We start from the raw sequence: 446,943 nt of genomic DNA on the forward strand, positions 1-446,943 counted from the left end.
GGCCAATCGAGCAGATCGCCATCGGCGAAGGCGGCGACCTGGTGCTGACCGGAACCTGCATTTCGCGCTGATCCTTCGGGCCCCTGATCCGGCATGCCATCGCCTGACAGACCCGCAGATATTGAATAGCCGACGATAGATGCCAAGGTTCACCACCAGCGAACCTTATCGAAAGTCGAGCCATATGACCCTGCGCCCCCTTTGCCTGACGCTTGCCGCCCTGCTGACGTCCGCCCCCGCCTTTGCCGATCTGAAGGACGAACGGCGGATCAGCGAGGGGCTGATTACGGTGGGTATCGCCTATGAAATTTCGGAAGTGTGCCCCGATATCAGCGCGCGCAAGATACGCGGCCTGCGATATCTGCTGGCGTTGAAATCGGCGGCCAGCGGCCTTGGATATTCTTCCGACGAAATTGACGCCTACATCGATGATGACGTCGAAAAGGACCGGCTGGAAGTTATCGCGCGCCAGCGTCTGGCCGCATTGGGAGCGCGCAAGGGCGACGTGGCGGCGCATTGTGCCGTCGGACGTGCGCAGGTCGCGCAGGATACGCAGGTCGGGCGGCTTCTGAACCCGCGCTGAACGGTCGCGCGTTTTGGCGGGGCAATGACTGGCTTCCGCCGTTCGGGCGGGCTAGAACCCCATCGATACGCGCTGTTTTAGCTGACCGGAGCGATGGGCATGGCCGACCTCAAGAAAATCCTGATCGACGGAACCGAAGTCGAGGCACCGGGGGAGATGACCCTGATCCAGGCCTGCGAACTGGCCGGCATCGAAATTCCCCGCTTCTGTTATCACGAGCGCCTGACGATCGCGGGCAACTGCCGGATGTGTCTTGTCGAAGTGGTCGGTGGTCCGCCCAAGCCCGCCGCAAGCTGTGCCATGCAGGTCAAGGATCTGCGTCCCGGCAAGGACGGCGAGCCGCCGCAGGTCAGGACCAACAGCCCGATGGTCAAGAAGGCCCGCGAAGGCGTGATGGAGTTCCTGCTGATCAACCACCCGCTGGATTGCCCGATCTGCGATCAGGGCGGCGAGTGTGACCTGCAGGATCAGGCAATGGCCTACGGCGTCGATTTCAGCCGCTTCCGCGAACCCAAGCGGGCCGCCGTCGATCTGGATCTGGGGCCGCTGGTCGAAACCCACATGACGCGCTGCATTTCCTGCACCCGCTGCGTGCGGTTCACCACTGAAGTCGCGGGCATCACCCAGATGGGTCAGACCGGCCGTGGCGAGGACAGCGAGATCACGTCCTATCTGGGCGAGACGCTGAAATCGAACCTGCAGGGCAATATCATCGACCTTTGCCCCGTCGGCGCGCTGGTGTCCAAGCCCTATGCCTTCACCGCCCGTCCGTGGGAACTGACCAAGACCGAGACGATCGACGTGATGGACGCCCTCGGGAGCAGCATCCGTGTCGATACAAAGGGCCGCGAAGTAATGCGCATTTTGCCGCGCAACCACGACGGCACCAACGAGGAATGGATCAGCGACAAGACCCGCTTCGTCTGGGACGGGTTGCGGCGTCAGCGGTTGGACCAACCCTATGTCCGGGTGGACGGCAAGCTCAGGCCCGCGACTTGGCCCGAGGCGCTATCGGCGGCGGCAACGGCCATGAAGGGCAAAAAAGTGGCCGGGATCGTCGGTGATCTGGTCCCTACAGAAGCTGCCTTTGCCCTGACCCGGCTGATGGCCTCGATGGACGGCGTGACCGAATGCCGGACCGACGGGGCGAAACTGCCTGCGAATCGGGCCGGTTATGCCGGAACGGCCACCATCGAAGACATCGACACCGCAGATCATATCATGCTGATCGGGACCGACCCGGCGCGCGAAGCCCCGGTGCTGAACGCGCGTATCCGCAAGGCCTGGCTGCGCGGCGCGAACGTCGGGCTGGTCGGGGAAGGTGTCGATCTGACCTATGATTACGCGCATGTCGGCACCGACCGGGCCGCGCTGGCACAAGTGTCCGGACAGGAGGTCAGTCAGGAAACGCAGGACGGGCCGTCCATCGTCATCGTCGGCAACGGTGCCCTGACCGGTGTGGATGGGGCCGAAGTGCTGGCCCATGCCCGGCAGGTGGCGGAAAATTCGAACTCCGGCTTGCTGATCCTGCACACGGCTGCGGGTCGGGTCGGCGCGATGGATGTCGGCGCATATGCCGACGGCGGCATCGAAGCCGTGTTGTCGGCCGAGGTCATCTACAACCTGGGCGCGGACGAGATCGACGTGCCGGACGGCCCCTTCGTCATCTATCAGGGCAGTCATGGCGACCGGGGCGCGCACCGCGCCGATGTGATCCTTCCGGGGGCTGCCTGGACCGAGGAGCAGGGGTTGTTCGTCAATACCGAAGGCCGCCCGCAACTGGCCTTGCGGTCCGGGTTCGCACCGGGCGAGGCCAAGGAGAACTGGGCCATCCTGCGCGCGCTGAGCGCCGAAGCCGGCTTCCAGCTGCCCTTCGACAGTCTGGCGCAACTGCGTTCCGCCATGGTCGAGATCGCCCCGCATCTGGCGGAACTGGATGAAGTCGCAGTCAACAAACCGGAGCCACTGGGCAAGCTGCCGAAGCTGGGCGATGGCGATTTCGGGCTGCCGATCGACGATTTCTACCTGACCAACCCGGTGGCGCGCGCCAGCGAACTGATGGCGGAGTTGTCGCAACTGGCCCGTGCCCGCGAAGCGCAGCCTATCGCGGCGGAGTGACCGTGCGCGCCCGCATCGGGTCGCTTCTGGGTCTGTTTCTGGGTCTGGCGGCCTGCCAAACTGAAGAGCAGCCGGTCGCCGACGTGTTCCGCCCCGACTACAAAGGGGTCGAAACACGGCTTCTGGAGGGTGATCTGGTCAACTTCCTCGTGTCTATGACCGGGGCGCGGGACCGGCGGGACGTGCTGGATTACGCGCAGTGCGCTGCGGCACAATATGCGTTGATCCGGGGGTTCGGGTTCGCGCGACAGGTGCGGACAAACGTGATGGAAGAGGGTGGTCTTTGGCGCGGAGATGCGGTTTACACCGTCTCGGCTGGGGTCCCCCGTGGACTGAGGACGATCGATGCCGAGGTGGCGGTGGACGACTGCCGCGCGAAGGGCATCCCGACCGTATGAGGATGTGACATGGCGGACTTTCTGGCATCGGGCTTGGGTATTGCCCTGACGATTCTGGCACAGGCCCTTGCGGTCGTGGCCTTCGTGATGATTTCGCTGCTGTTCCTGGTTTATGGCGATCGCAAGATCTGGGCCGCCGTTCAGATGCGGCGCGGTCCCAATGTCGTCGGTCCGTGGGGCGTGTTTCAGTCAGTCGCCGATGCATTGAAATACGTGGTCAAGGAAATTGTCATTCCGGCCGGAGCAGACCGCACCGTCTTCATGATGGCGCCGCTCATTTCCTTTGTTCTGGCCATAGTTGCATGGGCGGTCATCCCGTTCAGCGATACCTGGGTCCTGTCGGACATCAATGTGGCGATCCTGTATGTCTTCGCGATTTCCTCGCTCGAGGTCTATGGCGTCATCATGGGCGGCTGGGCGTCGAACTCGAAATATCCGTTCCTCGGTTCGCTCAGGTCCGCCGCGCAGATGATCTCCTACGAAGTCAGCATCGGCCTGATCATCATCGGTGTGATCCTGTCGACCGGATCGCTCAACTTCGGCGATATCGTGCGCGCGCAGGACACCGGCTGGGGCTTCTTCGGCTGGTACTGGCTGCCGCACCTGCCGATGGTCTTCCTGTTCTTCATCTCGGCGCTGGCCGAAACCAACCGCCCGCCATTCGATTTGCCGGAAGCGGAATCGGAGTTGGTCGCGGGTTATCAGGTCGAATATTCGTCCACGCCGTTCCTTCTTTTCATGGCGGGCGAGTACATCGCCATCTTCCTGATGTGCGCCCTGATCACGCTTCTGTTCTTCGGCGGCTGGTTGTCGCCGATCCCGTTCATCCCCGACTCGCCCCTGTGGATGGTCGCCAAGATGGCGTTCTTCTTCTTCCTGTTCGCGATGGTGAAGGCTATCGTGCCGCGCTACCGCTACGATCAGTTGATGCGTCTGGGGTGGAAGGTTTTCCTTCCGTTCTCGCTGGCCTGGGTTGTTCTGGTGGCCTTTCTGGCACGGTACGAAGTGCTCGGCGGGTTCTGGGCCCGTTGGGTGACGGGGGTCTGATCGCATGGGGGTGGACTACGTCCTCTTCGACAAGCTGGTCGAGCTTTCGACGCGCTGGCAGCCCTCCAAGGGAGGCCGGACGTTAATGCTCGGTCGGCATGCGTTCAAAATCCAGACGCAGTTCGCGAAGGATTACGAGGCTTCCCTGAAGCGCAACGGCATCGAGGGGCGCCGTTTTGACTACCTGCAAGACGACGCATATTGCGAGACCCTGATGGAGAAACTGGGCTTCGGCCCGATGGAAGCAATGGATTTTTCCGGCTTCGAAGGGGCCACGATTCTGCACGATCTGAACAAGCCGCCTGCGCCCGAATTGGAGAACCAGTTCGACTTCATCTTCGACGGAGGCACGATCGAGCATGTTTTCAACGTGCCGCAGGCGCTGGAGACGGTGTATAGTATGCTTAAGCCCGGCGGACGTTTCGTGTCGGCGAACGGCATGAACGGCTGGCCGGGGCACGGAATGTATCAGTTCAACCCCGAATTGGTCTGGACGTTCTGGAGCCGGGCCTGCAACTGCGTGGTGCACGATTGCCGGGCGATGCCCAAGATACCGGGCGGCAAAGTCGGGGAGCAGCCCTTCCGCGACCCCGCAGCGACCGGCAGGCGGCTGCGTATGAAAGGCAAGATCGGCACCGGCCGGACTTATCTGTATTACGAAATCGAGAAGACCGAGGATTCGCATCCCCCGACCTATGCCCTGCAAAGCGACTACGAAGTGAAGTGGCAAGGATCGGATATGGCGGGCACGACCCGTTTCGAGAAGGAAGACGCCTGATGACACAGCAGATCGACTGGAACCGTTCCGTCAAATATTTCCTGCTGGCCGACATGTGGACTGGCATGAAGTTGGGTCTGAAGTATTTCTTCGCGCCCAAGGCCACGCTGAACTATCCACACGAAAAGGGTCCGCAAAGCCCGCGTTTTCGCGGGGAACATGCGCTGCGTCGGTATCCCAATGGTGAAGAACGATGCATCGCCTGCAAGCTGTGCGAAGCGGTGTGCCCGGCGCAGGCCATCACCATCGACGCCGAACCGCGTGAAGATGGCAGCCGCCGGACCACGCGTTATGACATCGACATGACCAAGTGCATCTATTGCGGTTTCTGTCAGGAAGCCTGCCCGGTGGATGCCATCGTCGAAGGTCCGAACTTCGAATATGCCACCGAAACGCGGGAGGAGCTTTTCTATGATAAGGAAAAGCTGCTGGACAATGGCGAACGCTGGGAAGCGGTGATCGCCAAGAACCTCGAGATGGATGCACCCTACCGATGACCGACTCAAACCCCTTCACCGCCTGGATGTCGCACATGCAGGGCATGGCCAAGACGATGAACCCGGCGCTTGAGAATTTCACGCCGCAGGGGTTTGAAAAGCTGTGGCCCACAATGCCCAAAGAGGTGATGGAACAGTTCATGGGCAAGGGGATGAACCCCGAAGGTCTGGATGCGAAGACCAAGATGTTGCTGACTCTGGCCGGTCTGACCGTGCTGGGCGCGCAGGCCGAGGCGCAGGTGCGGATCACGGTCCGTCAGGCCGCCGAGCAGGGTGCCACCAAGCAGGAGATCGCCGAAACCATCGGCCTGATGGGACTGTTCGGCGGACTGCCCGCGATGAACAAGGCGATGGAACTGGCCAACGCGGTTCTGGAGGACGATGAATGACGGTTCTTGATTTCGTCTTCTATCTGTTCGCGATCATCACGGTGACGGCCGGCTTGTTCGTCGTCGTGTCGCGCAACCCGGTGCATTCGGTGCTCTGGCTGATCCTGTGTTTCCTGTCGACGGCGGGACTGTTCGTCCTGTTGGGGGCCGAATTCGTCGCGATGCTGCTGATCATCGTCTATGTCGGTGCGGTCGCGGTGCTTTTCCTGTTCGTGGTCATGATGCTGGACGTCGACTTTGCCGAGCTGAAGGCCGAGATGGCGAAATATGTGCCACTGGCCGGACTGATCGGTATCGTCCTGTTGATGCAGCTGGCCATCGCCTACGGCGTCTGGGAAGTAGCCGACGGGGTTGAGGTCGCGGCCGGTCTGTCATCCATCGACACGCCGCCGGTTCTGAATACGACGGCGCTTGGCCTGATTCTATACGATGAATATTTCATCATGTTCCAGCTTTCGGGTCTGATCCTGCTGGTCGCGATGATCGGAGCCATTGCCCTGACGTTGCGCCACAGGCGCGACGTCAAGCGCCAGAACGTGCTGCACCAGATGTGGCGCGATCCGGCCAAGGCGATGAACGTGACGGATGTGAAACCAGGACAGGGACTTTAGGCTATGTCGAGAACAACCATCATCATCATCATCATTCTGCTGATCATTCTGCTGGGTGGCTATTCGTTCCTTTAAACGGACGACTGAAAAGACGACGAACGGGGCCGCAAGTGCGCCGGAGAGGGACGAGATGATCGGACTTGAACACTACTTGACCGTGGCTGCCGCGCTGTTCGTGATCGGCATTTTCGGCATTTTCCTGAACCGGAAAAACGTGATCGTCATACTGATGTCGATCGAACTGATGCTGCTTGCGGTCAACATCAACTTCGTCGCCTTCTCGGGCTTCCTCGGCGATCTGACGGGGCAGGTGTTCACGCTCTTTGTGCTGACCGTCGCCGCCGCCGAGGCCGCCATCGGGCTGGCCATCCTGGTCTGCTTCTTCCGCAACCGGGGTACGATCGACGTCGAAGACGTCAATGTGATGAAGGGCTGACGCACATGGCAACGATCATCCTGTTTGCTCCGCTTCTGGGTGCGCTGATCTGCGGATTTGGCTGGAAATTCATTGGCGAGAAGGCCGCGCTCATCACGTCGACCGGTCTGCTGTTCCTCGCCGCGTTGCTGTCTTGGATCGTGTTCCTGGCGTATGACGGCCAGACCGATATCATCCAGTTGTTCCGCTGGATCGAGAGCGGCAGCCTTCTGACCGACTGGTCGATCCGCCTGGACCGTCTGACGACGATCATGCTGATCGTGGTGACGACCGTTTCATCGCTCGTCCATCTGTATTCCTTCGGTTACATGGACAACGATCCGCAGTGGCGCGAGGGCGAGGTCTATAAACCCCGCTTCTTTGCCTATCTGTCATTCTTCACCTTCGCGATGCTGGCGCTGGTGACATCGGACAACCTCTTGCAGATGTTCTTCGGCTGGGAAGGCGTGGGCGTCGCGTCCTATCTTCTGATCGGGTTCTACTGGCGCAAACCGTCGGCCAGCGCTGCCGCCATGAAGGCGTTCATCGTCAATCGCGTCGGCGATTTCGGCTTCGCGCTCGGCATTTTCGGCCTGTTCTTCATGACCGACAGCATTAACTTCTCGGACGTGTTTGCTGCCACGCCGGACCTGGCGGAAACGACGATCCGCTTCCTCTGGACCGACTGGAATGCGGCGAACCTGCTGGCGTTCCTGCTGTTCGTCGGCGCAATGGGAAAATCGGCGCAGCTTGGCCTGCACACATGGCTGCCTGACGCGATGGAAGGCCCGACCCCGGTCTCGGCGCTGATCCATGCCGCGACGATGGTGACGGCGGGTGTATTCCTTGTCGCCCGCATGTCGCCGCTGATGGAATATGCACCGGAAACCATGGCCTTTGTAGTCGTCATCGGCGCGGCAACCGCCTTTGTGGGGGCCACCATCGGTCTGGTGCAGAACGATATCAAGCGCGTCATTGCCTATTCCACCATGTCGCAGCTGGGTTACATGTTCGTCGCCGCCGGTCTGGGGGCCTATTCGGTGGCCATGTTCCATCTGCTGACGCATGCCTTTTTCAAGGCACTTCTGTTCCTTGGCGCGGGGTCGGTTATCAACGCGATGCACCATGAACAGGACATGCGAAATTATGGCGGCCTGCGAAAGAAGATCCCCTATACCTTCTGGTCGATGATGATCGGTACACTGGCCATCACCGGCGTCGGCATTCCGCTTCTGTATGTCGGTTTTCCGGTCGGGTTCGCCGGGTTCGTCTCCAAGGATGCAATCATCGAGGTGGCATACGTGGGCAACGCCGGGGCCTTCTGGGCACTGGTCATCGCGGCGGCATTCACCAGCTTCTACAGCTGGCGCCTGATGTTCATGACGTTCTACGGCGCGCCGCGCGGTGACAGGCATACCCACGAACATGCGCACGAAAGCCCGGCCACCATGACCATACCGCTGGGCGTGCTCGCCGTTGGCTCGGTCCTGGCCGGAATGGCGTTCTACGGTCCGTTTTTCGGCGGCCAGGAAAAGATCGACAAGTTCTTCGGCATCCCCAAAGGCGAGGTGCGTGCCGAGGCCCCGGTTCAGGACGAACAGACTTCCGTGATCACTGCGGACGAAGAGGGCGAGACACCGGAAGAGGGCGAGGCGCTGATCGAACGCGCGCCACAGACACCCGGCGAAGGCGCGATCTTCATCGGTCCGGAAAACGATGTCATCGAACAGGCGCACGAAGTGCCTGTCTGGGTCAGGTTGTCGCCCTTTATCGCGATGCTGCTGGGTTTCGCTGTGGCGTGGCTGGCCTATATTCGACAGCCCTCGCTGCCCCGAAAATGGGCAGACACGCTGGACCCGTTGTACCGGTTGCTGCTCAACAAGTGGTATTTCGATGAAATCTACGACGCGATCTTCGTCCGTCCCGCCAAGCGCCTCGGTACATTCCTGTGGAAGCGTGGCGACGGCACTGTCATCGACGGCTCTATCAACGGCATCGCCATGGGCATCGTCCCCTTTGCGACCAAGTGGCTGAACCGGGCGCAGTCGGGATACATCTTCACCTACGCGTTCGCGATGGTCATCGGGATCGTGATCCTGATTACCTGGACAACCATCGCGTTCGGAAATTGAGAGCAGGGAACTGAGACATGGACAACCTGCTTTCGATCGTCACCTTCACACCCATGGTCGCCGCCGCGATTCTGGCGCTGTTTTTGCGGGGCGACGATGCCGCGGCCCAACGCAATGCCAAGTGGCTGGCGCTGGGGGCGACGGGGTTCACATTCCTCGTGTCGATTTTCGTGCTGGTCGGGTTCGATGCCTCGAATACCGACTTCCAGTTCGTCGAAGAACGGACCTGGATCTTCGGCCTGCAATACAAGATGGGCGTCGATGGCATTTCCGTGCTGTTCATCATGCTGACGACTTTTCTGATGCCCTTGGTGATCGCGTCCTGCTGGAACGTCGAGACCCGCGTGAAAGACTATATGGTCGCGCTTCTGGTGCTGGAGGCGCTGATGCTGGGCGTGTTCAGTGCTCTGGACCTGATCCTGTTCTATCTGTTCTTCGAGGCCGGTCTGATCCCGATGTTCCTGATTATCGGCATCTGGGGCGGGGCAAGCCGCATCTATGCGTCGTTCAAGTTCTTCCTCTATACGCTGCTGGGATCCGTGCTAATGCTGGTGGCGATGATCGTGATGTATCGCGATGCGGGCACGACCGATATCCCGACGCTTCTGAACCATCAGTTCAGCTATTCTGCGATCAAGGTGCTGGGTTTCAATGTCGTCGGCGGCCTCCAGACCATGCTCTGGCTGGCGTTTTTCGCGTCCTTCGCCGTCAAGATTCCGATGTGGCCGGTCCACACATGGCTACCGGATGCGCACGTTCAGGCCCCCACGGCCGGATCGGTCGTGCTTGCGGCAATCCTGCTCAAGATGGGGGGCTACGGCTTCCTTAGGTTCAGTTTGCCGATGTTCCCGGTGGGGTCCGACGTGATGGGGCCATTGGTGCTCTGGTTGTCGGCCATCGCCATTGTCTACACCTCGCTGGTCGCGATGATGCAGCAGGACATGAAAAAGCTGATCGCCTATTCGTCCGTCGCGCACATGGGGTTCGTCACCATGGGCATCTTTGCCGCGAATCAACAAGGCATCGACGGCGCGATCTTCCAGATGATCAGCCATGGTTTCATCTCGAGCGCGCTGTTCCTGTCAGTCGGCGTCATCTATGACCGGATGCACACCCGCGACATCGATGCCTATGGCGGTCTGGTGAACCGGATGCCCGTTTACGCGCTGATCTTCATGTTGTTCACGATGGCGAATGTCGGCCTTCCCGGAACGTCAGGGTTCGTGGGAGAGTTCCTGACACTGGTTGGCGTGTTCCAGGTCAACATCGGGGTTGCCGTGGTCGCCACGACCGGCGTGATCCTGTCAGCCGGCTATGCGCTCTGGCTTTATCGTCGGGTTGTGTTCGGCGACCTGATCAAGGAAAGCCTGAGGACCATCGGCGACATGACCGGACGAGAGAAGGCGATCTTCGCACCCTTGGTCTTCGCCACGATCCTTCTGGGGGTTTATCCGAGCCTCATCACCGACATTATCGGGCCGTCCGTGGCCAATCTTGTCGAGAATTATGACGTCGCCACTACCGATCTCGTGCTGACGCGCGATGTCGCAGTGTCCGACAACTGAGAGGTCGCCATGAGCGCTGATCTGAACACCATCCTGCCCGAGATCATCCTGGCCATCTATGCCATGGGCGCATTGATCGTGGCGGTCTATACCGGCAAGGATGCGCTGGCCCGTCCGCTGATCTGGCTGACCGCTGCGGTTCTGGCCGTTGTGGCTCTTTGGGTCGCCCTGTCGTCGGGCAGCACCCATGCCTTCAACGGCATGATCGTCAAGGACGCTTTCGCCCGGTTCGCGCAGGTCACGATCCTTTTGTCGGCTGCGGTCGTTCTGGTGATCGGTCAGGATTACATGGCCCGAACCAAGATGCTCAAATTCGAATATCCGCTGCTGATCGTCCTGGCGGTGATCGGCATGATGGTCATGGTCTCGTCGGGCAACCTTCTGACAATCTACATGGGGCTGGAGCTTCAGTCCTTGGCGCTCTACGTCGTGGCCTCGATGCGGCGCGACAACCTGAAGTCGACCGAAGCGGGCCTCAAATATTTCGTCCTTGGCGCTCTGTCGTCTGGTCTGCTGCTCTACGGCATTTCGCTGACCTACGGCTATGCCGGAACGCTGGACTTCGCAGGCGTGATCGAAGTCGCGCGGGGCGAAGCACCGTTGGGCCTGCTGTTCGGCCTCGTATTCATGATCTCTGGCATGGCGTTCAAGGTCTCGGCCGCCCCGTTCCACATGTGGACGCCTGACGTCTACGAAGGTTCTCCCACGCCGGTCACCGCGTTCTTCGCCACCGCTCCCAAGATGGCCGCGATGGGCATGTTTGCCCGCGTCGTCTTCGACGCTTTCGGTGGTGTGCTGAACGACTGGCAACAGATCGTCGCGCTTCTGTCTGTGTTATCCATGTTCTGGGGGGCCATCGCCGCGATCGGGCAGCGCGATATCAAACGACTGATGGCGTATTCGTCGATCGCCCATATGGGCTATGCGCTCATGGGTCTGGCTGCCGGGACCGCCGCAGGTGTCAGCGGCATGCTGCTCTACATGGCGATCTATGTGGTGATGAATATCGGCACCTTCGCCTTCATCCTGTCGATGCAGCGGGATGGGCGCGACGTGACCGATATCGCCTCGCTCCAGTTGTTGTCCAAGACGCGCCCCGGCGCGTCGCTGGCCCTGCTGATCCTGATGTTCAGCCTTGCCGGCATTCCGCCGACGCTGGGGTTTTTCGCCAAATACGGTGTGTTGCTGGCGGCAGTCGAAGCGGACCTGGTCTGGCTGGCGGTGCTGGGCGTCGTCGCATCGGTGATCGGCGCATTCTACTATCTGCGGATCGTGTTCTACATCTACTTCGGCGAGGCGGACGAGCCCTTCGCCCCCGATGTGCCGATGGTCCAGATGGTCGCGCTGGTGGCCGCTGCCGTTCTGATGCTGGCGCTTCTGCCCGAACTTCTGGGGCTTGAACCCCTGGCCGCCATCGCCGCCGAATCGCTGGTCAGGTAAGTGACGTCAGGCCCCTGGCCCCCGGGGGTTGACCGCGTCGTTCTGGCGGATGTCGACAGCACATCTGCCGAAGCCACGCGCCGCGCGCCGACCGTACCGACCTGGGTCATGGCGCATCGTCAGACCGCCGCGCGCGGTCGCCGGGGCCGGGCCTGGTCCATGCCCGAGGGCAATTTCGCCGCCTCTTTTGCTTGGTGCCCCGGCGTTGGCCCGGCGTCCATGGGGCTGCGCAGCTTTACCGCCTCGCTGGCCCTGCACGACGTCTTGCGCGGTTTCGGGGTCGAGGGGCTGTCGCTCAAGTGGCCAAACGACGTTCTGCTGAACGATGGCAAGCTGGCGGGCATCTTGCTGGAAAACCCCACCCCCGGCCTTCTGGTGCTGGGCATCGGTATCAACCTGATCGCAACCCCGGACCCGGCCACACTGGAAGCCGGCGCCGTGCCGCCGGTCTGCTTGCTGGCAGCAACCGGCCTTCGGGTCGAGCCGCAAACGATGCTGGACGCACTGGCCCCGGCCTTCGCCGCGCGCGAGGCGCAGCTCAGCACATGGGGCTTTGCGCCGATCCGCACCGAATGGATGAAATACGCCGCCCGCCAGGGCCAGCAGATCACCGTCAAACTGCCGGGTGACACGATCACCGGCACCTTCACCGACGTGGACGACGACGGCCATCTGGTGTTGAAGACGCCGAATGGCCAGCGCCGGATCACGGCGGGCGACATTTTCTTCGGAGGGGGCTGAGATGCTTCTGACAATCGACTGCGGCAACACCAACACGGCCTTCGCCATCTGGGACGGCAGCATCTTCGTAGCAAACTGGCGTTGTGCGACGCAGCATCAGCGGACGGCGGATGAATATTATACGTGGCTTCGCACGTTGATGAACCTGAACAACATCGACGTGGCGATCACCGATGTCATCATTTCGTCGACCGTGCCGCGTGTCGTCTTTAACCTGCGCGTCCTGTGTGACCGCTACTTCAGCACCCGCCCCTACGTCGTCGGCAAACCTGAAACCAAACTTCCCGTTGGCGTCCGCGTCGATGCGGGAACGCAGGTCGGGCCGGACCGTCTGGTCAATACCGTGGCGGGGTTCGGTCGCCACGGCGGCGACCTGATCATCGTCGATTTCGGCACCGCCACCACCTTCGACGTGGCCGATACCGACGGCGCCTATATCGGTGGCGTCATCGCGCCCGGCGTTAACCTGTCGCTGGAGGCGCTGCACATGGCCGCTGCCGCGCTGCCGCATGTGGACATTACCCAGCCACAGCGCGTAGTGGGCACCAACACCGTCGCCTGCATGCAATCGGGCGTCTTCTGGGGCTATGTCGGCCTCATCAAGGAAATTACCGCAAGAATCAGGGCTGAGCGCGATCGCCCGATGAAAGTCATCGCGACCGGGGGGCTTGCGCCCTTATTTCAGCAAGCGGAAGACCTCTTCGACACTTACGAAGACGATTTGACGATGCACGGCCTGACCGTCATCCACAGCTACAACAAGGAAAATCCATGAGCGGCAGAGACCGTCTTATCTACCTGCCCCTCGGCGGGGCAGGCGAAATCGGCATGAACGCCTATGTCTATGGCTACGGGAAACCGGGCAAAGAACGTCTGATCCTCGTCGATATCGGAATCGCTTTCCCGGATATGGCCAGCACCCCCGGCGTGGACATCATTCTGGCCGACATAAGCTGGCTGTCCGAGCGTCTGGACCAACTGGAAGCGGTGTTTATCACCCACGGTCACGAAGATCACGTCGGCGGGATCGGCCACCTGTATCCACAGCTTCAGAAACCGGTTCATGCCCGCAAGTTCACGGCGAACCTTGCGCGCCGCAAATTGCAGGAAAAAGGACAGGACCCCTCTGTCGTCGAAACCGCCGCGCCTTACCCCGCGATGATCGAGGCCGGGCCGTTCAAGGTCGGCTTCCTGCCGGTGTCGCACTCGATTCCGGAATCGAACGCGCTGGTCATCGACACACCCGGCGGGCGCATCATCCACACCGGCGATTTCAAGATCGACCGAACCCCCGTCGTCGGGGAGCCGTTCGACGATGCGCTCTGGGCCGAGGCTGCGAAGCCCGGCATCCGCGCGCTGGTCTGCGATTCCACCAACGTGTTTTCCAAGCATCCCGGCCGGTCCGAGGCCGAGGTGGCCCCGAACCTGAAACCCCTCGTGGCCGCCGCCAAGGGCATGTTCGTCGCGACGACGTTTGCGTCCAACGTCGCCCGTCTGCAATCGCTGGCCATCGCGGGTGAAGCTGCCGGTCGGTCGATCTGCCTGATGGGCCGGGCCATGCGCCGCATGACCGAAGCCGCGCGCGAAGAGGGCATCCTGACGGATTTCCCCAAGACGATTTCGCCCGAGGATGCGGCAAACGTGCCGCGCGAAAGCCTGATGCTGATCGTAACCGGGTCGCAGGGCGAGCGCCGGGCCGCGTCCGCGCAACTGTCGCGTGGCAAGTACTTCGGGATGGAATTGAAGGAAGGCGACACCTTCCTGTTCAGTTCCAAGACCATTCCGGGGAACGAAAAAGAAGTTGCCCACATCATGAACAATCTGTCCGAAATGGGCGTTGACGTGGTGACGGACGACGACGGATTGTATCACGTCTCGGGTCACGCCAACCGCCCGGATCTGGAAACGGTCCACGCGATCACAGATCCGCAGATCGTCATCCCGATGCACGGGGAACACCGTCACCTGCGCGAGCATGCCAAGGTTGCCGATGCCCTGGGACGGGTTGGAGTCGTCGTCCCCAATGGCACCATGCTGGAGCTTTCTGGCAACGCACCCAAAGTCGTCGATCACGTCGAAATCGGGCGTGTCTATCTGGATGGCTCGGCTCTTGTGGGCCAGTTCGATGGCGTGGTCCGGGACCGGATCCGCATGGCGCTGAACGGCCATGTGGTGGTCGCCGTAATGGTCGATGACGACAACCAGATTCTCGAAGACACCTGGGTCGACATTCGTGGCCTGCCCGAAGTGGTCCGCGGCTCTGCTCCTCTGGCTGAAATGATGGAGGAACATCTTGCCGGCAAACTGGCCCGTGTCGACACCCGGACGGCGGGCGACGACGAGAAGCTGGAAGACCTGATCGTCAAAGGCATCCGCAAGGTCGCACAGGACGAGATCGGCAAACGGCCAGAAGTCACGGTGCTGATCACCCGGCTCGCGGCGGAGTAATGTCCCCGCGCGTCGTCAGTTGACACGAAAGGTTCAGCCATGATCCGCAATGCCCTGCCGACCGGTCTTGCCTTGTTCTGTTTCCTTGCCGGACCCGTGCTGGCGGAGGAGGATCGCTACATCGGCGTCTTCGTCGGGTCGCAGCACATCGGCAGCGACGAATACAATGACTTCAATCCGGGCCTGACCTACGGGCGACGCTGGAGCTATGGGACCGGCGGCACCGAAGTCCACGTCGAAGGCGGCGTCTTCTACAACAGCTACCGCGAAGTCTCGCCCATCGTCGTCGCTGGCGTATCGACCCGCGTGGCCCGGATCGGACCGGGCGACCTGCGGCTCGGGGCGAGCGTCGGAATGGCCTATTACAAGGAGCTGTCGGAAGTTCTCGAAGCCAAATACGACTTCCCGAGTGTCGGTGGGTTCCTTCCGGTCGCTGCGGTCACCGGGGCCTACCGCATCCGCAACCTCGAATACCGCCTGAGCGTTCTGCCTTATGGCGATGACGTGGATGGCGTGGTGAACTTTTCTTTCGCGGTCTCGTTCTGACGCACTGACGGGGTCATTCGGCGGCTATCACATCAACCGCTTCGACCTTCACCGCCGAGAACTTGAACTCCGGGATCTTGCCGAACGGATCAAGCGCCGGGTTGGTCAGAAGGTTGGCAGCGGCTTCGACGAAGGCGAAGGGCAGGAAGACCATGTCGGGGGCGATGGCCCGGTCGGCGCGGGCCAGAAGGGTAACCGTGCCGCGACGGGTCGTCAGACGGATCTGGCCACCGGGCGCGATGCCCAGTCTGCGCAGGGTGGACGGATGCAGCGAGCAATTCGCCTCCGGCTCCACCGCGTCCAGAACCTTCGACCGGCGCGTCATCGAGCCGGTGTGCCAATGCTCCAGTTGCCGTCCTGTCGTCAGGATCATCGGGTAATCCGCATCCGGCACCTCGTCGGGCGGAATGACAGACGCGGGTGTGAATTTCGCCCGACCCTCGGGGCGCGGGAAGCCGTCGCCAAACACGATCGCCTGTCCGGGATCGGTGGGCGAGAGCGACGGATATGTCACGGCCCCTTCGGTCTCCAGCCGGTCCCATGTGATGTTCGAAAGCGAATCCATGACCTGACCCATCTCGGCGAAAACCTCGGACGGATGGCTATAGTGCCAATCCAGCCCGCAGCGCCGCGCCAGCTCGGTCGTGATCCACCAATCTTCCTTTGCCGAACCCGGTGGAGAGACTGCGGGACGCCCCATCTGGACCTGCCGGTTGGTGTTGGTGACGGTGCCGGTCTTTTCGGCAAAGGCCGCAGCGGGCAGGATGACGTCGGCATAATTTGCCGTCTCGGTCATGAAGATGTCCTGCACCACAAGACAATCCAGCGCCGCCAGCGCGTCGCGCGCATGGGCCACGTCGGGGTCGGACATTGCCGGGTTTTCGCCCAGAATATACATCGCCCTGATATCGCCCGCGTGGACCGCATCGAGGATCTCGGTGACGGTCAGACCCTTTTCGGCAAGGATCTCGCCGCCAAAGCCGCCGTCATCGCCCCAGAGCGCCGCATATTTTGCCCGCACATCGTCGGACAACACGCTGGCGTAGTCCGGCAGGAACATCGGAATCAGGCCCGCGTCCGACGCGCCCTGCACGTTGTTCTGCCCGCGCAGCGGATGCAGCCCCGCGCCCGGTCGCCCGATCTGGCCGCACATCAGGGCCAGCGAAATCAGGCAACGCGAATTATCGGTCCCGTGGATGTGCTGGCTGATGCCCATGCCCCAGAAGATCATCGCCGACTTGGCGCCCGCGAATATGCGCGCCACCTCGCGGATCGTGTCTGCATCGATGCCGGTCAGGTCGGCCATCTTCTCGGGCGCGAAGCCTTTCAGATGCTCCCGCTCCGCGTTCCAGCCCTCGGTCATCGCCTCGATATACTGGCGATCCACCAATCCTTCTTCGGCGATGACGTGCATGATCGAATTGAGCAGCGCCACATCCGCACCCGGACGGAATTGCAGCATGTGCGATGCGTGACGTCGCAGGCCCACACCCCGCGGGTCCATCACGATCAGCTTGCCACCGCGCTTGGCGAACTGCTTGAAATAGGTCGCAGCAACCGGGTGGTTCTCGACCGGGTTGGCGCCGATGACGATGGCGACGTCGGCGTTCTCAATCTCGTTGAAGGTGGCGGTGACGGCGCCCGACCCGACATTCTCTATCAGGGCGGCGACGGAGGACGCGTGGCACAGCCGGGTGCAGTGATCGACGTTGTTATGGCCGAAGCCCTGGCGGATGAACTTCTGGAACAGATAGGCTTCCTCGTTCGAACACTTGGCTGAGCCGAAGCCCGCGACTTCGCGCCCGCGCCCCTTAAGACCGTTCGCTGCGACGTCCAGCGCCTCCTCCCAGGTCGCCTCGCGGAATACCGCGCCGAAATCGCCCGGATCGACGTTCAGACCCTTGGCCGGCGCGTCGTCGCGGCGGATCAGCGGTTTGGTCAGCCGATGTTCGTGATGGATATAGTCGAAGCCGAACCGTCCCTTGACGCAGAGCCGCCCTTCATTGGCGGGGCCATTGATGCCGTCGACCTTGACGATGCGGCCCGCCCTGGCCTTCAGCGAGACCTGGCAGCCGACACCGCAGAACGGACAGATCGACTTGGTTTCCGTGTCGAAATCGCGACTGTCGCCGACCTGATCCGTCGCCACCATCGTCGCGGGCATCAGCGCGCCGGTCGGACAGGCCTGGACGCATTCGCCGCAGGCCACGCAGGTGCTGTCCCCCATCGGATCGTCGAAATCGAACACCGGCCAGGTGTCGTGCCCGCGCCCGGCCATGCCGATCACGTCGTTCACCTGCACTTCGCGGCAGGCCCGCACACACAAACCACACTGGATACAGGCGTCCAGATTGACGCGCATCGCGACGTGGCTGTCGTCGAGCAGGGGAATGCGCTCGACTTCCATCGTCGGCAGACGGCTCTCCTGCAGGCCCTGCGCATCGGCCACGTCCCACAGATGCGAGGACCTGTCGTGCGCCACTTCCCGTTCCGGCTGATCGGCCAGCAGCATCTCGACGACCATCCTGCGTGCTCCCCTGGCCCGCGCACTGTCGGTCACCACCACCATGCCCTCGGACGGTTCGCGTATACAGGACGCCGCCAGGACCCGCTCGCCCTCGATCTCGACCATGCAGGCGCGGCAGTTGCCATCAGGTCGATAGCCGGGTGCAGGCCTGTGGCACAGATGCGGGATCACAAGTCCCCGCCCATGCGCCACCTCCCAGATGGTATCACCGGGAACGGCCTCGACCGGCTGACCGTCAAGCGTAAAGCGAATGGTGTCGGACATGGGCGCGGCCCTCCCTCGGGGCCAACCCTAGAAGCGCCGCGCCAAAGCTGAAAGCCCATGCACGACACCGTGTCCCCCTGAAACGACGATGCCGGTTTCCGATCGTGAACCTGTGTCTTCCTCTTGGAAAAAATATTCCGGGGAGCGCGAGGGGCTGGCCCCTCGCCCCCGCCTCAGCGGTTGCGCGCAAACAATCCGTACCAGAGCCAGTCGGGCAAAAACTGCCCGCCGCGAAACAACCACGAAAAGACCGTCGGGAAGCTCTTCTTGAAATCGTCGGTGCACATCAGCTCGAACATCTGGCGGGCGGCGTCTTCCGGCTCCATCAGGAAAGGCATGTCGAAATCGTTCTTCTCGGTCAGGCGCGTCTTGATGAAGCCCGGATTGGCGACCTGCACCGTCACGCCGGTCTTTCGCAGATCGGCATGCATCCCCTCGGCCAGCCACATCACCCCCGCCTTGGACGCGCCGTATCCGGTGGCGCCGGGCAGTCCGCGAAACCCCGATAAAGACCCGGTCAGCACGATATGTCCGGCGTCGCGTGCGACCATGTCGCCGATCACCGCGCCGACCGCACGGGCCGCACCGGTGAAGTTTACGTCGCACATCGCCTCAACCTGCTCGGGGTTCCATTCCTGCGCTTTCTGCGGCCAATAGACCCCGGCCAGAAAGACCAGCCCGTCGATATGTCCGGCCTCCGCCGCCGCCGCTTCGACCGATGTACGGTCGGACACGTCGCAGACAATCACCCGCGATTTGCCGGGCAGCCGATCGGCAAGCGTCTTCAGTTTGTCTTCCGAACGGGCCGACAGGATCACTTCGGCTCCGGCCCGTGACAGCGTCTCGGCCAGTGCCGCGCCCAGACCTTCGGATGCGCCGATCAGCCAGTACCGTTTGCCGCTCCACTCACGCATGCTGTGCACCCATCGGGCGGATCGTGCAGAACAGCTCCGCCACCTTGATCCCGAACTTGCGGAACTGACTGCGGTTCAGGATGACGCCATCGGGCTGAACATACATCCAGTCGACGGCATCCAGCACATGCCCGCCATTCGATTCAGGCAGTCGGATGCGATATCGCAGACCCAATGTATTGCCCGCCAGAGTGCCGCGACCTGTACCGATCACGTCGTCGGCTTCGGCGCGGATAGCGCCATTGTCCTCCAGCGTAAGGCGCCATTCCCGATCCTGCGTGCTGCCGTCATCGTAGATGAAGTGTTCATCCATCGTGCCGCGTGGCCCTTCCCACTGCATTTTCATCGTGGCGCGAAACCGCGAGGTGACGCGTCCGGTCGGACCGAAGATCATCCCTTCGCACAGAAGCTCTCCGGACAGATGCCGATGCATATCAAAAGTCGGCAGGTTTCCAACGTATTCATCGGGCTTCTGCGACGTGAACCCGGTAAAATGGCGCATCGCCCAGATCAGCAGTAGACTGATCACGATGCCCAAGATGAATGCGGTCATACGTCAATACCTTTCCCGGTTCGGGCCAGCAGGGTCAGCGCCAGTGTCTTCAATCCAAGCGGTATGCCTGCATAAAGCAGTGTCAGAGACCAAAGCGCGAGATCCCCGTTCTGTTCCCCCGAAACGAAGCCCGAAGCTTTAAGAATAGGAAACAATGCGATCGCGGCAAGGGCCAGGGTCGCCTTGTTCACAAAGGACCACAATCCGAATCCGTCCGCCGCGGATGGCGCGATCACGGCCATTCGCCGCGCGAACAGCGCCGGAAGAAGGCTCAGGTCCGCACCCACGGCTGCGCCCGATGCGATGCAGACAGCGGCGAAGGCCCAAAGGTCGCCCGTTCCCAGCGGCAGGGCGAAGGCAAACGCCACGATGGCAAGCGTCATTGCGGCCATCAGGGTATGTCGCGCGCCGAACCGCGCCGCCGCCTTGCCCCACGCCGGGACGGCGGCCGCCGCTGACAGAAAGAACAGCAGCAAAAGCCAGCCTTCCTGTCCGGGCGCTCCAAGGCGGTCGGCAACGAAGAACAGGAACAGGGTGGATGTGACCGCCACCGGAGCCGCGTTCACCAGCGCGATCAGCAACAGGCGTCGCGCAACAGCATCGGACAGGACGGTTCGCAGGCCCGTGGACCTGGGCGCTGTGCCGCGCGATGACCATTCGGGGGCCATCAGCAGCAGGGCCAGCGCGGTCGCGGCAGCAAATGCGAGTGCATACCACAGGAACGGCGCACCCGTGCCCGTCAGCACCGTGGGCAATACGGCAGCTATGCAGACACCGATCAACGCGCCGGTCTCACGCCAGGCGGCCAGACGCACATGGTTGCCGTCGGTTTGTGCGGCGCGGGCGACACCCTGGGCATAGAAACAGATCGTCAGGAACGAGAACGCCGAGAACAGCAAGGCCAGCGACAGGGCGAACCACCAGATCGGTGGCAGCATCGGTGGAATTGCAAACAGCATCGCCATCGCTGTGGCCATGATTGCGCCTGCCCCCGCGACCATCGACCCGCGAAACTCCCGCGTCCGCTCGGACAAACAGCCCAATAGCGGGTCCTGCACCACGTCGAACAGCCGCAGAGCGAACAGAGCGATGGACAGTTGCGCCAGGGTGACGCCTTGTGTGTCGACGTAGAACTTGGGCGCGTGAATATAAATCGGCAGCCCCGCCGCGGACAGCACTGCGGCAAAACCGGCATAGCGGACAAGCCCGCGACCAGGCGTCATGAATGCGTTTCGGATCGGGATGCGGGCCGCGAAACCTCAGGCGAAGGCGGCGTCGGGCGGCCCCGGAACGTTCCGCCTTTCCACCACAGCTTCAGCGCCTGCCAGTGGATCAGTCCCAGAACCCGCCGCGTGCCGAACGGCCGGCGCAGCGCCGCGCGGATCAACGCGCGATTGGTCAGCGGCTGGCGCGGGCCGGTCAGCGTTGCCAGAAGACGCCCGTTACCCTGCCGGTAATCGATGCGGATCGAAATCCGCTCCGGCTGGATGTCGAAGTTGAACGTGTATCCACCCGCGACAGGCTGAAACGGCGAGACGTGCAGCACCTTGACCGACGACAGCTTCATGTCCGGCGTGATCGGGGCCAGATCGTCAGCGTGCGACAGATACGAATGACGGTCGCCATAGGTATTCGTCACTTCGGAGATAACGGCCCGCAATTCGCCCTCCGCCCCCTCGATCAGCCAGAAACTGACCGGGTTGAAGACATGTCCCAGAACGCGGGGTTGCGCCAGAAGCAGGATACGCCCGACCGTCAGTTCGGGCAGGGCATCGGCCAGCACGTCGCGCACCCACCCGACACCGCGTCCCTGACCCGGCGGACCGCCGTGATCGCGGTCGCGGATCTGCGCGAAAGCGCTGCCCTTGCGCGAAAACAGACCGGGCAGGGGGCCATCGTCGGTCGGGTCCAGCAGAATGTAATCGACACCGTAGCTGAAGTGATTCTCGACCCCCTCGGCATTGCGACCGTGAAAGGTCGTGCCTGGAATATGGTCGAGAACCCGTCTCACGCGGCCGCGATGGCCGGACGTTGCCGCCGTCCCATGGCTTCCACGACGTCAAGCGCGCTTGCGAAACCGTCCTCGTGGAAGCCGTTCTTCATCCATGCACCGCAAAACCACGTGTGGTCGGTGCCATTGCGGGCGCGGATACCTTCGACCGCTTTCATCATCGCCAGATCATAGATCGGATGGCGGAAAGTGGTGCGGTCGTAGATCAGTTCCTCGCGAATTTCCTGCTGGGAATTCAGGGTGGAAAACATCGGATCGTCCTGTGGAATGGGCTGCAGGCGGTTCATCCAGTAGGTTAGGCCGATGCGGTCGGGGCGCGTGGCCTGCTCGGCATAATTCCACGAGGCCCAGACCTTCCGGCGTTTCGGCATGACGGACGCATCGGCATGCAGGACCGCGTCGTTATCGTGATACCGGATGCGCGACAACATGGCGATCTCACCGGGTGTGGCATCGGACAGAAGGGCAAGGCTGTCATCGGAATGCGTCGCAAGGATCACATCGTCGAACACCTCCCATTCGCCGCCATTTGTCCGCACCTCGGCTCCGCCCGGTATGCGGCGGATGCCCTGCACCGGCGCACCCATCCGCAAAGTCACGTGTTGCCGTTGAAGATGCGCCTGCAACCGGCGGACGTATTCAATCGACCCGCCCTGAACCGTATACCATTTGTGCTGGCCCGTGTGGCTCAGAAGGTTGTGGTTCTGAAAGAACTGGATCATCGCCTGCGCCGGAAAGTCCATCACGTTCCGGCTGGGCGTCGACCAGATCGCGCCGGAAATCGGCCCCAGATACCAGTCCCGGAAGGTCTGCCCCATACCGAGCCGGTCCAGAAAATCACGCAACGGCAAAGTCGGGTCGATGGCGGCCTCGGCGGCGCGGGCGTTGAACCGGAAGATGTCGCGTACCATCCGCACGAAGCGCGGCGACAGCAGGTTGCGGCGCTGGGCGAAGACCGTATCGGGCGACTGAAGCGAATATTCGATGCGTCCGCCCTCCAGCGAAGCGGCAAAAGACATATCGCTGTCGGCAATCGGCACATCCAGATCCTCGAACAGCCGGACAAGGTTGGGATAGTTCACCTTGTTGTAGACGATGAAACCGGTATCCACCGGCTGGTCCCCGCGCCTGCCCGCCAGAACGGTGCGGGCATGACCGCCCAGACGGGGCGCGGCTTCGATCAGGGTGACGGCGTGGTTCGGGGCCAGCGCATGCGCGGCAGCCAGTCCGCTGATGCCGCCGCCGATGACGGCAATGCGCCGGGGCGGGGTCGTCGAATTGGGAAAAGGCAAACCGTATCCTGCTCGTCGTTTCTTGGGTCCGCATGTCTGCGACCGGGGCGGCGATGCGGTCAGTTGCGCATCCCGTTTTCTGGTCATGGACATGGCACGAAAAACGATCAGGGCAACAGGGCGCTACGTAAATTTGAAGACCCTTGGCCGCAACGGATCATGGCCCGATACGCGCCGTGATCTGGGCGGCTTCAGGGGGGGGGGCGACGATCTGTGGCGATCCTGGCTTTCGGTCCGAAATGCGCAGGCGTTTATTCGTCAGCCGTCAGCGTCGCACCATAAAGCGGCACGGTCGAGATCGACATCTTCGCCGATCCTTCCGTCAGTTCCTGCGCGTGCGCCAGATAGATCAGGGTCTGGTTCGCCTCGTCGAAGATGCGCTTGATGCGCAGCGATTTCAGGATGATCGACCGGCTTTCGCGAAACACGTCCTCGCCGTCTTCCGACAGGTCGATGTCGCCGACGCTGATCGGCCCGGTCTGGCGACAGGCGATCGAGGCATTCGACGGGTCCTCGAACCAGTTGCCATTCGACAGGCGGTCGATCAGCGAGCGGTCGAAATAGGCGATGTGGCAGGTCACGCCTTGGACCTTCGGGTCCGGAATGGCTTCGATTATAATGTCGTTCCCGACCCAATCGACGCCAACCTCGCCGACTTGCTGGGCGGTTGTGGCGGCGGGGGTCAGGATCAGGGCGAAGGCCAGTGCGGCAAAGGTTGTTCGTATCATCTGTGCGAACGTTCCGGACCGCGATTTCGTTCCGTTACACGATCGCCGGGACACGCTATCATGCCGCCACGTGATATAACGCAGATGCCAATACGGAGAGACGATCATGACACGCATGACGGCCAAGGACTTCGATCAGGACTTGCTGGACCTCTATGACTTCTACGCCCATGGCAAGATCACCAAGCGCGAGTTTCTGGACCGCGCCGGAAAATGGGCCGTCGGCGGACTGACCGCCGCGGCCATCCTGACGACACTGTCGCCGAACTATGCACTGGCGCAGCAAGTGGCCGAGGATGACCCGGACATCTCGGGCAAAGACATCACTTACGACAGTCCGAACGGTCACGGCGGCGTCAACGGCTACCTCGTGCGACCCGCGACAACCGAAACCCCGCCTGCCGCCGTATTGGTCGTCCACGAAAACAGGGGCCTGAATCCCTATATCCGCGATGTTGCGCGCCGGGTCGCCAAGGCCGGATTCATCGCCCTGGCCCCCGACGGGCTGAGCAGCGTCGGCGGCTACCCCGGCAACGACGACGAAGGGCGCGAATTGCAGCGTGGCGTCGACGGCGAAAAACTGATGAACGACTTTTTCGCGGGCTACGAATACCTGGCCGCGCTGGACGGCATCAACGGCAAGGTCGGGGCGACCGGCTTCTGTTACGGTGGCGGCGTGGTGAACGCACTTGCGGTCGCCTATCCCGAGTTGTCGGCGGGCGTGCCGTTCTACGGCAGGCAGGCCGCGGTGGAAGATGTGCCCAGGATCGAAACGCCGCTGCTGTTCCACTACGCTGCGCTCGATAACCGTATCAATGCAGGCTGGCCCGCGATGCAGAAGGCGCTGGAGGAGAACGACAAGGTCTATCAGGCGGAAATCTGGCCCGATGTGAACCACGGTTTCCACAACGACACCACGCCCCGCTACGATGCGGAGGCTGCCGAAGCCGCGTGGGAAAAGACGATCGCCTGGTTCCGCGTCTATCTTGCCTGACTTTTATCTTGTCTGACTTGCGAAACCGGGGCGGCTTGCCGATGATCCGCCCATGATTGAACCTGCCCTTTTGATATTCTTCGGTCTGCAAAGCGTGATCTTTGCAGCTTGGGTCGTTCTGTCTCTCGCCATCCTGATCGGCATGGCCCTGCGGGCCATTTCGCGGCGCGAAACCGGTTCTGCGGCGGACGTCGGGACCAACGCCATGGAAAGCTATCTCCGCGATCCGTTGACCCGCTTCCGGCGTCTGCTCTGGCTGGGGCTGACAGCCGCGCTTGTGGTCTGCGGTGTCGTGACTGTGGTGATCCTGATGACGATATGATGCGGCTGGCCTTGGGCGGGCGGTCACGTTAATCGCGGGGCATGTCCGGTCCCTCGACTCCTTACGATCCGCCTTCCGGCCCGATCCCTGTAATCCACCAGGACGAACATCTTCTGGTGGTCGACAAGCCCGAGGGCCTGCTGTCGGTGCCAGGTCGCGGACCTCATCTGGCCGATTGCCTGCTGTCGCGGCTGGCCGAGACGCATCCCGAGGTTCTGCTCTGCCACCGGCTGGACCGCGATACCTCCGGCATCATGGTCTTTGCGCTGACCAAGGAGGGTCAGCGCAAGATGGGCCGCATGTTCGAAGTCAAACGGGTCAAGAAACGCTACATCGCACAGGTTCACGGAGAGGTGTCAGAGCCGGCGGGCGTGATCGACCTGCCGCTGATCGTCGACTGGCCGAACCGCCCGTTGCAGCATGTGAACCACGAGACCGGCAAGAAAGCCGTGACTGACTGGCAACGGATCGGGGTCGCGGACGGCGCCACCCGAATGCGCCTGATGCCGCGCACCGGGCGTAGCCATCAGTTGCGCGTTCATATGCTGTCGCTGGGCCACCCGATCCTTGGCGACCCTTTCTATTCCGACGATGCCGAAGCGTTTCCCCGGATGATGCTGCACGCCGAAGGGCTGAAATTCGAACACCCGGTTTCGGGGCAGATGATGCGACTGGAAGCGTCCTGCCCCTTCTGAGGAACGTCATACCGGGGTAATACCTTGGTATGCACCGTCGCAATACGTCAGATTCATACCCTGATCCCGGTCTCTGGTATCGTTTGCCGGGCGCACCTATGTTTCGTTTATATTCTCGAAAAGGAGAGCCATCATGAGCCTGCGCATCAACCAGACCGTCCCTGATTTCAAGGCCGACACCAGCGAAGGCCCGATCAGCTTCCATGATTGGATCGGTGATAGCTGGACAATTTTATTCAGCCATCCCAAAGACTTCACGCCCGTCTGCACAACCGAGTTCGGGGCCGTTGCCCAGTTGGACGCCGAGTGGAAGAAACGCGGCGTCAAGGTCATCGGCATCTCGGTCGACGGGGTCGAGGATCACCGGAAATGGAAGGGCGACATCGGCACTTTCGCGGGGACCGAGGCGAATTTCCCGATTATCGCCGACGAAAGCCTTGATGTATCAAAGGCCTACGACATGCTTCCCGCAGATGCCTACCTCCCCGACGGGCGCACGCCAAACGACACGGCAACGGTGCGGTCGGTCTATATTATCGGGCCGGACAAGCAGTTGAAGCTGTCAATGACCTACCCGATGAACGTCGGCCGCAACTTCGCCGAGATCCTGCGCGCCGTCGATGCGCTGCAAACCGCAGCGAAACATGGCGTTGCCTTGCCAGCGAACTGGGAACAGGGGCGCGACGTCGTCATTCCCGCTACGGTTTCCGATGCGGATGCCAAGGCAAAGTTCGGCGACTTCAAGACGCACTTCCCCTATCTGCGTATGACCAAGGACCCTTCGGCCTAACCCAGCCGGTCGAGCATTGTCTCGACCACGCGCCCAAATGGCACATCTTCGAACAAGAAAGACAAGCCGCCCGTGCGCGCCGCACGGGCGGCTTTCACGTTGTCAGCCTTACGGAAGGTCAACACGTTGACGATCCAGCCACTTTTTCAGGTATCTGGGTGGGTGAGGGATGTGTGACGTATCGCCAAAGGAAAAGGCCGCGCCAAGCGGCACGGCCTTGTCATATCGTGACGGCGCGGCAGTCTTCAGCCCTGGCGGGCCTTGAACCGGCGCTGCGTCTTGTTGATCACGTAGACCCGGCCTTTGCGGCGCACCACACGGCAGTCGCGGTGACGGTTCTTCAGCGACCGGAGGGAATTGCGAACCTTCATGGGTAAGCTCTCCTGATGCCTGCGGGGCGACACCCCGGGGTTGCGTGCGTGTTCCCGGATATGGGGAACGGTGAATGGTGGGCGATACTGGGATCGAACCAGTGACCCCTTCGATGTCAACGAAGTGCTCTACCGCTGAGCTAATCACCCGTCTCTTTGAAGAAGCGGAACAAAACCGTTCCTCCGTCGATTGGTGGGCGGTGGATAGTGTCTTTCATGATGGCGTGCAAGGGGGCTTTCTAGAGTTTCTCCGAACCCCTATCCTACTGGCGAAGGAGCGTCCGTTTCCATGTCCCGACCCCCGTTCAAGCTGATGCTGCCTGCGGCGATTGAAAGCCCGGTGGTGGTGGCCAGCCCCCACTCTGGCCGTATCTACGACGCGGATTTCATGGCGTCCACGGTTCTTGATTCCGCCAGGATTCGGTCGTCCGAGGACGCCTACGTCGACGTGCTTCTGGACCGTGTCCCGAACCTGGGCGTGCCGGTTCTTTCAGCGCAGATGCCGCGCGCCTTCCTTGATCTGAACCGCGCGCCCGAGGAGTTGGACCCGGCGGTCATCGACGATGTGCCGCGTGGGGCGATGAACCCGCGTGTCTCCTCGGGATTGGGTGTGATTCCCCGTGTCGTGGCGCAGGGCCGCGCGATCTACAGCGGCAAGATTTCCCATGCCGAGGCGCAACATCGCATCGACACCTTTTGGCGCCCCTATCACCGGCAGCTGGATGTCCTGATGTCGAATGCGCGGGACCAGTTCGGACAGGCGATCCTGCTGGATTTCCATTCCATGCCGCATGAGGCGATCGAGGGCACCGTCGTGAGCGGTGCGCCTGCGCAGATTGTGCTGGGCGACCGGTTCGGGTCGTCCGCCAATCCCGTTCTGGTCGACATTCTGGAGGAAACCCTGACCGATCTCGGCTTTCGGGTTGCGCGCAACGCGCCATTTGCCGGTGCTTATGTCACGCAGGCCTATGGCCACCCCGAACGCGGCTGGCACGCGATCCAGATCGAGATCGATCGATCGCTCTATCTGGACGAGGGTTCGATCCGCCCGAATACGCAGTTCGATGTACTTCAGAACACGATCACCGAGGCGGTTTCCCGGTTCTGCGACTGCGCACGCCCGACCCGGAACCTCGCCGCAGAATAACCTCAGCGCAGGGCACGCCCCTTGCGGATGGCGTCCTGTCCGTACCGCGCGCGGATCGCGTCGGTCGCCCGTTCCGCGTTCATTCGTCGGGTCGCGCCGGGGTCCAGCAGATCGCCACCCCGGTCAGCCCCGTCGCTTGACACCAGATCCGAGATGCCGACGCCGATCAACCGGACCGACCCCAAGCGGTCGGTCGCGTCGAGCAATGCCCGCGCCTCGCGGTAAATGCGGTCGGCCATCTGTGTCGGATCGGACAGGGCGTGGCGGCGCGTCAGCGTTTTGAAATCGGCGCGCTTGACCTTCATCGTCACGACCCGTCCGGCCAGATCGCGGGCCTTGGCGCGGGCGGACACCTGTTCCGACAGCCGCCAGAGATGGCCGTCAAGAATGTCGGTATCATCGGTATTGTCGTGGAACGTGGTTTCCTTGGAGATCGACTTGACGGTGCGTTCAGGTTTGACCCTTCGCGTGTCCTCGCCCCGTGCCAGGTGCCACAGGCGGTCGCCCATCGTCCCGAACCGCCGCACCAGATCGCCCCTGTCCCAGCGTTTCAGGTCAGCGATAGTGTTGATGCCGGCTTTCTTCAGCGTCTCTTGCCCGACAAGGCCGATACCGGAGATTATGCCAACGGGTTTGGGCGCGAGGAACGCCTCGGTTTCGGCCCGGCCGATCACCGAGAATCCGCGCGGCTTGTCGAGGTCCGAGGCGATCTTGGCGAGGAACTTGTTGTGCGACAGACCGATGGAGCCCGTGATGCCGATTTCGGACTGCATTCGCTGCGTCAGCCGCGCCAGCATCACAGCGGGCGGCGCGCCGTGCAGTCGCGTTGTGCCGGTCAGGTCCAGAAATGCCTCGTCCAATGACAGGGGTTCGATAGCGGGTGTCAGGTCCATCATCATTGCGCGGATCTGTCGGCTGACGTCCACATACAGGTCCATCCGGCCTTTCAGGACGACGGCATCGGGGCAAAGTTGCAACGCCCTGAACATCGGCATCGCGGACCGGACGCCGCGAATACGCGCAACATAGCACGCAGTCGATACGACACCGCGCCGTCCGCCGCCGATGATGACCGGCTTTTCCGCCAATTCCGGGCGATCCCGCTTTTCTACGCTGGCGTAGAAGGCGTCGCAATCCATGTGTGCGATGGACAGGTCGAACAGTTCCGGGTGGGACGTGATGCGCGGAGACCGACACGCAGGGCAACGGACCCCGTCGTCGAAAGTGGTCAGGCATTGGCGGCACATCGATGGCATGAGCGGAATTCTACCTATTCTGGTGTGACTATGGAACCGGGTGCAGTGATGCGGTGTTTAGCCGGACCACACGCAACCACCTCTCGGAGGACCATATGGCAGATCCTAATCACACGACCACGACGGAAACTCCCAAAAGCACCGTTACGCACGTCGAAACCACACGCTCGGGCGGGGGCAATTCCGCGCTTTGGCTGATCTTGGGTGGGGTACTGGTGGCGCTCGTGTTGTTCTTCATTTTTGCCGGAGGTGCAGATGTGTCCAATGACAACGGCGCAGCTGAAGGTGCGGCAGCCGTCGGAACCGCGGTCGAAGGTGCCGCTGGCGCAATCGGCGATGCCGCTGAAGGCGCAGCCGACGCGACAAACGACGCCGCGACAGGCAACTGATCAGAAGACCATCGCAAAGAGTTGAAAGGGGTGCCCAGCCGGGTGCCCCTTTTCACGTTCTGCAATGCGGCATGTGAGCCACATATTCATTCAATTTGTCGATGAGACATCGGTGGTCCGACAGACTTCTCTATAGCTGGGTCTGGAACTGCCGGAGACCTGGTCCATGGATATTCAACAAGAACTGCTGACTTTCGCGGGCGAGAACGCCGTCATCATCGCGATCGCCCTGTTTGTAATCGTATGCATCCTGCTGGGTGTCCGGATCGTGCCACAGTCGGAGAAATTCGTCGTCGAACGGTTTGGTCGTTTGCGCAGCGTGTTGGGGCCGGGGATCAACCTCATTGTCCCGTTTCTGGACAAGGTGGCTCATAAAATCAGCATTCTGGAGCGCCAGCTTCCCAATGCCAATCAGGATGCCATCACCCGCGACAACGTGCTGGTGCAGATCGAAACAAGCGTTTTTTATCGCATTCTTCAGCCTGAAAAGACCGTTTACCGCATCCGCGATGTCGATGCCGCAATCTCGACCACCGTGGCGGGCATCGTCCGCGCCGAGATTGGCATGATGGAACTGGATGAAGTGCAGTCCAACCGATCCGAAGTGATCGCCAAGATCAAGTCACAAGTGGCGGATGCCGTGAACGATTGGGGCATCGAGGTGACGCGCGCCGAAATTCTGGATGTCGATCTGGATGCGCAGACACGCGAAGCGATGATGCAGCAACTGAATGCCGAACGCGCCCGTCGTGCGCAGGTCACCGAGGCCGAGGGCAAGCGCCGCGCTGTCGAACTGGCCGCCGATGCGGAACTGTATGCCGCCGAGCAGACCGCCAAGGCCCGCCGTATCGCAGCCGACGCCGAAGCGTATGCCACAGGCGTTGTGGCGCAGGCCATTGCGGAAAACGGGCTGGAGGCCGCGCAATACCAGGTCGCCCTGAAGCAGGTGGAGGCATTGTCGAGCCTTGGTAAAGGCGGTGGCACGCAGACGATCGTCGTTCCCGCTTCGGCGATGGATGCGTTTGGCGAAGCCTTCAAGATGCTGAAAGGACGCGGCTGATGTTCACAGCATGGTGGGTCTGGGCGCTGGCGGGACTGGTGCTTGCCATTCTTGAGGTGGTCGCCCCGACCTATATTCTGCTGGGTTTTGCAATCGGTGCGGGCATTGTGTCCCTGGGCCTGTTAACCGGCCTGCTGGGCGGAATGGCCGCGACTGCCTATGGGGTTGCATGGCTTATCGTGACCTTTGCCATCCTGTCGCTGATCGCATGGTTGGTGTTGAGGGCAGTTTTCGGCAAGCCCGGAGGCACCGTCCAGACCTTCGAGAAAGATATCAACGACTGAGGGTGGAACCGGAGAGCATTTCGGACGGGGTTCATTCGGCACCGAAAATATCAAGGTTTAGAGCGGAGGGAAGGTCATATTCGACGAACCTGACTCCGCCGCCACCTCGACCTGAATCAAACCAATTGTGACAATATCGCCTGCGCCATAGCGCGGGGGTCGTCAGCTGTGTGGATCGGACGGCCGACGACGATATGATCCGCCCCGGCGGCGATTGCCTGGCCCGGTGTCGCAACCCGCTTCTGATCGCCAAGCGCCGCGCCCGCGGGCCGGACGCCAGGTGTCACGATCAGCTTTCCGTGCGCTTCGGGCAGCGCGCGGATCAACGCGGCTTCCTGTGGCGAGGCGATGACGCCATCGGCCCCCGCCTCAAAGGCGCGGGCGGCCCGCGTCAGAACCAGATCGGCGATATTGCCGGGAACGATCAGCCCCGCGTCCAGATCGGCACGGTCGAGCGAGGTCAGGATCGTGACGGCGAGGATTTTCATATCACCCTTGGCCTGCGCCGCAGCGCGGACGACATGCGGATCGCCATGGACCGTCAGGAAGTCCAGATCGAACTGCGCCAAGCCGCGAACCGCCGCTTCGACTGTTGCGCCGATATCGAACAGCTTCATGTCGAGGAAGATGCGTTTGCCATGTTCGCATTTCAGCTCATTGGCCAAGGCCAGACCACCGCCGGTCAACATGCCCAGACCGATCTTGTAAAACGCCACCGCATCGCCCAGCCGTTCGGCCATCTGCAACCCGCTCAGCGCGTCGGGCAGGTCAAGGGCGACGATAAGGCGGTCATCGGACATGGGGCAGGCCTGTCATTTATTCGGTCGGTTCGGGGCCTAGGCGACGACACGCGCTCTGTCCAGATCGGAGCTTTGGGTCGGCCTGTGCTGCAAGGGCTCGGGTGGTGGCGCGCTGATGTTACGGGTCAATCCCACCCATACGACAGACAATCGACCATTCCGTCGGCGTCACCGGTTGAACCGAAAGGCGGGAACTGCGCACCAGTGCCATGTCGGCCAAGTCCGACCGGGCCTTGATATCAGCCAGAGACACAGGTGTCTTGAGCGGTATCAGGGCGCGGATATCCACACATTCCCACCGGTCGTCATCGGTCGTGGAATCGGGGTGTGCGGCGGCGCAGATTTCGACAGTTCCGACAACCGCCTTTTCCGATTGGCTGTGATAGAAGAAGGCGCGGTCGCCGATAGCCATGTCCCGCATGAAGTTGCGCGCCTGGTAGTTGCGCACCCCGTCCCATTCCTCGCCCGCATCGCCCCTGGCGACCTGATCGTCCCACGACCATGTGGAAGGTTCGGATTTGAACAGCCAGTATTTCATGGCGCTGCCTCCTGTCAGGCGTCGATGACGCGGTTCCAGCCTTCGATGCGCACATCCTCGAACAGACCGGCCCTGGCATAGGGGTCGGCGGCGGCGAAAGCTTCGACGTGTTCCCGGCTGTCTGTGTCGAAAACGATGAGCGAGCCGCTCATTTCACCAGCGGCATTCACGAAAGGCCCGGCCTGCACGACGGTCGCATCTGACCTCAGGTGGGCAAGATGCGCTTCGCGGTTTGCCTTGCGGACCTCGAGGTGGCCGGGCTTGTCGGTGCAGATAAGGGCGTGGAGCATGGTCATTCCTTGGTCAGATCGCGGTCCAGAAGGTCGCGCATTGCATCCTTGACGGTCAGATCGCCCTTAACAAGGGCCGCCGTCACACGGGTAATCGGTAAATCGACACCCCTGTCGTTGGCCAGTGCAAGTGCTGCCTGCGCCGTTGCCGCGCCTTCGCTGAGGGCAGTCGGGGCATCTTTTCCAGCCCCGATGGCGTGGCCCAGGGCAAAGTTGCGCGACTGCGGTGAGGCGCATGTCAACGCCAGGTCACCCAGCCCGGACAGGCCCATCAATGTCTCGGGCCGCGCACCCATGGCGGTGGCAAGGCGCAACATTTCGGCCATGCCGCGTGTCATCAGCGCCGCACGGGCCGAATCGCCAAGGCCCGCACCGATGGCCGCGCCGCAGGCAATGGCGATGACGTTCTTCAACGCCCCGCCCAACTCGACGCCGACGACATCGGTCGTCCGGTAAATCCGCAGGGTCGCGGTCGACAGTTGATCCTGCAGAGTTACGCCAACCGCATCGTCGGCGCACCCCAGCGAGAGGGCCGTCGGCAGGCCCCGCGCGATGTCGGCGGCAAAGCTGGGGCCCGACAGGATGGAGGCCTGCGCCATCGGCAAAGCGCATTCGATGATCGCGGTCGGGCCGTGCAGGGTGATCAGATCCACGCCTTTGCAGGCGGCGACAGCATGGCGCGGGGACAGCGCCAAATCGGCCAGCGCCGCCGCAAGCTGTTGCATCGGCACAGCCAGGATCAGGGTTTCACAATCTGCAAGCATGGCCGCATCGCCGGTCGGCGCGATGCTGTCCGGAAGGGTGACACCGGGCAGACGGGGCGATGTCCGGAAGGCAGCAATCCGTTCCATCATGTCCTTGTCGCGGCCCCAGAGGCAGACAAGGCGACCGGTCTGGGCCAGCGTGATGGCAAGCGCTGTGCCGAAGGCTCCGGCACCCAGAACGCCAATCATGCCTTGGCCCCGCGTTTGCCGGACCCGAGCATCGGCGCCGCGCCTTCATCCAGAGGCCAGCGTGGTCGGGCGGCCAGCGACAAACCGTCGGTCAGGCCCAGGGCAAGACGCTCGGCCCCGGCCCAGGCGATCATCGCGGCATTGTCGGTGCACAAAGCCTGCGGAGGCGCGACGAAGGGCACATCCGCCTGCGCCGCGACATCCTGCAACGCAACCCGCAGCGCAGTGTTCGCAGCGACGCCACCGGCAACGGCAAAGGCGCTGACTGGCCCAAGCGCCAGCGCGCGACGCGACTTTTCGGCAAGAACGGCGCGTACGGCGGCCTGAAAACTGGCGCAGATGTCGGCGCGTATTCCTTCCGGCAGCCCACCATGGTCGGCCACCGCTGCATCCCGCGCGCGCAGGACGGCGGTCTTGAGACCCGAAAACGACACGTCGCAGTCCGGGCGGTCGAGCAGGGGGCGGGGCAGGGCAATCGTCGGCGTGACCCCTTGAGCGCAGATTTCCACCGCCGGGCCACCGGGTTGAGGCAGGCCCAGCAAACGGGCAACCTTGTCGAAGGCCTCGCCCGGCGCATCGTCGATCGTGCCACCCAGACGGGTAAAGGTGTCGGCCCCGTCGACCCGCAGAAACAGGCAATGACCGCCCGATACCAGCAACATAAGGTATGGAAAGGCCAGACCGTCGGTCAGGCGCGGTGTCAGGGCATGGCCGGCGAGATGGTTCACCCCGATCAGCGGCAAACCCGTCGCAGCCGACAGCCCCTTGGCGCACATCACGCCCGCCAGCACGCCGCCGATCAGGCCCGGACCTGCGGTCACGGCAATGCCGTCGATCTCGCGAAGCGTCAGGCCCGCGCGGTCCAGCGCCGCTTCGACGGCCAGGTCGATCTTTTCGGCATGGGCGCGGGCGGCGATTTCGGGAACGACGCCGCCGAAAGCCGCGTGCAGATCATCCTGTCGCATGACAACGTTCGACAGGATCGTGCCCCGGTCGGAGGAGCGGCGGACCACGGCAGCGGCAGTGTCGTCGCAGGAGCTTTCCAAGCCCAGTATCGTCTGCTCTTGTGCCATGGTGCGTCCGGGTCCAGTCTCAGGCCCCATCTATCGCCTGCGCCGAGGGGGAACAATGCGCACGCTGCCCGTCCTGCTGACCCGCCCGCGCGCCGATGCCCTGCGCCTTGCCGATGAGCTGCGTGCAGCAGGCGTACAACGTATCGAAGTGTCGCCACTCATGCGGATTGTCGCGACCGGGCCGCTGCCCGAATTGTCGGGCGGCATAATTTTGACGTCGGGCAATGCCGTCGATACCTACGTTGAACTGAAGGGGCCAAAAGGTCTGCCGACATGGACTGTTGGGCCGCGCACGGCGGATCGCGCCCGTGCCGCAGGGCTGGACGTTCAAGGCACCGCCCCGGATGCCGAGGCTTTGGGGCAGGCGATCCCCGAAACCGCACCGCCTTTAATGCATCTGCGCGGTGCCGTGGCGCGCGGTGATCTGGCCGTGGCATTGCGGGCAAGGGGCCTTACGGCAGACGAGGCCGTCATCTACCGGCAGGATGGTATCGCCCTGACCGCTGCCGCAGCCGACCTGTTGCGGATTGGTCCCGTGGTGGTGCCGTTGTATTCCCCCCGCAGTGCTGAATTGTTCTTTCAGGCCTGCCCCCATACCGCATATGGAAACCTGCGGATCATTGCGCTTAGCCCCGCAGTGGCCTCCGCCAGCCCGGTTCCACCCGTTGAACAGGCGGAAACACCCGATGGTTCGGCCATGTTGCGGGCAGTGCTTCGATATTTCACGACGATGGACGGTTGAGAGGTCCAGTCGGACGGACTAGGTATGCACGTTAGCAGGTAGAAGTGACTCAATGACTTGCTAAGCCAGCCGGAGGGGACGTCTTGGCGCGCAGCACGAGAAAATCAAAGGACGCCTCACCGTCCGAGACGCAGGTGACCGATGTCACAGCCGAAGATACCCCGGCTGCCGCAGACGTGACGGATACGACCGAAGGGGCCTCCGCCAAGGGGGCCGAGACGGCCAAACGCGCGACAGCCAAAGCAGCGAAGGTCGAAGATGCAATCATCCTCGGCAATGATTCTGCGACGGGCAATGACGCCTCGGCTGATGGAGAGAAGCCCCAAGATGTATCCGCGAAAGACACTGAGACCCCGCACGACATTGAGCCCGAGGGCACAATTCCGCCGGTGACCGATACGGAAACCAATGGCGATGACGGAACATCCGACGCCAGCGCTACATCGCGGATCGAGACGCCGCAGGACACGGAGGCCGAAACCGCTATCGCCGTCGTTCCGGCGCCCGAAACCGTACGGGGGTCGGGATTTGTCCCGCTGTTGCTGGGAGGTATCTTGGCCGGGGCCATCGGATTCGCAGCCGCTTTTTTTCTGGTGCCCGCATCCGGCCCGCCAATCCTGGAGACCGAACGCATTGATGCGCTGGCTGCCGAAGTGGAAGCCCTCAAGGCTGCTGATGCCCCGCCGATCACCGACCTTGCACCCATCGAGAGGGCGCAGGCCGATTTGACTGCGCGACTCGACACGATGACGGCACGTCTCGACAGTCTTGAAACGCGCGATCCTTCCACGGTTGCTGTTGCCCCGGACGAGGCAGTCGATGCGTCGACAGCCGAAGTTGAAGCCCTGCGTGCAGAGATCGGCCAGTTGACCGGCACAAATCAGGCCCTTGGCGAGGATATCCAAACGCTGCGCGGCGACGTCGAGGCGCTTCGCACCGGTCTGGAGCCGCGCATCGCCGCCGTCGAAACAGGATTGGCCGAAGCCAATAGCCTTGCCGCATCTGTTGAGGACCAGGCCAGCGCGCTGGCCCGCGAAACGGCGCGCACCCAGATCAGGCTGGCCCTGCAGTCAGGCGCACCCTTTGCCGAGCCGCTGGCCGTGCTGGGCGATCCGCCCGCCGCATTGGCCGAGAATGCCGAAACCGGCGTGCCGTCGCAATCTGATCTGATCGCCGAGTTCCCCGATCTGTCGCGCGCCGCCTTGCGCACCGCGCGTACGACCGAGGCGGCGGGTGTGGGTTCGTTGTTCCGCAACGCTTTCAACCCGCGCAGTCTTGAACCGCAGCAGGGTAGCGACCCCGATGCCGTTCTCAGCCGCGCCGAGGCCGCCGTTCGCGAGGGCGACCTGGAAACAGCGCTGACCGAGATCGAGGCGCTGCCAGCCGAGGTTCAGGCTGTCCTGCAAGACTGGACGACACGCGCCCGTGCCCGTGCTGCGGCATTGGCCGCAGCCGACGATTACCTTCAGGACGGATGAGGATTTAGATGCTCTGGTCGCTTTTCAAGATCCTCCTCTTCGTCGCGCTGGTCGCGGCTCTGGCGTTTGGTGTTCAGTGGCTCCTGGCCGTCTCGGGCGAGGTGCTGATAACGTTCAACGGGTCGGAATACCTGTTGCCGCCGCTGGTGGTTGTGCTGGGTATCCTTGTTCTGATGTTGGTGCTCTGGGTCGTTTTCAAGCTGGCCGGCCTGTTGATTGCCACGTTGCGGTTCATCAATGGCGACGATACCGCGCTGGGCGCATATTTCGATCGTAACCGGGAACGTAAGGGTTATGCCGCCCTGTCCGACAGCCTGATCGCACTTGCCTCGGGCGAGCCGCGGGAAGCGGCTGCCAAAGCGCAGAAGGCCGAAAAGTATCTTCAGCGTCCCGAAGTCACGACGTTGGTCGTGGCGCAGGCTGCCGAAGCAGCGGGCGAGACGCAGCGGGCGACCGAGGCTTGGAAAACCCTTGTGGCGCACGACAAGACCCGGTTCGTCGGTGTGCGTGGTCTGATGCGTCAGAAACTGGAAGAAGGCGATACGGAAACGGCGATGAAGCTGGCCGAAAAGGCCTTTGCGCTGAAGCCGCGGCATGTCGAGACGCAAGATACCCTGTTGCGCTTGCAGGCGCGGGACGAAAACTGGGACGGGGCGCGTCGTGTCTTGTCTGCCAAGTTGAAATCCGGGTCGTTGCCCAAGGATGTGTACAAGCGCCGCGAGGCGGTTCTGTCGTTGGCCGACGCGCGCGATCAGTTGCGGCGTGGCAATGTCGACAAGGCCCGTGCTGAAATGCTCGAAGCGAACCGGTTGTCGCCTGAACTGGTACCCGCAGCCGTCCTTGCGGCGCGTGCTCATATCGAAGCGGGAGAAAAGCGGCGCGCCGCCAAGGTTCTGAAGATCGCGCGCGCCAAGACAGCGCATCCCGATCTGGCCGCCGCTTTCGCCGAGATCGAGCCTGACGAGACGCCTGAAGCGCGCATCAAACGCTTCCAGCCCTTCCTCAAAGTTGCGCCCGATGCGCCCGAGACCAAGATGCTGGAGGCCGAACTGTATCTGGCCGCCGAGGATTTTCCCGGCGCACGTCGTGTTCTTGGCAAGCTGTACGAAACGCATCCCACGTCGCGATCCCTGTCCCTCATGGCGGCCATAGAACGTGGCGAAGGCGGATCCGAGGCTGTGGTCCGCGGCTGGCTGGCAAAGGCGTTGAGTGCACCGCGCGGCGCGCAATGGGTTTGTGACACCTGTGGCACGATCCATGCCGACTGGCTTCCGGTCTGCACGAATTGCGAAGCTTTCGACAGCCTGTCATGGAAAGAGCCACCGACCGGCGGTACACCGGCGGCGGTGTCTTCGGATATGCTGCCTCTGCTGATGGGCCCCGCTGTGCCAGATGCGGAATCGAGCGATCCTGTGCCCTCCGTCCCTGCCGACGAAGACGTGCCAGAGGCGGAAGAGGTTCCACCGTCTTCTTCTGAGGTCGAACCGACGCCCCCACATGTCGTGAATCCCGCCGTTGTCGGGACCACGCGCGATCAGGACGAGACGGTTTCGCCGCCCCGGATCTAGCATCATTTCGGGGCTGGAAACGGCCCCGGACCCCTGCTAGGACCGCGCTACGGTGCCGCTGTTGCTCAGCTGGTAGAGCAATCGGTTGCTTTCAGGCGACTGCCATTGCGCCGGTGTTTTCAAGACTGTTTCAAGATACAACGATATGTGTCAGCAATGGTGACGCAATTTCTTTGATCCAACGCGTCGCCATTACCAACCCAGCTTATCGCCCGAATGGCTCAATCTGCGGCGACGCTAGGCATCGTCTCGACTCTGGCCGCGTTTTTGCCCCTGGCGGGCCTTTCAGCAGCACGTTGTCTCAGGCCGGTGTTGATCACTGGGCCGTAACGATGACTGCCGGGTCTTCGATCAACATCAATGGCAAGGCAGTCAACTGCTCCAAGAACGTGCTTCTGGAGAATTTGGCACCGGGCCTTGAGACAGGCGACCTGACCATCGCGTCAGACCTACCCGACCGGGCCTTGCTAGATCGAGAAATCGGGTCTTTTGAGCTGACCTCGACGTCTGCTGGTAATCTGACCCTCGAGGGCAGGGGCAAGGGCCATTATGCTGATCGCGCGATTGCACTCGCACTTGGCTACCAGAAAACTACCCATCTCGAAAACCGAACTATGTTTTTCGGCTACAAAGCTACCGCACGAGGTCGATCATATCGTGCAGCTCGTTGGCAAGAACAAAGCGGGCGAGCAGGTTATCTGCGGATTGTATGTGCCTTGGAATCTTGCGCCATCCCACGGAAGATGAACCGTGACCGTGGTGATTGGTTCTTCATCGCAGACTGCGGAGAGTGACGCTCCGACTGACGCTGACATTCCGTTCTGAATCTGGCTTGAACGGGCCGCTCGTTGCGTTTAAACGGGCCGTCGCTTGTCTCAATAGCTCAGCTGGTAGAGCAGGTCCTTCGTAATGCGCGTGTCCACCCGCAATTGACGTTTGAGGCCAGCGGGTTAGACGGTGGGTTGAGGTTCTGGTAGGGCCATAGTAGGGCCGAACAAGAGAAGGATGCCGGTGTAGCTCAGCTGGTAGAGCACGTCATTCGTAATGATGGGGTCGTAGGTTCGAGTCCTATCACCGGCACCATTCTTCTCAAATTAATCATTTAATTCCAGTAGTTTCGACGGCTCGACGCCCAGCGCGTTCGCGAGCTTAGCGACGATGAGGACTGTTGGGTTTCGTATACCGCGCTCAACGCCGCTGACATATGTGCGGTGCAGGTCGGCCTCAAACGCAAGCTGCTCCTGCGAGAGGCCCTTGGCCTCCCGGTGCTGCTTCACGTTTCTGCCTACAACCGCCTTGATGTCCATGCGGGCATAGCGCGGATATGCAGCCTATTGATCTACAGACTATGAGTCTTATTTTTGTTGTCACCGGAGTCTGGATGTGCTGACTTCGAAGCACCTAGAGGATGTGACAGGTGCTATTTTGACTTCGCAGATATTACGATTTTTGATTGCTTTAGCCGAGCTTGGCTTGATGTTCGTCGTTTTGACGCTGTTCCTGATTGCGTCGCCTTTTGCCGCTTTTGTCGCCGCGCTGGGCGTCAGTTTCGCAGGGCTTGTAGCCGCCATCACAGGACGAGGGCTGCCAAGGCTACGAGGGCGGATCAAGGGTATGTCCGCATTCGCGGTCGCCGGGATTTTCGCGCTTATCGCCTGGCAAGCTCATGAAGCAGACCAGCGCGAAATCCGCTGGGCTGAACTCAGGCAATCCGACCCCGAGGCATATCTAGCAGAGCTAGCACCCATCGACCAAGAGCGATGGCTTGAAGAACTCAGCGAACTCCGCCCAGAGCGCTATGCCGAAGAGGTCGCGCGACGCGAGGCCCAGCGCGAGGCGGAAGCCGCAGAAGCCGCCCGCCGCGCAGAGGCGGAGGCAGTTGAGCGGCGAGAAGCCGATGCTCGCGCTGCGGCGGCAGCACAGCGATTGATAGCGGGTTCAGATGACCTTGATGAGCATCGCGCGGTGTTCGCCCGTGTTGCGGCGGAACTTGTGGAAAACCGAACATGCACCGAAGCTGAATTTGTCGAGAACGGCGGTTGGGTGCGATCAACAACGTTTGAAACAAGGCAGGTCTACTTTATGTACTGCGGTGGCTCGACCGTGGCGAACCGCCTGTATTTGGATGCAGCTACAGGTGACGTGTTCCGGGGAACTGACGGACGCGAGAGCCCGGCTTCCGATGCAGAGCTATCTGGACAGGAAGCGGAACGCCTAGCCCAGTGCACCGACCAGAAGGCGTCCCAAGCCTACGTCATGATCCAAGCGGACGTGCGGCGGACGCTAGTTGCACCGTCAACCGCCGAGTTTCCATCGCGATACGGTGCGGGCACTGGTCATGCCGGAGATTGCCTATACCAAGTGAATGGGCACTTTGACGCACAAAATGGATTCGGGGCGATGCTGAGGGGCACGTTCACCGGCACGATCCGGTATTTTCCTGAACGCGGTAGTTGGCAGACCCAATCGCTGACCGTCAATTAGCCGTAGGAGCTGAACCCGGCGTGAGGGGCAACCTATCCGCCAGCATTATGCAACGGGGCGGTGAGGCCCGGAGAGGGCCGTACAGGCCCCACCTAGGGGTGCGCCACCCCCTTCCAACTACCCAACTGCCCAATGCGTCCTACGCGCCCCTCTGCCGCCCTCAGACGCCCGTAGCAAATTTGTCTGTCGCTGGCCTTTTTGTAACTTGTAACCGTAACTTAGCTCTGAAGGTTTCAGAAATAAAATAAGGCGGGGCACCATAGCGCCCCGCCGGGTAGTGCAGGCCAGTTTGGGCCTTATGTTACGTTACATGGTACGCCCCGCCAGTCAAAACGGCGGTTCCTCATGGCGTTGCGCGTCTAGGCGGTCGATGACCACGATACCCCCGTCGATCCGGCGGGCGATGTACTCAACCTTGCGCTCCTCTGTACTGCCACGCGCGAACCCCTTGCGATGGGCTTTTTCCCGCCCCCCGAGGTCGTGCAGGCGATGGGTGCCATAGTCCCACCCCAGCCCGGCCATGACCGCCTTGATCCGGCGCGTGTCCATCGGTGACATACGGGCCGTGTCGAGGCCGAGGAGGAGCTTCACGCTGTCCATGGATACCCGGCCCTTGGTCTCACCAAAGTTGTCTTCGAGGACGTCCTCGTAGGCATCCTCGACCATACGCCGACCCTGCACTTTTGAGGCGGCAGCCCACAGACGCGGCGACAAGGTGATCGACTCACCTGCTGCCTCACGCACGACCGCCTCGGCCCAAATCTGATCAACGTCAGCGGAAAAGCGCTCCAGATCAATCGTCCCGACAGTCACCGGCCAAATGCGGCGATTGCCCGTCAGATCGCGAAGATACGCCAGTTCATTGGTCGTGCCCAAGATGATGCAGTGACGGCGAAACTCCGTGGCGTTGCGAGCATATGCCGGGCGGAACATGTCGACTGCGGTGCTCAGGAACTTCTTCAAGCTCTGGCTGGTGGTCTTGTTCATGCCGTCCAGTTCCTGGCACTCGACAATCCATGCACGGGTCAACATTTCGGCCTTGGTCTTGTCGTCGCTCTTGAGGTCGAGGCTGCCACAGAACCATTCATCGCGGATTGCTAGGCGCTGGGCGATTTGGGATTTGCCCGCACCTTGTACACCTTCGAGCACCAGCATTGTGTCGAATTTCACGCCCGGCTGCTTGATACGGCGCACGCCCGCGATCAAGAGCTTGCTGCCGAATTCGGCGTTCAGCTCGTTGTCGTCTGCACCACAGTAGACCGCCAGCCACCTATCGATGCGCGGCGTACCGTCCCACACCAGCCCGTCAAGGTAATCCTCTACAGGATGGTATTGCTGTTCATGCGCGACCGTCAGCAATTCGCGCTTGATGTACGCCGGTGCCGCGATGAAATCCAAATCGCGGATGAACGCGCTGGACAGAATTTCCGCGATATCGTTCAGGTCGCGCCCATCTAGGCCGTAGCCGCGAAACTCGTCGGTTTGCGTGAACGTGTTGCGCTGGGCATCGACACCCACCACAGCCAGCGCGTAGCGGATGTTCTGCGGGAAATTCTTGATAGGACGACCGTCATCATCACGGATCGGCCATCAGGTCGAGGAAGTCGCCGGAATGACCGGCGTCGAGGACATAGCGGGTGTAGGCAAGGTTCTGCGAAGCCTCGCGCGCCGCAAACAGCTCCGCCTCGGAAATGCCCTCATGATCGGGGTTCACGAACCAGTCGAGCACGACGGTCATCGCGTCCTGTGCTGCGGCGGGCGTAGCTGCGAGAAGGGCGAAGGCGGTCAGTCTTGCGATCATCAGGTTTCTCCTTTTGGGTTGCCGAGAGCGACGAGGTAAATATCTCCGTCCCAGATGGTGGCGAGCCGTTCGGCGGCTTGCCACGAGCGCAGGCCCGAGCGGCAGCAGAGCACAGCGCGCTGGCCGGGGGCGGGGACGGGTTCGCCGGGGCCGATGGCCGCAACGGGGAGGCGGCGGGCGGTGGGACGCACTAACGGTGCCTCCTGCTCGGTCCGAAGGTCCACGATGAAATCTGTGTCTGCGATGTCCGACGGTGCAAGAAATCGGTGCTGTCGAGGAGGCTCTGGCGCATCGATGAATCGGAAGCCTCCGAAGCGGAAACCTCGCCCATCGAAAGTGACGAGCTGGCCCAGCGGCGACGGGTCCATTACCGCCAGCAGTGCCACCGCCATCTGCGCCTGTAGCGCCCCGACCACGCCCACGACCGGCCCCAGGACCCCGTCATCGGCGCAGGACCCCGCACGTTGTGGCAGGTCCGGAAAGACGGCCCGCAGACTTGGCATACCGCCGCAGAAGGCACCGGCATATCCCTCCATTCCAATTACTGAGGCGCTGACCAGCGGCCTGCGGACTGAGTGACAGGTATCGGACAGGATGTAACTCGCCGCGAAACTGTCGGCGCAGTCGAGCACCAGATCCACACCCTCGCAGAGCGCCTTGACATTGGCTGGATCGAGGGCCGCGATGACAGGTGCGACGTGGCAGTCCGGGTTGAGAGCGGTGACGGCGGCGGCGGCCGCCTCGGCCTTGTGGACGCCGATGTCGGTCTCGCGAAAGAGCGTCTGGCGGTGCAGGTTCGTCACCTCCACCCGGTCGGGATCGACCAGCCGGATGCGGCCGACGCCCGCGCCGCCAAGATATTGCAACACCGGAGCGGCAAGCCCACCCGCGCCCACGAGCAGCACATGTGCGTCCCGTAGGCGCGCCTGACGATCCAGCCCGAGTTCGGGGACGGCGATCTGACGGGCGTAACGGCTCATCGCGTCACCTCGATCCACTGGCGCACGCGACCCTCGGGGTCGTCGTTCAGGGTAATGTCGGTCACGGCAGAGACGATATCAGCCCCGGCTTCGAGCGCGCCCTCCGCCCGTTCGACACTCATCCCGCCGATGGCGACAAGGGGCATGTCGCCCACCAGCCGCTTCCACTCGGTCACGCGATCGAGGCCCTGCCGCTTCCACTTCATCTTCTTGAGGATCGTTGGATAGACCGGGCCAAGCGCCACGTAATCCGGGGAAATCGACAGCGCCCGGTCAAGCTCGGCGTGGTCGTGGGTGCTGATGCCGAGTTTCAGACCGGCGCGGCGGATCGCGGGCAGGTCGGCGGTGTCCAGATCCTCCTGCCCTAGGTGCACCCAGTCACATTCCGCGTCAATTGCGAGGCGCCAGTGGTCGTTCACCACCAGCACCGCGCCATATGCCCGGCACAGCGCCTGTGCCTGCGCGATGAACTGCCACAGGCCGTCCTCGGGCAGATCCTTCATGCGCAGCTGCACCAGCTTCACCCCCAGCGGCAGCATCCGCTTCAGCCAATCCGGCCCGTCGAAGATCGGATAGAAACGGTCGAGGCTCATGTCAGGAACGCCTTGCCAATGACGGGGGTCGATGGCGCGGCCATATCGCGCGGCTCCATCGGGTCGGCCTCGAACGCCAGTCGCCCCGCTTCGACCGCTCGAGCGAACCCCTCGGCCATCGCCGCCGGATCGCCTGCCCTGGCGACGGCGGTGTTGAGCAGGACGGCATCATACCCCATTTCCATCGCCATCGCCGCCTGGCTGGGCAGGCCAAGCCCGGCATCCACGACCATCGGCACATCGGGAAACTGGGCGCGTAGCGTGCGCATTCCGTAGATGTTGGTCAGCCCGAGCCCGGTGCCGATCGGTGCCCCCCAGGGCATCAGCACTTCGCAGCCCGCATCCAGAAGGCGGCCCGCAAGCACCACATCTTCGGTCGTGTAGGGAAAGACCTTGAAGCCGTCCTCAGTCAGGTAGCGCGCGGCCTCCACCAGCCCGAAGGGGTCCGGCTGGAGCGTATCGGCATGGCCTATGACCTCGAGCTTGATCCAATTCGTGTCAAAAAGCTCTCGCGCCATCTGCGCTGTGGTTACGGCCTCGCGGACGGAGTGGCAGCCTGCGGTGTTGGGCAGAACTGCCACGCCGAGGTCGCTGACGATATCCCAGAAGGCCGAACCGGCCCGCTCGCCCCCCGCCTCGCGGCGGACGGAGACTGTCGCAATGCCCGCGCCGGAGCGGCGAAAGGCATCTGCCAGCACGCGCGGCGACGGATACTGCGCCGTGCCAAGCATCAGGCGCGAGTCGATCTCGGTTCCGTAAAACCGCATCTCAGCCTCCTTGCCGGGGGGTGACGATCTCGATCCGGTCGCCGGGGGCGAGCGCCGTCTGGCCGCGCAGGGCCATCGGCACGAAACTTTCGTTGACGGCGGTGGCGACCTTCGCCGCGCCATAGCCAAGTTCTTCGAGAACCATCGCGAGCGTGTCGGCCTGCACATCTGTCGAAGTACCGTTAATCGTGATCTTCATGCCAAAACTCCGGTTTGGTGCCGTCGCAGGCCGCCTCCACCGCCATCCGCGCCAGCGACGGCGCGAGCAGGAAGCCGTGGCGGAACAGGCCGTTGACGTGGATCGTGTTGCCCTGCCGTCGCAGGCGGGGCAGGTTGTCGGGGAAGGCGGGTCGCGCGTCGACACCGATTTCCACCAGCTCCGCTTCGCCGAAGGCAGGATTCAACGCGTAGGCCGCGGAGAGCAGTTCGAGGACGGAACGGACGCTGGGCCTGCGGTCATCGCTTTCGATCTGCGTCGCGCCCAGCATGAACAAACCGCCCGCGCGCGGGACGACGTAAAGCGGAAACCGCGGATGAAGGAGGCGCACGGGTCGGCTCAGGCGGATGTCGGGACAGTGCAGCACCGCCATCTCTCCTTTCACGCCGCGCAGATCCGGCAGTTTGTCGCGTGCCACAAGCCCCCGGCAGTCGAAGGTCAGGCCATCGGGACGGCCGGGCTCCGCGACGAAAGCGACACCGGCCCGGCCCAGCCTTTCGCGCAGGTGGATCAGCGCCGCGCGTGGGTCGAGATGGCCTTCTGCAGAAACGTGCAGGGCGCGGTCGAAGCGGCCGCCAAGATCCGGCTCCAGCCGGGCAAGCGCCGCGGCGTCAAGCATTTCATGTCCATCGGTGCGCCGTGCGAAGCGATCCAGTTCCCGCCGGTCGCGGCCGAGCGTCACCACGATCGTTCCCCGACGCGCGACTGCAACGCCTTGCTGCGCCCACCAGTCGGCCGCCTCCTTGCCCAGCCGGACGACCGGTTCCTCTGCCGTCTCGCCCTCGCAGAACGGCGCCAGCATCCCACCGGCCCACCACGAGCAGCTGTGCGGGCCTGGCCGGGCTGCGGGGTCGAAGACCGTTACCTCGCAGCCCCGCGCGACCAGTTCGGTCGCCACGCAAAGCCCGGCGACGCCGCCCCCCATGACGGTCGCCCGCCTCATCGCCACACCTCGTGAAAATGATGAACCGGACCATGACCGCTGCCGATGCCCAGCCCGTCCGCCGCACGGATCGCGCCGTGCAGCCAAGCCTGCGCCCGGCGAACCGCAGCCTCAAACCCGGCTCCCTTGGCCAGTTCAGCCGCGATCGCCGAGGAAAGACTGCATCCCGTCCCGTGGGTGTTGCGGGTTGTCAGCCGCGGCTGCTCCATCGCCGTGACGGCGGAGGGCGTCACCAGCCGGTCGATACAGATCGCCCCTTCCGCGTGGCCGCCCTTCATCACCACCGCCCGGGCACCAAGCGCCAGCAGCGCCTGGCCCTGCGCCACGGTCTCCTCAGCGTTGCAGGCCTCGCTGCGGCCCAGCAGGCGCGCGGCCTCGGGCAGGTTCGGAGTTAGGACGTCGGCAAAGGGCAGCATCCTCTGGATCAGCGCCACCTCGGCCGCTTCGGTCAGCAACCTGTCCCCCGACTTCGCAACCATCACCGGATCGAGAACGACGGGACCACGATAGCCTTTGATCGCCTCGGCGACCGCGGCGACGATCTCTGGCGAGGCCAGCATCCCGATCTTGATCGCCTGCGGCATGATGTCGTCGAGCACGGCAGCGATCTGCGCAGAGACCACGCCGGGCGAAACCGTCTCTACGGCCAGGACGCCGCGCGTGTTCTGTGCGGTGATCGCTGTGATCGCGCTGGTGCCGTAGACCCCGAGCGCCGAGAACGTCTTCAGATCGGCCTGGATGCCCGCACCTCCGCCACTGTCGGAGCCAGCTATCGTTAGTGCGGATGGGTGCGGCGTCATCGCTTCCTCTCCCCGGCCAAGGAAGGAGGAAGACAAGGCGGCAAACTTTAACCCCGCCAGATCGCACTCCGTTTCCTACGCCGGTATTGCCCGGATCAGGTTCGATGGGTTGGCTTTCGCCTCTCAGCCCCGGAAAGGGCACCCCAACGGATTCGATCAAATCGTAACAGCCAATTTGCAGACCCACAACTTGTGCGTGGTCGGGAAACCCCGTTTCCTGCCGGAGCGATGCGGTAAACGTTCAGACAAAGTGTCGCCGGCGCACGCGGGTTCAAATTGACAGCCGAAAACGTCGCCATGCATCTCTGCGCATCAGGGACCCCTTCACAAAACGGTCACCAAGACGTCGATATATGCACGTTCGGGCCGGTTGGGCCTTCAAAGGAGGTCAGGCTTGGGTAAAATTGACTGGCCCTTACCGGATCAGTAACATCGACGGGCCGCCCTATCCCGACATTGCTGGCATGGCGCACGCATTGATGGGTGCAAACCGTTCCGCTTGATTTAGGGATCGGACTGGCCCCATGTCCGTCATCCCGCCTTTATGCCAAACGAAGGTGCATGGCTCGATCTGATGGGCGATTGGGGGTGCGGCGCGCCACTGTGCAAGCAGATCCTGGTGGATAATCCTGCAGTTCTATACGGGATTCCCGACATTCCGGAATAACCCCGCCTTGCAAGTTGCCAGGAAGAGCCAATCAATGGATGTTAGACCTTCAGATGACCTGACGGCTATCCCCCTTCGGCGACAAAGCCGGCCTTCTCGATTGCTGCGATTGCACAAGCCTCGTCATTGTCGGAACTGTCACCCGTGATACCGACAGCGCCTATGATCGCACCTTTTTGCTTGATCAGAACCCCGCCCGCAACCGGAACAAGCGAGCCTTCCGCCAAGGCGTTCATCGCCTGAATGAAGAATGGTTCAACCTTTGCTCTCTCGAACAGGGCCCTTGAACCCAAACCCATGCCAATGGCACCGCGCGCCTTCCCTTGTGCAATCTCTGGTCGCAGGTTGCTGGCACCATCCTCGCGCGCCAATGCCAAAAGGCACCCCGCGCTGTCCAGCACTGCGACGGTGAGAGGCTTCAGGCCGTTCGCCGTGCGCCATTCCAGACAATCGTTGATGATACTTTGAGCCTGTTTCAGCGTCAGTGGCACGGTGGTTTCCTTTCGCAGGTCCGGTTTCTACAAATGACACTTTGATATTAAAGTGGAAATTAAGAAAATTTATGGTTTATGCGGCGATCACGGCATTCGACCTGATCAATGCGTCAATCTTCTCGGTCTCATATCCGATCTCGGCCAGAACTTCTCGACTGTGCTGGCCCAATACAGGGGCTGCATGATCAACTTTCGCAGGTGTGCGGCTGAATTTGACCGGATGCCCGATGGTTCTGACCATGCCGACCGAGGCATGATCCACGTCAATAATCATATCGCGCGCAATCGCCTGGGGGTCATTGTGCATTTGCAGAATATCGTTGACGGGCCCGGCGGGAAGCTGTGCCTTTTCCATGCGCGCCAGCCAGTTTTCAGTAGTGTCCCGCGCCAGATAGCCGTTCAAAAACTCGATCAGGGCTGGAAGGTTCTGGATGCGGGCGGCGTTTGAATTAAACCGTGGGTCCTCGTCCAGTTCTGGCGCCGATATGACATCAAGAAACCGCAACCAGTTGCTTTGGTTCGCAGCACCAACATTGATCCAGCCATCGCTTGTCCGGAAAGCTTGATAGGGCGCGTTGAGCGGATGCGCTGAGCCGAGCGGTTCCGGTTTCATCCCCGTCGCAAAGGCAATCGCCGACTGCCAGTAGGTTTGCACGATGGCAGCTTCAAACAGGGATGTATCTACCTTTTGGCCCTTCCCCGTTTGCAACATGTTCGCATAGGCCGCCGATACGCCCATCGCCCCCAGGATACCCGCATTGATGTCCGAGATTGGGGCGGCCACTTTCACCGGCGGTCGGCCCGGCCCCTCGCCGGTAATCGACATCAGGCCTGAAATGCCTTGTGCGATCAGGTCGAACCCACCGCGTTCGGCGTAAGGACCCGTGCGGCCAAAGCCGGATATCTCGCAATAGATCAAGCGGGGGTTTGCCGCCGCAAGATCTTCATAGGACAGACCCAGTTTCTCCATCGTGCCCAAGCGATAGTTCTCAACCACCACGTCCGCTTCGGCCAGCAGCTTGCGCAAGACTTCGACCGCCCCCTGATCCTTGAGATTTAACGATATACCGCGCTTGTTGCGGTTCATCATCATATAGGCCGCCGCCTCGCCACCAATGTCGGGTGGCACGAAACGACGGCTGTCATCGCCGGTTGGCTTTTCAACCTTGATGACGTCAGCCCCCATGTCCGCCAGCATCAATCCACAGACAGGCCCGGCCATGATATGCGCCAGCTCAATTACGCGCATACCGCTCAACGGGCCGGTCCTAGCGCTCATCTGCCTTTCCATTCGGGTTTCTTCTTGGCGAGGAAAGCTTCCATTCCAGTGCGGAAATCATCGCTCATGTAGCATGAGACGATGAGATCGGAATCGTCTACCTGCAAGGCGGCGCGGTTGCGGCGCAGCGCCTCCTTGGTGGCGCGCAGCGTGAGCGGTGCCATGCCGCCAACCTTGTCCGCAAGCTCTGATGCACGGGACAATAATGCGGTCTCGTCGGGCAGAAGTTCACTGACCAGCCCCGTTTGCAAGGCTTCCTGCGCTTCGATCAGTCGGGCGGTAAAGATGATCTCCCGCACCCGCCCTGCGCCGATCAGCTCAGACAGGCGCGCAAGGTTACCTGCTGCCAGACAATTGCCCAGGGTACGGGCAATGGGGAAGCCGAACTTCAGGCTTTCCGACGCAATTCGTATATCGCACGCCGCTGCGATGGATCCACCACCGCCGGTGCAGGCACCATGAATTGCGGCGATGGTGGGTACGGGGCAGCGTTCCACGGCCTCCAGCACGTCATCAATCTGCTGTTCATAGTTCAGCGCATCATGGGGGGTTTCAAAGGCGCGAAACTGGGTCATATCGGTCCCGGCGGCAAAGGCCTTGCCGCCCGCCCCTGAAAGGACCATGGCCCGAACGGAGCCATCGGTGGGCATCTGCCTGCACAACTCTGCCAGCCGTTTGTACATCTCAAAGGTCAGCGCATTGCGCGCCTGTGGCCGGTTGAATGTCACCCAGAGGATCCCATCGCACAGCTCATCGGTGATTTCCGCGCTCATCTGTAAAAATACTCCACAAGAAACATTGGAACCGAGGGGACATAGGTGCTGAGCATCAGAACAAACAGCAGAACGCCAATGAACCAGATGTTGACCTTGGAAACTTCCCAGATGTTGGCCCGCGCCACCGAACAGGCGGTGACCAGTACCGAGGCAACCGGCGGGGTTTGCTGCCCGATGGCAAGGTTCAGTGTGACCACCAGCCCGAAATGGACCGGATCAATGCCCGCAGCGGTGATCAGCGGAATGACAATCGGGATCACCAGAATGATCGCGGCGGCAGAGTGCAGGAAGAACCCCACAATCAGGAAAAAGAAGTTCAGGATCAGCAGAATCGCCCATTGCTGTTCGGTGATGGACAGGATGCCCTCGGCAAGTTGTTGCGGGATTTGTGCGCGTGTGAGGAACCCGCCCATAAGTACGGAAGCCGCGACCAGCAGCATCACCACGGCGGTCTGAATGCCCCCATCCAGCATCGCGCGGCGCAGGTGCGAGAGGTCAAGGCTGCCATACCAGGCAGAGACCACAAGTGCGGCCAGAACCGCCAGCCCGGCGGCCTCGGTTGCGGTGACATAGCCGCCAAAGATGCCGCCCAGAATGATCACCGGCAGGGTGAAGGCAGGCAGCGCGTCGATGAAAGTCGCCCGCAGGCGCGAGAGCCGAAAGGCATCCTCGGTCGGAAAGTTGTAGCGTTTGGCGAAAATGTAGGCGACGGTCATCAGGCCTCCGGCCCCCAAAAGGCCCGGCACGATGCCCGCGACAAACAATTGCTCAACCGATGTGTTGGCTGACGCGGCATAAAGGATCATCGGGATCGACGGCGGGATGATGATGGCAAGGGATGCCGAAGATGAGGTGACAGCCGCGGAAAATTCCTTGCTGTAGCCGCGCTTTTTCATCTGCGGGATCAGGATGGAGCCCATTGCTGCCACGTCTGCCACCGCCGAGCCTGAAATTTCGGCAAAAAACAACGACACGCCAATGTTGACCATGGCAAGGCCGCCACGAATAAAGCCGATGATGGCACCGACGAAATTAATCAACCGATCCGTGATCCCGCCTGCATTCATAATGGCGCCCGCGAGTACGAACATCGGGATGGCGATCAGCGAAAACTTGGTGGACCCATCGTACATATCCAGCGCGATGGTCACCAGGCTGTCCGTGCCTTCAGTCAGCAATAGTCCAAGTACTCCGCTCATGGCCAATGCCACGGCGATGGGAATATTGATGCAAATCATGATCAGCATCGCTATGAAAATACCGGCCATCAACATCAGAAGCGATCCTTGTTCTTTTCGAGTTCGGTTTCGACCTCTTCCTCGATTTCCGCATGTTCGAGCGAGATGCCGGCAGCCGTGAGCCGCATGTAACCCGGCAGGCTCAACAGCTGGCAGAGCATGAAGAGGATCGCCCCAATTGGAATGACCGATTGCGTGAACTGGATGGGTACCCATGTCAGCGAAATCAAAGTGTCGCCTGCGAGCACCTCAAGCACTTGCAGCCCGGCGCGCGCCATCAGGAAAAAGAAAATCAGAACAATAGCTTCGCCAATCAGAACAGTTGCAATTCGCAGGTTCTGCGGCAGACTCAAAAGCACCGTATCAAAGCCGATGTGGCGACGGTGCAAGGCAGCAAGGGCCGACCCGTAGTAAGTAATCCATGCCAACATGATTGCGGCAACTTCGTCATACCAGGAAAAGCTCTGCCCCATCAGGCGCGCCAGAACCGCGGCGGAGACGACGAGGGTCAGCAGGATCATCAGGCCGATCGTCGCCCACTCCAAAACCTTGCTGAGCGCCCGATTTAACCGCGACAAGGTTGGGTAAGCTTCATTTTCCATGCCGGCAAACCTGTTGGAAGTCCTTCAAATCTCTTTCGCCCGCTTGCTGCAGGCGAAAGAGCTGCGTGCATATGGCCGTAAGTCGTGCGGCAGATGTATACTGCCGCACGCAGGTGGATCAGCCCGGAGTGCCGAGGCCGAGAACCTTGTCGATCATGGCCTGACCGCCTTCGACTTCATCCGCGAACTGTTGATAGATCGGCGCAGAGGCCTCGATGAACGCTGCCTTGTCGGCGGTGTTCACCTCAACACCCGCATCTTCAATCACCTTCAACAGGCTGGTTTCCAGCTCAGCCGCTCTTTCATAGGTGAAATCCTGCGTCTTGTTCGCACAATCGGTCAGGCCTGCCTGAATATCCGCATCCAGGCTGTCGAATTTCTTTTTGGACATTAGAATATATGCGGGCGTGTAAACGTGCTCTGTTATCGACAGGTATTTCTGCACTTCCTGGAATTTGGCCGATGCAATCTGCGCATAGGGGTTTTCCTGACCGTCGATGACGCCGGTTTGCAATGCGGTGAACACGTCAGAGAATGCCATCGGCGTCGGGTTGGCACCATATTCCTGGAACATCTTGAGACGCCAGACACCGTTCGGTGTGCGCAGTTTGATCCCTTCAAGGTCAGCAGGCACATTGATGGGACGCGTGTTGTTGGTGATGTTGCGGAACCCGTTTTCGGCCAGACCCACGATCTGATAGCCATTGTCGTTGGCCGCACTTTGGAACACATCCATCAATTCGGCCTGCACGCGACGCATGTGATCGCGATCAGAGATGATGTAGGGCATTTCAAAGATACCAAATGTGTCGTCCACAGAGGACATCACAGAAGAAGGCAGAGCGAAATCGACCTGGCCCAGTTTGAGCTTTTGCAGCAGTTCCTTGTCTTTGCCCAACTGCGATGACCCGAAAGTCTGGACTTCGACCTTGTCGCCCATGGAATCATTCACACATGCGGCAAAGTTGTCGACCGTGGCCTCGAACAATGAGCCGGGATTGCCGACATGTCCGAATTTCATCGTTACGTTCTGAGCAAAGGCGCCCGTGGCCATGCCAATCGCTGTGGTTGCAGCGAGAACTCTAAAGATTGCTTTCATGATATTCTCCTCCCAGAGAGCTTCAGTTTATGTTTTTGGTCTTGGCCCAATTTTTTCGGGCGATTGAATTAGCTGAGGTGGGCCATGGCTTCCTGCACACCGCCTGTCGCATGCGGGACATTGGCTTGTTTCAGCCCCATTTCGACCCCGGCAAGGGTCGCAATCAGCATCAGATCGTTAAAGTCCCCAAGGTGTCCGATGCGGAATACTTTGTCGGCGACCTTGGACAGACCATTGCCCAGGGAAATGTCGTAGTGCTCAAGCGTGGTGGCACGGAAGGCATCCGCGCTATGGCCTTCCGGCAATTTCACGGCTGTAAGGACGCTGCTTTCCTGACCTTGCGTGGCACAGAGCACCTCAAGCCCCCATTTGCGCACAGCCGCACGTGTCGCAGCACCGTGGCGTGCGTGGCGGGCAAAGACATTGTCCAATCCCTCTTCGTGCAGCATGTCGATGGCTTCATTCAGGCCGTAAAGCAAGTTTGTTCCCGGCGTGTAGGGGAAATACCCTGCCTTGTTCGGCCCAACCATATCCTCCCAGTCCCAGTAGGAACGCTGCAGTTTGGCGGTATTGTTGGCTGCCATCGCCCTGGCACTCGCCGCATTGAACGATAGACCCGGCGGCAACATCAGCCCTTTCTGCGAACCCGATACCGTAACATCCACACCCCATTCGTCATGGCGGTAGTCGATCGAGGCCAGGCCGGAAATAGTATCAACCATGAACAACGCCGGATGCCCCGCACGGTCAATTGCCTTGCGCACCTCGGCAATCGGAGAGACTGATCCGGTTGAGGTCTCGTTATGCACAACACAGACCGCCTTGATCTCATGGGTCTTGTCTTCGGCGAGATAGGCTTCGATCTGTTCAGGATCAGCCCCGCCGCGCCAGTCGCCTTCGATGAACTCGGCTTTTAACCCCAATTTCTCGGCCAGTTTCTTCCATAAGGTCGCAAAGTGGCCGGTTTCGAACATCAGGACCCGTTCACCGGGCGACAAGGTATTAACCAGTGCAGCCTCCCAGGCCCCAGTGCCTGACGCGGGGTAGATGAATACATGCTCTTCGGTCTTGAAAATCGATTTCATGCCGTCGAGTGCGCGCAAACCTACCTTGGCAAAATCGGGACCGCGATGGTCGATGGTCTGTTGGCCGATGGCACTTAGGATCCGATCCGGCACGGCGCTTGGCCCAGGGATCTGCAGAAAATGGCGGCCGGCTTTTCTCATGATGGGAGGTCTCACAATCGGGTGTTTATGTGGGTTCGGCGCAGCACCTTCGCCCGGAAGATTTGAATTTTGTTGTATCAGCGTAATTTTGAATTCATAATTATGTCAAACAAAAAGAAACTTCCAACCACAGTGGACACATCATGCCGCAGCTCGCCGACGCCCTGAGAAACCGTGTGGAGGGTGATGTGATGTTCGACAGATTTTCGCGCGGGCGGTATGCGACGGATGCGTCGTTCTATCAGATGATGCCACTTGGGGTCATGTCTCCGAAATCCGAAGATGACATATGTGCAGCCATCGACATTGCACGTGAACAAGGCGTTCCCGTCCTTGCCCGTGGCGGCGGAACCTCACAATGTGGGCAGACTGTAAGCAACGCGTTGGTTCTGGATAACACACAGTATTTCAACGATATTATTGAGCTGGACGTGGAGGGCATGCGCTGTGTTGTGCGCCCCGGCATCGTACTTGACGAATTGAACCGCGCGCTAAAACCCCATGGCCTGTGGTTCCCGGTCGATGTCTCTACTGCGTCCCGCGCGACCATTGGCGGGATGTCCGGCAACAATTCCTGCGGAGGCAAGTCGTTGCGCTATGGCATGATGCGCGACAATGTCTTGTCGATAGAAGGGCTTTTGGCGGATGGCAGCAAGCACCGCTTTGGTCCTGTCGGCAATATCGGCGCAGCTGATTTCGTCGCGTTGCGCGACGATCTGTTGAGGCTGGGCGCACGCGAAGCCGCTGAGATTGACGCCCGATTCCCCAATGTGATGCGCCGGGTGGGCGGCTATAACATCGACGCGCTGGTGCCTAAGGATACGCCCAACAATCTTGCCCATCTGCTGGTCGGCTCGGAAGGAACACTCGCTTATTCAATGGCGATTGAACTGAAACTCTGGCCGATCCTGTCGGAAAAGGTGCTGGGTGTCTGTCATTTCCCCACCTTCCATCAGGCTATGGACGCCGCACAGCATCTGGTCAAACTGAACCCGCAGGGGGTCGAACTTGTCGACGCCACAATGATCGCACTGGCCCGCGACATTCCAATGTTCCGCGATACCATCGAAGAGTTCGTGACCGGCAAACCAGATGCCTTGCTGCTGGTGGAGTTTGCGGAGGAAGACACCAGCAAGCATCCCAAAAAGCTGAAAGAGCTTGAAGAGGTCATGGGCGATCTTGGTTTTTCCTGGGACAAGAGCGGCAAGAACCGGGGCGGAGTCACCGCAGTTGCAGACCCCAGGATGCAAGCCCGCATAGCAGACCTGCGAAGCTCTGGTCTGAACATCATGATGTCGATGAAAACGGACGGTAAACCGGTATCCTTTGTCGAGGATTGCGCGGTGGAGTTGCCGGACCTTGCTGATTATACGGCGGGCCTGACCGAGATTTTCGAAAAACACGGCACGCGGGGCACCTGGTACGCCCATGCCTCGGTTGGGTGTCTGCATGTACGCCCCGTTTTGAACCTGAAACTGGATCAGGACGTCAAAAAGATGCGCGCGATCGCGGAGGAATGTTTCGATCTGGTTGCGCGCTACAAGGGCTCGCATTCGGGTGAGCATGGTGATGGGCTGGTCCGGTCGGAGTTTCACGAGAAGATGTTCGGCCCCCGGATGGTTGCAAATTTCGCCGAAGTTAAGCGTCGGTTTGACCCCAATGGCCTCTTCAACCCCGGCAAGATTGTAGATGCACCCAAGATGGATGACCGATCCCTCTTTCGCTATGGGCCAGACTACAAGGTGCCAGAATTTCAGACCGAGTTTGACTGGTCCGAATGGACCGGCAGTGGCGGCGGATTTCAGGGCGCTGTTGAGATGTGTAACAACAACGGGGCGTGCCGAAAGCTGAAGGGCGGCGTGATGTGCCCCTCCTTCCGGGTGACGCGCAAGGAACAGGATCTGACGAGGGGCCGCGCAAACACGCTGCGCCTGGCGATCTCGGGGCAGCTTGGACCAGAGGCGCTCACAGCGGATCAGATGGCCGAGACTATGAAGCTCTGTGTGTCCTGCAAGGGCTGCAAGCGGGAATGTCCCACAGGGGTTGATATGGCCCGGATGAAGATCGAAGTGCAATCCGCACGCATCAGGAAGGACGGGCTCAGCCGACATGACCGTCTGGTCGCTTATCTGCCGCGCTATGCTTTCTGGGCTGCGCGGGTACGGTTCCTGATGAACCTGCGCAACAGCTTGCCGGGTCTTGCCAAGCTGACGGAAAGATTGACCGGCTTCACGGCGACCCGCGATCTACCCAAGTGGCATGCGCGGCCCTTTAAGGATACCGAGGTTGCGGCGACACGGACGCCCGAAGCGGTTCTGTTTGCGGACACGTTCAGCCGCCATTTTGAGCCGGAGAATCTACGCGCTGCAGCAAATGTGTTGGCTGCCGCTGATGTTGCCGTGCAAGTGGCATCGGCCCCCAAGGGCGAACGACCCCTGTGCTGCGGCCGCACATTTCTGTCCGCCGGTCTGGTGGATGAGGCAAAGCAAGAGGCTCAACGCCTTGTCGATGCACTGTTGCCTTTTGCCGAACAAGGCATCCCTGTCATCGGTCTGGAGCCCAGCTGCCTGCTGACCCTGCGCGATGAAATTCCGGCCCTCTTGCCCGGCGAGGATACGAAACTCTTGGCCAAACATGCCCGGATGCTGGAAGAATTCATTGCTGACCAGGGCGACAATCCTGATTTTGCGCTCCCCCTGACCTCACCGGCGCCCAAAGTGCTGCTGCATGGCCATTGCCACCAAAAGGCGATGGGCGTGATGTCCTCAATCGAAAAGACCCTTGCGCGCCTGCCCGACACTGAAGTCGAGGTGGTGGAGACGAGTTGTTGCGGCATGGCGGGTGCCTTTGGCTATGGCGTGGAAACGCACGACGTATCACGCAAGATGGCTGAGCTTGATCTTGTCCCGGCGGTGCGTGATGCGGCACAGGACACAATCATTGTTGCGGATGGCACGTCTTGCCGTCATCAAATTGCCGACCTGACCGATCGGAAACCTATCCATATTGCGCGTCTGCTTGAACGTGCTTTGAAGCAATAAGGCAACGCGATGACCCTTCACACTTCACAAACGATCATTCGGAAATCTCTGCATCACGAGCTGGTGGACAGGTTGCAGACCTTGATCATCAATTCAGAACTGAAACCCGGTGGCAGAGTGCCGGAAAAGGAACTGTGTGATCAGTTTGGTGTGTCACGTACGCCGCTGCGCGAAGCATTGAAAGTGCTTGCATCGGATGGATTGGTTCGGCTGGAACCGAACCGCGGGGCGTGGGTCACGCAGGTCACCGAGGAGGAAGTGGAAGAGGTTTTTCCCGTGCTTGGCGCGCTTGAAGCCTTGTCTGGTGAATTGGCGTGCAAACACATTACGGACGCCGAAATTGAAGAGGTTCGCGCATTGCACGCGGATATGATCGAAAGCTATGAACGCCGGGACCTGGATGCCTATTTCAGCATCAACCAAAAGATCCACCGGGCCATCCTGACCGCGGCGCGCAACGGGACATTGGCCACCTCCTGTCAGGCGCTGTCCTTGCGCATGCAACGCGCACGTTACCTGGCAAATATGACGGATGGCCGTTGGTTCGATGCCGTACAGGAACACGAGAAAATTCTGCAGTACCTTGTCGCACGGGATGGTAAGCAACTTGCTATCACTCTGCTCAAGCATATGGAAGCAAAGCGCGCTTCTGTAATTAAGTGGCTACAATCGCAATAGCGATGGGACAGTTCGGAAGGGCGTTGCCAGCGACACAGCAGCAGGCCAAATCCCGTGCTTCCGACACAGATCGGACGCGCTCATGCCTGCCTGCCATCCATCCCAAACCGTCTAACGGCGTCAGTGATTTGATCCAGAAAGGTACTCCGCTTGAGCCGCCTTGAACTGTGTTTGCGTTCTTCCGCAGGCCTGCTAGGATTTTGTGCAGTGTCGTGCCTCTTCACAAGGCTCGGCAGGTCGGCAGAGCGGGAGGCTCAAGTGTCGGCGCATGAAACGCTCTGAACTGAGCGCACTGGGAGGCCAAGATTAATGACTGTCAAACAAACTATCGACCGTAGATCCTTTCTGCGCAAATCGGCCCTTGCAGGAGGTGCGCTTGCGGGTGGAGCCCTTGCGGCGCCGGCCGTACTGGCGCAGGCGCCCATCGTCATCAAGATGCAGACGTCGTGGGGAGCGGCCAATATCTGGGACGAATTCGCCAAGGATTACGCCACTCGCGTAGGCGAGATGTCCGGGGGCCGCCTTCAGGTCGACGTGCTGCCGGCGGGCGCCGTCGTCGCGGCGTTTCAGGTGCTTGATGCCGTCAATGACGGTGTGCTCGATGCGGCCCACTCGGTGCCAGTCTACTGGTATGGTAAGAACAAGGCCGCCTCGCTCTTCGGAACCGGCCCGGTCTTTGGCGGTTCCGCCACAACCATGCTCAGCTGGTTCTATGCCGGCGGAGGGCAGGCGCTGTATGACGAGTTGACTCAGAATATCATGGGCCTGGATATTCAGGGCTATTTGGGTTTCCCGATGTTCGCGCAGCCTTTCGGCTGGTTCAAGGAAGAGGTTAACACTGTCGCCGACCTTCAGGGCTTCAAATACCGGACGGTGGGACTTGCGGCCGACCTTATGGCCAAGCTCGGCATGTCCGTCGCACAGCTTCCGGGCGGCGAGATCGTGCCGGCGATGGAGCGCGGTGTGATCGATGCGTTCGAATTCAATAACCCCTCGTCGGATCGCGACTTTGGCGCACAGGACGTGGCCAAGAACTACTACCTGTCGTCCTACCACCAGGCATCAGAAAGCTTCGAGTTCCTGTTCTCCAAGTCGTTCCTCGAGGACCTCGATCCTGATCTTCAGGCGATCCTGAAATACGGTGTCGAAGCCGTGTCGACGGCCAACACCGCCAAGGCGATGGACCGTTACTCGGCTGACCTGCAAACGCTGGCCAACGAAGACGGCGTGACGGTGCGCCGCACCTCGTCCGAGATCCTGCAAGCACAGCTGGGCGCCTGGGACGAGCTTATCCCGGAACTGGAAGCGGACGATTTCATGAAAAAAACCCTCGACAGCCAGCGTGAATGGGTGGAGCGGGTCAGCTATTACGAACTGATGAACTCGCCGGACTACGCACTCGCGTTCGAGCATTATTTCCCCGGCAAGCTGTCTCTCTGACGACCGGCCGTATTGCGGCCTGAATGGCGCCCCCCGGCACGATACGTGCCGGGGGGCTCTTATAGGGAGGTGGGAAACGATGCTTGGATTTATCCATTTCGCCGACAACCTGTCGGCTTGGTTCGGCAAGGCTTTTGCCTGGCTGATCGTACTCATGGCGATTGGCACAGGCTACGAAGTATTTGTCCGATACGTGCTCAACAGCCCGACCGCATGGGCGCTCGACGTATCCTTCATCATGTACGGCACGCTCTTCATGATGGGCGGTGCCTATACCCTGTCGCGCGGAGGGCATGTGCGCGGGGACTTCCTCTACCGGCTCTGGCAACCGCGCACGCAGGCCAAGGTCGACTTCGTACTCTACCTCATCTTCTACTTTCCCGGCGTTACCGCCCTGATCCTGTCGGGGTGGAAATACGCCTCGCGCTCCTGGGGGTACGGCGAGGTGTCGGTAAATTCGCCCGCGGGCGTGCCGATCTATCAATTCAAGATGGTCATCGTCGCCGCGGGCATCCTGCTGTTCATTCAGGGCATCGCCCAGGTCTGTCGCTGCATCATCGCGATGCGCACCAACAGGTGGGTGCCCGCGCGCGAGGATGTCTTTGAAACCGAAGACCTGATGATGCAACAGGCCAACAAGGCCGAAAAGGACGCCCATCCATGACGGACCCTCAAGTCGCCCTGATGATGCTGGGGCTTTTTATCATCTTCGTCTTCCTCGGCTTTCCCATTGCTTTCACCCTGATGGCCATGGGTATCGGCTTCGGCTACTATGCTTATTTCGACCCGAACCGACAATGGCGCGGCTTTAATCGGCTGGACGAGACCGTCGGCAATTGGGAGAGTTGGTCTCTCTGGTTCGAGGGGTTCTACAACAACCGCATCTTCGATCTCTTCATCAACCAGACCTTCACAGTGATGTCGAACGAAGTGCTGACGGCCGTGCCGCTGTTTCTGTTCATGGGATACATCGTGGAGCGGTCGAATATCGTCGACCGGCTGTTTGTCACGCTCAATATTGCGTCGAAGAACATTCCCGGCTCGATGGGTGTCGCCGCGCTCATTACCTGCGCACTCTTTGCAACCGCGACCGGAATCGTCGGCGCGGTCGTGACACTTATGGGTCTGCTGGCCCTGCCCGCGATGCTCAAGGCACGCTACAACCCGTCCTTCGCCTCCGGCATCATCTGTGCGGGCGGTACGCTGGGTATCCTGATCCCGCCGTCGATCATGCTGATCGTCTATGCGGCGGCCACGAACGTCTCCATCGTGCGGTTGTACGCGGCGGCGCTCTTTCCAGGGCTGACGCTGGTGGGGCTGTATCTCGTCTACATCATCGGGCGCTCGATCCTGCAGCCGTCCTCGGCCCCACGGCCCGGCCCGGACGAGGTGCCGGATGTATCGAAGTCCAAGCTGTTCATGATGATCCTGACATCCTTCCTGCCGCTGGCTTTCCTGATCCTCGCGGTCCTGGGGTCGATTCTTTTTGGGCTGGCAACCCCGACCGAGGCCGCCTCGATCGGCGCATTGGGCGGCATACTTCTGGCCTTCGTCTACCGCGCGATGACCTGGCAGCGGATGCGCGAAAGCGTCTACCTGACCGTGCGCACCACAGCGATGGTCAGCTGGCTCTTCGTCGGCTCCTATACTTTCTCTGCGGTCTTCTCCTACCTCGGCGGTGAACAAGTGATCTCGGAGTTCGTGCAATCGCTTGATCTGTCGCCAATCATGTTCCTGATCCTTGCACAGCTCATCATCTTCCTGCTGGGCTGGCCGCTGGAATGGTCCGAGATCATCATCATCTTCGTGCCAATCTTCCTGCCACTGCTGGCGATCTTCGAGATCGACCCGCTGTTCTTCGGCATACTGGTGGCGCTGAACCTGCAGACCAGTTTCCTGACCCCGCCGATGGCGATGTCGGCCTATTATCTCAAGGGGATCGCGCCGCCGGAAATTCGCCTGACGCAGATCTTTTCGGGTGTCATGCCGTTCCTGTTCTGCGTGATCGTGTCAATGGTGCTGATGTACACCTTCCCGCAAATCGTCTTCTATCTGCCGGAATTGTTCTATGGGCGCTGACATGAAACGGGCAGAGGCCATTCTGGCGCTTCCGGTTCTTGAGTTGCGGGACAGACTGGCTTCGGGCGCCTTGTCGGCGGTCGAACTGGTGCAGGCCTGCATCGCCCGCATCGCGGCGCGCGAACCGGAGGTGCAGGCTTGGGCCTGGTTCGAAAGTGATTACGCGCTGGAGCAGGCGCGCGCGCTGGACGCGCTGCGCGTCACCGGGCGTCCCATCGGTCCGCTGCACGGCTTGCCGGTTGGCCTCAAGGATATCATCGACACGGCGAAGATACCCACTGAATATGGCTGCGAGCTTGACCGGGGCCGGGTGCCGAAAAAGGACGCTTATGTCGTCGAGCGCCTGAAAGCGGCGGGTGCCATCATCATGGGCAAGACGGTCAGCACCGAGCTGGCCTACATGCGCCCATCGAAGACGCGCAACCCGCATGACCCCGCGCACACTGCGGGCGGGTCCTCCGCCGGATCCGCCGCCGCCGTGGCCGCCGGAATGATCCCGCTCGCAGTGGGCACGCAGACGGGCGGCTCGGTGATCCGGCCCGCCGCCTTCTGTGGCGTGACGGGGTTCAAGCCGACATTCGGCGCGATTCCCCGGCGCGGCGTTCTGATGCAGTCGCCTAGCCTCGATACCATCGGCGTCTTCGCCGCCGACCCGACCGGTACGGCACTTCTGGCCGAGGTGCTTTTCGGCCATGACGCCTCTGATCCGGCAACCACCCCCACGCCCTTTCCGCGCCTGTCGCAGACCGCGCTGTCGAAACCGCCAGTGAAGCCCGATTTCGTTTTCCTCCGTCTGCCGGGCTGGGAGGAGGCAGAGCCCGACACCAGGGATGCGCTGCACGAATTGGTCGCGGCACTGGGAGACAAGGTGGTGGAGCTCGACCTGCCCGCCCCCTTCGAGGCCGCCGGACGTGAACGCAAGCGCATCAATTTCGCCGAGATGGCGCGGTATTACTTCCGATACGGGCGCGATGCCGCCGATACGCTGGGCCCCGAAGTGCGCGAGGCGATGGCAGAGGGCGAGGCCGTTCTCGCCCGCGATTACCTTGCCGCACTGGACTGGAAACCCGTGCTGAACGCTGCATTGGAAGAAATCTTCGAGCGTTGCGATGCGATCCTCTGTCCTGCGGCACCCGGACCCGCGCCTCGCGACGTCGAGACCACCGGCGATCCGGTCTTCAACGGCCTCTGGACGTTCTGCGGCCTGCCGGCCATCACGCTGCCCTTGCTGACCGCCTCCAACGGGATGCCCATGGGCGTGCAGCTGGTGGGCGCAGATGGCAACGACGCGCGGCTGCTGCGCACGGCGCGCTGGCTTTATGAATGGGCCGACCAATGATGTCTCGAAAGGACACCGCATGAACCGCTTCCTCGCCCTCTTTGCCTTCGTCGTCTTCGCGATCTTCGTCGGCATCCTCGCCTTCGAGGTGCCGAGCCCGGACCTGGTGATCGTGATCCTGATCACCATGGCGCTTTTGGCATATGATTTCATCACCTCCAGCCAGAACGAGCCCAAGGACTGATAGCCCGGCCAGTCATTGGGAGCTCGCGGCAATTGCAGGGCGCCTTGGCCTACGCCTGAAGATTGTCGCCAATCATTCCGTCGGCACCGGGGGCGGCACAAAAACGCGACATATCGAAATCCGGTTGCCCGGAAATTCTGGACAGGGCAGCCAGTTGCCCGCAACGCAGCTTGGAGGATGGCCATGCGACACCGCATCGGCTTGGTGATGATCGCATGATGCTGCGCAGATAGGATGTGGCGTTACAGGAAATCATCGCGACGGGGAGTAAAGCTGTCGATCAGGCTGCCGGATTCCAGCGCGGTGCAGCCGTGCATCACCATCTTCGGGATGACCATGCTGTCGCCCGGTCCGATTTCAAACGTCTCGTCATCCATGGTGAACGCGAAGCGGCCCGATGCGACATAAGTGCCCTGAATGTGCGGATGATTATGCATTGCACCGACAGCCCCCTTGTCGAACGCGAACTCCACGATCATCAGATCGGGCGCATCAGACAGAACCTTGCGACGCGCCCCTTCTCCGATGACGACCCATTGTCCGATTTTCGATTCAGTCATATGTAGACGGTCCGTTATATTTCGTCCTTTGCCTGAACCGTCTTGACCAAACATATGACGGGTCCAGACGCATCATCCGGCTCTGGTTGGCAACTATTGGTATTCTAGTATACCATGATCCAGAACAGAGGGAAGCCGACATGGTCTTCGTACACGAAATCAACGAACGCCGTACAAGCGCCGATGTGGTCTTCGAAAGTCTGTTCGAGGAAATCGTCGCGCTGGACCTGTTGCCAGGTGCCAAGATGTCCGAGGTCGAAGTCGCCAAGCGTTTCGGCGTATCGCGACAGCCGGTGCGCGACGCATTCAGCCGCTTGGGCAACCTTGGCCTGCTTGTGATCCGCCCGCAGAAGGCGACGGTCGTTCGCCATTTTTCCCTGCAAGGCATCCAGAATGCGCGCTTTATTCGCACAGCCGTCGAAGTCGAGGTTTTGCGCCGTGCCTGCCTGAACTGGACCGGCGACTTCGACGACGCGCTGGACGACAACCTGGCCGAACAGCGGATTGCGATAGATGCAAACGATCCGGAAACCTTCCACAGGATCGATTATGACTTCCACCGTCTGCTGTGCGAATCCGCCGGGGCTGACTTTGCATTCGAGACCATCGCTGCCAACAAGGCGCAGGTCGACCGGCTGTGCATCCTGAGCCTGACCGGCAAGGACGGGATGGAGGCGCTCTACGGCGACCATACCGATATCCTTGCCGCTTTGCGCGCGGGTGACGGTACCAAGCTGGACCGGTCGATCCGGCGGCATCTGGATCGGTTGAGCCCGACGATCGAAGCGATCCACCGATCCCACAGCGAGTACTTTCAGGACTGATCCGAGCCTCCTGTTCGGGGCGCAGGACCGCGCGCCGTTACTCCAGCAAGGCGGGCAACGTCAGCGATACCGCCGGCACGAAAGTTACCAGCAGCAGGGCCGCCAGAATGGCCAGATAGAACGGCCAGATCGTACGAATGGCCTGTTCGATCGGCACCTTGCCCACGGCACAGCCCACGAAGAGGCAGGACCCGACCGGCGGCGTGCAAAGGCCCAGCCCAAGGTTCATCAGAAGCATGATGCCGAATTGCGTCGGATCCATCCCGATGTCGCGTGCGATGGGCAGGAAGATCGGTGTGCAGATCAGGATCAGGGCTGCCATGTCCATGATCATGCCCAGAAGCAGCAGCATCACGTTGATCATGAGCAGGATCATGATCGGATTATCCGAGATCGCCAGAAGGAACGTGCTGAGCAGGCCCGGCACCTGGTAGAAGGCCAGCAGATACCCGAAGGCCCCTGCGCAGCCGATCAGGATCATCACCATTGATGTCGTGCGAACCGAATTGGTGACCGAGAGCTTGAACCCCTCCCAGCTGAGCGAACGATAGACAAAAGCGGTCAGCAGCACCGCATAGATTGCACCGAACGCACCGGATTCCGTCACCGTGAATACGCCGGACAATACGCCGCCGACGATGATCACGGCCGTGACGAACCCCGGCAGAGCCTGCGCCGCAGTCAGCAGGACGACGCGAATGCCCGGGAATGGCTCGGATGGGTAGTTCTTCTTGATGGCAATGACATAGGCGGCGATGGCCAGACAGATGCACATCAGGATGCCTGGCACGACGCCCGCAAGAAATAGCTTGGAGATCGAAATGCCGCCCCCCGCCGCGATGGCGAAGATGATCATGTTATGGCTGGGCGGAATGACGACGCCCGCGATGGACGACGTGACCGTGACATTGACAGCATAATCGCCGTCATAGCCCTTTTCCTTCATCACTGGGATCAGGATGGAGCCAAGTGCCGAGATGTCGGCGATGGCCGACCCGGAGATGCCGCCGAACAGCATCGACGAGAAGATGTTGACCGATGCCAACCCGCCCCGGACATGACCCACCACAGACGAAGCGAAGCGGACGAGGCGGATGGCGATACCCCCGTGCAACATGATCTCGCCCGCGAAGATGAAGAACGGGATCGCCATCAGCGAAAAGATCGACATGCCGGAGATGATCCGCTGGAACGGGATCAGAAGGGGGAAACCTTCGTAGAAGAAAACGATGACCGATGCGACACCCATGGCGAAGGCCACGGGCATGCCGATGGCGACGGCGATGGCGAAGACGCCCAGAAGAAGTGCGAGACCCATATCAGAGTGCCCCCTGCCGGCCCGACCCGTTGAAGTAGTATTCATGCGTTCGCGACAGGAACCGCAGTCCCGCGAACAGGAAGATCAGTCCGCCACTGACGGCAGCAGCCAGAGTGCGGACACCTTCGGGAATGTTGAGCATCGCTAGGTTCGTATCCCAGCCGAATTGCACCAGCTTGGCCCCGTAGAAGGCCATCGCCAGACCGAATGCCGACAGACCCAGATCGGACAGAAGGCGCAGGGGACGGCGAATTTTTCTGGGCATCGACTCCCGTATGAAGGTCACGCCCAGATGCGTGTCTTCATAGACACCGGCGGCAGCACCGAGAAACGAGATATATACCACCAGAAGAAGCGCCAGCTGCTCGACCCAGGTCGGCGTCACGTTCAGGACATATCGCCCAAAGACAAGCCATCCGAAGATAACGATCAGCGTCACCATCATCAGGCTGCATACGAGAATGAGGAGCGTCCTGACCCAGCCGGACAGGCGGTCAAGACGGGCGAAGAGTTCGGTCATGGCTGTCCCCGGACAAACGCTCTGACGGCGCTGGATGGAATGGGACCCGACCGGATGATCCGGTCGAGCCCCAGGGTCGTGTCACACCACGGGACGCGTCAGTCGGCGTCGCGAATCATCTTCACCAGACCTTCAAGGTCCGGGTTGTCCTCAAGGAAACTGGCATAGACACCCGCCATCGCTTCCTGGAACGGGACCTTGTTCTCGACCCTGTTGACGATGGTACCGGCCGCTTCGACCTTGGCCATCGACGCGGCTTCGCGTTCCTGCCACAGACCACGTTGCAGATCGGCACTGGCGCGACCTGCGGCCATGACGATCTCCTGATCTTCGGGGGAGAAACGGTCCCACGTGGCTTTGGACATGCACAGGCACTCCGGGATTATCAGGTGCTCGGACAGGGAGTAGTATTTGGCGACCTCATAGTGATTGGTCGATTCATACGACGGCGGGTTGTTCTCGGCCCCGTCCACGACGCCCGTGCGCAGCGACTGATAGACTTCGCCAAATGCCATCGGAGTGGCGTTGCCGCCCATGCTCTCGACCATGCCGACAAACAGGTCGTTGTTCATCACGCGGACCTTCATGCCGACAACATCTTCCGGCGTGTTGATCGGTTTGATCGAGTTATAAAAGGATCGGGCGCCCGCGTCATACCAGCCAAGTGCGACCAGCCCCTTGGCTTCAAGACCCTTGCCGATTTCATCGCCGACGTCACCGTCCATCAGGCGGTACATCTGATCAGTGGATTTGAAGATAAACGGCAGCGAGACGACGTTCGTTTCCGGCACCACCTGGCCCATCGGCCCAAGGCTGAAGACACCGAAATCGATCGCGCCAAGTCGGGCCTGTTCGATGGCATCGGGCTGATCGCCCAGCACGCCGTTATGGAAAACCTTGCCGGTCACGCGACCGTCGGTTTTTTCCGAAACCTCGGCTACGAAGCTCTCCATCCCGATGGAGACGGGGTAATCCTCGACGTGAATGTTCCAGCCACGCAATTCCTGCGCGCTGACCGTGGTGGCCAGAAGGCTGGCACCCAGCGCAGCACCAATGGCTGTCGTCCGAGCGGTTTTCAAGATCATGTTCATTTTCGTCCTCCCATAAAGTGTCGTTCGACACACTCTTCTCCCGGAACGTGTCGGTAAGTATACTAGCATACCAGTTTCCGGCGTGAAGTCTAATTCGTGCGGAATCGCATATTTGCCATTCCGTGTGCCCCTCATCGGGCAAGCCATCCTCCGTCGACCGGCAATGTGATACCGTGCACGTAGTCCGACGCTTTGGAGGCCAGAAACATCACCGCACCCGAAATATCGGATGGCTGCCCCCAGTGTCCCGCCGGTATCCGGTCGAGAATGGCCTTGTTCCGCGCGGGATCATCGCGCAGCGCCTGGGTGTTGTTGGTCTCGATATATCCGGGGGCGACCGCGTTGACATTGACGCCCCTCGGACCCCATTCGCAGGCCAGCAGCTTGGTCAGACCGGCCACGCCGCTTTTGCTGGCGGTATAGGACGGAATGCGGATGCCGCCTTGAAACGACAGCAACGAAGCGATGTTGATGATCTTGCCCGATCCGCGCGGCACCATCTGGCGCGCAACGGCCTGGCTCAGGAAAAACAGAGATTTCAGGTTCACGTCCATCACCGCATCCCAGTCGTCCTCGGTGAAATCCAGCGCGTCGGCCCGACGGATGATACCGGCGTTGTTCACCAGAATATCGATGTCCCCGGCCCACTCCGTCACCTCCGAAACGATCCGCCCGATCGGTTCAAGCGATCCGATGTCGGCTTGAACCGCCAGCGCACGATCCGGGTCGCCGATCTTCGCCAGCGTATCGTTCATCGACGACCGTCCGACGCAGGCGACCCGCACCCCGGCACGCGCCAGATCGATGGCGAACGCTTGACCAAGGCCGGTATTCGCGCCGGTCACGATGGCCGTTTTGCCGGTAAGGTCGAACAAGGTCATCGCAGGTCGCCCATGTCGACGAAGTCCATATCGGTGAAATCCTGATTGTCCCCCGCCATCGACCAGACGAACCCGTACCGCCCGGTGCCGCAGCCCGAATGGATCGACCAGCCCGGCGACAGGATGGCCTGTTCATTGCCGACGACCAGATGCCGCGTTTCCTGCGGCTCGCCCATCAGGTGGATGACTCGCGTCTTGGGCTGCATGTCGAAATACAGATAGGCTTCGGATCGGCGGTCATGGGTGTGGCAGGGCATGGTATTCCAGACGCTGCCGTCCTCGATCAGGGTGACGCCCATGACCAGTTGGCAAGACGCACAGACCTCGGGATGGATGTACTGGCGCAGTTTGCGGACGTTGGCGTCGGACTGGGTGCCCAAGTCTAACAGAATGGCATCGTCGGCGGTGATCTTCTGCGCCTTGTGCGTGGCGTGGGCGGGGGTCGAGACGAAATAGAACCGCGCCGGGTTGGCCGCATCGGTGCTGCTAAACGCTACATCCGCCGTGCCCATGGGCAGGTAGAGCGCGTCCGTCCACGCCAGATCGTAATCGGTGCCGTCCGCCGTTACCCGCCCTTCGCCGCCGATATTGACGACGCCAATCTCGCGGCGGTCCAGAAAGCCGGGCGAGCCGATCTGCTTTTCCGACTTCAGCAAAAGCGGCTTCGCCTGCGGCACCACCCCTCCCACGACGGTGCGGTCCAGATGGCTGTAGGTCATCGAAACTTCGCCCGCGCGGAACAGATCCTCGATCAGGTAATTCGTGCGCAGTTGTGTGGTGTCGAAGCCGCGTGTTTCGCCGGGGCTGCAGGATTGTCGGATATCCATCAGTTCGCTTTCGCTGGGTGGGTCAGGTCGCGTCGCCTTGGCGCAGCAGACGTCGGTTCAGGTCGAGGCCGCGGGCAAGGTGCCCCCGCATCAGATCGGCGGCGGACAACGCATCTCGGTCAGTGATCGCGGTCAGGATGTCGCGATGCTCGTGTTCCAGTACGCGCTGATAGGTGGCGCGCTCCTCGCCGGTGAATTGCGTCATTGCGGGACGCGGAATGATGAATGGGCCGAGGTAACGCAGGAATCCGGCGATGTAGGCATTCTTGGTCGCCTCGGCGATGGCCAGATGCAGGCCGAAGTCTTCCTTGTGCCCGGTCTGGCCCGCCGTCATTGCATCGGAATGGGTCTGCCAGGCCACATTGATCGCCCGCAAATCGGATTGATCGCGGCGTACGGCGGCAAGGCTCGCGCTCTCGACTTCAAGGCTCAGGCGCAATTCCATCATCTGCACGATGTGATCGGCTTCACTCAATCCGTTTCGGCCCAAACGGAAGGGTTGCTGGCTCGGGTCATCGGCCACGAACACGCCGCGGCCCTGCTGTGCGTTGACCAAGCCATCGACGCTGAGGGCGGATACGGCTTCGCGGATGACCGTGCGGCTGACCCCGAACTGTTCGACCATGGCACTTTCGGTCGGCAACTGGGCACCGGGCTCCAGATCGCCTTGCTGGATTAACTCACGAAGCTGCGCCGCGACATTCTCGCTCAGCTTCGGACGCACACCGAGGGCGCGAATGCCATTGCTCCCTCCCATCTTTCACACTCCGCTTCCAACATTATGCCTTGCTTGCTAGCAACTCATTATTCATCATACAACATATAAATTGTGGTGAGTGCGTGCTGCGAAGCCGACCTCGGAAAGGATCCTAATGACCCATTCTAAACCAGCCGTCGGCATGCCTCTGCCCCTCATGTCCCTCCCGAAACTGGGTGGTGGCGCCATCGACATTGGCGGCGCACGGGGACGTCATATGCTGCTGGTTGTCTACCGCGGAAAGCACTGCGGGCGTTGCAAGAAATACCTGACATCGCTTGATGGCATGGCGGGCGATTGGGAAGCCGCAGGCTTCGATATCGTGACCGTGTCTGCGGACCCGCTGGAAAAGGCGCAGGCCGATCTGGACGAATATGGCTGGCGGTTCCCGATAGGCTACGACCTGTCGGAGGCGCAGATGCGCGATTTGGGCGTCTATATCTCGGACCCGCTGTCCCCGCAGGAAACCGACCGCCGTTTTGCCGAACCCGCCGTATTCTGCGTCCGTCCCGATGGCATCATTCAGATTGCGTGTCTGTCCAACGGCCCTGCGGCGCGGCCCGATCTGGTCGAACTGCTGGATGGCATGAAGTTCAACATCGCCCACGACCGGCCTGCGCGCGGGATGGCCTGACAGGCCAACTGACCGGAAGGCACCGCCTTTCCGGCCAGCAGCATAGGGTCAGAAGGGGTGTCACCGCGGCAGAACCATGGTGAGTTGTCGGGCCGGATGGGGCCCGACCGTCTACCCCCCTCAGAGATAGCGGTTGACGATATTCTCCAGCTTCTCCTGCGCGCCCGACACCGGCTGCGGGTTCACATCGCGCGCCTCGGCGTCCGCCGCAATTCCGTCCAGCGTAGCACCTTTGGCCAGCATCGCCTGAGCGGCCTCGCCCTCCCAACCGGCGTAACGGACACGGCGCGGCCCTTCCAGCGCGTCATCCTCGATCATCGCGTGGGCCGAGATCAGGCCGCGCGCGCAGATATCCATACCTCCGACGTGCGCGGCGATCAGGTCCTCCGCATCCAGCGATTGCCGCCGCAGCTTGGCGTCGAAATTGGTGCCGCCGGTGGTGAACCCGCCCGCGCGCAGCACTTCGTAATAGGCCAGCGCCGCCTCACCGGGCGAGTTCGGAAACTGGTCGGTATCCCACCCTGACTGGTAATCGTTCCGGTTCATGTCGATGGACCCGAAGATGCCCAGCGTGCGCGCCATCGCCAGCTCATGCTCGAAGGAATGACCGGCAAGAATGGCGTGCCCCTGTTCGACATTGACCTTGACCTCATCCTCCAGCCCAAACCGCTTGAGGAAGCCATAAACGGTCGCCACATCGTAATCGTATTGATGCTTGGTCGGTTCCTGCGGCTTCGGTTCGATCAGGATGGCACCCTTGAAACCGATCTTGTGCTTGTACTCGACCACCATCGACAGAAATCGGCCCATCTGCTCCAACTCGCGGTCCAGATCGGTGTTCAGAAGGGACTCGTAGCCTTCGCGCCCGCCCCAGAGAACATAGTTTTCCCCGTGCAATCGGTGCGTCACATCCATGCAGGCTTTCACGGTAGACGCACAATATGCGAACACATCCGGGTCGGGGTTCGTCGCTGCACCCGACATATACCGCCGGTTCGAGAACATGTTAGCCGTGCCCCAGAGCAGCTTTTGTCCTCCGTCTTCCATCTTCTGCTCGAAGTAATCGGCGATCTCGTTCAGACGTTCGTGGCTTTCGGCGAGCGTGTCGCCCTCGGGCCTGACGTCATGATCGTGGAAGCAGAAATACGGCACGCCCAGAATGCGGAACATCTCGAACGCGGCGTCGGCCTTCTGACGCGCCTGATCCATTGTATCCGCCGGAAACCATGGGCGGTCAAAGGTCTGCCCGCCGAACGGGTCGCTGCCGTCCCAGACGAAATTATGCCAGTAACAGACTGCAAAGCGCAGATGTTCGGCCATCGTCCTGTCGCCCAGCATCGCGGTGGCGTCATAATGACGGAAGGCCAGCGGGTTCGTGCTGTCCCTGCCTTCGAAAGTGATAGGCTGGAGGTCGGCAAAATATTGAGACACCTAGATGTTCTCCCGGATGAAAATGTTGAGGGGGATCGCACCCCGAGCGGTGGTCACATCGCGATTATCGCTCAGGTCACGCATGATGGATATCGCCGCCCGCACCTCTGCGACGGGGTTCTGGTCGATCACCAGGTCGATCTCGCCGGACAGCAGTGCCGCGCGCGAAATATCGGTTAATTCATGTACGATCGTCACCGGGCGCGGGGAGGTGTCGCGCAGACCTTCCAGCAGTCCGCGATTGCCAGCACCTACGGCATAAATTCCGGCCAATGGCGTGGTCTTCAGCGTGTCTGAGATCAGCTTGCGGACGGTCTCCGCGCTATCGAACCCCTGCGCGGCAGGCAGCAACGTCAGATTGGGAAACCGTTCGGCCATAACCATGCGAAACCCCATGACCCGCTCCATGTGATCGCGCGACGCAAGGCTTCCGGTAACCATCAGGATCGTGCCAGACCGGCCCGCGCTGAATCGCCCCATGAAGGCCGCGGCCGTCCGCCCGGCGGCGACATTGTCAGGGCCGACATAGGCGTCCCGCTGCGACCGGGGTAAATCAGAAACCAGGGTCAGGACGTGAACGCCCTGATGGGCCAGACGCGCAATTTCGTCATGTATTTCAGGCGCCTCAGCGGCAAAAACGGCAACCCCGTTCGTTGTGTCGCCAGACAAGCTGCGCAATGCGGCCAGCTGCGACGGGGTATCGAAAGGGGCGGTTTCGATGATCTCCAGCTCGATCTTGTCCGGGCGCAGGCGAATCTGCTCTTTTGCCAGTTCGGCGCGCAGCAAAGCGACAAATCCGGTCGCGATGCCAGGCAGGATGAAAGCAAAGCGATACCGCCTTTTGCGGGACAGGTTGGCCGCCGCGATATCCCGGACATAGCCAGTTTCGGCCACGGCCTTGGTCACCTTGCGAACCGATTTTTCGGCAACGCCGCCCCGGTTGTTCAGGACGCGATCCACAGTCGCAAGGCTGAGCCGTGCTGCATCGGCCACATCATGAATCGTCGGTCGTTGCATATCTCTCTCCTGCGCCTAAATCGTCGCTAGAATGATGAACGTCAATCTTTTTCAGTAATTCAGAGTTTCTGCCGCTCAAGTAATTGAAAAAGTTAATATTATAGCGCTTGGGCGATGTTTAAAATCTTGGCCGCTGCGGCGGCTGCACCGAATCCGTTGTCGATATTCACACAGACCACGCCCGGCGCACAGCCGCCCAACGCCGATCCTAAGGCCACCGACCCGTCCTTCGCCACGCCATATCCCACCGATGTCGGAACAGCGATGATCGGCGCGGTGACAAGCCCGGCCAGCACCGAGAACAACGCGCCTTCCATTCCGGCGACGGCGATGATCAGGCGGTGCGCGGTCAGCGCCGGCAAATGCGCTTCCAGCCGCCAGAGACCTGCGACGCCGACGTCAGCGATCAATTCGGTTCGCAATCCCATGAAATTTGCCGCGACTTCGGCCTCGCGCGCGACGGACAGGTCGGAGGTGCCCGCCGTGACGATGGCCACTACGGGCGCGTCATGATCCGGTTCCGGGGCTTCCAGGGTGGCCGTGCGCCCCAGATCGTCAACCGACAATGGCAGGTCACGCAGCCCATCGATCTGCGTCGGGGTCAATCGCGTAATCAACAGCGATGCGTTTCGGTCGATGTGGTCACGGATTACATCATGCAGATGCGACAGGGACTTGCCTTCAGCGAAGACCGCCTCGGGGATGCCCGTCCGCGCCTTGCGGGACCAGTCGAAGATCGTGTGCCGCTCCATCGCTCACTCCCCGGGAATGACGAAGGCACTGCCGCGCACATAGGTGCGGCTGCCTGCGAAGGGCCGGTTCGCCCGGCGGCACAGGTCGGCGACGGATGCCACGGTGGCATCGGGCATCGGGGTGCCGGTCTCCAGCACGACGCCGTCCCCGGTGATGCGGCAACGGATATCCATGCCCGGAGTGTCCGCCCGCACGAGCGTCTCGACCATGTCGATGAAATCCAGATCGTCGCGACGGATGGCAATGCCGGTGGTGACGCGGCTGGCCAGGCAGGGCTGCGCGGGCAGGTCGGCGATTTCATCCAGGCCGCAGGCCCGCGCGATGGCCCGGATGTCATCCTTGGCAATATCGGCCGCGACGTAGGGATGCAGGACATCATAGTCATCGGCGGCGATCAGGCCAGGGCGATATTCGCCAAGATCGTCCGTATTGGTTCCTGCGGCAATCGGCCCGTCGAACACCCGCCGCATCGTGCCATAGAGATTGGACTTGCAGAAATAGCATCGGTTGTGCGGGTTCGCGCGATAGTGCGGGTCCGCGAATTCGCCGCTGTCCACAAGGCGCAACCTCCAGCCGTGCACTTTGGCCTGTTGCCGCACCCGATCGGTCGCGGCGGGCGGCACGGCAGGAGACATGGCGTGAATGGCGTGGAAATCCGGCACGATACCCGATGCGACATGGGCAAGCGTCAGGCTGTCGACGCCACCGCTGACGGCAACGGCCAGTTTCGGCAGACGCTGCAACTCCGCCTGCAATCGGGCGAGGGGGTCAGTCATGCTCGGCCTCGGCGGCACGGGCAAGATTTCGACGGGCCTGAAGGGTCGGGACGCCTGTCAGGTCGTCGCTTTCGGCTTTGCGCGTCACTCCCTCGGGGCGTTCGACCGTTTTGGTGCGGGTGAACCCGATGTCCGCCCGACGCGGCAGAACGTGTCGCGCGACAGTCTGAACCCGCAACCCGATTGTGCTGGTTTCCGCGAAACAGGCTTCGATCAGAGCGGCCGTTGCATCGGTTCGCACTGTGATCGTCACGGCAAACTGCGCCCGACCCTTTTTGCCGAATGAGGTCGCGTATCCGGCGTCAAGGAGACCATCGGTCAAGCGCAGCCGGTCGAGTGAGACGGCGATTTCCTCGGGCGTCATATCGTCCACCTCGAACCGGATCAGGCTGACGGTTTCCGGTGCGCGCGTGCCATCCTCAAAGACCAGAACCCTCAGTATATTCGCGATTCCCTCCATCTGTCGTTGCCCCGCCCCGGTGCCGGTCGCGCTCAGGCGACCGCGAGGCCCGACAAGTTGTTGGACGGGGGCGAGGTGCCGCAGGATTGCCGCTCCGGTCGGGGTGATCCGCTCTCCCTGGCCCGCGTCGGTGAACATTTCGAACCCGATCAACAACTCGGCGGTCGCGGGGGCCGGTACCGGAACGATGCCATGCCTTGTCTTCACGCGACCACTGCCTACGGGCAGGGCGCTGACCGACCACCCTTCGACCCCGGCCCGATCAATGACCGAAGCCGCGCCGATGATGTCGGCCAGCGAGTCCCAGTCCGCGATCTCGTGGAAATGCACTTCGTCTGGTGCGACCCCGTGGCAGGTTGCCTCGGCCTCTGCCAGCAAGGCGAAAATTGCCAAGGCACGGGCCTTCACTGGTGCGTCCAGCCCGCTGCCGTCGATGAACGCGCGAATATCGCGCCACTGCGATGTCGGTGGCGCGTCCGACGCCGTGGTGACCTTGACCCGCACTGCCGCGAAACCCTTTTCGCGCACCGTATCAATGGACAGCGTGACATGCTCCAGAACTCCGGCGGCGCGCAGATCGTCAAGCATCGCCCCGCGCAATTCGGGACAGGCCGACAGCATTGCCGACAGGAACATGTCGCCCGCAATCCCGCCCGTCACGTCCAGATGCAGATGTTTTGCCATGGATCAGCCTGGCCCGGCGGCGGCTTTGGGCACGACATACGGCCCTTCGGGAATGACCGCGACCGCAGCATCGCCGTGATGTGCGATGCTGGCGGCAATGGCGTCGTGCAGGTCGGTAATGCGGTCCACCCCCGTCACCGCATGATCGGAGTCTGACAGAGTGCCGGAATAGAGCTGAATGCGCCCGACGCGCATCGGTTTCAGCTGCATCTCAGTCTGCCATTCATCGACGTCGGCAAAGTCCTTGGCCAGCAGCGTCTTCAGGAACGCCTCCGGCCCCAGCCGCACCAGCCGTTCCTGTGCGGCGCGGAAGTGGTCAGACCCGATGCCCTCGGCGCATTGCGATGCGACGATCAGGGTGCCGCCGTCTTCCAGAATGTCCAGAGGCGTCACCATGCCCTTGACCGTCTGATAATACGTCTGGTCCAGCGGATAGCCCGCCGATGATGTGACGACGGTACGGAATTTCCGCCCCACCGGAATTTCGGTATAGCCGCGGACGAAATCGACGGCGGCCAGATGGCTTTCGATGATTTCGCCGAAGCTGCAGAACACCAGATTTCGCTTGTCGTCGATCACCGTATTCAGGGCGTAGACGTCACCCAGCCGCCGCACGATTTCCAACTGTTCCTCGTGCAGGGGGTTGCCGGTCAGGTTGCATTCGCGCGCGGCGGGGTCTTCCATGAAGCGGGCGGAATGGAAGGTGCGGATCGTTTCGTGATGGGCCACGCCGGGGGCCACGACTTTGCGTCCGCCGGAAAATCCGGCCATGAAATGCGGCTCGACCAGGCCGGTCGCGATCTTTAACTCTGCCTCGACAAAGCGACGGTCCAGTTTGATCGGAACGCCGCGTCCCTCGGTCACGCCCAGATCGACATGATCCGCGTCATTCAGGGCAAAATGGTTCTCGACCCGCACGTTCTCCAGCACCCAGGGGTCGCCGACCAGCTCATCCATCTCCGTGCCTTCATTCGGGCGGTGCAGACCCGTCGCGATGAGGACCGTGATGCGGTCGAGGGGGATGCCGCCCGCGGTCATGATCTCAATCATCGGGCGCAGGAACAGGTAGTTGGGCACGGGTCGGGTGATGTCACAAATCAGGATGCAGGCCGAGGATTTGCCATGACACAATTCGGCCAAGGGGGCGGCGCCGTGCGGGTCACGCAGGGCGCGGGCGATCTGTTCGGCGGGCGGATCGCAGGCCGGAAAGGCGGGCTTTTCGATCAGATGCGTTTCGGCCCCGTCGGGCATATCCAGCGTCAGGCCATCGCGTCCGTAAAGAAGGTCAATCTGCATGGCGGGTCTTTCGCTGCGGCTGTTTCCGCACCCACTGTCGCCGTTCAGGCAGGGCTTGACCAGACCGACCGGCATTCCGCCTCTTCAGGACGTGGTGATCAATCGGGCAAGGGCGCGCAAATCCGTACGTCCCAGTCGCAGCCCCCGCGCCAGCGTCCGCAAAAACACGCGATCCGATCGCCCCATTGGCCCATCCGCCAGCAGTACGGATAACGTGGCGTTGAAAATCAGCAGCTTTTCTTCGCGGTTCAGGTCTTCGCGCATCCAATTGAAGTTTATCGGAATGATAATGCGATCGGCGCGCTGAGCCATTTCCTGCATATGCATCGAGGTGAAATCCATCCCGGTGGTATCGCGCGCGATCTGCAATGCGCGTTTTACACGAACCGTGTTGATCGTGCGACCGTCCCAGACGGCGTGGCACATCGCGTCGACGACTCGGAACCGCGCGCCGTTCCGCAAGCCGGAAATCGCCAGCCGGGCATGACGACGTCGCATCCGCAAATTCCCGGCGACCAAAACGCACAGCCCGACGACGGCCACGGCAATCGCGATCGCAGGCAGCATCGCCGGACTGTCCAGCCAGCGCCAAACGGGTTCGGAAAGCGGACCCAGAAAAGAGGTATGCCAACCCTCGCCCGCCATGGCGGTTTGAGGGAAGACGAATCCGGTTAGAAGCCGCGGAAAGCGGGCAAGAGAGCGAGGCATTAGCAGACACCAAGGGCAGAATAGTTAATACCCTTAAATCATTGGAACGCGGCAGAACTTTGATACCCTTCGGCTCAATTGTGTCCGCTGTTTCTGATTGTGCCTTTCTTGTCCTCTCTGTCGAAACGCGGGTCAGGAATGGATCGCGCCGTCGCCGCAGGCAAGGGCGGCCTCGCGCATGGCTTCGCTGTAGGTGGGGTGCGCATGGCAGGTTCGCGCCAGATCTTCGGCAGCCGCTCCGAATTCCATCGCGACGCAGACTTCGTGTATCAGATCGCCGGCCATCGGGCCGATGACGTGGCAACCCAGAATTCGGTCGGTCTTGGCGTCCGCCAGCATTTTTACGAAGCCGTCACCCGAGAAGTTGGCCTTGGCCCGTGCGTTGCCCATGAAGCTGAATTTGCCGACCTTGTAAGCGCGGCCCTCCTCCTTCAGCTGCTCCTCGGTCATGCCGACGCTGGCCACTTCGGGATGGGTGTAGATCACGCCGGGAATGACGTCGTAATTCACGTGACCCGCCTGACCGGCCAGGATCTCGGCAATCGCCATGCCCTCGTCCTCGGCCTTATGGGCCAGCATCGGACCTTCGATCACGTCGCCGATGGCGTATATCCCTTTGACGCTGGTCGCATATCCGTCGTCGACTGCGATCTGCCCGCGCTTCGTCATCTTCATGTTCAGCGCGTCAAGGCCAAGCCCCTCGACATAGGGTTTGCGGCCCGTGGCGACCAGGACGACATCGGCTTTCAACTCATGCGCGCTGTCGTCCTTGCGCAGCGCATAGGATACATGCGCCTTGCCGCCCTTGACCTCGACCTTCGACACACCTGCGCCGGTGATGAATTTCAGACCCTGCTTTTGCAGAAGCCGTTGGAATGCCTTGGCAACTTCGGCGTCCTGTCCGGGGGTGATGGCGTCGAGGTATTCCACAACCGTCACTTCGGCGCCGAGGCGGGCATAGACCGACCCCAGCTCCAGTCCGATGACACCGCCGCCGACCACGACCATGGTTTTCGGGATGGACGACAATTCCAGCGCGCCGGTGGAGGTGACGATGACCTTCTCGTCGATCTCGACGTCCGCGCCCGGCACGTTGGCCGATTCAGAGCCGGACGCGATGATGATATGTTTGGCGTCGTGGGTGTCGTCGCCGACCTTGACCTTACCCGCCTCGGGGATGGACCCCCACCCCTTGAGCCAATCTATCTTGTTCTTCTTGAATAGAAATTCTATGCCCTTGGTGTTCTGGTCGACAGTGCTCTGCTTGTAGTCCAGCATTCCTTTCCAATCGACCGAGGGCGACTTGCCCTTCAGGCCCATCTTGCCGAAATTATGCTCGGCTTCGTGCAGCATGTGCGACGCGTGCAACATGGCTTTGGACGGGATGCAGCCGATGTTCAGGCAGGTGCCGCCCAGCGTGTCGCGGCCCTCGACCACAGCGGTTTTCAGACCGAGCTGTGCGCAGCGGATGGCGCAGACATAGCCGCCGGGGCCGCTGCCGATGATGATGACGTCGTATTGGGCCATGGTGCCTCCGGGGCGTGGGTGATGAACGGGTGATCCACGGGTGATCTGCGTCGGACGGGGATCGGAAATCAGATAAGGGTTGAGATAACCATCAGAACGGTCGCCGTGAACCCCACGGCCCAGATGATCGACCGACCCGGCCGCCAGCCGAAGGCATAGGCCGGGACATACAGAACGCGCGCGCCCAGATAGACCCAGGCGCAGAGCGCGGTGAAGGACGAGGCCTGCCCCGACAGGGTGACGACGACAACGGCGATGGTGAAGAACAGCAACCATTCGACATGGTTGTTCAATGCGCGCTGCAGGCGAAGCGTGCGCTGCGACATGGCGCGGCTGGGCGGACGGTCGCGGGCCGACATGGTGTAGCCCGGCCCGATCTCCCGGTTGGCGGGAATCGCGAAGGCGATGAATTGCGCGGCCTGCAGCAGAGCGGCAAGGGCGAGGGCGGTCAGCTCGGGGGTCATGCAGTGCGCATGAAGCGGGCGGTGACGGGGCCGTCGGTCTGGTTTTCGGCGTCGACCCAGCCTTGGGCCTTCTTGCGGTCGTTGACTTCGAAGAGGGCGGTGACGCCGGTGCCGTCGGCATCACGCCAGAGTTGCATGAGGGTGAGGCCCGCTTGCATCCGCGTCTCGGAATGGGCGTCGAAGTCGGCCTTCCACGCGGTGTAGTCGGCGGGGATGTGGTGGGTGAGGAGGTTCATGGGGTGGCTCCGTTGAGATTAGCGAAAGGTTCCACTATCAGATCTTTTCAAGATATTCCCGATGAGGATGAAGAGCCGACGTGGCTATACAATTTCACCCGAAACGAGGAACAGTTCTTTGCGCAAACTTCGACCAAGGCTTCAGGGCTCCGGAGATGGTGAAACGTCGATTGTGTATCGTAGTTTCTCCACCGATACACGCCCGGGCCGGACTGTGCACCGTAGTTCCTTTGAGCACGACGGATCCTGATCCGTTGATGTCATATCATTATAAGTTGGATGTTCCGTTTGTCATTCCTGCTCCATGGGGAAACCGGTCCCGATGGGTGAAGGCCGACATGGTTTGCGCGGTGGGCTTCCACAGGCTTGATCTTTTGCGTTTGGACAAGGGGCGAGACGGCAAGCGTAGGTATCAGACATCGGTTCTGTCGAGCGTACATTTGAATCAAATCGTGTCTTGCATTTTGTGCAGTCTAGGTGGTCCGCCGTTGACATGAAGCGAGCGCCACTCCATCTTAATGTCTGTCAGGGCAATGCTTCGGTATCCCACTAAGACCCTACCAAGGGCGGCTGGCCGTCGCGACGACTTCAAGTTGCAGGCCAGCGTCGTGAAGGCCCCGCTATGCGGGGCCTTTTTTTATTCACAAATCCATCACCAACCGACGCGGGTCCTCCAGCGCTTCCTTCACCCGCACGAGGAACGTCACCGCGCCCTTGCCGTCCACGATCCGGTGGTCGTAGCTGAGCGCGAGATACATCATCGGGCGGATGACGATTTCGCCGCCGACGACCATGGGCCGGTCCTGGATCTTGTGCATGCCGAGGATGCCCGATTGCGGCGGGTTCAGAATGGGCGAGGACATGAGCGAGCCGTAGACGCCGCCGTTCGAGATGGTGAAGGTGCCGCCCTGCATGTCGGCCATCGACAGCTTGCCGTCGCGCGCGGCGGCGCCCTTTTCGGCGATGGCCTTCTCGATCTCGGCAAACGACATCTGGTCGGCGTCGTGGATCACCGGGACGACGAGGCCCTGCGGCGTGCCTGCCGCGATGCCCATGTGGACGAAGTGCTTGTAGACGACGTCGGTGCCGTCGATCTCGGCATTCACTTCGGGCACTTCGCGCAGGGCGTGGACGCAGGCCTTGGTGAAGAAGGACATGAAGCCCAGCTTCACGCCGTGCTTTTTCAGGAACAGGTCCTTGTATTCGCTTCGTAAGTCCATGACTGCACCCATGTCCACCTCGTTATAGGTGGTCAGCATGGCGGCGGTGTTCTGGCTGTCTTTCAGACGCTTGGCGATGGTCTGGCGCAGGCGGGTCATCTTCACCCGCTCCTCCCGCGCATCGTCCCCGGCGGGGGTGGGCGCGCGCGGGGCCTGTTTCGCGTCAGGCGCGGTCGATTTCGCGGCGGAGCCGGCCTTGAGCACGTCTTCCTTCATCACCCGACCGTCGCGGCCGGTGCCTTTGACCTGCGCGTCGGACAGGCCCATTTCAGCCATCATCTTCTTGGCCGAGGGTGCGTTCTCGACGTCGCCCCTGGCCGCGTCACCGGCCTTGGCTTCGGGCTTGCCCGCATCGGAACCGGGTTCAGGACTGGCAGGCTTTGGCGTGGCGATCGCCCCGGCCCCGGTGGTCAGAAGGGCCAGCTTGCTGCCGGCGGCGACGGTCTCGCCCTCCTGTGCCAGGATTTCGGTCAGGGTGCCTGCGGCAGGGCTGGGCACCTCGACCGAAACCTTGTCGGTCTCCAGCTCGCAGAGCATTTCGTCGACGGAGACGGTCTCGCCCGGTTGCTTGAACCAGGTGGCGACGGTGGCCTCGGTCACGCTCTCGCCCAGGGCAGGCACCATGATGTCGATCGCCTCGCCGCCGGTATCGGCGGGGGCATTGCCGGGGTCGGTATTGACGTCGGGTTTGACCTCGACCGGTTCGGCCTTTTCGACTGGCTCGGCCTTGGGGGCGGACTTTTCGGCCTTGGGTGCCGGGGCTTCGCCTTCACCTTCCGATATGGTCGCCAGCAGGGCGTCGACGCCGACGGTCTCGCCCTCGGCGGCGACGATCTCGCCCAGCGTTCCGGCGGCGGGCGATGGCACTTCGACGGTGACCTTGTCGGTCTCCAGCTCGCAGAGCATTTCGTCGACGGCGACGGTATCGCCGGGCTGCTTGAACCAGGTGGCCACGGTGGCCTCGGTCACGGATTCGCCCAGGGTGGGGACTTTAACTTCGATGGTCATGGCGGGTTACTCCGTGCTCAGCGCTTCGTCGACGAGCGCTGCCTGTTGGGATTTATGCTGACTGGCGAGGCCCGTCGCGGGCGACGCGCTGGCGGCGCGACCGACATAACGGGGGCGGGTATGGCTGGCGCCGATACGGGTCAGCACCCATTCGATGTTCGGCTCGACGAATGTCCAGCCGCCCTGGTTCTTGGGCTCTTCCTGACACCAGACGATTTCGGCCTTCAGGAAGCGTTGCAGCTCGTTGACCATCGACAGGGCCGGGAACGGATAGAACTGCTCCAGCCGCAGGATATAGACATCGGTGATGCCACGCGCATCGCGCTCTTCCAGCAGGTCGAAGTAGACCTTGCCCGAACAGACGATGACGCGCTTGATCTTGTCGTCGGCGACCAGTTCCGTGTCCGAATTGCCGTGCTGCGCATCGTCCCAGAGGACGCGGTGGAAGGAGGAGCCGAGGGTGAATTCCTCCTTCTTCGAGACCGCCATCTTGTGACGCAACAGCGATTTCGGGGTCATCAGGATCAGCGGCTTGCGGAAGTCGCGGTGCAGCTGACGACGCAGGATGTGGAAGTAGTTGGCGGGCGTGGTGCAGTTTGCCACGATCCAGTTGTCGGAGCCGCATTGCTGCAGGAAGCGTTCCAGACGAGCCGACGAATGCTCCGGCCCCTGACCTTCGTAGCCGTGCGGCAGAAGGCAGACGAGGCCCGACATGCGGAGCCATTTGGACTCGCCGGAACTGATGAACTGATCGAACATGATCTGCGCACCGTTGGCGAAGTCGCCGAACTGCGCTTCCCACATGGTCAGGGCGTTGGGTTCGGCCAGCGAGTAGCCATACTCAAACCCCAGCACCGCGTATTCCGACAGGGCGGAATCGATGACTTCGAAGTGCGCCTGCCCTTCGCGGATGTGGTTGAGGGGGTAATAGCGTTCCTCGGTCTGCTGGTTGACGAAGGACGAATGACGCTGGCTGAAGGTGCCGCGCGTGCTGTCCTGCCCCGACAGGCGGACCCTGTAGCCCTCGGTCAGCAGCGACCCGAACGCCAGCGCTTCGGCGGTGGCCCAGTCGAAGTTCGCACCGGTCTTGAACATCTCGGCCTTGGCATCCAGCAGGCGACCGATGGTCCTGTGCAGCGGAAAGCCATCGGGTGCCGCCGACACGGCCGCACCGACCTCCGTGTAGGTCGCTTCGGGGATCGCGGTTTCACCGCGGATGTAATCGTCCTCTTTCCGGCGATCCAGATGCGACCAGCGCCCGTCCAGCCAGTCGGCCTTGTTGGGCTTGTAGTCGCGCCCGGCCTCGAATTCCTCGGCCAGCTTGTCCTGGAAGGCGGATTTCATGTCCTCGATTTCGCCCTCGGGGATCAGTCCGTCCTTGACCAGCCGCTCGGTATAGAGCGTCAGCGTCGTTTTCTGCTGTTTGATCTGCTTGTACATCAGGGGGTTGGTGAACATCGGCTCGTCCCCCTCGTTATGGCCGAAGCGGCGATAGCAGAAGATGTCGAGCACGACGTCCTTGCCGAACTTCTGCCGGAACTCGATGGCGACGCGGGCGGCGTGGACGACCGCCTCCGGGTCGTCGCCGTTGACGTGGAAGATCGGCGCCTCGACCACCAGCGCGTTGTCGGTGGGATAGGGACTGGAGCGCGAGAAGTGCGGCGCGGTCGTGAACCCGATCTGGTTGTTCACGACGATATGGATGGTGCCGCCGGTGCGGTGACCGCGCACGCCCGAGAGGGCGAAACATTCCGCCACCACGCCCTGACCGGCAAAGGCCGCATCGCCGTGCAGCAAAAGGCCCGCGACCTTCTTGCGGCTGGTGTCGCCGATCTGATCCTGTTTGGCGCGGACCTTGCCCAGAACGACGGGGTTGACCGCTTCGAGGTGGGAGGGGTTCGCGGTCAGCGACAGATGCACGGTGTTACCGTCGAATTCGCGGTCCGACGACGCGCCGAGGTGATATTTCACGTCGCCCGATCCGTCGACGTCCTCGGGTTTGAAGCTGCCGCCCTGAAACTCGTTGAAGATCGCCTTGTAGGGCTTGTTCATCACGTTCGCGAGGACAGACAGGCGACCCCGGTGCGGCATTCCAATCACGATATCCGACAGGCCCAGTTGCCCACCGCGCTTGATGATCTGTTCCATCGCGGGGATCAGCGCCTCGCCCCCGTCCAGGCCGAACCGCTTGGTTCCCATGTATTTGACGTGCAGGTATTTCTCGAAGCCCTCGGCCTCGACCAGCTTGTTGAGGATGGCGCGCCTGCCGTTCTGGGTGAACTCGATCTCCTTGCCCAGACCCTCGATGCGTTCCTTCAGCCAGCCGGACTGTTCGGGGTCGGAAATGTGCATGTATTGCAGCGCGAAGGTGCCACAATACGTCCGCTTCAGGATCGCGATGATCTGGTTGAGGGTCGCGACCTCCAGCCCCAACACGTTGTCGATGAAGATCGGGCGGTCCATGTCGGCATCGGTGAAGCCGTAGGACCGGGGGTCCAGTTCGGGGTGGGGCACGTCGTTGCGCATGCCCAGCGGGTCCAGGTCGGCGGCCAGATGGCCGCGAATGCGATAGGCCCGGATCAGCATGATGGCGCGGATGGAGTCCAGCACGGCGCGCTTGATCTGATCGTCGGAGGGGGCCGCGCCGGCCTGCGCCGCCTTGGCCTTGATCTTGTCGCCAGCCGCCTTGCCCTCTGGTTCCTCCGGCCATTCGCCGGTCAGCGCCGCGGTCAGATCGTCGCCCGGCACCGGCGGCCAGTCGGTGCGCGCCCAGCTTGGCCCGGCGGCCTCGGCCTGTGCGACCTCGCCCTCGTCGCCCATGGCGGCGAAGAACTGCTTCCACGTCTCGTCCACGGCGGTCGGATCATTGGCGTAGCGGGCATACATCTGTTCGAGGTATTCCGCGTTATGCCCCTGCATGAAACTGGTGGAGCGGAAGACGTCGTTGTCGGATTGGTCGGTCATGGCTTCGTTTCCTCGGTGAGGACGGTTGCGATTTCGGCAAGGGTTTCGGGCGCGCCGTCGACCTCGGTGGTGTTGATTATCGTCAGACCAACGGGCGCATCCGCAGCCGCGTTCCCTGTCGTGGCAAATCGGCAGATCCGCTCGACCCGTCCGGGGAGGGTGCGGGTCTGGACGATGGTCAGGACGCCATCGTCGTCGGTCAGAACGCGGGATTTCGTCGTATCGGTATCCCGCCGGGCCAGCAGGCCGGGCGCGGACCGGCGTTGCAGATCGAGCAGGGTGGCAATGTCCTCGCCGCCGTCATCCCCGGCCAGATAGCCGGTCATCAGGGTCCAGGCGAGGGCATCGACCTGCGCCTCTGTCAGGTCGGAATCGCGGGTCAGGACGGTCCAGCCCTCGGATTCAAGCTGGGTGACGGCGTCGGGGAATGTGCTCGTCCCGGCGCAGGCCGTCGCGATGTCGGCGGCAGCGGGCGTGATGAAAAGCATCGAAGCGAAGACGCCGAACGCGATCGCACGATGCCCGCCATTGCGCCGGGTCCGAACGATCCCGCCGGGGCGGGCGCAGCCTTTTTCGCTTTGTTCGGCGGTTCTCATGCCGTCACTCCAGTCGGGGTCGATGGATCACGTCACCCGATCGCGTCCTTCACCGCTTCGCCCAGCGTCGCCGGGCTGTCGGCGACGACGATGCCAGCCGATTTCATGGCCTCGATCTTCGATTCCGCGTCACCCTTGCCGCCCGCGACGATGGCGCCGGCGTGGCCCATGCGGCGACCCGGAGGGGCGGTGCGCCCGGCGATGAAACCGGCGGTCGGCTTCCAGCGGCCGGCCCTGCGTTCGTCGGCCAGAAACTGCGCGGCTTCCTCTTCCGCCGTACCGCCGATCTCGCCGATCATGATGATCGAGTGCGTTTCTGGATCAGCGAGGAACATTTCCAGCACATCGATGTGCTCGGTCCCCTTGATCGGGTCGCCACCGATGCCCACGGCGGTCGACTGGCCCAGCCCCATGTCGGTCGTCTGTTTGACTGCCTCATAGGTCAGTGTGCCGGAGCGGGATACGACCCCGACCGACCCGCGTTTGTGGATGTGACCCGGCATGATGCCTATCTTGCATTCGCCGGGCGTGATGACACCGGGGCAGTTCGGACCGATCAGCCGGGTTTTCGAACCGTCCAGCGCGCGTTTGACGCGCGTCATGTCGAGCACCGGGATGCCTTCGGTGATGCAGACGACCAGCGGAATTTCGGCGTCGATGGCCTCGAGGATGGAATCGGCGGCGAAGGGGGGCGGGACGTAGATCACGCTGGCCGTCGCGCCGGTGTGGGCGACCGCTTCGTGGGAGCTGTCGAAGACCGGCAGGCCCAGACGCGTCTGCCCCCCTTTGCCGGGTGTCACGCCGCCGACCATTTTCGTGCCATAGGCAATTGCCTGTTCGGTGTGGAATGTCCCCTGCGAGCCGGTCAGGCCCTGGCAGATCACCTTGGTGTCTTTGTCGATGAGAATGGCCATGGGGCCTCCGGCTGGTCAGTTATGAACGATAAGGATGACGGGGTGGTCGAAGGCGACTCCTTCGCCCGTTTCGGGGTCGACAAACGTGGTGCGCGCAAGCGGCAGGGTCACCGACAGGTTATCGAAGAAGAATCCGACGCCGCCGTCCGGATTGCGGCCCGCCCCGCGCGGGGCCAGCAAGGTATCGCTGCCGTCGACCAGGCGCGGCGCCAGTATTTCCCCGGTCAGACGATTGGCTGTCGCGGTGCCGACCGCGGGCGATCCGACGGAACAGCCGGTGCCGCTCACGATCTGGCGCTGGCCCTGATCGTCGGTAAAGCTCTGATCCGGTGCCGGGCCGATGCGGATGAACGTCAGCGTGCCGGGGTTGGCATAGACGATGGAGTCGCCGTCGCGTTCGCGGACCGGAAAATTCAGCGCCCGCGCCGCAGCGTCCTGCGTGCGGAGGGTCCGGTTGTTCAGGCAGACGGCTTCGGCGGCGAAGCGCACGCGCTGTGCCGCGATGTCCGACACGCCGGGACCGAAGCCGTTCGGCCCCGTGGAAGCGCATCCGGCCAATGTCAGCAGGAGAAGCAGCGCGCGTTTCATTTCATCGCCTCGCGGCTGGCGTCCGGGGTCAGGCGTTCGACCGACAGGAACGTCTCGGGACCGGTGGGGCCGGGGCGCGTGCCGGTGTGGACGACCGCGACGCGCGCCGGGTTCAGGGCGCGGGCCGCCAGCAGGGTCGTACCGGGCAGCGCGGCGGCCGCATGGGTTTCGGGCAGGGGGGCCAGCGTCCGGATGCCCTCGGACGCCAGTGTTCGGATCGCCGCCTCTGCCGCCGCCATGCCATGGTCGCCATCGAATGCGACGTCGCAGCGGCGGTCGGTGCCGGGGGTGACGGGGCGTTGATCGGTGCCGCGCGCGACTTGCGACGGGGCGACGTCCGAAGCGGGCGCGCGGTCGTAGTAATCGAGGCGCGCACCGGTCCTGCCAATCCTGTCGACGGCCTGATCCGCTGTCAGATAAGGCGACAGACAGTTCGCTGCGAAGGCGGCGAATATCGTATCGTCACCAGCCTGCGCAGAAGCTGTAACGGGCGCAGCCATCATAGTGGCAACCACGAGGGAGCGGAGGAGCGGCACCCGGTCTTTCCTAACCCTTGACCGCCTTCACGATCTTCTGGGCCCCGTCCTTCAGGTCGTCGGCGGCCACGACGTCCAGACCGGACTCGTTGATGATCGCCTTGCCTTCCTTGACGTTGGTGCCTTCCAGCCGGACGACCAGCGGCACCTTGAGGCCGACTTCCTTGACGGCGGCGACCACGCCTTCGGCGATGACGTCGCAGCGCATGATGCCGCCGAAGATATTGACCAGAATGCCCTTCACCTGCGGATCGGAGGTGATGATCTTGAACGCCTCGGTCACCTTTTCCTTGGTCGCGCCGCCGCCCACGTCGAGAAAGTTGGCGGGCTCCGCGCCATACAGCTTGATGATGTCCATCGTCGCCATGGCAAGGCCTGCACCATTGACCATGCAACCGATTTCACCGTCCAGCGCGATATAGTTCAGGTCGTATTTGGAGGCGGCGAGTTCCTTGGGGTCCTCCTCGGTTTCATCGCGCAACTCGGCGATGTCCTTGTGACGGTACATCGCGTTGCCGTCGAAGCTGACCTTGGCGTCCAGCACCTTGAGCGTGCCGGTGTCGGTCACGATCAACGGGTTGATCTCCAGCATCTCCATGTCCTTCTCGGTGAAGGCTTTGTAGAGGTTGCCCATCAACTGCACGCACTGCTTGACCTGCGCGCCCTCCAGCCCCAGCGAAAAGGCGATACGACGGCCGTGAAAGGGCTGATAGCCGGTGGCCGGATCGACGCTGAAGCTGACGATCTTGTCAGGCGTGTTGGCGGCGACTTCCTCGATGTCCATGCCACCCTCGGTGGAGCAGACGAAACCGATTCGGCTGGTTTGACGATCGACCAGCAGCGCCAGGTACAGTTCGCGCGCGATGTCGGAGCCGTCTTCGATATAGATGCGGTTGACCTGCTTGCCCGCCGGGCCGGTCTGGTGCGTGATCAGGGTGCGGCCCAGCATTTTCTTGGCTTCCTCGGCGGCTTCCTGAACGGATTTGGTCAGGCGAACGCCGCCTTTCTCGCCGGCATCGGCCTCCTTGAACTTACCCTTGCCGCGTCCACCGGCATGGATCTGCGCCTTCACAACCCAAAGCGGTCCATCGAGCTGACTTGCCGCGTCCTTGGCATCCGCCGCCTTGGTGACCGGCACACCTTCGCTGACGGGAGCCCCGTATTCGCGCAGCAGCGCCTTGGCCTGATATTCGTGGATATTCATGGGATGCGCCCCCGCTGGGTCAATGAAGCTTGGGCATCGCCTTGCCATGCCCCGGTTGGCAATAAAACGGGTATATCGGCAATTGTGCGGATTTCAGCCGCATAATGCACATTTGTGATCACATGTATGCGGGGTGTGATCACAATGTGGCTATGGTGTTTGTCTGCGTATCATACCTTAGACAAAAGAGATGGCCGTTCTCATACAGCCGCTCCGAAACTTTCAGCGCTGGAATCGTCCTCGCACAAGGCCAAGAGGACGCGACAGGATTTCCATTATCCCGCGCCGGATGAGCGGTCGGACCCGCGCGCCGTCGCCGCCGAGCGTGGGGTCGGACGCCACGAGGCGCGCCACTTGCTCGGCAGCCGTCCGACCCAACAGGTCGGAAAGCGTGTCGATCGGAGCTTTGCGCTTGCGAAAAGTCGCATGCAGGCGCGGCGAATGGATCAGGCGCGGTGCGGCGCAGTCAGACGACAAGGTGTTTAGTGCGCGCAGGCCCATGAGGTTATATTCCTCGGGTAGAGTGGCAATGCGCAGGTTCCCGGTCCAAAGCACTTCGCGCAGCACACCCTGATCACGGGGCACGGCATCCGCGAGAATGCCATCGATTACGGCTTGCCAAGTGGCTTGGGTCGCGGGCGTTTGCCGCGCGCCGATCACGCCGGAGTTGTACTGCGGAAACGCGGTGGGCAAGTTCTGTCGCCACGTCGTGGTCGCATGTTCGGTGGCGCGGTAGGGGTCATGCGCCATGGCCACATCGAACCGGTCGAGCAGGTCGAAGATGTCCGAAGGATCGGCAACAGGCCAGATGTCGGCGTCAAGATAGATCGTCCGCGCAAACCTTGATCGGATCAGCGCGTCGAACTTGGGACGGAAAAATCCGTCCCCCAGGGAATGTACGGCATCGAATGGCCCTTCGAGCGAAGGTTGGTCCGTAAAGAGGTCAATGGGCGTGTCACCGACGATGCCGCGCAACATGGTCGCCGAACGCGTGGCAAGGGCCGTGTAATCGGGCCCCGTGGTCGCGAAGACGTAACCGCGGCTGTCGGGATCGGAAGAGGGAGTGAAATCCATCGACGTATCTTGCGCGCCCTGCCGAGGGCGCGCAAGGCGTGTGACTCAGGTCAGGCTGGGGTCTATTGCCTTGCAGGCCTCGACCAGACCCTTCACGGCATCTACCGATTTGTCGAACATCGCCTGCTCGTCGCGGGTCATCCTGATATCGACGATGCGCTCGATTCCGCCCGCCCCAATCACTGTCGGAACGCCGACATACATGCCGTTCAACCCAAGCGCGCCATCGACATAGGCTGCACAGGGCAACAGGCGCTTCTGATCCTTGAGATAGGCTTCTGCCATCTCGATTGCGGAGGACGCCGGGGCATAGAACGCCGAGCCGGTCTTGAGCAGGCCGACGATTTCCGCACCGCCGTCACGGGTGCGCTGAATGATCGCGTCGAGTTTCTCCTGGCTCGTCCAACCCATCTCGACCAGATCGGGCAGGGGAATGCCGCCGACCGTGGAATAACGCGCCAGCGGCACCATCGTGTCGCCGTGTCCACCCAGAACGAACGCGGTGACATCACGCATCGAGACGTCGAATTCCTCCGCCAGGAAGTGACGGAAACGGGCCGAATCGAGGACCCCGGCCATGCCGACCACCTTTTCATGCGGCAGGCCCGAGAATTCGCGCAACGCCCAGACCATAGCGTCGAGCGGGTTGGTGATGCAGATGACGAAGGCGTCGGGGGCATTGTCGCGGATGCCTTCACCCACGGCCTTCATGACCTTGAGGTTGATGCCCAGCAGGTCGTCGCGCGACATGCCCGGCTTGCGCGGCACGCCAGCGGTGACGATGCAGACGTCTGCACCCGCGATATCTGCATAATCGTTGGTGCCGCGCAGTTTGACGTCGAACTTCTCGACCGGGCCGGATTCGGCAAGGTCGAGGGCCTTGCCCTGCGGCGTGCCTTCGCTGATGTCGAAGAGGACGACGTCCCCCAGTTCCTTGAGGGCGACCAGATGGGCGAGCGTGCCGCCGATCTGTCCGGCACCGATGAGAGCGATCTTGGGTCGGGCCATGTCTGTCTCCGATATGTCCGCATGAATCCGGCGGAGGCGTAGCGGATGCGCGCCCCCAAGCGCAAGGGTGCGCGGTTGCTGTGATCAACGCTGCTGTGTTGGCGCGGGGGCGAACGACCCGACCCTTGCCGGTCGGGCCAGGGGGCCATGCGCCCGCGATCAGGTTTCGGCGTCGGCCAGATAGGCCAGATCGTCCATCCGATCTTCCCAGGCCTGACCGGACGCGACAAGGCACATGCGCCCGTCGGTCAGTGTCACGGTGATCGTCCACGTGCCCGTCGCCTCGGACGCGAAAACCTCGAGGACGCGGTTTTTCTTCCCGATGCCGATGCCGCGACGGGTTTCACCGAACTGACTGGAAAGTTTCGCGACCATATCACCGCGCGGCCCGCAGGCGGCCTGTTGCGCGCCCTGTTGGGCATGCGCGGGCAGGGCGAACAGGGCCAGGGCCGCGCCGATCAGTGTGGCGTAAAGGGACATCATCAACTGGGTCTTGGTCATATCGCATTCCTTTCGTGGCGATGACCGGCCGTGACAGGAACGAGAAAGCTGCCGGGCCATCTCATCCATTGGCGGCCAGGTCGTTTGGCCCGAAGTGATGTCAGGGAAGCTGCCTGAAACCTGCGAATAAACGGTTAACGGTCGGACGCCCCGCCACGCCGCGAAGCAGCAGGCACAGGCGAACGATTCGTGCGACGGATGGCAAAAACTCTTGTCATTCGTTGCGCATGGTGCTTCGAAGCGACGCCAAGGAGACCTTGTCATGCGCCAATCAGACCGTCCTGTCCGCTCCGTCCTTTATATTCCCGGCTCCAAGCTGCGGGCGCTGGAAAAGGCCCGTACGCTGCCGGTCGATGCAATCATTTTCGATCTGGAAGATGCCGTCGCACCAGACGAAAAGGTAAGCGCCCGCAATACTTTGGCGGATGCCCTGAAATCAGGTGGTTTCGCGCCGCGTCAGTGCATCGTGCGCATTAACGGAACCGATACCAAATGGGGTGCCGACGACCTGGCGATGTTCGCGCCACTGGCACCCGACGCGATCCTGCTGCCCAAGGTGAACACGTCCGAGGACGTTGCTGCGGCTGCGAAAGAGTTGACCGGCGAGACGCTGATCTGGGCGATGATGGAGACACCGGAGGGTATTCTGAACGCCGCCGCCATTGCCCGTGCACCCCGCATGGGGGGATTCGTGATGGGCACGAACGATCTTGCCAAGGACCTGAATTGCCGGGATCGGGCGGATCGTCTGCCCCTGATGACGGCGCTTCAGACCTGTCTGCTGGCGGCGCGGGCGGCAGGAATCCCCTGCGTCGACGGCGTCTTCAATGCGTTCAGGGACGACAACGGTCTGCGCGCCGAATGCGAACAGGGCTGCGACCTGGGGATGGACGGCAAGACGCTGATTCATCCTGCACAGATCGCCATCGCCAATGCCGCCTTCGGTCCGACCGATGCCGAGGCCGAACTGGCCCGGCGCCAGATTGCGGCCTTTGACGCCGCGATCGCCGAAGGGAAGGGCGTTGCCGTGCTGGATGGGCGCATTATCGAGAACCTTCATGTGGACACGGCCCGCCGGACACTGGCAAAGCTGGCCGCGATTGCCGCATTGGAGAGCTGAACCATGTATCTTCTGATTCTCGGTCTCGCCCTTTGGGCCGGGGCCCATTTCTTCAAACGCCTGGCCCCTGCCGTCCGCGCAAAGATGGGCGCTTCGGGCAAGGCGCTGGTGGCGGCGCTGTCCGTCCTGGCCATCGTGCTGATGGTGATGGGATACCGGGCGACCGATTTCGTTGTGATCTGGGAACCGCCAGCGGGCATGCGGCATCTCAACTACCTTTTGATGGTGGTGGCATTCTACCTGTTCGGTGTCGGCGCGGCCAAGGGCACGACCGCAGGCTGGCTGCGCCATCCGCAACTGTCTGCCGTGATTGTCTGGGCCGTCGCGCACCTACTGGTGAACGGCGATCTGTCGGCCATCGTCCTGTTTGGCGGGCTGCTCGTCTGGGCAATTGCCGAAGTGATCGTGCTGAACCGAACCACCACATGGGTCCGTCCTGCCGACGTGTCGATCAAGGGCGATGCGAAAGCTCTCGTGATCGGTCTGATTGTCATGTCCATCGCCATCGCCATCCATATCTGGCTTGGCGTCAACCCGTTCGGAGGCTGATATGTCCACGCTCTACCGTCTGCTGACTGCCGAGGATTCATCGGCATTCTGTCACAAGATCACGGATGCACTGGCCAAGGGATGGGTTCTGCATGGATCCCCCTGCTATGCTTTCGACCCGGCGACGAACGTCATGCGGTGCGCGCAGGCGGTGACCAAGAACATCGATGCGGAGTACACACCCGACATGAAGCTGGGAGCGCAATGACCAAGACCAATCCGGGCCGCTTCTTCGAAGACTACACGATCGGCCAGACCATTCGTCACGCCGTCCCCCGGACCGTCGCGGAAGGGGAACGGGCGCTATACACCGCGCTCTATCCTCAGCGATTCGCCGTCGCGTCGTCGGACGCCTTCGCGCTGGAGTGCGGGCTGGACGGCAGTCCGATTGACGATCTGATTACGTTCCACACGGTTTTCGGCAAGACCGTCCCCGACATTTCGCTGAACGCCGTGGCCAATCTTGGATACGCCGAAGGCCGGTTCCTGCAATCCGTGTTTCCGGGCGATACGCTGCGGTCGGAATCCGAGGTGATCGGGCTCAAGCAGAATTCGAACGGCAAATCCGGAGTGGTCTGGGTTCGAACCACCGGTCTGAACCAGTCGGATGAGCCGGTGCTGAGCTATGTGCGCTGGGTCATGGTCCGCAAGCGCGACGTGGATGCCCCCGCGCCGGAGACGGTGATCCCGGATCTGGCCGACGTCGTTCCGCCCGAGGCCCTGATCGTGCCCGAGGGACTGACCTTCGACAGCTACGATTTCGCCTTGGCCGGAGAGCCGCATCGCGCTGCCGATTACGAGATCGGCGAGCGCATCGACCACGTCGACGGCGTTACCATCGAGGAGGCGGAGCATATGCTCGCCACGCGCCTGTGGCAGAACACGGCCAAGGTGCATTTCGATGCCACGCATCGCGAGGATGGCAGGCGTCTGATCTATGGCGGCCATATCATCAGTCTTGCGCGTGCCCTGTCGTTCAACGGGTTGGCCAACGCGCAGATGATCGCGGCGATCAACGGCGGCGCTCATGCGAACCCGTGCTTTGCGGGCGACACCGTGCGGGCCTGGTCCGAGGTGCTGGACCGGGCTCAGGTCGCGCCCGGCATTGCAGCGCTGCGCCTGCGGCTGGTGGCGACGCGGGGGGCGGCGTTCGCATTGCGGGGCGAGGACGGCAAATATCTGCCCGACGTCCTGCTGGACCTCGACTATTGGGCACTGATACCGGCCTGAGGCTTGTTCGACGGGGCGAAATGCGGTCTGATCGTCGTATGATCCGAGCGGCTGCCCTGCTTCTGGGCCTGATGGCCGCCACGCCCGCCGCGGCGGATTTCGTGCTGAGCAACCTGCGGTTCACACTGTATCACGAGGTCGGGCATGCCGTGATAGACCAGATGCGTGTGCCGCTGTTCGGGTCCGGGGAGACGGCGGCGGATGGCTTTGGCCTGATGGTCGCCGACCGCCTGCACTCCGAAACCGAGATGCGCGAGATCATCACCGATATGACGCGTCTTGGCCGGACCGAGGCGGCGCGGGAAATATTCGACCCCTGGTCCGAATACATGCCCGGCGCACAGCGGATGTCGCGCGCGATCTGTCTGTGGTTCGGCCTGAAACCGACGGAGCGCGGCGATCATGCCCGCGCATTGGGAATGCCCCCCCAGGAAGAGTGGGCCTGCATCGAGAATGCCCGCGCCCTGCGCTCCGCGTGGACACCGATCCTTGATGATCTTCGACCCGACGGGACAGGCGGCGTCAGCCTGCGGGTTGCCGCCACCGGCAAGGCGCTGCGCCTGCTGGCCCCGGACATCGCGCGTCTGAACAAGGAGATCGCACTGCCGCGTCCAACGCCGGTAACCATCGAAAACTGCGGAGAGGACAATGCCTATTATTATCAGTACGATGATCGAATCGTTATCTGTGCCGAACTGGTCACCGGGCTGCGTCGGGATGCCCTGCGCTGACCGTGGTAACAGGCGCCGGACAAAAGTCGGAAACGTGACTGACGGAACCGATGCGCCGGACCCCAGCGTCAGGATTTCAGCGGGTCATGTCCCCAGTTCATCAGCGAATAACGCCATGCTGACGTCCGGACACCGCTATCGGGGCCGCCCTGTGCCAGATGCCGTTTGATAAAGCCCACGACCTTGGCCATGTGATCCCAGTCGGCGTCGGTCAGGTCGTCCTTGGTGGCGCGTCGGATCTCGACGATGCGACGACCCGAGCGGTGACCTTTGGACTCGCCTTCGCCGGCACCGACCGATTTGCTTTCTTCCGTTTCCAGCCAGTCTTCCAGCTCCTTCGGGGCCATGTTGACCAGATCTCTCCATTCGTCCCAGACGGTTTCGCGTGACTTCGACATGACTTACCCCGTTTTTGCACGTTCAGGCTTCAAACCTGCGCATCCGGACCACGGTTCCGGCAATTCTTGTGATCACGGCAACCAAGCTGTGATCACGGATTGCAGGTATTCGGGATATTTCCGGCGTCTGCGACCGTGCGCCCCCGTGACTCCGCCGTTAAATCCGCTAGGATTACGGGCGAACGAGAACAATCCGACGACTTGGGCGACTCCATCGGTCCCGGTCGCAGCAGCCAAGGAGGTCCGCGATGGCCGACGTGAACCGGGGCAATCGCCCGCTCAGTCCGCACCTGCAAATCTATCGCCCGCAGATGACGTCGATATCCTCGATCCTCATGCGGATATCGGGCAATGCGCTGATCGTGGCGGCCCTGATGATCACATGGTGGTTCGTGGCCGCCGCCGCAGGGCCGGATGCCTTTGCGACCGCCGACGCTTTCCTGACCTCGTGGTTCGGTAAACTGGTGTTCATCGGCTCTATCTGGGCGATCTGGTATCATCTGCTGGGCGGGATCCGCCATCTGATCTGGGACACCGGCCGCGCGCTGGACGTTGCTACCGCTGAAATGATGGGATGGGGCATGGTCGTCGGGTCGATCCTGCTGACACTCATCACCATCGCTATCCTGTAAGGGGCCTGCACACATGGCATATCTCACCGATCGCAAGCGCGTCGAAGGTCTTGGCGCCGCAGGCTCCGGCACGACGCATCACTGGCAGCAGACGATCCTTTCCATCGCGCTGGTCGTTCTGATCCCCTTGTTCATTTTCACGTTCGGCACGGTTCTTGGCGGCACCTACGAAGAGATTGTCGCTTATTACTCCCGCCCCGTTCCGGCATTGATTGCGCTGTTGACGCTGGTTGTGGGTTGGGTTCACTTCGCCAAGGGTGTTCAGGTTCTGATCGAGGACTATGTGTCCGGTTCGACCCGCAAGTTCATGATCGTCGCGACCAACTGTGTCAGCTATGCTGCTGCGCTGGCGGGCGTTTACGCCATCGCCCGCCTGGCGCTGTAAGGAGAACGACAGATGGCTGCTTACGAATACGAGACGCATGAATATGATGTGGTCGTGGTGGGGGCCGGCGGTGCCGGCCTGCGCGCGACGCTCGGCATGGCCGAACAGGGCCTGCGCACCGCCTGCGTGACCAAGGTATTCCCGACCCGGTCGCACACCGTTGCCGCGCAGGGCGGCATCGCGGCCAGCCTTGGCAACATGGGCCCCGACAGTTGGCAATGGCACATGTATGACACCGTCAAGGGGTCGGACTGGCTTGGCGATACCGATGCGATGGAATACCTCGCCCGCGAAGCGCCCAAGGCGGTTTATGAGCTGGAACATTACGGCGTGCCGTTCTCCCGCACCGAAGAAGGCAAGATCTACCAGCGTCCCTTCGGCGGCCACACCACCGAATTCGGCGAAGGCCCCCCGGTGCAGCGCACCTGCGCCGCCGCCGACCGTACCGGCCACGCGATCCTGCACACGCTCTACGGTCAGAGCCTGAAGCAGAAGGCCGAGTTTTTCATCGAATATTTCGCGATCGACCTGATCATGTCGGAGGACGGCACCTGTCAGGGCGTGCTTTGCTGGAAGCTGGACGACGGCACCCTGCACCTGTTCAGCGCCAAGATGACGGTGCTGGCAACCGGCGGTTATGGCCGTGCCTATTTCTCGGCGACCTCGGCCCATACCTGCACCGGCGACGGCGGAGGTATGGTCGCGCGTGCGGGCCTGCCGTTGCAGGACATGGAGTTCGTGCAGTTCCACCCGACCGGCATTTACGGCGCCGGTTGCCTGATTACCGAGGGCGCGCGCGGCGAGGGGGGATACCTGACCAATTCCGAGGGCGAGCGGTTCATGGAACGCTATGCCCCGACCTACAAGGATCTGGCGTCGCGCGACGTGGTATCGCGCTGCATGACGCTGGAAATCCGCGAGGGGCGCGGTGTCGGCAAGGACAGCGACCATATTCACCTGAACCTCAGCCACCTGCCGCCGGAAACGCTGGCCTTGCGGCTGCCGGGCATTTCGGAGAGCGCGCGCATCTTCGCCGGCGTCGATGTCACCAAGGAACCTGTGCCGGTTCTGCCCACGGTCCACTACAATATGGGTGGCATCCCGACGAATTACTGGGGCGAAGTGCTGGCCCCGTCTGACGGCAAGGACGATAACGTCGCGCCCGGTCTGATGGCCGTGGGCGAGGCGGGCTGTGCCTCCGTTCACGGTGCGAACCGTCTGGGCTCGAACTCCCTGATTGACCTCGTGGTCTTCGGCCGCGCCGCCGCGATCCGGGCTGGCGAAATCGTCGACCCATCGACCCGCGTTCCCGAGCCGAACATGCGCTCGGTCGAGATGGCACTGGCCCGCTTCGACGGTCTGCGCCACGCGCGCGGTCAGGTCGCCACCGCCGAGCTGCGTCTGGAAATGCAGAAGACGATGCAGGACGACGCCGCCGTCTTCCGCACCTCCGAAACCCTGGCCCAGGGCAAGGACAAGATGGAGGATATCGCAGGCAAACTGTCGGATGTCGCCGTCACGGACAACACGCTGATCTGGAACTCCGACCTGATGGAGACATTGGAACTGGCCAACCTGATGCCCAATGCCGTGGCCACCGTGGTCGCCGCCGAAGCCCGCAAGGAAAGCCGGGGTGCCCACGCGCACGAGGATTTCCCCGATCGCGACGATGAAAATTGGCGGAAGCACTCGCTGACCTGGTTCAGGGGCGACGCGATGAAGGCCGATCTGGGATATCGCGGTGTCCACGTAAACCCACTCACCAGTCACAACGACGGCGGCATCGACCTCAAGAAGATCGCGCCGAAAGCCCGTGTTTATTGATCGAAGCCCATTGGCAACCGTAGGGCACATCGCGGCGGCCTTCGCTTTGACCAGCGTTGCAGCCTGCGTCCCCAACACGCCCGAGGCGAGGCGCGCGGCTTATCTCGACTGCGCCCGCGATCAGGGGTTGGTCGTGGAGAACGATACGATCCGCACGTCCAGCGCGGATCTGTCGCGGTTGGATGCCTGCGAGGCGTTGCCCCGATGATCCGGCACATGCTCTTTCTTCTGCCTCTGGTCGCGACAGCCTGTGCACCGGTTCCGATGACGCCGGAACGGGCTGCCCGCCAGTGCCGCGCCGAGGCTTCGCAGGCCGACGGCATCTCGGGCAGCGTGGGCGCGGGGGTCAGCAACCGGGGGTCCTTCGGGACTGGTTCGATCACGATCACAAACCGTGTCTTCAACCCGCAGACCGAAGCCGAGTTCGTCGCCGACTGCATCGCCCGCCGTATGGAAGGCCGCCCGGAGCCGACGACTTTCGGCGTTTCCATCGGAGGCCGGACATGAGGCCGGACATGACGCGCGCCGCGATCCTTCTGGTCGGCATCGTTTTGACCGGCTGTAACGCCGCGACGGGCGGAGCTCCGGTCACCGTGGCCGACGGGTCGGTCCAGCCCGGGCTGGCATCCTGCCTGACGGCCATCGGGCGTTCCGATGTTGCCGCCGACCCCGACGCTGCGATGAGCGATGCCGAGATCGAGGCGCTGCTGACCTGCACCGCCGACAGGGCAGGTCGCTGATGGACCTTATCGCCCCCCGCGTCCTGTGCATCGGCACGCACCACAAGACCGGGACGCTGTGGATGCGGACCGTGTTCCGCAAACTGGCGCAGGCGCTGGGTATCGAGTCGCATCAGGTCTTTGCGGGCAGTGGTGACGGCATGGTCCCTGCCGCCGACCGGGTGTTTCTGTTCCAGTGGTCGTCGGCATTTCCGCCGGTCATCCTCGACCGCCCCGACGCGCGCATCCTGCATGTGATCCGCGACCCGCGCGACGTGCTGTTGTCCGGCATGCGATATCATCGCACCGCGCCTGCGGGCGGCGAGGAATTCCTGCATACCCCCCGCGCCGATCTGGACGGATTGACCTATCAGCAGCATCTGAACGCACTGCCCCACGACAGCGCCCGCCTGATGTTCGAGATGGGCGAAAAACATGCGGAGACCCTGACCGCGATGACCGCGTGGGACTACGCCCGTGACAATACGATCGAAGCCCGGTTCGAGGATCTGATGCAGGACCATGACACCCGTGGCTTCAGCGATCATCTGCGCAATCTGGGTCTTCCCGAGGTCGAGGTGGCCCAAGGCGCGCGTATTTTCTGGGACAGCGCCCTGTTCGGCGGGCTGGCCGCACCCGAGGCGCGGGCCGACCGGGTCAAGGCGCATGTCACCGGGGGCACCGATTCCGGCTGGCGCGACGCGCTGCCGGGCGATGTGGCACAGGCCTATGCCGCGCGGCATGGTGACGCACTGATGACCCTCGGTTATGAAACCCATCCGACCAACTGGTTAACGGAGGTTCGCAATGCGGCCTGACCTGCTTCTGGCGCTTCCCTTGCTCTTGGCGGCCTGCACGTCGCCCATCGCCGATACGTTGGCGCGGGATGCGGCCAAATCTGCGGTGAACCCCGTGATCGCGGCGCGCTTTCCCGGCATTCCGCTGGAACCGGCGACGAACTGCATTATCGACAACGCCTCGGCCGGGGAAATCGTGCAACTGGCGACCCTGGCCGGTTCAGGCGCGAATGACGCCGCCACGCGCATTGTGCTGGATATCGCCCAGCGTCCCGACACGATCCGGTGCATCGCGACCGAAGGTCTGCCGGTGTTGCTGAACACCCTCTAGGAGGTCCGAGACATGGTCCAATTCACCCTTCCCAAGAACTCGAAGATCACCGTCGGCAAGACCTGGCCCAAGCCCGAAGGCGCGGACAACCTGCGCAAGTTCCAGATCTATCGCTGGAACCCGGAGGATGGGAAAAACCCGCGGCTCGACACCTATTGGGTGGACCTTGATACCTGCGGACCGATGGTTCTGGACGCGCTGATCAAGATCAAGAACGAGGTCGATCCGACGCTGACCTTCCGCCGCTCCTGCCGCGAAGGCATCTGCGGGTCCTGCGCGATGAATATCGACGGTGTGAACACGCTGGCCTGCACCTGGGGCATCGACGAGGTGAAGGGCGACGTGAAAATCTATCCGCTGCCGCACCTGCCGGTCATCAAGGACCTTATTCCCGACCTGACGCATTTCTATGCCCAGCACGCCAGCGTCATGCCGTGGCTGGAAACCAAGTCGAATGCACCTGCCAAGGAATGGCGCCAATCCATCGAAGATCGTGAAAAGCTGGACGGTCTGTATGAATGCATCATGTGCGCATCCTGTTCGACCGCCTGTCCGTCTTATTGGTGGAACGGCGATCGCTATCTGGGACCAGCAGCGCTTCTGCATGCCTATCGCTGGATCATCGACAGTCGCGACGAGGCCACCGGGGAGCGGCTGGACGATCTGGAAGATCCGTTCAAACTGTATCGCTGCCATACGATCATGAACTGCGCCAAGACCTGCCCCAAGGGTCTGAACCCGGCGCGCGCGATCCAGAATATCAAGAAGATGATGGTCGAGCGACAGCTCTGAACCTGAACCGCACTGAAACGGCTCCCGGCGCAAGCCGGGCCATTCCGGTGTCTGACTGTTCCGTGATCTGAGTGCATCTGCGAAGCCTCCCCTTGGCCGGTATGCGGGAGTGAAGAATGGGCGGCGGCGCTCTATTGCCTGAACAAACGAGATCAGGAACACAATTGAAAGGTCCCCCTATGCTCAGGATCAACGCCCCGGCACCCGCCCTTGGATTTCCGCTGCTGTCTGGCGACAGGTTCAACCTCACCGGGGAAACGCCCGAAAACTTCACCTTGGTGATTTTCTATCGCGGTCTGCACTGCCCGATTTGCCGCAAGCAGATCGAAACAGATGTAGTCCCGAACCTGAAAGCACTGGCTGAAAAGGGCGTAGATGTCGTCGCAGTTTCGATGGACGAGGAGGAGCGTGCCCGCAAGCAGGAGGCGGAGTGGAATTTCGGTGACCTGCGCGTAGGATACGCCCTGACGGAAGCCACGGCGCGCGAATGGGGGCTATATATTTCCAGCGCCCGCAATGGCAGCACCGAACCCGAGATTTTCTGCGAACCCGGCATGACGCTGGTGCGTGCCGACGGCAGCGTCTTTGCCCATTGGCAGCAATCCGTGCCCTTTGCCCGACCGGGCATGGGCGACCTGATCTCCGGGGTCGGCTTCATCGTCGACAATGACTATCCGGCGCGCGGCACGGCCTGACCCGCCCCGAACGGGGCCTCGGATGACCGGGCCCTTTCGACAAGCTCAGGGAATTTACGGTTGAACCTGTGCCCCGGTCGAGCTTGTGACCGTATCGCCCGAAATGGCGGTATCGGTCGTCGCTTCGATTTCGGCGGTGGTGTCGACGCGGTTGTTGGCAGCGGTCTGGCAACCTGCGACCAGCGCGATCAAGGGAAGGGCAAGGCTCAGCTTCAGGGTCCTGGACATAAGGTTTTTCTCCGTTTCAGTCTTCAGGTGAACCCCGCGGTGGCTTCGAATGTTCCGCGTTTGCGCGGGCCGCTGAAGCACAGGGCGAATTTTCTGAATTTTCCGTATTGACCCGAATCAGGTTTGGCCCCAAATGGCCCGAATAGACGCCAACGCACGCGCCTCTGGCACGGCTTAACGCACGGTTACGTAGCGACGGTAACGTCTCCTTGGAAGTGAGCGGTCTTAGTTGGGGGAACCCCCAAAATGGCCGGGTCTATTGGAGATGACCATGAACGCAGTAACCGGCTTTGGCCGTCCGTCCTTCGTCGCGACACCCGCCGTCGAATTCGCCACCTCGCGCGTCGCGTCCTACATTGCCGCCCATGATTTCGCGCATCCGACGCTGGTCATGGACGTCGATGCGGTCGAGCGTCAATTCAACGCTCTCTCTGACGGCCTGATGACCCGCACCGGTCGTGCCCACATCCATTACGCCGTCAAGGCTAACCCCCATCCCGCCATCATCGAGCGTCTGGTCGGGCTTGGCTCGGGCTTCGATGCCGCCTCCCGTGGCGAGATCGAGCTGGTTCTGGGTCAGGGTGCCGACGTCGATCACGTCTCCTTCGGCAATACCATCAAGAAGGCATCAGACATCCGTTTCGCCCATCACGCCGGCGTCACCCTGTTCGCCGCCGATGCCGAGGAAGAGCTGGACAAGATCGCCGAAAATGCGCCCGGCACCCGCGTCTACATCCGCGTCATCGTCGACAACGAAGAGGCGGACTGGCCCCTGTCGCGCAAGTTCGGTTGCGCCGCCGACAAGGTCATGACGCTGCTGGGCCGCGCCCGTGACCTGGGCCTGATCCCCTTCGGCCTGTCGTTCCACGTCGGATCGCAGACCCGTCAGGCCCGCATGTGGACCGGCACGCTCGATCAGGTTGCCGCCATCTGGCACCGCGCCAATGAGGCCGGTTTTGGCCTGCAACTGCTGAACATCGGCGGCGGTTTTCCTGCTTTCTATGGCGAAGATATCCAGCACCCCACTTCCTATGCCGCCGAGGTGATGGGTCTGATTGCCGACCGCTTCGGCGACGTCCCCCAGATCATGGCCGAGCCGGGCCGCAGCATGGTCGCCGATTGCGGTGCCATTGCCGCCGAAGTCATCCTTGTGTCGAAGAAGTCCGAGGACGACCTGCACCGCTGGGTCTATCTGGACATCGGCAAGTTCTCGGGTCTGGCCGAAACCATGGACGAAGCGATCCGCTATCAGTTCGTCACATCCCGTGATGGCGACGAGACCGGCGCCTGCGTTCTGGCTGGCCCGTCCTGCGACAGCGCCGACGTGCTCTATGAAAAGCGCCCGATCCAATTGCCCGTGACCCTTAGGGCCGGGGACAAGATCATCATCCGCAACTGCGGCGCCTACACGACGACCTATTCGTCTGTCGGCTTCAACGGCTTCCCGCCGCTGGATCAGATCGTCATCTGAGGCAGGCCATCGTATCGGACCGTCATCTGCCCCTGCCTGTCCCGGCGGGGGCATTTTCACGTCTGCACTGTCCTGCACGTCTGTGCGCATCGCCTGCACACCGCCGCCATCGTCCCCCGTGACCCGCGACCGGCCCGAGGCCATCTTTAACCCGCGCCGCAGATCCGTTCAGGCAAATGCCGCTTCCAGGGCGATCTCCACCATGTCTCCGAAGGATGACTGGCGGTCCGACGCGGGCAGGGCCTCCTGCGTGAGCAGATGATCGCTGACCGTTAGAACGGCCAGGGCGCGGCATCCATGCCGGGCCGCAAGACTGTACAGTTCCGCCGCTTCCATCTCGACGGCCAGAATACCGTGTCGCGTCATCTGTTCGTTCAGATCCGGCCGCTCGTCATAAAAGACGTCCGACGAATAGATGCCACCCACGTGAACATCGTTCGCCTTGGTCTGCGCTGCCGCATACGCTGCCATCAGCAGGCCGAAGTCGGCACAGGGGGCAAAGTTGATATCGCGCAGGATGCCGCGCGACGGGGTCGAGAGGCTGCTGGCGGTCTGCGCCAGCACGACATCGCGGATCTTGACATAGGGCTGCATCGCGCCGGCCGACCCGATCCGGATCAGCGTTCTGGCCCCGTATTTCGTGATCAGCTCATTGGCATAAATCGACAGGCTGGGCATTCCCATCCCGGACCCGTGGATCGTGACCCTGTTGCCGCGCCACATCCCCGTGAACCCCAACATCCCACGCACGTCGTTAACCAGTTCGGGGCTATCCAGAAACGTCTCCGCTGCCCATTTGGCGCGCAGCGGGTCTCCCGGCATCAGTACGGTTTCGGCAATCTGTCCGCGTCCGGCGCGAATGTGGGGGGTCATGACGGGGCCTCGGATATGAAAAAGGGACGCGGATCGGCGTCCCTTTTCCCAGAATTCCGAAGTGAAAGTCTAGATCGCCATATCTTCGGCGGACTTGCCGCTAGAAAGCGCATCCTTGAACCACTGCGGCTGACGCCCGCGGCCCGACCAGGTCTTTCCCGGATTTTCCGGATGGACGTATTTCGGAGCGGCTCCCCCGGACTTGCCCTTTTTCCCGCCAGCGAAGTCGTTCAGCGAATAGCCCATTTCCTTGGCCATCGCCTCCAGCTTGGACTGGGCTTCCCGCTTCTTGCGTTCGTCATAATTCTTGAGCGCCACAGTAACCTGCTTCTGAAGACTCTGCAGTTCTTCGCGGCTCATGTTGTCGAGCTTCATGATTTCCCCCTTTTTATCACAGACACCAATCCGCAATAGCCGCTGTCAATTTCATTTGCAATGACTGCTATTCGGCCGCCATTCCCGACGGGTCTGCCAGTGCGACGATATCGGCCATGATCCGGTTCAACTCGAAATCCTTGGGGGTATAGACGGCGGATACGCCAAGGCTGCGCAATCGATCTGCATCTTCCTCGGGAATGATGCCTCCCACTATGACGGGAACGTGGGTCAGACCGGCATCCCGCATTCGTGTCATTAATTCCTCGACCAGGGGCAGATGGCTTCCCGACAGGATCGACAATCCGACGACATGCGCGCCATTATCAATTGCTGCGCTGACAATTGCTTCGGGCGTCAGGCGAATGCCTTCATAGCGGATCGTCATTCCACAATCGCGGGCCCGCACGGCAATCTGTTCGGCCCCGTTGGAATGACCATCCAGTCCCGGTTTTCCCATCAGGAAGGTCAAACGCCGACCCAGCCGGTCCGAGACCGCATCGACCGCGGCGCGCAACTCGTCCAGTCCTTCGACCGCATTCGATGGCGACGCCGACACGCCCGTCGGACCCCTGTATTCACCATGAACGGCGCGCATCACGCCCGCCCATTCGCCGGTCGTCACGCCCGCTTTCGCCGCCGCAACCGACGGCGGCATGATGTTCGTGCCGTCCCGCGCAGCCTGTCTCAGGGCGGCCAGTGCCGCCTCGACTGCATGGGCATCGCGGGCCTCGCGCCAGGCGTTCAGTCGCCCGATCTGATCGGCCTCGACCGCCGGGTCCACTGTCATGATGCCGCCGTCCTCTCCCACCAGCGGCGATGGCTCGCCTTCGGTCCAGGCGTTGACGCCGACCACGGTGGTTTCGCCGCGTTCGATGCCGCCCAGACGCGCGGCATTTGATTCCACCAGCCGCGATTTCATATATTCGATGGCCGCGACCGCACCGCCCATTCCATCCAGAATAGCCAATTCCGCCCGCGCCTCGGTTTTCAGGGCTTCGACCTTCGCCGCCACGACCGGTGATCCGTCGAACAGGTCTCCGTATTCCAGAAGATCCGTTTCATAGGCCAGAACCTGCTGCATTCGCAGCGACCACTGCTGATCCCAGGGGCGCGGCAATCCCAGCGCTTCGTTCCATGCGGGCAATTGAACGGCGCGGGCCCGTGCCGATTTCGATAGCGTGACGGCAAGCATTTCCAGCAGGATGCGATAGACGTTGTTTTCCGGTTGCTGTTCCGTCAGGCCCAGCGAATTGACCTGAACGCCATAGCGGAACCGCCGGTATGTCGCGTCCTCGACTCCGTAACGCTCGCGACAAATCTCGTCCCACAATTCGACGAAGGCGCGCATCTTGCACATCTCGGTCACAAACCGGATACCGGCATTCACGAAGAATGAAATGCGCCCGACCAGTCTCGGGAAATCCCCGGCCGGAACCTTATCCTGCAATTCATCCAGAACCGCCGTTGCCGTCGCCAATGCGAAGGCCAGTTCCTGCTGCGGAGTCGCGCCTGCCTCTTGCAGGTGATAGGAACAGACATTCATCGGGTTCCATTTCGGAATTTCCGAATAACAATATTCCGCAACGTCCGAGATCAGCTTCATCGAGGGCTTCGGCGGCAAGACGTAAGTGCCCCGCGACAGGTATTCCTTGACGATGTCGTTCTGAACCGTCCCCTGCAACGTGGCGATATCCGCGCCCTGTTCCTCGGCCACCGCGACATACAGCGCCAGCAACCACGGTGCCGTCGCGTTGATCGTCATCGAGGTATTCATCTGCTCCAGCGGGATGTCCGCGAACAAAGCGCGCATATCGCCCAGGTGCCCGACCGGCACGCCGACCTTGCCGACTTCGCCCCGCGCCAGAATATGGTCGCTGTCATATCCGGTCTGCGTGGGCAGATCGAAAGCCACCGACAATCCGGTCTGCCCGCGTGCGAGGTTCGATCGGTACAGCGCGTTCGATTTCTCCGCCGTCGAATGACCTGCATAGGTACGGAACAGCCAGGGGCGATCTTTCTGCGTCACGGCAACCTCATGGGTAACAATATTTCTTGGTGGGTCGATTATCGGGAATATCAGGCAAGTGTCAATTCGCCGCGCTGCGGCAATATTGTGTGCGCAAATCTGTATGACCCGGGTAATACCATGGTATGCACCGTGATATGATCGCCATTATTCTCTGTTTCGGCTGACCGCTCGCACATGTTCCGCACCGTCGAACTGCCACTGTGGGCTGTCATCCTTCTGGTCATCTTCGCGACCGTGACGTTCGCATCTCACTTCCTGTTTCCATCTGTCCGATGGTACTTCCGCAAGCGGGCGGAACGCCTGATCGCGCAGTTGAACACAAGGCTCAAGGTTCCGATTCAGCCGTTCAAGCTGGCCCGTCGCATGGACACGATCAACCGGCTCAACCATGACCCCGAGGTCGCGCAAGCGATCGTCGATCATGCCCGCGAACAGGACATGCCCGAAGACGTCGCCTACGAAACCGCGCGCCGCTATGCGCGCGAGATTGTGCCGGGGTTTTCGGCGTTGCTGTATTTCGGCGTGGCAACCCGATTGGCCCGATGGTTGTCCCGGTCACTCTACCGTGTGCGTGTCACGGGCGAGGCCGAGGCCTTGGCTGGAATCGATCCGAAAGCGACGGTCATCTATGTCCTGAACCACCGGTCGAACATGGATTATGTGCTGGTCACATGGCTTGCCGCGCACCAGACCGCACTGGCCTACGCCGTCGGCGAATGGGCCCGACGCTGGCCCCTGGGTCCGCTGATCCGTGCAATGGGGGGGTATTTCGTGCGGCGGCGCAATTTGAATCCGCTCTATCGTCGCGTTCTGGCGCGGTATGTCCAACTTGCCACGGCCAACGGCGTGACCCAGGCGGTTTTCCCGGAAGGCCGATTGTCGCGGGACGGGGCATTGCAGGCGCCCAAGCTGGGCATTCTCAGCTACATCCTTGCGGACCATGACCCGGAAGACACGCGGGATGTCGTCTTCGTGCCGGTTGCGGTGAACTACGAACGTGTCCTGGAAGACCGCGTCCTGATTGTGGCCGGAGGCGAGACGGCGCACAGTTTCCGCCTGCGCTGGTGGATGGTGGCGCGGTACCTGTGGCGGCATTTGCAACTGCGCCTGACGGGACGTTTCACGCGGTTCGGCTATGCCGCCGTCGTCTTTGGGCGGCCGCTCTCGTTGCATCGCTTTCTCTGGCAGGGCCACGCCGATCCGGCTGCGGCCCTGGGCAATGCGCTGATTGACCGGATCGGGGAAGTTTTGCCGGTGCTTCCGATGGCGTTGGTCTGCGAGGCATTGACCAAAGGCGCCCGCGATGTTGCCGTGGTGGCCGCGCATCTGGAGACGCGGGCTGAAGACTGGCGCGAAGAAGGCCGCGCCGTCTACTATGCCCAACGCGAGGCTCGCGATACGGCAATGGTGGCGCTGCGAATGCTCGGGGTTAGAAAGGCGTTGCGACTCGACGGTGATCGGATTGTCCTCGCCGAGGACTGGCTGCCGGTGATTGCTTACTACGCGAATACTTTGCCGATGCAGAAAGTTAATGAGACATAAAATTACGTGAAGGAACTTTTCGGGGTTGGAAAGTTACGTGCACCTTGTTATTTTCACTGCAATGCAGCGCGAAGAATTCCGCGCTGCGGCATGATGGAGATGACCGAAATGGCTCTGGATACGCACGCTACACCGCCGACCTATGACGCGGTGGCCAAGGATCTTTACGAAATGGGCGAGATGCCCCCGATGGGCCATGTGCCAAAGCAGATGTATGCCTGGACCATTCGCAAGGAACGTCACGGCGAACCCGACACGGCGATGCAACAGGAAATCGTGGACGTTCCCGCCTTGGACAGCCACGATGTGCTGGTCCTCGTGATGGCCGCGGGCGTGAATTACAACGGTGTCTGGGCCGCGCTCGGTGTCCCGATCAGTCCGTTCGACGGCCACAAGGCCCCGTATCATATCGCCGGATCCGACGCATCGGGCATCGTCTGGGCGGTCGGTGACAAGGTGAAACGCTGGAAGGTCGGGGACGAGGTCGTCGTTCACTGCAATCAGGACGACGGCGACGACGAGGAATGCAACGGCGGTGACCCGATGTTCTCGACCTCGCAGCGGATCTGGGGATACGAGACGCCGGACGGCAGCTTCAGCCAGTTCACCCGCGTCCAATCGCAGCAGTTGATGCCGCGCCCCAAGCACCTGACGTGGGAGGAATCGGCCTGTTACACCCTGACACTGGCCACTGCCTACCGGATGCTGTTCGGGCACGAACCGCATGACCTGAAGCCCGGCCAGAACGTTCTGGTCTGGGGCGCGTCGGGCGGGCTTGGCAGCTATGCCATTCAGCTGATCAATACCGCCGGGGCCAATGCCATCGGTGTCATCAGCGACGAGGGCAAGCGCGATTTCGTCATGGGACTGGGTGCCAAGGGCGTGCTGAACCGCAACGATTTCAATTGCTGGGGCCAGATGCCCACTGTCAATACGCCCGAATACAACACTTGGTTCACCGAGGCGCGAAAGTTCGGCAAGGCGATCTGGGACATCACCGGCAAGGGCAACAACGTCGATATGGTGTTCGAACATCCCGGTGAGGCGACGTTCCCGGTATCGACGTTCGTCTGCAAGAAAGGCGGAATGGTCGTGATCTGCGCCGGGACGACCGGATATAACCTGACTTTCGATGTCCGTTACATGTGGATGCACCAGAAGCGGTTACAGGGCAGCCATTTCGCACACCTGAAGCAGGCGGCGGCGGCCAACAAGCTGATGGTGGAGCGTCGGCTGGACCCTTGCATGTCCGAATGTTTCGAATGGTCGGATTTGCCCGAGGCTCACATGAAAATGCGGCGCAACGAACATAAGCCCGGCAACATGGCGGTGCTGGTTCAGGCTCCGGTGACAGGTTTGCGAACCCTGGAAGACGTGATCGAGGCAGGCCCGTCCACCTGACCGAACCGATTCTGTCGAATACCACCAGGACAGGGTTCAAAATGTTCGTATTTCGTTCCAGCGGGCTTGCAGGGTCAGAGTGTTGCACTCCGGCACCCCACCAGATCGGGGGAGGAGGAATCCGCGAATATCCCCACGTCATCTGCCCCGACTAAGCTGTGGTTAATCATTCATTAACCTCCGTGAAAGGAATGTCGGATGTCGAAGGAATGGATCATCGACGTATTGGGCGATCTTCGCGGTTTCGCTCGGGCCAATGCCATGCCTGTTCTGGCAGATCAGCTGGAGGAGGCGCTCGTCGTGGCCGCCCTCGAAATCGCTCCGTCGCCCGGAACGCAGGCGGGGCCGGATGGCGCGGAAACTGGACGACATGCTGGAGCGGTTGGGTAAAACCACCAGTCTTTGCGATCTTCAAAAAACCGTTTTCGACCTGCGCGACGCCTATGAGGTCGAACATCTCGTCTACCATTCGGTAAAATCCAGCGGTGCGCAGTGGGCCGCACTGACCTATGCGCCCGAATGGGTCGATACCTATGTCGCCGAGAATTTTCAGACCATAGACCCCGTTGTCCTGTCCTGCTTTCGCGGGTTCAGGCCGATCGACTGGAAGACTCTCGACTGGTCGGGTCGCCCGGCCCGGACGCTTCTGGGCGAAGGGTTGGCGAACGGCCTTGGAAATCAGGGGGTCAGTCTGCCCATACGTGGGCCGTCGGGGCAGTTCGCGCTGTTTACCGTCAATCACAAGACCGGGGATGACAGTTGGGGGCGGTTCATCCGCCAGAACATGCACGACCTGTTGCTGGCCGCACATTACATCAACGAACGCGCGCTGGCGCTGGAGGGCGAGGGTCATGTCCCCCATCAGTCGCTGTCGCCACGCGAAACCGATGCGTTGACCCTTCTGGCCGCCGGGCGATCGCGCGCACAGGCGGCGGAGCGTCTGAAGATCAGCGAGCATACCTTGCGGGTCTATATCGAAAGCGCCCGGTTCAAACTGGGCGCGCTCAATACCACGCATGCCGTCGCCAGTGCCCTGTCGCGCGGCCTGATCGGCCTGTGACCCGTGATACCGTACGCGGGGCCGTTCCGTATTTTCCGAGCTGCCGACCGCTTACCGTCTTTTAACCTGCTCGGGCTGAATCCCTTCCGTCATCAACGACCGGAAGGACCGCACGATGATCCGTTATCTCTTTGGCTCGCAACTGGACGAGCACTGCGATCTGTCATCCGCGATGTTCCGCGACAGGACAGCCCAGTTCCGCGATCGAATGGGTTGGGACGTCATTGTCGACCCGCTGGGCTGGGAAACGGATGAATTCGACGCCCTCGATCCGCTGTATGTCATCGCCGAAGACGCCACGGGCGGCCATGCCGGGTCGCTGCGGTTTCTGCCGACAACAGGTCCGACGATGCTGCGCGACGTATTCCCGCACCTGACCGGCGGGCGGCCGATCCGCGACCGGCTGATCTGGGAATGCACCCGCTTTTGCTTGTCGCCCAGCTCTGATGGCACCGTGACGCGACGGCTCTTGCTGGCGGCGAGCGAACTGGGGCTGGGCATGGGGTTGTCCCATGCCGTCGGCGTTTTCGACTTTCCGATGGTGCGCATCTATCGACGTCTTGGCTGGCCGCCCGAAGTCTTGAGAAGTGCCGATGGCATCTCCGCCGGGATATGGACGTTCTCGGATCAGACGCACGACCTGCTTTGCGGGGCGACCGGCATTTCCGCGCGGGCCTCGCGCGACTGGTACGAGGCGCAACTGGGCGACGTCCTGCCCCTTCCCGTCCGCGCCTGAGGCTATAGAAGGGGGCGATGAGCGATCCCGCCCCCCAACTCTCCAGCGATCAGGCCGAAGCCTGGGACCGCATTGCCGACATTCTGTCCGACAGCGGCATTTCCCTGGCCGACGGCTGGGCATCGGAGCGGCCCGATGAAGACAGCCGCGTTTTGGCGGTGACGGGTCGGGCCGGGTCGGGCAAGACGCTGCTGCTTGCCGAATTGGTCAAGTCGATGCGCGAAGCGGGTCTTGATCTGGTGTCGGGTGACTATGAACGCAAGCGCAAGGACAAGCGCACGCTGGCGGTGTTGGCCCCCACCAACAAGGCGGCGTCAGTCCTGCGCACGCGGGGTGTGCCCGCCACGACGATCCATCGCATCCTCTATACCCCGGTCTATGACCCGCAGTACGAGCGGATCGCCGAGTGGCTGGCGGGCGACGCCGACCGGCCCGAGGTCGAGGGAATCAGCGACGAAATGCTCGACCGCGCCAAACGGGTCTATGACGAGACGTCATCGGTGCCCGGTGCTCTGGCCTCCGCCGGGTTGCGCGGGTCGGATTTCATAACCGGCTGGAAACGCCGCGAAGCCCCGCTGGACATCGGATTTGTCGACGAATCCTCGATGCTGGACGACAAGCAGTACGAAGATCTGAAAGAGATATTCCCGACCCTCGTGCTGTTCGGCGACCCGGCGCAGCTGGCCCCGGTGAACCAGTCCGGGCGGATGGTCTTCGACCGCTTTTCAGGCACCGATCATCTGCATCTGGAGCGGGTGCATCGACAAGAGGCCGACAACCCGATCCTCGACCTGGCACACGCGCTGGGCGACCCGGCTCTCGATTTCCACAGCTTCGAACAGATGATAGAAGCGGCGGCGGCCAGGGACGATCGCGTCGTCGTCGCAGGCCGGGTCGACAGTGATCTGATGGCGCGGTCGCCTGTTCTGGTCTGGCGCAATGCAACCCGCATCCGCCTGATCCGCGCTTTCCGGCAGGCGCACGGGGCCGACGATACCCACTTGCTGCCGGGTGAGCCGTTGATCTGCGACGGTTTGGAACTGCCCCTGAAACATCGCAAGCGCCGGATCGACCTTGAAGCGCGGGGCCTGATCAAGGGGGCGCAGGTCGTCTATCTGGGGCCGGGTCGCAAGCCGGGGTTTTCCAAACTGCACGTTGTCGGCGCGCCCGACCCGGAAATTTCGGTCAGCAGTATCGTCAAGATCGAACACCCCGACGAAGAAGAGCCTTTCCTGCCCTTTGCCGCTCGCATGGGAGCGGCGTTTCTGCACGGGGCGGCCGTCACGACCCACAAGGCGCAGGGGTCCCAGTGGGACAGCGTGCAGGTTTTCGCGCCCGATCTTTATGCCGCGAGCCGGGCCGGTCGGATGGAGGCGGGGCAGCAGCTCTGGAAACGTCTGGCCTATGTCGCCATCACCCGCGCAGTCACCCGGTTGATCTGGGTGAAACGTTACGCGCTGGCGATGCCCAGGGTGCCGCTGGATACATCGGACCTGCGGGTGGAGCCTGTGGCCCTGACCCTGGAACGGCAAAGCGACGACGCCTGAAAAGCATCCTCATCACCGGTGCATCATCGGGCATCGGGGCGGCCACGACGAAACTCTTTCTGGCCGTCCTGCACATGGCGTCGGTGCCCGAAGAAACGAACGTGCTGACCATGACGATCGTGGCGAGCGCGACGCCCTATGGGGCCGGGCGCGGCTGACGTGTGCTAGTTCTTGAACAGGCGGAAGACCGCGCTGGCCCCCCAGCCGGCGACGATGGCGATGAACAGCGACAGAAGCCCATAGAGGATCGGTTCGTCATTGGCGAGCGCATAGATCCAGCGTTCCAGCCCGACCTTCTGAACGTAGATCGACGTCGCATAGCTGTCCACGACCTCGCCGTTGCGGGTCAGAAAGATGCGGGTGTTGTAATTGCCTTCGGTCAGGTCCGCAGGCAGTGCGATATCCGCGGAAAAGAGCGTCGAGTCCCGGACCTGCACCGATTCTTCGGCGGTTCCATAGGTGCCCGCCGCCGTGTTGACACGGATCAGCGCCTCGAGGAATTCCGGGTCGTTATCCGTCATCGTGGTCATGTCCGGCGCGGTCAGGGCGCTGGCCGTGGTGATGCGCCAGCGGTCATCTTCCGCGGGGGTCAGCGCACGGGACAGCGGAATCGACGACGACACGGAATAGAAGCTCGGTGCACCATTCACTTCGCGCGAGTCTGTGTTGACCCAGATGCCGAACCGCCGCGCCTTGCGTCGGACCGTGATGTTCTCGCGCGGGCCGGTTACGGTAATGATGACGGCCATGTCGGTCCCGACCGGCTGTGGCGCATTGCGCTTGATGGCGCCGAACACGAGAATTTCGGAGCCATCGAAGTTGGTCGATATCGAAATGCGATCCTGACTCAGGTCAGCCACGATTTCTTCGGCGCGAAGCGGCAGGCCCGCGACCAGCAGGATCAGCAGAAGGCGGATCATTCCTGACCTCCGAAACCGACCGAATACAGTTCGGCCGGCTCGATCAGAAGGTCCAGCGCCAGCTTGCCGGAGACCACCAGAACCAGGATAGCCAGCAGGATGCGAAGCTGCTCGGCTTTCATTTTGACGCCGATTCGCGTTCCGATCTGTGCACCCACGACGCCGCCCAGCAGCAGCAGGACGGCCAGCACCATATCGACGGTATAGTTGGTCGTGGCATGCAGCATTGTCGCGAAAGCGGTGACGAAAATGATCTGGAACAACGATGTGCCGACGACGACCTTGGTGGGCATTCCCAGCAGATAGATCATCGCGGGCACCATGATGAACCCTCCGCCGACGCCCATGATCGCGGCCAGAACACCGACCAGCAAGCCGACGATAACCGGGGGGATCACGCTGATATAAAGGCCGGATGTTCGAAACTTCATCTTGAACGGAAGTGCGTGAATCCAGCTTCGCTGACGGCGCACCGTTCTGGGCGCAGGGCCTGCGCTGCGGGCCCTGCGGATGGAGTTCAGGGACTCGAGGAACATTAGTCCGCCGATCACACCCAGAAAGAGCACGTAGGACAGCTTGACCAGCAGATCCACCTGCCCGAGTTCGCGCAGTATGGCGAAGACCTGAACGCCGACCGCGGCCCCGATCAGACCCCCGACGAGCAGGACCAGCCCCATTCGGAAATCCACCGTCTTTCGCTTGAAATGCGCCAGAACGCCGGAAAAGGACGAGGCGACAATCTGGTTCGCCTCGGTCGCGACGGCGACGGCTGGGGGGATGCCGATCATGAAAAGGAGTGGCGTCATCAGAAAACCGCCACCCACGCCGAACATGCCGGACAAGATGCCTACCAGTCCACCCAATCCTAAAAGAAGGAAGGCATTGACCGAAACTTCGGCAATCGGAAGATATATCTGCAAGGGGCACCTCATGCGGTGGATATCACCCCTAAACAAGATTGGGGGCAGGCGGTCAAACCCCCTGCCGGATTGAAAACCCCGAGACGACGTAAACTTCCCCTTCTGGACCTAAGCCAAAGGTGTGACTGGCCACATTGTCCGGCTAGTCCGGTTCACTCAGAAACCGATGAAGCACCCGCTCCAGCTTGGCCGCTCCGATAGGGGCCATGGCCTTGGTGTGGTCGTGGCTGATCGCTTCGTCGCTCAGTCCCGCCGCCATGTTGGTGATGGTCGAGATCGCAGCTGCCTTCATCCCCAGGAACCGGGCCAGTATGATTTCCGGCACCGTGGACATGCCCACGGCATCGGCACCCAGTACGCGGATCGCACGAATTTCGGCGGGCGTCTCGAAAGATGGGCCGGAATACCAGGCATAGACTCCTTCGTGCATCTCGACCGCTTCGGCCTGTGCCGCATTGCGCAGCGCGGCACGCAAGGCAGGATCGTGGGCATCGCCCATCGGGACAAATCTGCGATCGGTCGGCTCTCCGATCAGGGGGTTCAGTCCCGAAAAATTGATGTGGTCCGACAGAAGCATCAGAGATCCGGTCGGCATGTCCGGGCGCAGACTGCCTGCGGCGTTGGTGGCGATCATACCCTCGGCGCCCAATTTTGCCAGGACCTCCAGCGGCAGGCGCATCGCATCGGCACGTCCCTGTTCGTAATAATGCGTCCGCCCGCCGAAGACGGCAACGCGCGTCCCGCCCAGATCGCCGATCACCAGCCTGGGATTGTGCCCGGACACGCCCGCATGGGGGAAACCGGGCAGGTCGGCATAGTCGATGGCGACGCCCTCGACCTGCTCCGCCAGATGACCCAGGCCGGACCCGAGGATCAGACCCAGACGCGGTGCCTCGACCCCGGCCCGGTCGCGGATCAGGGTGGTCAGGGTTTCAGCGTTCCTTGACATAGGGCTCCCCCCCGGCGCGCGGCGGGATGGCCCGACCGACGAACCCGGCCAGGATCACGACAGTAAGAATATAGGGCAGGGCCTGCATGAACTGCGTCGGGATCGGGATGCCGAACAGGTCCAGCGACTGGAACCGGTTGCCCAGGGCCTCCAGCAAGCCGAACAGCAGCGTCGCCCCCAAAGCATACCAGGGCCGCCACTTGGCAAAGATCAGCGCGGCCAGCGCGATGAACCCGCGTCCGGCCGACATCTCCTTGACGAAGCCTGCCGACAGGGCGGTCGCCAGATAGGCCCCGGCGATGCCGGTGAGCACACCGCAGATCATCACCGCGGCATATCGCAAGCCCACGACGCTGACGCCCGCAGTATCCACCGCTGCAGGATTTTCGCCAACCGCGCGCAGGCGCAGGCCGAACCGGGTGCGGAACAATACCCACCAAGTGATCGGGACAAGGGCCAGCGCGACATAGACGAGGATCGAATGGCCCGACAGAAAGTCCGCGTAGATCGGCCCCAGATAGGGGACATCGCGAACCGCATTGGCAAAGGGCAGGGTGATTTCCTGGAACCGTGCCGCGCCTTCCAGTTGCGGGGTCCGTCCGCCCAGCGAAAACCATGCTTCGCCGATCACGACGGTCAGGCCGGACGCCAGAAAGTTGATCGCCACGCCCGAAATCAGTTGGTTGCCGCGGAAAGTTATGGACGCAACACCGTGGATCGCCGCCAGCACCAATGACGCGCCGATACCCGCCATCAGACCGATCCAGACGCTGCCGGTATAACTGGCGACCGCCGCCGAAAAGAACGCCGAGGCCAGCATCTTGCCTTCCAACCCGATGTCGAAAATTCCTGCCCGCTCACTGAACAGGCCTGCCAGACAGGCCAGAAGAAGCGGTGTCGCAAGACGCAGCGAGGAGTCGAGCAGTTGAATGACGCCGAGGAAGTCCATGTCAGCTCCTGTCGGTGGCGAGGCGGAAGGCCGCAGATGGTTGGTGCATGCCTGGATGCGGCAGCGGACCGGAAAGGACGTGCAAAGGGCCGCTCATGGCTCGATCTTCGCATCGTCTGGATGGCCGCCCGGTTGCAACGGTGTGGTCGGCAGCGGCGCCTCGGGCTGACGTCTCCGCGACAGGAACATTCGTTCAACCGGCGATCGCACCATGTTATCCAGCGCGCCGGTAAACAGGATCACGAGCGCCTGAATCACCAGGATCATTTCGCGCGTCATGCCGTTCATCTCGAACGTCAGTTCGGCTCCTCCCTGATACAACGCCCCGAACAGCAGCGCCGCGATGAACACGCCCAGTGGATGCGACCGACCCATCAGCGCGACCGCAATGCCGACGAATCCCGCGCCCTGTACCGGGTCCAGCACCAGACGTTCCGCCTCGCCCATGACGGCATTGATCGCCATCAACCCGCTCAGACCGCCCGAAATAAGCATCGCGAGCATGGTGATCCTGACAGGAGAGATACCGGCATAGAGCGCAGCGGGTTCCGAATGGCCGAAAGCGCGGATTTCATAGCCCAGGCGGGTCCGCCAGATCAGGAAATAGACCCCGATACAGGCCAGAACCGCGACCAGAAAGCTGACGTTCAGCGGCGTGGATCTGGAAAAGCCGACCCACGGCAGAATATCAGCCGCATTGGGAAGGCGCGCGCCTTCGATGAAACGCGCGGTTTCGGGCGAGGCGCTGCCCGGCACTTTCAGCACATTGGCCAGCAGATAGACCATCAGCGCGGCGGCAATGTAGTTGAACATGATCGTCGTAATGACGATGTGACTGCCCCGCCGGACCTGAAGGTAGGCTGGTACGGCAGCCCAGAGCGCGCCGAAGATCATTCCCCCGATCACGGCGGCGGGCAGGGCCAGTGCCCAGTGCGGCCAGTCGATGGAGAGCGCGACCAGGGCCACGCCCAGCCCGCCCAATGCCGCCTGACCTTCGCCGCCGATATTGAACAGACGCGCGTGGAACGCGACCGCGACGCTCAGGCCGGTAAAAATGAAATTGGTGGCATAGAACAGCGTGTAGCCCCAGCCATAGGCCGATCCGACCGATCCGTTCACGAGGATATACAATGCCTCGAACGGGTTCTTGCCGATCAGCGCCACGACAAGCCCCGAAACGAACAGTGCCAGAGCCAGATTGATAAGTGGGATCAGGACGATGTCGGCCCATTTCGGCATGGCGTCGTTCATGCCGCATCCTCCGTGATGCCCGCCATCAACAGTCCAAGCTCGCCCTGATTGGTCTCGGACGGCAAACGTTCTCCCATGATCCGGCCATCGAACATGACGGCAATGCGGTCGGACAGAGCCATGATCTCGTCCAGCTCAACGCTGACCAGAAGGATCGCCTTGCCCTGATCGCGCAGGGCGACGATCTGCTGGTGGATGAACTCGATGGCGCCGATATCGACGCCGCGGGTGGGCTGGCCGATCAGCAGAAGGTCGGGGTTTCGCTCGATTTCGCGGGCCAGCACGATCTTCTGTTGATTGCCGCCCGAGAAGTTCTTGGCGGCAAGATTCGGGTCTGGCGGGCGGACGTCGAACCGCTCCATCTTGTCGACACAGTCGGTTTTGAGCGCCGAATTATGCATCAGCAGGCCCGAGTTGAATTTCGGGTCATCATGATACCCGAAGCCGATATTTTCCCACGCCCGGTAATCCATGATCAGACCTTCGCGCTGCCGATCTTCGGGCACATGGGCGATGCCGCGCGCGCGGCGGGTGCGCGCGTCGGACGCGGACCCGGTGATGTCGATCTGCTGGCCGTTCACACGGATCACGCCGGTGCCCTTGGCATAGCCGCCCAGAATCTCCAGCAATTCCGACTGTCCGTTGCCGGATACGCCCGCGATGCCCAGCACTTCGCCCGCCCGGATGGTCAGGTCGATGCCGCGCAGACGCTCGACGTTTCGGTCGTCGACCACCCGCAGGTTCTCGACCTCCAGCACGACAGCGCCGGGTGTGGCAGGCGTCTTGTCCACCCGCAGCAAGACCTTGCGGCCGACCATCAGCTCGGCCAGCTGTTCGGGCGAGGTCTCGGCGGTCTTGACGGTCGCGGTCATCTCGCCGCGCCGCATCACGGACACGGTGTCGGTGATCTCCATGATCTCGCGTAGTTTGTGGGTGATCAGGATGATCGTTTTCCCCTCGTCGCGCAGACCTTTCAGAATACGGAACAGGTGGTCGGCTTCAGCGGGAGTCAGCACACCCGTCGGTTCATCCAGGATCAGAATATCGGCTTCGCGATACAGCGCCTTCAGGATCTCGACGCGCTGCTGCTGACCGACGCCCAGGTCCTCGATGATGGCGTCGGGGTCGACGTCCATCTCGTAATCGTCTGCCAGCTTCTTCAGCAGCTTGCGGGCCTTCGCCAGCGACGGCTTCAGCAGCCTGCCGTCTTCGGCGCCCAGAATGACATTCTCCAGAACGGTGAAGTTCTCGACCAATTTGAAATGCTGGAACACCATGCCGATGCCAGCGTCGATGGCGGCCTGACTATCGGGAATTTCGGTTTTCTTGCCGCCGATGAATACCTCACCCGAGTCGGCCCTGTAAAATCCGTAAAGGATCGACATGAGCGTCGACTTGCCCGCGCCATTCTCGCCGATGATGCCATGAATGGTTCCGCGTTTGACCTGGATTGAGATGTCCTTGTTCGCCTGCACCGGCCCGAACGCCTTGGAAATGCCGCGCAGTTCGATCGCAAGTGTCTCGTCCATGCCCATCCCCCGGCCGGTCGTGATACGGGAACGAGGCCCCGAAGGGCCCCGTCCGGTCTTGTCGGTGTCGCTGCCTCAGTAGGCGGGGCAGCTGCCGTCCGTTGTGAAGTCGTGGACTTCGATTTCGCCTGCGATGATCTTGGCCTTGGCCTCTTCGACGGCGGCGACCATTTCCGGGGTGACCAGATCCGCGTTGTTGTCGTCCATCGCGAAGCCAACGCCGTTGTTATCGAGTCCCATGACCGAAATGCCGGTCTCCAGCTCACCCGCGGCGCCCTTGGTGAAGGCGTCATAGACGGCGTTGTCCACGCGCTTGACCATCGATGTCAGAACCTGGCCCGGGTGCAGGTAGTTCTGGTTGCTGTCGACACCGATCGAAAGGATACCGGCATCTGCAGCGGCCTGAAGCACACCGATCCCGGTGCCACCGGCGGCGGCGAACACCACGTCGGAACCCTGGCTGATCTGGCTGCGGGTCAGTTCGGCACCCTTGACCGGGTCATTCCATGCGGTGGGTGTCGTGCCGGTCATATTGACGATGACATTGGCATCCGGGTCTGCGGCCTTGGCACCCTGGGCATAGCCACAGGCAAACTTGGAAATCAGGGGGACGTCCATGCCGCCGATGAAGGACACGGTGCCCGTCTCGGACGCCATGGCGGCCATCATGCCGACCAGATAGCTGCCCTGATGTTCGGCAAAGACGACCGATTTCACGTTGGGCTGATCGACGACCATATCAACGATCACGAACTCGGTGTCCGGATAGTCGGGCGCGACGACTTCGAGGGTCGAGGCATTGGCGAAGCCCAGAACGACGACGGGGTTCGCACCGCGTTCGGCCATGCGGCGCATGGTCTGTTCGCGCTGGGCTTCGTTGGCCAGTTCGGTCTCGGAGTAGTCGCCCCCGGTCTCCTCGACCCAGCGTTGTGCGCCGTTGTAAGCGGATTCATTGAAAGATTTATCGAACTTGCCGCCAAGGTCGATGATCAGGCCGGGCTCGGCGAAGGCCGTTCCGGCCGTCAGGGCTATGGTTGCCACGGCACCCATGAGGGTCTTGTTGATGGTCATTGGTCTCTCCCGTCGAACGGACGTTATTGTTTGCACCCCGAAGGGGCCACGTCACCATTGATGCATGGGATAAGGCCGCAGGGACGGCGGAAGGTCAACCTGAGTCTGTCGGCTATGACCTGTGGTCAAAGGGTCTTGCGCAGCAGACGGGCGTCTGTGCCGTCATAATAACCGGGCCGCAAGCCGACCTGTATCCAGCCGGTCGCGGCATAAAGCGCGCGGGCGGGGGCATTGTCGGCAGCGACTTCCAGAAACGCCTGCGTCGCGCCCAGTTTGCGCGCCTCGCGATCGAAATCGCTCAACAGGGTGCGGGCGGTGCCCTGACCCCGTTGTGCCAATGCGACCACGATCGTCAGAAGCTCCGCCTCATCGGCCATGACGCGGCCCAGCGCGAAGCCATCGTTCCCGCTCACGATGATCGTGTCGGACCTGTCGAGCATCGCGGTGAAGCTTTCGGCGGACCAGCGCGCCGACCCGTCGAAGGCCTGCGCGTGCAGGGCGGCCATCTTCTTTGGCGTCACGGCAGGATGACCGGCGGCAGGTCGGACGCGGGCGCGGCATCGGCGGGTCGCAGATAGACCGGTGCGGCGCGCGGACGGTCCCGCCCGGCGCGGCAAGCGGCAAGGCGTGCGATCTGCGGGGCAAGGTCGGGTGTAGGGAGGACAGCGCGTCCGGTCGCCGTCGCCACCCTTTCCGCAGCCGGTCCGGTCAGCGGAGCCAACCAATCGGCCGGAAGGCCCGTGGGCGGCATGACGATGACCTCTCCGCGATATGCCAGATGGACCAGATCGCGCGGCGCAGGCAGGCAGACGACCACGTCGCGCCCGTCGGCATAGGCATCCGGCAGGCTCACTCCCTCGCAGGGAATATCCAGCCCCAGCGAAAGGCCACGCCCGGCGGCTACCGAAATCCGGGTTCCGGTGAAATTGCCCGGCCCGGTACCGACACCCAGCGCTGCGAGTTCGGCCCAGTCGACACCTGCCTCGGCCAGAACCTCTTGCAGAAGGATCATAAGGCGTTCCGCCTGACCCTTGCGCATTTCCTCGATCCGATGCGCCAGAACCCTGTCGCCCGACACCAAAGCGGCCGCGCAATGCGCGGCCGAAGTATCGAACCCCAGGGTCAGCCGGTCAACGCTCGCCATGGTCACAGACCAACGGGGCGAACCTCCAGCACTTCGGGAATATAGTGCCGCAGCAGGTTCTCGATCCCCATCTTCAGGGTCATGGTCGACGAAGGGCAACCCGCGCAGGCCCCCTTCATCTGCAGATAGACCACCCCCCGCTCGAACCCGTGGAAGGTGATGTCACCCCCATCCTGGGCCACGGCGGGACGGACGCGGGTGTCCAGCAGCTCGGTGATCTGGCCGACGATGGCGCTGTCTTCTTCGGCGTGATTGGCACCGTGCGCAGCCTCGGCCTCGCCCTCCATGATCGGATCACCCGACTGGAAATGCTCCATGATGGCGCCCAGAATGGAAGGCTTCACATGGTCCCATTCGGTTCCGTCGTCCTTGGTCACGGTGACGAAATCATTGCCGAAGAACACGCCGGTCACACCGCCGATGGCGAAAATGCGACGTGCAAGCGGCGACTTTTCCCCGGCTTCGGCGGTCGGGAAATCGGCAGTGCCCGAGTCCAGCACGGATTGACCCGGCAGGAATTTCAGGGTTGCGGGGTTCGGTGTGGTTTCGGTCTGGATGAACATGAGGGTGCCTCCGGGTTGGACTCTAATGTGAGCCTCCGATCCCCCGATGTCAACGATCTGGAACCGTTCTAAACTGGATCAGCGAAGCATCAGGGTCTCGGGCGGGCTGTCACGCGATATCTTCCAGCTGCTCCTTGGACAATGTGCCTGGCACGATGGTGATCGGTACCGGAAGACTGCCCGCCGATCGTGCAAGTTGCGTCACAAGTGGGCCCGGACCCTTGCCTTCCGCTGACGCGCCCAGAACCAGCACGCCAATCTCCGGATCTTCCGTGACCTGTGCCAGAATTTCGGTCACCGGTTCCCCCTCGCGGATCACCAGATGAGGTTCCAGCCCGTGCTTGTCGCGCATCCACTTTGCGAAAACCTCGAAGTGGGCGACGATGCGTTCGCGGGCTTCCTCGCGCATGATGTCGCCGACGCCGATCCAGTGGTTGAATTCGTCCGGCGGGATCACCGAAAGGACCTCGATGCCGCCGCTAGTATGTTCTGCCCGCAGCGATGCGAAACGCATCGCGTTCAGACATTCTCGACTGTCATCCAGGATGACGAGAAACTTGCGCATGGGTGCCCCGGTCGTCGTTTCAATGGCTTTCAGCATTGCCTTGCGCGGGCGGTTCTGTCCACCGGGTTGGTGCGACAATCACAGGGCGCAACAGGCCCCGAAGGACAATACCGCTGAGCCGCGTGCCGATGATGACCGCGATCTGCGCGGCCGTCAGCCAGATCAGAAGCAACGTTCCCGCCGCCATCCGGCCAAGCCTGACGGTCGCGCGAAATACGCGGGTCTTGCCCAATACCGCAAAACTGCGCGTGGTGCGGGGGCCGGCGGCCTCGGCCACGCGGGCCAGTTTCGCCGCATCTTCCGGCGTGTCCACGAAGCGCGCCAGACGCAACGCTTCGGCGGGCGATGTGGCGGTGGCCACCCGGCCCAGATCGCCCGCCAGCGACTGGATACGCGCCAGTGCAGGCGCGTCAATCGCGTCCTCCAGGCGGGCGACGCCCGTCATCACCTCGTCCACCCGCGACCAGCGAACGGGCAGCCGCAGCATCCGGGCAAGATCCGGTGTGACCGATCCCATTCGGCGCGCCAGTCGCAAAAGGCCTGTGCCCGCCTTGATCGTGACCGACGATCCGCCGGAAACCACAATGGCCCCCGTCGCCGCCAGGCCGACCAGCGCCAGACCCGCATCCAACTCGTCCACCGGCCTGTCGCCAACCCATGCGACGCCGGCGCGACGCAGCGCATTCAGATCGCCCAGCGGCGACATCTCGAACGGGACGGCGCATGCGGCGACCTGGGTCAGTGTGGGACAGGTCGATACGTCCGCCATACAGGCCGCGCAATCGGCGGCCATGGTGATCCAACCCGAACGTGCGTCGATCATGGCTTCGGCCGAACGGGTATCGACGGGCCGTTTCAGATCGGCACTCAGATCCATCAGCATCCGTGCCCGGTCGACGTCTCGGGTCGTAACGGCATCGGCCAGCGCGCCCTCGATCCAATCCGACGTTGCCGCGCGACTGACCTTTCGCTCCAACGCGATGCGCAGGTCGTTTGCGGTCCGATCCACGAAAGGCCGTGCCAACGGATTTGTCGAAAGCGCCCAGACAGTTGCCGTCACCGTAACGATCAACGGCAACACACGGAGCAATCGCAGGATCATGCCGCCGAGAGCGCCCAGTCCCAATACATGTCCCGCACCCGACGCGTGACGGGGCCGACCTGATACTGGCGGTCATCGAAGGCCGTGACCGGCGTGACCTTGGTCAGGTTCCCAGACAGGAACACTTCATCCGCGTTCCGGATGTCGTCGAAGGTCAGCACGTCTTCATGCACGGTGACCCCGTCGCGGGCCAGATTGGCGATGTGACGTGCGCGGGTGATCCCGGCAAGGAACGTGCCGTTGGCGATGGGGGTGAAAACTTCGCCGTCGCGCACCATGAAGACGTTCGACGTGGCCGATTCCGCCACGTTGCCCAGCGCATCCGCGACCAGCGCGTTGCCGAACCCGGCGCGCTGCGCTTCAGCCAGCATGCGGGCGTTGTTGGGATACAGACACCCCGCTTTGGCATCGCAGACCGCATCCTCCAGCACCGGACGGCGAAAACGCGTCGTGGTCAGGGTCGTGGTCCTGTCGGGCGCGTGCATCGGCACTTCCTCCAGACAGATGGCGAAACCGGTTTCCTCGCCCGACGGCACCAGCCCCAGCTCGCTTCCGTGGATGCCCCAGTACATCGGACGAATGTAAATCGCGGCATCGGGGGCGAAACCCTCCAGCCCTTCGCGGATCGCCTCGACCATCGCGTCCTGCGTCTGCGTCGGGGTCAGCATCAGCGCCTCGGCGGAGCGGTTCACGCGGGCGCAGTGACGGTCCAGATCGGGGGTCACGCCTTCGAACCTGCGGGCGCCGTCGAAAACCGACGATCCCTGCCACATGCCATGATCGGCGGCACGCATCACCGGGACATCGCCGTCATGCCATGTGCCATCGAAATACGTGCGGATCACCTTGCCGAAAGCCATGTCATTCCCAGTCTGTATCGTACCCTTGGTCGCATCGACGATAGGGGTGCGGCATCACCGCGTCCAGCGACCCTTGCGCAGATGCAAAGCTTGCCGACATGAAGGACCAATGACACCATTCCGACCTGCCCCCGATGGCCCGCCGCATCCTGTGGCGCCCAAGACCGTCGCCCTGATCCTCGGGGCGGCCGTGTCGTCCGACGGCACCCCGTCGCCGACCTTCGATCTGCGCATTCGACGCGCTGTAGACCTGTGGCGGACGGGGCGCGTATCCGCAATCTGCACCACCGGCGGACGCGGCCGTTTCGGTCCGCCCGAAGGCCAAGTGGCCCGCAATGTCGCGCTGGCGCTCGGCCTGCCGCAAAGGGCGATCCTGGTCGAAGACCGGTCCACCAATACGTTCGAGAATATCGCGTTCGCCAAGGCTCTGCTTCCGGACGACGTCACGGTTCTGATCGTGTCCAACCGCTGGCATCTGCCGCGCGCGCTGATGATTGCAGGGCTTCTGGGCCTGCAAGCCGAACCTTCGGGTATTCGCGGAACCGCCACGCTGAAACGCAGCGTGACGGCAACCCTGAGAGAGGTCGCCGCCACGCCGGTCTCCGTCTTTCGTGCCGTCAGGTGGGCGCGTCGCACCGGGCGGTGACGAAGACCTTTCCCTTCACCGCTTCGGACCAGACGACCCGCGCCGACTGACCGTTTGCGCCGATGCTGCCGCTGGCATAGGGCATCGTCCAGACCGCAGCGTTACTGCCGGTGCGGATCGCCCCGTCGGGCAGGACCGCCGTTACCACCTTGGCCCGACCCTTGAAGGGCATATAATCCGCCAGATCGGTTTCCCATGACGCCGCCGCCGTGTTCACGACCACAGGCACCGTGACCGGATTCTGGAACTGCTTGGCGACTGCCTGAAAGGTGTTGGAATGGACGTTCACATCGGTGAACCGGCCATAGTCCAGTTCGGCATAGGTGGTATCGACCATATCCACCCGCTCCAGAGACTGCCCCCGGATCGTCTTGAAATTATTGCCGGTGACCGTCATCCCGTTGATGTAGTGACCCTGACCGAACGGCTTGATGTGGATCGGACGATAACTGCTGGGCACGTTTGACGAGAAAATGATGTTGCCCAGAATTTGCAGCCCCCCGAACGAGAATTCGGACTGGAAATCGGGCGCGCCGTCATGTTCGTTCGTCCACTCCAGATAGGCGTTGTCGACATAATTTCCGACGAAGACCGTCTTGGCCTGTGCGTCGGCAAAGACGATCCCGGCGGTGCGTTCGCCCAGGGTATCGTTGTCGCCCTGGAAGAAGTGGTTGCCGGTCACGATGTGCCCCGATCCCCCCAGCACCGCGAAGTGGCGGAATTTGACGGCCCTGTTGTTGCGGATCTTGGTATCGTTGGCATTGACGTTGAAACCGATGGTCTGCCGGGCCGACACGTCCTTCTGTTGTTCGGTCGACAGGAACTGGCAGCGGTCGATCAGCATACCCTGACATCCCAGCCCATGACTGGTCACGCCACGGTCGCGCGGCCCGTTGATGAAACAATCCTTGATGTGGAAAATCAGACCTGCGGGCGGCAGCAGGATACCGGACGACCGTCCCGCCATCAGCAACTCTACATCCTCCAGAACAAAGCGTTGCAACTGGTCGAAGCCACTGAAGTCCAGCGCATATTTGAAGCGCCTGAAGGTGTAGGCCTGCTGCGACGGCGCGCCCCAGAGCGCGGCGCTCAGCGTGATGACCCCGGTAGAGACGTTCGTCGATTTGACATAGACCTCGCGCCCGACCCCGACGGGGCCCTGCACCAGCGATCCGACCGCGATGGAAGAAATGTTCGGCACATTGGTCAATTCGCGCGGGCTGGACGGGTCGAAGTCACCGCTCGCTGTTACTGTCGTCGTGTCGAAACTGGCGGTGTTCTGCACGTCGATCTGACCGTTCTTGATCGACCGCTGATTGGCGTAGGTTGTCTTGTCATAGACCGCCGCCTGCACGTCCAGCGGTTCGGTCAGCTCGATACGGCGACCCATCAGATCCAGCGTGTCGTGGTCGGTGAAGTTGAAGAGCGCCTGGATGGCCCGGCGAAAACCCTCCTCCTCATCGTCGAAGGCGTCGATATAGCTGTTGATCTCGAAGTTCCGCACAAGGCTCAGCCGCTTCGACCGCGGCATCTCGCACCGGCCCTCGAACCGCACCGGGCTGTTGAACGTCACGTGATTGTTCAGCAGATAGGTGCCCGACGACACCAGAACCGCCCGTCCGTTCGCATCGGCGTCCGCCCGCTCGAAGGCCGAGGAATCGTCGGTCACGCCATCGCCCTTCGCGCCATAATCGCGCACGTCGACCCAGTCCATCATCGTCCGCAGGAAGGCGCTGGTGATGTCCTCGACCTCGATGTCGTCGATACGCACCGTGCCGCCGTTGGGCCCGACCAGGTCAAGGCCGACATGGGTAAAGGCCACGTCCTGGCCAAACGTCAGGTTCACGCCGCCCCGGTTACCCGTGCCCAGGATGACGCTGACGGTTTCGACCCGGCCATAGGCGCTCAGCGCCACCTCGGGGCCTGCGGTCGTCGCGCCAAACACCAGGTCGCCATTCGCCTTGACCGGCGTGGCGGCGGCACGGACGCGGGCCAGATTGCCCGAGATGGCCTTCACCCGGATCGTGACCCGGTAATAACATCCCGGAAAGATCGGCGTATTGCCCATCCAGCGCAGCTTCTGCACGCTGTCGGTCTTGACCATTTCCAGGCAGCCGCCGAAATCCTGATCGACCGCCACAAGCACAGCGTTGCCTGAATTGTCATAGGTATCCGATCCGGACAGCCCGTCCTGCCGGGACCAGACATTCAGCCCTGCCGCAAAGGCCGGGGGCGCGAGGACGAGCCCCTCGGTGATCGACTTGTTCATTCCTGTCCCCTTCCGCAGGTCGCGCAAAATGAAAAAGGACCGCCCCAGCGGCGTTCAGCCGGGACAGTCCTCATCTGTGAGTAATGTGATGAAAGTCGCCCTTCACCCTGGAAAGCGGCCTTCGAAAAAGAAGGGTTTTCCGTGCCAAACGCGATTTCAGCCGGTTCAACAACGGCCAAACTGACGACGCACGGTTAAAGAAGAGTTAACGCACGTGCCTCTGTTCTGATTTGTGTCAGGCGCCGACTTCCGGGGCCGTCAGAATCTGGACGCCGGCGATTTTCCAGCCGTCAGGCGTCTCGACCATCGTGTATTCCAGTCTGTGCAGTCGCCCGAACCCGTCGGTGATCAGGATTTCCTGCGTCCAGACGCCGCCATTGTCCTCGCTGCCCAGAAACTCGACCGTTCCGGGTTGCCAGACCATCGGATAGCCCTGCCGGACCATCAGGCCGAAATTGTCCGCATTTCCGAACATGCTCCGGATGTTGGGCGCGGCGAAGGTAAAGGCCGTGTCGAAGTCGTCGGCCTTGAACGCCTCGATCTGGCCGCCGATCGCGCCCCGGATCGCACCCTCGTCGGCTTGCGCCATACCGGCTGCCAGCAACAGCCCTGCAATCAATCCCTTCACACCGTATCCTCCCGAATTGCACGTCTGAAACTAGACCACCGAAGGCACGGATCAATCGCGGATTAGTTTCCGACAAGTTCTCCGGCCAGCGCGCGGTCAATCAGATCGGCCGTTTCCGCCACGCCATACAGCGCGATGAACCCGCCAAAGCGCGGTCCCTGGTCGGCCCCCAGAAGCACCTGATACAGCGCCTTGAACCAGTCGCGCATCGGATCGAACCGCTCGCGCCCGACGTCATAAACCGCCCCCTGCAACGCTTCGTCGTCCACCGCCCCGTCCCACGCAAGCAACTTGTCGCGCAGTTCTTCCAATGCCGCGCGTTCGGCATCGGTCGGCAGGCGGTATACCTTCGCAGGTGCCACGAAATCGTTGTAATACCGCACCGCTCCTTCGGCGGCACGATCCATCTGCGGATGTGTCCGGGGGTCGGCATCGGGCGCATACCGCCGGATGAACCCCCATAGTGCGTCCTTGTCTTCCGCCCCGGCAACCGATGCCAGGTTCAGCAACATCGAAAACGGCACGATCATATCCGACGCGGGCACCTGCCCGCCGTGGAGGTGAAACACCGGATTGTTCAGCTGCTGCACCTGGTCCTGTCCCGGATAGGCGCGCAATTGCTGATGGTATTCATCGACCGCCTTGGGGATCACGTCGAAATGCATCCGCTTGGCGGTCTTCGGCTTCTGGTACATGAAATACGACAGCGACTCCGTCGCCGCATAGGTCAGCCATTCATCGATGCTAAGCCCGTTGCCGGACGACTTCGAAATCTTGTGCCCCTCCGCGTCGAGGAACAGCTCATAGGTGAAGTTCTCGGGCGCGCGGCCCCCCAGCGCCCGGCAGATGCCGCCATAGATCGGCGTATTCGCGGCGTGATCCTTGCCGTACATCTCGAAATCGACGCCCAGGGCCGCCCAGCGCGCCCCGAAATCCGGCTTCCATTGAAACTTCACCTTCCCGCCGGTGACCGGCAGCGTCCATTCCCGCCCGTCCTCGTCATCGAACGTCACCGTGCCGTTTGCAGCGTCCACATGCTTCATCGGCACATACAATACCCGTCCGGTCTCGGGATGGATCGGCAGAAAGATCGAATAGGTCTGCCGCCGCTCCTCCCGCAGCGACTTCAGCATGATCGCCATCACGTCGTCATACCGCTCCGCCGCGCGCAACAGCACGGCGTCGAACTGCCCGCTGCCATAGAATTCCGTCGCGCTGATGAAGTCATACTGAAAGCCGAAGGTGTCCAGAAACCGCCGCAGCATCGCGTTGTTGTGCCCGCCGAAACTGTCGTGCGTTCCGAACGGATCGGGCACTTTCGTCAGCGGCATCTGCAGATACCCGGCCAGCGCCTTGGGGTCCGGCACGTTCTCGGGCACCTTGCGCATTCCGTCCAGATCGTCCGAAAAACAGATCAGTCTCGTCGGAATGTCCGAAATCATTTCGAATGCACGCCGCACCATCGTCGTGCGTGCGACCTCGCCGAAGGTTCCGATATGCGGCAGGCCCGACGGACCATAGCCGGTCTCGAACAAGACATATCCCTTGTCCGGCGGGGCTTTTTCATACCGTTTGACCAGCTTGCGGGCCTCTTCGAATGGCCAGGCCTTCGATGTCATTGCGGCGTCGCGCAGGCGTGTCATGGGGTCATCCTATGGGTTTAAGCCGATCCGACCTATTGCGGCAGTGCGGCGTCGTCAATAAATCCTTGGAGGAAGGAGACGCCAATGCCCGCTCAAGACACATCTTCACCCTCCATGTCCGGTCAGGATGCCTTGGTGGCGCTGATGATCACGGTCTCCGCGTCCGATGCGACGATCCGCACGTCCGAGCTTCTGACGATTCAATCCATCGTCAACCATCTGCCGATTTTCGCGGGCTTCGATGAGGACCGGATGGAAGCCATCGCGCAAACCGTTTTCGATCTGCTGGAAGAGGAAGACGGCCTCGACGCGATCTTCGGCCTGATCCGCGACGCCCTGCCCGACACCCACTTCGAGACGGCATATGCACTGGCCTGCGACGTCGCGGCCGCCGACGGCACGGTATTCCAGACCGAGTTGGAGCTTTTGCGCGAAATTCGCTATGAGTTCGAGATCGACCCGCTTCATGCCGCCGCCATAGAACGCGGTGCAAGGGCGCGTCATCTGAAACTCTGAGGCGGGCGCAGGCCTGTCGATCAGGAACGCCCCGCCGCCCGCGCAAGGCCGTCTGTCACGGCGGTAAACACATCGCTGAACGAATGCGATGCGTTCGGGAACAGCGCTTTCATCGTGTCCGACACGATCGACATCAGGCTGGACCCGCCGACATAGATCACCCGGTCGACTCTCGACGGGTCCAGACCGGCCAGATGCAGCGTCTCCTGCGCGCCGGTCCAAAGCTCACTGGCACAGGGTGTCAGAATTTTGCTCAATGTATCCGCCGACAATGGTGCCCCAAGCCCCCGTTCGATCTGATCCAGCGCAATACCCGCTTGCTGCATCCCGCCATTCGCGTCGATCTTGCCGCGTTCGACCGCGAAGGCCAGATCGTGCCCCAGCTCATCCCTGAGAACGGCAATCAGACGGTCCAGCTTCTCCGGCTCCTCTGACAGGCGCGTCATCTCATCGACGGCGCGACGGGTCTGCGCGTTATAGAGGAAGGGTATTTTCTCCCATGTTGCCAGATCATTGAAGATCGCGTTGGGCGCGGTCAGCAGGCCCGGACCGATCACCTTGCGCAGCTGCGTTCCCTTGCCCAGAAGTGGCATCACCCGCTCGATGCTGATGGCACGATCGAAATCGGTGCCGCCGATGCGAACGCCATGGCTCGCCAGAATCTCGACATCCGCCCCAGCCGACCGGAACAGCGAGAAATCCGACGTGCCGCCACCGATATCGACGATCAGCCCGACCTCGCCCGATTGCTCGGTCGCGCCGCTGGCGATGGCCGCGGCAACAGGTTCGAACATGAAGTCCACCGATGTGAACCCCGCCGCCAGATAACAGGCCCGCAGGTCCGCCTCGGCCTGTGCCTCGCGCGCATCGCCCGTTCCGTGAAAAACCACCGGACGGCCCGATAGAACGCGGTCGAAGGTCAACCCGGTGTCAGTCTCGGCACGGGTTTTGATCTGGTTCAGGAACCGCGCGATGATCTCGACGAAGGTGACGCGCTCGTTCAGGATCTGGCGTTTTTCGTGCATCAGCGTCGTGCCCAGCACACGCTTGAGCGCCCGCATGAACCGCCCCTCGGCCCCCTCCAGCAGCGCGCGGTTCGCCGCCTCCCCGGTCAGGGTCTGCCGGGTCTCGAAGTCGAAGAAGAAGGTGGTCGGCAGACTGGCTTGGCCCAACCCCATCTCGATCAGTCGGGGCTTACCGTCGTGAAGATACCCGGCGGCCGAATTGGACGTGCCGAAATCGACACCCAGGGCGGGGCTGTGTCGTGCCATGCTCGATCCCTTCTGAACCGCACCGAAGGGCGCGGCTCTAGTCGGGTCGGGGAATGGCCGTCAAGCGAATCCCTCTGTGCGTAAACCGGAACGCAGCGTGTTGCGCATGTCGACCCGACCGTTCGCAAGCGACTGCAAGATGATATGAACGGGGGGTGCACAGGGGGTGCACGGGGGGTGACACCCGTTATATGCCGGAAAAAAGGGCAGGATGCCGTCGCCCCCCGACCCGCAATACGGCAGGAAAACCCGAAATCCGGCCCTCAGCGCACCATCCCGACAATGTCATAGGTCCGCTCCAGGATCGGCACCGTGATTTCCCGCGCCCGCTCCGCTCCTCGCGCCAGGATACGGTCGATCTCTGCCGGGTCCTGCATCAGCCGGGCCATTTCTGACGACACCGGCGCCAACTTTGTCACCGCCAGATCCGCCAGGTCCTGTTTGAAGTATCCGAACATCTTGCCGTCATTCGCGGCAAGCACGTCAGCCACGGAACTCTCTGACAAGGCAGCATAAATATTCACCAGGTTCCGCGCATCCGGCCGTCCTTCCAGCCCTTCGACGGTGCCGGGCAGGGGGTCGGGATCGGTCTTGGCCTTCTTTATCTTCTTCGCAATCGCATCGGCATCGTCCGTCAGATTGATCCGGCTCGCCTCCACCGGATCGGACTTCGACATCTTTTTCGTGCCGTCCTTCAACGACATGATCCGCGTTGCCGCCCCCTCGATCACCGGCTCGGTCATCGGGAAGAAATCCACGCCATAATCATGGTTGAACTTGGCCGCGATATCCCGCGTCAATTCAATGTGTTGCTTCTGATCCTCACCCACCGGCACATGCGTCGCATGATAGATCAGGATGTCTGCTGCCATCAGTGCCGGATAGGCAAAAAGCCCCAGCGACGCGGCTTCGGCGTTCTTGCCGGATTTGTCCTTCCACTGCGTCATCCGACCCATCCACCCCATGCGGGCGACACAGTTGAAGATCCACGCCAGTTGCGCATGTTCAGGCACCTGGCTCTGATTGATCAGGATGCTCCGCTCCGGGTCGATCCCCGATGCCAGAAAACCCGCACATAATTCGCGCGTATTGTGGCGCAACGTCTCGGGCGCTTGCGGGACGGTGATGGCATGCAGGTCGACCATGCAGAACACCGTCTGATGCGTGCCCCGGTTCTGCCAGTCTGTGAATTTTGTGATGGCACCCAGATAGTTGCCCAGCGTCAGCCCACCCGACGGCTGAATTCCTGAAAACACGCGGGGGGTGAACTGGTTCTTGGTCTCAGGCATCGAAACGCTCCGGCAGGGGTGGCCTTGGATGGGGTCATCGCTTAGCCACCGGGACACACCCCGTCAACGAGGCCGCCATGCTTGACCCCCGCAACCAAAGTCCTTTTCACAGCTTGCCACCCATCGTCGTGGCACTGGCCGTCGTAATCATCGGCATCGAATTGATGTTTCAGGCCGGAACCGCAGGTTTGATCGGTGGACGAGAGGCAGTGGGCTGGCGGCTTGGTGCGCTGCGCGACTGGGCTGTGGCGGAGTCCGTCTGGGCCTGGATGATCGACCGCGGTGAATGGCCCCTGCGCCAGGTCGCACGCATCATCGCCTATCCGTTTCTTCATGGCAGTTTCACCCACGCGGCCTTCGTCGCGGTCTTCACGCTGGCGCTGGGGAATGCCGTGGCACCCGTGTATCCGAACCTGCGCATTCTGGTGCTGTTCTTCGGCGCGGCCATTGGCGGCGCATTTGTCTATCTGATTGTTTTCGATACTCAGGCGCCGCTCCTGGGCGGCTATCCTGCGGTCTATGGTCTGATCGGCGCGTTCACCTATCTGACGCAGCGAGGCCTGACGCGCGGCGATCCCAAAAACGCCTTTCTTCTGATCGGGTTTCTGCTGGCGATCCAGCCGGTCTTCGGCCTGATCACGATGCGCAACCTTGCATGGCTGCCGGACTGGTCCGCCGATCTGGGGGGTGCCGCATCCGGCTACGGTCTGGCCGCACTGATGTTTCCCGGTGCTCTCGCGCGGTTACGCGACCGAATGCGTCAACGCTGACGGCGAAGTGCGCCCCGCAGTTCCGACATCTTCACTGCGCCCAGCATCTGCGCGAACCCGAAGTAGCTGAGCATTCCCGTTCCGACCAGAAGCGCCAGTGCCAGGCCGCGCCAGCTGCCGCCGAACATCGGGTTCAGGATCTGCGCGGTGATCCACAGCACGGCACCCATCAATACGGCGGCCAGGATGATCCGCCATCCCCGGCTGCGCGCACGCGGATCCAGCTTTGCCACGTCGCCCAGGGTTCTGGCACCGCGCCACAGCAGGACAACCATTGCCCAGGCCGCAAAGGTCGTGCCCAGCGCTGCCGCCGGCCAGCCGATAACCGGTGCCAGACCCACGGCGGCCACGGCGTTCACCACAAGAGACACCATCGCATAGTTCAGCGGGCGACGCGTGTCTTCACGCGCGAAATACAGCGGTTGCAACACTTTCTGCAGCACGAAGGCGGGCAGGCCCAACGCATAGATCATCAGGGCGATGGCTGTGCGAGCGGTGTCATCGGCGTCGAAGGCGCCCCGCTCGAACAGGACGTATACGAGCAGGCTTGGCACCACGAGCAAAGCGACTGCCGACGGAATCGTCAGCAGCCAGCTGAACTCGAACGCGCGGGAATAGGCGTCCCGTTGCCCGGCGCGGTCGTCGGCGCGAACCCGGCGCGCCAGATCGGGCAGCAGGACGACGCCAATGGCAATGCCGACCACGCCCAGCGGCAATTGATACAGCCGATCCGCATAGTTCAGCCATGCCACGGCTCCGTCGAAATAGGAGGCCACCTGCCTTCCCACCAGCAGGTTGACCTGCACCACGCCCCCGGCGAGTGCCGCGGGCGCGGCGATTACCAGAAGGCGTTTCAGGTCCGGTGTCATGCGCGGACGATGGCGGGGCCACAGGCGATGCCCGGCCCGCGCGGCGGCCCCCCAGACCAGGCCCAGTTGCACCAGCCCGCCGAGGGGCACCGACCATGTGAGCGTCTGTCCGACCAAACGGGCCTGCGTCGGTGCCTCCAGCCAGTCCCAGAGGTCGGGGCGCACCCAGACCACAGTCATCGCCGCGATGAATACGACATTCAGAAGCACGGGCGCTGCGGCGGCGGCAAGGAATCTGCCGTTGGAATTGAGGACGCCCGACACCAGCGCGGCCAGCGAGATCAACAGGATATAGGGGAAAGCGATCCGCCCGTATATTACGGCCAGCGTGAACCGTTCGTCTTCGGCAAAGCCGCTCGCCATCGCCAGCACAAGGCCCGGCATGAACAGGATTCCCAGAACCGAAAACAGCGTCAGTATAATCACCATCCCCGCCACGGCATCGCGCGCGAAGGCATCGGCCTCGTCGGGTCCCCCGGACTCGAGCTTTTTGGCATAGAGCGGGACAAACGCCATATTGAACGCGCCTTCGGCAAAGAACCGTCGGAACATGTTGGGCAGGCTGAAGGCTACAAAAAACGCTTCGGCGGCCGCCCCGGTGCCAAGGAACCGTGCAATCAGAATGTCGCGGACGAAGCCCAGGATGCGGGACAGGAGGGTCCAACCGCCGACGGTTAGAAATCCCTTGATCAGACGGGGGGGCATGTCAGGCTCCGGCCCGTGCCGCCGCGCGGCTGACAGCTTCGCGCAGCTTGGCCGCCAGTGCATCCTGCTTGGGTTTCGACCACAGCTTCAGGCCGAACAGATCCTTGACGTAGAAGACGTCCACGACCTGCGCGCCATAGGTCGCGATGACGGCATGCGAGATATATATGTTCGACTGCGACATCACCTGCGTCAGGTCATACAGCAGGCCGGGGCGGTCGCGGGTATCGACCTCGATAATGGTATAGATGTCCGATCCGTCGTTATCGAAACTGATATTCGTCGGCACCTGAAACCGGCGCTCGCGCTTCTTGATTTCGTGGCCTTCCAGCGCGCGCCGGGTGGCGACTTCTCCGCGCAGGATCTTCTCGATCATGGTCTGCAGCCGGGGCAGGCGGGACGGTTCGTAGGGGTGGCCCTCGCCGTCCTGAAGCCAGAACACGCTGGTCGCGAATCCGTCTTTCGATGTGTAGGTCCGCGCATCGACGATATTCGCCCCAACAAGGCTGAGCGCACCGGCCAGACGCGAGAAGATACCGGGGTGATCCTGACAGGCCATCATGGCGCGGGTTGCGTCGCGGTCTTCATCCGCCTGCAATTCGACGCGCACATCGCCTTCCGGCAGGTCGCGCACCATATGCGCAAACCGCACGTGCGCCGCCGTCGGAATGCCTTGCCAATAGGGGCCGTAATGCCGCGCCATTTCGGCCCGCAACTTGCCCTCGGGCCAGTCGGCCATCGCATCGCGGAACAGTTGCTTGGCCCGTTTTTCACGCGTCTCCCGGTTTACGTCCTCCAGCCCGTTTTCCAGCGCGGCGGCGGTTGCGCGGTGCAGGGCTCGAAACATCTGCGCCTTCCAGTTGTTCCAGACGTTCGGTCCCACGCCTCGAATATCGCAGACCGTCACCAGGGTCAGCATGTCCAGCCGTTCGCGCGTTTTTACTGCCTTGGCGAAATCGCGGACCGTGCGCGGATCGGAAATATCGCGCTTCTGCGCCATGTCCGACATCAGAAGATGATGCCGCACCAGCCATTCTACGGTCTCGGCGTCCTTGGGTTTCAGGCCCAGGCGCGGGGCGACGACGCGGGCGATGCGCGCGCCCAGAACCGAATGATCCTCGGGACGCCCCTTGCCGATATCGTGGAGCAGCAACGCGACATAGAGGACACGCCGGTTGATGCCTTTCCGCAGGATGGCGGAGGCCAGAGGCAACTCCTCGACAAGCTCCCCCCGTTCGATCTGGGCGAGATGGGAGATGACCTGAATCGTATGCTCATCGACAGTGTAGGAATGATACATGTTGAACTGCATCATCGCGACGATGGGTGCGAATTCGGGAATGAAGGCGGACAGGACTTCCAGCTCGTTCATGCGCCGCAGCGCCCGTTCGGGGTTGCCGTGTTTCAGCAGCAGACCCATGAACAGCTTCGCCGCCTCGGGGTTTTCGCGCAGATTGCGGTCGATCAGGTGCCGGTTCGCCGCCAGAAGGCGCATCGCATGCGGATGCAGCAGCAGACCCGTCCGCAGGGCTTCCTCGAAGATGCCCAGCAGATTCAGCGGCGTCCCGAGAAACGCGTCCTCGTTGGCAACGTCCAGACGACCCTGACGCTCGGTATAAGGCGCGCGGACCCGACGGCGGCGTTTGAAAAGTCCCAGAAGAGCCGGTTCCTGCTTGGTATTGTCGGCCTCCAGCGCGACCAGAAGAATCCGGGTCAGTTCACCGACGCGTGTGGCGTGACGAAAGTAATCCTGCATGAAGTGCTCGACCGCCCGACGCCCGGCATGATCGCGATATCCCATCGCATTGGCCACATCGACCTGCATGTCGAAGGTCAGATGGTCGGCGGCACGTCCCGCAATAAGGTGCAGGTGACAGCGCACACACCAGAGGAACCGTTCGGCCGATTCGAAGGCGTCGAACTCGGCTTCGGTAAAGACACCCAGTGGCACCAGCTCGGCGGTGTCATGAACCCGGTAGCGATACTTGGCGATCCAATACAGGGCCTGAAGGTCGCGCAGACCGCCCTTTGCTTCCTTGACGTTCGGCTCCAGTATATATCGCTGTCCGCCCTGCTTGCGGTGACGCTCGGACCGTTCTGCCAGTTTCGCCTCGATGAAATCGGCGACGGTCTTGCGGAACAGATCCTCCCAGAGTCGCTTTTGCAGCGTATCGGCCAGGGTCTGTTCGCCGCAGATCAGGCGACGCTCCAGCAAGGCGGTGCGGATGGTGAAATCTTCGGCGCCCAGTCGGATGCAGTCCTTCACGGTGCGTGTGGAATGCCCCACCTTCAGCTTCAGATCCCAAAGGATATAGAGCATCGATTCCACGACGCTTTCGACCCATGGCGTGACCTTCCACGGGGTCAGAAACAACAGGTCCACATCGGAATGCGGCGCCATCTCGCCCCGGCCATAACCGCCGACTCCCAGGACGGCGAAATGCTCGCCTTCGGTCGGGTTGGGGCAAGGATGCAGGATGCGGGTGGCAACCAGCCACGCGCATTGGACCAGCCGGTCCGTCAGATGGGCATAGGACTTCGTGACCCGTCGGGCGCGCGTCGGATCGGCTTCGAACCCCAACCGGATCGCGGCGCGACCCCGGTCCTGCGCCGTCGACAGGACGTCCACCGTTGCGCGCCGGATCGCCATCGCGTCGGACGTGCCATCGATTTCCGCCAGCAGCGCGCCGACCGTCGCCACCTCGTCGAAGATTTCGACCGGCGTGGCGATAAGCGGCGCGCCGGTAGCGGCGGGCAGGTCGTTTGCGGTGAAGACCGGGGCCGGAGTCTTACGACCCGGCGCCGCCGAAGCTGTTGGGGGCAGGGCTGACCACCTGTATCTGACGGTTCACGATTTGCGCGACGGCCAGCGCCCTGTCGTTGGTGCCGTCGCCACGCAGGCGGAATACCCCGCCCGTGCCGGCAAATCCAGCCCGTGTCGTCAATGTAGCGCGTCCGACGGTCTTGCCGTTGCGGGCGATCGCGCCGATTGCAGCCATCCCGTCATAACCAAGGCTGGCCAGGGGGTGAGGCTGAGCTCCATAGGCGGCGGCATATCGGCTGCGGAACTGTGATAGCGGGCCGGGGTCCGGCAAGGTAAAATAGCCGCCCTGAAGTCCGGGAAGCTGCAACGCTTCGGACGGGATATCCCATCGGGTCAGCCCCAGAAAACGAAAGTCCTCTCCGCCGATACCGGCCTCGGTCAGAAACTGCGAAATCACCGGCAGATCGCCCGATGTATTGCCGGTCAGAAAGATTGCGTTCGAATTCGTCGAGCGGGCTTTCGCCGCGATTCCCGGCACCGCGTTCATGATGCCCTGTTGGTTCAACTCGTAAGGGACCGACCCGGTGATCTGAGCGCGGGTTTCAGAAGCAGCACGGGTGATGGCGGCATTAGCGATCTGGCCGCTGGCATCGTTGGAATGCGTTACCAGAACACGGTTGCGGCCCTGTGCGGCTGCAAAGCCCAGCACCCGGCGGGCGGTGTTTTCGAAGGTATTGCCCAGAACCCAGACGTTCCCACCTGCGACCGAAGTGTTGTTCGAGAAGCTCAGCACCGGAATGCCCGACCCGGAAGCGGCGACACCTGCCGCGGCGGCATTGTCTGCGTAGAGCGGCCCGAGAATAACCTGGGCACCCGCCGCAATGGCCTGCGTCGCGGCGGCGGAGGCCCCCCCGGTGGTGCCTTGCGTCGGGTAGACATTTATCTTCACGGCGCCTTCGCCAAGATCGCTGGCGGCAAGACGGGCCGCATTTTCAAGGCCTTTGGCAACGGCTGCATCGGTTCCGCGCGACGATCCATATGGGACCAGAAGGGCCACGACCATCGGTCCGCTGCCGCTCACGCCGCCCCCGCCCGATCCGGTTTCCAAATTCGGTCCGGCGCCTGTGACGTTACAGGCTGCAAGTCCGACAGTGACGGCCGCAAGCGCAGCGAGCTTGCGCGTCGCGCGCGCGAATGAAACGAAAGGCCCTGTTGGCCATTGCATGAACATGATCTCGATCTCCCAGCGTCGGCCTTCACGGCCACGTGATTTCCCACAACGGTTAATATGCCATGTCGGGCGAGTAAACGACTGAACCACAGGAGGCGCGAAATGGCAGAGATCGGCAGGATCGAGGGGGGGTTGCATCTGATCGCCGTTCCGATCGGCGCGGCGCGCGACATTACGCTGCGGGCACTGGATGTATTGACGGCCGCGGATGTTCTGGCTGCCGAAGATACCCGGGCTCTGCGTCGATTGATGGATATTCACGGCATCGCCCTGGGCGATCGCCCGCTCATCCCCTATCACGACCACAATGGACCGACGGCGCGCCCCCGTCTGATGGCGGCACTGCGCCAGGGCAAGTCGGTTGCCTATGCCTCCGAGGCGGGCACGCCGCTGATTGCCGATCCGGGGTTCCAACTGGGCGTCGAGGTGCGCGCGGCCGGCCTGCCCGTGCGCGCCGCGCCGGGGGCCAGCGCCGTCCTTGCCGCGCTCTGCGTCGCCGGACTGCCAACGGACCGCTTCTTCTTCAACGGCTTCCTTCCGCCCAAATCTGCGGCGCGCAAGGCTGCGCTGCGCGACCTGTCGACAGTGCCTGGCACATTGATCTTCTACGAATCGCCTAAACGGCTGCAGGCGATGCTGCGCGATGCGGCCGAGGTTCTGGGTCCACGGGATGCCGCCGTCTGTCGCGAATTGACCAAAAAATTCGAGGAGGTCCGCAAGGCACCGCTGGATGCACTTGCCGAAAGCTATGCTGCGAATGACCCCAAAGGAGAAATCGTCGTCCTGATTGATCGCGCCGCGACCCAAGCGATCGACGAAGACACGATTCGCGCAGCCCTGCGGATCGCACTTCGCGAAGGATCGTTAAAATCCGCTGCAAAGGATGTTTCCGATTCCTACGGGATTGCCCGTAACATGGCGTATCAGATGGCATTGGCCATAAAGGACGAGACATGAGTGGATCGGTTTCCTACCACGCGGGCCTTGCCGCCGAAGACAGTGTCGCGCGCCATTACAGCCGCAGCGGGCACCGCGTCGTCGAACGCCGCTGGCGTGGCAAGGGTGGCGAAATTGATGTCATCGCGCAGTTCGGCGGCGATACGATCTTCATCGAGGTCAAGAAAAGCGACAGCCACGCCGCTGCCGCGTTGCGGGTAAGCGACCGTCAGGTCCGCCGCCTGTTCGATTGCGCGGGCGAATATATGGGCGGATTGCCGGACGGCATGCTCAGTTCGGTTCGCTTCGATGTGGCACTTGTCGATGCCGCCGGGCGTATCGAAATCATCGAAAATGCTCTGGCCGCCTGATGCAGCCCAAAAGGCAGGCGCAATCTGCGCCGCGGCGCATTGTCAGGGGCGGATAGCTGCGCCATCTAAGGGCAACTTCAGATGTTCGGGGATGTCGTCATGCCAACTGCAAAATCGCTCAGGGTCGGCTTCCAGATGGATCCGATGGAAGGCGTCAACATCGACGCCGACAGCACATTTCGCATTGCCCTCGAGGCGCAGGCGCGGGGCCATTCCCTGATCTATTGGACGCCGCAGCGTCTGGCGTACATCGAAGGCCGGGTCATCGCGCGCGGTCAATCGATGGAAGTCCGGCGCGAAAAAGGCAATCACGTTACATTGGGCGAGCTGCGGGACTACGATCTTGCCGATCTGGATGTCGTCTGGCTGCGGCAGGATCCGCCCTTCGACATGGGATATATCACGACGACGCATCTTCTGGACCGCGTCCACCCGGATACTCTGGTGGTCAACGATCCGACCTGGGTGCGCGGCTGGCCTGAAAAACTGATGGTGCTGGACTTTCCGGACCTGACTCCGCCCACTGTGGTCGCCCGCGACCTGGAGACACTGAAGGCGTTCAAAGCCCGGCACGGCGATGTCGTTCTCAAGCCGCTCTACGGCAATGGCGGCGCGGGCGTGTTCCGCCTGACCGCCGAGGACCGGAATCTCGCTTCGCTGCACGAGCTTTTCAGCTCGATCAACAGTGAGCCGCTGATCATGCAGAAGTTCCTGCCTGCCGTCTCAAAGGGAGACAAGCGGGTCATCCTGATCGATGGCGAACCCGTTGGCGCGATCAACCGCGTGCCGGCGAAGGGTGAAGTCCGGTCGAACATGCATGTCGGGGGTCGCCCGGAAAAAGTCGATCTGACCGAACGCGATCTCGAGATCTGCGCGGCGATCGGGCCGCGTCTGCGCAATGCTGGCCAGATTTTCGTCGGGATAGACGTGATCGGCGATTGGCTGACCGAAATCAACGTTACGTCTCCGACTGGTCTGCAGGAATTGCAGAAATTTGATGACATCAATGCCAGCGCACTGATCTGGGAAGCGATCGAAAAACGGCGCTGATTGACCCGACCATGTCCTTTAAGGCCAAGTAAGACAGCAAGCAGGATGACGACTGACGGGGCGAAGGTGGGGCATCTGATCCCCATACAGCTTATATGACGCTCCATGTTGTCGGCACTGGTTCCAGGCAATTGATTGCTGATCGGTGAGTCCCGATCCTAGGCACCCGACACCAGTCTATAAGACAATGCTTCTGCGATATGCACGCGCCGCACGAGTTCCGATCCATCGAGATCGGCAATCGTTCGTGCGACTTTCAGCACGCGGTGGTATCCGCGCGCCGACAGGCGGAAACGATCGGTGGCTTTCAGCAGGATGTCCTGTCCTTCGGGATCGGTTGCGGCCACTTCCATCAAAAGGTCGCCCGACACGTCCGCGTTGACCGTGATTTCATCGCGACCGGCGTAACGCGCAGCCTGAACATTGCGCGCGGCAGCGACGCGCAGGGCGACCTCTTTCGATGTATCGCCCGCGGGCGGCAGGGCCAGGTCCGAAACTTCAACCGCCGGTATTTCCAGTCTCAGATCGAAGCGGTCCATCAGGGGGCCACTGATCTTGCCCATGTAATCCTCGCCGCAATTGGGCGCACGGGAGCAGGCCAGTCCGGGGTCGAACAGCATTCCGCAGCGACAGGGATTGGCGGCGGCGACCAGAAGGAATCGGCAGGGATAGCGGACGTGGGCATTGGCGCGCGCGATGGTGACTTCGCCCGTTTCGATCGGTTGACGCAGGGTTTCGAGGACGGCACGCGGAAACTCGGGAAACTCGTCCATGAATAGAACGCCGTTGTGCGCAAGGCTGATCTGACCCGGCCCGGCCCGTTTGCCGCCCCCTGCGATAGCCGCGACCGAGGCGGTATGATGCGGTTCCTGAAAGGGGCGTCTGTACAGGATGCCGCCTTCGTCCAGAGTTCCGGCCAGTGAATGGATCATCGAGGTTTCCAGCGACTCCATCGCCGAAAGCGGCGGCAAGAGGCCGGGGAGGCGCGCCGCCAGCATCGATTTCCCAGCACCCGGAGGGCCGACCATGAACAGGTGGTGCCGTCCGGCAGCAGCAATTTCCAGCGCCCGCTTGGCGCGTTCCTGTCCCCGAACGTCGCGTAGGCAGGGGCCGCCGGAGGGAGTCGGGACGTGTCCTGCCGTCGCCTCCGGCAAGGGGGACGCACCGGTCAGATGGTCCATCAGGGCCTTGATCGAAGGCGCCGCATAGACCGCCGCCGCGCCAACCCAGGCTGCCTCGGGGCCGCATACTTCGGGACAGAACAGCACGGCATCCAGCGCGGCCGCCGTCATCGCCGCGGGCAAGGCGCCCGCTACGGCGATCAATCCGCCGTCCAGAGACATCTCACCGATACTGAGGGATCGGGCGACCTTGTCCAGCGGCACCAGTTCCAGCGCTGCCAGCACGGCCAGTGCAATCGGCAGGTCGAAATGCGCGCCCTCCTTTGGCACGTCGGCTGGGGACAGGTTGATGGTGACTTTCTTGGATGGCAGCGCGATGCCAAGTTCCGACAGGGCGGTGCGGATGCGGTCCCTGGCCTCGGACACGGCCTTGTCGGGCAGACCGACGATCGAAAAGCCCGGCAAGCCCGGAGAGACGGCGCACTGGACGTCAACGGGACGCGCCTCCAGCCCCTCGAAGGCGACCGTGGTGGTGCGTGCCAGCATGTCCGTTCCTCATCTTTGAGAAAAGGTTAACGGGCGAGTGGTTTAAGAATGGTTAATGCGGTTTGGCCATCGGAAAAGGCGATGTCGGCAGGCCCATGTCATAATTTGTCAGCGTTCGATTCCGCGCCTCACCCTCGGCCCGCCAGATCTGCAAGAGGTCATGGTTCAGATGCGCATCGACATAGGTCTGCACCAGGTCGGAGACCGGCAGGCCGTAACCTGCGATCCGCATGGCGACCGGCGCGAAGAACGCGTCCGCGGCGGAATATACGCCGAACAGCCATGGACCATCTCCGGCTATACCCCGCGCGGCGGACCAGACCCTGTCCAGTCGCGAGAGGTCAGCCCGAACGCCGTCCGATGGAACAAAGTTTTCCCATTTCACACGCAGGTTCATCGGGCATGCCTCACGCAATGCGCTGAAGCCGCAATGCATTTCCGCTACCAGTGACCGCGCCAGCGCACGGGCCTTCGGGTCGTCAGGCCAGAGGCCAGCCTCGGGGTGCCGCTCCGCCAGCCCTTCGGCTATGGCTATGGTGTCGGACCATTGCGCCCCATCCTGGGCGCGCGCCACGGGCACGGTGCGCGCAGGTGCCCAGTCTTCGAGAGTCGATATGAAGCTGCTGCAATACATCTCGTTCATATGGACACGCACCGGCAGATCGAAAGCCGCAAACAGGAGCCAGCCGCGTAAGCTCCACGAAGAATAGGATCGGTCGCCGATCAAAAGGTCATAGGTCATATCGCTTGCCTAGCATCACCTTTTCAGTTCGGCATAACAGCAATCCCTGATGGCAGCATCACGGTTTGTGATTGGCGGATATGGCCACCGGACCTGCCGGGGTCAGATTGATGCGTGTCAGGCTGAGATTATCGATCTTCTGCCTCAGGGCGTCGAACGGTCTCAGATCCGCCGCGCGCGCCCAGAGAGTCAGAATGACACCCATATGCGCGACGACAATAAGGTCACTTGGGTTCGTATCGGCGACCAGCCGGTTTATGGCCGTTTCGACACGGTGTGACAGGTCGTTCCAGGACTCGCCGCCCGGCGCGCTCGGGGTGCCGGGGGTATCGAAGAAACATCGCAGTTCGGGACTGTCTATCGCGTCGAAAGGCTGGTTGTCCCACGCGCCGTAATCGAACTCCCGCAAGGCCGGATCGTGCGGCAGGCGCGGCCTCTCGCCCAGAATTGCGGTCGCCGTATCAACGGCGCGGATCAAATCGCTGCTGACAACAGGGGCCTGTGGCAAAGCTGCCGACAAGCGCGCCAATGCCGCAGTATCCGAAAGGTCGGCGGGCAGATCCGTCCAGCCGACCATTCTGCGGCTGTGGGTCGGCCCATGACGGATCAGCCAGAGCCGCGTCATTTCAAACGCTGCGGCATGCCCGCCGTTACCAGCACCACCCGATCCAGGGCTGCGGCCAACCGCTGGTTCAGCGCGCCCTGATCCCTTTGGAATTGCCGCGCCATGGCATTGTCGGGCGTGATGCCTCCACCCACATCGTTCGATACGACTATGAAATGCGCTGGCGACGACTTCATGGCCGAGATCCATGCCTCGGTCGGCTCTTCCCAGCCCATACCGTCCAGCATCAGATTTGTGAGCCACATTGTTGCACAGTCAATGAGGACGACCTCACCTCTCCGCCGGTCCGCGCAGACCCCGGGCAGATCCAGCGCTTCCTCGATCAACGACCATTCAGCCCCTCGTCGCGTAGCATGCAGTTCGACTTTGGCGCGCATCTCTCCGTCCAGAACGCGTGCCGTAGCAACATAGACCGCGCGTCCCTCCAACTGCATGATTTCGGTTTCAGCCCAGTTTGATTTGCCGGATGCCGCGTGACCCAGAGCGAGCGTGGTGTTCATGATTCCCGACACGTGATGGAACTTTCTGCCATGCAAAAGAGTATTTCACCCGGAGTTATTTTTCAGAAACCGGGTGTCCGGTTTGCGGCTATGTTATCCTCGGGGGATATTCAAATGGCACTCGATTTCAACAGCGACACGTCCCTGTCCCGGCGCGCCATGAAGGCCGAGCTTCTGGATGCCGAGACGGAACTGCGCCTGGCTTACGCGTGGCGCGACGATCGTTGTGAGGCGAGCCTGCATCGCCTGATCACCGCCTATATGCGTCTTGCCATATCGATGGCATCTAAATTCCGCCGCTATGGCGCGCCTATGAACGATCTTATCCAAGAGGCTGGATTGGGCCTGATGAAAGCGGCCGAAAAGTTCGATCCCGATCGCGGTGTTCGATTTTCGACCTATGCCGTATGGTGGATCAAGGCGTCGATACAAGACTATGTCATGCGCAACTGGTCGATGGTTCGCACCGGATCGACCAGCAGTCAGAAATCGCTTTTCTTCAATCTGCGCCGCGTTCAGGCCCGGCTGGAGCGGGAGGCTGCCGCAGAGGGTATCGTTCTGGACCGTCAGACGATGCGCGAAAGGATCGCGACCGATGTCGGTGTGCCCTTGCGCGATGTCGAGATGATGGAGGGTCGTCTCGGCGGTTCCGATTTCAGCCTGAACGCGACCCAATCTTCGGACGAGGAAGGTCGCGAATGGATTGACGCACTGGAAGACGACAGCGCCCAGGCCGATGAGACCGTGGCCCTCAGGCATGACAATGATATGCTTCGCGAATGGCTCTTGCTGGCCCTTTCGTCGCTGAACGATCGCGAACGGTTCATTGTCCGCGAACGCAAACTGCGGGAAGATCCCAGGACGCTGGAATCGCTCGGCAATGAATTGTCGTTGTCCAAGGAACGTGTCCGCCAACTGGAAGCGGCGGCTTTCGCGAAGATGCGTAAATCCCTTGAAGCGGAAAATCAGGAGGTTCTCGGCTTCCTCGGGTAAGACGCGATTTGTGTCCGACGCTTGCTACGGCGGCCGGGGCGCAGACATTGCCGCCGGTCGGTATCTGGATTTTGGGCACAGATTTCTACAATCCGGTGCCTCTCATCATGCAGACGCGTTTCAGTGCGCACCCCCAATCGTTTCGAACACCTGACCGGCAATGCCCGAACCGACCGGGCCGGAGCTGCATGTCATTTCGATGATGCGGTATAAGGCAGCAATACCCGGCGCAGCAGCATCACCCTACAGACAATGGCGTCCCAGCTACGATCCCAGCGTGGCCTTCCGCTGGCGACGGGCCTGTCCTAGACAGGGTGGAATTCAGGGAAGGCGCGATATGCTGACGGACAAGAAAATCCTGCTCATCATCGGCGGCGGCATCGCGGCCTTTCGGTCGCTCGACCTGATGCGCAGACTGCGCGAGCGGGGGGCATCCGTCACACCGGTTCTGACACCGGCAGCGGAACATTTCGTCACGCCGCTTTCGGTCTCGGCTCTCGCGGCTTCGAAAGTCTACCGCGATCTGTTCGATCTGACCGACGAGGCCGAGATGGGCCACATCGAACTCAGCCGCGCCGCCGATCTTATTGTTGTCTGCCCCGCCACGGCCAACCTGATGGCCCGGATGGCGCAGGGCCTTGCCAACGATTTGGCGACGACCCTTCTGCTGGCAACCGACACGCCGGTGATGATCGTTCCCGCGATGAATGTCCGCATGTGGCAGCATCCGGCAACGCAGCGCAATCTGGCGACCCTGACAGGAGACGGCATCGCGGTCGTCGGTCCGGTCAACGGCGCGATGGCCTGCGGTGAGTTCGGCCCCGGCCGTCTGACGGAAGTGCCGGATATCATCGGTGCGATTGATGCGCATTTCAGCGACGGGCCGCTGAAGGGCAGGCATGCCCTTGTTACATCCGGCCCGACGCATGAACCCATCGACCCGGTGCGCTACATCGCCAACCGGTCATCAGGCACCCAGGGAACGGCCATCGCCGCAGCCCTGCGCGATTTGGGGGCGCGGGTTACATTTGTCACCGGTCCCGCCGACACATCGCCGCCCGCCGGAATCGATGTCGTGCAGGTCGAAACGGCGCAGCAGATGCTGAATGCCGTCACTGCTGCCCTGCCGGCCGACGTCGCGGTCATGGCCGCCGCGGTTGCCGATTGGCGGGTTGAGAATGCCGGAGACCGCAAGATGAAAAAGGACGGCAGCGCGACTGCCCCGGCGCTGACCTTCGCCGAAAATCCCGACATTCTGGCGACGGTATCCAAGGCTGCGACCCGCCCGAAGCTGGTCGTCGGATTTGCCGCAGAAACCGACGACGTAATTGCCAATGCGACCGCCAAGCGCCTGCGCAAAGGCTGCGACTGGATCGTCGCCAACGACGTCTCTCCCGGCACCGGCATCATGGGCGGCACCGAAAATGCCGTGACCCTGATTACTGACACTGGTGCCGAAGACTGGCCCCGACTGACCAAAACCGAAACCGCGCGCCGGTTGGCGGACCGCATCGCTCGGCACCTGACATGAGCGTTCAGATCCACGTCACCCGCACGGACGGCTCGGACCCCGATCTGCCCCTGCCCAGCTATGAGACGCCGGGGGCTGCCGGTGCGGACCTGCGCGCCGATACGGGAGGACAGACGATCACGCTTTCGCCCGGTGGTCGGTCGCTGATCGGCACCGGCCTGCAGGTCGCAATCCCCAAGGGATTCGAGATGCAGATCCGTCCCCGATCCGGCCTTGCCCTCAAACACGGAGTTACGCTGGCTAACGCTCCGGGCACGGTCGACAGCGATTACAGAGGGCCGTTGGGCGTGATCCTGATCAATCTGGGCGATGCCCCGTTCGATGTGACGCACGGTATGCGGATCGCACAGGCGGTGGTCGCTCCGGTGGTGCAGGCGCGCTATGATCTTGCGCCCGAACTGGATCGCACGAACCGCGGGAGCAATGGCTTCGGGTCAACCGGGACATGACGCTGGTCCTGATCCTCGGGGCCGTGATCTGGGGGCTTGGCATGGTGATGAAGACGCCCGTCAAGGCGCGTTTTCTGATGCTTGGGCTGCTTTATGTGGCGGTCCTGTTTGCTCACTTGATCCTGCCTGACGGTCATCCCTTGCGTCAGATGCTGGGGGGCGGGTTGGGGTCCTGGCTGGTTCTGGGTGGTCTCGTCGCGCTGATCGCAGTGTATCGCGCCGGATTGACCCGCATGCGCGCCCGCGCACGGGTGCTCGAGGCAGATCGGGCCGACGACACCGCCAGTCGGACAGGCCCCTTCAGCGATGACGAACTGGAACGCTATGCGCGCCACATCGTCCTGCGCGAGGTCGGTGGTCCCGGCCAGAAGCGCCTGAAGGACGCAAAGGTTCTGGTGGTCGGGGCCGGGGGCCTTGGCGCGCCGGTTCTTCTGTATCTTGGGGCGGCGGGCGTCGGGACGATTGGGGTGATCGACGATGACACCGTCTCCACCTCGAACCTGCAACGGCAGATCATCCATGCCGATGCCGATTTCGGCAGTCCCAAGGTCCACAGTGCAGCCAAGCGCATCCGGGCGATCAATCCGCATGTCTCGGTGCGCGCCTACAATCAGCGCCTGACGCCCGAAATCGCGCCCGAAATTTTCGCTGACTACGACCTGGTCGTTGATGGCACGGACACGTTTGCCACCCGCCAGATGGTGAATGACGCTGCTGTAGCTGCCAGCAAGCCTTTGATAGCAGGGGCGATCACCCAGTGGGAAGGACAGGTTACAATCTATGATCCCGCCGCCGGTGCGCCCTGCCTGACTTGTCTTTTTCCCAAGGCCCCTGCCGCCGGACTCGCGCCGTCCTGTGCCGAAGCGGGGGTAATCGGCGCGCTTCCCGGCATCATCGGATCGATCATGGCGCTGGAAACGATCAAGGAAATCACCGGTGCCGGCACTACGCTGCGTGGAATTCTGCTGCTTTGGGACGGGCTGGACGCGGACGCTCGGCGTATTTCGGTCGCCAAACGACCGGATTGCCCCACCTGCGGCAGTATCTGAGCTCTTGGTTCCGCGGCGCCCGTACTGCATCATCGCAGCGCACCTTGTCCTAATCCCAGGAGGATTCCCCATGAAAACCCTCGCTGTTCTTGCCGCCCTGGCCGTTGCCTCCCCTGCGCTGGCTGACGGGCATCTGCCCGATCTGGGCGGACGCACCGTCGCGATCGCGACCGAAGATGCCTATCCTCCGTTGCAGTTCAAGGACCCCGCGTCCGGGGATGCCATCGGCTGGGAATACGATGCGATGGCGGAAATCGCAGAACGCCTCAATTTTACGCCCGACTACGAAAAAATCAGTTGGGACGCGATGATCCCCGCCGTATCCGAAGGTCAGATGGACATGGGTATGACGGGCATCACGATCCGCGACGATCGCAAGGAGACCGTCGATTTTTCCGATCCCTACATGCGATCCGAGATGGTGATGATGGTCCGCGGCGACGAGGACCGGTTCGCCGATGCCGCCGGATTCGCCGCCGATGAAGATCTTTTGATGGCCGCACAGCCGGGCACGACTCCGTTCTACGTCGGTGTCTATGACGTGCTCGACGGCGACGAGGCGAATACCCGCATCAAACTGTTCGAGACTTTCGGCGCAACGGTTCAGGCCCTGCGTGCGGGCGATGTTGATCTGGTGCTGACGGATGGCACTGCCGGGAACGGTTATGTCGCTGCGTCGGACGGCGGGTTGAAGATCGTCGGCGAGACTCTGGGGACCGAGGATTTCGGCTTCATCTTCCCCAAGGGTTCGGATCTCGTCGAACCGATGAACGCAGCCATTGCGGACATGAAGGCGGATGGAACCATCGAGGCGCTGAACAGGAAATGGTTCCTCGATTTCAAGCTGGGCGAATGACGGGTTTGTCTCGAAACCCACCGCAAACTCCGTTGTAGCAGGCTTTTGCGCGCGCGCCCTGACCCTGACCGCGATTTTCCGTGGTGGCTTCTGGCCGTGGTTGTCCTGCTCGGGGCAGCCTATGTCATGGTATTGACGGACGATGCGACGCGGCAGGTTCTGCTGACCTTGCGCAAAGGCATCTGGATCACGATCCTCGTAACCGTTACCGGGTTTTCCGCAGCATCGCTGGTTGGTCTGGGGCTTGCCCTGATGTTGCTATCCGGGTCGTTGGTCGCGCGGCAGGCCGCGCGCTTTTATGTTGAGATCATTCGCGGAATCCCGATCCTGGTGATGTTGCTCTATGTCGCGTTCGTGCTGGCACCCGGATTGGTCGCATTGTGGAACTGGATGGGCCTGCCAGATGCGCGAACGCGGGATTTTCCGCTACTCTGGCGCGCGGTTCTGGCGCTTGTGATTGCCTATTCCGCATTCATTGCCGAGGTTTTTCGCGCCGGGCTGCAATCGGTCGACAAAGGTCAGATCGAGGCCGCCAGAGCATTGGGCCTGAAAAGGTTTCGCGTCTTTCGCCATATCGTGCTGCCGCAGGCGATCCGTACGATCCTGCCGCCTCTGGGCAACGACTTCGTGGCAATGGTCAAGGATTCGTCGCTGGTGTCGGTGGTCGGCGTTCTTGACATCGCGCAGCTGGGAAAGCTGACGGCCGCAGGAAACTTTCGATATTTCGAGACCTACAATGTCGTTGCGCTGATCTATCTGACGATGACGATCCTGTTGTCGCTCGGATTGCGCAAACTGGAGCGGAAGCTAGGCAAAGTCCATAAATAGAGGTCGGTCCTTGTGACACTGACTATCAGGCGACGCGGCGGGCCGGGTCTGCGGCTTCTACGGGAACCAACGCGCGGACCAGGTCCCGCATATGCAGCAGGCCCACCTGCTGGCCATCCTGCATGACGCGATAGTGCAGATTTGTATCGCCGCCTGAAACGGCGATAACCGATTCCAGATTTTGCGCCACATCGACTTCGCCCGACAGTCCATCGCCAGGCCGGTCGGTTTTCTCCATGACCGATCCTACGCGCAGGACGCGGGCGCGGTTGATATCGGAAATGAAGTCGATGATGTAGTCGTCGTTCGGATGCAGCAGGATGTCCTGCGGCTCACCCTGCTGGATGACGGCACCGTCCTTCAGGATGACCAGGTGGTCCGCCAGCTTGAGCGCCTCGTCCAGATCGTGAGTGATGAAGACGATGGTCTTGTGCAACTCGCGCTGCAACTCCAGAAGCAGATCCTGCATGTCGGTCCGGATCAGCGGGTCAAGCGCGCTGAAAGCTTCGTCCATCAGCATGATTTCCGAATCCGACGACAGGGCGCGTGCGATGCCGACGCGCTGCTGCATGCCACCCGAAAGCTGACCGGGATAATGTTCTTCATAACCGGCCAGACCGACCCGTTCGAGCCACTTCTGACCCTCGCGGTCGGCGATCTGGGCCGACTCGCCCCGAACGCGCCGGGACATGCCCGCATTGTTCAGGACAGTGTGATGCGGGAACAAAGCAAACTTCTGGAACACCATCGACATTGTATTCTGCCGCAGTTCAGCCAGACGCGCCTCGCCATAGGCTAGCACATCCTCGCCGTTCACGATGACCTCGCCTGCCGTAGGGTCGATCAGGCGGTTAACATGGCGGATGAGAGTGGATTTACCTGACCCGGACAACCCCATGATGACCGTAATCTGACCGGCCCGGATATCGATATTAATATCCTGCAGACCCAGCACGTGGCCGTACTCCTCCAACAGATCGGGTTTGCCTATGCCGTTCCGGACATGTTCCATCATTGCCTGCGGATCAGTCCCGAAGATCTTGTAGAGATTTCGGATCGAAATCTTGATGTCTGTATCGTCGGTCATTGGCGCACACTCGAGTCGATGCGGCCAAGCGCGGCCTTGGTGGAGCGGTCCAGAATAACCGCGAGAAGAACGATGGAGAAACCCGCGACGAGGCCGACGCCCAGTTCAAGGTTCCGGATACCGGCCAGGACTTTCACACCCAGACCCGGTGCCGATACCAGCGAGGCGATCACGACCATGGCCAGCGACATCATGATGGTCTGGTTGATGCCGGCCATGATGTTAGGCAGCGCCAGTGGCACCTGAACGCCCCAGAGTTTCTGCCGATTTGACATGCCGAAGGCGTCTGCCGCCTCGATCACATCCTTGTCGACAAGTCGTATGCCCAGATCGGTCAGGCGGATCACCGGCACGATGGCATAAAGGATAATCGCGATGCCGTAGAGCTTGGATTCGGTGACCGAGAACAGGAAGATCAGCGGGATCAGATAGACGAAGGTCGGCAGGGTCTGAAGCATGTCCAGAACCGGAATCGTCATGCGCTGCATGGTGTCTGACCGTGACATGGCGATGCCGATGGGCACGCCCAGAAGCACCGATATGATCGTGCACACGAATATGATCGACAGTGTGCTGATCGCGTCGTCGTAGAAATCGATGAAGGCCATGAACAGGAATGACAAAGCCACCAGGACGGTGACGCCGATTTTTCTTGTCGAGAACCATGCGATGACCACCAGCAGCGGGATCATGATGAACCAGGGCGTTGCCTGAAAACCGTCCAGCGACAAGTCCAGCATCCAGCTGAGTGGCTGCGTCAAGGGATCCAGAATCACCTTGAGCGGGTCCTTGATGGCTAGGAAACCTTCCTCGACCGCCTGGGTCATATCGCGGGAACGGGGGATCGAACTGCAGGACTTGTTGAGCGTGTCGAGCGAGGGAAACGGCGTTTCCATCAAAGGTACCGACGGGGCGGGTGCGCCTTCGACCTGTGTACCATTGGCGCGTGCTATCAACTCGGCCATGGTCAGCGGGCCTTCGTTCGGGCCGCCTGAACTGCACCAGCCTTCAAGGCCGGTGACCCTGAACAATCCATCGTATACAGCCATGAGGTTCCCCGTCGTCTTGTTGTTTCGGCTATGGTCTGTCGCCGTTCGCCGGAAATGGATCGAGCCCCGAAGGGCTCGATCCGGATGTCATCTTACTGGATAAAGCCTGCAAGCTTCTCGCGGGCTGCATCGCTGACCCAGTCGCTCCAGACGTCGGAGTAGTTCGTCAGGAAATAGACCGTGGTTTCCTCGCCGGAGGCGTTGTTGCTCTCCTGCCAGGCCAGAACCTCGTTCATCTGATCGTTGGTGAAGGTCAGGTCGGTCAGCATTTCCGCAATGGCGGGATACTTCCCTTCGAAGTCGGTCGTGACGACCGTCTTTACCGGCCCAACCGGATAGGAGGACATGCCTACGTCGAGGCAGTCCGGGTCGGCATTACACATATGGTTCTTCTCGTTGTATGGTCCGAGATCGACCTGCGTCATGTCATACTTGCCAAGGATGCTCGTCGGACCCCAGTAGTAACCGAGCCAAGGCTCCTTGTTCTCGTAGGCAGAGGCGATGGAGGTTGCCATCGTCTCGCCGGAACCGTGCTGGAACACCTCGAAGCCGTTACCTTCCAGATCAAGAGCGCGGATGATGCCCGCGTTGGTGTTCTTGCAGCCCCAGCCTTCCGGGCACTGATTGAAACGACCGCCGACCAGTTCGGGGTTGGCCAGCAGGCCTTCAATGGTGGTCAGTTCCGGATATTCTTCGGCCAGATAGGTGGGGATCCACCAGCCCTCCACACCGCCGGGCAACAACACGTCGGTCAACGTGGTGATCGTACCGGCTTCGGACAGCTTGCCGTAGGCGGGCGTGCCGTTGATCCAGAGTTCGGTCACGATGTCGGGCTTGCCGGTCTCGGCGACCGAGGCCAGCGCCGGCGTGGTCGAGGACGGGATGACCTTGACGTCGCAGCCGTAGCCCTGTTCCATCAGGAACGTGGCGACGCCGGTGACGACAGCAGCCGAGGCCCAGTTCATCTCGGTGATGACGATCTCGCCTTCGCAGGCTTCCTGAGCGGCAGCGGCACCGCCGAAAGCGCCGCCGAAAGCGCCGACGGACGCAGCGGCAAAGGCCGTCGTGATAAGAAACTTCTTCATATATCCACATCTCCCAGTGGTAAGATTATTCCATCGACTACCCAGTCGACGGGGCTGACCCAGAGTATGGGTCGCGCAATGCAAACCCGGATTTACGCTGAACGGGTCTGGCAGAGAAGGTTGCAAGCGCAGCGGTGGAGGTCAACCAGCTTTTACGACGCACCTGGTCAGATTGCGACATCCACGTCCGGCAGGTTCAGTGCCCGGATCAGATCGCGAACCTCTTGACGGGCAGCAATATTCGACAAATTCAGGTTGGCGATTCCGATGTCCTTGAGGTCCAGAAGCGTCATTCCGCGAGGGAACAGTTCGCGGAAGATCACCCGTTCGGTAAAACCGGGGGCAACGCGGAAGCCGATGCGTTTCGACAGGTCTTCCAGTGCCTGACCCATCTTGCGCTTGTTGTGCATTTCCTGCGCGCCAAGACGGTTCCGCAGGACGATCCAGTCAATCGGCTTCAAGCCCGCCTTGGCCCGCAGCTGCCGCGCATGCCAGACCATTTCGGAATAGACCGATGGCCCGATGATCTTGCCGGTATCGGCGTCGACGCGGGCCAGCAGGTCAAAGTCCACGAAGCTGTCGTTCAGGGGTGTGACCAGCGTATCGGCCAGGCTGTGCGCGACCTGGCTCAGCCGGGTGTGGCTGCCGGGGCAGTCGATGACGATGAAATCACAGGTCTCCTCCAGTTCAGCGACGGCGAGGCCGAGGGATTTATCGAACGGGTTCTCGCCTTCGGCCAGATCGGTGCGATCGACCTTGGGCAAACCCATGACAACAGGTGTCGGCAGCGTCGTGTCATGGCGCGCGCCGTATTCGATCCGGTTTTCCAGATAGCGGGTGAACGTCCGCTGCCGCAGGTCCAGATCCAGCGCACCGACCCGCAGGCCGGACCGGACCAGCGCGGTCGCGGTGTGCATGCAGGTGGTCGATTTTCCCGATCCACCCTTTTCGTTGCCGAAGACGATGATGTGCGCCATTGGCCGCTGCCCCACTCTGTGTCCCGACCTTCCTTAAGGGCAGAAACCGTGGATGCCCAGAATCAGCGAATCGGTGGGCCAATGAAAATCCACAGGGATGGCAAAAACAGCGCGAATTTGCGCATCGCGTCGCCGGAAACGTGAAACGCCGCCCCGAAGGACGGCGTTTCCGATTGTCGCTGCAGAAGGCTTAGAAGCCGAGACCAGCGTATTTGTTCTTGAACTTGGACACGCGACCACCGGTATCCAGCAGGCGCGAGTTGCCGCCGGTCCAGGCCGGGTGCACGCTGGGGTCGATATCCAGCGACATCTGGTCGCCTTCCTTGCCCCAGGTCGATTTCATCTGGACGACCGAACCGTCGACCATCTTCACGTCGATGACGTGGTAATCGGGATGCAGATCCTTTTTCATCACGTCTCTCCTTAGCTGGCTTTGGGGGCGCGGTAGTTCGTCTGCTCGACGATACGGGCCGATTTGCCGCGACGGGTGCGCAGGTAATACAGCTTGGACCGACGCACGCGACCACGGCGAACCACGGTGATGCTGTCGATATTGGTCGAATGCAGCGGGAAGACCCGCTCGACGCCTTCGCCAAAGCTGATCTTGCGAACCGTGAACGACCCGGCGATGCCCTTGCCATTCTTGCGGCTGATGCAGACGCCTTCGTAATTCTGCACACGCGTACGCGTGCCTTCGGTCACCTTGAAGCCGACGCGAACGGTGTCGCCGGCCTTGAAGTCGGGAAGCTCGTGTCCGAGCGCGGCGACTTGTTCCGCTTCGATCTGTGCGATCAGGTCCATCGGACCCTCCTATGGTTACGACGCGGTTTGCCCGCGGATGATGTCCTGCGTCTTTGCGACGCGGCTGTTTTTTGTTCTCCGGCCGCTTGGCGGTCCGGCGCACGCAGAGCGTCCCGGCAGACCGGGGCGATACGTCCGCGCGTCCTACATCGGAGCCGGAGGTGGTGCAAGAGGTCTCGGGGCCTGCCGCAGACGGCGAGCGGGGGGGCTTCCCTCGCGTTCGCTGGAACAGTTTCTGAGCAGAAAGCGTGGGTCAGTCCTTCTCCAGATACTTCGCCCAGAGATCGGGACGGCGGTCCTGCGTCAGACGCTCGGATTGTTCGCGCCGCCAGTCTGCCACATTGCCGTGGTGGCCTGAGGTCAGGACTTCGGGTATTTTACGGCCCATCCATTCATTCGGCTTGGTATATTGCGGATGTTCAAGAAGGCCGTGGGAGAAGCTCTCCTCCTCGGTCGATGCTGAATTTCCCAGCACGCCAGGCAGCAGACGCACGGTCGCATCCAGCAGGGCCTGCGCCGCAATCTCGCCGCCGGTCAGGACGAAATCACCGATACTGACTTCGATCATGTCGAAATGTTCGATGACCCGTTCATCGACACCTTCGAAGCGCCCACACAGCAGCGTCACACCCGGACCAGCCGCCAGATCGCGCGCCATGGCCTGTGTAAACGGACGACCGCGCGGGCTGAGGTAGATCATTGGGCCGCCCTTGCCATCGGAGCCCCTGGTCTCGGCCAGTGCGGCGCCCACGACGTCAGGCCGCAACACAAGCCCTGCACCACCCCCAGCAGGCGCGTCATCGACGTTGCGATGTCTGGTCAGGCCGAAGCGGCGCAGATCGACGGTGCGCAGCGACCAGAGACCGCTTTTCAATGCGGTGCCGGTCAGGCTCTGGCCCAGCACACCGGGAAAGGCTTCGGGGAACAATGTCACGACACTGGCACGCCAACTGTTCGGGCGAACCGGAGTTTCGGCCATCAGGTCACGCGGCTCACGAGAGGCGCGAATCGATTTCTGGCCGTGGGATCGGGTTGGAAAGGTCATGCCCCGTCCCTTAGCGAAGGGATGGGGCATGAGGAAGCATCAGACGATCGCGAAAATACCGAGCGCGGCCAGCAGGAAGATAATCAGCGCAACGACGATCAGGATTTTCGCTCCGGTCAGAGCGGCCCCCGAAACGCGGCCCATGCCGAGCAATGCCGCGATTGCGGCGATGGCGAGAAGTGCGAGAATCCAACCGAGCATAACGGTCTCCTGACGTTAATAAATGTCATTGCTAACGTGCAGCGGGGCTTGGTGGTTCCCAAGCCATGCGCATCAAAGACATCGGAAGTGGGTGCGCGCCCCAAACAACTCGCGGTTTATCGGCACTGGCCAGGGGCGCGACCCGTCCACCGGGCAGGAGAGCATCGTGCGGGGACCGGCCACCGTCAATCGGTGGTGTCGCTGTCTGCATCTTCGTCATCGCCGGGCATAAGACCCTTCGGCGGATCAAGAACAATTCGGCCCGACGCCAGATCGACGGTCGGCGCGACGGCCCGTGTAAAGGGAAGCAGCACCGTCGCGCCGCCTTTGGGGCGTAATTCCAGAAGGTCGCCCGCGCCGTGGTCGTGGACCGCGTGAATCTTTCCCATCTCGACTCCGCCGGTATCGAAGGCGGTCAGTCCGATCAGGTCGGAGTAGTAATATTCGTCGTCGGGTAATTCGGGCAGGGCGTCGCGATGAGCCCATAAACGCTGCCCCTTGAGAGCATCGGCGGCTTCTTTCTGGGATATCCCGGACAGGCGAACGGCATAGCCGCCCTTGATCGGTCGGATCACGGTCAGTTTGGATGTCGTCCCGTTGTCGAGAGTCAGGGGGCCATAGTCGCCGATGGCGCTGGGATCGGAGCAAAAGCTTTTGACACGGCATTCGCCGCGCACACCGTAGCTGCCCATGACGGCCCCGAGGCAGACGTGATCTTTCATGGATAGTGTATCCTTAGAGCCTGGGCGACAGTCCCGCGAAGCCGGTTGTCAATGCATCAACGGTCAAGAGTGCGGCCCGGATGCGCCGGATGACGCCGCGACCCGCAGGAAATGAAGCGGGACGATGCCAGCGGTCGCTTCGGGCATCAGGATCGAGATACTGAAATGCCAATGTGCCATGCGATTGGACCGGACTTTCGGGGTGAGCGCCGGGCGAGTCAATTCCGTTCGCCCGAGGATGGGGCGCAGGCACGTGGCCCACGCCCCGTTTGCCCGGTTACTCGGACTTTTCTTCAGCGGCGGCTTCGGGAGCCTCATCAGCCGGGGCTTCCTCCGTAACTTCTTCTGCGGGCGCGTTTTTTGCCTCTTCAGCGGCGGCCTCGGCAGCGGTGGCTTTCGCGGCCTTTTCCTCGGCGCGGGCGACGGCCTGCTTGCCGGGCTCGCCCTTCTTGAGGTTCGCACGCTCTTTCTTCGGCAGCACGTCGGCGGCCTCGAGGAAGCGGGACACGCGGTCGGTGGGCTGGGCGCCTTCGCCGAGCCAGTACTGCACCCGCTCCATGTTCATCTTAATGCGGTCTTCCGAGTCCTTGGAGAGCAGCGGATTATAAGTGCCCAGCTTCTCGATGAAGCGGCCGTCACGGGCCATGCGGCTGTCGGCTGCGACGATGGAGTAATGCGGGCGCTTCTTGGAGCCGCCGCGGGCGAGCCGGATCTTCATTGCCATGATATTGTTCCTTGTTTTCCGTAATTTACGATTGATGTTTCTGATGGTGGTGGATGACTTCCTCGATAATGAAAGCAAGGAATTTCTTGGCGAAGTCGGGGTCCAACCCCGCCTCTGACGCCAGCTTTTCAAGCCGGGCGATCTGTGTGGCCTCCCGTTCCGGATCGGACGGCGGAAGGGCGTGTTCGGCCTTGAGGACACCGACCGCCTGCGTGTGGGCGAAGCGCTCGGCGAGAGTGTAGACCAGCACCGCATCCAGACGGTCGATGCTGGCGCGGTGATCCGCCAGAATGGCAGCGGCGCGGGTTGTAGCATCGGTCATATTGGCCTTCCGATCTGTTGTGTGGGACGTGCATACGGCAGTGCATACGCGGGTATTATACGTGTCATACCTTGCTGGCGCACGGTCGCGACGCGCGATTGGTGGAGCGGTGCGCCAATGATCATAGCCCGAGATCCACATCGGACGCGCCGTCGAGGACGGGGCGGGTGAAGGTGCAGTCGTAGATGACGGTACAGGTGATCATGCGGTGCCCCGCTGGTGTCGCCAGACGGTGACCTGGCCATTGAGCAACAGGCCGTCGGGATATGCTCCCAATCGGCGGGCGAGATTTTCCGACCGCGTGTTTCCAGGGGCGATGTAGCTGACCAGCGATGGCAGCCCGAGCGCGGTCCACGCGAACTCATGGACGATGCGCGCAGCTTCGTATGCCAGGCCGCGACCTTCGTGTTCGGCAGTCAGAAGCCAGCCCAGTTCGTGTTCCTCATCGCCCGGCTCGGTTCCGATGAGGATGAACCCTGCAATGGCCCGGTCAGCCAGTTCAATCGTCCACATGCCATGGCCACGCAGAAGCCATGTGGCCGTCATCGCACAGAAATCGGCCCAGCTTTCCGACGGCGACGATGGCCCGCCTTCGAAGATGGCACGGTCGCTTCCGGTGATGGAATGCAGCACATCGTAGTCCGCCAGACGCGGTGCGCGCAGCGTGCAGCGCGAGGTGTGCAGGACCGGCACGATGGCCTCGAGCGCAGAGGCGCGGGCAGCGGCGGGCGGTGTGACGGGAATGGTGAGCGGAGTTATCATGCGGCGATTTTCGCGGCAGGATGGCGCCAGTTCCAGATGAGCGACCCGAAGCTGCGCCATGCGGCGGTCGGATTGCCGTGGCCCGCAAAGAAGCCTGCCGCATCGGTCTGCATGAAATCAGCGCAGGCCGACCAGTCCACCACCTGTGGCGGGTGGAGGGTCAGGCGCTCGGCCGCGAGCACCGGGGTATCGACGAGGCGTGGGGTCACTTCTTCTTGCCGAAGCCCGACAGTCCGGGGGGCAACATACCGCCGCCGGGCAGTCCGCCACCGCCAAAAGGGTTTTGTCCGGGCATGTTACCCAACTGCTTGGCGGCAGCCTGCATCGCGGCCGGGTCCATCTGCGACGGGTCGGGCGCGCCGCCGCCTTTGCCCATCATGCCCATTGCCTTCTTCAGCATGCCGCCCTTGCCCATTTTCTTCATCATGTCCGCCATCTGACGGTGCATCTTGAGAAGCTGGTTCAGCTCGGGCACTTCCAGCCCCGCGCCCTTGGCGATGCGCTTCTTGCGGCTGGCCTGCAACAATGCGGGGTTGGCGCGTTCCTTCTTCGTCATGGAATCGATCAGCGCGATCTGACGCTTGAGCACGTTGTCGTCCAGGCCCGCCTTGTCCATCTGTTTGGCCATCTTGCCCATGCCGGGCATCATGCCCATCACGCCTTCCATACCGCCCATTTTCTGCATCTGGGTCAGCTGGCCCTTGAGATCGTTCATGTTGAACAGACCCTTCTGGAAGCGCTTCATCATGCGTTCCTGGGCCTCGACCTCCATGACTTCCTGGGCCTTTTCGACCAGGGCCACGATGTCGCCCATGCCGAGGATGCGACCGGCGATGCGCGACGGCTCGAAGGTTTCCAGCGCGTCCATCTTCTCGCCCATGCCGACGAAGCGGATCGGCTTGCCGGTGACGGCGCGCATCGAGAGCGCCGCGCCACCGCGACCGTCGCCATCCATCCGGGTCAGGACGACGCCGGTGACGCCAACCTTTGCGTCGAATTCCTGCGCCACCTCGACGGCGACCTGACCGGTCAGGCCATCGACGACCAGAAGGGTTTCGCGCGGCTGGACAGCGGCGTGGACGGCGGCCACCTCGTCCATCAGCACCTGGTCGATCTGAAGGCGACCGGCGGTGTCGAGCATGTAGACGTCGTAGCCGCCAAGCGCGGCCTGCTGCTTGGCGCGTCTGGCGATGTCGACGGGGGTCTGGCCTGGCACGATCGGCAGGGTATCGACGCCGATCTGGCCGCCGAGGATGGCAAGTTGCTCCATGGCCGCCGGTCGGTTCACGTCGAGGGACGCCATCAGCACACGTTTGCCATCGCGATCCTTGAGCCGCTTGGCCAGCTTGCCGGTGGTGGTGGTCTTGCCCGAGCCCTGCAGGCCGACCATCAGGATCGGCGCGGGCGGGTTGTCGATTTTCAGGGGCGGGATGCCGTCTTCGCCCGCAAGCACCTGTTGCAATTCGTCATGGACGATCTTCACGACCTGCTGGCCGGGTGTGATCGACTTGGTGACGGCGGCGCCGGTGGCCTTGGCGGTGACGCGCTTGACGAAATCGCGGGCCACGGGCAGCGAGACGTCGGCTTCCAGCAGGGCCACGCGGACTTCGCGCATCGCGGTGCGGACGTCATCCTCGGACAGTGCGCCCTGTTTCGTCAGGCGGTCGAAGACGCCGCCAAGGCGGTCTGACAGGCTCTCGAACATCGCTCTCTCCTATTTGGGTCCTCCCACATGTGGGAAGCCCCGGCGAAATGCACAAACGCCCCCGCGGGCGTACAACGCTGGCGGAGGTCGATCCCCATGATCACGGGGACCGGAAGTCTGAACGCTTCCGGATTGGCGGGCGGATACGCGGGGTGCCCCCGCCTGTCAAGGCAGGCAGGGGCAACGGTGTTAGGTCAACGCCAAAGGATCAGCCGGGCAGAGTGCCGACAGGACCGGCGATCTGGTTCACCTCAGGCGCAGTGTCGTACGGAACGGACAGGGCGACGCGTTCGACATCATCCATGGCGGTTCCATCAAGGATTGCAGAGATGTTATGCGCCCAGAGCGAGGCAGCATGCGCCGAAACCTCGGCCAGCATTGCAACGGGCAGAAAGTATAAAGCGGACAGTTTCTGAAAGTTGGGGGTCATGGGGCTATCCTCATGTTGGAGGGCAAATGCACAGTCCAACGCCGCTGATAGTTGAGACGGTTCCGTATAATAAGGGCGCCGTGCAGAAACCCGCCGACGCCCTTTATTTTTTTTACAAACGCTCAGAGACCTGCGGATCAGGCGGCCAGCGCGTCGATTTCCTGCTGCGCCTCGTTCACGGCGGCCTCACCTTTCGACCCTTGCTGATCGGCGGAAACGAAAGACACGTCCGTGATGCCGATGAAACCGAGGATATGGCGCATGTATCCGGTGGCGAAGTCGATCTCGGACCCGACTGGCGTGCCGCCGGAGGCGACGGCCACGATGGCGCGCTTGCCTTCCAGCAGGCCAACCGGACCGGTCTCGGTGTATTTGAACGTCACGCCCGCGCGACAGACGAGGTCGATCCATGCCTTGAGCGCGCCGGGTACGGTGAAGTTATAGATCGGCAGCGCGATCAGGATGAGATCAGAGTCCTGAAGTTCCGAGACGAGTTCATCCGACAGGGAAAGCGCGGATTTCTGTGCATCGTCGCGGGCCTGCGCTTCCGTGAAGTTCGCAGAAACCCAGGTTCCGTCGATCTGCGGCACGGCCTTGGCCCCCAGGTCGCGGCGCGTAGTGGCACGACCGACTTTTTCCTCGATCCGGTCGAGCAGGGCTTGGGTGGTCGAACCGGAGGCCTTGGCGGAGCTGTCGATACGGAGAATATTCATGAAAATGTTCCTTGCGAAGTGGATGGAGGAGGTTGGCGATGCTTTGGTCTTGAGGCACAGATATCTGTGCGAACGGGCAATTAAACAGGCATCGCCGCAGATTGACTGTGCGTTATTGCGCTTATCGCATAGGATGATGGATAAGGACGGCATGGATCTGCCTTGTTCCTTACCGACAGGGCCAAACGCGCCTGTTACTGTGACCGCACCGGGATCGCGTCGAATGGTGGAGAACCGCACGGATGGCATTCAATGACTGGGACGAGGTCCGCACGGCTTTTCAGGTGGCGCGGCTGGGCACGGTATCGGGCGCGGCACAGGTCCTGGGGGTCCATCATGCGACGGTGATCCGTCATATCGACAGTCTTGAGGGCAAACTGGGGGCCAAGCTGTTTCAACGGCACGCCCGTGGTTACACCCCAACCGAGGCGGGGCTGGACCTGCTGACTGTGGCGCAGTCGACCGACGATCAGTTGGCGCAGCTGGCCAACCGCATCCGGGGGCGCGGCAACGAAATGACGGGCGAATTGATCATCACGTCGCTGGCCATCCTGGCACCGCTGCTGTCGCCTGCGCTGGCTGCCTTCCGCGAGGAACATCCTGAACTGACGATCAAGTTCCTGACGGACGAACGTGTGTTCCGACTGGAATATGGCGAGGCGCATGTCGCGATCCGCGCGGGAAACCCGCCCGATCAGCCCGATAACGTAGTCCAGAAGTTCTATCATCAGGGTTTCGCGCTTTATGCGTCGAAGGACTACATTGCCAAGCACGGTCGCCCGGATACGTTGGAAGAGGTTGGCGATCACATGTTCATCGGGTCGGCCGAGGATGTGCCGCGCGCGCCTTTCTTTGCATGGCTCAAAAAGCATATCCCCGAGCGGAACATCGGCTATCGCGTCAATCAGATCACGGCGGCGCGGCCTGCCGTTCTGGCCGGTCTGGGCATCGGCTTCTCGACGACCTGGGCCGAGGGCGACTGTGGCGAGACAGAGATGATCTTCCCTCCGCGCCCGGAATGGAACAGCCAGTTGTGGCTGGTCACCCACGTCGACCTGCACCGCACGGCCAAGGTCCAGACATTTCTGGCCTTCCTGAAGGACTGGTCGACCCGCTGGCCCGTTCTGGAAGATTAAGGCCGCGCTGGAAAAGCAGAGTTATCCATATAATAGTATTACATTCAGTCGGTTACATGCGCGTCTAATAATTTGTCGCCCTGTCGATGGCATGGGGTATAACAATAATGTGAATGACGTCGCGGCATGGGGTCGGATTTGGACTTTTTCAAACAACGCGACGCGCTGTTCTGAACGAGGAGACACTGATGACGGGAAAAATCGTGGTTGGCTACGACGCGAGCCCGAGCGCCAAACGCGCGCTCGACTTCGCGCTGGATGCCGCCCTCGCGAACGGCAGCGGGCTGATCGTGGCCCATGTACTCGAGTGGTCGCCCTATACATTCCTGACCAAGGAAGAGATTGAGGAACGGCATGCCCGGCGCAATATGGAACTCGCCCGCGCGGAGGAGGCGATTCTGAAGCCTGCCGTAACGGGCCTGGGCGCCAAGGGGGTTACCGTCGAGACCGTTTCGCGGTTCGGAAACATCGCAGAAGTCCTCGCCAAGATCGCAAGGGACCAGAAAGCAGAACAGATCATCGTCGGTCGAACCGGTCATTCCGGGCTGACGTCGCGACTGTTCGGATCGGTTGCCGGTTCGCTGGCACAGGCGGCGCCGGTCGCCGTCACGATCGTTCCGTAATCCCCGAAGGAGTGACATCATGAATACCCAAGTCAAGATACTGGGACTGGCGACACTTGGCTCGGCGGTCTCGGCAGTGCCGGTCATGGCGCAGAGCATCGACGAACAGGTCAATGCGGTCTTCGCATCCTCGACCGGATGGTTCGTGAACCTGATCTTTTCGTCGTTTCCCGGAACCAGTTTCCCTTGGATCGTCGGCTGGCTGGTCGTCGCGGCGACCATCTTTACCATTTATTTCGGGTTCATTCAGTTCCGCGCTTTCGGTCATGCCATCGCACTGGTGAAAGGCGATTATTCCGACCCCGACGACGCGGGCGAGGTCAGCCACTTCCAGGCGCTGGCGACAGCGCTGTCGGGCACGGTGGGCCTTGGCAATATCGCCGGTGTTGCGGTTGCCATCGGCATCGGCGGTCCGGGGGCGACCTTCTGGTTGATCCTTGCTGGGCTTCTGGGGATGGCATCGAAATTCACCGAATGCACTCTGGGTGTGAAATACCGGAACGAATATCCGGACGGGACCGTCTCGGGCGGGCCGATGTATTATCTCACCAAGGGATTCGAGGAGCGTGGCCTGCCCATGGGCAAGATCCTTGCGGTCCTGTTCTCGATCTTCTGTATCCTCGGAGCCTTCGGCGGCGGCAACATGTTTCAGGCCAACCAGGCACATGCGCAGATCACGAACGTGGTCGGTGATTATCCGGGCTGGATCACTGGGATCGTCTTCGCGGTGATCGTGTTTTCGGTGATCGTCGGCGGACTGAAGTCCATCGCCTCGGTCACGGAGAAGATCGTGCCGTTCATGGGCATCCTTTATGTCGTGACCGCGCTGATCATACTGTTGATGAACTATGATCGTATCGGCTGGGCCTTCGGCGAAATATTCGACGGGGCGTTCACCAATACGGGCATCGCGGGCGGTGCGGTTGGCGCGCTGATCCAGGGCTTCAAGCGGGCGGCGTTTTCCAACGAAGCAGGGGTCGGTTCGGCGGCCATCGCCCACTCGGCGGTGCGCACCAAAGAGCCGATCACCGAAGGCTTCGTCTCGCTGTTGGAGCCGCTGATCGATACGGTGATCATCTGCACCATGACGGCGCTGGTCATTATCATCACCGGGCAATTGGTGGTCGATGCCGAAACGGGGCGTTACCTGCTGGATGAGGGTGCGAGCACCATTCAGACGGTCGACGGCAACAAGGGCGTGGCGCTGACGTCGGCGGCCTTCTCGGCATCCTTCGGAGGGTTCCAATACGTCCTGGCGGTTGCCGTGATCCTGTTCGCCTTCTCGACGATGATCAGCTGGTCCTACTATGGTCTCAAGGCCTGGACCTTCCTGTTCGGCGAAGGACAGACGACGGAGCTGGTGTTCAAGCTGCTGTTCTGCGTCTTCATCGTGATCGGCGCGGCGGCCAGTCTTGGGCCGGTGATCGACTTCTCGGATGCGGCGATCTTCTCGATGGCGATCGTGAACATCATCGGTCTCTATCTGCTGATGCCGATCGTCAAACGCGAGCTGAACAGCTACATGGCGCGCCTCGACTCGGGAGAAATCCGCAAGTTCGCCTGACGCACGGTCAGGCGGCACAGTGATGAAAGGCCGTCTTGCGGTGCGTCCCAGACCTTTGGAGGATACGAGAATGGCGAGGCGCCGGAATTTCACAGATCAGTCTGCCAAGATGGCGTTGAAAGCGCTACGTGGTGACAAGACCGTGCCGGAGATCGCGGCGAAGCAAACCTTGGGATCGAACACCTAGGGTCAGGAACCTGTAGGCACAAAATTCGACTTAAAACGTATGCTCCGGAATTACCCTGATTTACCCGCAGGTCGAGGAGACAGCGATTGGGTATAAAGTCCAGAACGTCGCAATTAGAGCTGTCCAGGAGTTGGTAATACTCAACCTGCGAATGAAGCTTGAAGTTGTGTCGAAGCGTTGTGTGCGCAGTGCGAGCAACAAGAGCAGTTGGAAAAAGATGGTAGCGGACCAAGCCAGAAACAGCACCCAGCGAAAAAGGGACATGACGGGCAAGGCCACTTCGGTCCAGCCTGAGGCGCAGCCGAGGCCATGCAGCCCATAGATCGCGCTGAAACTGGCCAGCCAGACCAACAGGGGCAACAGGACGCGCAGCAACTCTTTCACATGATCATCCCCGGCAGATGGACCGCGAGCAGGATCAGCACCGTGATCGCCGCCAGATAGTCAGTCCAGAGCGCCACCACTGCGAATGCCGCTCGACGCCGGGGTGAGGTGTAGCCACGCCGGACTTGCAGGATCAAAAAGCCTTGCATCAGCATGACGAGCAGCGCATGGGCCAGCCCGTAAGCGCCGAGGATCAGCAGGGTCGCGGCATAGGCATGGCCGTCCGGGGGCGGCAGGCGGAACAGCATCAGGCCGAAAACCACAACCGTGGCCGCTGTTGCCAGCAGCGCCGGAACGAGGGCGGTCATAAGGGCGGCACCCGCGCGGTTGCGGCGGGCGCTCAGGTGCTGGGCTATGGCGCCTGTGAGCGCTGCACCGGTGCCGAGGCCAAGTTCGGCCCAGGAGGGAACAAACCATTGGGCAGGCGGCCAGCCCGGCGCGACCGTCCAGAGGAAAGCATAGCCAAAGAGCAGGGAGCCGAAGAAGGTGGCATTGGCCACCAGTAGGAAGATCGAGCCCCACCAGCCCGGCGATCTGTCGCCTTCGCTCGCCAGCGGCAGTGGCGCGCCGCGCCCCGCCTCTTGTAGCCCCTGATCGGCCCGCGCGCCCAATTGCCAGACCCAGACCAACGCCAGCGCTGCAACACCCGCAAGTGCCAGCGGTGTGAGCCAGAAGAGCTTGAGCAGGATCGACAGGAAGAATCCGCCCGTCATCGCCGCCATCAGGATCGGCAGCCGGGTATTGCCGGGGTAGATGACAAGCGCCTCGGGGCGGCCGCTGGCAGCATCGACCATCAAGGTCTCGCGCCGGGCGGCCTTGGGCGCGCCCAGATAGCCGTCGCCCATGGCCAGCCGGTTGGCCAGATCCGGGGTCTCATAGAGCGGGGTGCGGTCGCTCACCTCGGGCAGGCTGGCGAAATTATAGGATGCTGGCGGCGACATGCCGGCCCATTCCAGCGTGCCGGCCTGCCACGGGTTGCGCCTGCTGCGCTCGGCTACGAAGGCATGGATAATGATATCGACCAGCACCAACGCGAGGCCGATCGCCATGACGAAACTGCTGACGGAGGAGATGAAGTTGATCGTCCCCCAGCCGGACTCGGCATCATAGGTCTCAATCCTCCGGCGCTGGCCCAGCAGGCCGACCCAATGCATCGCCAGAAAGGTGCTGTGAAAGCCGAGGAAAATCAGCGCGAAGGCCAATTCGCCCAGCCGGAAAAGGCGTTTGCGCCCACTCACCAGCGGTAACCAGTAATAGATACCGGCCAGCATGGGGAAAACAAAACCACCGAACAGAACGTAGTGAAGATGGGCGGTGATGAAAGCGGTGTCATGGGCCTGCCAGTCGAAAGGCACCACGGCAACCATCACGCCGGTCAGTCCGCCGATCACAAAGGTTACGAAGAAGCCGAGGATGTGCAGCATCGGCATGTGCAACTCGGGCCGACCCTTCCACATTGTGCCGATCCAGGCAAAGATCTGCACGCCGGTCGGCACCGCCACCAGTGTCGAGGCAGCAGAGAAGAACGCCAACCCCATAAGCGGGATGCCGGTGGTGAACATGTGGTGCACCCAAAGCCCGAAGCTGAGGAACGCCAGTGCCATAATCGAGGCGACGATCCAGCCGTAGCCCAGCAGCGTGGTACGGGCCATCACCGGGATCACGGTCGAAATTACTCCGGCGGCGGGCAGGAAGATGATATAGACCTCAGGATGTCCGAAAAGCCAGAACAGGTGCTGCCAGAGAAGGCTGTCACCCCCCAAATCGGCCTGAAAAAACGGCAGGCCGAAGGCGCGTTCAACCTCCAGCAACACCGAGCCAAGGATGAGCGGCGGGAAACCTGTGAGGATCATCAGCGAGGTGACCAGCGCGTACCATGCAAAGATCGGCATCTTGTCCAGCGACATGCCCGGCGCGCGGTATTTCAGGATCGAGACGGTGAATTCCACCGCCGCGCAGATCGCCGAGATTTCGACAAAGGTGATGCCGATCAGCCAGACATCAGTGTTAATCCCTGGCGAATACAACGGCCCGGTAAGCGGCGGATACATGAACCAGCCGCCATTTGGTGCGATGCCGAACAACATCGCCACCAGCAGCAATGCACCGCCGAAAGCATAACACCAGTAGCCATAGGCGGTGAGCCGCGGAAAGGCGAGATCGCGGGTGCCCAGCATTTTCGGCAGCAAGTAGATTGCCAGCCCCTCGAAGGCGGGAATGGCAAAGAGGAACATCATGATCGTGCCATGCATCGTAAAGAACTGTGCAAAGGCACCGGCATCGACAAAGGCGGAGTCGGGCGTGGCCAGTTGGGCGCGGATCAGCATGGCCAACACGCCGCCGACAAGGAAGAAGAAGAAGGCGGTAAAGAGGAACATCCGACCAAGGTCGGAATGGTTCACGCTGCTGGTCCAGCCTTTCCAGCCCGGATCGGAAGCCCAGATCGCCTGCAGTTTACGGTGACGGCGCAGCGCGTTCATGGTGTCCCCTCCGCGACAAAGGCGGCCCAGCCGGCCGGGTCATGGGCCTTGACCGAGAAGACGTGCCGGCGATAGCCTTCGCCGTTGTACTCGGCGGTAAGGCCACGGTAGGTCCCGGGAGCATCGGCCTCGATCCGTAGCACATTCACATGGCCGGGAATGGCGTCCAGCTTTCCAGCCAGCCGCGGCACCCAGAAACTGTGCACCACATCCCGGCTGGTGATCGCAACATCGATAGGCCGCCCGGCGGGGATGTGCAGCAGGTTCTCGGTGATATAGCCGGGGCGGTCGTCATAGGAAAAACGCCAGGCCCATTGCCGGGCCTCGGCCTGGACCCGCACGACATCCGCCGCGACGCGGGGCATCAGCCGCTCGCCGGCGACCAGACCATAGGCCAACAGGGCTGTGAGGACCGCAATGGAAAAACACAGGCCCAGACCGATGATCCAGACCTTTTCATCCCGCGCTGCGTCCCCTTCTGTCCGGCGTACCCTGAAGGCGCCGATCACCAGTGCAACCACCAGTGCAAGGATCAGCCCGGCGCCGATGAACATCACCCACCAGAGCGTTGCGATGACGCGCGCCGCCGGGCCCGCCGGATCGACCACCGACAGATCGCCGCTGCAACCAATCAATAGGCCCAACGTTGTCCCTGCAATCATCCCGCGAAGGAGCCTGCCCCGATGAGCGAGCAGAATAGCGAAACGGCCGAGGAGCGGCTGACCGACCCGATCGCTTCCCAACCCGGCTACCAAGAGACCGAGACCCGCGTCGCGCTCGAGGGGCACCCGATCCACGCCATGAGCGTGGCCTTTCCCATCGCGCTGTCCTTCTGTCTCCTGGGTGCGGATCTGTTCTATTGGTGGACCGGCGATGCCTTCTGGGCACGCGCAGCACTCTGGGCGGCGGGTACCGCCTTCTTCCTTGGCGTGCTGGCAGGGGTTTCCGGCGCCGCCGAGCTTTTGCTGGTGACCGGCATCCGCTCTCGTGCCGCGGCATGGACACATGCGATCATCGCCGTCACCCTGCTGGCAGTGTTGGGGGCGAACTGGGGCCACAGGCTTTATGGCTACGAGGCGGGGGTGCTGCCCTATGGCATCCTCCTGTCGGGGCTCGGTGCGATGATGGTGGGGTTTACGGGTTGGCATGGGGGCAAACTGGTCTTTGACTATCGTTTGGGCACGTCGAAGGGCAACTGACCGCCGCGCGGCTCCCGCAGCCAGTCGGGTAGAGGGATCTCTCCAAATTCGGGCTTGCCGAGGACCAGCATGAGGATGGCGATGACGGGAATGCCCACGGCGGTGACCGGAAGGTAGGACCGGGGCGGGCGGTATTTTTCAGGCTTCTCGGCCACCTGCAACACCAGATGCCCGATCCAGGCATGAGCGGCGGCAAGGGCCGCGACAAAAAGCAGCTTGGCATAGAGCCAGGGGACAAAGACTTCGCGAAAGAAAATAAGCCAAGTGCCCGCCACCACCGCGACAATGGCCGCGGGGGTGGTGAGGATGGCATAGGTCATATGGGTGGCCCGGCGGATGCGGCCGTAGTCTTCCGACGTGGCGTCAGGATCATGGCGCGACAGCATCAGCGGCAGGGCCAGCAGACCGGCGCACCACAGGATGAGCGCGGCAATATGCACCCCCTTGAAGAGTGTGATCAGTACCGGCAACCAGCCGTTCACTTGGTGCCGACCCGCAGCGTCGACCATCCGCGCCGGGCCACGGCCCCTGCGACGACCGCATAGGGCAGGCCCGCGGGCACCCACATCAGGATGCCGCCAAGCTGCTGGTCCGTCAGCGGCGTAAATCCCCAGTCGAAGGGGGCTATGGCATGTGCGGCGTAAAGCGCCTCTGGCGCGAAAGTCAGTATCGCGCCCAGCATCCCCATCTGCGCAAAACCGGCGACAAGCAGCATGATGCCTTCCACCGGCGTGCGCCAGGGCGCAAGGACGGCACGCCAGAACCACAAGAAGGACCCCAAGAGCGTGACCTGCATGAGCCAGTAAACGCCAACGTGCGAAAGCGCGAGATCATAGGCCGCTGGAAGATGCCAACCCCAGAGCACAGCCGTAGAGACCACGAAGGCCCCCATCGCCCCACCGGCCCGCCGCGCGGGCCATGCGCAGGCCAGCAGCGGCGCGGCGACGGCGACCAGTAGCACATGATGCACCACCCGCGCCGAGAACAGGGCCGAGGAGAGCGCGCAGAGCGGTGAAACGAAAGCCAGAACCAGAACGCCCACGGCTAACATCCCCTGGTGGCTGCGGGCGCGAATGACGATCATGGAGAGCAGGAGCAATGCGGTCAGAAGGAGCGGATCGAAGTTCCAGCGAACCCAAAAATCCTCCGGCCCCGGTGCCGGTCCACAATAGGTTCGGATCCAAGAATCGCTGAGCAAGGCCTTCTTTTCCCATCCGTCGTTCCCTTACTGGAACGCCGCGCGCGCGTGGTTCGTTCCACACGAAATGAGACACGGTTGGTTTTCATACCGTCGATCAATTCCGCGATCAATTTTTCTTGACCCGCAACTAAACCGATCCAGCTTTTTACCAGACGGCGCATTGCGCGCCCGGTCACAAGCAACATTTGGAGGGGTCACTTGTCTTTTCCGACGCGTCGCAAAATTCTGAAATCCCTGCTGTTGGGCGGCTCCGCCATGGCCGCCCCTTCAGCCGTGTTCGGCGCGCTTTATGGCCGGGGCGAAGGGATGCCGTGGGAGCCAATGAAAGGCCAGCCGCCCTATTACGGCACACAAGAGGACAACTTTTTCACAGCCGAAGAACGGGCGACCACTGCGGTGATCTGCGCGCGGTTGATTCCGTCGGATGAGGACGGACCGGGCGCGACCGAGGCGGATGTCATCTCCTTTCTTGATCGGCAGATGGCCGGATTCTATGGCCGCGGGCAGCATTGGTATATGGAGGGCCCCTTTGCTGAAGGCACGGCAACCCAAGGCTACCAGAGCGAACACCCTCCCGCGCAGCTTTACCGCTATGCGCTTGCCGAATTGGACAACTACTGCCGCGACCGGCATGACGCCGCTTTTGCCGGTTTGTCAGAGGCGCAGCAGGACGAGATCCTGAAAGGAATGGACGAAGAAGAGATCACTTTCGAAGGGGTCTCGGCCAAGGCGTTTTTCGATCTGATCCTGAAGAACACAATCGAGGGCTATTTCGCCGATCCGATCTATGGCGGCAACCGCGACATGGTGGCTTGGCAATATGTGAGATTTCCAGGCACCCGCTATGATTACCGCGATTTCGTGAAGCACAATGGGGCGCGTATTGATCTGCCGCCGGTCAGCCTGATGGGCCGCCCCGGATGGAACAGCCTTGAGTGAAACACGAGGTGAACGCATGACGAATCATCTTCCAAAGGTTGACGTGGTTCTGGTCGGTTTTGGCTGGACCGGGGCGATCTACGCCGAGAAGCTGACCGCCGCCGGGATGGAGGTGCTGGCGCTGGAACGCGGGCCGTGGCGCGATACGCCCAAAGATTTCGCGACTACATTCGCGCAGGACGAGTTGCGCTATTACTGGCGCCACGGAATGTTCCAGGAGACATCGCAGTCCACCGTCACGTTTCGCAACAACGGCGCGCAGACGGCTTTGCCGATGCGGCACTGGGGGTCCTTCCTGCCCGGCAATGGCGTAGGCGGATCGGGCGTGCATTGGAACGGCCAGACCTACCGCTTTCTACCTTCGGATTTCGTGGCCAAGAGCCATAACGCGGAACGCTATGGCCCGCTGCCTGAGGACATGACGATCCAAGACTACGGCGTCACCTACGAGGAGTTGGAGCCGCATTTTGACTATTTCGAGAAAATCTGCGGCATCTGCGGCACGGCGGGCAACCTGCGCGGCGATATCCAAAAGGGCGGCAATCCTTTTGAGGGTCCGCGCAGCGACGAATACCCCAATCCGCCGATGGAGATGACTTTCTCGCAGGACCGTTTCGAGGCCGCAGCGCGAGAAATGGGTTTGAACCCCTTCCCGGTGCCCTCGGCAAATATGTCGCGCGCCTATGTCAATCCGCTTGGGCTGCAGTTGGCCCCCTGCACCTATTGCGGCTTTTGCGAGAAATATGGCTGCGGCAATTATGCCAAATCCTCGCCGCAGACCACGATCATTCCGGTCTTGATGCAACGCCCGAATTTCACTCTGCGCACGGATTCCGAAGTGCTTTCGGTCGAGAAATCCGCCGACGGCACGCGGGCCACGGGCGTCACTTACGTGGATACCAGTGGCGAACGCTTCTTCCAGCCCGCCGAAGTGGTGGTGCTCTGTGCTTACCCTCTGGAGAACACGCGGCTGATGCTCTTGTCCGAGATCGGCACGCCCTATGATCCGCAGACCGGCGAGGGGGTAGTGGGCAAGAACTACTGCTATCAGGTAATGTCCGGCGCGACGGTTTTCTTCGACGAAGAATATACCAACGGCTTTGTCGGCGCGGGCGCGCTCGGCATGGCGGTGGATGAATATAACGGTGATAACTTCGACCATTCCGGGCTGGGCTTTATCGGGGGCGGGTATATCGCCTGCTACACTACCAACGCCCGCCCGATCGAAAGCCATCCGGTGCCAGACGGCGTGCCGGGGTGGGGGAGCGAATGGAAACAGTCGGTCCGGGCAAATTTCCTCAAGACCACCACGGTTGGCGTGCACGGCGCTTCGATGGCGCATCGCAGCAATTACCTTGACCTGGATCCGACGTATACAGACCGACACGGTCGGCCGCTCTTGCGCATGACCTATGATTTCACTCTCAACGACCGTCGCCTGACTGCTCATATCACCCCCGTTGCCGAAGAGATTGCCCGGGGCATGGGGGGACGCGAGGTCAATGTGGCCGAGCGCAAGGGGTCCTATGACTCGATGCCGTACCAGACAACCCATAACACCGGCGGCACGATCATGGGGAACGACCCGCAGACAAGTGTCTGCAACCGCTATTGCCAAAGCTGGGATCTGCATAATCTCTTCGTAGCCGGGGCAGGGCTTTTTCCTCAAAACGCGGGCTACAACCCGACCGGAACCGTTGCGGCGCTGGCCTATTGGACGGTCGCGGCGATTATTGATCAATATATGGCCGATCCCGGCTCGCTGGTGCAGGCGTGAGACGGCTGGCCCTGATAACCGCCTTCTGCGGCGCGAGCTTTGCCCTTGGTGAAGGACAGGCGCAGGAGCTCTCCTCTTCCGAAGTTGAGCGCGGCCGCTATCTGACGCAGGCCGGCGATTGCAAAGCCTGCCACACTGATATTGAGAACGACGGCATTCCCTTCGCCGGGGGGCGGGCGCTGATGACGCCCTTTGGCACGATTTATTCGTCCAACCTCACCCCCGATGACGAGACTGGACTGGGCCGCTGGACGCGCGAAGATTTCTACAATGCGCTGAACGAGGGTATCGATGACGAGGGCCGCCACCTCTACCCGGCGATGCCCTATCCCTATTTCACCCTGATGACGCGGCAGCAGACCGATGCGATCTTTGCCTATCTACAGTCGCTCGAGCCGGTGCAAGTGGAGGAACAGGAGAACGATCTGCCGTTCCCCCTCAACATCCGCATGTCAGTGAGCGGCTGGAAGCTGTTGTTCTTCGATGACGAGGAATTCGTGATCAATCCGGATCGCTCTGAGGAATGGAACCGTGGCCGTTTTCTCGTGGACGGGCCTTTGCACTGCGGCGCCTGCCACTCGGGCAAGAACCTGCTCGGCGCCAGCAAGGATGACGAGTACCTGCGCGGGGGAACGTTACAGAACTGGTTCGCGCCTAATATCCGCGGCGGTGAGAATGGCGGTATTGCTCATTGGGACGAGGACGATATTTTCGAATTTCTGAAATACGGCCGGGCTGAGCATACCGCGCCAATGCAGCGCATGGGCGAGGTCGTTGCGATTTCCACCCAGTTCCTGCAAGAGGAGGACCTGCGGGCCGTCGCCACCTATCTCAAGAGCCTCGACGATACGTCGCGCGAGCCGGAAGAAGCGCCCGAAACAGCTCGGCTCGAGGCGGGCGAGGGGATTTACTTCGACAACTGCGCCGCCTGCCATGCGACCGATGCTTCGGGCGTGCCCTATTTCTTCGCACCACTCGGCACGTCGAACAAGCTGCACGCCAAGGATCCGTCGACCGTGATCCGCATCATCCTCGGCGGCGCCCGCGCCCAGCCGACCGAGACGGTCCCCAGCATGCTGGCAATGCCACCCTTCGCTTGGAAACTCACCGATACGCAGATCGCTGACCTGCTGACCTTCCTGCGCAATACCGGAGACCGCCGGAGCGGCGCGGTTTCGGCGGAAGCGGTGGCCGAGATGCGCGAATATCTTGCCGAAGAATATTGAAGGTAATCCGATGAGCCAAACCCACTCTTTCAATGCCGCGACGATAGGTCTGATACTGGGTTTGTGCCTCACGAAGACGGCGGGGGCGGAACCGCTTTATCTTGGCGAGGAAGAATACAGCACTGACGACCGCAGCGTCATGGCTGCTATCATAGAGCATTGCGTTGGGTTACAGGCGGACGCCGAGAAAGCAGAAGCTACGCGTGTTTTTGGGGTGGAAAGAGACGAGGAAGACAGGCGCGAAACGGACATTGGGCCTGCGTCATCTTCAGTTGAGAAACTTGGGATTTCAGTCGACCAACTTGCTTCCGGAGATGAGGACGGGGAGGCGCCGGACTTCTCACAGGTGACTGCGGAACAATGCAGCGCAGCAGGCATCATCTATTAGAGGAAGTCGCCCACTGTGCGGATTCCATAAGGCTTTCCCTGCCCGTTTGATCATGGTTTCTCCTCAGGACGTGAAACGTCTTGCTCATGATAGGCTTCCTTTTGGCGATGCGGGTCGTCTCCCCGATGCGTCGCGGCGATCCGCCGCAGCATTGCCAACGCGCACGGGCTTTGGGCGTTTTAATGGCCCCCGGGACGATGGCGTTGACGCGTATTTTCTCACAGGCCAGCTCCTGCGCCATCGATTGCATCAATTGCTTAACGTCCCCCCTTGGCTGTCGCCTATGCCCTGATGCCTGGAAACATCGTCGGCATCTCGATGGCGCTACTCTTGCTGGCGGATGTCGCCCCGGCGGCTGCTTGCGGACACGGCCTGCGACGCGGACAACCTGCGTAACTGGTTGTGCAACCGACAGATCAAGGCAGTTACCCCTTCCACCGCCAGCCGTCGAACCCCCTATCCGCTGGATCGTGAAGCCCACCGTCGGCGCAACGTCATCGAAGGCATGTTCTGCAAACTCAGGAACTGGCGACGGATCGCCAGCAGATACGACCGGTTGGCGGCCAGATACCTCGCCGCTCTCGCCCTCGTATTCATTGTAATCGCGTGGACTTAACACCTGACTACGCCCGTCCTGACTCAGGGCGGCTTTTTTCTATGCGATCAACTGCATTTCGAAAATCCGCAGTTGGCGCAGGTCGCGCATCCTTCAGCCATGTGAACGGCGAAGCTGCCGCAATTCGGGCAAGCGGGTCCGGGGGGCGCGGGCGCGGTATCGCGATGGGCAGGGTCGACCTTGAGGCCCAAGCCTTCTCCGGCCAGAAATCCGGTGGCGATCATATGCCGTTCGATCACGCCGCCGATGGCCGCAAGGATCGAGGGCACGTATTTGCCCTGCACCCAGGCCCCGCCGCGCGGATCGAAGACGGCCTTCAGCTCCTCGACCACGAAAGACACATCGCCGCCGCGCCGGAACACCGCCGAAATCATCCGGGTCAGCGCGACGGTCCAGGCGAAATGCTCCATGTTCTTGGAGTTCACGAAGATCTCGAAAGGGCGTTTCTGACCGTCAATGTCGATATCGTTGATCGTGATATAGAGCGCATGTTCCGACGCGGGCCATTTGATCTTGTAGGTCTCGCCGGTCAGCCGTTGAGGCCGGTCCAGCGGCGCGAACAGGTGGACGATCTTGGGGGTTTCCGCGATGGGCGCTGCGGGCATCTCTGTCGAAAGGACCGATCCGGTGATCGCGTTCGGTCTATAGGTCGTGCAACCCTTGCAGCCAGTCGCCCATGCTTGAAGATAGACGTCCTTGAAAGCATCGAACGTTATGTCGGCGGGCACGTTGATCGTCTTGGAAATGCTACTGTCGGTCCATAGCTGCGCGGCGGCCTGCATGGCGATGTGATCGCCGGGCGTCAGGTCCGCGACGCTGACCATATGGTCGGGCAGGGGTGTATCCCCATGCAGTTCGCGCCACTTGGCGACGGCGAAATCCGCGACCGTCTCTTCGGTGCGGGTGCCGTCGGGTTGCAGCACCTTGCGGGTGTATTCCTGCGCGAAGATCGGCTCGATTCCCGAGGACACGTTCCCCGCCAGCAGGCTGATCGTGCCGGTCGGTGCGATGGAGGTCAGCAGCGCGTTCCGCAGGCCATGTTCGGCGATCGCGTCGCGCGTATCCGTATCGAGCCGTTGGACCATGGGGGCCGCAAGGATCGCTTCGCGGTCATAAAGCGGGAAGGTGCCCTTTTCCGCCGCCAGTTCGGCCGAGGTCAGATAGGCCCTGTTCGCAATCGTGCTCAGCCAATTGGCCGTGGCGTCAACCGCTTCGGGCGCGCCATAGCGCAGCCCGCACATCGCCAGGGCATCGGCCAGCCCGGTCACGCCCAGCCCTATGCGGCGCTTGGCGCGGGCTTCGTCCGCCTGCGCGGGCAGGGGAAAGCGGCTGGCGTCGACGACATTGTCCATCATGCGAATGGCCGTGGCCGTCAGGTCGGCCAGTGCATCGAGGTTCACACTGGCCCGGTCGGTGAACGGATTGTCCACAAGTTGCGCCAGATTGACCGACCCCAGAAGGCAGGCACCATAGGGCGGCAAGGGCTGCTCGCCGCAGGGGTTGGTCGCGGCAATGGTTTCTACGTAGGACAGGTTATTGGCGGCGTTGATGCGGTCGATGAAGATCACGCCCGGTTCGGCATAGTCATACGTCGCCTGCATGATCGCGTTCCATAAATCGCGGGCACGCAGGGTGCGATAGGTCACGCCGCCGAACACCAGCGGCCAGTCGCCGTCGGCATCCACCGCTTCCATGAACGGGTCGGTCACCAGCACCGACAGGTTGAACATCCGCAACCGGGTCGGGTCGGATTTCGCCGCCACGAAATCCAGCACGTCGGGATGATCGCAGCGCAGGGTCGCCATCATCGCGCCGCGCCGCGACCCGGCGGACATGATCGTGCGGCACATGGCGTCCCACACGTCCATGAACGACAGCGGGCCGGAGGCATCGGCGGCCACGCCGGTCACGCTCGCGCCCCGGGGCCGGATGGTCGAGAAGTCATAGCCGATGCCGCCCCCCTGTTGCAGGGTCAGGGCCGCTTCGCGCAGGGCGGAGAAGATACCCGACATACTGTCTTCGATGGTGCCCATGACGAAGCAGTTGAACAGCGTGACGCTGCGGTCGGTGCCGGCACCCGCGATGATGCGACCGGCGGGCAGGAAGCGAAAATCCTGCAGGGCGGACCGAAACCTGGGCGTCCAGTGCGCCGGATCTGCCTCGGGTGCGGCCAGCGCGGCTGCGATGCGGTCCCATGTCGCGTCGATATCGGCGTCCAATGGCGTGCCGTCGGCGGCCTTGAGCCGGTATTTCATGTCCCAGATCTGCCGCGCGATGGGGGCGGCGAAGGACGAGGACGAATCGGTCGCGGTATCGGGCATGGCGGTCACGTTTCGCTAGGGATGGTTGCGCGCGCGCGCGGGAGGTCTAGATATACCCTACTTTCCGGGGGCGAGTCACGTCATGTCCATCAACCTTATCAAGCTCAGCGTCGGGTCCGAGTCGATCGAGTCGATGGCCAGATGGCAGACAAGCGCGCGCGCCAGGGGGCCGGATGGCCAGCCCCGTCATGTCACCCGGATGTGGCCCCGGCGCGAAGCGGAATTGTTGAACGGTGGATCGATTTACTGGGTCGTGAAGGGCGTTTTGCTATGTCGTCAGCCGATCCTGCGACTTGACGAGGTGGTGCGCGCCGATGGCATCCGGCGGTGCGGAATCGTGCTGAAGCCCGGATTGATTCCGGTCATTCCGACGCCGCGCCGTCCGTTTCAGGGATGGCGGTATCTGCCGTCCGAGGATGCGCCGATGGATATGGACCCCGCACGGGCGTCTGAGGCGCGGCTGCCGACCGAACTGTCGGTTGCTTTGGCGGAAATCGGCGTCCTTTAGACCACTCGCCCTGCGACCAGATCGCCTGCACGTCCCGCGATTGTCGCCCTGTCTGAGTCGCCCAATCGTGCCGTGCCGCAGACCGGTCGGCATACGCTCCAAAGGTCGAAAGCGATTGATGCAGGTCAAGCCAGTGTCCGCGCCGGTCCCTTAGGCAGATGCCAGCGATATTCCCGAGCCGGAGATTCCGATGCCCGCCCACATCTCCTGTCATGCACTGCTGGTTGTGGCGCTGCCCGCGTTGCTGACCGCCTGCAATCCGATGCCCGAACTGCGCACCGAAGCGGCCTATGGTGCCAGCCTGTTCCAGCAGAGCTGCGCCGACTGTCATGGGGCCAACGCGATGGGCACGCCCGGACTCGCCCCCGATCTGACGACGCTGTCGAAGCGGAACGGAGGGTCCTTTCCGCGCGACAGGATACTGGCGCAGATCGACGGATTAGGTCGTCACGGCGACCCGGACGCGGTCATGCCCGAATTCGGGGCAGGCGATCTGGGTCCGGCGGTCGTGGTCGAGGAGGAGGAGGGCATCGGCACGCCGATTCCATCCGACCTGATCGCGCTTGCGGCATATCTGATCTCGATCCAGCAGTGATGTCCCGCCACGCCGATAGGACACGAAGTCGCAATCGGCGTGGGGATCGTCGCGCCTGATTTACCCCGTCCCCCGAAGTCAGGCAGAAAGGCCCATGCGTAGCGAGGGGACGTCCGATGAAAACCCATGTCAAAGCATTGATCGTCGGCGGCGGAGCCGTGGGAACGGGAATTGCCTATGCGCTGTCAAAGGCCGGTTGGCAGGACATCGTTCTGCTGGAACGAGACGAGCTGACGGCGGGGTCGACGTGGCATGCGGCGGGACTTCTGCCATTGTTCAACATGGGATACGCCACCAGTCATATTCACGACCACTCCGTCAAAATGTACAAACAGCTGGAGGAGGAAACCGGTCTGAACCCCGGCTTCTCGGTCGTGGGCAATCTGCGTATGGCGCAGACGCAGGCGCGGATGGATGAGTACGAACTGTATGCTTCCATCGCAGAGACAGTCGGCATTCCGTACGAGTGGATGACGCCCAAACAGATCAGGGAACGTTGGCCGCTGGTGCGGACAGAAGACCTTGAGGGCGCGATTTTCCATCCGACTGACGGCTATATCAACCCCGCCGACGTCACCATGGCCATGGCCAAGGGCGCCCGCGACCGGGGTGTCAGGATCGAACGGCGCTGGCAGGTGGATGGTTACAAATGGACCGGCGAGCATTGGGATGTCACCGCGACCAGGATGGTCGAAAAGGGCGGCAATCTGATCGCGTCGGACGAACAGGTCGTGATCCACGCCGAACACGTTGTCACAGCCACCGGCAACCATGCGCAACGCACAGCGCAATTGCTGGGCATCAAAATTCCGGCCGTGGTAGTCGAACACCAGTATATCGTGACCGAGCCTGACCCGGCGCTGGTCGAATATCGCAAGACCAGCCCGCAGCACCCCGTCCTGCGCGACGCCGATGCCAAATGGTATGTGCGCGAGGAGCGGGGCGGCTGGATCCTCGGGCCATATGAAAAGAACGCGCCTGCGCGATTTGAATATGGCGTGCCCGACAGTTTCCGCGCCGATCTGTTCCCCCTCGATCTGGAGCGGATCGAGGAGGAATACATGTCGTTCATCCACCGGATCCCGTCGTCGGAAACCGCGGGTCTCAAGGACGATTACAACGGTCCGATCTGTTATACGCCCGACGGCAACCCGCTGGTCGGGCCTGTGCCGGGCCTGCGCAACATGTGGCTGGCCGAAGGGTTCAGCTTTGGTATCACGGCGGCGGGTGGTGTCGGGCATTACCTTGCCCAGATGATGGTCGAGGGCGAAGCCGAGATCGACATGGCCTCGCTCGATCCGCGACGTTTCGGGCGCTGGATGACGACGGAATACGCGGCCCGCAAGAACGAGGAAGCCTACGATCACGTCTTCATCCTGCACCACCCGGACGAGGAGCGGCCCGCCTGCCGCCCGCTGAAAACCGCGCCGTGCTACGAGCGGATGAAGGCGCGGGGCGCGCAGTTCGGCTGCGTCAACGGGTGGGAACGGCCCAATTACTTCGGCCCGCTGGATGCGCCCGACAACTTCGACCATGACAGCCGCAGTTTTCGCCGGGGTGCGTGGTGGGGCCATGCGGTCGAGGAAGCCAGGGCCATTCGCGAGACGGCGGGCCTGATTGATGCGACCGCCTTTACCAAGCACAAGTTGCGCGGACCGGGCGCGGCGGGATTCCTCGATTGGTTCACGACCAATAAATTGCCGAAGGTCGGGCGGATCAACCTGACCTATGCGCTGACCGAGGCAGGGACCACGCGCACGGAATACACTATCGTCCGGCTGGCCGAAGATACGTTCTACCTCGTGTCGGCGGGCGCATGGCAAAGCTACGACAGCGACTTTCTGGTGCAGGCGGTCAAAGACAACATGGACCGTTTTGGCCCGATGTGTCTGGATGATTGCACCGGCCAGCACGGTGTCTTCGCATTGGCCGGGCCGAATTCGCGCGCCATCCTGTCCGAGATCGTGCGGGATGCCGATCCTGCGACAGTGCTGTCAAACAAGCGCTTTCCTTGGCTGTCAGCCCGGCGGCTTGAGTTGCTGATGTGCCCGACGAATGCGATCCGCGTGGCTTATACCGGCGAATTGGGGTGGGAGTTGCATCATCCGATGGAAATGCAGAACTATCTGTTCGACAGGCTGATGGATGCGGGCGAAGGTCAAGGGCTGAAACTGGTCGGCGCGCGGGCGCAGAACTGGCTCCGGCAGGAAAAGTCATATCGCGCTTTCGGGACTGAATTGGGTCGCGATGCCACGCCGCTGGAGGCCGGGCTGGACCGCTTCGTCGATCTGTCGAAGGACTTCCACGGTAAGGACGCGATGCAGGCGCAGGGTATCCGTTCGAAATGCGTGACTGTGCTGATTGACGGGCCGCCAGATGCCGATCCCTGGGGGCGCGAGGCGCTGTATGTAGGAGACGAGAAGGTCGGACGACTGACATCTGGTGGCTATTCGGTGGCATTCCAGAAGTCGATCGGCATGGGCTATGTCCGGCCCGATCTGGCGCAGCCGGGAACCAAGCTGCGTGTGCGGATGCAGCGTCAGCTTTGGGATGCGGAGGTAACCGAGGACAGCCCCTACGATCCCACCAACGCACGGATTCGCCTCGACGGCTAAACCAGACTGGTGCTGTCCTGGCGTTCATAAAGGGTTGGCCCGCCATCCGGGGCATGGTTCGCCTGGATGCAGGTTATTGCACTGCGCCAAGGGTGATAATTCCGCTCCCGCCTTCGCACGCCTCTGTCGGAGCGAAGGCACTGACGTCAGAGCCGGGGTGCCGGGCCGACGGGCAAGCCCATGACGATGATTTGACCGCCCGACAGCGATACCGGAATTTCCGCGAACCCCTCTGCGTCCTCCAACCCGGACAGGCCGCTGCCGATCAGCGATGCCTGCGCGGCGGTAAGCCATTCCTGCGCCACGACGAAAGCCAACAGGTCATCCCACCCGCGCGCGCGTAGCGACAGGTCGCCGTCTGGTGTGCCATCCGCAGCCACGGTTAGGTCGCCCGACAGGATTACCCGCGCGTCCCCCCAGTTCAACGTCGCGCGCCGGATCGTCAGCTCTGACAAGACCGGATCACGGGTTATGCCGATGGGGTCGGACAGGACCATCATCGTGTCGATATCCAGCGTGTCGATCACCTCCGGCAATGTGCCGGTCGGGTCCAGCTTGGCACGCAGTCCATCGCTGGCCGATACGCCGGTCAGGGCGATTGCGACATCGTAGATCGCGTCCGACCCGTTCTGTCGCGCGGCCAGAACTGCAGTGGCGAAGGTCGCCCCCAGATCGGTGGCGCGGATCGTCAGGTCGCTGGCCGTGACGGTCGCGCGCCGAAGGTCGGGCTGCCGTGACGGGGTCACCACCGCCGAAGCCCGCAAGTCGGTCGATGTGATGTCGATCGTTTCGCCCGGCACTTCGATCGTCATCTCGCGCGGTGCGACGGCGATGACGTGGTTCAGACGATAGGACAGCGCCAGGACCTGCACGAAGGGGGCCGACCACCGCATCACACCATCCGGGGACATCACCCGCGGCGCGTCCAGCGTCACGTCGAACCGGTTCGGAAATCCTGCTACTGTCAGGTCGCCGTACTCGATGCCCCAGCCCTGCGCCCGCGCGCTGTCGATAGCCGTTCGAGCGCCCCTGTCCGCCGCGGACGCGCCGACAAACCACCATCCGCCCCACAGGGTGGCGGCCACCAGAACCAGAATCGTCAGCCATTTCACCATGTCGCGCCTCTTTCCGATCCGTTCCACTCCCTCTATCCGGGAGAAAGGGAACGCGAAAGGACAAGGACGCATGGCGAACGTGATCGGCGGTGACGACGAGCTTTGGATCTTTGCCTATGGCTCCCTCGTCTGGAATCCCGGCATCGACGTAGCCGAGACGCGTCGCGCCACTCTGGTCGATTTCCGCCGCCGTTTCTGCATGTGGTCGATCCATCATCGCGGTTCGGAAGAGAACCCCGGTCTGGTTCTGGCCCTGGAACCGGCGGCGGGTGCGACCTGTTCCGGCCTTGCCATCCGGGCCTCCGACCCGGCTGCAGCACTCGAGACCCTGCGCGAACGGGAACTGGTATCGGCGGCTTACGTCGAGGAAAATGTTACCTTGTTGGGTGAAGATGACCTGGCGATCCGGGCAACGACCTATGTTATTCGCACCGACCATGCGCAGTACACGGGTGAGCTACCGTTGGAACGCCAGGCCGAGGTTATAGCGCGGGCCATCGGCGGGCGCGGACCGAACCATGAATATCTGACCCGGACGGCCGCCGGACTTCACGATCTGGAGATCGGCGATGCAGATCTGGACTGGTTGGTCACGCGGGTGCAACAGATCAGGGAAGGCGCCTGCGCGGCGCTTGTGGACGGGTCGGGCGAAAGCTAGGCTCCGCGGATACACAGGGGCCCGAAAAGGGCCGGGGGCAGATGGCACGCGAACCGCTAGAGCACGGCACGCAATTTTCGCAGCCGATCCGGCAGATCGTGCAGATGCTGGCGGTCCTCGGGGCTGTCGGTGTGGGCGTGTTTCTTGCCTATCCGCAGGTCGCGCCGATCTTCGTCACGAACCCCTGGCTGAACGGCACGATCATCCTCGTGTTCTTCCTTGGCGTGCTGGCCTGTTTCGCGCAGGTGTTCCAACTGTTCTCCTCGGTGTCGTGGATCGAGGGTTTTGCCGAAACCCGACTTGGTCACGACATCTCGCGTCCGCCCGGCCTGCTGGCCCCTTTGGCGTCGTTACTGCGGTCGCGGTCCCCGCGAAGCCAGATTTCTGCCTCTTCCTCGCGCTCGATCCTCGATTCGGTCGGCGCCCGGATGGAGGAGGCGCGGGACATTACGCGTTATATCGTCAATACGCTGATATTTCTTGGTCTTCTGGGCACTTTCTGGGGCCTGGCCACGACCGTTCCGGCGGTGGTCGATACGATCCGTAACCTGAATCCTGAAAACGGCGAGGGCGGTGTCGCAGTCTTCGGGCGCCTGATCGGCGGTCTGGAATCGCAGCTTGCCGGTATGGGCACGGCCTTCGCCTCGTCGCTGCTTGGCTTGGCCGGATCGCTGGTCGTCGGCTTGCTGGAGTTGTTCGCGGGCCACGGCCAGAACCGGTTTTACCGGGAGATGGAGAACTGGCTGTCGTCGATTACCCGCGTCGGCCTGGTCGGCGACTCGGGCGAGGAAACCATCGACCAATATTCACTGGCCGCCGTTCTGGACCACATGAATTACCAGATGGAGAGCCTTCAGGACATGTTCCAGAAGGCCGAGGCGGGACGTCTGGCCGCCGACGCCAAGATGGGCGGTCTGGCCGATGCAGTCGCCGTCATGGCACATAGAATGGACAGCGGCGGCGGTACTACCGATGCGCTGAACCGCGTGGCCGAGGGTCAGGAAAACATCGTCGAGGTTCTGCGCGGATCGTCGGGGGGAAATGACGGTCTGGATGCCGAAAGCCGGATGCGGATCAGGTCGATCGACGTGCAGCTTCTGAAGGTGTTCGAAGAGTTGCAGCAGGGGCGTCAGGCCGCCATCGACGACCTGCGCGGCGATATCGGGTCCCTGACCCGCACCCTGCGGCAGTTGAACCGTCAGGTGCAGGCTTCGCAGGGACAGGATCAGGCGTCCGAAGGGGACGGCTGACATGGCATTCCAGCGGCGCAGCGGTCAACGGTTCACGGCCAACGTCTGGCCCGGTTTCGTCGACGCGATGACGGCGCTTCTGCTGGTTCTGATGTTCGTGTTGTCGATCTTCATGATCGTCCAGTTCGTCCTGTCCGAAACGATCGAGGGGCAGGGTCAGGAACTGGATGCTCTGGGCGAGCAACTGGCATCGCTGGCGCAGGCGCTGGGGCTTGAAAATCAGCGCGCCGCCAACCTTGAAAATCAGGTCGCAAGCCTTGGAGCGGAGCGCGACACGCAGGCCGCGCTGATCGCTACATTGTCGGCGCAGCGTGACGATCTGACCGCCCGTGTCAGCAGCTTCGAGGAGCAGGTCGCCTCCCTGATCGCGACGCGCAATCGTCTGACGACCGCACTTGAGACAACCGAAGGCGAACGCAGCGCGCTGGCCGGTCAGCTGGAGACGACGCAGGGTGAATTGACACGCATCATCGACGAACGCGAGGCGTTGCAACTTGCACTGGCCTCTGCCCGGGAGGAAATCGACGAAGGCGTCGAGGCTGCGCGATTGGCCGCCGCCCAGCGTGAGGCGGTGGAGGAGCTTCTGGCCGATCTGCGCGCACAATCGGAAACGCAGGCGGCGACGCTGGCCCAGACGCTCGCGGCGCTGGAGGGACAGCAGGCCACGGTGGAAACCTTTCAAACCCAGATCACGGATTTGCAGGCCGATCTGGATGCGGAGGAGGCCGCGCGACTGGCCGAACTGGCCGCTGCCGAAGCACTGCGCGCGCGACTTGCGGATGCAGAAACGACGCTGACGGATGCCGAAGCCGCGCGTCTGGCGGAACAGGCCGCGGCCGAAGCCCTGCGCGAACGCCTTGCCAATTCCGATGCCGAACTGACCGCAATGACGCTTGCGTTGGAAGAACAGCGGCAGAAGGCCGAGGATACGCTGACGCTGCTGGCCGCCACCGAGGCGACGCGCGACGACCTGACCGCCCGTCTGGCGCAGGCCGTCGCCGATCTGAGCGCAAGTCAGGATGCGACGACGACGATGGAGGACCGGCTTGCGGCGGCGCTGGCCGCGCTTGAACTTCGCGACACGTCTGAAGCAGATTTGCAGGCCCAGTTGGCCCGGCTGCAGGCGGAGCTGCAAGCACGGGGCGACACGGTGGCCGAAGCTGAAGTCCGTCGTGCCGAGCTGGAGCGCCGCCTGACCGAGGCCCTTGCAGCGCAGGATGCGGCCCGCGCGTCCGAGGCCGAGGTGCAGGACAAGCTGGCCATAGCGCTTGCCAACCGTCTGGCCGCCGAAGACGCCGCGCAAGACGCGATGACCGACGCGGACCGGATGGCCGTCCTGCTGGATCAGGCGCGAACAGAACTGGCCGCCGTGGAAGACGACAGGATTGCCGCCCAGCGTGAAGCAGCAGCGCTGAACCAGCAGGTCGCGGAGCTTCGGACTCAACTGAGCGGCTTGCAGGGCCTTCTCAGCGCGTCGGAGGCAAGCGAAGCCGAAGCCCGCGTCCAGCTCGACAGTCTGGGCAATCGTCTGAATGCCGCGCTGGCCAAGGTCGCGGCAGAAGAACGGGCCCGCGCCGAACGTCTGGCGGCCGAGGCCGAGAACCTCGAGAAATTCCGGTCTGAATTCTTCGGTCAGTTGCGCGAGGTGCTGGCTGGACGCGAGGGCGTCGAGATCGTCGGTGACCGCTTTGTCTTTTCGTCCGAAGTCCTGTTCGCGCAAGGTCAGGCGGACCTTGGGGCAGAGGGTCGCCGCCAGATCGAGCAAGTCGCGGAAGTGATCCTCGACGTCGCTGACCAGATTCCCGAAGGCATTGACTGGGTGCTGCGCGTCGATGGTCATACCGACAACGTGCCGCTGTCTGGTTTTGGAAAATACGCCAACAACTGGGAGTTGAGTCAGGCGCGCGCTTTGTCGGTCGCGTTGTTCATGATCGAAGAACTGGGCGTGCCGCCCAAGCGGCTGGCCCCCACCGGATTCGGTGAGTTCCGGCCCGTCGATCCCGCGAATACAGAGGCGGCCCGCGCCCGCAACCGGCGTATCGAAATGAAGCTGACCGAGCGTTAGCGACAGTAACTGCCCGAACGATAGTCGGCGGTATCCAGGTGGAAATGATCGAGGTGATATCGGTCCGAATCCGGCCCCAGTACCGTGCCGAACGGACCGCAGGCCGCCCGCCAAAGAGTCCGTAGCATCCGACCATTGGCGCCCCGGTTCCAATCGGTCAGCACGGTGATCCGCGACCCGTTCGCAAGCTGGATCGCCGAGATGTCGATGGCGCGGCCCTTGGCGTGTTCGCTGACCCTGGCCCCTGCCTGGCTGTTCCGTGACCGACAGGCATACCCCGCCGCGACCTGCAGCCCGACCGCCCCACCGCCGGTGCGCCCGATGGTCGGCAGCAGGCCCGTTCGCACCCAATCGTCCAGTGCAGTCGCGGTGTCGCAATCCATCCGGGCAGGCCGGGTCAACTGGACACCCGAAACGCGGCTAACGCGCACAGCGTCGGGGATGCCGCAGGCACCGGGGCCGGTAACCGGCGCTATTGCCGTTCCCTGAATCGAACTGCGCCCGCATAGTCCGCCACCGCCGTCGCGTGACCGGCGCGGCGTGCGGCTGGCGGCAGGGATCAACGTATCGGGCCGGAAACGCGGCCGATCCGACATCTGTACGGTGCCGCCGCTGTCGTTGCGCGGCACTTGCGTGCGGCTGGCCTCGGTGCTTGTCACGACCTGCCGGTCCTGCGGCATCATCCGTTCGACCGGGCGTGTCGAAGTCTGGATCGCGGTCGCCCCCCGCGACGATACGACGTCATCCTGTGGCGCAGGTCGCGGCGTCGGATGAATGTCGGCCTGCGCTCCGGAAGCGAGAATGGCAGCGGCGAATACGATCCATTTCATGGTTTTGTCCCCCGTCCGAAATCCGGCTTGTCGGTGTCCTGACCCGCTTCGATGACGCCGCGCCGGATGGCACGGGTGCGGGTAAAATACTCGTGCAGCATCTCGCCGTCGCCCTTGCGAATGGCACGCTGAAGCGAAAACAGCTCTTCGGTGAAGCGCCCGAGAATTTCCAGCGTAGCGTCCTTGTTGTTCAGAAAAACATCGCGCCACATCACCGGGTCGCTGGCCGCGATGCGGGTGAAATCGCGAAAACCGGCGGCGGAATATTTGATGACTTCGCTGTCGGTCACTCGGCGCAGATCGTCGGCCACGCCAACCATCGTATAGGCGATCAGATGCGGCGCGTGGCTGGTGACGGCCAACACGAGGTCATGGTGATCGGCGTCCATCGTCTCGACGTTCGAGCCCATGGCGCGCCAGAATCGGGTCAGACGTTCCACCGCGTCGGGCGAGTCGGTCACCGGCGTCAGCAGGCACCAACGGTTGTCGAACAGCTCCGGGAAGCCCGATTCCGGGCCGGAATGTTCAGTGCCGGCCAGCGGGTGTGCCGGAATGAAATCGACACCGTCCGGCAGGTGTGGACCAATCGCCTCGGCCACGGCGCGCTTGACTGAGCCGACATCGCTGACGGTTGCGCCCGGTTTCAGGTGCGGGCCGATCTCGCGGGCGACATCCTCCATTGCGCCGACAGGCACGCAAAGCACGACCAGGTCGGCGTCTTGCACGGCCTCCGCCGCCGTGTCGGTGACGCGGTCACACAGTCCGAGGCCTACGGCCATATCGCGTGTCTTGGCCGACCGTGCAGTCCCGACGACTTCGCCCGCTAATCCGTCGCGTTTCATCCGCAGGCCCATCGATCCGGCGATCAGGCCCAGACCGATCAGGGCGACACGTTCGTAGATCACTGTTCGCGCCATGCCGCGATCCCTTCGAGCAAACGGTCCACGCCTGCCGCGTCCCCTACGGTGATCCGAAGGCAATCCGGAAAACCATAGCTCTTCGGGTGCCGCACGATCACGCCACGCGATTTCAGGAAGGCATCGCAGGAGGTGGCCTCCGCCTCGTCTGCGAACCTTGCTAGGACGAAATTTGCCGCAGACGGGTCGGAGGGCAGGTTCAGACCGGCAAGCCCCTTGCGCAACCGCGCCCGCTGCACCGTGTTGTCGGCAACGCATCGGGCGGCGAAATCGCGGTCGCGCACCGCGGCCTCGGCCGCTGCCAGCGCCACGTTCGACAGGTTGAACGGTCCTCGAATGCGGTTCAGCACGTCGACGACGGCGCGTGAACCATAGCCCCAGCCGACCCGCAGTCCGCCCAGACCGTAAAGTTTGGAGAATGTCCGTGTCGCAAAGACATTCTCGCGGTGCTGCGCCAGCCCCAGCCCGCCGTCGAAGTCGTCAGCAAATTCGGCATAGGCACCGTCGAGAACCAGCAGGCACCCGTCCGGCAGCCCATCGGCCAGCCGCACCACGTCCTGTCCGTTCAGCAGCGTGCCTGTGGGGTTCGCAGGGTTGGCGATAAAAACAAGGCGTGTGGCTTCGGTCACCCCGGCCAGCAGCGCGTCGACATCGACCGTGCGGTCCCGCTCCGGCACCTTGACGGGTGTGGCACCGGCCGCCCGCGCGCTGATCGCATACATCAGGAAACCATGCTCGGTGTGCAGCACCTCGTCGCCGGGGCCAACATAGGCCTGACACAGCAAATGGATGATTTCGTCGCTGCCGACACCGCAGACGATACGGTCGGGGTCGAGGTCGTGCACTTCGGCGATGGCTGCCCGCAGGGATGCGTGGTCGGTGTTCGGATAGAGGTGCATGACCTGCGTGGCCTCGGCGGCGGCAATCCGCGCGCTTTCCGGGGCACCGTAGGGGTTTTCGTTCGACGACAGCTTCAGGATGTCGGTCACGCCGTCGACCTTCGACGCGCCGCCTTGATACAGCTCGATCTCCATGATCCCCGGTTGAGGTGTCGGCGCGGCGTTCATCTGGGTCACTCCCCCCGTGGTCCGGTACGTTCTACGCGCACGTCATGGCGGGGGCAATTCCGGTCCGTTACAGAAAGCTCTGCGGGTCGATGTCGATGCTCAGCCGGGTCGAGCGGGGCAGGTCGATCTGTGCGACCCAGGCGGCCAGCGCGGGCTGGATCGGGGCTTGGCGCGGGGCCTTGACCAGAAGACGGACGCGGTGCCGACCCCGGATGCGCGCAATCGGAGCGGGCGCAGGGCCATAGATTTCCGCGCCGACGCTTTCCAACGGTTGCGAACGACGGGCCAGCGCATTGCCGACGTCGAAGGCGGTGGCGGCGTCCGGGTCGGAGATCACGATCCCGGCCATCCGGCCATAGGGCGGAACACCGGCGGCGCGACGCTGGTCGGCCTCTTCGCGCAGGAAACTCTCCTCGTCGCCCGACAGGATCGCGCGAATTACCGGATGTTCGGGTTGATAGGTCTGCAGCAGGGCCTCGCCCGGCTTGTCAGCGCGACCCGCCCGTCCTGAAACCTGTCGCATCAGTTGAAATGTGCGTTCGGCGGCGCGCAGATCGCTGCCTTGCAGGCCGAGGTCCGCGTCGATCACGCCGACCAGGGTGAGATGCGGAAAGTTGTGACCCTTTGCCACCAGTTGCGTGCCGACGATGATATCCGCGCCGCCCCGCGCGATCTCCTCGACCTTGGCCTTCAGCGCGCGGGCGGAGCCGAACAGGTCCGACGACAGAATGGCGATACGGGCTTCGGGGAACAGCGCCGTTACCTCCTCGGCCATGCGCTCGACACCGGGACCGACGGCAGCCAGCTTGCCTTCCACGCCGCAGCTTGGGCAGGCTGGCGGCATCGGCGCGGTTTCGCCGCATTGGTGGCACATCAGGCGTTTCAGGAAGCGGTGTTCGACCATCCGCGCATCGCATTGATGGCAGGCAACCTGTTGGCCGCAGGCACGGCAGAGCGTGACCGGAGCATAGCCGCGCCGGTTCAGAAAGATCAGGCTTTGCTCGCCCGCGATGATCCGGGTCTCGATTTCGCGCTTCAGGGTGGGCGAAACCCAGCGTCCGCCCGGCAGATCCTCGTCGCGCATGTCGACGGTCCTCAGTTTGGGCAGGACTGCATCGCCGAAACGTGAGGTCAGATCCAGGCGCTTGTATTTGCCCAGTTCCGCATTTGCCCAGCTTTCCAAGGACGGGGTCGCCGTGGCCAGCACGACCTGTGCCCCTTCGCAGGACGCGCGCAAGACGGCCATGTCGCGGGCCGAATAAAGCACGCCGTCTTCCTGTTTGTAGGAGGTGTCGTGTTCTTCATCGACGACGATCAGGCCAAGGTCCTGGAACGGCAGGAAAAGCGACGACCGTGCGCCCACGACCAGCCGGGCCTGGCCGCTGGCGACCTTGGCCCAGCAGCGCCGTCGTTCGGACTGCGTGACGCCGGAGTGCCATTCAGCCGGGTGCGCACCGAAACGCGCTTTGACACGGGTCAGAAATTCGGCGGTCAGTGCAATTTCAGGCAGCAGCACAAGGACTTGCCGCCCGTGCGACAGACATTCTGCGACAGCCTCCAGATAGACCTCGGTCTTGCCCGAGCCGGTTACGCCCTTGAGCAGCGTGGTCCCATATCCGCCGGACGCAATGGCGGCCTGCAGCGTATCCGCCGCCTGCTGCTGATCGGGAGCCAGCGGTTTGCCGGGGCGTTTCGGGTCCAGTGGCGGGAAGTCCGCATCGCGCGGCATGTCCTGTTCCAGCACCGCCCCGGATGCGACGAGGCCCTTGACGACACTGGTCGAAACCTCGGCCATCCCGGCGAGTTCCGACAGCGCGAAGAGGTCGCCGGGCCGGTCGCGCAGGACGTCGATCACTTTGAGTCGAGCGGGCGTCACGCGATCCGGCGCGCCGGTACCAATCGCATAGACACGGCGTTTGCCCGGCGTTTCGCCCAAGCCCGGCGCGCGCAGGCCAAGGCGCAACATCGCGGGCAGGGGGGTCAGGGTATAAGCGGCGGACTTTTCCAGGAAATCGCGGAACGCTTCACCCATTGGCGGCACATTCAGAATTCGGGCAATGGGGCGCAGTTTTTCGACCGGCCAATCCCCGGCGGCGTCCCCCCAGACCACACCCAGAACCTTGCGCGGGCCTAGCGGAACCTCGACGAAGGCTCCGTCCTGCACGCCACCCGGCGGCGCACGATAATCCAGCGCGCGGTCCAGCGGTTGCGTGGTCAGCACCGCAACGGGCGCGCCGGGGGGATGGAGGCGGGACATGGGGGTCATATCGCGCCTCGCGCGCGCCGATGCCAGAGGCAGCGTCGGGTTCCGGGAACGCGATCAGGCCGTGCGCCTGGTCAACGCCGTCACCACGCCCATCGCCATCAAGGCTATGCCGCCGCCCTGCGTGATGCGCCGTAGCACCGCAGGCCGCTTCAAGCCCGTCCGCAACCGGTCCGCCAGTAGCGCATAGGCCAGCGCGTTCAGCAACGCGAGGGCCACGAATGTCGCGGTCAGGATGGCAAATTGCGGGATCAGCGGGGCTTCCGGGCGCAGGAACTGCGGGACGAAGGCAATAAAGAACACGATGGATTTCGGGTTCAGCGCGGTGACCAGTGCGGCGTGGCCGAACACTTCCCGCGCGGGAATGCTGCGGGTTTCGCCGATGCGGCCGAGCATGGCGCCACCGACGGATCGGAACAGTCGCCAGCCCATCCAGATCAGATAGGCCGCGCCGACCCATTTCAGCACTGTAAAAAACGCGGCCGATGCCAGAATCAATGCGCCCAGACCCGCCAGCGAGGCGGTCATCGCACTTATGTCGCCCAAGGCAACCCCTGTGGCCGAGGCAACGGCAACGCGGCGTCCCTGGCTGAGCGCATAGCTCATCACCAGAAGGACGGTGGGGCCGGGGATCAGCAGAAGGGCGGTCGAGGCGGCGGCGAATGTCAGCCAGAGTGTGAGGTCCATGGGCTGGTCCTTGGAAGCAGTTAGCGGTACAGGAAAGCGAACCATTCATACGCCGAGGACGCCATGAAATTCTTCGTAGATACCGCTGATATCGACGCCATCCGGGAGTTGAACGACCTGGGTATGGTCGATGGCGTGACCACCAACCCGTCGCTGATCGCCAAGTCGGGCCGCGACATCTTGGAGGTCACCAAGGAAATCTGTGATCTGGTCGATGGCCCGGTCAGCGCCGAAGTCGTCGCCACCGAGGCCGATCAGATGCTGGCCGAAGGTCGCCATCTGGCCAAGATCGCCGACAACATCTGTGTCAAGGTGCCCCTGACATGGGCCGGACTGAAGACCTGCAAGACGCTGTCCGACGAAGGCACCAAGGTGAACGTGACCCTGTGCTTCAGCGCCAACCAGGCGTTGCTGGCCGCCAAGGCGGGGGCCACCTTCATCAGTCCGTTCATTGGCCGTCTGGACGATATCAATATCGACGGCATGGACCTGATCGGGGACATCCGCACGATCTATGACAACTATGGCTTCGAAACGGAAATTCTTGCCGCATCGATCCGCAGCGCGAACCACATGAAGGACGCTGCGCTGATGGGCGCCGACGTCGCGACTGCCCCTCCGGGCGTCATCAGGAAGATGATCGAGCACCCATTGACCGACAACGGATTGGCACAATTCCTGAAGGATGCCGAAAAGGCGGGCATCAAGATCGTCTGATCGGAAGGGTTGCGGGCCTTCGGGCCACACCGACTGCAAAACACCGGGCCGGGTGCGATTTTGTCGCCCCCGGCCCGAATTCTCTGTGCTATCTGAAATGCAATCGGCAAAGACCGGAGAGAGAGCAGATGGCAGACCAGACCGCGCGCGCCGTGGGTCACGATTGGCGTGACCGCGTCCTGACAGACCCCGACATGATATTGGAAGATCGCGATTTGATGCGGGCACTGATCGCCGCGAACGAGCGGCAGATGGGCAAGAACATCGTCGATCTGCGCGGTATTGCGATGGAACGGCTGGAGGCGCGGCTGGATCGTCTGGAAGATACGCATCGCAGCGTGATCGCCGCCGCCTATGAAAACCTTGCCGGGACGAACCAGATTCACCGCTGCGTCCTGAAACTGCTGGAAGCGGAAAACCTGCCGGGGTTGCTGGATCTGCTGCCGGGCGAGTTGGCCGATATCGTGCGTGTCGACCGTGTGCGGCTGGTGCTGGAATCCGCTGAACCGGGCGAAGTGCCGCATCTGGTCATCTCGCCGGTGCGTGAAGGATTCGTGGAAACCTATATCACTCAGGGCCGCGATGTTCCGGTGCGGCAGGTAACGCTTCGCCAATGCGCGCCCGCATCCGAAAAGGTTTTTGGCGGCGATTCCGATTGGGTCCGCTCCGAAGCCTTGCTGAAGCTGGATTTGGGCGACGGGCGCCTGCCCGGAATGTTGGCTTTCGGGTCGGAAGATCCGCACCAGTTTCGCGCCAATCAGGGCACCGAGCTGCTGACCTTTTTCACCGCCGCGTTCGAGCGTGTCGTGCGGCGATGCTTGGGCTGAGGCCCGGATGACGCTGGAAATCAGTCCCGGCGCGCGCGACGCGTTGCAGGCGTGGGGCGACCACATGCGGGCGCTGGACGGGGCGGCGGAGAACACGCTGACGGCCTATGCGCGCGATGTCACGGCGTTTCTGGCATTTCAGGCGGGACATCGCGGCGGACCTATGGGCTTGGCCGAGATCGGGCGTTTGCGGACGGCGGATATGCGCGCCTGGATGGCCGATCAGCGGTTGCACGGCACAGGCGGACGGTCGGTCGCACGGCATTTGTCGGCGGTAAAATCCTTTGCACGCTGGTTGTCCGAACGGGAAGGGTTTGATCCGACCGCGATCCTGTCGACACGCGCGCCGAAATTCCGCAAACCGCTGCCCCGCCCCTTGGCGAAAGATGCGGCAAAAGATCTGATCGAGACAGTCGGGATGCAGCATGACACGCCTTGGATCGCGGCGCGGGATGTGGCGGTCGTGACGGTGCTGTACGGCTGCGGCCTGCGCATTTCCGAAGGGCTGGGTCTGACGGGAGGCGATGCGCCGCTGGCCGATGTTTTGCGGATCAAGGGCAAAGGCGGCAAGGAACGATTGGTGCCCGTTCTTCCTGCTGCGCGCGACGCTGTTGAACGATATATTGCGGCCTGTCCTTTCGATCTGACCGATGATGGCCCGCTGTTCCGGGGTGCGCGGGGCGGGGCCCTGAACGGGCGGATCGTTGCGGGCGTGATGGCGCGGGCCAGAATGCAACTGGGTTTGCCCGCGTCGGCCACGCCGCATGCGCTGCGTCATTCCTTCGCCACGCATCTGTTGGAGGCAGGTGGCGATCTTCGCTCAATTCAGGAGCTTCTGGGCCACGCCAGCCTGTCCACGACGCAGGCCTATACGGCTGTCGATACGGTACACCTGATGGAAACCTATGCCCGTGCCCATCCGCACGGCAGATAGCGTCAGGTGCCGATAGCAAACGATATTTCAGGTTGTTCCTTTAGGATAATGCCTGCGGAACGCAGCCCTGGCCTGACGAAGTGGCCTATGACACGGCGAAATCCACCATCCTTAGCTTTTCTTGGCTATAAGCCGGGACTATTTGCGGGAAGGTGTGTTGTTTGACGGCAATGCGGCTGCATTCCTCAAGATCGAATTGACCGATGGCATTATGATAAGACGAACCGGGGAAGAGGCATTCATGATCGCTGGTATGATGTCGAAGCGCGCGTATTGTGTGACCGGATCGAACGGGCATGTGGACGGGCGCGCGGTTCAGACGGGGGGCATCTGATGGAACCCTCTGGCCCTGCTTCCCGCGAGGACATTCTGGCCCGGATCAAAGCTTTTCCGCTGGGTCAGAGCCCGGACGAGATGCGCGAGAACTTTCGCCATCGCGTATTGGGAACATCGGCCGGACTGGACGATGCCACCCGGAGCTTCCGTCCCGAAACGGGGGGTGGCAACCTGCCTCGGATTATCTGGTTTCATGGTGGCGGCTATGTATTCGGCGGGCCTGACACGCATGCCGGGATCGCCCGATATATCAGTGATACACATGGTTTCGTCGTGCATCTTCCGCATTATCCACTGGCCCCCGACCACCAGTGGCCCGCGCAACTGGACGCGGCGCTGGCGGCCGTTCCGTCCGGGTCGGCACCGATTTTGGCGGGCGATAACGCAGGTGGGCACCTGGCCCTGGTCACGGCACTGGATCTGGCCCGAAAAGGCAGGCCGATCGCGGGTCTTCTTCTGTTTTCACCGAATACCGATCGCAGTGGATTGAGCAAGACGCGTGCCCAGGCGGACAAGGATGCCCCTGACTTTGACGACAGGTGTGACAAGTATCTGGCAAAACTGTGTTTTGGGGATCGCTCCACAACCGACCCGCAGGTTTCGCCACTTCTGGATGATCTGTCCTTGCTACCGCCGACATGGATCGAAGTCGGCGCGCACGAGGTTCTGCTGGACGATTCGAGGTTGCTGTTTGCGCGGGCAGAAGAAGCTGGCGCGGACATTCACCTTACGGTGACAGAAAACTTGATGCACATGGCACAAATCTGGGCGCCTGATTGGGCTGCGGCGACGGAATCTTTGGACCGTGCCGCCGAATTTGCCAAGTCGCTGACGCCCCAAGACTGATCTGGCGCGCCATCCGCGCTAAGGTCTGACCTGCGACAAGCGGGCAAGGAAAGAGTCGGTCCACCAGCGAATATCTTTTTCAAACACGCCTTCGCGCAGGGTCTGGTGACGTTCACGACGTTCTTCCAGAGGCATATGGATAGCTCGGTCTATGGCATCGGAAAAGCTGCGTTTGTCGAAAGGATTGATCAGCAGGGCCGCGTCCATTTGTTCGGCGGCACCGGCGAAATGCGACAGGATCAGAACGCCTGGATCCTCCGCATCCTGCGCCGCCACGAATTCCTTGGCGACGATATTCATGCCATCGGCAAGCGGCGTCACCAGAGCGGCGTCCGCGCGGCGATATAGACCGGCGATAAGATCGCGGTCGACGTGGCGGCGAACATAACGCAAAGGCGTCCAGTCCAGGTCGGCATGAGCACCGTTGATGGATCCGGCAGTGCGCTCTAGCTCCTCTCGGATTTCCTGATATGCGGCGACATCTTCGCGCGACGGTGGGGCAATTTGCAGAAATGTCGGGCGCGGGTCGCCCTTGGCGCGGCGTGAAAGATAATCGTCGAAGGCCTCGAAGCGCTGAACAAGGCCCTTGGAATAATCCAGACGGTCGACACCGATCAGAAGCGGAGCATCGTCAGCAAGTTGCAGGTCTGGCTTGCGCGCGGCCTCAGCCGTTTTTGCGAACTTCTCGGCGTCGATGCCGATCGGAAAGCTGAGCACGGAGAATGTCCGGTTCTCGCGCAGCCATTTGCCGCCGCGAAGGACCTGAGCCTTGGGGTCGTGACGCAGGACCTCATTTGCCGAAGTCACGTCGCGCATGGTCTGAAGGCCGACGATATCATGCGCGGCCAACCATGAGGACAGTGCCGCGACCTGCGGCAGGGCCATCACATCCGTCGGGTTGGGAAAGGGGATATGAAGGAACAGGCCGATGCGGTTGGCGATGCCGAGGGCCCGCAATTCCTGCGCTACCATCAGGAAATGATAGTCCTGAATCCAGATCAGATCGTCCGGTTTCACGGTAGAGGCGATGGCTCGCGCCACACGGCGGTTGACGGCGGCATAAGCCTCGAATTCGCTTTCGGAAATATCCAGTAGATCGGGGCGATGGTGGAAAAGGGGCCAGAGAACCGAATTCGAATAGCCAAGGTAGTAGCCGATATGCTCTGCCTCGGTAATCGCAAAGGTTGCCCGGTCATAGTCGCCGCTGCCGATCCTTGTCAGACCGTCCAGCGCCTGTTCGCTCGGATCGGCTGCCCCGATCCATAACCCACCGGCCCCTGTCAGGGCTTCGTGCATGGCATTGACCAGTCCGCCTGCGGGGACTTCGTTGCTTTTGGGTATGCGGTTTGAGACGACGATGAGCCGTCCTGTCCCGACCGGACTGTCCGAAAATGGCGCGTCGTCGATCACGAGTTCAGACAAGCCAATCCTCCAGTTTTAGCAACAGCGATTTGGGGTCGGGCAAGCGATGAGATGCAACGGTTTCGGCTTCGCCGATCTTGATGGCATAGCCTTTCCGATGTTCGACCAGTTGCAAAGCCGGCTCGTCCGTCAGATCATCACCGGCATAGATCGGCGTTTTCCCCCGGAATGGCAGACGATCCATCAACCGGGTAAGCGCGATGTCCTTGCCGACGCATTCGGGCTTCAACTCATAGGCCATCAGTGCGGGTTGCAGCCGGAACCCGTCGGCGGCCATCGCCAGGCTTTCCATGAACCGCAATGCAAGTGCACCGCATTCTTCAGCCTGTCGATAATGCAGCACAACGCCGGAGGGCTTGTGTTCGACCAGAAACGACGGGCAAAGTTTGGCGAAGTCGTCGACCAACCGGCAAAGTCGGCGAACCGTATCCTCATCGAACTCGACCAGTTTGGAATGGACACCGTCGATATGCATTTCGGCCCCATGAGTGCCGATCAGTGCGCCCTTGAAGTCGGGAAGGAATTTCTGAAGGTCCGCAATGGACCGGCCCGAGACCAGGGCGACGCGACCGTCCAGCCGATCCATCGCGCGGTCCAGAATGCCGGTAATGCTAGCGGTCACATCGATGTCGTCGGGACGTTCGGCAATTTCTACGAGTGTGCCGTCGAAATCCAGATACAGGGCGGACTGGTCAGCATCAGGCAATTTGAAATCGCCCACCGCTTCGGCGGGTTGGTCGGTCATACCCATGAAACCTGTCATCTGATAATACTGCATTTGGCCACATTCCCTGATCTGACCCGCTTGCATGCGGAACACCTATCCAGCCGACCTGAGGTCGACAGGTATCTGCGCGAAGCAACGACAACTGAAATAGAGGTCACGCGACGCATCCTTGAGCATTTGAATATTGTATTAGTCTAACCTGTTTTTGCAGCCAAAGTTCCGGCTATCATTTAGCAAGCCTACCTAGGGACGCCCAGCGCAGTGACGACGCTGACGCCTAGATGTGCAAATAAGAGTTTTCTGCCCGATATTTACGCAGCAAAAAGAGATAGCGGAAGCAAGATTCAGCCGATGCGCGAAGTCAGATCATCCCGCCCGCACACGCAGCATTTCCACTGCATGCACCAAATCGTTGCGGAAATCCTCCGTGGCGCGGTCCCGGGCCTGTGAGTCGGGCAGACGCAGCAGACAGCTGGGGTGGAGCGTGACCAGAAGCGGGCGGCCGTCTCTTGTCCGCTCCATCCCGCCGCGACGTTTCAAAACCCTGCTGCCGTCACCCGTCAGAGCGTGCAGCGCGATCGCTCCGGGGATAGTCTTGAGGTGAATGTATCCCCGGAAGCCCTGTGCCCGGAGCTTTTCAGCGATACGAACCATTTCCTCCATCGTATAATCCGAGGACCGCAAAACGCCGGAGGACAGAAACAACCCTTCGATGTAATTGCGCCGACAGAATTCGGTCGTCAGCCAGACCACCTCGTCCACGGTAAACCGGGCGCGAGGGACATTCGATGAGACGCGATTTACGCAATAGGCGCAGTCGTAGACACAATAATTCGTCATTAAAATCTTGAGCAGAGAGATACATCGGCCGTCCCGCGCATAGGCATGACAAATGCCCGACCCCTTAGTCGAGCCCAGCCCCTTGCCATCGCGCGACCCCGCGTCTGGATGTTCCCGATGACGCGCAACTGGCGTCGTATTTGGCTGCATCCGACAGCAGAGCCAGTTTGTCCTGAATCGTCATTTTTGCCATATGTTCTGTGTATGTTCTTATTCGCCGCCCCGGCAAGAGCGGCAGAAACAGCGAATCCGAGGTGGCGGGAACAGGTTCGCCGCTCGCGGCGTTGTGAAGCCAGATAGCAAGAGCGATCTGCGAATTTCCGCCCTTAGAGCTTGGCGGGCCATGAAACCGGAGAGACCACAATGAACAGCATTTTCTACATCATCGGTGTCGTCGTTGTTGCGCTGGCTGTCATCAGCTTCATCGCCTGAACACAACCAGATCAATTCTGAACATTCACAAACGACAGGAGACTATCATGTCCGTTAACAAGACTACGCCCCCCCCGTCGTCTACAGGGCAACAGCATAGCGATGCTACTGCTTCCGAAATGGCCTCTGATGCCAAGTCTGCCGCCACGAGCAAAGCGTCCGATTTGAAGTCGAAAGCCAAGTCCGAGGCCTCCAAACTGGCCGATCAGGCCCGTTCCGCCGCCGACGAAAGGGTGGAGGATGCCAAGGACTATGCGACCGACAACATCGAGCGTACAGTGGAACAGATTCGCGATGCAGGCCGCCAGTTCGGCGATGACAGTTATCAGGCTCAGGCCGCCGATTATCTGGCTTCGAACCTGAGTCAGGCTGCCGACATGATCCGCCGACAGGATCTGGGTTCGCTTGCCGATGATCTGACATCGTTTGCACGCCGCAATCCTGCTGTCGTCTTGGGTGGTGCCGCACTTCTGGGTTTCGCCGCCGCGCGGATGCTCAAGGCGTCGGAACGGTCGACAGCCGATGTCCGGTTCGAGTCGCCGACCGCAGGTGTGAGCAATACGCCCTATGACCGTCAGATCGACCGTGGTTACCGCTCATGAACCAGCACAGCCAATCCCCAAAGGGACCGGCAAGTCTGATTTCGGATGTGCTGGCCCATGTCTCGTCGCTGATCCGCAAGGAATTCGACCTTGCCCGCGCCGAAGTATCCACAAACATCAACCGCGCTGGCGTTGCCATCGGCCTTCTGGTCGGTGCGATGGTCATCGCACTGGTTGCGCTGAACGTATTGGCAGCCGCGTTGGTCGCCGCCATCACCGAACTGGGTCTCGATGCCGGATGGTCGGCTTTGATCGTGGGCGGAACACTTGCTCTGATTGCGCTCGGAATGGTCATGAAGGGGGTCAATGACCTCAAATTGACCAGTCTGGCCCCGTCGCGAACGGTCAAGAACCTGAAGCGCGACGCTGATGCGGTTAAGGAGACGATGTGATGACCGATGATCGTTCTACAGACCAGATCGAACGTGAGATCGAGCTGGAACGTGTTGAACTGGCGCGTTCCCTTGAAAGCCTGCAACGGCAATTTTCGCCTGAAGTCATCGTGGACCGTGTATCCGGTATGTTACGGGATAACGGTGGTGAGTTCGCGGGAACCGCATTGAAGCAAGCGCGCGACAACCCGCTTGCCCTGGCCGTCACCGGCGTGGGTCTTGCGTGGCTGATTGCCGGTCCGGCCAGGAAACACACGAGGATACGCGAACGCCCTATGCCGGTGCGTCCGCAATCCACATTCGATGACGAACCGCATGATATGCATCTTGAACGTCACGAACCAGAAGTTGGCTATGACCACCGTGACTATCAGCAGGTTCGGGGATTTCGCCATGCGGAGTCTTCGACGGAAGGCTTCGACACACGCGTCGCTACAGCCGAAGGCGATGTATATGACCCCGTCATCCGGGCCAGAGGAGAGACGGAGTCCAGCTATCTGGAACGCATCAGAGGAATGGCTAGCGATGTCCGCGATTCCATTTCATCCTGGATGCATAGCTCTGAAACCACAGCGGCGGACGGCGGCAAAAGCCTGCGCGAACGCCTTATGGAGGGAACCGAAAATATGACCGATACAGCACGTGACCGTGTAATCGCCGCCCGCGAGGCCGCATGGGATGCCGAGCGTCGCCTGGAAGCCCGTGCCCGTGATTATGCCGCATCCGGTAAGGATGCCTTTAATCAGCAGCCATTGATCGGTGCCCTTGTCGCGTTCGGTATCGGCGCAATGATAGGAGCGGCACTGCCGCGGACCCGCAAGGAAGACGAATATCTTGGCGTCTATCGTGATCGCGCCCTGTCCGAAGCAGAGCGCGTGTATCGCGCTGAAGCCGCCAAACTGCGCGCCGTGGCCGAAGCCGCCGCCCGTGAAGCCAAGGCTGTCGCGACGGAAACGCTGGAAGATATCAAGTCCGGCACACCGTCCGGTAACGAGGCCGTATCTGCGGCGGAAGACAAGGCAAAGTCCGCGGCCGACCGTATCAAGGATGCTGCCGCGGACGAAGCCGACAAACGCGACCTTGGAAGCTCGGTCAGCTAGGGTTCACATATATGTAAAGCAGGGCGCGACCTTCCGGGGTCGCGCCTTTCCTATAACGGATGGAAGAAATCGGACTTTGACGGGATCAGTCCACCGACTTCAGCCAGACGGCTGCCGTCCGACCGGGTAGGGTGCCGTCATCCATGTCAGACGATGTGAAATCAGCCCCGTTCGGCGCATCGACTGATGTCGTGCCGAAGTTGAGCTTCACCGTCGCACCCGGATATTCAAGCGTGATGACCTCGCCCTCCTTTGACCAACCCTGCAATGTCAGATCACCCAGATCGTCGCGCCTGAATGCAAAGACACGGCGATAGAAGCGCAGGTTGCTTGCCTCGTCGATATGCTGGACCGCGACCGATGTGCCATCGGGCCACTTCATCGGAAGCCATGGCGTTCCGGTGGTGAATCCGCGATGGTGGCCTTCAGTCCAAGGGAGTGGAACGCGAGCGCCTTCGCGGCCCGGACCATCGGGCCAGTACAGCAGGTCGAGAGGATCGGTAACGGCATCCTTGGGCAAGTCGGGCTGGGTCAGTCCCAACTCCTCACCCTGAAAAATCAGGACCGGGCCGGGCGCGGTGGCAAGAACCGTTGCAAGAAACCGAACATCACGCGCCGATCCGTCGCCGGACTTGCCCGCGTGGCGAGCCTGGTCATGCGATGTCAGCCACCATCCAATATTGCAGGGGCTGGTGGCACGGGTCAGGATATCGGCATAGGCCGCAGCCGAGGCATTGTTCTCGGGCAGATCGGTGGTGTAAGCCGCATTCATACGTTCCGGTTTTGTCAATCCGCAGGCAAGTTCGACGGATTGATTGCCCGACGTGACCTCGCCAATCAGAAAGGCGTCGTCCCCCGCCCAGTCGCGCAGATTCTCGACAAAGACCAACCCGTCGCCGGGAAGCAGATCATGGGCGTGGTTCTGATAGGTATAGGGCACGAAACTCTCACCAGCCATCTTCTCCTGCTCTTCAGGCGTTGCGGGCGGATTGTCCTTCAGTGAAGATTCGAACAGCAGCGATGTCACGGCATCAATGCGGAAGCCGTCGACGCCCCGGTCGCGCCAAAATTGCATGATGGCTCGTAGTTCGCATTGCACGTCCCTGTTCCGCAGGTTCAGACTGGGTTGGGCAGACGTGAAATTGTGAAAGTAGTACTGACGGCGAATGTGGTTCCATGTCCACGCGGGTGGGCCAAATTGCGACAGCCAGTTGTTCGGCTGTGTGCCGTCCGGCTTGGGGTCGGCCCAGACATAGTAGTCTCTATACTTCGGATCTCCTGCGACCGACCGTATGAACCACGGCGCGTCCGTCGACGTATGATTGAACACTTGATCAATTATAAGCCGCAGTCCCAGGTCGTGCGCGCGCGATACAAGATGGTCGAAATCGTCAAGTGTGCCCAAATGGGGATCGACATTCAAATGATCTGCTATGTCATAGCCGCCGTCGTGCAAAGGGGATGGATAAAAGGGCGAGAGCCAGACCGCATCTACACCCAACGTTGCTGCATGATCCAACCGCTGAACGACGCCGTTCAGATCGCCGGTGCCGCTGCCGGTCGTGTCCATGTAGGAACGAGGATAAATCTGATAGATGACTGGTGCGGCGGGCCAGGCGGGAAGGGACAAGTCAGGCTCCTAGTGCAAAAAAGAGAGACGCCCCTGTCGGAACGCCTCGGGTCTTGTCGAAACTAGGGCCGGATCAGGCACCGACCACCTTGCCGCCGTTCGGGTGCAGCGTCTGGCCGGTATAATAGCTGCCGTCCGATGACGCGAGGAACAGATAGGCCGTCGCCACCTCCCACGGTTGGCCCGCGCGCCCCAACGGTGTGTCGGTGCCGAAATTCTCGACCTTGTCAGCAGGCAAGGTGCCGGGGATGAACGGCGTCCAGATCGGACCGGGTGCAACGGAATTCACGCGGATACCCTTGTCGGCCAGATTGCCCGCTAGCGACCGGCTGAAGGCTAATGACGCGCCACGCGTCATCGAGTAGGTGATGAGACTTCCCTTACCCGCGAAAGCGTTGATCGAAGACGTGTTGATGATCGCCGCACCTTTCTTCAGATACGGCAGCGCGGCCTGGGTTGTGAACATATAGGCCTTTATATTGGACGCGATCATCCGGTCGATCTTGTCCTCGGCCAGATCGGCGAAATCCTCGTCCAGCCACTGCTGCGCACCGTTGTTGATGAGCACGTCCAACTGGCCGTATTCGTCAATCACCGCTTTGACAGTGGCCTCGCAATGATCCTTTGTGCCCAGATCGCCAGAGATCAGAAGGCAGGTTCCGCCCTCTTCCTCGACCAGACGCTGGGTTTCCTTCGCATCGCGATCCTCTTCCAGATAGGCGATGGCGATTTTCGCACCTTCGCGCGCGAACAGGACCGAGATGGCGCGCCCGATACCGCTGTCACCGCCGGTGATCAAGGCCACCTTGTCGCGAAGCTTGCCAACGCCGGGGTGGCGCGGGGCATAGTCAGGAGCCGGGTCCATCTTATACTCGTCCGCAGGCATCGAATCTTGGGATTGTGCCGGAATTTCTGGGGTGTTCATCGTCGTCTCCTTGGTATTTGCAGACTCGCGGGGACAACGGTGGCGCAGCACGGGAGTTCCGTGCCGCTGTCATTTGTGAATGTGCGGAGCGAGATTGTGCCGAACCTGCGGATTACGATTTGGCGGCGGCAATCACGATGATTTCCACCTTGAACTGGAGCGTTGCCAGTCGAGCTTCGCCGGTCGCACGGGCGGGGGCCTGACCTGCGGGCACCCAATCATCCCAGACTGCATTCATTTCGTGGAAATCGGCCATGTCGGCCATCCAGATAATTACCTGCAATAGATGATCTCGGTCGGACCCTGCCTCGGCCAGCAGGGCATCGACCTTGTTAAGGCAAGATCGCGTCTGATCGGCCACGGATACACCGTCACCCACTTGTCCGGCCAGATAGATCGTGTCGCCGTGCCGGACGATCTGGCTCATCCGCTGGGTCGTATGGCTGCGTGCGATAGTCATGATTACACCGTGTAGTTGAGGGGAAGGCGGCCGCCGTCGACATAGATAGTCTCGCCGGTAATATAGCTTGCCTTCGCGCTGGCCAGAAAGGCGACCACATCGCCGATTTCACGCGCCGTGCCGGGCCGCTTGAGAGGGGTGCGCGACATCGCCCGGTCGAAGGCTGCGGGGTCAGCGTTCACGGCCGCCATCATGTCGGTGTCGATGCTGCCCGGTCCCACTGCGTTGACCCGAATGTTGTGCGGGGCCAGCGCCAGCGCCGCCACCTTGGTCAACTGCATCACGCCGCCCTTCGATGCGCAATATCCGGCGATCGCGGGGATCGCGACCTGCGCATTGATTGACGACATATTAACGATCGCGCCTTCTATCTTGCGCTCGACCATGGTGCGCGCGGCCCGTTGGGTGGCAAGGAACACGCCGGTCAGATTAATGTCGATAACACGTTGGAAATCGCTCAACGGCATCGTCAGGAAGTCGCCTGCAATCGCGATGCCCGCATTGTTGACCAGCGTGTGGACGGGCCCCACCTCGGCCTCGACCTTGTCGAAGAGCGCGGCGATCTGCTCCGGATCGCCCATATCGCAAATGAACCCAGTGCCGCCCAGGCTGGCCGCCGCGTCGTGAACGCTGTCCTTCACGTCGGCCAGTACGATGCGGTATCCGTCTTCGGCAAGGGCTTCGGCGCAGGCAAGGCCGATGCCCTGCGCCCCGCCGGTGACAAGCGCGATGCATTCCATATGATGTCCTTTCGTTTCACGCCAAGGCTTGCCCCCGGCGCGGCGGGGCGTCAACGTGGCAGCCATGAAAACCGTCGAACAACTGGTCTCCGAGGCCCGTGCCCGGATCGAGGAATGGGACGTCGCGCGCCTGATAGCCACGCCGGACGCGGTGGTGGTCGACATCCGTGACGTGCGCGAACGGGCCAAGGGGTTCATCCCCGGATCGATCCACGCGCCGCGCGGCATGCTGGAATTCTGGTGGGACCCGACCTCGCCTTATCATCGCGAAGTCTTTGCCGGGCCGGGACCGTTTGTCCTTCACTGCGCGATGGGCTGGCGGTCCGCCCTAGCGGCGGCGACATTGCAGGATATGGGATTCAAGGTCGCACATCTGGTCGGTGGGTTTGAAGCATGGCAAGCGGCAGACGGTGACATCGAAATGCCAGTGCCCAAGGGCGCAATCAAATCCGGTGCGCCAGGGTGACCCTTAGTCCAGCATGACCTGCGTTTCGATACGGTCCAGTTCGGCCTCACCGCGGAACAGAACGACCAGTCCGATATAGCGTCCGCCCTGCCAACTTGTTGCGTTCAGGCGACGCCCGACGGCGCGGAACGCCTGCGCTTGTGTGCGATCCAGCGCGACGTCTTGCGACAGGATCTCTTTGCCGCGCGGACCGCGAATGGTCAGGCGCAGAACATCGCCTGCCTGACTGCCGTAGATCGACCCCCATAATACCAATGCAGGCGCATCGACGGGCAGGTTAGCTGCGTCGGCAGTTCCGGCCTTGACGGCATCGTATTCCGGGATTGCATCGGAGAATCCCGCCGCCAGAAGGCCTCCGGCTTCGTAGATCGGCGCCTCTAGCCAGAGGGCCTCAACGAACGGATCGACGACCGCGCCGTCCCGGCGAACGGCGATATGGACATGGGGAAATTCTGTCTGTCCGGTCCGGCCCATAAGGGCGAGCGGCTGGCCCTCTGTCACGGTATTGCCCCTTGCCGTTGTGACCGAACCGTTGGCCAGATGGCACAATTGCGTCTGCCATCCGCCGCCATGGTCGATCACGACACCGTTGCCACAGTCCTGTCCTGCGACGCGGGTGCCGTCCGGCGTGCCGTCGCGGACGCCGATGACCCGACCCGCCGCCGGGGCCAGGATTGGAATGCCTGCCTTCATGGTTTCGTCATCGGCAACACGGATATCGGTACCCTTGTGGCCATCATACGTCAGCGGCCCGCCGGTAAAATCCCGGGCGCCGGGTCCGGGGTCGGCGTCGACATATTGCTGGACAAAGCAGTCGTCGCCCAACGTGCAGTCAAGCGGCAGCCGCAGTTGCAGGTCTTGTGCCAGTGTCGGGGTCGCAAAACAGAAAAGGACGAGCATTCGTGTCGTGTTGACCGGTCCCGCGAATCGCCTTCCCGTCAGCGCCGGATAACCGCGCACAGGACATGATCTTGATCGCGTCATCGCAAGGATGGCGGATATGAAGACCAGAATGCAGGCGAGACGGGGCATGAATATCCTATGGGATTTCCGGACAGGCCGGTGACCGCAGCCCTTGGAGCAATCAAATGTTGTCAGGTGCAGACCCGAAACGCAAAAGGCCCCCGCGCCATGCAGGGGCCTTTGATCATTTATCCGTATCAGTCTGCGGTCAGAAGAGGAGGCTTCTTCTTGCTGATCCGGGGGGCACCCGGCTCCTCGATCCGCAGATCGAGAGCACCGTTCTTGACGCCGACCTTTACCAGCCCGCCTTTCGCCAGCTTGCCGAACAGAAGTTCCTCGGCCAGCGGTTTCTTGACGTATTCCTGGATCACGCGACCCAGGGGACGCGCGCCCATCTTGTCGTCGTAGCCCTTGTCGGCGATCCATTCGGCCGCCGCTTTGGTCAGCTCGATCGAAACGTTGCGATCCAGAAGCTGGGCCTCCAGTTGCAGCACGAACTTTTCGACCACCTGCAGGATCGTATCCTTGGGCAGCGCGCCGAAGCTGATGACTGCATCCAGACGGTTGCGGAATTCCGGTGTGAACGTGCGTTCGATCGCGGCGGTATCCTCGCCCTCGCGTCTGTGTCGGCCAAAGCCCAGCGGCTCGCGGGCAGCGTCGGAGGCACCGGCGTTCGACGTCATGATCAGAACCACGTTCCGGAAATCCACCGCCCGACCGTTGTGATCGGTCAGCTTGCCATGGTCCATGACCTGCAGCAGGATATTGAACACATCCGGGTGCGCCTTTTCGATCTCGTCGAGCAGCAGAACGCAATGCGGATGCTGGTCGATTCCGTCGGTCAGCAGACCACCCTGATCGAACCCGACATAGCCCGGAGGCGCACCGATCAGACGCGAGACGGCGTGCTTTTCCATGTATTCCGACATGTCGAAGCGCAGCATTTCCACGCCGAGGGTATCGGCAAGCTGCTTGGCGACCTCGGTCTTGCCGACGCCGGTCGGACCCGCGAACAAATAGTTGCCGATCGGCTTCTCCGGCTCGCGCAGGCCTGCACGGGCCAGCTTGATCGCCGACGACAACGCCTCGATCGCGGCGTCCTGACCGAACACCACGCGTTTGAGCGAGCCTTCCAGATCGCGCAACACTTCGGCGTCGTTCTTGGACACGTTTTTCGGCGGGATGCGGGCGATCTTGGCCACGACATCCTCGATCTCTTTCGTGCCGATGGTCTTGCGACGCTTGCTTTCGGGCACCAGCGCCTGCGCGGCCCCGGCCTCGTCGATGACGTCGATGGCCTTGTCGGGCAACTTGCGATCATTGATGTAACGCGCCGACAATTCGACCGCGGTCTTGATCGCATCGGCGGTGTATTTGATCGAGTGGTGATCCTCGAAATAAGTTTTGACGCCCTTCAGGATCTTCACGGTGTCTTCGACAGACGGCTCGTTGACGTCGATCTTCTGGAACCGACGCGCAAGCGCGCGGTCCTTTTCAAAGTGCTGACGGAATTCCTTGTAGGTCGTCGATCCCATCGTCCGCAGCTTGCCACCCGCCAGCGCAGGCTTCAGCAGATTGGAGGCATCCATCGCGCCGCCGGAGGTGGCACCGGCACCGATAACGGTGTGAATCTCGTCGATGAACAGCACCGCGTCGGGATGTTCCTCAAGCTCCGTCACGACGGCCTTAAGGCGCTCCTCGAAATCGCCGCGATAGCGGGTTCCGGCCAGGAGTGCGCCCATGTCGAGCGAATAGATCGTCGCACCCGACAGAACGGCAGGTACTTCACCCAGCACGATCTTGCGGGCCAGGCCCTCGGCGATGGCGGTCTTGCCCACGCCGGGGTCGCCCACCAGCAGCGGATTGTTCTTGCGGCGACGGCACAAAACCTGAATCGCGCGCTCGACTTCCAATTCGCGTCCGATAAGGGGGTCGATATCGCCCTTTACGGATTTCTTGTTCAGATCGACGGTATATTTCGCCAGCGCACTTTCGCGGTTCTCGGACGGGTTCGGACCCGCTTGCTCGGTGTCGCCGAAGCTGTCGTCGTCATCGGACCCCTGCACCGGGCGGTGATCCCCGAACTCTGGATCCTTGGCAACGCCGTGGGCGATGAAATTCACCGCATCATAGCGGGTCATATCCTGCTCTTGCAGAAAATAGGCGGCGTTGGATTCCCGCTCCGCAAAGATGGCGACAAGCACGTTCGCGCCCGTCACCTCGGTCCGGCCGGACGACTGAACATGGATCGCGGCGCGCTGGATGACGCGCTGGAAGGCGGCGGTGGGGACCGCTTCGGAGCCTTCGACGTCGGTGACCAGCGTAGACAGATCGTCTTCGATGAAATCCTCGACCGTCTGACGGAGCTCGTCCAGATTGACGCCGCAGGCCTGCATGACGCGGGCGGCATCAGGTTCGTCAATCAGAACCAACAGAAGATGTTCGAGCGTCGCTAGTTCATGGCGACGGGCATTGGCCTGCGCCAATGCGGCGTGAATGGCTTGTTCAAGGGTATTCGAGAACGATGGCATGATGTTCTCCTGCCTGTATGCGGTCCACGGGACTGTAGGCCGCGTTTCTTTAAGTTTTGGTTGTCATCTTCACGGCTTCAAGTCTTTTTATTGTTTTGTCGCCGATCCGTGACCTGTGGTGATAGCAGAGCGACAACTTTGTCGCCTTGTTGACCGTCAAAAGGCATCTTTGGCACAGCGGGCCGCGGCAAAGGTGTTTTCGTCCGATTGTCCGGTGGTTCCGGTCGCGGCCTTCAGCGAAGCCTCATGCGCGCGCAGGAACGGGTTTGTGTTGCGCTCGGTGTCGAGGGTGGACGGCACGCTGGGCCGGTTTGCCGCGCGAAGCCGCTCCACCTCGGCTTTTCGAGAGATAATGGCAGGATTATCCGGTTCAAGGGACAGGGCGAAGCGCAGGTTGGTGTCAGTGTACTCGTGACCCGAGGCGATCAGCGTGTCGCCCGGCAGAGCCGCGAACTGCGACAGGCTGGCATGCATTTGATCGGGCGTGCCTTCGAACAGGCGTCCACAGCCACCCGCCATCAGGCTGTCGCCGGTGAAGGCGAGACCGTCGAACAGATAGGCGATATGGCCAATGGTATGGCCCGAGACGTCGATGATCCGGGCCTGCGCATCGCCGAGGGTCATCGTGTCGCCAGGCGAAAGTGCGTGATCCAGCGGCGGCAAGCGGTGCGCGTCCGATGCGGCCCCCCAGACTTGCGCGCCGGTTGCGGCGACCAGATCGGGCACGCCGTCGATGTGGTCCCAGTGGTGGTGCGTCAACAGGATGTCGGTCAGACTCAGGCCATTCCGGGTCAGTGCGGCAAGGATCGGCGCGGCATCGGGTACGTCGACCACGGCCACGCGGTCGCCGGAGCGGACCAGATATGCATAATTGTCCGACAGACAGGGAACGGTGATCAGGGTGTCGATAAGAGTCATGCAATTCTCCGCTGGCACGGCTAGCATGACATCTGCGGCTTGAAGGGCAACGGTCTTATGCATCTCGACGTTCTCGATCTGCGGCAGTTCTACTACCGCACCCGGCTGGGACGCGCCGCGCAGAAGGCAGTGCGCGACCGGCTGTTGGCGATGTGGCCCGAAGCCAAGGGCCAGACCGTCGTAGGGTTCGGGTTCGCGGTGCCGCTGCTGCGGCCCTATCTGGCGGACGCGCGGCGCGTTGTCGGGCTGATGCCCGCGCCGCAGGGTGTGATGCACTGGCCTGCGGGCATGGTGAATGTCTCGGTTCTGGTCGAGGAGACGCTCTGGCCGCTGGAAACCGGTGCCGTGGACAAGCTGGTCCTGTTACATGGGTTGGAGACGTCGGAAAACCCGACTGCCGTTCTGGACGAATGTTGCCGCGTGCTGGGTCCGGGCGGGCGGGCGGTATTCATCGTGCCAAATCGGTCCGGCCTCTGGGCGCGGCGGGACAAGACGCCATTCGGCTTCGGGCGACCCTATTCGCTTGGTCAGCTGGAGGCACAGGTGAAACGCGCGGGGCTGGTGCCCGAACGCCATGCCGCCGCCCTGTTCGGGCCGCCGAGCGAAGGCAAGTTCTGGCTGCGCATTACGGGTTTCATCGAACGTCTGGGTCAGCGGTTATCGCGGTCGGGTGGCGGCGGAGTTATTCTGCTGGAAGTCTCCAAGCAGGTGCCTGCGCGGCCCCGGCCCGGCCTTGCGGCCCGTGTGCGGCGTCCCCTGCGCGTGCTGGAAGGCGTGCCGGAGCCTGTCGCGTCGGGACGAAGCGGCTGACGCGACCCGATGCGGGCGGAGTTTGCCGGTTTGTTGTCGCGACGTCGCCCGTTCATCGGGTGACGCCCTTCTGGCCGCATTGGAAACCGTCGTGGGCGACAGATTGAATCAGTGCCTCAGGTCGGCCAGGACAAGGAGGCCCCCCAGGTTCAGCGCAAGATATCGGGCGGAATCACCAAAAAGACCTGGTTTGGGCAGCCGACGATCCGGAACAGCAGCATCGCGATCAGGGCTTCGCTCGGCATTTGGGATCTTCGGCAGCGTGACGTTCTTGAGGGACGACAGCCTTCTTTTGTCCTGATCCGTGATCTGTCAGGCCGCGATTATGGGAAACCTTACCCTAGGGAAGCTTTGCAGACTGGCTGGAGGTCAGGCGACTCCCCGGTGATGGCATTCAAAAGAAGGGGTCTATGGCCCTTCGGCGCTGTTGCAGGGTGCGAACCCCTCTGTTAGAGGAAGCGCGATTTCGTGATCTGCTCCTCTCGGGGACAGGTCTGACGTGGGTTGCCTCGGGGTTTGCCGATGACGCCCGAGAGACTGTCGAAAGGGTGGACGTGTCCGAACCAGCTTCGATTTCCATGGGGATCGCCGTGCGTTACGCGCAGGCCGTCTTCGACCTAAGCCGTGACAGCGGCGATCTGAAGAAACTTGAAGCCGACGTGACGGCGCTGGACGAGGCGATACGCGCTTCGCAGGATCTGCGCGATGTCCTGACCTCGCCGGTGATCACCCGCGAGGACCAGGGTAAAGCCCTTGGGGCGCTGGCGTCGCAGATGGGTCTCGGCACCGTTCTGTCCAACACTCTCAGGCTGATGGCCGGCAAGCGTCGCCTGTTCGTCGTGCCGCAGATGGTCGCCGTCCTGAAAGGCATGCTGTCGGACAATCGCGGCGAAGTCACCGCCGAAGTCCGGTCGCCCAAGGCCCTGACGAAAACCCAGTCCGACAAGCTGTCGATGGCCCTGAAAGAGTCGACCGGCAAGGACGTGAAACTAGATGTCACCATCGATGACGGCCTGATCGGCGGTCTCGTGGTCAAGATCGGCTCGCGAATGATCGATACGTCGATCCGCGCGAAGCTCAACGCACTCCAGAATACGATGAAAGAGGTTCGGTAATGGCGATCCAGGCAGCGGAAATTTCCGCGATCCTCAAAGATCAGATCAAGAATTTCGGACAGGACGCCGAAGTCGCCGAAGTCGGTCGCGTGCTGTCCGTCGGGGACGGCATTGCCCGCGTCTACGGTCTGGACAACGTCCAGGCCGGCGAGATGGTCGAATTTCCCGGCGGCATTCAGGGCATGGCCCTGAACCTGGAATCCGACAACGTCGGCGTGGTGATCTTCGGCTCGGACCGGGACATCAAGGAAGGCGACACTGTCAAGCGCACGAACTCGATCGTGGACGTGCCGGCCGGGAACGAACTGCTGGGACGCGTCGTCGACGGTCTGGGTAACCCGCTGGACGGCAAGGGTCCGATCAACGCGTCCGAGCGTCGCGTCGCCGACGTCAAGGCACCGGGCATCATTCCACGGAAATCGGTTCATGAGCCGATGGCGACCGGCCTGAAGTCCGTCGATGCCATGATCCCGATCGGTCGCGGTCAGCGAGAGCTGATCATCGGCGACCGCCAGACCGGCAAGACTGCCGTGGCGCTGGATGCGATCCTGAACCAGGCGTCCTACAACAAGGCCGCGGGTGACGACGAATCGAAGAAGCTGTATTGCGTCTATGTCGCCATCGGCCAGAAACGGTCGACCGTGGCCCAGTTGGTCAAGCGTCTCGAAGAGACCGGCGCCATCGACTATTCCATCGTCGTCGCGGCCACCGCCTCCGATCCCGCGCCCATGCAGTTCCTCGCACCCTACGCGGCGACCGCAATGGCCGAGTTTTTCCGCGACAATGGTCGTCATGCCCTGATCGTCTACGATGACCTGTCCAAACAGGCCGTGTCCTATCGTCAGATGTCGCTGCTCCTGCGCCGTCCGCCCGGACGTGAAGCCTATCCGGGCGACGTGTTCTACCTCCACTCGCGCCTGCTGGAGCGGTCGTGCAAGTTGGGCGACGAGGCGGGCAATGGCTCCCTTACGGCCCTGCCGATCATCGAAACCCAGGGCGGCGACGTGTCGGCGTTCATTCCGACCAACGTGATCTCGATCACTGACGGCCAGATCTTCCTGGAAACGGAACTTTTCTACCAAGGCATCCGTCCCGCTGTGAACACCGGTCTGTCGGTGTCGCGCGTCGGGTCGTCGGCGCAGACGAACGCGATGAAGTCGGTTGCCGGTCCGGTGAAGCTCTCGCTGGCCCAATACCGCGAAATGGCTGCCTTCGCGCAGTTCGGCTCCGATCTCGACGCCTCGACGCAGCAGTTGCTGAACCGGGGCGCGCGCCTGACCGAACTGATGAAGCAGCCGCAGTATTCGCCGCTGTCGAATGCTGAAATTGTCTGCGTTATCTATGCAGGTACCAAGGGCTATCTCGATAAGGTCGGGGTCAAGGATGTCGGACGCTGGGAAGCCGGCCTGCTGGCACATTTGCGCGGTCCGGCAAAGGATGTGCTGGACTTCATCTCCAAGGAAGATCCGAAAATCAAAGGCGATGCCGAAGACCGTATCAAGGCGGCTATCGACGATTACGCAAAGACCTTCGGGTAAGCGCCAGATATGCCCAACCTCAAGGACCTTAAAAACCGGATCGCGAGCGTGAAATCCACGCGCAAGATCACCAAGGCCATGCAGATGGTGGCCGCCGCTAAACTGCGGCGGGCACAGGATGCCGCCGAGGCGTCGCGCCCATATACCGAACGGTTCAATGCCGTTCTGAGTGGATTGGCCGCGTCTGTCGGCGGGTCTGATACCGCGCCCCGGCTTCTGTCCGGGACGGGGTCCGACAAGACGCACCTGTTGATCGTCATGACATCCGAACGCGGTCTGTGCGGCGGCTTCAACGCCAATATAGCCAAGCTGGCGAAGACTCATGCCCAGAAACTTCTGGGTGAGGGCAAGACCGTCAAGATCCTGACGGTCGGCAAGAAGGGTCGTGAGTCGCTCAAGCGAGAGTATGGCCAATATTCGGTGGGTCATGTCGACCTGTCCGACGTCAAGCGGATTGGTTACTCCGATGCCGTTGGCATCGCGTCCGATGTGCTCAAGCGGTTCGAAGCGGAAGAATTCGACGTGGCGACGATTTTTTATGCGTCGTTCCAGTCGGTCATCGCACAGACGCCGACGGCACAGCAGATCATCCCCGCCAAGTTCGAAGACAGTGGCGACGAAGTTTCGACCCTTTACGACTACGAGCCCAGCGAAGAGGCGATCCTCGCCGATCTGCTGCCGCGCGGCGTCGCCACGCAGATCTTCGCGGCTCTGCTGGAAAACGGGGCGTCCGAACAGGGCGCGCGGACGTCCGCCATGGACAACGCGACGCGGAACGCGGGCGAGATGATCGACAAGCTGACCATCGAATACAACCGCTCGCGCCAGGCCGTTATCACCAGCGAGCTGATTGAAATCATTTCAGGCGCCGAGGCGCTTTGAGTACGGGGGTGCCGCGGCACCTCGACAGAAACCGGAGACAGACGACATGGCAAACGCAGTCGGAAAAATCACCCAGGTCATCGGCGCCGTCGTGGACGTCCAGTTCGACGACGAGCTTCCGCAGATTTTGAACGCGCTCACGACTGAGAACCACGGCAGCCGCCTTGTCCTCGAGGTCGCGCAGCATCTGGGCGAAAATACGGTCCGCACCATCGCGATGGATGCGACCGAAGGCCTTGTCCGCGGTCAGGAAGTGACCGACACGGGCGATCAGATCCGCGTTCCCGTGGGCACTGCCACATTGGGCCGGATCATGAACGTGACCGGCGATCCCGTGGATGAAAAGGGTGAGGTCAAGACCAAGGAAACCCGTGCGATCCACGGTGATGCCCCGACTTTCGCCCAGCAGTCCACGGCGACCGAAATCCTGGTGACGGGCATCAAGGTCATCGACCTCATGGCCCCCTATACCAAGGGCGGCAAGATCGGCCTCTTCGGCGGTGCCGGCGTGGGCAAGACGGTTCTGATCATGGAACTGATCAACAACATCGCCAAGGTGCACTCGGGTCTGTCGGTGTTCGCTGGCGTGGGTGAGCGGACGCGTGAAGGCAACGATCTTTACCACGAGATGATCGAATCCGGCGTCATCGTTCCCGACGATCTGGAGAAGTCCAAGATCGCACTGGTCTATGGCCAGATGAACGAACCTCCGGGTGCGCGGATGCGCGTTGCCCTGTCCGGCCTGACCCTGGCCGAGCAATTCCGCGACGAATCCGGCTCCGACGTGCTGTTCTTCGTCGACAACATCTTCCGCTTCACGCAGGCGGGCTCCGAGGTGTCGGCGCTTCTGGGCCGTATTCCCTCCGCCGTGGGCTATCAGCCGACGCTGGCCACCGACATGGGTGCCATGCAGGAACGTATCGCCTCGACAAACGCGGGTTCGATCACCTCGGTGCAGGCCGTTTACGTGCCCGCGGACGACCTGACCGACCCCGCGCCCGCCACCTCGTTCGCGCACCTGGATGCGACCACCGTTCTGGACCGTGCGATCTCGGAAAAGGGCATCTATCCGGCAGTTGACCCGCTTGGTTCCACCTCGCGTCTGATGGACCCGTCCATCGTGGGCGAGGAACACTACAACGTGGCCCGTGACGTGCAGGGCGTTCTTCAGCGTTACAAGTCGCTGCAGGATATCATCGCGATTCTGGGCATGGACGAACTCAGCGAAGAAGATAAGCTGGCTGTTGCCCGTGCCCGCAAGATCGAACGTTTCCTGTCGCAACCGTTCGACGTCGCCAAGGTGTTCACCGGGGCCGACGGCAAGCAGGTTCCGCTGGAGGAGACGATCGCAAGCTTCAAGGCCGTGGTCGCGGGCGAATACGATCACTTGCCCGAAGGCGCCTTCTACATGGTTGGCGGCATCGAGGAAGTGAAGGCCAAGGCCGAGAAGATGGCAGCGGAGGCCGCGTAAACCATGCAGTTCGAACTCGTCTCACCCGAGCGGCGGCTGGCGTCGAAAGACGTCAATGCCGTTCGCATCCCCGGCGCCGACGGGGACATGACCGCAATGGCTGACCACGCGCCGACCATTACGTCGCTTCGCCCCGGTATCCTGACGATCGAGACATCGAGTGGCGAAGACTCCTATGCCGTGACCGGTGGCTTTGCCGAAATCGGTGCGGGCGTCACCGTGCTGGCCGAACGCGCGCTTCACGTGTCCGATGTGACGCAGAAGGTCTACGACGACTGGGTTGCCGAAGCACATGTCGCCCACAAGGAAGCTGCCCCCGACTTCGTCGACTCTGCGGCCAAGCTGCTGGCGGACATGGTGGCGATGGGTGGCCATATCGGGCTGGACTCGAAACAAGCTAATCTTTGATCGCCCTGTCGGTGATAGGAAATACAGCAGACCCCGGAATATTTCCGGGGTCTTTGCTTTTTTGGGCGTGATTTCTGCATCTTTGCCGGTAAGTCTGGACTCGGCCCGAACGGGCCGGACGGGTACGAAAGCATGCGAAGACTGGCCAACCATCTGATCGGCGTCCAGCAGGGCAGCCGTGTCATGTTCTCGGATTTCGAGGACGGCGGTGCCATGTGGACGGGGACCGGTCCGCGCGAGGCGCGTGTTCGGATCGACTTCGACGAGTCGTTCAAATCAGTGCCCGCCATTCTGACCGGCCTTGCGATGTTCGACATGGACGAAGGTTCGAACCAACGCGCAGATCTGACCCATGGCAATGTCAGCCCGACCGGCTTTGACCTGATTTTTCGAACCTGGGGGGATACCCGCGTCGCGCGCGTCCGCGCTGACTGGACCGCAATCGGCGAGGTTCGGGCGGAAGACGAATGGGACGTATATTGAAACCGATAGTGCGTTCAATGTGAAACGGCGCCACAAGGGCGCCGCTTCGCAGAAGGTTCATCCCGAAGGATTTTCAGTCGAGGTTTTCAGCCCAAGCGGCTGCAAGGCCCGGCATGTAGGTCGTGGTCAGGTTCGTGCGCCGACCCTTTTCCCCAAATGCAACGCGGACACCGAGGCTAACGAACTGATCGGTGCCAAAGTCCTCGTCGTTTGCATCAAAGTCCATGTCCGTATACGCGACATAGGCAGAAACGCGGTCGGTAACCTGATAATCCAGTTCGACGCCGAACGTGCGGTACTCGCCCCAGTCGCCGCTATCTTCGAATATGTCGTCAGACCGGCCCGACTCATAATCCATGACAAAGTCGAACCGATCGATGTTGGCATTGAAGCCGACCCGCATGAAATCGCCATCAAACGCGGTATCTCCGACGTCCCCTACCATGTCCGCACGTCCGTACTGCGCGAAAACCGAGTAGTTCGAGAAGCGATATTCTGCTTCGATACCGTAGAGATCGCCATCGACATAACCGTTCGGCGATGCTGCGTCGTCACCCTGGAATTCGTTCTTGCCGTAGAACGCCCCGGCATAGAGATTTCCCTGTGGAAGGGCGAAGTCGTAACCTGCGTGCAAACCGTACGACCGCGCACCGAAAGGGGCTTCCTGATCGAAGTCATCGGTTTCATCGGCAAGATCGCGGTCGAACTTGTTGGCGTCGATATACGCGATGAATCCGTTGTAGTTCAGGCCGATGACGCCACCGAGGCTATAGCCGTCGCCGTCGAGCGTTTCGTCGTCGTCGTCGCTGCTGTAATATTTGGACTGATCCCAGGCAAGGTAACCTTCGCCGAACAGGCCGAGCGATCCGATCGACTGCGCGTTCGCCTGAACGCCAGTCAAAAGACCGACTGCGACCGCTACTCCTGTAAAAGTAGAAAACTGAAAATACATGCCGTTACTTTTTGTGAATGTGAGTGAAAATTCTTACGCCCCGGTTTGCCATAATCTGCGAAGATCGGCACAGAACCGATGCGTCACAGTTTGCAACAGGCAGGGAAAGGTGCAGGACGGAAGTCGAAGGGTTTTGAACTTCGACAGTAGCACCGGTCGACAGTGACACCGGTCGACGGCCATGGGGATCGGGAGACCACATATGCGCGATAATAACTTCCTGACCGAGATGAACGCCCGCCACCTGTGGCATCCGATGGCCCATCCCGGCGAAATGCAGGCCAACCCGCCCAAAATCATCATCGGGGCCGACGGTGTGTCGATTACCGATCTGGAGGGGCATACGACAATCGACGCGGTTGGCGGGCTATGGAACGTGAACCTTGGCTATTCGTGCCAGCCGATCAAGGACGCCATCGCCGCCCAATTGACGCGATTGCCGTATTATTCGGCCTTCAAGGGCACAACGAACGACGCGGCGATCGAGCTTTCGGTCAGGCTGGCCGGGATGTTCGGCCCCGACGGCATGACGCGCGCCTTCTTCACTTCGGGCGGGTCCGACAGCGTCGATACGGCGCTAAAACTGGCGCGGCAATACCATCGTCTGCGGGGCGAGGCGTCGCGGACCAAGTTCATCGCGCTGCGCAAAGGGTATCACGGCACGCATTGGGGTGGCGCATCGGTAAACGGCAACCCTGCATTCCGCGAACCCTACGAGCCGCTGCTGCCCGGCTGTTTCCATGTCCCCGCGCCCTATGCCTATCGCAATCCCTTCGACGAGAGCGACCCGGAACGGCTGGCGGCCCTGTGCCTCAGTGCGCTGGAGGCCGAGATCGAGATGCAGGTGCCATCGACTGTGGCGGCCTTCATCATGGAACCGGTGCTGGGCGCGGGTGGCGTGATTGCACCGCATCCGTCGTTCATGCCGGGCGTGCGCGACATATGCGACCGCCACGGCGTGTTGCTGATCGCGGACGAGGTCATCACCGGTTTCGGGCGCACGGGCGACGTCTCCGGCGCGCGGCATTGGGGCGTGAAACCCGATCTGATGTGTTTGGCCAAGGCGATGACATCGGGGTATTTTCCGATGGGGGCGGTCATGGCCAACGACCGGCTGGCCGAAGTCTTCGAAGGCGACGGCGGTGCGATGATCGGCACCGGATATACCTACTCCGGCCACCCCGTCGGCTGCGCCGCTGCCCTTGCCTGTCTCGACGAGACCGAGCGTCTGACGCTCTGGGACAAGGCGGCCTATCAGGGCGCGCGGTTGAAAGCCGGGTTGCAGGATCTCGCGACCCGGCATGACGCTATCGGCGATGTAAGGGGCGAAGGTCTGATGTGCGCTTTGGAGATCGTGTCCGACCGGCAGGCCAAAACGATGGATCCGGCCCGGGCCGGGCGCATTTTCGAGACGACCTACAAGGCGGGTGCCATGGTCCGCTGGTCGGGCACGAACCTCGTCATGTCGCCGCCCCTGATCCTGACGGATGCGGATTGCGACCGCATCGTCAGCGCGCTGGATGAAGGGCTGGGCGCGGTCGGCGCGGCGTGAAGGTCTTCATCAACGGCTTCGGACGGATCGGACGGTCGATTCTGCGCGCGCATCTGAAGGGTGCCGGCACGGGCATTGAAGTGGTCGGCATCAACGACATCGCGCCGCTGGATACCTGTGCGTATCTGTTCAGATACGACAGCGTTTTCGGTCCATGGCACGGCACGGTCGAAACGCAGGACGGTGCCCTGGTCATCGACGGTCACGCGATCCCGTTTCACCGCACACCGGACCTGCGAACGCTGTCGCTTGGCGGCGTCGATCTGGTGATGGAATGCACCGGCCACGCCGACACCCGCCCCGAAGTCGAGCGTGGATTACTGGCCGGGGCGGGCAAGGTGCTGATGTCCGGGCCCTCGGCTGTCGCCGACGCGACGATCGTGCTGGGGGCGAACGATGCGATGCTGGACCCCGCCCACCGCATCGTCTCGAACGCCAGCTGCACCACCAACGCGGTCGCCCCGCTGCTTGCCGTTCTGGACGCGACGTTCGGTGTGGTGGCCGGGTCGATGACGACAATCCACTGCTACACCGGCAGCCAGCCGACGGTGGACATGGCGCTGGGTGGCCCGCTGGCCCGATCCCGCGCCGCAGCGCTGTCGATGGTGCCGACAACGACAAGTGCCGGGCGTCTGGTCGATCAGGTTCTGCCGCATCTGGCCGGGCGCGTGCCCTGTCAGTCGGTGCGTGTGCCGGTGGCCAGCGTGTCCGCCGTGGATCTTTCGTTTCTGCCGGGACATCCTGCGACGGTGGATCAGGTGAACGGCGCGCTGCGGGCTGCGGGCGGCGTTATCGGCGTCGAGGATGAACCGCTCGTGTCCTCGGATCTGCGCGGCCGGTCCGAGAGCTTCATTCACGCTAGCGGCGAGACGCGCGTGGCCGAAGGCGGTCTGGTCCGGGTCTTCGGCTGGTATGACAACGAATGGGGCTTCGCGAACCGGATGCTGGAACTTGGCCTCAGGATGGACGGGTAAGACGCAGCACCCCAGCGGGCGCAAGATCGTGGTCATCGAAACTGCGCGGTTCGGCGGCGTAGTTGAAGACGAAGCGTTCGTTTCCGGTATCCCGTATCCGCAACCCGTCCGGCAGGTCGCGCACATCCAGCCCGGCCTCATGCGCCAGATCCCGCAGGATACGCCGGGCCGCAGACAGGTCGGGCCAACCCGCCAGATGCAGGCGTTTTCCGCTGCGGATCAGAACCGGGACCCCATCGGTCGTCGCCTCCACGACCTGCGCCGAGGTTTCCAAATGTTCAAGCCAGAGCGTCACCTTGCCGCCGTTCCACAGGTGGCGTTCCGCGAAGGGCGGAAACGTCTCCTCCATGGTCGACATCGCCGCCAAGCCCGGAAGATCGGGCCCCATCGGCACCGGTATTGCCAGCTCCGGCGTCTTGAGATCGGTGCGCGGCCCGGTCACCACCAGGCCCTCGGCGGCGTCGATTGCGGCGCGCAGGGGATCGCCGATCGCCAATAACCCCGGCACCAAAGTCAGGGCATAGCCGTCCAGACTGGCCGTATCAGGCGGCAATATATCGACGGACAGACCCAGCGACCGCAGCGCGCGATACATCTCGAAACACAAGGTGAAGTGATCGAAGCCCACACCCTGCGGCTGCACCTCCCACGCCCATTGCGAAACATAGTCGAAGATCAGCGCGACCGGGGCCTGCGCTGGCACCACGTCGGGCGCATCGGCCAGTTCGCGAGCGACCTGAGCGGCCTCGGCAAAGCCGGGCGCTTCGCTGCTATCGGGACGCAGAAGACCGGCGTGTTGCTGCTCCTGTGCCTGGGGAAACTGTCGCCAGCGGAACCAGCAGACTGCCTCTGCGCCATGGGCGAATGCCTCCCACGACCACAGGCGCACCATGCCGGGCAGGGGTGCCGGGTTCCACGGCGCCCAGTTCACCGGACCGGGCTGCTGTTCCATGATCCACCAGCGGCCAGTTCCAACGCTGCGATAGAGATCGTGGTGAAACGCCTGAAAATCCGGGTCGCCCTGGCGCAGAAAGGCGGCCGTGTCACCGCCTGGCACGCGGTCCAGCAGGAAGCCGAGAGGATAGCTGTCCCAGGTCGCGATTTCCATCTGACGACCCGTTTCGAAATGATCGAAGTCAGTCACGCGCCCCATGTAGTTGTGCGAAACCGGCGCGTCGGAATGGGCGCGGATGGCGTCGGCCTGAGCGGCGTTCCAGCGAATGACCTGATCGCTGCTGAAGCGGCGGAAGGCCAGTGCGTGCGCCGGATTCGGTTCGGTCACGGTCAGGTTGGGAAGGCCGATCTGATCGAAGCTGTCGTAGTGCATGGACCAGAATATATTGCCCCATGCGTCATTCAGGTTCCGGACGGTCCCGTACCTGTCTTTCAGCCATATGCGAAAAGCGTCGCGCGCGGCAGGCGAATAACTGACTGTCGTATCATGGCACCCGTATTCATTGTCGATCTGCCAGGCCGCGATCCGGTCGCCATAGCGTTCGGCCATCTGCCCGGCCATCCGCGCCGCATCGTCCCGGTAGCCGTCATGGCTGAAGCAATAATGCCGCCGCGATCCGAAGCCGCGCGGTCGCCCTTCGATATCATGGGCCAGCATGTCGGGGTGCCGGTCCAGCATCCAGCGGGGCGGCGTGGCAGAAGGCGTGCCCAGCACAACGGACAGCCCGGCATCGGTCAGCACGTCCACGGCGCGGTCCAGCCAATCCCAGCGGTAATCGCCGAACGAAGGCTCCAGCAGGCTCCAGGCGAACTCTCCGATCCGCACCCACGTCAGGCCCAGATCGGCCATCCGACGGGCGTCATCGGGCCATTGCGTCCGGGGCCAGTGTTCCGGGTAGTAGCAAGTGCCGAGCGTGCGTTTCACAAGATCACCCTATGCTCGGGCAAGCCCTTGACGGGCACGTCGGCGACCCATGTGCAGCCACCACCGGGTTGATGTTCCAGTGCGCCGTCCTCCAACCCCGTTGTAGCCGAGGTGACGAACATCTGGCGCAGATTGTCGCCACCGAACGCGGGGCATGTTGTATGGGCCGCGCCACACGACAGCGCCATGCGGAACCGCCCGTCGGGTCCGTGGCAGGCTACCCGCCAGCCGCCCCATTGTGCGATCCAGACGTTGCCCTGCGCATCGCAGACCGCGCCGTCGGGGACGATGCCCACGCCCGAGAAATCAATAAATATCTCCGGCTTGCCCGACGGCCATCCGGCGCGGTCGATGTGCTGTTTCCAGACCGCGCCCTTGGCCGTGTCGGCGAAATAAGCGGTGTCGCCATCGGGCGAGAAGCAGATCGAATTGGGGATTGTCACGTCCTGGTAGATCTTGCGAACCTCGCCCCGGAAATAGCGATAGATCGCGCCCGCGTCCGGTTCGGCATTCCGGCCCATCGTGCCGATCCAGAAGCCCCCCAGAGGATCGGCGCGGCCATCGTTGGATCGCGTGTCGGGGCGGTCGGCTTCCAGCGGTACGATCTTTTTGCGGTCGCCCGACGCGATGTCGAACTGCCATAGCGCGGATTCCCCTGCCACCATCAATGTGTCGCGGTCGATCCAACCGGCGGCGGAGACGGTTTCGTCCCATGTCCAGTCGAGCGGTGTGCCGTCGTCGCGCGACAGCAGTCTATTTTCCAGAATATCGAACCAGAACAATTGATTGCGCTCCGGGTGCCAGAGCGGCCCTTCGCCCAGGGTACAGACGCGATCATCGTGGATGCGAACAGGGGTCATACCAGGACGCCAGCCCCGGCGGCTTTGTCATAGGCGGCCACGATGCGATGCGCGCGGGCGGAGATATCCTCGATGGGCAGGCCCGGAACATAGCAAGCGGTGCCAAGACCGAATCCGTCTGCCCCGGCGCCCAGCCATTCTGCGAAATTTTCAGGCCCTGCGCCCCCGACGGCATAAACCTTTGTTCCGGCCGGCAAAACGGCGCGCATCGCCATAAGGCCCGACGGTCCGGCCATGGCGCCGGGAAACAGCTTCAGCCCGGTCGCACCGGCCTTTAGGGCTGCGAAGGCCTCGGTCGGGGTGAAAACGCCGGGCCAGCTTTGCAGATCGGCAGCGCGGGTTGCGGCGATGACTTCGGGGTCGGCGTTGGGCGACACGATCAGCTTGCCCCCGGCTTCCGCGACGGATTGCACCTCGGCCGGGGTCAGCACGGTCCCCGCACCGATCAGGGCGCGATCGCCATGGGCATCGGCCATGGCCGCGATGGACGACAGCGGTTCGGGGGAATTCAGCGGCACCTCGATCATGGTGATCCCGGCGTCGATCAGGGCAGCGCAGGCGGCAATTGCGTCATCGGGCGTGATGCCGCGCAGGATGGCAATCAGGGGACGTGTCATGGATGCTCCTTGGCGGCGGTCAGACCGGCGAGCGTCATCTCGTCGGCGGGCAGGATACGAGGGGTAAGCCCTTGGGATTTCAGGGCGCATTCATAAGCTCGAGTGGTCTTGGGCGATCCGGTCAGCACAACGTCGCGCCCCAGCCACCATGGTTTGGTGGCTGCCAGTTCCGATCCGATCAAGAGGCCTGACAGGATGGAGCGCCCGATGGCGGCGTCCTGCCCATGCAACAGGTCGGCTGCACGCAATTCGAACAGACGGGCGGTCAGATGTTCGGGGCGGGACAGGGTATCGGAGACGGCGGAGAGAAAGGTGTCTTCGTCCCAGCCGTGGCCCGTCAGAGAATGACGTAAAACAGAATGATTGGAAATGGTTGCGAAGATTTCGCCGGTCATCACGGTACGGAAGCTGACGATTTCACCGGCGCTGATGTGGGCCCATTTCGTATGCGTGCCAGGCAGGCAGGCGACGCCGTCCAGGTCACTGATATTGCGTAAAATTCCTGCAATCTGAGTCTCTTCCCCGCGCATGACGTCGGGGTGCGGCGACACCTGCCGGACACCCGGCACGATGCGAACGTCGAGACGGGGGTCGGTGGTCTCGACCCGCAGCAATCCGCCATCCAGTGGCGAGCAGGGAACGGTGCGGTAGGCAGCTTCGGCCCAGCCCTGTCGCGCACCGGCCATGCCGCAGATGAAAACCTGAATATTTCCGTCGATCCAATCGTCCGCGAGAGAGATAAACGTCGGCTCGAACGCGTCGCGGGTCAAGGCATTCATGCCATCGCCGCTGGCGCGCGTGTCCAGCGGGCGGTCGCCCGACATGAGAGTGATACGAAGGGCGGTCGTGCCCCAGTCAACGGCGATCCAACGGGTCATATCAGCCTGTTACCACGACGCCGCCGTCCACGACCATGGCCTGCCCCGTCATCATGCGGGACGCGTCGGAGGACAGAAAAAGCGTAGGGTTAACAATGTCCTTCGGTTTCAGGTAGTCCTTGAGGCACTGTCGCTCCAGATGCGCGGCGAGGCTGTCGGGATCGGCCCAGAGGTCCAGCTGCTTCTGCGTCAGGACCCAGCCGGGGGCGAGGGCGTTGACGCGGATGCGGTCAGGGCCGAATTCCCGCGCGAGGGATCGCGTCATGCCTGTGATGCCGGCGTTTGCGGCGGTGTAGATCGGATAGCCGGCGTTGCCCATCATGTAGGAGACCGAGGAAAAGTTGACGATGTGTCCGTAGCCAACTGATTTCATGTATGAAATCGCATGCTGGCAGGCAAAGAAATAGGCTTTTAGGTTGATCGCCACGGACCAGTCCCAGAAGTCCTCGTCGACCTGCTCAGTAGTGTGACGCTTGTCGTTGGCGGCGTTGTTGACAAGCCGCGTAATCGGGCCGTGGGCGGCGGCGGCGGTGTCGATTGCGGCGCGCAGGGCGGCGACGTCGGTAATGTCGCCCTGAATGAAAAGCGGTTTCTTGCCCGTAGCTTGCGCAACCTTCTCGACAAACCCGGACGCATCGGACCGTCCGATAAAGGCGACCTTTGCGCCCTGTCGCAGGAAGCCTTCGGTCAGGTCCGCGCCGATGCCGGATCCGCCCCCGGTTATGAAGACGGAGGCGCCGTTCAGGTCGGGATATGTGGCTGTCTGGGTCATGAATTCATCCCTGTCATTTGGTATATTACGACGGTGCATACGAAGGTATTACATGGGTCATACCCATGTGCGCCTCTGCCCGTCACAACCGATGCCCTTCGATGACCCATATCGTGTCCGGGAAATTCCAGGGCAGGACAATGCCGTGATGCATCAGCCATGCGCCCGACATCTCGATCGCGTCGTTCTTGAGGATCGGGGTGCCGCGCGACAGGGCCGGGGCGTTCGCGCGGTTGATGAGTTCGACGCGGTAGCGGGCGTCCGGGTCCAGCGCGGTCAGGCGCAGGGGACGTGGCGCGATCTGGGCGGAGGTTCCTGCCTTGCCCGCGAAGACGACGAAGCGGTGGCCGTCGCGGGGCATCTGCTGTTCGGCCAGAACGGTCGGGTCCGGGCTGTCGAGGCGCAGGATGTCGGCGTCCAGCATCCAGTCGCGATTGCGCTTCCACCATGCGGTGACCTCGGTCAGGACGGCGGTTTCCCGGTCGTCCAGTTCGCGGGGATCCATCTCGAACCCCATGTGACGCTGGGCGGCGACCCAGGCGCGGACCGAAATGTCGAGGGTCCTGCCGCTCGTGTGGCAGCGGCGCGGGCCGACGTGGCTGCCACTGACGGCCATCGGCAGGAACAGGGCGGCGTCGTGCTGGATGCGCATCCGCTCCAGAGCATCGTTGCTGTCAGACAGCCAGACCCGCTGCGTGCGTTTCAGGATGCCGAAGTCGATGCGGCCGCCACCGGAGGCGCAGCTTTCGATCTCGACCTGCGGAAAGTCGGCGCGCAGACGATCGATCAGGGCATAGCTGCCGCGCGTCTGATCTGCGTCGGGCATCGGCAGGACGCGGTTGTGGTCCCATTTGATGTAGTCGATGTCGTGTTGCGACAGGATCGCGGCCATGCGGTCGTAGATGAAGTCGCGGACCTCGGGCAGGGCCATGTTCAGGGCCTTCTGCTGGCGGCCCAGGGTCTGATCCTCTGACCCGAGCGCCCAGTCGGGGTGGGCGCGGTGGATGTCGCTGTCCGGGTTGATCATCTCCGGCTCGAACCAGATGCCGAAGGTCATGCCCTCGGATTGCACATGGTCGATCAGCGGACCGAGGCCATCGGGGTATTTGCGCGGGTCGACCGTCCAGTCCGACAGGCTGCGGGTGTCGTCGTCGCGGTTGCCGAACCAGCCGTCGTCGAGGACAAAGCGTTCCGCGCCCAGTTTGGCGGCGCGGGTGGCAATGTCCTTCAGGATCGGCAGCTTGTGGTCGAAATAGATCGCTTCCCAGCAGTTGTAGTGCACCGGGCGTGGTGTGGCAGGCCGGGGCCATGTGACGATGCGATCGCGCAGGTGGCGCTGGAACGACACCGCGCAGCCGTTCAGGCCGGTCTGGGAATAGGTGACGTAGAGGCTGGCGGATTCGAAGCGCTTCCCGGCGTGGGTCTCCATCCGGGCGGCGTGGCCCCATTGGATCTGGCGGCGTCCGTCGGGCAACTCCTCGGCAATCATCCTGTGACCGCCGGACCAGCCGTAGTGGAAGCCGTAGGCCTCGCCCTGCGTGTTGGTCGCACCGAAACACGGGATCAGCAGGCCGGGAAAATGTTCGTGGCCGGTACGGCCGGTGCGGTTTTCGCGGTAGCGCATGCCGGGGGACCATGCGGTGCGGTTGAGTTGGAACTCGCCGCACCAGCGGCCCGAGACGTCTATCATCTCCGATGATTGCTGCGGTGCGGGCAGGACCGGGCCTGCCAGCCAGTGCAGATGGATGGACTTCCTGGCCTCGAGGATCGTCTTGCAGGTGATGATCCGGGTCGAGGAGTCGGGCACGAAGCGGAAGGTCAGCGTCAGGCCGTTGGCGTCGTCGGAGTAGATGAGCGTGAGGCCATCGGAGGTATCGTCGGACGCAAAGGTAAAGCGCGGCAGCAGGGGCGATCCATCGTGGCCGCGCAGGATCATGCCGGGCTGGCCGGGGAAGCTCCGCGACGCTTCGGGGCAGAGCGACAGGTCGGGGTTCGCATCCAGCATACCGCCGGTGATGTCGATCTGGTCGGCCCGCGCGAGGGTTTCAAGCGGCGCGTCGGATGGCAGGGGCGGTCCCCAGTAGATGACTTGCGGCAGCCGGTCGCCTTCGGCGGCGAAGGCCATCGTCTGACGCGCACCGGTTTCCGGGTCGTGGTCGTCGATGCGCCACGTGCGGACCGGTTCGGCGGGTTCGGGCGCGGACGCACCAAGGGGAAGTGCCGACGCAGGCAATGCGTCAGAAAAAGTATCAGGGGACATGGGCAGTCTCGGGTCGGTCGGTGTTACTTGACGGCGCCCAGCGTGAGGCCCGCGACGAAGTGTTTCTGCATCAGGAAGAACATCGCCACCGGCGGCAGGGCCGCGACGATGCTGCCCGCGCTCATCAGATGATAGGCGGCGCGGAACTGGCTGTTGAAGGCGGTGATGCCCGCCGTGACCGGCTGGCTGTCGGGGCCCTGGGTCAGGACGATGGCCCAGAAGTAGTCGTTCCAGATGAAGGTGAAGATCAGGACGGCGAGGGCGGCGACGGCGGGCTTCATCAGCGGCATGACGACATACCAGAAGATGCGCCACTCCGACACGCCTTCGACGCGTGCTGCCTCGATCAGGGGAAACGGCAGGGCGCGGATGAAGTTGCGCATGAAGAGCGTGCAGAACCCGGTCTGGAAGGCGATGTGAAACAGGATCAGCCCGGTCTTGGTGTCATAGAGGCCGAGGTCGATGGTGAAGTCGCGGACCGGCACCATCAGGATCTGGAAGGGCACGAAGTTGCCCGCGATGAACAGGAAGAACAGGAACAGGTTGCCCTTGAAGCGGTAGATGCCCAGCGCGAAACCGGTCATGCTCGACAGGGCGATGGTGCCGATGACGGTGGGCACGGTGATCAGCAGCGAATTCCACAGATAACGCGGCATGTCGCTGTCGAAGAAAACCTTGCCGTAGTTTTCGAACAGGTCGAACGAGCCGGGGACGCCCCAGTAGTTGCCATTGGTGAAATCGCTGTCGGGCTTGATCGAGAACAGCATCACTGCGATCAGCGGCAACAGCCACAGAATGAGCGCGAAGGGCAGCAGGGCCTGATAGGTCAGTTGCCACTGGCGCGAGGATTTCTGGATCGGAGTCGGGAACATTTATTGGGCCTCCAGATCGCGGCGGGCGGCTGCGGGCAGGGTGGCCTGCATCTTCTTGGTCAGGCCCGCGCGGATCGTGTCATAGCTGACGGCGATGCGGTGGGCGGCCTCGCTTTCGTCCAGCGACGCGAGGTCGAGGCGGACCCACGCGCCGCGGAAGTAGGCCGGTTTGCCTGCGGCCCCCGTCTCGATCAGCATCCGGGCCATTTCGGTGTCGGCGCAGCGCACGACGGCGTGGTCATCGTTGGTCGCACGCTGATCGGTGTGCCCGAAGCAGGCGAACATCTTGCCGCCGATCTTCCACGCGTCGAGTTCGCCGGGACCGGACAGGACGGCACCGGGGTGGGCGGCGCAGAGGGTGTCGAACTGGGCGCGGGTCATCGCGCGGCCCTTTCGTCTTTCCACATGCTCCAGAGGAAGTAGCTGATGAACACCAGCATGATCAGGAACAGGATAACTGCGATGGCGGCGCCATAACCCATGCGGAAGCCGAATTCGGCGAGGGCTTTCTCGAACATGTAGAACGACAGCACGCGGGTCGATCCGAAGGGGCCGCCGTTGGTCATGATCGAGATCAGGTCGAAGGATCGCAGCGCGCCGATGATGGTGACGACGAAGGCGATGAAGGTGGCGGGCTTGAGTTGCGGAATGATGATGTACCACAGCATCTTCCAGCGTTTCGCGCCGTCCAGCCGTGCCGCCTCGATCTGTTCGGGGTCCATGGCGTTGAGGCCGGTGAGGTAGAGGATCATGCAATATGCCGTCTGCGGCCAGAGACCCGCAGCAATGATGCCGTAGGTCGCCGTCTCCGGGCTGCCGAGGATGTTGACGCCTTCAATGCCGATCCAGCCGAGCATGACCGCCAGAAGGCCGTCGTTGGGCAGATAGAACCACGAGAACACGAGGCCGACGACGACCTGGCTGATCACGAAAGGGAAGAAGAACAGCGACTTGTACAGGCGGATGCCGGTCACGGTCTGGTTCAGGAACAGCGCGATGGCGAGGCCCATCGGGATCGCCAGAAGATAGAGGAACAGCCAGCGCACGTTGTTCCACAGGCTGATCTCGAAGTTCCGGTCGGTCGCCAGTTCTCGGTAGTTGCCGAGGCCGATGAACTGCCCCTGTTCGGACAGGTCGCCCAGGCCGTCCCAGCGATAGAGACTGACCTGAAAGGACTGGAAGATCGGAATGATGACATAGGCCGAGAAGAACAGGATGCCCGGCAGCAGGAACAGCCACGGGGTGATCGCGATCTCGTTGCGCTTGTACCAGCCACGCTTTGCCGCCGGGGGGTGGAGGTCGGGGACGACGGGAGCGTTGGTCATATGGATGCCTCCGGGTCAGGGGCGTGGTGTCTGCGGCACATTCGGAAGCCTGTCAGCTTGCGGATACGTCGGCTGGTGGGATGCACCCACCCTGCGAGAGGTGGGTGCAAGAGGCGGGGCAGAACCCCGCCCTGCGTCGATTATTGCGCGTAAATGCGCTGACGGGCCTGCTCAAGGCGTTGCAGGATGTCGTCGAGGTTGTCGGGGAACACCATGAACTCCTGCAGGCCTTCCATGCCGACCGACGCCATTTCCGCCGGGAAATCCCGGTCGAAGAACTGGGCGATGCCGCCCTTGGCATTGTTGGTCAGCATCTCGAAGCCCTGATTCAGGAATTCGTCGTCATCGACCGAGGAGGCCGCGTTGACCGGAAGCTGGCCCAGCGCATCGCCCGCATTGATCTTGGTCTGGACGTCGGCGGTGGTCACGAACTTGAGGAATTCGCGCGCGGCTTCCTTGTTCGAGGCCCCCGAAGGGATATGGAACGTGTCGATCGGCGCATCCTCGCCCTGCGGAATGCCTTCCGTGATGATCGGGAACTGGTAGAAGTCGATCTGATCATCCGTCAGGCCCGCTTCGCGCATCGGCGCCACGGCAAAGTTGCCGATCAGATAGGCAGTGGCTTCGCCGTTGACCATGAAGGGCAGCGCCTCCTGCCAGGAGTAGTTCTGGTGGTCGGGCAGGAAGGCCCCCATGTCGATCAGCTTGCGCCAGTTGGCAAAGGTATCGCGGACGCGCTGATCGGTCCATTCGACCTCACCCTGCGCCAGTTGCATGTGAAAGTCGAAGCCGTTGGTCCGCATGTTCATATAGTCGAACCAGCCGCCTGCGGTCCAAAGGAACTTGGTGCCGATGGCATAGCAGGAGCGGCCCGAATCGATGATGACCTGGCAGTTCGCGATCTCCTGCTCGAAGGTCTCCGGCTCTTCCAGACCCAGTTCTGCGAAGATATCCTCGCGGTAATAGAGGCCCCAGTTATAGTAGGTATAGGGCACGCCCCATTGCTTGTCGTCGATGGTCAGCGCGCCCTTGACGGCGTCCAGACCCTCGATATCGCCCCAGAGGTCCGACACGTCTTCGAACAGACCGGCATTGACATAGGGGCCCATGCGGTTGGCGGCATACCAGTTGATGACGTCGGGCGGGTTGGCGGTCAGCGCATTGCGGATCTGACCTTTCCAGCCGTCGCGGTCGACGACTTCCAGTTCGATGTTCAGGTCGGGGTGCATTTCGCCGAAGTCGGCGACAAGACCCTCCATCACCGCGCGGGGCGCAGGGTTCGACATGTCGGATACGATCCGCATATCGCCGGACAGGGGGTTGGCGAAAGCAACGCCGGTCATGATGGTGGAAGCGGCAAGAGCCGTCAGAATGGATCGCATGAATTCCTCCCGAATTGCGTCCCGATGGTTCCATTTAATGAAACCAAGTTTCTTATGTTGAAAACTGTGCGGCGTTCTGCCTAGGCTGTCAACAGCTTTGCGGAGGGAGGTCCGGCGGCGTGAACATCCAGACAGACACCAGCACCGTCACAGGCCGCGACGGCAGCGACGGGACCGTGGGCAAGGCCCTTGGCGTTCTCGATCGCGTGGCGGCCTTCGGTCGTCCGGTCCGGTTCACGGAGCTGTTGGAGGTGTCGCCGTTTCCCAAGGCGACGCTGTACCGTCTGCTGCAGACCCTGACCAAACAGGGGATGCTGGGGTTCGACCCCGAACGGGGCACCTATGTGCCGGGGTTGCGGCTGGTGCGGATGGCGCATGCGGCCTGGGCGCAGTCGAGTCTGGCCCCGATCGCGCGGTCGCATCTGGATCGCCTGAGCCGCGCGGTCGGCGAGACGGTGCATCTGGCGCAACTGGACGGCGGCCACGTTCTGTATGTCGACAAGCGCAACGCGGTGCGCCCGGTGCCGATGTATTCCGAAGCCGGCAAGATCGGCCCGGCCTATTGCACGGGGGTCGGCAAGGCGATGCTGGCATTCCTGCCCGAGGCCGAGCGCGAGGCGGCGCTGGTCCAGCAAAGCTGGCATCGGTTCACGCCCAATACGCTGACGGATGCCGACGCGATGCGGGCCGAACTGGACGTGATTCGCACCGAGGGAAACGCCTTCGACCGCGAGGAGCACGAGCCGGGCATTCATTGCATCGCCATGCCGGTCCTGTCGCAGGGCGGTCGCGTTCTGGGCGCCGTGTCGGTCACATCGTCGACGGACCGGGGCACATTGGAGAATCTGAAGCGCCATCTGCCGCACTTGCGGCAGGCGGTGGACAGAATTGCCGGGGAAGTCCGCGACTGGCGCTTCCCCGATCAGACAGAGGGATAGATCGGATGGCAGGCGTCGAATTAACGGATGTGGTCAAGCGCTATGGCGACGTGCAGGTGATCCACGGGGTCGACCTGACAGTGAACGAGGGCGAGTTCTGCGTCTTCGTCGGGCCGTCCGGTTGCGGCAAGTCCACCCTGCTGCGGATGATCGCGGGGCTGGAGGAGACGACCGAAGGCCAGATCATGATCGGTCCCCGGGACGTGACCCGCGAAGACCCGTCGCAGCGCGGCGTGGCGATGGTGTTCCAGACCTACGCGCTCTACCCGCACATGACGGTGGGCGAGAACATGGGTTTCGGCCTGAAGATGAACGGCCATCCCAAGGCGGAAATCCAGTCCAAGGTGTCTGAAGCCTCGCGCATCCTGAAGCTGGATGACTATCTCAAGCGCAAGCCCGCCGCCCTGTCAGGCGGTCAGCGCCAGCGCGTCGCCATCGGGCGCGCCATCGTGCGCGGGCCCGAGGTGTTCCTGTTCGACGAGCCGCTGTCCAACCTGGATGCGGAATTGCGTGTCGAGATGCGGGTCGAGATCGCGCGCCTGCACAAGGAAATCGGCGCCACGATGATCTATGTCACCCACGATCAGGTCGAGGCGATGACGATGGCCGACAAGATCGTCGTGCTGCGCGCGGGCGTGATCGAACAGGTCGGCGCGCCGCTGGAATTGTACCGCGACCCCGACAACCGCTTCGTCGCGGGGTTCATCGGCTCGCCGTCGATGAACTTTCTGAAGGGCACGGTGAAGGGCGGCGCCGTGGATGTGCCGGGATTGAAGACTTCGTTGACGCCGCAGGTCAAATTGCCGCCGGAGGGTCATGACGTGATCGTCGGAATGCGTCCCGAACATCTGAACGTGGTTGCGGGCGACACCCTTGGCATCGACCTGACCGAAGCGCTGGGCGGTGTCAGTTTCGCCTATATGACGACGGACACGGACGAGAAGATCATCGTCGAGGAACGGGGCGACATCCGGTCGAATGAAGGCGACCGGGTCGGGCTGACGATCGATCCATCGCGGATCATGGTCTTCGACGCGGACAGTGAAATGCGCATACGCTGAGCAGACGCGGCCATGTGCGGACACACAAAACCGAGACTGAGCGATTGACGCAGGCCTCGCCAGCGCGTTCACATGGGCGTCACGCTGGCCCGTCATGGCAGGGACACGTCGCATGGGAGGGCACGTGGGAGGACTTCTGACGATCATCCGCACACTGGGAGCGGTCAACGCCGGTGCGCTGGCCGTGGGCCGCTGGGTCGGCATCGCCTGCATGGCGTTGATGGTCGTGTTCATACTGGTGCAGGTCTTCTGGCGCTATGTGCTGAACAATCCGCTGCCCTGGCCGGAAGAAGCCGCGCGCTTTCTGATGCTGTGGTTGATGGTCGTGGCCCCGACGGCGCTGCGCCGGGGCGGGTTCGTCGCCATCGACATGATACAACTGGCCCTGCCGCGCTTTGTCGGCGGGGTGCTGAACCTGATCCTGTTGCTGCTGGCGCTTCTGGTGCTGGTCTTCGCCGTCAGGATCGGGTGGTCCGAGGTCACGGGCTTTTCGGGCCGTTTCGCAACTTCGTCGCTGTATTATCCGACCGTCGATGGCTGGGAAAAGGTGCCGCGCAGCTGGATGATGGCGTCGCTGCTCGTCGGGTTCATAATGCTGACCTCGGTCACGGTGGAGCTGATCCTGCGGCAGATCGCCACATTGGCCGGAAGGGACGACGATCTGCCGGTCATCCCCGAGACCGAAATGGTAGGGGCCGAATAGATGCTGGTCTGGTTCCTGCCTGCGTTTCTTGTGCTGCTGATGATTGGCCTGCCGGTGTTTTTTGCCCTGCTGGCCGCGCCGGGCATCCTTTTGTGGCTGAGCGGACAGGAGAAGGATTTCGTCCTTCTGTATCGGAACGTCTATAACGGCATGGACAGCTTCCCCCTGATGGCGATCCCGTTCTTCCTGCTGGCGGGCGAGATGATGAACCGCGGCGGCATCACCATGCGGCTGGTCGAATTCAGTCAGGCCCTGGTCGGGCATTTCCGCGCCGGTCTGGCACAGGTGAATATCTTGTCGTCGATGCTGTTCGCGGGCCTGTCCGGGTCGGCGGTGGCGGATACATCCGCGCTGGGGTCGATGTTGATTCCCGCGATGGAGAGGGAAGGTTATACCCGCAAATTTGCCGCCGCCGTGACCGCCGCATCCTCGGTCATCGGGCCGATCATTCCGCCATCGGGCATCATGATCATCTATGCCTATGTGATGGAGCAATCGGTCGCCGCGCTGTTCCTTGCCGGTATCGTTCCCGGCGTTCTGGTCGGCGTCGGACTGATGGTTGTCACCAATGTCATGGCGCGCCGCAACCCCGGTGGTTTCCCGGACCTGAAGCGCCGCGCGACATGGGGCGAAAAGGGACAGGCGTCCCTGAAGGCCTTCTTCCCGCTGCTGACGCCGGTGATCATTCTGGGCGGTATACTGGGCGGAGCCTTCACGCCGACCGAGGCCAGCGCCGTGGCCGTGGCCTATGCCGTCATCGTCTCGTTGTTCCTGTTGCGTGAAATGACATGGCGCGACCTGCCGAACGTGTTGTCGCGGGCAGCGATCATGTCGTCGGTGGTCTTGTTGCTGGTCGGCGCGGCGATGGCGTTCAAAACGGTCGTGTCCCTGTCCCACGCGCCCGAGGCGCTGGCCGCGCTCATCCTGTCGCTGTCGGAAAACCCGCTGGTCCTGTTGTTGCTGATCAACCTGTTGCTGTTCATCGTCGGCATGTTTCTGGATGCGGGTCCGGCAATCATCATCCTTGGCCCGATCCTGGGGCCGATCTTCACGTCGCTGGGTGTCGATCCGGTGCATTTCGCCATCATCATGTCGGTCAACCTGACCGTCGGGCTGGCGACGCCCCCGATGGGGCTGGTGTTGTTCGTGGCCAGTTCCGTGTCGGGCGAACGGGTGGAAACCATCGCCCGCGCGATTCTGCCGTTCCTGGCCGTCGAAGTCTTCGTGATCTTCCTGATCACCTATGTGCCTGCCATATCTCTGGCAGTGCCGCGCTTCTTCGGGTTCTTATAAATAACCGGTCCAAAAGGGAGAGAGACCTCATGAAACTGATCAACATATTCAAGGCGGGCGCGCTGGCCGCGATTACCGCGCTGCCGTCGGTGGCCTTTGCCGATGCCCACGCCATCAACATCCGCGCGACCGCCAACTCCAACGAGAACGACGAGGACTATGACGGACTGGTCGTCTTCAAGAACTATGTCGAGGCGGCGTCGAACGGTGCCATCACGGTCGAATTGTTCATCGGCACGCAGCTTTGCTCGAACGGCGCGGAATGCCTGCAGGGCGTGGCCGACGGGTCCATCGACGTCTTCGTGACGACGTCCGGCGGCGCGGCCGGCATCTTCCCCTATGTGCAGATCTTTGACCTGCCGTACCTGATGTCCGACGACCGCATCGCCGAGGAAGTGCTGACCAACACCGCGCTGACCAGTCAGCTGCGGGCCAAGGCGCTGGAAGATTCGGGCGATGCGATCCGCATCATGACCGTGGGCAACACCGGCGGCTGGCGCAACTTCGCCAATACCCAGCGCCGGGTCGAGATGCCCACCGATCTGGAAGGCATGAAGATCCGCACTGTGGTCGCCGACCTGCCGCAGGAGTTGGTGCGCGCGCTGGGTGCTTCGCCCACGCCGATCCCGTGGCCCGAGCTGTTCACTTCGCTGCAGACCGGCGTGGTCGAAGGGTCGAAGAACGGCATCACCGACATCATGGGTATGAAGTTCCCGGATGCGGGGCTGCAATACATGACGCTGGACGGGCACGCCTACATGGCTGCGATCTGGGTGATGAACAACGAGAAGTTCCAGGCGATGGACGACGACATGAAGCGCGTTGTCGTCGATGGATTTGCGGCGTTGCAGCAGGCGACCTTCGCCTCGCCCAAGCGCAAGTCGATCCAGGCCTATGAGGATTTCGTGGCCGGTGGCGGCGATCTCTATGTGCCCAGCCCCGAGCAGAAGCAGGCCTTCCAGGATGCGGCGGCCCCGGTTTATGACTGGTTCGCGGGCAACGTGGACGGCGGCGAGGAAATGCTGGCCAACTTCCGCACGGCAATCGCCGAGGCGGAGGAGAACGTCGGCGCCCGTCGCGCGCGCGATCTGGAATGATTTGAAGGCACCGAATCAGGACTGCGAGGGGGGCGATCAGTGGATCGCCCTTTTCATTTCCCGGTGCAGGAGAGCGAGCAAGCGGCATGGATCGGCGATGGCTGCGTCGAGTTCAGCGCGCAGGATGCCGTGATTGCAGCAATGTCGGCTTCTTCGACCCCGGCCAAATCGGGTCAAAATCAGATGGACGCTTTTCCCTAAAACCGCTGTCCAACCGCTCCGGACCATCATCCAATGGATGCCAGGCCGATTATGAATTATCATTTGAGCCGGATCACACCTGTGGGGCCAATCACTGGCGTGCGCCGACTTGTAGTTTTTTTGTAGGAGTATACTCGATGAAAGTTTTGATCTTAGCACTAATCGGCGCATCCACTATTGCGACGGCGGTGGCAGCCGAGAAGGTTTCAGGCAATAACTACATGCTGGCAGACGTAAAAGCTTGGCCTACAGGTGAAACGACCGGCTATTGGATGAGTTCGACAAAAGGTGTTCGCGTGTCAGATGATCCTGACGCATTGCCAGAGCCGACCGAATGCAACGGGGCTGGATACTGGGATGCCAATGGCGACTGGGGTGAGGGCATATGTCGTTACGGTGATGCTACAGACTTCGTCCTCTCGTCCTACAAGGTCGAAAAAGGTGCAAAAACTGGCGTTTGGGAGATTCTCCAGGCTGGCGGCAAATATGAAGGTTTGACCGGTAGCGGTACATTTGAATCGACGCGTGGCCAGCGCGGTGCGTCAGTTTCGGCCTGGGAGGGCGAAGTCTCCATGCCATGATGAAGCAATAGTGCTGTTTGTCCTATAGGTTAGGCCATGGCCCGACGCGGCTTTGCGGGCACACCGAGAGGGGGGTGGAACGCGGCCAAGCTGTCCGTTCGTTTTTGTGGTAGACTCAGGCGATAACCGATGGAGGTCGATATGCGCTATATCACAATCACCACATGGGAAATCGCAGACGGGACCGATTACAACGTATCCCTGCGCGCGATCGAGGAAAAACGCCTGCCCGCGTTGAAGGGCCTGGGCGCAAGTCGCGTCACGGTGATCCGGACCAGCGAACGGACCAGTGCCGCGATCACCGAATGGCCGGACAAGATCACGAGGGACGCGGCGGAACTGAAGATCGACGAGGTTCGCAGGAAGGTCCACAAGGAGGACATGACGCGGATGACGGGAGAGATGAGGGGCGAGGTCGTGGCGGACGTCTGATGGCCGCCAGTCTTGCGCGGCTGTCGGGAAGATCCGTCATGTGATTGTCCCCAGGCCGGTTTCTAAGGCAGGCCGAAGGTAACACGGGCGGGTCATTCCGTTCACCGAAACGGATACATCCAGACCTTGTAGTCCCCCACCAGTTCCAGCGCCTTTGCGATCTGTTCAGGGGTCATTTTCTTCACCACCTCCTCCTGCGAAATCGCGGCGTCCGGGTCGCCTCCGATGGCCGAGAGCGCGTACCACATATAGGCGCGCACAAGGTCGGGCGCGGGCATGCCCAGGCCGACTTCGTAATACCAGCCGACGCCGGATTGCGCGCCGGGATGCCCCTTCATCGCCGCGCGCAGATACCAGTCGAAGGCGCGCACCGGGTCGCGCGTCACCCCCAGGCCCATCGCATACATCACGCCGATCAACTCCTCTGCATCGGCATTGCCGGAGCGGGCCGCCGGTTCGAGCGCGGCGCGCGCCTCGGCGAAGGCCCCGGCCTCCATCAGATCGCGGGCCGCTTCGATATCTGCGGTCGCGGGGCTGGACACTGACAACAGGGTGGCCAAGATCGCGGCATGAAATTTCATACGATCCTCCTCGGCCTCAGCTTGGCCGTGTCGCCCGCGCCAGCGCAAGAGGTGGTGTTCAACGACTATTCCGAAGACCGCGCCGCCATCGGACAGTTGCTGTTCTATGATCCGATCCTGTCGGGCAACCGCAACATCAGTTGCGCCACCTGTCACCACGCCGACACGTTCTCGGCCGATGCGCTGAGCCTTGGCATCGGCGAGGGCGGGAAAGGGATCGGCACGCGCCGCACCGTCGCCGACGGGGCCATCGTCAAGCGGGTGCCGCGCAACGCGCCGGGGCTGTGGAACATCGGCGCGACGGAATTCACCAGTTTTTTCCACGACGGGCGCGTATCGGTTTCGGATGCCTATGACACGGGCTACGACAGCCCGGCGGAGGAATGGCTGCCGGTCGGTCTGCCCAACCTGCTGGCGGTTCAGGCCCTGTTCCCGCTGACCGCACAGTTCGAGATGGCGGGCAATGTCGGAGAAAACGAGGTGATCGGCGCCGTCTCCGACCGCATCGACGGGGGCTGGCCGATTCTGGCGAAACGGGTGCGAACGATCCCCGCCTATGGCGATGCGCTTGTCGAGGCTTTCGCTCTGAACCGCCCCGAAGATATCGACATTCGGCATATTGCCATCGCCCTGGCTGATTTCATGAATGCCGAATGGCGTTCGCTGGATGCGCCTTATGATCTGTGGCTGGCGGGACAGGGCAATCTGACCCCGGCGCAGGATCGGGGCCGCATGCTGTTCTTCGGCAAGGGTGGTTGCGCGTCCTGCCACTCCGGCCCGCTGTTTACGGACCAGAACTTCTACGCGCTGGCCCTTCCGCCCTTCGGCCCCGGTCGGACGCGACGTTTCGACCCGATGCCGCGCGACGTCGGGCGGATGGCCGAAACCGACGATCTGGACGATGCTTACCGCTTTCGCACCCCGTCTTTGCGCAATGTCACCCTGACGGGGCCGTATGGGCACAACGGAGCATATCCGACGCTGGCCGGGATCATCCGCCACCATGCCGATCCGGTTGCGGCGACGGCCCGCTGGACACCCGAACTGGCCAATCTGCCCGACGCGCCGTGGCTGGCGTCGGGCGACTTCGTGATCCGCAGTGATGCGCGCGAAATGGCACGCGTATCGGCCAAACTGGACATCCGGCCCGTCGTTCTGTCGGACGCTGAAGTGGCCGATCTGGTCGCATTCATGGGCGCGCTGGAAGGGGGCGAGAGCCGGTATGGCCGCCTGGGCGTGCCCGATGCCGTGCCGTCGGGACTGGCGGTGGAGCGATGATACGCCTTCTGGTCTGCGGCATCTCCGTGATGGATTACGTCCACCGGGTTGCGGCCTTGCCCGTGTCCGAGGGCAAGCACCGCAGCACCTCGTTCGAGCGGATCGGCGGGGGCTGCGCCGCGAATGCCGCCGTCGCCGCCGCGCGACTGGGTGCCGAAGTGACGCTGATGACGCGGATGGGCGCGGATGCAACGGGCGACGAACTGGCGGGACTTCTGGCCGGTCAGAACATCGTCCCGGCCTTCGCGCGCGGCGGGCGCACGCCCTTGTCATCGGTCATGGTGGACCCGGCGGGCGAGCGGATGATCGTGAACTTTCCGGGCGCCGACCTGCCTGATACCCCGCCCGACGTCCCGACATTCGACGCCACGCTCTGCGATTGCCGTTGGCCCCAGGCGACCGAGGCCGTCTTGCGCGCCGCCCGCGCCGCCGGGATGCCCGCGGTGCTGGACGGCGAGAAATACACGCCCGAGTCCCTGGCCGCGTTGGCCAGCCACGTCGTGTTCAGCGCCCCGGGCCTGCGCGATTTCACCGGCATCGACGCCATGCCCCAGGCCCTGGCCGACGCCGCCGCGCGCCTTCCGGGCCGTGTTGCCTATACTGATGGACCGAACGGCGTGACTTGGGCCGATGGCCCGCATATTCCCGCCCAGCGGATCGCTTCCGTCGATACGCTGGGCGCGGGTGATGTCTGGCACGGGGCCTTCACGCTGGCGCTGGCCCGGGGCCGCGATCTGACTGCCGCATCGACTTTCGCCAACCATGTCGCCGCCACGAAATGCACGCGTGCGGGTGGCTGGGACCAATATCCGACGCATATCGAACTGGAGACCGAATGACCCTGCACCTTACCCCCGGCAAGCAGTTGGGATTCCGCCGCATGGCCGATGCCGCCGGACGCTTCAAGATGACCGCCGTCGATCAGCGCCCGCCGATCAAGACCCCGGTCGAGGCGCATCACGGCAAGCCCGACTGGGACGATATGGCCCGCGTCAAGACGATGCTGCTCGAGGCGTTGCAGCCCTCGTCCACGGCGATGCTGCTGGACCCGCATTACGCGATCCCGCATGGCTGGCAGGTATTCGACCCGCGGAAGGGATTGATCGTGACGTTGGAGGACAGCCTGTTCCGCGACACCGGGCAGGGCCGTTTCTCGGCCGAGATCGACGATTGGTCCGTGGGCAAGATCAAGCGGATGGGCGGCGATGCCGTGAAGGTGCTGGCATGGTACAGGCCTGATATTTCGGACGACGTGCGCAAGGCGCAGCACGATTTCGTCAAACGCACGGGCGAAGCCTGCGCGAAATACGACATCCCGTTCCTGTTCGAACTGCTGGTCCATCCAGTCGAGACTGACGCGGAACAGACCTCCGAATACACCGAGATGGCGACCAAGCATTCCGACCATGTGCTGGCCTCGGTCGAGGCCTTCGCGGGTGCGGATTACGGCGTCGACGTCTTCAAGCTGGAAAGCCCGGTTCCGGCCAAGGGCATCGCCGGGGGCGAGGCCGCTGTTCAGACGCTGTTCGACGAGATGGGCAAACTGGCCGCGCGGCCTTGGGTCATGCTGTCTGCGGGCGCGGGCAAGCCTGACTTCAAGACGGTGCTGGACTATGCCTATGCCGCCGGGGCCTCTGGCTTCCTTGCGGGGCGCGCGATCTGGCTGGATGCGTTCAATGCCTATCCGGATTGGGACGCCATGCAGGCGGGGCTGACACGCGACTCGGTCCCATACATGGCCGAACTGAACGCGCTGACCGATGCGCAGGCGACACCGTGGCACAGGCATGCTTGCTATGGCGGCGACGGATCGGCCTTTATCGATCCGACGGCCGGGTTCCGGCACGGATACGGGGACATCTGATGCGCATTGGACTCCTGCCTCTGGGGCGGCCCACGTTCGACGTGCCCTATGCCGAGGAAAAGCTGGCGGCAGTGCTGGCGCAGCTGGATGCGTCGGGGCATGAGATTGTCGGCCCGCGCAGGTTGCTGATGGGCCCTGACGAGGCTGCGCTGAAGTCAACCGCCGACGCCGATGTCCTGCTGATCCTTCAGATCACCTTCACCGACGCCGCCTTCGCAACCCGCGCCGCAGTGGCCCACAAGGGACGCGTCGCGATCTGGGCCGTGCCGGAGCCGCGGACCGGCGGACGGTTGCGGCTGAATGCGTTTTGCGGGCTGAACCTGCTTTCGCATGCACTGGGCCTGAACGACCGGCGTTTCACCTGGGCCTATGGCGATACCGTCGACCTGGACGCCCTGTTGTCGGGGCCGGAGGTCGCGCCAAAGCGTGGTCATGCCAGCGATGCCGCTCCGGTCGCGATCAACCGCGATCTTCGGATCGGGCGGATCGGGGAGCGGCCCGATGGCTTTGACACCTGCGCCTATGACGCGCCCGCGCTGAAGGCGCTGACCGGCGCGCAGGTCACCGAACTGGACCTGCCGGACCTGTTCGACCGTGCCCGCGCTTTGCCCGATGCGGCCGTCGCGCCCTATGCCGCCAAAGCCGAAGGTCTGGGAGGGATCGCGCAATTGGACAAGGGCGAGCTGGACCGGTCCCTGCGCCTGGCCGGGGCGTTGACCGGGCTGAAAGCGGAGCATGGCTTCGACGCGATGGCCATCCGCTGCTGGCCGGAAACCTTTACCGAATATGGCGGAGCGGTTTGCGGCCCGGTCTCCATGCTGGGCGAGGCGCGAACCCCCTGCGCCTGCGAGGCCGACGTCTATGGCGCGGTCACCCAGGCCATCCTTCAGGACGTGGCCGATGCCCCGGTGTTCCTTGCCGATCTGGTGGATATGGACGGCGAGACCGGGGTCGTCTGGCACTGCGGTCAGGCGCCCGTGTCGATGGCGGCCAGGGCTCCGGATGCGACGGTCCACACCAACCGCAAACAGGCGCTGTTGCTTGAGTTTCCTTTGAAAGCGGGCCGCGTGACGCTGTTTCGGTTGAGCCAGGCCTATGGCCAGCCGCAGGTCGTCATCGCGACGGGCGATGTGGTCGACGCGCCGATGGCGTTTACCGGCACCAGCGGCACAGTGCGCTTTGACCGGGGGGCGGATGCCGTGTGCCGGGACGTCATGGCCAGCGGGCTGGAGCATCACATGGCGCTGGCTTACGGCGACCATGCGGAGGCTCTGCGCGGGGTCGCGGCGGAGTTGGGGATCGACGTGCTGGAACTGGGCTCATGATCAGATATGGCCTGATCGGCGCGGGTATGATGGGGCAGGAGCATATCCGTAATATTGCCCTGCTGGATGGCGCGACGGTCACTGCCGTTGCCGACCCCGATGCGGGTATGCGCGCTGCCGCCATGGCGTCCGCCGGGGCGCAGGGGTTTGCCGATGCCGGGGATCTGATTGCCGCAAACTGTTGCGATGTCTACCTTATTGCCGCACCGAACGATCTTCATGCCGGGCTGGTTCAGCAGCTGCTGGCGACTGACAAGCCGATACTGGTCGAGAAGCCTTTGGCCACGACGACAGCCGACTGCCGAGATCTTCTGAATATGGCGCAAGGCCGCGTCGCACCGATCTGGGTGGCGATGGAGTATCGATTCATGCCGCCGGTCCAACGGCTGATCCAGGCTCTGGACCAGGGGACCGTGGGGGTGCCGCGCATGGTTGCCATCCGTGAACATCGCTTTCCGTTCTTGCAGAAGGTCGACGACTGGAACCGGTTCAATGCGCGCTCCGGTGGCACTCTGGTCGAGAAGTGTTGCCACTTCTGGGACCTTATGCGCCTGATGCTGCGCGCCGATCCGGTGCGGGTTTATGCCAGCGCCGGAGTCGACGTGAATCACCGCGACGAACGCTATATCGGGGGGGTGCCGGATATCGTCGATAACGCTTATGTCGTCGTCGATTTTGCCAATGGCACCCGCGGAATGCTGGATCTTTGCATGTTCGCGGAAGGGTCGCACTGGCAGGAGATCATCGCCGTCACCGGACCCACCGCGCGGGTCGAGGCATTGATCCCCGGTCCGGCGCGATTTACGTCCGATGGCAAGCCGAGGGAGGCACAGTTGATCACATCCTTGCGCGCCTTGAAGCAGGAGGTTCGCGAGACGATCCATACGCCGCCGGAGTTGCTGATCGCAGGCGATCATCACGGCTCGACCTTTTATCAGCACGAGCGGTTTCTGAACCTTGTCCGCAGTGGCAAGGGACGCCCCGAGGTCAGCCTTGAAGATGGCTACTGGTCGGTTCTGGTCGGCGAGGCGGCGGAGGAATCCGCACGTTCCGGTCAGGCGATCGACCTGCGGGGACGCGGGGTGTGAGGGGCATGCGACAGAGGGGTGACCGACGGGTGATCCACGTCGGATATGGGTCCGACGCGACAGGCGCATGGAAAACGAACAATGCTCAGGAGAGCGTGTGATGATACTCATTACCGAATTCATGGACGAAACTTGGGTCGACTGGCTGCGGGACCGGGCCGAGGTCCTGTACGAGCCGGACCTGCCGGATCGTCCCGAGGATCTGGCGGAACACGCCAGACTGGCGCAGGCCCTGATCGTGAGGAACCGGACGCAGGTGCGCGGTGACCTGCTGTATTCGGGGTTTTCCTGTGTCGGGCGGCTGGGTGTCGGACTCGACAATATCGACATGGACGGCTGTGCGGAACACGATATCGCGGTGTTTCCTGCGACCGGGGCCAATACGCTGTCCGTGGCGGAATATGTCGTGACGACTTCGGCCATGCTGCTGCGCGGGGCTTACGACCTGCGGACGTCGATGGAGGCGGGCGACTGGCCGCGTGGCGTGGCAGGTCAGGGCCGGGAGGTCGCGGGCAAGACGCTGGGGCTGGTGGGGTTCGGCGAAATCGCACGGGTGACGGCGCGGCTGGCGGGGGCGATGGGAATGACCTGCCTTGCCTCCGACCCTTACGCCGAGGAATTTCCGGGCGCGATGGAGGGGACCGAGGAAGAAGTCCTGACGCAGAGCGATGTCATCTCGCTGCATGTTCCGCTGACCGACGAGACACGGGGCATGATCGATGCCCGCGTCATCGCGTCGATGAAGCCCGGCGCGGTGCTGATCAATGCGGCGCGGGGCGGTGTGGTGGATGAGGCGGCGGTGGCGGCGGCATTGAAATCCGGCCATCTTGGCGGCGCGGCGCTGGATACGTTCACGACTGAACCGCTGGGCCAGGACCACCCCTTTGCCGGGGTTCCGAACCTGATCCTGACGCCGCATATCGGTGGCGTCACGGTTGAGGCGAATGCCCGCGTGTCCGAGATGACGGCGCGCAAGGTGGCCGCGCATCTGGGTTTGGACTAAGGCTCGATCATGGACCTGAACCGCTACATCATTACGGGCCACGGCCTGACCGCGACCTTTACCGAGTGGGGGGCCGCGCTGGTCGATCTGCGACTGGACGGGCATGACGCGCCGCTGGTTCTGGGGCTGGCCGATCTGAACGATTACGCCGCAGGGCAAAGCAATTACATGGGGGCGACCGCAGGACGGTTTGCCAACCGGATCGGCGATGCAAGGTTCACGCTGGGCGGCACGACGTATCATCTGGACCCGAACTTCCAGGACCGGCACAGTCTTCATGGCGGCTCCAGGGGCACCGGCAAGCGGGTCTGGACAGTGGCGGATCATCGCGACGACAGCGTCACCTTCAACATCGCGCTGGCGGACGGAGAAATGGGATACCCCGGTGCGATGCAGATTTCGGCAACCTTTACCTGCGCCCCGGACGCCACGCTGCGGATCCAGTATCGCGCCACGACCGACGCGCCGACGATCTGCAACCTGGCGCATCATACCTATTGGAACCTTGACGGATCGAACGATATTTCCGGACATTACCTGACGGTGAAGGCCGACCGCTATACGCCCGTCGATGACGGCATGATCCCCATCGGGGTCGCGTCGGTGGCGGGTACGGAGTTTGATTTCCGCGCCGGGCGGATGTTGCCGGGCGCGGGGCTGCTGGACCATAATCTGTGCCTGTCGGACGCGCGCGTCGCCCTGCGCGATGTGGCGGTGTTGCACGCGCGGGGACTGTCGATGACAGTGGCCACGACCGAGCCGGGATTGCAGGTCTATGACGGGGCCAAGCTGAATACACAGGTGCCCGGTCTGGACGGGCGCACCTATCGCGCCCATGCAGGCGTCGCGCTGGAGGCGCAGAACTGGCCGGATGCGCCGAATCACGACGACTTTCCCGGTGCCGTGCTGCGTCCGGGCGAGACTTATGAACAGACGACCACTTTCAGCTTCGAAAAGGACTAGACATGGCATTTCAGGACTGGATGAAGCAGGCGAACCTGATCGGTGGCGATTGGGTCGCGGCGGACAGTGGCGAGACGATCGACGTGACCAACCCCGCGACGGGCGACGTCATCGGGACTGTGCCCAAAGGCGGAAAGGCCGAGGCCGAACGTGCGATCAAGGCGGCGGTTGCCGCGTTTCCGGGGTATCGGGATACCTCGCTGATGGATCGCTGCGCGCTGCTGTGGAAATTGCATGATGCGCTGATGGACAACCAGAAAGATCTGGCCGAACTGCTGACCGTCGAGATGGGCAAGCCGCTGGCCGAATCGATGGGCGAGATCGCCATCGGTGCGCAATACGTCCGCTGGTTCGCCGAGGAAGCGCGTCGCGCCAAGGGCGAGATCGTGCCGGCGGGCGTGAACGGACGGCGTATCCTGGTGACGAAACACGCCATCGGCGTGGTGGGCATGATCACGCCGTGGAATTTCCCGTCGTCGATGCTGGCCCGCAAGATCGCACCGGCACTGGCCGTGGGCTGCACCGTGGTCGCCAAACCCGCGACGGCGACGCCCTATTCCGGGCTGGCCTGGGGTGCGCTGGCCGAGGAGGTCGGGTTCCCGAAGGGCGTGGTGAACGTCGTCACCGGATCGGCGAAGGATATTTCCAAGGCGATGATGGACAGTTTCGACCTTCGCAAGATCACCTTCACGGGATCGACCGAAGTCGGCAAGGAGTTGATCCGCGGATCGGCGGATACGGTCAAGAAGGTCTCGATGGAGCTGGGCGGCAACGCGCCTTTCGTGGTGTTCGACGACGCCGATCTGGAAAAGGCGGTCGAGGGCGCGATGGTGTCGAAGTTCCGCAATGCGGGCCAGACCTGCGTCTGTGCCAACCGGATGATCGTGCAGTCGGGCATCCACGACGCCTTCGTCAAGCGGCTGGTCGAGCGGACGGAGGCGCTCAAGGTCGGGGACGGGTTGGAGAAGGGCGTCGAGCAGGGGCCGATGATCGACATGGATGCGGTCGAGAAGGTCGAGGACTTCGTCGCCGACGCCAGGGACAAGGGCGGCGCGGTCGTCACGGGCGGTGCGCGGCACGACAAGGGCGGCACGTTCTTCCAGCCGACGGTTGTCACCGGGGCCACGCAGGCGATGAAATTCGCCACCGAGGAGATTTTCGGTCCGTTGGCCCCGGTGTTCAAGTTCGAGACCGAGGAAGAGGCCATCGAGATGGCGAACGCCACGGTCTATGGGTTGGCGTGTTACGCCTATACCTCCGATCTGGGGCGGGCGTTCCGCCTGAACGAAGGGCTGCAATACGGGATGATCGGCATCAACTCGGGCCTTATCACCACGGTCGAGGCGCCGTTCGGCGGCGTCAAGGAAAGCGGTCTGGGCAAAGAGGGCGGAAGCCAGGGATTGGACGACTACCTGGAGGTCAAATACGTCTGCATCGACGGCATCTGACGACTTTGGCGTGCGGGCGCGGGCGGTATCGCCCGGCCCAGCCCGTCATTGCGGACCAGCCCGAGCGCAGGAAAGTCGGGTGGACCGTCGCCTAGACCGGGTTCGGCGGATCGCGGCCTTCGGCGATGGCCACGGCGTTGTCCATCGCCATGCGGCCCATGTCTTCGCGCACTTCCAGCGCGGCTGTGCCCAGATGCGGCAACAGAACGACGTTTTCGAGGGCCATGAGGGCGGCGGGAACGTGAGGCTCCCGCTCGTAGACATCAAGGCCCGCGCCCGCAATCCCGCCGTTTTGAAGCGCCGCAATCATCGCCGCCTCGTCCACCACGTCGCCGCGGGCGATATTCACGAGGATGGCCTGCGGCTGCATCGCCGACAGGGCTGCGGCATCGATGATGTGGAACGTCTCGGGCGAGGCGGGGACGGCGGTGACGACGATATCGGCCGTTTGACAAACCTCCACGACAGACGCCAGTTGCCGCGCACCCGGCACGGATTTGACAGAGCGGTTGTGGAATACAACGTCCATGCCGAAGCCGTGGTGACAGCGCCGCGCGATCGCTTGCCCGATGCGGCCCATGCCGATCACGCCGAGCGTCTTCCCCGATATGTGCATCCCCAGCATCTGCGTCGGGTGCCAGCCCTGCCAGTTGCCCGCGCGCACCATGCGTTCGCCCTCGCCCGCGCGGCGAGCCGTCATCAGGATCAGTGTCAGGGCGATATCGGCGGTCGCATCGGTCACCGCGCCGGGGGTGTTGGTCACGACCAGGCCCGCCTTGCGCGCGGCTTCGACGTCGATGTGGTTATAGCCCACGCCAAAGTTCGCCAACCCCTTCGCCCGGATCGTTCCGGTAAAGGCGTCGTCCCCGAAGGCATCGCCCAGCGTCGGCAGGATCACGTCGTAATCGGCCAGCGCGTCGCGACTCTCCGACAGGTCCATCGGCTGCGTCGTATCGCGGCAGGTGACGTCGAAATGGTCGCGCAGGGCATCCATCACGCTGTCGGGCAGGGCGCGGGAAACGAGGAGTTTCGGCAGATCCGTCAATGCATCCGCCCCCCGTCCGGCACGGACTGATCGGGGGCCAGCAGGACGACTTCGCCGTCCGGATCGGGAACACCCAGCACCAGAACCTCGGACATGAATTTGCCGATCTGGCGGGGCGGAAAGTTCACCACGGCGACGACCTGTCTGCCGACAAGGCCATCCGGAGTATAGTGCGCCGTAACCTGGGCCGAGGTCTTGCGTTCGCCAAGATCGCCGCCGAAATCGACCCACATCTTGATGGCGGGTTTACGCGCCTCGGGAAAAGGTTCGGCGCGGGTGATCGTGCCGACGCGGATGTCGACCTTGAGGAAATCGTCGTATGTGATGTTCATTCCCGAAGCTCCTTCGATCGGTCTGAGGCGGCTTTGACGGTGCGGGCCATCAGGTCGGGCAACTCGGCCATCAGCACTTCCAGCCCGGCTTGGGTGGTGCCGTTCGGGCTGGTGACGTTGATCCGCAGTTGTGCCGGATCTTCGCCGGTCATGGCCAGCGCGCCTGCCCCGGCCACGGTCGCGCGCGCCAGGCGGGCCGCCAGCTCGGGGTCCAGCCCCTGCGCCACGCCGGCCGCGGCCAGCGTCTCGATCATGTGAAAGACATAGGCCGGGCCGGAGCCGGACAGCCCGGTGACCGCATCCATCCGGTCTTCGTCGTCCAACCGGACCACTTCGCCGACGGCGGACAGGAATTGCCCGGCCAAATCAAGATCGGCGGGGGTGGCGGCGGAATTCCCGACAAGGGCGGTGATGCCCTTGCCGACCGCCGCCGGGGTGTTCGGCATGGCGCGCACGATGCGGGCGTCCGACCCGAACGCGGCTTCGAAGGCGGCGATGGGCGTGCCCGCGGCGATCGAGACGAACAGGGTGTCGGTCAGCGACTGCAAGGCGGGCAGGGCGTCGCCCATCATCTGCGGCTTGACGGCGATCAGGGCAATGGCGGGGGCGGCGGGCAAATCGGTATTGATGCGAACGCCCGTGCCGCGCAGCCAGTCCGATGGCTTGGGGTCCAATACGGTAACGGCGGCTGGCGACAGGCCGCGATCGAGCCAGCCGGCCAGCATCGCGGAACCCATCTTGCCGCAGCCCAGAAGCACGACTCCGCGTGTGTCGATATCGGTGAAATCCATGCGCAACCCTCCGGGGTCTGACCCTAGGGCCTGTCCGGTGCGAGGAAAAGATCAGGCGTGGCCGTAAGCCTCGGCCATGGCGATCTGCATTGCGACATGCGGCGCGCGACCGCCCCAGCACACCAGTTGGAAGGCCGGATAGTAGCGCTCGCCGGCCATGATCGCTTCGGCCACCATATGGTTGACCTGATCGACCTGTGCGCAGACACCGCCCGCGAGGACGAGGCCATACCGCCAGATCATCATCTTCCGATCCTTCAGATAGCTGAAGGATCCGGCCCAGCATTCGTCGTTGGCAAGATTCAAGGTCTCGTAGAGACGCGGCAGACTGGTCTCCGGCGGCTGCATCTCGAAGCAACAGATCAGCCGCAGGGTTTCGTCCGTCTGGGACCATGCAAGAGTGACGGAGTAGTTGCGCCACTGTCCTTCGACCTGCATGGAAATCTGGTCGTCTCCAACCCGATCGAAGGCCCAGTCGTGGCTTTCGGCCACGGTCTCGACCAAATCGATCGGGTGGAGGTCGCCTGTTTCTGAAAACTGCTGCCGTTCGTGAAGCATGTCCCGCCTTCTTCTACGCCCATAGGACTGGTGGAGAACGCGACCCATATGATCGTCTCTATGTCCCCTCTACAATATATGGTGCAGGCAAGTGACGTTTCTGTAAAGGGAGGATTTGCGCTTCTCCACAGCTTTTCCAACGATCCGGCCTGCTGGCGCATGATTTTCGCAGGTCACGCGCATGTCAGGGGACTTCGCCGATCGCAGCCTTAAATCAGGGGCATGAAACATATCGCATCGGCCATCGCCGCCGTCCTCCTCGCTTCGACCAGCCTTGCCGGTTCCGCAACGGCGCAGCCCCTTCTATTCGATAAAAATTGGACGGAACAGGGTTTCTTTCGCCTGTTTTCAAATGATTATCGCATGCAGGGGGCATCTTTGCAGGTTGTGTCCGACGGCACCGTATCGTTGCTGTGGCGGGCAACGCCAGTGTCGATGCAGGGCGCGACGCGCGCCAGTTGGGGCTGGGCCGTGGCCGAGGGGGTGCCTGCGACCGACCTGAGCCGCAAGGGCGGGGACGACCGCAACCTGGCGATTTATTTTGCCTGGACCACGCCCGCGAAGGCCGCGGGCCTTAATCCGAAGCGTGCGACGGCTTTGCTGCGGGATACGGATACGCGGGTGCTGGTCTATGTCTGGGGCGGTGACGACGTCCGCGGCACCCTGCAGGACAGTCCCTATCTTGCAGGCATGAAAACCATCGTCCTGCGTCCGGCGGGGACCGGACAGCAAAGTGAAAGCGTCGATCTGGCGGCGGATTATGCCCGCGCATTCGGCGGGACACCGGGTCTGCTGGTCGGCGTCGGCATTTCGGCGGACAGCGACGATACCGGCAGCACGATCCGCGCCAGCGTCACCGCACCGGACTTGCGCTGACCGCCCGCGACTTTACCGTCGCACCGATCAGCGCGGGAGGGTGCGATGGACTTGAGCGGATGCGGAGCGGCGATCACGGGCGGGGCCGGAGGTTTGGGCGAGGCGGTCGCACGGCATATTGCCGGGGCGGGCGGGACTGTCGCGATCCTTGATCTTGACGACAAGGGGGCGGACATTGCCGAAGATCTGGGCGGGACATTTCACAAGCTGGATGTGACGGACGCCCCAGCCTGCGCCAGGATTCTGGCAACCGTGGCGGAGGGGCACCGGCTGGACCTGATGGTCAATTGCGCGGGCGTCGCGCCTGCCGCCAGGACCGTGGGTCGCGACGGGGCGCATGATCCGGCGCTGTTCGCCAGAACCGTCGGCATCAATCTGATCGGCACGTTCAACTGTGCCTCGGCCGCCGCCGCGATCATGGCGGAGCAGGATGGCCGGGGGCCGGACGGCGAGCGCGGCGTAATCGTGAACACGGCTTCGATCGCGGCCTACGACGGCCAGATGGGTCAGATCGCCTATGCCGCGTCCAAGGGCGGCGTGGCGGCGATGACCCTGCCGATGGCGCGCGATCTGGCGCGGTCGGGCATTCGCGTCGTCGCCGTGGCCCCCGGCCTGTTCCTGACGCCGATGATGACGGCGTTCCCGCAGGACATTCAGGACAGGCTTGGCGCACAGGTGCCCTATCCTCCGCGTCTGGGACATCCGGCGGAATTTGCCGCGCTGGTCGGCCATATCGCGACCAACCCGATGCTGAACGGAGAGGTCATCCGGCTGGACGGGGCGATCCGCCTGGCGCCGAAATGACCGATCTGTCGGGGTGGGCGTCGCTGGAATGGACCGCATCCGACATGCTGGAGTGGCGATATGCGCGGCTGGAACGCTGGCCGCGCATTGCGGTTCGGTTTCGCCCATAAGGGGATGTTCCGGCAGCACATGGTGGTCAAGGGCGCGAACCGCGATACGGCGTGGTTCGCCATTATCGACGGGGACTGGCCCCAGGTGCGGGCGGCGCATATGGCATGGCTGGCACCGTCGAACTTCGACGCGGGTGGCCAGCAGCTTCGGTCCCTGTCGGAGTTCGCAGCCGCCTGAAAGACCCGCCTACACCACCCGTCGTTCGCCAAGCCGTTCGGCAATCAGGCGGCGCAGGCGCGGGCGCAGGTCGTCCATCGTCTGTGCGGCCAGGCCTTCCGCCTCGGCCAGAAGTACGGGATCGTGGCCGGTGCGCGCCAATCCAGCGAGAAAATTGGCCACGAAGCGGGGCGCGATACTCTCGTCCCCCAACAGACGATCCGCATAGGCAAAATCTTCCGACAGGGCGAGGCGATCCGGCTGGACGGTTTCGGTGCCGACAACGCTCAGGCCATTGGGCCAGTCTTCCGCCGGAAGATGGCGCAGGATGATCTGTTGAAACGTGGCGAGGCTTTCTATGGGTTTTGGCAGAAAGCCGTCGGCCCCGGCGGCGCAGGCCTCCGCCTCCACCTCGTCACGGGGCTGACCGGAGGTGGCGAGCAGGACCGTGGGACGCTGCGTGGCACTGGCGAGACGTGAAATCAGCTCCAGCCCCGAACCGTCGGGCAGGCCCAGGTCGACGATGGCGATCCCGGCGCGATAGGTCAGCAGGTGCCGTTCCGCCGACGCGATGCAGTCGGCCCGGCGGATGCGCGCACCGGACCGCAGGGCCAGCATGCGCACCGCCTCGGACGCGAACCGGCTGTCTTCGACCAACAGGACGGTCTGGCCCAGAAGCGGACGTTGCGGGGTGGGTGCAGGGCGCACCAGCATGTCGGGATCCATCATCGTGCCTCTCCTCATCTTTCGTCTGACAGTTGCGCATTACATCCCTAACGAATGATGAACGGCGCGCGACAAATCGCGCAGGCCGCTTGCGGGGGCCGGGGCCGCATCGCATAACGCCGCACAAAGGCATAAGGGGCGCGACATGATCGGCAAGCTGAACCACGTGGCCATCGCGGTCCCCGATCTGGACGCCGCCGCCGCGCAATACCGCGATACGCTGGGGGCACGGGTGAACCCGCCGCAGGACGAGCCGGACCATGGCGTCACGGTCGTGTTCATCGACCTGCCGAACACCAAGATCGAACTGCTGCACCCGTTGGGCGACGACAGCCCGATCAGTGGGTTTCTGGCCAAGAACCCGTCGGGCGGCATCCATCACATCTGTTATGAAGTGGATGACATCCTGGCGGCCCGCGACCGTTTGATCGCCTCGGGCGCACGGGTGCTGGGATCGGGCGAGCCGAAGATCGGAGCACATGGCAAGCCGGTCCTGTTCCTGCATCCGAAGGATTTCACCGGAACGCTTGTCGAACTGGAGCAGGTCTGATGGGTATATTCTCCGCTTTCGTCCTTTTCGCCATGGTTTGGGCCATGGTCTTCCTGATCGGGCTTCAGGTCGGGCAGGACACGCAGGGCGACCGGGGTGAACGGGTGCCCGGCACCCATGTTTCGTCACCGGTCGAATTCAACCTGTGGCGTCGCGTGGGCATCGCCACGGCGATCACGCTGGTTCTCTGGGTGCCGCTGGTCTGGTTCATCATGTCCGGGACACTGAGTATCGACGACCTGCGCCGTTGGACCGGACGGCCCGAATTCGGCGGCTAGACCCGGTTCAGACGGTGAAACTGGTGCGCGAAACTGGCCGCACCGATGACCGGGACCAGCAGGTTCAGCACCGGCACCGACAACGGGATCGCCATCAGCACACCCATCGCCCAGATGGCACCCCGGTTGCGGCGGCGGAACGCCTGCGCCTCGGCCACGGGCATCCGGCGGAGGGCGACCATCTGCGCATATTCCCGCCCCAGTAAAAACCCGTTCACTGCCCAGAAGATGAACAGCGCGAAGGGCGCGAGAAAGATATAGGCGATCAGGGCCAGAAGGTTCGCGGCAATGACGAGGCCGAGAAACCCGGCACTTTCGCGCAACATCTCGCCCCAGCCCTGATGCCGGGCGGGGGGCAGGTGGGGATAGTGGCGATCCTCGACCGCGTCGACGATCCGGTCGAGGAACAGTCCGGTGAAGGCGGACGCGACCGGCACCATCAGGAAGATCGACGCGATCAGCGTGAAGGGGACAGCGGCCCACCCTGCCGCATTGTCGAGCCAGGTGACTTCGCCCAGCCACGGCAGGGTGACAGAGGGGCCGACAAGGGCCGCTGCGCCCCAGACCAGCAGGGCGGAGAACCCGATCAGAAGTGCCAGCGACAGCCCGACACCGGCAAGCAGGACGCGGCGAAAACGCGGGTCGCCGAGTTGCAAAACTGCGCGGAGTGCGTCGTCGATCATGCCTCCACCCATGTTGTCAGGGCATCGACGTCCGGTCGCGGGCGGTCGGGTGGCGCGGAGGTCTCGGTGCCCAGAACAATGAAGCCCGCGACGTATTCGGATGCGGCAAGATCCAGCCCCCGTGTCAGCCAGTCACGGTCCGTCGCCATCCAGCCCGACAGCCAGTTTGCCCCCCATCCCGCCGCCAGCGCAGCGTTCACCAGGCCGAGGCAGACCGCCCCGGCGGACAACGTCTGTTCGATGGCGGGAACCTTGTCGGACGGTTGCGGCGATCCGATCACGGCGACCATCGCGGGTGCGTCGGTGAACATTGCACGGGCCTTGGCCAGCTTGTCGGCATCGCGATCCTGCGCCGCGCCCAGCCGCGTCGTCAGATCGGCCAGCCGGATCAGCGCCGCATCCCGCAAGACGATCAGGCGCCAGGGCTCCAGCTTGCCATGATCGGGAACGCGCAGGGCGGCGGTCAGCATCGGTTCCAGCGCCGCGCGATCCGGGGCGGGGGCCACCAGCGTCTTGGCCGGGCGGGACCGGCGGGTCAGCAGGAACGCCGTCACGTCGGGGCGCGGGGTCAGGGGCGGCAGTGCAGTCATGGGGGCATCCTTCGGTTGGCAGGTCATGTCGCCCGCCAAGGGGACGGTTTCAAGGCCGGAGCGCCAGGGCAACGGCGGCAAGTTCCGCCGGAGCCTCGTTTCCGCCGGGGGTGAAACAGGCGACGACGGGTGATCCGGGGCAATCCGGGACGGCATAGACGGCGTTGGCCGAGAATGGACCGCCGCCGGAATGGCCGATGGCGCGGCCCGCCGATCCCACGTCGCCGATCATCAGCCCCAGACCATAACCGGCCCGCGTCCACGGTCGGCCGGGGTCGGAGAATGACAGTGGTCGGTCGTCCTGCATCTGTGCCAGCGACGGGTCCGACAGAATAGCCCGCAGCATTCGCACGGCATCTGTCGGGGTGCCCATGACGCAACCATGCGCGACCCAGCCGGGATGATATCCGTTTGCCGCAAAAGGCAGATCGGCAAAATCCTCGACGGACTGTGCAAGGCGCACGGAGGACAGGCCGAGCGGAATGGCCAACCGATCGCGCAGCAAGGTGGCAAGGGGCGTAGCTGCGGCATCTTCCAGCGCCTGCCGGGCCAGCAGATAGCCGATGTTGGAATAGGCGAACCGGGTGCGCGGTGGCGTGCCGGGCCGGTCCGGCGGGACGGCGCGCAGAAAGTCGTCGGCGGACCAGACCGGGTCGGCTGCCATGACGGCGGCCTGATAGGCCCTCAGGAGACCATAATCGCCCAAACCGGCGCGATGCCGGAGGAGATCGCGGATCGTCCACGCCCGGCCGGGACACGGCGCATCCAGCGACAGCTCTCCCCGTGCCGCTGCGTTGACGCAGAGGGCGGCGATAATCGTCTTGCTGAAACTCCACCAAGGAAGGGCGGGGGCGGGGTCTGCGACAAGTGTTCCGTCGGCGTCTAGACGGGCTGTGATGGTAGTCATGCACCGAGGGTTTCAGACGTCCCGATCTGCTGCAAGGGGACCGTCTGGGCGGGTTTCCGCTGGAAGGTGACGCAGGGGAAGCATCGCGCGCGCCGGCGGCCCGCCGTGACCTACCATCGCCTGTGGCACATGCCGGTATCTGGGAGGATCATCATGACGAAGCACATCAGTCATCTGTCGCGCAGGCAGGCCCTTGGAGCGCTTGGCGGAGGGGCGGTCGCGCTGACCGGCGTAGCCGCGAACGCGCAATCCACGGCGGTCGAGCCGCTCTCGACCATTACCACGCCGCGCCGCGAGTTCGGCCCCGATGCTGACCCGAACGTGTATTTCTGGGACCCCGATCTGGTTGCGGCCGAGGATGGCTTCTGGGGCGTGATGCAGCCCAATGCGTCGATCGAACGGCTCTGGACCGGGGCGCGCTGGGCCGAGGGACCGGCCTGGAACAGCGTCGGAAAATACCTGATCTGGTCCGATATTCCCGAAAACCGGCAGATGCGCTGGCTGGACGAGGACGGACACGTCTCGGAGTTCCGCAAACCGTCGAACAATTCCAACGGCAACAGCTTCGATTATCAGGGACGGCAATTGTCGGCCGAACATCTGACGCGCCGGGTCGTGCGCTATGAACTGGACGGGTCGGTCACGATCCTGGCCGATATGTTCGAGGGCAAGCGGTTCAATTCGCCCAACGATATCGTGGCGCACCCCGACGGCAGCTATTGGTTCACGGATCCGCCTTATGGCGGGCAATTGTATGAAGGCGCGCCGGATGCCGCCGGTGGCCCGTCGAATGCTGCCGGATTGCTGAACCCGCGTCTGGGTCAGCCGCCCGAAATCGGCGACTGGAACCGGGAGATGGAGACCGCGACCTACCGCGTCGATGGCTCCGGCACCGTGACGCGCGTGGCGACCGAGGCGGATGCTGCGGACCCGAATGGTCTGTGTTTCTCGCCCGATCAATCGGTTCTGTATATCGCCTCGACCGGCAAGGGTCCGGGCGACACCGGGCCGGGCGGCAATGGCGAGATCATAGCGATGGATGTCGCCGCCGATGGCACGCTGTCGAACCGGCGCGTGTTTTCGGACTGCGTGGTGGACGGCGTAAAATGCGGGCCGGACGGATTGCGGACGGACGTGGCGGGCAACGTCTGGGCGTCATCGAATGCAGGCCGCAACGTCGGCTATTCCGGGGTAACGATCTGGACGCCGGAAGGCACGTTGCTGGGCCGTATCCGCCTGCCGGAAGTTTGCGGCAACATCTGTTTTGGCGGGCCAAAGCGGAACCGCCTGTTCATGGCCGCATCGCAGTCGATCTATTCGGTCTTTACCGGGACGCAGGGGGCTGGGCCTGCTTGACCCAGCGGGCGCGCGGCCGGGGTCAGGCCCCAGCCGCGCCGTCCACCGGTTTCTTTGATGCCGCCTTTTTTGGCGCCGGTTTTTTGGCTGCGGTCTTCTTTGCCGCCGTTTTCTTCTTGGCGGCAGTTTTTTTCGTCGCCGCCTTCTTGGGCGACTTCGCGGCCTTCGCTGCGATCAGTTCCACCGCCTGCGCCATTGTGACGTCTTCGGGCGTCATCTCCTTGGGCAGGGTCGCGTTCACCTTCTCCCATTTGACGTAGGGGCCATAGCGACCTTCCATTACGTTGATGGGGCCACCGTTTTCGGGGTGTTCACCCAGTTCGCGCAGAGGGGCCGCCGCGGCACCGCGCCCGCCGCGTTTGGCCAGCTTTTCGGCCAGCACTTCAACGGCGCGGTTCATGCCGATGGTGAAGATCTCCTCCTCGTCCGGCAGGTTGGCGTAGACCTTGTTCCATTTGACGTAGGGCCCATAGCGCCCGAGGTTTGACTCGATTGGCTCACCGTCTTCAGGGTGGACGCCGATGTGACGGGGCAGGGACAAAAGCTGCAGAGCCTTGTCATAGTCGATGGTGTCAGGGGCCCAGCTTTTGGGCAGACTGGAGCGTTTGGGTTTCTTGTTTTCGTCCGTCGCTTCGCCCAGCTGAACATACGGCCCGAAGCGCCCGGATTTCAGCCAGACCTCCAGCCCGGATTCCGGCTCCACGCCCAGCATGCGTTCGTCGCCCTGCTGCTCCCCCTCCAGGCCCGGAGGGCCGAAGGGGCGGGTATAGCGGCATTCGGGATAGTTCGAGCAGCCGATGAAGGCCCCCCCGGATCGCGCCGTGCGCATCGACAGGCGGCCCGCCTCGCATTTCGGACACAGGCGCGGATCGGTGCCGTCGCCCTTGTCGGGGAAGATATGCGGCTCCAGCACTTCGTTTATCTTCTCGAGGACTTCGGTGATCCGAAGCTCCGATGTCTCGCCGATGGCCGCCGAAAAGTCGCGCCAGAAACGGGCCAGAACGTCCTTGTAGTCCTTGTCGCCGGCGGAAACCTCGTCCAGTTCCTCCTCCAGCCCGGCAGTGAAGTCATAGCTGACGTAGCGCCGGAAGTAATTCGACAGGAAGACCGTCACCAGCCGCCCCTGATCTTCGGGGAACAGGCGGTTGCCTTCCTTGCGGGCATATCCGCGGTCGACGATGGTCGACAGGATGCTGGCATAGGTCGACGGGCGCCCGATGCCCAGTTCTTCCATCTTCTTGACCAGCGTCGCCTCGGTGTAGCGCGGCGGCGGCTGGGTGAAGCTCTGCTGACCCAGAACCGCGTTCGAGGGGGCCTTGATCAACTGGTTCTCGGACGTCTCATCGGCATAGGCGGCGACTTTCTTGGCCGCATCGCCTTCGTGGATCGCGGGCAGGCGCTTGTCGTCCTCGGAGGTCGCGGCATCGTCGTCGCGGCCTTCGGTATAGACCTTCATGAAGCCATCGAAAATCACGACCTGACCGGTGGCACGCAGTTCGACCTGCTCGTCCTTGTCGCGGATCGTGACGGTCGTGCGTTCCATCCGTGCACCCGACATCTGGCTGGCCAGTGTGCGCTTCCAGATCAGGTCGTAGAGTTGCTTCTGGTCTTTTTCCAGGCGCAGTTCGTCCGCTGCCTTGGTCATATCGGTCGGGCGGATACATTCGTGCGCTTCCTGCGCGTTCTTGGCCTTGTTCTTGTAGATGCGTGGCTCGGGCGGGATGTAGTCCCTGCCGTACCGGTCGGCGATGGCATCGCGCGCCTCGGTCACGGCTTCGGGCGCCATGTCGATACCGTCGGTCCGCATGTAGGTGATGTGCCCGGCTTCATACAGGCGCTGCGCCGTCGACATGCAGGCCTTGGCGCCCATGCCGAATTTGCGGCTGGCTTCCTGTTGCAGGGTCGAGGTCATGAAGGGCGGGCTGGGGTTGCGGCTGGCGGGTTTGGCCTCAACGCCGGTGACGGTCAGCGTGCGGCTTTCGACGGCCTGCACGGCGAGTTCGGCCTGCGTCGCGTCGGCCAGGTCGAAGCGGTCCAGTTTCTTGCCGGCCAGCGAGACCAGACGCGCTTCGAAGGTCTGACCACGCGGGGTTTCCAGCATGGCGCGAACCGACCAGTATTCGCGGGCATCGAAGGCCTCGATCTCCATCTCGCGGTCGACGACCAGGCGCAGGCAGACGGACTGCACCCGGCCCGCCGATTTCGATCCGGGCAGCTTGCGCCACAGCACCGGCGACAGGTTGAAGCCGACCAGATAGTCCAGCGCGCGGCGCGCCAGATAGGCGTGGACCAGCGGCGTGTCGATTTCGCGCGGGTTGGCGATGGCCTCCTGCACGGCCTTTCTGGTGATGGCGTTGAAGGCCACGCGGCTGACCGGCATGTCCTTCTTGATGCCCCGGCGGTTGAGCAGCGCCTCTTGCAGGTGCCAGGAAATCGCCTCGCCCTCGCGATCGGGGTCGGTGGCCAGGATCAGGTTCGGGTCGTCGGCCAGCGCATCGGCGATGTCCTTGATGCGTTTCTTGCTGTCGGCAGGGATTTCCCAGATCATGTCGAAACCGTTTTCGGTATCGACGCTGCCGTCCTTGCCGACCAGGTCGCGAACGTGGCCATAGCTGGCCAGGACGGTGTAACCCTTGCCAAGATATCCGTTGATTGTCTTGGCTTTGGCCGGGGATTCGACGACGACGACGGGCATGGGCGGAAACCTCGGACTGTTCGATCTGGGGGATCTGTCGGCGTGTATTCGGGCCTGTCCCCTTGGGCCGCGGACCATGTGGGGGGCACCGGGGGATTGTCAATGGCGGCGGTTTTGCGCGTATTCGGAAGGCCGGGGGCGCGTCCCCCATCGGTCAGGGGACGATTTCCGGGGCCATGTCCGGTGCAAGGATCGGGGCGCAGGGGTCAGAGGCGGACAAACCCGCCCCCGGCGCGGCGGGCGATAACGCCGGTCAGTTCCATCTCCGAGAGGTGCGTGGCGAGATGGCGCGCGGCGACGGTGCCGGTCTGCGACAGGTCGCGCAGCAACTGATCCTCCGGCACGGGGACAGGAGACAGAAGCGACAGGATGCGGTCGCGTAGGGCCGGGTCTTCGGGAATGGCGGAAACAGGCTCGGGCGGTTGCGCAACGGGTTCTGACGGAAATTCAGGAGCAGGCGCAAGGCTGGCCAGAACCTCCAGCACGTCATCGGCCCCGCGCACCAGCGTCGCGCCATCGCGCAGCAGGATGTTGCAGCCCGAGGCCCGTCCGTCGAACGGGTGGCCCGGCACCGCCAACACGTCGCGGCCCTGATCCAGCGCATCGCGGGCGGTGATCATGGAGCCGGATTTGGCCGCCGCCTCGACCACGATGACCAGTTGCGCCACGCCCGACACGATCCGGTTGCGCCGGGGAAAGTCGCGGGCCTGTGGCGACAGGCCGAAGGGTCGTTCCGAAAGGGCGCAGCCCTGTTCGGCGATCTTTGCCGCCAGTTCGGTATTTTCCGCCGGATAGACACAATCAAGCCCGCCCGCATGGACTGCGACCGTGCCGCCCGACAGCGCCGCATCGTGGGCGACGGCATCGACGCCGCGGGCAAGACCGGAGGCGATGACGACGCCCGCCGCAGACAGGTCGCGGGACAGTGCGCGGGCCATGCGCAGGGCCAGCGAGGAGGCGTTGCGCGTGCCGACGATGGCGACGGTCGGGCGGGTCAGGATGGATGGATTGCCCTGCGCCCAGAGGATCGGGGGAGCCGAAGTTATTTCGGCCAGACGGGCAGGGTATCCGGGCGCACCGAGCGTCAGCAGGCGCGCGCCGTGTTTGCGCGCAGCACGGATTTCGCGGCGGATCGTTGCCTCGTCGGCGGCCGTGTAATCGGCGTCGCCTGCGGCGCGCGCGATTTCTGGAAGGGCGGTCAGCGCGGCCTGCGCGGAGCCATGTTCGACGATCAGTCGGCGGAAGGTGGCAGGGCCGACACGCCGGGAACGCGACAGGCGCAGGCGCGAGAAAAGTTCGTCCTGCGATGGCGGGGCGTCGAATAGGGGAATCGGTGTTTCGGCCATGGAATCGGGAAGGTCGAAGGTATCGGGAATCGCGTAATTCATGGACTGCAGGTTGGCAGGTGGATCGTTGAGAATTGGTTAACGCGGCGCGAAGGCGGATGGCAGGGCGAGACTGCCTGGCGCACCGGGGGTCAGGCCGCTGTCAGGTTCAGCAAGGAGCGAGAACGACGTCTCCGACGACCGGCGCAGGCAAGGCAGGACGATCGCGACCGCTCGGGCCGCAAAGCAGACAGGCATAGTGTCGCGCCTCGTCAGGCGACCCGCGTGGACAACAACCGTGAGAAAACGCACTCAAGCGGCCGACCCACCCACTGTCAGACCGCCAATCAGCAATGTTGGCTGGCCGACGCCCACCGGCACCCATTGTCCGGCCTTGCCGCAGTTGCCCATGCCGGGGTCCAGCGCCATGTCGTTGCCGATGGCGCGGATGTTGGTCAGCGCTGTCGCGCCGTCGCCGATCAGGGTCGCGCCCTTGACCGGGTCGCCGACGATGCCGTTCTTCACGCGGTAGGCTTCGGTGCAGGAGAACACGAACTTGCCGTTGGTGATGTCGACCTGTCCGCCGCCGAAGCCGACGGCGTAGATGCCGTCTTTCACGTCCGCTACGATATCGCCGGGCGCCACGTCGCCGCCCAGCATATACGTGTTGGTCATGCGCGGCATCGGCGCGTGGGCATAGGACTCGCGGCGCCCGTTGCCGGTGGGCGCGACGCCCATCAGGCGGGCGTTCTGCCGGTCCTGCATGTAGCCGACCAGAATGCCGTCCTCGATCAGCGTGTTCTTCGCCGATGGCGTACCCTCGTCATCGACGGTGATCGACCCGCGCCGGTCAGGGATGGTGCCGTCGTCCAGCACGGTCACGCCGGGGGCAGCGATGCGCTGACCCATCAGGCCTGCGAAAGCGGACTGGTTCTTGCGGTTGAAATCGCCCTCCAACCCGTGACCGATGGCCTCATGCAGCAGGATGCCGGGCCAGCCCGCGCCCAACGCGACGTCCATGACACCGGCAGGGGCGGGCACGGCGGACAGGTTCACGACGGCGATGCGCAACGCTTCGCGGGCCAGCCCCTTCCAGTGGTCCCGCGCCATCAGTCCGGTCAGTGCCACGCGACCGCCGCCGCCTGCGGTGCCGGACTCGCGGCGGCCGTTTTCCTCGACGATGATCGACACGTTCAGGCGGACCATGGGCCGGGCGTCCGAGACGGATGTGCCCTCGGCGCGCAAAATCTCGACCTCCTGCAGGGACGCGGCCATCGAGGCGCTGACCTGCACCACGCGGGGGTCAAGGGCGCGGGCGTAGGCGTCGATTTCGCGCAGGGTCTCCAGCTTGACGGTGAAAGCCTGCCCGGTGATCGGATTGTCGTCAGTATAAAGCCTGCGGTTGGTGCCCATGGGTGCATCGGCCAGTGTCCCGCCGCCGTCGCCGACCGCCAGACGCGCCGTTTCGGACGCACGTTTCAGGGCGCTTTCCGAAATTTCGGTTGAATGGGCATAGCCCGCCGTCTCGCCCCGCACGGCGCGCAGGCCGAAACCTTCGGACGCGTCATAGCTGGCCGTCTTGACCCGGCCATCATCGAACACGACCATTTCCGAGCGGCGGCGTTCGAGGAACAGCTCGCCGTCGTCGGCCCCGGCGAGCGTGTCGCGCAGGATGCCGAGCGCGGCATCGCGGTCCAGCAGGGTGTCGAAGGGGCGGAAGGGGGCGTCGGTCATGGTGGAGTCCTCGGGCAGGTGCAAAGGTCACATAGGGGCAAATGGGCCTGGACCCCAGAGGCAGGCGGGAGAATCGGCGACCCCGAAACATTAGGAAAGCCGAAGACTTCGTTCGCAAGAACACGAATTTCGGGAGGTGGGCGCATTTTACGGCGCCGACGACGCGGGTCGGACCCGGGGGTGATCCACGGGTGATCTGCGTCGGACGTCGATTTCCTCTGGCCCGGTTAACAGGATGTGAAGGGCGACATCCTCAGGGCAGTTTCAGAGAGATGGGGTCGGTGTGTTCCGCTGAACGACACGGCGGCATGTCGATTGCGGACCCGGTCGCCGAGGCAGGTCGTCCGTAGCAGGTGCGGCGGCCTGACAGCCTTGGACCAAAGAATGCCCGGTTCGGGTCCAGAGTTATCAATGCTGCGATTTTCACTAACTCCTGCTTCGAGAGGCCATAGATTTCTTGTGATGTGCCAAATACCACTATAAAAAACCTTAGCCCCGCGAAGGACTTGCTGCATGGCGATATATTTCATCAGACACGGACAGTCAGAGTTCAATGCTGCTTATCAAGGTGCGGCGGATCCCTTTATCTTCGACGCACCGCTCACCGAGCTTGGGTTTCGACAAGCCGCAGACACAAGAACGAATATTTGGATTTGGAAGTTACACGCGTCGTCACGTCACCACTTACACGCGCCATTCAAACTGCTCAGACGATTTTTGATGGAATTGCAGCTATTGAAGTCAGGCATGAGAAATCAACTTTCCTGAGGATATTTCATCCTGTAGCTCGTCGGAATACCGCATGGCCAGTGTTTCCCCTCCCTTGCTGAGAGAACCACAGATCGCGAGAAATAACTCGGGAAGCACCTCCAGCGCGCGGTCTTGCTGCTCCTTTGACGCGAAGGTGCTTCGCTTCCCGTCCAGGTAGTCCTGCCACGTCAAGCCGGTCATGAAGCCGTTTTTCCTGTCGCGCTTATCAGTTCCCACGGGAACAGAGGCCCAGACCGGCGCGCCGATGGCAGTCACCGTCAGGACGTTCTTGCCCTTGCTCGCATCCCAGAACACTTTGTTATCCGGCCCAGGCGCCTCCGTCCTCGGAGACCGGTGCCGAAGAATTCCGGTTCGCAACCCTTCGAAGATCAATAGATACATACTCCCAACGGAACCTTCCCGGTCACGCCCACGAAATTTGTGCATGGAGATGTCCGGACTCACGGTCAGAATCGAACAGCCAAGGTTCCCACGGCCTCCGCCCCACTCCCTTACCCAGAACGAAAGACCGTCCTTCGTTTGGCCGCGTTTTTCCACCTCGTGCGGAACCAGAGGACCGAGATCAATGCCGTCCAGATCCATCGTTTGTCCTTCCAGGATTTCCATCAATAAACTGCCTTTTCTTATGAGAACTTTTTTAACCCACCGATGCCATCAGAGATCATCAAACCGGCCAACACATCGCCAACAGATGCATCAAAACTCGCATTCGTTTGCTTCATCGCTCAAGTTCTCTCATCGTGAATTTGCAGAGAAAATTGCATCGGACAAGCCTTGATTTTCAAAAGGATATCGCGCAGCGATGGTTGTGAACCCAAGATCGGTCAGCTGCCCCAGCCCATCGACCGACAGCCCTCATGAAGCCACGCAGAGAAAATGGCTCAAGAGTGCTTCTTGCCGCCGCCTCCCGAGATCCAGCTATATATCGCGGCTCATCCCTTCGTCGCGAGATCGCCACTGAACAGACCATGTCTTGCTGGTCGGATCGTCATCTGGGGTTGCCCACGGCGTCGGCCTATCTCGCCGATGCGCGTGCCGCACAGTCTTGCCGCCGCGTGGTAAAAAGAGTGCATTCTTGGCCAACATGCACTTAACCCGTCTTGGCGGGCGTGGGTCTATTCCGGGACAATCCCGGTCAGAATTTCGTGGTTTCAGACTCGTCCGGAAAATGAGCGAGGGGAAAGACCACGAGTAGTTCTGGAGATCGCGGCGATGGCGTGCGCACGCACGCGCGGCTCCCGATCGCTGGTGCGGATCCGGAACCGACATATCTTCCAATGCTGGCGGTTCAGGGCCCGTAACGGTTCGCGCGGTAGAGCTATTCGGAACAAAGCGGACTTTCGATAAGCGTCAGGGAACGGCAGCTTCGTCCCGCAGAGCGGACAGTCCCCTTCCGTGAACCTTCGTGAACCTTGTCGTCAAAAGCGCGTCGAGGTGTCCCGCAAAAGGGTGCGACACATGACCTCCGGGGCCTTGCGGAGTCGGGTCTGGATATGGTCTTACCCATCGTGAACACGAACGGGGCCGTTGCCTGCCCTGCCACGACAGACAGGATAGACATCATGAAGATGCGCAATCTGAAGGCCCTTGGCTTTGCCGCCGCCGCAACCCTGACCGCGCTGCCCGCCACGGCCCAGTCCATTCTGGGAGATCTGCCGATCATCGGCCAGCCGCAGCCCGGTGGCATCGGCTTCCAGCCCGCGGCGACCTCGCTGGCCGAGGAAGTCCACTGGCTCGATGGGTTTCTTCTTGTGATCATCACCGTGATCGTGCTGTTTGTGACCGGCCTGATCCTCTGGGTGGTGTTCCGCTATAACCGGAAGTCCAATCCCGAAGCAGCGGAGTTCACTCATAACTCGCCCCTGGAGGTCGCCTGGACGGTCGTGCCGATCCTGATCCTTGTGGTCATCGGAGCGTTCTCGCTGCCGGTCCTGTTCGACCAGCAGCGCATACCCGAAGGCGACGTGGTCGTGAAGGTCACCGGCTATCAGTGGTACTGGGGATATGAATACCCCGACGAGGAAGGTGTCGAATTCTCCAGCTACATGATCGGCGCGGACGCCGGAAACATGATGACACCCGAGGTCTCGGCCCAGCTGACGCAGGCCGGGTACACCGACGACCAGTTTCGTCTGGCAACTGACACGGCAGTCGTCGTGCCGGTGGGCAAGACGATCGTGATGCAGGTCACCGGCGGCGACGTGATCCATTCATGGACCATCCCCGCGTTCGGCGTGAAGCAGGATGGTGTCCCCGGACGTCTGGCCCAGCTTTGGTTCAGGGCAGACCGGGAGGGCATCTACTTTGGTCAATGCTCGGAGTTGTGCGGTATCGCCCATGCCTACATGCCGATCACGGTCAAGGTCGTGTCGGAAGAGAAATACGCCGAATGGCTGATCGCCATGAAGGCCGGCGAAATCGAAACCTGGTAAGCCGCGAAAGGACGCCCGTGTGACCGACCTTTCGCTCCATGCCGCGACCGAAGACAGGCCCGCCCCGGACGAGGCGAGCCTGCGCGACTTCTGGCAGCTTCTCAAGCCGCGCCTGATGTCCCTGTCGGTGTTCACGGCGCTGGTCGGCATGCTGGTCGCGCCGGGTGGCGTGCATCCGTTCATCGGCGCGACCTCGATCCTGTGGATAGCTGTCGGAGCCGGGGCGTCGGGCGCTCTGAACATGTGGTTCGATGCGGATATCGACCGGGTGATGAAGCGGACCCGCAACCGCCCCATTCCGTCGGGGCGCGTGGCACCGTCGAGCGCTCTGGCGCTGGGGCTGTTTCTGGCAATTGTCTCGGTGGTGATGCTGGACCTGACCGCGAACTGGGTGGCAGCTGCCTGGCTGACCTTCACGATCTTCTTCTATGTTGTCATCTATTCCATGTGGCTCAAGCGGACGACCTCCTGGAACACGGTCATCGGCGGTCTGGCGGGGGCGTTCCCCCCGATGATCGGCTGGGCCGCCGTGACCGGCAACACGCCCATCGAGGCGTGGCTGATGGTGGGTCTGATCTTCATGTGGACGCCGCCGCATTTCTGGGCCCTCGCCCTGTTCGTCAAGACGGACTACCATGCCGCGCGCATTCCGATGCTGACCGTCACGCACGGGCGGGCCGAAACGCGCCGTCAGGCCTGGTTCTGGTCGCTGGGTCTGGCTGTGGTCTCGCTGCTGGCTTCACTGTCGTCCATCGGCGGTCCGATGACATTGGCTGTTGCATTGGTGCTGAACGGGGTTTTCCTGAAGCGCGCCTGGGACATGCGGCATCGCACCGACGCTGACTGTGAAGCCGACGGCCATGCCGTCGAGCGCGGTCTGTTCAAGTGGTCGCTGGTCTATCTTTTCGCACATTTCGCAGTCTTCGTGGCCGAGGCCGCGCTGGGCCCATACGGAGGCTGGTGATGCACCAGGACCACGAACTACACACCCGCCGCAAGGGCCGGAACTTCGGCATTCTAGGCGTACTTCTGTCCTTCGTCGTGCTGATTTTCGGACTGACCGTCGTGAAAATCCAGACCGGCACCTATGCCGAGGCATTCGACCACGTGGTCCGCCCGGAGCTGGTGCCGAGCGAGGCATCCGAATGAGGCGCTGGTGGCGCAATCTGACGGCCAACGGTCGTGTCGTCGCGCTGACGGTTTCCACCGTGATCGGCATGGGCGCGATGGGCTGGGCGGCGGTGCCACTTTATGATCTGTTCTGCAGGGTTACCGGCTTTGGCGGCACGACGGCCCGCGGGGTCGCTTCGTCCGGCGAGGTTCTGGACAAGACGGTTCTGGTGCGTTTCGACGCCAGCCGGGCGCGTGATATGCCGTGGGAATTCAAGCCGGTCCAGAGATCCATGGAGGTGCAGATCGGGGAAACCTACCTGGCCTTCTACGAGGCGACGAACCCGACCGATGAGCCGGTCGCCGGAACCGCCAGCTTTAACGTGGCACCCTATACGGCGGGGCCACATTTCGTGAAGATCGCCTGTTTCTGTTTCGAGGAACAGGTCATCGACCCCGGCGAAACCGTCACGATGCCTGTCACCTTCTATGTCGACCCCGCCATCGTCGACGATCCGGAAGCGAAGGGCATCCCCGAGATCACCCTGTCCTACACCTTTCATGTGACGGACTTGCCTGAAGACTACGCCGCGCTTAACAGCGATCCAACGGCTGCGCAGACCAACTGAGAGGCTTGACCCATGGCCCACGCCAAAAACCACGACTATCATATCCTTCCGCCCTCGATCTGGCCGTTCATCGGTGCTGTTTCGGGCTTCTTCATGCTGATCGGGGCCGTCCTGTGGATGAAGGGCTCCGGCCCATGGCTGTTTGCCGCGGGCTTCGTCGGCATCCTGGGCGTCATGTTCGCGTGGTGGTCGGACGTCATCAAGGAATCGCTGGTCGGCGACCACACACCCGTCGTCCGCATCGGACTGCGGTATGGGTTCATCTTCTTCATCATGTCCGAAGTCATGTTCTTCGCCGCATGGTTCTGGAGCTTCTTCAAACATGCCATCTATCCGATGGGTCCGGACTCGCCCGCAGTTGACGGTGTCTGGCCGCCTGTGGGGATTGAAACCTTCGACCCCTGGCACCTGCCGCTGATCAATACGCTGATCCTGCTGCTCTCGGGCGCGGCGGCGACCTGGGCGCATCACGCGCTGGTTCATGAAAACAACCGGCAGGACATGAAATGGGGCCTGATCCTGGCCATCGCGTTGGGTGCGCTGTTCACGACGTTCCAGATCTATGAATACAGCAACGCGGCCTTCGGTTTCGCCGGGAATATCTATGGCGCGAACTTCTTCATGGCGACGGGCTTCCACGGATTGCACGTTTTCATCGGGACGATCTTCCTCGGGGTCTGCCTGCTGCGCCTTCAGGCCGGGCACTTCACGCCCGCCAAGCATATCGGCTTCGAAGCTGCGGTCTGGTACTGGCACTTCGTCGACGTGGTCTGGCTGTTCCTGTTTGCTGCCGTCTACGTCTGGGGCGGCTGACCGTCTGACACGTCGATATGGTTCAACGACGGCGCGGGGGTTCCCGCGCCGTCCGCCGTTTGAAAGGTCGATATGCGCCTGATCCTTCCCCTTCTGTTCGGTCTCGCCGGTTTTGTCGTGCTGGCAGCGCTCGGCCTGTGGCAATTGCAGCGGATGGAGTGGAAACAAGGCGCCATCGCCGAAATCGAAGCCAGGATCGGGGCAGATCCCGTCCCGGTTGCCGCCGTTCTCGACCCCGAGACCGATAACTTCCGGCCGGTCATCGTAGAGGGTCGTATTTCCGGTCCGCCGATCCGTGTTCTGGGTGCATGGCGGTCCGCAGGCAGCGGTTTCAAGGTGATCGTGCCGCTGCAAACGGCACAACGGACCTTGATGGTCGATCTTGGTATCGTCCCGCTGGAAACATCGACCGAAGCCCTGCGCGCCCGTCTGCCCGAAGGTCCGATCCGGGTGACCGGCAATCTGAACTGGCCTGACGACCTGAATGCGGGCACGCCGTCCCCCGAAGGCGATATCTGGTATGCCCGCGATGTGCCGACCCTGGCCCCGGTGATGGGAACCGATCCGGTCATGGTGGTCGCGCGCGACGTGACACCGCCCGCCGGACCCACGCCTGTTCCGGTGGGGGTCGAGGGCATTCCCAACAACCACCTGGGATACGCGGTCCAATGGTTCGGATTGGCGCTGGTCTGGCTGGGGATGACACTGTTCCTGCTGTGGCGTATCAGACGCCGCACTCTCTGAAGGTCCGATCGACATGCGCTACATTTCCACCCGTGGTCAGGCCCCCGTCCTGGGGTTCGAGGACACCATGCTGACGGGCCTTGCCCGCGACGGCGGTCTGTATGTCCCCGAGGCATTGCCGACCCTGTCCAAAGGCGACATCGCGGCCCTGGCAGGCCTGCCGTATGAAGAGGTCGCGGTCCGCGTGATGGCGCCCTTCGTGGCCGAAGCCTATGACGAGACGACCTTCGGCGATCTGGTTGAAAAGGCTTATGCCGGGTTCGGTCACGACGCCCGCGCGCCTTTGGTCCAACTGGGTGCGAACCATTACCTGCTTGAACTGTTTCACGGTCCGACGCTGGCGTTCAAGGACTTCGCCATGCAGCTTATCGGCCAGATGTTCCAGCACACGCTGGCGCGGCGCGGCGAGCGGGTGACCATCGTGGGCGCCACGTCCGGCGATACCGGATCGGCGGCGATCGAGGCGTTCCGGGGGTTGGAAGCGGTCGACGTCTTCATCCTGTATCCGCATGGCCGGGTCAGCGAGGTGCAGCGCCGTCAGATGACGACGCCTGACGAAGCGAACGTCCATGCGCTGGCCATCAGCGGCCATTTCGACGACGCGCAGGCCCGCGTGAAGGATATGTTCAACGATTTCGACTTCCGGGATCGGGTGGCGCTGGCGGGGGTCAATTCGATCAACTTTGCCCGCGTTCTGGCGCAGGTCGTCTATTATTTCACCGCCGCGACCGCCCTTGGCGCGCCACACCGCGAGGTCAGCTTCACCGTGCCGACCGGCAATTTCGGCGATATTTTCGCGGGCCATATCGCCAAGCGCATGGGCCTGCCGATCAACAAGCTGGTCGTGGCGACCAACCAGAATGACATTCTGCATCGCTGCCTGACGACCGGCGAATACCGGACAGGCAGGGTCGCACCGTCGATTTCGCCCAGCATGGATATTCAGGTCAGCAGCAATTTCGAACGCGCGCTGCACCTGGCCTATGGCGGCGACGGCGCGGCCATCGCACAACTGATGGAGGAGCTGAAATCCGGTGGCTTCACCGTATCGCAAGGCGCGCTGCAGGCCTTGCAGGAGGTCTATGCCTCCGGTGCCGCCTCCGAGGCCGAGACCAGCGCCGCCATCACCGACATGCTGTCCCGCACCGGCGAATTGCTCTGCCCCCATACCGCCGTCGGCACCCATGTCGCCGAAGCGTATCTCGGGGATACGCCGATGGTGATCCTGGCCACGGCGCACCCCGCCAAGTTTCCCGACGCGGTGGAAGCCGCCACCGGCATCCGGCCGCCGCTGCCGCCCCGGATGGCCGACCTGTTCGACCGTCCCGAGCGGATCACCCCTGTCGATAATGACCTCCACGCCATCGAGGCGATCATTGAAGAGCGTCGCGCATGAGCACTCAACTTCACCGCCTGTCCAATGGCTTTCGCGTCGTCACCGAGCACATGCCGGGCCTGCAATCGGCCAGCGTCGGCATCTGGGTCAGTGCGGGTGGCCGTCACGAGGCCATCGAACAGAATGGCATCGCGCATTTCCTTGAACACATGGCGTTCAAGGGCACGGCGCAGCGCAGCGCGCTGGATATCGCCGAACAGATCGAGGATGTCGGCGGCTATATCAATGCCTATACCTCGCGCGAGGTGACGGCCTTTTATGCCCGCGTTCTGAAGGATGATGTCGCTCTGGCTGCGGAACTGATCGCCGACATCGTACTGAACCCGACTTTCGATCCCCGAGAGATCGAGATCGAGCGCGGCGTCATCCTGCAGGAAATCGGGCAGGCGCTGGACACGCCCGATGACATCATCTTCGACTGGCTGCAGGAAGCGGCCTATCCCGCGCAGCCCATGGGTCGCACGATATTGGGACCGAGCGAGCGAGTGTCGGCCTTCGACCGTACCGATCTTCAGACCTTCACGGCACAGAATTACGGCCCCGGCCAGATGATTCTCGCCGCTGCCGGGGCGGTCGATCACGATGCGCTGTGCCGCATGGCCGAAGACCTGTTCGGCCATCTGCCCGCACGCCCGCAGGCCGTGCCGCAGGCCAGCTTGTTCAAGGGCGGCGAATTCCGCCAGATCCGCGATCTGGAACAGGCGCATCTGGCATTGGGCTTCGATCAGCCGGGGTATCGCGACGACGCCATCTATGCGGCGCAGATCTTCGCCGGTGCGATGGGCGGCGGCATGTCGTCCCGCCTGTTTCAGGAAGCGCGGGAAAAGCGCGGTCTGTGCTATACGATCTTTGCCAGCATCGGTGCCTATTCCGACGCCGGGATGCTGACGGTTTACGCCGGCACCGGGGCCGAGGATGTAGGGGATCTGGCGCGCCTGACCATCGACGAGTTGAAGCGCTCGGCTGAAGACATGACCGAAGTCGAGGTCGCCCGTGCCCGCGCGCAGATGAAATCCGGTATGCTGATGGGACTGGAGTCGCCGTCCAGCCGGGCCGAACGTCTGGCCCGCGTCGTGGCCGTCTGGGACCGGGTGCCGCCGCTGTCGGAAGCCATCGAGAAAATCGATGCGGTGGATGTCGCCATGGTCCGCGCCCATGCCGAGGCGCTGACCGCGACCGTTCCCGCGCTGGCGCTCTATGGTCCGGTCGAGGCCGCCCCGGACGCCGATGTATTGCGCCAAAGGCTGGCCGCGTGATTTTCGGCCCGCTGCGCAAGCCACGTATCCAGACCGAACGCATGGTGCTGCGCTTGCCGCAACATTCCGACTATCGCGACTGGGTCGGCCTGCGCGAAGGTAGCGCCGGGTTCCTGCAACCCTGGGAGCCGGAGTGGGCCTCGGATCACTTGTCCCGCAAAAGCTTCACCAACCGGGTTTACTGGGCCAGCCGCAGCTATGGTCAGGGGTCGGCACTGGCGCTTTTCCTGACGCGCCTGTCCGACGATGCGGTGCTGGGCGCGATCACGCTGGACAATGTGCGGCGCGGGCCCGCGCAATCCGGCACACTGGGCTATTGGATCGGACAGAAACACGCCCGACAGGGCTATATGCGCGAAGCGATCCTGGCCGTCAGCCACCATGCCTTCGCGCGCCTCGACCTCAGCCGTCTGGAAGCCGCCTGTCTGGAAGAAAACATGGCGTCGCGCGGTCTGCTGGAGCGGTCGGGATTCAAATACGAAGGCGTTGCTCAAAGCTATCTTCAGATCGCCGGACGGTGGCGCAATCATGTGCTCTACGCGATGCTGCGATCCGATCGGCGCGGCCGGGCCTGAGCCGACGTCAGGTCCCGACGACGGGCGAAAGCGTCGCACCGGGTTGGCGACGCACAGCCTGAGACCGGATTCGCATATCGTCCGCAATGCGTTCATTGTCAGCACCATCAGGGCGGCGGTGCATTCGGTTGCTTTCATCGGGCGTCCTTGCTTGACTGACTTGCGGCGGGGCAGGTCAGCCGTCCGACAATGGTCAGGCAATCGTCGAAACATGCGTTGCATCTACGGATGGCCCGTCCCTGCTCTGACCGCCAGTCCGAAGGAGAATGCCGATGATTCGCCTGCTTTTCTGTTTCATGCTGCTGCCGGTTGCGGCCATCGCGCAAGATCGACGGCCCAGTCATTGCATCGCCATCGCCGAGGCGCCGGGCGTCGAATACCTGCAATATGCCGCATTTGCCGATCCGCTGGATGACTACGCTGTTCGCCTGAATTACGTCGATCACTCCATGTTCCTGATCGAGACGCAGGGCGGCCTGCGCGCGGTGACGGATTACAACGGATTCATCGGATCGACCCGTTTGCCGGACATCGTGACGATGAACCGCGCGCATATTTCGCATTGGACGCCAACCCCGGACGCCGCCATTCCGTATGTCCTGCCGGGCTGGTCCGAAACCGTGGGCGCGCCGGTCGGCCATTACCTCGATCTGGGCGAGATGCTGGTGCGCTCGGTGTCGACCGACATTCGCAGCAGCGCCGCGGGGGTGGAGCGGAACGGCAATTCCATTTTCGTCTTCGAGGTCGCGGGCCTGTGCATCGGTCATCTGGGGCACCTGCATTTCGAGCCAAGCGCCGAACAATATGCTGCCCTGGGTCGTCTGGATGTGGTCATGGCCCCTGTCGATGGCGGACTGACGGTCGATCTGCCGACCATGATCCGGGTGTTGCAGCGGCTGCGATCGTCTGTTGTGATCCCGATGCACTGGTTCGGACCGGCAAGTCTGGAAGTGTTCATTGCCGGGATGGAAGCCGACTTTGACATCGACCGTCGCGATGAAAGCTTCCTTGAAGTTTCGCTGAACAGTCTGCCAGGCCGCCCGACCGTCGTCGTGCTGCGCCCCTCCTACCTGACGGAGCCGTGATGAAGGATACCCCGACTGAAACGCTGACCACGGCGAAAGGCACCTTTGCCGACGGATTGCGGGACCACCTGCCTGCCGCGGCCTTTCGCGATCTTGAACCACGTTACCTGGAGGAGCCGCGCGGTCGATGGGCCGGGACGGACGGCTTGTTGCTGGCCCCTGCAACCACCGAGGAAGTCGCGATCATTATCAAGGCGGCGCAACAGGCGCGGGTCGCCGTTATCCCTTACGGTGGCGGGACCGGGCTGGTCGGCGGACAGGTCAGCTCCGACCTTCCCGCTCCGGTCATCCTGTCGCTGGAGCGTCTCAACAAGGTCCGCAACGTCGATCCGGTGGAAAATGCGATGACGGTCGAAGCGGGCGTCATCCTGCAACAGGCGCAGGAGGTCGCCGAGGAGGCAGGCCGCCTGTTCCCTCTGACCATCGCATCGCAGGGCAGTGCGCGGATCGGTGGCATCCTGTCGACCAATGCGGGCGGCGTGAACGTCCTGCGCTATGGCAATGCGCGTGATCTGTGTCTGGGTGTCGAGGCCGTCCTGCCCGACGGCAGTATCCTGCAAGGGCTCTCGCCGCTGCGGAAGAACAACACCGGCTATGACCTGCGCCATCTGCTGATCGGAGCAGAGGGAACGCTGGGCGTTATCACGGCAGCGACGCTCAAGCTTATGCCACGGCCGGTTCGGACCGGGGCGGCGATGATGGCGATCCGCGATCCTGCCGCGGCGCTGGATCTTCTGAACATGGCTCGTGACCGGATCGGCGAAGGTGTGTCTGCTTTTGAATTGATCGGACGTATGGGTCTCGATTTTCTGGCGGAGACAATGCCCGAGGTCCGTCTGCCGTTGGGTTGGCCCGAATGGTCGGTCTTGATTGATCTGGGGCTGGGGGCGTCGGGCGACCCGGCGGCGGCATTGGAAGGGTTGTTCGAGGCGGCGTTCGATGCGGGTCTGGTGACCGACGGTGTGATTGCGCAATCCGAAGGCCAGCGGCACGACTTCTGGACGGTGCGCGAATCGATCCCCGAGGCCAACCGCCGGATCGGATCGATCAGCAGCCATGACATTTCGGTTCCGATTGCATCAATTCCCGATTTCATCCGCGACGGCACCGGCGTGATTGCAAAGATCGGCGATTTCCGCATCAACTGCTTCGGCCATGTCGGCGACGGCAACCTGCACTACAATGTCTTTCCGATGCCAGGTCGGTCGCGGTCCGACCACGACGACCAGCGCGATGCGATCAAGACCGCGGTTCATGACCTGACTCATTCCTATGGCGGGTCGGTCAGTGCGGAACACGGCGTCGGACGTTTGAAGGTGGGAGACCTGGAAACCTACGTCGATCCTGCCAAGCTGGCCGCCATGCGCGCGATCAAGGCGGCGCTGGATCCGGCCGGGATCATGAATCCGGGGGCTGTCTTGCGGCGGGCGGGTTGATAGACGGTCCAGCCTGACACGAAATTCTATCGTCCAATCGAAGGCAGAGGCTGCTTCTGGAGCAGTCTGTGACCGAAAGCGATTCCTGAACAGAACCTGCCTGCGAATCGTTTTAACCTGTGTGAATAAGAGCATTGAAGCAGTCTGCAGCAGGGTCGCACGGTCCAAAGGTCGTGTTAACCTATTGCTGACAGGGTGAATTTACGAAAGTTCAAGCCTGAATGAGAGTGCGCCCTGTCGGGGGGGACAGGGCGCATTTTGGGGGAATGGGTGGTGTCTGCTAAACTCCACACTTCGAGATTGCGCCCAAATCGTTAACAAAGTGTTTACGCCGGTCGAAATCTGCCTCTGCGTCCTATTTTCCGTCGAAATCGCACAACGTATGGATCGGCATTCCCATGTCTTCCAGCACGGCGCGCCCGCCCAGGTCCGGCAAGTCCACGACGAAAGCGCAGCCGATGATCTCGGCACCCAAACGCTCCAGCAGCGCGATCCCCGCCTTGGCGGTGCCCCCGGTCGCAAGCAGGTCATCGACCATCAACACCCGCGCACCCGGTTGCAGCGCGTCGCGGTGCACTTCGACTGTCGCGGTGCCGTATTCCAGCGCATACTCCTGCTCATGGGTCGCGGCCGGCAGCTTACCTTTCTTGCGGATCGGAACGAAACCGGAGCCCAGCTGATGCGCCACTGCCCCGCCCAGAATGAAGCCCCGCGCCTCCAACCCTGCCACGACGTCGATCTTCTCCCCGGTGAACGGTGCCACCAGCTGATCGACACACAGCCGCATGCCGCGTGCGTCGGCGAACAGGGTCGTCACATCACGAAACAGGATTCCCTTGTGCGGGAAATCCGGGATGGTGCGGATATAATCTCGGACGGTCTTATTCTGCATGAACTCAACTTTCTTCGGAGTCGGCGGCGGCGGCGATGCCGGTCGGGGCATCCTGATGGGTTGCGCCTGTCGTCTTGGTCGACGGCACAACGGTTGCGGGTGAATAGTGGCGACGCAGGGCCATGGCATCCTGGCCTTCCAGCCGGACGACGGAGTTGCTGTCCTCGGAGAACAGCGACCGGCGATAGGCAGGACTGCGGATATCGGTCATCAGGCCGAGGCCCTGGACGACCTCCTCCAGCAGGACCGAGGCGATTTCCCGTCGACGGGCCTTGACGCTGACAGCGATCAAGGCCTCGCGGATCATACCGTTGCGGACCCGCAGCGCGACACGGCCCAAAGGCAGAACGGCACCGTCCAGGTCGGGGACGCCCGTGTCTTTCATCACCTCGCCCGGCGGGGTGGCCACGACATGAACCTCGATATCCGCAGGACCGTCCGACCGCGTTATCGTGACCCCGATATCGAGTGCGTTGATCTGCGCCACGGCCTCGTCCAGCCCGCGTTCGTAAAGCGCGCGCTGCCAATCCTGCAGCGCGTCGGTCACCGACGCCAGCGTTACGGTCAGGTGGTCTCGTTTGGCATCGGGCCAGCGCAGGAACGGCTTGCGGCATTGCCCTCCCGGTCGCGCCGCACAGGCGACCGCCCGATAGAAGTCGTCGTCATCCAGCGGGCCCGCGATCTCCACGAACTCCTGCGCCGACAACACGCCGGGCAGCGCCAGGAAAAGTGCCACAAGTTTCACAGAACCCGCCCCGCTATGGTCTTCATGCGGTAAACCATGGCCGGATCGCGCATGTCAGGCGCGGTCATGATCGCGTGGTCCAGCGCATGATCGCAGCCTTCGGAACAGGCGGCATCGGTCAGCAGGCCGGGCAGGGCCGCAACCATTTCGGCGGCCCGCCCGACGTTTCCTTGCAGCGTTCTCAGGATGTCGGTGATCTGGACGCTGCCATGATCGGGGTGCCAACTGTCGAAATCGGTGATCATTGCTACGCTGGCATAATGCAGTTCCGCTTCGCGGGCCAACCGGGCTTCAGGCATGTTGGTCATGCCGATGACGTCGCAGCCCCATTCGCGATACAGACGGCTTTCCGCCACGGTCGAGAATTGCGGCCCCTCCATCGCCAGATAGGTTCCGCCTTCGTGGACCGTGGCCCCCGCACCGCGCGCGGCATCGGCGCAGGCAGCGGACAACAGGGGGCACACCGGATGCGCGATGGACACATGCGCGACAAGGCCGGGACCGAAAAACGATGCCGCGCGCTGCACGGTCCGGTCGATGAACTGATCGACGATGACAAAATCACCCGGTGCCATGTCGTCACGGAACGATCCGGTGGCCGAGACAGACACAAGATGCGTGACCCCGGCCGCCTTCATCGCAGCGATATTGGCGCGATAGGGCACCGAGGAGGGCGTATGGACATGCCCCCGCCCGTGGCGCGGCAGAAATACCATCGCTGTGCCGTCCAGCATACCGTGCAGGAGCGCATCGGACGGCGCCCCCCACGGTGTATCCAGCGCCCGCCATTCGGCATTCTGCAAGCCATCGACCTGATAAAGGCCCGATCCTCCGATGATCCCGATGACCGCCATGCGTCACTCCTTGTTGGTTCGGGGCAACTTAGCAGCGCGGGGGCCGGGGGGAAGGGATCAATCGCTGCCGCGCAGGCCGGGGGCTGTCCCCAGCGGTAAAACCCTGCTAGGCGGCGACCAAACCTTACCTTCACGAAAGACCTTACCCTTGAGCAGCTCCCTGCTGGCAAGATTTGCCGACCGTTTCGATGGGCCCGATCTGCGAGTCGCGCCGACCTCTGTCCTGTCCGCCTCCGTCCTGCGGGTCGAGGTGCTGGCCGGCCTGACCGTGGCGCTGGCCCTGGTGCCCGAAGCCGTGGCCTTTGCCTTCGTCGCCGGAGTCGCGCCGCTGGTGGGCCTTTACGCGGCCTTCATCGTTGGTCTGATCACCGCGCTGATCGGAGGGCGTCCCGGCATGATTTCGGGGGCCACGGGTGCCCTGGCCGTTGTCATGGTCAGCCTCGTCGCGGCCTACCCGCCGGGCGTCGGGGTGCAATACCTGTTCCTGACCGTGATCCTGATGGGTCTGATCCAGATTTTCGTGGGCATCATGCGCTGGGGCAAGTTCATCCGCCTTGTGCCGCACCCCGTCATGCTGGGCTTTGTGAACGGACTGGCCATCGTGATCGGCAAGTCGCAGATCGACTTTTTCAAGACCGCCGATGGCACGTGGATGCCGACCGGGCAACTTGTGATGGTGCTGGCGTTGGTGTCACTGACCATGGTGGTGATCTGGGGCCTGCCCAAGTTGACCCACGCCATACCGGCGCCACTGGCCGGTATTGGTATCACCGCCACTGTCGTCATCGCATTCGGTCTGCCGGTGCCCAACGTGGGTGATCTGGCGTCGATTGCGGGCGGCCTGCCGACATTCGGTCTGCCCGATGTGCCGCTGAACTACGATACGCTGACGGTGATCCTGCCCTATGCAGTGATTCTTGCCGCCATCGGATTGATCGAGTCGCTGCTGACCCTGAACCTCGTGGGGGAAATCACCGGCCAGCGTGGCGGCGCGTCGCAGGAATGTATCGCCCAGGGTGCGGCCAATACCGTGACCGGCTTCTTCGGCGGCATGGGCGGCTGCGCGATGATCGGACAGTCGATGATCAACGTGAAGTCCGGCGGGCGCACGCGCATCTCGGGTGTGGCGGCGGCGCTGTTCCTTTTGACCTTCATCCTGGTGGCCAGCCCGCTGATCGAGGTGATCCCGCTGGCGGCACTGGTCGGCGTCATGTTCATGGTGGTGATCGGGACGTTTGCGTGGAACTCGATCAAGATCCTGGCGATCGTGCCGCGCATCGACGCTGCCGTCATCATCCTGGTGACGATCGTGACGGTGATGACCGACCTCGCCATCGCGGTTGTCGTGGGCGTTATCGTCTCGGCACTGGCCTACGCCTGGCAGAACGCGACCCGTATTCATGCCAAGGCGCACGTCACGCCCGAAGGTGCGAAGGTCTATGCGGTGCAAGGACCTCTGTTCTTCGGATCGGCCACCGGCTTCATCGAGATGTTCGACCCCGCCAATGACCCGTCGGTCGTGATTGTCGATTTCGCGGACAGCCGGGTCGCCGACCAGTCCGCGTTGCAGGCCATCGAAGCCGTCGCCGCCAAATACGAAGCTGCGGGCAAGTCGATCCAACTGCGTCACCTGACCCGCGATTGCCACAAACTTCTGACCCGCGCGGGCCACCTGATGGTCGATAGCGACGACGATCCGGATTACGCTGTCGCCGCCAACTATAGCGTGCGGACGGGCATTCTGGGCGGCCACTAGCCACCAGCGCGAACGGCGGTCAGCCCGCCGCGAGCGCCTTTCGCAGTCCGGGCAGGTCGATGAACGGAAAGTTGGTCGCAAGACGTGCTTCCAGCGCGTCCCACGAAATCGCTGCGTGTTTGCCGCCGGCATCGGCGGTGATCTGCGCGCTGTCGTGATCGGTCATCTTCACGGCAAAGAAACCGGGCGGGCCGTAATCCGCGACCGCGTGCCATCGCTTGCCGATGCCGAAATGACCGAAACTGAAAATGGTGGAATCGCCCGCGCGGCGGGGCGGCAGCAAGGCAGCCGTTCCGACCGAGTGAAAGGGCAATTCGAGCTCATAGGCCTGCGGCGGCTGATCGTCATAGAAGGTCGCCACCAGCCCTTTGGGCATGGTGAAGGAGAACGCCTTGAATTCGGAAAACGCGGCAGTCACGGCCTGCAACCGCTCGACATACACGTTGGACAGGCAATCGTCGTCGTCGATGCGGAACTGAACCGTCCGGCCATCCGTGTTCCCGATGGTTTTCTCGACTTCTGCGACGGTTGGGAGCATTGCGGTGTTCACGTCGTTCAGGGACGAAATCTCGACCGTGATACGCGGATCACTGGCGCAGATGTCGCGCAGCCGGTCCAGCCAGCGTTGCGGCATCACGTCCGAGGTCAGCACGATCAAATGCCAGTCCGGACAGGTCTGCGCCTTCAGCGATGCCAGCAACAGGTTCTCAAAGGTCCAGAACCGCCGGGTCAGCCGCGCCTCATCATACAGCATCGACGCCGTTTCCGCCCGCAATGCGTCATCGCCGTCGTGGCCGCGCCAGGCGACCCAGTCGCCGCGCCCGACGAAGGAAAAGCGGCACAGGCCGATGACCGGTCGCATCAGACCTCCGGCCGAATGAGGGGGAACACTTCGCGGATAACGGAATAATCCTGATATCCCAATCGGGTCAGCGGGTTGTAGCGTGTCACGTCGAACAGGCCGTCTGTCAGACAATCGTCGCGAATATGCACGCCCGACACCTGGCCGAAAACGACGAGATTGGCCTCTCCGGGCAGTGTCGTGATCTGCGTGACTTTGCATTCCAGCGATGCCGGGGCAGTCGCCACACGCGGGCAGTCGATCGTATCACACTCCGCTTTCACGATGTCGGCCAGGGTAAACTCATCCGTCCCCGCCGGATGTGCGCCGGAAGTGACGTTCATGGCGTTGCGCATCGCATATTCCACGATGTTCACGCAAAACACGCCCGTCTCGCGCAGTTGCGCCATGCTGTCCTTGGTGCCGTCGCGGTCGGGTTTCGCGCTGGTCGAGGCGAACATGACCTGCGGCGGGACGTAAGCCACCGCATTGAAGAACGAATACGGGGCCAGGTTATCGCCAGTGTCCCCCCGCGTGCTGATCCAGCCGATCGGGCGGGGTGACACGATGGCGTTGAACGGGTTGTGCGGCAGGCCGTGGCCGTCTTCAGGGCGATAGAACATTAGGTCTCCGGGGCTTGTGCCTTCTAAGGACTAGCGGCCCGGCATTCGAAACGCCACAAAGACCCGAATGGAATTGCACCGCGAAACCGACGCCGACACCTGGGAGGTGGAGGCCCTGCTCGACACCTGTTTCGCGCCGGGTCGGACGGCGTTGTCATCGTATCGTCTGCGCGACGACGTGCCGCCCGCCCGCGATCTGTGTCTGGTGGCGCGGGGCCGCGCGGGCGAGGTCGCCGGGTCGATCCGCTTCTGGCCGGTGCGCGTCGGCACGCATGACGCCATGCTGCTGGGCCCCATCGCCATCCACCCGACCAGGCAGGGCGAGGGGCTGGGGGCCTATCTGATCCAGTCCGGACTGGACCGGGCGTCGGGCGCGGGCGTGAAGCGCATTCTGCTGGTCGGCGACGCGCCCTATTACGGGCGGTTCGGGTTCCGGCGATTGACCGGCGTCACGATGCCACCGCCGACCAACCCCGACCGCGTACTGGGCATCTGGGATTGGGACGGCGTGACTGGCGATGTGACGAAGGCCGCATGGCCGGGGACTTGCCCTTATGACACTTCGACCCCAGATCATCTGCCATGACCGACAGTATCGCACCGCCGAAAAAGCCCCAGATCTTTCCGCCCCTCGACCGCGAGGCCGAGCTTGATCGACTTGCGGCAAGAATGCGGGCGGCGTCGGGAGTTGGTCTGCAAGTCCTGGGCCTGATCGGGACGCAGGCCGAAAATTTGATCGAGATGTTGCCTGCCCAGGTCCGGTCTGGCCTTGAACGGGCCACCGCCGCCGCCTTGGAGCAGTCGTTCAACGCCGCCGCCGCGACCCGCAGGGGACGTATCGCCGACGCGCCCGACTGGCTGACCCGTGCCATCGCCATAGGCACGGGCGCTGCGGGCGGCTTCGGGGGGCTGCCATCGGCGCTGGCGGAATTGCCGGTAACGACGACCATTATCCTGCGCGCGATCCAGACAATCGCCGACGAACATGGCATGGACCCGGCCTTGCCGGACGTGCGCGCCGCCTGTCTGCGCGTCTTCGCCGCTGCCGGACCGCTGGACAACGACGATGGTGTCGACCTCAGCTTCCTGACGATGCGCCTGACCGTCACCGGCAGTGCGGTCCATGGGCTGATTGCCAAGGTCGCCCCGCGTCTGGCTGTGCCGCTGGGGCAGAAACTGGCAGCGCAGGCCGTCCCGGTCATCGGGGCCGCCGCAGGGGCCGCGACGAACTATGTCTTCACCAGCTATTACCAGGACGTTGCCCGTGTGCAGTTCGGCCTGATGCGGCTGGGCGCGCAGACGGGCGAGGATATGGATGTGCTGACGGCGGACCTGCGCAAACGCCTGACTTGACGGTGTGACGAAACCAGACGGCTCTTTGCCGTGTTGAGGACACAAGCGTATTGCCGGAGATATCCAATGCCCGAGTCCAAAACATTGTTCATTACCGGTGCATCCTCCGGCATCGGCGCGCAAACCGCGCGGCAGGCCGTCGCCGCCGGGTGGAATGTCGGGCTGTTCGCGCGCTCTGAAGACAAGATCGCCAAGCTGGCAGAGGAGTTGGGCGACCGCACACTGGCATTGCCAGGGGATGTCGCCGACAGAAACGCGCAGGCCGCCGCGCTGGACCGGCTGACAGGCAAATTCGGCGGCATAGACGCGGCCTTCGCGAATGCGGGCACAGGTGTAACCGCATCGGGCACGGAAGGCGGAGACCCTGCCGAATGGCATGATATGATCCATGCGAATGTCATGGGTGTTTTGTATACTGCGCACGCCGCGCTGCCGTATCTGCGCAAGCGCAAGGGGCATTTTGTCGTGACCGGATCTGCGGCGGGCCGGAGGCACATCAAAGGGTCGATTTACGGCGCGGCTAAGTGGTTTGTCCACGGGTTCGCGGGTAACCTTGCCGAGGAAATGTCGGAGTGGGGCGGGCGTTGCACCGTTGTGGCCCCCGGCATGGTCGATACGGAATTCTTCGATGAACCGGACGACAGTCGCCTGCACCCCTCGGACGTGGCGGATGCCGTGATGCATGCGCTGGATGCCCCCGCACGGGCCGATGTGCGCGAGATTTTCCTGATGCCGAACCGCAACGCAGGCTAATCCTGCGGCGGGGGCGTCATTTCCAGAAACGCCTCCAGCGCCTCCAGATCCACACTATCGAATTGTCCGAAGCCCTGCATCCAGACGCTTGCACTCCGCAGCGCATCGGGGTCCAGTTTACACCAGACGACGCGACCGCGGCGTTCCTGCTGGATCAGTCCCGCGCGCGCAAGCACGGTCAGATGCTTGCTGACCCCCGCCAGCGAGATCGCGAGCGGGGCCGCCACATCCGTGACCGCCATGTCGTCTTCCAGAAGCATGGCAAGGATCGTGCGTCGCGTCGGGTCGGCCAGCGCCGCGAAGACCGGGGACAGGGTGTCTGACATAAGCGCAGGGGTGCATCCGGCAGCATGGGCCGTCAAGAACGTTTAACCGACAGGTTGAATGTCTGGTCAGGCGCAAACAGGCGGATTTCGGCAAAAAATGAACAGATTAAATTATTGATTTAACTATAGAATTCATTCCGTTGACTCGGTGGCCGCAGCCCCGTAGACCGCCTCCGACTTCCATGGGGTTTCCCGATGTCCGACGATACCGACGCCGACCGTCTGCGCGCCCTTGAGGCGAAGCTGGCGGCAAAGCGCCCGGTTCAGGCCAAAGACCACATGGAGGAGCATTATTCCCAGGCTCAACTGGCCTGGCGGATGGTGATCGAGCTGGTGGCGGGCCTGGGGATCGGGTTCGGGATCGGTTACGGACTGGATTATCTTCTGGGCACAACGCCCTGGCTGATGATCGTGTTCGTGCTTCTGGGCTTTGCGGCCGGTGTGAAGACGATGATCAGCTCCGCGCGCGAAATACAGGGCCGGTTCGATGCCGAAGCCGCCCTTAAACAACCGGGCGCAGGTGCGCCGAACGATGGGGACGACTGAGGTGAGCATTCTTGTATTCTTCGCGGTGGTCATCGTCGCATTGATTGTCATTTCAGTGCTTTTCAGTGTGGAGGGTGAAAGCGAATTGGCCTTCCACCCGATGGATCAGTTCATGATCAAGCCGCTGTTCGGGGAATACGGCGATCCGGTTTACTGGTACACGGTTACCAACCTGACGTTCTGGATGGCCCTGGCGGTGCTCTGCGTCGTGCTGATGTTCGTTCTGGGCACCCGTGGCCGTGCCATCGTGCCGGGCCGGTCGCAATCGGTGGCCGAGCTGACATATGGCTTCGTCTTCAAGATGGTCGAGGATGTAACCGGTAAAGAGGCCGTCAAGTTCTTCCCCTACATCTTCACGCTGTTTCTGTTCATCCTGTTCGCCAACTTCGTTGCGCTGATCCCCACGTCGGCGTCGCCGACCAGCCAGATTACCGTGACCGCCTTTCTGGCGCTTGCCGTCTTCCTGACGGTGACCGTGGTAGGCTTCGTCAAGAACGGCATGAAGTTTCTGGGACTGTTCTGGGTCAGCTCCGCGCCGCTCGCACTGCGTCCGATATTGGCGATCATCGAGCTGATTTCGTACTTCGTGCGTCCGGTCAGCCATTCCATTCGATTGGCAGGCAACATCATGGCCGGTCACGCGGTTATCAAGGTTTTCGCGGGCTTTGCCGCGATCACGGCCATCGCGCCGGTCTCGGTCCTGGCGATCACCGCCATCTTCGGGCTCGAGGTGCTGGTCGCCTTCATTCAGGCCTACGTCTTTACCATCCTCACATGCGTTTACCTCAAGGACGCATTGCACCCGTCGCACTGACGGGCCGCACACCTCATCTTCCAGAAATTCCATCGTAAGGAGAAATCATATGGAACTCGAAGCCGCTTCCGCCCTGGGTCAATTTGCCGGTGCCGGTCTGGCCGCCATCGGCTCGGGCCTGGCCGCCATCGGTGTGGGCAATGTCGCCGGGAACTTCCTGGCCGGTGCCCTGCGCAACCCTTCGGCTGCCAACGCGCAGACCGCGACGCTTTTCATCGGCATCGCCTTTGCCGAGGCTCTGGGCATCTTCGCCTTCCTCGTCTCGCTGCTTCTGATGTTCGCCGTCTAAGACCGGCAATGCTAAGATCCTTACGATCGGCGGGGGGCACAGGTGCCGCCCGCCGGGACCCCGCGAAGCCCTGGCTTCGCTCCACCGACCTGACGGGACCGGACCATGGCCATCGATACGATTGACCTCGAACTTGCAGGCAGCTGCGTTGATGACGGCGGCAGTGCCATCGGCATGCCGCAGCTGTGCGATGCGTGGTTCGCCAACCAGATCTTCTGGCTGATTGTCGCACTGGTTGCCATCTTCCTGATCCTGACCCGTATCGCCCTGCCGCGCGTCAGCGCCGTTCTGGCAGAACGATCAGGTACGATTTCCAACGACCTTGCCGCCGCCGAAGACCTCAAGCGTCAGGCAACCGAGGCGGAAGCGGCCTATGAAAAGGCCCTCACCGATGCCCGTGCGGAAGCGCAGCGCATTTCGGGCGAAGCACGGGCCGCCATCAAGGCCGACCTGGATGCCGCAATCGCCGTGGCCGACGAGAAAATCGGCGCCAAAGCTGCCGAGAGCGAAAAGCAGATCACCGAGATTCGCGCGGGTGCCGCTGCCAGCGTCGCCCAGGTGGCGCGTGATGTTGCCTCCGAAATCGTCACCGCGCTGGGTGGCAAAGCCGATGCCGCGACCGTCAATGCCGCCGTCGACGCCCGTGTGAAGGGGAACTGAATAATGCGCTTTATCCTGCCTCTCGCCCTTTTGTCCGCGACGCCTGCCTTCGCTGCGCCCGGCTCATTTTTCAGTCTTGAGAACACCGATTTCATCGTTGTTCTGGGCTTCCTGGTTTTCATCGCGATCCTGTTGTATTTCAAGATCCCCTCGATGTTGACGGGCATGTTGGACGACCGCTCCAAGGGTATTCGCAACGATCTTGACGAAGCCCGTGCCCTGCGTGACGAAGCCCAGGCGCTGCTGGCATCCTACGAACGCAAGACCCGCGATGCCCGTGATCAGGCCGACCAGATCCTGGCCACCGCCAAGGCCGAGGCGACCGCCGCAGGCGATCAGGCCAAGATCGACCTGCAGACCTCGGTGGCGCGCCGGATGGCCGCCGCCGAAGATCAGATTGAAAGCGCACAGAACGCCGCCGTGCGCGAAGTTCGTGATACCGCCATTACGGTTGCCATCGCAGCCGCCGGTGAAGTCGTCGCCAAACAGATGTCTGCCGCTGAAGCCAACACGCTGATCGACCAGTCCATCGATACGGTCGCCGCCAAGCTGCATTGATCTCCGATCATCAGTCCACCGAACATCGGGCGTCCCAAGGCGGGCGCCCTTTTTCGTTCTCAAGCCGCGCATGAACGGCTGGCAACACATGGATCGCGCCGCACTCGACGATGCCTATGCCAACGCCGCCTATATCGACGGCGCTGCTGACTATCCGCTCCGCTGGCAAGCCGAAGCCGCCGCCTTCCGCGTCCGCGTCCGTGCCGATCTGGACATCGCCTATGCCGACCTGCCGGGCGCGGCCTTCGACCTGTTCCATCCTGAACGCCCGGCCAAGGGCCTCGTGGTCTTCGTGCACGGTGGCTATTGGCGGGCCTTCGGAAAGTCAGACTGGTCGCACTTCGCGGAAGGCGCGCTGATCCGCGATCACGCCGTCGCCGTCATCGGCTATCCGCTGGCCCCAACCGTTCGCCTCGCCGACATCACCCGTCTGGTCGCGAAAGCCATCTACTGCGCTGCCGCTCGCATCGACGGCCCGATCCGGCTGACTGGGCACAGCGCCGGGGGCCACCTTGTCGCCCGCGCTGTCATGGCCGACGCCACGCCGACCTGTGCCGGGCGTATCGCCACCTGCGTGCCCATCAGCCCGGTCGCCGACCTGCGCCCCCTGGTGGCGCTGACCCTGAACGACGACCTGCGCCTCGATATGGCCGAAGCTGCCGCCGAAAGCCCCATCTTCGGCCAGCCGATCCAGGGTCCGAAGGTCACGATCCATGTTGGCGTGTCCGAACGTCCCGCTTTCCTCTGGCAGGCCGGGGCCCTGGCCGCCGCATGGACAGTTCCGCTGCGACAAATGCCAGCGCGCCACCATTTCGATGTCATCGACGACCTGCGCAATCCGGACTCCGCCCTGATGGCCGATCTCCTTGCCTGATCTGTCCTTGCTCGGAACATATTCCCTCCGGAGGCTCTGCCGTCAGGTTCCGCGCGGTTTCGCCCGCGTTGTGGGCACCGCGATGGTCGGGTCCTCCGGCCAGGGATGTCGCGGATACTGCCCACGCATGTCCTTGCGCACATCGGCGTAAGCCCCGGCCCAGAAGCCCGGCAGGTCCTGCGTGACCGCTAGGGTGCGTTGCGCGGGCGACAGCAGTTCCATTCGCAGGGCGGTCTGTCCGACGTGCGGGTGCCGCGTTTCGCCGAAGACTTCCTGCAGGCGCAGCGATATCGTTGGTATGTCGGGGCCATAGTCGATCGGCACCCTGCGTCCCAGCGGCGACCGGTAATGTGCCGGGGCAATGTCCTCCAGCCGCCGCGCATCCTCCCATCCAAGCCAGCCCTGCAACGCGTCGAACGGATCCAGCCGCCCAAGATCTTCCGCATCGCGGACCCCGTCCAGCATTGGCAACAGCCAGTCTTCCAATTCGTTCAACAGGGCCGCGTCGGACACGTCGCGCAGCCCCGCCGCCGCGATCCGTGAACGGTAAAGTCGGGCGCGCCGCGTCCAGTTCAGGCAAGCCAGTCCCAAGGCCCGCACCCCGTCCAGCACGGCTGCGGCGACCTTGTCGGGCGGCGCATCCGTCCAGGGTCGATCGTCCAGAGCGATGGCACCCAGACGCTCCTGCCGCCGGGCCTCGACCCGCCGATGCCGGGTCGACCAGTGACACAGATTGATCCAGCCGATGCGATCCCCCAGAACCGCGCGCAACTCCGCTTCGGTGATCGACAGCGCGCGCCGCACACGGGCTTCTGTCGGATCGCCATCCAGATCGCAGGCTACGATCAGCCGCGCCCCGGACAATACGTCGCCGATCTGCATCCTGGCGCCCTTGCCGCCCGACAAAAGCCAGCGCGGCGCATCTCCGGCGCGCCGCAAGCCGACCCGGTCTGGATAGGCCAGTGCCAGCCGCTGCGCATCGGACAGCGACGGTCCCGCCTCGAACCGGCGCAATCGTCTGGCCTCCGCCCGCGCTTCGCGGGACGGTGCGCGCAAGACATCGGTCAGATCAACCGATCCGGGGGGCATCCGCACCGACAGCACCCCGGCGACATTCGCGGCCCCCCCACCGCCGTTCAGCACCATATGCCCCAGCCGCGGATGCAGCGGCAGACGGGACAGCGCACGGCCATGGCCGGTGATGCGCCCCTCGTTCAGCGCCCCCAGGTCCGTCAGCAGGACCCGCGCCTCGGCCAGTGCGCCCTCGGGAGGGGGCGTCAGAAACGCAAGATCGTGTTCGATCGCACCGCCTCCGCCCCAGACGGCCAGTTCCAGCGCCAGTCCGGCCAGATCGGCATTGGCGATTTCCGGGCCGGGAAAGGCGTGCATCCCGCCCTCTTCGCCGCGCGTCCAGTTGGCAAAGGCCAGACCCGCTGCGACCCGCCCGGCACGGCCCGCCCGCTGCGTGGCCTCGGCGCGCGTGACACGTTCCGTCACCAGCCGGGACATGCCCGATGCCGCGTCGAACCGGGCGCGCCGGGCAAGCCCGCCGTCGACCACCACGCGCACGCCTTCGATGGTCAGCGAGGTTTCGGCGATGGATGTGGCCAGCACGACACGACGGCGCGGACCGGGCAGGATCGCGGCCTGCTGTTCGGCGAAGGGCAGCGCGCCGTACAGGGGACGCACATCGGCGGCGATACCGGACAGCAGCGCGGCACAGCGGCGGATTTCGCCCTCGCCGGGCAGGAAGGCCAGCACGTCGCCGTCGCTCGCAGTCATGGCCTCTGCTATCAACGCAGCGACCTGCGCCTCGAAGGGCTGCCCCGCGACAGGAGGGCGATCCCGCCAGCGCCGTTCGACCGGGAAGCTGCGTCCGTCGGACGTCACGACCGGCGCGCCCAGCATTTCGGCTACGGGGTCCGCATCCAGCGTGGCCGACATCACCAGAAGCATCAGATCGGGCCGCAACACCTGCCGTGCTTCCCACGCCAGGGCCAGCCCCAGGTCGCCGTTCAGCGAGCGTTCGTGGAATTCGTCAAAGATCAGCGCGCCAACGCCAGGCAACTCCGGATCGGACTGGATCATCCGGGTCAGGATGCCTTCGGTCACGACCTCGATCCGGGTGGCCCTCGACACCTGCGACGCGCCGCGCATCCGGTAGCCGACGGTCTGCCCTGCGGCCTCGCCCAGCGTCTCGGCCATGCGGGCGGCGGCGGCACGGGTCGCCAGCCGTCGCGGCTCCAACAGGATGATCCGACCTTCGACTAGGGGCAGCATCGCCAAGGGCACGCGGGTCGTCTTGCCTGCCCCCGGAGGAGCCTGAAGAACCGCAACGCCTCGTGCCGACAGCGCCGCCAGAAGCTCTGGCAGCACCTCTTCGATGGGCAGATCGCTGAACAAGTCGGGCCTCCCGTGGCGCGGATGACGCTTCCCTACGGCATTGCGCGCGGCGCTTGCAAACCCACGACGCGCCGGGCATCCCGAACCCCATGACCACGCATGACCCGTTGCACGACCCGATCCTGTCCGGCGACCGCCGGGCACTGGCCCGCGCGATTACGCTGGTCGAAAGCACACGCCCCGATCATCGGGAACGGGCCGCCGCCCTGCTGGACGGATTGCGCGACACAGGACGCGAAGCGTTGCGCATCGGCCTGTCCGGCACACCCGGTGTCGGCAAATCGACCTTCGTCGAAGCATTCGGTCTGATGCTGACGGGGCAGGGCAAGCGGGTCGCTGTCCTGGCGGTCGATCCCAGCAGCGCGCGCACCGGCGGGTCCATTCTGGGCGACAAGACGCGGATGGAACATCTGAGCCGTGACGCGAACGCCTTCATCCGCCCATCCCCTGCCGCCAGCCACCTGGGCGGTGTCGCACGCCGTTCCCGCGAGGCGGTGGCCCTGTGCGAGGCGGCGGGGTTTGACATCGTGTTGATCGAAACCGTCGGCGTCGGTCAGTCCGAAACCATGGTGGCGCAAATCTCGGACCTGTTCGTTCTGTTGCTGGCACCCGCGGGCGGGGACGAGTTGCAGGGGGTCAAGCGCGGCATCATGGAAATCGCCGACTTGATTCTGGTCAACAAGGCCGATGGCGACCTGAAATCTACGGCCACCCGGACTGTCGCCGATTACGCGGGTGCCTTGCGGCTGCTTCGCAAGCGCCCGAACGACCCCGAAGGGTTTCCCAGGGCGATGGCCGTCTCTGCCCTCGAATCATCGGGATTGGCGGATGCATGGGAGCAGATGCAGACGCTGGCCACTTGGCGGCGTGACAACGGCCACTGGGCGACCTGTCGCGCCGAGCAGGCCGCGCACTGGTTCCGCGAAGAAGTTCGCGCCGGTCTGTTGGCCCGTCTGGACACGCCCGAGGTGCGCGCAGACATGACGCGCCTGGCCCGCGACGTCGCCGAAGGCCGCCGTGCCGCCCGCGCCGCCGCACGCGATCTGCTGGACGATCTGGGAATCTGATACCGCGCAGGGACACCGAACCCGATGTTCCGCCTTGACGCCCCTGTCCCTTAAGCCTATCACGCCGCGACTGCGGGGCCGTCTGATCGGCCCTGCACCTGTTTTTATGAACCCTTAAACCCGAGGTGGCCCATGTCGCGCGTTTGCGAACTCACCGGAAAAGGCCCGATGTCGGGCAACAATGTCAGCCACGCGAATAACAGAACGCGTCGCCGGTTCCTGCCCAACCTGAACGACGTGTCGCTTCAGTCCGAAACGCTGGGTCGCAGCTTCAAGCTGCGCATCTCGGCGGCCGCGCTGCGCACCGTCGATCACCGTGGCGGTCTGGACGCTTTCCTTGCCAAGGAAAAGGACGTCAACCTGTCCGACCGGGCGCTTAAGATCAAGAAGGACATCGCCAAGTCTTCCGACACGGCGGCTGCACTGGAAGCCTGATCTTTGTCAGATATGTGAATCGGGGGCCTTTGGGCCCCCTTTTTTTGTTCAGCGGTTGCCGACCTGTCCGTGCAGCCATCGCCGCAGTGTCCGCAAGCGGGGCGAGACGCGACCGGGCAGGGTGACGAGGTAATATCCCAACGATCCGCCGTTCAGCTCGCAGACCTTGACCAATGTGCCCGCTGCGACGTCGCGGTCCACCAGCGACTTGGGCTGGACGGTCACGCCATGCCCCGCCTGCGCCGCCGCCAGCACCATCCAGTTCGTTTCCATCAATTGCATCCGAACATCATCCAGGTCGATGCCTTCCCGTTCGATCATGGCGCGCCGCTCCAACATGTAATGCTCCAGCAGCCAGGGCAGGTGCAGAAGGTCGCCAAGGCAGGACGGTTGGCATTCGCCCAGCAGGTCCGGATGCACGACGACCCAGTGGTCACCATCGGTCAGCAACTCGGCATCCAATCCGGGCCATATGCCGTCGCCGTGCCGGATCGCCATGTCTACTCCGTCACGGCGCAGATCAGACACTTCGACGTTTGGTTGAATGTTAAGCGGAATATCCGGGTGGCGCGTCCAGAAGTCACCGATCCGCGGCATAAGCCAGCCTGCGGCGAAAGCGGGCGTGACCGAAAGCGACAGGGGCCGCGTCTCGGCGTCGGCCTGAAGCCGGTCAACCGCCGCGCCGATTGTGCCGAACCCCAGGGTAAGCGCCTCGGCCAGATGCACCCCGGCGGGTGTGACCGCGATGCCGCGCCCGTCGCGCACGACGAGGCTGTGCGCAAGGGCAGTTTCCAGCTTGCGAACATGTTGGGCGATGGCCGCATGGGTAACGTTCAGCTCCTGCGCGGCGCGCGTAAAGCTGCGACAGCGGGCGGCCGCTTCAAAGGCGCGCAGCGCGGCCAGCGGTGGCAGTCGCGACCATTCCATACGATACCTCAGCTAACATATCGTGTTTCGTATTACTTTGCCGGATCGCATCAAGTGGCGCAATGATAGATCTATCAGCAAGTATCAGGAGGTCGACATGAAACTCTCGCTAAAGACACTCTTCTCGCGCAGTGAGCGGAGGCATCATATATCGAAACCGCCCGCCAAACCGATGCCGACGCATGAAAGCATGTATATCGAGCATATGCGCCGTAAGGCGGACGATCATCCGCTCCACCAGACGTGGGAGCGTCGCGTTGATTGGTGACGAAACCGGCGGAGGTCAGGCATCGTCCAGAACCTCCGCCACCCATTCCACCACTACATTCGTCGCGGCTCCCTCGCGCACCGCGTCAAAGCGCCCGCCCGAGGCCGCGAGGTTCAACTCAAGTGTCCCGGCACCAGCCATCCGCGCCAAATCCACGAAGCCCGACGCTGGGTAGACCGTGCCGGAGGTGCCGATCGACACGAACAGATCGGCCCGTGCCAGTGCCGCCTCGATGCGGTCCATGTGATAGGGCATTTCGCCGAACCAGACGACGTCGGGCCGGGTGGCGGCCGCGTTGCAGACAGGACAGGGGGCATCCGCCGACATGACCGGCGGCGCAACCCACCGTGCACCGCAGGCATGGCACAGCGCCCGCGCAAGCTCTCCGTGCATGTGGATCACGTCGGTGGCGCCGGCACGCTCCAGCAGGTCGTCGATGTTCTGTGTGACCAGCATGACGTCCCCGTGCTTCGACAGCCGCGTTAGTGCCTCATGCGCCGCGTTCGGCCGGGCCGCCGCCATGTTGGCCCGGCGCGCATTATAGAAGTCGTGGACCAGGGCGGGGTCGCGGGCGAAGCCGCCCGGTGTGGCCACGTCCTCCAGATCGTAGCGCGTCCATAATCCGTCCACGTCGCGGAACGTGCCCAGGCCGGATTCCGCGCTCAGCCCCGCGCCGGATAAGATCACGATGCGTTTCATGCGTCGCACGTCAGGCGCAGTGAACTGGCCGGTCCCGTGACTGCGGCGATCCGTTCAGGCGCAGCCGTCATCGTCGCAGACCTGCAACGCCCTAATCCAGTCCGACCATTCCAGCAACTCTTCATTCGGCGGGCTGATGACCCAGCTGCGCTGGATCACGAACAACTTGTCGTCCGCACCCTCGATCACCCGGACAAGGTCGATCTCCGGGCGACCGCTGATGTCCATGTTGGGACAGGCGTGGATCGAGATGGTGGATGTGCGCCCCCCCGCTTCGAACGTGTCGGGGGACATCTCGAATGCCTGCGAACAACTCGCCGCCAGATCAGCCTGCAACTGACTGACGTATTCCGACGCGGTCCAACCGGTCCCGCGAAGTTCCGCAACCGTTATCGCATGCGTCCAGCCGTCCAGCGCTTCGCCGTCGCGCACATATTCCGACAGGCGGACCGTGTCGCTTTCGCTGACATGGACGCCGGTAAACCCGTCGGGTGGGAAAAACCGCAGCGTTTCAGCCGCCATCGCGGGCATGGCAATCAGGGAAGGCGCGCCAAGGGAGATGGCCAGCAGGGCGGCCAATCCGCCGTTACGCACAGGCGCGTTCCGATACTTCGACGAACTGCCTGTAGCGTTTCCAGAAGCGTTCATCGCGCGCGCGCTCGGACTGGCGCACGTCCTGCGCCTTTTGCGGATCGCGGAAGAACTGCACCGCACGCGATTGTTCACCCTTGCTCAAAATCGTATTGGCCGATGCCTGAATACAACCGCAGAGGCTTCTGGAGGCCGCATTGCGGTCCGAAGCATTACAGGCGGAATAGATCGGGCCGGTCGCGAAACTTCGGATCGGCGCATCGCGCGGGCCACCGCCTACGGCACCGCTTCCGCCACAGGCAGACAGCACCAGAAGCAGTGCCAGGGGGGCTTTCTTGATCGGATTCATAAGCTGCTCAGGCCTCCGGTCATATGTTTTGACCGAACAATGCCAGAGCTGTCGCCGACAGGCAATCGACTATCGGACCGCGCCCGTTCTAGCCACCTGCGCAGGCGGCCTCCGTGCTTCCTTCGTCACACGCCACGACACGCCGCAGCCAGACGGACCATGTCGTCACATCGTCCGGCGTGGGGCGCGGCCCGGCCCATGCCATCTGCACGACATACAGACGATCGTGTCCGGCAATGGCCTTCATCAGAAAATACTCGGGCTTGCCCGTCGCGGGCGACAGCGGGCAGCCGACAAGGATCAGCGAGGTGGCATGTCCGGCTTCGGTCGGTTGCGAGATCTGCGCGACTTCCGCACTGGCGCAGGCCTGCATGACGGACTGCGAGACGGCGTCGGTGAAAGCGACCGGCTCCTGGATCGACGGCAGGAATTGAAGCGATACCTTCTGTGTCCAGTCTTCGGTCGTCTGTCCGTCAGGTACGAACTCTATCAATGCCGTCCCGTTCACGCCGCTGCTGCGGTATTCGACAAAGCCTTCGGGGGCCACGATCTGCAACCGCTCACCCGTTTCCTGCGCCGCAAGCGAACCTGGAAACAGCATCGCAAACGTCAGAATCAGGGCGATTCGAGCAGAAAAACGCGTCATTTCAGGCCTCCGGGCTGGTGGCATCAGATTGCCCCGCGCGTCGGCGCAGGGCAAGTCGGAGATGCCACGCCGTGCCTCAGGCGCTCTGCCGGGGACGCCGACGGCGATTGCCGCCACCGCCGCCGGGGCGTGCGCCCTTGGGGGCGCCCTGACGCTGACCGCCGCCGCCCTGACGACGACCGCCGCCACCGCCCCGGTTCTGCTTGGGCTTGGCCTCCTCCTGCGCCGGCGTCCAGCGGCTGCCGGATGCCACAGGGATCGACCCCCTGATGACCTTCTCGATGTCCTTCAGCTCGCCCATTTCGTCGGGCGCGCACAATGTGATCGCGGCACCCTCGCGCCCGGCCCGCGCTGTCCGCCCGATGCGGTGAACGTAAGTTTCGGGCACGTTCGGCAGTTCGTAGTTATAGACGTGCTTGACAACCGGGATATCCAGACCCCGCGCGGCCACATCCGTTGCCACCAGAACCGGCGCATCGCCATTGGTGAACGCCTCCAGCGCGCGGGTCCGCTGACCCTGGCTGCGGTTGCCGTGGATCGCGACGGCATTGACGCCCGCGCCGGTCAACTGCTTGGCCAGACGGTCCGACCCGTGCTTTGTGCGCGCGAAAACCAGCGCCGCCTCGTTCGGGTGGTCGCGCAGCAGGTCCAGCAAAAGTCCGGGCTTTTCAGACTTGGCGATATAGTGGATCGACTGCTCGATCTTGTCTGCGGTCTGACCGGAAGTCGCGACCTGCACCCGAACCGGCTTGTCCAGATATGTCGCGGCCAGACTTTCCATGTCCTTCGGCATCGTCGCCGAGAACAGCAGGGTCTGACGCTCTTTCGGCAGCTTCAGGGCGATCTTCTTCAGCGCGTGGATAAAGCCCATGTCCAGCATCTGGTCAGCCTCGTCCAGAACCAGAAAATGGCTCTCGGACAGGTTGACCGCACCGCGATCCATCAGGTCGATCAGGCGTCCGGGTGTCGCGACCAGCAGGTCCACGCCACGTTCCAGCCGCTTGATCTGCGGGTTGATGCCGACGCCGCCGACAACCTTGGCGACCTTCATGTGGCTGCCCTTGATGAACCCGTCCAGGCTCTCGCCGATCTGGTTCACCAACTCGCGCGTGGGGGCCAGGATCAACGCGCGGGCGCAGCGCGGGTTCGGGCGCACATCGCCCTCCATGAGATGCTGAATCAGCGGCAGGCCGAATGCGGCGGTCTTGCCGGTTCCGGTCTGGGCAAGGCCCATGACGTCACGCCCGTCCAGCGCCGGCGGAATGGCCTGCTTCTGGATCGGGGTCGGGTCCTTGATGCCCATGTCGTTCAGGGCGGTAATCAGGCGAGGCTTCAGCCCCAGCATGTCGAAATCCATGTACTTTTCCTTCGCGCCGATGCGCGTAACGGCGTTCCCGGTGGAACGCGGGGGAGGGGTCACGACGCGCCCCGTCATGGGGTCAGGTCGCGCTGCCCTGGCGTGATCCTTGGGGAAGCAAACCCGCCCGTCGCTGAGGATGTCCGTCATCGGACACCCGGCTCACGCGGCCCAAGGGGCGGGGTTGAGAGGCATTTGGGGCACGGCGGGCGGCATGTCAATGGCACGTTCCGCGCCGCTCCGCCCCGGGCCTGCGGCTGAATGGCACGGCGCGGCGACAGGAGCGATCTCTGTTGCGGCGAAACCTCGTCGTCCTGCACGAGCAGGTGACCGATGAAGGCATGGATCCGATTTATCTGCTGCCGCCCTTGCAAAAAATGCCGCTCCAGTCAAATCCGGCGGCACCGCCACGTAACGCCGGATCGCAGCCGTTCGCTGAAGGCCACCGACGTGCCGCCGGTCCCCGTTCACGACTTTTACCCCGATATGGGAACGTTCCGCCCCCGCTGGCGGTTTGTCTAGACGTATCCAAACATCGGAGAGAGCCATGACCGACCGCAAGAATGGTCCCCCTACCACTACGGATGCGGGCATCCGCGTCCAAAGCGATGAACATTCGCTGACCGTCGGCCCGGACGGGCCGATTCTCCTGCATGATGCCTACCTTCTGGAACAGATGGCGAACTTCAATCGGGAACGTATTCCCGAGCGTCAGCCCCACGCCAAGGGCTCCGGCGCATTCGGCACCTTCGAGATCACGCAGGACGTCACCCGCTATACCAAGGCCGCGATCTTTCAGCCCGGCGCATCCTGCGATGTCGCGGTCCGTTTCTCGACCGTCGCCGGTGAACGGGGCAGCCCCGACACATGGCGCGATCCGCGCGGCTTCTCTGTCAAGATGTATACCGAGGACGGCAATTTCGACATGGTCGGAAACAACACGCCCATCTTCTTCATCCGCGACCCGCTGAAGTTTCAGCACTTCATCCGCAGCCAGAAGCGCCGTGCCGACAACAACATGCGCGACCACGACATGCAGTGGGATTTCTGGACCCTGTCGCCCGAAAGCGCCCATCAGGTGACATATCTCATGGGGGACCGCGGCATCCCGAAGTCCTGGCGCGAGATGAATGGCTACTCGAGCCACACCTATTCGCTGACCAATGCCGACGGCGAGCGGTTCTGGGTGAAGTTCCACTTCCACACCGATCAGGGTGACGGCAACGCCTACCTGAGCCAGGACGAGGCCGACAAGCTCGCCGGAATGGACGGCGACTACCACCGCCGCGATCTCTTCACCGCGATCCAGGATGGAAACCCGCCAAGCTGGACCCTCAAATGGCAGGTCATGCCCTACGAGGACGCCAGGACCTATCACCTCAACCCCTTCGATCTGACCAAGGTCTGGCCCCATGCGGACTACCCCCTGATGGAAGTCGGCAAACTGGTTCTGAACCGCAACCCGACCGATTTCCACACCGAGATCGAGCAACTGGCCTTCGAGCCGAACAACATGGTGCCCGGTATCGGACTGTCGCCGGACAAGATGCTGCTGGCGCGGGGTTTTTCCTATGCCGACGCCCACCGCGCCCGGCTGGGTGTGAACTACAAGCAGATTCCGGTGAACAAGCCACAGGTGCCGGTCCACAGCTATTCGAAGGACGGCGCGGGACGCACGGAAAAGGTCTCGGACCCGGTCTATGCGCCCAATTCCTACGGCGGCCCCTCGGCACAGCCCGATCCCGGTGCCGAAGCCGGGCTCTGGCATGCCGACGGTGACATGGTCCGTCAGGCCTACACCCTGCGCGAGGACGACGACGACTGGAGTCAGGCCGGCATCCTGGTGCGCGACGTGATGGACGACGCCGCCCGCGACCGGCTGGTGACGAATGCCGCCGGACACCTGAGCAACGGCGTCAGCGAAAAGGTGCTGCAACGCGCCTTCGAATACTGGCGCAACATCGACGGCGCCACGGGCGACAAGATCGAAGCCAAGGTGCGCGAGAAGCTTGGCGGCAAATCCAATGCCCCCGGCCTTGCCTCGGCCCAGAGCATCAGAGGCAAACAGGCCGCCGAATAACCGTTCCCGTCCGGGGCAGGGGGACCGCCCTCACCTCGGACACGTCCCCACCCGGCTCGGTCGCAGGGTCGGCCATACCGCGGGACACGACGTCAACGTGGCCTCGCTCCACTGATCGTCCGCATGCGCGCCGAAGGTGTAATCGTCCTGTCCGATCCGGCCCTGCGCCGGGTCGGTTCGGGCCGCCACGGCAGGGTCGCGATACCCGACCCCCTTTCCGCCGCCCGAACCCCGTTGTATCTGCCTTCGGAACCCTTACCGACAGGCCGCCCAAATGACGACCGACCTCGCCCGTATCCGCAATTTCTCGATCGTCGCGCATATCGACCATGGCAAGTCGACGCTCGCCGACCGTCTGATCCAGGAGACGAACACTGTCGCCCTGCGCGACATGAAGGAACAGATGCTCGACTCCATGGATATCGAGCGTGAACGCGGCATCACCATCAAGGCCAATACTGTCCGCATCGACTTTATCGCAGCGGACGGGCTGACCTACGTCCTCAACCTGATCGACACCCCCGGCCACGTCGACTTCGCCTACGAAGTGTCGCGGTCGATGCGCGCCGTCGAAGGCTCCCTGCTGGTCGTCGACTCGACCCAGGGCGTCGAGGCGCAGACGCTGGCCAACGTCTATCAGGCCATCGACGCCGACCACGAGATCGTCCCCGTCCTCAACAAGATCGACCTGCCCGCGTCAGAGCCTGACCGCGTCCGCGAACAGATCGAGGATGTCATCGGCATCGACGCCTCCGACGCGCTGCTGGTCTCCGCCAAAACCGGGCAGGGCATCCGCGAAACGCTGCAGGCCGTCGTCGACCGCCTTCCCGCGCCCAGGGGCGACATCGACGCACCGCTCAAGGCCATGCTCGTCGATTCCTGGTACGACAGCTATCTGGGCGTCATCGTGCTTGTCCGCATCATCGACGGGCGGCTGAAAAAGGGCGACCGCGTCCGCTTCATGTCCAACAACACCACCCACCACGTCGACCGCATCGGCGTGTTCCGCCCGCCGATGACCGAAATCGACGAACTGGGTCCGGGCGAGATCGGCTTCCTCACCGCCTCCATCAAACAGGTCCGCGACACGCGCGTGGGTGATACCATCACCCACGAAAAGCGCGGCACCGACAAGGCGCTGCCCGGTTTCAAACCCTCGCAGCCCGTCGTGTTCTGCGGCCTGTTCCCCGTCGACTCCGCCCTTTTTGAAGACCTGCGCGACGCCATCGACAAACTCGCCCTCAACGACGCGTCCTTCAGCTTCGAGGTCGAATCGTCGGCCGCCCTCGGCTTCGGCTTCCGCTGCGGATTCCTCGGCCTGCTGCATCTGGAGGTCATCCGGGACCGCATCGAACGCGAATACGACATCGACCTGATCACCACCGCGCCCTCGGTCGTCTATCACATCCATATGCGCGACGGCACCATGACCGAGCTGCACAACCCCGCCGACATGCCCGACCTGACCCACGTCGATCATCTGGAGGAGCCGCGCATCAAGGCCACCATCCTCGTGCCCGATGACTACCTCGGCGACGTGCTGAAACTCTGCCAGGACCGGCGCGGCATCCAGATGGACCTGACCTATGCCGGGCCCCGCGCCATGGTCGTCTATGATCTCCCCCTCAATGAAGTGGTGTTCGATTTCTACGATAGGCTGAAAAGTGTTACCAAAGGGTATGCAAGCTTCGACTACCAGATGATCGGCTACCGCGAGGATGCGCTGGTCAAGATGTCCGTCCTCGTCAACGACGAGCCGGTCGACGCCCTCTCGATGATGGTCCACCGCGACCGCGCCGAGGCCCGGGGCCGCGCCATGGTCGAGAAACTCAAGGAACTGATCCCGCGCCACATGTTCAAGATCCCGATCCAGGCGGCCATCGGCGGCAAGGTCATCGCCCGCGAAACCCTCTCGGCGATGCGCAAGGACGTGACGGCGAAATGCTATGGCGGCGACGCGACCCGGAAGAAGAAGCTGCTGGAGAAGCAGAAGGCGGGCAAGAAGAAGATGCGCCAGTTCGGGAAAGTTGAGATCCCGCAGTCGGCGTTTATAAATGCGTTGAAGATGGACAGCTAAGGCTGTCCGGCTTGCGGGCGTCTGAGGCGGATCTGAGGCGGACTTGGGATGGTGGGCGTCAGCGTCTTTCGCAGAAAGGCGCGTGCCCACGCGGTGAAGTGGCGTGGGACGGTGATTTTTGAAAGTTCGGTGGATGAGTGGCAGATCTTAAATTTTCTGGCGAAAATCAATCTATCCTGACCTTGGGCGCGCACCACTGGCACGCGCCATCGGACTGACGCCCAACCTCACCTCACCCGCCGTTGACGATCGCCTGTCCGACGTTCTCCGAGTCCTTGATGAACCCCTTGGTGGTTTCGCAGGCGGCCAGCCCCGTGAGCAGTGTCATGGCCAGTACGATACGCAGCATTGTCGTCTCCTGAATTGAACGTGGCCGGGCCGCCCCAGCGGAGCGGTCACCGGCTGACGTTCGTATCGTTTCAGACGAAGGCCGCGCCGCCAAGTCCCGATATCAGAACAGGTTGCCGCCCTGGTCCTCAGCCACCGTATCGGCGGCGATGGCACCGCCTGCGCCAAGGGCTGCGGCGGCGCAGCCGGACACGGTGGGCAGAAGCATCGTGAGTGCGAGAATACGGATCAGGCGGGATTTCATGGCGGTCTCCTGGGATTATTATCAGATTATGATGTGGGCAACGCGCGGAAGTGTCCATCGGTTCCCGCGGCAGGTCTCGCGCGGATCACGTCCGACGCGCATCACCCGCAGATCACCCATACATCACCCGTCGAATTGCAGTCCCGGAAATCGTGTCCGACCATGGAACGCCAGCCACCCAGACCACGTTGACAGAGGAGACTGCAAACATCGAGGAGACCCGGATGAGCAACGATCTCGAACGAAAATTCTGGAAGGCCCTGAAATCCGACATGACCGTCTTTCTCGGCTGCGATGGGGTCAAACCCCGTCCGATGACCGCCAGCATCGACGGGGAGGAAGGGCCAATCTGGTTCTTCACCAGCACCGGCACAGATCTGGGCAAGACGTTGGATGCAAAGGCGAAAGTCGGAATCATGACCTTCGCTTCCAAGGGCCACGACCTCTGGGCCAGCGCTACCGGCACCCTCGTCATCGATAACGATCGCGCCGTTATCGATCGACTCTGGAACCCCTTCGTCGCCGCCTGGTATGATGGCAAGGACGATCCCGAACTGACCCTCGTGCGCTACGATGCAACAGACGCGCATATCTGGGAAGACGGGTCCTCCCTTGTGGCGGGCATCAAGATGCTGATGGGGAACGATCCCAAGGAAGATTACCGCGACAAGGCCGCTCAGGTTCGCCTGGACGACTGACATGGTGCGGTAAACCGTGTCCGGCGACATTGTCGTGTTGCCGGACGCCGCCTCTGGCAACTCCGCCACGCCGCGCCTAGCTTGTGGCAAAAGGAGATCCTCTCATGACAAACCCGCTGTTGACCGACTGGTCCGGCCCGTTCGCCCTGCCGCCCTTCGCCGCCATCGAAGACGAACATTTCGCCCCCGCGTTTGATCAAGGCATAGCTGAAGGTCGCGAAGCCGTCGCCGCAGTTGCGGAAAACCCCGATACCCCGACCTTCGAGAACACAATCGAAGCGCTGGAACGTGCCGACCGCACCCTCGACCGGGTCGCGGGCGTCTTCTACAACCTTGCCGGGGCCGACAGTACCCCGGCACGCGAAGACCTTCAGCGTGACATGGCCCCCAAACTATCCGCCTATTCTTCGGAAATAACCAACAACGCCAAACTTTTCGCCCGGATCGAGGACCTGTGGAGCCGACGCGATACGCTGGGTCTGAGCGAGGAGCAGGCACGTGTGCTGATGTTGACGCGGCGGGGGTTCGTTCGCTCCGGCGCGGCGCTGACCGGAGACAGGGCCGCTCGCCTGACTGCCATCAAATCGCGCCTTGCAACTCTGGGCACCGCCTTCGGCCAGAACCTTCTGGCGGATGAACGGGAATGGTTCATGGACCTGTCGGAAGACGACCTGGCGGGCCTGCCCGAGTTCGTGAAATCCGCCGCCCGCGCCGCCGGTAAGGAACGCGACCGCCCCGGTCCCGCCATCACTCTCAACCGCTCGCTGATCGTGCCGTTTCTGCAATTCTCGCCCCGCCGGGACCTGCGACAGAAAGCCTATGAAGCCTGGGTCGCCCGCGGTGCCAACGGGGGCCAGACCGACAATCGGACCCATGCAGCCGAAATCCTGGCCTTGCGTCACGAACGCGCGCAATTGCTGGGCTATGACAGCTTCGCCGATTACAAGCTGGAAACCGAAATGGCCAAGACGCCCGAAGCAGTGCGGGACCTGCTGATGCAGGTCTGGCATCCGGCGCGGACGGCGGCGCTGGCCGATGCGGAACACCTTGCGCGCATGGCGCAGGTGGATGGTATCACGGGCCCGCTGGAGCCGTGGGACTGGCGCTTCTATTCCGAAAAGCGGCGTCTGGAGTTGCATGACCTGGACGAGGCCGAACTCAAGCCCTTCTTTCAGCTCGACCGGATGATTGACGCCGCCTTTGCCTGCGCCACACGGCTGTTCGGGCTGGAGTTCAGACCGCTGGACGGCCCGTTCTATCACCCTGACGTGCGGGGCTGGGAAGTGACGCGCGACGGCGAACACGTCGCTGTCTTCCTCGGCGATTACTTCGCGCGGCCCAGCAAGCGGTCGGGTGCATGGTGCAGTGCGATGCGTTCGCAATCCAGACTCGACAGCAACATTCGTCCCATCGTGGTGAATGTCTGCAATTTCACCCATGCCGATCCGGCATTGCTGTCCTATGACGACGCGCGCACTTTGTTTCATGAATTCGGTCACGCCCTGCACCAGATGCTGTCGGACGTGACCTATCAGTCGATCAGCGGCACCTCTGTCGCACGCGATTTCGTCGAACTGCCCAGCCAGCTTTACGAACACTGGCTGGACATTCCCGTAGTCCTTGCCGAATTCGCCACCCACGCCGAAACCGGCGCGGCGATGCCCGACGCCCTGCGCGATAGACTTCTGGCCGCCTCGACCTACGATATGGGGTTCGCGACGGTGGAATACGTCGCTTCCGCGCTGGTCGATCTGGAGTTTCACAACGGCCCGCCCCCCGCCGATCCGATGCAGAAACAGGCCGAAATCCTCGAAACGATCGGGATGCCGCGTCCGATCCGGATGCGCCACGCGACGCCGCATTTCGCGCATGTCTTCTCTGGCGACGGTTATTCTGCCGGCTACTACAGCTATATGTGGTCAGAGGTGATGGACGCCGATGCCTTCGCCGCCTTCGAGGAGGCGAATGATCCGTTCGACCCGACCCTCGCCACCAGGCTGGAGGAACATATCCTGTCGACTGGCGGATCCAGGGACGCCGCCGATCTCTACATCGCCTTCCGGGGGAGACTGCCCGGCGCAGAGGCTTTGCTGAAGGGGCGGGGGCTGGACGCCGCCGCCTGACCTCGCAACCCCGCCTTGACCCCATCTGGACTGGACAACATCAATGCCCCTGACCGCCGCCCAATCGAACGATATCGTCCAAGCCGTCCGCGACGTCGCTGCGGCGGAAATTCTGCCCCGGTTCCGCAATCTGGGTGACGGCGACATAGACGCCAAGGCCGCGTTCGACGATCTGGTGACGGTCGCCGACAAGGCCGCCGAAGATGCATTGACTGCCCGCATCCACACCATTCTGCCGGGCGATACCGTTATCGGCGAGGAGGCCGTGGCCGAAGACCGCAGCCTTCTGGACCGCGTGGGACAGGGGCGCGTCACCATCATCGACCCGATCGACGGGACCTGGAATTACGCCCACGGGATCGCCAACTACGGCGTCATCACCGCAGTGATCGAAGACGGGGTGACGGTCTGGGGCATGCTCTACGACCCCAGTTTCGATGACTGGATCGTGGCCGCGCGCGGGGCGGGGTCGTGGTTTCATCGCGGGGGCAAATCGCGCCGCCTGAGCACGTTGCAGGACGACACGCCCTATGACCGCCTGCGCGGCAACACCGGCGGATACCTCTATCCCTTGGCGGTCCAGCCCGCTCTAGCCGCGACGACGCCTCTGTTCCGTCGGGCCAATTCCATGGGCGCATCGCTGCACGAATACAGGATGCTGGTCCTGGGTGGCTCGGACTTCTGCCTGAACGGGATGCTCAACGTCTGGGACCACGCGGCGGGCGTTCTGATCCTGCAGGAGGCAGGCGGCGTGTCGCGTCTGCTGGACGGCAGCGAATACCATCCGACCATGACAGAAGGCCGGCTTTTGAATGCCCGGTCCGAAGGCATGTGGCAGCAGCTTGCGACCACTTTCAACACTGCCCTGGGTGACGCCTGAAGCTGGCGTCAGTGCCCCACATCTTCCGGTGCCACGCCCCAGAGCGCGGTTGTCGGGGCCCAGCCCTCGACGCCTTGCGCCTCGATCATGCACCACTCGTCCTGGCACTCGCCCAGCCAGGCCACGACACCGCTCTGCAATCGCGCCGAGACCGGCGCCTGAGCAGAGGGGCGGCGATACAGATCGACTATATCCGGCTCCACGATGACGCTGCGATTTCCCGATAGCAGCGAATAATGCATCCAGCCGCCCGCGCCTTCGCGGTCCTGTACGCGCCGCCATTGGCCGTATTCGTCCACCAGAAGCAGCGGCATGTTGCGGCGCTGGAATACCCAGTCGATCCTGTGTGTCGAGGAGGGGCCGCGCCGGGCGTATCCCTCGTCCACCTTCATCGACACGAAACGGGGCATGGGCAGCCCGGTGACCGGCCCGCGCCCGTCCTCCTGTGCATGGGCAGGAACGGCGAACAGCAGGGATTGAACGGCCAGAAGCATGGCCAGGGCCAGAATAGATAGAATGTTCCGCATGTGCCTGCCGTCCTGCTTGTCTGCCCGCTCGCGCGACTGCGGGGTCTGATGCCCCTTGCTTGTCCGGACCATGATGCCATCATGGACGCCGCCGACAAAGGGGGACGTGCCGCATATGTCAACGAAACGCCTGAGTGTTGTCGTCACGCGACGCCTTCCCGCCGATGTGGAGGCGCGGATGGCCGAATTGTTCGATGTCCGGGTCGTAGGCAGCGACAAACCACTGGACAGGGCCGCACTTCTTGCCGCTTTGCAGGACGCGGACATTCTGGTCCCGACTCTGACCGACACCATTGATGCGCCGCTGTTGGCGGGCGCGGGCGAACGGCTCAAGCTGATCGCGAATTATGGGGCCGGGGTCGATCACATCGACGTGGCGACCGCGCGGCAACGGGGTATCCTGGTGTCGAACACGCCCGGTGTGCTGACCGAAGATACTGCAGACATGGGCCTTGCCCTGATGCTGGCGGTGCTGCGGCGCATGACGGAAGGCATGGCCAAGATGCAGGACGGTGTCTGGGAAGGCTGGGCACCCGAAGCCCTTCTGGGCACGCGCCTGGGCGGCAAGTCGCTGGGCATTCTGGGAATGGGCCGCATCGGTCAGGCGATGGCCCGCCGCGCCCGCGCCTTCGGCATGAACATCCACTACCACAACCGCCGTCGCCTGCATGCCGGGCTGGAGGAACCGTTGGAGGCGACCTTCCACGAACGGCTCGACGCACTGGTCGGCCTGTCGGACGTGATCTCGGTCAATTGCCCGCATACACCTTCGACGTTCCACCTCTTGAACGCCCGGCGGCTGAAGCTGATGAAGCCGACCGCCGTGATCGTGAATACGTCGCGGGGCGAAGTCATCGACGAAAACGCCCTGACCCGCATGCTGCGCGCGGGCGAATTGGCGGGCGCGGGCCTCGACGTCTATGAACGCGGCCACGGCGTGAACCCGCGACTGCGCGAATTGCCGAACGTCGTGCTGCTGCCGCACATGGGGTCCGCCACACGCGAGGCGCGGCAGGAAATGGGTGAAAAGGTCCTCGTGAACATGCAGACCTTCGCCGACGGCCACCGTCCGCCCGATCAGGTCGTGCCGTCGATGTTGTGAGCGATGCGGGCGAAAGGGCATCAACTCCCCTGACGTCCCGGAATACGCCCTGCAAACTTAGGCGATGCCGTTGCCATCGACGTCAGGATGGCACGGCGCGGCGCACCGGAAACATGGGTTTGCAATTTCGACGGGCGGCGGCTGGCTGAAGGCTATGGATTCAGCAGTATCCTGAACCAGCCAAGCAGCGATGGGCGATAGCGTCCTAGTCCCCCAGCTTCGCGTGCACCTCGTCCAGATCGACTTCGCCCTTGGGCATCTTGTTGCCCGGATTCTCGAAGTCATACTGGAACAGCTTGAAATCCCGGTGGTAGATTTCCCAGACCAGATGCATCGACAGATCGTCGAAATAATCCTCGACCGGGTGCAGGCGTTTGGGGCCGTGCCCTTCGGATTCGTTGAACCGGGGCACTTCGGCCAGATCGACCTTCACCGGCGTCTCGATGTGGTCGAGGACGACCTGCATCCCCTCATTGAACTTCTCGGTAAAGACAACGTGGTCATAGCGCCCGCCGTTGGCGATGAACGTGCCCACATGGCCCGACATGGCCGACCAGTGGATGTCAGGGTCCATAGGGCGACGAAACCGGATGGTGTCGCGCGCGAACAGCAGGAACCGGCGGAACGATGCGATCTGGTCGAACTGGAAATCGTCCTCGGGCGATCCGACCTCGACTCCGTATTTCTGCGCCAGCTTGGGCACCATGTTGCCGCGATAGCGTTTGCCGTTGCGCTGAATGCCCGCGATCTTGTCGAAGAACGACGACAGGATGCGGGTATAGGGATTTCGCACACAGGTGAAGGCATAGGATTTGTGGCCCTTGGCGTTCGCCTCGATCAGCGGCTGGCTCTCCTCCTGCGCCCATTTGTGCAGGCCCGACGTGCTGTCATGGATATCGCCATCGAAGAACCGGCCATGATCCGAATAGAACAGGATCTGCCCGATGGAGGAGCAGGCGCACTTCGGCACCACGCGATAGACCGTGCTTTCGCTTTCCGTCATCCATGTGCCCGGAAATCCCATTTCAACCCTTTCGAAACCGTTGCGCGCGCATCAAACCCGCATTCCCCGGTTTCTTCAACGCGTCCGGGGGGCTATTGCAAGGCAAAGTCGCCTAATTCGGGTTAACAAACAGGTCCATGTCGAAGATCGCCTTCATCCTGCTGTGTCACAAGGACCCGGTTGCCATCATCTCGCAGGCAACGGGGCTGACGGCGACGGGCGATTGCGTCTCGATCCATTTCGACGCATCCGCCCCGGCCAGCGCCTTCGACGCAGTGCAGGCCGGCCTGCGCGACAATCCGAACGTGGTGATGACCCGGCGGCGGGTGAAATGCGGCTGGGGGGAATGGTCGCTGGTCCGCGCCACCCTGAACGCCGTCGAAGCGGCGGTCGAGGCCTTTCCCCGCGCCACCCATTTCTACATGATTTCCGGCGATTGCCGCCCGATCAAATCCGCCGAACACGCGCATGAATTCCTCGACGCGCGCGACATGGATCATATCGAAAGTTTCGATTTCTTCACCTCCGACTGGATCAAGACGGGGATGAAGGAAGACCGGCTGATCTACCGCCATTACTTCAACGAACGGGTGAACAAACGGCTGTTCTACGCCGCGCTGACCCTGCAGCGGAAACTGGGGCTGGAACGCGCCACGCCCGCGGGGGTGGACATCATGATCGGCTCGCAATGGTGGTGTCTGCGCCGGTCGACCATCGAAAAGATCCTCGCGTTCTGCGCCGCCCGCCGCGACGTGATGCGCTTTTTCGCCACCACCTGGATTCCGGACGAGACGTTCTTCCAGACCCTTGTGCGCCACCTTGTTCCACGGGTGGAGATCGACCCGCGCACGCTGACCTTCCTGATGTTCACGGACTACGGAATGCCCGCGACCTTCTACGACGATCACCATGACCTGCTGCTGTCGCAGGACTTTCTGTTCGCCCGCAAGATATCGCCCGAAGCGGTGGAGCTGAAGCACCGTCTCGATGCGCTCTGGACATCCGGGCGCACCGAATTTCCGATTGCGGGCGACGGGCGGCAGTTGTTCACCTTCCTGACGCAACGCGGTCGCATGGGCCGCCGCTTCGCCCCCCGTTTCTGGGAACGCGAAAGCACGCTGGGCCGCGACCGCGAGTTGATCGTGCTGGTGTGCAAGAAATACCACGTCGCCAAGCGGCTGGCCCAGTCTTTGCGCGATCATCAGATCATGCCCGCCATCGATTACCTGTTCGACGAGGAAGACACCCCGATGCCCGATCTGGGCGGCATCGAATCCACGCTGGGCAAACGCCATCGCCACCGCCGCGCCCTGCTGCGGATGCTGTTCCGTCAGGCCGGGACCGACCGGCTGACGATCTGCCTCGACCCGGTGAATTACGAGCTGTTGCAGGACTTCTACGCCGACCGCGCCACCATCCGCACCCTGCTGATCGACTGCGAATTCGATGCGGCCTATATGGAAGGCCATGCCGCTCGTATCGGCCTGATCGGCGACCAGACGCCGCGCACCACGATCGACCGCCTGATGCCCACCGTCGCGCAGGATTTCGTGACCGAGACGCTGCGCATCCGCGAGGCGGATCTGCCGGACATTCACCGCATCGCCGAAGGCACCGATGCCATCGTCAACGCTCACGTTCTGGCCGAAGTGTTCGATGTCGACGACGAAACTGCGCTGGCGCTGGCCGAAACGCCGTATCTGTTCGACGAGTGATGGCAGGACATCCGGGGTGCCGCGCGCACTACCGGCGTTGACCGCCAGTCTGCGCCCGAATCCTCCGAATCCGATTTATCTGCATTGTTCCACCGGCGGCATCTTGTTGGCGGACCATGGCAACCACAACTTCGTTTGACGACGGATCTGCCGTCTGCGGAGGCCACGTCGTTGGATTACATATATGTCGTGGCCGGACTTCTGGGTCTCTTCCTGGGCGGCGAGGCTCTTGTGCGCGGCAGTGTCGGCATCGCCAGGCGCATGGCGATCCCCCCGCTGCTGATCGGTCTGACGGTCGTCGGCTTCGGGACATCCACGCCCGAGCTTCTGGTCTCGGTCGATGCGGCGTGGCGCGGCGTGCCGGACATCGCCGTCGGCAATATCGTCGGCTCGAACATCGCCAACATTCTGCTGATCGTCGGGGTCACAAGCCTCGTCTGGCCGATCCGCGTTTCGGGTGCCACCCTGCGCCGGGATACCGGCGTCATGGCCGTCGCCGCGCTGGCGCTGCTGCCGATCTTCGCGCTGGGTGCAATCGGGCGATCGTCGGGGGCGTTGCTGGTTCTGGCCCTCGCCGGTTATCTGACCTGGGCCTGTCGTCACCCCGGCGAAGCTGGCGTGGAAGATGTCGACATGCCCGCCGCTTCGTCGACCCTCGCCTCCGCCATCTGGATCATCACCGGATTGGTCGCGCTGATGTTCGGCGCGCGGTTTCTGGTCAACGGGTCCGTCTCCATCGCGCGCGACTACGGCATCTCCGAGGCCTTCATCGGCCTGACGATCGTCGCGGTCGGCACATCGCTTCCCGAACTGGCCACATCGGTGATCGCGGCTGTCCGCCGACAGTCCGAAATCGCGATCGGCAATATCGTCGGCTCGAACATCTTCAACGTTCTGGGCATCTTCGGCATGACGGCCATGGTCGCCCCGATCCCCGTCGCCGCCCGGTTTCTGACCTTCGATCTGCCGGTCATGATCGCGGTTTCCCTGATCCTGACGGGTTTGCTGACGACTCGCCCGCACCTTGGACGCGGGGTCGGTGTGGCTGCGTTGGCGGGCTATGCGGCCTATATCTGGGCGGCGCAGGGCTGACGGGTTATTGCCCCTTCTGCACGACCGTGCCCTAAACGTCCCGACCCCATCACACCGGAGCCCGTCCCATGCCCGCCTACGACCCCGAAAATATCTTCGCCAAAATCCTGCGCGGCGAGATTCCCAACGCTACCGTCGCTGATACGGACCACACGCTGGCCTTCGACGACATCACGCCGCAGGCACCGACACATGTGCTGGTGATTCCCAAAGGCGCCTACGTCGACTACGCCGACTTCCACGCCAACGCGTCGGACGCCGAGATCGCCGATTTCCACCGGACCGCCGCGCAGATCTGCGCTGACCGGGGGGTGACCGAAACCGGCTTCCGCGCCATCACCAACGCGGGCAAGGATGGCGTGCAGGAGGTGCCGCATTTCCACCTGCACCTGATCGGCGGGCGCCTCCTCGGTCGGATGCTGGCCAAGGCCACGGACTAGGTCCGCCTTGCCGGTACTCGCGCTGGAGGCGGTGGCGGGATATGGCGGCGCGTCCGGGGCGTCGGTTCTGAACGTGCTGGTAGCCTCGGCAATGGTCGTGGCCCTGGTGCTGCTGCTCCTGCGCCGCGTGCGCCGGTGGACAAATCCCGTGCTCTGGCTCGTCATCGTCGTCCTGCTCGGAGGGACCGCCCATTTCGCACGCAGCCCGCTGGCAGCCATTGCCAACGCCCGCTTCTTTGCCGCCGATCCGGGATATGCCGCCGCCGCATCGCCGTTCGACGGGCGCAGCCTCTATATCCCCGACCCATGCTGGCTGGCACGCGGCGCACTGGGCGCGATGGACTGGACGTCCGATGGTCAATGCGGTCTGCCGGTGGCGGAGCGTCTGCGCAGCGGCGATCTCGATTTCATCGAAACCGGCACCGACCCGATCCTGCGGTTCGACCTGCGTATCGGCGACCCTGCCTGCCACGCCGGTGCCGATCAGCGTCCGCCATCCCTGACCACGATGATCTCCGCGCCCTTTGCGGTCTGCGTCATCGGTCGGCCCGTGCCCGCGTCCACTGCCGACCACCGCATCGACCAGACGCCCGGCACCGTTCCCGCGCCCGGTGACGCGTCCTATACCGCCGTGACGCTGCGCCGCGTCGCGTCGGATACCCTTATCGACCGCTTCGACAGCTGGCCCGGCGCGACTCCCTATGGCGGCGATACGCCCCCGCCCGAGGCGCGCCGCCCCTCCGGTCCGCTTGCCGCCTTTCTGGCCCCGCCACCGCCGCGCCCGGATGACTTTCAGCGCATCGTTTCCGACCGGTTGTTCGCCGCCTGGGGCGTGGACGAACAAAGCCTGCGCGCCGGTGCCCGCAATCCACTGCAATCACAGCGGGCCGAGACGATCTGGTTCGCCTGCCGCGACGACGTTCTGCCGATGCTCACGCCTGAAACGGTCGCGGCACTGCGCGATGGTGCGGCGAACCTGTTCCCCGATCAACCGAACTGGCGCTATCCCGATGATTGCCCGGCCTTTTCCCGGCGCGGGGTCGACGCCGCCGCCGCAGTGGCCGATATTGCACTGCCTGACCCTGTCTTGAGACCGTGATGATGTTTGCCAGCCTCTACACCATCATGCGCCGCCTGATGCTCGCCTTCGGGCTCTGTTTCCTGCTGCCCGTCGCGGCCAGCGCGCTCTGGTGGACGACACTGGACAGGCCGGGGGGCTGGAGGGCGGCCGATTGGGGTGCTTCGGGCATTCTGCCCGCCGCCGCCGCCCTTCCCGATGCGGCGATTCACGTCATGGCGGCGCGCACCGGCGGGTTCAAGGGTGCCGTCTCGGTCCACAGCTGGATGGTCTGGAAATCCGCCGATGCCACGACATGGAGCCGTGCCGAAGTCGTCGGCTGGGGCCATCCCGTCCGCCGCGATGCCTATGCCGCTGACGCGCGCTGGTATTCGAACCAGCCGCAGATCATAGGCTCCGTCACCGGTCCGAAGGCCGCCGCCCTGATCCCGGCGGTCGAGGCGACGGTAGACGCCTATCCCTTCAATCACCTGGGGAGCTATGTCATCTGGCCCGGCCCGAACTCCAACACCTTCGTCGCCCATATCCTGCGAGAAAACCCCGGAATCGGCATCGCCTTGCCCCCGAACGCGGTGGGCAAGGATTACATCGGCCCCGGTCTGCAGGCCCGCCGCGATGCGGGCGGCAGCGACCTGCACCTGTCGGCCTGGGGTTATCTCGGCCTGTCCATCGGTCCGCGCAGAGGGATCGAAGTCAACGTTCTCGGCCAGACCTTTGGCCTCGACCTCGCACACCCCGCCATCAAACTCCCCGCCATCGGTCGCATCGGCACCTGAAACCGCAGGTTCCGGGTCGTGGCCCCGCGCGCCCCGCGCGACAATCGGGCCATGACCCAAACGACCATCGCCCTCGTCCTATTCCTCGCGCCGCTGGCCTACAGCCCCGGTCCCCCGCCTGAACCGCGTGTTCGGCGCGCTTCTGGCGGGGGTTGCGGCCTGGATGCTGCTCCCTTGATCCGCGACACCCTGTCGCCCATGCCCCTCGTGACGTCGGGAATCGCATTGCGCCTGTGCCGCCCTGCCGATAGGCCTGACGCCGACGACGCCCCCGAGGGGGCCGGACAGGTGGCCGCCACATGCCGACCCAACACGGGGGCAACACGCGGTATCGTCTCCGGGACCCGGATATCGGGGGCATTTCCGCTGCGAAAGGCCCGCCCATGCGCTTCCTTGCCCTGTTTTCCCTGACGCCCCTTCTTCTGGCACAGCCCGCACAGGCCCACGTCGGCCACATCTCTGATCTGGGCGGGCACGATCACTGGGCACTGGGCATCGGTCTGGGTGTGATCGTCGGGGCCGCCGTGCTGGGCTGGATCAAGGGCGCACCGGACGCCAAGGCCGACGAAGAAGAGACCTCCGAATCCCCCGAGGAAGAGGAGCAGACCGCGTGAAGACAGGCGTCATGATCTGTGGCCATGGCTCCCGCTCGCAATCCGCTGTCGACGAATTCGCCGTGCTGGCCGAAAAACTGCCTGCCCTGCTGCCCTCCGACTGGAGGGTCGACTATGGCTACCTTGAATTCGCCAACCCGGTCATCCGCGACGGCCTCGACCGCCTGCGCGACGCGGGCTGCGACCGCATTCTCGCCGTCCCCGGAATGCTTTTCGCCGCGATGCACGCGAAGAACGACATTCCCACCGTTCTCAACACCTATGCCGCCAGACACGATATCGACATCCGTTACGGCCGCGAACTGGGCATCGACCCCAGGATGATCGCCGCCGCCGGGCAGCGTATCGAAGACGCGCTGGCGCAGGCCGATGCCGGGCACGGCCCGGTCGCCCGCCACGACACCTGCCTCGTCGTCATCGGGCGCGGCGCATCCGATCCCGACGCCAATGGCAATGTCGCGAAAATCGCCCGGATGCTGCACGAAGGTCTTGGCTTCGGCTGGCTTGAGGTCGGCTTTTCCGGCGTTACCTTCCCTCTGGTCGAACCCTGCCTGACCCACGCGGCCAGACTGGGCTACAAACGTATCGTCGTGTTCCCGTATTTCCTGTTCTCGGGTATCCTGATCGACCGCATCTATGGCTTCACCGATCGCGTCGCCGCGGCCCACCCGGACCTGCAATTCGTCAAGGCGGGTTATCTGGGCGACCACCCGCAGGTTCTGGCCACCTTTGCCGAACGCATCACCGAACAGGCCGGTCTCAATCCACCGCCCAACTGCGGCACATGTGCCTATCGCGCCCAGATCCTTGCGGGTGAGGGGACGGCGGTCACGATCCCCGCTGCCGCCCGTGCGGGCCACCCGGCCTTTTCCGACACGCCGCCGCCGACCTGTGTCATGTGCAAATACCGCACGGCCGTTCTGGGGTTCGAGGGCGAAGTCGGCGCGGTGCAGGAAAGCCACCACCACCATGTCGAAGGGCAGGGGGCCAGCGCGCCCGGCTCCAATGTCGCCAACTGCAAGTTGTGCGATAGCTTCTGTACCGGTTTGTGCCGGCTGGAGGCGCAGGCGGGGCATTCACATCACCACGACCACCACCATCACCACGATCATCATCACGGGCATGATCACAGCCACGATCACGATCATTCCCACGATCACGTCCACGCCGTCTATCCGCATGCCGACCATCCGCATGGCCCGGAATCGGCCCGAAAGACGCGGGCGTGATTGCCATGGGGAAGCTGCGTCCGGCCGACAGTCCGGACGGCACTCGAACCGTCCTGCCGTGGCGAGGGTTATCATTCGATTCCAGCTATCTGGCGTTGCAGGCACTTGCACCGACCCACACCACCCGGACAACCGCCGTGCGCGACTGCAGGGGTTTGTTTCGCAAGCCCCTCTTGATCGCGCCGTCTCATATGGACGCATTATATGCGCCCATATGAGCGGGACCCCCAGGCGATCTACGCCGCTTCCTTCGCCACCGTCCGCAAGGAGGCCGCGCTCGACCGCTTTCCGGCGGATATTGCCGAGCTTGCCGTGCGGGTGATCCACGCCTGCGGTATGGTCGAGATCGCCGATCGCCTGTCCTACGCCCCGGACGTCGCGACCTCCGGCATCGCCGCCCTGCGCGCCGGAGCGCCGGTCTATGCCGATTGCGAAATGGTTGCCTCCGGCATCACCCGCCGCCTGCTCCCCGAAGGCACCGACATCCGTTGCACGCTCAACGACCCACGCACCGCCGACATGGCGCGCGAGGCACGGACCACCCGCTCCGCCGCCGCTGTCGATCTCTGGGATACCGACGGCGCGATTATCGCCATCGGCAATGCTCCCACGGCCCTGTTCCGGCTGCTTGAACGCCTGGACGAAGGCGCACCGAAACCCGCCGCCATCCTTGCCTTCCCCGTGGGGTTCGTCGGAGCGGCGGAATCCAAGGCCGAACTGGCCGAACGTCCCCGCGCCGTGCCGTTCCTTTGCCTGCGCGGGCGGCGGGGCGGCAGTGCCATGGCCTCGGCGGCGGTCAACGCATTGGCCATTCTCGCGGCCGGGGGGATGCAATGATGTCTGCCGCGCAGCAATGCACCGATGCACCTGATCAGGCGGCATTGCGTGCGCAAATCGTGTCGGACGTGTATCCGACACAGATCACCCGCAGATCACCCCATGTCTGACACGCCTTGGCTCCATATCGTCGGCATCGGGGAGGACGGTCTCTACGGCCTGTCCCCCGCCACGCGCGCCGTTGTCGAAGCTGCCGAAGTCATCATCGGCGGCGATCGCCACCACGCCCTGTCCGACCGGGTGACGGCCCGTCGACTGGCCTGGCCCAGCCCTTTCGACGCTTTGATAGATCAGCTGATTTCCTTGCGTGGTCAACGGGTTGTCGTGCTCGCCACAGGCGACCCGCTGTGGTTCAGCGTCGGTGCCCGCATCGGGCGCGCGATACCGCCCGGCCAGATCGTCTACCATCCGCAGCTCTCTGCCTTCCAGCTTGCCGCCGCCCGGATGGGCTGGTCGATGGCCGATGTCGAGACTCTCACCGTCCACGGTCGCCCCGTGCATCAGATGATTGCCTTCATCCAGCCCGACGCAAGGCTCCTGATCCTGACCACCGGCGCGCAAACCCCTGCCCAGATTGCGAAATTCCTGACTGATCGGGGCTTCGGCAAGTCCAGTCTCACGGTCCTCGCGAACATGGGCGGCCCGGCGGAAACCCGGTTCGATGCAACCGCGGAAGACTGGTCGCACGAGGTTCCCGCCTTCAACACCCTCGCCGTAAACTGTATCGCCGACCCCAATGCAGCTCTTCTGCCACGCGTTCCCGGTCTGGCGGACGATCTGTTCCGCAGCGATGGCACGATGACCAAACGCGAAGTCCGCGCCGCCACCCTCGCCAAGCTGATGCCGATGCGCGGCGCGCTTTTGTGGGACATCGGCACCGGTTCCGGCTCGGTCGCGATCGAGTGGATACGCGCCGCCAGATCCGCCCGCGCCATCGGCATCGAACCGCGTGCGGACCGCCGCGCGATGGCCGCCGAGAACGCGCTGGCGTTGGGCGCCCCCCGCCTCGACCTGCGCGACGGCGAAGTGCCGCAGGCCCTTGAAAACCTGCCTTCTCCCGATGCCGTCTTCATTGGCGGCGGCCTGTCGGAGGAGGTGTATGATGCGGCCTTTGCGGCTCTCAAACCCCTGGGCCGGCTGGTGGCGAATGCCGTCACGCTGGAATCGGAGTCGCTTCTGATGACGCTCCACGTCAAACATGGGGGCGATCTCGTGCGAATCGCCGTCGAACGCGCCGAATCGGTCGGCCGATATCGCGGCTGGCGCCCGTCGATGGGCGTGACACAATGGTCACTGGTCAAAAGATGAGCGGCACGCTCTATGGCGTCGGCCTCGGACCCGGCGACCCCGAACTGATAACGCGCCGCGCTGCGCGGCTGATCGAATCTGCAGAAATCATTTGTTATCCGTCGCTTGCAGGTGGGGAAAGCCTGGCCCGCGCGATTGCCGCCGACCTTATCCCGGCCACGGCCCGTGAAATCCGCATAGACGTGCCGATGACCCGCGACCGTGCCCCGGCGCAGGCGGCCTATGACACGGGCGCGGCGGGCATCGCGCAAGCTCTTGAAAACGGACAGGATGTCGTCTGCCTGTGTGAAGGTGATCCGTTCTTTTATGGCAGTTTCATGTATCTCTTCGCGCGCCTCAGGGGTCGCTTCGATGTGCAGGTCGTGCCCGGTGTCACATCCCTGACCGCCTGCGCTGCCGTCGCCGCCATGCCGCTGACCGCGCGCAACGAGGTCATGACCGTCCTGCCCGGCCCCTTGCCGGACGATATCTTGCGCACCCATCTGCGTGCCGCCGATACACTGGTTGTGATGAAAGTCGGGCGCCATCTGCCTCGTCTGCGGACACTGCTGGATTCCGAGGGTTTGCTGGCCGCCGCCACCTATGTCGAGCGGGCGACGCTGGGGGCGGAGCGTGTGCTGCCGCTGGCCGACGCCCCCGACGATGCCCCGTATTTCTCCATGATCCTGATCGCGAAAGGGGCCGACCCGTGGCTCTGACACCTGTCGTCCTGGCGCTGAACGCCGCCGGTGAACCCGTCGCCCGACGGATCGCCGATGCACTCGACTGCCCCCTGCATGGCCGCGAGGGGCGCACCGATGCCGCGATTACATTTCCCAACGCGCTGGACCATGCGCGCGACCTGTTCGCCGCCGGTCACCCCGTCGTCGGCGTTTGCGCGGCAGGCATCCTGATTCGCGCCGTGGCCCCTTTGCTGTCCGACAAGACGCGCGAGCCGCCGGTGATTTCCGTATCCGACGACGGTGCGGTGGTCGTGCCTTTGCTGGGCGGACACCGCGGCGCGAACCGTCTGGCGCGGACCATAGCCGAGGTGCTTGGCGCGGCCGCCGCCGTCACCACGGCAGGCGACGTCGCCTTGAACGTCGCGCTGGACGAGCCGCCCGCAGGCTACCGTCTGGCCAACCCAGAAGACGCCAAACCCGTCATGGCGGCGCTGTTGTCAGGGGGGGGCGCAACAGTCACGGGCGAACCGCTGTTCGACCTGCCACCGGGTAACGCCGTCGAGATCGTCGTGACAGAGGCCCCGGCAACCGGCGGCCCGACCCGGCTGGTCTATCACCCGCAACGGCACACCCTGGGCGTCGGATGCGCCCGCGACGCCGATCCGGCGGAACTGTGGGACAACGTTTCGCAGGTGCTGGCGGATGCGGGCGTGGCCCCCGGTGCCATCGCTTCTGTCAACACGCTGGACCTTAAGCTGGACGAGCCTGCGATGAACGCCCTCGCCGCGCGACTGGGCTGCCCGTTGCGCACCTTTACCGCCGCCGAACTGGCCGCGATCGAGGTGCCGAACCCGTCGGACGTCGTGCTGTCCGAAGTCGGCACGCCTTCGGTGGCCGAGGCCGCCGCCCTCGCCGCCAGCGTTGGCACGGTGGTCGCGCCGAAACGCAAGACCGCCAATACCACCGCTGCGCTGGCCCGCGCCGACGCCCCCGTCACCGACCCCAAGGGCCGGGCACGCGGTCGTGTCAGCATCGTGTCCATCGGGCCGGGGCAGGCGACATGGCGCACCCCCGAAGCCAGCCGCCTGATCGCCGAGGCGGACGAGTTGGTCGGCTATTCCCTCTATATCGATCTGCTGGGCCCGATTGCTGCCGGCAAGCCCCGTGCAGATTTCCCGCTGGGTGGAGAGGAGGCGCGTTGCCGTCACGCGCTGGAACGGGCCGGGCAGGGGCATAATGTCGCGCTGGTCTGTTCCGGCGATGCGGGCATCTATGCGATGGGTGCGCTGGTATTCGAACTGATGGCCCGTGATCCCGCCGACCCCTCGGCCCTGACCGATCCGGCGCGGCGGGTCGAAATCGTTTGCACCCCCGGCGTCAGCGCGCTTCAGGCCGCCGCCGCGCGGGCCGGTGCGCCGTTGGGCCACGATTTCTGCGCGATCTCGCTGTCGGACCTGCTGACCCCGCGCGAGGACATCGTGAAACGGCTGAAGGCAGCGGCGCAGGGTGATTTCGTGATTGCCTTCTACAACCCTGTATCGAGGCGCCGCCGGACCCTTCTGGCCGAAGCGCGCGACATCCTGCTGGGCCACCGCCCCGCCGACACGCCGGTTCTTCTGGCGTCTTCGCTGGGGCGGCCGGAAGAACACATCCGCTATCGCCGCTTGGCCGATCTGGAGGTGGACGAAGTTGACATGCTGACCGTCGTTCTGGTCGGATCGTCGCATTCCAGACTGGTGAAAACCGGCGACGGGATGCGGATGTTCACGCCGCGCGGCTATGCCCGCAAGATGGCGGGTGGCGATTTGACGCCCTCCGAGGAGACCACGCCATGACCGTCCATTTCATCGGCGCAGGCCCCGGTGACCCGGAACTGCTGACGCTCAAGGCACAGCGCCAGATCCGCGAATGCCCCGTCTGCCTTTACGCAGGCTCGCTGGTCCCCGCCGCCGTCGTGGCCGAAGCGCCCAAGAGCGCGCGCGTTTTGGACACCGCACCGATGACGCTGGCCGAGACCCATGCGGAGATCGTCGCGGCCCACGCTGCCGGGCAGGACGTCGCCCGCGTCCATTCCGGAGATCCTTCGCTCTACGGGGCGATTGCCGAGCAGATCCGCCTGCTGAAACGCGATGGCATCCCCTATGACATCACGCCCGGCGTGCCCGCCTATGCCGCCGCTGCCGCCGCCCTTGGGCAGGAACTGACGGTGCCCGAAATCGCGCAGTCCATTGTCCTGACGCGGGTGTCGATGAAATCGACGTCGATGCCGCCGCGCGAAACGCTGGAGAATTTCGCACGCACCGGGGCCACGCTTGCGATCCATCTGGGCATCCGCAACCTGCGCGAGATCAAGCGTGTGCTGACGCCGCATTACGGTGCCGATTGCCCGGTGGTGGTCGCCTATCGCGTCGGCTGGCCGGATCAGGCGTTCCTGCGCGGTACGGTTGCCGACATTCATGCCAGGGTGCGCGCCGAGAAGATCACGCGGACGGCGCTGATCCTGGTCGGACCCGCCCTGGGCGAGGTTGGGGACTTCAGGGATTCTGCACTTTACGACCCCGCCGTGCCGCATGTCCTGCGTCCGAAAGTGAAGGGCTGAACGCGGGGGCGTCGTCGCTGACATGGACGTCGTTGTCAGGCTTTCATTGACTATTCACGTTTCTGTTGCAGACTTACCCTAGAATCGGATGGGCAAGCGACTCACGTGTACGTCCGGATTTCCGGGGGGTGTCATGTCCGAAACAGATCCATTCTTCCTGCCCGCCGACGTTCGCGAAGGTCTGGCGCGCGCCCGTGCGCGGGACCGGCGGACCACGGGGGGGCGGCTGCGGGTGCAGGTTGGCGACGACTGGTATCCGATCACCGCCTATGACGATTCCGGGTTCGAGGTTCCTTTGGATGTTGCGCCCAAACTGCGCGGTCTGGTCGAGATTTACGACGGGCCACGCCTTTTGCGTTCGGTTCTGATCGTGGCGGGCGGGCCATCGGGCGACGCGATGCGCTATGGCTTCAAGCGGGCGACCGCGGCGCGCACCTCGGCTGCATTGGACTATGAACGGGCGGGCGATGCACCGGCGGGTTATATTGCGGCACCCTGACGGGTCGGCGGAAATGACGAACCCTTACGATCTTGGCCCCTCACACTCTCGGCCCTCACACTCCCGGCGCGGTCGAGTAATATGCCGCCGCGGCCCCTTTCAGCCGCGCCCACATCTGATCGCCCAATGAAAAATGCCACCATTCCGTAGGGTTATTGGCAAATCCCGCATCGTCCATCAGCCAATAGAGCAAGCGCCGGTTGGACCGCGCTTCGCGGATGGAAAACGCCAGGCCGTCCGGGTCACTCTCGAAGGCACCGGTGTTCGATGCATCTGACACATCGTCGAAGATCGTCCCCATGAACAACTCGGCCCCGTTGCGATAGCGGATTGTCAGATCCACCGCCGCGCCGGTCGCATGTGGCGGCGGCGACAGCGGATCGACCGCCCCGTTGCCCCCCCGCGCCCAGTATCGTTCCGTTTCGGACGCGATGCGCGCGGCGTCCCAATCGGGGTGCAATGCGCGCAGACGATCAGGCATCCACTGGTCGTGGAAATGGTTCTGGATAGAAAGCGGACGCCAGGCATCGAACACCCATAATTCCAATCCGTAAGGTTTCAATCGTGCGTTTACCCCGACGAGCCTGTCGACCAGCGGACGGCGTAGCAACAGGTCCGGAACCGCACCCGCGATCCGGTGATGATAAGGTGCGACCCCAGTGAAATAGGCGTTTGCGCCGGCGATATCGTAGTCGCGAACCTCCACGATCGGGTCTGCGCCGCGTGGATCGCCCAGATCAATGGCATGGTCGCGATAGCCGGGTCGCAGGGCGGCGGCGCGCGCCACAGGGTCGGCCAGCGGGCGGTCGCGCAGCGCAAAAAGGGGGCCTTGGGTCAGCATCAACATGGGCAGAAGGCTTGACCGCCCGCGCCGCGCTTCGCAAGAGGAAGCATCGACAGGAGGACGCGATGCGAACAGTCTATGTGAACGGTGAATACCTGCCCGAAGATCAGGCGAAGGTCTCGGTCTTCGATCGCGGCTTTCTGTTCGCGGATGCGGTCTATGAGGTCACCAGTGTGCTGGACGGAAAGCTGATTTCATTCCCCGGTCATGCCGCCCGCCTGCAACGGTCGCTGACAGAGCTGGAGATGGCCAGCCCGGTGTCTGACGCCGAACTGCTGGAGATTCATCGCGAACTGATCACGCGCAATGATCTGACCGAAGGGCTGATCTATCTGCAGGTGACGCGCGGCGCGGCGGATCGCGATTTCCTGTATCCCGCGCCTGAAACGGTGCCGACGCTCGTGCTGTTCACGCAGGCAAAGCCGGCGCTGGAACATTCGCCGATGGTGCAGACGGGCATGAAGATCGTGACGATCCCTGACCGGCGTTGGGGGCGGCGGGATATCAAGACGACGCAGCTTCTCTATCCCAGCATGGGCAAGATGGAGGCCCGGGCGCGCGGGGCCGACGACGCCTGGATGGTCGAGGACGGCGCAGTGACCGAAGGCACATCCAACAACGCCTATATCATCAAGGACGGTGTGATCGTGACGCGGCATCTGGGCGAGGAAATCCTGCATGGCATCACGCGCAAGGCGGTGTTGGCATTCGCGCGCGAGGCACAGATGAAGGTCGAGGAACGCCCCTTCACCGTCGAGGAAGCGCTATCGGCGGACGAGGCATTCATCACTTCGGCCAGCAGTTTCGTGACGCCCGTGGTATCCATCGACGGAGCCGATATCGGGACGGGCAGGCCGGGTAAGGTGGTCGCGCGCCTGCGTGAAATCTATCTGGACGAGATGCGAAAGGCCGGAATATAGACCCTGGCCTCGCAGGTCAGTCCCAGTCCAGAATGACCTTGACGCGACTGCGCGTGTTCATGCGCCGGAAGCCACCAAAATCCATTGCACGCCCCTGAAGCTGCATGTGCAGCGCGGCAATCTGGCGGGTTGTAAGGGTGCCCGCATCGACATCGCGGAACCCCAGAATATCAAGCCGCTGCTGCACCGACGCGACCAGTTGCGCGTTCGGTGCAGCCATCACCGGTGTCGCCACGGCCAGCGCCGCAACCAGGATCAGAACGGCGCGCATCTCAGCCACCCCGGCCAAGCCGGTCGATGCCGCGCTGGAGGATACCTCCGCCCCGCAGGATCGACCGGATACGGGCCCCCTTGTCGCCGTTCGACCGGCCGGAATGCATGGTATTGTCCAGAAGCACGATCTGTCGATTGGACAGCGCGGCGACATTGGCGTCCCCGAAGCCGTAGACCCGCAATTCGCGCGCGACCGACAGGCGCTTGCCGGTCAGCGGCTGAGGGTTCACGACAGTGCCGGGGGGCGAGACATAGACGCCTTGGGCGGCGGCAGGCAGTCCAAGTCCCGGACCAAGCGTCAGGGCAGCGGTCAGGGCGATGAGAAACGGTCGGGCCATGGTGAAACTCCTTCTGCAGGGAAGATAGTGTCACCGGTGCGGTTATCCAAAATCATCCCTGCGTGAGACGGCATATGATCAGTCCTTGCCGACATTCTCTGCGAAACTTGTCTCGAATGCGGCCTGCTGATCAGGCGAGGCTGCGGTCTGGTGCTGTGCTTTCCATTCCGCCAGAGGCATTCCATAAAAAGCCTCCCGCGCCACTTCCTTCGACATTTCCACTCCCCGCTCGGCGGCGGCTTCGCCATACCAGCGCGACAGGCAGTTGCGGCAAAATCCGGCAAGGTTCATCAGGTCGATGTTCTGCGCGTCGGGACGATCCTCCAGCAGGTGCCGACGCAGGCGGCGAAAAGCGGCAGCCTCGACCTCGATGCGGGTCGCATCATCCATCACGGGTAAATCTGGCATTATCGCATCCTCCGGCAAGGGAACGAGGCGCGGGGCTTTCAGCCGCTGACCTCATCCGTAAGAGATGAGGACGTTTTGCCTTATGATCAAGGCGTTCATCCTGACCTTCTGACATGCAGTGACGCAGAGATTGCACGACACTTGGTTAACCAGGTTTCAGAGGATAGCGTGGTGCCGAGATGCGCACGCCTGTTGCGAAACCCCGTTGGGCAGGGCAGAGGTGCGAGCGCTAACACGACACATCCGAAGGAAAGCGCCCCATGAGACGCCACCGCAACGTCAAGATCGTCGCCACCCTCGGCCCGGCCTCCAGCGACTACGACACCATTCGCGCGCTGTTCGAAGCGGGGGCCGATGTGTTCCGACTGAACATGAGCCACGGTGTCCACGACGACATCCGCTCGCGCCATAACATCATCCGCGATATCGAACGCGATAGCGGGCGCCCGATTTGCATTCTGGCCGACCTGCAGGGCCCGAAACTGCGCTGCGGCGTGTTCAAGGACGATTCCGCCGAGATCGAGGAAGGTCAGAAGTTCCGCTTCGATCTGGACGACAAACCCGGCGACGCGACGCGTGTGCAATTGCCTCACAAGGAAATTTTCGACGCGCTGGAGCCGGGTGGCACCCTTCTGGTCAATGACGGCAAGCTGCGGCTGCGGGTCGACAAATGCGGCAAGGATTACGCCGATTGCACCGTCATCACCGGCGGCACGATTTCCAACCGCAAGGGCGTAAACGTGCCCGACGTGGTGCTGCCGCTGGCCGCGCTTTCGGACAAGGACCGCAAGGATCTGGAGTTCGTCTGCGAATTGGGCGTCGACTGGCTGGCCCTGTCGTTCGTCCAACGCGCCGCCGATGTGCACGAGGCGCGCGAACTGGCCAGGGGCCGCGCCGCGATCCTGTCCAAGATCGAAAAGCCCGCCGCCGTGGAAGCCTTCGACAGCATCCTTGAAGTGTCCGACGGCATCATGGTCGCGCGGGGCGATCTTGGCGTCGAATGCCCGGTCCATGCCGTGCCGCCGATCCAGAAGCATCTGATCCGCAAATGCCGCGCCGCCGCCAAGCCGGTGATCGTCGCGACCCAGATGCTTGAATCGATGATCGACAGCCCGATGCCGACCCGTGCCGAAGTTTCCGACGTGGCCACGGCGATCTATGAAGGCACCGATGCGATCATGCTGTCGGCGGAATCGGCGGCGGGAAGCTATCCGATCGAAGCGGTGCAGACGATGAACAACGTGGCGATCGAGGTCGAATCGGACCCCAATTACCGCGAGATCATCGAGGCCAGCCGGTCGGCCAAGCTCTCCTCGACCGCCGATGCCATCGTCGCCGCCGCGCGCGAGATTGCGGACACGACGGACATCAAGGCGATCTGCTGTTTTTCGCACTCCGGCTCGACCGCGCTGAAGGTCAGCCGCGAACGTCCGCGTGTGCCGATCATCGCGCTGACCCCGATCCAGGACACGGCGCGCCGCATGGTCCTGTCCTGGGGGACCCATTGCGTGCAGACCCAGAAGGTTGAACGGTTCAAATTCGCCGTCGTCTCGGCCATTCGTGCGGCAAAGGCATCCGGCTTCGTCGATCTGGACGATCAGGTCGTGGTCATGGCGGGCATTCCGTTCAACGTGCCGGGGTCTACCAACATTCTGCGGATCGCACCCTGCGACGAGCGTCAGATATTCGGCACCGAAGGCGACTGAATGGATCAGATCGGCGGCGCGTTTCAGACCCTGCGCGACTGGTGGGCCGGCTTGCCCCCGTTCCCCGATCTTGGCCTTCCTGCCCCCGGTGACCCGGCTGTCCTGACGGTCGTGGCGACAATGGTGACCGGCCTGGCCCTTATGGGTCTGGTGACGGCTTGGGTCGAGCGGCGATTATCCCTGACCTCGCTGGCTGCGTTCATCCTGGGCTGGGCGCTGTTCTTCTGGCTGTGGGAGACGGATCGCGAAGGCTTCCGCTTTCTGTCCGTTCCCGAGGCGTTTGTCGAAATGGTCGCACGGGTGATCCGATAGCTTTGTCCCTGACGGGTATGAAGTCACAAGGCCTTGTCACTCTAACCCATCCCCGTTACAGCAGCCGCTCGAATACCCGCACGCCCGGCGATTGGGATGCCGAGGCGCGCGTTGTAGAAGGAGACCGAAATGCCCAAGATGAAGACCAAGTCGAGCGCCAAGAAGCGCTTCAAGATCACGGCGACGGGCAAGGTCCTCGCCGGTCAGGCCGGCAAGCGCCACGGCATGATCAAGCGTTCCACCAAGTTCATCCGCGACGCCCGCGGCACCACTACCCTGTCGGCACCCGACGCCAAGATCATCAAGGGCTTCATGCCCTACGATCGCTAAGGAGGATATGATATGAGCCGCGTAACCTCCGGTAAGGTCACACACGCCCGCCACAAGAAAGTCCTGAAAGCCGCCAAAGGCTATTACGGACGTCGCTCCACGACCTTCAAGACTGCCACGCAGGCCGTCGACAAGGCCAATCAATACGCCACCCGCGACCGCAAGAACCGCAAGCGCAGTTTCCGCGCCCTGTGGATCCAGCGGATCAATGCCGCCGTGCGCGCCCACGATTCGGACATGACGTATTCGCGTTTCATCAACGCGCTGTCGCTTGCCGGGATCGAGGTCGACCGCAAGGTGCTGGCCGATCTGGCCGTGCACGAGCCCGAGGCATTCGCCGCCATCGTGGATCAGGCCAAAGCCGCCGCCTGAGCGACCGACCATAGATGATTTCAGGGGCTGCCTTCCGGGGCGGCCCCTTTTCGTATCTGACGCATCCCATGTTGATCCGCCCCGAAACCCCAGATGACATTGACGCCATTCGCGACCTGACCGCCGCAGCCTTTGCGTCGATGCCGTATTCCGACGGCACCGAACCCGAGATGATCGACCGGCTCCGGGCCGCCGCCCACGGGAGCAATTCGGTTTGCGCCGGGCCTGACCTGATACGGCACGGAAACTTCTCCCTGCTCCGGTCCGTTTCTTATCATATGCCGCCACAACCAACGGATCTGCCATGCGCCTTTTTGCCTTTCTGCCCCTGATCCTGTCGGCCTGCGTCGCGACCTCCGCCCCGCCGTCGGACAACGCTGTACTGGCCATCGGCGACAGCGTGATGGCCTGGAACGGCGGGCAGGGCATCCCCGAAGCGGTGCAGGCAACGCTGGGCCGTCCCGTCGTGGACAAGGCGCAATCCCTGGCTCAACTGACCAATCCTAATGGCATTGCGGGCGCGCTTGGCTTCGACATCAGTCGACAGTACAAGGGCGGCGATTGGGACTGGGTTATCCTGACCGGCGGCGGTAACGACCTGCGCGGTGCCTGCCGGACTCCGGACGAAGCGGGCATTCTGAACGATCTGATCGGCCCCGGCCTGACCGGTGACATTCCCACTCTGATCGCGCGCATCCGGGCGAATGGGTCCATGGTTGCTTTCATCGGCTATTACGACGGTGCCCGTGGGGCTGCGACAGGGTTCACACCCTGTCAGGGCGCATTCGACATCATCAACGCCCGCATGACGCAACTGGCGGCGCAGGACGCGGGTATGTTGTTTTTTGACGCGGGCAGCGTGATCGACGCGGGAGATCGTGGACTTTATGCGCCCGACCTGATCCACCCCAGTCCGCGCGGCTCTGCGATCATCGGGCAGGCCCTGGCGCAACGGATGGCGGCATTCGAATAGGTCGGGGCCGTGGGCCAACGGTTGCATGGTCCGCGCCGTCAAGCTACCTAGCCTCTCGCTGACAGGGGGCCGCAGGCACATGGACGATCTTCGCGACAAATATATGGGCCGCATCACCGGCGCCACGGACGAGGCAACACTGGAAGCAGTACGCCTGGAAGCGGTCGGCAAAAAGGGCGAGATCGCGCTGAAGATGCGAGAGTTGGGCCGTATGACGCCCGAAGAACGCCAGCAGGTCGGCCCCGCGCTGAACGCCCTGAAGGACGAGATCAACACGGCTATTTCCGCCCGGAAGGCGGGCCTGGAAGACGTCGCGCTGGACGAACGACTGCGATCGGAATGGCTGGACGTGTCGATGCCGTCCCGGAGCCGCCGCCCCGGCAGCATCCACCCCGTCAGTCAGGTCATGGAAGAGGTCACGGCCATCTTTGCCGACCTTGGGTTCTCGGTCGCCGAGGGACCGCAGATCGAGACCGACTGGTATAACTTCGACGCCCTGAACATTCCCGGTCACCACCCCGCACGGGCCGAGATGGATACGTTCTACATGGCGCGCGCCAAGGGCGATGACCGCCCGCCGCACGTCCTGCGCACACATACGTCGCCGGTGCAGATCCGCTCGCTGGAGGCCAACGGCGCGCCGATCCGCATCATCTGTCCGGGCCGTGTCTATCGTGCCGACTATGATCAGACACACACACCGATGTTCCACCAGATCGAAGGTCTGGCGATCGACACAGACATCTCCATGGCGAACCTGAAATGGGTTCTGGAGGAGTTCTGCCGCGCGTTCTTCGAGGTCGATACGATTGAACTGCGGTTCCGCGCCTCGCACTTCCCGTTCACCGAACCTTCGGCGGAAGTCGATATCCGGTGCAGCTGGGAAGGCGGCACGCTGAAGCTCGGCCAGGGCGACGACTGGATGGAAATCCTCGGCTCCGGCATGGTACACCCCAAGGTTTTGTCCGCTGGCGGGGTCGATCCGCAGATGTATCAGGGCTTCGCCTTCGGCATCGGCATCGACCGCCTTGCGATGCTGAAATACGGAATACCGGACCTGCGCGCGTTCTTCGACAGCGATCTGCGCTGGTTGCGGCATTATGGATTTTCGGCATTGCAGGCACCGACGCGGCACGCAGGTTAAGCCTTTGGTATGCCACGGGGTGCTAGGTCCGATTGCAGAACCGATCAGATTCGCACCGTGAATGAAATGATACAAACTCCGGCCTTGCGGGCTGCGACCATCATCCGGTTTTCGGAAGAAGTACGCAGTCTGGCCAGGCAGTCGTCCGACGTTCTGGGGCGGATGGAACACCGCATTTCGGAAGACGACGGCGATGTGGTGAAAGCCGGTCGGCACACCACGTTCTGAAGGTCAGCGCCGGGTCTGCGCCCGCAGACGCTGGATCAGTGAGAAATTGGCATATCCATCCGGCACCAGATCGTTTGCTTTCTGCCAGCGCTGGATCGCGTCCAGCGTATCCGGTCCGACTTTCGCGTCGATCTTGAGCGGGTCGAACCCCGCCGCACGCAGGCGTTCCTGCAGTTCAACCCGCTCGTCATAGGTGAGTGCCCGGTCGCTGCGCGGCCAATCCCCGGCAATCGGTGGTCCGCCTGCCAGCCGATCCGCCAGATGGCCGACGCCGATCACATAGGCATCGGCGGTGTTATAGGTCTCGATCGCGCGGAAATTGGCAAAGGTTGCGAAGGCGGCGCCGGTGTAGCCCGCAGGCACCCGGATCGACGCCAGTCCACCCAGCGGCAGGGGGTTGCCCGCAACGGTCCGCACGCCCAGTGCCGTCCAGTCGTCGGGTGATTTTTCGATCCGCTCGCCCGTCAGAAGATAGTCGAACCCCTCGGGCAGAACGACCTGCACCCCCCAGGGCTGCCCCGTGGTCCAGCCGTTCGCCTTCAGATAGGCTGCGGTGGACGCCAGCGCATCGGTCGGGTCGTCGCCCCACAGGTCGCGCCGCCCGTCGTTGTTGAAATCGACCGCGTGGTCGCGGAATGACACCGGCATGAACTGCGTGTGCCCCATCGCGCCCGCCCAGCTGCCGCGCAGTGCCGCCGCGCGCGTGTCTCCCGATTGCAGAATGCGGAGGGCTTCTATCAGTTGTTCCTCGAAGAAGGCACTGCGCCGGGAATCGGCTGCCAGCGTCGTCAGCGCCGACAGGGTCGAGACGTTGCCGCGAAACGCCCCGAAACTGCTTTCCAGACCCCAGATCGCTGCCACGATTTCCTTGTCTACGCCATAAACCGCTTCGATCCGGTTGAGCACGTCAGCATATTTCGCCATTGCGCGGCGGCCGTTCGCTACCCTCAGATCGCTGACGGCGGTGTCGAGATATTCCCAGATCGTCTTGGTGAATTCCGATTGGTTGCGGTCGCGGAGGATGACATCGGGCAGGCGTTCGACCCCTGACATGGCGGTGTCGAACGTCATGGCGTCAATGCCTGCAGCCAGGGCGCGGTCGCGAAAGGCAGGGACCCAGACGTCGAAATCGGCGGTTTGCTGCACCGCAGGCCGCTGCTTCGGGCGCAACATAGCGTCCTGCGCGGCAAGCGGCGTGGCCAGGGCGAGGCAGGCGAAGAAAGTGGCGATTTGCATGGGCAATCCCGAGCTATGTTTTGCCGCGATCCTATGGCGTGGGGCCGCGCCGGGCTAGCGTTTGCGCGGTGCTTTGCGAAACTTGCGTTTTTTTGGCGCGCCGCGTCCGCCAGGCGCCGGACGACGGTTGACCTTGCGAGGCTCGCCCTCCAGCGACAGCAGTTCCAGAATCAACCCGCCGGTGACGGGAACGGCCTCGGCCAGGCGGACAGTGACCCGCTGGCCCAGACCGATCTGGGTGCCGGTGTCGCTGCCGGTCAGCACCTGTTCATCGCGGTCATAGCGGAAGTATTCCGCGCCCAGCGACCGCACCGGGATCAACCCGTCGGCGCCGGTTTCGTCCAGCCGCACAAAGACACCGAACGCCTGAACGCCCGAAATGCGCCCCGCGAATTCCGCCCCGATCCTGTCGGATAAAAACGCCGCCAGGTAACGATCATTGGTGTCGCGTTCTGCGACCATCGACCGCCGTTCGGCCTCGGATATCTGCTTGGCGGTGGCCTCCAGATGTTCAATGTCCTGTGGTGACAGGCCATCGTCGCCCCAGCCATGCGCCGTGATCAGCGCACGGTGAACGATCAGGTCAGCATAGCGTCGGATCGGCGAAGTGAAGTGGGCATAGGATCGCAGCGCCAGCCCGAAATGGCCCAGATTGACCGGCGAATAATAGGCCTGCGTCATGGAGCGAAGGGTCGACATGGAGATCAGCTCCGACAGTTCGGTCCCGGCCGCTTCGTGCAGCAGATGATTCAGGGTCGCCGTGCGCAGGACCTGCCCCTTGGGCAGGCTGAATCCGCTGGCCTTGGCGGTTTCGCGCAGGGATTCGATCTTGTCGGGGTCGGGTTCTTCGTGCGTGCGATAAAGCAGCGGCGTCCGCAGACGCTCCAGCTCCTCGGCGGCGGCGACATTGGCGAGGATCATGAACTCCTCGATCAGGCGATGGGCATCCAGCCGGTCGCGGAAGGCGACGGACGTGACCTCGCCCTTGTCCGACAGGATGATCTTGCGTTCGGGCAGATCCAGATCCAGCGGTTGCCGTTTGGCCCGCGCGATCTTCAACGCATCATAGGCCGCGTAGAGGGGCCGTAAAACGCCTTCCAGGTGCGGCGCGGTCCGGTCGCTGATGTCGCCGTCGATGGCGGACTGCACTTCTTCGTAATGCAGCGACGCGGGCGATTTCATCAACCCGCGCAGGAACGTCTGGCCGATCTTGGTTCCTTCCGCGTTGACCGCAATCCGGACGGCGATGCAGGCACGCTCAACGCCTTCGTGCAGGGAACAGAGATCACCGGACAGGGCATCCGGCAACATCGGAACCACGCGATCGGGAAAATATGTCGAATTGCCTCGTTCCCGCGCTTCGCGATCCAGAGCGGATCCGGGTGTGACATAGGCGGCGACGTCGGCAATCGCGACCCAGATGACATGGCCGCCGGGGTTGGCCGGATCGTCGTCGGCCTGGGCGTAACAGGCGTCGTCGTGGTCACGCGCATCGCTGGGGTCGATGGTAATCAGCGGCAGATCGCGCAGATCGGTGCGGTCGCCCAGAGTCGGAGGCGTGGCATTTTCGGCCTGTTCAATCGTCTCGGGCGGGAAATCGTCCCGCAGCCCGTGCTGGTGGATCGCAATAAGCGACACGGCCTTGGCTGCGCCGGGGTCGCCCAATCGCGTGACGATGCGCGCCCTGGGCAGGCCCATGCGCCCCTTGGAGCCGCTCTGTTCGGCCTCGACCAATTCTCCGTCGCGCGCGCCTTTGGTGGCCTCGGCAGGCACGACCCATTCATCCATCACGCCCTTGTCGACGGGCAGGATGCGCCCGCCTTCGGACCCTGCGCGGAACACGCCGACGATGCGCTGTGGCCCGGTCGACAGGCGGCGGATCAGGCGGCCTTCGTGGCTGTAATCCTCGCCCTTTACCTGGGTCACGCGGACGAGTGCGCGGTCACCCTTGGCCAGCGCAGGATCGTCCTTGGCCGGAATATGGAGAATGCGCGGCTCGGGCGCGTCGCCCTGCCAGTCATGCGGCGCGAAAAACAGATCGCCGTCGGAATCCGGGCCGATCACCTTGCAGACGGCCACGGGTGGCAGGCGGTTCGGGTCTTCGTGACTGCGCTTGCGCTTTGTCAGATGCCCCTCGGCTTCCAACTCACGCAGGATACGTTTCAGGTCGATCCGCGCCGCGCCCTTGATACCGAAGGCCTTGGCGATATCGCGTTTCGACGTCAGTGCGGGGTTGTCGGTGATCCATTGCAGGATCTGCGGCTTGGTGGGGATCTGGCTCATGTCGGCGCAGCTAGCACGGGGCCGGGGGGTTATCCACGGCGGATGACCGGGGCCAGTTTCGGGCGCTCGGGATCTTCGGAAAAGTCGAACGTGTCAAGACGTTCGGCGCGTTTCCCTGCGCGCTCCGCCGCGGTGGCAATGCCTTCGACGTCGCGGCGCGCCTGATCGAAATGGATCTCCAGCTTGGCGGCGCGTTCAACGATCAGTTCGACATCGCGGCCCAGGGCGGCCAACGCGCGGCGGATGTCGCCCGCCTGTTCGCGCATCCGGTGATCCTTCAGGATCGCCCGCAGCGTGTTGAGCGTCGCCATGCAGGTCGTCGGCGAGACGATCCAGACGCGGGCGGCAAAGCCTTCGCGCACGACCTCGGCGTGATTCGCGTGCAATTCCGCATAGATCGCCTCGGATGGCAGGAACAGACACGCGCCCTCCGCCGTCTCACCCGGTATGATATAGCGGTCCGCTATGGCCCGGATATGCGTTCGGACCGACGCGCGGAAGGCCGTTACAGCGCGCGCATCGCCCGGAGCGGCGATCATCGCTTCATAAGCCTCCAGCGGGAATTTCGCGTCGATCACCAGCGGCCCTGGCGGGTCGGGCATGTGGATCAGGCAATCGGCCCGCCGCCCGTTCGTCAGTTGTGCCTGCCAGGCGAATGCGTCGGGGGCCAGCGCCTTGCCGACCAGGTCGCGCAACTGGATTTCGCCGAATGCGCCGCGCGTCTGCTTGTTGGACAGGATGTCCTGCAACCCAAGCACGTCGCCGGATAGGCGTTCGATATTGGCCTGCGCCACGTCGATGGCTGCCAGCCGTGCCTGAAGGTTGCCCAGGGTTTCCGCCGTTCTGGCCGCATTGTCGCCCAAGGCTGTGCCGACTTGCGCTTCGGACCTGTGCTGCGCATCCGTCAGGGCAGCCAGACCGCCGGTCAGGCGCGCCTGCGCCTGCGTCATATCCCGCAGACGTGATGACAACGACAGGATCAATCCGATCAGGATCAGTGCGACGACCCCGCCGCCAAATGCCGCCAGAATGGTCGGGTCCGACAGGTCCAGCGTCATGTGCGGCCGAACAGGCGTTCGATGTCCGACAGCGGCAACTCGACGTATGTAGGTCGCCCGTGGTTGCATTGGCCGGAATGGGGCGTTGCCTCCATTTCGCGCAGCAGCGCGTTCATTTCCGGGCCGGTCATCCGCCGACCCGACCGGATCGAGCCATGGCAGGCCATGCGTGACAGAATGGCGTCCACCCTGGATTGCAACGACAGGGGGTCGGCGTCCTCGTCGTCTTCGAGTTCTTCCAGTATGTCGGTGATCAGCGCCTTGGCCGAGCATTGCCCAAGGATCGCGGGCGTTTCGCGCACGGCGATGGTGCCGGGGCCGAAGGCTTCGATGGCAAGACCGAATTGCGCCAGGTCCAGCGACAGCAGGCGATCGGCCTGCGCACCGACGTCGACCACTTCGGGGATCAGCAGCGCCTGCGCGCGGATGCCATGGTCGCGCATTTCTCGCTTGAGGCGTTCATAGACAAGGCGTTCATGCGCGGCATGCTGGTCCACGATCACCATTCCGGTCGCCGTTTGTGCAACGATCCAGTTCTCGTGCAGCTGCGCGCGGGCCGCGCCCAGCGGGCCGTCTTCGGTCGGATCTTCCTCCGGTTCGTAGCGCGCCGACGGGGTCTCTGCGAAACCGGGCATCTGCGCGGTGTAGCTGGTGGCGCGCGCCGCGCTGGACGGTCGATCCATCTGGTAAACGGGGGCCATGGGCCGCTCCGCGCGCATCGCGCCCAGCGTCGCATCGGCCACAGTCGTCGATGCGCGGTGTCCGGCCCCGGCAAGCGCATGGCGCAGGCCCGAGACGATCAACCCGCGCACGATCCCGGCATCGCGGAACCGCACCTCGGTCTTGGCGGGGTGGACATTGCAGTCGACCAGCACAGGGTCGCAGGTCACGAACAGGGCGGCGACAGCGTGCCGGTCGCGCGCCAGAACGTCCATATAGGCCCCACGCAACGCGCCGGTCAGCATCCGGTCGCGCACCGGACGACCGTTCACGAACAGGTATTGGTGGACCGCGTTGCCGCGCGAATAGGTCGGCAGCGCGGCATGGCCGGTCAGGCGGAAGCCCTCGCGTTCGGCGTCGATGGATAACGCATTTTCGGCAAAGTCACGACCCAGAACAGTTGCCAGCCGGTCGGCCAGCGAGGCACAGGCATCGGCGCGGAACAACACGCGGTCTCCGCCCTCGGATACGTCGCGCAGGGTGAAGGCAACGGACGGTTCCGCCATCGCCAGCCGGCGGATCGCATCGCCGACGGCCATCGTCTCGGATCGTTCGGATTTCAGGAATTTCAGGCGCGCGGGGGTGGCGTGGAACAGATCGCGCAATTCGACCACCGTGCCGCCGCGCAGGGCTGCCGGACGCGCCGGGGCGATGCGACCGCCGTTGACATGGATCGTCGCGGCTTCGCTGGCCCCGGTGGCGCGGGACGTGATCGTGAGCCGCCCGACTGCGCCAAGGCTGGGCAGGGCTTCGCCGCGAAACCCGAAGCTGTGAATGTTCAGAAGGTCGCTGCCGTCGATCTTGCTGGTCGCATGCCGTGACAGGGCCAGCGGCAGGTCGTTTGCGTCGATGCCATGGCCATCGTCCGTGACGCGGATCAGGGTGCGCCCGCCATCGGCGATGTCGATGGTCACCCGCGTCGCCTGCGCGTCCAGCGCATTTTCCACAAGTTCTTTAACGGCGGAGGCGGGCCGCTCCACAACCTCTCCGGCGGCGATGCGGTTCACCGCGCCTTCATCCAGCTGTCGGATGCGCGGAAGGATCATATGGTGGTCAGGGACGCCCATACTACGAGGGGTAGCATGGGCGTACGCGATTCTGAAAGGTCAGAAGCTGCCGGTCGTCAGCCCCTCGGGCTGCCCGACAACGACAAAATGCAGCGCTTCGGGTTTGAGGATGCGGGCGGCGACGCGGCGCACGTCTTCCAGAGTCACGGCGTCGATCTTATCGTTGCGATCGATGATATAATCGATGGGCAACCCGGTCGCCTGCATTCCAACAAGGATGCTGGCGATCCGGGAATTGCCGTCGAAGCGCAGCGGATATGCCCCGGTAAGATAGGTCTTCGCGGCATCAAGCTGCTCCTGCGTGACACCTCCTTCAGAGACCTCCTTCCAGACCGTGCGCACGATTTCGATCGCTTCGGCGGCCTTGTCGTTTGACGATGAAAACTGCCCGAGGATCTGGTTGGTCAGATCGCGCGGGGCAAGATACGTGCCGATACCATAGGTCAGTCCGCGCTTTTCACGCACTTCGGTCATCAGCCGCGAAGCAAACCCCGATCCCCCTAGAATATGGTTCAGGACGAAGGCCGCAAAGTAATCCGGGTCTTCGAAGGCAATGCCGTCCTGGCCGAACAGGACCACCGATTGAGGAGATGGAAAATCCATCACCGTCACCCCCCCGTCCAGCATGGTTTTCACCATCGGGGCAGGTTCGTCGCCGGTCGCGGGCAACCCCCCCAGCAGCGTGTCCAGAAGCGGGCCAAGTTCCTCGGCGGTGATATCGCCGGTAACGCCGACCTGAACCTGGTCGCGGGTCAGGGCACGGGCATGCGCCGCGCGAAGGTCCGCTATGGTCAACCCCGACACAGTTTCGGGCGTGCCTTCCAGTGGCATGCCGTAGGGGTGGCCGGGAAAGCTGAGACCCGCGAAAGTCTTGGACGCGATTTCCTGCGGGTCGCGGGCGGCGGCGGCCAGGCCAGCCAGCACTTGGTCGCGGACCCGCTCCACAGCCGCCTGATCGAAGGTCGGGTCGGTCAGCGCATCCCGCAGAAGGGCAATGCTGGCGTCGCGGTTTTCGGTCAGGAAGCTGATGCCGACGGATACGCTATCGTTGTTGGCATCGAAGGACATCCGCGCAGCCAGCGTTTCGGCGGCTTCGGCAAAGCCCTGACTGTCCAGGTCTGCGGACCCTTCCTCCAGCAGCCCCATCATGAGATAGGTCACGCCGCGCTGGTTCAACGGTTCTTCGTTCGCGCCGCCGCTGAAGCGGATATCGAGGGCGGTGAACGGAATCGAGTCTTCCTCGACCAGCCATGCGGTGATGCCGCCCGGCGACGTCACTTCCTGAATTTCGATCGCCAGCGCCTTGAGCGGCATCAGGACGGCAACAAGAGTGCAAATCAGGCGAATCATTGCGTGGCCTCCGCAGGGTCGGGCTTGGTCAGATATCCGGTCACCGAATAATTCAGGTCGAAGACGCGTTTCGCAGCGGCCAGAATATCGTCTTCGGTCACTCCGTCGATGATGTCGGGCCAGTCCAGAACGTCCTGCACGGTCAGCCCGCTGGTAACGGCGGCTCCGAATTGGCGGGCACGGCCTTGCAGACTGTCGAGGTCGTAGATTGACGCGGCGCGGGCCTGTGACTTGATGCGCGCCAATTGCGCTGGATCGACGCCGTCTTCCAGAATTCTGGCAATCATCCGGTCCATGTCGGCCTCGGCCTCGGGCAGCGTGCGGTCGGGTGTCGGCACGACGATCAGGCCGAAGGTCGTGTCGTCGTATTTCAGCCCGGAATAGAACGCGGAGGTATAAAGCGCCGTGCCCTCGTCCTGTTCCAGAGTGCGGCCCATGATCGACGTGGCCGACGACCCGCCCAGCACGGCGGCCAGAAGGGTCAGCGCGGCGGCCTCGGTCTGGTCGCCCGCATCGCGTTCGGGGGCCAGATAGGTGCGCAGGACATAGGGATTCGACACACGTCCGTCGGTGAAAGTGATGCGCCGGGGAGCCAGTTGCGGCGGCTCGGACGGACGTTCGCGCGGCCCCAGTCCGGGGGTGGGTTCCAGCGGGCCATAATATTTCTCGGCCAGCGCCTGCACTTCGACGGGGTCGACGTCACCGGCGACGACCAGCGTCGCATTGTTGGGGGCGTAATAGGTGCGATAGAAATCCAGCGCATCGTCCAGCGTCAGTTTTTCGACCTCATGTTTCCAGCCGATGATCGGAATGCGGTAGGGATGGTTCAGATACTGCGCCGCACCGCGCATTTCGCTGAACAGTGCGCCGGGGTCGCTGTCGGTGCGCTGTGCGCGCTCCTCCAGAACGACATTCCGTTCGGTCAGCATGTCTTCGGAGTCGAGGACCAGATCGCGCATCCGATCCGCTTCCATCGTCATCATCAACTCCAGCCTGTCCGAGGCGACGCGCTGGAAATATCCGGTGTAATCGTCCGAGGTGAAGGCATTGTCGGACCCGCCCTGTGCCGCGACCACCTCGCTGAATTCGCCGGGGGCAAGGTCGTCGGTGCCCTTGAACATCAGATGTTCCAGAAAATGCGCGATGCCCGACTTGCCCGGCGGCTCGTCCGCAGCTCCGACATTGTACCAGACCATGTGCACCACGACTTCGGCGCGGTTATCCTCGATTACGATGGCCTTCATGCCATTGGCGAGCGTGAAGGTGGTGACGCTGTCGTCCACTGCCTGCGCCGACACGGGCGAAGCAAGGACAAGCGGCACGGCGACAAGGGCGGCGACAAGGCTGGGAACGCGCAAGGGCGGAACCTCCGGAAGGCGTTACAGTCAATGGCAGATAGTCAGGCAGACGCGGGAAAGCAAAGGGGCCGGGTTTGACGGTTCTGTGATCTGCGGGGTCAGGCCGCGCGCGCTGCGCGTCACGATCTCCGGTCGGGGACGCGTGCGGAGATCGAGCCTTTGGCGATTGCCCTGTTTTATTGGACGGTCGCGGGGTCGGGTGGTGCGGCGACGGTGCGTACACCGGCGCGGCGGAGGCGATACAGCTCGGCATATTGATCCAGCGACTGGGACTCGTAAGCCTTGAAATAGACATTCACGTTGAACACCCGTTCCAGAAGGCGACCGTCGTTGGCCCGCCGGAAGTCCAGATCTTCAGCGGCCAGCTGACCCCGGATTGCCGGGTCGACGCCGTACCGGCCCGCAGTGCCGATCAGGGCACGGTCGGCCGCGGAGCCACCGTTCGGATTGCCACCAAGCGCTGCGATGGCTTCGGCCTCGGGCAGGCGGTCGCTGCGATTGCCGCCGCCCGGCGTAGGGGTCGGCAGCACGGCCAGATCCGGCGGGGTTTCAAGCGGACGGGTGGGCAGGATCGAGAACTCGTCCGGCGTCCGGTCCGCCTTGCGGATGTTGAACAGTTTCGGATTGTCCCGCTCGCACGCCGATACGGTCAGTGCCAGAAGTCCCGCCAATGCCAGCCGTCCGATCATCGCAGCCGTTCTCCGTCTCATCATTCCGCCCCGTTCCTAACCCAAGCCCCGCCCCGCGTCACGGGGTCTTTGCCGTCTTATCGTCCGCCCAGAAGATCAGGCCCACCGCGCCTGCGAAAATGAACACATCCGCCAGGTTGAACGCATAGGGGTTTTCGATCCCACAGCATGACATATTCAGCAAATCCGCGACCGCTCCATAGATCAGTCGATCCAGTACGTTCGCCATGGCGCCGCCGACGACCAGCCCCGCGGAGACGAAGGCCATCGGACGCTGGAAGTTCCGTGCCCAGCGGATCAACAGCCCCGACACGATCACGGCCACCGCAATCAGCAGCCAACGGGCCCCGGCGCCCGACAGCAGCCCGAAGTTGATACCCTCGTTCCAGCCCATGCGGAAAACCAGGTATGGCGGGGCGACGGGGATGCTCAACACTGTTTTGAGGTCCATCAGATGGACGACGATCACCTTTGACATCTGGTCGATGCCAAGGGCGGCGAGGGCGGAGAGATACAGCGCGCGCATCAGTGACGAAAGTGCCGCATGCCGGTGAACACCATTGCCAGCCCGGCTTCGTCGGCGGCGGCGATCACCTCGTCGTCTCGCATCGAGCCGCCCGGCTGGATCACGGAGGTCGCGCCCGCCTCGGCTGCGGCCAGCAAACCGTCGGCAAAGGGGAAGAAGGCGTCCGACGCGACGACCGACCCGACCGCCGCCGATTGCGGCAGGCCCAGCACCTCGGCCACGTCGAGCGCCTTGCGCGCCGCGATGCGGCTGCTGTCGACGCGGCTCATCTGGCCCGCTCCGATGCCGACTGTCGCCCCCGCCCTGGCATAGATGATCGCGTTCGATTTGACATGTTTGGCGACATTCCAGGCAAATAACAGATCGGCCAACTGGTCGTCTGTGGGGGCCAGTCTGGTCACGATTTTCAGATCGGCAAGCTCGATATGGCCCGCGTCCTTGTCCTGCACCAGCCAGCCCCCGGCGACCTGTTTCATCGCCCGGCTCGCGGTGCGCGGGTCGGGCAGCGTGCCGGTGGTCAGCAGGCGCAGGTTCTTCTTGCGCCTGAACACCTCGATCGCGGCGTCGGTCGCGGCGGGAGCGATGACGACTTCAGTGAAAATCTCGGCAATCGCGGCCGCCGTCGCTTCGTCCAGCGTGCCGTTGAGCGCGACGATGCCTCCGAACGCCGACGTGCGGTCACAATCGAAGGCACGGGTGTAAGCCTCTGCCAGCGTCGAACCCGTCGCCACACCGCAGGGATTGGCATGTTTGACGATTGCCACAGTGGGCCCGTCGAATTCGGAGACCAGTTCAACAGCGGCATCGGTGTCGTTGATATTGTTGTACGACAGCTCCTTGCCCTGATGCTGCGTCGCGGTGGCGACACCGGGGCGACCGGATCCATCGACATAGAATGACGCGCTCTGGTGCGGATTCTCGCCGTAGCGCAACGTCTGGGCCAGACGGGCACTTGCGGCGATGCGGCGGGGCGTCTGCTCGAAGCGGGCCATCCAGGTCGAGACGGCGGCATCATAGGCGGCGGTCCGGCCATAGGCGATGGACGACTGTCGCTGGCGGAACGGCAGGGTGGTCGCGCCGTCGTTGGCATCGAGTTCGGCCAGAAGGGGGGCGTAATCCTCGGGGTCGGTGATGACGCAGGTAAAGGCCTGGTTCTTGGCCCCGGCCCGGATCATGGCTGGCCCGCCGATATCGATGTTCTCGATGCAGGCGGCGTCATCCGCACCCGAGGCCACCGTTGCCTCGAACGGATAGAGGTTCACCACCAGCAGGTCGATCGCATCTATGCCATGTGCCTCCATCGCAGCCACATGTTCCGGGTTGTCGCGCAGCGCCAGCAATCCGCCGTGGACCGCCGGATGCAGGGTCTTGACCCGCCCGTCCATCATTTCGGGGAAGCCCGTCATTTCAGCTACATCCCGTACTGTAAGCCCGGCATCGCGCAGCGCCTTGGCGGACCCTCCTGTCGACACAAGCTCCACTCCGCGGGCGGACAAAGCCTGCCCGAGGTCGAGAAGTCCGGATTTGTCGGACACGGAGATCAGGGCGCGCTTCAGTGGCACGGCAGACAGGGCGGTTGCGGTCATGGCATTTCAATCCTTGGGTCATCAGACCTCCTCGGCGGGAGACGGCGGCAGGTCCGTCGCCTCTTGCGCGCGAGTCAGGGTCCAGTCGATGGTCGCGGCATAGGCCACCAGCCGGTCGGATAAAACCACCTGTTGCGCCGGGCGCGGTTTCAGACGTCCCTGATCCAGATGCACCGATGCCTCCAGCATCATCGAGATCTCGCGCCCCGGCCGGAATACCCAGACTTCGCCCGACGGCAGGGTCAGCGACACGGCCCGCCCGCCCATGTCGATCTCGGCCTCGGTATCCGGGTGCAGATGGAAGCGCAGGCTGAACGGGATACCGCGAGGGTCGACCTCGGCCAGCTTGTCCTCGAAGACCTCCTTGTCGGCCCCGGTCATGGCGCGCAGGCTGTCTTCGCCATCCAGAACGCGCCCGTCCGTCGACAGGACGAGACGGCGCAGATGCGTCAGCCCGTGACTTTCGGCATAGCCGTTGTGCGACAGGATCACGGTCGAGGCCCGCCGCGAAGCGCTGCGTTGCCATTGGACGCGCGTCGGCGTCTGGATCAGCGGCGCGATCTGGCGCCCGCCCTGCGGCATCAGCGGGCCGACGCGCGACGACGACCAGCCGGTGATTTCCAGCGTCGAATGCGATGCCGTGGCGCGACCGGCGCGGTGCCAGTCCGGCCCGAACGACCCGCCGGGACCGCAGTTGACGATCACCGGGCAATTGCCGCTGGTCAGTTCGAACGCGAGGGTCGAGGCATGGGCCGATCCGCTGGCTTCCCCGGTGGGCGGGGCTGCGGCATCGGCGATCAGCGACGTACGCCCATGGCCCACCGGCACGAAGCCCATCGCCAGACCGCTGTCGTTGCGTGACCTGATGCCCGAGGTGACCAGAACACGGTCCAGTCGTCCGGGCCGCCCGCGCCCGCCGCCGTGGAACCGCGCAAGGCCACCGTCGGCATGGCGCAGGGCGCGCAGGGTCGGAACGATCCGGGCCTGCGCCGCCATAAGCGGGGCGGGCACATCCCCCAGAACCCGCAAGGCGTCGATCGACCAGCCCAGCAGCATCGCGACTTCCAGAAGCGCTTCGGGGTTGCGGGACGCGATGCCGCCCTGTTCGTCCACATCGTCCCGGACCGCCTGCGCAAGCGCCTGTGCCGTCGCCGCCGACAATCCGACCATCCCTTCCAGGGTCAATCCGGCATAGAGAAGCCCGGTCAACGCTTCCATCCGCGGCAGACCCGCGGGGGCGATCTGCCAGTGCGCGCGCAGATATGCCGCCTGCCGATAGAGCATGTCGAAAAATACCGTCTGGTCCCGCGCTTCCATACCGCGCAGCAAGGCGGGTGCATGGCTGATCTGGCGCAGCAGCCGCCGTCCCGTCAGGGTCGGGTCCCAGCCGGGCCCCCTGCCACCGCCGAAGCGCCGCGCCCAGCCAACGACCCAGGCCTGCGCCGCCAGACGTGCCGTGCGCCCGCCTGCGGCCATGACGTCGTCCAGCCAGCCCTGGCCATGCAGCTGCATTTCGAACGGTGTGGATGGCGCGGTCAGATCCCAGGGGCTGGTGCCCGGTGCCTCGACCAGCTGTCCAGCCAGGTGCCACAGCCCCGACAGGATTTGCTGGCCGCGCCGCGCCGATCCGGTGCCGCGCGGTTCGGGTTGCCACACAAGGGAACGCGCGCCCTTGGGCGGGCGCGCCATGGCCACGCGCCAGCCGGTGCGCCATCGGTCGATCAGCGTGTGCCCCGTCATCGGTCCTGCCCGTTGCGGGCCTGTCCCGGCCCCTTGGCGCGCAAGATACGCGCGTTGGGCCGTCCTGTCACGCGGCAGGTAACGGCGTATCTCCGGACGGGCGGCGCAGCACCGCCATATAAAACCCGTCCATCCCGCCGAACTGCGGCCAGAGGTCGGGCAGAAGGCGTAGCCCGTGGGCCGAGGCGGCTTCGGGCGGCAGGCCGAATGCTTCGGGGTCAAGGGCGTCGACGGTCAGACCATCGTGCCGTTTCAAAGCTGCGGAAATCTGATGTTCGCCTTCGACCGGCAACAGCGAACAGGTGCAGAAGACCAGCCGTCCACCCGGTTTCACGAAGGTCAGCGCCCGGTCCAGCAGTCTATATTGCAACTGGGTCAAGGTCTCCACATCGCGGGATTCGCGCAAATGCGGCAGGTCAGGATGGCGGCGGATCGTGCCGGTGGCCGTGCAAGGGGCGTCCAGCAGGACCGCATCGAAAGGCGCGTCGGGTTGCCATGCGAAGGCGTCGGCCTCGACCACTTCGGCGCTCAGGCCGGTGCGCGTCAGATTGGCATGAACCCGCCGGAGCCGCTTGCCCGAGATGTCCAGCGCAGTCACCTGCGCGCCCGCCGCGGCCAGCTGCATCGTCTTGCCGCCCGGTGCGGCACACAGGTCCAGCACCCGCAGTCCCGCGACATCGCCCAACAGGCGGGCGGGCATGGCGGCGGCGGCGTCCTGCACCCACCAGTCGCCCTCGGCAAAGCCTGGCAGAGTGGACACCTGCCCGCCTGACAGCCGTAGCGATCCGGTCGAAAGGGTCACGGCGCCTTCGATCTGACGGTCTTCCGGGATGTCGCCCTTGGGCGTCAGGTCCAGCGGCGCGCCAGTCAGATGCGCCGCCTCGATCGCCTCCAGCCGGGGGCGGGACCACGCCTTGGCCAGCGGTTTGCGCAGCCAGGCGGGCAGAGCCGGGGCGGGCAGGGCGTCCCACGCGCTGCGGTCTTCGGACAGGCCGCGCAACACGGCATTGACCAGACCTGCCTGCTTGTAGGTGCGCGGCGACATCCGCGCCATGGCAACGGCGTCATTGACCACGCCATGCGGTGCGGCTCCGTCCTCGAAAATCTCGACCAGAGCCAGCCGCAGAATATCGCGGATCTTGGCGGCGGGTTGCCGCGCCATCTTGTCTTTCAGAAGCGCGTCGGCCCGGCCCATGTGGCGCAGCACCAGCCCGGCCAGCCGCAGCGCGCGGGCCGCCGCTGGACCGTCCAGCCCCGAGGCCCCGTCGCCCAGCATCCGGCCTTCGCGCAGGACATGTGCCAGCAGGAGGATCGCGCCGGTGCGCGCGGCGAGGCTTTCGGGCATGTCCTTCATGGGGCGGGGGTCCTTGCACGGGAAGACCCGCGACGTATATCCAATTGGTACCCCCGGCAAGGAGCGTCCGATGACCGCGAACAGCACCAGTCCCGAATCGCAGCGTTCAGAACAGCGCGCTGAACCACCGCGGATGTCCGTCGATCCCGATGACCTGCCACAGGCCGCGCCCGATGCACCCGCCTGCCCGACGACGCCGCGTGACCGGGGTATCGACCTGACACCCCTGTCGGCAGAGGCCGAAGCCGCGCGCCGTGCCGCGCTGCCCGATGTGGCCCGCAGAGCGCTGGAGGAGGCCGAGGCCCGTCGTGACGGCGATCTGAAGCTGCCGCCGGAACTGGGGGGGCGCAATGGACCGGAGCCGGTGCGTTACGGCGACTGGGAGCTGAAAGGTCTCGCCATCGATTTTTAACGCAACCGCAGATCGGCCGTGTCTCCGGTTCCCCGGTCGGCCCGAAACCGGATGACGTCGCCCTGCACCGCGACCGTCTGACAGTTCAGGGGAAAATCGCGGATCGCGGACGTCAGTGTTCGGCAGAACAGTCCGTCTCGCCATTGCCATGTCCCCGTGACCTTGAACCCGAATCCGCGCCCGGTGATCGCGCCGTCGGGGGTAACCCGCAGGCCGACGCCATCTCCGGTCAGACGTTTGCCGACCACCAGCGCGACGAAATCTTCGCGGCTTGTCACCGCTTCGAACGCGGCAGCAGGCAGCGGCAGGACGAGGAGGAGGATCAGAAGGACGCGCATGGAAACCTCGGGCATGGATGTGCCGAAGGACATAGCGCGATTTCGTCAACGCATACCCAGAACGTCCAGCATGTCATACGACCCCGGTGGTTTGCCCTGACCCCAGAGCGCTGCCTTCAGCGCCCCGCGCGCGAATACCGACCGATCCGAGGCGACGTGGCGCAGGACGATCCGTTCCCCGTCGGCGGCGAAGACGACATCGTGTTCGCCCACGATATCGCCGCCCCGGATCGCGTGGAAGCCGATGGCCCCGCGTTCGCGAGCCCCGGTGATGCCATCGCGGCCCCGGTCGGACACGTCGTCCAACGACACACCTCGACCTTCTGCCGCCGCTTCGCCCAGCATCAGGGCCGTGCCGGATGGCGCATCGACCTTGTGGCGATGGTGCGCTTCGATCACTTCGATGTCGTAGTAGTCATCCAGCGAGGCCGCGACCTGCCGCACCAGTTGCGTCAGCAGGTTCACGCCCAGTGACATATTCCCCGCGCGAATAATGGTCGCGGTCTGTGCGGCGCGATCCAGCGCGGCAATGTCATCCGCCGACAGCCCGGTCGTGCCGATGACATGGACAGTCCCGACCTGCGCGCACAGGTCCGCCATGGCGACAGTGGCCGCGGGTGTCGTGAAATCGATCACAGCCTGCGCTCGTGCTACGACCGAAATCGGGTCATCCGTGACCGGCACCCCGTTCGGTGCCCCGCCTGTCGCGGTCCCCAGATCCTGTCCGGCCCAGGCGTGGCCCGGTGCCTCGGTCACGCCCGCCAGGTGCATGTCGTCCGACGTCAGGATCAGATCGCACAGCATCCGACCCATGCGGCCAGAACCGCCCATTACCACTATGCCCGGCGCGTCCATCGCGACCTCCTGCCTGTTCGCGGACCTGTCTGCGGGAACCGGGCGCGCCATGCAACGCTTGCACATGGCTCCCTCCGCAAATATCTGCCACCAATTCAGGAGGTATCCGCCATGGCAAGATCCCGCACCGACCAGCCCCGTGGACCGTCGCAGCGCCAGTTGCGGGTCGGCGAACTGATCCGCCGGAAAATGTCCGAAATTCTTTTGCGCGGCGAGATCCATGACGAGGAACTCAACAGCCTGATGATCAGCGTGAACGAGGTGACGGTCAGCGGCGACCTGAAGATCGCGACGGCCTGGGTGCTGCCGCTGGGTGGCGAAAAGAAGGACGAGGCGATTGCCGCGCTCAAACGCTGCAAGGGCGCGCTGCGCCATGCGGTCGGCAAGGACATGACCCTGCGCCATTCGCCCGATCTGCGATTTCGCATCGATGAGACCTACGACCGGATGGACGCCACCCGCGCCCTGTTCGCCGATGAAAAGGTCCAGCGGGATGTGGCCGCGCCGCGTGACGATACGGACGACGAGGAATGAGATACGGAATGGTCCGTGCCGCAGGTTTGCTGGCAGGGATGCTGTTTGCCGCGACGGCGGCGCAGGCCTGCGAACAGGTTACGCACCGGGACCGCAGCTTCACCGTCTGCACCGCTGACCTGACCACGCAGAACATTGCGCTGCGTCTGAACCGGTCAGACGGCATGCCATTGGGCAGCTTCGTGGCGCTGGAACTGGCCACTGACGCGCCGGTCGTATTTGCAATGAACGCGGGCATGTATCACGCCGATCGCCGCCCGGTGGGCCTGTATATCGAAGAGGGCACGACGATCAGGCCTATCGTGACGCGCGCCGGACCCGGCAATTTCGGACTGCTGCCCAACGGTGTGCTCTGTGTCCGCGACGGGCGGGCCGATGTGATCGAATCCCGTGCTTTCGCCGCCGATCCCCCGGCCTGCCGTCAAGCCACGCAATCCGGTCCGATGCTGGTGATCGACGGTGCGCTGCACCCCCGGTTTCTGCCCGACAGTCCGTCATCGAAAATCCGCAACGGCGTCGGCGCGACCTCTGACGGCAAGATCGCCTATTTCGTCATCTCGGATCAGCCGGTGACATTTTACCAGATGGCGACCTTGTATCGGGATGTGCTGGGTGTGCGGAATGCCCTGTTTTTGGATGGGTCAGTCTCGCGCCTGTATGCCCCAGCGCTAAAGCGGGCCGATCCGGGCCGACAGATGGGCCCCATCGTCGTTGTGACGGAGCGCTGAGGTGGGACGTCGCAAAAAGGGCAACCCGGTCCACGGCTGGCTGATCGTCGACAAACCTGCGGGTGTCACGTCGACGCAGGTGGTGGGCAAGGTCCGCTGGGCCCTGGACGCGCAGAAGGCGGGCCATGCCGGAACGCTCGACCCCGACGCCACAGGTGTGCTGGCGGTGGCGCTGGGGGAGGCGACCAAGACGGTGCCCTTCGTGACCGATGCGTTGAAATGCTACCGCTTCCGTGTCACATGGGGGGCCGAGACGACGACGGACGATGCGTCTGGCAGTGTCATGCAGACGTCAGACTGCCGCCATGATGCCGCCGCTCTTGAAGCCGCGCTGGACGCCTTTCGCGGCCCGATCATGCAGGTGCCGCCGCAGGTCTCTGCCGTGAAGGTCGACGGCGAACGCGCCTATGACCTTGCCCGTGAAGGCATCGAAATGGATCTTGCCGCGCGGGAGCTTTTCGTCGACCGGCTCGACGTGATCGCGCAGGATGCGGATGGTGCGGAACTGGAAATGGTATGCGGCAAGGGTGGCTATGTGCGCGCCATCGCCCGTGATCTGGGTCGCGCCCTTGGGTGTCTGGGTCATGTCGCATGGTTGCGCCGCACATGGTCCGGGCCGTTCACGGCCGAGGATGCCGTGTCGCTTTCAGACGTCGAAACGCTGGCCCGCACACCGGAGTTGCACGCGCGCCTGCGCCCCTTGGAACTTGCCCTGCAGGGGATGACCGAATTGCCGGTGTCCGAGACTGCCGCCACCCGACTGCGCCATGGCAATCCGGGTGATGTCTTGCAGGGCGCGGAATATGGCGAGACTTGCTGGGCATCGCATCTGGGGCAGGCGGTCGCTGTGGGCACCTATCGTGCCGGGACGATCCATCCGTCCAGGGTATTTCAGACCTGAATCATCGCGTCGGGCATGGCCCTGCGTCAAGGGCCGCATGATGCCCCCTTGCCAGGGCCGGTCCGGGGCTGGCATCCACCGGACATGATTACCCGAACGCACATCAAGGGCGATGCGCTCTCCACCGCGACCTATTCCGATGACGAGCGCTATCGCTACGATCTGATCCGCACCTGGGACGCATCCGGCGGGCGGATCTCATTCGTCATGCTGAACCCCTCGACCGCGACCGAACTGTCGAACGATCCGACCGTAGAACGTTGTGAGCGCCGGGCGCGCGCGCTGGGTTACGGCGCGTTCAGGGTGACGAACATCTTCGCCTATCGCGCCACTGACCCCCGCGACATGCGCGCACAGGCAGACCCGGTGGGGGGGCCTGCCAACGACGACGCCATCCGCGACGCCGCGCTCTGGGCCGACGTGACGGTCTGCGCCTGGGGCACGCACGGCGCACATCTGGACCGGGGCGCCGCGGTCGAAACCCAGCTGCGCGCGACAGCTCGACCCCTGACAACGCTGGGCCTGTCGAAGGCAGGGCATCCGAAGCATCCCCTCTATATCGGCTACGCCGTTCAGCCCGCCCCCTGGATGCCGACCGGAGAGATGAATTGCAGATGACGCATCACGATATTCTGGCCGACGACGGCACCCGGATCGCCGTGCGCGAAATCGGGTCCGGTCCGCCGCTCGTCCTGCTGCATGGTTTTCCGCAGAACCATCGGTGCTGGTTGCCGGTGGTGCCAGTGCTGGCTGCGACGCGGCGGTGCATTCTGCCCGATCTTCGGGGCTACGGCGACAGCGACGCCCCCGCCGACGATGCAGACCACACCGTTTACTCCAAGCGACGGATGGCCCGCGATCTGGTCGCCGTGCTGGATGCCCTGGGTCTTGATCGTGCCGACGTGGCGGGCCACGACCGGGGCGCACGCGTTGCCTATCGCTTCGCCCTCGATCATCCTGACCGCCTGAACCGGCTTGCCATCCTCGAAGTCATTCCGACCGTCGCCTTCTGGGACGCTTGGTCCGCCGATCTTGCCCAGAAGGCGTATCACTGGAACATGCTGGCGCAGCCCGCACCGTTTCCCGAACGCCTGATTGGCGCCGATCCGACGTTCTGGCTCGATTGGACCCTGTCCGCCTGGACGCTGACCCGATCGCTCGCCCCGTTCGAGGCCGAAGCCATGACAAGTTACCGTGCGCAGGCTGCCGATCCTGAGCGTTTGACAGCCATGTGCGCGGACTACCGCGCGGGGTTTCACACCGATCGTGGCATAGATGCCGCTGATCGTGCGGCGGGCCGCAAGTTCGCGGCACCGATGCTGTTTCTCTGGGCGCAACACGGCTTTCCGGCGTCGACGGGCGACCCGGCGGCGATCTGGCGCGACTGGGCAGATCGGGTCATCGACAGCCCCGTCCCATCAGGCCATTTCGCGATGGAAGAGGCGCCGCAGCAGGTCGCGGCCGCCCTGGACGCCTTTTTCGATTAGGTCATCCGGCCCGGAATGGCCGCGCGCCCGAAGGCGCGGGGCGTCGGATCGGAGGCCTGCATCGCTCAGGCGGCGACGTTGGATGTCATCGGTGCGGCAGATGCCTGTGCCGCCAAGACGACCGGATCTACGTTCAGATCGGCTTCGGACAGAATGATGACGTCGGGGTTCAGTCCCTGTGCCCCGGTCACCCGCGCTACTTCGATACCGTCGAGCAGGATCAATGCGCCGGTGCCATCGGCAAAATCAGTGACGGTCACGACCGGCGCGGGACCCGCGTCGACATCGTAGAAAACCTCGATGCCGTCGCTGGTCGCATCGAAATCGGTGATGACAGCGGGAGTGCCTGCCCCGATATACGTCCCGATGCCGAAGGTATCCGCACCCGGCCCGCCACTCGCGGTGTCACCCGCGCCCACCACAATCAGATCGTCCCCCGATCCACCGTCAAGGCTGTCGGGGTCGTCCTGATCCAGTGGACCGAACCGATCACCGTCCGAGAACGTCCCGTCAAGGATGTCGTCCCCGATGCCGCCCAGCAAAGTGTCTTCGCCGGATCCCCCGATCAACAGGTCGTTGCCGCGTCCGCCGTTCAGAATGTCGTCGTCATCGCCACCCAGAAGGATGTCGTTACCGCCTTCACCGTCGAGACGGTCCGCGCCGCTCTCACCCGCCAGCAGATCGCTTCCGAAGCCGCCTGCAAGGCTGTCATTGCCTGCATCGCCCAGAAGGATGTCATTGCCGCCTTTGCCGTGCAGGTCGTCGTCGCCCGTGCCGCCGTTGAGGGAATCGTTGTCGGCACCTCCATCCAGAAAGTCATCGCCTTCGCCGCCGATCAGCGTGTCGAGACCATCGTTCCCGCGAAGCGCGTCGGAGCCCGCACCGCCTTCAAGCGAGTCGTCGCCGTCGCCGCCATACATGAGATCGCTGCCGTCCAGGCCGAATACCGCATCCGCGCCAGTGCCGCCGCGGATCGTGTCGTCGCCATTGTCGCCCGTAATCAGGTCGTCGCCGCCGAATCCCGAAAGGTCGTCATTGCCGTCGCCTCCAGTGATCGAATCATTTCCCGCCGCGCCGACAAGGATATCATTGCCGTTCGTTCCGATCAGAACATCGCCATCGTCGGCGTTATTGTTACCGTCACCGCTGCTGTCTGAGGACGGATCGGACTCGTCATCGTCGGATAGTGTAAAAATGCTTCCGATCAACAGAAGCCCGGCAAGTGCTAGCAGACCCGTCATGGCAAACCCCCAGAAAAAACCAGGCATGCCCTGCATGCCCCGGCAGATACCATAAGTGGCGAAAGAGGGGAGGCACAGGCAAAATGTGGCGCTCAAGGTGAAGAAATATGTTTTAAAATAGGCTCTTATTCAAATATCGCAACAATTGACGCGACGAGCATCCATTGTTTCAATCGTTTAGGACGACGAACGTATGGGTGGTATATTGCCAACCTGCCTCACCCGATTTGAACTAACTGAATGTGGTCCAGACTCAGGTCAGGTGTTCCGGCCAAACGTGCGACGATCACATCGTCCACCTCGATGTGCGTTTCAGTCCCATTCGGGACAATCCTGAAAACCGGGATGCCGTCGCCCTCGAACATTATTTCAATGGCATCTTCCACCGGATCGAAATCCTCGATCACAGGGGCATCGTCCAGCGCCCCGCCTGTTCCGAATTGCGCCACCGACGCGGCGCGGAACAGATAGAGATCCTCGCCAGAGCCGCCCATCAGAGTATCGCCGTTGCTGCCGGCAAGGGTATCGTTCCCTTCACCGCCCAGCAGCCTGTCGCCGGTGTCGCGGTCCAGGCCAGTGTCACTGTCGAGGACCGACCCGTCCAGCAGGTCATCGCCCGCACCACCTACAAGCGTATCGCGGCCCTCGCCGCCGAACAGGCGGTCGTTGCCGTCGCCACCGTCAATCAGGTCGTCTCCGTCACCGCCCGACAGAAGATCGTCGCCCGTATCGCCGTGCAGGGTATCGTCTCCGCCATCGCCGTGCAGCTGATCCGAACCGCTGCCGCCGGACAGGACATCATTGCCGTCACCGCCGGTCATGTCGTCGGCTGACCCGTTGCCAAGCATTGCATCGCCGTCCAAGTGGATTGGCCCGGCTGACGACCCGGCCATCCCGTCGGTCAGGTGATCGCCGGCGATCTGATCGCGGGGCGGCGCATCCGGCACGATTTCATCGAGGTCCCCGATGGGTATGACAGGTAGGCCGGAAATGGCGTCCGCGTCGGCCCCGACATTTTGTAGCGTGGCAGCGGGCGAAGTGGTTTCCCCGTCCCCGAGCATATCCAGAAGGCTGCCGCCCGAGGCTTCCTCCGAGGTTTCCTCGGCGTCAGCATCGGTGGCGTCGTCCGCTTCCGACGATTCGTCAGGAAACGGCATCGCGACCATCATGCCGGACACGAACAGTCCGACCAGACCTGCAAGAAGAAACATCGTATCACCTCGTGAACGGCGCATGGCCGTGGAAACTGCACCCCGGTTCCCGGTTCATTCCGTCATGGCGCCCCCCGTTCTACCCTCCGGACCGTAATCAAAACATTAATGCCCGCCAACTTGTGCCCTGGGCTTTTCATATTGGGCGACAACGTGTATGCGCGCCCTTCTCCAAGGGCCTTGCTGGACGACATCCCGGCCTGCGCCATTCCTCAAACCTCAAGGAGCCCCCGATGTCGATTACCGTTGAAGAGAAGAACCGCCTGATCAAGGAATTCGCGACCAAGGAAGGCGACACCGGTTCGCCCGAGGTCCAGATCGCGATCCTGACCAGCCGCATCACCACCCTGACCGAGCACTTCAAGACCCACAAGAAGGACAACCACTCGCGTCGTGGTCTTCTGATGATGGTCGCGCAGCGCCGCAAGTTGCTGGATTACGCACGCGGCAAAAGCGAAGAACGCTATCAGGACCTGATCAAGCGTCTTGGCATCCGCCGCTGACCTGCGCATGATCGAATTCCAAAGGGCCGCGCTGTCAGGGTGCGGCCCTTTTTGCGTCTTGCAAACGGCCGCCGGATATATCGTTTCTCTGCGCGACAAGATGCAGTCTTCTACCGCCTTCCCAACCGCGCGCAACTCCGCTACACGCCCTCCATCTGAGACGTGACGCTTCGATCCCGGCGCATGAAACGATGACAGGGGTCGGCGGCAATGGGGCCGCCATTCAACGACGCACTGGCAGGGGCCAGCGGGCGTCAGACAGGATACGAAATGTTCAACATCGTTAAAAAAGAGATCGAGTGGGGTCATGACACCCTGACGCTCGAAACCGGCAAGGTCGCGCGTCAGGCTGACGGCAGCGTCATCGCCACCTACGGCGAGACGTCCGTGATGGCCGCCGTCACCTATGCCAAGGCGCAGAAGCCCGGACAGGACTTCTTCCCGCTGACCGTTCACTACAATGAAAAATACTATGCCGCGGGCAAGGTCCCCGGTGGCTTCTTCAAGCGTGAAGCGCGCCCGACCGAGAAAGAGACGCTGACATCGCGCCTCATCGACCGTCCGCTGCGCCCGCTGTTCGTACCGGGCTTCAAGAACGAAGTCCTCGTGATCTGCACCGTGCTGTCGCACGATCTGGAAAACGACCCGGACATCGTCGCCATGATCGCCGCCTCCGCCGCACTGACGATTTCCGGCGCGCCCTTCATGGGCCCGATCGCCGGTGCCCGCGTCGGTTTCGTCGATGGCGACTACATCCTGAACCCGTCGGTCGACGACATGCAGGATCTCAAGAACAACCCCGAGCAGCGTCTCGACCTTGTGGTGGCCGGCACCAAAGATGCCGTGATGATGGTCGAATCCGAAGCCTACGAGATGTCGGAAGCCGAGATGCTGGGCGCCGTGAAGTTCGGTCACGAACAGATGCAGCCGGTTCTGGACCTGATCATCGATCTGGCGGAATCCGCCGCGAAGGAGCCGTTCAATTTCCAGGCTCCCGATTATTCGGACCTGTTCGCTGCGGTCAAAGCCGCCGGTGAAGACCAGATGCGTGCCGCCTATGCGATCACCGACAAGCAGGAGCGGACGTCTGCCGTTTCCGCCGCCAAGGATGCCATCAAGGCGACCCTGACGGACGAGCAACTGGACGATCCGAACCTCGGTACCGCGCTGAAGAAGCTGGAATCGGCGGTTCTGCGCGGCGATGTCGTCAAGAACGGCAAGCGGATCGACGGGCGCGCCCTCGACACCGTGCGCGCCATCGAATCCGAAGTTGGCCTGCTGCCCCGGACGCATGGGTCCGCCCTGTTTACCCGTGGCGAGACGCAAGGCTTGGTCGTGACCACGCTGGGCACCGGCGATGATGAGCAGTTCATCGACGCGTTGCACGGCAATTTCAAATCCAACTTCCTGCTGCATTACAACTTCCCTCCCTATTCGGTTGGCGAAGTCGGTCGCTTCGGCCCTCCGGGGCGTCGCGAAATCGGCCACGGCAAGTTGGCTTGGCGTGCGCTTCAGGCGGTTCTGCCGTCGGCGACGGACTTCCCCTATACCATTCGTCTGGTGTCCGAGATCACGGAATCCAACGGCTCCTCCTCGATGGCGTCAGTCTGCGGCGGTTCGCTGTCGATGATGGACGCGGGCGTTCCGCTGAAAGCACCTGTCGCCGGTGTGGCCATGGGTCTGGTGATGGAAGAGGATGGTGAGTTCGCCGTCCTGACCGACATTCTTGGCGACGAGGATCACCTCGGCGACATGGACTTCAAGGTCGCGGGCACCGAAGCGGGCATCACCTCTCTCCAGATGGACATCAAGATTGCCGGAATTACGCCCGCGATCATGGAAAAGGCTTTGGAGCAGGCCAAGGCAGGCCGGATCCACATCCTTGGCGAAATGGCCAAGGCGCTGACCGCAGGCCGGACCGAGTTTTCGGCCCATGCCCCGCGCATCGAAACGATGCAGATCCCGACGGACAAGATCCGGGAAGTCATCGGATCGGGGGGCAAGGTCATCCGCGAGATCGTCGAGATGTCGGGCGCCAAGGTCGATATCCAGGATGACGGAACGATCAAGATCGCGTCCGCCAACGGCGAGGCCATCCAGAAGGCCTACGATATGATCCACTCGATCGTAGCCGAGCCGGAAGAGGGCAAGGTCTACAAGGGCAAGGTCGTGAAGATTGTCGACTTCGGTGCCTTCGTGAACTTCTTCGGCAAGCGGGACGGCCTTGTCCACGTCAGCCAGATCGAGAACCGCCGCCTGAACCATCCGTCCGATGTTCTGAAAGAAGGACAGGACGTCTGGGTCAAGCTGCTGGGCTTCGACGATCGTGGCAAGGTCCGTTTGGCCATGAAGATGGTCAATCAGGAAACCGGTGAAGAGCAGGCGAGCGAAGACGCCGAATAAGGCGGAACGTTCCGGCAATGCGATAGGCCCCGGCGGCATGCCGGGGCCTATTTCGTTGGAGGTTCGGCAAGCGGGCTCCTCACCTCGGTTGTCTCGTGGAGTCGTGGATATCGTGCCTGCGGAGCCGGACATCACGCTGAAGGAGTTGGCCACAGCGCTGTCCGAAACCGAAAGGGTTCAGGTGAAACTGTCATCGCTGCACCGTGCTCTGGGTCGCGCCCTGGGTCATCGCCGGGGTTATGAACGGTCCGGCATTCGACACTGACATCGAAACACAACCGGTCCCCGAACTCGAACCCGGCACCGTTGTCATCCTCGATAACCTGTCCACCCATAAAGGCCCGCCGGCAGCAGAGGCCATGAAAAGACACGTTTGTTGGCACTTGTTCCTGCCGCCATACAGTCCCGATCCTAGGTGTTTAGTCCCGGAAATTGGCGTTCCCGAAGCTCAAATCCCACTTGCGACGGATCGGGGCCAGAACTTCCAACGCTCTGTTTGAAGCTCCTGGCGACATCTGCGACCTCTTCGATCCACAGGAATGCTGGAACTCCGTCAAGGCTGCTGGATATGCCTCAGGTTTAGGATGCGGCGTCACCGCGCCCATATCGCGCGATCAGACCGCGCGCCGAATTCGATTTCGGACGCCAGAGTCCTCGGTCTATGGCCTCGCACAGGCGATCCGCGATGTCAGCCAGGGCCGGGGCGTTGACGGCTTCGATGAAATCGCGGGTCGCATCGTCTTCCAGGATGGCGGCGGCGACCAGATCGAAGTGGTGGTCGCGGACGGCTCCGGTCGTGGCGGCGAAGGCAAAGAGGTAATCGACGGTCGCGGCAATCTCGAACGCGCCCTTGTAACCGTGGCGTTTGACGCCCTCGATCCATTTCGGGTTCACCACCCTTGAACGGACCACGCGGCCGATCTCGTCCTCCAGCGTGCGGATGACGGGGCGTTCGGGGCGGGAATGGTCGTTATGGTAGACGGGGCGCTTGGTGCCTTGCAGCATCTCGACCGCCGCCGCCGCCCCGCCTTCGAACTGGTAGTAGTCGTCTGAATCGAGCAGGTCGTGTTCGCGGTTGTCCTGGTTCTGGACCACGGCCTCGACCTGTCCGAGACGCTGACGCAGGCCATCGTGATCCGGCGCGCCCTCGCCGGTGCCATAGGCATAGCCGCCCCATTCGACATAGGCGCGGCCCAGATCGGCGGGGTCAGCCCAGAGTTTTTCATCGATCATTGCCTGAAGACCTGCGCCATAAGCTCCGGGTTTGGAGCCGTAGACGCGGGCGGCGCTCTGGCCTGCGCGAAAACGCTCTGCTGCCGGATTGTCCGCTGCCGGTTCATCAAGCGCCTGAACAGCACGGGCGGCACTGTCGACCAGGGCCATCTGCTGCGGGAAGGCGTCGCGGAAAAACCCCGATACGCGCAAAGTCACATCGACGCGGGGGCGGCCCAATGCGGTGGCGGGAATGATTTCGAAACCGACGACGCGGCGGTTGGCGCTGTCCCATTGCGGTTTTACGCCCATCAGGGCCAGCGCCTGCGCGATGTCGTCGCCGCCGGTCCGCATGTTTGCGGTGCCCCAGGCGGTTACCAGCATGGCGCGGGGCCAGTCACCATGATCCTGAAGGTGGCGTTCGACCAATAGCGATGCGGATTTCCAGCCGAGTTTCCAGGCTGTCGGCGTCGGAACCGCGCGGCTGTCCACGGAATAGAAGTTGCGGCCCGTTGGCAGGACATCGGGCCGTCCGCGTGTGGGTGCGCCGGAGGGTGCGGGGGCGACAAAACGCCCCGAAAGGGCAGTGAGCAGGCCCGTTCCTTCGGCCGGACCGCAGGCACGGAGGCGGGGCAGGATGTCAGTGTGGATCGCTTCGAGAACGGGGCGGGTATTGGTGAAATGCGCGGGATGCTCATCCCATTGGACCGCCATCTGCGCCAACCCCTCCAACCGTTCGACGGTGTCGCCGTTGCTGCGCCAGGTGCCGCCGCCGACCGCCTGCAAAAACTTGTGGCGCGGCCCGGTGTAGGGCGTGGCCATGTCGCAATCGAGCGGATCGATATCGACGCCGCAATCCCTGGCAAGCGCGCGGATCAACGATGCGTCCTCCGGAGCTTGGCCGCGCGGCAGACGGACGAGCGCGATGAGCAGATCCCGCTCCAGCGTGCCTTCGGGGGATTGGCCGAAGATGTGAAGGCCATCCCGGATTTGCGCTTCCTTCAAATCGCACAGGTAGGCATCGAGTATGGCAAGGTCGCCGTCGTCGCCCGTCATGCCCGCGTCAGTGTCGAGGCCGGTGACAGACGCGAGGCTGAGGATTTCCTGCCGCAGCAGGTCGATACGGCGCGGGTCGACGCCCGCGGCTTCGTAATATTCGTCCACCAGCGCTTCGAGGTCGCGCATCGGCCCATAGCTTTCGGCGCGCGTCAAAGGTGGCGTCAGGTGGTCGATGATAACGGCCTGGGCGCGGCGCTTGGCCTGCGTTCCCTCGCCGGGATCGTTGACGATGAACGGATAGACATGGGGCAGGGGGCCGAGCGCGATTTCCGGCCAGTCGGTGTCGCCCAGAGCAATGGCTCGGCCCGGCAGCCATTCGAGATTGCCGTGCTTGCCCATGTGAACGATGGCGTCGGAATTGGCGCGCAGCCAGGCGTAGAACGCAAGGTAGTTGTGCGGCGGCACAAGGTCGGGGGAATGGTAGCTGTCAGTCGGATCGACGTTGTAACCACGCGCCGGTTGCAGGGCCACTACGACTTTACCGAAACGGTGGATGGACAGGGCAAATGTACCGTCCGGGCCGTCGGTCGGAGCCTCGCGCGGGAATAGGTCGGGAGCAAAGAAAGGATCGGCTTCTGGCTGTCCCCAGCGATCTTCTATCTGTTGGCGGGCTGTCAGGGGGAGGGTGTCGTAGAAGCTGCGGTAGTCGGTGAGGGACAGGCGCTCGCCGCCTGTTCTGTCGGCGCGGTCGGTCAGCCAGTTGGTCGGGCCCGCCATGATCTGCGCCATCAGCGCAGCGCTGTCTGCAGGGGCATATGTGTCGTAGTCTGCCTGCGCCAGTAGGTTCAGGACGTGGACAGTTGCGGCAGGCGTGTCGAGGCCGACGCCGTTGGCCAATCGCCCGTCGCGGTTCGGGTAGTTCGCCAGCACCAAAGCGACACGGCGGTCGGGCGCGGGCGTGCGGCGCAGGCGGCACCAATTCGCCATGAGGTCCGCCACGAAAGTGATGCGGTCGCCCTGCGCCTTCCACGTGGCGATGGGGCATTGGGTGGCTTCGTCGAAGAATGCCTCGCCCTTGAAGCCGATGGCGCGGGTCAGAATGCGCCCATCCAGTTCGGGCAGGGCGACATTCATCGCGATATCGCGCGCCGACAGGCCGGTCAGGCCGTCCTGCCATGCGCTTTCGGTTCCGCCGGACAGCACGGCCTGAAACACCGGAGCATTGTTGGCGAAGGGCGCGGCCAGTGGATTCGCAGCGGGATCGCCCACGGCGAAGCTTGTCAGGTTGACGATGGCATCGGGGGCCATCGCGGTGAAAAGCGACTCCAGCGTGGCCTGACTGACCGGGTCCTTCAGCGAGGCGACGAACACCGGCATCGGGTTCAGACCGGCACGCAGCAGGGCTTTGACGAGGCGATTGACCGGGTTCAGACCCGCCCCTTGCAGCAGAGCGCGATAGAACACGATCGGCACGACAGGAGCGTCTTCTGTCCAATGGTCGCGCAGGGTGATGGCGGTCGCATCGGATATGCCGGGCCAGTAGAGACCGGCGCGCAGAAGGGGCCGGGCCGGGGCCGGACGCCCTGTTCCGTCAATCATCGCACGGGCGTGAGTCAGGAAAGTGGTGGCGTTCTGCGATCCGCCCTCGACCAGACAGGACCACAGGGCGTCGTAGTCGTCGGGCGCGACGGTAGACAGGTCGCGCAGTTCGGGATCGGGTTTGTCGTCGCCGGGCAGAGCCGCGAACGGCACGCCCGCTTCGTGCAGGCGGGCGGCGTACTGCTCCAGGCCATAGGTCCAGTAGCCGCGCCCGCCCAGAATGCGCGCAACCACCAGTTTCGATTTCGTCGCGCAGGCGTCCAGATGCAGGTCCACCGACATTGGGTGGCGCAGGTGCATCAGACTGGCCAATCGCAGGCTGGGGGCCTTTGTCATCGTCGCCCGTGCTTCGGACAGGGCGGCGAGTTCGGTGTCCGCCGCCGTGATCACCACGAGGTCCGCCGGAGTCTGGCCCAGATCCACCGGTTCGCCGTCGTCGATGGCTCCGGGTGTGGCGGCGAGCAGATGCATGGCGGTCTCCTTCACGCGGGGGTTTGCGGGAGCCGCCGGTTGGGTGCAAGAGGGGCCAAAGCAGGAGCATCCCATGACGCAGACACACAGCACGATCCCCGTTCACATGACTGACGAAGTTGCGACTGCCCTGACGCAGGGCCGTGCCGTGGTGGCGCTGGAATCCACGATCATCAGTCACGGTATGCCCTGGCCGCGCAATGCCGAGGTCGCCTTGCAGGTTGAACAGGCCGTACGCGATCAAGGAGCGGTTCCGGCCACCATAGCCGTGATCGACGGACACCTGTGTGCGGGTTTGACCGCCGATCAGGTCGAGCGGCTGGGCCGCGACACCGGCGTCGTCAAGGCAGCTTCTCGTGATCTGGCGGCCTGTATCGTCAAGGGCCGCACGGCGGGCACGACGGTCAGCGCGACGATGCGGATCGCGTCGCTGGCCGGGATCGGGGTGTTTGCGACAGGCGGGATCGGGGGGGTGCACCGGGGCGATGGGATGGACATCAGTGCCGACCTGACCGAGCTGGCCGCGACGGATGTGCTGGTTGTTTGCGCCGGTGTGAAGTCGATCCTGGACATTCCGCGCACAATCGAGGTGTTGGAGACACTGCGCGTGCCGGTCATGACCTTCGGATCGGACGAGTTTCCGGCGTTCTATACGCCCCATTCCGGCGTCATCGCGGGGGAGCGGTTCGACGATCCGGCACAAATCGCGGCGGCACGGGCTGCGAATGCGGCTTTGGGGATGGGAACGGGAATGCTGGTGGCCAATCCGATTCCGGTGGAACACGCGCTAGATGCGGCGGAGATTGGTGCGACGATCGAAGAGGCCTTGGTGGCAGCAGAGGACGAGGGGATCAGCGGCAAGGATGTAACGCCGTTCCTGTTGGGACGGCTCAACCTCGTGACCGAGGGGAAGGCATTGGGGGCAAATATCGAACTGGTGCTGAACAATGCGCGACTGGCCGCGCGGATCGCCGTGGCGGCGTTGGCCTGACACGCTCAAGGAACATGCTGAGGTCGGCTTGATATCGCCAAAGGGACCAGATTCAGTAAAGCCATGGCGGGCGTATCAGACCCGCCGTTCCCGATGCGCGGGGATCGGCGGGCCCGAAGATCACTGAAGGGCTTGCGTGATCGCGGCCTGATCCAGCCCGGCCTGACCGATGACGACAAGCCGCGCGCCGCGCGGGTCGCCGCCCAGCGGACGGTCGAAATAATGATCGACGCGGGGTCCGACGGCCTGAACCGTCAGGCGCATCGGCTTGTCTGTGACCGAAGCGAAACCCTTGAGGCGCAGGATGCCGTGGTCGCGGATGACATCCGCGACCTTGACAGCGAAAGCGGCGGGGTCGGTGACTTCGGGGGCGTCGACGATGAACGACTCGAAAGCATCATGGCCGTGTTCGTGATGGTGATCGCCGTGATCATCAGGGTGGTCATCGTCGTGATGATGGTGGTGATGATGCACTTCGTGGCGGGCGGAAATGTCGTCCTCCGCGCCTTGGCCCCGGCCCAGCAGCACATCGGCGGGCAGCGCTCCCATGGTGGCGGGGACGACCTGCACGCCCTCGCGCGCTTCTGACTTCAGGCGGGCGACCAGCGGCGCGGTGCCGTCGCCCAGCAGGTCGGATTTGTTGACAACGATCATGTCGGCACAGGCGACCTGATCGGCGTAGAGCTCGGACAGCGGCGTTTCGTGGTCCAGGCCGTCGTCGGCGGCGCGCTGGGCATCGACACGGGCGATGTCGGCGGCAAAGGTTCCGGCGGCCACAGCGGGTCCATCAAGTACCGTCACCACGCCGTCAACGGTCACGCGGGTCTTCAGGCCGGGCCAGTGGAAGGCGCGCACGAGCGGCTGCGGCAGGGCGAGGCCGGAGGTTTCGATGACAATGTGGTCGGGCGGCGTCTCGCGGTTCAGCAGCGCCTCCATCGTCGGGATGAAGTCGTCGGCGACGGTGCAGCAGATGCAGCCGTTCGAGAGTTCCACCACGTCGTCATCGGTGCAGTTTTCGATGCCGCAGCCCTTGAGGATGTCGCCATCGACGCCGAGATCGCCGAATTCGTTGATGATGAGCGCGATGCGCCGTCCGCCGGCGTTTTCCAGCAGATGACGGATGAGGGTTGTCTTGCCCGCGCCCAGGAAGCCTGTGACGATGGTGGCTGGGATTTTGGTTTGCATGGCAGGGCCTCGTGGCAGCGGAAGTGAAGAATGTGACAGAAATGGAAAAGATCGTCGTCTGTGGCGGATGCCGTCCGGATCGGACGGCAGGAATGGTGGCGACACTGCGCGAAGCGGTGCCGGATGCTGTGGTCGAGGTGGCCGCGTGTCTGAACGCCTGTGGCCACCCCGTGTCGTTGGCGTTTCGCGCACCGGGACGCGCCGCCTATCTTTTTGCCCAGGCCGATCCGCAGGATCAGGCCGCCGAGATCGCCGCCTTTGTCAGGCTGTGGCGGGCCGCACCCGGTGGTGTCGTGACGGATGCACGGGCTTGCGGTCGACTTCGCACAATGCTGCGCGGTTGTATCCCGGCCTAGACTTTTGGCTTCATACCGCTGGTGACCGTATCCACAGCCACCCCGCAGCCGCCCCCAACACAGCCCAGATCGCCGCCGAGACTGCCAGCACGCGGGCCGCGAACTGCGCTGACAATTCGGGCGGGCTGACGCCCAGATAGGTATCCAGCGTCGGTGCGCCGACGATATGGGGCAGTGCGATGGCGACTGCCCCTGCGAAAATGGCAAGCGGGCTGCGTCCGAAAGCCAAGGCCGCCAGACCACCGGCGGTCAGCACGACAGTGGCGGCCCACCAGATTTGTCGCGCCTGCAAATCGGCGGCGATCGTGCCGGGCAGTTCCGGCGCAAGTCCCATGGCGGGGGCCAGTGTGACCGCCACAAAGCCCGCCATGCCCCAGATCGTCCCCTTGCGGGCGTCGATCCGGTGACCGGAACGGGACGCAAGCGCGAACCCCACCATGAGCAGGATCGCAAAGCCGATCCATGACACGAGGTTTATCGCCAGGGTGCCCGCATGGCGCGCGACGTCCTCAGCGATGATGCCGGGCGATCCGGCGATGGATTTCGGGTCGCCGGTCCCGAAATGCACACGGGCGCCGGTCTCGTAAAGCTCCCCTTCCAGCAGAAGGGGAACGACGAATGTCAGCTGAAGCAGAACGGCAAACAGCCCTGCGATCAGCCCGGCGATCAATCCGCCGGTCAGCACATGTCTGGTCATATTCGGATCAGATCAGTGGCAGGGAAAGGCCAGCGCGTGGCGCTGATCGTGGGCCATGTCGTGCATGACCGCAGCCTGGCTGAAGCTTGCCACGAACAAAAGGCCCAGGCCCAGCAGTGCGGCGAAGGTCAGGCCTGCGGCATCGCGGACCTGCGGAAGGGCCGATGTGGTCAGGGTCTGGGGCGTCATAATATATCTCCTTCTTCCCGTCACACCCGACGGGATCACGGTTTCATGGTGCAGGGCTGGTCTCCTGGCTTACGGGTCGATGGTACGGGCCGCCTTCCCAGGTTTCCCCAGTGGCATATGGCCCGTTCCTCTCCGCATACAGTCGCGGGGGGCGGCTGCGGCTTTGGGTTCCTGATTGGATCCCCCTTACCGCATTCCCATTTCAATCCCCTTGGCACTTGGGTGCATCGGGGAACCTTGCCATAGGGTGATGCGCCGCACGACCTGCGCCCGTCAAGCGCGATTGCGCCCTTTGTGGGTCATGATGCGACCCCAGATGTGGGATGCCCAGTGCATATGTTGTGGAGAACTTGCCTAAAGGGCCCCAAATCCTGCGGTCAGACCTTGACGTGCCCGCCGGGCCGGGCGGAAAATCCGGTATGCGGTTCTCTCGCCTTCGCCTGAACGGGTTCAAATCTTTCGTGGACCCTACCGACCTCGTCATTGCCGACGGGCTGACCGGCGTCGTCGGTCCGAACGGCTGCGGCAAATCCAACCTTCTGGAGGCGCTGCGCTGGGTCATGGGCGAAAACCGCCCGACCGCCATGCGCGGTGGCGGAATGGAAGATGTGATCTTTGCGGGCGCGTCCTCCCGTCCCGCGCGCAATTTCGCCGAAGTGACACTGGCACTGGACAACGCGGACCGGACCGCGCCCGCCGCCTTCAACGACGCCGATGCTCTGGACGTGGTGCGTCGGATCACGCGGGATGCCGGGTCGGCCTATAAGCTGAACGGCAGAGATGTGCGGGCGCGCGACGTGCAGATGCTGTTCGCCGATGCCTCGACCGGGGCGCATTCCCCGGCGCTGGTGCGACAGGGACAGATTTCCGAGCTCATCAACGCCAAGCCGCAGAAACGGCGGCGTATTCTGGAAGAGGCCGCCGGGATTTCCGGTCTCTATCAGCGACGGCATGAGGCGGAGTTGAAGCTGAACGCGACCGAGGGAAACCTGACGCGCGTCGACGATGTGGTCGAACAACTGGCCACGCAGCTGGCGTCGTTGGCCCGGCAGGCGCGGCAGGCGGCGCGGTATCGCGAAATCGGCACGCAGTTACGGCATGCCGAAGGGCTGCTGCTCTATCGCCGCTGGCGCGAGGCCGAAGAAGCGCGGGCAGCGGCGGATGCGACGCTGCGCACCCGCCTGACCGAGGCGGCGGCGGCGGAACGGGTCGCGGTCGGGTCCGACACGGCGCGTCAGGCGGCCGAGGAAGCGATGCCGCCGCTGCGCGAGGAGGAGGCCGTGGCGGGTGCCGTTCTGCAGCGGCTGACCGTGCAGCGCGACACCCTGGCCGAGCGGGAACGGCAGGCGCGGGCGATGATCGAAGGGCTGGAGGCACGAATCGCGCAACTGATCGCGGATGCGGCCCGCGAAAGCACGCTGAACCGGGACGCGGGCGAGACGATTGCCCGGCTGGTGGCGGAACAGGCGGAATTGATTGCCGCCGCGGACGGCGAGGGGGCGGCGCAGACCGGGGCACAGTCCGAAGCCGAGGAGGCCGCGCGGGTTCTGTCAGCGCGCGAGGGGGAGTTGTCGACGCTGACCGAAGATCTGGCGCGGCTGTCGGCGCGGCACCAATCGGTCACCCGGATGGCCGACGATGCCGACAAACGCGTGTCGCGGGTGGAGTCGGAGGCCGAAGCGGCGCGCGCGCAGGCCGATGCGGCGCGTGCAACCGTGGAGGAGGCGACGGCGCAGGCACAACAGGCCGCCGCCGACCAGAGCCGTGCGCAGGATGCCGCGAGTGCTGCCGAAGTTGCCACGACCGAGGCGGAAACCGCACGCGAAGCGGCGCAGGACGCCGAAGGCCATGCCCGCACCGAGCGGGCGGAGGCCGAGGGCGTGGCCAGCACACTGGGTGCGGAGGCAACGGCACTTGCCAAGATGCTGACCCGTGACACCGGAGAGGGCGAGCCGTTGCTGGATCGGCTGACGGTGACTCCGGGGTTCGAGGCAGCCTTGGGCGCGGCCTATGGCGACGATCTGCGGGCGTCGGAAATCGGCGCGGGCGACGAGGAGGAGGCCGGCTGGGCCATGCTGCCGCCCTATGACCGGGTGGCCGGGTTGCCGGACGGGATCGAACCGCTGGCCCGCTTTGTCGAATCGCCCGACGTGATGGCACGGAAGATGGGGCAGATCGGACTGGTCTCGCCCGATGAGGCGGCGCAGATGCAGCCCCGTCTGCAACCGGGGCAGACGCTGGTCTCGACTGATGGCGACCTGTGGCGCTGGGACGGGTATCGTGCCTCGGCCGATGCCGCGCCGTCGTCGGCGGCCCTGCGTCTGCAACAGGTGAACCGGCTGGCGTCCCTGCGGCAGGATCTGGAGGAGGCCGAGGCGCGCGCCGATGGAACGCGCGCCGCGCATGATGCGCTGGTCCTGACGCTGACCCGTCGCAAGGAGGCCGAGGCGCTGGCCCGCGATACACGCCGCGATGCCGATCGTGCGCTGACCGATGCGGGCCGTCGTCTGGCGCAGGCGGAAGGCGCGCGGGGGATGGCTGCGTCTCGGTTGGAGACGGCGCAGATGGCCGTTGCGCGCTTCGAATCCGAGATGCTGGAAGCCCGTGAAGCGCAGCGTGAGGCGGCAAGTGCACGGCGCGATCTGGCCCCGCTGGACGAGGCCCGCGCAGCCCTGGAGACGATCCGTACCACGGTCGAGGCCGCGCGCATCGCAATGATGGCACGCCGCGCGCAGGCCGATGAATTGATGCGCGAGAGCGAGGTGCGGGCACGGCGGTTGGCGCAGGTCGAGAAGGATCTGGCATCCTGGCGGCTGCGTCTGGACAGCGCTGACAAACGGCTGGCCGAGCTGACCGAGCGGCGCAGGGCCTCGGAGGCGGAGCTGGCTACGGCGCTGGTGATGCCCGACGATCTGGCGCGGCAGCGCGACGATCTGGCCGCTGAAATCGCGAAGGCCAAAGCGCGGCGCGCGCAGGCGTCGGATGCATTGGCGACGGGCGAGACGACGCTGCGCAACGCGCTGCAATCACTGCGGGATGCCGAGCGGCTGGCAGGCGAAGCGCGGGAGGCGCGGGCCCGGGCCGAGGCGCGAATGGATGCGGCACAGGAAACCCTCGCCTACGCCGAGGAGCGTATCGCGGAGGCGTTGGACTGCACACCGGCGGAGTTGTTGACCGCATTGGATGTGGACCCGGACGCCCTGCCGCCGGTCGAGGGGATCGAGACGCAGGTGAACGCGTTGAAACGGCAGCGCGATGCACTGGGGGCGGTGAACCTGCGGGCCGAAGAGGACGCGGCGGAGGTTCAGGGCGAACATGACCTGCTGGTTGCGGAGAAAGCCGACCTGGAACAGGCCGTGAGCGAATTGCGGGCGGGCATCGCGTCCCTGAACAAGGAGGGACGCCAGCGTTTACTGGATGCCTTCGAGACGGTGAATGCGAATTTCTCGACCCTGTTCCGGCACCTGTTTCAGGGCGGCGAGGCCAAGCTGGAACTGGTCGAATCTGACGATCCGCTGGAAGCCGGGCTGGAGATCATGTGCCAGCCGCCGGGCAAGAAGCTCTCGACGCTGAGCCTGTTGTCAGGGGGCGAGCAGACACTGACGGCACTGGCGCTGATTTTTGCGGTGTTTCTGGCGAACCCCGCGCCGATCTGCGTTCTGGACGAGGTGGATGCGCCGCTGGACGACGCCAACGTCACCCGGTTCTGCGATATGCTGGACGAGATGACGCGCCGGACCAATACGCGTTTCCTGATCATCACGCACCACGCCGTCACCATGGCGCGGATGGACCGCCTGTTCGGCGTGACGATGGTCGAACAGGGCGTCAGCCAACTGGTGTCGGTCGACCTGAAGAAGGCCGAGGCTCTGGTCGCCTGAACGCGCGCCTGATCCGGGGCGAATGCTGTTGCGGAAGCACCGCTGATCCGCGATGGCATGGAACGAATGTCGGTCCTGCGGATTGGCCTGCGTCGGACCGCGTTAGGAACCCCCCCATGATCATCAATATCGAAGCTGCCCTGTCGTATGACTTCCCGGAGGCGACGGATCTGTTGTTGCAGGTCGAGGTCGCCCGCATGGCCGGGCAACTGGTCGAGGAGGATGCGCTGTTGACCACGCCGGTCGATGACTTCGTGCGCATCGGCGGCGAGGCGGCCCTGGGCACCCGCGCATGGATGCGGGCCGAAGGGCGGTTGGATGTGACCTACAGGGCGCGGGTCTCGGTCAATCGGCCCGATCCGATGCTCGACGATCTGGTCGCCAGCGCGCCACGAACCATGACGTCCGAGGCGACATCCTTCCTGATGCCGTCGCGGTATTGCCCGTCCGACGAATTCAACGCTTTCGTCATGGCCGAGTTCGGGGAGATTTCGGGCGGGCCGCTGATCATCGCGATGCGCGACTGGATCATGGAATCGTTCACCTATGTGCCGGGGTCCAGCACGGCAGCCACAACGGCACGCGAAAGTTTCGTCAAACGTCAGGGGGTCTGCCGCGATTATGCCCACGTGCTGATCGCGCTGTCGCGGGCGGCAGGAATACCGGCCCGCATCGCGTCGGTCTATGCGCCCGATGTCGACCCGCCCGATTTCCACGCCGTGGCCGAAATCTGGCTTGAAGGCGCATGGCATCTGGTCGATGCGACGGGCATGGCGCGGGCCAGCGAGATGGTGGTGATCGGAGTCGGTCGGGATGCGGCGGATGTATCCTTCCTGACGAGCTTCGGTCAGGCCGACATGCTGACGCAGACGGTGAATGTGCGGCTCGGCTGAAGGTTCAGACCAGCGCGTCCCATCCGAAATCGGCGCGCACGGCCTGCGCGTCCGCAGGCTTCAGTCGTGCACGGTTCAGTTGCACCAGCTTGCGGTCGAGTTTGCCGATTTTCTGTCGATGGTTCTCGCCTGTGTTCATCACGTAGAATGCCGCCGGGAACGGCACCCGCGTTAGCGGCAGGCCCAGTGCCGCGGCACTTTTGCGGAAGTCGCGGTGCCCAGGCCGGTAGAAGTGGCATGCGACGTGCTCGAACCCGCGGTCGGTACGGAAATCGACGTAGATGGCTGCACTGGAGCCGCATTGTGCGATAAACGGGCGGCGCAGCGGCGCCCACGGGCGGCGGGATGTAAGGACGCCGACGTCGCCGGTCTGCGCGTTGATCATGTAACCGTCGCGCAGCCAGTAGCCGCGTCCATTGTGATCGCGCCGCATCCACCCGACGAGATCGGGGTGGATCACATCGTCCGCGTCAAACGCAAAGAGATAGCCGTCCCCTTGCATATGGTCGGGCAGGGCATGGCAGAGGTATTCGACCTTGGGTTTCTTGTCGAAGCCTTCCACTGCCTGTTCGAAGGGCAGAAACCGGACACGGTCGTCGAAGTCGATGCCCTCGGGGCGGTCCTGCGAACAAATGAGCAGTCGCCAGTTCGGGTCTGTCTGCGCGCGCAGCGAAGCCACGGCGCGGGCGACGGTTCGGCTGACCGTGCCCCAGTCGTCGGCGAAGGCGCGTGACATGAGCGGGGCCGCGAAGACGACGAGGGGGTCGGACGAGACGGGCATGGGCCGGTAGGACTTTTTCCAGGCGGCAGCCCCGATATGGCTGTCGGCGGGGGCGATGTCGGTCATGGCAGTCCTGTCCCGGTCAATGTCATCGTCGCAAACCTGAGCGCGACCTTGAAAAGCTCGATCATTACGACCAGCAGCAGGGCACCGAACCATGTCCGCCATAGAACGGCAATGGCGGCGTCGATATCGTCTTCGTCAGCCTGTTTGCGTCCCGTCGGGTTGACCCAGGGAAAGTCCTGCATCCGGCTGCCGTAGCTGCGCGGCCCGGCCAGGGCGAGGTCCAGCAGGGGGGCAATCGCCGCTTCGGGCCAGCCCGCATTCGGGGAGCGGTGCTGCCGCGCGTCGTTGGGCACACGGTGCCAGTGGCGGAGGGCGAAATTGGATGCGAGAATGAGCAGGGCCGTCAGGCGCGCGGGGACCCAATTCATTACATCGTCGAGCCGGGCGGCGGCCCAGCCGAAGTCTTCATGCCGAGGGGTTCGGTAGCCGATCATACTGTCGGCGGTGTTGACGACTTTGTAGATCAGGATGCCGGGTAAGCCGCCGACAACGAACCAGAACGCGGGGGCCACGATGCCGTCGGACAGGTTCTCGGCTGCACTTTCGATAGCGGCGCGGGCAATCTGATCTTTGTCCATGTCCGATGTGTCGCGGCCGACGATTCTGGCAACGGCGATGCGCCCGGCCTCGGGGCTTTCGCGCAGGGCGGTGGCGACGGCACGGACATGCTCGACCAGGCTCTTTTGTGCCAGCAGAACGGCGACGACGATTATTTCCAGCAGTCCGAAGTCGGGCAACGCCGCAATGATCCAACCCAGAACGAAAGCGATGACCACCAGCAGGGCAATGGCGAGAATTCCCTTTGAGCGGCGCATCCCACCCCTGTTCAGCCGGTCGTCCAGTGTATCGACGGCAACGCCCATCACGATTGTAGGATGTTTGACACGCGTCCAGAGCCATTCCGGTTCCCCGAAGATAGCATCGAGGATCATGGCGACGGGCAGGATCATGCAAGTGCCTTTTCCAGTTGATTCCACGCGTTCGGATGCGGCAGACCAAGGCGTAACCACTTATCAGAGTAGGGAAAAACCCGGCTCCAGATGTTGTTCTGCGCAAGATGGTCCTGCATCTTCCTGCAGTCGCCTACGTCATATAGCCGGAACAGGTCGGTGCCTCCGACAAGTGTTCCGTGTCGCGCCATCAAGGCGTCCAGTCGTATGGCATCGGCATGCAGAAGGGTTCGGGTCGTTGCAGCCCATTCGGTATCGCTGAGGGCTGCGGCCCCAATGGCCAGCGCGGGGCCGGAGACGGGCCATGGACCAAGGGCATCGCGCAGCGGAGTCAGCGTGTCAGGATGACCGATGGCGAAGCCCAGACGCAGGCCGGCCAGTCCCCAGAACTTGCCGAAACTTTTCAGGATAACGCGGTTCGGGTCGGTGGCTGTCTGGACATGCGATGCCTCGGGGCAGACGTCGCAAAAGCTTTCGTCGATAATGGTCAGTCCGTCGCTGAATTCGTCGGACGACCAGAGCCGTCCGTCCGGGTTGTTCGGATGCACCAACACGCGCGTCGTTCCATCCGGGTCGATCTTCCGGCCGGAGATCCGAAAGGCGGCGGCATGCTCGTTATAGGTCGGGGCGGGAATATCGACGGGCCCTGCAGGCGCAATCAGCGGTAGTCGCGCGATCAGGGCGGACGCGCCGGACGCGGCAAGGATGTCGGCTGTGTCCGGCACGGCCCAGAAGTCGCGGGCAGCAGCGGTCAGCGCCTCCTGTGCATCGCGATCCGGCAAGGTGGTCCATGCGTGGGCTGGCAAGTCGGGAATTGGATAGGCCACCGGGTTAATCCCGGTCGACAGGTCGAGCCATGTTTCCCGCGCCCCGCCCCAGCGGGTACACGCGGCGTCAAGGCCACCACCATGATCCCGCAGGGGCTGCCCGCCTGGCATGTCAGATTACTCTGTCAGGGGCGGATGGCGCGTCACGAAATGCCCCTTGATCGCTACTGGCCATTCGCGGAACGGCACTACGCCCGTATCCGTCGCTGCATGCATCGCTGCATAGTCCACGATGCCCTGCGCCGCCTCGTTTGTAGGGTCGAACCGGCCGAGGGTATAGGCCATCTTGCCGGTCGATTGCAGCGTGATGTTGCAGGCCCCGGAACATCCCATCAGGCAGGAATGGCGCCGCGTGGACACATTGTCCACGTTTGCCGCGGCGGCTTCGATCAGGCTGGCCAGTACCTCGCCGTCGGTCGCACCTGATGTGGCATTCCAGTCGTCGCGCTTGCAGGTGTCGCAGATGGTGATCGTAGTGGTCATGAAAGCTCCGGTTGGTGTGGCTTCTTGCGGCTTGCCACCGATAGCCCGGTCATGGCTTTGGGGCAATCGGAGAGGGGTCGGCGTAGGTTCGCCGAGGGTCAGACCGGGTCACACGAATTAACCTCCCGTTAAGAAATCGGGCGCAAGATTACGCAAGGGAAGGGGTTCCTGTGCGGCCAGACCGCGAAAGGTGACGTCATGTTCAGACCCGGAAGGATGATTTTGGCCGTTGGCCCATGTTTTCGCAGTCATCGCGCGTTTCTGCGGGCAAGACAGGCATTGCGCGAAGAAGGAATGCGTCTGTTTGCGGCCCACAGCCAGGATGAAGCCGCGCTCTGGCTTTGCGAGGCGGCCCCGGCGGTCGTCCTGATTCACCTGGGTCTTGCAGATGGCAGCCCCCTGGCGGTCGCCGACTTCTGCGACTATCGCCGCCCCGATGCGCGGGTAATCCTGCTGGGCGGCGGGGGATTGGCTGCGGACGGATCGCTGTTCTGTCACGTCGGCAACGCGGCGGCCATTCTGCCCGCGCAGATCGAGGCGTCGGATCTGACCGCCCTTATTGCATTCCATGCGGGTGCCCGGCGCGAAGTCGCCTGACACTCTGACCAGATTTTCAGGTCATGAACGACCGGTCGCATCCCGCCCGTGCGGGGCCTGCCAGTCCAGAATCGGATTGATCGGGATGATCCTGTGCGGATTGATGCTACTATGGCTGCAATGATAATGCCGCACGATGTGGGCCATATTCACGGTGTCCGCGATGCCCTGATACTGGAACATTTCGCGCGCATAACCCCAAAGGTTCGGATAATCGATCAGCCGCCTGCGATTGCATTTGAAGTGCAGGTGATAGACCGAATCGAACCGTACCAGCGTTACAAACAGCCGCCAGTCGGCCTCGGTCAGCCGATCCCCTGTAAGATAGCGGAGCCGACCCAACAGGTCCTCCAGCCAGTCGAGCGCCCCGAACAGCGTCGTGACCGCCTCGTCATAGGCGGTCTGGGTCGTGGCGAACCCCGCCTTGTAGACCCCGTTGTTGATGTCGGAATAGACGCGCGCGTTGATGCGGTCGATCTCGGGGCGCAGCTTTTCAGGATAGAAATCCCGATCGTTGCCGGTCAGCCCGTCGAACGCCGAATTGAACATGCGGATGATATCCGCGGATTCGTTGGACACGATGGTGTCCGTCGCGGTGTCCCACAGGACCGGCACCGTCACGCGGCCCGTTACGTCGGGTTTCGCGCGGACATAGATGTCGCGCAGGAACGGCAGGCCGAACAGGCGGTCGCCGGTTGTTCCATGGTCGTCGGCCTGGAACGTCCAGCCGTCGGACAACATGACGGGATGCACCACGGACACTTGGATCAGGTCCTCAAGGCCTTTCAGCTTGCGAAAGATCAGCGTGCGGTGCGCCCAGGGGCAGGCAAGCGAGACATACAGATGATAACGCCCGGCCTCGGCTTTGAAACCGCCTTCGCCCGACGGGCCGGGGCTGCCGTCCGGTGTGATCCAGTTGCGGAACCCCGCGGTCGCACGGACGAACTTGCCGTCGGCCGGTTTCGGATCGTACTCGATATCATGCCATATGCCGTCGACAAGCTGTCCCATTGAACCTCTGCGATATGCGGAATTGTTGGGATATTATTCAATCGGCACGACAAATATACCCCGTGTCTCGCGCAGGGACTGCGCATGGATGAACCATTCGGTATGGAACCTGGCCGCCGCGAGCTTAATCAAATGTGCCTGCGACCCGCGCGCACAGCATGAACGCCCGCGCCGTGCGGGTATCTGCGAATCGGACAATTTCGCCGTCTGTGGCGATCTTTGTAAAATCGGCAAAAACCCGGTCGAAGGTTCGCAGGAAATGATGGACGGCATCGCGAAAGACGGCATCGTCCTTCATCCGCCCTGCCGTCAGGGCCAACGACGAGCGGTCCCGGATGCCGCCCAGGGCCGCGACATCCGACCCGTGGGTGCCCTCGGCAAAGGCACGCCACAGCACCGCGTCTGCGCGATGAACCGTCAGATCGTCCATGTAGATGCCGTCCTGCGCCAGTAATGTCAGCAGGTCCTGCGCGGCGGTGACCAGCTGCGCGGTGCGATGATGTTTCAGAGCCGACCGCAGAACGCGGAAACCTTCGGCATCGCGTTCGTTCTCGGGAAAGTTCATCGCGCGGATGAAGTCGTCGGGCGGCAGAGCTTCGTCTTCGGGTTCGGTGTCCAGTGCCAGCGCCGGTTGAAGCAGCAATTGCGGAAGGGGCCGGATGGGCGCGCTCAGAATAGCGTCGGGCGCTTTCGGGCGGTGCAGCGACGCGACTTCGGCCCCAAGAACGGCTTGCGCGCGCGCAACCTGTTCGATCTGCGTGCCAAGATCGCGCTTCAGCGTTGCGGCGTCGGCCGCCTGCTGGTCGAGATGGCTGAGGCGAATGGTATCGATCGCGGCCTGCAGGCGCGCGCTTTCCTCGCGCATTGTCTGGGCAGTACGCGCGACGGAAGCGGCGACCCAGATCAATGCGACGGGCAGGAAAATGCCCAGAACAGCTATCATAAAGCCGGACGGATTGCCGCGTATCAGGCGGCCTTGGTCGTCGTCCAGCGTCAGAAAATACCAGCCGACCAATCCCAGCCAACCAAGGCTGAGGACAAGCGCCGTGATCTCGATCATCGAAATACCAGCGTTCTGTCGACCCCCGCGCGTCCGGCGACGGTTGGGGCCGCGCGATGTTGTGGCTGACATCGCCTTACTGGCCGTCAGGGGCGCTGCGCCAGTCTGCGAGCCAGTCTGCGGGCCAGTCTGCGGGCCGATCTGGGGGGCGTCCGACATCCGGCTATTTGAAGACGACAGAGGTGATTTCGTAGCCGCGCGTGCCGCCGGGCGTCCGGACCTCGACCGAGTCGCCCTCTTCCTTGCCGATCAAGGCGCGGGCTAGCGGCGACTTGATATTCAGAAGGCCGTTTTCGATATCCGCCTCCTGCTCCCCGACAATCTGATAGGTTTTTTCGGCGTCGGTATCCTCGTCGACAAGCATCACTGTCGCGCCAAACTTGACGGTGCCCGATAATTTCGCGGGGTCGATGACGTCGGCCAGTGAAATCAGGCCCTCCAGTTCCTTGACACGACCTTCGATGAAGGAATGCTTTTCGCGCGCGGAATGGTATTCCGCATTTTCCGACAGGTCCCCATGTTCGCGGGCTTCGGCGATGGCGGCGATGATCGCGGGACGCTCGACGGATTTCAGATGCTTCAATTCAGTCTGAAGGGCAGTCATGCCCCTTGGCGTCATGGGAAATTTTTCCATGGATATTCTCCTGCCGGGGAGACTGTTCCGCCCCGTTGTTCCGTGTTGGAGGCAAGACTAGCAGGGGCGTGGACAGGTGCAACAGGTGTGGAATGAGCGGGCGGCGTATCTGCCGCGCTATGTCGCCACTTGGCGTCAGTCGGTGCGGGCGATCCCGACCTCAACACTGCCGGACAGGGTCACGGCGGATTGTGGTTTGTCTTCGACATCAGACGGGCGGACGGGGGCGCCATCGACGCCGCAGGCCGTCAAAAGGAAAAGAACGGGAAGCAATCGCAATGTCATTTCAATCTCTCTTGCCAGAGCGCGACCTGCGCGCGGACATTGGCGGGGGCGGTGCCGCCATATGACGTGCGCGACGCGACCGAATTATGCACACCCAGCACGCCGAATACACCTTCGGTGATCCTATCGTTGACAGACTGCATCTGCGCCAGCGTCAGATCCGGCAGGTCGATGCCCGCATCTTCGGCCATCTTGACCAGCGCGCCGGTGGCATGATGCGCATCGCGGAACGGCAAACCGGCTTCGCGCACCAGCCAGTCGGCCAGATCGGTCGCGGTCGAGAACCCGCCCGAAGCCGCCGCCTCCAGGTTGTCCTTCTGCGCCGTCATGTCGCCCACCATGCCGGTCATCGCGGCCAGCGCCAGCATCAGGCTGTCTGCGGCGTCGAAGACCTGTTCCTTGTCTTCCTGCATATCCTTGGAATAGGCCAGCGGCAGCCCCTTCATCACCATCAGAAGCGCTGTCTGCGCTCCGAAGATACGCCCGATCTTGGCGCGCAAAAGCTCGGCGGCATCCGGGTTCTTTTTTTGCGGCATGATACTGGACCCGGTCGTCCAGCGGTCCGACAGGCGAACAAAGCGGAACTGGGCCGAGGACCAGATCACCAGTTCCTCGGCCAGACGCGACAGGTGCATCGCGCAGATCGTGGCCGCGCCCAGAAACTCCAGTGCGAAGTCCCGGTCCGATACGGCATCCAGCGAATTGGCCGACGGTCGATCAAAACCAAGGGCCTTTGCCGTCATGTCGCGGTCGATGTCGAAGCCGGTTCCCGCCAGCGCGGCAGCCCCCAGCGGGCTTTCGTTCATCCGCTTGCGAGCATCCTCAAAACGCGACAGGTCGCGGGCGAACATTTCGGTATAGGCCAGCATGTGGTGGCCCCAGGTCACCGGTTGCGCGGTTTGCAGATGGGTAAAGCCCGGCATCACCCAACCGGCCCCGGCCTCGGCCTGCGACACCAGCGCCGTCATCAGTCGGGGCAGGGCGTCGATGGCGGCGTCACACTGGTCACGCACCCACATGCGAAAATCCAGTGCCACCTGATCGTTGCGCGACCGCGCCGTATGCAGGCGACCTGCGGCGGGGCCCACGATCTCGGTCAAGCGCGCCTCGACGTTCATGTGGATGTCTTCGAGCGCAGTCGAGAACCGGAACGTGCCGCCCTCGATTTCTGACAACACCGTAAGAAGGCCTTCCCGGATCGCGTCGGCATCCATCTCGGTGACGATACCCTGCGCGGCCAGCATCGCGGCATGGGCCCGGCTGCCTTCGATGTCCTGTTTCGCCATGCGGCGGTCGAAACCGATCGAGGCATTGATCGCCTCCATGATCGCGTCCGGGCCTTCCGCGAACCGGCCGCCCCACATCTTGTTCGAGCTGTTATCGGACGACTTCGACATGGAACGCCTCATGCTGTGGAAATTATGCCTGACGCTATACGGACTTGCCTTGACGCTCGCTACCCCCGGTGCCGTATCGCGGCGGCGGGGGTCATCACATGGCGGTGCGGTCGCGCCGCAGTGCAGCGGTTGCGCACGCAGCAGACACATTGTAGCGCTCATATGAAATATCACGCAACATTATGTCTCGGAGCCGTTCCATGAGCTTTCGCACACAACCCGCCCCCGTCGCCCGCCCGAACCGCTGCCAGCTCTTCGGTCCGGGGTCGAACACTAAGCTCTTCGCCAAGATGGCGGCGTCCGATGCGGATGTCATCAACCTCGACCTCGAAGATTCGGTCGCGCCCTCCGACAAGGATACGGCTAGGTTGAATGTGATCGAGGCTATCGGTGCGGTGGACTGGGGTAAGAAGGTTTTATCTGTTCGGATCAACGGCTTGGATACTCCGTACTGGTATCGCGATGTCGTCGATTTGCTGGAGCAGGCGGGTGCGCGGCTGGACCAGATCATGATCCCCAAAGTCGGCTGCGCTGCGGACGTCTATGCGGTCGACGCCCTCGTCACCGCCATCGAGACGGCGAAGGGCCGCACCAGACCCGTCACCTTCGAAGTCATCATCGAAAGCGCGGCCGGCCTCGCCCATGTAGAGGAGATTGCCGCAAGTTCCCGCCGTTTGGTCGCCATGTCGCTGGGAGCCGCGGATTTTGCGGCCTCGATGGGCATGCAGACGACCGGCATCGGCGGCACACAGGACGACTATTACATGCTGACCGAAGACGGGGCGCGGCATTGGTCCGACCCCTGGCACTGGGCGCAGGCGGCCATCGTTGCGGCCTGTCGGACGCACGGCGTTCTGCCGGTCGACGGACCCTTCGGCGACTTCTCGGATGACGAGGGATACCGCGCACAGTCGCGCCGGTCGGCGGTTTTGGGCATGGTCGGTAAATGGGCCATTCACCCTAAGCAGATCGCCCTGGCCAACGAGGTGTTCACCCCCTCCGACGCCAAGGTCGCCGAGGCGCGCGAAATCCTTGCTGCGATGGAAGAAGCCAAGGCTGCAGGGGCAGGCGCGACCGTCTACAAGGGTCGTCTGGTGGACATCGCTTCCATCAAACAGGCGGAGGTCATCGTGCGCCAATCCGAAATGATTGAGGATAATTGACCCTATTGCGCTTTGGACCTGGTAAGGTTCGATTCATGAATCGGTGAAAGGTTGGCCCTTGCAACACCTGCAAGGAACCCTGCCATGATCGAAATCGGCACATTGATGGACTTCTTCGGATCGCTTTCGATTCTGGGAATGCTGGCAATCTTCTATGGGTCAATCCGGCGGGCATTGCCGGGAACCTGGATCGCAGAATCGTTGCTGGGCATCTTGTTCGGTGTGGTTGCCGTGATGCAGATGAATGCCCCGTTCGAACCGATACCTGGTCTGATTATCGATATGCGAAATGTACCTATGGTGCTGGCGGGGGCCTTTCTGGGTGCGCGCGGGATGTTGCTTTGCATGGTTCTGGCAATTGCGGCACGCCTTCAGATCGGGGGAATCGGCGCTTTGGCCGGGGTTGCATCAATCCTGATCGCCGGGGCCGCTGGCGCATTCTGGAACGCGGCCACGGCCCGCAGGACGCGGGGGCCGCTGGCGATGCTGGGTCTGGTGATGCTGCTCAGCACGCATCTTGTTTCCGTGGTGTTTCTGCCGCTTGATGTTGCGATCTGGTTCATGGTGAATGCCGCGCCCATTCTTATCGTGTTATATCTGCTGTCGGTTCCCGTCGTTGCCGGACTGCTGGACAGGGAACGGCGTCAAATGTTGAAGGAGGCGGAACTTCGGCGCGCCGCCAATATCGGCGCATCAGACGGGCTGATGCCAAAAGAGGCGTTTGCATGGACCCTGGTGCAGGCATCGGTCACCGGAAGTCTGCGGGACGGAGCGAGCATCATTGCTATCGAATTGCGTCATCGCGGTGCCCTGGCGCGCATATGGGGGACTGAAGCCGACAAGATAGCCACAGCGGCTCTCAGTGCCCGATTGGACGCACTTGTGCCGGATGGCGGCATCGTTGGCTGGATTGGCCCCGATCAGGCAATGATGGCCATTCCCGCCATGTCCGACCGCGCAAAGACGGACTTCCTGATGCACATCCGTCGCGAGGTTTCATCCGATCCGATCCCGGTGCCAGGCATGGCGGCGATCCGACTTTCGCTGGAGCTTGACGCTCGCACCTATGATGCTGTTCCGCCTCTGGATCGCATTTTGACAGATATGAAGATCAAGAAAGTTGGCAAGGCTCAGATCATACCTGTCAAACGGAAGCGGGCAGGATTGGCCAAGCCAAAACGTTTTGCCGAAATGCAGACGCAGACAAAAACGGCGCGCCGAAGACGGGACGATCTTTTCGGAACCTTTGACCGCCTGCGCGAGGCAAGGTTTGGCCAGATCTAGGCGCTTCCACCCCACGATTTCTGGTTTTGAAGGGCCAGATTATCGGGCACTTCCAACGTGGCCAGCGCCCCATTCGGCACCGCGTTCGCCCGGACTGACCAGGCCCTAACTGACCAGGCCCGGACTGACCAGGCCCGGACTGACCAGGCCCATCACCCGCATCTGCAATAGCGGCCACAACGCTCCGCCTTTCCGTTTCCAGGCTTGCGACGTGCGGTGAATTGCGGCCTGCGCCATCTTGATATCAGCTTCCGCCGGCCAACGACCCACTGACCGACGACAGAACCTGTAGCGTGCCTTCCTTGGTCATGTGCCCGAAGTGCCGGATCGCAACATGAAACCGCCGCCGATCCCCGTGCGCCCGCACAGCGTTGAATTTTCGCAAGGCGCGCGATCGTCACGACCGTCTGATCCATACCGTCGATCCCCTTGTCCGGATTTTACTGGAACAGATTACGCCAGGAGAACTTGCGAGGTGCACTGGGTATAACTGTCATGGCATTGACTGCCATGTCCTGCGCATCAGGCGGGTTGCTGCGCTGTCAACGGAACGGCGTACGGCCCATGTGACAGACTTTCGGAATATCAACCATGATCGGAATTCGATGGTTCTCGGATGAGGACGGCCGCCTGGGGAAGATGCGGGCCAGACGGAACCTGCACATATCAGCACCTGCACAGTGCGAACGACAGGTTGCCGGCCTGTCCGGTCGTTGTTGCATCGCAGGCTCATGAACGCCATATCGGTGACGAAAGATCCAGGGGCCGGACATGACGCAGTATCTCGATTTCGAAAAGCCGCTCTCGGAAATCGAAGGCAAGGCCGAGGAATTGCGGGCCATGGCCCGCGCCGACGACAAGATCGATGTCTCGAAAGAAGCGGGACAGCTGGACGTCAAGGCGCGGGATATGCTGACGACGCTCTACAAGGGGCTGACCCCGTGGCAGAAAGCGCAGGTCGCCCGGCATGCTGACCGACCGCATTGCAAGGATTATATCGAGGCGCTGTTTACCGACTGGACCCCGCTTGCCGGAGATCGGAACTTTGCCGACGATCACGCCATCATGGGTGGCCTGGCCAGGATGGACGGCAGGTCGGTCATGGTGATCGGGCATGAGAAGGGTCACGATACACGCACCCGAATCGAGCGGAATTTCGGAATGGCCCGGCCCGAAGGGTATCGCAAGGCGATCCGGCTGATGGAAATGGCAGATCGCTTCGGGCTTCCGGTCGTGACGCTGATCGACACGCCCGGTGCCTACCCCGGCAAAGGCGCGGAAGAACGAGGTCAATCCGAAGCCATTGCCCGGTCGACACAGACCTGCCTGCGGCTTGGTGTGCCGCTGATCTCGGTCATCGTGGGCGAAGGCGGATCGGGTGGCGCGGTGGCCTTCGCGACGGCCAACCGGGTCGCGATGCTGGAACATTCGATCTATTCGGTGATTTCGCCCGAGGGCTGTGCCTCGATCCTGTGGAAGGATGCGGACAAGATGCGCGAAGCCGCCGAAGCCCTGCGCCTGACCGCGCAGGATCTTTTGAAGCTGGGGGTCATCGACCGGATCGTGCCCGAGCCGTTGGGCGGCGCGCACCGCGACCGCACCGCCACGTTGAATTCCGTGGGTCAGGCCATATCGGCTCTGCTCGGCGAATTCGACGGTCAGGATGCCGATGTCATCAGGACCGCTCGGCGGAAGAAGTTTCTCGGAATGGGGGCGAAGGGGCTGGCGGCCTGAAATCCAGGCCACAGACTTGTTTCCCGTCGGCCAGAGATGGGTCGCGTCCCTCCAGGCCTAGCGACGATAGACGCCTTCCGGCAGGTTCAGCGCCGTCGCCAGATCGCGCAACTGCCCCATCGTCAGTGTGATGCGGACAGGCAGATCGGTTCGCGGGTCGGCCTGGGTCAGCGTGATGCACTCCTCGAAGGCCGCGACGATCACATCCTCGGCGGGTTTGCGCCCCGGCTCGCCTTCGTCCACCAGGGTTATGATCGTTGCATCGAATTCGTGTTCGATCGAAAACATTCGCCGGACCTCCGCCGTTTCCGCACTGCAATGGCGTCCGTTATTGCATGTCCACCACTGACAAAGCGACTTGGTGAGCTATAACTTTCGTCAGACTATCGAACCATTCGGGAATATCCATGCGATCATCCATTCCAACGCTTCTTTTCACAGCGCTTCTGTCCGCCTGCGTGGCCGTCGAACCGACATCCACGAGGCCATCACCCGTTGCCACGTCTGCCAGCCCGGACCGGATATCCGAATCCACCGCCGCTGCGAATTTTCGGGCTGCCGTCGCGCGCGTTGAGCCGGTGGCCGAGAATTTCTGTCGCCAACGGACGTCCAATGTGAACTGCGATTTCCTGATCCGGATCGACCCGAACCGGAACGCGCCGCCGAATGCCTTCCAATCGCTGGACCGGTCGGGCCGCCCGGTGCTGACCTTCACACAATCGCTGATTGCGGATACCCGGAACCGGGATGAAATCGCTTTCGTCATCGGTCACGAATCGGCGCATCACATCGAGCAGCACATCGCCCGTCAGCAGCAGTCGGCGGCGACCGGCGCGCTTGTCGGGGGTCTCATCGCGACCGTGGCGGGGGCCAATTCGGCGACGGTGAACGAGATCAGCCGCGTCAGCGCCGGCGTCGGCGCGCGCCGCTACTCCAAGGAGCACGAGTTGGAGGCGGACGCCCTGGGCACCGTCATCACGGCCCGCGCTGGATTTGATCCGGTGCGCGGTGCGGCGTTCTTCATGCGGATTCCCGACCCGGGCGATCGTTTCCTGGGGACACATCCGCCCAACAGCGAGCGCATCGAGGTCGTTCGACGCACAGCGCCGGGTCTCTGACCACATCCGTATCGGAACCCCGTGTCTGACGTCGAAGTGACTGGTCGGCGGGGCGGCGGTTTGACAGGCAGGCGGGTATGAAATCGATTGTCCTCCTGTCTGCGATGCTGATGGCCATGGTCGTCGCGGCCGCGCCGGTCGCCGCCTGCACCGGCACGGAGACCTGCCAGCTTGGCGACCGGTCCTATTTCGTCCGGGAGCCGGACGGATGGGACGGGAAAAGCCCGCTGGCGGTTCAACTGCATTTTCACGGATGGGGACGCCAGGGACAGGTTTCCGCCCAGAGTCCACGCACCGGCGGAGCCGCCGCCGCCGCCGGTGTCCTGTTCGTGGCACCCGACGGACTGGGGCGCACCTGGGATTTTCGCAGGCCGGGGTCGCGCGACACGGCATTCGCGCAGGCCGTTCTGGCCGATATCGCGAAACGGTATCCCACGGCGGGGCAGCCGCTGATCGTATCGGGTTATAGCTGGGGCGCTTTGATGGCTGCGCGGTTCGCCTGCGACGGTGGCGCGCGGATTGATGCGCTGCTGTTGATTTCAGGGGCCTTTCCACCAGGAACCGAGTGTCAGGGCGCACCGCCTGCCCGCGTCAGCCATGTGCATGGCACGACAGACACCGTGCTGGACTTTCCTTATGGGCCCGATGGCGACGAAACTCAGGCCGTCGCCATGTGGAAAACATGGATGGGCTGTGGAGCCGTAGCTCGCCGCTATGACTGGAGGGCGGTGGAGTGGCTGACGCATGAACGTCACGAATGGGACTGCGCCCGCGGACTGGTGACGATGGACGTCCACTCGGCCGGTCATCTGATCCCGCGCGGCTGGGTTGCCCGCATTCTGCAGGAGGTCCTTGGGTGAAAATTATTCGCCGTTTTGAAACTCGGTCGACCCACCCGACGTGGCTCTGACATTGCAACAGATTGGAAACATCATGATCAGCAGGCGTTCATTGCTCACGACAGGTTCCGCGCTTGCTGCGCTGGCCGCCACTTCGACCCTTGGAGGCCGCGCGATGGCCGCGACCTTCCCGGTGACCTACACCGATGACGAATGGCGCGCGCGACTGACGGAAAATCAGTATCTTGTGCTGCGCCAGAACGCGACCGAGAGGCCGTTTTCCAGTCCCCTGCACGAAGAGATGCGCGAAGGTATCTATACCTGCGTCGGCTGCGATCAGTATGTCTATGATTCCAAGACCAAGTATTACAGCGACAGCGGCTGGCCCGCCTTCTACGAGGAAGTCGCCGAAGGCATCGAACGCGGCCCGGATCCCGTTTACGGAGAGATCCTGCCCGAAGTGCATTGTGCCAACTGCGGCAGCCACATGGGCCATGTCTTCAACGACGGACCCGAACCGACGGGCGAACGGCACTGCATCAACGGCCTGGGTCTGAACTTCATTCCGGCCTAGATGAACGCTCCTGAGCCAGCCGTCCCCACAAATCGTATTCGCTGGCCTCGTCAACCTCGACCGTGACGATGTCGCCGGGGGCCAGCGTCTCGAAACCTTCGTCAATGAACAGGTTGCCGTCGATTTCGGGCGCATCCGCCTTGGTGCGGCAGGTCGCGCCCTGATCGTCGATGCTGTCGACGATGACATCGAGCCGTGTGCCGACCTTCGCGGCCAGCCTGGCTGCCGAAATTGCCTGCGCCTTCTCCATGAAGCGCGCGAAACGGTCTTCCTTCACATCATCCGGCACATGGTCGGGCAGGGCATTGGATCGCGCCCCGGCGACATTTTCGTAGCGAAACGCTCCGACCCGGTCCAGTTGTGCATCATCCAGCCAGTCCAGAAGGGTCTGGAACTCCGCCTCGGTCTCGCCGGGATAGCCGACAATGAAGGTCGAGCGCAGCGTGATGTCCGGGCAGATACCGCGCCATTCCGCAATCCGGTCCAGCGTCTTTTCTGCGTGGGCAGGCCGCGCCATCCGACGCAACGTATCGGGGTGCGCATGCTGGAAGGGCACATCCAGATAAGGCAGGATCGACCCATCCGCCATCAACGGCACGAGGTCGCGCACGAACGGATAGGGATAGACGTAGTGCAGGCGCACCCAGGCCCCCAGCGACCCCAGATCGCGGGCCAGATCGACGATATGCGTCCCGGCCCCGGCGCGATCCTTCCAATCGGTGCCATAGGCCGAAGTGTCCTGACTGATGACCAGCAATTCGCGAACCCCGGCATCGACCAGCTTTTCCGCCTCGCGCAGGACCGCCTTCGCCGGGCGCGACTGCAGACGCCCCCGCATGTCGGGGATGATGCAGAACTTGCACTTGTGATTGCAGCCTTCGGAAATCTTCAGATAGCTGAAATGGCGCGGCGTAAGCGTCACGCCCGATGCGGGCAACAGGTCGACGAACGGGTCCGGCGATGGCGGCGCGACGCTGTGCACGGCATCCAGCACCTGTTCGTATTGTTGCGGACCGGTGACGGCCAGCACCTTGGGGTGCGCGCCGGTGATGTACTCCGGCTCCGCGCCCAGACAGCCGGTGACGATGACGCGCCCGTTTTCGCGCAGGGCCTCTCCTATGGCGTCCAGGCTCTCGGCCTTGGCGCTGTCGAGGAAGCCGCAGGTGTTCACGATCACCGCCTCCGCCCCGGCATAATCGGGAGAGATGGCGTATCCCTCTGCCCGCAAACGAGTCAGGATCCGCTCCGAATCCACCAGCGCCTTGGGGCAGCCGAGCGACACCATCCCGATTTTCGGCTGACCGGGGCGCGCATCGCCGGGCAGGACGGCGCGGGGGGCGAGGTCGGGGCGAAGTTCAGGCGGATTCTGGGACATACAGGCCACATAAGCTGCCCTCGCGGTCCGTGGAACCCCTTGCGGTATGGGTGCAAGCGATTCATCGTCGGGCACGGGGGGATTGCGGATGAAATGGCTGATCCGAAGCGCGCTGACGCTGGTCACATTGATACTGATTGCGGTCGTCGTCCTGATCATGGTGCCGACGGAACGGGTGGCGCAACTGGCCGCGGATCGGTTCGAGGCAACGACCGGGCGCGCGCTGACGCTGGGCGGTCCGGTGAAGGCGACGCTCTGGCCGCGACCGGGTATCCGCGCCGAAGGGATCGAAATCGCGAATGCCGGGTGGTCCGATCAAGGCCCCATGCTGACGGCGGAAACACTGGAAGTGGGCATCGCCCTCGGATCCATCTTCGGCAGCGACATCCGGATCGAGACCCTGCAGATCGACGGCGCGCGCCTGATCCTTGAACGCAACGCCGATGGGCGTGGAAACTGGGAGATAGCGGGGACACCGGTCGCGCAACCGGGATCGATCGGGTCTGATGGCGGCGGTGCCTCCGCCCGTGCGCTTTCCATTGACCGGGCAATCCTGACCGGAGCCGACGTGACATGGCTGGATCACGAGGACGGAACGCAGATCCGTCTGCGTGCAGTCGATCTGGAGACCCGGCTGGCCGATCTGAACAGCCCCGTCCGCATCACCGGTTCTGCCCTTGTCAGCGGGCAGGCCGTCACGCTGGAAGCTTCGCTCGACGCAGCCCGTTCGCTGATGCAAGGCGCGCTGACGCCTGTCGCGTTCAGCCTGCGGGCGGGCGAGACGGCGCTGCGGCTGGACGGTCGAGCCGATCTGGACCCGCTGTCATTCGAGGGTCGGATCGAGGCCACGTCATCGGATCGGTTCAAGGTGGCCAACGTGCTGGGCATCGTCGTTCCCGATCTGCCTGACGGTCTGGGCGCGCGGTCCATCGCGCTGAACGCCGCGATCACACTGGCCCCGGCGGGCACGCTGCACTTTCGGGACATGATCATGGATCTGGACACCAACCGCCTGACCGGTGCGTTGGACGTGGACCCGAACGGCGCAAGGACCCGGCTGGTTGCCAATCTGTCGGCCGATACGCTGGACCTGACCGCGCTCAGCCGGAAGGGACAGGGCGGCGAAACGGCTCTGGTCTCCGAGACCGGCTGGGCCCGCGAAACACTCGATGTTTCGGGCCTGTTCGCAGCGGACGGGGAACTGACCTTCAGCAGCGGCGCTGTGACCATGGGCGATGCAACATTCGACGAGGTGCGGGCCCGCGCCGTGGTCGACGATGGCCGCGCCGTCGTCACCCTGCAGCCGCTGATCGCATATGGCGGCACCGTCACCGGCGATGTCGTCGTGAACGGACGCGGCGGCCTGTCCTCGCGCGCGACGCTGGAACTGTCGGGGTTGCAGATGCAGCCCTTCCTGATTGAATTCGCCGATTTCGACCGGCTGATCGGACAGGCGGATATCTCGCTGGACCTGCTGGGCATCGGCGACACCACGCAACAACTGATCGACAGCCTGTCCGGAAATGTGGCGTTTCGGATGGGAGCGGGCGAAATTCTCGGGTTCGACATCGGTGGCATGGTCCGAACGCTGGACCTGGGCTACCGTGGCGAAGGGCAAAAGACCGTATTCGACGGGGTTTCGTCCAGTTTCGTCGTGACGGACGGCATTGCGCGCGGTGACGATCTGTCGCTGACGGCCCCCTATTTGTTGGCGACCGGCGCGGGGGACATCGCGCTTGGGGCTCAGACCATCAGTTATCGTTTGATCCCGACCTTGCGGCGAGGGGGTGGCAGCGATGGCATTACCGTGCCGCTTTTGATCGAAGGCCCGTGGTCGGACCCCCGCATTCGTCCCGATCTGGAATATATCGCCCGGCAAAAACTGGACGTGGAGCGTGCGCAGACCGAGGCGCGCGACCGCGCCGGCGAACTGGCCCGGACCCGGATTGCCGATGAACTGGAGATCGCACCCGAAGTTCTGACCGATCGTGATGCGCTTGAGGACGCCCTCAAGGACCGGGTCGAGGAAAAATTGCTGGACCTCTTGCTGGGCCGTTGATGACGCCGGCAAAATCGCATGGCCCCACCGTGCTGGACCCGGACACACCCCCGCGCTATCTGGCACCCTAGCAACAGGAGTGCCCCATGAGCGTCAGCCTTGTCGGAACGGTCGTCAAACCCATCCATCCGGAAGGCCGGAAATTCATCGCGATCTTCATTGCCGTGACTCTGATCCTCTGGTTCGTGTGGGAACCGCTGGGCGTGATCGCCACGGCGCTGACGATCTGGTGCTACTACTTCTTTCGCGATCCCGACCGCACCGTGCCGATGGATGACGGATTGATCGTCTCACCCGCCGATGGCGTCGTGTCGCTGATCGGACCCGCCGTTCCCCCGGTCGAATTGGGGCTTGGCGCGGAGCCTCTGACCCGCGTGTCGGTCTTCATGTCCGTGTTCGACTGCCACGTGAACCGTGCGCCCGTCGCGGGCGAGGTCACGGCGGTCGCCTATCGTCCCGGCAAATTCTTTTCGGCCGAACTGGATAAGGCCTCCGAGGAGAACGAGCGCAACGGCATCGTCCTGACGATGGACGATGGCACCCGTCTGGGTGTCGTGCAGATCGCCGGACTCGTGGCACGTCGTATCCTGTGCGAAGTCGATCAGGGCGCGCGCCTGGCGCGGGGTGACCGCTTCGGACTGATCCGCTTTGGATCACGACTGGATGTCTATCTTCCCGAAGGCACTGCGCCGCGCGTGTCCGTCGGGCAGGTCATGACATCGGGCGAAAGCATCCTTGCCATTCTGGGCGATGCGCGCCCCGCTACATCAAGGGTCGAGTAAATGCCGCCGGTGCAGGAAACGCGCGAAGGGCGCCTGCCGCTGATCTCGCTGGTGCCGAACATCGTGACTTTGCTGGGCCTCAGCGTCGGTCTGACGTCGATCCGCTTCACGTTCGACAACCGTTTCGATATCGCGGCCGGGCTGCTGATCCTTGCCGCACTGATCGACGGTCTGGACGGTTTGCTGGCACGGCGACTGAATGCGGCATCGCCTTTCGGGGCAGAGTTGGATTCCCTGTCGGATTTCGTCTGTTTCGGTGTCGCACCGGCGCTGCTGGTCTATCATTTCGGGTTAGAAAATCTGGCCGGCATGGGCTGGCTCGCCGCGTTGTTCTTCGCAATCTGCTGTTGTCTGCGACTGGCCCGCTTCAACGTCGCCGCCAAGGACGAGACATCCGATGACAAGCAATCCTTCACCGGCGTTCCGGCACCGGCGGGTGCGATGCTGGGCATCTTTCCGGTCACGCTCTATCTCGCCGATTTCATGGACCTGCGCGACCTGCAATTGCTGGTGGCGATCTGGATGCTGGCCGTCGGTGCGATGATGATCGCGCGCTTCAAGACCCTGTCGCTCAAGGCGATGCGGATCAGCCGGGACAACGCGGTCTATGTTCTGCTGGCGGCGGCCATCATCATTGGCCTGATGCTGACGCGCCTCTGGCTGTTCCATGTTGCCGCGACGGTTCTGTATCTCTCCCTGCTTGCTTGGGGCGTTGCAAAACGGCGGCTCTGACGGAAAAAAGGCCCCTCATTCCTAAGGGGCCTTCGCGAAACTACGGATACGCCCGATGCTACCGCTTGCGATCGCGGCGCGACGACATCGGCTGAAACGCGACAGAGACATGCGCCTCGCAATAGGGCTTTCCAGCCTGGGTCTGCAGTCCGCAGAACCAGAACTTTTCCGTCGCCGGATCGCCGATCGGCCATTTGCAGGTCCGTTCGGTCAACTCCATCAGCGAAATCTTCTTGGCCGTCTTCTCGACCGCATTCACCTTGGCCAGGGCTTCGGGCGAAATCTCGTTGGCCGAAGGTTGCGGCGGCAACGGCTGTCCGGCCATCAACGGTTTGCGCAGGGGCGTGACATTGGTGCCCTGCGGCACGGCTGCCATGGTCCGCGGCTCGTCGTCATCATCTTCTTCGACGGCGGCCACAGGCTCGGGCTTGGGGGCAGGCGTCGGGTCCGGTTTCGCGGTCTTCGGCGCGGGTGCCGGTTTGGCGGGCGTCTGGGACGCGGGCTTCGCCTCGTCGGCGTTGCGGTTGCTCAGACCCAGCCTGTGGACCTTGCCGATCACCGCATTGCGGGTGACGCCCCCAAGTTCCTTGGCGATCTGCGAGGCAGAGGCCCCTTCGCCCCACATACGCTTGAGGGTCTCGACGCGGTCATCGGTCCAGGCCATGCCACTCTCCTTGAAAACTGCTCATATCCCCCGTTTGTTGTGTTCGGATACGCACACCGCTAGGGGTGGCGATCCCGGAGGAAGTGCTATTGTAAGCATCCCATGCGTCCGTCACAAGCCGGACGCCCGGTCAGAGGGTCGCAAATGTCAGACACGACAGAGCTGCAACAGGGTGTGCGTCGTTTCGGCCACGTCAACTGGCTGGGGATGTGGACGCTGACGATTCGCGAAGTGCGCCGGTTCGTCGCCGTCTGGACCCAGACATTGCTGGCACCCCTGGCGACCGCCACACTGTTTCTGCTGGTTTTTTCTCTGGCGATCGGCACCCGGCGCGGTGACGTCATGGGTGTGCCTTTCGTTCAGTTTCTGGCACCCGGCATCCTGATGATGACCGTGATCCAGAATTCCTTTGCAAATGTATCGTCCTCCATCGTCATCTCCAAGGTGCAGGGCAATATCGTCGACACGTTGATGCCGCCCCTCTCGGCCTTCGAACTGGTCGTCGGCTATCTGGTCGGCGGTATCCTGCGCGGGCTGATGGTGGCGGTGGCGATCACGGTTCTGCTATTCCCGTTTATCGGCCTCGGTATTCAGAACCCGGTCATGGCGCTGGTCTGGGTCAGCCTTGGTGGTGCTTTCCTTGGGTCCATCGGCATCATCGCGGGGGTCTTCGCCAACAAATTCGACCAGATGGCGGCGATCACCAACTTCATTGTGACACCGCTCAGCTTCCTGTCAGGCACATTCTATTCCATCGAGGGACTGCCGCCTGTGATGCGTGCTCTCAGCTATGGTAACCCGATCTTCTACCTGATTGACGGATTGCGGTTTTCGGTGCTGGGCGTATCCGACAGCTCGCCCTGGCTGGGTTTCGCGGTCGTCTCCGGCACGACGCTGGCGCTCTGTGGCGTCGCGTGGTGGATGTTCCGGACGGGGTATCGTCTGAAGTCCTGATATCTGTTCAGACGACAAGATCGACGTCAGGCCGGGCGGCGGGGAACAGACGGCGGGAACGCTTCGGGTACTGTCGAAATGACCGCAGGCGGCCCTCTCTCCAGACCAGAAAGCCCGTGTGCATCAGAACGGTGGCGGCGACCATCAAGGCCCCGGCAATCGGGTTCGCGCGATCCTTCGTCGAAGGATCTCATCGGCGTCAGACACCCAGACACCAGCGCATGATCGCCTTCTGCGCGTGCAGCCGGTTTTCCGCCTCGTCGAAGACGACCGACCGGGGGCCATCCAGCACGGCATCAGTGATCTCTTCGCCGCGGTGGGCGGGCAGGCAGTGCATGACCAGCGCATGGTCCGGTGCCGCGGCGATCAGGGCCTCGTTCACCTGATAGGGGCGCAACAGGTTGTGCCGCCGCTGCCGAGACGATTCCGCGTCACCCATGCTGACCCAGGTGTCGGTCACGATCAGGTCGGCATCGGCCACCGCGCGCGCTGGGTCGCGTTCGATCCGCACGTCGCAGCCGGCCTTGCGGGCGGCCCCCACGACGGCATCGGGCGGGTCCAGTTGCTGCGGCCCGGAGAACGTGAAGTTGAACCCGAAGCTGGCGGCGGCATGCAGGAAACTTTGGGCCACGTTATTGCCGTCACCCATCCACGCCACACGCTTGCCCACGATGGGGCCGCGATGTTCCTCGAATGTCATGACGTCGGCCATGATCTGGCAGGGATGCGAATTGTCGGTCAGGCCGTTGATGACCGGCACGCTGGCATGTTCTGCCATTTCGGTCAGAATATCCTCGCCGAAAGTCCGGATCATGATCAGGTCGACATAACGCGACAGAACGCGGGCGGTGTCGGCGATGGTTTCGCCATGTCCCAGTTGCATGTCCGCGCCAGACAGAACCATTGTCGTGCCGCCCATCTGGCGGGTTCCGACATCGAAACTGATCCGCGTCCGGGTCGAGGGCTTCTCGAAGATCAGCGCGACGACACGGCCTGCCAGCGGCAGGTCATCGTCGGGCGTGCCCTTGGGGCGGTCGCCGCGCCCCGTCTTCATGGCCATCGCCGTATCGAGGATCGCGCGTAGCTGCGCCGGATCGGTTCTGTGAATATCAAGAAAATTGTTCATATATCGCTCCTTGCGGAGAGGGTGGGAGCCGTCTGGCCTCAACCTCCGAGGATATTTCGGGAAAGCTTGAATTCAGGCTGGGACGAGGGCCGCGGCGGTGCGGTCCAGTCGGATCAACGCCTCGCGGATATCGTCGTCGGTGATATTCAGCGCGGGCAGAAGACGCAGGACGTTGTCGGCGGCGGGTATGACGCAAAGCTCCTGCCCGTAGGCCGCGGCCAGCACGTCGGTGTTCGGCATTTTGCACTTCAGGCCCAGCATGAGGCCCGATCCGCGCACGAAGTCGAACACATCCGGGTGCGACGCCACGAGGCCCTCCAGTCCCTGCCGGAACAACGCGGCCTTGCGGTTCACCTCGGCCAGAAAGTCATCCGTCGCGACAATATCCATGACGGCATTGCCCACGGCGCAGGCCAGCGGGTTGCCGCCATAGGTGCTGCCATGCGTGCCTGCCGTCATGCCGATGGCCGCATCCTCGGTTGCCAGAAGCGCGCCCAACGGGAAGCCCCCGCCGATGCCCTTGGCGACCATCATGATGTCGGGCGACACACCGGCCCATTCATGCGCGAACAGCTTGCCGGTCCGGCCCATGCCGCATTGCACCTCGTCGAAGATCAACAGCGCGCCGGTCTGGTCACACAGGTCGCGCAATCCCTTCAGACATTGGTCAGGCACGGGCACGATGCCGCCTTCGCCCTGCACCGGCTCCAGGATCACGGCGGCGACGTCGGGGGATTTCATCGCCTCGGTCAACGCATCGTGATCGCCGAACGGCAGGTGACGAAAACCCGGCAGCAGGGGGCCGAAACCCCTGGTCATCTTCTCGGACCCGGCGGCGGCGATACCTGCGGCGGACCGGCCATGAAAGCTGCCGGTGAAGGCCAGGATCACATGCCGTTCGGGCTGGCCCTTTTCGGTCCAGTACTTGCGTGCCATCTTGACCGCCAGTTCGCAGGCTTCGGTGCCGGAGTTGGTAAAGAAACAGGTGTCCGCGAAGGTATGCTCGACCAGTTTTTCAGCCAGCGCCTGCTGTTGCGGGATCTGATACAGGTTGCTGGTGTGCCATAACGCCCCGGCCTGCGTCGTCAGCGCCGAGACAAGCGCCGGATTGGCGTGGCCCAGCACGTTCACCGCGATGCCCGCGCCCAGGTCCAGAAAACGTCGCCCGTCCGCTTCCACAAGCCAGGAGCCTTCGCCCGAGACGAAGCTCATCGGCGCACGGTTGTAGGTGGGCAGGACGGCGGGGATCATACCATTTCCTTGGATATGGGTTTCGAAGGTTTCGGCGTGGCGCAAATCCGGAGGCCTGTCAACGCGACCCCCTCACGCCATCGTTGGATGAACGTGATCGGGCGGAGTGCTTCAAGCGAAGGGCGATCAATCGGGAGAGAATCATGAAATACATTACGCTGGCCACCGCAGCCGCATTTGCCGGTGGTCTGACACTCGCCGCGCCCCTCGCCGCGCAGGAGGTCTGCGCCGTCGAAGGCGATTATTACGATCTGGATGCCGCCGGGGTCGACGCCTTCTACGACTGCATGTCCGACCGCATGATCGAAGGCTATACCACCGAGGGCAACGAGATCGCAGCCGTCTATCGCGGATGGAACGCGACCGCCGAGCGCGCCGCCGTCCCCGGCCCGCATGGCGACCGGTTTCTTCTGACCTTCGCCAACGATGTCGCGGCCGAGCAGTATCTGAAATTCGAGGAGGGCGACTTCGAAATGCCCGTCGGGTCGGTTCTGGTCAAGGAATCAATCGCCGTGCGCGAGGGGACGGGCCGTGTCGGGCCGCTGTTCATCATGACCAAGGTCGACGATGCGCCGGACAATGACAACTGGCTCTACTCGGCCGTTCAGCCCAACGGCAAGGACATGAAGATCAGCCAGAGCTTCTGCAGCGACTGCCATGTCGGCTTCGATTCGCAGGACAGCATGGGGTATCCGCTGGAAGAGGTTCGCCTGACGGCAAACTGATCCGGCCACAGGCCCGCGTCAGAAACCGGGCATCCCGCGACCGGGGTGTCCCGCGTGCTCTCTCTCGACATCGGCCGGTCTGACGGGCAGATGTGGCCGATGTGGCCCCGCACCCGAGCCCTTTCCGTCCATCTGCTGACCGCCACCGGCGCGGTCTTCGCGATGCTGTCCCTGCTGGCGGCGGTCGAGGGCGCGTGGTCGGCGATGTTCCTTTGGCTTCTGATGGCGCTGATCGTGGATGGCGTCGACGGCCCGCTGGCCCGGCGCTGGGACGTGACCCTTCACGCGGCGCGCTTCGATGGTGTCCTGCTGGATCTGATCATCGACTACCTGACCTATGTGTTTATCCCGGTCTACGCGCTCTATGCGTCCGGTCTGGTGCCCGGCTGGGCGGGTTGGGGCATCCTGATCGTGGTGCCCTTCGCTTCAGCGCTGTATTTCTGCGACACGCGGATGAAAACCGCCGATGCCAGTTTCGAGGGGTTCCCCGGCTGCTGGAACATGGTCGCCCTGACGGTTTTCATCCTGCAACCCAACCCCTGGCTGACACTGATCGCGGCGATCCTGCTGTCGGTCGCGATGTTCCTGCCGATCCGCTTCGTGCATCCTACCCGGACGCGGCAATGGCGCCCTGTCACGCTGTCGGTCACGACGGTCTGGATGATCCTGGCGCTGACGGCCGCCTGGGGGGAATTCGGGCTGGGTCAGGTCTTGGGCTGGAGTTTCGCGGCCTGCACACTCTATCTGCTCTGCGCGGGCGCGGTGCAGCAGGCACTCGGCGGCATCGCAGGGCGCGAGGGGCGGCGCTAAAGGTCGATCGACCCGTCGGCATTCGGCTCGATCTCCGGCATGTCAGGGTCGCGGAGGTCGGGGCCAGGCAGGTCGGGGGTCAGCGGGGTTTTCCGGCGGATGAGTATATCGCCGTTCGGCAGCACCTCGGGCACATCGTAGACGTCGAAATCGTCTACGATGTCACTCAGGCTGCGCTGCATTTCCTCCATGAAGGGCGTGGCATCCTGTGCCAGCCCCTCCAGATCGCGCAAGGCCGGCTCCATGTCCTCGATCAATCCGTCGAGGAACAGCCGAAGGCCCCGCTCGGTCACCGAACGGTCATCTTCCTGCGCGGCAAGCGGCAAGGCCGGGGCGGTCATCAAAAGAGCGATCAACAACGGTTTCATATATTCAAAGGTGGGTCGAAGACGCGGTGACGTCAAGGATCACCGGGAAATGGTCCGATGCGTCCAGAAGGGCCTGCCGCAGATCCGGGTCCCTGGAGGCATCGACATCGTCGAACGGATGCAGGATGCGCCAGCGACACCGATTTCGTAACCCGCGACTGACCATTGCAAAGTCCAGAAGCGCATTCAGATATCTGCGGTTGTCATTGTCCCAGAACCGCGCCGTCGCGGGCAGGGCGGCCCCGATGCGCACCGGTTTGGCATTCGGGTCGTGCAGCGCATCCGGCCCTTCGCCCAGCACAACTTCCACCCCCGACCGCCCGAACAGCGTCTCGAAGGCATCCAGTCCCGGTCCATCGTTGAAATCGCCCGCGACGATCATGTCGCGTCCTTCGGCCAGGCGTTCATCGACACGGCGGCGCAGCCAGATGCACTGCGCCAGTTGCTTGCGCCGGTTCAGGATATTCAGCCGCAGCTCGTCCTGCGCATCGACCGCCCCATGCGCGGCTTTCGACTTGGCATGAACCCCGATCAGGTGCAGCGGCCCGACCGGCGTCTCCAGATCGAGTTCCAGCGGAGGTTTCGACCAGATCAGCCGCTCGGCCTTCAGGTCGATGTCCAGATCCATCCCGAAAACGCGATCGAAGCGCGGCGCATTTTCGCTATCGCCGGGCGCATGGCGGGGTGTAACGCGCGTCGGATCATACAGCAGCGCGATTTCCTGCCGCGTGTCGTTCGCGAACCCCAGCATCGCTTTCGTCGTCCGCAGACCGACGGCGTCGGCGAAGCCCTGTAACGCCACCACCGATGACCGGCGGCGATTGTCGTCCGGCGCCTCGATGATCAGCAGGGCATCGGCGTCTACGGCACGCATGACCGCCGCGATAGCCTGCAACTGCCGCGCCTTCGTCACCTCATAGCGTGCCGACAGCTCCTCGGTCGCGTCCATCGCGCCATCGTCCAAAAACAGCCGGTTGAACCATTCCACGTTCCATGTGGCGAAGCGAAAGCTCACGCCTCGTCGGCCTGTATCTTTTCCCACGCCCGGTTGATCGCGATCAGACGCTTTTCCGCCAGTTTTACCGCCTCTTCCGGCAGGCCGCGCGCCATCAGGCGGTCCGGGTGCGTCTCGCGGACGGCAGCGCGCCAGGCGGCGCGGATCTCTTCCATCGGTGCATCCGGCGCCACACCCAGCACCTCGTGGCAATCCGGCTCGACCCCCGGCACGAAGCGGGTGCGCAGCGACCGGAACTCGCGTTCCGAAAGGCGGAAGATCTGCGCCACGCGGGTCAGGAAATCGTCCTCGGCGGGGTGATAGGTGCCGTCGGCCATCGCGATGTGGAACAGGCCTTCCATCAGGTCGCGCAGGGTGTCCGTGTCGTCCGCGAACATCTTCTGGATGCGGCGGGCGTATTCCTCGAAACCCGCGACGTCGGTGCGCGCCATGTCGAAGACGCGCGCGGCGTTGTCGATCTCGGACGGTGCGATGGTGAAAACTTCGCGGAAGGCGGAAACCTCGTCGCGGGTCACCAGACCGTCCGCCTTGGCCATCTTGGCGCTCAGCGCGATGACGGCGATGGTAAAGGCGACCGAACGGTCGGGCGGCGTTCGCAGCCGGTCGAACAGCCCGGACAACGCCTCGCCCGGTGCCAGGCTGGCCAGAACGTCCAGAATACGGGACCAAAGGCTCATTGCGCGATCCTACACTGATGTAAGGACGGCAAGAACGACAATTTCCGAAAGCTGCTGAATTGCCCCCAGCACATCCCCCGTCTGTCCCCCGATCCTGCTGCGCGCCAATGTCCCGATACCGGCCAGGACGCCCAGCACCAGAAGCCCCGCCACCAGCCCATGCCCCTCCACCGGGATCAGCGCCAGAACCGCCAGCCCCAGACAGACCTGCGCCACGATCGCAGGCGGCCGTCCCATGCCATGCGACAATCCGTCGGTCCGCGCGGGCGGCAGCCAGCGCATCGCGACGGCCATCGGTGCACGGCTGACAACGGCGGCGATCAGGACCGGCAGCACCTGCATCTGCACCATTGCCGTTGCGATCAGCGACCATCGGATCGTCAGCGTCAGCACCAGTGCGACCATCCCATAGGTGCCGATCCGGCTGTCGCGCATGATCTCAAGCCGTCGTTCGGGGGTGGAACCGCCCCAGATGCCGTCGGCCATGTCGGCCAGTCCGTCCTCGTGCAACGCGCCCGTCAGCACGATCTGAAGCGTCAGCGTCACGGCTGCCGCGACAGCGGGCGTCGCCCCCAGAAACCAGACCCCCCATCCGGCCCCGACCGCGATCATCGCGACCAGCAATCCGGCCAGCGGCCAGGCCCAGGCGGCATCGGCGGCCCGTGGCGTCGGAGGCGCGCGCAGGGCGGTGGTGACCGGCAGGCGGGTCATCAGCATCAGCGCGGAAGTGACGTCGGATCGAAGGGGCATGTCTTTCCTGCACTGGCGAAGGGCGTAACGCTCGCATATCGCTCGTGGTCAACACCGTAAAGATCAACCCGAGGCTCAAATGACCGACCTGACCAGCCTGACCGCCATTCGTGCCGCCCTGGCCGCCGCTCCCGCCGCCGACACCGCCGCCCGCGCCGGGGCCACGGATCGCAACGGCCAGTTGACCAAGCCACCGGGCGCATTGGGCCGGTTGGAGGATCTGGCAATCTGGTATGCCGGATGGGCCGGCGACGCGCGCCCCCGGATCGCCGCGCCGCAGGTTCTGGTTTTCGCGGGCAACCATGGCGTCGCGGCGCGGGGTGTCAGCGCCTTTCCACCCGAAGTCACTATGCAGATGGTCGCCAACTTCCGCGCGGGCGGGGCCGCCATCAATCAGTTGTCGGATTTCGCGGGTGCGCAGATGCAGGTTCACGCACTCGACCTGGATACGCCCACTGCCGATTTCACCCAAGGCCCCGCCATGACCGGGGCCGAGGTCTGCGCCGCATTCACCACCGGCTGGAACGCCGTCGATCGGAACGCCGACCTTCTGGTGACAGGCGAAATGGGCATCGGCAATACCACCTCCGCCGCAGCCATCGTGACCGCGCTTCTGGGCGGCGACGACTGGACCGGACGCGGCACCGGCGTCGACGATGCCGGGCTGGCCCGCAAGCAGGCGGTCATTGCCGCAGGCCTGGCCGCCAACCCGAAGCGTTCGGGGCTGGAGGTTCTGGCTGCTCTGGGCGGTCGGGAAGTCGCAGCCATGGCAGGTGCCATCGCGGGCGCACGGGCGCTGCGCATTCCGGTCATTCTCGACGGGTTCATCTGCTGCGCCGCGGCCCTGTGCCTGCAGGCCGAAGAGGCGGGCGCATTGGATCATTGCGTCGCGGGCCACCTGTCCGCCGAAGGTGCGCACGCCCGCATGCTGGAGGCCCTGGGCAAGCAGCCGCTGCTTTCGCTGGGCCTGCGGTTGGGCGAAGGCTCGGGCGCGGCGCTCGCCATTCAGGTTCTGAAAGGCGCGCTGGCCTGCCATTCCGGGATGGCCACATTCGCCGAGGCGGGCGTCGCGGCGGGCTAGCCGTTCCGCGCGTCGCGGTCCGCCACCAGAAACGACAGGGCGTCGGCCACGATCTTGGTATTCGCGCCCCCCGTGACCCCGCCGATGCCCACACGACGCCCGACACGCCACCACATGCCCGGCACCCAGGCCCGGCCCAGCGGCGATTTCAGGCGGATCAGGAACCCGTTCGACGGCTTCAGGCTGAACAGCGTGCGATCGACCGACGCGATCTGATCCAGCGGTGCGATCGGGGTGCCGTCCTCGGACCACAGGCCATCCTCGCGCAGCACGATGCCCTGCGCCGATCCGCGCCAGCCCTTCTGCGCCAGCACCAGTGCACCGATCCCTATCAGCACGAGGAATATCTTCCACAGCGGGTTCGACGGCGGGTTCACCACGGCCAGCCACAATAACAAGCCGCCCAGCAGCAACTGGATCACCAGGCCCATCATGCGGCGCGGGGCTGAGGGACGGAGGATGTGCATCGGATCGGACATGGCCCCGGCCTATCGCTCCGCGCGGCGCTGCACAATCACGGTTCGCACCCGCGCGTTGCGGCACGGCCCGCCGCCGCCTATCTTTACGTCAACTCCAAACAGGAAAGGACAGGCCATGTCTCTGCGTCCCGTTCTCGAAACCCGCACCGCCCGCCCGACGCTGGAAGGCGCCGGCGTCCACCTTCACCGTGCCTTCGGCTTCGGCGACCCGTCCGAGCAGGATCCGTTCCTGTTGTTCGACGACTTCCGTGGCGATCACCCCGATATGTATTCCGCCGGTTTCCCGTGGCATCCGCACCGGGGAATCGAGACGATCACCTATGTTCTGGAAGGCGAGGTCGATCACGGCGACTCGCTGGGCAATTCGGGCACTTTGGGCGCTGGTTCGGTCCAGTGGATGACAGCAGGGTCCGGTATCCTGCATCAGGAAATGCCGCGCGGGAACGCCAAGGGGCAGATGCACGGCTTCCAGCTTTGGGCAAACCTGCCCGGCGCGCTCAAGATGACGGCCCCGCGCTATCAGGACATCGCCGGATCGGACATTCCCGAGGTGACAGACGATGACGGCACCCGCATCAAGGTCGTCATGGGCGAAATCTGGGGCACAAAGGGACCGGTCGACGGTATCGCCGCCGATCCGCAATACCTCGATATTTCGGTCCCGCCGGGCGTGAAGAAGACCTTCAAGGTCGACACCTATCGTCAGACCTTCGCCTATGTCTTCGCAGGCTCGGGCGCGTTTTCGGATGCCAGCGCGCCGCAGGGGATTCTGGTGGAGAAGGACTGGCAGGGTCAGGAGGTTAATATCCGCGACCTGTCGGGCAATCGCACGCTGGTCCGCTTCGGCTCCGGCGATGAGATCACGGTGCAGGCGGGCGAAGACGGCGTGCGTTTCCTGCTGGTCTCGGGCGCGCCGATCAGAGAGCCGGTGGCCTGGCACGGTCCCATCGTGATGAACACTCAGGATGAATTGCAGCAGGCGATGAAGGACCTGCGCAACGGGACGTTCATTCAACCGGCGCATTAGACGGGAAGGGGGGCGAGGGATCTTCCCTCGCGCTCCCTGGGATATTTCATGCCAAGAGGAAGGGGCGGATCAGCCGCCCTTGCCCAGACGGGCGCGCCGGTCGCGAATGCCCTCGGCACGTTCCTTTTCGTCCCAGCGACGGCCCGACAGGCTTTCGGTGTTGAACGTGTCTTCCGCCACCAGAACCTTCCATCGCTCGACCCGGTTCGCGTCGATATCGCCTGCGTCCAGTGCGGCCATGATGGCGCAGCCCGGCTCTCTTTCGTGGGCGCAGTCGCGGAATTTGCACTGCCCGGCCAGCATTTCCAGATCGGCGAACAGCGTGGCCAGACCATCGGCCGTATCGGTCAGCTGCAACTCGCGCATGCCCGGCGTGTCCAGGACGACGCAACCGTTGCCCAGCAGGTGCATCTGCCGGTGCGTCGTCGTGTGACGCCCCCGGTCGTCCGCTTCGCGCGCGGGTTGAGTGGCGATCTCCGGCCCGTCGGACAGCGCATTCACCAGCGTCGATTTCCCCACGCCCGACGACCCCAGAAACGCCACCGTCTGCCCCGGCCTGCACCAACGCGCCAGATCGCGGCGGGGTGCGTCGCCCCGCGCGTCCAGAACCACGACCTCTACCCGGTCCGAAATCGTCCGCGCCCGGTCGGCCATGGCCTGCGCGTCGTCGCACAGATCGGGCTTGGTCATCACGATCACCGGCACGGCCCCGGCCTCAAGGGTCAGGGCGGCATAGCGTTCCAGCCGGGCCACGTTGAATTCGCGCGTGCAGGAGGTGACGATGAACACCGTGTCGATGTTCGCCGCGATCAACTGTACCTCGTGCCCCTTGCCGGGCGCGCGGCGCTTGATCAGGCTGTGCCGGTCCAGCACGCGGCTGTCGACAGGGCGATCCCGGTCCAGCAGCATCCAGTCGCCCACGGTCGCCGCCACGCCCGGCGGAATACGCCGGTCCAACCCGGCCCCAAGCGCACGCAACCCGCTGCGATGGACTTCGGTGACGCGGACCGGGGGCGCGGCCTCCAGATCGGCATCCGACACCTGTTCGGCAAAGAACTCCTGCCAGCCCAGGGCCGCCAGCGTCAGATCGTCGGTCGGGGGCATGTCGTCGGACATGGAAGTGCTTTCAGATGGGGGGTCTCATTGCGTCGTCGCATGGCGGGGTGGTGCTGGGCAAGCGTCGCCCTGCGTCGTCTCTTCCGATCAGGGCTTCACCCGCCGCATCTGGCAATCGGAGCGGCGGACGGATACTGCGGTTTCCATGTTGAACACGATCCGCCACGGCTTGCCCACCGACCGCCCCCCGCTTTTGATCGCGCATGGCCTGTTCGGGTCGGCGCGCAACTGGGGCGTTATCGCCAAGCGCCTGTCCACGGATCGTCAGGTCGTCGCCGTCGACATGAGAAATCACGGCGACAGCGCGTGGCACGACAGCCATTCCTATGCCGATCTCGCCGCCGATCTGGCGCAGGTCATCGGCGATACGCCGCACGACGTTCTGGGCCATTCGATGGGCGGTAAGGCGGCGATGGTTCTGGCACTGACCGACCCGACGCGCCTTCGCCGCCTGATCGTGGCCGACATCGCTCCCGTTGCGTACGACCACACACAGGCGCATCTGATCGCGGCCATGCGCGCCGTCGATCTGTCTGGCGTCACCCGTCGGTCGGATGCCGCCGCACAACTCATGCAGGTGCCCGACGACGGCACGCGGTCGTTCCTGCTGCAATCGCTGGACACCGCCGACAAGCGCTGGACCCTGAACCTCGACACACTGGAGGCCGAGATGCCGAAGATCCTCGGCTTTCCCGATCTCTCGGGCACGTTCGACGGGCCCGCGTTCTTCCTGTCAGGCGCGGAAAGCGACTACGTCCGCCCCGAACACCGGGCCACGATCAAGGCATTGTTTCCGCAGGCACGATTCGCCAGAATTCCCGACGCCCACCATTGGTTGCACGCCGAGAAACCGCGCGAATTCGAGGCGGCGGTGCGCGCCTTTCTCGACGTCTAGGCGGTCAGGCCCTCCGGCTCGTCCAGACCATGTGCGCGGCAGCAGGCGGTCAGCGTATTGGCCAGCAGGCAGGCAATGGTCATGGGGCCGACACCGCCGGGGACCGGGGTGATCGCCCCCGCCACGGCAGCGCAACTGTCGAAGTCGACGTCGCCCACCAGCCGTGTCCTCGGTGTCCCGTCATCCTTGATCCCGGCATCGATGCGGTTGATGCCGACATCGATGACCGTGGCGCCCGGTTTGATCCAGTCGCCGGGCACCATCTGCGGGCGGCCCACGGCGGCGACCACGATATCGGCGCGGCGCACGACATCGGCCAGATCTCTGGTGCGCGAATGCGCGATGGTCACGGTGCAGCTGTCGCCCAGCAGAAGCTGCGCCATCGGCTTGCCGACGATGTTCGACCGGCCCAGCACGACCGCATCCATGCCTGACAGCGAGCCATGATGATCCCGCAGCATCATCAGGCACCCCAGCGGCGTACAGGGCACCATCGCCTTCTGCCCCGTCGCCAAAAGGCCGACGTTCGAGATGTGGAAGCCATCGACGTCCTTGGCCGGGTCGATCGCGGCCAGCACCTTGTCGGCATCGATATGATCGGGCAGCGGCAACTGGCACAGGATGCCGTGGACCGCCGGGTCGGCGTTCAGCTGCGCGATCAGGGCCAGCAGGTCGGCTTCGGAGGTGTCGGCAGGCAGCCTGTGCTCGAAGCTCTCCATTCCAACCTCGACCGTCTGCTTGCCCTTGTTGCGGACATAGACGGCACTGGCGGGGTCCTCGCCGACCAGAACGACGGCCAGACCGGGTGTCACGCCTGCGGCCTTTATCCGCGCGACCTCGGTGGCGACCTGTTCGCGGATGCGGGCCGCGAAGGCCTTTCCGTCGATGATCGTTGCGGTCATCCGTTTCTCCTCATCTGCTTTCTTGTCCGACCCGGATCACCCGCAGGTCACCCGTGGATCACCCGTGGCGATTCTTCGCCGGTCGCGGAGCATTGCTGCGACCGCTGGTCCCGAATGTGAACGATTGATTCACAAAGGTGAACGGCGGCGTTTCGGGTTTCGCACCTTCAAAACAGCCCCTCGACCTCGCCCGCGTCGTTCAAGCGGATGTTCTCGGCCGAGGGCACGCGCGGCAGGCCGGGCATCGTCATGATATCGCCGCAGACCGCGACCACGAAGCCTGCCCCCGCCGACAGCCTGACTTCGCGGACCGGCACCGAATGCCCCGTCGGCGCGCCACGCAAATTCGGATCGGTCGAGAAGGAATACTGCGTCTTGGCCATGCAGACCGGCAGATGGCCATAGCCCTGTTCTTCCCAGGCCTTTAGCTGATCGCGGATCTTCTTGTCGGCCAGCACCTCGTCGGCGTGATAGATTCGTTTGGCGATGGTCTCCATCTTCTGGAACAGCGGCATCTCGTCGGGGTAGAGCGGCGCGAAGTTCGCCACCCCCGCATCGGCGATTTCCGCCACGCGCCTGGCCAACGCCTCGGACCCCTTGGAGCCGTCGGCCCAATGCTTCGAGACGATGGCCTCGGATCCCTGGCTGGCGACGTAGTCACTGACCGCCTGCACCTCGGCATCCGAGTCGCCGGTGAAGTGGTTGATCGCGACCACGACCGGCACGCCGAAGGATTTCACATTGCCGATGTGGCGGCCCAGATTGGCGCAGCCCGCCTTCACCGCGTCTACATTTTCAGCGGCCAGATCGGCTTTGGCGATGCCGCCGTTCATCTTCATCGCCCGCACCGTCGCCACCAGCACCACGCAATCTGGCGCGATCCCGGCCTTGCGGCACTTGATGTTCATGAACTTCTCGGCCCCCAGATCAGCCCCGAAGCCCGCTTCGGTCACCACGTAATCCGCCAGTTTCAGCGCCGTCGTCGTAGCGATGACCGAGTTGCAACCATGCGCGATGTTGGCGAACGGCCCGCCATGCACGAAGGCGGGGTTGTTCTCCAGCGTCTGCACCAAATTGGGTTGCATCGCGTCCTTCAACAGCACCGTCATCGCACCATCGGCCTTGATGTCGCGGGCATAGATCGGTTTGCGATCGCGGGTATAAGCCACGATCATATCACCCAAACGTTTCTCCAGATCCTTCAGGTCACTGGCCAGACACAGGCAGGCCATGACTTCGGATGCAACGGTGATATCGAACCCGGCCTCACTGGGAAAACCGTTGCTGACCCCGCCCAGGCTGGCGGTGATCTGGCGCAGGGCCCGGTCGTTCATATCGACGACGCGCCGCCAGACGACGCGTCGGATGTCGATCTCCAGCGTGTTGCCCCAGTAGATGTGATTGTCGATCATCGCCGACAGCAGGGAATGCGCACTGGTGATGGCATGGAAATCGCCGGTGAAGTGGAGGTTCATCTCCTCCATAGGAACGATCTGCGCGTAACCGCCGCCCGCAGCGCCGCCCTTCATCCCGAAATTGGGCCCGAGCGAGGCTTCGCGGATGCAGATCATCGCCTTTTTGCCGATCGCGTTCAGACCGTCGCCCAGACCCACCGTCGTCGTCGTCTTGCCTTCACCCGCGGGTGTCGGGTTGATCGCGGTCACAAGGATAAGTTTGCCACTCTTGCGCGCCTCGATGCCGTTGATGAACGCCTGACTGACCTTGGCCTTGTCATGCCCATACGGCAGCAGATCATCCGCCCCGATGCCCAGCTTCTTTCCGATCTCCAGGATAGGACGCTTATTCGCCGCACGGGCAATCTCGATATCTGTCTTCACGGTCATGGCGGCATCCTTTTCGTCGCGCGGGCTTCAGACTTGGCACAAGCCCTATGCGGAGCGACAGGGGAAGGGTGTTGCGAAAACCGACATTCCGACACGTTCCCACGTCGCCGCAAGGGCCTGACGGATCGGATTGGAAACTATGGCAACGGCTGGGAAACGGAAGCATCGGCCAGAGCTGGAAAAATGATCGTGCCGAATCAAGGAACCGAAACGAGTTGTTAATTGTTCTACCTGCAAGAACGATGAACATCATCGGCAGAGTATCGCCGAACTACCCAACTCAGGAGCTTACCATGACCGCCACAAGCCTCTTCATTCACGCCGGTTTCGTCGCCGGTCTGGCCCTTGCTCTCGCGACAAGCCTGGCTCTGGCCTGATAAATACGAACAGATTGATTTCAAAGGCCTGATGCGCTGCGTCAGGCCTTTTCCTTTGCGCATTGCCAGCCTCTGATCAGGCACAGGCAACCGATGTTTTCAGCAAGCCAGCACGGCATACGCATCCTACCCGTCACGGAATGGAAACCCCGGCACGCGCCATGACACGATGCCGGGGCCGTTGAGAAAACCTCAGGCGCTTGGTTCGGGTTCGGGCGCGATATCCGGACCCTTGGATTTCGGCTTGGTTTTCGGAACCGCCGTCAGGCTGCTGCCGCCCGAAATATCCGTGTGATCGTCGTCATCCCCGCGCGTGAGCACCTCACCGTTGATCACCTTCATGATCTCGGGTCCGGTCAGCGTCTCATATTCCAGAAGACCCTGCGCCAGGTTTTCCAGCGCATCGGCCTTTTCGGTCAGGATACGCTTGGCGGTCTCATACCCGTCGTTGATGATTTCCTTGACCTTGTCGTCGATCAGCTTTTGCGTTTCGGACGAATGGTTCGTACCGCCGCCATAGGGTCCCAGGAAACTTTGCTGTTCGTTTGCATAATCGACGAACCCCAATTCCTCGTGGGCATAGCCATATTGCGTGACCATGGCGCGCGCCATTTGCGTGGCCTGTTTGATGTCCTGACTGGCCCCGCTGGTGACATGCTCCTTGCCGAAGATCAGCTCCTCGGCGACGCGGCCACCCATCGCCATTGCAATGCGCGAGGTGAACCACTGATAGCTGGCCGAGATCCGGTCGCGTTCGGGCAGCGACAACACCAGACCCAATGCACGACCGCGCGGGATGATCGTTGCCTTGTGGATAGGATCATGCTGCGGCACGTTCAGGCCGACGATAGCGTGACCGGCTTCGTGATAGGCGGTCAGTTTCTTTTCGTCTTCGGTCATGACCATCGACCGACGCTCGGCCCCCATCATCACCTTGTCCTTGGCTTGCTCGAAGTCCTCCATCGTCACGACACGGCGGCCAATGCGAGCAGCGCTCAGCGCGGATTCGTTCACGAGGTTGGCAAGGTCGGCCCCCGAGAAACCAGGCGTGCCGCGCGCAATGATCCGCAGGTCGACGTCAGCACCCAGCGGCACCTTGCGGGCATGAACGTTGAGGATCTTTTCACGACCCTTGATGTCGGGATTCGGCACCTGCACCTGACGGTCGAAGCGACCGGGGCGCAGCAATGCCGGGTCCAGAACGTCGGGCCGGTTGGTGGCGGCGACGATGATAATGCCCTCGTTCGCCTCGAACCCGTCCATTTCGACCAGAAGCTGGTTCAGCGTCTGCTCACGCTCGTCGTTGCCACCGCCATAGCCGACGCCGCGCGAACGGCCGACGGCGTCGATTTCGTCGATGAAGACGATACAGGGCGCGTTTTTCTTGGCCTGTTCGAACATATCGCGGACACGGCTGGCCCCGACACCCACGAACATCTCGACGAAGTCAGAGCCGGAAATGGTAAAGAACGGCACCCCGGCTTCGCCCGCCACGGCGCGCGCCAGAAGCGTTTTGCCCGTACCCGGAGGGCCAACCAAAAGAGCGCCCTTGGGAATTTTACCGCCCAGTCGACTGAACTTTTGCGGATTACGCAGGAATTCGACGATTTCTTCCAGGTCTTCCTTGGCCTCATCGATGCCAGCCACGTCGTCAAACGTCACCCGGCCCGATTTCTCGGTCAGCAGTTTTGCCTTCGACTTGCCGAAGCCCATGGCGCCGCCTTTGCCGCCGCCCTGCATGCGATTCATGAAGAAGATCCAGATCCCGATCAGCACGAGGAACGGCAACCACAGTCCCAGCGCCGACAGGAACCCAGACTGTTGCTGACTTTCGGCGACGATCCGCACGTTATTCTTCAGAAGCGTATCGGTTACGTCCACGTCGGCAGGCTTGATCGTCATCTGGTCAGCACCCGATGCGCCGCGGAAGACGATCCGCTCGCCGTCCAGAGTCACAGTGGAAACCGACCCGTTCTCGACCTGGTTGATGAAGTCGGAGTACGGGACGTCGCGGCCGGCGACCGTCGAATTACCACCTGAAAACAGTTGGAAGAGGGCCATCACAAGGACGAAAAGAACGACCCAGAAGGCGATATTGCGCGCATTACCCAAGAAAAATCTCCGAATCTCGCGGCCCTAGACCACGCGTTTGGTTTGCACTGAAAGATAGTCGTTCGGGCCGCAGGTTCAACGTCTTATCAGCGCCTGTGCGAATGCGACGCGGGGAAATGCGTCCCAACCTTCCGACCACCCGGCGATCGGCGCGGCGATCAGGCTGTCTCCGCGCCGCACCGCAGGCGAGGCCATGACGGTTTTTCGGGGCAGGCCGGTCGCTCTCCAGTCGATGGAATTGATGTCGTCGCCGAGCGCGCCGACGGTAAGCTCGGGCGCATGCGGGCCGTCCAGTATCCAGCGCCCGTCCCATACCGCGTCGGTCTGGGACGGACCGGCGACGGCGGAAAGTTCACGTCCGATCCGCATATCGGGCAGGTTCGGCTCTATCCGGCATCCGGCCAGTGTGCAGGCCTGACGGTTCAGAATATTTTCACGCAAACGACGCTGTTCGGCCCGGCGGGGTGCATCCGACTTGCCGCCCACCCATGCCAGTGCGGCGACCAGCAAGCGTCTGGCGTGTTCAGGTTCCGATGCGAACAGGTCGGAGAAAGGCGCAAGGGCGAAGATCAGGTCGCCACGATCCTCGCGGATAAGTTCGCGGGCCAGCATGCGCATCCGATGGTCCAGGGTATCCCGCGCTTCGCCCAGCGCCGTCGCCGACTGACACAAAGTTGCGACATCAAGGCCGAGGCTCGCCATCGCATGGCGGACCGCGATGCGATCGAAAGACGGGTCTTCGTTGCTTGGATCTTCGATAGGTGTGATCCCCTTTGCACCGAGATAGTCGCGCAATTCGGCGCGGCGGATATCCAGAAACGGGCGACCCCAGTGCAGCGACGTGTGCGCCGCCAGCCGCCACGCCGCCATCCGGGCCAAACCGTCGATGCCCGCCCCGCGCCGCAACCGCAACACCAGCGTTTCGGCAACGTCATCGGCGGTGTGACCCAGCAGAACGGCGTTGCAGCCCACGGTCCCGGCCCAGTCCTTCATTGCGTCGTACCTGGCATTGCGAGCGCGGGCCTGAAGGTTCGGACCGGGGACCAGATCGGTCAGGGTCAGCGTATCATGCGGGCAGTCCAGACCGGCGCAGAGGGTGGCGACATGGTTCGCTTCGGCGGCGGAGCCGTCGCGCAACCCGTGGTCCACTGTCACGGCTCGAACGTCGATTCCGTCTTCTTTCGCCCAGTCGAGCGTTGCCAGCAAAAGCGCCGTCGAATCGCCGCCACCCGAAATGGCAACGCCAAGCGGGCCAGGCTCGAAACGAGGGCGACGGGGGCCGAGTAGGGTCTCGAGGGACGCCCAAAGGCGTCCCTCGATGGTGTTATCCGGCGCAGCCAAGACCTGCCCGCGCCGCATTAGCCTGCGAGATGGCGGGCGAGTTCGGGAAGCGGATCGCCACTTCCGACAGCGTCAGACATGCCTCGTCGTTTTGCCCCAGAGAGCCGAGCGCCGTGCCCAGCCCTACCAGCGCTTCGGGCGCGCGGGGGCCTTCGGGCGTGCCGGAAAACGACTCGAGATATGCGCGGGCCGCAGCGGCGTGTTGGCCGTCGCGGGCCAGCGCCTGGCCGCGGAAGAACTGTGCTTCGGCGGTCAGCGGCCCGGTCGGATAGCTTGTGACGAACTGACTGAACGCCTGCGCCGCAGCGGCATTGTCACCCGCATCCAGCGCGGATTTGGCGCGGTCAAAATCAGCCTGTTCGCTGAACGCCAACTCAGCGCCGCCGGACGTGCCACCGGTTTCGGCCGGAGGCGCGATGATGCCCGCTGCCGCTGTTCCGCCCTCGGGCGCGCCGCCCAGCGGGCCGGGGTTCGGCAGGGACGCCAGGTCGCAATCGGTCGTCAGTTCGCAAAGCTGGAACCGCAGATCCTCGATTCTTGCGGCCCCGTCACGTGATACGCTTTCGATGCGAAACTGCATCCGCTCGGTCTTTTGGGTCATGCGTTGCAGCTCGCTCTCGATCGCATTCAGGCGATCGAGAACCGTGGACCCGCCGGTGCCGGTCGCGGGCGCACCGGTGGTGTTCAATTCACCCTTCAGTTTCTGCATCTCGACCTGCAGAACGCTCAACTGCTGGCGAATGTCGGCCAGGGTCTGGTCCTGCTGCGCGACTGCAGGCAGCCCCGACATCACTGTTAACAGAGCGACGCAGAGGACGCGCAGCATCAGACGCCCGCCCCGGCGGCCAGCACGGTGACGGCCCGGCGGTTCTGGCTATAGCACGCTTCTGTCGAACAGACCTGAACCGGACGCTCCTTGCCATAGCTGATGGTGCGCAGGCGCGTGGCGGAAACGCCCTGGCTGATCAGGTAATCGCGGGCCGAATTCGCACGTCGGCCGCCAAGCGCAAGGTTGTATTCCCGGGTGCCCTGTTCGTCCGCATGACCTTCGATCAGCGCGGTGTAGCCGGGGTTGCTGTTCATCCAACGGGCCTGGGCGGCAAGGACGGTCTGCGCCTCGGGAGACAGGCTGGATTGATTGAGAGCGAACAGTACGCGGTCGCCGATGGTTTGCTGGAAATAAGCCACCGAGGATGGATCGTTGGCGCTGCCGGGGACAAAACTGCCGTTTGCGCCGGCATTCAGATCGACGGCGCCGTTCGCCCCGTCTTGACCCAGGCGGCTGCCACAGGCGGACAGGGTCAGCGCGGCCAACAGAAGAAGTGCAGTCAGTTTCATGGTATCTACCTCTATCGAAGGAGCGGACCCCAGGACGGGTCCGAAGCCGCCGCGGGAGTCGCGGCACGTTGAAGATTCCGGCCAGTAATGTCGACCGTATACAAAGCAGGCGCACCATTCGCGCCCGACGTCTCGCGGGTAAACATGATCACACGACCGTTCGGCGCCCAGGTCGGCCCCTCGTCCAGAAAAGCTCCGGTCAGCAGCCGTTCTTCGGACCCGTCGGTGCGCATCACGCCAATGTGGAAGCGGCCCTCATTCTGCTTGGTGAAGGCGATATAATCGTTCTTGGGCGACCAGACAGGCGTGCCATACCGGCCCGCGCCAAAGCTGATCCGGTTACCTTCGCCGCCACTCGCAGGCATAATATAAAGCTGCTGTCCGCCCGAGCGATCAGACTCGAAGGTGATCCGGGTGCCATCGGGGCTGAAACTGGGGGCCGTCTCGATCGAGGGGGCCGTCGTCAGCCGCGTCGTCGCACCCGAGTTGAGATCCAGCAGATACAGGTCGGTATTGCCTGCCACCTCGGCGGAATACACGACGCGTCCGCCATCCGGGCTGAATCGTGGGGCGAAGCTCATGTTCTGGTCGATGCCGCCCACGGTCTGCTTTTGCAGGGTGCCGACATTGATCAACGTGACCTTGGGAAAGCCCGATTCATACCCGGTATAGATGATTCGGCTGCCGTCCGGGCTGAACCGAGGGGCCAACACGATGGAATCCGACGACGTCAGATATTGTACATTCGCCCCGTCGTAATCCATCACCGCCAGACGCTTGAGCCGTGCATCCTTGGGCCCCTGTTCCGAGACGAATACCGTGCGGCTGTCGAAATAGGGGCCTTCGCCGGTGATGCGGGAATAGGCGGCGTCGGCAACCTTGTGGGCCATGCGGCGCCAGCCATCGGCGGTCCCGACGAATTGCAGTCCCTCGCCCAGAGGTGCCTCGCTGGTCACGTCGAACAGTCGGAACTGAACGACGATGCGCCCGTCCCCCTCGGCCAGAACGGAGCCGGTGATAAGCGCCTGTGCATTGATCGCCTTCCAGTCGGAAAACTGGATCGGGGCATCGAAAGTGCCGATACGTGAAATATGAGCGTCCCTGGGGATTTCACGGAACAGGCCGGTGTTCGTCAAATCCGCCGCGATGACCTGCGAGATGTTCTCAGCAAGTTCGGCCGCCTCCGCGTTCCGCGCCACGAAAGTCGGCACCGCAAAGGGCAGAGGCGATATGTTCGGATCGGTGATGATGATTTCCAACTGCGCCCGTGCGGCACCTGTCAGGAATGCAAGCGACAGCAGAGCGGCGCAGAGACCTTGATACAATCGTTTCACGTCAACCTCATCGTTTCCAGAACGGTCGTGCGTCCGGTATCGCCGCCATGGCGAAATTTCTCAACCGGCCGTGTGGGCTTTGCTGCAGGGTGGCAACGTTCAGCGCGATATTGTGACATCACCGAACCCGCGATTGCGTCGGATCGAAGGTGATCGTGATGTTTTTCCACTGTGCATAGCTTTCTTCGGGCAAGTCATAGCCCTGATTCTTCACCGAACACTGGATAATCGCGGTCTTGGCCCGTTCTAATGCGATTTGCTGGGACGCCGCGGTGCCGCCCGACGCATTTTTCACCCGGATCGTACTGGAGATGGGAAAACCGTCGGGCCGCATTTCGAACGACACCGTCATTACGGTCCGCATGACATCGGTCGAGACGGCACCCAGATCCCAGCAGCTTTGCACGGCGAGACGGAAGCCTTCCTCCTGTCCCGGAGAAAGTTGCGGGCCTGGATCGCCGGGCGAGGCGGGTGTGCCGCCACCCAGAGCTTCGGCCAAAGCCGCGGATGTATCGAATGTGCGGGGTTCTTCGGCGGCGGTCGCCGTTTCAGTCGGTCGGGGTTCCGCCGGAGCGGCGGGTCGTGCCGGAGCGGCGGGCGTTTCGGCCACAGCAACTTGCGGACGCGCGGGCCGTGACGGAGGCCGTGACGATGTCTCGGGGGCATTCGACGGTTGTTCGGCGGCCGCCGGGATATCCGCTTCGGTGATGATACGCGGTGCGCTCTCCTCGGGCGCGGTCGGCGTTTCGGCAGGTTCGACCGGCTCCTCCGGTTTGACGTCCGACGGGGCAGGCGGGGCCTCGACCGTTGGCGCGGTTTCCGTCAGAGGCGGCGGGGCCGGGGCAGGCGTGGGCGACACGCGTTCCGCGGCGCGCGGGGTGGGCCGTGGGCCGGGTGCCGCATCCGGCGCATCGGCGGGCGGGGTCGGCGCGTTCGGTGCATCCTGCGTCACTTCGGTCTGTGGCAGGACCAGTTCTGCCACGTCCGGCGTATCGTCAGGCTGGGTAGGAGTCGGGGTCACGGGCGTCGGTGCAGGCTCAGGGGGCGGTGCTTCTTCGGTGGGAGTAGGCGCCTGAGATGTTTCGGGTTGTTCGGGTGCCGCAGGTGCTGCCGGAGCGGGCGCGGCAGGGGCCGGAGCCGCCGACACCAGTGCGTCGAATTCGGCACTGGAAATGACGCTGACGGCCGCAATCTGCAACTGGTCGTCTTCAACGGGGTTGAAAAGCCCGGCAACCATGGCCCAGACGATCAGGCCTGCATGGGCCGTGCCCGAGAGCGCGACTGCCGTGCGCCGTTCCATCTACTGATCCGCCGTGCCGGTGCCATCCAGCGTCGGCCCGCCCGCATCCGTGACCAGCCCGATATTTCGGAACCCGCCCGCGTTCAAAGCACCCATCACCACCATAATGTCGGAATATGGCACGCTTCCGTCAGCGCGCAGGAACACCCTGTCGCTCTGACGTTCGCCGGCGATCGCCTGCAATCGCGTGACCAATTCGTCGCGTGGCACTTCCTGAGACCCGATCTGCACGAGACCATCCGCTGCGACCGTTATGGCCAGCGGCTCCTCGTCTTCCTGAGGCAGGGGCGTGGCGGCAGTCTGGGGCAGCTCGACGGGAACGCCCGCCGTGAGCAGGGGGGCCGCGACCATGAAGATGATCAGCAGCACCAGCATCACGTCCACGAAGGGCGTGACGTTGATTTCGGACATCGGTGCGCCGCTGCTGCTGCGCCTGCGGCGTCGCCCGCCACTGCCGCCGCCGGACTGGATCGTTCCCGCCCCCATGTCAGGCCGCGTCCAGCTGGCGCGACAGGATCGTGGCGAATTCGTCCGCAAAGGCTTCGTAGTTACCGGTGATGCGATCCGCATCGCGGGTCAGCTTGTTATAGAAGACGACCGCCGGAATGGCGGCCAGAAGGCCCAGCCCCGTGGCCAGCAAGGCTTCGGCAATGCCGGGAGCCACGACTGCGAGATTGGTGTTCTGACTGATGGCGATCTGTTCGAACGCGTTCTTGATGCCCCAGACCGTGCCGAACAGGCCGACGAACGGCCCGGTTGAGCCGACTGTGGCCAGAAAAACGAGCCCGGATGTCAGGCGGTCGCGTTCCTTGGCGATGGCCACATCCATGGTGCGATCGATGCGCGACTGGGTGCCCGCGATCAGGCCGCCGTCATCGCGGTGGCTGCGCGACCATTCCTGCATTGCCGAGGCGAAGATGCGCTCCGACGCGGATTTGGGCCGGTCGCCGATCTGGTCATAGAGTTCGTCCAATGGCTCGCCCGACCAGAAAGCCCGGTCGAAGGAGGCGGCATGGTTGCGCGCGCGCCGGAACTGCACGACTTTCTGGATCAGCACGGCCCAGACCCAGATCGAGGCTGCAAACAGCATGACCATAACGATCTTCACGATGAAGGTCGCACGCAGGAACAGCGCCCAGAGCGAGAAGTCGATCTCGCTGGCGGCTGCCAGTACTTCGGTTTCCATGTGGACTGCCCGTCCTTGGTTGTTCGGATCGTTTATCGACCGCTGAGAATTGCCGAATCCCTATCAGATGAAAAAGCGTTTGTGTAGCTGGATCACTTCTTGGGCGGAATGCCGCGCGTATAATCGTTGAGCCATCTTTCGCCGAGCAACAGTCTTGGCGCGCTTTCGACGTCGGCGGGTCTTTCCCTCGACCTGTTCGATGCGTTGACTGTCACGACGACGGGTGTCGAAGCCTGCGGGTCCGTCCCGCCATCGCCTTCATGACGGCCTGCCGCCCCGTCCGACGGCTGACCATCCAGGTGTACGATGTCGATGGATGCGCCAGCCCCAGAGCGTGCCGCAAGCAGGCTGGATGGCGGCCTGTCTGGTCCGGGCTGATCGCCGCCGTCGTTCGCCGCCTGCCGCGCTGCACCCGGCCCTATACCTCGCGACGCGGCCCCTTCGGCTGCGGTCGACGGATGGTCGCCGGATATTGCGTTGATCCCGTTCAAAGCCGACCCATCATCGCCGTGATCATCGCGCGATTTGCCTGCGCTTGTTGTCACACCGCTCTCGCCGGTGTGGGGATCGTGTTCAGACCCCACAGTTATCGCTGCGGGATCTGGTGCCTCCCATGGGGCGACATCCGACCAGTTGCAGGCTGCGCTGAGTGTCGGCAATGCCTCGGTCAGACCGGTCAGCGGAAATCGCATCTCGCTGGTCAGCCCATCGGCGTCCGTGAAACGAAGATGGAGCTTGTCGGCGCGGATCAGGTTTTCGATGAGGGTGCGGGCGGGGCGATACTGCCAGTACCCGAATGCCTCGCCGTAACTGTCGACCTTCATATAGGCGGTGGTGGTGGTGGCAGTATCCAGACGCTGCTCCACCTGCCATCCATTGGGGTCGCCGGGTGGTGTGGCACAATCGTGGGCGATATAGACCGCTGTCCTGTCCTGAAGGCAACGCAGCATCAATGTCGCCCTGCGCCGTGGTCCGCAGGGTAATGGCCGATCGCTGGAAACGGACAGGAACACATTGGTCAGATTATCGAAATCCGACACTTCGGATCGCAAAGTCCACCCACTGGTGTCGACTGTGTCCCCGACTGGGGCTGCCGTCGTTTGCACCGTGGTTGGCGGAGGACCGTCCGACATTGTCTCCGGGGTCGCGACCGGGGTAACGGGCGGGGTGCCGACGGGCAGGGTCGAGGGCATGGTATTCCGCGGCACCGCGCCCTCGCCGACCCCGCCCGAGATCGAATATCCCAGCGATGCCCCTGACAGCGTGGCAACGAGATAGGCGGCGGCGCGGAAGGGAAGGGGCATGGCAGTCGACTCGCTGTTTTGCGGGACCCTGCCAGATTGCCCTTAAAAAACCCTTAGGACCGAGCGCGACCGTCGAGCGATCCTTCCTCTGCACATCCGTGAATTCTGCGTCGGACGTCCGCCGGGCAAGCGTTGCACGGGTGGCGTCAGTTGATGACGGTCGCAGATCATCGATTGTCCCGTTTCGGCCTCGACGGGGAGGCATTCGCCACCAGTACAGATCAGCATCATGCGCGTGCAACTTCGTCAGTCCGGCCCGTTCGAACGGCCCGTTTGATCAGCCGGCAGGAAACTCCGCCATCGGAACGGCGATCAGCTCGTGGCCGCACCAGCATCATCGCAGCGATGCGCCGCCCTCGGGCTGTCGTGGGGTGTCGCGGCGGACGTCATGGGACAAGATCCGTGATTTCGGCAGGCAAGCGGCGCGGTCGACCGGACAGGTCCATGCAGACAATGGTCACAGTCGCGAGGAACAGGGGCCTGCCATCGCGCATCACCGTCTGTTTCATCACGAAGCGCGCCGCAGTAACGTCGACCATCGTGGTTTCGACCTGAAGCGTATCGTCATAGCGCGCGGGCCTCAGGTAATCCGCTTCGACCCGCGAAACGGCAAAAACCAGCCCTGCGGACCGCATCGCGTCCTGATCCACCCCTGCGGCCCGGACCATTTCGGAGCGGGCGCGTTCTATGAACTTCAGATAATTGGCATAATAGACGATGCCGGCCAGATCGACATCCTCGTAATAGACGCGGATCGGCCAGACATGCCTCGGATCAGTGGCCGTCATTGCACCCGTCCTGTGCGGGCGAAGAGGCGCAGCGCATGGCTTGGGTCCTGCGCCATCGCAGGCAGAACGGGGTCATAGGCAGCTCGCATAAGGTCGGCGACATCGGGGCGCAGCACGGCGCGACCCTCCAGCAGGGCGAGGGGGGAGGCGTCGGTAAACGCTTTATCAGACCACAGCAAAAGCGCCTGCACCATCTGGTTCAATGCCAAGGTGTCGGCGGGTACCTGCGCCAGCTCGTCGTCCATGCGCAGGAAGGCGAAGCAGGCCTTGATCGCGCCGCTCTCGTCGAAGCGAAAGATGCGATACTGGTTGGCCTCTGCGGCCTGAAGGCGGTCGGTCAGTGCGCCCAGATCCGGGATCAGGCGGTCCAGGTTGGGCGTCACGGGCAATTCGGCCCAGTCGCGCACGAAGAAGACCATCAGGTTGACGCCAAGCTCCGGGTCGGTCTCGGCCATCTTGTGGCCGGTCAGCACGCACAATGCCTCGATCGCGCCTTTCAGAATGGCGACGGTTTCGTCGGTGACACCGAAGACGACCGGCACGATGGGTCGGCCCCAGCGGGCGAACAGGAACTGGCCGTCGCCACGGGTGAATAGCGTTTCAATGGCGTCGGGCGACAGGGGTTCGATCTGTGGCATATTCTGTGTCATGGGCACGGAAATGCCATGACGGATGCGCGGTGGCCAGAGGGCGGGGCGCGCAATGCCTTGACGGCTGCCCCAGCCACCCCGCAAGGACACCTGAACCCGACGAGGAGCCGCAAAAATGTCTGACATCACCCCCGCCAGCTGGACCGCGCTGACCACCCTCAGGACCAAGGCGCAGGCCGAAGGGCTGGGCGACGCACTGGAAGAAACGCTGGAGCCCGACGGCGTCGGCGTCTTCGAGATGGAGGACGGCTCCGGGTTGTGGGAGGTCGGAGCCTATTTCGCGGATGCTCCCGATGACACCGGGCTGGCCTTGCTGGCGGCGGCCTTCGGGGCGAAGCCCTTTGTCATCTCAGAAGTGCCGCCGACGGACTGGGTCGCTCACGTCAGGCGCGATCTGCACCCGGTCGAAGCGGGGCGCTTCTTCGTCTATGGCAGTCACGATGCCGACCGCATTCCAGATGGCCGCGTTGCCCTGCTGATCGAGGCGGCAATGGCCTTCGGCACCGGCCACCATGGCACGACGCAGGGCTGTCTTCTGGCGTTCGAGACGCTGCTGGCCGACGGCCTGGCACCGGGATCGACAGCGGATATCGGGGCGGGTACGGCGGTTCTGGCGATGGCGGCGGCGAAGATCTGGCCGGACACAGCCGTTATTGCGTCGGATATCGATATGGTCGCTGTCGAAGTCGCGCAGGCCAATGTCGACGTGAACGACCTGACGGCGCGGGTCGAATGCGTTGAGGCCGCCGGGTTCGATCATCCACGACTGGCGGCACTGGCCCCTTATGGTCTGATTTTCGCCAATATCCTGAAAGGCCCACTGATCGACATGGCCCCCGATCTGGCCGCCCACGCGGCGAGGGGCGGCTACGCGATACTTTCAGGCCTGTTGAATCCACAGGGTGACGAGGTCGTGGCGGCCTATGATGCTGTCGGGTTCGATATGGTCCGCCGCGTCGAAGTCGGCGACTGGACAACACTGAGCCTGCGGCGGCGTTGATCCCGATGGAACGGGAGCCATGCCTGATGAAGCTGTCTCTATAAATCCACCAAGGCAAAACGGGCCGTCCCGATGGACGGCCCATTGGCAAATCGTAACGGTAATGCGGTCACAGATTAGCGACGGCGGGACCAGGACGCGATGTTGGCACGTTCCAGGCCGATATCGTTAAGTTCGCGGTCGGTCAGACCGTTCAGCATCTTTACAGTCACGCGGCGATCGTTCCACGAAATGAAACGTCCCAACATGGCAGTGAACATGCCTGTGGCGGGGGCTGGACGGGCGGGGGTAAAGACGTCGAAGGTGGCCATGATTTATCCTAGTTCGGAATGAGGCTGCAAAGAGGGGGTGCAGCCCTTTTGGCTGCTTCGGATCAGGCGCAGATAGGGTGGGTTCTCAAACTGCACAAATATCAAGCGGGAATGTCCGCTATGTGCTTTTTGCATAGCAGTATGAGAACCTCGGAAATAGTTGCTGCGCCGCGGCAAGTTTACACGGGGTGACCACGGCAATCCTAGTGATGCCGTTCCGCGAATGTCCGTGCTGGCCCTGTGGGCTGGCCTATGCTAGCCAAGGATCAAAGCAAGAACATCAGACGAGGCACGGGGTTGGGCAGATGCGCGTGATGGGAATCGATCCGGGTCTGCGGGCCTGCGGCTGGGGCGTCATCGATGTCGATGGGCCGCGCATTTGCCATGTTGCGAACGGGACCTGTCGCCCGACTGGCACGGCAATGGATGTCCGCCTGCTGTCATTGCATGCTTTGCTGACCGAGGTTCTGTTGAGATACGCGCCCGATGCGGCTGCGGTCGAACAGACGTTCGTGAACGCGGGCGGGCAAAGCACGCTCAAGCTTGGGCAGGCGCGGGGGATCGCCGTTCTGGTCCCGGCACAGGCCGGAATCGATGTCGGTGAATATGCCCCCAATACGGTCAAGAAAACCGTTGTGGGCGTTGGTCACGCCGACAAATCGCAGATCCTGCACATGGTTTTGATGCAATTGCCGGGGTGCGCCCCGGATTCGGCGGATGCAGCGGATGCGCTGGCAATTGCACTGTGCCATTCCGTGCATTTGCAGACCCGCGGACGGCTGGCGGCGGCAGTGGCCCGCGGCGCGGAGACATCCGCGTGATCGGGCGGCTGACCGGGCGGCTTGACCACAAGGCAAGCGATCACGTTCTGTTGGACGTAAACGGCGTTGGGTATATCGTTCAATGCTCGGACCGTACAATCGCCGCACTGCCACCTGTGCGGACGCCGGTTTCGCTCTGGACCGAGTTACTGGTGCGCGAAGACCTGATGCAGCTTTTCGGATTCCTGACGGTGCAGGAGCGGGAGTGGCACCGCCTTCTCACAAGCGTTCAGGGGATCGGAGCCAAGGGATCACTGGCTATTCTTGGCACGTTGGGTGCCGACGGTGTGGCCCGTGCGATTGCCCTGGGCGATGCGAATGCGGTCAGGGCCGCGCCGGGCGTCGGCCCGAAAATCGCGCAGCGCGTCGTGCTGGAGCTGAAGGGCAAGGCCCCGGCCATGATGCTGATGGAGGGTGGTTCGGCCCCTGACTTGGAAGGGGTGGCGGACGGACCTTTGGTCGACTCGACCGCAGTCGCGCCAAAGGTCGACGCCAGCGCCCAGTCCGAAGCGCTGTCGGCCCTGTCAAACCTGGGCTATGCCCCGGTCGATGCCGCCCGCGCCGTGGCCGAAGCGGCGAGCGCGGGCGGCGACACACCCGACCTGATCCGCGCAGCGCTCAAGCTGCTGGCCCCGAGGGATTGATGCTGGCGTTTCGCGAGATTCTGGAGCGCGTAAAAATCGCGCCGCAGGATGCGAATCTCATGCTGCTGTATCGGAGGCTGGGATGCAGGTTCGTTGCGTGCTTTATAAAAGCTGCGCAGGAAAACCTCTCGATCCTTGAACGCGTCTCGCCCGCCATGTCCATTGAAGACATCACGACACCGCAACAAGGCTGGATGAGACATTTGCACGCCAGAACGGATGGGTTGAACCGATGATGGACCGTGACCCGCTGCTGGATGCTTCGATCCCCGATGACGTGCCGGACGACCGGGCGTTGCGTCCACAGGTGCTGGATGAATTCATCGGGCAGGCTGAGGCGCGGGCAAACCTGCGGATCTTCATCGAAAGCGCACGCAGACGGGTGCAGGCCATGGATCACGTGCTGTTTCATGGCCCTCCGGGGTTGGGCAAGACGACGCTGGCGCAGATCATGGCACGCGAGTTGGGCGTGGGGTTTCGGATGACCTCGGGGCCGGTGCTGGCCAAGGCCGGTGATCTGGCCGCGATCCTGACCAACCTGGAGCCACGCGACGTTCTGTTCATCGACGAAATCCACCGCCTGAACCCCGCAGTCGAGGAAGTCCTTTACCCCGCGCTGGAGGATTTCGCGCTGGACCTGGTGATCGGCGAAGGTCCGGCGGCGCGCACCGTGCGCATCGACCTGCAACCGTTCACATTGGTGGGCGCGACGACGCGGCTGGGGCTTCTGACAACGCCGTTGCGCGACCGGTTTGGCATTCCGACGCGACTGGAATTTTATACCATCCCCGAGTTGCACCAGATCGTCACCCGTGGTGCGCGACTGATGGGGGCACCCGCGACCGATGACGGCGCGCAGGAAATCGCCCGACGGGCCCGTGGCACACCGCGGATCGCCGGTCGCTTGTTGCGACGGGTGGTGGATTTCGCGGTGGTCGAGGGCGACGGGACAGTTACCTCCGCCATCGCTGACTGGGCTTTGACACGTTTGGGTGTGGACCACCTGGGCCTCGACTCCGCTGACAGAAGGTATCTGAGACTGCTGGCGGAAAATTACGGCGGCGGCCCGGTGGGGGTTGAAACGATGGCTGCCGGGCTTTCGGAAAGCCGCGATGCCCTGGAAGAGGTAATCGAGCCATACCTGCTGCAACAAGGGCTGCTTGCGCGAACGCCGCGCGGACGGGTCCTGGCGCAGAAGGGCTGGACGCACTTGGGACTGGACGTTCCTGAACGGGACGATCTTTTCGGATGAAGCGAAGGTCCGTTGCAGACCTTAATGCTTCGGGAAAAGAAAAATGCGCACAGGCGGATGTGTATCCGACGATCTTTCAACCCGTCGATACCGCCATTAGGTTCGTCATGATCCCGCGATAAGGCTGTATTCATGATCAAGCTCGATATTCTTTCAGACCCGATCTGCCCCTGGTGTCATATCGGCAAGGCGAACCTGTTCCGGGCGCTGCAGAAGCATCCAGACCATCCTTTCGTTCTGGAATGGCATCCGTTTCAGTTGAATCCGGACATGCCTGAAGGGGGCAGGGACCGGCGCGCCTACCTCGAGGAGAAGTTCGGTGGCAAGGAAGGCGCGGTGCGCGCCTATGCCCCCGTCGTCGAAGCGGCGGAGGCGGCGGGTCTCACAATTGATTTCGAGGCCATCAAGGTCACGCCGAACACGCTGGATGCTCATCGGCTGATCCATTGGGCAGGGCTTGAGGAAAAACAGACGCACGTGGTGCAGGCCTTGTTCGAAGCGTATTTCGAGCAGGGCCGCGACATTGGCGATATAGCTACTCTGATTGATATCGGTGTGGGCTGCGGCATGGAGCGCGAGATGCTGGACCGTCTGTTCGCATCGGACGCGGACCGCGAGGATATTCGCGCCCGCGATGCCCACGCCCGTGAACGGGGTGTCAGCGGCGTGCCGACGTTCGTGATCGCCAATCAGCATGTGCTGCGCGGGGCGCAGCCGCCCGAATTATGGGGGCAGGTCATCGAGGAAATTCTGGAGGAGGTGAATAAACAGGCCGGATCGGACGCGACTGCTACGTGAGAATTCCGTGACCGCCCGCCCGGAAGCCCCGCCGCCGCAACCGTCCCGTCTGAAACCACGCACAGAGCGCGCACTGTCAATGCCGGAGTTCGTGGCGCTGATGGCTATGCTGTCCGCTACGATCGCGTTTTCCATCGATGCCATGCTGCCCGCCTTGCCGGAAATCGGCCGTGAGCTTTCGCCCGGTGCGCCCAATGCCGCTCAGTTGGTGATCGTCGCCTTCGTGTTCGGCATGGGGCTTGGCACATTGTTCGCCGGGCCGCTGTCGGATGCGCTGGGGCGCAAATGGGTGATGATCGGCGGTGCGGTCGTCTACTCCATCGCCGCCGCACTCGCCACCATCGCGCCCAGTCTGGAAATGCTGCTGGCCGTGCGCGTGTTGCAGGGGCTGGGGGCATCCGGTCCAAGGGTCGCGGCACAGGCGATGGTGCGCGACCTTTATGCCGGCCGGGGGATGGCGCGTGTCGCCAGTTTCATAATGATGACCTTCACTCTTGTGCCCGCCATTGCGCCGCTGATCGGCGCGTTCATCATCGCGGGCTTCGGCTGGCGCGGGGTATTCTGGGCCTTCGTCGTGTTCGCGACCATCTCGGGTCTCTGGCTGCTGATCCGTCAGCCCGAAACCCTGCCTGTCGGTTTGCGCCGTCCCCTGCGGATCGCGCAGCTGCGCGCGGCAGTGGTCGAGGTCTTTGTCCATCGTAACGTTCGCCGGGCGATCATCATGCAGACGCTGGTGTTCGGCATCCTGTTTGCCACCATCATCAGCATACAGCCGATCTATGAATTCACTTTCGGTCGGGCTGATACGTTCCCGATCTGGTTCGGTCTGGTCGCCCTTCTGTCCGGAGGGGCGTCCTTTCTGAACGCATCGCTCGTCGGACGGTTGGGCATGCCGTATCTGGTAAGGCTTGCGCTGGCGTCGCATCTGGTGCTGTCGCTCGTGCTGGCCGCCGGGTGGGCCACGGGACTGACGCCCGAGGGCTGGCGCTTCGGCTTGTTCGTGGTCTGGCAGGTTGGCGTTTTCGCCATGGCGGGGCTGACCATCGGCAATCTGAACGCCATCGCGATGCAGCCGATGGGACATATCGCGGGGATGGCGTCGTCGGTGATTTCAGCCGTTTCCACCATTGTCGCCGTTTTCGTGGCCGCACCCATCGGGCTGGCGTTCAATGGCACGCCGGTGCCTCTGATGCTGGGGGTCGCTGTCTGCGCCGCGCTTGGTCTGTTGCTGGCGCGCAGGTTGCGGGAGCTATAGGGGGGGCCCCGGCGGTGCGCTCCGCCACAGTCCGCCACAGTCCGCCAGTGTCCGAAAGCCAAGAAAACTGAAGGCCCGACCAGAACCACGCTCGCGTTTTGACCAGAAGCATGTCCTCCGACTCACGGTCAGCAATAAAGGTCAATCCGTTCGCTGCTTGGCCGCCCCCGCGTGCACCGCCAGATCGCGGGCGATGGAGAATGCGCCTTTGATGCGGTCCGCCTCGGACGGAAACTCCGAAATGACGACCAGCTTGTCGCCCTTGATTCTGGCGGCGCCGTTTCTTGCCTTGATGAAATCAACCAGACCTTCGGGCCGTGCAAAGCGGTTGCCGTGAAATTCCACCGTTGCACCCCTGGCCCCGACGTTCAGCTTCTCGACACCCGCAGCCTTGCACATAGATTTGATGCGCACGATCCGCAGCAGGACATTCACTTCGCGGGGCAGAGGACCGAAACGGTCGATGAGTTCGGCGGCAAAGCCTTCCAGTTCGACTTTCCGATCCAGACCCGACAGGCGACGATAGAGACCCAGACGGGTATCCAGGTCGGTGACGTAGTCTTCGGGGATCAGGACCGGAACACCCAGATTGATCTGGGGTGACCAATCGTCGGACAGCGCATCGGGCAGGTCGGCCTTGCCGGATTTCAGCTTCTCGATCGTCTCCTCCAGCATGGATTGGTACAGCTCGAAGCCGACTTCGCGCATGTGGCCGGACTGTTCTTCGCCAATGATGTTGCCACCGCCACGCAGGTCCAGATCCTGGCTTGCAATGTTGAACCCGGCACCGAGCGCGTCGATAGACCCAAGCACCTTCAGGCGTCGCTCGGCCTGCGGCGTCAGCTTGGCGCGCGGTTTGGTGGTCAGGAACGCATAGGCGCGCGTCTTGGAGCGACCCACGCGCCCCCTGATCTGATAAAGCTGCGACAGGCCAAACATGTCGGCGCGCCAGATGATCATGGTATTGGCGGTCGGGATGTCGATGCCGCTCTCGATGATCGTCGTCGACAGCAGGACATCGTATTTGCCGTCGTAGAAGGCGTTCATCCGCTCGTCCAGATCTCCTGCCGCAAGCTGTCCGTGGGCAATCACATAGGTCAGTTCCGGCAGTTGTTCGCGCAGGAACGCTTCCATGTCAGGCAGGTCGGTGATGCGGGGGACGACCATGAAGGATTGCCCGCCGCGATAATGTTCGCGCAGCAATGCTTCGCGGGTCTGGACGGTGTCGAATTCGGACACATAGGTACGGATGGCAAGACGGTCTATCGGCGGTGTGCCGATGATCGACAGATCGCGCACGCCGGTCAGCGACATCTGCAACGTGCGCGGAATCGGCGTGGCGGACAGGGTCAGAACGTGAATATCGGACCGCATTTCCTTGAGGCGTTCCTTGTGGGTGACGCCGAAATGCTGTTCCTCGTCGATAATCAACAGGCCAAGCTCGGCGAATTTTACCTGCTTTGCCAGCAGGGCGTGGGTGCCAATGGCGATGTCGACGGTTCCATCCGTCAGACCGGCGCGGGTCGCGTTGGCATCCTTGGTGGTCACGAACCGCGACAGCTGCCGCACCTTGATCGGCAGTCCGCGAAACCGGTCCTGAAACGACTTGGCGTGTTGCCGTGCCAGCAGGGTCGTCGGTGCGATGACGGCCACCTGTTTGCCGGCGGTGACCGCGATGAAGGCAGCGCGCATCGCTACCTCGGTCTTGCCAAAGCCCACATCGCCGACAACAAGCCGGTCCATCGGACGGCCCGAGGCGAGGTCTTCGGCCACGTCCTCGATGGCCTGTAACTGATCGTCGGTTTCCTCGTAGGGGAAGCGGGCGGCGAAGGTTTCCCACATGTCGCGGGGTGCCTCCAGAATGGGTGCCTTGCGCAGGGCACGTTCCGCCGCGATCCGCATCAGGCGTTCGGCGATCTGGCGGATGCGTTCCTTCAGGCGGGCCTTGCGGGCCTGCCATGCGCCGCCGCCCAACTTGTCGAGAAGACCTTCTTCCTGCCCGTATCGGGACAGCAGTTCAATATTCTCGACCGGCAGGAACAGGCGGTCGCCGCCCGCGTATTCCAGCGCCAGACATTCATGCGGCGCGCCCGCCGCCGTGACCGTCTCCAGCCCGATGAACCGTCCGACACCATGATCGACGTGAACGACCAGATCGCCCATTGACAGGGCCTGCGCCTCGGTCAGGAAGTTCTCGGCACGGCGTTTCTTTTTTTTGCCGCGGATCAGGCGTTCGCCCAGCACGTCCTGTTCTGAAATCACCGTCAGCCTGTCCTTGCCGACAGGCCCCTCCCAGCCCCGATCCAGCGCCCAGATCGCCAGCCCGACTTCGCCCTTGGCAACGTCTTCCAGTCGCTTGACGGCACGGGTACCGGTGACGCCCTGATCTTCAAGCAATCCTTGCAGACGTTCGCGCGCGCCGCCGGAATAGGATGCGATCACAACGCCGCCATCGGCCCGTTTGGCGGCGATGTGGTCGGCAAGCGCGCCGAACAGGCTCACATCCTCCAGCTGCCGTTCGGGCGCGAAGCTGCGACCGATCCGCCCACCCGCGTCGATGACACCCGGGCCGGGGGCAGCGGGTAGAGGGTTCAGATGCAGCGTGCGGTGGGAGGCCAGTGCGACATCGAGGTCTTCGGGGCGCAAATACAAGGTCTCGGGCCGGGCGGGTTTATATACGCTGTCGACGCGCCCCTTGGCCTGCATCGCCTCGCGCCGATTATCATACATATCGGCGATCTGAATCCATCGGTCGGCGTGATGCGCGGGCGTGGCGTCGTCCAGCACAAAGGTCGCGTCGGGCAGATAATCGGGCAAAGTCTCCAGCGTTTCGTGGAAGAACGGCAGCCAGTGTTCCGCGCCCTGTGGTTTCTTGCCAGCGCTGACCGCTTCGTAGAGCGGGTCGTCAGTGCCCGCCGCCCCGAACTCGATGCGATAGGTCTGACGGAATCGGGTGATCGCCGGACCGTCCAGGATGACTTCGGAAACCGGCGCAAGTTCGATCATCTTCAATTGATCGGTCGTGCGCTGCGTCACCGGATCGAAGCGGCGCAGCCCGTCCAGCGTGTCGCCGAACAGGTCCAGACGCACTGGCGCAGGCTGACCCGGGGGCCAGATGTCGATGATACCGCCGCGCGGCGACCAGTCGCCCGGCTCAACCACGGTGGGGGTCTGGGTAAAACCCATGCGGACAAGGAACAGGCGCAAGGCATCCTCGTCGATGCGCTGATTCAGACGGGCGGCAAAGCCCGCACCTTTCAGTGTCGCGCGCGCAGGCATACGCTGCGTCAGCGCAGACAGCGTCGTCAGCAAGATGAATTCACCGGTGAACCCATGCGCCAGCGCCGTCAGCGTCGCCATACGCGTGGCGCTGATTTCGGCAGCGGGACTAAGCCGGTCATAGGGCAGGCAGTCCCATGCAGGAAAGCGCAACACGGTGACGCCCGATTGGTGCGCACGGATTGCAGCGGCCATTGCCTCGGCCCGTTTGTCGTCGCGGGCGACATGAACGACAGGTTTGCCGCTTTCCAGTTCGCGCAACAAAACACGGGCGTCGAAACCCTCGGGCGCGCCGCCGACGCGGATATGGCCTTGCGGCAAAGGAGAGAAGGCGGTGTCGGGCATCCGCGTCAGGTAACGGCGCCGGCGCGGGTGTCAACCATGCGCCATACCCGTATTCATATTCCCAGGACGTTGGCGCTCAGATTGACCCACATGCCCCACATCGATGTGACGAAGATCGACACGATGCCAAGGAACTGGATCAGACGTCGGGTGCGGAACAGAAGGTTGCCCAGATCTGACGCGTCCAACCCGTCGACCTTGCGGGCAGCGCGCAGGGTGACCCACGCAACAAGCATCAGCGGCAGGAACAGCAGCAGGATCGCCTGCGCGAATTCCACCCGATACAGAAAACCCAGCAGGGCCAGCATCGTGACCAGAAAGAAACTAAAGGCGGTTGTGATCAGGCCGGTTTCTTCGGCGATGAACAGAATGCGACGAGCATGGATGTTGGCCAGCACATGCATGTCCTCCAGCGACTGCTCGTTCCCTCTGGCCGCTCGGCGCACCATGTCGAAAGGCACGCCCACGACCCAATGCGATGCCGTTGACCACAGCACGGCGAGCGCGATCCAGAACCAAAGGTTCGAGAAGGACCTAAAGTCGATGGCTTCGAGAGCCAGTTCCAGGAAAAGAAAATCCAAGGTTCAGCTTGATCCATAGCAACCGTCGCACCCATGTCGCCCACGCAAGGGTGGATGGCAAGTCGGGCGGCGGTTGAACCCAGCCTCCGGTCGTGCGACCGAAGGGCAACTGTCACAAAGGTACATCATGACGGCCAAGTCTGCGCCCGGATTCCCTGCCTCCCGCCCCCGTCGTCTGCGCCGGACCCCGGCGCTGCGGGCGCTGGTCCGAGAGGACCGGCTGTCGGTCGACGACCTGATCTGGCCCGTTTTCGTCTGCGACGGTGACAACGCGACACAGGAAATCGCGTCGATGCCGGGCGTGATCCGCCGGTCCGTTGACCTGACCGTGGAAGCGGCGGCCGAAGCGCAGGCGGCTGGCATTCGCGCGATCTGTCTGTTTCCCTATACAGACGGCACCCTCAAGACCGACGATTGCGCCGAGGCATGGAACCCCGAGAACCTGTCCAACCGTGCCACCCGTGCGATCAAGGCCGCCGTGCCCGACATCGCGATCATGACGGACGTGGCGCTGGACCCATATAACGCGCAGGGTCACGACGGCATTCTGCGCGACGGCGTCATCGTAAACGACGACTCGGTAGCGGCTCTGGTCAAAATGGCCATGGCACAGGCCGAAGCAGGGGCCGATATTCTGGGACCATCGGACATGATGGACGGTCGCATCGGCGCGATCCGTAGTGCCTTGGAAGACGCGGGCCTGTGCGATGTGACGATCATGTCCTATGCTGCCAAATACGCCTCGGCCTTCTATGGTCCGTTCCGGGATGCGGTGGGGGCGTCGGGTGCATTGAAGGGTGACAAGAAGACCTATCAACTGGATCCGCTGAATGCCGATGAAGGTCTGCGTTGCGTCGCCCGCGATATTGCCGAGGGCGCGGATATGGTCATGGTCAAGCCGGGTATGCCCTATCTGGACCTTTGCGCGAAGGTGAAGGATCGTTTTGGCGTGCCGACCTTTGCCTATCAGGTGTCGGGAGAATACGCGATGATCCGGGCGGCGGCGGGAAACGGATGGATCGATGGGGAAAAGGCCATGATGGAGAGCCTGATGGCGTTCCGCCGGGCCGGTTGCGACGGTGTGCTGACCTATTTCGCGCCCGAGGCGGCGCGGCTGATCCGGGCCGGATGGGAATAGAACAATGGCGGCGAACCTTTGCCTATATCGTCGCGACTGCGCGTAAGGCTTGCAAACCTGCTTGCAAGCGGCCATGTGGGAGTTGCGACGTTATCCATATCGACGACACCTTCTTAAGGCTCAGTCTTTCGATCTTGCACTGACGCTAGCCGACCTGCCGCATCCTGTGGGCAGTTTAAGAAGGAGATCGACGATGGCTACTGGCACCGTCAAATGGTTCAATACTACTAAAGGCTTCGGCTTCATCGCCCCCGACGGCGGCAGCAAGGACGTGTTCGTGCACATCTCTGCTGTTGAGCGCGCGGGCCTGACCGGTCTGGCCGACAACCAAAAAGTCACATTCGATATCGAGCCCGGCCGTGACGGCCGCGAGAGCGCGACCAACATCGAACTGGCCTGATTTTCGAACCCTTTCGAGGGTTCCGACAGTCTGAAAGGCGTCCCGGAAACGGGGCGCCTTTTTCGATTCAGACCGATGCGGATCGACCTTACCGGACTGCCTGCTCACTTTTCCGACTTTGATCGTTTCGTCTGAATCGGCAAGCCGGAATGCAGATCTCCTTATGCGATTCGCTTCGCAGTCTGATGTTGATCGGCCTGTGCCGCTGCGGCGGGAACAAGCCGGAAATCACGGGCTCGATGAAGGCTTTTCCGCCGAGGTTTCCGGGCGCGATTTTTCGGGCAGGAAAGTGCGCAGGAACGGGGCAGTAAGGAGCGAGGTTGTGCACGAAAAGGGACGGATGATCACTTGGGGAAGCATCGATGACGGCGTTGCGTCCAAATGGGAGCGGGTAGAGAGATCAACCCCTTTGTAATCCAAACTGGAGAAGAACGATGAAAAGCATTCTTGCGACAGCTGCTGCCGTCCTTGCCCTTGCCGCCCCGTCCTGGGCGCAGAGCGCAATGGATACCGATGGCGATGGATACGTCTCGATGGAAGAGCTTCAGACCGCCTATCCGGATATGACTGCGGACAACTTCGCCGCGATGGACACCGATGCAGATGGGTTGCTGAGCGAAGAAGAAGTTCAGGCCGCACAGGACTCTGGTGCGCTGCCGTCCTGACGCGACACTGACCGGGTTGGATGGCCCGATCTGACAATATGACGCCCGGATCAAGCGGTCCGGGCGTTTTTGCCGGGCAATAGCCTGACGCCGCGCAATCAGGTCCAGGAGCAGGAGCCTCGTGCCCCTGCCATTGCGGGTATGCACCGCCGTGCCTTGTTACAGATCAAAGGACATGGCAGTTTTCGAACAAGCGGCGACTGCACCACATTTTTTCGGACATTTCCTGGCCATGGCCCACATGGATTTTTTACTTGCGACCTCGGACTGTTCGTCCTGTCCGATCCGGCACCGGGCCGTCTGTGCCTCTTGCAACGGGGCGGAACTGAACCGCTTGTCCGACATGAAGTCCTATCGATCGTGCAAGGCGGGCGAGGTCATCGCTCTGGAAGGCGGAGTGCTGCCGTTCGTCGCCTCGATCGTCACCGGCTGTGCGACGTTGACGCAATCGCTGGAAGACGGGCGGATGCAAATGGTCGGGCTTTTGCTGCCATCGGACTTTCTGGGCCGTCCGGGCCGTGCCACCGCACCGTTCGAAGTCGTCGCGGTCACGGATACGACGCTGTGCGTGTTCGAACGCCTGGCCTTCGAGCGGATGATGGCGGAAACGCCGCATGTGGCGGATCGCCTTCTGAAAATGGCGTTGGATGAATTGGACGCGGCGCGTGATTGGATGCTGCTGCTGGGCCGCAAGACCGCACGCGAAAAGGTCGCGACGCTGCTGGCGATTATTCTGCGCCGCGCCCCCTCGGCAGCCTTTCCGTTGCGCGCGGAACTTCCCCTCTCGCGGGAAGCGATGGCGACTTATCTGGGTTTGACCATCGAAACCGTGAGCCGCCAGATGACCGCCCTTCGCAAGGACGGGTTCATCCGCCTTGAAGGCACACGCGGCATTGTCTGTGGCGATCTGCCCTCGTTGATATCCGTGACGGGCGATGACACAGTAATATTGTCTGACTATGGCCGGGACGACCGATCCGCTTGATCTGAATCAGGGCTGACGACGGTCGAGCATGCGACCCCTCCTGTGAAGGCGGGAAGGGACCGGTATGTTCGACTGTCTGAAGTTCATTGAGCTTGTAGCGTTTTCGTGCTGATCCTATTTCCGGTTCAGCAGGTTCGGCGCGATGTTAGAGCGGTGATTGCTGTCGGTCGTTGCTTTTTTGCTCGCACGGCACCCCGCTCGCCAACGCCACGCGAACTGCTTCGATACTGAATTCGGGGGAAGATTTCGATGCCAAGATACTTCTCCTTTGCGGCAAAATACCAAGCCAAAGGAACGGAAAAAATTCCGCGACAGGTCCAATATGGCCTTGTAACAGTTCGATACCGACCGCGGTGCACAGGAAGCGCTGGGCTGGGCGGTTTTACTTGATCACGACGGCGATCGCCTGCACCTTGCCATCACCGATACGGACGGCGAACCTGTTCATCACGGAATCGTCGCCGCTACGCTGGGTCGCGCCACGACGGTCGCGCAGGATTGCACTCCGGACTTCGATTGGAATGACACAGGTCGCTAACTGTTCTGGGTCGGTCAAGGTGACGGACAGGATAAACCCGTAATATGCCCTTACGCCCCAACGCCAATCGGGCAGGTAACACCGGTTCCGCCGATCCCGCAGTATCCGCGTGGATTTTTCGACAGGTACTGCTGATGGTATTCCTCGGCCACGTAGAAAGCCGGGGCATCCACGATCTCGGTCGTGATTTCGCCGTAGCCTGCATCGCGTAGTCGGGGGGCGAATGCCTCGGATGCGGCCTTGGCCGCCTGCATCTGCGCGTTGGAATAGGCATAGATACCGGAGCGGTATTGCGTGCCGCGATCGTTGCCCTGCCGCATGCCCTGGGTCGGGTCGTGGCCTTCCCAGAAAACGCGCAACAGATCATCATACGTCACAACGGAGGGGTCATAGATCACGCGGACGACTTCATTATGGCCGGTGCGGCCCGAACAGACCTCGTCGTAAGTGGGGTTCGGGGTGTGCCCCCCGGCATAGCCGACCAGCGTCATGTGGACGCCGGGGGTCTGCCAGAACATGCGTTCAACGCCCCAGAAACAGCCCATGCCAAACATGGCTTCTTCCATATCTTCGGGTACGTCGTTGGACAGGGGTGTGCCGAAGACATGGTGCGTCTCGGCGGTGGAGATCGGCGTGTCTCGTCCGGGCAGGGCGGCATCTTTGGCGATCAATTCGGACTTCTGGCGTTGAAATAGCATCTTTAGCACTCCTTTGTCCTCCAATATGGGGTCGTTATTCGGCAATGACGAGGGGGCGGCGGCTGAGCGTGGTTTCGTGTCCTTCGACCGGGCATGAGAATTGCGAACAGCATCAAAAGCGCCTCGGGGCGTTGCCAGCGGGAAGCGTCGGGGCTGCGGCGAGGGAAAGAGGCGCATGCCGGTTGGCCTACGCCCCCGACCGAGAGGCGTCTAGCGAGTCCTGTTTCAAAAAGTGCCGCTGTGGGATGCATTTAGGGCGAAGATGAATCCCGCCCGCAAAGTGCAGCGCGGACGGAGCAAGGGTCGTGTGTGAGCGCGAAACGATCAGACGTGATCGTCCAAACGGTCTCCTATCAGCGAATTAGGTTTGCCGGCGAAGGCACCGCCAGCGGCCGCGGCCAGACCCAGGATCGAGGCCAGCGACAACAGCAGCGCGGCGGCCGACAGGGCATCGCTTGCGGCTTGTGCCGCCTCAACGGTTTGTGTCTGCACGGCTTCGACAGCGGCTTCGGCTTCGTCCAGTGCAGTCAGCGCCCCGTCCTCGACCGATTGGACGATCTGTTGTGCGTCCTCTGGTGTCACTCCCAGGCGACGCTCCATGACAGCCATCGCCTCCTGACGGTCCTCATCCGAGATGATCGCGTTCGGGCCTTCAACCAGACGGTCGAAGAAGGCCGCGATGTCGGCACCCGCATCGCCCGGCGAGCGCAGGATATCGTTCAGGGTGTCGCGCGCCTCGGACATGGCGGCCTGCTGTTCCTGCTGGCTGAACACGTTGCGAAAGGCAATGGTTGCTTCCTCACGGATGTTGGCTTCGGTGATACCGGCCTCGGCCAGACGGTCCTGCACATCCTGCGGCAAGGCATCAAGCGAGATGGAGCCGGCGATTTCACCGATGTTCGGCATCGACAGATCGTCGGGTACGACCGCTTCGCCGACATTCGCGGCGGCGTTGACAGTGCCACTCATGATCGACGACGTAGCGCCAAATATCATGCCGCCGCCGGTGACAGCGGCCCAGGCCAGGAAAATAGTGGCGACCGACCATACAGCGGCACCATGAAGAACGGATGCGATCGGACGGGGAATGCCCGCCAGACGCGCGGCGACATATCCACCGACACCCAATGCGATCAATTGCGTAATGACCATGTAGATACCCGATCCGATACCGACCCCTTCCACGGGGTTCCGGTCTAGAGCGGGTCAACGATGGCGGCACCGATGCCGATACCGAAAGTCGTAAACAGGATCATCAGGGCAACGGACACCACAGATCCCGCAATGATGGCGCCCCAGGATACGCGGCGCACGGTTCCGGTTGCAGGGGCGGCAACGGGGGGTGCGGTGACATATGTTTCGCTCATGGGATCGTCCTTTTGCTTCGGGGGCGACGCCGTTACGTCTTGGCTTTCCAACACGGCCGATCACAAATCGGTTCCCCTTGTGCGCATGCCCCGGATCGGTGCGACTGACATTCGGGGCGACGGCCTGCTAACGGATCGACGCCGGAGAGGGTTCATGTCTTGTCCGGGGGGGGGAAGATTGCAGGTGCGTTCTAGTGGCGCGCCCCAGTTCGATCAGCTGGCGAGGACGTTTCGGAACTGCCACGGGTCGCTTTCGTCGATGTCTTCGGGAAAGTGCTGCCAACGGTCCTGAAGCGGGGTCCAATCGGTATAATGTGCTTCGACCGGGCCAAGGTAGGGCATCTGGATTTCCAGGCAGCGGGCGTGGTCGATCTCGTCGGTCTCGACAATGCCAGCATCGGGATTCTCCAGTGCCCAGACCATTCCAGCCAGCACGGCGGAGGTGACCTGCAAACCCGTGGCATTCTGGTCAGGGGCAAGGTCGCGGGTTTCCGCATTCGACAGACGGGAGCCATACCAGAGCGCGTTTTTCGCATGACCAAAAATGAGGACACCCAGTTCGTCCACGCCTTCGACAATTTCGTGTTCTGACAGGATGTGGTGGTCTGGTTGCTGGCGGCCGGCACCGAACATTTCGTGCAAAGACAGAACTGCGTCGTCGCAGGGATGATATGCGTAGTGGCAGGTCGGGCGATACTCCGGCGCGGGGCCGGACCCGACGGTATAGTAATCGGCGATACTGATCGCTTCATTATGGGTTACCAGATAGCCGAACTGCGGGCCGGGGGTCGGGCACCAGCTATGGACGCGGGTGATCGCGCCGGGGCGGTTCAGCCAGATTGCGGACTGAGACCCGGTGCTGTGACGACGGGCGTTCTCGGGAAACCATGTCTCATGTGTGCCCCAGCCCAATTCGGCAGGCTGGAACCCTTCGGCGATGAAACCTTCGACTGACCATGTATTGACGAATGTGTTGCGGGGACGCGGAGTGCGGCGGGCTTGAGTGTCCCGCTCGGCGATGTGAACGCCTTTGACGCCGAGGGATTGCATCAGGCGGGCCCATCCGGTGCGGTCCGACGGTATGTTCCCGGCAACTCCGATGTCCTGCGCCAACTTCAACAGAGCTGCCTTGACGAACCAGCTGACCATGCCAGGGTTCGCACCACAGCAGGATACTGCGGTGGTGCCACCGGGGTTCGCGGATTTCTCATCGCGGACCTTCTGACGCAGAGCGTAATTCGTACGTTGTGCGTTGTCTTCGGTGTCGAAATAAAAACCCGCCCAAGGTTCGACGACGGTGTCGATGTAGGGAACGCCGCGCGCCCGGCAGTGCTTCATCAGGTCAAGGCTGGACGTGTCGACCGAGAGATTGACGACGAAACCCGTGCCTGGGGTCATCACTTCGTCCAGAATGGCGCGATAGTTTTCGGGTGTCAGTGCGACCTGTCGGTACGGGATGCCACGGGCAGCAAGGTCGGCACAGGCTGCGTCCGATGGTTCGATCACAAGAAAACGGTCGGGGTCATAGTCGAAATGACGCTGGATCAGGGGGAGCGTGCCGCGCCCGATGGACCCGAAACCGATCATCACGACGGCACCGTCAATACGGGCGTGGACAGGGTAATCGGTCATAGTCAGGTCTCCGAACAGGCGAAAGGGCAGCCGCGCGCGGGAATGCATTGCCGGAGGGCGAAGGTCAATGTCTGGACGCGCATGCGAGGTTTGGGGGCAGCCTCAACAGAAAAGGACCGCCCCGAAGGAGCGGCCCTTTATAGAATAAAACGGGAAACCCCGGATCGGTGTCAGGGATGACGCGCCGGACGCGCGTCAGTTCTGAGCGTAGTATTCGATGACGAGGTTCGGTTCCATGACCACTGCGTAGGGCACATCGGACAGGCCGGGCGCGCGCACGAAAGTGGCGGTCATCTTTGAGTGGTCAGCCTCGATATAGTCGGGGACGTCACGCTCGGCCAACTGCGTGGCTTCCAGCAGCACGGCCAGCTGACGCGACTTTTCGCGGACGGCAATGACGTCGCCTTCCTTGACGCGATAGGACGCGATGTTGACGCGCTGACCGTTCACGGTGACGTGGCCGTGGTTCACGAACTGACGGGCGGCGAAGATAGTTGCCACGAACTTGGCGCGGTAGACGACGGCATCCAGACGACGCTCCAACAGACCGATGAGGTTTTCACCGGTATCGCCTTTGACGCGGGCGGCTTCGGCGAAGATACGCTTGAACTGCTTCTCGGTCAGGTCGCCGTAATAGCCCTTGAGCTTCTGCTTGGCGCGGAGCTGCAGGCCGAAATCCGACAGCTTGCCCTTGCGGCGCTGGCCGTGCTGGCCGGGGCCGTATTCGCGGCGGTTAACCGGCGACTTGGCGCGGCCCCAGATGTTTTCGCCCATGCGGCGGTCGATCTTGTACTTGGCAGACGTGCGTTTGGTCACGGCTGTTCTCCTTCTGAGTGCCCCCGACGGGGCGTGAAGGGCGTTGTCCTCTGGGCGATCTGCACCCTGACAGGGATCCCCTCGCGGGGGCCACCAACACCAATGGAAGTCGCCTGTTAGTCGCACCCCCGAAGGGTGTCAACGCTTGTTCAGCGCCTGCCGGTCAGCCGCTACATCAGATAACGTGGCGGCCCGTCATGGCGCAGGATCGCCAGTTCCGCCGCCGACAGGCAACGCCGCGCCGACGGACCATAAGCGGTGTTGTCGGTGTCGATGCCGGGCACGCGGTCCAGCAACTCCTCCATCTCGGCGGTATTAACGTGGGACAGGTCGGCCTCGCCGGGATGGAAACTTTCGGACCAGACACCGTTGGCGCGCAGCACCTGATGGTGTTGCGTCAGGACATGCAGATACGTGGCCTCGGTCGCGCTGTGATCGACCGCAACGCGGACGCCGTCGATCATGTCCTGCGCGCGGACCAGAACTTCGGCAGTATTCCAGAGCGCCTGCACCTTGCGCCCGGATATCAGCATCTGGTGGCCGGGCGACACCACGAGGTCGGTATCGTTGCCCATTGCACCGGCACGGATACGAACCGGGCGCAAACGGGGCATCGCGAACATTCGCGCGCCCGACACTCGGCGCAGTCCCATCCAAAGCACTTCCTGCGGGCCGTTGTCGCGGGTGTCGACACGGTCGCCTGGATACAGATCCTCGATTGCGCGGGGGCCGTCGGGCGTGTCGAGCAGGGTGCCTGCGGTAAAACAGATGGTTTTCTTTTCGGTCGGCGCATCCTGCACCGTGGGCGACTGCACGATGCGGAGATCGGCGTTGGCGGGCGGCAGACCATCCGAGAACAGAAGAAGCGTTTCACCGTTCGCGACCGGCACAACCTGAGCGGGCCATCGGGTCCGCCCGTCGGTCACGATCAGGGCGGCGGGATCCTCGTCGGGGTCCAGCAGACTGAGCGGAACGGCACTGCTGCCGCGTCCTCGGCTAAGTTTCGCTACCGTTCGCGGCACGCGCGCGCGCAGGTCCGCCTGACCTTCCGCACCATTGAGAAGCAGCGCCGCGCGAGCCCCGTCAAGGCGCAGGGGAGCACCGAACCACCGGAAATCGGAGCCGACCGGAAAAGGTGTGCGGGCGGACGGAAAATGCCCGTCCACCCGCGCCTGAACTGCGGAAATGACTTGTGCCCCTGCACATGCCCCCAACATGCCCGCCCCTTCGTTACCGTTTGTTTTTTATTGTTTTTTTCGGCCGCTGCCCGACCTGTGGCACAGTCATAGCGCATCTGCGAATCGCCCGTCAAACATTGATTGGAATATGATTCGTTTTTCTTGCAAAACTGTTCTGACTGACCGGCTTACGAGGGGCGGACAAACATCAGCGCACTGCGATCGAAGCCGTTGAAGTCCAGAACCTCCAGCGCCGCGCGCAAACGGTCCAACGGCAGGCCGGGGCTACGGTTCAGGATGCGCCCCCCGGTGCCGTCGGGCCGCACGATAATGGCCGTGCGATAGCCGGTGTCAGTCCAAAGTATCCAGTGTTGCGACGTCTGTCCCTGCATCTTGACGGACAGTCGCCCAAGGCCGGTAGTATCTGCCTGGCCGGTCGCAGGATCGCCGCCGTCGCAGGTTTCGGTAATCGCCGCGGACGTCGGGCTTCGCTGGTCATAACGGACACGAGCGTTGGCACAGGCGCGCCCATCCGGGAAGCGCGCGACCTCGTACCAATCTCCCTGAAACCGGGCGAGATCGAAATCGGCTTTCGATGCAATGAGGGCGTTTGGGTCACGAAAATTGCGTTCACCGGTTGGAGACAGTGTGGCCTCGCACCCGGCGAGCAGTAGCAGGAGGAATATCGCGCGCATGGCCAACCCTAGCGTGGCATCGGAATTTCGACCATCGGCAGCCCGGCCAATATGGCGCGCGCATTGGCGGCCATAAGTTGCCCCAACGCCCGGTCAGAGGTTCGCATCCCGCCGGTATAGGTGCCGTAGGCAGGCAGGATAAGGCGCATGTCGTCGCGCAGGAAACAAGGTCGAGATACCGCATGCCCCCGAACCCGCAATCTGGCCTTTGGATGATAATGCCCCGAGATTTCGGGGGACGTGCCATCAATCGCGATGTGCCGAAACGTCACCGGCCCGCAGGTCACGACATCCGCCGCGTGCCCGCCCAGCCCCGTCGGTGCCGGGTCGTGATTGCCGGTCACCCATGTCCAATCACGGCCCGCCGTCAGATTTGCGATCCAGTTCGCATGGTCGGGGTCGAGTGCGGTTACGGCGACCATATCATCGAAACTGTCGCCCAGGCAGATGACGGCGCGGGGCAGGGTCGCCGCGATATCGGCCTCCAGCCGGGTCAGCGTGTCCTGTACTTCGTAGGGCGGCAACAGGGCTCCGCCGCGCCGCGAAATGCGCTCGGATTTCCCGAGGTGCAGGTCACTGACGACCAGCAACTCCTCCGCAGGCCAGAACAGCGCACCCGAAGGGCGTGCGATCATCGCCTGACCGGCAAAGGTGAAGATGTGCCCGTTCTGCATGCGTTCCGGTGAATCACGCGCGGCGGCCCAATGCAAGCGCGTCAGTCGGGCGACAGCCCTGCATCGGACATCAAGCGCGCGGCTTCTTCCTGAATCAATCGGCTTTCGGCGCGGCCCTTGATCGGAACCTTGCCCATTTCCAGAAACAGCGGCGCGGCCAGCGGCGACACGCGGTCCAGAGCAATCTGGTCGATCCTGTCGCCGACGGTTTCCAGAAGCAACTCCACCCGTCCGAAGTCGATATGGCCGCGCATCGCCTCCTCCTCGGTGATCCGCAGCATCAGGTGGTCCGGGTCATAGCGGTGCAGCGTATCATACAGAATGTCGCTGCTGAATGTCGCCTGTCGCCCGCTGGACCGCTTGCCCGGAAAATTTCGGTCGATCAATCCAGCGATGATCGCAGCATTCCGAAATGCCCGTTTCATGACAGCATTGCCTTTCAGCCAGGATTCCAGCGCGGCGTGAACCCCGTCATTGTGCAGAAATGGCGCGACGTCGGGCACAGGTTTCAGGCCCCAGATCAACACGGCATAATCGGTTGCAACGAAGCCCAGCGGCTCCAGTCCCGCTTCTTCCATACCCTTGGTGACCAGAAGGGCCAGCGTCTGGTTCGCATTGCGCCCGCAAAACCCATAAAGGCAGATGTGGTGGCGGCCGTCGCGGGGAAATGTCTCGACCAACAGGCGACCGGGCTGCGGCATTTGCGACCTAGCGATCTGAAGATCAAGCCATTCGCGAGTGTGGTCCGGAAAGGCACTGAAATCTCCGGAGTGAAGGATGCGCTGGATACGGTCGGCCAGATGCACCGACGTCGACCATTTATACCCCATGAAGGTGGCGATGCGGGGTTCCCGATTGGGGTTCGGGCTGACCTCCACGATCAATTCACGCAGGCCCTCGAAGCGGACGACCTGACCGCCCATCAGGAAAGTATCGTTTTTGGACAGGGTGGCGGCAAAGCCTTCTTCGATTTCACCCAATGGTGCGCCGCCACGCCCGCGATAGCGCACCTTGAGCGTGTCCGTATCGATGATCGTACCGAGGTTCATTCGTATCTGTCGCGCCGCACGCGGATCGCGAAGACCCCAGACACCGGGTTCGCGTTCCTTGAGCCTTTGGTAGCGGTCATAGGCACGCAGGGCATATCCGCCCGTGGCCACGAAATTCACACAATCGTCAAACGTGGCGCGGGTCAGGGTGGAATAGGGGCCGACACTGCGAACTTCTGTATAAAGTGCGTCTTCGGAGAAATCGCCGGCACAGGCCACGCAGGCAATATGCTGACTCAACACGTCGAGCGGCCCGTCCAGTCGCAAATCGCCGTCCAATGTTCTGTCGCGGACCGCATCCAGCGCGGCGATGCATTCGACGACCTCGAAGCGATTTGCCGGGACAAGTCGAGCTTTGGAAGGAGAATTGTAGCGATGATTGGCGCGTCCGATACGCTGAACAAGGTTCTTCACCTTTTTCGGTGCCCCGATCTGGATCACCAGATCGACGTCGCCCCAATCAATCCCCAGGTCGAGACTGCCGGTCGCCACTATGGCTTTCAGCGTCCCTTCGACCATTGCCTGTTCAACCCGAATACGGGCTTCTTTCGATAGCGCGCCATGGTGAATGCCGATGGGCAGGTCATCATCGTTGGCAAGCCAGAGGTTGTGAAAGAAGATCTCGGCCTGAGCGCGGGTGTTGTGGAAAATCAGCGTCGTGTTGTGCTTTCGGACTTCGGCCAGCACGTCAGGAATGGCATATCGACCGCCCGCACCGGCCCAGGGAGGTGCATCTGTCGTTGGCAGGATCGCGATGTCGGGCGGCGGGCCGGGGTCGGCATGCAAAATGGGGCATGGGTCGGGGTGGCGTGCCAGATAATGTGCAATGACAGCGGGATCGTCGACTGTGGCAGAAAGCCCGATCCGGCGCAGGCCGGGGGCCAGCGTTTGCAGGCGCGACAGGCACAGCATCAACTGATCGCCACGCTTGCTGTCGGCCAAAGCGTGAATTTCGTCGACGATGATGCGCTTGAGGCCTTTAAATGTGCGACCGGCGTCAGGGTAGCTGATCATCAGTGCCAGACTTTCCGGTGTGGTCAGCAGGATATGTGGCGGGTCGGCACGCTGACGTTTGCGCTGGGTCTGGGGGGTGTCGCCGGTCCGGTCCTCTACCCGGATCGGAAACCCGGCTTCCTCGATAGGGGTGCGTAGATTGCGTTTGATGTCATTCGCCAGGGCTTTGAGCGGACTGACATAAAGCGTGTGCAGCCCTTCATGAGTACCATCTGCCAGTTCGATCAATGTTGGCAGGAAACCGGCCAGTGTCTTGCCGCCTCCGGTGGGCGCGATCAGCAAAAGCGACGGCGCGTCCGCGCGGGCCAGCATCTCAACCTGATGAGGATGCAGCGACCAGTTGCGGCTGGCGAAAAACCTGACGAGGGGGAGTGGCAGGGACATGCCCCTGCAGTCTAGCGCAGGCAAGGCGAAGGAAAAGGGCGGACCGGTACGGCCCGCCCTTGTTAACCCGCCGGTCGCGGAACAGCCTTGGGGGTTGCAATGGACCCGGCGAGTATGAGGAGCGCTTCAGGGCGCGGAGTTTTACTTGTGTTTACGGGACTTGTTCGGATCAGCGACTGCGGAGTTCTGCCCGATACAGATCGGCAATGCGCGTCGTGGCGGCGATTTCAAGATCAGCCATCCGAGCCGCTTCGGACCCTGACGGTGCGATGTCGCGGGTAACCTGGCTTTCGATCAGGATACGGGCTTGAGCTTCGAGCGCGGCTTCAAGTTCCGATTTGGTCATGTTGACGGCCGACGCTGTGATCATGGGATGTACCAGGTCCGCGTTGCATCCGGATGCCGCGCAGGCATCATACAAGGCAACGGCCAGCGAAGTATCAGTCTGCGCGACAAACTGGATGTCCTGTATATCAGCTGGCGTAAGGTCGGCATAGGCCGCCACGTTCGCACGCAGATCGCCCAAGACCACCGTGGCTGTCGCAAGAACTCCACCGATCACAGCGACAGGCAGGACAATTGCAGTCAGTCGCAGAATGCGTTTGAGTTCTGTCGTATTGCCCATGACGTTGTGCCCTTCGGTCGCCGCGGTTTTCACGCTTATTCGAAACAATTGTACTGGGAAAATCTGGCGAAAATCGGGCAAGCGCCAGATGGAGGACGCTCGCCTGTGTCAGGCGAGCGGTCTTGGATGTTCGGAAAACCTACCGGAGATAATGCAGTTTCGCAGTATACAGACGTGCGATGCGTGCGGCTGCCGTCAATTCCAGCTGTGCTGAAACCTTGCTTTCCGACCCGTCGGGTGACTTGTCGATCACGGCAAGATTTTCGACGATCGTACGCATCTGCGCCCACCGCCCGGAGTCGAGTTGATCCCGGTCCATAGTATCGGCGTAAGCCAGGATGAGAGGATGCAGATTATCAATGTCGCATCCGACAACCTCGCAAGCCTTGTTGATCGTCTCGACCATCGCATTTTGGGAAAATGCCGTCACTGCGATATTGGTCGTGGGAGCCGGTGCTTTACGGGATTGCGGCGCGATCAATGTCACGGCATTGGCCCCTGCGGTGATGAGGATAGCGGCCATCGTGAAGACGGCAATCGTTGCATGACTGTGCTTGCGCACCAAACTGAGTCCAGATTTTTTTGCTGTTTCTAACGACATCCTAGGCACCTCATCATTTCGAGTTATCATATCCGGGGCGAAACGCACCGTTTCCATAATTCGATCCTAGGTGATGATGCTGGCATGATTCTGTCAATTTGACTCAACCTTTGCGGAACCGCTCCTGCACAAGTGCAATCAATAAAAAGGGTATTGTTAACCAATTATTAACCATTAGTGTGCAATGTCGCCTTCCTCTACGAACAGGTTTGCCCAGGCGCGGTCGACCAGTTCCGGCGTCATGCGATAGGGAAGACCTTCGAAGTCGCAGGCCGCGATCATCTGGTCGATCAGGAAAATGCCGTGGAAGTTGGCGTAAACATTGTCAATTTCCGGGTATTTTTGTTTGAGAAGATGCACGAGTGCGGCTTCATCCAGCTCAAATTTCTTCTTCTTTGCTACCAGGGCGAAGATCTTGAGAAACTCCGCCTGAGTTGGCCCGTCGATCAGAACCTTGAAGAAAATACGACGTAGGGCAGCCATGTCGAAAATCTTGTTTGGGTGGAAATTTGTCGAAAATACGACAAGCGTATCGAAGGGCACCTCGAACTTTTCGCCAGACTGCAATGCGAGAATATCGTATCCCATTTCCATCGGAACGATCCAGCGGTTGACGATTTTCTGCGGCGGTTCGGCCTGGCGGCCTAGGTCGTCCACGATGAAAACGCCACCTGAGGATTTCAACTGCAAGCTGGCCTGATAGGTGCGCGCAACGGGATTATAGTTCAGATCCAGCATGTCCAGGGACAACTCACCCCCCGTCATCACGGTCGGGCGCTGGCACAGGATATATCTGCCGTCGACGCGGTTATTGACCTTGCGAAGCTCGCTCACATCGGCATCGACCACGATGGGGGTATGCACGATAGGGTCGTACAGGGTAATAACCTGACCTGCATATTCGATGGCATGCGGGATCCAGATATGATCGCCCATTGCGGCGCGGATGCCTTCGGCGATCGACGATTTGCCGTTGCCCGGCGGACCGTAAAGCAGAACAGATCGACCCGATCCCACGGCGGGGCCAAGCTGATCCAACAATCCTTCCGGCAGGATCAGATGACCCATCGACTTGGTCAGAAGGTCACGGGTCATGCGGATGTTCTTGATCGATTGCGCCTTGACCTGCATCTTGTAGGTTTCAAGTGGCACCGGCATCGGGCCGTAATATTCCGATTGGCTGAGAGCATCCATCGCGCGGGCCTTGCCCTGATCAGTGAGCTGGAATCCCATTTCGCCCGACGACCCGGCATGCATTGTGCCGGTCGCCTGCATCAGCCCCGCATCGCGGGCCTGATCGACCAACTGTTGCGTCAGGCCGGATGTCAGACACAGGGCGCTTGCAATTTCGCGGGTGGTTTCAAGCGATTTGCGGAACACCGTTTTCAAAAGAATGTCACGCAGCATCGTGTTCGTCAGGCCGGTATCGACCAGCGTGCGCGGCTGGACTGGGGCAGGAACACCTAATTCTATGGGGTCGGGGCGAATATTCATCTATCTGTCCTCTGCCTCTGGCCCGGTTTGACACGCAGGGCTTTAGAAATTCTGAAGGGCGATTGTCATTGCGTCGCGGCCAGTCCCAAATACGTCAGTTGCGTTGCTGCAAGCGTGATGCCCATCGGAAAATCCTTGGGTTCGGACCAGCTTTTCCAGCCGGGTGTCGCGGAGCGAACGGCGGGGATCATACGGATCAAGCGGTGCGCGACCCAGGTCACGACAAGCAGACCGGCAAACAGGATCATGACTTCGGCGATGTCACCAGCCGCCACGAAAGGTGCCATGGCAGCAGCAAATTTTGCATCGCCCGCGCCCAGTGCCCGGATCGTGCTGAGACCAAATCCGACTGCCAGGATGACGGCCAGATGCAGGTAGCGCCACAAGTATTCGGTGAACGGCATCAGGAAGATGCCCGACACGACGAATGTCACGAACAGGGCAAGCACCGCCTCGTTGCGGATCTTCATCTGAGTCAGGTCGGTATAGGCGACCCAGAGGCAAATCGGCAGGGAAAGAAGGCCGAACACAAGGCCCTGCAAGGGCGTCGCGGACAAAATGGTACTTGTTATATTTTCCATGACCTAGCTGTTTAATGCTTCCAGTGCACGCACCGCCGGTTCGAAATAGCGGGGGTGTGTATCGATGGCGTCTTCAAGCATGCTGCGCCCGATGTCTGTGTCACCCCGCTTGATCGCGGCAAGGGCACCGGTATGTAAAAGTTGCGCCCGTTCTTCCTGCGTCATCGGAACGATCGGCAGGGCGTAAACCCGGCGGGTGGCCCGCGCGAGAACGAGATTGTTCTTTGCCGTGAAAAGCTTGGGGTCATAAGTGATGGCTTCGGTGAACAGCCGTTCCGCCGCCTCACCATCACCGCGGGTCAACTTGGAATAACCCCAGTTGTTCAGCACACCCGCCGGCGTCGTCGTCAGACCTACGGCGGTCTCATAGAAACTGTCGGCCTTTGTCCATTGCTGATTGCTGTCGGCGACGACGGCTTCCAGCTTGTAGCGGTCAAAAGTCTCATGCGTCGGGGGTATGGTGTCGAGCACGATTTTGGCTGCGGCCCAGTCGGACGTCCGGATCAGCGCGTCGGCCAGGCTGACCATATCATCGTTATTGCTGTCATCGTGGTCGACGACCTTGCGCCAGGCCAGCACCGCTTCTGATTGCCGACCGCCGCGCACCAGCGAACGGGCGAGGCCGCGTTGATGCTCAATCTCATCTGGTTCGGCATCCACCTGACGTTGGAAATATGTGACCGCCTCGCCGGGGTCGGCGACCGTAAGCATGATCTGGCGAATGCTGTCGGCTTCGGCGGCGGCGGCATTGTTGACGGCACGGGTGACATCGCCTTGCCCCGTCTGGCCACAGGCCGACAGGATCGCGGCGCTCCCGAGGAGGAGAGCGAAAAAGACAGGGTGGCGCATTTTGCGTCCTTTGCTGCTCGATGCCTTCTTTTTCTTATGGAAACTGCTCGGGCGAATTCAGGCCGTAAATGCCATCATCCCCCCGCGTCAGCGTGAAGGCGTTATCTTGCGGTTGAGTGTAGCCGCTGTTTTCGATTTTTGCACCTGAGACACGCAGATTCTCCAGAATCTCCGGTGATGGTTGCAACGCGAACGCAGTTCGGAAGACGCGGTGTGCCTCACCCGTCTGTCCCAACTCCATCAGGACGACACCGAGATTATTCATCGCAGGCGCGTTCCGGGGTTCTTCGGCGACCGCTTCTCGCAGAAGACGTTCAGCCTGATTCAACCGGCCCAATCCTATATTGGCTTGTGCCATGGCAATTTTTATCTCGGTTGTCGGGCCCGCGCGTTGGCCTGCCGCCCGAATGTAGCTATTCAAGGCGAGTTCAGGTTCCCCCGCCGCCAACAGTCGGTCCCCGACGATCAGAGGATCGACGCCCCCCGGGCCGCGCATGAAACCTGGCGCTGTCAACGGATCATCTGCGACCGCCCCGCGTTCGGTGACACCGGCCTGGCAGGCGGACAGGGCCGCGACGGTCAGGAAAAGGAGCCAGCTGCGGCGCATCAGAATGCCTTAGTACCGCTCAACGCCTCGGCAATGCCGAACAGCGAAGGGCCGATAAGGATGATCAGAAGGGGAGGGACGCAGAACATCATCGTGCCAACGGTCAGCTTGGTCGGCAGGACGTTGGCTTTTTCTTCGGCCCGCATCACACGTTTGTCCCGCATCTCGCCCGCATAGACGCGCAGGGCATCGGCGATCGAGGTGCCGAAGCTCGCGGACTGGATCAGCACTGTGACGAAGCTGGTGATATCGTTGATATCACAGCGATCGGCCATTGCGCGCAGAACATCGGGCTTGTCCTTGCCGGCTTTCATTTCCTGGGCGACCATAAGGAACTCACCGGCAAGTGCTGGATACGAAGGTTCGATCTCGGTGGCCATGCGGATAATCGACTGGTCCAGCGACTGACCGGCTTCAACGCAGACCAACAGAAGGTCGAGCGCGTCGGGAAACCCGTCCTGGATTTCGCCCTGACGTTTGGCGACGCGCTTGTTCACCCAGTATTTCGGCGCATAGTACCCGACCACGCCGGGAATCATCGTATAGGCCATTTTGTTGACCATCGACATATCTGCGGCCAGAACCAGCGAATAGATCGCCCCAAGAACCAGCAACCCCAGACCCAGAAGCATCTGGGCGGCAGTCAACGTACGGACGGCGTCCTTGTGCGGGTAGCCCGCCCGGATCAGCATCGTTCGGGTCTTCGACATCTCTTCCTCGTCCTGCGGATCGAGGTATTGTGCGTATTTTGCCAGGTGTTCGTTGCGCGTGCCGTGACGCGACAGACGATTATCGCTGTCATCCTCCAGGATGATCCCCTTCCGCTCGCGGGCGATGCGGTCCATCGGCTCCTTCTTGCGGGTCAGGATCAGGGGCAGCATCATCAGTACAAGGACCAGCCCGGCTGCGCCCGCGACATATATCCAGGCGTCCGCGCCCAGAGCATCGGTCAGCATCGTGTTGATTGTTTCGAACATCGGTGTGCCTCAGACCTTGATATTGACCATCATGCGCATGAAGATCACGTTCACGATAAGGAACACGATCACCACGGCTGCGGCCGGGATGAAATAGGGGGTTCCGGAGACCTCGGAATAATAGTCGGGCTTCATGACATTGATGCCGACGGCGGCCAGAACCGGGAACGCCGACAGGAAGACGCCGGACCAACGCGCCTCGGCGGTGATTGCCTTGACCTTGCGGAACAGCTTGAACCGCGCGCGGACCACTTTCGACAGACCTTCGAGGATTTCCGCCAGGTTGCCGCCCGATTTCTGCTGAATGGCGACGGCCACGGCGAGGAAACGCAGGTCCTGCAACTCGACCCGTTCCGCCAGCGCGCGCAAAGCGTCGGGCACATCGCGTCCATATGCGGCTTCGTCCGCGATGAAGCCCATTTCAGAGCCCAACGGGTCGGCGACTTCCTTGGCGACGATCCCGATGGCGGAGTTCAGCGGATGACCGACACGCAACGACCGGACGATCAGTTCGATCGCATCGGGCAGTTGCTCTTCCATCAGGGCGAGACGTTTCTTGGCCTTGCCGTTAACCCAGAAATATACGCCGCCGATACCAATGAAAAGCGACAGCGGGATACGGATCGCGAGTGCCGCGCCTGTCAGGAAGGTCATCAGAAAGAAGGACATGAATACCATCAGAACCATGACGCCGATCAGCATGCCCGGCGTGAAGGCGAGGTTCGCTTTCTGCGCCTTTTCGGCCAGCAGAGAATACAGCGGAATGGATTTTGCCCCATCATGCTGCGACATTTCCTTGCGGAGCTGGGCCATCACCTCGTCGCGGGTCTGACCCTGCTCCAACAGGGCCAGGCGGCGATTGACGCGATTGTTCAGCTTGATCGACTTGCCGAAGATCAGCATGTAGATGCCGCCGATAGACAGGAAGACGGCACCGAAAATAGCCAGATAAATCAGTGGCTCAATGGACAGTTCCATATCAGCGGCTCCCTGCCGGTTCATAGATGGATGTGGGCAGGTCATAGCCCCAGGCCTTGAAGCGATCCGAATAATGGCTGCGGATGCCGGTGGCTGTGAAGCGACCGATGATCTTGCCATCCTGCTCCAGACCAAGACGCTCGTAACGGAACACTTCCTGAAGGGTGATGACCTCACCTTCCATGCCGGTCACCTCGGTGATCGAGACCATGCGGCGCGAACCGTCCTGCAGGCGTGAGGCCTGCACGATCAGGTTCACGGCCGATGAAATCTGGGCACGCACGGCTTTCAGCGGCATTTCGATACCGGCCATCGCGACCATATTTTCAAGACGCGAAATACCGTCGCGCGCGTTATTGGCGTGGATTGTCGTCATCGAACCGTCGTGGCCGGTGTTCATCGCCTGTAGCATGTCGATGACCTCCTCGCCCCGCGTCTCACCCACGATGATACGGTCGGGACGCATCCGCAGCGCATTGCGGAGACAGTCACGCTGGGTGACGGCCCCTTTGCCTTCGACGTTGGGCGGTCGGCTTTCCATCCGGCCGACGTGATCCTGCTGCAACTGAAGTTCGGCCGTATCCTCGATCGTCAGAACACGCTCGGCGTTTCCGATGAAGGACGACAGCGCGTTCAGCGTTGTCGTCTTGCCCGAACCGGTACCGCCCGACACGATCACGTTCAGGCGGCAAGCGACCGCAGCCTGTAGGTAGGTGGCCATTTCCTCGGTGAAGGCTCCGAACTTGACCAGGTCGTCAATCGCCAGCTTTTCCTTCTTGAACTTGCGGATCGAGACCAGCGATCCGTCGACAGCGACCGGCGGGACCATCGCGTTGAAACGCGACCCGTCCTTGAGGCGGGCGTCGACATAAGGATTGGATTCGTCGACACGACGGCCCACGGCGGACACGATCTTGTCGATGATCCGCATCAGGTGCTTTTCATCCTTGAAACGAATTTCGGATTTCTGCAGCTTTCCGTCGCGTTCGATGAAGATGCTGTGCGGACCATTGACCAGGATATCGTTGACAGTTTCGTCCTTGAGCAGCGGCTCGAGCGGGCCGAGACCCATGACTTCGTCGAACAATTCCGAGTTCAGGATATCGCGGTCTTCACGGCCCAGTACGATACCCAACTCGTTGAGCTCTTCATTGGTGATCGAGACGATCTCGCCGCGCAGAGCGGTCGGATCGGCCTTTTCGATCGCACCAAGGTTCAGGTTGTCGAGCAACCTGTGGTGCATTTCGGTCTTCAACTCCTCGATACGTTCGCGGCGTTTCATATCCCTGTCGGCGGGCGCGGGTGCGGCGGCCTTCGGCTTCGGGGCCGGTGCTGCCTTCGGCGCAGCGGTCGGCCTGGCCTCAGAAACAGAAATGGCGCCCGTGGGAGCGGCTTTGGGGCCGTCGGCAGGGCCTCCAATGGGCTTGGCCCCTTCGATCTGCGGTTTCTTGTAACGTGAGAACATCTGTCGCTTCCTTGCGTATTCAGCCGAACTTCAAGCCGAAAATCGCTTTTTTGGCAGGTTTCTGAGCACCTTGCGGGACCCCGGACTGGATGGCCTTCCGCGCTTCCAAGAGGCTCCCGGCCAGCTTGCCGAGTTCCTTGGCAAGCGGATTGCGGGCGGCAAGGGTGGAGATCGGCGCGGCCTGATCGTTGACTTCGGTCACCTGCTTGCCGCCATCGGGCAGCACGGCGTGAAATTTGACGCCAAGGCTGTCGGCCATCTTGTCGACGCGTCCGCGACCGGACATGTCCATTTTTCCCGGAGCCCGATTCAGTAGATAGGTCAGTTTTTCGATCGGCAGCCCTTCGGCTTGCAGAAGTTTGTGAAACCGCATGGCATTCTGGGCCGATCGCACTTCCAGGCTACAGACCAGGAAATAGATATCCGACAGGCTGAAAACTGTGTCCGTCCAACCGGTTACAGTAATTGGCATGTCGATGATGACGATGTCGAAACAGGTCCGTGCAAGGGTAAGCAGGCCGGTCACATCTTCCGGGCCGATCAGATCCAAAGGCAGGATCTCGGCAGGGGCCGTGAACACACTGACCTTGTCCTTGTAGTGACCAAGGGCCTGCCTGAAGGCCTGTTCGTCCATTGCCGAGATATCGGACAGGACTTCGTAGATCATCGCCTTGCGCGGAAGGTCGAGATATGTGGCGACCGACCCGAACTGCAGTCCCAGGTCGATCACGCAGATCGTCGGGCCGCCGTCCTTGACGACATTCGCCAGTTCCCAGGCGAGATTCACGGCAACGGTCGTCGCGCCGTCGCCGCCAGATGCGGACTGGACTGCGAAGATCGCGCCCTCCGGCTTCACGCCACCGCCAGTGGTGGCGGGCAGGTTCATACTGGGGGTCGGCAGTTGCGGTTGCGCGTCGACCATGTCGGCGCCTGCGCGTTTGAGCATTTCGGTGTTGTCCGCGCCGCCCTGGGTGCGAATGCGCGAAACCGCATCAGACAAGGCAGCTTCTGGCAGAGGGTAGGGCGCGAAATCGTCGGCTCCGGCGCGCAGCAGTTCGTGCAGGGCCATCGGCCCCAGACCGTCTGCCACCAGAATAACCTTCAGTCCGCTGCGCTTGCCCTGGCGGATCACATCCGCAATCTGGGGCAGGCGCGCCTCGTCATCCTTGTCGACCGCAAGTACGATGAATTCCAGTTTGCGGGCATCGTCCTGTCGCAGGAACGCTGCCGCTTCGGCAAAATCGAGGTCGCCCCAGGCTTCGCCCAGTTCGGTTTCCATGTCCTCGATAAGAAGATCAAATTCCTGCACGTCACGGGACACGGTGACCGCGCGAAGCGGCTCGGGTTCGGGTAGCAGGGCAAGATTGCTCGCCATCGGACATCACCACACTGTTATCGGCGCCCCTTTGGGGCAGATCTTGAGCGGGGACAGCCGAAAATCTGTCGGCCCGCACGCGGAGGTTACCTCCGTGAGCCCTGAATGACGGGCAATTCAGGCAACAATTGGACCGAAAATATGAAATTATCGGAAACACGGGCACCAAACTGTGATCTATCCGACGCCATTTCGAACGAAACTTGACGGAAAAAGG

462 protein-coding genes, 2 tRNA genes, 4 pseudogenes and 2 riboswitches (1 of these 470 only partly in view) are annotated in these 446,943 nt (G+C 62.9%); of the genes and pseudogenes, 222 read left to right on the plus strand and 246 right to left on the minus strand.

The window, feature by feature from the left end; translation table 11 throughout:
* The 17 genes from BMY38_RS04025 to BMY38_RS04105 form a co-directional block, all read left to right on the plus strand.
* A protein-coding gene (locus BMY38_RS04025) for a hypothetical protein (protein WP_092759965.1) crosses the window boundary here: on the plus strand, positions 1-71 show its final stretch. 313 nt of this gene lie to the left of the window's left edge; only the last 71 of its 384 coding nucleotides appear in the window; its start codon lies beyond the left edge, outside the window; the stop codon is at positions 69-71.
* A gap of 113 nt (positions 72-184) precedes the next feature.
* A complete protein-coding gene (locus BMY38_RS04030) occupies positions 185-583 on the plus strand; it encodes a DUF5333 domain-containing protein (RefSeq protein WP_092759967.1) in 399 nt (132 codons plus the stop codon).
* 99 nt (positions 584-682) lie between these two features.
* Positions 683-2,701, plus strand: a complete 2,019-nt coding sequence (gene nuoG, locus BMY38_RS04035) for an NADH-quinone oxidoreductase subunit NuoG (RefSeq protein ID WP_092759969.1) — start codon at positions 683-685, stop codon at positions 2,699-2,701.
* Between the two features lie 26 nt (positions 2,702-2,727).
* Entirely contained in the window at positions 2,728-3,099 is a 372-nt protein-coding gene (locus BMY38_RS04040; RefSeq protein WP_092761183.1) for a YNQ4 family lipoprotein, read from the plus strand.
* A 9-nt stretch (positions 3,100-3,108) separates the two neighbouring features.
* Positions 3,109-4,146, plus strand: coding sequence for an NADH-quinone oxidoreductase subunit NuoH (gene nuoH, locus BMY38_RS04045; protein ID WP_092759971.1), 1,038 nt, complete (start codon positions 3,109-3,111; stop codon positions 4,144-4,146).
* A 4-nt stretch (positions 4,147-4,150) separates the two neighbouring features.
* Positions 4,151-4,924, plus strand: coding sequence for a class I SAM-dependent methyltransferase (locus tag BMY38_RS04050; protein ID WP_092759973.1), 774 nt, complete (start codon positions 4,151-4,153; stop codon positions 4,922-4,924).
* Positions 4,924-5,421 carry an NADH-quinone oxidoreductase subunit NuoI gene (gene nuoI, locus BMY38_RS04055; RefSeq protein ID WP_092759975.1) on the plus strand — a complete coding sequence of 166 codons (498 nt, stop codon included), beginning with the start codon at positions 4,924-4,926 and terminating at the stop codon, positions 5,419-5,421. Before BMY38_RS04050 ends, nuoI begins: the two co-directional genes overlap by 1 nt.
* On the plus strand, positions 5,418-5,810 hold the full coding sequence (locus BMY38_RS04060; protein WP_092759977.1) for a carboxymuconolactone decarboxylase family protein: 393 nt from the start codon (positions 5,418-5,420) through the stop codon (positions 5,808-5,810). The genes nuoI and BMY38_RS04060 overlap by 4 nt, the downstream gene beginning before the upstream one ends.
* Positions 5,807-6,421, plus strand: a complete 615-nt coding sequence (locus BMY38_RS04065; protein WP_092759979.1) for an NADH-quinone oxidoreductase subunit J — start codon at positions 5,807-5,809, stop codon at positions 6,419-6,421. Before BMY38_RS04060 ends, BMY38_RS04065 begins: the two co-directional genes overlap by 4 nt.
* 130 nt (positions 6,422-6,551) lie before the next feature.
* Complete coding sequence (gene nuoK, locus BMY38_RS04070; RefSeq protein ID WP_092759981.1) at positions 6,552-6,857, plus strand: NADH-quinone oxidoreductase subunit NuoK; 306 nt, start codon at positions 6,552-6,554, stop codon at positions 6,855-6,857.
* A 5-nt stretch (positions 6,858-6,862) separates the two neighbouring features.
* Entirely contained in the window at positions 6,863-8,968 is a 2,106-nt protein-coding gene (gene nuoL / locus BMY38_RS04075) for an NADH-quinone oxidoreductase subunit L (RefSeq protein WP_092759983.1), read from the plus strand.
* A gap of 17 nt (positions 8,969-8,985) precedes the next feature.
* A complete protein-coding gene (locus BMY38_RS04080; protein WP_092759985.1) occupies positions 8,986-10,533 on the plus strand; it encodes an NADH-quinone oxidoreductase subunit M in 1,548 nt (515 codons plus the stop codon).
* 9 nt (positions 10,534-10,542) lie between these two features.
* The gene (nuoN, locus tag BMY38_RS04085) at positions 10,543-11,973 is read left to right on the plus strand and encodes an NADH-quinone oxidoreductase subunit NuoN (RefSeq protein ID WP_092759987.1); all 1,431 of its coding nucleotides are present in this window, start codon (positions 10,543-10,545) and stop codon (positions 11,971-11,973) included.
* Positions 11,974-12,714, plus strand: a complete 741-nt coding sequence (locus BMY38_RS04090) for a biotin--[acetyl-CoA-carboxylase] ligase (RefSeq protein WP_092759989.1) — start codon at positions 11,974-11,976, stop codon at positions 12,712-12,714.
* Between the two features lies 1 nt (position 12,715).
* Positions 12,716-13,489 (plus strand): type III pantothenate kinase, encoded by a 774-nt coding sequence (locus BMY38_RS04095; RefSeq protein WP_092759991.1) that lies wholly within the window; start codon positions 12,716-12,718, stop codon positions 13,487-13,489.
* A complete protein-coding gene (locus BMY38_RS04100; protein WP_092759993.1) occupies positions 13,486-15,162 on the plus strand; it encodes a ribonuclease J in 1,677 nt (558 codons plus the stop codon). The genes BMY38_RS04095 and BMY38_RS04100 overlap by 4 nt, the downstream gene beginning before the upstream one ends.
* A 39-nt stretch (positions 15,163-15,201) precedes the next feature.
* The gene (locus BMY38_RS04105) at positions 15,202-15,708 is read left to right on the plus strand and encodes a hypothetical protein (protein ID WP_092759995.1); all 507 of its coding nucleotides are present in this window, start codon (positions 15,202-15,204) and stop codon (positions 15,706-15,708) included.
* Between the two features lie 13 nt (positions 15,709-15,721).
* Here BMY38_RS04105 and fdhF read toward each other — a convergent pair whose 3' ends face one another.
* From fdhF to BMY38_RS04140, 7 genes are all read right to left on the minus strand, one after another.
* Complete coding sequence (fdhF, locus tag BMY38_RS04110) at positions 15,722-18,499, minus strand: formate dehydrogenase subunit alpha (protein ID WP_092759997.1); 2,778 nt, start codon at positions 18,497-18,499, stop codon at positions 15,722-15,724.
* 173 nt (positions 18,500-18,672) lie between these two features.
* On the minus strand, positions 18,673-19,413 hold the full coding sequence (locus BMY38_RS04115) for an SDR family NAD(P)-dependent oxidoreductase (protein WP_092759999.1): 741 nt from the start codon (positions 19,411-19,413) through the stop codon (positions 18,673-18,675).
* Positions 19,406-19,966 carry a DUF3833 domain-containing protein gene (locus tag BMY38_RS04120; RefSeq protein ID WP_092760001.1) on the minus strand — a complete coding sequence of 187 codons (561 nt, stop codon included), beginning with the start codon at positions 19,964-19,966 and terminating at the stop codon, positions 19,406-19,408. The genes BMY38_RS04115 and BMY38_RS04120 overlap by 8 nt, the downstream gene beginning before the upstream one ends.
* Positions 19,963-21,189: an MFS transporter gene (locus BMY38_RS04125; protein WP_092760003.1), complete on the minus strand. Its 1,227-nt coding sequence runs from the start codon at positions 21,187-21,189 to the stop codon at positions 19,963-19,965. Before BMY38_RS04125 ends, BMY38_RS04120 begins: the two co-directional genes overlap by 4 nt.
* Positions 21,186-21,977, minus strand: a complete 792-nt coding sequence (locus tag BMY38_RS04130) for a DUF1365 domain-containing protein (RefSeq protein WP_092760005.1) — start codon at positions 21,975-21,977, stop codon at positions 21,186-21,188. Before BMY38_RS04130 ends, BMY38_RS04125 begins: the two co-directional genes overlap by 4 nt.
* Positions 21,974-23,269, minus strand: a complete 1,296-nt coding sequence (locus BMY38_RS04135; protein WP_245737493.1) for an NAD(P)/FAD-dependent oxidoreductase — start codon at positions 23,267-23,269, stop codon at positions 21,974-21,976. The genes BMY38_RS04130 and BMY38_RS04135 overlap by 4 nt, the downstream gene beginning before the upstream one ends.
* Before the next feature lie 251 nt (positions 23,270-23,520).
* A complete protein-coding gene (locus BMY38_RS04140) occupies positions 23,521-23,997 on the minus strand; it encodes a CreA family protein (protein ID WP_175495758.1) in 477 nt (158 codons plus the stop codon).
* Between the two features lie 106 nt (positions 23,998-24,103).
* Between BMY38_RS04140 and yghX the strand changes: the two genes are divergently transcribed.
* The 4 genes from yghX to BMY38_RS04160 all read left to right on the plus strand — a co-directional run bounded on the left by yghX (position 24,104) and on the right by BMY38_RS04160 (position 26,798).
* Positions 24,104-24,991, plus strand: coding sequence for a YghX family hydrolase (gene yghX / locus BMY38_RS04145; RefSeq protein WP_092760007.1), 888 nt, complete (start codon positions 24,104-24,106; stop codon positions 24,989-24,991).
* Between the two features lie 52 nt (positions 24,992-25,043).
* Positions 25,044-25,313: a hypothetical protein gene (locus tag BMY38_RS04150; protein ID WP_092760009.1), complete on the plus strand. Its 270-nt coding sequence runs from the start codon at positions 25,044-25,046 to the stop codon at positions 25,311-25,313.
* A gap of 41 nt (positions 25,314-25,354) precedes the next feature.
* The gene (locus BMY38_RS04155) at positions 25,355-26,008 is read left to right on the plus strand and encodes an RluA family pseudouridine synthase (protein WP_092760011.1); all 654 of its coding nucleotides are present in this window, start codon (positions 25,355-25,357) and stop codon (positions 26,006-26,008) included.
* Positions 26,009-26,141: 133 nt separating this feature from the next.
* Positions 26,142-26,798: a peroxiredoxin gene (locus BMY38_RS04160; protein ID WP_092760013.1), complete on the plus strand. Its 657-nt coding sequence runs from the start codon at positions 26,142-26,144 to the stop codon at positions 26,796-26,798.
* A 245-nt stretch (positions 26,799-27,043) separates the two neighbouring features.
* On the opposite strand, the gene ykgO is transcribed toward BMY38_RS04160, so the two are convergent.
* A complete protein-coding gene (gene ykgO / locus BMY38_RS04165; RefSeq protein ID WP_005850168.1) occupies positions 27,044-27,169 on the minus strand; it encodes a type B 50S ribosomal protein L36 in 126 nt (41 codons plus the stop codon).
* 75 nt (positions 27,170-27,244) lie between these two features.
* Positions 27,245-27,319 (minus strand) — tRNA-Val (locus BMY38_RS04170).
* A gap of 139 nt (positions 27,320-27,458) precedes the next feature.
* Here BMY38_RS04170 and BMY38_RS04175 point away from each other — a divergent pair.
* Entirely contained in the window at positions 27,459-28,316 is an 858-nt protein-coding gene (locus tag BMY38_RS04175) for an N-formylglutamate amidohydrolase (RefSeq protein ID WP_092760015.1), read from the plus strand.
* A 2-nt stretch (positions 28,317-28,318) separates the two neighbouring features.
* On the opposite strand, the gene BMY38_RS04180 is transcribed toward BMY38_RS04175, so the two are convergent.
* Entirely contained in the window at positions 28,319-29,572 is a 1,254-nt protein-coding gene (locus tag BMY38_RS04180; RefSeq protein ID WP_092760017.1) for a DNA polymerase IV, read from the minus strand.
* A 95-nt stretch (positions 29,573-29,667) separates the two neighbouring features.
* Here BMY38_RS04180 and BMY38_RS04185 point away from each other — a divergent pair, with 95 nt between their 5' ends.
* The 3 genes from BMY38_RS04185 (at position 29,668) to BMY38_RS04195 (ending at position 31,305) form a co-directional block, all read left to right on the plus strand.
* The gene (locus BMY38_RS04185; RefSeq protein ID WP_092760019.1) at positions 29,668-29,961 is read left to right on the plus strand and encodes a hypothetical protein; all 294 of its coding nucleotides are present in this window, start codon (positions 29,668-29,670) and stop codon (positions 29,959-29,961) included.
* A 166-nt stretch (positions 29,962-30,127) separates the two neighbouring features.
* The gene (locus BMY38_RS04190) at positions 30,128-31,021 is read left to right on the plus strand and encodes an SPFH domain-containing protein (protein WP_092760021.1); all 894 of its coding nucleotides are present in this window, start codon (positions 30,128-30,130) and stop codon (positions 31,019-31,021) included.
* A complete protein-coding gene (locus BMY38_RS04195) occupies positions 31,021-31,305 on the plus strand; it encodes an NfeD family protein (RefSeq protein WP_175495759.1) in 285 nt (94 codons plus the stop codon). The genes BMY38_RS04190 and BMY38_RS04195 overlap by 1 nt, the downstream gene beginning before the upstream one ends.
* A gap of 116 nt (positions 31,306-31,421) precedes the next feature.
* On the opposite strand, the gene pyrF is transcribed toward BMY38_RS04195, so the two are convergent.
* From pyrF to tsaD, 5 genes are all read right to left on the minus strand, one after another.
* Positions 31,422-32,105 (minus strand): orotidine-5'-phosphate decarboxylase, encoded by a 684-nt coding sequence (gene pyrF, locus BMY38_RS04200; protein WP_092760025.1) that lies wholly within the window; start codon positions 32,103-32,105, stop codon positions 31,422-31,424.
* A gap of 118 nt (positions 32,106-32,223) precedes the next feature.
* On the minus strand, positions 32,224-32,643 hold the full coding sequence (locus BMY38_RS04205) for an EVE domain-containing protein (RefSeq protein ID WP_092760027.1): 420 nt from the start codon (positions 32,641-32,643) through the stop codon (positions 32,224-32,226).
* Positions 32,644-32,657: 14 nt separating this feature from the next.
* Positions 32,658-32,933 (minus strand): YciI family protein, encoded by a 276-nt coding sequence (locus BMY38_RS04210; RefSeq protein WP_092760029.1) that lies wholly within the window; start codon positions 32,931-32,933, stop codon positions 32,658-32,660.
* A gap of 2 nt (positions 32,934-32,935) precedes the next feature.
* Positions 32,936-33,886 carry an NAD(P)H-dependent glycerol-3-phosphate dehydrogenase gene (locus tag BMY38_RS04215; protein WP_092760031.1) on the minus strand — a complete coding sequence of 317 codons (951 nt, stop codon included), beginning with the start codon at positions 33,884-33,886 and terminating at the stop codon, positions 32,936-32,938.
* On the minus strand, positions 33,883-34,959 hold the full coding sequence (tsaD, locus tag BMY38_RS04220; protein ID WP_092760033.1) for a tRNA (adenosine(37)-N6)-threonylcarbamoyltransferase complex transferase subunit TsaD: 1,077 nt from the start codon (positions 34,957-34,959) through the stop codon (positions 33,883-33,885). The genes BMY38_RS04215 and tsaD overlap by 4 nt, the downstream gene beginning before the upstream one ends.
* Positions 34,960-35,014: 55 nt before the next feature.
* Here tsaD and BMY38_RS04225 point away from each other — a divergent pair, with 55 nt between their 5' ends.
* From BMY38_RS04225 to BMY38_RS04240, 5 genes are all read left to right on the plus strand, one after another.
* On the plus strand, positions 35,015-35,701 hold the full coding sequence (locus BMY38_RS04225) for a uroporphyrinogen-III synthase (RefSeq protein WP_175495760.1): 687 nt from the start codon (positions 35,015-35,017) through the stop codon (positions 35,699-35,701).
* Between the two features lie 134 nt (positions 35,702-35,835).
* A complete protein-coding gene (locus tag BMY38_RS04230; protein ID WP_092760035.1) occupies positions 35,836-37,179 on the plus strand; it encodes a COG4223 family protein in 1,344 nt (447 codons plus the stop codon).
* 8 nt (positions 37,180-37,187) lie between these two features.
* Positions 37,188-38,747: a heme biosynthesis protein HemY gene (locus BMY38_RS04235; protein WP_092760037.1), complete on the plus strand. Its 1,560-nt coding sequence runs from the start codon at positions 37,188-37,190 to the stop codon at positions 38,745-38,747.
* Positions 38,748-38,920: 173 nt separating this feature from the next.
* Entirely contained in the window at positions 38,921-39,541 is a 621-nt protein-coding gene (locus tag BMY38_RS17850; protein WP_175495761.1) for a hypothetical protein, read from the plus strand.
* 213 nt (positions 39,542-39,754) lie between these two features.
* A tRNA-Thr gene (locus BMY38_RS04240) sits at positions 39,755-39,830 on the plus strand.
* Between the two features lie 11 nt (positions 39,831-39,841).
* Here the strand turns inward: BMY38_RS04240 and BMY38_RS04245 are convergent.
* The gene (locus BMY38_RS04245; RefSeq protein ID WP_092760039.1) at positions 39,842-40,054 is read right to left on the minus strand and encodes a helix-turn-helix domain-containing protein; all 213 of its coding nucleotides are present in this window, start codon (positions 40,052-40,054) and stop codon (positions 39,842-39,844) included.
* Positions 40,055-40,130: 76 nt separating this feature from the next.
* Here BMY38_RS04245 and BMY38_RS04250 point away from each other — a divergent pair, with 76 nt between their 5' ends.
* Positions 40,131-41,231: a hypothetical protein gene (locus tag BMY38_RS04250; RefSeq protein ID WP_092760041.1), complete on the plus strand. Its 1,101-nt coding sequence runs from the start codon at positions 40,131-40,133 to the stop codon at positions 41,229-41,231.
* 327 nt (positions 41,232-41,558) lie between these two features.
* Here the strand turns inward: BMY38_RS04250 and BMY38_RS04255 are convergent, their stop codons facing one another.
* The 8 genes and pseudogenes from BMY38_RS04255 to thiD all read right to left on the minus strand — a co-directional run bounded on the left by BMY38_RS04255 (position 41,559) and on the right by thiD (position 47,332).
* Entirely contained in the window at positions 41,559-42,749 is a 1,191-nt protein-coding gene (locus tag BMY38_RS04255) for a virulence-associated E family protein (RefSeq protein ID WP_175495762.1), read from the minus strand.
* Positions 42,750-42,816: 67 nt separating this feature from the next.
* A pseudogene (locus BMY38_RS17855) lies at positions 42,817-42,927 on the minus strand (thiaminase II); the annotation flags it as partial.
* Between the two features lie 104 nt (positions 42,928-43,031).
* Positions 43,032-44,012 carry a HesA/MoeB/ThiF family protein gene (locus BMY38_RS04265; protein ID WP_092760047.1) on the minus strand — a complete coding sequence of 327 codons (981 nt, stop codon included), beginning with the start codon at positions 44,010-44,012 and terminating at the stop codon, positions 43,032-43,034.
* Positions 44,009-44,605 carry a thiamine phosphate synthase gene (locus tag BMY38_RS04270; RefSeq protein ID WP_092760049.1) on the minus strand — a complete coding sequence of 199 codons (597 nt, stop codon included), beginning with the start codon at positions 44,603-44,605 and terminating at the stop codon, positions 44,009-44,011. The genes BMY38_RS04265 and BMY38_RS04270 overlap by 4 nt, the downstream gene beginning before the upstream one ends.
* Entirely contained in the window at positions 44,602-45,372 is a 771-nt protein-coding gene (locus tag BMY38_RS04275; RefSeq protein ID WP_092760051.1) for a thiazole synthase, read from the minus strand. Before BMY38_RS04275 ends, BMY38_RS04270 begins: the two co-directional genes overlap by 4 nt.
* A gap of 1 nt (position 45,373) precedes the next feature.
* Positions 45,374-45,571 carry a sulfur carrier protein ThiS gene (gene thiS / locus BMY38_RS04280; RefSeq protein WP_092760053.1) on the minus strand — a complete coding sequence of 66 codons (198 nt, stop codon included), beginning with the start codon at positions 45,569-45,571 and terminating at the stop codon, positions 45,374-45,376.
* Positions 45,555-46,532, minus strand: coding sequence for an FAD-dependent oxidoreductase (locus BMY38_RS04285; RefSeq protein ID WP_092760055.1), 978 nt, complete (start codon positions 46,530-46,532; stop codon positions 45,555-45,557). The genes thiS and BMY38_RS04285 overlap by 17 nt, the downstream gene beginning before the upstream one ends.
* Positions 46,529-47,332 (minus strand): bifunctional hydroxymethylpyrimidine kinase/phosphomethylpyrimidine kinase, encoded by an 804-nt coding sequence (gene thiD, locus BMY38_RS04290; RefSeq protein ID WP_092760057.1) that lies wholly within the window; start codon positions 47,330-47,332, stop codon positions 46,529-46,531. The genes BMY38_RS04285 and thiD overlap by 4 nt, the downstream gene beginning before the upstream one ends.
* 55 nt (positions 47,333-47,387) lie before the next feature.
* Positions 47,388-47,488, minus strand: a riboswitch (TPP riboswitch).
* Between the two features lie 364 nt (positions 47,489-47,852).
* On the opposite strand from thiD, the pseudogene BMY38_RS18660 reads away from it, so the two are divergent.
* Positions 47,853-47,999: pseudogene (locus BMY38_RS18660) on the plus strand (hypothetical protein); the annotation flags it as partial.
* Between the two features lie 65 nt (positions 48,000-48,064).
* Here the strand turns inward: BMY38_RS18660 and BMY38_RS04295 are convergent.
* From BMY38_RS04295 to BMY38_RS04325, 7 genes are all read right to left on the minus strand, one after another.
* Positions 48,065-48,490, minus strand: coding sequence for a GlcG/HbpS family heme-binding protein (locus BMY38_RS04295; protein WP_092760059.1), 426 nt, complete (start codon positions 48,488-48,490; stop codon positions 48,065-48,067).
* Between the two features lie 76 nt (positions 48,491-48,566).
* Complete coding sequence (locus BMY38_RS04300) at positions 48,567-49,772, minus strand: CaiB/BaiF CoA transferase family protein (RefSeq protein ID WP_092761191.1); 1,206 nt, start codon at positions 49,770-49,772, stop codon at positions 48,567-48,569.
* Entirely contained in the window at positions 49,769-50,545 is a 777-nt protein-coding gene (locus BMY38_RS04305; RefSeq protein WP_092760061.1) for an enoyl-CoA hydratase/isomerase family protein, read from the minus strand. Before BMY38_RS04305 ends, BMY38_RS04300 begins: the two co-directional genes overlap by 4 nt.
* Positions 50,542-51,822 (minus strand): TRAP transporter large permease, encoded by a 1,281-nt coding sequence (locus tag BMY38_RS04310; RefSeq protein WP_092760063.1) that lies wholly within the window; start codon positions 51,820-51,822, stop codon positions 50,542-50,544. The genes BMY38_RS04305 and BMY38_RS04310 overlap by 4 nt, the downstream gene beginning before the upstream one ends.
* Positions 51,822-52,388: a TRAP transporter small permease gene (locus BMY38_RS04315; protein ID WP_092760065.1), complete on the minus strand. Its 567-nt coding sequence runs from the start codon at positions 52,386-52,388 to the stop codon at positions 51,822-51,824. The genes BMY38_RS04310 and BMY38_RS04315 overlap by 1 nt, the downstream gene beginning before the upstream one ends.
* Before the next feature lie 118 nt (positions 52,389-52,506).
* On the minus strand, positions 52,507-53,487 hold the full coding sequence (locus BMY38_RS04320) for a TRAP transporter substrate-binding protein (RefSeq protein ID WP_092760067.1): 981 nt from the start codon (positions 53,485-53,487) through the stop codon (positions 52,507-52,509).
* A 68-nt stretch (positions 53,488-53,555) separates the two neighbouring features.
* Complete coding sequence (locus BMY38_RS04325) at positions 53,556-54,713, minus strand: pyridoxal-phosphate-dependent aminotransferase family protein (protein ID WP_092760069.1); 1,158 nt, start codon at positions 54,711-54,713, stop codon at positions 53,556-53,558.
* Between the two features lie 143 nt (positions 54,714-54,856).
* On the opposite strand from BMY38_RS04325, the gene BMY38_RS04330 reads away from it, so the two are divergent.
* From BMY38_RS04330 to BMY38_RS18030, 7 genes are all read left to right on the plus strand, one after another.
* Positions 54,857-57,754 (plus strand): FAD-binding and (Fe-S)-binding domain-containing protein, encoded by a 2,898-nt coding sequence (locus BMY38_RS04330; protein ID WP_092760071.1) that lies wholly within the window; start codon positions 54,857-54,859, stop codon positions 57,752-57,754.
* Between the two features lie 9 nt (positions 57,755-57,763).
* On the plus strand, positions 57,764-58,432 hold the full coding sequence (locus BMY38_RS04335; RefSeq protein ID WP_092760073.1) for a GntR family transcriptional regulator: 669 nt from the start codon (positions 57,764-57,766) through the stop codon (positions 58,430-58,432).
* A 309-nt stretch (positions 58,433-58,741) separates the two neighbouring features.
* Positions 58,742-59,872: a TRAP transporter substrate-binding protein gene (locus BMY38_RS04340; protein ID WP_092760075.1), complete on the plus strand. Its 1,131-nt coding sequence runs from the start codon at positions 58,742-58,744 to the stop codon at positions 59,870-59,872.
* 79 nt (positions 59,873-59,951) lie between these two features.
* Positions 59,952-60,536, plus strand: coding sequence for a TRAP transporter small permease subunit (locus BMY38_RS04345; protein WP_092760077.1), 585 nt, complete (start codon positions 59,952-59,954; stop codon positions 60,534-60,536).
* Entirely contained in the window at positions 60,533-61,951 is a 1,419-nt protein-coding gene (locus BMY38_RS04350) for a TRAP transporter large permease (protein ID WP_092760079.1), read from the plus strand. The genes BMY38_RS04345 and BMY38_RS04350 overlap by 4 nt, the downstream gene beginning before the upstream one ends.
* 1 nt (position 61,952) lies before the next feature.
* Positions 61,953-63,290 carry an amidase gene (locus BMY38_RS04355; RefSeq protein WP_175495763.1) on the plus strand — a complete coding sequence of 446 codons (1,338 nt, stop codon included), beginning with the start codon at positions 61,953-61,955 and terminating at the stop codon, positions 63,288-63,290.
* A 19-nt stretch (positions 63,291-63,309) separates the two neighbouring features.
* The gene (locus BMY38_RS18030; protein WP_175495764.1) at positions 63,310-63,474 is read left to right on the plus strand and encodes a hypothetical protein; all 165 of its coding nucleotides are present in this window, start codon (positions 63,310-63,312) and stop codon (positions 63,472-63,474) included.
* A gap of 242 nt (positions 63,475-63,716) precedes the next feature.
* Here BMY38_RS18030 and BMY38_RS04360 read toward each other — a convergent pair whose 3' ends face one another.
* On the minus strand, positions 63,717-64,034 hold the full coding sequence (locus tag BMY38_RS04360) for a cupin domain-containing protein (protein WP_092760083.1): 318 nt from the start codon (positions 64,032-64,034) through the stop codon (positions 63,717-63,719).
* Between the two features lie 140 nt (positions 64,035-64,174).
* Here BMY38_RS04360 and BMY38_RS04365 point away from each other — a divergent pair, with 140 nt between their 5' ends.
* The gene (locus BMY38_RS04365; protein ID WP_092760085.1) at positions 64,175-64,858 is read left to right on the plus strand and encodes a GntR family transcriptional regulator; all 684 of its coding nucleotides are present in this window, start codon (positions 64,175-64,177) and stop codon (positions 64,856-64,858) included.
* A 37-nt stretch (positions 64,859-64,895) separates the two neighbouring features.
* Here the strand turns inward: BMY38_RS04365 and BMY38_RS04370 are convergent, their stop codons facing one another.
* From BMY38_RS04370 to BMY38_RS04395, 6 genes are all read right to left on the minus strand, one after another.
* On the minus strand, positions 64,896-66,176 hold the full coding sequence (locus BMY38_RS04370) for a TRAP transporter large permease (protein WP_092760087.1): 1,281 nt from the start codon (positions 66,174-66,176) through the stop codon (positions 64,896-64,898).
* Position 66,177: 1 nt separating this feature from the next.
* Entirely contained in the window at positions 66,178-66,696 is a 519-nt protein-coding gene (locus tag BMY38_RS04375) for a TRAP transporter small permease (protein WP_092760089.1), read from the minus strand.
* Between the two features lie 98 nt (positions 66,697-66,794).
* Positions 66,795-67,787, minus strand: a complete 993-nt coding sequence (locus BMY38_RS04380) for a TRAP transporter substrate-binding protein (RefSeq protein ID WP_092760091.1) — start codon at positions 67,785-67,787, stop codon at positions 66,795-66,797.
* Positions 67,788-67,918: 131 nt separating this feature from the next.
* The gene (gene kduD / locus BMY38_RS04385; protein ID WP_092760093.1) at positions 67,919-68,668 is read right to left on the minus strand and encodes a 2-dehydro-3-deoxy-D-gluconate 5-dehydrogenase KduD; all 750 of its coding nucleotides are present in this window, start codon (positions 68,666-68,668) and stop codon (positions 67,919-67,921) included.
* Positions 68,665-69,495, minus strand: a complete 831-nt coding sequence (kduI, locus tag BMY38_RS04390; protein ID WP_092760095.1) for a 5-dehydro-4-deoxy-D-glucuronate isomerase — start codon at positions 69,493-69,495, stop codon at positions 68,665-68,667. Before kduI ends, kduD begins: the two co-directional genes overlap by 4 nt.
* 22 nt (positions 69,496-69,517) lie before the next feature.
* Positions 69,518-70,252 carry a FadR/GntR family transcriptional regulator gene (locus tag BMY38_RS04395; RefSeq protein WP_092760097.1) on the minus strand — a complete coding sequence of 245 codons (735 nt, stop codon included), beginning with the start codon at positions 70,250-70,252 and terminating at the stop codon, positions 69,518-69,520.
* A 115-nt stretch (positions 70,253-70,367) separates the two neighbouring features.
* Between BMY38_RS04395 and BMY38_RS04400 the strand changes: the two genes are divergently transcribed.
* Positions 70,368-70,886: a peroxiredoxin family protein gene (locus BMY38_RS04400; RefSeq protein ID WP_092760099.1), complete on the plus strand. Its 519-nt coding sequence runs from the start codon at positions 70,368-70,370 to the stop codon at positions 70,884-70,886.
* A gap of 120 nt (positions 70,887-71,006) precedes the next feature.
* Here BMY38_RS04400 and xylA read toward each other — a convergent pair whose 3' ends face one another.
* The 10 genes from xylA to BMY38_RS04450 all read right to left on the minus strand — a co-directional run bounded on the left by xylA (position 71,007) and on the right by BMY38_RS04450 (position 80,238).
* A complete protein-coding gene (xylA, locus tag BMY38_RS04405; RefSeq protein ID WP_092760101.1) occupies positions 71,007-72,317 on the minus strand; it encodes a xylose isomerase in 1,311 nt (436 codons plus the stop codon).
* Positions 72,318-73,334 (minus strand): LacI family DNA-binding transcriptional regulator, encoded by a 1,017-nt coding sequence (locus tag BMY38_RS04410; RefSeq protein WP_092760103.1) that lies wholly within the window; start codon positions 73,332-73,334, stop codon positions 72,318-72,320.
* Between the two features lie 98 nt (positions 73,335-73,432).
* Entirely contained in the window at positions 73,433-74,086 is a 654-nt protein-coding gene (gene larB / locus BMY38_RS04415) for a nickel pincer cofactor biosynthesis protein LarB (RefSeq protein WP_092760105.1), read from the minus strand.
* A gap of 3 nt (positions 74,087-74,089) precedes the next feature.
* Positions 74,090-74,863, minus strand: a complete 774-nt coding sequence (gene larE / locus BMY38_RS04420) for an ATP-dependent sacrificial sulfur transferase LarE (RefSeq protein ID WP_092760107.1) — start codon at positions 74,861-74,863, stop codon at positions 74,090-74,092.
* Positions 74,856-76,007, minus strand: a complete 1,152-nt coding sequence (gene larC, locus BMY38_RS04425; protein ID WP_092760109.1) for a nickel pincer cofactor biosynthesis protein LarC — start codon at positions 76,005-76,007, stop codon at positions 74,856-74,858. Before larC ends, larE begins: the two co-directional genes overlap by 8 nt.
* Positions 76,008-76,010: 3 nt before the next feature.
* On the minus strand, positions 76,011-77,303 hold the full coding sequence (locus tag BMY38_RS04430; protein ID WP_092761193.1) for a nickel-dependent lactate racemase family protein: 1,293 nt from the start codon (positions 77,301-77,303) through the stop codon (positions 76,011-76,013).
* A gap of 84 nt (positions 77,304-77,387) precedes the next feature.
* On the minus strand, positions 77,388-77,870 hold the full coding sequence (locus BMY38_RS04435) for a hypothetical protein (protein ID WP_139204650.1): 483 nt from the start codon (positions 77,868-77,870) through the stop codon (positions 77,388-77,390).
* Positions 77,871-78,143: 273 nt separating this feature from the next.
* Positions 78,144-79,538: a dihydrolipoyl dehydrogenase gene (lpdA, locus tag BMY38_RS04440; protein WP_092760113.1), complete on the minus strand. Its 1,395-nt coding sequence runs from the start codon at positions 79,536-79,538 to the stop codon at positions 78,144-78,146.
* Between the two features lie 68 nt (positions 79,539-79,606).
* Positions 79,607-80,002, minus strand: coding sequence for an MAPEG family protein (locus BMY38_RS04445; RefSeq protein ID WP_092760115.1), 396 nt, complete (start codon positions 80,000-80,002; stop codon positions 79,607-79,609).
* A complete protein-coding gene (locus BMY38_RS04450; protein ID WP_092760117.1) occupies positions 79,999-80,238 on the minus strand; it encodes a DUF3303 family protein in 240 nt (79 codons plus the stop codon). The genes BMY38_RS04445 and BMY38_RS04450 overlap by 4 nt, the downstream gene beginning before the upstream one ends.
* An 80-nt stretch (positions 80,239-80,318) precedes the next feature.
* On the opposite strand from BMY38_RS04450, the gene BMY38_RS04455 reads away from it, so the two are divergent.
* A complete protein-coding gene (locus BMY38_RS04455; RefSeq protein WP_092760119.1) occupies positions 80,319-80,735 on the plus strand; it encodes a type II toxin-antitoxin system PemK/MazF family toxin in 417 nt (138 codons plus the stop codon).
* A 144-nt stretch (positions 80,736-80,879) separates the two neighbouring features.
* Here the strand turns inward: BMY38_RS04455 and odhB are convergent, their stop codons facing one another.
* The 10 genes from odhB to BMY38_RS04505 all read right to left on the minus strand — a co-directional run bounded on the left by odhB (position 80,880) and on the right by BMY38_RS04505 (position 91,851).
* On the minus strand, positions 80,880-82,466 hold the full coding sequence (gene odhB, locus BMY38_RS04460; RefSeq protein WP_092760121.1) for a 2-oxoglutarate dehydrogenase complex dihydrolipoyllysine-residue succinyltransferase: 1,587 nt from the start codon (positions 82,464-82,466) through the stop codon (positions 80,880-80,882).
* Positions 82,467-82,472: 6 nt separating this feature from the next.
* The gene (locus BMY38_RS04465) at positions 82,473-85,430 is read right to left on the minus strand and encodes a 2-oxoglutarate dehydrogenase E1 component (RefSeq protein WP_092760123.1); all 2,958 of its coding nucleotides are present in this window, start codon (positions 85,428-85,430) and stop codon (positions 82,473-82,475) included.
* The gene (locus tag BMY38_RS04470; protein WP_092760125.1) at positions 85,427-86,026 is read right to left on the minus strand and encodes a hypothetical protein; all 600 of its coding nucleotides are present in this window, start codon (positions 86,024-86,026) and stop codon (positions 85,427-85,429) included. The genes BMY38_RS04465 and BMY38_RS04470 overlap by 4 nt, the downstream gene beginning before the upstream one ends.
* Before the next feature lie 32 nt (positions 86,027-86,058).
* Positions 86,059-86,940: a succinate--CoA ligase subunit alpha gene (sucD, locus tag BMY38_RS04475; RefSeq protein WP_092760127.1), complete on the minus strand. Its 882-nt coding sequence runs from the start codon at positions 86,938-86,940 to the stop codon at positions 86,059-86,061.
* A gap of 15 nt (positions 86,941-86,955) precedes the next feature.
* Positions 86,956-87,528 carry a hypothetical protein gene (locus BMY38_RS04480; protein WP_092760129.1) on the minus strand — a complete coding sequence of 191 codons (573 nt, stop codon included), beginning with the start codon at positions 87,526-87,528 and terminating at the stop codon, positions 86,956-86,958.
* Positions 87,525-88,064, minus strand: a complete 540-nt coding sequence (locus BMY38_RS04485) for a succinyl-CoA synthetase subunit beta (RefSeq protein ID WP_139204651.1) — start codon at positions 88,062-88,064, stop codon at positions 87,525-87,527. The genes BMY38_RS04480 and BMY38_RS04485 overlap by 4 nt, the downstream gene beginning before the upstream one ends.
* A gap of 10 nt (positions 88,065-88,074) precedes the next feature.
* Positions 88,075-89,268 (minus strand): ADP-forming succinate--CoA ligase subunit beta, encoded by a 1,194-nt coding sequence (gene sucC, locus BMY38_RS04490; protein ID WP_092760133.1) that lies wholly within the window; start codon positions 89,266-89,268, stop codon positions 88,075-88,077.
* A gap of 222 nt (positions 89,269-89,490) precedes the next feature.
* Complete coding sequence (locus BMY38_RS04495) at positions 89,491-90,342, minus strand: putative nucleotide-diphospho-sugar transferase (protein WP_092760135.1); 852 nt, start codon at positions 90,340-90,342, stop codon at positions 89,491-89,493.
* A gap of 45 nt (positions 90,343-90,387) precedes the next feature.
* Entirely contained in the window at positions 90,388-91,350 is a 963-nt protein-coding gene (gene mdh / locus BMY38_RS04500) for a malate dehydrogenase (RefSeq protein ID WP_092760137.1), read from the minus strand.
* A 159-nt stretch (positions 91,351-91,509) separates the two neighbouring features.
* Positions 91,510-91,851, minus strand: coding sequence for a hypothetical protein (locus BMY38_RS04505; RefSeq protein WP_175495765.1), 342 nt, complete (start codon positions 91,849-91,851; stop codon positions 91,510-91,512).
* Between the two features lie 262 nt (positions 91,852-92,113).
* Between BMY38_RS04505 and BMY38_RS04510 the strand changes: the two genes are divergently transcribed.
* From BMY38_RS04510 to BMY38_RS04530, 5 genes are read left to right on the plus strand one after another with little or no spacing between them, the layout of a single operon-like run.
* Complete coding sequence (locus tag BMY38_RS04510; protein ID WP_092760139.1) at positions 92,114-92,971, plus strand: HpcH/HpaI aldolase/citrate lyase family protein; 858 nt, start codon at positions 92,114-92,116, stop codon at positions 92,969-92,971.
* A 3-nt stretch (positions 92,972-92,974) separates the two neighbouring features.
* On the plus strand, positions 92,975-93,520 hold the full coding sequence (locus BMY38_RS04515) for an NnrU family protein (RefSeq protein ID WP_092760141.1): 546 nt from the start codon (positions 92,975-92,977) through the stop codon (positions 93,518-93,520).
* Position 93,521: 1 nt separating this feature from the next.
* Complete coding sequence (locus BMY38_RS04520; protein ID WP_092760143.1) at positions 93,522-93,728, plus strand: DUF1737 domain-containing protein; 207 nt, start codon at positions 93,522-93,524, stop codon at positions 93,726-93,728.
* Positions 93,725-94,750 carry a MaoC family dehydratase gene (locus tag BMY38_RS04525; protein WP_092760145.1) on the plus strand — a complete coding sequence of 342 codons (1,026 nt, stop codon included), beginning with the start codon at positions 93,725-93,727 and terminating at the stop codon, positions 94,748-94,750. Before BMY38_RS04520 ends, BMY38_RS04525 begins: the two co-directional genes overlap by 4 nt.
* 38 nt (positions 94,751-94,788) lie before the next feature.
* Positions 94,789-95,481, plus strand: coding sequence for a DUF4344 domain-containing metallopeptidase (locus BMY38_RS04530; RefSeq protein WP_175495766.1), 693 nt, complete (start codon positions 94,789-94,791; stop codon positions 95,479-95,481).
* Between the two features lie 68 nt (positions 95,482-95,549).
* Here BMY38_RS04530 and BMY38_RS04535 read toward each other — a convergent pair whose 3' ends face one another.
* The gene (locus tag BMY38_RS04535; protein ID WP_092760149.1) at positions 95,550-95,879 is read right to left on the minus strand and encodes a DUF3140 domain-containing protein; all 330 of its coding nucleotides are present in this window, start codon (positions 95,877-95,879) and stop codon (positions 95,550-95,552) included.
* Between the two features lie 248 nt (positions 95,880-96,127).
* Here BMY38_RS04535 and sdhC point away from each other — a divergent pair, with 248 nt between their 5' ends.
* From sdhC to BMY38_RS04585, 10 genes are all read left to right on the plus strand, one after another.
* On the plus strand, positions 96,128-96,511 hold the full coding sequence (gene sdhC / locus BMY38_RS04540; protein WP_092760151.1) for a succinate dehydrogenase, cytochrome b556 subunit: 384 nt from the start codon (positions 96,128-96,130) through the stop codon (positions 96,509-96,511).
* Positions 96,512-96,524: 13 nt separating this feature from the next.
* Positions 96,525-96,896: a succinate dehydrogenase, hydrophobic membrane anchor protein gene (gene sdhD, locus BMY38_RS04545; RefSeq protein ID WP_092760153.1), complete on the plus strand. Its 372-nt coding sequence runs from the start codon at positions 96,525-96,527 to the stop codon at positions 96,894-96,896.
* A 12-nt stretch (positions 96,897-96,908) separates the two neighbouring features.
* Entirely contained in the window at positions 96,909-98,720 is a 1,812-nt protein-coding gene (sdhA, locus tag BMY38_RS04550) for a succinate dehydrogenase flavoprotein subunit (protein ID WP_092760155.1), read from the plus strand.
* 46 nt (positions 98,721-98,766) lie between these two features.
* Positions 98,767-98,928 (plus strand): hypothetical protein, encoded by a 162-nt coding sequence (locus tag BMY38_RS18035; RefSeq protein WP_175495767.1) that lies wholly within the window; start codon positions 98,767-98,769, stop codon positions 98,926-98,928.
* Between the two features lie 8 nt (positions 98,929-98,936).
* A complete protein-coding gene (locus BMY38_RS04560; protein ID WP_092760159.1) occupies positions 98,937-99,227 on the plus strand; it encodes a hypothetical protein in 291 nt (96 codons plus the stop codon).
* Entirely contained in the window at positions 99,224-99,460 is a 237-nt protein-coding gene (locus tag BMY38_RS04565; protein ID WP_139204652.1) for a hypothetical protein, read from the plus strand. The genes BMY38_RS04560 and BMY38_RS04565 overlap by 4 nt, the downstream gene beginning before the upstream one ends.
* A complete protein-coding gene (locus BMY38_RS04570; RefSeq protein WP_092760163.1) occupies positions 99,460-100,257 on the plus strand; it encodes a hypothetical protein in 798 nt (265 codons plus the stop codon). The genes BMY38_RS04565 and BMY38_RS04570 overlap by 1 nt, the downstream gene beginning before the upstream one ends.
* Entirely contained in the window at positions 100,247-100,567 is a 321-nt protein-coding gene (locus BMY38_RS04575; protein WP_092760165.1) for a hypothetical protein, read from the plus strand. The genes BMY38_RS04570 and BMY38_RS04575 overlap by 11 nt, the downstream gene beginning before the upstream one ends.
* 12 nt (positions 100,568-100,579) lie before the next feature.
* Positions 100,580-101,359 carry a succinate dehydrogenase iron-sulfur subunit gene (locus BMY38_RS04580; protein WP_092760167.1) on the plus strand — a complete coding sequence of 260 codons (780 nt, stop codon included), beginning with the start codon at positions 100,580-100,582 and terminating at the stop codon, positions 101,357-101,359.
* A gap of 164 nt (positions 101,360-101,523) precedes the next feature.
* Positions 101,524-102,054: a redoxin family protein gene (locus BMY38_RS04585; RefSeq protein ID WP_217638779.1), complete on the plus strand. Its 531-nt coding sequence runs from the start codon at positions 101,524-101,526 to the stop codon at positions 102,052-102,054.
* A gap of 54 nt (positions 102,055-102,108) precedes the next feature.
* Here BMY38_RS04585 and BMY38_RS18040 read toward each other — a convergent pair whose 3' ends face one another.
* On the minus strand, positions 102,109-102,282 hold the full coding sequence (locus tag BMY38_RS18040; protein WP_175495768.1) for a hypothetical protein: 174 nt from the start codon (positions 102,280-102,282) through the stop codon (positions 102,109-102,111).
* A gap of 265 nt (positions 102,283-102,547) precedes the next feature.
* Here BMY38_RS18040 and BMY38_RS04590 point away from each other — a divergent pair, with 265 nt between their 5' ends.
* Positions 102,548-103,753: a type III PLP-dependent enzyme gene (locus BMY38_RS04590; RefSeq protein ID WP_092760171.1), complete on the plus strand. Its 1,206-nt coding sequence runs from the start codon at positions 102,548-102,550 to the stop codon at positions 103,751-103,753.
* A 168-nt stretch (positions 103,754-103,921) separates the two neighbouring features.
* On the opposite strand, the gene deoD is transcribed toward BMY38_RS04590, so the two are convergent.
* The 3 genes from deoD to BMY38_RS04605 all read right to left on the minus strand — a co-directional run bounded on the left by deoD (position 103,922) and on the right by BMY38_RS04605 (position 107,030).
* Complete coding sequence (deoD, locus tag BMY38_RS04595; protein ID WP_092760173.1) at positions 103,922-104,626, minus strand: purine-nucleoside phosphorylase; 705 nt, start codon at positions 104,624-104,626, stop codon at positions 103,922-103,924.
* Between the two features lie 69 nt (positions 104,627-104,695).
* Positions 104,696-105,001, minus strand: coding sequence for an H-NS histone family protein (locus tag BMY38_RS04600; RefSeq protein WP_092760175.1), 306 nt, complete (start codon positions 104,999-105,001; stop codon positions 104,696-104,698).
* Between the two features lie 67 nt (positions 105,002-105,068).
* Positions 105,069-107,030 (minus strand): ethylmalonyl-CoA mutase, encoded by a 1,962-nt coding sequence (locus BMY38_RS04605; protein ID WP_092760177.1) that lies wholly within the window; start codon positions 107,028-107,030, stop codon positions 105,069-105,071.
* A 177-nt stretch (positions 107,031-107,207) separates the two neighbouring features.
* Between BMY38_RS04605 and BMY38_RS04610 the strand changes: the two genes are divergently transcribed.
* The 6 genes from BMY38_RS04610 to BMY38_RS04635 all read left to right on the plus strand — a co-directional run bounded on the left by BMY38_RS04610 (position 107,208) and on the right by BMY38_RS04635 (position 113,319).
* Positions 107,208-108,575 carry a 1-acyl-sn-glycerol-3-phosphate acyltransferase gene (locus BMY38_RS04610; RefSeq protein WP_092760179.1) on the plus strand — a complete coding sequence of 456 codons (1,368 nt, stop codon included), beginning with the start codon at positions 107,208-107,210 and terminating at the stop codon, positions 108,573-108,575.
* Positions 108,576-108,683: 108 nt separating this feature from the next.
* Positions 108,684-109,976 carry a crotonyl-CoA carboxylase/reductase gene (ccrA, locus tag BMY38_RS04615; protein ID WP_092761197.1) on the plus strand — a complete coding sequence of 431 codons (1,293 nt, stop codon included), beginning with the start codon at positions 108,684-108,686 and terminating at the stop codon, positions 109,974-109,976.
* Between the two features lie 198 nt (positions 109,977-110,174).
* Positions 110,175-110,366 carry a hypothetical protein gene (locus tag BMY38_RS04620; protein ID WP_092760181.1) on the plus strand — a complete coding sequence of 64 codons (192 nt, stop codon included), beginning with the start codon at positions 110,175-110,177 and terminating at the stop codon, positions 110,364-110,366.
* Entirely contained in the window at positions 110,326-111,036 is a 711-nt protein-coding gene (locus tag BMY38_RS04625) for a helix-turn-helix transcriptional regulator (RefSeq protein ID WP_092760183.1), read from the plus strand. The genes BMY38_RS04620 and BMY38_RS04625 overlap by 41 nt, the downstream gene beginning before the upstream one ends.
* A 115-nt stretch (positions 111,037-111,151) precedes the next feature.
* A complete protein-coding gene (locus BMY38_RS04630) occupies positions 111,152-111,772 on the plus strand; it encodes an acyl-homoserine-lactone synthase (RefSeq protein ID WP_092760185.1) in 621 nt (206 codons plus the stop codon).
* A gap of 17 nt (positions 111,773-111,789) precedes the next feature.
* The gene (locus tag BMY38_RS04635) at positions 111,790-113,319 is read left to right on the plus strand and encodes an ATP-dependent DNA helicase (RefSeq protein ID WP_092760187.1); all 1,530 of its coding nucleotides are present in this window, start codon (positions 111,790-111,792) and stop codon (positions 113,317-113,319) included.
* Positions 113,320-113,483: 164 nt separating this feature from the next.
* On the opposite strand, the gene BMY38_RS04640 is transcribed toward BMY38_RS04635, so the two are convergent.
* The 13 genes from BMY38_RS04640 to BMY38_RS04700 form a co-directional block, all read right to left on the minus strand.
* Positions 113,484-114,239 carry a TIGR02186 family protein gene (locus tag BMY38_RS04640; protein ID WP_092760189.1) on the minus strand — a complete coding sequence of 252 codons (756 nt, stop codon included), beginning with the start codon at positions 114,237-114,239 and terminating at the stop codon, positions 113,484-113,486.
* The gene (locus BMY38_RS04645) at positions 114,236-115,159 is read right to left on the minus strand and encodes a sulfite exporter TauE/SafE family protein (RefSeq protein WP_092760191.1); all 924 of its coding nucleotides are present in this window, start codon (positions 115,157-115,159) and stop codon (positions 114,236-114,238) included. The genes BMY38_RS04640 and BMY38_RS04645 overlap by 4 nt, the downstream gene beginning before the upstream one ends.
* A 142-nt stretch (positions 115,160-115,301) precedes the next feature.
* On the minus strand, positions 115,302-116,108 hold the full coding sequence (locus BMY38_RS04650; RefSeq protein WP_092760193.1) for a purine-nucleoside phosphorylase: 807 nt from the start codon (positions 116,106-116,108) through the stop codon (positions 115,302-115,304).
* Positions 116,092-117,057, minus strand: coding sequence for an ABC transporter permease (locus tag BMY38_RS04655; RefSeq protein WP_092760195.1), 966 nt, complete (start codon positions 117,055-117,057; stop codon positions 116,092-116,094). Before BMY38_RS04655 ends, BMY38_RS04650 begins: the two co-directional genes overlap by 17 nt.
* A 93-nt stretch (positions 117,058-117,150) precedes the next feature.
* Complete coding sequence (locus tag BMY38_RS04660; protein WP_245737494.1) at positions 117,151-118,308, minus strand: ABC transporter permease; 1,158 nt, start codon at positions 118,306-118,308, stop codon at positions 117,151-117,153.
* A complete protein-coding gene (locus BMY38_RS04665) occupies positions 118,305-119,837 on the minus strand; it encodes an ABC transporter ATP-binding protein (protein ID WP_217638780.1) in 1,533 nt (510 codons plus the stop codon). The genes BMY38_RS04660 and BMY38_RS04665 overlap by 4 nt, the downstream gene beginning before the upstream one ends.
* Positions 119,838-119,912: 75 nt before the next feature.
* Positions 119,913-120,908 carry a BMP family lipoprotein gene (locus BMY38_RS04670; RefSeq protein ID WP_092760199.1) on the minus strand — a complete coding sequence of 332 codons (996 nt, stop codon included), beginning with the start codon at positions 120,906-120,908 and terminating at the stop codon, positions 119,913-119,915.
* 125 nt (positions 120,909-121,033) lie between these two features.
* Positions 121,034-121,429, minus strand: coding sequence for a GNAT family N-acetyltransferase (locus tag BMY38_RS04675; RefSeq protein WP_092760201.1), 396 nt, complete (start codon positions 121,427-121,429; stop codon positions 121,034-121,036).
* Positions 121,426-122,052: a tRNA (adenosine(37)-N6)-threonylcarbamoyltransferase complex dimerization subunit type 1 TsaB gene (gene tsaB, locus BMY38_RS04680; protein WP_092760203.1), complete on the minus strand. Its 627-nt coding sequence runs from the start codon at positions 122,050-122,052 to the stop codon at positions 121,426-121,428. Before tsaB ends, BMY38_RS04675 begins: the two co-directional genes overlap by 4 nt.
* Before the next feature lie 2 nt (positions 122,053-122,054).
* A complete protein-coding gene (locus tag BMY38_RS04685) occupies positions 122,055-122,615 on the minus strand; it encodes a NifU family protein (protein ID WP_092760205.1) in 561 nt (186 codons plus the stop codon).
* A gap of 109 nt (positions 122,616-122,724) precedes the next feature.
* Entirely contained in the window at positions 122,725-123,180 is a 456-nt protein-coding gene (locus BMY38_RS04690; protein ID WP_092761201.1) for a universal stress protein, read from the minus strand.
* Positions 123,181-123,199: 19 nt separating this feature from the next.
* Positions 123,200-124,306: a hypothetical protein gene (locus tag BMY38_RS04695; protein ID WP_092760207.1), complete on the minus strand. Its 1,107-nt coding sequence runs from the start codon at positions 124,304-124,306 to the stop codon at positions 123,200-123,202.
* On the minus strand, positions 124,279-125,142 hold the full coding sequence (locus BMY38_RS04700; RefSeq protein ID WP_092760209.1) for a branched-chain amino acid aminotransferase: 864 nt from the start codon (positions 125,140-125,142) through the stop codon (positions 124,279-124,281). Before BMY38_RS04700 ends, BMY38_RS04695 begins: the two co-directional genes overlap by 28 nt.
* 109 nt (positions 125,143-125,251) lie before the next feature.
* Between BMY38_RS04700 and BMY38_RS04705 the strand changes: the two genes are divergently transcribed.
* Positions 125,252-125,788 (plus strand): YdcF family protein, encoded by a 537-nt coding sequence (locus BMY38_RS04705; protein ID WP_175495769.1) that lies wholly within the window; start codon positions 125,252-125,254, stop codon positions 125,786-125,788.
* On the opposite strand, the gene BMY38_RS04710 is transcribed toward BMY38_RS04705, so the two are convergent.
* The 3 genes from BMY38_RS04710 to BMY38_RS04720 all read right to left on the minus strand — a co-directional run bounded on the left by BMY38_RS04710 (position 125,760) and on the right by BMY38_RS04720 (position 130,328).
* Positions 125,760-128,057, minus strand: a complete 2,298-nt coding sequence (locus BMY38_RS04710) for a glycosyl hydrolase family 28-related protein (protein WP_092760213.1) — start codon at positions 128,055-128,057, stop codon at positions 125,760-125,762. The genes BMY38_RS04705 and BMY38_RS04710 overlap by 29 nt on opposite strands.
* A gap of 235 nt (positions 128,058-128,292) precedes the next feature.
* Complete coding sequence (locus tag BMY38_RS04715) at positions 128,293-128,685, minus strand: DUF4864 domain-containing protein (protein WP_092760215.1); 393 nt, start codon at positions 128,683-128,685, stop codon at positions 128,293-128,295.
* Between the two features lie 62 nt (positions 128,686-128,747).
* A complete protein-coding gene (locus BMY38_RS04720) occupies positions 128,748-130,328 on the minus strand; it encodes a lysine--tRNA ligase (protein WP_092760217.1) in 1,581 nt (526 codons plus the stop codon).
* An 84-nt stretch (positions 130,329-130,412) separates the two neighbouring features.
* Here BMY38_RS04720 and BMY38_RS04725 point away from each other — a divergent pair, with 84 nt between their 5' ends.
* Positions 130,413-130,844, plus strand: a complete 432-nt coding sequence (locus BMY38_RS04725) for a tellurite resistance TerB family protein (protein ID WP_092760219.1) — start codon at positions 130,413-130,415, stop codon at positions 130,842-130,844.
* Between the two features lie 20 nt (positions 130,845-130,864).
* Here BMY38_RS04725 and BMY38_RS04730 read toward each other — a convergent pair whose 3' ends face one another.
* On the minus strand, positions 130,865-132,115 hold the full coding sequence (locus tag BMY38_RS04730) for an Hsp70 family protein (protein WP_092760221.1): 1,251 nt from the start codon (positions 132,113-132,115) through the stop codon (positions 130,865-130,867).
* Positions 132,116-132,378: 263 nt separating this feature from the next.
* Positions 132,379-133,404, minus strand: a complete 1,026-nt coding sequence (gene trpS, locus BMY38_RS04735) for a tryptophan--tRNA ligase (RefSeq protein WP_092760223.1) — start codon at positions 133,402-133,404, stop codon at positions 132,379-132,381.
* Between the two features lie 77 nt (positions 133,405-133,481).
* Between trpS and BMY38_RS04740 the strand changes: the two genes are divergently transcribed.
* Positions 133,482-134,174, plus strand: a complete 693-nt coding sequence (locus BMY38_RS04740) for a rhomboid family intramembrane serine protease (protein ID WP_092760225.1) — start codon at positions 133,482-133,484, stop codon at positions 134,172-134,174.
* Here BMY38_RS04740 and murJ read toward each other — a convergent pair.
* Genes murJ through BMY38_RS04755 form a run of 3 tightly spaced genes read right to left on the minus strand, consistent with a single transcriptional unit; the run spans position 134,165 to position 139,737 of the window.
* Entirely contained in the window at positions 134,165-135,748 is a 1,584-nt protein-coding gene (gene murJ / locus BMY38_RS04745) for a murein biosynthesis integral membrane protein MurJ (protein ID WP_092760227.1), read from the minus strand. The genes BMY38_RS04740 and murJ overlap by 10 nt on opposite strands.
* Before the next feature lies 1 nt (position 135,749).
* On the minus strand, positions 135,750-138,572 hold the full coding sequence (locus BMY38_RS04750; protein WP_092760229.1) for a [protein-PII] uridylyltransferase: 2,823 nt from the start codon (positions 138,570-138,572) through the stop codon (positions 135,750-135,752).
* Positions 138,538-139,737 (minus strand): penicillin-binding protein activator, encoded by a 1,200-nt coding sequence (locus BMY38_RS04755; RefSeq protein ID WP_092761203.1) that lies wholly within the window; start codon positions 139,735-139,737, stop codon positions 138,538-138,540. The genes BMY38_RS04750 and BMY38_RS04755 overlap by 35 nt, the downstream gene beginning before the upstream one ends.
* Before the next feature lie 108 nt (positions 139,738-139,845).
* Between BMY38_RS04755 and rsmI the strand changes: the two genes are divergently transcribed.
* The 3 genes from rsmI to gshB all read left to right on the plus strand — a co-directional run bounded on the left by rsmI (position 139,846) and on the right by gshB (position 142,100).
* Positions 139,846-140,700 carry a 16S rRNA (cytidine(1402)-2'-O)-methyltransferase gene (gene rsmI, locus BMY38_RS04760; protein WP_092760231.1) on the plus strand — a complete coding sequence of 285 codons (855 nt, stop codon included), beginning with the start codon at positions 139,846-139,848 and terminating at the stop codon, positions 140,698-140,700.
* Positions 140,697-141,050 (plus strand): YraN family protein, encoded by a 354-nt coding sequence (locus tag BMY38_RS04765; protein ID WP_092760233.1) that lies wholly within the window; start codon positions 140,697-140,699, stop codon positions 141,048-141,050. Before rsmI ends, BMY38_RS04765 begins: the two co-directional genes overlap by 4 nt.
* A 99-nt stretch (positions 141,051-141,149) precedes the next feature.
* Entirely contained in the window at positions 141,150-142,100 is a 951-nt protein-coding gene (gshB, locus tag BMY38_RS04770) for a glutathione synthase (RefSeq protein WP_092761205.1), read from the plus strand.
* Positions 142,101-142,258: 158 nt separating this feature from the next.
* Here gshB and BMY38_RS04775 read toward each other — a convergent pair whose 3' ends face one another.
* The 4 genes from BMY38_RS04775 to cobU are packed head-to-tail and all read right to left on the minus strand — an operon-like array spanning position 142,259 to position 145,634.
* Complete coding sequence (locus BMY38_RS04775) at positions 142,259-143,767, minus strand: YifB family Mg chelatase-like AAA ATPase (RefSeq protein ID WP_092760235.1); 1,509 nt, start codon at positions 143,765-143,767, stop codon at positions 142,259-142,261.
* Positions 143,768-143,819: 52 nt separating this feature from the next.
* Positions 143,820-144,509: a glutathione S-transferase gene (locus tag BMY38_RS04780; protein ID WP_175495770.1), complete on the minus strand. Its 690-nt coding sequence runs from the start codon at positions 144,507-144,509 to the stop codon at positions 143,820-143,822.
* Between the two features lie 58 nt (positions 144,510-144,567).
* Positions 144,568-145,134, minus strand: a complete 567-nt coding sequence (locus tag BMY38_RS04785; protein ID WP_092760237.1) for a histidine phosphatase family protein — start codon at positions 145,132-145,134, stop codon at positions 144,568-144,570.
* Positions 145,131-145,634 (minus strand): bifunctional adenosylcobinamide kinase/adenosylcobinamide-phosphate guanylyltransferase, encoded by a 504-nt coding sequence (gene cobU / locus BMY38_RS04790; protein WP_092760239.1) that lies wholly within the window; start codon positions 145,632-145,634, stop codon positions 145,131-145,133. The genes BMY38_RS04785 and cobU overlap by 4 nt, the downstream gene beginning before the upstream one ends.
* Before the next feature lie 114 nt (positions 145,635-145,748).
* On the opposite strand from cobU, the gene BMY38_RS04795 reads away from it, so the two are divergent.
* From BMY38_RS04795 to BMY38_RS04820, 6 genes are all read left to right on the plus strand, one after another.
* Positions 145,749-146,627 (plus strand): RNA polymerase factor sigma-32, encoded by an 879-nt coding sequence (locus tag BMY38_RS04795; protein WP_092760241.1) that lies wholly within the window; start codon positions 145,749-145,751, stop codon positions 146,625-146,627.
* 337 nt (positions 146,628-146,964) lie between these two features.
* The gene (gene coaBC / locus BMY38_RS04800) at positions 146,965-148,158 is read left to right on the plus strand and encodes a bifunctional phosphopantothenoylcysteine decarboxylase/phosphopantothenate--cysteine ligase CoaBC (protein WP_092760243.1); all 1,194 of its coding nucleotides are present in this window, start codon (positions 146,965-146,967) and stop codon (positions 148,156-148,158) included.
* Positions 148,155-148,607, plus strand: a complete 453-nt coding sequence (dut, locus tag BMY38_RS04805) for a dUTP diphosphatase (protein ID WP_092760245.1) — start codon at positions 148,155-148,157, stop codon at positions 148,605-148,607. The genes coaBC and dut overlap by 4 nt, the downstream gene beginning before the upstream one ends.
* Positions 148,604-149,656, plus strand: coding sequence for a HesA/MoeB/ThiF family protein (locus BMY38_RS04810; RefSeq protein ID WP_092760247.1), 1,053 nt, complete (start codon positions 148,604-148,606; stop codon positions 149,654-149,656). The genes dut and BMY38_RS04810 overlap by 4 nt, the downstream gene beginning before the upstream one ends.
* 70 nt (positions 149,657-149,726) lie before the next feature.
* Positions 149,727-150,512: a transporter substrate-binding domain-containing protein gene (locus BMY38_RS04815; protein WP_092760249.1), complete on the plus strand. Its 786-nt coding sequence runs from the start codon at positions 149,727-149,729 to the stop codon at positions 150,510-150,512.
* 45 nt (positions 150,513-150,557) lie between these two features.
* Positions 150,558-151,340 carry an amino acid ABC transporter permease gene (locus BMY38_RS04820; RefSeq protein WP_245737495.1) on the plus strand — a complete coding sequence of 261 codons (783 nt, stop codon included), beginning with the start codon at positions 150,558-150,560 and terminating at the stop codon, positions 151,338-151,340.
* A gap of 25 nt (positions 151,341-151,365) precedes the next feature.
* Here BMY38_RS04820 and BMY38_RS04825 read toward each other — a convergent pair whose 3' ends face one another.
* From BMY38_RS04825 to BMY38_RS04900, 16 genes are all read right to left on the minus strand, one after another.
* Positions 151,366-152,427, minus strand: a complete 1,062-nt coding sequence (locus tag BMY38_RS04825; RefSeq protein ID WP_092760251.1) for a quaternary amine ABC transporter ATP-binding protein — start codon at positions 152,425-152,427, stop codon at positions 151,366-151,368.
* Positions 152,424-153,476, minus strand: coding sequence for an ABC transporter permease (locus BMY38_RS04830; protein WP_092760253.1), 1,053 nt, complete (start codon positions 153,474-153,476; stop codon positions 152,424-152,426). Before BMY38_RS04830 ends, BMY38_RS04825 begins: the two co-directional genes overlap by 4 nt.
* A 92-nt stretch (positions 153,477-153,568) precedes the next feature.
* A complete protein-coding gene (locus tag BMY38_RS04835) occupies positions 153,569-154,561 on the minus strand; it encodes an ABC transporter substrate-binding protein (RefSeq protein WP_092760255.1) in 993 nt (330 codons plus the stop codon).
* A 167-nt stretch (positions 154,562-154,728) separates the two neighbouring features.
* Entirely contained in the window at positions 154,729-155,538 is an 810-nt protein-coding gene (locus BMY38_RS04840; protein ID WP_092760257.1) for a division plane positioning ATPase MipZ, read from the minus strand.
* A gap of 190 nt (positions 155,539-155,728) precedes the next feature.
* Complete coding sequence (gene rpmE, locus BMY38_RS04845; protein ID WP_092760259.1) at positions 155,729-155,950, minus strand: 50S ribosomal protein L31; 222 nt, start codon at positions 155,948-155,950, stop codon at positions 155,729-155,731.
* Positions 155,951-155,961: 11 nt separating this feature from the next.
* A complete protein-coding gene (rplS, locus tag BMY38_RS04850; protein WP_092760261.1) occupies positions 155,962-156,339 on the minus strand; it encodes a 50S ribosomal protein L19 in 378 nt (125 codons plus the stop codon).
* 253 nt (positions 156,340-156,592) lie between these two features.
* Positions 156,593-157,384: a tRNA (guanosine(37)-N1)-methyltransferase TrmD gene (trmD, locus tag BMY38_RS04855; RefSeq protein WP_092760263.1), complete on the minus strand. Its 792-nt coding sequence runs from the start codon at positions 157,382-157,384 to the stop codon at positions 156,593-156,595.
* Positions 157,385-157,423: 39 nt separating this feature from the next.
* Positions 157,424-157,585: a DUF1328 family protein gene (locus tag BMY38_RS04860; RefSeq protein WP_092760265.1), complete on the minus strand. Its 162-nt coding sequence runs from the start codon at positions 157,583-157,585 to the stop codon at positions 157,424-157,426.
* Positions 157,586-157,770: 185 nt separating this feature from the next.
* The gene (gene rimM, locus BMY38_RS04865; protein WP_092760267.1) at positions 157,771-158,307 is read right to left on the minus strand and encodes a ribosome maturation factor RimM; all 537 of its coding nucleotides are present in this window, start codon (positions 158,305-158,307) and stop codon (positions 157,771-157,773) included.
* Between the two features lie 277 nt (positions 158,308-158,584).
* Entirely contained in the window at positions 158,585-159,031 is a 447-nt protein-coding gene (rpsP, locus tag BMY38_RS04870; protein ID WP_175495771.1) for a 30S ribosomal protein S16, read from the minus strand.
* A 25-nt stretch (positions 159,032-159,056) separates the two neighbouring features.
* Positions 159,057-159,353, minus strand: a complete 297-nt coding sequence (locus tag BMY38_RS04875; protein WP_092760269.1) for a chorismate mutase — start codon at positions 159,351-159,353, stop codon at positions 159,057-159,059.
* 201 nt (positions 159,354-159,554) lie between these two features.
* A complete protein-coding gene (locus tag BMY38_RS04880; protein WP_092760271.1) occupies positions 159,555-160,115 on the minus strand; it encodes a GNAT family N-acetyltransferase in 561 nt (186 codons plus the stop codon).
* Positions 160,112-160,324, minus strand: coding sequence for a hypothetical protein (locus tag BMY38_RS04885; protein WP_092760273.1), 213 nt, complete (start codon positions 160,322-160,324; stop codon positions 160,112-160,114). The genes BMY38_RS04880 and BMY38_RS04885 overlap by 4 nt, the downstream gene beginning before the upstream one ends.
* Positions 160,321-161,820, minus strand: a complete 1,500-nt coding sequence (ffh, locus tag BMY38_RS04890; protein WP_092760275.1) for a signal recognition particle protein — start codon at positions 161,818-161,820, stop codon at positions 160,321-160,323. The genes BMY38_RS04885 and ffh overlap by 4 nt, the downstream gene beginning before the upstream one ends.
* 208 nt (positions 161,821-162,028) lie before the next feature.
* Positions 162,029-162,250, minus strand: coding sequence for a hypothetical protein (locus BMY38_RS04895; protein ID WP_092760277.1), 222 nt, complete (start codon positions 162,248-162,250; stop codon positions 162,029-162,031).
* Between the two features lie 137 nt (positions 162,251-162,387).
* On the minus strand, positions 162,388-162,969 hold the full coding sequence (locus BMY38_RS04900; RefSeq protein WP_092761211.1) for an FMN-dependent NADH-azoreductase: 582 nt from the start codon (positions 162,967-162,969) through the stop codon (positions 162,388-162,390).
* Here BMY38_RS04900 and BMY38_RS18045 point away from each other — a divergent pair.
* The 4 genes from BMY38_RS18045 (at position 162,962) to BMY38_RS04915 (ending at position 166,286) form a co-directional block, all read left to right on the plus strand.
* The gene (locus tag BMY38_RS18045) at positions 162,962-163,219 is read left to right on the plus strand and encodes a hypothetical protein (protein ID WP_175495719.1); all 258 of its coding nucleotides are present in this window, start codon (positions 162,962-162,964) and stop codon (positions 163,217-163,219) included. The genes BMY38_RS04900 and BMY38_RS18045 overlap by 8 nt on opposite strands.
* On the plus strand, positions 163,206-164,099 hold the full coding sequence (locus BMY38_RS04905; RefSeq protein WP_092760279.1) for a LysR family transcriptional regulator: 894 nt from the start codon (positions 163,206-163,208) through the stop codon (positions 164,097-164,099). The genes BMY38_RS18045 and BMY38_RS04905 overlap by 14 nt, the downstream gene beginning before the upstream one ends.
* 188 nt (positions 164,100-164,287) lie before the next feature.
* A complete protein-coding gene (locus BMY38_RS04910; protein WP_092761213.1) occupies positions 164,288-164,722 on the plus strand; it encodes a universal stress protein in 435 nt (144 codons plus the stop codon).
* Positions 164,723-164,741: 19 nt separating this feature from the next.
* Positions 164,742-166,286 carry an alanine/glycine:cation symporter family protein gene (locus tag BMY38_RS04915; RefSeq protein ID WP_092760281.1) on the plus strand — a complete coding sequence of 515 codons (1,545 nt, stop codon included), beginning with the start codon at positions 164,742-164,744 and terminating at the stop codon, positions 166,284-166,286.
* A 247-nt stretch (positions 166,287-166,533) separates the two neighbouring features.
* On the opposite strand, the gene BMY38_RS04920 is transcribed toward BMY38_RS04915, so the two are convergent.
* The 3 genes from BMY38_RS04920 to BMY38_RS04930 are packed head-to-tail and all read right to left on the minus strand — an operon-like array spanning position 166,534 to position 169,981.
* Positions 166,534-166,857, minus strand: coding sequence for a hypothetical protein (locus BMY38_RS04920; protein ID WP_092760283.1), 324 nt, complete (start codon positions 166,855-166,857; stop codon positions 166,534-166,536).
* Positions 166,854-169,337 (minus strand): cytochrome c oxidase subunit I, encoded by a 2,484-nt coding sequence (gene ctaD / locus BMY38_RS04925; RefSeq protein ID WP_092760285.1) that lies wholly within the window; start codon positions 169,335-169,337, stop codon positions 166,854-166,856. The genes BMY38_RS04920 and ctaD overlap by 4 nt, the downstream gene beginning before the upstream one ends.
* On the minus strand, positions 169,334-169,981 hold the full coding sequence (locus BMY38_RS04930) for a cytochrome c oxidase subunit II (RefSeq protein ID WP_342707736.1): 648 nt from the start codon (positions 169,979-169,981) through the stop codon (positions 169,334-169,336). Before BMY38_RS04930 ends, ctaD begins: the two co-directional genes overlap by 4 nt.
* A gap of 39 nt (positions 169,982-170,020) precedes the next feature.
* Here BMY38_RS04930 and BMY38_RS04935 point away from each other — a divergent pair, with 39 nt between their 5' ends.
* Positions 170,021-170,536 (plus strand): DUF2231 domain-containing protein, encoded by a 516-nt coding sequence (locus BMY38_RS04935; RefSeq protein WP_092760289.1) that lies wholly within the window; start codon positions 170,021-170,023, stop codon positions 170,534-170,536.
* Here the strand turns inward: BMY38_RS04935 and BMY38_RS04940 are convergent.
* Positions 170,506-171,018: a CopD family protein gene (locus BMY38_RS04940; protein WP_245737496.1), complete on the minus strand. Its 513-nt coding sequence runs from the start codon at positions 171,016-171,018 to the stop codon at positions 170,506-170,508. The two genes, BMY38_RS04935 and BMY38_RS04940, sit on opposite strands and share 31 nt — an antisense overlap.
* On the minus strand, positions 171,015-171,734 hold the full coding sequence (locus BMY38_RS04945) for a cytochrome c oxidase assembly protein (protein WP_245737497.1): 720 nt from the start codon (positions 171,732-171,734) through the stop codon (positions 171,015-171,017). Before BMY38_RS04945 ends, BMY38_RS04940 begins: the two co-directional genes overlap by 4 nt.
* Before the next feature lie 201 nt (positions 171,735-171,935).
* Between BMY38_RS04945 and BMY38_RS04950 the strand changes: the two genes are divergently transcribed.
* Genes BMY38_RS04950 through BMY38_RS04965 form a run of 4 tightly spaced genes read left to right on the plus strand, consistent with a single transcriptional unit; the run spans position 171,936 to position 176,067 of the window.
* Complete coding sequence (locus tag BMY38_RS04950; protein WP_092760293.1) at positions 171,936-172,676, plus strand: gluconate 2-dehydrogenase subunit 3 family protein; 741 nt, start codon at positions 171,936-171,938, stop codon at positions 172,674-172,676.
* 16 nt (positions 172,677-172,692) lie between these two features.
* Positions 172,693-174,453, plus strand: a complete 1,761-nt coding sequence (locus BMY38_RS04955) for a GMC family oxidoreductase (protein WP_092760295.1) — start codon at positions 172,693-172,695, stop codon at positions 174,451-174,453.
* A complete protein-coding gene (locus BMY38_RS04960; protein WP_092760297.1) occupies positions 174,450-175,679 on the plus strand; it encodes a c-type cytochrome in 1,230 nt (409 codons plus the stop codon). The genes BMY38_RS04955 and BMY38_RS04960 overlap by 4 nt, the downstream gene beginning before the upstream one ends.
* Positions 175,680-175,689: 10 nt before the next feature.
* Positions 175,690-176,067 (plus strand): hypothetical protein, encoded by a 378-nt coding sequence (locus tag BMY38_RS04965; RefSeq protein WP_092760299.1) that lies wholly within the window; start codon positions 175,690-175,692, stop codon positions 176,065-176,067.
* On the opposite strand, the gene BMY38_RS18665 is transcribed toward BMY38_RS04965, so the two are convergent.
* A complete protein-coding gene (locus tag BMY38_RS18665; protein WP_425431619.1) occupies positions 176,057-176,320 on the minus strand; it encodes an SDR family oxidoreductase in 264 nt (87 codons plus the stop codon). The two genes, BMY38_RS04965 and BMY38_RS18665, sit on opposite strands and share 11 nt — an antisense overlap.
* 87 nt (positions 176,321-176,407) lie before the next feature.
* Here BMY38_RS18665 and BMY38_RS18670 point away from each other — a divergent pair, with 87 nt between their 5' ends.
* Positions 176,408-176,683 (plus strand): transposase, encoded by a 276-nt coding sequence (locus BMY38_RS18670; RefSeq protein WP_092760301.1) that lies wholly within the window; start codon positions 176,408-176,410, stop codon positions 176,681-176,683.
* 47 nt (positions 176,684-176,730) lie between these two features.
* Here BMY38_RS18670 and BMY38_RS04975 read toward each other — a convergent pair whose 3' ends face one another.
* A complete protein-coding gene (locus BMY38_RS04975) occupies positions 176,731-179,004 on the minus strand; it encodes an adenosylcobalamin-dependent ribonucleoside-diphosphate reductase (protein WP_245737498.1) in 2,274 nt (757 codons plus the stop codon).
* A gap of 82 nt (positions 179,005-179,086) precedes the next feature.
* Here BMY38_RS04975 and BMY38_RS04980 point away from each other — a divergent pair, with 82 nt between their 5' ends.
* The 3 genes from BMY38_RS04980 to BMY38_RS04990 all read left to right on the plus strand — a co-directional run bounded on the left by BMY38_RS04980 (position 179,087) and on the right by BMY38_RS04990 (position 182,722).
* Complete coding sequence (locus BMY38_RS04980; protein ID WP_092760303.1) at positions 179,087-179,512, plus strand: DUF1489 family protein; 426 nt, start codon at positions 179,087-179,089, stop codon at positions 179,510-179,512.
* 190 nt (positions 179,513-179,702) lie between these two features.
* Positions 179,703-180,107, plus strand: coding sequence for a c-type cytochrome (locus BMY38_RS04985; RefSeq protein WP_092760305.1), 405 nt, complete (start codon positions 179,703-179,705; stop codon positions 180,105-180,107).
* A gap of 116 nt (positions 180,108-180,223) precedes the next feature.
* Positions 180,224-182,722: a GcvT family protein gene (locus tag BMY38_RS04990; protein WP_092760307.1), complete on the plus strand. Its 2,499-nt coding sequence runs from the start codon at positions 180,224-180,226 to the stop codon at positions 182,720-182,722.
* A 146-nt stretch (positions 182,723-182,868) separates the two neighbouring features.
* Here BMY38_RS04990 and BMY38_RS04995 read toward each other — a convergent pair whose 3' ends face one another.
* Positions 182,869-183,864 (minus strand): DUF2125 domain-containing protein, encoded by a 996-nt coding sequence (locus tag BMY38_RS04995; RefSeq protein ID WP_175495772.1) that lies wholly within the window; start codon positions 183,862-183,864, stop codon positions 182,869-182,871.
* A 43-nt stretch (positions 183,865-183,907) separates the two neighbouring features.
* On the opposite strand from BMY38_RS04995, the gene BMY38_RS05000 reads away from it, so the two are divergent.
* From BMY38_RS05000 to BMY38_RS05010, 3 genes are read left to right on the plus strand one after another with little or no spacing between them, the layout of a single operon-like run.
* Entirely contained in the window at positions 183,908-184,495 is a 588-nt protein-coding gene (locus tag BMY38_RS05000; protein WP_092760311.1) for a gamma-glutamylcyclotransferase, read from the plus strand.
* Between the two features lie 41 nt (positions 184,496-184,536).
* Positions 184,537-185,745 (plus strand): biopolymer transporter ExbB, encoded by a 1,209-nt coding sequence (locus BMY38_RS05005; protein WP_092760313.1) that lies wholly within the window; start codon positions 184,537-184,539, stop codon positions 185,743-185,745.
* 1 nt (position 185,746) lies between these two features.
* Complete coding sequence (locus BMY38_RS05010) at positions 185,747-187,810, plus strand: peptidoglycan -binding protein (protein WP_092760315.1); 2,064 nt, start codon at positions 185,747-185,749, stop codon at positions 187,808-187,810.
* Here BMY38_RS05010 and BMY38_RS05015 read toward each other — a convergent pair.
* The 5 genes from BMY38_RS05015 to BMY38_RS05035 all read right to left on the minus strand — a co-directional run bounded on the left by BMY38_RS05015 (position 187,807) and on the right by BMY38_RS05035 (position 193,574).
* Complete coding sequence (locus tag BMY38_RS05015; RefSeq protein ID WP_092760317.1) at positions 187,807-188,640, minus strand: extensin-like domain-containing protein; 834 nt, start codon at positions 188,638-188,640, stop codon at positions 187,807-187,809. The genes BMY38_RS05010 and BMY38_RS05015 overlap by 4 nt on opposite strands.
* On the minus strand, positions 188,637-189,557 hold the full coding sequence (locus BMY38_RS05020) for a prephenate/arogenate dehydrogenase family protein (protein ID WP_092760319.1): 921 nt from the start codon (positions 189,555-189,557) through the stop codon (positions 188,637-188,639). Before BMY38_RS05020 ends, BMY38_RS05015 begins: the two co-directional genes overlap by 4 nt.
* Positions 189,542-190,624, minus strand: a complete 1,083-nt coding sequence (gene hisC / locus BMY38_RS05025) for a histidinol-phosphate transaminase (protein WP_092760321.1) — start codon at positions 190,622-190,624, stop codon at positions 189,542-189,544. The genes BMY38_RS05020 and hisC overlap by 16 nt, the downstream gene beginning before the upstream one ends.
* A gap of 67 nt (positions 190,625-190,691) precedes the next feature.
* Positions 190,692-192,890, minus strand: coding sequence for a primosomal protein N' (locus tag BMY38_RS05030; RefSeq protein WP_424337760.1), 2,199 nt, complete (start codon positions 192,888-192,890; stop codon positions 190,692-190,694).
* A gap of 54 nt (positions 192,891-192,944) precedes the next feature.
* Entirely contained in the window at positions 192,945-193,574 is a 630-nt protein-coding gene (locus BMY38_RS05035; protein ID WP_092760325.1) for a LysE family translocator, read from the minus strand.
* A gap of 63 nt (positions 193,575-193,637) precedes the next feature.
* On the opposite strand from BMY38_RS05035, the gene fsa reads away from it, so the two are divergent.
* The 4 genes from fsa to BMY38_RS05055 all read left to right on the plus strand — a co-directional run bounded on the left by fsa (position 193,638) and on the right by BMY38_RS05055 (position 197,234).
* Complete coding sequence (gene fsa, locus BMY38_RS05040; RefSeq protein WP_092760327.1) at positions 193,638-194,291, plus strand: fructose-6-phosphate aldolase; 654 nt, start codon at positions 193,638-193,640, stop codon at positions 194,289-194,291.
* Positions 194,292-194,419: 128 nt separating this feature from the next.
* Entirely contained in the window at positions 194,420-195,118 is a 699-nt protein-coding gene (locus BMY38_RS05045; RefSeq protein WP_092760329.1) for a DUF484 family protein, read from the plus strand.
* 7 nt (positions 195,119-195,125) lie between these two features.
* Positions 195,126-196,052 carry a tyrosine recombinase XerC gene (locus BMY38_RS05050; RefSeq protein WP_092760331.1) on the plus strand — a complete coding sequence of 309 codons (927 nt, stop codon included), beginning with the start codon at positions 195,126-195,128 and terminating at the stop codon, positions 196,050-196,052.
* Between the two features lie 333 nt (positions 196,053-196,385).
* Positions 196,386-197,234: an alpha/beta hydrolase gene (locus tag BMY38_RS05055; protein WP_092760333.1), complete on the plus strand. Its 849-nt coding sequence runs from the start codon at positions 196,386-196,388 to the stop codon at positions 197,232-197,234.
* Between the two features lie 18 nt (positions 197,235-197,252).
* Here the strand turns inward: BMY38_RS05055 and BMY38_RS05060 are convergent, their stop codons facing one another.
* From BMY38_RS05060 to BMY38_RS05070, 3 genes and pseudogenes are all read right to left on the minus strand, one after another.
* Positions 197,253-198,656: an alpha,alpha-trehalose-phosphate synthase (UDP-forming) gene (locus BMY38_RS05060; RefSeq protein WP_245737499.1), complete on the minus strand. Its 1,404-nt coding sequence runs from the start codon at positions 198,654-198,656 to the stop codon at positions 197,253-197,255.
* On the minus strand, positions 198,649-199,407 hold the full coding sequence (gene otsB / locus BMY38_RS05065; protein WP_217638782.1) for a trehalose-phosphatase: 759 nt from the start codon (positions 199,405-199,407) through the stop codon (positions 198,649-198,651). The genes BMY38_RS05060 and otsB overlap by 8 nt, the downstream gene beginning before the upstream one ends.
* Before the next feature lie 555 nt (positions 199,408-199,962).
* Positions 199,963-200,416, minus strand: a pseudogene (locus BMY38_RS05070) (radical SAM protein); the annotation flags it as partial.
* 286 nt (positions 200,417-200,702) lie between these two features.
* Here BMY38_RS05070 and BMY38_RS05075 point away from each other — a divergent pair.
* Genes BMY38_RS05075 through BMY38_RS05085 form a run of 3 tightly spaced genes read left to right on the plus strand, consistent with a single transcriptional unit; the run spans position 200,703 to position 202,749 of the window.
* A complete protein-coding gene (locus BMY38_RS05075) occupies positions 200,703-201,257 on the plus strand; it encodes a V-type ATP synthase subunit E family protein (protein ID WP_139204656.1) in 555 nt (184 codons plus the stop codon).
* The gene (locus tag BMY38_RS05080; RefSeq protein ID WP_092760339.1) at positions 201,254-201,649 is read left to right on the plus strand and encodes a phage holin family protein; all 396 of its coding nucleotides are present in this window, start codon (positions 201,254-201,256) and stop codon (positions 201,647-201,649) included. The genes BMY38_RS05075 and BMY38_RS05080 overlap by 4 nt, the downstream gene beginning before the upstream one ends.
* Positions 201,649-202,749: a DUF3618 domain-containing protein gene (locus BMY38_RS05085; protein ID WP_092760341.1), complete on the plus strand. Its 1,101-nt coding sequence runs from the start codon at positions 201,649-201,651 to the stop codon at positions 202,747-202,749. Before BMY38_RS05080 ends, BMY38_RS05085 begins: the two co-directional genes overlap by 1 nt.
* An 85-nt stretch (positions 202,750-202,834) precedes the next feature.
* Here BMY38_RS05085 and BMY38_RS05090 read toward each other — a convergent pair whose 3' ends face one another.
* The 4 genes from BMY38_RS05090 to BMY38_RS05105 all read right to left on the minus strand — a co-directional run bounded on the left by BMY38_RS05090 (position 202,835) and on the right by BMY38_RS05105 (position 206,504).
* Complete coding sequence (locus BMY38_RS05090) at positions 202,835-204,379, minus strand: alpha-amylase family glycosyl hydrolase (RefSeq protein ID WP_092760342.1); 1,545 nt, start codon at positions 204,377-204,379, stop codon at positions 202,835-202,837.
* A 73-nt stretch (positions 204,380-204,452) separates the two neighbouring features.
* The gene (locus BMY38_RS05095) at positions 204,453-205,304 is read right to left on the minus strand and encodes an SDR family oxidoreductase (protein ID WP_092760344.1); all 852 of its coding nucleotides are present in this window, start codon (positions 205,302-205,304) and stop codon (positions 204,453-204,455) included.
* Positions 205,305-205,416: 112 nt separating this feature from the next.
* Positions 205,417-205,764: a RidA family protein gene (locus BMY38_RS05100; RefSeq protein WP_092760346.1), complete on the minus strand. Its 348-nt coding sequence runs from the start codon at positions 205,762-205,764 to the stop codon at positions 205,417-205,419.
* Positions 205,765-205,766: 2 nt separating this feature from the next.
* Positions 205,767-206,504, minus strand: coding sequence for an SDR family NAD(P)-dependent oxidoreductase (locus BMY38_RS05105; RefSeq protein ID WP_092760348.1), 738 nt, complete (start codon positions 206,502-206,504; stop codon positions 205,767-205,769).
* Positions 206,505-206,568: 64 nt separating this feature from the next.
* On the opposite strand from BMY38_RS05105, the gene BMY38_RS05110 reads away from it, so the two are divergent.
* Complete coding sequence (locus BMY38_RS05110) at positions 206,569-206,970, plus strand: rhodanese-like domain-containing protein (RefSeq protein WP_092761221.1); 402 nt, start codon at positions 206,569-206,571, stop codon at positions 206,968-206,970.
* Between the two features lie 3 nt (positions 206,971-206,973).
* Here the strand turns inward: BMY38_RS05110 and BMY38_RS05115 are convergent, their stop codons facing one another.
* The 3 genes from BMY38_RS05115 to gloB form a co-directional block, all read right to left on the minus strand.
* Positions 206,974-207,870 (minus strand): M23 family metallopeptidase, encoded by an 897-nt coding sequence (locus tag BMY38_RS05115; protein WP_092761223.1) that lies wholly within the window; start codon positions 207,868-207,870, stop codon positions 206,974-206,976.
* A gap of 260 nt (positions 207,871-208,130) precedes the next feature.
* The gene (gene clpA, locus BMY38_RS05120) at positions 208,131-210,464 is read right to left on the minus strand and encodes an ATP-dependent Clp protease ATP-binding subunit ClpA (RefSeq protein WP_092760350.1); all 2,334 of its coding nucleotides are present in this window, start codon (positions 210,462-210,464) and stop codon (positions 208,131-208,133) included.
* Between the two features lie 156 nt (positions 210,465-210,620).
* On the minus strand, positions 210,621-211,382 hold the full coding sequence (gloB, locus tag BMY38_RS05125; RefSeq protein ID WP_092760352.1) for a hydroxyacylglutathione hydrolase: 762 nt from the start codon (positions 211,380-211,382) through the stop codon (positions 210,621-210,623).
* A 57-nt stretch (positions 211,383-211,439) separates the two neighbouring features.
* Here gloB and BMY38_RS05130 point away from each other — a divergent pair, with 57 nt between their 5' ends.
* The 7 genes from BMY38_RS05130 (at position 211,440) to BMY38_RS05160 (ending at position 218,089) form a co-directional block, all read left to right on the plus strand.
* Complete coding sequence (locus tag BMY38_RS05130) at positions 211,440-212,192, plus strand: class I SAM-dependent methyltransferase (RefSeq protein ID WP_092760354.1); 753 nt, start codon at positions 211,440-211,442, stop codon at positions 212,190-212,192.
* Positions 212,193-212,746: 554 nt separating this feature from the next.
* Positions 212,747-213,307, plus strand: a complete 561-nt coding sequence (locus BMY38_RS05135; protein ID WP_092760356.1) for a F0F1 ATP synthase subunit delta — start codon at positions 212,747-212,749, stop codon at positions 213,305-213,307.
* Positions 213,307-214,845 carry a F0F1 ATP synthase subunit alpha gene (gene atpA, locus BMY38_RS05140; protein WP_092760358.1) on the plus strand — a complete coding sequence of 513 codons (1,539 nt, stop codon included), beginning with the start codon at positions 213,307-213,309 and terminating at the stop codon, positions 214,843-214,845. The genes BMY38_RS05135 and atpA overlap by 1 nt, the downstream gene beginning before the upstream one ends.
* A 9-nt stretch (positions 214,846-214,854) precedes the next feature.
* The gene (locus BMY38_RS05145; RefSeq protein ID WP_092760360.1) at positions 214,855-215,727 is read left to right on the plus strand and encodes a F0F1 ATP synthase subunit gamma; all 873 of its coding nucleotides are present in this window, start codon (positions 214,855-214,857) and stop codon (positions 215,725-215,727) included.
* Between the two features lie 46 nt (positions 215,728-215,773).
* Positions 215,774-217,198 carry a F0F1 ATP synthase subunit beta gene (gene atpD / locus BMY38_RS05150; protein ID WP_092760362.1) on the plus strand — a complete coding sequence of 475 codons (1,425 nt, stop codon included), beginning with the start codon at positions 215,774-215,776 and terminating at the stop codon, positions 217,196-217,198.
* Between the two features lie 3 nt (positions 217,199-217,201).
* The gene (locus BMY38_RS05155; RefSeq protein ID WP_092760364.1) at positions 217,202-217,606 is read left to right on the plus strand and encodes a F0F1 ATP synthase subunit epsilon; all 405 of its coding nucleotides are present in this window, start codon (positions 217,202-217,204) and stop codon (positions 217,604-217,606) included.
* A 132-nt stretch (positions 217,607-217,738) separates the two neighbouring features.
* Positions 217,739-218,089: an H-type lectin domain-containing protein gene (locus BMY38_RS05160; protein WP_092760366.1), complete on the plus strand. Its 351-nt coding sequence runs from the start codon at positions 217,739-217,741 to the stop codon at positions 218,087-218,089.
* 73 nt (positions 218,090-218,162) lie between these two features.
* Here the strand turns inward: BMY38_RS05160 and BMY38_RS05165 are convergent, their stop codons facing one another.
* Positions 218,163-219,041, minus strand: a complete 879-nt coding sequence (locus BMY38_RS05165; RefSeq protein ID WP_139204657.1) for a porin family protein — start codon at positions 219,039-219,041, stop codon at positions 218,163-218,165.
* Between the two features lie 202 nt (positions 219,042-219,243).
* Here BMY38_RS05165 and BMY38_RS05170 point away from each other — a divergent pair, with 202 nt between their 5' ends.
* Positions 219,244-220,593: an aminotransferase class III-fold pyridoxal phosphate-dependent enzyme gene (locus BMY38_RS05170; RefSeq protein ID WP_092760370.1), complete on the plus strand. Its 1,350-nt coding sequence runs from the start codon at positions 219,244-219,246 to the stop codon at positions 220,591-220,593.
* A complete protein-coding gene (locus tag BMY38_RS05175; RefSeq protein WP_092760372.1) occupies positions 220,590-221,567 on the plus strand; it encodes a type I glyceraldehyde-3-phosphate dehydrogenase in 978 nt (325 codons plus the stop codon). The genes BMY38_RS05170 and BMY38_RS05175 overlap by 4 nt, the downstream gene beginning before the upstream one ends.
* Here BMY38_RS05175 and BMY38_RS05180 read toward each other — a convergent pair.
* The 10 genes from BMY38_RS05180 to BMY38_RS05225 all read right to left on the minus strand — a co-directional run bounded on the left by BMY38_RS05180 (position 221,551) and on the right by BMY38_RS05225 (position 232,412).
* Positions 221,551-223,446, minus strand: a complete 1,896-nt coding sequence (locus tag BMY38_RS05180; protein ID WP_092760374.1) for a beta-galactosidase — start codon at positions 223,444-223,446, stop codon at positions 221,551-221,553. The two genes, BMY38_RS05175 and BMY38_RS05180, sit on opposite strands and share 17 nt — an antisense overlap.
* Complete coding sequence (locus BMY38_RS05185; RefSeq protein ID WP_092760376.1) at positions 223,443-224,306, minus strand: SMP-30/gluconolactonase/LRE family protein; 864 nt, start codon at positions 224,304-224,306, stop codon at positions 223,443-223,445. The genes BMY38_RS05180 and BMY38_RS05185 overlap by 4 nt, the downstream gene beginning before the upstream one ends.
* Positions 224,303-224,923 (minus strand): 2-dehydro-3-deoxy-6-phosphogalactonate aldolase, encoded by a 621-nt coding sequence (locus BMY38_RS05190; RefSeq protein WP_092760378.1) that lies wholly within the window; start codon positions 224,921-224,923, stop codon positions 224,303-224,305. The genes BMY38_RS05185 and BMY38_RS05190 overlap by 4 nt, the downstream gene beginning before the upstream one ends.
* On the minus strand, positions 224,920-225,801 hold the full coding sequence (locus BMY38_RS05195; RefSeq protein ID WP_092760380.1) for a 2-dehydro-3-deoxygalactonokinase: 882 nt from the start codon (positions 225,799-225,801) through the stop codon (positions 224,920-224,922). Before BMY38_RS05195 ends, BMY38_RS05190 begins: the two co-directional genes overlap by 4 nt.
* Position 225,802: 1 nt before the next feature.
* Positions 225,803-226,573: an SDR family NAD(P)-dependent oxidoreductase gene (locus tag BMY38_RS05200; protein WP_092760382.1), complete on the minus strand. Its 771-nt coding sequence runs from the start codon at positions 226,571-226,573 to the stop codon at positions 225,803-225,805.
* A gap of 82 nt (positions 226,574-226,655) precedes the next feature.
* Positions 226,656-228,698: an alpha-galactosidase gene (locus tag BMY38_RS05205; protein ID WP_092761225.1), complete on the minus strand. Its 2,043-nt coding sequence runs from the start codon at positions 228,696-228,698 to the stop codon at positions 226,656-226,658.
* A gap of 158 nt (positions 228,699-228,856) precedes the next feature.
* Positions 228,857-229,705 (minus strand): carbohydrate ABC transporter permease, encoded by an 849-nt coding sequence (locus tag BMY38_RS05210; RefSeq protein ID WP_092760384.1) that lies wholly within the window; start codon positions 229,703-229,705, stop codon positions 228,857-228,859.
* Positions 229,706-230,086, minus strand: coding sequence for an MmcQ/YjbR family DNA-binding protein (locus tag BMY38_RS05215; RefSeq protein ID WP_092760386.1), 381 nt, complete (start codon positions 230,084-230,086; stop codon positions 229,706-229,708).
* Positions 230,083-231,030, minus strand: coding sequence for a carbohydrate ABC transporter permease (locus tag BMY38_RS05220; protein WP_092760388.1), 948 nt, complete (start codon positions 231,028-231,030; stop codon positions 230,083-230,085). Before BMY38_RS05220 ends, BMY38_RS05215 begins: the two co-directional genes overlap by 4 nt.
* Before the next feature lie 140 nt (positions 231,031-231,170).
* The gene (locus BMY38_RS05225; RefSeq protein ID WP_175495774.1) at positions 231,171-232,412 is read right to left on the minus strand and encodes an ABC transporter substrate-binding protein; all 1,242 of its coding nucleotides are present in this window, start codon (positions 232,410-232,412) and stop codon (positions 231,171-231,173) included.
* A gap of 119 nt (positions 232,413-232,531) precedes the next feature.
* On the opposite strand from BMY38_RS05225, the gene BMY38_RS05230 reads away from it, so the two are divergent.
* The 7 genes from BMY38_RS05230 (at position 232,532) to BMY38_RS05260 (ending at position 238,718) form a co-directional block, all read left to right on the plus strand.
* Positions 232,532-233,350, plus strand: coding sequence for an IclR family transcriptional regulator (locus BMY38_RS05230; protein WP_245737500.1), 819 nt, complete (start codon positions 232,532-232,534; stop codon positions 233,348-233,350).
* A 5-nt stretch (positions 233,351-233,355) separates the two neighbouring features.
* Positions 233,356-234,411: an ABC transporter ATP-binding protein gene (locus BMY38_RS05235; RefSeq protein WP_092760390.1), complete on the plus strand. Its 1,056-nt coding sequence runs from the start codon at positions 233,356-233,358 to the stop codon at positions 234,409-234,411.
* Positions 234,412-234,535: 124 nt separating this feature from the next.
* Complete coding sequence (locus tag BMY38_RS05240; protein ID WP_092761231.1) at positions 234,536-235,114, plus strand: TRAP transporter small permease; 579 nt, start codon at positions 234,536-234,538, stop codon at positions 235,112-235,114.
* Positions 235,115-236,407, plus strand: coding sequence for a TRAP transporter large permease (locus tag BMY38_RS05245; RefSeq protein WP_092760392.1), 1,293 nt, complete (start codon positions 235,115-235,117; stop codon positions 236,405-236,407).
* 29 nt (positions 236,408-236,436) lie between these two features.
* Positions 236,437-237,504: a TRAP transporter substrate-binding protein gene (locus tag BMY38_RS05250; RefSeq protein WP_092760394.1), complete on the plus strand. Its 1,068-nt coding sequence runs from the start codon at positions 236,437-236,439 to the stop codon at positions 237,502-237,504.
* 338 nt (positions 237,505-237,842) lie between these two features.
* On the plus strand, positions 237,843-238,286 hold the full coding sequence (locus BMY38_RS05255; protein ID WP_092760396.1) for a hypothetical protein: 444 nt from the start codon (positions 237,843-237,845) through the stop codon (positions 238,284-238,286).
* 141 nt (positions 238,287-238,427) lie between these two features.
* The gene (locus BMY38_RS05260; RefSeq protein WP_139204658.1) at positions 238,428-238,718 is read left to right on the plus strand and encodes a hypothetical protein; all 291 of its coding nucleotides are present in this window, start codon (positions 238,428-238,430) and stop codon (positions 238,716-238,718) included.
* Positions 238,719-238,819: 101 nt separating this feature from the next.
* Here the strand turns inward: BMY38_RS05260 and BMY38_RS05265 are convergent, their stop codons facing one another.
* Complete coding sequence (locus BMY38_RS05265; protein WP_092761233.1) at positions 238,820-239,299, minus strand: tetratricopeptide repeat protein; 480 nt, start codon at positions 239,297-239,299, stop codon at positions 238,820-238,822.
* Here BMY38_RS05265 and BMY38_RS05270 point away from each other — a divergent pair.
* The 8 genes from BMY38_RS05270 (at position 239,288) to BMY38_RS05305 (ending at position 248,268) form a co-directional block, all read left to right on the plus strand.
* Complete coding sequence (locus tag BMY38_RS05270) at positions 239,288-240,577, plus strand: cytochrome-c peroxidase (RefSeq protein WP_092760400.1); 1,290 nt, start codon at positions 239,288-239,290, stop codon at positions 240,575-240,577. The two genes, BMY38_RS05265 and BMY38_RS05270, sit on opposite strands and share 12 nt — an antisense overlap.
* On the plus strand, positions 240,574-241,416 hold the full coding sequence (locus tag BMY38_RS05275) for a PfkB family carbohydrate kinase (RefSeq protein WP_092760402.1): 843 nt from the start codon (positions 240,574-240,576) through the stop codon (positions 241,414-241,416). Before BMY38_RS05270 ends, BMY38_RS05275 begins: the two co-directional genes overlap by 4 nt.
* Positions 241,413-242,441 (plus strand): tagatose 1,6-diphosphate aldolase, encoded by a 1,029-nt coding sequence (locus tag BMY38_RS05280; RefSeq protein WP_092760404.1) that lies wholly within the window; start codon positions 241,413-241,415, stop codon positions 242,439-242,441. The genes BMY38_RS05275 and BMY38_RS05280 overlap by 4 nt, the downstream gene beginning before the upstream one ends.
* On the plus strand, positions 242,441-243,766 hold the full coding sequence (locus BMY38_RS05285; protein WP_092760406.1) for an L-fucose/L-arabinose isomerase family protein: 1,326 nt from the start codon (positions 242,441-242,443) through the stop codon (positions 243,764-243,766). The genes BMY38_RS05280 and BMY38_RS05285 overlap by 1 nt, the downstream gene beginning before the upstream one ends.
* A complete protein-coding gene (locus tag BMY38_RS05290) occupies positions 243,763-244,854 on the plus strand; it encodes a Gfo/Idh/MocA family protein (RefSeq protein WP_092760408.1) in 1,092 nt (363 codons plus the stop codon). Before BMY38_RS05285 ends, BMY38_RS05290 begins: the two co-directional genes overlap by 4 nt.
* Positions 244,855-244,954: 100 nt before the next feature.
* Positions 244,955-245,857, plus strand: coding sequence for a hydroxyacid dehydrogenase (locus BMY38_RS05295; protein ID WP_092760410.1), 903 nt, complete (start codon positions 244,955-244,957; stop codon positions 245,855-245,857).
* Positions 245,858-245,866: 9 nt separating this feature from the next.
* On the plus strand, positions 245,867-246,820 hold the full coding sequence (locus BMY38_RS05300) for an aldose epimerase family protein (protein WP_092760412.1): 954 nt from the start codon (positions 245,867-245,869) through the stop codon (positions 246,818-246,820).
* A gap of 2 nt (positions 246,821-246,822) precedes the next feature.
* Entirely contained in the window at positions 246,823-248,268 is a 1,446-nt protein-coding gene (locus BMY38_RS05305; protein ID WP_092760414.1) for an NAD-dependent succinate-semialdehyde dehydrogenase, read from the plus strand.
* A 91-nt stretch (positions 248,269-248,359) separates the two neighbouring features.
* Here the strand turns inward: BMY38_RS05305 and BMY38_RS05310 are convergent, their stop codons facing one another.
* The 4 genes from BMY38_RS05310 to BMY38_RS05325 are packed head-to-tail and all read right to left on the minus strand — an operon-like array spanning position 248,360 to position 250,994.
* Positions 248,360-249,304 (minus strand): 2-hydroxyacid dehydrogenase, encoded by a 945-nt coding sequence (locus BMY38_RS05310; protein ID WP_092761235.1) that lies wholly within the window; start codon positions 249,302-249,304, stop codon positions 248,360-248,362.
* Positions 249,305-249,309: 5 nt separating this feature from the next.
* Complete coding sequence (locus BMY38_RS05315; RefSeq protein ID WP_092760416.1) at positions 249,310-249,645, minus strand: tRNA-binding protein; 336 nt, start codon at positions 249,643-249,645, stop codon at positions 249,310-249,312.
* The gene (gene proC, locus BMY38_RS05320) at positions 249,642-250,436 is read right to left on the minus strand and encodes a pyrroline-5-carboxylate reductase (protein ID WP_092760418.1); all 795 of its coding nucleotides are present in this window, start codon (positions 250,434-250,436) and stop codon (positions 249,642-249,644) included. The genes BMY38_RS05315 and proC overlap by 4 nt, the downstream gene beginning before the upstream one ends.
* Positions 250,437-250,487: 51 nt before the next feature.
* The gene (locus BMY38_RS05325; RefSeq protein WP_092760420.1) at positions 250,488-250,994 is read right to left on the minus strand and encodes a type III secretion system chaperone family protein; all 507 of its coding nucleotides are present in this window, start codon (positions 250,992-250,994) and stop codon (positions 250,488-250,490) included.
* A 222-nt stretch (positions 250,995-251,216) separates the two neighbouring features.
* Between BMY38_RS05325 and BMY38_RS05330 the strand changes: the two genes are divergently transcribed.
* From BMY38_RS05330 to BMY38_RS17875, 3 genes are read left to right on the plus strand one after another with little or no spacing between them, the layout of a single operon-like run.
* Complete coding sequence (locus tag BMY38_RS05330) at positions 251,217-251,870, plus strand: DUF3047 domain-containing protein (RefSeq protein WP_092760422.1); 654 nt, start codon at positions 251,217-251,219, stop codon at positions 251,868-251,870.
* A gap of 45 nt (positions 251,871-251,915) precedes the next feature.
* Entirely contained in the window at positions 251,916-252,674 is a 759-nt protein-coding gene (locus BMY38_RS05335; protein ID WP_092760424.1) for an SDR family NAD(P)-dependent oxidoreductase, read from the plus strand.
* 60 nt (positions 252,675-252,734) lie between these two features.
* Positions 252,735-252,962: a GNAT family protein gene (locus tag BMY38_RS17875; RefSeq protein ID WP_139204659.1), complete on the plus strand. Its 228-nt coding sequence runs from the start codon at positions 252,735-252,737 to the stop codon at positions 252,960-252,962.
* A gap of 9 nt (positions 252,963-252,971) precedes the next feature.
* On the opposite strand, the gene BMY38_RS05340 is transcribed toward BMY38_RS17875, so the two are convergent.
* The gene (locus BMY38_RS05340) at positions 252,972-253,670 is read right to left on the minus strand and encodes a response regulator (RefSeq protein ID WP_245737501.1); all 699 of its coding nucleotides are present in this window, start codon (positions 253,668-253,670) and stop codon (positions 252,972-252,974) included.
* Between the two features lie 142 nt (positions 253,671-253,812).
* Between BMY38_RS05340 and mce the strand changes: the two genes are divergently transcribed.
* Together mce and BMY38_RS05350 are read left to right on the plus strand one after the other, a co-directional pair.
* On the plus strand, positions 253,813-254,217 hold the full coding sequence (gene mce, locus BMY38_RS05345) for a methylmalonyl-CoA epimerase (RefSeq protein WP_092760428.1): 405 nt from the start codon (positions 253,813-253,815) through the stop codon (positions 254,215-254,217).
* Positions 254,217-254,495: a DUF1467 family protein gene (locus BMY38_RS05350; RefSeq protein ID WP_092760430.1), complete on the plus strand. Its 279-nt coding sequence runs from the start codon at positions 254,217-254,219 to the stop codon at positions 254,493-254,495. Before mce ends, BMY38_RS05350 begins: the two co-directional genes overlap by 1 nt.
* Here BMY38_RS05350 and BMY38_RS05355 read toward each other — a convergent pair.
* Genes BMY38_RS05355 through BMY38_RS05365 form a run of 3 tightly spaced genes read right to left on the minus strand, consistent with a single transcriptional unit; the run spans position 254,492 to position 256,675 of the window.
* Positions 254,492-255,178: an EI24 domain-containing protein gene (locus tag BMY38_RS05355; RefSeq protein ID WP_092760432.1), complete on the minus strand. Its 687-nt coding sequence runs from the start codon at positions 255,176-255,178 to the stop codon at positions 254,492-254,494. The genes BMY38_RS05350 and BMY38_RS05355 overlap by 4 nt on opposite strands.
* Positions 255,175-255,768, minus strand: a complete 594-nt coding sequence (locus BMY38_RS05360; protein ID WP_092760434.1) for a nitroreductase family protein — start codon at positions 255,766-255,768, stop codon at positions 255,175-255,177. Before BMY38_RS05360 ends, BMY38_RS05355 begins: the two co-directional genes overlap by 4 nt.
* Before the next feature lie 49 nt (positions 255,769-255,817).
* Positions 255,818-256,675, minus strand: coding sequence for a serine hydrolase domain-containing protein (locus tag BMY38_RS05365; RefSeq protein WP_092760436.1), 858 nt, complete (start codon positions 256,673-256,675; stop codon positions 255,818-255,820).
* Positions 256,676-256,828: 153 nt separating this feature from the next.
* On the opposite strand from BMY38_RS05365, the gene BMY38_RS05370 reads away from it, so the two are divergent.
* Positions 256,829-258,031 carry an SMP-30/gluconolactonase/LRE family protein gene (locus tag BMY38_RS05370; protein WP_092760438.1) on the plus strand — a complete coding sequence of 401 codons (1,203 nt, stop codon included), beginning with the start codon at positions 256,829-256,831 and terminating at the stop codon, positions 258,029-258,031.
* Positions 258,032-258,053: 22 nt separating this feature from the next.
* Here BMY38_RS05370 and topA read toward each other — a convergent pair whose 3' ends face one another.
* From topA to tldD, 3 genes are all read right to left on the minus strand, one after another.
* A complete protein-coding gene (gene topA, locus BMY38_RS05375) occupies positions 258,054-260,726 on the minus strand; it encodes a type I DNA topoisomerase (protein WP_092760440.1) in 2,673 nt (890 codons plus the stop codon).
* 206 nt (positions 260,727-260,932) lie between these two features.
* On the minus strand, positions 260,933-262,072 hold the full coding sequence (dprA, locus tag BMY38_RS05380) for a DNA-processing protein DprA (protein WP_092761237.1): 1,140 nt from the start codon (positions 262,070-262,072) through the stop codon (positions 260,933-260,935).
* Positions 262,073-262,363: 291 nt separating this feature from the next.
* The gene (gene tldD / locus BMY38_RS05385; protein WP_092760442.1) at positions 262,364-263,785 is read right to left on the minus strand and encodes a metalloprotease TldD; all 1,422 of its coding nucleotides are present in this window, start codon (positions 263,783-263,785) and stop codon (positions 262,364-262,366) included.
* Between the two features lie 513 nt (positions 263,786-264,298).
* Here tldD and BMY38_RS18675 point away from each other — a divergent pair.
* Positions 264,299-264,553, plus strand: coding sequence for a histidine phosphatase family protein (locus BMY38_RS18675; protein WP_139204660.1), 255 nt, complete (start codon positions 264,299-264,301; stop codon positions 264,551-264,553).
* Here the strand turns inward: BMY38_RS18675 and BMY38_RS05390 are convergent.
* Positions 264,527-265,162, minus strand: coding sequence for a hypothetical protein (locus BMY38_RS05390; protein ID WP_139204661.1), 636 nt, complete (start codon positions 265,160-265,162; stop codon positions 264,527-264,529). The genes BMY38_RS18675 and BMY38_RS05390 overlap by 27 nt on opposite strands.
* Before the next feature lie 956 nt (positions 265,163-266,118).
* On the opposite strand from BMY38_RS05390, the gene coxB reads away from it, so the two are divergent.
* The 11 genes from coxB to BMY38_RS05445 all read left to right on the plus strand — a co-directional run bounded on the left by coxB (position 266,119) and on the right by BMY38_RS05445 (position 276,032).
* Entirely contained in the window at positions 266,119-266,988 is an 870-nt protein-coding gene (gene coxB, locus BMY38_RS05395; protein WP_425431620.1) for a cytochrome c oxidase subunit II, read from the plus strand.
* 19 nt (positions 266,989-267,007) lie between these two features.
* A complete protein-coding gene (gene cyoE / locus BMY38_RS05400) occupies positions 267,008-267,952 on the plus strand; it encodes a heme o synthase (protein ID WP_092760446.1) in 945 nt (314 codons plus the stop codon).
* On the plus strand, positions 267,952-268,137 hold the full coding sequence (locus BMY38_RS05405) for a cytochrome c oxidase system small membrane protein (protein ID WP_342707737.1): 186 nt from the start codon (positions 267,952-267,954) through the stop codon (positions 268,135-268,137). The genes cyoE and BMY38_RS05405 overlap by 1 nt, the downstream gene beginning before the upstream one ends.
* A complete protein-coding gene (locus BMY38_RS05410) occupies positions 268,134-268,727 on the plus strand; it encodes a cytochrome c oxidase assembly protein (RefSeq protein WP_092760448.1) in 594 nt (197 codons plus the stop codon). The genes BMY38_RS05405 and BMY38_RS05410 overlap by 4 nt, the downstream gene beginning before the upstream one ends.
* 12 nt (positions 268,728-268,739) lie before the next feature.
* Positions 268,740-269,540 (plus strand): cytochrome c oxidase subunit 3, encoded by an 801-nt coding sequence (locus BMY38_RS05415; RefSeq protein ID WP_092760450.1) that lies wholly within the window; start codon positions 268,740-268,742, stop codon positions 269,538-269,540.
* 72 nt (positions 269,541-269,612) lie between these two features.
* Positions 269,613-270,284 (plus strand): SURF1 family protein, encoded by a 672-nt coding sequence (locus BMY38_RS05420; protein WP_092760452.1) that lies wholly within the window; start codon positions 269,613-269,615, stop codon positions 270,282-270,284.
* A 13-nt stretch (positions 270,285-270,297) separates the two neighbouring features.
* On the plus strand, positions 270,298-271,680 hold the full coding sequence (gene thrC, locus BMY38_RS05425) for a threonine synthase (protein ID WP_092760454.1): 1,383 nt from the start codon (positions 270,298-270,300) through the stop codon (positions 271,678-271,680).
* Entirely contained in the window at positions 271,677-272,936 is a 1,260-nt protein-coding gene (locus tag BMY38_RS05430; protein WP_092760456.1) for a M16 family metallopeptidase, read from the plus strand. Before thrC ends, BMY38_RS05430 begins: the two co-directional genes overlap by 4 nt.
* Positions 272,936-273,511 (plus strand): GNAT family N-acetyltransferase, encoded by a 576-nt coding sequence (locus BMY38_RS05435; RefSeq protein ID WP_175495795.1) that lies wholly within the window; start codon positions 272,936-272,938, stop codon positions 273,509-273,511. Before BMY38_RS05430 ends, BMY38_RS05435 begins: the two co-directional genes overlap by 1 nt.
* 272 nt (positions 273,512-273,783) lie before the next feature.
* Positions 273,784-274,596 carry an MBL fold metallo-hydrolase gene (locus tag BMY38_RS05440; RefSeq protein ID WP_092760460.1) on the plus strand — a complete coding sequence of 271 codons (813 nt, stop codon included), beginning with the start codon at positions 273,784-273,786 and terminating at the stop codon, positions 274,594-274,596.
* A complete protein-coding gene (locus BMY38_RS05445) occupies positions 274,596-276,032 on the plus strand; it encodes an FAD-binding oxidoreductase (RefSeq protein ID WP_092760462.1) in 1,437 nt (478 codons plus the stop codon). The genes BMY38_RS05440 and BMY38_RS05445 overlap by 1 nt, the downstream gene beginning before the upstream one ends.
* A gap of 355 nt (positions 276,033-276,387) precedes the next feature.
* On the opposite strand, the gene BMY38_RS05450 is transcribed toward BMY38_RS05445, so the two are convergent.
* The 3 genes from BMY38_RS05450 to BMY38_RS05460 are packed head-to-tail and all read right to left on the minus strand — an operon-like array spanning position 276,388 to position 278,523.
* A complete protein-coding gene (locus BMY38_RS05450) occupies positions 276,388-276,924 on the minus strand; it encodes an adenine phosphoribosyltransferase (RefSeq protein WP_092760464.1) in 537 nt (178 codons plus the stop codon).
* Positions 276,925-276,928: 4 nt separating this feature from the next.
* Positions 276,929-277,669 carry a DUF2927 domain-containing protein gene (locus BMY38_RS05455; RefSeq protein ID WP_092760466.1) on the minus strand — a complete coding sequence of 247 codons (741 nt, stop codon included), beginning with the start codon at positions 277,667-277,669 and terminating at the stop codon, positions 276,929-276,931.
* Positions 277,666-278,523 (minus strand): S-methyl-5'-thioadenosine phosphorylase, encoded by an 858-nt coding sequence (locus tag BMY38_RS05460; protein ID WP_092760468.1) that lies wholly within the window; start codon positions 278,521-278,523, stop codon positions 277,666-277,668. Before BMY38_RS05460 ends, BMY38_RS05455 begins: the two co-directional genes overlap by 4 nt.
* 148 nt (positions 278,524-278,671) lie before the next feature.
* On the opposite strand from BMY38_RS05460, the gene BMY38_RS05465 reads away from it, so the two are divergent.
* Positions 278,672-280,279: a SulP family inorganic anion transporter gene (locus tag BMY38_RS05465; RefSeq protein WP_424338268.1), complete on the plus strand. Its 1,608-nt coding sequence runs from the start codon at positions 278,672-278,674 to the stop codon at positions 280,277-280,279.
* A gap of 19 nt (positions 280,280-280,298) precedes the next feature.
* Here the strand turns inward: BMY38_RS05465 and BMY38_RS05470 are convergent, their stop codons facing one another.
* Positions 280,299-281,141, minus strand: a complete 843-nt coding sequence (locus tag BMY38_RS05470) for a glycosyltransferase (RefSeq protein ID WP_092760472.1) — start codon at positions 281,139-281,141, stop codon at positions 280,299-280,301.
* Complete coding sequence (locus BMY38_RS05475; protein ID WP_092760474.1) at positions 281,141-281,743, minus strand: flavin reductase family protein; 603 nt, start codon at positions 281,741-281,743, stop codon at positions 281,141-281,143. The genes BMY38_RS05470 and BMY38_RS05475 overlap by 1 nt, the downstream gene beginning before the upstream one ends.
* A gap of 67 nt (positions 281,744-281,810) precedes the next feature.
* Here BMY38_RS05475 and BMY38_RS05480 point away from each other — a divergent pair, with 67 nt between their 5' ends.
* From BMY38_RS05480 to BMY38_RS05490, 3 genes are all read left to right on the plus strand, one after another.
* Positions 281,811-282,329: a GNAT family N-acetyltransferase gene (locus tag BMY38_RS05480; RefSeq protein ID WP_092760476.1), complete on the plus strand. Its 519-nt coding sequence runs from the start codon at positions 281,811-281,813 to the stop codon at positions 282,327-282,329.
* Complete coding sequence (locus tag BMY38_RS05485) at positions 282,326-283,096, plus strand: EcsC family protein (RefSeq protein WP_092760478.1); 771 nt, start codon at positions 282,326-282,328, stop codon at positions 283,094-283,096. Before BMY38_RS05480 ends, BMY38_RS05485 begins: the two co-directional genes overlap by 4 nt.
* 66 nt (positions 283,097-283,162) lie before the next feature.
* Positions 283,163-283,849 (plus strand): SDR family oxidoreductase, encoded by a 687-nt coding sequence (locus BMY38_RS05490; RefSeq protein ID WP_092760480.1) that lies wholly within the window; start codon positions 283,163-283,165, stop codon positions 283,847-283,849.
* Here BMY38_RS05490 and BMY38_RS05495 read toward each other — a convergent pair.
* Positions 283,846-284,175 carry an ArsR/SmtB family transcription factor gene (locus BMY38_RS05495; protein WP_092760482.1) on the minus strand — a complete coding sequence of 110 codons (330 nt, stop codon included), beginning with the start codon at positions 284,173-284,175 and terminating at the stop codon, positions 283,846-283,848. The genes BMY38_RS05490 and BMY38_RS05495 overlap by 4 nt on opposite strands.
* A 195-nt stretch (positions 284,176-284,370) precedes the next feature.
* On the opposite strand from BMY38_RS05495, the gene BMY38_RS05500 reads away from it, so the two are divergent.
* From BMY38_RS05500 to BMY38_RS05525, 6 genes are all read left to right on the plus strand, one after another.
* On the plus strand, positions 284,371-284,721 hold the full coding sequence (locus BMY38_RS05500; RefSeq protein WP_092760484.1) for an AtpZ/AtpI family protein: 351 nt from the start codon (positions 284,371-284,373) through the stop codon (positions 284,719-284,721).
* 1 nt (position 284,722) lies between these two features.
* Positions 284,723-285,535: a F0F1 ATP synthase subunit A gene (locus BMY38_RS05505; protein ID WP_092761243.1), complete on the plus strand. Its 813-nt coding sequence runs from the start codon at positions 284,723-284,725 to the stop codon at positions 285,533-285,535.
* 49 nt (positions 285,536-285,584) lie between these two features.
* Entirely contained in the window at positions 285,585-285,824 is a 240-nt protein-coding gene (locus BMY38_RS05510; protein WP_092760486.1) for a F0F1 ATP synthase subunit C, read from the plus strand.
* Between the two features lie 105 nt (positions 285,825-285,929).
* On the plus strand, positions 285,930-286,484 hold the full coding sequence (locus tag BMY38_RS05515; RefSeq protein ID WP_092760488.1) for a F0F1 ATP synthase subunit B': 555 nt from the start codon (positions 285,930-285,932) through the stop codon (positions 286,482-286,484).
* Between the two features lie 3 nt (positions 286,485-286,487).
* Complete coding sequence (locus tag BMY38_RS05520; protein ID WP_092760490.1) at positions 286,488-287,042, plus strand: F0F1 ATP synthase subunit B; 555 nt, start codon at positions 286,488-286,490, stop codon at positions 287,040-287,042.
* A 70-nt stretch (positions 287,043-287,112) separates the two neighbouring features.
* Entirely contained in the window at positions 287,113-287,916 is an 804-nt protein-coding gene (locus BMY38_RS05525) for a hormone-sensitive lipase (protein WP_245737502.1), read from the plus strand.
* A 42-nt stretch (positions 287,917-287,958) separates the two neighbouring features.
* Here BMY38_RS05525 and hrpB read toward each other — a convergent pair whose 3' ends face one another.
* Positions 287,959-290,319: an ATP-dependent helicase HrpB gene (gene hrpB / locus BMY38_RS05530; RefSeq protein WP_092760494.1), complete on the minus strand. Its 2,361-nt coding sequence runs from the start codon at positions 290,317-290,319 to the stop codon at positions 287,959-287,961.
* Between the two features lie 89 nt (positions 290,320-290,408).
* Here hrpB and meaB point away from each other — a divergent pair, with 89 nt between their 5' ends.
* Together meaB and rpmB are read left to right on the plus strand one after the other, a co-directional pair.
* Positions 290,409-291,386 carry a methylmalonyl Co-A mutase-associated GTPase MeaB gene (gene meaB / locus BMY38_RS05535; protein ID WP_092760496.1) on the plus strand — a complete coding sequence of 326 codons (978 nt, stop codon included), beginning with the start codon at positions 290,409-290,411 and terminating at the stop codon, positions 291,384-291,386.
* A 132-nt stretch (positions 291,387-291,518) separates the two neighbouring features.
* A complete protein-coding gene (gene rpmB / locus BMY38_RS05540; protein ID WP_092760498.1) occupies positions 291,519-291,821 on the plus strand; it encodes a 50S ribosomal protein L28 in 303 nt (100 codons plus the stop codon).
* 48 nt (positions 291,822-291,869) lie between these two features.
* Here rpmB and BMY38_RS05545 read toward each other — a convergent pair whose 3' ends face one another.
* The 6 genes from BMY38_RS05545 to BMY38_RS05570 form a co-directional block, all read right to left on the minus strand.
* Positions 291,870-292,748, minus strand: a complete 879-nt coding sequence (locus BMY38_RS05545) for a LysR family transcriptional regulator (RefSeq protein WP_092760500.1) — start codon at positions 292,746-292,748, stop codon at positions 291,870-291,872.
* Between the two features lie 283 nt (positions 292,749-293,031).
* The gene (locus tag BMY38_RS05550; protein WP_092760502.1) at positions 293,032-293,715 is read right to left on the minus strand and encodes an NAD-dependent deacylase; all 684 of its coding nucleotides are present in this window, start codon (positions 293,713-293,715) and stop codon (positions 293,032-293,034) included.
* A gap of 54 nt (positions 293,716-293,769) precedes the next feature.
* On the minus strand, positions 293,770-294,309 hold the full coding sequence (locus tag BMY38_RS05555; RefSeq protein WP_092760504.1) for a hypothetical protein: 540 nt from the start codon (positions 294,307-294,309) through the stop codon (positions 293,770-293,772).
* Complete coding sequence (locus tag BMY38_RS05560) at positions 294,302-294,655, minus strand: hypothetical protein (RefSeq protein ID WP_245737503.1); 354 nt, start codon at positions 294,653-294,655, stop codon at positions 294,302-294,304. The genes BMY38_RS05555 and BMY38_RS05560 overlap by 8 nt, the downstream gene beginning before the upstream one ends.
* An 88-nt stretch (positions 294,656-294,743) precedes the next feature.
* Complete coding sequence (locus tag BMY38_RS05565) at positions 294,744-295,301, minus strand: hypothetical protein (protein WP_092760506.1); 558 nt, start codon at positions 295,299-295,301, stop codon at positions 294,744-294,746.
* Between the two features lie 76 nt (positions 295,302-295,377).
* Positions 295,378-296,658: a DEAD/DEAH box helicase gene (locus tag BMY38_RS05570; protein ID WP_092760508.1), complete on the minus strand. Its 1,281-nt coding sequence runs from the start codon at positions 296,656-296,658 to the stop codon at positions 295,378-295,380.
* Between the two features lie 547 nt (positions 296,659-297,205).
* On the opposite strand from BMY38_RS05570, the gene BMY38_RS05575 reads away from it, so the two are divergent.
* A complete protein-coding gene (locus BMY38_RS05575; RefSeq protein ID WP_092760510.1) occupies positions 297,206-298,738 on the plus strand; it encodes a catalase in 1,533 nt (510 codons plus the stop codon).
* A 274-nt stretch (positions 298,739-299,012) separates the two neighbouring features.
* Complete coding sequence (gene lepA / locus BMY38_RS05580) at positions 299,013-300,815, plus strand: translation elongation factor 4 (RefSeq protein ID WP_092760512.1); 1,803 nt, start codon at positions 299,013-299,015, stop codon at positions 300,813-300,815.
* Positions 300,816-301,047: 232 nt separating this feature from the next.
* On the opposite strand, the gene BMY38_RS17885 is transcribed toward lepA, so the two are convergent.
* Complete coding sequence (locus tag BMY38_RS17885; protein ID WP_139204662.1) at positions 301,048-301,164, minus strand: entericidin; 117 nt, start codon at positions 301,162-301,164, stop codon at positions 301,048-301,050.
* Positions 301,165-301,266: 102 nt separating this feature from the next.
* Positions 301,267-301,407, minus strand: a complete 141-nt coding sequence (locus BMY38_RS18050; RefSeq protein WP_175495776.1) for a hypothetical protein — start codon at positions 301,405-301,407, stop codon at positions 301,267-301,269.
* A gap of 224 nt (positions 301,408-301,631) precedes the next feature.
* On the opposite strand from BMY38_RS18050, the gene BMY38_RS05585 reads away from it, so the two are divergent.
* From BMY38_RS05585 to BMY38_RS05595, 3 genes are all read left to right on the plus strand, one after another.
* Positions 301,632-302,105, plus strand: coding sequence for a pyridoxamine 5'-phosphate oxidase family protein (locus BMY38_RS05585; RefSeq protein ID WP_092760514.1), 474 nt, complete (start codon positions 301,632-301,634; stop codon positions 302,103-302,105).
* Between the two features lie 104 nt (positions 302,106-302,209).
* Positions 302,210-304,228 (plus strand): M3 family metallopeptidase, encoded by a 2,019-nt coding sequence (locus BMY38_RS05590; RefSeq protein WP_092760516.1) that lies wholly within the window; start codon positions 302,210-302,212, stop codon positions 304,226-304,228.
* Between the two features lie 43 nt (positions 304,229-304,271).
* Positions 304,272-305,108, plus strand: coding sequence for an inositol monophosphatase family protein (locus tag BMY38_RS05595; RefSeq protein ID WP_092760518.1), 837 nt, complete (start codon positions 304,272-304,274; stop codon positions 305,106-305,108).
* An 8-nt stretch (positions 305,109-305,116) separates the two neighbouring features.
* Here BMY38_RS05595 and BMY38_RS05600 read toward each other — a convergent pair whose 3' ends face one another.
* Positions 305,117-305,635 (minus strand): SH3 domain-containing protein, encoded by a 519-nt coding sequence (locus BMY38_RS05600; protein ID WP_092761247.1) that lies wholly within the window; start codon positions 305,633-305,635, stop codon positions 305,117-305,119.
* 115 nt (positions 305,636-305,750) lie between these two features.
* On the opposite strand from BMY38_RS05600, the gene BMY38_RS05605 reads away from it, so the two are divergent.
* Complete coding sequence (locus BMY38_RS05605) at positions 305,751-306,737, plus strand: 2-hydroxyacid dehydrogenase (RefSeq protein WP_092761249.1); 987 nt, start codon at positions 305,751-305,753, stop codon at positions 306,735-306,737.
* Positions 306,738-306,942: 205 nt separating this feature from the next.
* On the opposite strand, the gene BMY38_RS05610 is transcribed toward BMY38_RS05605, so the two are convergent.
* Complete coding sequence (locus BMY38_RS05610) at positions 306,943-307,761, minus strand: sulfotransferase family protein (RefSeq protein WP_092760520.1); 819 nt, start codon at positions 307,759-307,761, stop codon at positions 306,943-306,945.
* Between the two features lie 116 nt (positions 307,762-307,877).
* On the opposite strand from BMY38_RS05610, the gene BMY38_RS05615 reads away from it, so the two are divergent.
* From BMY38_RS05615 to BMY38_RS05675, 13 genes are all read left to right on the plus strand, one after another.
* On the plus strand, positions 307,878-309,455 hold the full coding sequence (locus tag BMY38_RS05615) for a DUF5928 domain-containing protein (RefSeq protein WP_092760522.1): 1,578 nt from the start codon (positions 307,878-307,880) through the stop codon (positions 309,453-309,455).
* A 171-nt stretch (positions 309,456-309,626) separates the two neighbouring features.
* Positions 309,627-310,547 (plus strand): calcium/sodium antiporter, encoded by a 921-nt coding sequence (locus BMY38_RS05620; RefSeq protein WP_092761251.1) that lies wholly within the window; start codon positions 309,627-309,629, stop codon positions 310,545-310,547.
* A 68-nt stretch (positions 310,548-310,615) separates the two neighbouring features.
* On the plus strand, positions 310,616-310,987 hold the full coding sequence (locus tag BMY38_RS05625) for an HIT domain-containing protein (protein WP_092760524.1): 372 nt from the start codon (positions 310,616-310,618) through the stop codon (positions 310,985-310,987).
* A 7-nt stretch (positions 310,988-310,994) separates the two neighbouring features.
* Complete coding sequence (locus tag BMY38_RS05630) at positions 310,995-312,086, plus strand: hypothetical protein (protein ID WP_092760526.1); 1,092 nt, start codon at positions 310,995-310,997, stop codon at positions 312,084-312,086.
* Entirely contained in the window at positions 312,086-312,841 is a 756-nt protein-coding gene (locus tag BMY38_RS05635) for a DUF3750 domain-containing protein (protein WP_217638783.1), read from the plus strand. Before BMY38_RS05630 ends, BMY38_RS05635 begins: the two co-directional genes overlap by 1 nt.
* 299 nt (positions 312,842-313,140) lie before the next feature.
* Positions 313,141-313,455 (plus strand): DUF6732 family protein, encoded by a 315-nt coding sequence (locus BMY38_RS05640; protein ID WP_092760528.1) that lies wholly within the window; start codon positions 313,141-313,143, stop codon positions 313,453-313,455.
* Positions 313,456-313,466: 11 nt separating this feature from the next.
* Positions 313,467-314,684: a sirohydrochlorin chelatase gene (locus BMY38_RS05645; protein WP_092761255.1), complete on the plus strand. Its 1,218-nt coding sequence runs from the start codon at positions 313,467-313,469 to the stop codon at positions 314,682-314,684.
* Positions 314,685-314,888: 204 nt separating this feature from the next.
* Positions 314,889-315,521, plus strand: coding sequence for a precorrin-8X methylmutase (locus BMY38_RS05650; protein WP_092760530.1), 633 nt, complete (start codon positions 314,889-314,891; stop codon positions 315,519-315,521).
* A 102-nt stretch (positions 315,522-315,623) separates the two neighbouring features.
* On the plus strand, positions 315,624-316,829 hold the full coding sequence (gene cbiE / locus BMY38_RS05655) for a precorrin-6y C5,15-methyltransferase (decarboxylating) subunit CbiE (RefSeq protein WP_092760532.1): 1,206 nt from the start codon (positions 315,624-315,626) through the stop codon (positions 316,827-316,829).
* A complete protein-coding gene (gene cobI / locus BMY38_RS05660; protein ID WP_092760534.1) occupies positions 316,826-317,527 on the plus strand; it encodes a precorrin-2 C(20)-methyltransferase in 702 nt (233 codons plus the stop codon). The genes cbiE and cobI overlap by 4 nt, the downstream gene beginning before the upstream one ends.
* A complete protein-coding gene (gene cobJ, locus BMY38_RS05665; RefSeq protein WP_092760536.1) occupies positions 317,518-319,326 on the plus strand; it encodes a precorrin-3B C(17)-methyltransferase in 1,809 nt (602 codons plus the stop codon). Before cobI ends, cobJ begins: the two co-directional genes overlap by 10 nt.
* A complete protein-coding gene (cobM, locus tag BMY38_RS05670) occupies positions 319,323-320,090 on the plus strand; it encodes a precorrin-4 C(11)-methyltransferase (protein ID WP_092760538.1) in 768 nt (255 codons plus the stop codon). The genes cobJ and cobM overlap by 4 nt, the downstream gene beginning before the upstream one ends.
* Before the next feature lie 133 nt (positions 320,091-320,223).
* On the plus strand, positions 320,224-320,589 hold the full coding sequence (locus BMY38_RS05675) for a hypothetical protein (protein ID WP_092760540.1): 366 nt from the start codon (positions 320,224-320,226) through the stop codon (positions 320,587-320,589).
* 55 nt (positions 320,590-320,644) lie between these two features.
* Here the strand turns inward: BMY38_RS05675 and BMY38_RS05680 are convergent, their stop codons facing one another.
* Positions 320,645-321,436 carry a M15 family metallopeptidase gene (locus tag BMY38_RS05680; protein ID WP_092760542.1) on the minus strand — a complete coding sequence of 264 codons (792 nt, stop codon included), beginning with the start codon at positions 321,434-321,436 and terminating at the stop codon, positions 320,645-320,647.
* 62 nt (positions 321,437-321,498) lie between these two features.
* Between BMY38_RS05680 and BMY38_RS05685 the strand changes: the two genes are divergently transcribed.
* Positions 321,499-322,353, plus strand: a complete 855-nt coding sequence (locus tag BMY38_RS05685) for a D-amino-acid transaminase (protein WP_092760544.1) — start codon at positions 321,499-321,501, stop codon at positions 322,351-322,353.
* A 16-nt stretch (positions 322,354-322,369) separates the two neighbouring features.
* Here the strand turns inward: BMY38_RS05685 and BMY38_RS05690 are convergent, their stop codons facing one another.
* The 3 genes from BMY38_RS05690 to BMY38_RS05700 all read right to left on the minus strand — a co-directional run bounded on the left by BMY38_RS05690 (position 322,370) and on the right by BMY38_RS05700 (position 323,354).
* Positions 322,370-322,624, minus strand: a complete 255-nt coding sequence (locus BMY38_RS05690) for a hypothetical protein (protein ID WP_092760546.1) — start codon at positions 322,622-322,624, stop codon at positions 322,370-322,372.
* Between the two features lies 1 nt (position 322,625).
* Positions 322,626-322,964, minus strand: a complete 339-nt coding sequence (locus BMY38_RS05695; RefSeq protein WP_092760548.1) for a hypothetical protein — start codon at positions 322,962-322,964, stop codon at positions 322,626-322,628.
* Between the two features lie 78 nt (positions 322,965-323,042).
* Positions 323,043-323,354, minus strand: a complete 312-nt coding sequence (locus BMY38_RS05700; RefSeq protein WP_092760550.1) for a DUF1244 domain-containing protein — start codon at positions 323,352-323,354, stop codon at positions 323,043-323,045.
* A 278-nt stretch (positions 323,355-323,632) separates the two neighbouring features.
* On the opposite strand from BMY38_RS05700, the gene pyk reads away from it, so the two are divergent.
* The 7 genes from pyk (at position 323,633) to BMY38_RS18055 (ending at position 328,437) form a co-directional block, all read left to right on the plus strand.
* Positions 323,633-325,078, plus strand: coding sequence for a pyruvate kinase (gene pyk / locus BMY38_RS05705; RefSeq protein ID WP_092760552.1), 1,446 nt, complete (start codon positions 323,633-323,635; stop codon positions 325,076-325,078).
* Entirely contained in the window at positions 325,079-325,390 is a 312-nt protein-coding gene (locus tag BMY38_RS05710) for a hypothetical protein (RefSeq protein WP_092760554.1), read from the plus strand. It abuts the gene before it with no gap.
* A 129-nt stretch (positions 325,391-325,519) separates the two neighbouring features.
* Positions 325,520-325,720: a 50S ribosomal protein L35 gene (rpmI, locus tag BMY38_RS05715; protein ID WP_092760556.1), complete on the plus strand. Its 201-nt coding sequence runs from the start codon at positions 325,520-325,522 to the stop codon at positions 325,718-325,720.
* A 12-nt stretch (positions 325,721-325,732) separates the two neighbouring features.
* Positions 325,733-326,092 (plus strand): 50S ribosomal protein L20, encoded by a 360-nt coding sequence (rplT, locus tag BMY38_RS05720; protein WP_092760558.1) that lies wholly within the window; start codon positions 325,733-325,735, stop codon positions 326,090-326,092.
* 304 nt (positions 326,093-326,396) lie between these two features.
* The gene (locus tag BMY38_RS05730) at positions 326,397-327,065 is read left to right on the plus strand and encodes an SGNH/GDSL hydrolase family protein (protein ID WP_092760560.1); all 669 of its coding nucleotides are present in this window, start codon (positions 326,397-326,399) and stop codon (positions 327,063-327,065) included.
* 79 nt (positions 327,066-327,144) lie between these two features.
* A complete protein-coding gene (pheS, locus tag BMY38_RS05735) occupies positions 327,145-328,209 on the plus strand; it encodes a phenylalanine--tRNA ligase subunit alpha (protein WP_092760562.1) in 1,065 nt (354 codons plus the stop codon).
* A 66-nt stretch (positions 328,210-328,275) separates the two neighbouring features.
* A complete protein-coding gene (locus tag BMY38_RS18055; RefSeq protein ID WP_175495777.1) occupies positions 328,276-328,437 on the plus strand; it encodes a hypothetical protein in 162 nt (53 codons plus the stop codon).
* A 3-nt stretch (positions 328,438-328,440) separates the two neighbouring features.
* Here the strand turns inward: BMY38_RS18055 and BMY38_RS05740 are convergent, their stop codons facing one another.
* From BMY38_RS05740 to BMY38_RS05790, 11 genes are all read right to left on the minus strand, one after another.
* Positions 328,441-329,673, minus strand: a complete 1,233-nt coding sequence (locus BMY38_RS05740) for a lytic murein transglycosylase (RefSeq protein WP_092760564.1) — start codon at positions 329,671-329,673, stop codon at positions 328,441-328,443.
* A 54-nt stretch (positions 329,674-329,727) separates the two neighbouring features.
* Positions 329,728-331,956, minus strand: coding sequence for a ribonuclease R (gene rnr, locus BMY38_RS05745; RefSeq protein WP_092760566.1), 2,229 nt, complete (start codon positions 331,954-331,956; stop codon positions 329,728-329,730).
* Positions 331,957-331,985: 29 nt separating this feature from the next.
* The gene (locus BMY38_RS05750; protein WP_092760568.1) at positions 331,986-333,014 is read right to left on the minus strand and encodes a DNA recombination protein RmuC; all 1,029 of its coding nucleotides are present in this window, start codon (positions 333,012-333,014) and stop codon (positions 331,986-331,988) included.
* On the minus strand, positions 333,011-334,780 hold the full coding sequence (gene mutL, locus BMY38_RS05755) for a DNA mismatch repair endonuclease MutL (protein ID WP_245737504.1): 1,770 nt from the start codon (positions 334,778-334,780) through the stop codon (positions 333,011-333,013). Before mutL ends, BMY38_RS05750 begins: the two co-directional genes overlap by 4 nt.
* A gap of 60 nt (positions 334,781-334,840) precedes the next feature.
* Positions 334,841-336,151, minus strand: coding sequence for a M16 family metallopeptidase (locus tag BMY38_RS05760; RefSeq protein WP_092760572.1), 1,311 nt, complete (start codon positions 336,149-336,151; stop codon positions 334,841-334,843).
* The gene (locus tag BMY38_RS05765; RefSeq protein WP_245737505.1) at positions 336,148-337,509 is read right to left on the minus strand and encodes a M16 family metallopeptidase; all 1,362 of its coding nucleotides are present in this window, start codon (positions 337,507-337,509) and stop codon (positions 336,148-336,150) included. Before BMY38_RS05765 ends, BMY38_RS05760 begins: the two co-directional genes overlap by 4 nt.
* A gap of 176 nt (positions 337,510-337,685) precedes the next feature.
* Positions 337,686-338,219, minus strand: coding sequence for a DUF3035 domain-containing protein (locus BMY38_RS05770; RefSeq protein WP_245737506.1), 534 nt, complete (start codon positions 338,217-338,219; stop codon positions 337,686-337,688).
* 37 nt (positions 338,220-338,256) lie between these two features.
* Complete coding sequence (gene lspA / locus BMY38_RS05775; RefSeq protein ID WP_092760576.1) at positions 338,257-338,724, minus strand: signal peptidase II; 468 nt, start codon at positions 338,722-338,724, stop codon at positions 338,257-338,259.
* The gene (gene purH / locus BMY38_RS05780) at positions 338,724-340,310 is read right to left on the minus strand and encodes a bifunctional phosphoribosylaminoimidazolecarboxamide formyltransferase/IMP cyclohydrolase (protein WP_092760578.1); all 1,587 of its coding nucleotides are present in this window, start codon (positions 340,308-340,310) and stop codon (positions 338,724-338,726) included. Before purH ends, lspA begins: the two co-directional genes overlap by 1 nt.
* Before the next feature lie 21 nt (positions 340,311-340,331).
* Positions 340,332-342,050 (minus strand): heparinase II/III family protein, encoded by a 1,719-nt coding sequence (locus BMY38_RS05785; protein ID WP_092760580.1) that lies wholly within the window; start codon positions 342,048-342,050, stop codon positions 340,332-340,334.
* A 67-nt stretch (positions 342,051-342,117) separates the two neighbouring features.
* Positions 342,118-343,404 carry an RsmB/NOP family class I SAM-dependent RNA methyltransferase gene (locus BMY38_RS05790; RefSeq protein WP_342707738.1) on the minus strand — a complete coding sequence of 429 codons (1,287 nt, stop codon included), beginning with the start codon at positions 343,402-343,404 and terminating at the stop codon, positions 342,118-342,120.
* Positions 343,405-343,474: 70 nt separating this feature from the next.
* Between BMY38_RS05790 and BMY38_RS18600 the strand changes: the two genes are divergently transcribed.
* Positions 343,475-343,816, plus strand: coding sequence for a DUF1674 domain-containing protein (locus BMY38_RS18600; protein ID WP_342707739.1), 342 nt, complete (start codon positions 343,475-343,477; stop codon positions 343,814-343,816).
* On the opposite strand, the gene BMY38_RS05800 is transcribed toward BMY38_RS18600, so the two are convergent.
* Positions 343,813-344,154 carry a hypothetical protein gene (locus BMY38_RS05800; protein ID WP_092761263.1) on the minus strand — a complete coding sequence of 114 codons (342 nt, stop codon included), beginning with the start codon at positions 344,152-344,154 and terminating at the stop codon, positions 343,813-343,815. The genes BMY38_RS18600 and BMY38_RS05800 overlap by 4 nt on opposite strands.
* A gap of 45 nt (positions 344,155-344,199) precedes the next feature.
* Positions 344,200-345,009, minus strand: a complete 810-nt coding sequence (gene dapB, locus BMY38_RS05805) for a 4-hydroxy-tetrahydrodipicolinate reductase (protein ID WP_092760582.1) — start codon at positions 345,007-345,009, stop codon at positions 344,200-344,202.
* Positions 345,010-345,120: 111 nt separating this feature from the next.
* On the opposite strand from dapB, the gene rbfA reads away from it, so the two are divergent.
* From rbfA to BMY38_RS05830, 5 genes are all read left to right on the plus strand, one after another.
* Positions 345,121-345,543 carry a 30S ribosome-binding factor RbfA gene (rbfA, locus tag BMY38_RS05810; protein WP_092760584.1) on the plus strand — a complete coding sequence of 141 codons (423 nt, stop codon included), beginning with the start codon at positions 345,121-345,123 and terminating at the stop codon, positions 345,541-345,543.
* 8 nt (positions 345,544-345,551) lie between these two features.
* Entirely contained in the window at positions 345,552-346,271 is a 720-nt protein-coding gene (locus BMY38_RS05815; RefSeq protein WP_092760586.1) for a phosphodiester glycosidase family protein, read from the plus strand.
* 1 nt (position 346,272) lies between these two features.
* Complete coding sequence (gene truB, locus BMY38_RS05820; RefSeq protein ID WP_092760588.1) at positions 346,273-347,172, plus strand: tRNA pseudouridine(55) synthase TruB; 900 nt, start codon at positions 346,273-346,275, stop codon at positions 347,170-347,172.
* Positions 347,173-347,256: 84 nt separating this feature from the next.
* The gene (locus BMY38_RS05825; RefSeq protein WP_092760590.1) at positions 347,257-347,790 is read left to right on the plus strand and encodes a DUF1643 domain-containing protein; all 534 of its coding nucleotides are present in this window, start codon (positions 347,257-347,259) and stop codon (positions 347,788-347,790) included.
* On the plus strand, positions 347,787-348,659 hold the full coding sequence (locus BMY38_RS05830; RefSeq protein WP_092760592.1) for an alpha/beta fold hydrolase: 873 nt from the start codon (positions 347,787-347,789) through the stop codon (positions 348,657-348,659). The genes BMY38_RS05825 and BMY38_RS05830 overlap by 4 nt, the downstream gene beginning before the upstream one ends.
* A gap of 65 nt (positions 348,660-348,724) precedes the next feature.
* On the opposite strand, the gene BMY38_RS05835 is transcribed toward BMY38_RS05830, so the two are convergent.
* Both BMY38_RS05835 and BMY38_RS05840 read right to left on the minus strand, forming a co-directional pair.
* Positions 348,725-349,900 carry a calcium-binding protein gene (locus BMY38_RS05835; RefSeq protein ID WP_175495778.1) on the minus strand — a complete coding sequence of 392 codons (1,176 nt, stop codon included), beginning with the start codon at positions 349,898-349,900 and terminating at the stop codon, positions 348,725-348,727.
* A gap of 218 nt (positions 349,901-350,118) precedes the next feature.
* Positions 350,119-351,111, minus strand: a complete 993-nt coding sequence (locus tag BMY38_RS05840) for a calcium-binding protein (RefSeq protein ID WP_175495779.1) — start codon at positions 351,109-351,111, stop codon at positions 350,119-350,121.
* 233 nt (positions 351,112-351,344) lie between these two features.
* On the opposite strand from BMY38_RS05840, the gene rpsO reads away from it, so the two are divergent.
* The 3 genes from rpsO to BMY38_RS18680 all read left to right on the plus strand — a co-directional run bounded on the left by rpsO (position 351,345) and on the right by BMY38_RS18680 (position 354,517).
* Entirely contained in the window at positions 351,345-351,614 is a 270-nt protein-coding gene (gene rpsO / locus BMY38_RS05845; protein WP_092643522.1) for a 30S ribosomal protein S15, read from the plus strand.
* 270 nt (positions 351,615-351,884) lie between these two features.
* Complete coding sequence (gene pnp / locus BMY38_RS05850; protein ID WP_092761265.1) at positions 351,885-354,017, plus strand: polyribonucleotide nucleotidyltransferase; 2,133 nt, start codon at positions 351,885-351,887, stop codon at positions 354,015-354,017.
* Between the two features lie 203 nt (positions 354,018-354,220).
* A complete protein-coding gene (locus BMY38_RS18680) occupies positions 354,221-354,517 on the plus strand; it encodes a transposase (protein WP_092760598.1) in 297 nt (98 codons plus the stop codon).
* Positions 354,518-354,596: 79 nt separating this feature from the next.
* Here the strand turns inward: BMY38_RS18680 and cobN are convergent, their stop codons facing one another.
* Entirely contained in the window at positions 354,597-358,298 is a 3,702-nt protein-coding gene (gene cobN / locus BMY38_RS05860; RefSeq protein ID WP_092760600.1) for a cobaltochelatase subunit CobN, read from the minus strand.
* A 73-nt stretch (positions 358,299-358,371) separates the two neighbouring features.
* Between cobN and BMY38_RS05865 the strand changes: the two genes are divergently transcribed.
* The gene (locus BMY38_RS05865; RefSeq protein WP_092760602.1) at positions 358,372-359,289 is read left to right on the plus strand and encodes a pseudouridine-5'-phosphate glycosidase; all 918 of its coding nucleotides are present in this window, start codon (positions 358,372-358,374) and stop codon (positions 359,287-359,289) included.
* Positions 359,290-359,409: 120 nt separating this feature from the next.
* On the opposite strand, the gene cobW is transcribed toward BMY38_RS05865, so the two are convergent.
* A complete protein-coding gene (gene cobW / locus BMY38_RS05870) occupies positions 359,410-360,474 on the minus strand; it encodes a cobalamin biosynthesis protein CobW (RefSeq protein ID WP_092760604.1) in 1,065 nt (354 codons plus the stop codon).
* A gap of 41 nt (positions 360,475-360,515) precedes the next feature.
* Here cobW and BMY38_RS05875 point away from each other — a divergent pair, with 41 nt between their 5' ends.
* On the plus strand, positions 360,516-360,830 hold the full coding sequence (locus tag BMY38_RS05875) for a DUF1636 family protein (RefSeq protein ID WP_092760606.1): 315 nt from the start codon (positions 360,516-360,518) through the stop codon (positions 360,828-360,830).
* A gap of 10 nt (positions 360,831-360,840) precedes the next feature.
* On the opposite strand, the gene BMY38_RS05880 is transcribed toward BMY38_RS05875, so the two are convergent.
* Together BMY38_RS05880 and BMY38_RS05885 are read right to left on the minus strand one after the other, a co-directional pair.
* The gene (locus tag BMY38_RS05880) at positions 360,841-361,527 is read right to left on the minus strand and encodes a CbtA family protein (protein ID WP_092760608.1); all 687 of its coding nucleotides are present in this window, start codon (positions 361,525-361,527) and stop codon (positions 360,841-360,843) included.
* Positions 361,528-361,539: 12 nt separating this feature from the next.
* A complete protein-coding gene (locus BMY38_RS05885) occupies positions 361,540-361,716 on the minus strand; it encodes a CbtB domain-containing protein (RefSeq protein ID WP_092760610.1) in 177 nt (58 codons plus the stop codon).
* Positions 361,717-361,753: 37 nt separating this feature from the next.
* Positions 361,754-361,971: riboswitch (cobalamin riboswitch) on the minus strand.
* A 164-nt stretch (positions 361,972-362,135) separates the two neighbouring features.
* Here BMY38_RS05885 and smc point away from each other — a divergent pair.
* Positions 362,136-365,597: a chromosome segregation protein SMC gene (smc, locus tag BMY38_RS05890; protein ID WP_092760612.1), complete on the plus strand. Its 3,462-nt coding sequence runs from the start codon at positions 362,136-362,138 to the stop codon at positions 365,595-365,597.
* A 116-nt stretch (positions 365,598-365,713) separates the two neighbouring features.
* Positions 365,714-366,490 (plus strand): transglutaminase-like domain-containing protein, encoded by a 777-nt coding sequence (locus BMY38_RS05895; protein WP_092760614.1) that lies wholly within the window; start codon positions 365,714-365,716, stop codon positions 366,488-366,490.
* A gap of 4 nt (positions 366,491-366,494) precedes the next feature.
* On the opposite strand, the gene BMY38_RS05900 is transcribed toward BMY38_RS05895, so the two are convergent.
* The 4 genes from BMY38_RS05900 to BMY38_RS05915 are packed head-to-tail and all read right to left on the minus strand — an operon-like array spanning position 366,495 to position 369,597.
* Entirely contained in the window at positions 366,495-367,337 is an 843-nt protein-coding gene (locus BMY38_RS05900; RefSeq protein ID WP_092760616.1) for a glycosyltransferase family A protein, read from the minus strand.
* Positions 367,334-368,287, minus strand: a complete 954-nt coding sequence (cbiB, locus tag BMY38_RS05905; protein WP_092760618.1) for an adenosylcobinamide-phosphate synthase CbiB — start codon at positions 368,285-368,287, stop codon at positions 367,334-367,336. Before cbiB ends, BMY38_RS05900 begins: the two co-directional genes overlap by 4 nt.
* A complete protein-coding gene (locus BMY38_RS05910) occupies positions 368,284-369,225 on the minus strand; it encodes a threonine-phosphate decarboxylase (protein WP_092760620.1) in 942 nt (313 codons plus the stop codon). The genes cbiB and BMY38_RS05910 overlap by 4 nt, the downstream gene beginning before the upstream one ends.
* A 6-nt stretch (positions 369,226-369,231) precedes the next feature.
* Complete coding sequence (locus tag BMY38_RS05915) at positions 369,232-369,597, minus strand: DUF1636 family protein (RefSeq protein WP_092760622.1); 366 nt, start codon at positions 369,595-369,597, stop codon at positions 369,232-369,234.
* 294 nt (positions 369,598-369,891) lie between these two features.
* Between BMY38_RS05915 and BMY38_RS05920 the strand changes: the two genes are divergently transcribed.
* On the plus strand, positions 369,892-370,194 hold the full coding sequence (locus BMY38_RS05920) for a hypothetical protein (RefSeq protein ID WP_139204663.1): 303 nt from the start codon (positions 369,892-369,894) through the stop codon (positions 370,192-370,194).
* Between the two features lie 21 nt (positions 370,195-370,215).
* On the opposite strand, the gene BMY38_RS05925 is transcribed toward BMY38_RS05920, so the two are convergent.
* The 5 genes from BMY38_RS05925 to argH form a co-directional block, all read right to left on the minus strand.
* Positions 370,216-371,205, minus strand: coding sequence for a glutathione S-transferase family protein (locus BMY38_RS05925; protein ID WP_092760626.1), 990 nt, complete (start codon positions 371,203-371,205; stop codon positions 370,216-370,218).
* Positions 371,206-371,329: 124 nt separating this feature from the next.
* Positions 371,330-372,265, minus strand: a complete 936-nt coding sequence (locus BMY38_RS05930) for a hypothetical protein (RefSeq protein ID WP_245737507.1) — start codon at positions 372,263-372,265, stop codon at positions 371,330-371,332.
* Between the two features lie 163 nt (positions 372,266-372,428).
* Positions 372,429-372,899 carry a transcription elongation factor GreA gene (gene greA, locus BMY38_RS05935; protein WP_092760628.1) on the minus strand — a complete coding sequence of 157 codons (471 nt, stop codon included), beginning with the start codon at positions 372,897-372,899 and terminating at the stop codon, positions 372,429-372,431.
* Positions 372,900-373,034: 135 nt separating this feature from the next.
* Entirely contained in the window at positions 373,035-373,184 is a 150-nt protein-coding gene (locus BMY38_RS17890; RefSeq protein ID WP_139204664.1) for an argininosuccinate lyase, read from the minus strand.
* Positions 373,181-374,581, minus strand: a complete 1,401-nt coding sequence (argH, locus tag BMY38_RS05940; protein WP_092760630.1) for an argininosuccinate lyase — start codon at positions 374,579-374,581, stop codon at positions 373,181-373,183. The genes BMY38_RS17890 and argH overlap by 4 nt, the downstream gene beginning before the upstream one ends.
* A gap of 200 nt (positions 374,582-374,781) precedes the next feature.
* Between argH and BMY38_RS05945 the strand changes: the two genes are divergently transcribed.
* The 3 genes from BMY38_RS05945 (at position 374,782) to BMY38_RS05955 (ending at position 378,762) form a co-directional block, all read left to right on the plus strand.
* Positions 374,782-375,744, plus strand: coding sequence for an L-malyl-CoA/beta-methylmalyl-CoA lyase (locus BMY38_RS05945; protein WP_092760632.1), 963 nt, complete (start codon positions 374,782-374,784; stop codon positions 375,742-375,744).
* Between the two features lie 84 nt (positions 375,745-375,828).
* Positions 375,829-377,028, plus strand: a complete 1,200-nt coding sequence (locus tag BMY38_RS05950) for a LytS/YhcK type 5TM receptor domain-containing protein (RefSeq protein WP_092760634.1) — start codon at positions 375,829-375,831, stop codon at positions 377,026-377,028.
* A gap of 771 nt (positions 377,029-377,799) precedes the next feature.
* Positions 377,800-378,762, plus strand: a complete 963-nt coding sequence (locus tag BMY38_RS05955; RefSeq protein ID WP_092760636.1) for an acetyl-CoA carboxylase carboxyltransferase subunit alpha — start codon at positions 377,800-377,802, stop codon at positions 378,760-378,762.
* Positions 378,763-378,819: 57 nt separating this feature from the next.
* Here the strand turns inward: BMY38_RS05955 and BMY38_RS05960 are convergent, their stop codons facing one another.
* Positions 378,820-379,050 carry a DUF8831 family protein gene (locus tag BMY38_RS05960; protein WP_092760638.1) on the minus strand — a complete coding sequence of 77 codons (231 nt, stop codon included), beginning with the start codon at positions 379,048-379,050 and terminating at the stop codon, positions 378,820-378,822.
* Positions 379,051-379,169: 119 nt separating this feature from the next.
* Between BMY38_RS05960 and BMY38_RS05965 the strand changes: the two genes are divergently transcribed.
* From BMY38_RS05965 to msrB, 3 genes are all read left to right on the plus strand, one after another.
* A complete protein-coding gene (locus BMY38_RS05965; RefSeq protein ID WP_092760640.1) occupies positions 379,170-379,880 on the plus strand; it encodes a M48 family metallopeptidase in 711 nt (236 codons plus the stop codon).
* A 77-nt stretch (positions 379,881-379,957) separates the two neighbouring features.
* Complete coding sequence (locus BMY38_RS05970) at positions 379,958-380,740, plus strand: CE1 family esterase (protein ID WP_092760642.1); 783 nt, start codon at positions 379,958-379,960, stop codon at positions 380,738-380,740.
* 73 nt (positions 380,741-380,813) lie between these two features.
* Positions 380,814-381,293, plus strand: a complete 480-nt coding sequence (msrB, locus tag BMY38_RS05975; protein ID WP_092760644.1) for a peptide-methionine (R)-S-oxide reductase MsrB — start codon at positions 380,814-380,816, stop codon at positions 381,291-381,293.
* On the opposite strand, the gene rimO is transcribed toward msrB, so the two are convergent.
* Complete coding sequence (gene rimO / locus BMY38_RS05980; RefSeq protein WP_175495781.1) at positions 381,280-382,668, minus strand: 30S ribosomal protein S12 methylthiotransferase RimO; 1,389 nt, start codon at positions 382,666-382,668, stop codon at positions 381,280-381,282. The two genes, msrB and rimO, sit on opposite strands and share 14 nt — an antisense overlap.
* 88 nt (positions 382,669-382,756) lie before the next feature.
* Between rimO and BMY38_RS05985 the strand changes: the two genes are divergently transcribed.
* From BMY38_RS05985 to pssA, 3 genes are all read left to right on the plus strand, one after another.
* Positions 382,757-384,727, plus strand: coding sequence for an AsmA family protein (locus BMY38_RS05985; RefSeq protein ID WP_175495782.1), 1,971 nt, complete (start codon positions 382,757-382,759; stop codon positions 384,725-384,727).
* A gap of 86 nt (positions 384,728-384,813) precedes the next feature.
* On the plus strand, positions 384,814-385,509 hold the full coding sequence (locus BMY38_RS05990) for a phosphatidylserine decarboxylase (protein ID WP_092760650.1): 696 nt from the start codon (positions 384,814-384,816) through the stop codon (positions 385,507-385,509).
* On the plus strand, positions 385,510-386,241 hold the full coding sequence (gene pssA, locus BMY38_RS05995) for a CDP-diacylglycerol--serine O-phosphatidyltransferase (protein WP_092760652.1): 732 nt from the start codon (positions 385,510-385,512) through the stop codon (positions 386,239-386,241).
* Between the two features lie 58 nt (positions 386,242-386,299).
* On the opposite strand, the gene BMY38_RS06000 is transcribed toward pssA, so the two are convergent.
* Entirely contained in the window at positions 386,300-386,905 is a 606-nt protein-coding gene (locus BMY38_RS06000) for a GcrA family cell cycle regulator (RefSeq protein WP_092760654.1), read from the minus strand.
* Positions 386,906-387,049: 144 nt separating this feature from the next.
* Between BMY38_RS06000 and BMY38_RS06005 the strand changes: the two genes are divergently transcribed.
* Complete coding sequence (locus BMY38_RS06005) at positions 387,050-387,859, plus strand: ABC transporter permease (RefSeq protein WP_092760656.1); 810 nt, start codon at positions 387,050-387,052, stop codon at positions 387,857-387,859.
* 199 nt (positions 387,860-388,058) lie between these two features.
* On the opposite strand, the gene argF is transcribed toward BMY38_RS06005, so the two are convergent.
* Together argF and BMY38_RS06015 are read right to left on the minus strand one after the other, a co-directional pair.
* Positions 388,059-388,985: an ornithine carbamoyltransferase gene (gene argF / locus BMY38_RS06010; protein ID WP_092760658.1), complete on the minus strand. Its 927-nt coding sequence runs from the start codon at positions 388,983-388,985 to the stop codon at positions 388,059-388,061.
* Between the two features lie 72 nt (positions 388,986-389,057).
* Positions 389,058-390,236, minus strand: coding sequence for an aspartate aminotransferase family protein (locus BMY38_RS06015; protein WP_092760660.1), 1,179 nt, complete (start codon positions 390,234-390,236; stop codon positions 389,058-389,060).
* 143 nt (positions 390,237-390,379) lie between these two features.
* Here BMY38_RS06015 and BMY38_RS06020 point away from each other — a divergent pair, with 143 nt between their 5' ends.
* Both BMY38_RS06020 and BMY38_RS06025 read left to right on the plus strand, forming a co-directional pair.
* Complete coding sequence (locus BMY38_RS06020) at positions 390,380-390,961, plus strand: cytochrome P460 family protein (protein WP_092760662.1); 582 nt, start codon at positions 390,380-390,382, stop codon at positions 390,959-390,961.
* Between the two features lie 99 nt (positions 390,962-391,060).
* On the plus strand, positions 391,061-391,771 hold the full coding sequence (locus tag BMY38_RS06025) for a CDP-alcohol phosphatidyltransferase family protein (RefSeq protein WP_092761269.1): 711 nt from the start codon (positions 391,061-391,063) through the stop codon (positions 391,769-391,771).
* On the opposite strand, the gene BMY38_RS06030 is transcribed toward BMY38_RS06025, so the two are convergent.
* From BMY38_RS06030 to cobS, 4 genes are read right to left on the minus strand one after another with little or no spacing between them, the layout of a single operon-like run.
* Positions 391,768-392,127 carry a hypothetical protein gene (locus BMY38_RS06030; RefSeq protein WP_175495783.1) on the minus strand — a complete coding sequence of 120 codons (360 nt, stop codon included), beginning with the start codon at positions 392,125-392,127 and terminating at the stop codon, positions 391,768-391,770. The genes BMY38_RS06025 and BMY38_RS06030 overlap by 4 nt on opposite strands.
* Positions 392,128-392,143: 16 nt before the next feature.
* Positions 392,144-393,154 carry an endonuclease/exonuclease/phosphatase family protein gene (locus BMY38_RS06035; protein WP_175495784.1) on the minus strand — a complete coding sequence of 337 codons (1,011 nt, stop codon included), beginning with the start codon at positions 393,152-393,154 and terminating at the stop codon, positions 392,144-392,146.
* On the minus strand, positions 393,151-393,831 hold the full coding sequence (locus BMY38_RS06040) for a molecular chaperone DjiA (protein WP_092760664.1): 681 nt from the start codon (positions 393,829-393,831) through the stop codon (positions 393,151-393,153). The genes BMY38_RS06035 and BMY38_RS06040 overlap by 4 nt, the downstream gene beginning before the upstream one ends.
* A 9-nt stretch (positions 393,832-393,840) precedes the next feature.
* The gene (gene cobS, locus BMY38_RS06045) at positions 393,841-394,581 is read right to left on the minus strand and encodes an adenosylcobinamide-GDP ribazoletransferase (protein ID WP_092760666.1); all 741 of its coding nucleotides are present in this window, start codon (positions 394,579-394,581) and stop codon (positions 393,841-393,843) included.
* A gap of 79 nt (positions 394,582-394,660) precedes the next feature.
* Here cobS and cobT point away from each other — a divergent pair, with 79 nt between their 5' ends.
* A complete protein-coding gene (gene cobT / locus BMY38_RS06050; protein ID WP_092760668.1) occupies positions 394,661-395,662 on the plus strand; it encodes a nicotinate-nucleotide--dimethylbenzimidazole phosphoribosyltransferase in 1,002 nt (333 codons plus the stop codon).
* Here the strand turns inward: cobT and BMY38_RS06055 are convergent.
* The gene (locus BMY38_RS06055) at positions 395,659-396,141 is read right to left on the minus strand and encodes a hypothetical protein (RefSeq protein ID WP_092760670.1); all 483 of its coding nucleotides are present in this window, start codon (positions 396,139-396,141) and stop codon (positions 395,659-395,661) included. The genes cobT and BMY38_RS06055 overlap by 4 nt on opposite strands.
* Before the next feature lie 115 nt (positions 396,142-396,256).
* On the opposite strand from BMY38_RS06055, the gene BMY38_RS06060 reads away from it, so the two are divergent.
* Positions 396,257-397,168: a pirin family protein gene (locus tag BMY38_RS06060; protein WP_092760672.1), complete on the plus strand. Its 912-nt coding sequence runs from the start codon at positions 396,257-396,259 to the stop codon at positions 397,166-397,168.
* Positions 397,169-397,237: 69 nt separating this feature from the next.
* Here BMY38_RS06060 and rsgA read toward each other — a convergent pair whose 3' ends face one another.
* On the minus strand, positions 397,238-398,284 hold the full coding sequence (gene rsgA / locus BMY38_RS06065) for a ribosome small subunit-dependent GTPase A (RefSeq protein WP_092760674.1): 1,047 nt from the start codon (positions 398,282-398,284) through the stop codon (positions 397,238-397,240).
* A 145-nt stretch (positions 398,285-398,429) separates the two neighbouring features.
* On the opposite strand from rsgA, the gene BMY38_RS06070 reads away from it, so the two are divergent.
* Positions 398,430-399,179, plus strand: a complete 750-nt coding sequence (locus BMY38_RS06070; RefSeq protein ID WP_092760676.1) for an alpha/beta fold hydrolase — start codon at positions 398,430-398,432, stop codon at positions 399,177-399,179.
* On the opposite strand, the gene folD is transcribed toward BMY38_RS06070, so the two are convergent.
* The 13 genes from folD to BMY38_RS06135 form a co-directional block, all read right to left on the minus strand.
* Positions 399,176-400,081, minus strand: a complete 906-nt coding sequence (folD, locus tag BMY38_RS06075) for a bifunctional methylenetetrahydrofolate dehydrogenase/methenyltetrahydrofolate cyclohydrolase FolD (RefSeq protein ID WP_092760678.1) — start codon at positions 400,079-400,081, stop codon at positions 399,176-399,178. The two genes, BMY38_RS06070 and folD, sit on opposite strands and share 4 nt — an antisense overlap.
* Positions 400,082-400,248: 167 nt before the next feature.
* Positions 400,249-401,925 (minus strand): formate--tetrahydrofolate ligase, encoded by a 1,677-nt coding sequence (locus BMY38_RS06080; protein WP_092760680.1) that lies wholly within the window; start codon positions 401,923-401,925, stop codon positions 400,249-400,251.
* Between the two features lie 569 nt (positions 401,926-402,494).
* Positions 402,495-404,414, minus strand: a complete 1,920-nt coding sequence (gene ftsH, locus BMY38_RS06085; RefSeq protein WP_092760682.1) for an ATP-dependent zinc metalloprotease FtsH — start codon at positions 404,412-404,414, stop codon at positions 402,495-402,497.
* 75 nt (positions 404,415-404,489) lie between these two features.
* Positions 404,490-405,755, minus strand: a complete 1,266-nt coding sequence (tilS, locus tag BMY38_RS06090; RefSeq protein WP_245737508.1) for a tRNA lysidine(34) synthetase TilS — start codon at positions 405,753-405,755, stop codon at positions 404,490-404,492.
* On the minus strand, positions 405,739-406,581 hold the full coding sequence (gene ybgF / locus BMY38_RS06095; protein WP_092760686.1) for a tol-pal system protein YbgF: 843 nt from the start codon (positions 406,579-406,581) through the stop codon (positions 405,739-405,741). The genes tilS and ybgF overlap by 17 nt, the downstream gene beginning before the upstream one ends.
* The gene (gene pal, locus BMY38_RS06100) at positions 406,581-407,093 is read right to left on the minus strand and encodes a peptidoglycan-associated lipoprotein Pal (protein ID WP_092760688.1); all 513 of its coding nucleotides are present in this window, start codon (positions 407,091-407,093) and stop codon (positions 406,581-406,583) included. Before pal ends, ybgF begins: the two co-directional genes overlap by 1 nt.
* 11 nt (positions 407,094-407,104) lie before the next feature.
* Positions 407,105-408,427 carry a Tol-Pal system beta propeller repeat protein TolB gene (gene tolB, locus BMY38_RS06105; protein WP_092760690.1) on the minus strand — a complete coding sequence of 441 codons (1,323 nt, stop codon included), beginning with the start codon at positions 408,425-408,427 and terminating at the stop codon, positions 407,105-407,107.
* Between the two features lie 118 nt (positions 408,428-408,545).
* Entirely contained in the window at positions 408,546-409,727 is a 1,182-nt protein-coding gene (locus tag BMY38_RS06110) for a cell envelope integrity protein TolA (protein ID WP_092760692.1), read from the minus strand.
* Positions 409,728-410,213, minus strand: coding sequence for a protein TolR (gene tolR, locus BMY38_RS06115; protein ID WP_092760694.1), 486 nt, complete (start codon positions 410,211-410,213; stop codon positions 409,728-409,730). It lies immediately after the preceding gene.
* Between the two features lies 1 nt (position 410,214).
* Positions 410,215-410,913, minus strand: a complete 699-nt coding sequence (gene tolQ / locus BMY38_RS06120) for a protein TolQ (protein WP_092760696.1) — start codon at positions 410,911-410,913, stop codon at positions 410,215-410,217.
* Between the two features lie 92 nt (positions 410,914-411,005).
* Positions 411,006-412,217 carry a type VI secretion system-associated protein TagO gene (locus BMY38_RS06125; protein ID WP_092760698.1) on the minus strand — a complete coding sequence of 404 codons (1,212 nt, stop codon included), beginning with the start codon at positions 412,215-412,217 and terminating at the stop codon, positions 411,006-411,008.
* 386 nt (positions 412,218-412,603) lie between these two features.
* Positions 412,604-413,005 (minus strand): tol-pal system-associated acyl-CoA thioesterase, encoded by a 402-nt coding sequence (ybgC, locus tag BMY38_RS06130; RefSeq protein WP_092760700.1) that lies wholly within the window; start codon positions 413,003-413,005, stop codon positions 412,604-412,606.
* Positions 413,002-413,643 carry a hypothetical protein gene (locus BMY38_RS06135; RefSeq protein ID WP_092760702.1) on the minus strand — a complete coding sequence of 214 codons (642 nt, stop codon included), beginning with the start codon at positions 413,641-413,643 and terminating at the stop codon, positions 413,002-413,004. Before BMY38_RS06135 ends, ybgC begins: the two co-directional genes overlap by 4 nt.
* Before the next feature lie 127 nt (positions 413,644-413,770).
* On the opposite strand from BMY38_RS06135, the gene BMY38_RS06140 reads away from it, so the two are divergent.
* The gene (locus tag BMY38_RS06140) at positions 413,771-414,655 is read left to right on the plus strand and encodes a 50S ribosomal protein L11 methyltransferase (RefSeq protein ID WP_092760704.1); all 885 of its coding nucleotides are present in this window, start codon (positions 413,771-413,773) and stop codon (positions 414,653-414,655) included.
* Positions 414,656-414,771: 116 nt separating this feature from the next.
* Here the strand turns inward: BMY38_RS06140 and BMY38_RS06145 are convergent, their stop codons facing one another.
* A complete protein-coding gene (locus BMY38_RS06145) occupies positions 414,772-414,966 on the minus strand; it encodes a DUF1127 domain-containing protein (protein ID WP_092760706.1) in 195 nt (64 codons plus the stop codon).
* Positions 414,967-415,271: 305 nt separating this feature from the next.
* Between BMY38_RS06145 and ruvC the strand changes: the two genes are divergently transcribed.
* From ruvC to BMY38_RS06175, 6 genes are all read left to right on the plus strand, one after another.
* The gene (gene ruvC / locus BMY38_RS06150; RefSeq protein ID WP_092760708.1) at positions 415,272-415,787 is read left to right on the plus strand and encodes a crossover junction endodeoxyribonuclease RuvC; all 516 of its coding nucleotides are present in this window, start codon (positions 415,272-415,274) and stop codon (positions 415,785-415,787) included.
* Positions 415,784-416,431 (plus strand): Holliday junction branch migration protein RuvA, encoded by a 648-nt coding sequence (gene ruvA, locus BMY38_RS06155; protein ID WP_092760710.1) that lies wholly within the window; start codon positions 415,784-415,786, stop codon positions 416,429-416,431. The genes ruvC and ruvA overlap by 4 nt, the downstream gene beginning before the upstream one ends.
* Positions 416,431-416,667, plus strand: a complete 237-nt coding sequence (locus BMY38_RS06160) for a GIY-YIG nuclease family protein (protein WP_092760712.1) — start codon at positions 416,431-416,433, stop codon at positions 416,665-416,667. The genes ruvA and BMY38_RS06160 overlap by 1 nt, the downstream gene beginning before the upstream one ends.
* On the plus strand, positions 416,664-417,683 hold the full coding sequence (gene ruvB, locus BMY38_RS06165) for a Holliday junction branch migration DNA helicase RuvB (protein ID WP_092760714.1): 1,020 nt from the start codon (positions 416,664-416,666) through the stop codon (positions 417,681-417,683). The genes BMY38_RS06160 and ruvB overlap by 4 nt, the downstream gene beginning before the upstream one ends.
* Before the next feature lie 132 nt (positions 417,684-417,815).
* On the plus strand, positions 417,816-418,481 hold the full coding sequence (locus BMY38_RS06170; protein WP_092760716.1) for a DsbA family oxidoreductase: 666 nt from the start codon (positions 417,816-417,818) through the stop codon (positions 418,479-418,481).
* Between the two features lie 79 nt (positions 418,482-418,560).
* Complete coding sequence (locus BMY38_RS06175; protein WP_092760718.1) at positions 418,561-419,736, plus strand: MFS transporter; 1,176 nt, start codon at positions 418,561-418,563, stop codon at positions 419,734-419,736.
* 141 nt (positions 419,737-419,877) lie between these two features.
* Here BMY38_RS06175 and mfd read toward each other — a convergent pair whose 3' ends face one another.
* Positions 419,878-423,360, minus strand: a complete 3,483-nt coding sequence (mfd, locus tag BMY38_RS06180; RefSeq protein ID WP_092760719.1) for a transcription-repair coupling factor — start codon at positions 423,358-423,360, stop codon at positions 419,878-419,880.
* 53 nt (positions 423,361-423,413) lie between these two features.
* The gene (locus tag BMY38_RS06185; RefSeq protein WP_092760720.1) at positions 423,414-423,941 is read right to left on the minus strand and encodes a component of SufBCD complex; all 528 of its coding nucleotides are present in this window, start codon (positions 423,939-423,941) and stop codon (positions 423,414-423,416) included.
* A 127-nt stretch (positions 423,942-424,068) separates the two neighbouring features.
* On the opposite strand from BMY38_RS06185, the gene hemB reads away from it, so the two are divergent.
* The 5 genes and pseudogenes from hemB to BMY38_RS18685 form a co-directional block, all read left to right on the plus strand.
* Entirely contained in the window at positions 424,069-425,079 is a 1,011-nt protein-coding gene (gene hemB, locus BMY38_RS06190; RefSeq protein WP_092760721.1) for a porphobilinogen synthase, read from the plus strand.
* A gap of 193 nt (positions 425,080-425,272) precedes the next feature.
* A complete protein-coding gene (locus BMY38_RS06195; protein WP_092760723.1) occupies positions 425,273-425,479 on the plus strand; it encodes a cold-shock protein in 207 nt (68 codons plus the stop codon).
* A 434-nt stretch (positions 425,480-425,913) separates the two neighbouring features.
* On the plus strand, positions 425,914-426,144 hold the full coding sequence (locus BMY38_RS06200) for an EF-hand domain-containing protein (protein ID WP_092760725.1): 231 nt from the start codon (positions 425,914-425,916) through the stop codon (positions 426,142-426,144).
* A gap of 232 nt (positions 426,145-426,376) precedes the next feature.
* Complete coding sequence (fnrL, locus tag BMY38_RS06205) at positions 426,377-427,129, plus strand: transcriptional regulator FnrL (RefSeq protein WP_245737509.1); 753 nt, start codon at positions 426,377-426,379, stop codon at positions 427,127-427,129.
* A gap of 358 nt (positions 427,130-427,487) precedes the next feature.
* Positions 427,488-427,667: pseudogene (locus BMY38_RS18685) on the plus strand (FixH family protein); the annotation flags it as partial.
* A 50-nt stretch (positions 427,668-427,717) separates the two neighbouring features.
* Here BMY38_RS18685 and msrA read toward each other — a convergent pair.
* From msrA to BMY38_RS06300, 19 genes are all read right to left on the minus strand, one after another.
* Positions 427,718-428,365 (minus strand): peptide-methionine (S)-S-oxide reductase MsrA, encoded by a 648-nt coding sequence (msrA, locus tag BMY38_RS06215; protein WP_092760727.1) that lies wholly within the window; start codon positions 428,363-428,365, stop codon positions 427,718-427,720.
* Positions 428,366-428,689: 324 nt separating this feature from the next.
* Entirely contained in the window at positions 428,690-429,517 is an 828-nt protein-coding gene (locus tag BMY38_RS06220) for a hypothetical protein (RefSeq protein ID WP_139204665.1), read from the minus strand.
* A gap of 44 nt (positions 429,518-429,561) precedes the next feature.
* Positions 429,562-429,732, minus strand: coding sequence for a hypothetical protein (locus BMY38_RS18065; protein WP_175495785.1), 171 nt, complete (start codon positions 429,730-429,732; stop codon positions 429,562-429,564).
* A gap of 213 nt (positions 429,733-429,945) precedes the next feature.
* Positions 429,946-431,364: a homospermidine synthase gene (locus tag BMY38_RS06225; protein WP_092761277.1), complete on the minus strand. Its 1,419-nt coding sequence runs from the start codon at positions 431,362-431,364 to the stop codon at positions 429,946-429,948.
* Positions 431,365-431,559: 195 nt separating this feature from the next.
* Positions 431,560-432,180 (minus strand): 30S ribosomal protein S4, encoded by a 621-nt coding sequence (rpsD, locus tag BMY38_RS06230; protein WP_092760731.1) that lies wholly within the window; start codon positions 432,178-432,180, stop codon positions 431,560-431,562.
* Positions 432,181-432,350: 170 nt separating this feature from the next.
* Positions 432,351-433,397: a Hint domain-containing protein gene (locus BMY38_RS06235; RefSeq protein WP_092760733.1), complete on the minus strand. Its 1,047-nt coding sequence runs from the start codon at positions 433,395-433,397 to the stop codon at positions 432,351-432,353.
* A gap of 149 nt (positions 433,398-433,546) precedes the next feature.
* Positions 433,547-434,053 carry a lipocalin family protein gene (locus BMY38_RS06240; RefSeq protein WP_092760735.1) on the minus strand — a complete coding sequence of 169 codons (507 nt, stop codon included), beginning with the start codon at positions 434,051-434,053 and terminating at the stop codon, positions 433,547-433,549.
* Positions 434,054-434,061: 8 nt separating this feature from the next.
* A complete protein-coding gene (pdeM, locus tag BMY38_RS06245; RefSeq protein WP_092760737.1) occupies positions 434,062-434,727 on the minus strand; it encodes a ligase-associated DNA damage response endonuclease PdeM in 666 nt (221 codons plus the stop codon).
* Positions 434,728-434,768: 41 nt separating this feature from the next.
* A complete protein-coding gene (locus tag BMY38_RS06250; RefSeq protein ID WP_092760739.1) occupies positions 434,769-437,174 on the minus strand; it encodes a ligase-associated DNA damage response DEXH box helicase in 2,406 nt (801 codons plus the stop codon).
* 169 nt (positions 437,175-437,343) lie between these two features.
* Positions 437,344-437,799: a hypothetical protein gene (locus BMY38_RS06255; RefSeq protein ID WP_139204666.1), complete on the minus strand. Its 456-nt coding sequence runs from the start codon at positions 437,797-437,799 to the stop codon at positions 437,344-437,346.
* 139 nt (positions 437,800-437,938) lie between these two features.
* Positions 437,939-438,457 carry a hypothetical protein gene (locus BMY38_RS06260; protein ID WP_139204667.1) on the minus strand — a complete coding sequence of 173 codons (519 nt, stop codon included), beginning with the start codon at positions 438,455-438,457 and terminating at the stop codon, positions 437,939-437,941.
* 117 nt (positions 438,458-438,574) lie between these two features.
* The gene (locus tag BMY38_RS06265; protein ID WP_092760745.1) at positions 438,575-439,894 is read right to left on the minus strand and encodes a DUF8689 domain-containing protein; all 1,320 of its coding nucleotides are present in this window, start codon (positions 439,892-439,894) and stop codon (positions 438,575-438,577) included.
* A gap of 65 nt (positions 439,895-439,959) precedes the next feature.
* Positions 439,960-440,475: a prepilin peptidase gene (locus BMY38_RS06270; protein ID WP_092760747.1), complete on the minus strand. Its 516-nt coding sequence runs from the start codon at positions 440,473-440,475 to the stop codon at positions 439,960-439,962.
* A gap of 3 nt (positions 440,476-440,478) precedes the next feature.
* On the minus strand, positions 440,479-441,324 hold the full coding sequence (locus tag BMY38_RS06275) for a tetratricopeptide repeat protein (protein ID WP_092760749.1): 846 nt from the start codon (positions 441,322-441,324) through the stop codon (positions 440,479-440,481).
* A 34-nt stretch (positions 441,325-441,358) separates the two neighbouring features.
* Positions 441,359-441,931 (minus strand): tetratricopeptide repeat protein, encoded by a 573-nt coding sequence (locus BMY38_RS06280; protein WP_092760751.1) that lies wholly within the window; start codon positions 441,929-441,931, stop codon positions 441,359-441,361.
* Positions 441,931-442,908: a type II secretion system F family protein gene (locus tag BMY38_RS06285; RefSeq protein WP_092760753.1), complete on the minus strand. Its 978-nt coding sequence runs from the start codon at positions 442,906-442,908 to the stop codon at positions 441,931-441,933. The genes BMY38_RS06280 and BMY38_RS06285 overlap by 1 nt, the downstream gene beginning before the upstream one ends.
* 9 nt (positions 442,909-442,917) lie before the next feature.
* Complete coding sequence (locus BMY38_RS06290; RefSeq protein ID WP_092760755.1) at positions 442,918-443,886, minus strand: type II secretion system F family protein; 969 nt, start codon at positions 443,884-443,886, stop codon at positions 442,918-442,920.
* Between the two features lies 1 nt (position 443,887).
* Complete coding sequence (locus tag BMY38_RS06295) at positions 443,888-445,351, minus strand: TadA family conjugal transfer-associated ATPase (protein WP_092760757.1); 1,464 nt, start codon at positions 445,349-445,351, stop codon at positions 443,888-443,890.
* A gap of 19 nt (positions 445,352-445,370) precedes the next feature.
* The gene (locus BMY38_RS06300; protein ID WP_245737510.1) at positions 445,371-446,726 is read right to left on the minus strand and encodes a CpaE/TadZ family protein; all 1,356 of its coding nucleotides are present in this window, start codon (positions 446,724-446,726) and stop codon (positions 445,371-445,373) included.
* Between the last annotated feature and the right edge of the window lie 217 nt (positions 446,727-446,943).

Origin of the sequence: Jannaschia helgolandensis, assembly GCF_900109285.1 — a bacterium.
GTDB classification, from domain to species: Bacteria; Pseudomonadota; Alphaproteobacteria; order Rhodobacterales; family Rhodobacteraceae; genus Jannaschia; species Jannaschia helgolandensis.

What these genes read in the sequence shown, in the direction of transcription:
- BMY38_RS04410 (WP_092760103.1), bottom strand. Translation starts at nt 73,334, where the DNA reads ATGCAACGACCGACGATTCATGATGTGGCCGATGCAGCACGGCTCAGC.
- BMY38_RS05255 (WP_092760396.1), top strand. Translation starts at nt 237,843, where the DNA reads ATGAAAGTTTTGATCTTAGCACTAATCGGCGCATCCACTATTGCGACG.
- tsaB (WP_092760203.1), bottom strand. Translation starts at nt 122,052, where the DNA reads ATGGCGAGCGTTGACCGGCTGACCCTGGGGTTCGATACTTCGGCCGCG.
- BMY38_RS05260 (WP_139204658.1), top strand. Translation starts at nt 238,428, where the DNA reads ATGCGCTATATCACAATCACCACATGGGAAATCGCAGACGGGACCGAT.
- lepA (WP_092760512.1), top strand. Translation starts at nt 299,013, where the DNA reads ATGACGACCGACCTCGCCCGTATCCGCAATTTCTCGATCGTCGCGCAT.
- mdh (WP_092760137.1), bottom strand. Translation starts at nt 91,350, where the DNA reads ATGGCCCGACCCAAGATCGCTCTCATCGGTGCCGGACAGATCGGCGGC.
- BMY38_RS05690 (WP_092760546.1), bottom strand. Translation starts at nt 322,624, where the DNA reads ATGCGCGCCGTTCTGATCCTGGTTGCGGCGCTGGCCGTGGCGACACCG.
- BMY38_RS05920 (WP_139204663.1), top strand. Translation starts at nt 369,892, where the DNA reads ATGCGTCTGTTTGCGGCCCACAGCCAGGATGAAGCCGCGCTCTGGCTT.
- BMY38_RS04570 (WP_092760163.1), top strand. Translation starts at nt 99,460, where the DNA reads ATGGACCTTATCGCCCCCCGCGTCCTGTGCATCGGCACGCACCACAAG.
- BMY38_RS06290 (WP_092760755.1), bottom strand. Translation starts at nt 443,886, where the DNA reads ATGGAACTGTCCATTGAGCCACTGATTTATCTGGCTATTTTCGGTGCC.
- rnr (WP_092760566.1), bottom strand. Translation starts at nt 331,956, where the DNA reads ATGAGCCAGATCCCCACCAAGCCGCAGATCCTGCAATGGATCACCGAC.
- rpmE (WP_092760259.1), bottom strand. Translation starts at nt 155,950, where the DNA reads ATGAAAAAGGATCTGCATCCCGATTACCACGTCATCGACGTGAAGATG.
- pssA (WP_092760652.1), top strand. Translation starts at nt 385,510, where the DNA reads ATGCCGCCGGTGCAGGAAACGCGCGAAGGGCGCCTGCCGCTGATCTCG.
- rpmB (WP_092760498.1), top strand. Translation starts at nt 291,519, where the DNA reads ATGTCGCGCGTTTGCGAACTCACCGGAAAAGGCCCGATGTCGGGCAAC.
- BMY38_RS05195 (WP_092760380.1), bottom strand. Translation starts at nt 225,801, where the DNA reads ATGACCCGTTGGATCGCCGTTGACTGGGGCACGACCGCCCTTCGTATC.
- BMY38_RS17885 (WP_139204662.1), bottom strand. Translation starts at nt 301,164, where the DNA reads ATGCTGCGTATCGTACTGGCCATGACACTGCTCACGGGGCTGGCCGCC.
- BMY38_RS04350 (WP_092760079.1), top strand. Translation starts at nt 60,533, where the DNA reads ATGACGGACCCTCAAGTCGCCCTGATGATGCTGGGGCTTTTTATCATC.
- BMY38_RS05270 (WP_092760400.1), top strand. Translation starts at nt 239,288, where the DNA reads ATGAAATTTCATACGATCCTCCTCGGCCTCAGCTTGGCCGTGTCGCCC.
- BMY38_RS04480 (WP_092760129.1), bottom strand. Translation starts at nt 87,528, where the DNA reads ATGAAACGCGCGCTGCTTCTCCTGCTGACATTGGCCGGATGCGCTTCC.
- BMY38_RS18675 (WP_139204660.1), top strand. Translation starts at nt 264,299, where the DNA reads ATGGCGATATATTTCATCAGACACGGACAGTCAGAGTTCAATGCTGCT.
- rimO (WP_175495781.1), bottom strand. Translation starts at nt 382,668, where the DNA reads ATGTCCCAGAATCCGCCTGAACTTCGCCCCGACCTCGCCCCCCGCGCC.
- BMY38_RS04955 (WP_092760295.1), top strand. Translation starts at nt 172,693, where the DNA reads ATGACGAATCATCTTCCAAAGGTTGACGTGGTTCTGGTCGGTTTTGGC.
- rplS (WP_092760261.1), bottom strand. Translation starts at nt 156,339, where the DNA reads ATGGACCTGATCGCACAGATCGAAGCGGAACAAGTCGCCGCGCTCGGA.
- BMY38_RS18670 (WP_092760301.1), top strand. Translation starts at nt 176,408, where the DNA reads ATGTCGCCCCGGCGGCTGCTTGCGGACACGGCCTGCGACGCGGACAAC.
- BMY38_RS05740 (WP_092760564.1), bottom strand. Translation starts at nt 329,673, where the DNA reads ATGCAAATCGCCACTTTCTTCGCCTGCCTCGCCCTGGCCACGCCGCTT.
- BMY38_RS04785 (WP_092760237.1), bottom strand. Translation starts at nt 145,134, where the DNA reads ATGACGCGGCTCTGGCTGATCCGTCATGGGCCGACCCACAGCCGCAGA.
- BMY38_RS04635 (WP_092760187.1), top strand. Translation starts at nt 111,790, where the DNA reads ATGAGCGATCCCGCCCCCCAACTCTCCAGCGATCAGGCCGAAGCCTGG.
- BMY38_RS05335 (WP_092760424.1), top strand. Translation starts at nt 251,916, where the DNA reads ATGGACTTGAGCGGATGCGGAGCGGCGATCACGGGCGGGGCCGGAGGT.
- BMY38_RS06175 (WP_092760718.1), top strand. Translation starts at nt 418,561, where the DNA reads ATGCCGGAGTTCGTGGCGCTGATGGCTATGCTGTCCGCTACGATCGCG.
- BMY38_RS05760 (WP_092760572.1), bottom strand. Translation starts at nt 336,151, where the DNA reads ATGATTCGCCTGATTTGCACTCTTGTTGCCGTCCTGATGCCGCTCAAG.
- BMY38_RS04875 (WP_092760269.1), bottom strand. Translation starts at nt 159,353, where the DNA reads ATGACCGATGCTACAACCCGCGCCGCTGCCATTCTGGCGGATCACCGC.
- BMY38_RS04330 (WP_092760071.1), top strand. Translation starts at nt 54,857, where the DNA reads ATGCCGCAGCTCGCCGACGCCCTGAGAAACCGTGTGGAGGGTGATGTG.
- pdeM (WP_092760737.1), bottom strand. Translation starts at nt 434,727, where the DNA reads ATGCAGAACGGGCACATCTTCACCTTTGCCGGTCAGGCGATGATCGCA.
- BMY38_RS04730 (WP_092760221.1), bottom strand. Translation starts at nt 132,115, where the DNA reads ATGGCACGACACAGCCCCGCCCTGGGTGTCGATTTCGGCACGTCCAAT.
- BMY38_RS06280 (WP_092760751.1), bottom strand. Translation starts at nt 441,931, where the DNA reads ATGCGCCGCAGCTGGCTCCTTTTCCTGACCGTCGCGGCCCTGTCCGCC.
- argF (WP_092760658.1), bottom strand. Translation starts at nt 388,985, where the DNA reads ATGAACAATTTTCTTGATATTCACAGAACCGATCCGGCGCAGCTACGC.
- coxB (WP_425431620.1), top strand. Translation starts at nt 266,119, where the DNA reads ATGAAGATGCGCAATCTGAAGGCCCTTGGCTTTGCCGCCGCCGCAACC.
- BMY38_RS04690 (WP_092761201.1), bottom strand. Translation starts at nt 123,180, where the DNA reads ATGCGCAAGTTTCTCGTCATCCTGGATGACAGTCGAGAATGTCTGAAC.
- proC (WP_092760418.1), bottom strand. Translation starts at nt 250,436, where the DNA reads ATGGATTTCACCGATATCGACACACGCGGAGTCGTGCTTCTGGGCTGC.
- BMY38_RS05390 (WP_139204661.1), bottom strand. Translation starts at nt 265,162, where the DNA reads ATGGAAATCCTGGAAGGACAAACGATGGATCTGGACGGCATTGATCTC.
- BMY38_RS05005 (WP_092760313.1), top strand. Translation starts at nt 184,537, where the DNA reads ATGGCACGCGAACCGCTAGAGCACGGCACGCAATTTTCGCAGCCGATC.
- cobM (WP_092760538.1), top strand. Translation starts at nt 319,323, where the DNA reads ATGACCGTCCATTTCATCGGCGCAGGCCCCGGTGACCCGGAACTGCTG.
- BMY38_RS04980 (WP_092760303.1), top strand. Translation starts at nt 179,087, where the DNA reads ATGTCCATCAACCTTATCAAGCTCAGCGTCGGGTCCGAGTCGATCGAG.
- BMY38_RS05015 (WP_092760317.1), bottom strand. Translation starts at nt 188,640, where the DNA reads ATGAAATGGATCGTATTCGCCGCTGCCATTCTCGCTTCCGGAGCGCAG.
- BMY38_RS05840 (WP_175495779.1), bottom strand. Translation starts at nt 351,111, where the DNA reads ATGTTTCTTCTTGCAGGTCTGGTCGGACTGTTCGTGTCCGGCATGATG.
- BMY38_RS05165 (WP_139204657.1), bottom strand. Translation starts at nt 219,041, where the DNA reads ATGTATTTTCAGTTTTCTACTTTTACAGGAGTAGCGGTCGCAGTCGGT.
- BMY38_RS04215 (WP_092760031.1), bottom strand. Translation starts at nt 33,886, where the DNA reads ATGATTGGCGTTCTGGGTGCCGGAGCCTTCGGCACAGCGCTTGCCATC.
- BMY38_RS05645 (WP_092761255.1), top strand. Translation starts at nt 313,467, where the DNA reads ATGATCTGTGGCCATGGCTCCCGCTCGCAATCCGCTGTCGACGAATTC.
- mce (WP_092760428.1), top strand. Translation starts at nt 253,813, where the DNA reads ATGATCGGCAAGCTGAACCACGTGGCCATCGCGGTCCCCGATCTGGAC.
- BMY38_RS04505 (WP_175495765.1), bottom strand. Translation starts at nt 91,851, where the DNA reads ATGACCAAGACCCAGTTGATGATGTCCCTTTACGCCACACTGATCGGC.
- thiD (WP_092760057.1), bottom strand. Translation starts at nt 47,332, where the DNA reads ATGACGCCGCACCCATCCGCACTAACGATAGCTGGCTCCGACAGTGGC.
- BMY38_RS04195 (WP_175495759.1), top strand. Translation starts at nt 31,021, where the DNA reads ATGTTCACAGCATGGTGGGTCTGGGCGCTGGCGGGACTGGTGCTTGCC.
- BMY38_RS05365 (WP_092760436.1), bottom strand. Translation starts at nt 256,675, where the DNA reads ATGACTACCATCACAGCCCGTCTAGACGCCGACGGAACACTTGTCGCA.
- BMY38_RS04175 (WP_092760015.1), top strand. Translation starts at nt 27,459, where the DNA reads ATGTCCCGACCCCCGTTCAAGCTGATGCTGCCTGCGGCGATTGAAAGC.
- BMY38_RS06055 (WP_092760670.1), bottom strand. Translation starts at nt 396,141, where the DNA reads ATGTCCGATCCGATGCACATCCTCCGTCCCTCAGCCCCGCGCCGCATG.
- BMY38_RS04725 (WP_092760219.1), top strand. Translation starts at nt 130,413, where the DNA reads ATGCCCGCTCAAGACACATCTTCACCCTCCATGTCCGGTCAGGATGCC.
- rpsP (WP_175495771.1), bottom strand. Translation starts at nt 159,031, where the DNA reads ATGGCAATGAAGATCCGGCTCGCCCGCGGCGGCTCCAAGAAGCGCCCG.
- sdhC (WP_092760151.1), top strand. Translation starts at nt 96,128, where the DNA reads ATGGCCGACGTGAACCGGGGCAATCGCCCGCTCAGTCCGCACCTGCAA.
- BMY38_RS05415 (WP_092760450.1), top strand. Translation starts at nt 268,740, where the DNA reads ATGGCCCACGCCAAAAACCACGACTATCATATCCTTCCGCCCTCGATC.
- BMY38_RS04965 (WP_092760299.1), top strand. Translation starts at nt 175,690, where the DNA reads ATGAGCCAAACCCACTCTTTCAATGCCGCGACGATAGGTCTGATACTG.
- BMY38_RS04775 (WP_092760235.1), bottom strand. Translation starts at nt 143,767, where the DNA reads ATGCTGGCACGCACCACCACGGTCGCCTTCGAGGGGCTGGAGGCGCGT.
- BMY38_RS04895 (WP_092760277.1), bottom strand. Translation starts at nt 162,250, where the DNA reads ATGACCCCCAACTTTCAGAAACTGTCCGCTTTATACTTTCTGCCCGTT.
- BMY38_RS05215 (WP_092760386.1), bottom strand. Translation starts at nt 230,086, where the DNA reads ATGACCCGCGCCCAGTTCGACACCCTCTGCGCCGCCCACCCCGGTGCC.
- hisC (WP_092760321.1), bottom strand. Translation starts at nt 190,624, where the DNA reads ATGAACGCCGCGCCGACACCTCAACCGGGGATCATGGAGATCGAGCTG.
- BMY38_RS04685 (WP_092760205.1), bottom strand. Translation starts at nt 122,615, where the DNA reads ATGTTCATCCAGACCGAAACCACACCGAACCCCGCAACCCTGAAATTC.
- BMY38_RS05880 (WP_092760608.1), bottom strand. Translation starts at nt 361,527, where the DNA reads ATGACCAGACATGTGCTGACCGGCGGATTGATCGCCGGGCTGATCGCA.
- cobU (WP_092760239.1), bottom strand. Translation starts at nt 145,634, where the DNA reads ATGAACACCACGCTCGCTCTGGGTCACGCGGCATCCGGCAAATCAAAC.
- pyk (WP_092760552.1), top strand. Translation starts at nt 323,633, where the DNA reads ATGAGACGCCACCGCAACGTCAAGATCGTCGCCACCCTCGGCCCGGCC.
- cbiE (WP_092760532.1), top strand. Translation starts at nt 315,624, where the DNA reads ATGTCTGACACGCCTTGGCTCCATATCGTCGGCATCGGGGAGGACGGT.
- BMY38_RS05305 (WP_092760414.1), top strand. Translation starts at nt 246,823, where the DNA reads ATGGCATTTCAGGACTGGATGAAGCAGGCGAACCTGATCGGTGGCGAT.
- BMY38_RS05590 (WP_092760516.1), top strand. Translation starts at nt 302,210, where the DNA reads ATGACAAACCCGCTGTTGACCGACTGGTCCGGCCCGTTCGCCCTGCCG.
- larC (WP_092760109.1), bottom strand. Translation starts at nt 76,007, where the DNA reads ATGGCAAAACATCTGCATCTGGACGTGACGGGCGGGATTGCGGGCGAC.
- murJ (WP_092760227.1), bottom strand. Translation starts at nt 135,748, where the DNA reads ATGCCCCCCCGTCTGATCAAGGGATTTCTAACCGTCGGCGGTTGGACC.
- BMY38_RS18050 (WP_175495776.1), bottom strand. Translation starts at nt 301,407, where the DNA reads ATGAAATCCCGCCTGATCCGTATTCTCGCACTCACGATGCTTCTGCCC.
- rpmI (WP_092760556.1), top strand. Translation starts at nt 325,520, where the DNA reads ATGCCCAAGATGAAGACCAAGTCGAGCGCCAAGAAGCGCTTCAAGATC.
- BMY38_RS04670 (WP_092760199.1), bottom strand. Translation starts at nt 120,908, where the DNA reads ATGACCATCAACAAGACCCTCATGGGTGCCGTGGCAACCATAGCCCTG.
- BMY38_RS04225 (WP_175495760.1), top strand. Translation starts at nt 35,015, where the DNA reads ATGCGCACGCTGCCCGTCCTGCTGACCCGCCCGCGCGCCGATGCCCTG.
- BMY38_RS05695 (WP_092760548.1), bottom strand. Translation starts at nt 322,964, where the DNA reads ATGGCCCGACCGTTTCTCATCGCCCTGACCGCTGCCCTGACGCTTGGT.
- BMY38_RS18030 (WP_175495764.1), top strand. Translation starts at nt 63,310, where the DNA reads ATGAACCGCTTCCTCGCCCTCTTTGCCTTCGTCGTCTTCGCGATCTTC.
- BMY38_RS05000 (WP_092760311.1), top strand. Translation starts at nt 183,908, where the DNA reads ATGGCGAACGTGATCGGCGGTGACGACGAGCTTTGGATCTTTGCCTAT.
- BMY38_RS05430 (WP_092760456.1), top strand. Translation starts at nt 271,677, where the DNA reads ATGAGCACTCAACTTCACCGCCTGTCCAATGGCTTTCGCGTCGTCACC.
- BMY38_RS04050 (WP_092759973.1), top strand. Translation starts at nt 4,151, where the DNA reads ATGGGGGTGGACTACGTCCTCTTCGACAAGCTGGTCGAGCTTTCGACG.
- BMY38_RS04515 (WP_092760141.1), top strand. Translation starts at nt 92,975, where the DNA reads ATGTATCTTCTGATTCTCGGTCTCGCCCTTTGGGCCGGGGCCCATTTC.
- BMY38_RS04285 (WP_092760055.1), bottom strand. Translation starts at nt 46,532, where the DNA reads ATGAGGCGGGCGACCGTCATGGGGGGCGGCGTCGCCGGGCTTTGCGTG.
- pyrF (WP_092760025.1), bottom strand. Translation starts at nt 32,105, where the DNA reads ATGTCCGATGACCGCCTTATCGTCGCCCTTGACCTGCCCGACGCGCTG.
- BMY38_RS05700 (WP_092760550.1), bottom strand. Translation starts at nt 323,354, where the DNA reads ATGGATGATGCGACCCGCATCGAGGTCGAGGCTGCCGCTTTTCGCCGC.
- BMY38_RS05785 (WP_092760580.1), bottom strand. Translation starts at nt 342,050, where the DNA reads ATGACGGGGCACACGCTGATCGACCGATGGCGCACCGGCTGGCGCGTG.
- argH (WP_092760630.1), bottom strand. Translation starts at nt 374,581, where the DNA reads ATGTCGAAGTCGTCCGATAACAGCTCGAACAAGATGTGGGGCGGCCGG.
- BMY38_RS05300 (WP_092760412.1), top strand. Translation starts at nt 245,867, where the DNA reads ATGGACCTGAACCGCTACATCATTACGGGCCACGGCCTGACCGCGACC.
- BMY38_RS04340 (WP_092760075.1), top strand. Translation starts at nt 58,742, where the DNA reads ATGACTGTCAAACAAACTATCGACCGTAGATCCTTTCTGCGCAAATCG.
- lspA (WP_092760576.1), bottom strand. Translation starts at nt 338,724, where the DNA reads ATGCGCGCGCTGTATCTCTCCGCCCTCGCCGCCCTTGGCATCGACCAG.
- BMY38_RS05295 (WP_092760410.1), top strand. Translation starts at nt 244,955, where the DNA reads ATGATACTCATTACCGAATTCATGGACGAAACTTGGGTCGACTGGCTG.
- kduD (WP_092760093.1), bottom strand. Translation starts at nt 68,668, where the DNA reads ATGACCTTGTTCGACCTTACCGGCAAAACGGCCATCGTGACCGGCGCG.
- BMY38_RS04655 (WP_092760195.1), bottom strand. Translation starts at nt 117,057, where the DNA reads ATGGACTTCCTCGGCGTCATTCAACTGCTCGACTCCTCGCTGCGTCTT.
- BMY38_RS05485 (WP_092760478.1), top strand. Translation starts at nt 282,326, where the DNA reads ATGACCGACAGTATCGCACCGCCGAAAAAGCCCCAGATCTTTCCGCCC.
- BMY38_RS05290 (WP_092760408.1), top strand. Translation starts at nt 243,763, where the DNA reads ATGATCAGATATGGCCTGATCGGCGCGGGTATGATGGGGCAGGAGCAT.
- BMY38_RS06015 (WP_092760660.1), bottom strand. Translation starts at nt 390,236, where the DNA reads ATGATCCCCGCCGTCCTGCCCACCTACAACCGTGCGCCGATGAGCTTC.
- mfd (WP_092760719.1), bottom strand. Translation starts at nt 423,360, where the DNA reads ATGCCCGACACCGCCTTCTCTCCTTTGCCGCAAGGCCATATCCGCGTC.
- BMY38_RS17890 (WP_139204664.1), bottom strand. Translation starts at nt 373,184, where the DNA reads ATGACATTGCGATTGCTTCCCGTTCTTTTCCTTTTGACGGCCTGCGGC.
- dut (WP_092760245.1), top strand. Translation starts at nt 148,155, where the DNA reads ATGAGCGTTCAGATCCACGTCACCCGCACGGACGGCTCGGACCCCGAT.
- BMY38_RS06125 (WP_092760698.1), bottom strand. Translation starts at nt 412,217, where the DNA reads ATGCCCCTTCCCTTCCGCGCCGCCGCCTATCTCGTTGCCACGCTGTCA.
- BMY38_RS04395 (WP_092760097.1), bottom strand. Translation starts at nt 70,252, where the DNA reads ATGGGAGGGAGCAATGGCATTCGCGCCCTCGGTGTGCGTCCGAAGCTG.
- BMY38_RS04905 (WP_092760279.1), top strand. Translation starts at nt 163,206, where the DNA reads ATGGCATTCAATGACTGGGACGAGGTCCGCACGGCTTTTCAGGTGGCG.
- BMY38_RS05275 (WP_092760402.1), top strand. Translation starts at nt 240,574, where the DNA reads ATGATACGCCTTCTGGTCTGCGGCATCTCCGTGATGGATTACGTCCAC.
- BMY38_RS18045 (WP_175495719.1), top strand. Translation starts at nt 162,962, where the DNA reads ATGAAAATGTTCCTTGCGAAGTGGATGGAGGAGGTTGGCGATGCTTTG.
- BMY38_RS05200 (WP_092760382.1), bottom strand. Translation starts at nt 226,573, where the DNA reads ATGACCCAGACAGCCACATATCCCGACCTGAACGGCGCCTCCGTCTTC.
- sucC (WP_092760133.1), bottom strand. Translation starts at nt 89,268, where the DNA reads ATGAATATCCACGAATATCAGGCCAAGGCGCTGCTGCGCGAATACGGG.
- BMY38_RS04270 (WP_092760049.1), bottom strand. Translation starts at nt 44,605, where the DNA reads ATGAGCCTCGACCGTTTCTATCCGATCTTCGACGGGCCGGATTGGCTG.
- BMY38_RS04115 (WP_092759999.1), bottom strand. Translation starts at nt 19,413, where the DNA reads ATGCGTGAGTGGAGCGGCAAACGGTACTGGCTGATCGGCGCATCCGAA.
- gloB (WP_092760352.1), bottom strand. Translation starts at nt 211,382, where the DNA reads ATGACTCTTATCGACACCCTGATCACCGTTCCCTGTCTGTCGGACAAT.
- BMY38_RS05685 (WP_092760544.1), top strand. Translation starts at nt 321,499, where the DNA reads ATGCGAACAGTCTATGTGAACGGTGAATACCTGCCCGAAGATCAGGCG.
- BMY38_RS04380 (WP_092760091.1), bottom strand. Translation starts at nt 67,787, where the DNA reads ATGAACATGATCTTGAAAACCGCTCGGACGACAGCCATTGGTGCTGCG.
- BMY38_RS04125 (WP_092760003.1), bottom strand. Translation starts at nt 21,189, where the DNA reads ATGACGCCTGGTCGCGGGCTTGTCCGCTATGCCGGTTTTGCCGCAGTG.
- BMY38_RS04830 (WP_092760253.1), bottom strand. Translation starts at nt 153,476, where the DNA reads ATGGCTGTATACGATGGATTGTTCAGGGTCACCGGCCTTGAAGGCTGG.
- BMY38_RS04370 (WP_092760087.1), bottom strand. Translation starts at nt 66,176, where the DNA reads ATGGGTCTCGCACTTCTTCTGGGCGTCTTCGCCATCGCCGTCGCCATC.
- BMY38_RS05330 (WP_092760422.1), top strand. Translation starts at nt 251,217, where the DNA reads ATGAAACATATCGCATCGGCCATCGCCGCCGTCCTCCTCGCTTCGACC.
- BMY38_RS05160 (WP_092760366.1), top strand. Translation starts at nt 217,739, where the DNA reads ATGCGAAGACTGGCCAACCATCTGATCGGCGTCCAGCAGGGCAGCCGT.
- BMY38_RS04105 (WP_092759995.1), top strand. Translation starts at nt 15,202, where the DNA reads ATGATCCGCAATGCCCTGCCGACCGGTCTTGCCTTGTTCTGTTTCCTT.
- BMY38_RS06135 (WP_092760702.1), bottom strand. Translation starts at nt 413,643, where the DNA reads ATGCCACAGATCGAACCCCTGTCGCCCGACGCCATTGAAACGCTATTC.
- BMY38_RS05970 (WP_092760642.1), top strand. Translation starts at nt 379,958, where the DNA reads ATGAAATCGATTGTCCTCCTGTCTGCGATGCTGATGGCCATGGTCGTC.
- BMY38_RS05405 (WP_342707737.1), top strand. Translation starts at nt 267,952, where the DNA reads ATGCACCAGGACCACGAACTACACACCCGCCGCAAGGGCCGGAACTTC.
- thiS (WP_092760053.1), bottom strand. Translation starts at nt 45,571, where the DNA reads ATGAAGATCACGATTAACGGTACTTCGACAGATGTGCAGGCCGACACG.
- BMY38_RS04345 (WP_092760077.1), top strand. Translation starts at nt 59,952, where the DNA reads ATGCTTGGATTTATCCATTTCGCCGACAACCTGTCGGCTTGGTTCGGC.
- nuoN (WP_092759987.1), top strand. Translation starts at nt 10,543, where the DNA reads ATGAGCGCTGATCTGAACACCATCCTGCCCGAGATCATCCTGGCCATC.
- thrC (WP_092760454.1), top strand. Translation starts at nt 270,298, where the DNA reads ATGCGCTACATTTCCACCCGTGGTCAGGCCCCCGTCCTGGGGTTCGAG.
- coaBC (WP_092760243.1), top strand. Translation starts at nt 146,965, where the DNA reads ATGCTGACGGACAAGAAAATCCTGCTCATCATCGGCGGCGGCATCGCG.
- BMY38_RS05225 (WP_175495774.1), bottom strand. Translation starts at nt 232,412, where the DNA reads ATGCGATCCATTCTGACGGCTCTTGCCGCTTCCACCATCATGACCGGC.
- BMY38_RS04630 (WP_092760185.1), top strand. Translation starts at nt 111,152, where the DNA reads ATGATCCGTTATCTCTTTGGCTCGCAACTGGACGAGCACTGCGATCTG.
- BMY38_RS04780 (WP_175495770.1), bottom strand. Translation starts at nt 144,509, where the DNA reads ATGACCTATGACCTTTTGATCGGCGACCGATCCTATTCTTCGTGGAGC.
- BMY38_RS04580 (WP_092760167.1), top strand. Translation starts at nt 100,580, where the DNA reads ATGGTCCAATTCACCCTTCCCAAGAACTCGAAGATCACCGTCGGCAAG.
- BMY38_RS05050 (WP_092760331.1), top strand. Translation starts at nt 195,126, where the DNA reads ATGACGCTGGAAATCAGTCCCGGCGCGCGCGACGCGTTGCAGGCGTGG.
- BMY38_RS04710 (WP_092760213.1), bottom strand. Translation starts at nt 128,057, where the DNA reads ATGAACAAGTCGATCACCGAGGGGCTCGTCCTCGCGCCCCCGGCCTTT.
- BMY38_RS04245 (WP_092760039.1), bottom strand. Translation starts at nt 40,054, where the DNA reads ATGGACATCAAGGCGGTTGTAGGCAGAAACGTGAAGCAGCACCGGGAG.
- BMY38_RS04060 (WP_092759977.1), top strand. Translation starts at nt 5,418, where the DNA reads ATGACCGACTCAAACCCCTTCACCGCCTGGATGTCGCACATGCAGGGC.
- BMY38_RS06250 (WP_092760739.1), bottom strand. Translation starts at nt 437,174, where the DNA reads ATGTCCCTGCCACTCCCCCTCGTCAGGTTTTTCGCCAGCCGCAACTGG.
- BMY38_RS06200 (WP_092760725.1), top strand. Translation starts at nt 425,914, where the DNA reads ATGAAAAGCATTCTTGCGACAGCTGCTGCCGTCCTTGCCCTTGCCGCC.
- BMY38_RS04265 (WP_092760047.1), bottom strand. Translation starts at nt 44,012, where the DNA reads ATGAGCCGTTACGCCCGTCAGATCGCCGTCCCCGAACTCGGGCTGGAT.
- BMY38_RS04975 (WP_245737498.1), bottom strand. Translation starts at nt 179,004, where the DNA reads ATGCCCGATACCGCGACCGATTCGTCCTCGTCCTTCGCCGCCCCCATC.
- BMY38_RS05770 (WP_245737506.1), bottom strand. Translation starts at nt 338,219, where the DNA reads ATGAGACGGAGAACGGCTGCGATGATCGGACGGCTGGCATTGGCGGGA.
- nuoG (WP_092759969.1), top strand. Translation starts at nt 683, where the DNA reads ATGGCCGACCTCAAGAAAATCCTGATCGACGGAACCGAAGTCGAGGCA.
- BMY38_RS05950 (WP_092760634.1), top strand. Translation starts at nt 375,829, where the DNA reads ATGATCGAAATCGGCACATTGATGGACTTCTTCGGATCGCTTTCGATT.
- BMY38_RS05825 (WP_092760590.1), top strand. Translation starts at nt 347,257, where the DNA reads ATGATTACCCGAACGCACATCAAGGGCGATGCGCTCTCCACCGCGACC.
- BMY38_RS05030 (WP_424337760.1), bottom strand. Translation starts at nt 192,890, where the DNA reads ATGACCCCCATGTCCCGCCTCCATCCCCCCGGCGCGCCCGTTGCGGTG.
- ccrA (WP_092761197.1), top strand. Translation starts at nt 108,684, where the DNA reads ATGGCTCTGGATACGCACGCTACACCGCCGACCTATGACGCGGTGGCC.
- cbiB (WP_092760618.1), bottom strand. Translation starts at nt 368,287, where the DNA reads ATGATCCTGCCCGTCGCCATGATCCTCGATGCTATCTTCGGGGAACCG.
- rbfA (WP_092760584.1), top strand. Translation starts at nt 345,121, where the DNA reads ATGGCAAGATCCCGCACCGACCAGCCCCGTGGACCGTCGCAGCGCCAG.
- BMY38_RS05750 (WP_092760568.1), bottom strand. Translation starts at nt 333,014, where the DNA reads ATGACGCTGGACCTGTCGGACCCGACCATTCTGGCGGCATTTGGCGGC.
- BMY38_RS05280 (WP_092760404.1), top strand. Translation starts at nt 241,413, where the DNA reads ATGACCCTGCACCTTACCCCCGGCAAGCAGTTGGGATTCCGCCGCATG.
- BMY38_RS06220 (WP_139204665.1), bottom strand. Translation starts at nt 429,517, where the DNA reads ATGGTCATTACGCAATTGATCGCATTGGGTGTCGGTGGATATGTCGCC.
- cobI (WP_092760534.1), top strand. Translation starts at nt 316,826, where the DNA reads ATGAGCGGCACGCTCTATGGCGTCGGCCTCGGACCCGGCGACCCCGAA.
- BMY38_RS05960 (WP_092760638.1), bottom strand. Translation starts at nt 379,050, where the DNA reads ATGTTTTCGATCGAACACGAATTCGATGCAACGATCATAACCCTGGTG.
- BMY38_RS04985 (WP_092760305.1), top strand. Translation starts at nt 179,703, where the DNA reads ATGCCCGCCCACATCTCCTGTCATGCACTGCTGGTTGTGGCGCTGCCC.
- BMY38_RS06275 (WP_092760749.1), bottom strand. Translation starts at nt 441,324, where the DNA reads ATGCGCCACCCTGTCTTTTTCGCTCTCCTCCTCGGGAGCGCCGCGATC.
- BMY38_RS04565 (WP_139204652.1), top strand. Translation starts at nt 99,224, where the DNA reads ATGAGGCCGGACATGACGCGCGCCGCGATCCTTCTGGTCGGCATCGTT.
- rsgA (WP_092760674.1), bottom strand. Translation starts at nt 398,284, where the DNA reads ATGTCCGACGACATGCCCCCGACCGACGATCTGACGCTGGCGGCCCTG.
- BMY38_RS04860 (WP_092760265.1), bottom strand. Translation starts at nt 157,585, where the DNA reads ATGCTCGGTTGGATTCTCGCACTTCTCGCCATCGCCGCAATCGCGGCA.
- BMY38_RS04705 (WP_175495769.1), top strand. Translation starts at nt 125,252, where the DNA reads ATGACACCATTCCGACCTGCCCCCGATGGCCCGCCGCATCCTGTGGCG.
- atpA (WP_092760358.1), top strand. Translation starts at nt 213,307, where the DNA reads ATGGCGATCCAGGCAGCGGAAATTTCCGCGATCCTCAAAGATCAGATC.
- BMY38_RS05325 (WP_092760420.1), bottom strand. Translation starts at nt 250,994, where the DNA reads ATGCTTCACGAACGGCAGCAGTTTTCAGAAACAGGCGACCTCCACCCG.
- BMY38_RS06270 (WP_092760747.1), bottom strand. Translation starts at nt 440,475, where the DNA reads ATGGAAAATATAACAAGTACCATTTTGTCCGCGACGCCCTTGCAGGGC.
- folD (WP_092760678.1), bottom strand. Translation starts at nt 400,081, where the DNA reads ATGACCGCAACGATCATCGACGGAAAGGCCTTCGCGGCCCGCATCCGC.
- BMY38_RS04315 (WP_092760065.1), bottom strand. Translation starts at nt 52,388, where the DNA reads ATGGAAAATGAAGCTTACCCAACCTTGTCGCGGTTAAATCGGGCGCTC.
- tolQ (WP_092760696.1), bottom strand. Translation starts at nt 410,913, where the DNA reads ATGGAAACCGAAGTACTGGCAGCCGCCAGCGAGATCGACTTCTCGCTC.
- BMY38_RS05210 (WP_092760384.1), bottom strand. Translation starts at nt 229,705, where the DNA reads ATGTTCCCGACTCCGATCCAGAAATCCTCGCGCCAGTGGCAACTGACC.
- BMY38_RS05545 (WP_092760500.1), bottom strand. Translation starts at nt 292,748, where the DNA reads ATGGAATGGTCGCGACTGCCACCGCTGGCCGCGCTGCGCGCCTTTGAA.
- BMY38_RS04765 (WP_092760233.1), top strand. Translation starts at nt 140,697, where the DNA reads ATGAGTGGATCGGTTTCCTACCACGCGGGCCTTGCCGCCGAAGACAGT.
- kduI (WP_092760095.1), bottom strand. Translation starts at nt 69,495, where the DNA reads ATGGATATCCGACAATCCTGCAGCCCCGGCGAAACACGCGGCTTCGAC.
- BMY38_RS04185 (WP_092760019.1), top strand. Translation starts at nt 29,668, where the DNA reads ATGGCAGATCCTAATCACACGACCACGACGGAAACTCCCAAAAGCACC.
- BMY38_RS06235 (WP_092760733.1), bottom strand. Translation starts at nt 433,397, where the DNA reads ATGTTGGGGGCATGTGCAGGGGCACAAGTCATTTCCGCAGTTCAGGCG.
- BMY38_RS18055 (WP_175495777.1), top strand. Translation starts at nt 328,276, where the DNA reads ATGATACAAACTCCGGCCTTGCGGGCTGCGACCATCATCCGGTTTTCG.
- BMY38_RS05595 (WP_092760518.1), top strand. Translation starts at nt 304,272, where the DNA reads ATGCCCCTGACCGCCGCCCAATCGAACGATATCGTCCAAGCCGTCCGC.
- BMY38_RS05585 (WP_092760514.1), top strand. Translation starts at nt 301,632, where the DNA reads ATGAGCAACGATCTCGAACGAAAATTCTGGAAGGCCCTGAAATCCGAC.
- BMY38_RS04360 (WP_092760083.1), bottom strand. Translation starts at nt 64,034, where the DNA reads ATGACTGAATCGAAAATCGGACAATGGGTCGTCATCGGAGAAGGGGCG.
- BMY38_RS05495 (WP_092760482.1), bottom strand. Translation starts at nt 284,175, where the DNA reads ATGTCAGACACCCTGTCCCCGGTCTTCGCGGCGCTGGCCGACCCGACG.
- BMY38_RS04810 (WP_092760247.1), top strand. Translation starts at nt 148,604, where the DNA reads ATGACGCTGGTCCTGATCCTCGGGGCCGTGATCTGGGGGCTTGGCATG.
- BMY38_RS04835 (WP_092760255.1), bottom strand. Translation starts at nt 154,561, where the DNA reads ATGAAGAAGTTTCTTATCACGACGGCCTTTGCCGCTGCGTCCGTCGGC.
- BMY38_RS05895 (WP_092760614.1), top strand. Translation starts at nt 365,714, where the DNA reads ATGATCATCAATATCGAAGCTGCCCTGTCGTATGACTTCCCGGAGGCG.
- BMY38_RS06005 (WP_092760656.1), top strand. Translation starts at nt 387,050, where the DNA reads ATGTCAGACACGACAGAGCTGCAACAGGGTGTGCGTCGTTTCGGCCAC.
- BMY38_RS05600 (WP_092761247.1), bottom strand. Translation starts at nt 305,635, where the DNA reads ATGCGGAACATTCTATCTATTCTGGCCCTGGCCATGCTTCTGGCCGTT.
- BMY38_RS04610 (WP_092760179.1), top strand. Translation starts at nt 107,208, where the DNA reads ATGTTCCGCACCGTCGAACTGCCACTGTGGGCTGTCATCCTTCTGGTC.
- BMY38_RS04650 (WP_092760193.1), bottom strand. Translation starts at nt 116,108, where the DNA reads ATGTCAAGGAACGCTGAAACCCTGACCACCCTGATCCGCGACCGGGCC.
- nuoL (WP_092759983.1), top strand. Translation starts at nt 6,863, where the DNA reads ATGGCAACGATCATCCTGTTTGCTCCGCTTCTGGGTGCGCTGATCTGC.
- BMY38_RS05710 (WP_092760554.1), top strand. Translation starts at nt 325,079, where the DNA reads ATGGATCAGATCGGCGGCGCGTTTCAGACCCTGCGCGACTGGTGGGCC.
- rplT (WP_092760558.1), top strand. Translation starts at nt 325,733, where the DNA reads ATGAGCCGCGTAACCTCCGGTAAGGTCACACACGCCCGCCACAAGAAA.
- BMY38_RS04600 (WP_092760175.1), bottom strand. Translation starts at nt 105,001, where the DNA reads ATGAAGCTCGACAACATGAGCCGCGAAGAACTGCAGAGTCTTCAGAAG.
- BMY38_RS05115 (WP_092761223.1), bottom strand. Translation starts at nt 207,870, where the DNA reads ATGCTCGTCCTTTTCTGTTTTGCGACCCCGACACTGGCACAAGACCTG.
- BMY38_RS05910 (WP_092760620.1), bottom strand. Translation starts at nt 369,225, where the DNA reads ATGCCAGGCGGGCAGCCCCTGCGGGATCATGGTGGTGGCCTTGACGCC.
- BMY38_RS04160 (WP_092760013.1), top strand. Translation starts at nt 26,142, where the DNA reads ATGAGCCTGCGCATCAACCAGACCGTCCCTGATTTCAAGGCCGACACC.
- BMY38_RS05315 (WP_092760416.1), bottom strand. Translation starts at nt 249,645, where the DNA reads ATGAACATCACATACGACGATTTCCTCAAGGTCGACATCCGCGTCGGC.
- BMY38_RS05155 (WP_092760364.1), top strand. Translation starts at nt 217,202, where the DNA reads ATGCAGTTCGAACTCGTCTCACCCGAGCGGCGGCTGGCGTCGAAAGAC.
- BMY38_RS18065 (WP_175495785.1), bottom strand. Translation starts at nt 429,732, where the DNA reads ATGAGCGAAACATATGTCACCGCACCCCCCGTTGCCGCCCCTGCAACC.
- BMY38_RS06020 (WP_092760662.1), top strand. Translation starts at nt 390,380, where the DNA reads ATGAAATACATTACGCTGGCCACCGCAGCCGCATTTGCCGGTGGTCTG.
- cobN (WP_092760600.1), bottom strand. Translation starts at nt 358,298, where the DNA reads ATGCATCTGCTCGCCGCCACACCCGGAGCCATCGACGACGGCGAACCG.
- BMY38_RS04100 (WP_092759993.1), top strand. Translation starts at nt 13,486, where the DNA reads ATGAGCGGCAGAGACCGTCTTATCTACCTGCCCCTCGGCGGGGCAGGC.
- BMY38_RS05080 (WP_092760339.1), top strand. Translation starts at nt 201,254, where the DNA reads ATGAACCAGCACAGCCAATCCCCAAAGGGACCGGCAAGTCTGATTTCG.
- BMY38_RS05440 (WP_092760460.1), top strand. Translation starts at nt 273,784, where the DNA reads ATGATTCGCCTGCTTTTCTGTTTCATGCTGCTGCCGGTTGCGGCCATC.
- BMY38_RS05245 (WP_092760392.1), top strand. Translation starts at nt 235,115, where the DNA reads ATGCTGGTCTGGTTCCTGCCTGCGTTTCTTGTGCTGCTGATGATTGGC.
- BMY38_RS05190 (WP_092760378.1), bottom strand. Translation starts at nt 224,923, where the DNA reads ATGACACGTCCCCTGATTGCCATCCTGCGCGGCATCACGCCCGATGAC.
- BMY38_RS05605 (WP_092761249.1), top strand. Translation starts at nt 305,751, where the DNA reads ATGTCAACGAAACGCCTGAGTGTTGTCGTCACGCGACGCCTTCCCGCC.
- BMY38_RS04795 (WP_092760241.1), top strand. Translation starts at nt 145,749, where the DNA reads ATGGCACTCGATTTCAACAGCGACACGTCCCTGTCCCGGCGCGCCATG.
- BMY38_RS05285 (WP_092760406.1), top strand. Translation starts at nt 242,441, where the DNA reads ATGCGCATTGGACTCCTGCCTCTGGGGCGGCCCACGTTCGACGTGCCC.
- BMY38_RS04640 (WP_092760189.1), bottom strand. Translation starts at nt 114,239, where the DNA reads ATGATCCGCCTTCTGCTGATCCTGCTGGTCGCGGGCCTGCCGCTTCGC.
- BMY38_RS06040 (WP_092760664.1), bottom strand. Translation starts at nt 393,831, where the DNA reads ATGAGCCTTTGGTCCCGTATTCTGGACGTTCTGGCCAGCCTGGCACCG.
- BMY38_RS05515 (WP_092760488.1), top strand. Translation starts at nt 285,930, where the DNA reads ATGGCCATCGATACGATTGACCTCGAACTTGCAGGCAGCTGCGTTGAT.
- BMY38_RS05615 (WP_092760522.1), top strand. Translation starts at nt 307,878, where the DNA reads ATGTCGAAGATCGCCTTCATCCTGCTGTGTCACAAGGACCCGGTTGCC.
- BMY38_RS04520 (WP_092760143.1), top strand. Translation starts at nt 93,522, where the DNA reads ATGTCCACGCTCTACCGTCTGCTGACTGCCGAGGATTCATCGGCATTC.
- BMY38_RS05045 (WP_092760329.1), top strand. Translation starts at nt 194,420, where the DNA reads ATGGCAGACCAGACCGCGCGCGCCGTGGGTCACGATTGGCGTGACCGC.
- BMY38_RS04825 (WP_092760251.1), bottom strand. Translation starts at nt 152,427, where the DNA reads ATGACCGACGATACAGACATCAAGATTTCGATCCGAAATCTCTACAAG.
- BMY38_RS05075 (WP_139204656.1), top strand. Translation starts at nt 200,703, where the DNA reads ATGTCCGTTAACAAGACTACGCCCCCCCCGTCGTCTACAGGGCAACAG.
- BMY38_RS04590 (WP_092760171.1), top strand. Translation starts at nt 102,548, where the DNA reads ATGACCATGAACGCAGTAACCGGCTTTGGCCGTCCGTCCTTCGTCGCG.
- lpdA (WP_092760113.1), bottom strand. Translation starts at nt 79,538, where the DNA reads ATGGCCCAATACGACGTCATCATCATCGGCAGCGGCCCCGGCGGCTAT.
- BMY38_RS05510 (WP_092760486.1), top strand. Translation starts at nt 285,585, where the DNA reads ATGGAACTCGAAGCCGCTTCCGCCCTGGGTCAATTTGCCGGTGCCGGT.
- yghX (WP_092760007.1), top strand. Translation starts at nt 24,104, where the DNA reads ATGACACGCATGACGGCCAAGGACTTCGATCAGGACTTGCTGGACCTC.
- BMY38_RS05865 (WP_092760602.1), top strand. Translation starts at nt 358,372, where the DNA reads ATGACGCAGACACACAGCACGATCCCCGTTCACATGACTGACGAAGTT.
- dprA (WP_092761237.1), bottom strand. Translation starts at nt 262,072, where the DNA reads ATGGCCGAAACACCGATTCCCCTATTCGACGCCCCGCCATCGCAGGAC.
- BMY38_RS06145 (WP_092760706.1), bottom strand. Translation starts at nt 414,966, where the DNA reads ATGGCCACCTTCGACGTCTTTACCCCCGCCCGTCCAGCCCCCGCCACA.
- BMY38_RS04065 (WP_092759979.1), top strand. Translation starts at nt 5,807, where the DNA reads ATGACGGTTCTTGATTTCGTCTTCTATCTGTTCGCGATCATCACGGTG.
- BMY38_RS04535 (WP_092760149.1), bottom strand. Translation starts at nt 95,879, where the DNA reads ATGTCGAAGTCACGCGAAACCGTCTGGGACGAATGGAGAGATCTGGTC.
- dapB (WP_092760582.1), bottom strand. Translation starts at nt 345,009, where the DNA reads ATGGACGCGCCGGGCATAGTGGTAATGGGCGGTTCTGGCCGCATGGGT.
- BMY38_RS04365 (WP_092760085.1), top strand. Translation starts at nt 64,175, where the DNA reads ATGGTCTTCGTACACGAAATCAACGAACGCCGTACAAGCGCCGATGTG.
- BMY38_RS04755 (WP_092761203.1), bottom strand. Translation starts at nt 139,737, where the DNA reads ATGCAATGGCCAACAGGGCCTTTCGTTTCATTCGCGCGCGCGACGCGC.
- pal (WP_092760688.1), bottom strand. Translation starts at nt 407,093, where the DNA reads ATGAAACTGACTGCACTTCTTCTGTTGGCCGCGCTGACCCTGTCCGCC.
- sdhD (WP_092760153.1), top strand. Translation starts at nt 96,525, where the DNA reads ATGGCATATCTCACCGATCGCAAGCGCGTCGAAGGTCTTGGCGCCGCA.
- BMY38_RS05635 (WP_217638783.1), top strand. Translation starts at nt 312,086, where the DNA reads ATGATGTTTGCCAGCCTCTACACCATCATGCGCCGCCTGATGCTCGCC.
- BMY38_RS04915 (WP_092760281.1), top strand. Translation starts at nt 164,742, where the DNA reads ATGAATACCCAAGTCAAGATACTGGGACTGGCGACACTTGGCTCGGCG.
- BMY38_RS05250 (WP_092760394.1), top strand. Translation starts at nt 236,437, where the DNA reads ATGAAACTGATCAACATATTCAAGGCGGGCGCGCTGGCCGCGATTACC.
- BMY38_RS05370 (WP_092760438.1), top strand. Translation starts at nt 256,829, where the DNA reads ATGACGAAGCACATCAGTCATCTGTCGCGCAGGCAGGCCCTTGGAGCG.
- BMY38_RS06160 (WP_092760712.1), top strand. Translation starts at nt 416,431, where the DNA reads ATGCTGGCGTTTCGCGAGATTCTGGAGCGCGTAAAAATCGCGCCGCAG.
- BMY38_RS05100 (WP_092760346.1), bottom strand. Translation starts at nt 205,764, where the DNA reads ATGACTATCGCACGCAGCCATACGACCCAGCGGATGAGCCAGATCGTC.
- BMY38_RS05035 (WP_092760325.1), bottom strand. Translation starts at nt 193,574, where the DNA reads ATGGACCTCACACTCTGGCTGACATTCGCCGCCGCCTCGACCGCCCTT.
- nuoI (WP_092759975.1), top strand. Translation starts at nt 4,924, where the DNA reads ATGACACAGCAGATCGACTGGAACCGTTCCGTCAAATATTTCCTGCTG.
- BMY38_RS04445 (WP_092760115.1), bottom strand. Translation starts at nt 80,002, where the DNA reads ATGACCCCCGAGCTGACCGCCCTCGCCCTTGCCGCTCTGCTGCAGGCC.
- BMY38_RS04325 (WP_092760069.1), bottom strand. Translation starts at nt 54,713, where the DNA reads ATGAGAAAAGCCGGCCGCCATTTTCTGCAGATCCCTGGGCCAAGCGCC.
- topA (WP_092760440.1), bottom strand. Translation starts at nt 260,726, where the DNA reads ATGCCCGTCGTCGTCGTCGAATCCCCGGCCAAAGCCAAGACAATCAAC.
- BMY38_RS04840 (WP_092760257.1), bottom strand. Translation starts at nt 155,538, where the DNA reads ATGGCGCACATCATCGTCTTCGGCAACGAAAAGGGTGGATCGGGAAAA.
- greA (WP_092760628.1), bottom strand. Translation starts at nt 372,899, where the DNA reads ATGGAAAAATTTCCCATGACGCCAAGGGGCATGACTGCCCTTCAGACT.
- BMY38_RS04880 (WP_092760271.1), bottom strand. Translation starts at nt 160,115, where the DNA reads ATGATAACTCCGCTCACCATTCCCGTCACACCGCCCGCCGCTGCCCGC.
- BMY38_RS04190 (WP_092760021.1), top strand. Translation starts at nt 30,128, where the DNA reads ATGGATATTCAACAAGAACTGCTGACTTTCGCGGGCGAGAACGCCGTC.
- BMY38_RS05170 (WP_092760370.1), top strand. Translation starts at nt 219,244, where the DNA reads ATGCGCGATAATAACTTCCTGACCGAGATGAACGCCCGCCACCTGTGG.
- BMY38_RS18040 (WP_175495768.1), bottom strand. Translation starts at nt 102,282, where the DNA reads ATGTCCAGGACCCTGAAGCTGAGCCTTGCCCTTCCCTTGATCGCGCTG.
- BMY38_RS06295 (WP_092760757.1), bottom strand. Translation starts at nt 445,351, where the DNA reads ATGTTCTCACGTTACAAGAAACCGCAGATCGAAGGGGCCAAGCCCATT.
- BMY38_RS04495 (WP_092760135.1), bottom strand. Translation starts at nt 90,342, where the DNA reads ATGGATTTCACTCCCTCTTCCGATCCCGACAGCCGCGGTTACGTCTTC.
- BMY38_RS05680 (WP_092760542.1), bottom strand. Translation starts at nt 321,436, where the DNA reads ATGTTGATGCTGACCCAAGGCCCCCTTTTTGCGCTGCGCGACCGCCCG.
- BMY38_RS04335 (WP_092760073.1), top strand. Translation starts at nt 57,764, where the DNA reads ATGACCCTTCACACTTCACAAACGATCATTCGGAAATCTCTGCATCAC.
- BMY38_RS04030 (WP_092759967.1), top strand. Translation starts at nt 185, where the DNA reads ATGACCCTGCGCCCCCTTTGCCTGACGCTTGCCGCCCTGCTGACGTCC.
- tldD (WP_092760442.1), bottom strand. Translation starts at nt 263,785, where the DNA reads ATGACCGACGCCCCCTTCCGCCCCTTCGACACCCTGCTGGACCGCGAT.
- BMY38_RS05945 (WP_092760632.1), top strand. Translation starts at nt 374,782, where the DNA reads ATGAGCTTTCGCACACAACCCGCCCCCGTCGCCCGCCCGAACCGCTGC.
- BMY38_RS05500 (WP_092760484.1), top strand. Translation starts at nt 284,371, where the DNA reads ATGTCCGACGATACCGACGCCGACCGTCTGCGCGCCCTTGAGGCGAAG.
- BMY38_RS04575 (WP_092760165.1), top strand. Translation starts at nt 100,247, where the DNA reads ATGCGGCCTGACCTGCTTCTGGCGCTTCCCTTGCTCTTGGCGGCCTGC.
- BMY38_RS06225 (WP_092761277.1), bottom strand. Translation starts at nt 431,364, where the DNA reads ATGACCGATTACCCTGTCCACGCCCGTATTGACGGTGCCGTCGTGATG.
- BMY38_RS05095 (WP_092760344.1), bottom strand. Translation starts at nt 205,304, where the DNA reads ATGAACACCCCAGAAATTCCGGCACAATCCCAAGATTCGATGCCTGCG.
- BMY38_RS05800 (WP_092761263.1), bottom strand. Translation starts at nt 344,154, where the DNA reads ATGCGCGTCCTTCTGATCCTCCTCCTCGTCCTGCCGCTGCCTGCTGCC.
- BMY38_RS04140 (WP_175495758.1), bottom strand. Translation starts at nt 23,997, where the DNA reads ATGATACGAACAACCTTTGCCGCACTGGCCTTCGCCCTGATCCTGACC.
- BMY38_RS05955 (WP_092760636.1), top strand. Translation starts at nt 377,800, where the DNA reads ATGACGCAGTATCTCGATTTCGAAAAGCCGCTCTCGGAAATCGAAGGC.
- BMY38_RS05355 (WP_092760432.1), bottom strand. Translation starts at nt 255,178, where the DNA reads ATGATCGACGACGCACTCCGCGCAGTTTTGCAACTCGGCGACCCGCGT.
- BMY38_RS05085 (WP_092760341.1), top strand. Translation starts at nt 201,649, where the DNA reads ATGACCGATGATCGTTCTACAGACCAGATCGAACGTGAGATCGAGCTG.
- BMY38_RS04700 (WP_092760209.1), bottom strand. Translation starts at nt 125,142, where the DNA reads ATGGCTTTCGGCAAGGTGATCCGCACGTATTTCGATGGCACATGGCAT.
- BMY38_RS04530 (WP_175495766.1), top strand. Translation starts at nt 94,789, where the DNA reads ATGATCCGAGCGGCTGCCCTGCTTCTGGGCCTGATGGCCGCCACGCCC.
- ybgF (WP_092760686.1), bottom strand. Translation starts at nt 406,581, where the DNA reads ATGCTGCGCGTCCTCTGCGTCGCTCTGTTAACAGTGATGTCGGGGCTG.
- BMY38_RS05835 (WP_175495778.1), bottom strand. Translation starts at nt 349,900, where the DNA reads ATGACGGGTCTGCTAGCACTTGCCGGGCTTCTGTTGATCGGAAGCATT.
- BMY38_RS05730 (WP_092760560.1), top strand. Translation starts at nt 326,397, where the DNA reads ATGCGCCTTTTTGCCTTTCTGCCCCTGATCCTGTCGGCCTGCGTCGCG.
- BMY38_RS04660 (WP_245737494.1), bottom strand. Translation starts at nt 118,308, where the DNA reads ATGAACGACGCCATGCCGAAATGGGCCGACATCGTCCTGATCCCACTT.
- BMY38_RS17875 (WP_139204659.1), top strand. Translation starts at nt 252,735, where the DNA reads ATGCGCGGCTGGAACGCTGGCCGCGCATTGCGGTTCGGTTTCGCCCAT.
- BMY38_RS05625 (WP_092760524.1), top strand. Translation starts at nt 310,616, where the DNA reads ATGCCCGCCTACGACCCCGAAAATATCTTCGCCAAAATCCTGCGCGGC.
- BMY38_RS05490 (WP_092760480.1), top strand. Translation starts at nt 283,163, where the DNA reads ATGCCCGAGTCCAAAACATTGTTCATTACCGGTGCATCCTCCGGCATC.
- nuoH (WP_092759971.1), top strand. Translation starts at nt 3,109, where the DNA reads ATGGCGGACTTTCTGGCATCGGGCTTGGGTATTGCCCTGACGATTCTG.
- BMY38_RS04210 (WP_092760029.1), bottom strand. Translation starts at nt 32,933, where the DNA reads ATGCTCCACGCCCTTATCTGCACCGACAAGCCCGGCCACCTCGAGGTC.
- trmD (WP_092760263.1), bottom strand. Translation starts at nt 157,384, where the DNA reads ATGACCTTTCCAACCCGATCCCACGGCCAGAAATCGATTCGCGCCTCT.
- BMY38_RS04470 (WP_092760125.1), bottom strand. Translation starts at nt 86,026, where the DNA reads ATGAGAACCGCCGAACAAAGCGAAAAAGGCTGCGCCCGCCCCGGCGGG.
- pnp (WP_092761265.1), top strand. Translation starts at nt 351,885, where the DNA reads ATGTTCAACATCGTTAAAAAAGAGATCGAGTGGGGTCATGACACCCTG.
- fdhF (WP_092759997.1), bottom strand. Translation starts at nt 18,499, where the DNA reads ATGTCCGACACCATTCGCTTTACGCTTGACGGTCAGCCGGTCGAGGCC.
- larB (WP_092760105.1), bottom strand. Translation starts at nt 74,086, where the DNA reads ATGGAGCGGCACACGATCTTCGACTGGTCCCGCAAGGCGCGGACGGGC.
- BMY38_RS04935 (WP_092760289.1), top strand. Translation starts at nt 170,021, where the DNA reads ATGAGCGAGCAGAATAGCGAAACGGCCGAGGAGCGGCTGACCGACCCG.
- BMY38_RS18600 (WP_342707739.1), top strand. Translation starts at nt 343,475, where the DNA reads ATGACCGCGAACAGCACCAGTCCCGAATCGCAGCGTTCAGAACAGCGC.
- BMY38_RS06070 (WP_092760676.1), top strand. Translation starts at nt 398,430, where the DNA reads ATGTTGAACACGATCCGCCACGGCTTGCCCACCGACCGCCCCCCGCTT.
- BMY38_RS05790 (WP_342707738.1), bottom strand. Translation starts at nt 343,404, where the DNA reads ATGAAGGACATGCCCGAAAGCCTCGCCGCGCGCACCGGCGCGATCCTC.
- BMY38_RS06285 (WP_092760753.1), bottom strand. Translation starts at nt 442,908, where the DNA reads ATGTTCGAAACAATCAACACGATGCTGACCGATGCTCTGGGCGCGGAC.
- BMY38_RS04430 (WP_092761193.1), bottom strand. Translation starts at nt 77,303, where the DNA reads ATGCAGATTGACCTTCTTTACGGACGCGATGGCCTGACGCTGGATATG.
- BMY38_RS04990 (WP_092760307.1), top strand. Translation starts at nt 180,224, where the DNA reads ATGAAAACCCATGTCAAAGCATTGATCGTCGGCGGCGGAGCCGTGGGA.
- smc (WP_092760612.1), top strand. Translation starts at nt 362,136, where the DNA reads ATGCGGTTCTCTCGCCTTCGCCTGAACGGGTTCAAATCTTTCGTGGAC.
- hemB (WP_092760721.1), top strand. Translation starts at nt 424,069, where the DNA reads ATGACGGCCAAGTCTGCGCCCGGATTCCCTGCCTCCCGCCCCCGTCGT.
- BMY38_RS06000 (WP_092760654.1), bottom strand. Translation starts at nt 386,905, where the DNA reads ATGGCCTGGACCGATGACCGCGTCGAGACCCTCAAGCGTATGTGGGGC.
- BMY38_RS05885 (WP_092760610.1), bottom strand. Translation starts at nt 361,716, where the DNA reads ATGACGCCCCAGACCCTGACCACATCGGCCCTTCCGCAGGTCCGCGAT.
- cobT (WP_092760668.1), top strand. Translation starts at nt 394,661, where the DNA reads ATGACCGACCTGACCAGCCTGACCGCCATTCGTGCCGCCCTGGCCGCC.
- BMY38_RS04435 (WP_139204650.1), bottom strand. Translation starts at nt 77,870, where the DNA reads ATGCTGCCTGCGATCGCGATTGCCGTGGCCGTCGTCGGGCTGTGCGTT.
- BMY38_RS04450 (WP_092760117.1), bottom strand. Translation starts at nt 80,238, where the DNA reads ATGAACCTCCTCACCCACCACATCCCCGCCGACTACACCGCGTGGAAG.
- BMY38_RS05475 (WP_092760474.1), bottom strand. Translation starts at nt 281,743, where the DNA reads ATGTTCTATCGCCCTGAAGACGGCCACGGCCTGCCGCACAACCCGTTC.
- BMY38_RS05360 (WP_092760434.1), bottom strand. Translation starts at nt 255,768, where the DNA reads ATGACTGCACTGCCGCCCCTGACCCCGCGCCCCGACGTGACGGCGTTC.
- BMY38_RS05640 (WP_092760528.1), top strand. Translation starts at nt 313,141, where the DNA reads ATGCCGACCCAACACGGGGGCAACACGCGGTATCGTCTCCGGGACCCG.
- BMY38_RS05830 (WP_092760592.1), top strand. Translation starts at nt 347,787, where the DNA reads ATGACGCATCACGATATTCTGGCCGACGACGGCACCCGGATCGCCGTG.
- BMY38_RS05675 (WP_092760540.1), top strand. Translation starts at nt 320,224, where the DNA reads ATGTCCGAAACAGATCCATTCTTCCTGCCCGCCGACGTTCGCGAAGGT.
- msrA (WP_092760727.1), bottom strand. Translation starts at nt 428,365, where the DNA reads ATGCTATTTCAACGCCAGAAGTCCGAATTGATCGCCAAAGATGCCGCC.
- BMY38_RS04275 (WP_092760051.1), bottom strand. Translation starts at nt 45,372, where the DNA reads ATGCGGTTTTACGGAACCGAGATCGACTCGCGCCTGATGCTTGGCACG.
- BMY38_RS05985 (WP_175495782.1), top strand. Translation starts at nt 382,757, where the DNA reads ATGAAATGGCTGATCCGAAGCGCGCTGACGCTGGTCACATTGATACTG.
- otsB (WP_217638782.1), bottom strand. Translation starts at nt 199,407, where the DNA reads ATGGGTATGACCGACCAACCCGCCGAAGCGGTGGGCGATTTCAAATTG.
- BMY38_RS04355 (WP_175495763.1), top strand. Translation starts at nt 61,953, where the DNA reads ATGAAACGGGCAGAGGCCATTCTGGCGCTTCCGGTTCTTGAGTTGCGG.
- BMY38_RS06195 (WP_092760723.1), top strand. Translation starts at nt 425,273, where the DNA reads ATGGCTACTGGCACCGTCAAATGGTTCAATACTACTAAAGGCTTCGGC.
- BMY38_RS05875 (WP_092760606.1), top strand. Translation starts at nt 360,516, where the DNA reads ATGGAAAAGATCGTCGTCTGTGGCGGATGCCGTCCGGATCGGACGGCA.
- BMY38_RS05570 (WP_092760508.1), bottom strand. Translation starts at nt 296,658, where the DNA reads ATGGATTTCGACATGCTGGGGCTGAAGCCTCGCCTGATTACCGCCCTG.
- BMY38_RS06265 (WP_092760745.1), bottom strand. Translation starts at nt 439,894, where the DNA reads ATGAATATTCGCCCCGACCCCATAGAATTAGGTGTTCCTGCCCCAGTC.
- BMY38_RS05560 (WP_245737503.1), bottom strand. Translation starts at nt 294,655, where the DNA reads ATGAATCCGATCAAGAAAGCCCCCCTGGCACTGCTTCTGGTGCTGTCT.
- BMY38_RS04625 (WP_092760183.1), top strand. Translation starts at nt 110,326, where the DNA reads ATGGCGCGGAAACTGGACGACATGCTGGAGCGGTTGGGTAAAACCACC.
- BMY38_RS05110 (WP_092761221.1), top strand. Translation starts at nt 206,569, where the DNA reads ATGAAAACCGTCGAACAACTGGTCTCCGAGGCCCGTGCCCGGATCGAG.
- cobS (WP_092760666.1), bottom strand. Translation starts at nt 394,581, where the DNA reads ATGCCCCTTCGATCCGACGTCACTTCCGCGCTGATGCTGATGACCCGC.
- BMY38_RS06060 (WP_092760672.1), top strand. Translation starts at nt 396,257, where the DNA reads ATGTCTCTGCGTCCCGTTCTCGAAACCCGCACCGCCCGCCCGACGCTG.
- BMY38_RS04720 (WP_092760217.1), bottom strand. Translation starts at nt 130,328, where the DNA reads ATGACACGCCTGCGCGACGCCGCAATGACATCGAAGGCCTGGCCATTC.
- ykgO (WP_005850168.1), bottom strand. Translation starts at nt 27,169, where the DNA reads ATGAAGGTTCGCAATTCCCTCCGGTCGCTGAAGAACCGTCACCGCGAC.
- BMY38_RS05990 (WP_092760650.1), top strand. Translation starts at nt 384,814, where the DNA reads ATGAGCGTCAGCCTTGTCGGAACGGTCGTCAAACCCATCCATCCGGAA.
- ybgC (WP_092760700.1), bottom strand. Translation starts at nt 413,005, where the DNA reads ATGACGGCCACTGATCCGAGGCATGTCTGGCCGATCCGCGTCTATTAC.
- BMY38_RS05520 (WP_092760490.1), top strand. Translation starts at nt 286,488, where the DNA reads ATGCGCTTTATCCTGCCTCTCGCCCTTTTGTCCGCGACGCCTGCCTTC.
- trpS (WP_092760223.1), bottom strand. Translation starts at nt 133,404, where the DNA reads ATGCCTGAGACCAAGAACCAGTTCACCCCCCGCGTGTTTTCAGGAATT.
- BMY38_RS05130 (WP_092760354.1), top strand. Translation starts at nt 211,440, where the DNA reads ATGCATCTCGACGTTCTCGATCTGCGGCAGTTCTACTACCGCACCCGG.
- BMY38_RS05340 (WP_245737501.1), bottom strand. Translation starts at nt 253,670, where the DNA reads ATGATGGATCCCGACATGCTGGTGCGCCCTGCACCCACCCCGCAACGT.
- ruvB (WP_092760714.1), top strand. Translation starts at nt 416,664, where the DNA reads ATGATGGACCGTGACCCGCTGCTGGATGCTTCGATCCCCGATGACGTG.
- BMY38_RS05265 (WP_092761233.1), bottom strand. Translation starts at nt 239,299, where the DNA reads ATGAAATTTCATGCCGCGATCTTGGCCACCCTGTTGTCAGTGTCCAGC.
- rpsO (WP_092643522.1), top strand. Translation starts at nt 351,345, where the DNA reads ATGTCGATTACCGTTGAAGAGAAGAACCGCCTGATCAAGGAATTCGCG.
- tolR (WP_092760694.1), bottom strand. Translation starts at nt 410,213, where the DNA reads ATGGGGGCGGGAACGATCCAGTCCGGCGGCGGCAGTGGCGGGCGACGC.
- BMY38_RS04560 (WP_092760159.1), top strand. Translation starts at nt 98,937, where the DNA reads ATGCTCTTTCTTCTGCCTCTGGTCGCGACAGCCTGTGCACCGGTTCCG.
- BMY38_RS05220 (WP_092760388.1), bottom strand. Translation starts at nt 231,030, where the DNA reads ATGACCAACGCTCCCGTCGTCCCCGACCTCCACCCCCCGGCGGCAAAG.
- BMY38_RS06110 (WP_092760692.1), bottom strand. Translation starts at nt 409,727, where the DNA reads ATGGAACGGCGCACGGCAGTCGCGCTCTCGGGCACGGCCCATGCAGGC.
- purH (WP_092760578.1), bottom strand. Translation starts at nt 340,310, where the DNA reads ATGACCGCAACCGCCCTGTCTGCCGTGCCACTGAAGCGCGCCCTGATC.
- BMY38_RS05235 (WP_092760390.1), top strand. Translation starts at nt 233,356, where the DNA reads ATGGCAGGCGTCGAATTAACGGATGTGGTCAAGCGCTATGGCGACGTG.
- BMY38_RS05450 (WP_092760464.1), bottom strand. Translation starts at nt 276,924, where the DNA reads ATGCAGAATAAGACCGTCCGAGATTATATCCGCACCATCCCGGATTTC.
- BMY38_RS05650 (WP_092760530.1), top strand. Translation starts at nt 314,889, where the DNA reads ATGCGCCCATATGAGCGGGACCCCCAGGCGATCTACGCCGCTTCCTTC.
- clpA (WP_092760350.1), bottom strand. Translation starts at nt 210,464, where the DNA reads ATGCCATCGTTCTCGAATACCCTTGAACAAGCCATTCACGCCGCATTG.
- rsmI (WP_092760231.1), top strand. Translation starts at nt 139,846, where the DNA reads ATGGCAGAGATCGGCAGGATCGAGGGGGGGTTGCATCTGATCGCCGTT.
- sucD (WP_092760127.1), bottom strand. Translation starts at nt 86,940, where the DNA reads ATGGCCATTCTCATCGACAAAGACACCAAGGTGATCTGCCAGGGCCTG.
- BMY38_RS05445 (WP_092760462.1), top strand. Translation starts at nt 274,596, where the DNA reads ATGAAGGATACCCCGACTGAAACGCTGACCACGGCGAAAGGCACCTTT.
- BMY38_RS05930 (WP_245737507.1), bottom strand. Translation starts at nt 372,265, where the DNA reads ATGATCGAGATCACGGCGCTTGTCCTCAGCCTTGGTTGGCTGGGATTG.
- BMY38_RS05410 (WP_092760448.1), top strand. Translation starts at nt 268,134, where the DNA reads ATGAGGCGCTGGTGGCGCAATCTGACGGCCAACGGTCGTGTCGTCGCG.
- BMY38_RS05550 (WP_092760502.1), bottom strand. Translation starts at nt 293,715, where the DNA reads ATGAAACGCATCGTGATCTTATCCGGCGCGGGGCTGAGCGCGGAATCC.
- BMY38_RS04400 (WP_092760099.1), top strand. Translation starts at nt 70,368, where the DNA reads ATGACCCATTCTAAACCAGCCGTCGGCATGCCTCTGCCCCTCATGTCC.
- BMY38_RS05815 (WP_092760586.1), top strand. Translation starts at nt 345,552, where the DNA reads ATGGTCCGTGCCGCAGGTTTGCTGGCAGGGATGCTGTTTGCCGCGACG.
- BMY38_RS06170 (WP_092760716.1), top strand. Translation starts at nt 417,816, where the DNA reads ATGATCAAGCTCGATATTCTTTCAGACCCGATCTGCCCCTGGTGTCAT.
- msrB (WP_092760644.1), top strand. Translation starts at nt 380,814, where the DNA reads ATGATCAGCAGGCGTTCATTGCTCACGACAGGTTCCGCGCTTGCTGCG.
- odhB (WP_092760121.1), bottom strand. Translation starts at nt 82,466, where the DNA reads ATGACCATCGAAGTTAAAGTCCCCACCCTGGGCGAATCCGTGACCGAG.
- BMY38_RS05575 (WP_092760510.1), top strand. Translation starts at nt 297,206, where the DNA reads ATGACCGACCGCAAGAATGGTCCCCCTACCACTACGGATGCGGGCATC.
- BMY38_RS06260 (WP_139204667.1), bottom strand. Translation starts at nt 438,457, where the DNA reads ATGGAAACGGTGCGTTTCGCCCCGGATATGATAACTCGAAATGATGAG.
- BMY38_RS04095 (WP_092759991.1), top strand. Translation starts at nt 12,716, where the DNA reads ATGCTTCTGACAATCGACTGCGGCAACACCAACACGGCCTTCGCCATC.
- BMY38_RS04375 (WP_092760089.1), bottom strand. Translation starts at nt 66,696, where the DNA reads ATGACCGAACTCTTCGCCCGTCTTGACCGCCTGTCCGGCTGGGTCAGG.
- nuoK (WP_092759981.1), top strand. Translation starts at nt 6,552, where the DNA reads ATGATCGGACTTGAACACTACTTGACCGTGGCTGCCGCGCTGTTCGTG.
- BMY38_RS05470 (WP_092760472.1), bottom strand. Translation starts at nt 281,141, where the DNA reads ATGCGACCGGTCATCGGCCTGTGCCGCTTTTCCTTCGTCGGGCGCGGC.
- BMY38_RS04305 (WP_092760061.1), bottom strand. Translation starts at nt 50,545, where the DNA reads ATGAGCGCGGAAATCACCGATGAGCTGTGCGATGGGATCCTCTGGGTG.
- BMY38_RS06080 (WP_092760680.1), bottom strand. Translation starts at nt 401,925, where the DNA reads ATGACCGTGAAGACAGATATCGAGATTGCCCGTGCGGCGAATAAGCGT.
- BMY38_RS05900 (WP_092760616.1), bottom strand. Translation starts at nt 367,337, where the DNA reads ATGACCGACATCGCCCCCGCCGACAGCCATATCGGGGCTGCCGCCTGG.
- BMY38_RS04310 (WP_092760063.1), bottom strand. Translation starts at nt 51,822, where the DNA reads ATGTTGATGGCCGGTATTTTCATAGCGATGCTGATCATGATTTGCATC.
- BMY38_RS04815 (WP_092760249.1), top strand. Translation starts at nt 149,727, where the DNA reads ATGAAAACCCTCGCTGTTCTTGCCGCCCTGGCCGTTGCCTCCCCTGCG.
- BMY38_RS04740 (WP_092760225.1), top strand. Translation starts at nt 133,482, where the DNA reads ATGCTTGACCCCCGCAACCAAAGTCCTTTTCACAGCTTGCCACCCATC.
- BMY38_RS04180 (WP_092760017.1), bottom strand. Translation starts at nt 29,572, where the DNA reads ATGCCATCGATGTGCCGCCAATGCCTGACCACTTTCGACGACGGGGTC.
- BMY38_RS05460 (WP_092760468.1), bottom strand. Translation starts at nt 278,523, where the DNA reads ATGGCGGTCATCGGGATCATCGGAGGATCGGGCCTTTATCAGGTCGAT.
- deoD (WP_092760173.1), bottom strand. Translation starts at nt 104,626, where the DNA reads ATGACCCCCCACATTCGCGCCGGACGCGGACAGATTGCCGAAACCGTA.
- BMY38_RS05350 (WP_092760430.1), top strand. Translation starts at nt 254,217, where the DNA reads ATGGGTATATTCTCCGCTTTCGTCCTTTTCGCCATGGTTTGGGCCATG.
- sdhA (WP_092760155.1), top strand. Translation starts at nt 96,909, where the DNA reads ATGGCTGCTTACGAATACGAGACGCATGAATATGATGTGGTCGTGGTG.
- BMY38_RS04155 (WP_092760011.1), top strand. Translation starts at nt 25,355, where the DNA reads ATGTCCGGTCCCTCGACTCCTTACGATCCGCCTTCCGGCCCGATCCCT.
- BMY38_RS04300 (WP_092761191.1), bottom strand. Translation starts at nt 49,772, where the DNA reads ATGAGCGCTAGGACCGGCCCGTTGAGCGGTATGCGCGTAATTGAGCTG.
- BMY38_RS05020 (WP_092760319.1), bottom strand. Translation starts at nt 189,557, where the DNA reads ATGGCGCGAACAGTGATCTACGAACGTGTCGCCCTGATCGGTCTGGGC.
- BMY38_RS05105 (WP_092760348.1), bottom strand. Translation starts at nt 206,504, where the DNA reads ATGGAATGCATCGCGCTTGTCACCGGCGGGGCGCAGGGCATCGGCCTT.
- BMY38_RS05565 (WP_092760506.1), bottom strand. Translation starts at nt 295,301, where the DNA reads ATGACGCGTTTTTCTGCTCGAATCGCCCTGATTCTGACGTTTGCGATG.
- larE (WP_092760107.1), bottom strand. Translation starts at nt 74,863, where the DNA reads ATGACTGACCCCCTCGCCCGATTGCAGGCGGAGTTGCAGCGTCTGCCG.
- ruvC (WP_092760708.1), top strand. Translation starts at nt 415,272, where the DNA reads ATGCGCGTGATGGGAATCGATCCGGGTCTGCGGGCCTGCGGCTGGGGC.
- BMY38_RS04320 (WP_092760067.1), bottom strand. Translation starts at nt 53,487, where the DNA reads ATGAAAGCAATCTTTAGAGTTCTCGCTGCAACCACAGCGATTGGCATG.
- BMY38_RS05420 (WP_092760452.1), top strand. Translation starts at nt 269,613, where the DNA reads ATGCGCCTGATCCTTCCCCTTCTGTTCGGTCTCGCCGGTTTTGTCGTG.
- BMY38_RS04150 (WP_092760009.1), top strand. Translation starts at nt 25,044, where the DNA reads ATGATTGAACCTGCCCTTTTGATATTCTTCGGTCTGCAAAGCGTGATC.
- BMY38_RS04910 (WP_092761213.1), top strand. Translation starts at nt 164,288, where the DNA reads ATGACGGGAAAAATCGTGGTTGGCTACGACGCGAGCCCGAGCGCCAAA.
- BMY38_RS06300 (WP_245737510.1), bottom strand. Translation starts at nt 446,726, where the DNA reads ATGGCGAGCAATCTTGCCCTGCTACCCGAACCCGAGCCGCTTCGCGCG.
- rimM (WP_092760267.1), bottom strand. Translation starts at nt 158,307, where the DNA reads ATGAAAGATCACGTCTGCCTCGGGGCCGTCATGGGCAGCTACGGTGTG.
- meaB (WP_092760496.1), top strand. Translation starts at nt 290,409, where the DNA reads ATGACCACGCATGACCCGTTGCACGACCCGATCCTGTCCGGCGACCGC.
- BMY38_RS04080 (WP_092759985.1), top strand. Translation starts at nt 8,986, where the DNA reads ATGGACAACCTGCTTTCGATCGTCACCTTCACACCCATGGTCGCCGCC.
- BMY38_RS04120 (WP_092760001.1), bottom strand. Translation starts at nt 19,966, where the DNA reads ATGACCGCATTCATCTTGGGCATCGTGATCAGTCTACTGCTGATCTGG.
- BMY38_RS05010 (WP_092760315.1), top strand. Translation starts at nt 185,747, where the DNA reads ATGGCATTCCAGCGGCGCAGCGGTCAACGGTTCACGGCCAACGTCTGG.
- BMY38_RS06240 (WP_092760735.1), bottom strand. Translation starts at nt 434,053, where the DNA reads ATGCGCGCGATATTCCTCCTGCTACTGCTCGCCGGGTGCGAGGCCACA.
- BMY38_RS05965 (WP_092760640.1), top strand. Translation starts at nt 379,170, where the DNA reads ATGCGATCATCCATTCCAACGCTTCTTTTCACAGCGCTTCTGTCCGCC.
- fnrL (WP_245737509.1), top strand. Translation starts at nt 426,377, where the DNA reads ATGGCCCACATGGATTTTTTACTTGCGACCTCGGACTGTTCGTCCTGT.
- BMY38_RS06255 (WP_139204666.1), bottom strand. Translation starts at nt 437,799, where the DNA reads ATGGGCAATACGACAGAACTCAAACGCATTCTGCGACTGACTGCAATT.
- mutL (WP_245737504.1), bottom strand. Translation starts at nt 334,780, where the DNA reads ATGATCCTTCCGCGCATCCGACAGCTGGATGAAGGCGCGGTGAACCGC.
- tsaD (WP_092760033.1), bottom strand. Translation starts at nt 34,959, where the DNA reads ATGGCACAAGAGCAGACGATACTGGGCTTGGAAAGCTCCTGCGACGAC.
- fsa (WP_092760327.1), top strand. Translation starts at nt 193,638, where the DNA reads ATGAAATTCTTCGTAGATACCGCTGATATCGACGCCATCCGGGAGTTG.
- cobW (WP_092760604.1), bottom strand. Translation starts at nt 360,474, where the DNA reads ATGCAAACCAAAATCCCAGCCACCATCGTCACAGGCTTCCTGGGCGCG.
- BMY38_RS05480 (WP_092760476.1), top strand. Translation starts at nt 281,811, where the DNA reads ATGGAATTGCACCGCGAAACCGACGCCGACACCTGGGAGGTGGAGGCC.
- gshB (WP_092761205.1), top strand. Translation starts at nt 141,150, where the DNA reads ATGCCAACTGCAAAATCGCTCAGGGTCGGCTTCCAGATGGATCCGATG.
- BMY38_RS04525 (WP_092760145.1), top strand. Translation starts at nt 93,725, where the DNA reads ATGACCAAGACCAATCCGGGCCGCTTCTTCGAAGACTACACGATCGGC.
- BMY38_RS06025 (WP_092761269.1), top strand. Translation starts at nt 391,061, where the DNA reads ATGTGGCCCCGCACCCGAGCCCTTTCCGTCCATCTGCTGACCGCCACC.
- BMY38_RS06140 (WP_092760704.1), top strand. Translation starts at nt 413,771, where the DNA reads ATGTCTGACATCACCCCCGCCAGCTGGACCGCGCTGACCACCCTCAGG.
- BMY38_RS05205 (WP_092761225.1), bottom strand. Translation starts at nt 228,698, where the DNA reads ATGGCCTTCGCCGCCGAAGGCGACCGGCTGCCGCAAGTCATCTACTGG.
- ctaD (WP_092760285.1), bottom strand. Translation starts at nt 169,337, where the DNA reads ATGAACGCGCTGCGCCGTCACCGTAAACTGCAGGCGATCTGGGCTTCC.
- BMY38_RS05185 (WP_092760376.1), bottom strand. Translation starts at nt 224,306, where the DNA reads ATGACCCCTGTTCGCATCCACGATGATCGCGTCTGTACCCTGGGCGAA.
- BMY38_RS05610 (WP_092760520.1), bottom strand. Translation starts at nt 307,761, where the DNA reads ATGGGATTTCCGGGCACATGGATGACGGAAAGCGAAAGCACGGTCTAT.
- ffh (WP_092760275.1), bottom strand. Translation starts at nt 161,820, where the DNA reads ATGTTCGAGAGCCTGTCAGACCGCCTTGGCGGCGTCTTCGACCGCCTG.
- pheS (WP_092760562.1), top strand. Translation starts at nt 327,145, where the DNA reads ATGGACGATCTTCGCGACAAATATATGGGCCGCATCACCGGCGCCACG.
- BMY38_RS05525 (WP_245737502.1), top strand. Translation starts at nt 287,113, where the DNA reads ATGAACGGCTGGCAACACATGGATCGCGCCGCACTCGACGATGCCTAT.
- BMY38_RS04665 (WP_217638780.1), bottom strand. Translation starts at nt 119,837, where the DNA reads ATGGACGAGACACTTGCGATCGAACTGCGCGGCATTTCCAAGGCGTTC.
- BMY38_RS04205 (WP_092760027.1), bottom strand. Translation starts at nt 32,643, where the DNA reads ATGAAATACTGGCTGTTCAAATCCGAACCTTCCACATGGTCGTGGGAC.
- BMY38_RS04235 (WP_092760037.1), top strand. Translation starts at nt 37,188, where the DNA reads ATGCTCTGGTCGCTTTTCAAGATCCTCCTCTTCGTCGCGCTGGTCGCG.
- BMY38_RS05915 (WP_092760622.1), bottom strand. Translation starts at nt 369,597, where the DNA reads ATGACCACTACGATCACCATCTGCGACACCTGCAAGCGCGACGACTGG.
- BMY38_RS05145 (WP_092760360.1), top strand. Translation starts at nt 214,855, where the DNA reads ATGCCCAACCTCAAGGACCTTAAAAACCGGATCGCGAGCGTGAAATCC.
- BMY38_RS04510 (WP_092760139.1), top strand. Translation starts at nt 92,114, where the DNA reads ATGCGCCAATCAGACCGTCCTGTCCGCTCCGTCCTTTATATTCCCGGC.
- BMY38_RS04620 (WP_092760181.1), top strand. Translation starts at nt 110,175, where the DNA reads ATGTCGAAGGAATGGATCATCGACGTATTGGGCGATCTTCGCGGTTTC.
- atpD (WP_092760362.1), top strand. Translation starts at nt 215,774, where the DNA reads ATGGCAAACGCAGTCGGAAAAATCACCCAGGTCATCGGCGCCGTCGTG.
- BMY38_RS04465 (WP_092760123.1), bottom strand. Translation starts at nt 85,430, where the DNA reads ATGACCGACCAATCCGACAACGACGTCTTCCGCTCCACCAGTTTCATG.
- BMY38_RS05055 (WP_092760333.1), top strand. Translation starts at nt 196,386, where the DNA reads ATGGAACCCTCTGGCCCTGCTTCCCGCGAGGACATTCTGGCCCGGATC.
- BMY38_RS05925 (WP_092760626.1), bottom strand. Translation starts at nt 371,205, where the DNA reads ATGGGACAGCTTGTCGACGGCATATGGCATGATATCGAGTACGATCCG.